The 458698-nt window shown below is 64.8% G+C and carries 412 protein-coding genes, 3 tRNA genes and 3 pseudogenes (1 of these 418 only partly in view); 194 read left to right on the forward strand and 224 right to left on the reverse strand.

The window, feature by feature from the left end:
* The 7 genes in view from EWM63_RS12025 to EWM63_RS12055 are tightly spaced (at most 23 nt apart) and all read right to left on the reverse strand, a layout consistent with a single transcriptional unit that may run on beyond the window.
* Window positions 1-1088, reverse strand: the 5' portion of a protein-coding gene (locus EWM63_RS12025; protein ID WP_130186731.1) for a carboxylate--amine ligase. Its footprint begins 172 nt before the window's first position; the window shows 1088 of its 1260 coding nt (coding positions 1-1088); its start codon is at window positions 1086-1088; its stop codon lies off the left edge, out of view.
* Window positions 1085-2194 carry an acyltransferase family protein gene (locus EWM63_RS12030; protein ID WP_130186732.1) on the reverse strand — a complete coding sequence of 370 codons (1110 nt, stop codon included), beginning with the start codon at window positions 2192-2194 and terminating at the stop codon, window positions 1085-1087. Before EWM63_RS12030 ends, EWM63_RS12025 begins: the two co-directional genes overlap by 4 nt.
* Window positions 2191-2793: an arsenate reductase/protein-tyrosine-phosphatase family protein gene (locus EWM63_RS12035; protein ID WP_130186733.1), complete on the reverse strand. Its 603-nt coding sequence runs from the start codon at window positions 2791-2793 to the stop codon at window positions 2191-2193. The genes EWM63_RS12030 and EWM63_RS12035 overlap by 4 nt, the downstream gene beginning before the upstream one ends.
* On the reverse strand, window positions 2790-3824 hold the full coding sequence (locus EWM63_RS12040; RefSeq protein ID WP_130186734.1) for a polysaccharide deacetylase family protein: 1035 nt from the start codon (window positions 3822-3824) through the stop codon (window positions 2790-2792). Before EWM63_RS12040 ends, EWM63_RS12035 begins: the two co-directional genes overlap by 4 nt.
* A 1-nt stretch (window position 3825) precedes the next feature.
* Window positions 3826-5655, reverse strand: a complete 1830-nt coding sequence (locus EWM63_RS12045; RefSeq protein WP_130186735.1) for an asparagine synthetase B family protein — start codon at window positions 5653-5655, stop codon at window positions 3826-3828.
* A 23-nt stretch (window positions 5656-5678) separates the two neighbouring features.
* On the reverse strand, window positions 5679-6914 hold the full coding sequence (locus tag EWM63_RS12050) for a pyridoxal-dependent decarboxylase, exosortase A system-associated (RefSeq protein ID WP_130186736.1): 1236 nt from the start codon (window positions 6912-6914) through the stop codon (window positions 5679-5681).
* On the reverse strand, window positions 6911-8503 hold the full coding sequence (locus EWM63_RS12055; RefSeq protein WP_130186737.1) for an acyl-CoA ligase (AMP-forming), exosortase A system-associated: 1593 nt from the start codon (window positions 8501-8503) through the stop codon (window positions 6911-6913). The genes EWM63_RS12050 and EWM63_RS12055 overlap by 4 nt, the downstream gene beginning before the upstream one ends.
* 292 nt (window positions 8504-8795) lie before the next feature.
* Here EWM63_RS12055 and EWM63_RS12060 point away from each other — a divergent pair, with 292 nt between their 5' ends.
* Genes EWM63_RS12060 through EWM63_RS12090 form a run of 7 tightly spaced genes read left to right on the forward strand, consistent with a single transcriptional unit; the run spans window position 8796 to window position 15181 of the window.
* A complete protein-coding gene (locus EWM63_RS12060; RefSeq protein WP_130186738.1) occupies window positions 8796-10013 on the forward strand; it encodes a DegT/DnrJ/EryC1/StrS family aminotransferase in 1218 nt (405 codons plus the stop codon).
* A complete protein-coding gene (locus EWM63_RS12065; protein ID WP_130186739.1) occupies window positions 10010-11110 on the forward strand; it encodes a GNAT family N-acetyltransferase in 1101 nt (366 codons plus the stop codon). The genes EWM63_RS12060 and EWM63_RS12065 overlap by 4 nt, the downstream gene beginning before the upstream one ends.
* Window positions 11111-11112: 2 nt before the next feature.
* The gene (locus EWM63_RS12070) at window positions 11113-11361 is read left to right on the forward strand and encodes an acyl carrier protein (protein ID WP_130186740.1); all 249 of its coding nucleotides are present in this window, start codon (window positions 11113-11115) and stop codon (window positions 11359-11361) included.
* Window positions 11362-11372: 11 nt separating this feature from the next.
* Window positions 11373-12239, forward strand: a complete 867-nt coding sequence (locus EWM63_RS12075; protein WP_130186741.1) for a hydrolase 2, exosortase A system-associated — start codon at window positions 11373-11375, stop codon at window positions 12237-12239.
* Window positions 12229-13191 (forward strand): hydrolase 1, exosortase A system-associated, encoded by a 963-nt coding sequence (locus EWM63_RS12080; RefSeq protein ID WP_130186742.1) that lies wholly within the window; start codon window positions 12229-12231, stop codon window positions 13189-13191. The genes EWM63_RS12075 and EWM63_RS12080 overlap by 11 nt, the downstream gene beginning before the upstream one ends.
* The gene (locus tag EWM63_RS12085; RefSeq protein ID WP_229487864.1) at window positions 13188-14474 is read left to right on the forward strand and encodes a glycosyltransferase; all 1287 of its coding nucleotides are present in this window, start codon (window positions 13188-13190) and stop codon (window positions 14472-14474) included. The genes EWM63_RS12080 and EWM63_RS12085 overlap by 4 nt, the downstream gene beginning before the upstream one ends.
* Window positions 14468-15181, forward strand: coding sequence for a tetratricopeptide repeat protein (locus EWM63_RS12090; RefSeq protein WP_130186743.1), 714 nt, complete (start codon window positions 14468-14470; stop codon window positions 15179-15181). The genes EWM63_RS12085 and EWM63_RS12090 overlap by 7 nt, the downstream gene beginning before the upstream one ends.
* Window positions 15182-15197: 16 nt before the next feature.
* On the opposite strand, the gene EWM63_RS12095 is transcribed toward EWM63_RS12090, so the two are convergent.
* From EWM63_RS12095 to EWM63_RS12165, 15 genes and pseudogenes are all read right to left on the reverse strand, one after another.
* Entirely contained in the window at window positions 15198-16412 is a 1215-nt protein-coding gene (locus EWM63_RS12095) for a VanZ family protein (protein ID WP_130186744.1), read from the reverse strand.
* A gap of 10 nt (window positions 16413-16422) precedes the next feature.
* The gene (gene prsR, locus EWM63_RS12100) at window positions 16423-17793 is read right to left on the reverse strand and encodes a PEP-CTERM-box response regulator transcription factor (protein ID WP_130186745.1); all 1371 of its coding nucleotides are present in this window, start codon (window positions 17791-17793) and stop codon (window positions 16423-16425) included.
* A gap of 66 nt (window positions 17794-17859) precedes the next feature.
* Window positions 17860-19893: an XrtA/PEP-CTERM system histidine kinase PrsK gene (prsK, locus tag EWM63_RS12105; RefSeq protein WP_130186746.1), complete on the reverse strand. Its 2034-nt coding sequence runs from the start codon at window positions 19891-19893 to the stop codon at window positions 17860-17862.
* A 32-nt stretch (window positions 19894-19925) separates the two neighbouring features.
* Entirely contained in the window at window positions 19926-21329 is a 1404-nt protein-coding gene (locus tag EWM63_RS12110) for a TIGR03013 family XrtA/PEP-CTERM system glycosyltransferase (protein ID WP_130186747.1), read from the reverse strand.
* A gap of 68 nt (window positions 21330-21397) precedes the next feature.
* Window positions 21398-22444: an SDR family oxidoreductase gene (locus tag EWM63_RS12115; protein ID WP_130186748.1), complete on the reverse strand. Its 1047-nt coding sequence runs from the start codon at window positions 22442-22444 to the stop codon at window positions 21398-21400.
* A 20-nt stretch (window positions 22445-22464) separates the two neighbouring features.
* Window positions 22465-23754, reverse strand: a complete 1290-nt coding sequence (locus EWM63_RS12120) for a nucleotide sugar dehydrogenase (RefSeq protein ID WP_130186749.1) — start codon at window positions 23752-23754, stop codon at window positions 22465-22467.
* A 681-nt stretch (window positions 23755-24435) separates the two neighbouring features.
* A complete protein-coding gene (locus EWM63_RS12125) occupies window positions 24436-24717 on the reverse strand; it encodes an IS66 family transposase (RefSeq protein ID WP_130186750.1) in 282 nt (93 codons plus the stop codon).
* Window positions 24718-26174: 1457 nt separating this feature from the next.
* Window positions 26175-26465 carry a hypothetical protein gene (locus EWM63_RS12130; RefSeq protein WP_130186751.1) on the reverse strand — a complete coding sequence of 97 codons (291 nt, stop codon included), beginning with the start codon at window positions 26463-26465 and terminating at the stop codon, window positions 26175-26177.
* A gap of 415 nt (window positions 26466-26880) precedes the next feature.
* Window positions 26881-27053 (reverse strand): annotated as a pseudogene (locus EWM63_RS33050) (RHS repeat-associated core domain-containing protein); the annotation flags it as partial.
* A 125-nt stretch (window positions 27054-27178) separates the two neighbouring features.
* A pseudogene (locus EWM63_RS32370) lies at window positions 27179-27580 on the reverse strand (IS66 family transposase).
* 432 nt (window positions 27581-28012) lie between these two features.
* The gene (locus tag EWM63_RS12145; RefSeq protein WP_130186753.1) at window positions 28013-28279 is read right to left on the reverse strand and encodes a hypothetical protein; all 267 of its coding nucleotides are present in this window, start codon (window positions 28277-28279) and stop codon (window positions 28013-28015) included.
* 436 nt (window positions 28280-28715) lie between these two features.
* The gene (locus tag EWM63_RS12150; protein WP_130186754.1) at window positions 28716-29429 is read right to left on the reverse strand and encodes a hypothetical protein; all 714 of its coding nucleotides are present in this window, start codon (window positions 29427-29429) and stop codon (window positions 28716-28718) included.
* A complete protein-coding gene (locus EWM63_RS12155) occupies window positions 29393-30646 on the reverse strand; it encodes a gluzincin family metallopeptidase (protein ID WP_130186755.1) in 1254 nt (417 codons plus the stop codon). Before EWM63_RS12155 ends, EWM63_RS12150 begins: the two co-directional genes overlap by 37 nt.
* A 10-nt stretch (window positions 30647-30656) precedes the next feature.
* Window positions 30657-33560 (reverse strand): caspase family protein, encoded by a 2904-nt coding sequence (locus EWM63_RS12160; protein ID WP_130186756.1) that lies wholly within the window; start codon window positions 33558-33560, stop codon window positions 30657-30659.
* A 480-nt stretch (window positions 33561-34040) separates the two neighbouring features.
* Window positions 34041-34116, reverse strand: a tRNA-Arg gene (locus EWM63_RS12165).
* Window positions 34117-34371: 255 nt separating this feature from the next.
* On the opposite strand from EWM63_RS12165, the gene EWM63_RS12170 reads away from it, so the two are divergent.
* Window positions 34372-34959, forward strand: a complete 588-nt coding sequence (locus EWM63_RS12170; RefSeq protein ID WP_130186757.1) for a c-type cytochrome — start codon at window positions 34372-34374, stop codon at window positions 34957-34959.
* A 152-nt stretch (window positions 34960-35111) separates the two neighbouring features.
* Here the strand turns inward: EWM63_RS12170 and EWM63_RS12175 are convergent, their stop codons facing one another.
* The 3 genes from EWM63_RS12175 to EWM63_RS31795 all read right to left on the reverse strand — a co-directional run bounded on the left by EWM63_RS12175 (window position 35112) and on the right by EWM63_RS31795 (window position 40076).
* Entirely contained in the window at window positions 35112-37154 is a 2043-nt protein-coding gene (locus EWM63_RS12175) for a M13 family metallopeptidase (RefSeq protein WP_130186758.1), read from the reverse strand.
* Between the two features lie 188 nt (window positions 37155-37342).
* Window positions 37343-39394, reverse strand: coding sequence for a M13 family metallopeptidase (locus tag EWM63_RS12180; protein ID WP_371861215.1), 2052 nt, complete (start codon window positions 39392-39394; stop codon window positions 37343-37345).
* Between the two features lie 127 nt (window positions 39395-39521).
* On the reverse strand, window positions 39522-40076 hold the full coding sequence (locus EWM63_RS31795; protein ID WP_165390812.1) for a hypothetical protein: 555 nt from the start codon (window positions 40074-40076) through the stop codon (window positions 39522-39524).
* A 397-nt stretch (window positions 40077-40473) separates the two neighbouring features.
* Here EWM63_RS31795 and EWM63_RS12190 point away from each other — a divergent pair, with 397 nt between their 5' ends.
* The 4 genes from EWM63_RS12190 to EWM63_RS12205 all read left to right on the forward strand — a co-directional run bounded on the left by EWM63_RS12190 (window position 40474) and on the right by EWM63_RS12205 (window position 45911).
* The gene (locus tag EWM63_RS12190; RefSeq protein ID WP_130186760.1) at window positions 40474-41904 is read left to right on the forward strand and encodes a S41 family peptidase; all 1431 of its coding nucleotides are present in this window, start codon (window positions 40474-40476) and stop codon (window positions 41902-41904) included.
* Between the two features lie 134 nt (window positions 41905-42038).
* The gene (locus EWM63_RS12195; protein WP_130186761.1) at window positions 42039-43160 is read left to right on the forward strand and encodes a beta-ketoacyl-ACP synthase III; all 1122 of its coding nucleotides are present in this window, start codon (window positions 42039-42041) and stop codon (window positions 43158-43160) included.
* Window positions 43161-43304: 144 nt separating this feature from the next.
* Window positions 43305-45014, forward strand: a complete 1710-nt coding sequence (locus EWM63_RS12200) for a cation:proton antiporter domain-containing protein (protein WP_130186762.1) — start codon at window positions 43305-43307, stop codon at window positions 45012-45014.
* A gap of 252 nt (window positions 45015-45266) precedes the next feature.
* Window positions 45267-45911, forward strand: coding sequence for an SRPBCC family protein (locus EWM63_RS12205; protein ID WP_130186763.1), 645 nt, complete (start codon window positions 45267-45269; stop codon window positions 45909-45911).
* Window positions 45912-45930: 19 nt separating this feature from the next.
* Here EWM63_RS12205 and EWM63_RS12210 read toward each other — a convergent pair whose 3' ends face one another.
* The 8 genes from EWM63_RS12210 to EWM63_RS12245 all read right to left on the reverse strand — a co-directional run bounded on the left by EWM63_RS12210 (window position 45931) and on the right by EWM63_RS12245 (window position 53086).
* Window positions 45931-46383, reverse strand: a complete 453-nt coding sequence (locus EWM63_RS12210) for a hypothetical protein (RefSeq protein WP_130186764.1) — start codon at window positions 46381-46383, stop codon at window positions 45931-45933.
* A 10-nt stretch (window positions 46384-46393) separates the two neighbouring features.
* Entirely contained in the window at window positions 46394-46864 is a 471-nt protein-coding gene (locus EWM63_RS12215) for a DUF2721 domain-containing protein (protein WP_130186765.1), read from the reverse strand.
* A 139-nt stretch (window positions 46865-47003) separates the two neighbouring features.
* A complete protein-coding gene (gene pip / locus EWM63_RS12220; protein WP_130186766.1) occupies window positions 47004-47957 on the reverse strand; it encodes a prolyl aminopeptidase in 954 nt (317 codons plus the stop codon).
* Between the two features lie 23 nt (window positions 47958-47980).
* A complete protein-coding gene (locus tag EWM63_RS12225; RefSeq protein ID WP_130186767.1) occupies window positions 47981-49297 on the reverse strand; it encodes an amino acid deaminase in 1317 nt (438 codons plus the stop codon).
* A 120-nt stretch (window positions 49298-49417) separates the two neighbouring features.
* The gene (gene phbB / locus EWM63_RS12230) at window positions 49418-50158 is read right to left on the reverse strand and encodes an acetoacetyl-CoA reductase (RefSeq protein ID WP_130186768.1); all 741 of its coding nucleotides are present in this window, start codon (window positions 50156-50158) and stop codon (window positions 49418-49420) included.
* 78 nt (window positions 50159-50236) lie between these two features.
* Entirely contained in the window at window positions 50237-51415 is a 1179-nt protein-coding gene (locus tag EWM63_RS12235) for an acetyl-CoA C-acetyltransferase (protein ID WP_130186769.1), read from the reverse strand.
* A gap of 165 nt (window positions 51416-51580) precedes the next feature.
* The gene (locus EWM63_RS12240; RefSeq protein ID WP_130186770.1) at window positions 51581-51970 is read right to left on the reverse strand and encodes a phasin family protein; all 390 of its coding nucleotides are present in this window, start codon (window positions 51968-51970) and stop codon (window positions 51581-51583) included.
* A gap of 207 nt (window positions 51971-52177) precedes the next feature.
* Window positions 52178-53086 (reverse strand): LysR family transcriptional regulator, encoded by a 909-nt coding sequence (locus EWM63_RS12245; protein ID WP_130186771.1) that lies wholly within the window; start codon window positions 53084-53086, stop codon window positions 52178-52180.
* Window positions 53087-53186: 100 nt separating this feature from the next.
* On the opposite strand from EWM63_RS12245, the gene metE reads away from it, so the two are divergent.
* The 4 genes from metE (at window position 53187) to minE (ending at window position 57554) form a co-directional block, all read left to right on the forward strand.
* Window positions 53187-55550 carry a 5-methyltetrahydropteroyltriglutamate--homocysteine S-methyltransferase gene (gene metE / locus EWM63_RS12250; RefSeq protein WP_130186772.1) on the forward strand — a complete coding sequence of 788 codons (2364 nt, stop codon included), beginning with the start codon at window positions 53187-53189 and terminating at the stop codon, window positions 55548-55550.
* A 105-nt stretch (window positions 55551-55655) separates the two neighbouring features.
* Window positions 55656-56423 carry a septum site-determining protein MinC gene (gene minC, locus EWM63_RS12255; RefSeq protein WP_130186773.1) on the forward strand — a complete coding sequence of 256 codons (768 nt, stop codon included), beginning with the start codon at window positions 55656-55658 and terminating at the stop codon, window positions 56421-56423.
* 63 nt (window positions 56424-56486) lie between these two features.
* Window positions 56487-57302 carry a septum site-determining protein MinD gene (minD, locus tag EWM63_RS12260; protein ID WP_130186774.1) on the forward strand — a complete coding sequence of 272 codons (816 nt, stop codon included), beginning with the start codon at window positions 56487-56489 and terminating at the stop codon, window positions 57300-57302.
* Window positions 57303-57554, forward strand: coding sequence for a cell division topological specificity factor MinE (minE, locus tag EWM63_RS12265; protein ID WP_130186775.1), 252 nt, complete (start codon window positions 57303-57305; stop codon window positions 57552-57554).
* Window positions 57555-57646: 92 nt separating this feature from the next.
* On the opposite strand, the gene EWM63_RS12270 is transcribed toward minE, so the two are convergent.
* The gene (locus EWM63_RS12270; protein ID WP_229487865.1) at window positions 57647-58138 is read right to left on the reverse strand and encodes a hypothetical protein; all 492 of its coding nucleotides are present in this window, start codon (window positions 58136-58138) and stop codon (window positions 57647-57649) included.
* Between the two features lie 198 nt (window positions 58139-58336).
* Between EWM63_RS12270 and EWM63_RS12275 the strand changes: the two genes are divergently transcribed.
* From EWM63_RS12275 to EWM63_RS12315, 9 genes are all read left to right on the forward strand, one after another.
* Window positions 58337-59026: a response regulator transcription factor gene (locus tag EWM63_RS12275; RefSeq protein ID WP_130186776.1), complete on the forward strand. Its 690-nt coding sequence runs from the start codon at window positions 58337-58339 to the stop codon at window positions 59024-59026.
* A gap of 125 nt (window positions 59027-59151) precedes the next feature.
* A complete protein-coding gene (hemA, locus tag EWM63_RS12280; protein WP_130186777.1) occupies window positions 59152-60426 on the forward strand; it encodes a glutamyl-tRNA reductase in 1275 nt (424 codons plus the stop codon).
* Between the two features lie 66 nt (window positions 60427-60492).
* Window positions 60493-61569, forward strand: coding sequence for a peptide chain release factor 1 (gene prfA, locus EWM63_RS12285; RefSeq protein ID WP_130186778.1), 1077 nt, complete (start codon window positions 60493-60495; stop codon window positions 61567-61569).
* 276 nt (window positions 61570-61845) lie between these two features.
* Entirely contained in the window at window positions 61846-62319 is a 474-nt protein-coding gene (locus EWM63_RS12290) for a disulfide bond formation protein B (protein WP_130186779.1), read from the forward strand.
* Window positions 62320-62321: 2 nt separating this feature from the next.
* Window positions 62322-63152 carry a peptide chain release factor N(5)-glutamine methyltransferase gene (prmC, locus tag EWM63_RS12295; RefSeq protein ID WP_130190343.1) on the forward strand — a complete coding sequence of 277 codons (831 nt, stop codon included), beginning with the start codon at window positions 62322-62324 and terminating at the stop codon, window positions 63150-63152.
* A gap of 153 nt (window positions 63153-63305) precedes the next feature.
* Window positions 63306-64901: a glutamate--cysteine ligase gene (gene gshA, locus EWM63_RS12300; protein WP_130186780.1), complete on the forward strand. Its 1596-nt coding sequence runs from the start codon at window positions 63306-63308 to the stop codon at window positions 64899-64901.
* Between the two features lie 27 nt (window positions 64902-64928).
* Window positions 64929-65972 (forward strand): histone deacetylase family protein, encoded by a 1044-nt coding sequence (locus EWM63_RS12305; RefSeq protein WP_130186781.1) that lies wholly within the window; start codon window positions 64929-64931, stop codon window positions 65970-65972.
* 179 nt (window positions 65973-66151) lie between these two features.
* On the forward strand, window positions 66152-66577 hold the full coding sequence (locus EWM63_RS12310) for an organic hydroperoxide resistance protein (protein ID WP_130186782.1): 426 nt from the start codon (window positions 66152-66154) through the stop codon (window positions 66575-66577).
* A 69-nt stretch (window positions 66578-66646) separates the two neighbouring features.
* A complete protein-coding gene (locus EWM63_RS12315; protein WP_130186783.1) occupies window positions 66647-67099 on the forward strand; it encodes a GNAT family N-acetyltransferase in 453 nt (150 codons plus the stop codon).
* Window positions 67100-67242: 143 nt separating this feature from the next.
* On the opposite strand, the gene EWM63_RS12320 is transcribed toward EWM63_RS12315, so the two are convergent.
* Together EWM63_RS12320 and EWM63_RS12325 are read right to left on the reverse strand one after the other, a co-directional pair.
* Window positions 67243-68466, reverse strand: coding sequence for a sensor histidine kinase (locus EWM63_RS12320; RefSeq protein WP_130186784.1), 1224 nt, complete (start codon window positions 68464-68466; stop codon window positions 67243-67245).
* Window positions 68456-69826 (reverse strand): sigma-54-dependent transcriptional regulator, encoded by a 1371-nt coding sequence (locus EWM63_RS12325; protein ID WP_130186785.1) that lies wholly within the window; start codon window positions 69824-69826, stop codon window positions 68456-68458. Before EWM63_RS12325 ends, EWM63_RS12320 begins: the two co-directional genes overlap by 11 nt.
* A gap of 221 nt (window positions 69827-70047) precedes the next feature.
* Here EWM63_RS12325 and EWM63_RS12330 point away from each other — a divergent pair, with 221 nt between their 5' ends.
* From EWM63_RS12330 to EWM63_RS12345, 4 genes are read left to right on the forward strand one after another with little or no spacing between them, the layout of a single operon-like run.
* Entirely contained in the window at window positions 70048-71334 is a 1287-nt protein-coding gene (locus EWM63_RS12330) for an efflux RND transporter periplasmic adaptor subunit (RefSeq protein WP_229487867.1), read from the forward strand.
* Between the two features lie 42 nt (window positions 71335-71376).
* Window positions 71377-72057, forward strand: a complete 681-nt coding sequence (locus EWM63_RS12335) for an ABC transporter ATP-binding protein (protein ID WP_130186786.1) — start codon at window positions 71377-71379, stop codon at window positions 72055-72057.
* Window positions 72054-74468, forward strand: coding sequence for an FtsX-like permease family protein (locus EWM63_RS12340; RefSeq protein WP_130186787.1), 2415 nt, complete (start codon window positions 72054-72056; stop codon window positions 74466-74468). Before EWM63_RS12335 ends, EWM63_RS12340 begins: the two co-directional genes overlap by 4 nt.
* Window positions 74469-74484: 16 nt before the next feature.
* Window positions 74485-76875, forward strand: coding sequence for an ABC transporter permease (locus tag EWM63_RS12345; RefSeq protein ID WP_130186788.1), 2391 nt, complete (start codon window positions 74485-74487; stop codon window positions 76873-76875).
* Window positions 76876-76954: 79 nt separating this feature from the next.
* Here EWM63_RS12345 and EWM63_RS12350 read toward each other — a convergent pair whose 3' ends face one another.
* Together EWM63_RS12350 and EWM63_RS12360 are read right to left on the reverse strand one after the other, a co-directional pair.
* A complete protein-coding gene (locus EWM63_RS12350) occupies window positions 76955-77395 on the reverse strand; it encodes an FKBP-type peptidyl-prolyl cis-trans isomerase (RefSeq protein ID WP_130186789.1) in 441 nt (146 codons plus the stop codon).
* 137 nt (window positions 77396-77532) lie between these two features.
* Window positions 77533-79407 carry a potassium transporter Kup gene (locus EWM63_RS12360; RefSeq protein ID WP_371861242.1) on the reverse strand — a complete coding sequence of 625 codons (1875 nt, stop codon included), beginning with the start codon at window positions 79405-79407 and terminating at the stop codon, window positions 77533-77535.
* 119 nt (window positions 79408-79526) lie between these two features.
* Here EWM63_RS12360 and EWM63_RS12365 point away from each other — a divergent pair, with 119 nt between their 5' ends.
* From EWM63_RS12365 to ettA, 3 genes are all read left to right on the forward strand, one after another.
* Window positions 79527-79991, forward strand: a complete 465-nt coding sequence (locus EWM63_RS12365; RefSeq protein WP_130186791.1) for a GNAT family N-acetyltransferase — start codon at window positions 79527-79529, stop codon at window positions 79989-79991.
* Window positions 79988-80896 carry an EamA family transporter RarD gene (rarD, locus tag EWM63_RS12370; protein ID WP_130186792.1) on the forward strand — a complete coding sequence of 303 codons (909 nt, stop codon included), beginning with the start codon at window positions 79988-79990 and terminating at the stop codon, window positions 80894-80896. Before EWM63_RS12365 ends, rarD begins: the two co-directional genes overlap by 4 nt.
* An 87-nt stretch (window positions 80897-80983) precedes the next feature.
* Window positions 80984-82651, forward strand: a complete 1668-nt coding sequence (ettA, locus tag EWM63_RS12375) for an energy-dependent translational throttle protein EttA (protein WP_130186793.1) — start codon at window positions 80984-80986, stop codon at window positions 82649-82651.
* Window positions 82652-82804: 153 nt separating this feature from the next.
* Here ettA and EWM63_RS12380 read toward each other — a convergent pair whose 3' ends face one another.
* Together EWM63_RS12380 and EWM63_RS12385 are read right to left on the reverse strand one after the other, a co-directional pair.
* Complete coding sequence (locus tag EWM63_RS12380) at window positions 82805-83389, reverse strand: outer membrane beta-barrel protein (RefSeq protein WP_130186794.1); 585 nt, start codon at window positions 83387-83389, stop codon at window positions 82805-82807.
* 226 nt (window positions 83390-83615) lie between these two features.
* Window positions 83616-84212: an alpha-ketoglutarate-dependent dioxygenase AlkB family protein gene (locus EWM63_RS12385; RefSeq protein WP_130186795.1), complete on the reverse strand. Its 597-nt coding sequence runs from the start codon at window positions 84210-84212 to the stop codon at window positions 83616-83618.
* Between the two features lie 175 nt (window positions 84213-84387).
* Between EWM63_RS12385 and EWM63_RS12390 the strand changes: the two genes are divergently transcribed.
* Window positions 84388-84960, forward strand: a complete 573-nt coding sequence (locus EWM63_RS12390) for a putative pterin-binding protein (protein ID WP_130186796.1) — start codon at window positions 84388-84390, stop codon at window positions 84958-84960.
* A 70-nt stretch (window positions 84961-85030) separates the two neighbouring features.
* Here EWM63_RS12390 and EWM63_RS12395 read toward each other — a convergent pair whose 3' ends face one another.
* The 8 genes from EWM63_RS12395 to EWM63_RS12430 form a co-directional block, all read right to left on the reverse strand.
* Window positions 85031-85393, reverse strand: a complete 363-nt coding sequence (locus EWM63_RS12395) for a hypothetical protein (RefSeq protein ID WP_130186797.1) — start codon at window positions 85391-85393, stop codon at window positions 85031-85033.
* A 159-nt stretch (window positions 85394-85552) separates the two neighbouring features.
* Window positions 85553-86389 (reverse strand): Rossmann-like and DUF2520 domain-containing protein, encoded by an 837-nt coding sequence (locus EWM63_RS12400; protein ID WP_130186798.1) that lies wholly within the window; start codon window positions 86387-86389, stop codon window positions 85553-85555.
* Window positions 86389-86973 carry a DUF924 family protein gene (locus EWM63_RS12405; RefSeq protein WP_130186799.1) on the reverse strand — a complete coding sequence of 195 codons (585 nt, stop codon included), beginning with the start codon at window positions 86971-86973 and terminating at the stop codon, window positions 86389-86391. The genes EWM63_RS12400 and EWM63_RS12405 overlap by 1 nt, the downstream gene beginning before the upstream one ends.
* 144 nt (window positions 86974-87117) lie before the next feature.
* Window positions 87118-87858 (reverse strand): MgtC/SapB family protein, encoded by a 741-nt coding sequence (locus tag EWM63_RS12410; RefSeq protein ID WP_130186800.1) that lies wholly within the window; start codon window positions 87856-87858, stop codon window positions 87118-87120.
* A 1-nt stretch (window position 87859) separates the two neighbouring features.
* Entirely contained in the window at window positions 87860-88120 is a 261-nt protein-coding gene (locus tag EWM63_RS12415; RefSeq protein WP_165390813.1) for a hypothetical protein, read from the reverse strand.
* Window positions 88117-89919, reverse strand: a complete 1803-nt coding sequence (locus EWM63_RS12420; protein ID WP_207221274.1) for an aminopeptidase P family protein — start codon at window positions 89917-89919, stop codon at window positions 88117-88119. The genes EWM63_RS12415 and EWM63_RS12420 overlap by 4 nt, the downstream gene beginning before the upstream one ends.
* A gap of 199 nt (window positions 89920-90118) precedes the next feature.
* Window positions 90119-91135 carry an alpha/beta fold hydrolase gene (locus EWM63_RS12425; protein ID WP_130186802.1) on the reverse strand — a complete coding sequence of 339 codons (1017 nt, stop codon included), beginning with the start codon at window positions 91133-91135 and terminating at the stop codon, window positions 90119-90121.
* A 122-nt stretch (window positions 91136-91257) separates the two neighbouring features.
* A complete protein-coding gene (locus EWM63_RS12430) occupies window positions 91258-91962 on the reverse strand; it encodes a Crp/Fnr family transcriptional regulator (protein ID WP_130186803.1) in 705 nt (234 codons plus the stop codon).
* Between the two features lie 117 nt (window positions 91963-92079).
* Here EWM63_RS12430 and EWM63_RS12435 point away from each other — a divergent pair, with 117 nt between their 5' ends.
* From EWM63_RS12435 to EWM63_RS12475, 9 genes are all read left to right on the forward strand, one after another.
* Window positions 92080-94026, forward strand: a complete 1947-nt coding sequence (locus EWM63_RS12435; protein WP_130186804.1) for an AMP-binding protein — start codon at window positions 92080-92082, stop codon at window positions 94024-94026.
* Complete coding sequence (locus EWM63_RS12440; RefSeq protein ID WP_207221275.1) at window positions 94023-94862, forward strand: ABC transporter ATP-binding protein; 840 nt, start codon at window positions 94023-94025, stop codon at window positions 94860-94862. Before EWM63_RS12435 ends, EWM63_RS12440 begins: the two co-directional genes overlap by 4 nt.
* A complete protein-coding gene (locus tag EWM63_RS12445) occupies window positions 94858-95754 on the forward strand; it encodes a branched-chain amino acid ABC transporter permease (protein WP_207221328.1) in 897 nt (298 codons plus the stop codon). The genes EWM63_RS12440 and EWM63_RS12445 overlap by 5 nt, the downstream gene beginning before the upstream one ends.
* Window position 95755: 1 nt before the next feature.
* Window positions 95756-96814, forward strand: a complete 1059-nt coding sequence (locus EWM63_RS12450) for a branched-chain amino acid ABC transporter permease (RefSeq protein ID WP_130186806.1) — start codon at window positions 95756-95758, stop codon at window positions 96812-96814.
* A 23-nt stretch (window positions 96815-96837) separates the two neighbouring features.
* On the forward strand, window positions 96838-98133 hold the full coding sequence (locus tag EWM63_RS12455; protein WP_130186807.1) for an ABC transporter substrate-binding protein: 1296 nt from the start codon (window positions 96838-96840) through the stop codon (window positions 98131-98133).
* A complete protein-coding gene (locus tag EWM63_RS12460; RefSeq protein ID WP_130186808.1) occupies window positions 98130-98930 on the forward strand; it encodes an ABC transporter ATP-binding protein in 801 nt (266 codons plus the stop codon). Before EWM63_RS12455 ends, EWM63_RS12460 begins: the two co-directional genes overlap by 4 nt.
* Window positions 98927-99286, forward strand: a complete 360-nt coding sequence (locus EWM63_RS12465; protein WP_130186809.1) for an MmcQ/YjbR family DNA-binding protein — start codon at window positions 98927-98929, stop codon at window positions 99284-99286. The genes EWM63_RS12460 and EWM63_RS12465 overlap by 4 nt, the downstream gene beginning before the upstream one ends.
* Complete coding sequence (locus tag EWM63_RS12470) at window positions 99283-100560, forward strand: phenylacetate--CoA ligase family protein (RefSeq protein WP_130186810.1); 1278 nt, start codon at window positions 99283-99285, stop codon at window positions 100558-100560. Before EWM63_RS12465 ends, EWM63_RS12470 begins: the two co-directional genes overlap by 4 nt.
* A 123-nt stretch (window positions 100561-100683) precedes the next feature.
* Window positions 100684-101256 carry a hypoxanthine-guanine phosphoribosyltransferase gene (locus EWM63_RS12475; RefSeq protein WP_130186811.1) on the forward strand — a complete coding sequence of 191 codons (573 nt, stop codon included), beginning with the start codon at window positions 100684-100686 and terminating at the stop codon, window positions 101254-101256.
* Here EWM63_RS12475 and clpP read toward each other — a convergent pair.
* The gene (gene clpP / locus EWM63_RS12480) at window positions 101248-101850 is read right to left on the reverse strand and encodes an ATP-dependent Clp endopeptidase proteolytic subunit ClpP (protein WP_130186812.1); all 603 of its coding nucleotides are present in this window, start codon (window positions 101848-101850) and stop codon (window positions 101248-101250) included. The genes EWM63_RS12475 and clpP overlap by 9 nt on opposite strands.
* Window positions 101851-101988: 138 nt before the next feature.
* Between clpP and EWM63_RS12485 the strand changes: the two genes are divergently transcribed.
* Together EWM63_RS12485 and EWM63_RS12490 are read left to right on the forward strand one after the other, a co-directional pair.
* Window positions 101989-102807 carry a sigma-70 family RNA polymerase sigma factor gene (locus EWM63_RS12485; RefSeq protein ID WP_130186813.1) on the forward strand — a complete coding sequence of 273 codons (819 nt, stop codon included), beginning with the start codon at window positions 101989-101991 and terminating at the stop codon, window positions 102805-102807.
* Window positions 102808-102875: 68 nt separating this feature from the next.
* The gene (locus EWM63_RS12490; protein ID WP_130186814.1) at window positions 102876-103562 is read left to right on the forward strand and encodes a hydrolase; all 687 of its coding nucleotides are present in this window, start codon (window positions 102876-102878) and stop codon (window positions 103560-103562) included.
* A gap of 110 nt (window positions 103563-103672) precedes the next feature.
* On the opposite strand, the gene EWM63_RS12495 is transcribed toward EWM63_RS12490, so the two are convergent.
* The 3 genes from EWM63_RS12495 to EWM63_RS12505 all read right to left on the reverse strand — a co-directional run bounded on the left by EWM63_RS12495 (window position 103673) and on the right by EWM63_RS12505 (window position 105870).
* On the reverse strand, window positions 103673-104626 hold the full coding sequence (locus tag EWM63_RS12495; RefSeq protein ID WP_130186815.1) for an NAD(P)H-dependent flavin oxidoreductase: 954 nt from the start codon (window positions 104624-104626) through the stop codon (window positions 103673-103675).
* Window positions 104627-104733: 107 nt separating this feature from the next.
* On the reverse strand, window positions 104734-105642 hold the full coding sequence (locus tag EWM63_RS12500; protein WP_130186816.1) for an MBL fold metallo-hydrolase: 909 nt from the start codon (window positions 105640-105642) through the stop codon (window positions 104734-104736).
* A gap of 24 nt (window positions 105643-105666) precedes the next feature.
* Window positions 105667-105870 carry a DUF1289 domain-containing protein gene (locus EWM63_RS12505; protein WP_130186817.1) on the reverse strand — a complete coding sequence of 68 codons (204 nt, stop codon included), beginning with the start codon at window positions 105868-105870 and terminating at the stop codon, window positions 105667-105669.
* A 452-nt stretch (window positions 105871-106322) separates the two neighbouring features.
* On the opposite strand from EWM63_RS12505, the gene EWM63_RS12510 reads away from it, so the two are divergent.
* A complete protein-coding gene (locus EWM63_RS12510; protein ID WP_307720855.1) occupies window positions 106323-107216 on the forward strand; it encodes an extracellular catalytic domain type 1 short-chain-length polyhydroxyalkanoate depolymerase in 894 nt (297 codons plus the stop codon).
* A gap of 13 nt (window positions 107217-107229) precedes the next feature.
* Here the strand turns inward: EWM63_RS12510 and EWM63_RS12515 are convergent, their stop codons facing one another.
* On the reverse strand, window positions 107230-107496 hold the full coding sequence (locus tag EWM63_RS12515) for a cysteine-rich CWC family protein (RefSeq protein ID WP_130186819.1): 267 nt from the start codon (window positions 107494-107496) through the stop codon (window positions 107230-107232).
* Between the two features lie 165 nt (window positions 107497-107661).
* Here EWM63_RS12515 and argB point away from each other — a divergent pair, with 165 nt between their 5' ends.
* Both argB and EWM63_RS12525 read left to right on the forward strand, forming a co-directional pair.
* Window positions 107662-108588 carry an acetylglutamate kinase gene (gene argB, locus EWM63_RS12520; RefSeq protein WP_130186820.1) on the forward strand — a complete coding sequence of 309 codons (927 nt, stop codon included), beginning with the start codon at window positions 107662-107664 and terminating at the stop codon, window positions 108586-108588.
* Between the two features lie 50 nt (window positions 108589-108638).
* A tRNA-Thr gene (locus EWM63_RS12525) sits at window positions 108639-108713 on the forward strand.
* A 28-nt stretch (window positions 108714-108741) separates the two neighbouring features.
* On the opposite strand, the gene EWM63_RS12530 is transcribed toward EWM63_RS12525, so the two are convergent.
* A complete protein-coding gene (locus EWM63_RS12530; protein WP_229487869.1) occupies window positions 108742-109668 on the reverse strand; it encodes a TraB/GumN family protein in 927 nt (308 codons plus the stop codon).
* Between the two features lie 31 nt (window positions 109669-109699).
* Here EWM63_RS12530 and EWM63_RS12535 point away from each other — a divergent pair, with 31 nt between their 5' ends.
* Genes EWM63_RS12535 through pabB form a run of 3 tightly spaced genes read left to right on the forward strand, consistent with a single transcriptional unit; the run spans window position 109700 to window position 112885 of the window.
* Window positions 109700-110437 (forward strand): pyrimidine 5'-nucleotidase, encoded by a 738-nt coding sequence (locus EWM63_RS12535; RefSeq protein WP_371861243.1) that lies wholly within the window; start codon window positions 109700-109702, stop codon window positions 110435-110437.
* On the forward strand, window positions 110437-111018 hold the full coding sequence (gene slmA / locus EWM63_RS12540; RefSeq protein ID WP_130186822.1) for a nucleoid occlusion factor SlmA: 582 nt from the start codon (window positions 110437-110439) through the stop codon (window positions 111016-111018). The genes EWM63_RS12535 and slmA overlap by 1 nt, the downstream gene beginning before the upstream one ends.
* A 16-nt stretch (window positions 111019-111034) precedes the next feature.
* Window positions 111035-112885 carry an aminodeoxychorismate synthase component I gene (gene pabB / locus EWM63_RS12545; protein WP_130186823.1) on the forward strand — a complete coding sequence of 617 codons (1851 nt, stop codon included), beginning with the start codon at window positions 111035-111037 and terminating at the stop codon, window positions 112883-112885.
* A gap of 14 nt (window positions 112886-112899) precedes the next feature.
* Here the strand turns inward: pabB and EWM63_RS12550 are convergent, their stop codons facing one another.
* Together EWM63_RS12550 and ftrA are read right to left on the reverse strand one after the other, a co-directional pair.
* Window positions 112900-113259, reverse strand: coding sequence for a DUF1428 domain-containing protein (locus EWM63_RS12550; protein ID WP_130186824.1), 360 nt, complete (start codon window positions 113257-113259; stop codon window positions 112900-112902).
* A gap of 59 nt (window positions 113260-113318) precedes the next feature.
* The gene (ftrA, locus tag EWM63_RS12555; protein ID WP_130186825.1) at window positions 113319-114302 is read right to left on the reverse strand and encodes a transcriptional regulator FtrA; all 984 of its coding nucleotides are present in this window, start codon (window positions 114300-114302) and stop codon (window positions 113319-113321) included.
* Window positions 114303-114398: 96 nt separating this feature from the next.
* On the opposite strand from ftrA, the gene EWM63_RS12560 reads away from it, so the two are divergent.
* Entirely contained in the window at window positions 114399-114791 is a 393-nt protein-coding gene (locus EWM63_RS12560) for a rhodanese-like domain-containing protein (RefSeq protein ID WP_130190348.1), read from the forward strand.
* Window positions 114792-114802: 11 nt separating this feature from the next.
* On the opposite strand, the gene EWM63_RS12565 is transcribed toward EWM63_RS12560, so the two are convergent.
* A complete protein-coding gene (locus EWM63_RS12565; RefSeq protein WP_130186826.1) occupies window positions 114803-115417 on the reverse strand; it encodes a glutathione peroxidase in 615 nt (204 codons plus the stop codon).
* A 105-nt stretch (window positions 115418-115522) separates the two neighbouring features.
* Between EWM63_RS12565 and EWM63_RS12570 the strand changes: the two genes are divergently transcribed.
* The 3 genes from EWM63_RS12570 to EWM63_RS12580 all read left to right on the forward strand — a co-directional run bounded on the left by EWM63_RS12570 (window position 115523) and on the right by EWM63_RS12580 (window position 117678).
* Window positions 115523-116599: an extracellular catalytic domain type 2 short-chain-length polyhydroxyalkanoate depolymerase gene (locus EWM63_RS12570; RefSeq protein ID WP_229487871.1), complete on the forward strand. Its 1077-nt coding sequence runs from the start codon at window positions 115523-115525 to the stop codon at window positions 116597-116599.
* Window positions 116600-116870: 271 nt separating this feature from the next.
* Entirely contained in the window at window positions 116871-117239 is a 369-nt protein-coding gene (locus tag EWM63_RS12575) for a DUF4148 domain-containing protein (RefSeq protein ID WP_130186827.1), read from the forward strand.
* 70 nt (window positions 117240-117309) lie between these two features.
* On the forward strand, window positions 117310-117678 hold the full coding sequence (locus EWM63_RS12580; protein WP_130186828.1) for a DUF4148 domain-containing protein: 369 nt from the start codon (window positions 117310-117312) through the stop codon (window positions 117676-117678).
* A gap of 32 nt (window positions 117679-117710) precedes the next feature.
* Here the strand turns inward: EWM63_RS12580 and EWM63_RS12585 are convergent, their stop codons facing one another.
* Window positions 117711-118142: a cupin domain-containing protein gene (locus tag EWM63_RS12585; RefSeq protein WP_207221276.1), complete on the reverse strand. Its 432-nt coding sequence runs from the start codon at window positions 118140-118142 to the stop codon at window positions 117711-117713.
* Between the two features lie 121 nt (window positions 118143-118263).
* On the opposite strand from EWM63_RS12585, the gene EWM63_RS12590 reads away from it, so the two are divergent.
* Complete coding sequence (locus EWM63_RS12590) at window positions 118264-118908, forward strand: response regulator transcription factor (protein WP_229487872.1); 645 nt, start codon at window positions 118264-118266, stop codon at window positions 118906-118908.
* A gap of 61 nt (window positions 118909-118969) precedes the next feature.
* Here the strand turns inward: EWM63_RS12590 and EWM63_RS12595 are convergent, their stop codons facing one another.
* From EWM63_RS12595 to dgoD, 11 genes are all read right to left on the reverse strand, one after another.
* Window positions 118970-119935, reverse strand: a complete 966-nt coding sequence (locus EWM63_RS12595; protein WP_130186830.1) for an alpha/beta fold hydrolase — start codon at window positions 119933-119935, stop codon at window positions 118970-118972.
* A gap of 122 nt (window positions 119936-120057) precedes the next feature.
* Window positions 120058-123066, reverse strand: coding sequence for a sensor histidine kinase (locus tag EWM63_RS12600; RefSeq protein WP_130186831.1), 3009 nt, complete (start codon window positions 123064-123066; stop codon window positions 120058-120060).
* A 132-nt stretch (window positions 123067-123198) separates the two neighbouring features.
* The gene (locus EWM63_RS12605) at window positions 123199-124005 is read right to left on the reverse strand and encodes a PPK2 family polyphosphate kinase (RefSeq protein ID WP_130186832.1); all 807 of its coding nucleotides are present in this window, start codon (window positions 124003-124005) and stop codon (window positions 123199-123201) included.
* Window positions 123992-124963, reverse strand: a complete 972-nt coding sequence (locus EWM63_RS12610; protein ID WP_130186833.1) for a LysR substrate-binding domain-containing protein — start codon at window positions 124961-124963, stop codon at window positions 123992-123994. The genes EWM63_RS12605 and EWM63_RS12610 overlap by 14 nt, the downstream gene beginning before the upstream one ends.
* A gap of 101 nt (window positions 124964-125064) precedes the next feature.
* A complete protein-coding gene (locus tag EWM63_RS12615; RefSeq protein ID WP_130186834.1) occupies window positions 125065-126270 on the reverse strand; it encodes a glycoside hydrolase family 53 protein in 1206 nt (401 codons plus the stop codon).
* Between the two features lie 28 nt (window positions 126271-126298).
* The gene (locus tag EWM63_RS12620) at window positions 126299-127174 is read right to left on the reverse strand and encodes an SMP-30/gluconolactonase/LRE family protein (RefSeq protein WP_130186835.1); all 876 of its coding nucleotides are present in this window, start codon (window positions 127172-127174) and stop codon (window positions 126299-126301) included.
* Window positions 127174-129825: a TonB-dependent receptor gene (locus EWM63_RS12625; RefSeq protein WP_130186836.1), complete on the reverse strand. Its 2652-nt coding sequence runs from the start codon at window positions 129823-129825 to the stop codon at window positions 127174-127176. The genes EWM63_RS12620 and EWM63_RS12625 overlap by 1 nt, the downstream gene beginning before the upstream one ends.
* A 25-nt stretch (window positions 129826-129850) precedes the next feature.
* Window positions 129851-132313 carry a beta-galactosidase gene (locus tag EWM63_RS12630; RefSeq protein ID WP_229487873.1) on the reverse strand — a complete coding sequence of 821 codons (2463 nt, stop codon included), beginning with the start codon at window positions 132311-132313 and terminating at the stop codon, window positions 129851-129853.
* A gap of 86 nt (window positions 132314-132399) precedes the next feature.
* On the reverse strand, window positions 132400-133017 hold the full coding sequence (locus EWM63_RS12635; protein WP_130186837.1) for a 2-dehydro-3-deoxy-6-phosphogalactonate aldolase: 618 nt from the start codon (window positions 133015-133017) through the stop codon (window positions 132400-132402).
* Window positions 133014-133970 (reverse strand): 2-dehydro-3-deoxygalactonokinase, encoded by a 957-nt coding sequence (locus EWM63_RS12640; RefSeq protein WP_207221277.1) that lies wholly within the window; start codon window positions 133968-133970, stop codon window positions 133014-133016. The genes EWM63_RS12635 and EWM63_RS12640 overlap by 4 nt, the downstream gene beginning before the upstream one ends.
* 5 nt (window positions 133971-133975) lie before the next feature.
* Window positions 133976-135124: a galactonate dehydratase gene (gene dgoD, locus EWM63_RS12645; protein WP_130186839.1), complete on the reverse strand. Its 1149-nt coding sequence runs from the start codon at window positions 135122-135124 to the stop codon at window positions 133976-133978.
* A 394-nt stretch (window positions 135125-135518) separates the two neighbouring features.
* On the opposite strand from dgoD, the gene EWM63_RS12650 reads away from it, so the two are divergent.
* The 3 genes from EWM63_RS12650 to EWM63_RS12660 all read left to right on the forward strand — a co-directional run bounded on the left by EWM63_RS12650 (window position 135519) and on the right by EWM63_RS12660 (window position 138028).
* Complete coding sequence (locus EWM63_RS12650) at window positions 135519-136205, forward strand: alpha/beta fold hydrolase (protein ID WP_503826253.1); 687 nt, start codon at window positions 135519-135521, stop codon at window positions 136203-136205.
* 52 nt (window positions 136206-136257) lie between these two features.
* Entirely contained in the window at window positions 136258-137283 is a 1026-nt protein-coding gene (locus EWM63_RS12655; protein ID WP_130186841.1) for an alpha/beta hydrolase, read from the forward strand.
* Between the two features lie 202 nt (window positions 137284-137485).
* A complete protein-coding gene (locus EWM63_RS12660) occupies window positions 137486-138028 on the forward strand; it encodes an acyl-CoA thioesterase (RefSeq protein WP_130186842.1) in 543 nt (180 codons plus the stop codon).
* A gap of 29 nt (window positions 138029-138057) precedes the next feature.
* On the opposite strand, the gene EWM63_RS12665 is transcribed toward EWM63_RS12660, so the two are convergent.
* The 3 genes from EWM63_RS12665 to EWM63_RS12675 are packed head-to-tail and all read right to left on the reverse strand — an operon-like array spanning window position 138058 to window position 141755.
* Window positions 138058-138573 carry a GNAT family N-acetyltransferase gene (locus EWM63_RS12665; RefSeq protein ID WP_207221278.1) on the reverse strand — a complete coding sequence of 172 codons (516 nt, stop codon included), beginning with the start codon at window positions 138571-138573 and terminating at the stop codon, window positions 138058-138060.
* Window positions 138574-138583: 10 nt separating this feature from the next.
* Entirely contained in the window at window positions 138584-140203 is a 1620-nt protein-coding gene (locus EWM63_RS12670) for an FAD-dependent oxidoreductase (protein WP_130186844.1), read from the reverse strand.
* Between the two features lie 40 nt (window positions 140204-140243).
* On the reverse strand, window positions 140244-141755 hold the full coding sequence (locus tag EWM63_RS12675; protein WP_130186845.1) for a polyamine aminopropyltransferase: 1512 nt from the start codon (window positions 141753-141755) through the stop codon (window positions 140244-140246).
* 55 nt (window positions 141756-141810) lie between these two features.
* On the opposite strand from EWM63_RS12675, the gene EWM63_RS12680 reads away from it, so the two are divergent.
* The 6 genes from EWM63_RS12680 to rsgA all read left to right on the forward strand — a co-directional run bounded on the left by EWM63_RS12680 (window position 141811) and on the right by rsgA (window position 146584).
* Window positions 141811-142197: a DUF350 domain-containing protein gene (locus tag EWM63_RS12680; RefSeq protein WP_130186846.1), complete on the forward strand. Its 387-nt coding sequence runs from the start codon at window positions 141811-141813 to the stop codon at window positions 142195-142197.
* Window positions 142198-142207: 10 nt separating this feature from the next.
* On the forward strand, window positions 142208-143269 hold the full coding sequence (locus EWM63_RS12685; RefSeq protein ID WP_130190352.1) for an SPFH domain-containing protein: 1062 nt from the start codon (window positions 142208-142210) through the stop codon (window positions 143267-143269).
* A gap of 3 nt (window positions 143270-143272) precedes the next feature.
* On the forward strand, window positions 143273-144739 hold the full coding sequence (locus EWM63_RS12690) for a DUF4178 domain-containing protein (protein ID WP_130186847.1): 1467 nt from the start codon (window positions 143273-143275) through the stop codon (window positions 144737-144739).
* Entirely contained in the window at window positions 144736-144906 is a 171-nt protein-coding gene (locus EWM63_RS31800) for a hypothetical protein (protein WP_165390814.1), read from the forward strand. The genes EWM63_RS12690 and EWM63_RS31800 overlap by 4 nt, the downstream gene beginning before the upstream one ends.
* Window positions 144903-145289 carry an adenosylmethionine decarboxylase gene (gene speD / locus EWM63_RS12695; protein ID WP_229487875.1) on the forward strand — a complete coding sequence of 129 codons (387 nt, stop codon included), beginning with the start codon at window positions 144903-144905 and terminating at the stop codon, window positions 145287-145289. The genes EWM63_RS31800 and speD overlap by 4 nt, the downstream gene beginning before the upstream one ends.
* Window positions 145290-145510: 221 nt before the next feature.
* The gene (rsgA, locus tag EWM63_RS12700; RefSeq protein WP_130186849.1) at window positions 145511-146584 is read left to right on the forward strand and encodes a ribosome small subunit-dependent GTPase A; all 1074 of its coding nucleotides are present in this window, start codon (window positions 145511-145513) and stop codon (window positions 146582-146584) included.
* Window positions 146585-146678: 94 nt separating this feature from the next.
* Here rsgA and EWM63_RS12705 read toward each other — a convergent pair whose 3' ends face one another.
* The 3 genes from EWM63_RS12705 to EWM63_RS12715 form a co-directional block, all read right to left on the reverse strand.
* Entirely contained in the window at window positions 146679-147068 is a 390-nt protein-coding gene (locus EWM63_RS12705; protein ID WP_130186850.1) for a VOC family protein, read from the reverse strand.
* Between the two features lie 87 nt (window positions 147069-147155).
* Window positions 147156-147812: an outer membrane protein gene (locus EWM63_RS12710; protein ID WP_165390815.1), complete on the reverse strand. Its 657-nt coding sequence runs from the start codon at window positions 147810-147812 to the stop codon at window positions 147156-147158.
* Window positions 147813-147843: 31 nt separating this feature from the next.
* Window positions 147844-152979: a beta strand repeat-containing protein gene (locus EWM63_RS12715; protein WP_130186852.1), complete on the reverse strand. Its 5136-nt coding sequence runs from the start codon at window positions 152977-152979 to the stop codon at window positions 147844-147846.
* Window positions 152980-153248: 269 nt separating this feature from the next.
* Here EWM63_RS12715 and EWM63_RS12720 point away from each other — a divergent pair, with 269 nt between their 5' ends.
* Window positions 153249-153806 (forward strand): hypothetical protein, encoded by a 558-nt coding sequence (locus EWM63_RS12720; protein WP_130186853.1) that lies wholly within the window; start codon window positions 153249-153251, stop codon window positions 153804-153806.
* 125 nt (window positions 153807-153931) lie between these two features.
* Here EWM63_RS12720 and EWM63_RS12725 read toward each other — a convergent pair whose 3' ends face one another.
* The 14 genes from EWM63_RS12725 to EWM63_RS12790 form a co-directional block, all read right to left on the reverse strand.
* The gene (locus tag EWM63_RS12725) at window positions 153932-154360 is read right to left on the reverse strand and encodes a F0F1 ATP synthase subunit epsilon (protein ID WP_130186854.1); all 429 of its coding nucleotides are present in this window, start codon (window positions 154358-154360) and stop codon (window positions 153932-153934) included.
* Between the two features lie 59 nt (window positions 154361-154419).
* Complete coding sequence (gene atpD / locus EWM63_RS12730; RefSeq protein WP_130186855.1) at window positions 154420-155820, reverse strand: F0F1 ATP synthase subunit beta; 1401 nt, start codon at window positions 155818-155820, stop codon at window positions 154420-154422.
* Window positions 155821-155852: 32 nt separating this feature from the next.
* Window positions 155853-156728, reverse strand: coding sequence for a F0F1 ATP synthase subunit gamma (gene atpG, locus EWM63_RS12735; RefSeq protein ID WP_130186856.1), 876 nt, complete (start codon window positions 156726-156728; stop codon window positions 155853-155855).
* A gap of 55 nt (window positions 156729-156783) precedes the next feature.
* A complete protein-coding gene (gene atpA / locus EWM63_RS12740) occupies window positions 156784-158325 on the reverse strand; it encodes a F0F1 ATP synthase subunit alpha (protein WP_130186857.1) in 1542 nt (513 codons plus the stop codon).
* Window positions 158326-158401: 76 nt separating this feature from the next.
* The gene (locus EWM63_RS12745; protein WP_130186858.1) at window positions 158402-158935 is read right to left on the reverse strand and encodes a F0F1 ATP synthase subunit delta; all 534 of its coding nucleotides are present in this window, start codon (window positions 158933-158935) and stop codon (window positions 158402-158404) included.
* A gap of 2 nt (window positions 158936-158937) precedes the next feature.
* A complete protein-coding gene (locus EWM63_RS12750; RefSeq protein WP_130186859.1) occupies window positions 158938-159408 on the reverse strand; it encodes a F0F1 ATP synthase subunit B in 471 nt (156 codons plus the stop codon).
* Window positions 159409-159448: 40 nt separating this feature from the next.
* On the reverse strand, window positions 159449-159733 hold the full coding sequence (gene atpE / locus EWM63_RS12755) for a F0F1 ATP synthase subunit C (RefSeq protein WP_130186860.1): 285 nt from the start codon (window positions 159731-159733) through the stop codon (window positions 159449-159451).
* Between the two features lie 114 nt (window positions 159734-159847).
* Window positions 159848-160597, reverse strand: coding sequence for a F0F1 ATP synthase subunit A (gene atpB, locus EWM63_RS12760; RefSeq protein WP_130186861.1), 750 nt, complete (start codon window positions 160595-160597; stop codon window positions 159848-159850).
* A 122-nt stretch (window positions 160598-160719) separates the two neighbouring features.
* Complete coding sequence (locus EWM63_RS12765; protein WP_130186862.1) at window positions 160720-161088, reverse strand: ATP synthase subunit I; 369 nt, start codon at window positions 161086-161088, stop codon at window positions 160720-160722.
* A 588-nt stretch (window positions 161089-161676) separates the two neighbouring features.
* The gene (locus EWM63_RS12770; protein WP_130186863.1) at window positions 161677-162600 is read right to left on the reverse strand and encodes a ParB/RepB/Spo0J family partition protein; all 924 of its coding nucleotides are present in this window, start codon (window positions 162598-162600) and stop codon (window positions 161677-161679) included.
* Window positions 162601-162705: 105 nt separating this feature from the next.
* Window positions 162706-163476 (reverse strand): ParA family protein, encoded by a 771-nt coding sequence (locus EWM63_RS12775; RefSeq protein ID WP_130186864.1) that lies wholly within the window; start codon window positions 163474-163476, stop codon window positions 162706-162708.
* Between the two features lie 130 nt (window positions 163477-163606).
* Complete coding sequence (gene rsmG / locus EWM63_RS12780; RefSeq protein ID WP_130186865.1) at window positions 163607-164260, reverse strand: 16S rRNA (guanine(527)-N(7))-methyltransferase RsmG; 654 nt, start codon at window positions 164258-164260, stop codon at window positions 163607-163609.
* Window positions 164260-166188 carry a tRNA uridine-5-carboxymethylaminomethyl(34) synthesis enzyme MnmG gene (gene mnmG, locus EWM63_RS12785; protein WP_130186866.1) on the reverse strand — a complete coding sequence of 643 codons (1929 nt, stop codon included), beginning with the start codon at window positions 166186-166188 and terminating at the stop codon, window positions 164260-164262. Before mnmG ends, rsmG begins: the two co-directional genes overlap by 1 nt.
* A 231-nt stretch (window positions 166189-166419) precedes the next feature.
* The gene (locus EWM63_RS12790; protein ID WP_130186867.1) at window positions 166420-167184 is read right to left on the reverse strand and encodes a sulfite exporter TauE/SafE family protein; all 765 of its coding nucleotides are present in this window, start codon (window positions 167182-167184) and stop codon (window positions 166420-166422) included.
* Window positions 167185-167298: 114 nt separating this feature from the next.
* On the opposite strand from EWM63_RS12790, the gene EWM63_RS12795 reads away from it, so the two are divergent.
* Entirely contained in the window at window positions 167299-168468 is a 1170-nt protein-coding gene (locus tag EWM63_RS12795; RefSeq protein WP_130186868.1) for an iron-containing alcohol dehydrogenase, read from the forward strand.
* 123 nt (window positions 168469-168591) lie between these two features.
* Here the strand turns inward: EWM63_RS12795 and EWM63_RS12800 are convergent, their stop codons facing one another.
* The 7 genes from EWM63_RS12800 to EWM63_RS12830 all read right to left on the reverse strand — a co-directional run bounded on the left by EWM63_RS12800 (window position 168592) and on the right by EWM63_RS12830 (window position 177158).
* Window positions 168592-170655, reverse strand: coding sequence for a 3-hydroxybutyrate oligomer hydrolase family protein (locus tag EWM63_RS12800; RefSeq protein ID WP_371861219.1), 2064 nt, complete (start codon window positions 170653-170655; stop codon window positions 168592-168594).
* A gap of 147 nt (window positions 170656-170802) precedes the next feature.
* Entirely contained in the window at window positions 170803-171777 is a 975-nt protein-coding gene (locus EWM63_RS12805; RefSeq protein ID WP_130186870.1) for a branched-chain amino acid ABC transporter permease, read from the reverse strand.
* 13 nt (window positions 171778-171790) lie between these two features.
* Window positions 171791-172675, reverse strand: coding sequence for a branched-chain amino acid ABC transporter permease (locus EWM63_RS12810; protein ID WP_130186871.1), 885 nt, complete (start codon window positions 172673-172675; stop codon window positions 171791-171793).
* A 349-nt stretch (window positions 172676-173024) separates the two neighbouring features.
* Window positions 173025-174233, reverse strand: coding sequence for an ABC transporter substrate-binding protein (locus EWM63_RS12815; RefSeq protein WP_130186872.1), 1209 nt, complete (start codon window positions 174231-174233; stop codon window positions 173025-173027).
* A 76-nt stretch (window positions 174234-174309) separates the two neighbouring features.
* Window positions 174310-175065, reverse strand: coding sequence for an ABC transporter ATP-binding protein (locus EWM63_RS12820; RefSeq protein ID WP_229487877.1), 756 nt, complete (start codon window positions 175063-175065; stop codon window positions 174310-174312).
* Entirely contained in the window at window positions 175065-175835 is a 771-nt protein-coding gene (locus EWM63_RS12825) for an ABC transporter ATP-binding protein (RefSeq protein WP_130186873.1), read from the reverse strand. The genes EWM63_RS12820 and EWM63_RS12825 overlap by 1 nt, the downstream gene beginning before the upstream one ends.
* Window positions 175836-176120: 285 nt before the next feature.
* On the reverse strand, window positions 176121-177158 hold the full coding sequence (locus EWM63_RS12830; RefSeq protein ID WP_130186874.1) for an NAD(P)H-dependent flavin oxidoreductase: 1038 nt from the start codon (window positions 177156-177158) through the stop codon (window positions 176121-176123).
* 755 nt (window positions 177159-177913) lie between these two features.
* On the opposite strand from EWM63_RS12830, the gene EWM63_RS12835 reads away from it, so the two are divergent.
* Complete coding sequence (locus EWM63_RS12835; protein WP_130186875.1) at window positions 177914-178639, forward strand: 5'-methylthioadenosine/adenosylhomocysteine nucleosidase; 726 nt, start codon at window positions 177914-177916, stop codon at window positions 178637-178639.
* A 235-nt stretch (window positions 178640-178874) separates the two neighbouring features.
* On the opposite strand, the gene putA is transcribed toward EWM63_RS12835, so the two are convergent.
* Complete coding sequence (gene putA, locus EWM63_RS12840; protein WP_130186876.1) at window positions 178875-182510, reverse strand: trifunctional transcriptional regulator/proline dehydrogenase/L-glutamate gamma-semialdehyde dehydrogenase; 3636 nt, start codon at window positions 182508-182510, stop codon at window positions 178875-178877.
* Between the two features lie 231 nt (window positions 182511-182741).
* Between putA and EWM63_RS12845 the strand changes: the two genes are divergently transcribed.
* Complete coding sequence (locus tag EWM63_RS12845) at window positions 182742-183197, forward strand: Lrp/AsnC ligand binding domain-containing protein (protein WP_130186877.1); 456 nt, start codon at window positions 182742-182744, stop codon at window positions 183195-183197.
* Window positions 183198-183236: 39 nt separating this feature from the next.
* The gene (locus EWM63_RS12850; protein ID WP_130186878.1) at window positions 183237-184778 is read left to right on the forward strand and encodes a methyl-accepting chemotaxis protein; all 1542 of its coding nucleotides are present in this window, start codon (window positions 183237-183239) and stop codon (window positions 184776-184778) included.
* A gap of 61 nt (window positions 184779-184839) precedes the next feature.
* On the opposite strand, the gene EWM63_RS12855 is transcribed toward EWM63_RS12850, so the two are convergent.
* Window positions 184840-185808 (reverse strand): LysR family transcriptional regulator, encoded by a 969-nt coding sequence (locus EWM63_RS12855; RefSeq protein WP_130186879.1) that lies wholly within the window; start codon window positions 185806-185808, stop codon window positions 184840-184842.
* A 108-nt stretch (window positions 185809-185916) separates the two neighbouring features.
* On the opposite strand from EWM63_RS12855, the gene EWM63_RS12860 reads away from it, so the two are divergent.
* Window positions 185917-186204: a hypothetical protein gene (locus EWM63_RS12860; RefSeq protein ID WP_130186880.1), complete on the forward strand. Its 288-nt coding sequence runs from the start codon at window positions 185917-185919 to the stop codon at window positions 186202-186204.
* Between the two features lie 135 nt (window positions 186205-186339).
* Here the strand turns inward: EWM63_RS12860 and EWM63_RS12865 are convergent, their stop codons facing one another.
* From EWM63_RS12865 to EWM63_RS12890, 6 genes are all read right to left on the reverse strand, one after another.
* On the reverse strand, window positions 186340-186933 hold the full coding sequence (locus tag EWM63_RS12865; protein WP_130186881.1) for a chalcone isomerase family protein: 594 nt from the start codon (window positions 186931-186933) through the stop codon (window positions 186340-186342).
* Window positions 186934-187040: 107 nt separating this feature from the next.
* A complete protein-coding gene (locus EWM63_RS12870; protein WP_130186882.1) occupies window positions 187041-187298 on the reverse strand; it encodes a YfhL family 4Fe-4S dicluster ferredoxin in 258 nt (85 codons plus the stop codon).
* Window positions 187299-187308: 10 nt separating this feature from the next.
* On the reverse strand, window positions 187309-187800 hold the full coding sequence (coaD, locus tag EWM63_RS12875) for a pantetheine-phosphate adenylyltransferase (protein WP_130186883.1): 492 nt from the start codon (window positions 187798-187800) through the stop codon (window positions 187309-187311).
* A gap of 92 nt (window positions 187801-187892) precedes the next feature.
* A complete protein-coding gene (rsmD, locus tag EWM63_RS12880; protein ID WP_130186884.1) occupies window positions 187893-188525 on the reverse strand; it encodes a 16S rRNA (guanine(966)-N(2))-methyltransferase RsmD in 633 nt (210 codons plus the stop codon).
* Between the two features lie 307 nt (window positions 188526-188832).
* Complete coding sequence (locus EWM63_RS12885) at window positions 188833-189525, reverse strand: NUDIX hydrolase (RefSeq protein ID WP_207221279.1); 693 nt, start codon at window positions 189523-189525, stop codon at window positions 188833-188835.
* A gap of 113 nt (window positions 189526-189638) precedes the next feature.
* The gene (locus EWM63_RS12890) at window positions 189639-190511 is read right to left on the reverse strand and encodes a DUF6279 family lipoprotein (protein ID WP_130186885.1); all 873 of its coding nucleotides are present in this window, start codon (window positions 190509-190511) and stop codon (window positions 189639-189641) included.
* A 40-nt stretch (window positions 190512-190551) separates the two neighbouring features.
* On the opposite strand from EWM63_RS12890, the gene glmU reads away from it, so the two are divergent.
* Window positions 190552-191928 carry a bifunctional UDP-N-acetylglucosamine diphosphorylase/glucosamine-1-phosphate N-acetyltransferase GlmU gene (gene glmU / locus EWM63_RS12895; protein ID WP_130186886.1) on the forward strand — a complete coding sequence of 459 codons (1377 nt, stop codon included), beginning with the start codon at window positions 190552-190554 and terminating at the stop codon, window positions 191926-191928.
* Here glmU and EWM63_RS12900 read toward each other — a convergent pair.
* Window positions 191912-192514 (reverse strand): acyl carrier protein phosphodiesterase, encoded by a 603-nt coding sequence (locus EWM63_RS12900; RefSeq protein WP_130186887.1) that lies wholly within the window; start codon window positions 192512-192514, stop codon window positions 191912-191914. The two genes, glmU and EWM63_RS12900, sit on opposite strands and share 17 nt — an antisense overlap.
* Window positions 192515-193197: 683 nt before the next feature.
* Complete coding sequence (locus EWM63_RS12905; protein ID WP_130186888.1) at window positions 193198-193662, reverse strand: Lrp/AsnC family transcriptional regulator; 465 nt, start codon at window positions 193660-193662, stop codon at window positions 193198-193200.
* 225 nt (window positions 193663-193887) lie between these two features.
* Here EWM63_RS12905 and glmS point away from each other — a divergent pair, with 225 nt between their 5' ends.
* Window positions 193888-195717 (forward strand): glutamine--fructose-6-phosphate transaminase (isomerizing), encoded by a 1830-nt coding sequence (gene glmS / locus EWM63_RS12910; protein WP_130186889.1) that lies wholly within the window; start codon window positions 193888-193890, stop codon window positions 195715-195717.
* A gap of 237 nt (window positions 195718-195954) precedes the next feature.
* On the opposite strand, the gene EWM63_RS12915 is transcribed toward glmS, so the two are convergent.
* From EWM63_RS12915 to EWM63_RS12930, 4 genes are all read right to left on the reverse strand, one after another.
* Window positions 195955-196413, reverse strand: coding sequence for a hypothetical protein (locus tag EWM63_RS12915; protein WP_130186890.1), 459 nt, complete (start codon window positions 196411-196413; stop codon window positions 195955-195957).
* A 39-nt stretch (window positions 196414-196452) separates the two neighbouring features.
* A complete protein-coding gene (locus EWM63_RS12920) occupies window positions 196453-197004 on the reverse strand; it encodes a hypothetical protein (protein ID WP_130186891.1) in 552 nt (183 codons plus the stop codon).
* An 11-nt stretch (window positions 197005-197015) separates the two neighbouring features.
* Window positions 197016-197387, reverse strand: coding sequence for a VOC family protein (locus EWM63_RS12925; protein WP_130186892.1), 372 nt, complete (start codon window positions 197385-197387; stop codon window positions 197016-197018).
* Between the two features lie 180 nt (window positions 197388-197567).
* Window positions 197568-197843, reverse strand: coding sequence for a hypothetical protein (locus EWM63_RS12930; RefSeq protein WP_130186893.1), 276 nt, complete (start codon window positions 197841-197843; stop codon window positions 197568-197570).
* Window positions 197844-198278: 435 nt separating this feature from the next.
* Here EWM63_RS12930 and EWM63_RS12935 point away from each other — a divergent pair, with 435 nt between their 5' ends.
* Complete coding sequence (locus EWM63_RS12935) at window positions 198279-199655, forward strand: S41 family peptidase (RefSeq protein ID WP_130186894.1); 1377 nt, start codon at window positions 198279-198281, stop codon at window positions 199653-199655.
* 116 nt (window positions 199656-199771) lie between these two features.
* On the opposite strand, the gene EWM63_RS12940 is transcribed toward EWM63_RS12935, so the two are convergent.
* On the reverse strand, window positions 199772-202027 hold the full coding sequence (locus EWM63_RS12940) for a PhoX family protein (protein ID WP_130186895.1): 2256 nt from the start codon (window positions 202025-202027) through the stop codon (window positions 199772-199774).
* Between the two features lie 432 nt (window positions 202028-202459).
* On the opposite strand from EWM63_RS12940, the gene EWM63_RS12945 reads away from it, so the two are divergent.
* The 4 genes from EWM63_RS12945 to arsH are packed head-to-tail and all read left to right on the forward strand — an operon-like array spanning window position 202460 to window position 205206.
* Window positions 202460-202774: an ArsR/SmtB family transcription factor gene (locus EWM63_RS12945; RefSeq protein WP_130186896.1), complete on the forward strand. Its 315-nt coding sequence runs from the start codon at window positions 202460-202462 to the stop codon at window positions 202772-202774.
* Entirely contained in the window at window positions 202768-204048 is a 1281-nt protein-coding gene (locus EWM63_RS12950) for an arsenic transporter (protein WP_130186897.1), read from the forward strand. Before EWM63_RS12945 ends, EWM63_RS12950 begins: the two co-directional genes overlap by 7 nt.
* 20 nt (window positions 204049-204068) lie before the next feature.
* A complete protein-coding gene (gene arsC, locus EWM63_RS12955; protein ID WP_130186898.1) occupies window positions 204069-204497 on the forward strand; it encodes an arsenate reductase (glutaredoxin) in 429 nt (142 codons plus the stop codon).
* Complete coding sequence (arsH, locus tag EWM63_RS12960) at window positions 204490-205206, forward strand: arsenical resistance protein ArsH (RefSeq protein WP_130186899.1); 717 nt, start codon at window positions 204490-204492, stop codon at window positions 205204-205206. Before arsC ends, arsH begins: the two co-directional genes overlap by 8 nt.
* Before the next feature lie 24 nt (window positions 205207-205230).
* Here arsH and EWM63_RS12965 read toward each other — a convergent pair whose 3' ends face one another.
* Together EWM63_RS12965 and EWM63_RS12970 are read right to left on the reverse strand one after the other, a co-directional pair.
* On the reverse strand, window positions 205231-208539 hold the full coding sequence (locus tag EWM63_RS12965) for a DEAD/DEAH box helicase (protein ID WP_130186900.1): 3309 nt from the start codon (window positions 208537-208539) through the stop codon (window positions 205231-205233).
* A 108-nt stretch (window positions 208540-208647) separates the two neighbouring features.
* Window positions 208648-210231, reverse strand: coding sequence for a carboxylesterase/lipase family protein (locus tag EWM63_RS12970; protein ID WP_130186901.1), 1584 nt, complete (start codon window positions 210229-210231; stop codon window positions 208648-208650).
* A 710-nt stretch (window positions 210232-210941) separates the two neighbouring features.
* Between EWM63_RS12970 and EWM63_RS12975 the strand changes: the two genes are divergently transcribed.
* The 19 genes from EWM63_RS12975 (at window position 210942) to EWM63_RS13065 (ending at window position 234631) form a co-directional block, all read left to right on the forward strand.
* On the forward strand, window positions 210942-211157 hold the full coding sequence (locus tag EWM63_RS12975; RefSeq protein WP_130186902.1) for a TOBE domain-containing protein: 216 nt from the start codon (window positions 210942-210944) through the stop codon (window positions 211155-211157).
* A 59-nt stretch (window positions 211158-211216) separates the two neighbouring features.
* Window positions 211217-212371, forward strand: coding sequence for a sigma-54 interaction domain-containing protein (locus EWM63_RS12980; RefSeq protein ID WP_229487878.1), 1155 nt, complete (start codon window positions 211217-211219; stop codon window positions 212369-212371).
* Between the two features lie 226 nt (window positions 212372-212597).
* Window positions 212598-214121 carry an amidohydrolase family protein gene (locus EWM63_RS12985; protein ID WP_130186903.1) on the forward strand — a complete coding sequence of 508 codons (1524 nt, stop codon included), beginning with the start codon at window positions 212598-212600 and terminating at the stop codon, window positions 214119-214121.
* A gap of 134 nt (window positions 214122-214255) precedes the next feature.
* Window positions 214256-215611, forward strand: a complete 1356-nt coding sequence (locus EWM63_RS12990) for an LLM class flavin-dependent oxidoreductase (protein WP_130186904.1) — start codon at window positions 214256-214258, stop codon at window positions 215609-215611.
* Between the two features lie 244 nt (window positions 215612-215855).
* Window positions 215856-217400, forward strand: a complete 1545-nt coding sequence (locus EWM63_RS12995; RefSeq protein ID WP_130186905.1) for a putative porin — start codon at window positions 215856-215858, stop codon at window positions 217398-217400.
* A gap of 18 nt (window positions 217401-217418) precedes the next feature.
* Window positions 217419-218513 (forward strand): ABC transporter substrate-binding protein, encoded by a 1095-nt coding sequence (locus tag EWM63_RS13000; RefSeq protein ID WP_130186906.1) that lies wholly within the window; start codon window positions 217419-217421, stop codon window positions 218511-218513.
* 122 nt (window positions 218514-218635) lie between these two features.
* The gene (locus EWM63_RS13005; RefSeq protein WP_207221280.1) at window positions 218636-219457 is read left to right on the forward strand and encodes an ABC transporter permease; all 822 of its coding nucleotides are present in this window, start codon (window positions 218636-218638) and stop codon (window positions 219455-219457) included.
* Window positions 219458-219466: 9 nt separating this feature from the next.
* Window positions 219467-220237, forward strand: coding sequence for an ABC transporter permease (locus tag EWM63_RS13010; protein ID WP_130186908.1), 771 nt, complete (start codon window positions 219467-219469; stop codon window positions 220235-220237).
* A gap of 18 nt (window positions 220238-220255) precedes the next feature.
* Complete coding sequence (locus EWM63_RS13015) at window positions 220256-221083, forward strand: ABC transporter permease (RefSeq protein WP_130186909.1); 828 nt, start codon at window positions 220256-220258, stop codon at window positions 221081-221083.
* A gap of 22 nt (window positions 221084-221105) precedes the next feature.
* Entirely contained in the window at window positions 221106-221897 is a 792-nt protein-coding gene (locus EWM63_RS13020; RefSeq protein WP_130190356.1) for an ABC transporter permease, read from the forward strand.
* A gap of 34 nt (window positions 221898-221931) precedes the next feature.
* Window positions 221932-222750, forward strand: coding sequence for an ABC transporter ATP-binding protein (locus tag EWM63_RS13025; protein ID WP_130186910.1), 819 nt, complete (start codon window positions 221932-221934; stop codon window positions 222748-222750).
* Window positions 222751-222771: 21 nt separating this feature from the next.
* Window positions 222772-223599, forward strand: a complete 828-nt coding sequence (locus tag EWM63_RS13030; RefSeq protein ID WP_130186911.1) for an NADPH-dependent oxidoreductase — start codon at window positions 222772-222774, stop codon at window positions 223597-223599.
* A 63-nt stretch (window positions 223600-223662) separates the two neighbouring features.
* The gene (locus EWM63_RS13035; protein WP_207221281.1) at window positions 223663-224871 is read left to right on the forward strand and encodes an MFS transporter; all 1209 of its coding nucleotides are present in this window, start codon (window positions 223663-223665) and stop codon (window positions 224869-224871) included.
* Between the two features lie 151 nt (window positions 224872-225022).
* Window positions 225023-226156: an ABC transporter substrate-binding protein gene (locus EWM63_RS13040; protein WP_130186913.1), complete on the forward strand. Its 1134-nt coding sequence runs from the start codon at window positions 225023-225025 to the stop codon at window positions 226154-226156.
* Between the two features lie 186 nt (window positions 226157-226342).
* Window positions 226343-227557, forward strand: a complete 1215-nt coding sequence (locus EWM63_RS13045) for a ScyD/ScyE family protein (protein ID WP_165390817.1) — start codon at window positions 226343-226345, stop codon at window positions 227555-227557.
* A 139-nt stretch (window positions 227558-227696) separates the two neighbouring features.
* Complete coding sequence (locus EWM63_RS13050) at window positions 227697-228893, forward strand: pyridoxal-phosphate-dependent aminotransferase family protein (protein WP_130186915.1); 1197 nt, start codon at window positions 227697-227699, stop codon at window positions 228891-228893.
* 256 nt (window positions 228894-229149) lie between these two features.
* Entirely contained in the window at window positions 229150-231312 is a 2163-nt protein-coding gene (locus EWM63_RS13055; RefSeq protein WP_229487879.1) for a protein-disulfide reductase DsbD family protein, read from the forward strand.
* A gap of 22 nt (window positions 231313-231334) precedes the next feature.
* Window positions 231335-231943 (forward strand): redoxin domain-containing protein, encoded by a 609-nt coding sequence (locus EWM63_RS13060; protein ID WP_130186916.1) that lies wholly within the window; start codon window positions 231335-231337, stop codon window positions 231941-231943.
* Between the two features lie 453 nt (window positions 231944-232396).
* Entirely contained in the window at window positions 232397-234631 is a 2235-nt protein-coding gene (locus EWM63_RS13065; RefSeq protein ID WP_130186917.1) for an NADP-dependent isocitrate dehydrogenase, read from the forward strand.
* A gap of 65 nt (window positions 234632-234696) precedes the next feature.
* Here EWM63_RS13065 and EWM63_RS13070 read toward each other — a convergent pair whose 3' ends face one another.
* Window positions 234697-235332 carry a PEP-CTERM sorting domain-containing protein gene (locus tag EWM63_RS13070; protein ID WP_130186918.1) on the reverse strand — a complete coding sequence of 212 codons (636 nt, stop codon included), beginning with the start codon at window positions 235330-235332 and terminating at the stop codon, window positions 234697-234699.
* Window positions 235333-235350: 18 nt separating this feature from the next.
* On the reverse strand, window positions 235351-236766 hold the full coding sequence (locus tag EWM63_RS13075; RefSeq protein ID WP_130186919.1) for a family 43 glycosylhydrolase: 1416 nt from the start codon (window positions 236764-236766) through the stop codon (window positions 235351-235353).
* 801 nt (window positions 236767-237567) lie between these two features.
* Between EWM63_RS13075 and EWM63_RS13080 the strand changes: the two genes are divergently transcribed.
* Window positions 237568-237924 (forward strand): DUF485 domain-containing protein, encoded by a 357-nt coding sequence (locus tag EWM63_RS13080; protein ID WP_130186920.1) that lies wholly within the window; start codon window positions 237568-237570, stop codon window positions 237922-237924.
* On the forward strand, window positions 237921-239600 hold the full coding sequence (locus tag EWM63_RS13085; protein WP_130186921.1) for a cation acetate symporter: 1680 nt from the start codon (window positions 237921-237923) through the stop codon (window positions 239598-239600). Before EWM63_RS13080 ends, EWM63_RS13085 begins: the two co-directional genes overlap by 4 nt.
* A 62-nt stretch (window positions 239601-239662) precedes the next feature.
* Here the strand turns inward: EWM63_RS13085 and EWM63_RS13090 are convergent, their stop codons facing one another.
* From EWM63_RS13090 to EWM63_RS13105, 4 genes are all read right to left on the reverse strand, one after another.
* The gene (locus EWM63_RS13090; protein ID WP_130186922.1) at window positions 239663-242827 is read right to left on the reverse strand and encodes an efflux RND transporter permease subunit; all 3165 of its coding nucleotides are present in this window, start codon (window positions 242825-242827) and stop codon (window positions 239663-239665) included.
* A 9-nt stretch (window positions 242828-242836) separates the two neighbouring features.
* Complete coding sequence (locus EWM63_RS13095; RefSeq protein ID WP_165390818.1) at window positions 242837-244105, reverse strand: efflux RND transporter periplasmic adaptor subunit; 1269 nt, start codon at window positions 244103-244105, stop codon at window positions 242837-242839.
* Between the two features lie 16 nt (window positions 244106-244121).
* Complete coding sequence (locus EWM63_RS13100) at window positions 244122-245369, reverse strand: TolC family protein (protein WP_130186924.1); 1248 nt, start codon at window positions 245367-245369, stop codon at window positions 244122-244124.
* A gap of 70 nt (window positions 245370-245439) precedes the next feature.
* The gene (locus EWM63_RS13105) at window positions 245440-245796 is read right to left on the reverse strand and encodes a hypothetical protein (protein ID WP_130186925.1); all 357 of its coding nucleotides are present in this window, start codon (window positions 245794-245796) and stop codon (window positions 245440-245442) included.
* Between the two features lie 80 nt (window positions 245797-245876).
* Here EWM63_RS13105 and EWM63_RS13110 point away from each other — a divergent pair, with 80 nt between their 5' ends.
* Window positions 245877-246377, forward strand: coding sequence for a DUF1993 family protein (locus EWM63_RS13110; protein ID WP_130186926.1), 501 nt, complete (start codon window positions 245877-245879; stop codon window positions 246375-246377).
* A 6-nt stretch (window positions 246378-246383) separates the two neighbouring features.
* On the opposite strand, the gene EWM63_RS13115 is transcribed toward EWM63_RS13110, so the two are convergent.
* A complete protein-coding gene (locus EWM63_RS13115; protein ID WP_130186927.1) occupies window positions 246384-246749 on the reverse strand; it encodes a hypothetical protein in 366 nt (121 codons plus the stop codon).
* A 192-nt stretch (window positions 246750-246941) separates the two neighbouring features.
* Window positions 246942-247829, reverse strand: coding sequence for an AraC family transcriptional regulator (locus EWM63_RS13120; RefSeq protein ID WP_130186928.1), 888 nt, complete (start codon window positions 247827-247829; stop codon window positions 246942-246944).
* Between the two features lie 141 nt (window positions 247830-247970).
* Here EWM63_RS13120 and EWM63_RS13125 point away from each other — a divergent pair, with 141 nt between their 5' ends.
* A complete protein-coding gene (locus tag EWM63_RS13125) occupies window positions 247971-248726 on the forward strand; it encodes an SDR family NAD(P)-dependent oxidoreductase (RefSeq protein ID WP_130186929.1) in 756 nt (251 codons plus the stop codon).
* A 265-nt stretch (window positions 248727-248991) separates the two neighbouring features.
* Window positions 248992-249975 carry an alpha/beta fold hydrolase gene (locus EWM63_RS13130; RefSeq protein WP_130186930.1) on the forward strand — a complete coding sequence of 328 codons (984 nt, stop codon included), beginning with the start codon at window positions 248992-248994 and terminating at the stop codon, window positions 249973-249975.
* 60 nt (window positions 249976-250035) lie between these two features.
* On the opposite strand, the gene EWM63_RS13135 is transcribed toward EWM63_RS13130, so the two are convergent.
* Window positions 250036-252282: a TonB-dependent siderophore receptor gene (locus tag EWM63_RS13135; protein ID WP_130186931.1), complete on the reverse strand. Its 2247-nt coding sequence runs from the start codon at window positions 252280-252282 to the stop codon at window positions 250036-250038.
* Between the two features lie 262 nt (window positions 252283-252544).
* On the opposite strand from EWM63_RS13135, the gene EWM63_RS13140 reads away from it, so the two are divergent.
* Both EWM63_RS13140 and EWM63_RS13145 read left to right on the forward strand, forming a co-directional pair.
* Window positions 252545-253507 carry an SDR family oxidoreductase gene (locus EWM63_RS13140; RefSeq protein WP_130186932.1) on the forward strand — a complete coding sequence of 321 codons (963 nt, stop codon included), beginning with the start codon at window positions 252545-252547 and terminating at the stop codon, window positions 253505-253507.
* Between the two features lie 17 nt (window positions 253508-253524).
* The gene (locus tag EWM63_RS13145) at window positions 253525-253917 is read left to right on the forward strand and encodes a GFA family protein (protein ID WP_130186933.1); all 393 of its coding nucleotides are present in this window, start codon (window positions 253525-253527) and stop codon (window positions 253915-253917) included.
* Between the two features lie 32 nt (window positions 253918-253949).
* On the opposite strand, the gene EWM63_RS13150 is transcribed toward EWM63_RS13145, so the two are convergent.
* Together EWM63_RS13150 and EWM63_RS13155 are read right to left on the reverse strand one after the other, a co-directional pair.
* The gene (locus tag EWM63_RS13150) at window positions 253950-254564 is read right to left on the reverse strand and encodes an outer membrane beta-barrel protein (RefSeq protein ID WP_165390819.1); all 615 of its coding nucleotides are present in this window, start codon (window positions 254562-254564) and stop codon (window positions 253950-253952) included.
* 227 nt (window positions 254565-254791) lie between these two features.
* A complete protein-coding gene (locus EWM63_RS13155; RefSeq protein ID WP_130186935.1) occupies window positions 254792-255088 on the reverse strand; it encodes a hypothetical protein in 297 nt (98 codons plus the stop codon).
* Window positions 255089-255146: 58 nt separating this feature from the next.
* Here EWM63_RS13155 and EWM63_RS13160 point away from each other — a divergent pair, with 58 nt between their 5' ends.
* Entirely contained in the window at window positions 255147-255728 is a 582-nt protein-coding gene (locus EWM63_RS13160; RefSeq protein WP_130186936.1) for a helix-turn-helix domain-containing protein, read from the forward strand.
* Here the strand turns inward: EWM63_RS13160 and EWM63_RS13165 are convergent.
* Window positions 255725-256900, reverse strand: a complete 1176-nt coding sequence (locus EWM63_RS13165; RefSeq protein WP_130186937.1) for an aminotransferase class V-fold PLP-dependent enzyme — start codon at window positions 256898-256900, stop codon at window positions 255725-255727. The two genes, EWM63_RS13160 and EWM63_RS13165, sit on opposite strands and share 4 nt — an antisense overlap.
* A gap of 125 nt (window positions 256901-257025) precedes the next feature.
* On the opposite strand from EWM63_RS13165, the gene EWM63_RS13170 reads away from it, so the two are divergent.
* Window positions 257026-257217 (forward strand): hypothetical protein, encoded by a 192-nt coding sequence (locus tag EWM63_RS13170; RefSeq protein WP_130186938.1) that lies wholly within the window; start codon window positions 257026-257028, stop codon window positions 257215-257217.
* Window positions 257218-257241: 24 nt separating this feature from the next.
* Here the strand turns inward: EWM63_RS13170 and EWM63_RS13175 are convergent, their stop codons facing one another.
* From EWM63_RS13175 to EWM63_RS13195, 5 genes are all read right to left on the reverse strand, one after another.
* A complete protein-coding gene (locus EWM63_RS13175; protein ID WP_130186939.1) occupies window positions 257242-258822 on the reverse strand; it encodes a hybrid sensor histidine kinase/response regulator in 1581 nt (526 codons plus the stop codon).
* Window positions 258823-258855: 33 nt separating this feature from the next.
* A complete protein-coding gene (locus EWM63_RS13180; RefSeq protein WP_165390820.1) occupies window positions 258856-259671 on the reverse strand; it encodes an alpha/beta fold hydrolase in 816 nt (271 codons plus the stop codon).
* 61 nt (window positions 259672-259732) lie between these two features.
* On the reverse strand, window positions 259733-260815 hold the full coding sequence (locus tag EWM63_RS13185; RefSeq protein WP_130186940.1) for an MBL fold metallo-hydrolase: 1083 nt from the start codon (window positions 260813-260815) through the stop codon (window positions 259733-259735).
* Window positions 260816-260876: 61 nt separating this feature from the next.
* Window positions 260877-261887 (reverse strand): LacI family DNA-binding transcriptional regulator, encoded by a 1011-nt coding sequence (locus tag EWM63_RS13190; protein WP_130186941.1) that lies wholly within the window; start codon window positions 261885-261887, stop codon window positions 260877-260879.
* Between the two features lie 77 nt (window positions 261888-261964).
* Window positions 261965-262756, reverse strand: coding sequence for a polysaccharide deacetylase family protein (locus EWM63_RS13195; RefSeq protein WP_207221282.1), 792 nt, complete (start codon window positions 262754-262756; stop codon window positions 261965-261967).
* 142 nt (window positions 262757-262898) lie between these two features.
* Here EWM63_RS13195 and EWM63_RS13200 point away from each other — a divergent pair, with 142 nt between their 5' ends.
* From EWM63_RS13200 to EWM63_RS13235, 8 genes are all read left to right on the forward strand, one after another.
* Entirely contained in the window at window positions 262899-263741 is an 843-nt protein-coding gene (locus tag EWM63_RS13200) for a glycoside hydrolase family 16 protein (protein ID WP_130186942.1), read from the forward strand.
* 192 nt (window positions 263742-263933) lie between these two features.
* The gene (locus EWM63_RS13205) at window positions 263934-266909 is read left to right on the forward strand and encodes a TonB-dependent receptor (protein WP_130186943.1); all 2976 of its coding nucleotides are present in this window, start codon (window positions 263934-263936) and stop codon (window positions 266907-266909) included.
* A gap of 131 nt (window positions 266910-267040) precedes the next feature.
* Window positions 267041-268564, forward strand: a complete 1524-nt coding sequence (locus EWM63_RS13210) for a tryptophan halogenase family protein (RefSeq protein WP_130186944.1) — start codon at window positions 267041-267043, stop codon at window positions 268562-268564.
* Window positions 268565-268580: 16 nt separating this feature from the next.
* Window positions 268581-269300 carry a SapC family protein gene (locus EWM63_RS13215; RefSeq protein ID WP_130186945.1) on the forward strand — a complete coding sequence of 240 codons (720 nt, stop codon included), beginning with the start codon at window positions 268581-268583 and terminating at the stop codon, window positions 269298-269300.
* On the forward strand, window positions 269284-270288 hold the full coding sequence (locus EWM63_RS13220; RefSeq protein ID WP_130186946.1) for a cupin-like domain-containing protein: 1005 nt from the start codon (window positions 269284-269286) through the stop codon (window positions 270286-270288). Before EWM63_RS13215 ends, EWM63_RS13220 begins: the two co-directional genes overlap by 17 nt.
* Before the next feature lie 29 nt (window positions 270289-270317).
* Window positions 270318-271820: a tryptophan halogenase family protein gene (locus EWM63_RS13225; RefSeq protein WP_130186947.1), complete on the forward strand. Its 1503-nt coding sequence runs from the start codon at window positions 270318-270320 to the stop codon at window positions 271818-271820.
* Between the two features lie 163 nt (window positions 271821-271983).
* Complete coding sequence (locus tag EWM63_RS13230; RefSeq protein ID WP_130186948.1) at window positions 271984-272499, forward strand: energy transducer TonB; 516 nt, start codon at window positions 271984-271986, stop codon at window positions 272497-272499.
* 137 nt (window positions 272500-272636) lie between these two features.
* Window positions 272637-273161 (forward strand): SRPBCC family protein, encoded by a 525-nt coding sequence (locus tag EWM63_RS13235; protein WP_130186949.1) that lies wholly within the window; start codon window positions 272637-272639, stop codon window positions 273159-273161.
* Between the two features lie 89 nt (window positions 273162-273250).
* Here the strand turns inward: EWM63_RS13235 and EWM63_RS13240 are convergent, their stop codons facing one another.
* Window positions 273251-273598, reverse strand: a complete 348-nt coding sequence (locus EWM63_RS13240; RefSeq protein ID WP_130186950.1) for an SDR family NAD(P)-dependent oxidoreductase — start codon at window positions 273596-273598, stop codon at window positions 273251-273253.
* Window positions 273599-273677: 79 nt separating this feature from the next.
* Entirely contained in the window at window positions 273678-274577 is a 900-nt protein-coding gene (locus tag EWM63_RS13245) for a DMT family transporter (RefSeq protein WP_130186951.1), read from the reverse strand.
* Window positions 274578-274704: 127 nt separating this feature from the next.
* Here EWM63_RS13245 and EWM63_RS13250 point away from each other — a divergent pair, with 127 nt between their 5' ends.
* Window positions 274705-275592, forward strand: coding sequence for a LysR family transcriptional regulator (locus tag EWM63_RS13250; RefSeq protein WP_130186952.1), 888 nt, complete (start codon window positions 274705-274707; stop codon window positions 275590-275592).
* A 9-nt stretch (window positions 275593-275601) separates the two neighbouring features.
* Here EWM63_RS13250 and EWM63_RS32810 read toward each other — a convergent pair whose 3' ends face one another.
* From EWM63_RS32810 to EWM63_RS13260, 3 genes are all read right to left on the reverse strand, one after another.
* A complete protein-coding gene (locus EWM63_RS32810) occupies window positions 275602-275733 on the reverse strand; it encodes a hypothetical protein (protein WP_259772504.1) in 132 nt (43 codons plus the stop codon).
* Window positions 275733-276947: an MFS transporter gene (locus EWM63_RS13255; protein WP_229487880.1), complete on the reverse strand. Its 1215-nt coding sequence runs from the start codon at window positions 276945-276947 to the stop codon at window positions 275733-275735. The genes EWM63_RS32810 and EWM63_RS13255 overlap by 1 nt, the downstream gene beginning before the upstream one ends.
* A gap of 111 nt (window positions 276948-277058) precedes the next feature.
* Window positions 277059-278009, reverse strand: a complete 951-nt coding sequence (locus EWM63_RS13260; protein WP_130186953.1) for a LysR substrate-binding domain-containing protein — start codon at window positions 278007-278009, stop codon at window positions 277059-277061.
* Between the two features lie 76 nt (window positions 278010-278085).
* Here EWM63_RS13260 and EWM63_RS13265 point away from each other — a divergent pair, with 76 nt between their 5' ends.
* A complete protein-coding gene (locus EWM63_RS13265; RefSeq protein WP_130186954.1) occupies window positions 278086-278550 on the forward strand; it encodes an SRPBCC family protein in 465 nt (154 codons plus the stop codon).
* 51 nt (window positions 278551-278601) lie between these two features.
* Here EWM63_RS13265 and EWM63_RS13270 read toward each other — a convergent pair whose 3' ends face one another.
* The 3 genes from EWM63_RS13270 to EWM63_RS13280 form a co-directional block, all read right to left on the reverse strand.
* Complete coding sequence (locus EWM63_RS13270) at window positions 278602-279255, reverse strand: hydrolase (RefSeq protein ID WP_130186955.1); 654 nt, start codon at window positions 279253-279255, stop codon at window positions 278602-278604.
* Between the two features lie 170 nt (window positions 279256-279425).
* Window positions 279426-279890 (reverse strand): DUF2269 family protein, encoded by a 465-nt coding sequence (locus EWM63_RS13275; protein ID WP_130186956.1) that lies wholly within the window; start codon window positions 279888-279890, stop codon window positions 279426-279428.
* 4 nt (window positions 279891-279894) lie between these two features.
* Window positions 279895-281163: an SDR family oxidoreductase gene (locus EWM63_RS13280; RefSeq protein ID WP_130186957.1), complete on the reverse strand. Its 1269-nt coding sequence runs from the start codon at window positions 281161-281163 to the stop codon at window positions 279895-279897.
* A gap of 63 nt (window positions 281164-281226) precedes the next feature.
* Here EWM63_RS13280 and EWM63_RS13285 point away from each other — a divergent pair, with 63 nt between their 5' ends.
* Window positions 281227-281706 (forward strand): hypothetical protein, encoded by a 480-nt coding sequence (locus EWM63_RS13285; RefSeq protein ID WP_130186958.1) that lies wholly within the window; start codon window positions 281227-281229, stop codon window positions 281704-281706.
* A 16-nt stretch (window positions 281707-281722) separates the two neighbouring features.
* Here EWM63_RS13285 and EWM63_RS13290 read toward each other — a convergent pair whose 3' ends face one another.
* Window positions 281723-284833, reverse strand: coding sequence for a response regulator (locus EWM63_RS13290; RefSeq protein WP_130186959.1), 3111 nt, complete (start codon window positions 284831-284833; stop codon window positions 281723-281725).
* A gap of 150 nt (window positions 284834-284983) precedes the next feature.
* Here EWM63_RS13290 and fnr point away from each other — a divergent pair, with 150 nt between their 5' ends.
* Window positions 284984-285742: a fumarate/nitrate reduction transcriptional regulator Fnr gene (gene fnr / locus EWM63_RS13295; protein WP_130186960.1), complete on the forward strand. Its 759-nt coding sequence runs from the start codon at window positions 284984-284986 to the stop codon at window positions 285740-285742.
* Between the two features lie 95 nt (window positions 285743-285837).
* Here the strand turns inward: fnr and EWM63_RS13300 are convergent, their stop codons facing one another.
* The 12 genes from EWM63_RS13300 to EWM63_RS13355 all read right to left on the reverse strand — a co-directional run bounded on the left by EWM63_RS13300 (window position 285838) and on the right by EWM63_RS13355 (window position 297489).
* A complete protein-coding gene (locus EWM63_RS13300) occupies window positions 285838-286344 on the reverse strand; it encodes a FixH family protein (RefSeq protein WP_130186961.1) in 507 nt (168 codons plus the stop codon).
* Window positions 286345-286355: 11 nt separating this feature from the next.
* Window positions 286356-287729 carry a cytochrome c oxidase accessory protein CcoG gene (gene ccoG / locus EWM63_RS13305; RefSeq protein WP_130186962.1) on the reverse strand — a complete coding sequence of 458 codons (1374 nt, stop codon included), beginning with the start codon at window positions 287727-287729 and terminating at the stop codon, window positions 286356-286358.
* Between the two features lie 3 nt (window positions 287730-287732).
* A complete protein-coding gene (gene ccoP / locus EWM63_RS13310) occupies window positions 287733-288641 on the reverse strand; it encodes a cytochrome-c oxidase, cbb3-type subunit III (protein WP_130186963.1) in 909 nt (302 codons plus the stop codon).
* Window positions 288634-288798 carry a cbb3-type cytochrome oxidase subunit 3 gene (locus EWM63_RS13315; protein ID WP_130186964.1) on the reverse strand — a complete coding sequence of 55 codons (165 nt, stop codon included), beginning with the start codon at window positions 288796-288798 and terminating at the stop codon, window positions 288634-288636. The genes ccoP and EWM63_RS13315 overlap by 8 nt, the downstream gene beginning before the upstream one ends.
* A gap of 3 nt (window positions 288799-288801) precedes the next feature.
* Complete coding sequence (gene ccoO, locus EWM63_RS13320) at window positions 288802-289428, reverse strand: cytochrome-c oxidase, cbb3-type subunit II (protein WP_130186965.1); 627 nt, start codon at window positions 289426-289428, stop codon at window positions 288802-288804.
* 7 nt (window positions 289429-289435) lie between these two features.
* Window positions 289436-290851 (reverse strand): cytochrome-c oxidase, cbb3-type subunit I, encoded by a 1416-nt coding sequence (gene ccoN, locus EWM63_RS13325; RefSeq protein ID WP_130186966.1) that lies wholly within the window; start codon window positions 290849-290851, stop codon window positions 289436-289438.
* A gap of 221 nt (window positions 290852-291072) precedes the next feature.
* A complete protein-coding gene (gene ccoS / locus EWM63_RS13330) occupies window positions 291073-291216 on the reverse strand; it encodes a cbb3-type cytochrome oxidase assembly protein CcoS (protein ID WP_130186967.1) in 144 nt (47 codons plus the stop codon).
* A gap of 12 nt (window positions 291217-291228) precedes the next feature.
* Window positions 291229-293652 (reverse strand): heavy metal translocating P-type ATPase, encoded by a 2424-nt coding sequence (locus EWM63_RS13335; RefSeq protein ID WP_130186968.1) that lies wholly within the window; start codon window positions 293650-293652, stop codon window positions 291229-291231.
* Window positions 293649-294419, reverse strand: coding sequence for a sulfite exporter TauE/SafE family protein (locus EWM63_RS13340; RefSeq protein WP_130186969.1), 771 nt, complete (start codon window positions 294417-294419; stop codon window positions 293649-293651). The genes EWM63_RS13335 and EWM63_RS13340 overlap by 4 nt, the downstream gene beginning before the upstream one ends.
* Before the next feature lie 19 nt (window positions 294420-294438).
* Window positions 294439-295881: an oxygen-independent coproporphyrinogen III oxidase gene (gene hemN / locus EWM63_RS13345; RefSeq protein ID WP_130186970.1), complete on the reverse strand. Its 1443-nt coding sequence runs from the start codon at window positions 295879-295881 to the stop codon at window positions 294439-294441.
* Window positions 295882-296051: 170 nt separating this feature from the next.
* Window positions 296052-296468: an inner membrane protein YiaA gene (gene yiaA / locus EWM63_RS13350; protein ID WP_130186971.1), complete on the reverse strand. Its 417-nt coding sequence runs from the start codon at window positions 296466-296468 to the stop codon at window positions 296052-296054.
* A gap of 88 nt (window positions 296469-296556) precedes the next feature.
* Entirely contained in the window at window positions 296557-297489 is a 933-nt protein-coding gene (locus tag EWM63_RS13355) for a DUF808 domain-containing protein (RefSeq protein ID WP_130186972.1), read from the reverse strand.
* A gap of 109 nt (window positions 297490-297598) precedes the next feature.
* On the opposite strand from EWM63_RS13355, the gene EWM63_RS13360 reads away from it, so the two are divergent.
* The 6 genes from EWM63_RS13360 (at window position 297599) to EWM63_RS13385 (ending at window position 303655) form a co-directional block, all read left to right on the forward strand.
* Window positions 297599-298234, forward strand: a complete 636-nt coding sequence (locus EWM63_RS13360; RefSeq protein WP_130186973.1) for a LysE family transporter — start codon at window positions 297599-297601, stop codon at window positions 298232-298234.
* Between the two features lie 108 nt (window positions 298235-298342).
* Window positions 298343-300397, forward strand: coding sequence for a DUF6600 domain-containing protein (locus EWM63_RS13365; protein ID WP_130186974.1), 2055 nt, complete (start codon window positions 298343-298345; stop codon window positions 300395-300397).
* A 454-nt stretch (window positions 300398-300851) separates the two neighbouring features.
* The gene (locus tag EWM63_RS13370) at window positions 300852-301127 is read left to right on the forward strand and encodes a DUF493 family protein (protein ID WP_130186975.1); all 276 of its coding nucleotides are present in this window, start codon (window positions 300852-300854) and stop codon (window positions 301125-301127) included.
* 76 nt (window positions 301128-301203) lie between these two features.
* Window positions 301204-301941 carry a lipoyl(octanoyl) transferase LipB gene (gene lipB / locus EWM63_RS13375; protein WP_229487881.1) on the forward strand — a complete coding sequence of 246 codons (738 nt, stop codon included), beginning with the start codon at window positions 301204-301206 and terminating at the stop codon, window positions 301939-301941.
* A 21-nt stretch (window positions 301942-301962) separates the two neighbouring features.
* A complete protein-coding gene (lipA, locus tag EWM63_RS13380) occupies window positions 301963-302949 on the forward strand; it encodes a lipoyl synthase (protein WP_130186976.1) in 987 nt (328 codons plus the stop codon).
* A 73-nt stretch (window positions 302950-303022) separates the two neighbouring features.
* Window positions 303023-303655: an HAD family hydrolase gene (locus EWM63_RS13385; RefSeq protein WP_165390821.1), complete on the forward strand. Its 633-nt coding sequence runs from the start codon at window positions 303023-303025 to the stop codon at window positions 303653-303655.
* A gap of 96 nt (window positions 303656-303751) precedes the next feature.
* On the opposite strand, the gene EWM63_RS13390 is transcribed toward EWM63_RS13385, so the two are convergent.
* The 9 genes from EWM63_RS13390 to EWM63_RS13430 all read right to left on the reverse strand — a co-directional run bounded on the left by EWM63_RS13390 (window position 303752) and on the right by EWM63_RS13430 (window position 311825).
* Complete coding sequence (locus tag EWM63_RS13390) at window positions 303752-304210, reverse strand: thiol-disulfide oxidoreductase DCC family protein (protein WP_165390822.1); 459 nt, start codon at window positions 304208-304210, stop codon at window positions 303752-303754.
* On the reverse strand, window positions 304203-304646 hold the full coding sequence (locus EWM63_RS13395; RefSeq protein WP_130186979.1) for a thiol-disulfide oxidoreductase DCC family protein: 444 nt from the start codon (window positions 304644-304646) through the stop codon (window positions 304203-304205). Before EWM63_RS13395 ends, EWM63_RS13390 begins: the two co-directional genes overlap by 8 nt.
* Window positions 304647-304655: 9 nt before the next feature.
* On the reverse strand, window positions 304656-305177 hold the full coding sequence (locus tag EWM63_RS13400) for a GbsR/MarR family transcriptional regulator (RefSeq protein ID WP_130186980.1): 522 nt from the start codon (window positions 305175-305177) through the stop codon (window positions 304656-304658).
* A gap of 201 nt (window positions 305178-305378) precedes the next feature.
* Entirely contained in the window at window positions 305379-306359 is a 981-nt protein-coding gene (locus EWM63_RS13405) for a choice-of-anchor A family protein (protein WP_130186981.1), read from the reverse strand.
* A 265-nt stretch (window positions 306360-306624) separates the two neighbouring features.
* Complete coding sequence (locus EWM63_RS13410) at window positions 306625-307542, reverse strand: SAM hydrolase/SAM-dependent halogenase family protein (protein WP_130186982.1); 918 nt, start codon at window positions 307540-307542, stop codon at window positions 306625-306627.
* 16 nt (window positions 307543-307558) lie between these two features.
* Window positions 307559-310054, reverse strand: a complete 2496-nt coding sequence (locus EWM63_RS13415; RefSeq protein WP_130186983.1) for a TonB-dependent receptor plug domain-containing protein — start codon at window positions 310052-310054, stop codon at window positions 307559-307561.
* Between the two features lie 199 nt (window positions 310055-310253).
* Window positions 310254-310694: a lysozyme inhibitor LprI family protein gene (locus tag EWM63_RS13420; RefSeq protein ID WP_165390823.1), complete on the reverse strand. Its 441-nt coding sequence runs from the start codon at window positions 310692-310694 to the stop codon at window positions 310254-310256.
* The gene (locus EWM63_RS13425) at window positions 310685-311422 is read right to left on the reverse strand and encodes a LysM peptidoglycan-binding domain-containing protein (RefSeq protein WP_130186985.1); all 738 of its coding nucleotides are present in this window, start codon (window positions 311420-311422) and stop codon (window positions 310685-310687) included. The genes EWM63_RS13420 and EWM63_RS13425 overlap by 10 nt, the downstream gene beginning before the upstream one ends.
* A gap of 64 nt (window positions 311423-311486) precedes the next feature.
* Window positions 311487-311825 (reverse strand): hypothetical protein, encoded by a 339-nt coding sequence (locus EWM63_RS13430; RefSeq protein WP_130186986.1) that lies wholly within the window; start codon window positions 311823-311825, stop codon window positions 311487-311489.
* Between EWM63_RS13430 and EWM63_RS13435 the strand changes: the two genes are divergently transcribed.
* The gene (locus EWM63_RS13435; protein WP_130186987.1) at window positions 311812-312474 is read left to right on the forward strand and encodes a uracil-DNA glycosylase; all 663 of its coding nucleotides are present in this window, start codon (window positions 311812-311814) and stop codon (window positions 312472-312474) included. The two genes, EWM63_RS13430 and EWM63_RS13435, sit on opposite strands and share 14 nt — an antisense overlap.
* Before the next feature lie 69 nt (window positions 312475-312543).
* Window positions 312544-313845, forward strand: coding sequence for a tetratricopeptide repeat protein (locus EWM63_RS13440; protein ID WP_165390824.1), 1302 nt, complete (start codon window positions 312544-312546; stop codon window positions 313843-313845).
* A 60-nt stretch (window positions 313846-313905) separates the two neighbouring features.
* On the opposite strand, the gene EWM63_RS13445 is transcribed toward EWM63_RS13440, so the two are convergent.
* Entirely contained in the window at window positions 313906-314769 is an 864-nt protein-coding gene (locus EWM63_RS13445) for an AraC family transcriptional regulator (protein ID WP_130186989.1), read from the reverse strand.
* A 41-nt stretch (window positions 314770-314810) separates the two neighbouring features.
* Here EWM63_RS13445 and EWM63_RS13450 point away from each other — a divergent pair, with 41 nt between their 5' ends.
* Window positions 314811-316310: a cytochrome P450 gene (locus tag EWM63_RS13450; RefSeq protein WP_229487882.1), complete on the forward strand. Its 1500-nt coding sequence runs from the start codon at window positions 314811-314813 to the stop codon at window positions 316308-316310.
* An 83-nt stretch (window positions 316311-316393) separates the two neighbouring features.
* Here EWM63_RS13450 and EWM63_RS13455 read toward each other — a convergent pair whose 3' ends face one another.
* The 4 genes from EWM63_RS13455 to EWM63_RS13470 all read right to left on the reverse strand — a co-directional run bounded on the left by EWM63_RS13455 (window position 316394) and on the right by EWM63_RS13470 (window position 319950).
* A complete protein-coding gene (locus tag EWM63_RS13455) occupies window positions 316394-316879 on the reverse strand; it encodes a nucleoside deaminase (RefSeq protein WP_130186990.1) in 486 nt (161 codons plus the stop codon).
* 79 nt (window positions 316880-316958) lie between these two features.
* Window positions 316959-318044 (reverse strand): BMP family ABC transporter substrate-binding protein, encoded by a 1086-nt coding sequence (locus EWM63_RS13460; RefSeq protein ID WP_130186991.1) that lies wholly within the window; start codon window positions 318042-318044, stop codon window positions 316959-316961.
* A gap of 20 nt (window positions 318045-318064) precedes the next feature.
* The gene (locus tag EWM63_RS13465) at window positions 318065-318913 is read right to left on the reverse strand and encodes an outer envelope protein (RefSeq protein ID WP_130186992.1); all 849 of its coding nucleotides are present in this window, start codon (window positions 318911-318913) and stop codon (window positions 318065-318067) included.
* A gap of 224 nt (window positions 318914-319137) precedes the next feature.
* A complete protein-coding gene (locus EWM63_RS13470; protein WP_229487883.1) occupies window positions 319138-319950 on the reverse strand; it encodes a GntR family transcriptional regulator in 813 nt (270 codons plus the stop codon).
* A gap of 258 nt (window positions 319951-320208) precedes the next feature.
* Between EWM63_RS13470 and EWM63_RS13475 the strand changes: the two genes are divergently transcribed.
* From EWM63_RS13475 to EWM63_RS13500, 6 genes are all read left to right on the forward strand, one after another.
* Entirely contained in the window at window positions 320209-321828 is a 1620-nt protein-coding gene (locus EWM63_RS13475; RefSeq protein WP_130186993.1) for an ABC transporter ATP-binding protein, read from the forward strand.
* Window positions 321815-322906: an ABC transporter permease gene (locus EWM63_RS13480; protein ID WP_130186994.1), complete on the forward strand. Its 1092-nt coding sequence runs from the start codon at window positions 321815-321817 to the stop codon at window positions 322904-322906. Before EWM63_RS13475 ends, EWM63_RS13480 begins: the two co-directional genes overlap by 14 nt.
* Complete coding sequence (locus EWM63_RS13485) at window positions 322903-323826, forward strand: ABC transporter permease (protein ID WP_130186995.1); 924 nt, start codon at window positions 322903-322905, stop codon at window positions 323824-323826. The genes EWM63_RS13480 and EWM63_RS13485 overlap by 4 nt, the downstream gene beginning before the upstream one ends.
* A gap of 54 nt (window positions 323827-323880) precedes the next feature.
* Window positions 323881-324330, forward strand: a complete 450-nt coding sequence (locus EWM63_RS13490) for a PaaI family thioesterase (protein WP_371861220.1) — start codon at window positions 323881-323883, stop codon at window positions 324328-324330.
* 448 nt (window positions 324331-324778) lie between these two features.
* Complete coding sequence (locus tag EWM63_RS13495) at window positions 324779-325996, forward strand: RNA-guided endonuclease InsQ/TnpB family protein (protein ID WP_130186996.1); 1218 nt, start codon at window positions 324779-324781, stop codon at window positions 325994-325996.
* A gap of 43 nt (window positions 325997-326039) precedes the next feature.
* The gene (locus EWM63_RS13500) at window positions 326040-326606 is read left to right on the forward strand and encodes a LysE family translocator (RefSeq protein WP_130186997.1); all 567 of its coding nucleotides are present in this window, start codon (window positions 326040-326042) and stop codon (window positions 326604-326606) included.
* Window positions 326607-326624: 18 nt separating this feature from the next.
* On the opposite strand, the gene EWM63_RS13505 is transcribed toward EWM63_RS13500, so the two are convergent.
* Window positions 326625-327524, reverse strand: a complete 900-nt coding sequence (locus EWM63_RS13505) for a LysR substrate-binding domain-containing protein (RefSeq protein ID WP_130186998.1) — start codon at window positions 327522-327524, stop codon at window positions 326625-326627.
* Between the two features lie 113 nt (window positions 327525-327637).
* On the opposite strand from EWM63_RS13505, the gene EWM63_RS13510 reads away from it, so the two are divergent.
* Window positions 327638-328027, forward strand: coding sequence for a RidA family protein (locus EWM63_RS13510; protein WP_130186999.1), 390 nt, complete (start codon window positions 327638-327640; stop codon window positions 328025-328027).
* A gap of 2 nt (window positions 328028-328029) precedes the next feature.
* On the opposite strand, the gene EWM63_RS13515 is transcribed toward EWM63_RS13510, so the two are convergent.
* Window positions 328030-330108, reverse strand: a complete 2079-nt coding sequence (locus EWM63_RS13515; protein WP_130187000.1) for a TonB-dependent receptor — start codon at window positions 330106-330108, stop codon at window positions 328030-328032.
* 246 nt (window positions 330109-330354) lie between these two features.
* Between EWM63_RS13515 and EWM63_RS13520 the strand changes: the two genes are divergently transcribed.
* Window positions 330355-331017, forward strand: coding sequence for a beta/gamma crystallin-related protein (locus EWM63_RS13520; protein WP_130187001.1), 663 nt, complete (start codon window positions 330355-330357; stop codon window positions 331015-331017).
* Between the two features lie 49 nt (window positions 331018-331066).
* Here the strand turns inward: EWM63_RS13520 and EWM63_RS13525 are convergent, their stop codons facing one another.
* From EWM63_RS13525 to EWM63_RS13555, 7 genes are all read right to left on the reverse strand, one after another.
* Window positions 331067-331579 carry a peroxiredoxin family protein gene (locus tag EWM63_RS13525; protein WP_130187002.1) on the reverse strand — a complete coding sequence of 171 codons (513 nt, stop codon included), beginning with the start codon at window positions 331577-331579 and terminating at the stop codon, window positions 331067-331069.
* Between the two features lie 21 nt (window positions 331580-331600).
* A complete protein-coding gene (locus EWM63_RS13530; RefSeq protein WP_130187003.1) occupies window positions 331601-332257 on the reverse strand; it encodes a BON domain-containing protein in 657 nt (218 codons plus the stop codon).
* Window positions 332244-332840, reverse strand: a complete 597-nt coding sequence (locus tag EWM63_RS13535; RefSeq protein WP_130187004.1) for a phosphoheptose isomerase — start codon at window positions 332838-332840, stop codon at window positions 332244-332246. Before EWM63_RS13535 ends, EWM63_RS13530 begins: the two co-directional genes overlap by 14 nt.
* 118 nt (window positions 332841-332958) lie before the next feature.
* The gene (locus EWM63_RS13540; protein WP_130187005.1) at window positions 332959-335985 is read right to left on the reverse strand and encodes a sensor histidine kinase; all 3027 of its coding nucleotides are present in this window, start codon (window positions 335983-335985) and stop codon (window positions 332959-332961) included.
* 10 nt (window positions 335986-335995) lie between these two features.
* Entirely contained in the window at window positions 335996-337801 is a 1806-nt protein-coding gene (locus EWM63_RS13545; RefSeq protein WP_130187006.1) for a sensor histidine kinase, read from the reverse strand.
* A gap of 114 nt (window positions 337802-337915) precedes the next feature.
* Entirely contained in the window at window positions 337916-338263 is a 348-nt protein-coding gene (locus tag EWM63_RS13550) for a YraN family protein (RefSeq protein ID WP_130187007.1), read from the reverse strand.
* Window positions 338264-338270: 7 nt separating this feature from the next.
* On the reverse strand, window positions 338271-339551 hold the full coding sequence (locus tag EWM63_RS13555; protein WP_130187008.1) for a penicillin-binding protein activator: 1281 nt from the start codon (window positions 339549-339551) through the stop codon (window positions 338271-338273).
* Window positions 339552-339561: 10 nt separating this feature from the next.
* Between EWM63_RS13555 and rsmI the strand changes: the two genes are divergently transcribed.
* Window positions 339562-340470, forward strand: coding sequence for a 16S rRNA (cytidine(1402)-2'-O)-methyltransferase (rsmI, locus tag EWM63_RS13560; protein WP_130187009.1), 909 nt, complete (start codon window positions 339562-339564; stop codon window positions 340468-340470).
* A 99-nt stretch (window positions 340471-340569) separates the two neighbouring features.
* On the opposite strand, the gene EWM63_RS13565 is transcribed toward rsmI, so the two are convergent.
* Both EWM63_RS13565 and EWM63_RS13570 read right to left on the reverse strand, forming a co-directional pair.
* Window positions 340570-341181 (reverse strand): glutathione S-transferase family protein, encoded by a 612-nt coding sequence (locus tag EWM63_RS13565; RefSeq protein WP_130187010.1) that lies wholly within the window; start codon window positions 341179-341181, stop codon window positions 340570-340572.
* A gap of 13 nt (window positions 341182-341194) precedes the next feature.
* Complete coding sequence (locus tag EWM63_RS13570) at window positions 341195-341821, reverse strand: hypothetical protein (protein WP_130187011.1); 627 nt, start codon at window positions 341819-341821, stop codon at window positions 341195-341197.
* Between the two features lie 125 nt (window positions 341822-341946).
* On the opposite strand from EWM63_RS13570, the gene EWM63_RS13575 reads away from it, so the two are divergent.
* Window positions 341947-342023: transfer RNA gene (locus tag EWM63_RS13575), tRNA-Pro, on the forward strand.
* 137 nt (window positions 342024-342160) lie between these two features.
* Here the strand turns inward: EWM63_RS13575 and EWM63_RS13580 are convergent.
* From EWM63_RS13580 to EWM63_RS13635, 12 genes are all read right to left on the reverse strand, one after another.
* Window positions 342161-343069, reverse strand: coding sequence for a hydroxymethylglutaryl-CoA lyase (locus EWM63_RS13580; protein ID WP_130187012.1), 909 nt, complete (start codon window positions 343067-343069; stop codon window positions 342161-342163).
* A gap of 1 nt (window position 343070) precedes the next feature.
* Window positions 343071-344003 carry a 2-hydroxyacid dehydrogenase gene (locus EWM63_RS13585; protein ID WP_130187013.1) on the reverse strand — a complete coding sequence of 311 codons (933 nt, stop codon included), beginning with the start codon at window positions 344001-344003 and terminating at the stop codon, window positions 343071-343073.
* A gap of 10 nt (window positions 344004-344013) precedes the next feature.
* Window positions 344014-346044, reverse strand: coding sequence for an acetyl/propionyl/methylcrotonyl-CoA carboxylase subunit alpha (locus EWM63_RS13590; protein WP_130187014.1), 2031 nt, complete (start codon window positions 346042-346044; stop codon window positions 344014-344016).
* A gap of 194 nt (window positions 346045-346238) precedes the next feature.
* Window positions 346239-347276 (reverse strand): biotin synthase BioB, encoded by a 1038-nt coding sequence (gene bioB, locus EWM63_RS13595; RefSeq protein WP_130187015.1) that lies wholly within the window; start codon window positions 347274-347276, stop codon window positions 346239-346241.
* 20 nt (window positions 347277-347296) lie between these two features.
* Window positions 347297-348118: a dethiobiotin synthase gene (gene bioD, locus EWM63_RS13600; RefSeq protein WP_130187016.1), complete on the reverse strand. Its 822-nt coding sequence runs from the start codon at window positions 348116-348118 to the stop codon at window positions 347297-347299.
* On the reverse strand, window positions 348108-349316 hold the full coding sequence (bioF, locus tag EWM63_RS13605) for an 8-amino-7-oxononanoate synthase (RefSeq protein ID WP_130190365.1): 1209 nt from the start codon (window positions 349314-349316) through the stop codon (window positions 348108-348110). Before bioF ends, bioD begins: the two co-directional genes overlap by 11 nt.
* The gene (locus tag EWM63_RS13610; RefSeq protein ID WP_130187017.1) at window positions 349316-350644 is read right to left on the reverse strand and encodes an adenosylmethionine--8-amino-7-oxononanoate transaminase; all 1329 of its coding nucleotides are present in this window, start codon (window positions 350642-350644) and stop codon (window positions 349316-349318) included. Before EWM63_RS13610 ends, bioF begins: the two co-directional genes overlap by 1 nt.
* A gap of 19 nt (window positions 350645-350663) precedes the next feature.
* Complete coding sequence (locus EWM63_RS13615) at window positions 350664-351449, reverse strand: enoyl-CoA hydratase/isomerase family protein (protein ID WP_130187018.1); 786 nt, start codon at window positions 351447-351449, stop codon at window positions 350664-350666.
* Window positions 351450-351471: 22 nt separating this feature from the next.
* Entirely contained in the window at window positions 351472-353076 is a 1605-nt protein-coding gene (locus tag EWM63_RS13620) for a carboxyl transferase domain-containing protein (protein WP_130187019.1), read from the reverse strand.
* Window positions 353077-353088: 12 nt separating this feature from the next.
* Window positions 353089-353547 (reverse strand): YchJ family protein, encoded by a 459-nt coding sequence (locus EWM63_RS13625; RefSeq protein ID WP_130187020.1) that lies wholly within the window; start codon window positions 353545-353547, stop codon window positions 353089-353091.
* A 202-nt stretch (window positions 353548-353749) separates the two neighbouring features.
* Entirely contained in the window at window positions 353750-355006 is a 1257-nt protein-coding gene (locus EWM63_RS13630; RefSeq protein ID WP_130187021.1) for a D-amino acid dehydrogenase, read from the reverse strand.
* Between the two features lie 115 nt (window positions 355007-355121).
* Window positions 355122-355604, reverse strand: coding sequence for a hypothetical protein (locus EWM63_RS13635; protein ID WP_130187022.1), 483 nt, complete (start codon window positions 355602-355604; stop codon window positions 355122-355124).
* Window positions 355605-355749: 145 nt separating this feature from the next.
* Between EWM63_RS13635 and EWM63_RS13640 the strand changes: the two genes are divergently transcribed.
* The 8 genes from EWM63_RS13640 to EWM63_RS13675 are packed head-to-tail and all read left to right on the forward strand — an operon-like array spanning window position 355750 to window position 363700.
* A complete protein-coding gene (locus EWM63_RS13640) occupies window positions 355750-356430 on the forward strand; it encodes a GntR family transcriptional regulator (protein WP_207221337.1) in 681 nt (226 codons plus the stop codon).
* Between the two features lie 24 nt (window positions 356431-356454).
* Window positions 356455-357360, forward strand: a complete 906-nt coding sequence (locus EWM63_RS13645; protein WP_130187024.1) for an N-acetylmuramic acid 6-phosphate etherase — start codon at window positions 356455-356457, stop codon at window positions 357358-357360.
* A 19-nt stretch (window positions 357361-357379) separates the two neighbouring features.
* Complete coding sequence (locus tag EWM63_RS13650) at window positions 357380-358642, forward strand: MFS transporter (RefSeq protein ID WP_130187025.1); 1263 nt, start codon at window positions 357380-357382, stop codon at window positions 358640-358642.
* Between the two features lie 57 nt (window positions 358643-358699).
* Entirely contained in the window at window positions 358700-360340 is a 1641-nt protein-coding gene (locus EWM63_RS13655; RefSeq protein ID WP_229487884.1) for a glycoside hydrolase family 10-like protein, read from the forward strand.
* Window positions 360341-360349: 9 nt separating this feature from the next.
* Window positions 360350-361267 carry an N-acetylglucosamine kinase gene (locus EWM63_RS13660; RefSeq protein ID WP_130187026.1) on the forward strand — a complete coding sequence of 306 codons (918 nt, stop codon included), beginning with the start codon at window positions 360350-360352 and terminating at the stop codon, window positions 361265-361267.
* Window positions 361268-361271: 4 nt separating this feature from the next.
* A complete protein-coding gene (locus EWM63_RS13665; RefSeq protein WP_130187027.1) occupies window positions 361272-362120 on the forward strand; it encodes an N-acetylmuramoyl-L-alanine amidase in 849 nt (282 codons plus the stop codon).
* A gap of 57 nt (window positions 362121-362177) precedes the next feature.
* Window positions 362178-363071 carry a LysR family transcriptional regulator gene (locus EWM63_RS13670; RefSeq protein WP_130187028.1) on the forward strand — a complete coding sequence of 298 codons (894 nt, stop codon included), beginning with the start codon at window positions 362178-362180 and terminating at the stop codon, window positions 363069-363071.
* Window positions 363072-363079: 8 nt separating this feature from the next.
* Window positions 363080-363700 carry a M15 family metallopeptidase gene (locus EWM63_RS13675; RefSeq protein ID WP_130187029.1) on the forward strand — a complete coding sequence of 207 codons (621 nt, stop codon included), beginning with the start codon at window positions 363080-363082 and terminating at the stop codon, window positions 363698-363700.
* A gap of 240 nt (window positions 363701-363940) precedes the next feature.
* Here the strand turns inward: EWM63_RS13675 and EWM63_RS32815 are convergent, their stop codons facing one another.
* Genes EWM63_RS32815 through EWM63_RS13685 form a run of 3 tightly spaced genes read right to left on the reverse strand, consistent with a single transcriptional unit; the run spans window position 363941 to window position 366820 of the window.
* Window positions 363941-364219 carry a D-alanyl-D-alanine carboxypeptidase gene (locus EWM63_RS32815; RefSeq protein ID WP_259772505.1) on the reverse strand — a complete coding sequence of 93 codons (279 nt, stop codon included), beginning with the start codon at window positions 364217-364219 and terminating at the stop codon, window positions 363941-363943.
* Window positions 364165-365571, reverse strand: a complete 1407-nt coding sequence (gene dacB / locus EWM63_RS13680; protein ID WP_259772506.1) for a D-alanyl-D-alanine carboxypeptidase/D-alanyl-D-alanine endopeptidase — start codon at window positions 365569-365571, stop codon at window positions 364165-364167. The genes EWM63_RS32815 and dacB overlap by 55 nt, the downstream gene beginning before the upstream one ends.
* A 10-nt stretch (window positions 365572-365581) precedes the next feature.
* Window positions 365582-366820 carry a spore maturation protein gene (locus EWM63_RS13685; RefSeq protein WP_130187030.1) on the reverse strand — a complete coding sequence of 413 codons (1239 nt, stop codon included), beginning with the start codon at window positions 366818-366820 and terminating at the stop codon, window positions 365582-365584.
* A gap of 154 nt (window positions 366821-366974) precedes the next feature.
* Between EWM63_RS13685 and EWM63_RS13690 the strand changes: the two genes are divergently transcribed.
* The 3 genes from EWM63_RS13690 (at window position 366975) to EWM63_RS13700 (ending at window position 372722) form a co-directional block, all read left to right on the forward strand.
* Window positions 366975-368735 (forward strand): ABC transporter substrate-binding protein, encoded by a 1761-nt coding sequence (locus EWM63_RS13690; RefSeq protein WP_130187031.1) that lies wholly within the window; start codon window positions 366975-366977, stop codon window positions 368733-368735.
* 161 nt (window positions 368736-368896) lie between these two features.
* Complete coding sequence (locus EWM63_RS13695) at window positions 368897-371653, forward strand: TonB-dependent receptor (RefSeq protein WP_229487885.1); 2757 nt, start codon at window positions 368897-368899, stop codon at window positions 371651-371653.
* 106 nt (window positions 371654-371759) lie between these two features.
* Window positions 371760-372722 carry a S66 peptidase family protein gene (locus EWM63_RS13700; RefSeq protein ID WP_229487886.1) on the forward strand — a complete coding sequence of 321 codons (963 nt, stop codon included), beginning with the start codon at window positions 371760-371762 and terminating at the stop codon, window positions 372720-372722.
* 8 nt (window positions 372723-372730) lie between these two features.
* On the opposite strand, the gene EWM63_RS13705 is transcribed toward EWM63_RS13700, so the two are convergent.
* A complete protein-coding gene (locus tag EWM63_RS13705; RefSeq protein ID WP_130187033.1) occupies window positions 372731-372991 on the reverse strand; it encodes a hypothetical protein in 261 nt (86 codons plus the stop codon).
* A gap of 176 nt (window positions 372992-373167) precedes the next feature.
* Here EWM63_RS13705 and EWM63_RS13710 point away from each other — a divergent pair, with 176 nt between their 5' ends.
* A complete protein-coding gene (locus EWM63_RS13710; protein ID WP_130187034.1) occupies window positions 373168-374082 on the forward strand; it encodes a YihY/virulence factor BrkB family protein in 915 nt (304 codons plus the stop codon).
* 25 nt (window positions 374083-374107) lie between these two features.
* On the opposite strand, the gene EWM63_RS13715 is transcribed toward EWM63_RS13710, so the two are convergent.
* The 3 genes from EWM63_RS13715 to EWM63_RS13725 all read right to left on the reverse strand — a co-directional run bounded on the left by EWM63_RS13715 (window position 374108) and on the right by EWM63_RS13725 (window position 376221).
* Window positions 374108-374431, reverse strand: a complete 324-nt coding sequence (locus tag EWM63_RS13715) for a hypothetical protein (RefSeq protein ID WP_130187035.1) — start codon at window positions 374429-374431, stop codon at window positions 374108-374110.
* 101 nt (window positions 374432-374532) lie between these two features.
* A complete protein-coding gene (locus EWM63_RS13720) occupies window positions 374533-374811 on the reverse strand; it encodes a hypothetical protein (RefSeq protein WP_130187036.1) in 279 nt (92 codons plus the stop codon).
* Between the two features lie 105 nt (window positions 374812-374916).
* On the reverse strand, window positions 374917-376221 hold the full coding sequence (locus EWM63_RS13725) for an ATP-binding protein (protein WP_130187037.1): 1305 nt from the start codon (window positions 376219-376221) through the stop codon (window positions 374917-374919).
* A gap of 132 nt (window positions 376222-376353) precedes the next feature.
* Between EWM63_RS13725 and EWM63_RS13730 the strand changes: the two genes are divergently transcribed.
* The 3 genes from EWM63_RS13730 to EWM63_RS13740 all read left to right on the forward strand — a co-directional run bounded on the left by EWM63_RS13730 (window position 376354) and on the right by EWM63_RS13740 (window position 378653).
* Window positions 376354-376869 (forward strand): hypothetical protein, encoded by a 516-nt coding sequence (locus tag EWM63_RS13730; RefSeq protein ID WP_130187038.1) that lies wholly within the window; start codon window positions 376354-376356, stop codon window positions 376867-376869.
* Between the two features lie 162 nt (window positions 376870-377031).
* The gene (locus EWM63_RS13735; protein WP_165390825.1) at window positions 377032-377913 is read left to right on the forward strand and encodes a MipA/OmpV family protein; all 882 of its coding nucleotides are present in this window, start codon (window positions 377032-377034) and stop codon (window positions 377911-377913) included.
* On the forward strand, window positions 377913-378653 hold the full coding sequence (locus EWM63_RS13740) for a hypothetical protein (protein ID WP_229487887.1): 741 nt from the start codon (window positions 377913-377915) through the stop codon (window positions 378651-378653). The genes EWM63_RS13735 and EWM63_RS13740 overlap by 1 nt, the downstream gene beginning before the upstream one ends.
* A gap of 124 nt (window positions 378654-378777) precedes the next feature.
* On the opposite strand, the gene EWM63_RS13745 is transcribed toward EWM63_RS13740, so the two are convergent.
* Window positions 378778-380556: a methanol/ethanol family PQQ-dependent dehydrogenase gene (locus tag EWM63_RS13745; protein ID WP_207221338.1), complete on the reverse strand. Its 1779-nt coding sequence runs from the start codon at window positions 380554-380556 to the stop codon at window positions 378778-378780.
* Between the two features lie 399 nt (window positions 380557-380955).
* Between EWM63_RS13745 and EWM63_RS13750 the strand changes: the two genes are divergently transcribed.
* Window positions 380956-383007: a sigma-54-dependent Fis family transcriptional regulator gene (locus EWM63_RS13750; RefSeq protein ID WP_130187041.1), complete on the forward strand. Its 2052-nt coding sequence runs from the start codon at window positions 380956-380958 to the stop codon at window positions 383005-383007.
* Window positions 383008-383065: 58 nt separating this feature from the next.
* Entirely contained in the window at window positions 383066-384013 is a 948-nt protein-coding gene (locus tag EWM63_RS13755; RefSeq protein WP_130187042.1) for a beta-propeller fold lactonase family protein, read from the forward strand.
* A 96-nt stretch (window positions 384014-384109) separates the two neighbouring features.
* Here the strand turns inward: EWM63_RS13755 and EWM63_RS13760 are convergent, their stop codons facing one another.
* From EWM63_RS13760 to EWM63_RS13840, 18 genes and pseudogenes are all read right to left on the reverse strand, one after another.
* Window positions 384110-384400 carry a hypothetical protein gene (locus tag EWM63_RS13760; RefSeq protein WP_130187043.1) on the reverse strand — a complete coding sequence of 97 codons (291 nt, stop codon included), beginning with the start codon at window positions 384398-384400 and terminating at the stop codon, window positions 384110-384112.
* Between the two features lie 105 nt (window positions 384401-384505).
* Window positions 384506-384979 (reverse strand): hypothetical protein, encoded by a 474-nt coding sequence (locus tag EWM63_RS13765; RefSeq protein ID WP_130187044.1) that lies wholly within the window; start codon window positions 384977-384979, stop codon window positions 384506-384508.
* A gap of 164 nt (window positions 384980-385143) precedes the next feature.
* Window positions 385144-386241: pseudogene (locus tag EWM63_RS13770) on the reverse strand (reverse transcriptase domain-containing protein); the annotation flags it as partial.
* A 48-nt stretch (window positions 386242-386289) separates the two neighbouring features.
* On the reverse strand, window positions 386290-386637 hold the full coding sequence (locus EWM63_RS32050) for a hypothetical protein (protein ID WP_207221283.1): 348 nt from the start codon (window positions 386635-386637) through the stop codon (window positions 386290-386292).
* A gap of 348 nt (window positions 386638-386985) precedes the next feature.
* Window positions 386986-387960, reverse strand: a complete 975-nt coding sequence (locus tag EWM63_RS13775; RefSeq protein ID WP_165390826.1) for an ATP-grasp domain-containing protein — start codon at window positions 387958-387960, stop codon at window positions 386986-386988.
* Between the two features lie 37 nt (window positions 387961-387997).
* Window positions 387998-388909 (reverse strand): quinoprotein dehydrogenase-associated putative ABC transporter substrate-binding protein, encoded by a 912-nt coding sequence (locus EWM63_RS13780; protein ID WP_130187046.1) that lies wholly within the window; start codon window positions 388907-388909, stop codon window positions 387998-388000.
* A complete protein-coding gene (locus EWM63_RS13785) occupies window positions 388906-389274 on the reverse strand; it encodes a c-type cytochrome (protein WP_130190369.1) in 369 nt (122 codons plus the stop codon). Before EWM63_RS13785 ends, EWM63_RS13780 begins: the two co-directional genes overlap by 4 nt.
* Before the next feature lie 75 nt (window positions 389275-389349).
* The gene (locus EWM63_RS13790) at window positions 389350-389706 is read right to left on the reverse strand and encodes a hypothetical protein (protein WP_130187047.1); all 357 of its coding nucleotides are present in this window, start codon (window positions 389704-389706) and stop codon (window positions 389350-389352) included.
* A 10-nt stretch (window positions 389707-389716) separates the two neighbouring features.
* Complete coding sequence (gene gfa / locus EWM63_RS13795; RefSeq protein WP_130187048.1) at window positions 389717-390295, reverse strand: S-(hydroxymethyl)glutathione synthase; 579 nt, start codon at window positions 390293-390295, stop codon at window positions 389717-389719.
* Window positions 390296-390347: 52 nt separating this feature from the next.
* On the reverse strand, window positions 390348-391454 hold the full coding sequence (locus EWM63_RS13800) for an S-(hydroxymethyl)glutathione dehydrogenase/class III alcohol dehydrogenase (RefSeq protein ID WP_130187049.1): 1107 nt from the start codon (window positions 391452-391454) through the stop codon (window positions 390348-390350).
* Between the two features lie 207 nt (window positions 391455-391661).
* The gene (locus EWM63_RS13805; protein WP_130187050.1) at window positions 391662-393983 is read right to left on the reverse strand and encodes a TonB-dependent receptor; all 2322 of its coding nucleotides are present in this window, start codon (window positions 393981-393983) and stop codon (window positions 391662-391664) included.
* Between the two features lie 357 nt (window positions 393984-394340).
* Window positions 394341-395024, reverse strand: a complete 684-nt coding sequence (locus tag EWM63_RS13810; RefSeq protein ID WP_130187051.1) for a response regulator — start codon at window positions 395022-395024, stop codon at window positions 394341-394343.
* 94 nt (window positions 395025-395118) lie between these two features.
* Window positions 395119-396246 (reverse strand): acyl-CoA dehydrogenase family protein, encoded by a 1128-nt coding sequence (locus EWM63_RS13815; RefSeq protein WP_130187052.1) that lies wholly within the window; start codon window positions 396244-396246, stop codon window positions 395119-395121.
* 32 nt (window positions 396247-396278) lie between these two features.
* A complete protein-coding gene (locus EWM63_RS13820; RefSeq protein WP_130187053.1) occupies window positions 396279-396947 on the reverse strand; it encodes an SDR family oxidoreductase in 669 nt (222 codons plus the stop codon).
* Window positions 396947-398146: an acetyl-CoA C-acetyltransferase gene (locus EWM63_RS13825; RefSeq protein WP_130187054.1), complete on the reverse strand. Its 1200-nt coding sequence runs from the start codon at window positions 398144-398146 to the stop codon at window positions 396947-396949. The genes EWM63_RS13820 and EWM63_RS13825 overlap by 1 nt, the downstream gene beginning before the upstream one ends.
* Entirely contained in the window at window positions 398143-399942 is a 1800-nt protein-coding gene (aceK, locus tag EWM63_RS13830; RefSeq protein WP_130187055.1) for a bifunctional isocitrate dehydrogenase kinase/phosphatase, read from the reverse strand. Before aceK ends, EWM63_RS13825 begins: the two co-directional genes overlap by 4 nt.
* Before the next feature lie 144 nt (window positions 399943-400086).
* The gene (locus tag EWM63_RS13835; protein WP_130187056.1) at window positions 400087-401271 is read right to left on the reverse strand and encodes an isovaleryl-CoA dehydrogenase; all 1185 of its coding nucleotides are present in this window, start codon (window positions 401269-401271) and stop codon (window positions 400087-400089) included.
* A gap of 98 nt (window positions 401272-401369) precedes the next feature.
* A complete protein-coding gene (locus EWM63_RS13840) occupies window positions 401370-401795 on the reverse strand; it encodes a MerR family transcriptional regulator (RefSeq protein WP_130187057.1) in 426 nt (141 codons plus the stop codon).
* A gap of 82 nt (window positions 401796-401877) precedes the next feature.
* On the opposite strand from EWM63_RS13840, the gene EWM63_RS13845 reads away from it, so the two are divergent.
* A complete protein-coding gene (locus tag EWM63_RS13845) occupies window positions 401878-402924 on the forward strand; it encodes an MBL fold metallo-hydrolase (protein WP_130187058.1) in 1047 nt (348 codons plus the stop codon).
* Between the two features lie 318 nt (window positions 402925-403242).
* Window positions 403243-403650, forward strand: coding sequence for a hypothetical protein (locus EWM63_RS13850; RefSeq protein ID WP_130187059.1), 408 nt, complete (start codon window positions 403243-403245; stop codon window positions 403648-403650).
* A gap of 16 nt (window positions 403651-403666) precedes the next feature.
* Here the strand turns inward: EWM63_RS13850 and EWM63_RS13855 are convergent, their stop codons facing one another.
* Together EWM63_RS13855 and grxD are read right to left on the reverse strand one after the other, a co-directional pair.
* Complete coding sequence (locus EWM63_RS13855; protein ID WP_130187060.1) at window positions 403667-404293, reverse strand: UbiX family flavin prenyltransferase; 627 nt, start codon at window positions 404291-404293, stop codon at window positions 403667-403669.
* Window positions 404294-404299: 6 nt separating this feature from the next.
* Window positions 404300-404617 (reverse strand): Grx4 family monothiol glutaredoxin, encoded by a 318-nt coding sequence (gene grxD / locus EWM63_RS13860; RefSeq protein ID WP_130187061.1) that lies wholly within the window; start codon window positions 404615-404617, stop codon window positions 404300-404302.
* Window positions 404618-404835: 218 nt separating this feature from the next.
* Between grxD and EWM63_RS13865 the strand changes: the two genes are divergently transcribed.
* A complete protein-coding gene (locus EWM63_RS13865; protein WP_130187062.1) occupies window positions 404836-405378 on the forward strand; it encodes a DUF2812 domain-containing protein in 543 nt (180 codons plus the stop codon).
* Window positions 405379-405407: 29 nt separating this feature from the next.
* On the opposite strand, the gene EWM63_RS13870 is transcribed toward EWM63_RS13865, so the two are convergent.
* Window positions 405408-407756 carry a Tex family protein gene (locus tag EWM63_RS13870; protein ID WP_130187063.1) on the reverse strand — a complete coding sequence of 783 codons (2349 nt, stop codon included), beginning with the start codon at window positions 407754-407756 and terminating at the stop codon, window positions 405408-405410.
* A gap of 161 nt (window positions 407757-407917) precedes the next feature.
* On the opposite strand from EWM63_RS13870, the gene EWM63_RS13875 reads away from it, so the two are divergent.
* From EWM63_RS13875 to tatC, 31 genes are all read left to right on the forward strand, one after another.
* The gene (locus tag EWM63_RS13875; RefSeq protein WP_130190370.1) at window positions 407918-411049 is read left to right on the forward strand and encodes a DEAD/DEAH box helicase; all 3132 of its coding nucleotides are present in this window, start codon (window positions 407918-407920) and stop codon (window positions 411047-411049) included.
* Window positions 411050-411060: 11 nt separating this feature from the next.
* Window positions 411061-412071, forward strand: coding sequence for a PAS domain-containing sensor histidine kinase (locus EWM63_RS13880; RefSeq protein WP_130187064.1), 1011 nt, complete (start codon window positions 411061-411063; stop codon window positions 412069-412071).
* A 68-nt stretch (window positions 412072-412139) separates the two neighbouring features.
* The gene (locus tag EWM63_RS13885; protein WP_130187065.1) at window positions 412140-412820 is read left to right on the forward strand and encodes a response regulator transcription factor; all 681 of its coding nucleotides are present in this window, start codon (window positions 412140-412142) and stop codon (window positions 412818-412820) included.
* Window positions 412821-412930: 110 nt separating this feature from the next.
* A complete protein-coding gene (locus EWM63_RS13890; RefSeq protein ID WP_130190371.1) occupies window positions 412931-413629 on the forward strand; it encodes a transposase in 699 nt (232 codons plus the stop codon).
* Between the two features lie 348 nt (window positions 413630-413977).
* Window positions 413978-418696, forward strand: a complete 4719-nt coding sequence (locus EWM63_RS13895; RefSeq protein WP_130187066.1) for a glutamate synthase-related protein — start codon at window positions 413978-413980, stop codon at window positions 418694-418696.
* A gap of 21 nt (window positions 418697-418717) precedes the next feature.
* Entirely contained in the window at window positions 418718-420181 is a 1464-nt protein-coding gene (locus EWM63_RS13900) for a glutamate synthase subunit beta (protein WP_130187067.1), read from the forward strand.
* 282 nt (window positions 420182-420463) lie between these two features.
* Window positions 420464-421384 carry a CsgG/HfaB family protein gene (locus EWM63_RS13905; protein WP_130187068.1) on the forward strand — a complete coding sequence of 307 codons (921 nt, stop codon included), beginning with the start codon at window positions 420464-420466 and terminating at the stop codon, window positions 421382-421384.
* A 324-nt stretch (window positions 421385-421708) separates the two neighbouring features.
* Window positions 421709-422512 carry an ABC transporter ATP-binding protein gene (locus EWM63_RS13910; protein ID WP_130187069.1) on the forward strand — a complete coding sequence of 268 codons (804 nt, stop codon included), beginning with the start codon at window positions 421709-421711 and terminating at the stop codon, window positions 422510-422512.
* Window positions 422509-423294: a lipid asymmetry maintenance ABC transporter permease subunit MlaE gene (mlaE, locus tag EWM63_RS13915; protein WP_130187070.1), complete on the forward strand. Its 786-nt coding sequence runs from the start codon at window positions 422509-422511 to the stop codon at window positions 423292-423294. Before EWM63_RS13910 ends, mlaE begins: the two co-directional genes overlap by 4 nt.
* A gap of 108 nt (window positions 423295-423402) precedes the next feature.
* Window positions 423403-423867 (forward strand): outer membrane lipid asymmetry maintenance protein MlaD, encoded by a 465-nt coding sequence (gene mlaD / locus EWM63_RS13920; protein WP_130187071.1) that lies wholly within the window; start codon window positions 423403-423405, stop codon window positions 423865-423867.
* 5 nt (window positions 423868-423872) lie between these two features.
* Window positions 423873-424637, forward strand: a complete 765-nt coding sequence (locus tag EWM63_RS13925; protein ID WP_130187072.1) for an MlaA family lipoprotein — start codon at window positions 423873-423875, stop codon at window positions 424635-424637.
* 157 nt (window positions 424638-424794) lie between these two features.
* A complete protein-coding gene (locus tag EWM63_RS13930; protein WP_130187073.1) occupies window positions 424795-425439 on the forward strand; it encodes an MlaC/ttg2D family ABC transporter substrate-binding protein in 645 nt (214 codons plus the stop codon).
* Between the two features lie 47 nt (window positions 425440-425486).
* Window positions 425487-425795, forward strand: coding sequence for an STAS domain-containing protein (locus tag EWM63_RS13935; RefSeq protein WP_130187074.1), 309 nt, complete (start codon window positions 425487-425489; stop codon window positions 425793-425795).
* 194 nt (window positions 425796-425989) lie between these two features.
* Window positions 425990-426919 (forward strand): ABC transporter ATP-binding protein, encoded by a 930-nt coding sequence (locus tag EWM63_RS13940; protein ID WP_130187075.1) that lies wholly within the window; start codon window positions 425990-425992, stop codon window positions 426917-426919.
* A complete protein-coding gene (locus EWM63_RS13945; protein ID WP_130187076.1) occupies window positions 426916-427677 on the forward strand; it encodes an ABC transporter permease in 762 nt (253 codons plus the stop codon). The genes EWM63_RS13940 and EWM63_RS13945 overlap by 4 nt, the downstream gene beginning before the upstream one ends.
* A 34-nt stretch (window positions 427678-427711) precedes the next feature.
* Window positions 427712-427954, forward strand: a complete 243-nt coding sequence (locus EWM63_RS13950) for a BolA family protein (protein ID WP_130187077.1) — start codon at window positions 427712-427714, stop codon at window positions 427952-427954.
* 28 nt (window positions 427955-427982) lie between these two features.
* On the forward strand, window positions 427983-429233 hold the full coding sequence (gene murA / locus EWM63_RS13955) for a UDP-N-acetylglucosamine 1-carboxyvinyltransferase (RefSeq protein WP_130187078.1): 1251 nt from the start codon (window positions 427983-427985) through the stop codon (window positions 429231-429233).
* Window positions 429234-429236: 3 nt separating this feature from the next.
* Window positions 429237-429917 carry an ATP phosphoribosyltransferase gene (gene hisG, locus EWM63_RS13960; RefSeq protein ID WP_130187079.1) on the forward strand — a complete coding sequence of 227 codons (681 nt, stop codon included), beginning with the start codon at window positions 429237-429239 and terminating at the stop codon, window positions 429915-429917.
* A gap of 34 nt (window positions 429918-429951) precedes the next feature.
* The gene (gene hisD, locus EWM63_RS13965; protein WP_130187080.1) at window positions 429952-431268 is read left to right on the forward strand and encodes a histidinol dehydrogenase; all 1317 of its coding nucleotides are present in this window, start codon (window positions 429952-429954) and stop codon (window positions 431266-431268) included.
* Entirely contained in the window at window positions 431265-432257 is a 993-nt protein-coding gene (locus EWM63_RS13970) for a DNA-methyltransferase (RefSeq protein ID WP_130187081.1), read from the forward strand. The genes hisD and EWM63_RS13970 overlap by 4 nt, the downstream gene beginning before the upstream one ends.
* A 21-nt stretch (window positions 432258-432278) precedes the next feature.
* A complete protein-coding gene (gene hisC / locus EWM63_RS13975) occupies window positions 432279-433376 on the forward strand; it encodes a histidinol-phosphate transaminase (RefSeq protein WP_130187082.1) in 1098 nt (365 codons plus the stop codon).
* A 16-nt stretch (window positions 433377-433392) separates the two neighbouring features.
* Entirely contained in the window at window positions 433393-433995 is a 603-nt protein-coding gene (gene hisB / locus EWM63_RS13980; RefSeq protein WP_130187083.1) for an imidazoleglycerol-phosphate dehydratase HisB, read from the forward strand.
* 21 nt (window positions 433996-434016) lie between these two features.
* Complete coding sequence (gene hisH, locus EWM63_RS13985) at window positions 434017-434655, forward strand: imidazole glycerol phosphate synthase subunit HisH (RefSeq protein ID WP_130187084.1); 639 nt, start codon at window positions 434017-434019, stop codon at window positions 434653-434655.
* A 60-nt stretch (window positions 434656-434715) separates the two neighbouring features.
* Window positions 434716-435537 (forward strand): 1-(5-phosphoribosyl)-5-[(5-phosphoribosylamino)methylideneamino]imidazole-4-carboxamide isomerase, encoded by an 822-nt coding sequence (gene hisA / locus EWM63_RS13990; protein ID WP_130187085.1) that lies wholly within the window; start codon window positions 434716-434718, stop codon window positions 435535-435537.
* Window position 435538: 1 nt separating this feature from the next.
* The gene (hisF, locus tag EWM63_RS13995; RefSeq protein ID WP_130187086.1) at window positions 435539-436300 is read left to right on the forward strand and encodes an imidazole glycerol phosphate synthase subunit HisF; all 762 of its coding nucleotides are present in this window, start codon (window positions 435539-435541) and stop codon (window positions 436298-436300) included.
* Between the two features lie 9 nt (window positions 436301-436309).
* Window positions 436310-436750 (forward strand): phosphoribosyl-AMP cyclohydrolase, encoded by a 441-nt coding sequence (gene hisI / locus EWM63_RS14000; protein ID WP_130187087.1) that lies wholly within the window; start codon window positions 436310-436312, stop codon window positions 436748-436750.
* A complete protein-coding gene (locus tag EWM63_RS14005) occupies window positions 436747-437100 on the forward strand; it encodes a phosphoribosyl-ATP diphosphatase (protein ID WP_130187088.1) in 354 nt (117 codons plus the stop codon). The genes hisI and EWM63_RS14005 overlap by 4 nt, the downstream gene beginning before the upstream one ends.
* A gap of 18 nt (window positions 437101-437118) precedes the next feature.
* Entirely contained in the window at window positions 437119-437490 is a 372-nt protein-coding gene (locus EWM63_RS14010; RefSeq protein WP_130187089.1) for a histidine triad nucleotide-binding protein, read from the forward strand.
* A 144-nt stretch (window positions 437491-437634) separates the two neighbouring features.
* Window positions 437635-437868 carry a Sec-independent protein translocase subunit TatA gene (gene tatA, locus EWM63_RS14015; RefSeq protein ID WP_130187090.1) on the forward strand — a complete coding sequence of 78 codons (234 nt, stop codon included), beginning with the start codon at window positions 437635-437637 and terminating at the stop codon, window positions 437866-437868.
* 27 nt (window positions 437869-437895) lie between these two features.
* Window positions 437896-438408 (forward strand): Sec-independent protein translocase protein TatB, encoded by a 513-nt coding sequence (gene tatB / locus EWM63_RS14020; protein WP_130187091.1) that lies wholly within the window; start codon window positions 437896-437898, stop codon window positions 438406-438408.
* Window positions 438408-439163 carry a twin-arginine translocase subunit TatC gene (tatC, locus tag EWM63_RS14025; RefSeq protein ID WP_130187092.1) on the forward strand — a complete coding sequence of 252 codons (756 nt, stop codon included), beginning with the start codon at window positions 438408-438410 and terminating at the stop codon, window positions 439161-439163. The genes tatB and tatC overlap by 1 nt, the downstream gene beginning before the upstream one ends.
* A 119-nt stretch (window positions 439164-439282) precedes the next feature.
* Here the strand turns inward: tatC and EWM63_RS14030 are convergent, their stop codons facing one another.
* From EWM63_RS14030 to EWM63_RS14050, 5 genes are all read right to left on the reverse strand, one after another.
* On the reverse strand, window positions 439283-441160 hold the full coding sequence (locus EWM63_RS14030; protein WP_130187093.1) for a DUF885 domain-containing protein: 1878 nt from the start codon (window positions 441158-441160) through the stop codon (window positions 439283-439285).
* A gap of 98 nt (window positions 441161-441258) precedes the next feature.
* On the reverse strand, window positions 441259-441747 hold the full coding sequence (locus EWM63_RS14035) for a hypothetical protein (RefSeq protein ID WP_130187094.1): 489 nt from the start codon (window positions 441745-441747) through the stop codon (window positions 441259-441261).
* A 199-nt stretch (window positions 441748-441946) separates the two neighbouring features.
* A complete protein-coding gene (locus tag EWM63_RS14040) occupies window positions 441947-442306 on the reverse strand; it encodes a hypothetical protein (protein WP_130187095.1) in 360 nt (119 codons plus the stop codon).
* Between the two features lie 98 nt (window positions 442307-442404).
* Window positions 442405-446571, reverse strand: coding sequence for a DEAD/DEAH box helicase (locus EWM63_RS14045; protein WP_229487888.1), 4167 nt, complete (start codon window positions 446569-446571; stop codon window positions 442405-442407).
* Complete coding sequence (locus EWM63_RS14050) at window positions 446568-448517, reverse strand: S9 family peptidase (RefSeq protein ID WP_130187096.1); 1950 nt, start codon at window positions 448515-448517, stop codon at window positions 446568-446570. Before EWM63_RS14050 ends, EWM63_RS14045 begins: the two co-directional genes overlap by 4 nt.
* A gap of 70 nt (window positions 448518-448587) precedes the next feature.
* On the opposite strand from EWM63_RS14050, the gene hemE reads away from it, so the two are divergent.
* A complete protein-coding gene (gene hemE / locus EWM63_RS14055; protein WP_130187097.1) occupies window positions 448588-449667 on the forward strand; it encodes a uroporphyrinogen decarboxylase in 1080 nt (359 codons plus the stop codon).
* Window positions 449668-449808: 141 nt separating this feature from the next.
* On the opposite strand, the gene EWM63_RS14060 is transcribed toward hemE, so the two are convergent.
* On the reverse strand, window positions 449809-450351 hold the full coding sequence (locus tag EWM63_RS14060) for a hypothetical protein (RefSeq protein ID WP_130187098.1): 543 nt from the start codon (window positions 450349-450351) through the stop codon (window positions 449809-449811).
* On the opposite strand from EWM63_RS14060, the gene EWM63_RS14065 reads away from it, so the two are divergent.
* The 3 genes from EWM63_RS14065 to EWM63_RS14075 all read left to right on the forward strand — a co-directional run bounded on the left by EWM63_RS14065 (window position 450343) and on the right by EWM63_RS14075 (window position 455138).
* Window positions 450343-452376: a primosomal protein N' gene (locus EWM63_RS14065; protein WP_130187099.1), complete on the forward strand. Its 2034-nt coding sequence runs from the start codon at window positions 450343-450345 to the stop codon at window positions 452374-452376. The two genes, EWM63_RS14060 and EWM63_RS14065, sit on opposite strands and share 9 nt — an antisense overlap.
* Window positions 452377-452434: 58 nt before the next feature.
* A complete protein-coding gene (locus EWM63_RS14070) occupies window positions 452435-453880 on the forward strand; it encodes a dihydrolipoyl dehydrogenase (protein WP_130187100.1) in 1446 nt (481 codons plus the stop codon).
* A gap of 148 nt (window positions 453881-454028) precedes the next feature.
* A complete protein-coding gene (locus tag EWM63_RS14075) occupies window positions 454029-455138 on the forward strand; it encodes an HD-GYP domain-containing protein (RefSeq protein ID WP_130187101.1) in 1110 nt (369 codons plus the stop codon).
* Between the two features lie 12 nt (window positions 455139-455150).
* Here EWM63_RS14075 and EWM63_RS14080 read toward each other — a convergent pair whose 3' ends face one another.
* Entirely contained in the window at window positions 455151-455633 is a 483-nt protein-coding gene (locus tag EWM63_RS14080) for an SRPBCC family protein (RefSeq protein ID WP_130187102.1), read from the reverse strand.
* 136 nt (window positions 455634-455769) lie between these two features.
* Here EWM63_RS14080 and EWM63_RS14085 point away from each other — a divergent pair, with 136 nt between their 5' ends.
* Genes EWM63_RS14085 through EWM63_RS14095 form a run of 3 tightly spaced genes read left to right on the forward strand, consistent with a single transcriptional unit; the run spans window position 455770 to window position 458650 of the window.
* A complete protein-coding gene (locus EWM63_RS14085; protein ID WP_130187103.1) occupies window positions 455770-457842 on the forward strand; it encodes a UvrD-helicase domain-containing protein in 2073 nt (690 codons plus the stop codon).
* Window positions 457839-458051 (forward strand): SlyX family protein, encoded by a 213-nt coding sequence (locus EWM63_RS14090; protein WP_130187104.1) that lies wholly within the window; start codon window positions 457839-457841, stop codon window positions 458049-458051. Before EWM63_RS14085 ends, EWM63_RS14090 begins: the two co-directional genes overlap by 4 nt.
* Window positions 458051-458650, forward strand: coding sequence for a transglutaminase-like domain-containing protein (locus tag EWM63_RS14095; protein ID WP_207221284.1), 600 nt, complete (start codon window positions 458051-458053; stop codon window positions 458648-458650). Before EWM63_RS14090 ends, EWM63_RS14095 begins: the two co-directional genes overlap by 1 nt.
* Window positions 458651-458698 lie beyond the last annotated feature (48 nt).

Here is a 458698-nt window from a genome sequence, read left to right on the forward strand (position 1 = left end):
AACAGGCGCGCAAGGCGCTTTGTTTCCGGAATCATGAAACGGCAGCGCACACCGGCGCGATAGCCAGGCTGCGGCTGGGAAGCGCCAATGCCGAGCAGGCTGTACGCCAGCCACGGAAAATCGGCGCCGGCATGGCAGGCCAGGGGCAGGCTACCCCAGAAGCGGCCGTTGATCTCCATCAGTGCCGCTTCGTCGCGGTCCGGGTCGTAGCGGTATTCGACCATGGCAATGCCTTCCCAGTCGAGTTCTCGCAGCAGGGCCAGTGAACGCTCCCGCAATGCCGCATGCTGTTCGAGCGACACCGACTCGCACAGCGTGGAAACGCCGCCTTCCGGTGGCCATTCGTGCAGCCGGCGATGCTGGAACACGCAATGGACCTGACCTTCATGCATCAGGAAAAATTGCCCCAGTCCATAACCGGCGCAATACTCCTGGATCATCGGATAGCGGCCAACCGGCTCGAACTGCCGCAGGTAATCCAGCAGTTCCTTGCCGTCATGGCAGTAGCGGGTCTTGTCCAGTGCCAGGCCAGCGCGGCGCAGCAGGATGCCCGCCTCGTTCGGCTCAGCCCATTTCAACACCACGGGATACCGCAGCGTCGGCGCCACGGCTTCGGCCTCCGCCAAAGTCACCGGCTGCACCGTGCGTGGCACCGGAACACCTGCCCTGCCAGCGGCAGCGTAAGTCTGTTGCTTGTCCAGCACCGTATCCATCCGGCGCGTATCGGGAAACATCAGCCGGTAGCCGGACAGCCGATCGCGGTGACGGTTCAGCAACGCTATATCGCCTTCGGAAATCGCGAACAGGCATGCCGGGCCAATGCGTGCCGCCAGTTGTTCCAGCTGGTCGAGCGTGCCAGGAGCATCTTCGGCACGCAGCATGCCTTGTCGCAGATAGCGTGACGACAAGCCGGGCGCCGCGGTACTGCGGGCGATACCATAGACGGACACACCGCGCCGCCCCAGGCTGCGCACGATCGACAAGCCGATCGGCGTGTCGATGCCCAGCACCACGGCCGGCAGCAATCGTTGCGCCGGTGCCGCGTCTTCGATGGGCGCCGTCTCCTGGACGCTCAGTGGCGCGTTCATCTCACGCCCTTTGCCGCCAGCCACCGTACTCCTTGCAGCGACTGCAGCCGCGCGAGCAGCCACGCACGCAGCAGGTGCCTGCGCCCTTCCGTGACCGACCCGACCAGCCAGACGGTGACGAGGATGGCACCCAGGACTTCGATGAAATACAGTGGGCCGCGCGGATCGCCATCGATCAACGCGCCGAAGAACAGCAGCAGCGGCTGATGCATCAAATAGAGCGAGAACGTGTAGCCGGCCAGCCAGCGGATCGGCCGCTCCAGTGGCAGCAGCACGCGACCCAGCACGGGCGCGATGGCGCGGGCACCGACGAAATTCGCCGCCACGATCAGGCCCAGCAGGTAATCGGTGAGCGCAAAGCGGGAAAACGTCAACTGGTGATGCAGCGCCTCACCCACCAGGTTGCGCATCCACGCGCTGCCAAGGTCCGTCAGCCGATAATGCTGGAACAGGCCAAAGGCCACGAGCGAGCCGATGAACAGCGCCAGCCCGGTTGCAAAGGACGTGCGCTGCAGCAGCTGCCAGCGGTGCAGCACCACGCCCATTGCCCACACGGGCGCCAGCAGCAGGATCTTCGGGCCAACCACCAGTGCACAGCCGGCCAGCAGCAGGATGCGCGTGCGCCCGGCGGTGAACACGCACACCGCGAACATGATGTAGTACCACATCTCGTAGCACAGCGACCAGTAGGGCGTATTTGAAAACGACATGATGGAGATCGTCCATATCTCGTTCAGCCATGCCAGGCTGGTGGCGATACGCACCGGCGCCAGGCCATGCGTGGTCCAGCCCTCATAAATATCCGGACGGAGCGCCGCGCCAGCGAGATCCAGCAACGGCGTCACCAGCACCACCGGGATCGCCAGCGAATAAAAGCGTGAAAGGCGGCTTGCCCAGTATTCGGCCGGCGTGTTCTCGCGCCGGGCATGGATATACGAGATCACGTAGCCGGACAGCACGAAGAACACCATCACCGCCGCATGCCCGTGGTCGGACAGCGGCAGGATGTCGGTGCTGAGCCAGCGCATGTTCATGTGATAGAACACGACCATCAGCGCGGCCAGGAAACGTACCGCGTCCAGGTAAAGCGAGAATTCGCGGCTCATCGCTGCCCCCTCTTCTGCGCCGGCACGGCGCGCGCGTTTGGAACATCGTCCACCAGCCGCTCGACCGCCTGGCGCACCCGGGTGAAGCACGAGTCAAAATACGCATCGGACAGCGTGAAAGGATCGTGCAGGTGGGGCGTTGGCGGCTTGCACCAGTTGCCGAGCAGCGCGACCTGCACGTCCGTCCGCCCGCCCAGCCGGCGCGTGAGTTCGTGTACCTGCCGCACTTCCATCGCCAGCAGCAGGTCGCCCGGCTGCAATCCGAAATCTTCCCAGTCGCATGCGCGGTGCGCGTCCATCGGCATCTGCTTGCGTACGGCCGCGGCCAGCGCGGGTTCTGGCGAGGCCGCGCCGGTCGTCGTCGACAGGCCAAGCGACGCCGTGTGCAAGCCCGCGGCACGGGCCACCTGTTCGGCATAGGCGCTGCGGCAGATATTGCCCTGGCAAACGAACACCACGCGGCGCACCGCCTGCGGCTCATGCAGCTCGAACCGCCGGAGCCGGCCAGTGGCCCGTTCGGCATGCGCTAGGAGTAGCCGCACCAGGCCACGCCAGGTGCCGAAGCGGGCATTCAGGCGATCACGGGCAAAGGCGATCATGCCGGCGCTCCCTGCCGCGACAGCGCCCAGCTGCCATAGCGGTCATACACGGCCTGTTCGGCGAGGCGGCGGATGCTTTTCCATCCGCTGCCCTGCAGCAGCAGGTTGCGTTCATCCGGCGTGGATTGCAGCGCGCTGCCCGCCTCGCCCATGCCGGTCGGGAGGAAGCGGTCGCGGTTACCATCGAGGTAGCGGCACAGGCGTGCCAGCCGGTCCTGATGCAAGGCGTTGCCACGCGCGGCAAGCATGTGATCGTCGCGCCGCTGCACGTATTCGAACGGGTGGGTCAGCAGGACGACCAGCGGGATCTGTTGCGCATGGGCCCGCTCCAGCAGCAGGCGCGTTTCGTCGAAGCTGGTGCCGGCAATGGTCAGTGTCTTCAGGTGGCGGCGGCCGCCGAGCTGCCAATCCTGGAACGTCAGCACGGGCATTTCCAGCACGCCGTGGCGGTGATGCGCACCGCTGTACAAGCGGTAACGCGGGTCGTTGCTGTCGAAGACCGCCAGGCCCACGCAGGAACTGTACGGAATGCCGCAGCGGGCCAGCGCCGCGAACAGCGTGTCGTCGTGCTGCATGTTCCCGGGCCGGAACACGGTTGGCGCCGGCACACCCCAGTCGGCAAACGTTTGCTGGCCCTGGCGCAGCAGCTGCACGGTGTCTTCCTCGGCGCGGCCGAAGAACTCATCCTGGAGCGGTTCGCGCCGGACCCGCTCGGGCCAGTCCGCGTGCTGGAAGACTGCCCAGCAAGGGTGCGTGTGCAACTGCACTTCATGGCCACCGGCGACGATCCGGCGGGCGATGGCGCCCATCGGATCATGCTCCTGGAAATAGTACCGGTGTGCCGCCTCGACAAAGAACGTGGCGGGAATGCGGTGCCGCTCGAACTGGTCGAGCAGGAAGCCCAGGCCCTGCGAGCGGCCGCCCACCTCGCACCAGACCATCGGTTCGGCCACCGGTTGCCTGCCCGGGTTTGTAAACGCGCCACCGATGGAAAACTCGGTGTCGATCGAGATGCAGACCCGGGTGCGCATGTCAGGCTCCGGTGCGCTGGCGGAACCACTGTTCCAGCATCATCAGCACCCATACCATCGTGCCGTGATAGCCCGCATGTTCGCGCAGGTGCGTGCCGGTGAGCTGGTCGATGAAGTCGCCGCGCACGATACCGCGCTTCTTCAGGTCCGTCAGGCTGTCCGACGCCAGGTCCTGCAGCGCCTTGTGCTCCTGCAGCCACACACCGAATGGCAGGCCGAAGCCGTGCTTTTGCTTGGTGATGATTTCCGGCGGCAGGAAGCCTTTCAGCGCTTCCTTGAAGAACCAGCGCAGTTGCGTGCCATTGAGCTTCTGCTGTGGCGTGAGGCCGGCGGAAAAGGCCACCATCGCGTCGTTCAGGAACGGGAACGCCACCTCCACGCCAGCCAGCTCGCAGGCCTTCATCACCTTCGGCAGGTCGTTGTCGGCCAGCGTGATCTTCAGGTCCAGCGCCAGCATCCGGTTGATCAGGCTTTTCGCCTCGCTGGCGCCGTATGTTTGGGCCAGGCCGGCCAGCGGCTGATTCGTATCGGCACCGGCGAGGAAATCTTCGGTGAATACCTGGCGCGCACCATAACGGCCCAGCAAATTGTAGGTTTCCAGGCGCGCCGGCATCGCCACCGAGGCCTGCTCGATGTAGCTGCGCGCCTTGCGCAGCAGTGTCACGCGGTCGCCGCCGGGGAAGTTGAAGATGGCCGGCTCCAGCAGCGCCTTGCGGAACAGCGACGGTACCTGCTCATAGCGGGCGAACACGTGCTGCTTCGCATAGCGCTCGTTGCCGCCAAAGAGCTCATCGCCGCCATCGCCGCCGAGCATGCGCGTTACCCCATCCTTGCGGGCCATGCGCGCGCAGTAGAACGCCGGCACCGCCGACGCATTGCCGAACGGCTGGTCGCACACGGCGGCCACCTCGGGAATCGCGGCCACCACGTCATCGGGCGTGACGTAGTACTCATGGTGATGGGTGCCGAAATGGCGCGAGGCGATGCGCGCATATTCCATTTCATCGTAGCCTTGCGCGGCAAAGCCGATCGAGTAGGTCTCGGCCGGTGCGCCGCCGACATCGCACAGCATGCCGGCGATCGTCGAACTGTCGGTTCCGCCGGAAAGGAAGGCGCCGACCTTCGCACCGGCCGATGCTTCGCGCACGCCGTTCTTCAACTGGGCAAGGAATTCTTCCTTCAGGTCGTCGAACGAGCGCCTGCCATCTTCCTGGAACGCCATTTGCCAATACGGACGGGTCTCGACACGCCCTTGGCGGTAATGCAGGAAATGGCCTGGCAGCAGCCGCTGCTGGTCCTTGTACACGGTGCCGGGCGCCGGCACCATGTGGAAGTACACGTAGTTGTAGATGCCTTGCGGATCGATGTCGCGGCGCGCCAGCGGATGGCGGATCAGGGCATCGGCCGATGACGCGAACAGCAGCGCCTCGCCGGCCAGTTGCCACGTCAGCGGGTGCACGCCCAGGCGGTCGATCGCGAGGATCGCCTCGCCGGCGCGCTCGTCGAGGATGCACAGCGCAAAGGCGCCACCCAGCAGCCCGCACAGTTTTTCCGCGCCAAGATGGCGTTGCGCGGCCAGCACCGCTGCGGTGCCGCGCGTGCCAGCCTGCTGGGCCAGCGCGGGATCGCGCAGCACCGGATGGCCCCACAGCGCGATCAGCAGGCCGTCCTGGCGGTGCACGTCGCCTGCGCCTGCCACCGCGGCCGCCGAGCGGCTGCCTTCGGCCTGGTGCACGGCACTGTCGTCGAACCGCGCCAGCGGCGCAGCCATCCTGCCGATCAGGTCACGGTCTTGCGCGCCGTGGCCGATCCATCCACAAATACCGCTCATCGTGCACCCCTAATATGTTCAGTTCAGACCAGTATTTCCGGCGCCACCGGATGGCTGAGGAATCCTGCCGGGCTGGCGGACACGCCATAGGCTCCCGACTGCAGCACGGCAACCAGGTCGCCCGGTTCTCCACGCGCCAGGTCCATGCCGTCGGCCAGCACATCCAGCGGCGTGCACAGCGGCCCGACGACGGATGCCTTTTCGCGTTCGCCGCCTTGCACCCGGTTGCCGATGACGACTGGATAGTTCTTGCGGATGACCTGGCCGAAATTGCCGGAGGCGGACAGGTGGTGATGCAGACCGCCATCGGTCACCAGGTACACGCTGCCGCGCGATTCCTTGCGATCGACCACGCGGCAGACATACACACCGGCTTCACCGACCAGGTAGCGGCCCAGTTCGATGACGACCTGTGCGCCCTGCAACTGCGGACGCACGCCTTCCATCACCGCATGCAGGTTGGCGCCCACGGCCGCCAGGTCGAGCCGTTCCTCGCCAGGGAAATACGGTATGCCAAAGCCCCCGCCGATATTCAGGATGCGTGGCGCGCGCGGTGCATCCTCTGCCAGCCGCAGCGCCAGCGCAAATGTCTTCTCGTGCGCTTCGTGCAGCGCTTGCGCCTTCAGGTTCTGCGAGCCCGAAAAGATGTGGAAGCCGTGGAAATCGAGACCCAGTTCGCCAATGCGGCGCAGCAGCGCCGGCACCCGCTCGGCATCGACGCCGAACTGTTTCGGCCCGCCGCCCATCTTCATGCCCGACGATTTCAATTCGAAGTCGGGATTCACGCGCACGTTGACGCGCGGCGTGATGCCCAACGTGTCGCCGATCCGCGCCGCCCGCTCCGTTTCGCCCTCGGATTCCAGGTTAAGAACGATGCCGGATGCGATCGCGCACGACAGGTCCAGGTCGCTCTTGCCCGGACCGGCAAAGCTGATGTGCAGCGGGTTCATCGGCGTGTCGAGCGCCACCCGCAGTTCGCCACCGGAGGCCACGTCGATGCCATCGACCAGCGTGGCCATGTGCTGCACCACCGCCGGCATGGGGTTCGCCTTCATCGCATAGTGCAGGTGTACGTCGGCCGGCAAGTGCCGGCGCAGCTCGGCCACGCGCGCCGTCAGGGCGCCGCGGTCATAGGCATAGAACGGGGTCTGGCCAACCCGCTGCGCCAGCCGGGGCAGTGGCACGCCGCCGACCTGCAGGCAATCGTCGACGACAGGAAATTGCAGCAACGGCGCATGCTGCGGGCGCGGCGCGTTCATTGGTGCGGCTCCCCGAAGACGTTTTCGTACTGCGTGGACAACAGCTTGCGGTCGATCTTGCCGTTCGGGTTGCGCGGTAGCGCGGCATCGGCGATGACGACCTTTTGCGGCAGCATGTAGGCAGGCAGATGCGGCTTGCATGCGGCCAGCAGGTCGCCCGCCGTCAGCGCCGCGCCCTCGCGCGGGAAGGCAACGACGACGATAGCCTGCCCCAGGGCCGGATGCTTGACGCCAAGCGCAGCCGCCTCGGCGACATGCTCGCGCGCATACACCACTTCTTCCACCTCGGTCGGGCTGACGCGGTACCCGGAAGTCTTGATCATCTCGTCGTTGCGGCTGATGAAGTACAGGAAGCCATCCTCGTCGCGCCGCACTGTGTCGCCGGACCATACGGCGAGCTCCGTGAGGGGCAGGCCATAATGCCGCGGTGCCACCGGCTTGAAACGTTCCGCGGTCTTGCTCGGATCATTCCAGTACCCAAGCGATACCAGCGCGCCCCGATGTACCAGTTCGCCCGGCTCGTGCGGTGCGCATTCGGTGCCATCCGGCCGCAGCACCACCACCTCCGCATTCGGGATCGCCTTGCCCATCGAATCGGGGCGGCGGTCCAGTTCTTCCGGCGGCAGGTAAGTGGAGCGGAACGCTTCGGTCAGGCCGTACATGAGGAACGGCCGGGCGTTCGGCAGTGCGCGGCGCAGGGCATCCAGCGTGGGGCGCTGCATCGCGCCGCCGGAGTTGGTCAGGTAGCGCAGCGTGCACTCTGCCGGCCATGGCAGCGGCGCCAGCTGCATCCACAGCGGCGGCACGGCGGCCAGGCCCGTGATGCGTTCGGCGACGACGGCATTGAGCACGTCGCGCGGCAGCAGGTGGTTGATCAGCACGGCCGTGGCGCCCACGTGGAACGCCGTCGTCAGCTGCGACAGGCCGTAGTCGAACGACAGCGGCAGCACGGCGAGGATACGGTCTTGCGCGGTATTTTCCAGGTAGCTGGCCACGCTGTGCGCGCCTGCCACCATGTTCCGGTGCGACAGCACCACGCCCTTCGGCTTGCCGGTACTGCCGGACGTGTACAGGATCGCGGCCATGTCGCCGTCGATCGCGCGGTGCCCCGGCCGGGAGCTGGCCTCACCGCGCGCGATGGCGCCATCCCAGGACAATACTTCGACGTCATGCACCGCAGGCAGTGTGTCGTTACCGCCTACTGCCACCACCAGCCGCAGGTCGCGGCAGGCCGGCAGCACATCCTTCAACAGCTTCAGGCGATCGATGGTGGTGACCAGCACGCGGACGTTGCAATCGGCCAGGATGTAGGCGACCTGCTCCGGCTTGAGAAGCGGATTGACGGGCACGAACACGCCGCCCGCCGCAGCCGCACCGAACATCGCGCCCACATTCTCGACATTCTTTTCCATGTAGACAGCGACGCGCTCGCCGCGTTCAAGGCCCGATGCCAGCAGAGCTGCGGCAGTGCGGCGGATCAGGTCGGCAAGGCCGGCGTAATCGAGGCGGCGGGTACCGTGGACGAGGGCTTCGGCACCGGGTGTCCGGCCGGCCGAGCGGAAGATGAAGTCGTGGATCAAGTCGCTCATATCATGTCCTGCAAAGGGCTGGGCCGAAATGTAACTATTTTGTAACCATACGGAAACCTAGGCGGGAATATTAACATTTTACAATCACTTCCTTCCTGTTTTTTGGCAATATTTGACCGAAATTTTCCTCATGCATTGTTCCGAAAACAACAATTAACATAAATTTTTAGCAATCTTTTGATGTATGATGTGAAACGCCGTTAGTTTTGTTCTGGAAATTGGCTCAACCGAGACGACCATGGGAAAGATCAGCATTTCAGATATGAAGCCAGCGGACATTGAGCAGGCGCCAATGCAGCCTCTTCCGTTATCTCCCGCCGACTTCCCGCGCTCCCGTCTGCCGGTCGCGCCCGCCCTGTCGCTCGCCTCGTTCCTTCGGATGGGTGGCGCGCCAGCACCATCGATCCTCGATGCGGGCCAGGTCCGCTTCGTGACCAGTGGCCGCGTTGCGATCGCGCTGGCGTTGAAACAGATGGGGATCGGGCTTGGCGACACCGTCATGGTGCCGTCTTACCACTGCGCATCGATGATCGAACCGGTCATCTGGGCTGGTGCCACGCCGCTGTTCTACCGCATCCGCCCCGATACCACGGTGGACCTGGACGACATTGCCGCCAAGGCCGCCAGCACCGGTAACATCAAGGCGCTGATGGCAACCAACTATTACGGCTTTCACCAGCCGCTGCCGGCACTGCGCGCCTTTTGCGATGCGCATGGCATGCAGTTGCTGGAAGATTGCGCGCACTCATTCCTTGGCCACCACGCCGGGCGCTCGCTGGGTTCATGGGGCGACTATGCGATCGCCAGCAGCATGAAGTTCTTTCCTGTGTATGAAGGCGGTTGCCTCGTCTCGGCGCGTCATCGGCTCGACGGGGTTGCCCTGCAGTCGGCCGGTGCGGCCTTCGAGGCGAAGGTCTTCCTGAACTCCGTTGAAAACGGCTTTGCCTATGGCCGGCTGCCACTGCTGCGTGCACTGATGGCGCTGCCGATGGCCGCCAAGAACGCCGTGTGGGGGGTGATCAAGGCACGCCGTCATGGCGATGCGCCGGCACTGGCACCTGGGTCGTCCGACGGCGGTTTCGGTTTCGATCCAGCCTGGTTGACCAAGCGCTCGTCGCTATATTCACGATTGATGTTGCGACTGGTATCGCGCCGCCGGATGGGTGAGCTGCGCCGCCGCAATTACCGCCGGCTGTACGACGCGCTGTCCACACTCCCCGGCTGCCGCCCCCTGTTCGCTGCCTTGCCGGACGGCGTCTACCCTTGGGTGTTCCCGCTGTTGTGCGACGACCCCCAGGTGCTTTTCCGCTCGCTGAAAAGCGCCGGGGTCCCGGTGATACGTTTCGGTGAGTACCTGTGGCCCGGCGTCGATGCGACCGTGTGTGAAAACAGCGTGAACCTGTCGCGCCGCGTATTGCAGTTTCCCTGCCACCAGGAGCTGCGCGGCGATGAAATCGAATGGATGATCGGCCAGGTGCGCAGCGCGGTCAACGGAGGAGGACCGCGATGAAATGGCACTTGTACCCGGCAAGCGCGTTTGCCGACCATGCCGAGGCATGGCGCCAGTTGAACGCGGCCACCACCCGCTCGCCCTTGCTGGAGCCCGAGTTCGTGCTGCCCTTGCTTGCCGAGTTTGGCGACCCGCAAGGGCAACTGGCGCTGTGCGAGGCTGGCGGCGACACCATTGCGATGGGCATCCTGGCGCCACGCGGGCGCGGCGTGTGGGAAGCGCTGCAGCCGTCGCAGGCGCCGATCGGCCTGTGGTTGCACCGTCCCGGCATCCCGCTCGACCAGTTATTGCCGCCGCTGACGCGCAAGTTGCCGGGATTTGCGCTGATGGTCGGCTTGAAACAGCGCGATCCGCAACTCGAACCCCGCCCCGCAGACAGTACCGTCACCAGTACGCTCGATTACATCCGTACCGCCCATGTGCCGATCACCGGCAGCTTCGAGGATTACTGGAATGCGCGCGGCAAGAACCTGCGCAGCAACCTGAAAAAACAACGTTCGCGGCTGCAGAAGGATGGCATTGCCACGCGCATGCAGATCGACCGGCTGCCAGGCCAGATGGCAGCCGCCGTGGCGGACTACGGGCGGCTGGAAAGCGCAGGCTGGAAAGCGCAGCTGGGCACGGCCATCCATCCGGACAATGACCAGGGCCGCTTCTACACGGCGATGCTGGAAGGGTTCGCGAACCGCGGCCAGGCCGCGGTGTACCGTTATTACTTCGATGCGCAGCTGGTGGCGATGGACTTGTGCATCGAGGGCGATGGCGCCCTGATCGTACTGAAGACCACCTATGACGAATCGGTACCGGCCAGCCTGTCGCCGACGTTGTTGATGAGAGAGGAATGCTGCCAGCGACTGTTTGATGAAAGACAGTACGCACGGCTGGAGTTCTACGGCAAAGTGATGGAATGGCATACCCGCTGGACCGACGAAATCCGGACCATGTACCATGTCAACCATTACCGCTGGCCGGTACTTCGCCAGCTGCATGCCGCCGCCGGCGAACGTAACGCCATGGTGCAGAGGTTGCGCGGCAAATTCGCCGCCCCGGCCCCTGTGCCGGTCGCCACGCGGCAGCAAACCTCAACCATGGAGTAAACATGTATCTCGACGAAGTAAAGCAGATTGTCATCGACGTCCTCGCACTTGGCCCGGCTGGCCGCTCGCTGGACGAGCATTCCGCCCTGCTGGGCAGCATCCCCGAACTGGACTCGATGGCAGTCGTCCAGCTGATCGGCGCGCTGGAAGAGCAGTTCGGCTTCGCGGTGGATGACGACGAGATCAGCGCCGAAACCTTCGCCACCCTGGGCAGCCTGACCGCTTTCGTCAAGCACAAGCTCACCGCCTGAAACGCCCCGACATGAACACCATCGCCGCCGCGCCGCCCGCGCAGCCGTTCTTCCTGGACAGCGGCGCGGCGGCGCGTTTCTGCCTGTACCACGCGCCTGTCGGCGCATGCCGCGGCGCATGGCTCTACCTGCATCCGTTTGCCGAGGAAATGAACAAGTCGCGCCGGATGGCCGCGCTGCAGGCGCGCGCGCTCGCGCAGCATGGTTACGCGGTATTGCAGCTCGACTTGTACGGCTGCGGCGACAGCGCCGGTGATTTCGGCGACGCGCGCTGGGAAATCTGGCAGGAAGATGCGGCACGCGGCCTGGCCTGGCTCGAACAGCAGAGCGGCTGTGCCGCCGGCCTGTGGGGCTTGCGCCTGGGCGCCCTGCTGGCGCTCGATGTTGCACAGCAAATGGCGCAGGCGCGCCCGTTGCCCGGGCTCCTGCTCTGGCAACCGGTGACGAATGGCAGCCAGTTCCTCACCCAGTTCCTGCGCTTGAAGGTGGCCAGCCAGATGCTGACCGATGGCAGGGATGGCGGCAACAATAGTGGCGGAACGGCCGCGCTCAAGCAGAGCCTTGCAGCCGGTCAAGCGCTGGAAATCGCCGGCTATACGATCGATCCCGCCCTCGCGCTGGCGATCGAGACGCGCTCGGCGGACAAATTCACACCACCGGCCTGCCCGGTGCACTGGTTCGACATCGCGGCGGAGAGCGGCCGCCCACTGTCGCCAGCCGCCGCACGTGCCGTCAGTGCGCTGGGCGCGGCCGGCGCGACTGTGTCGACACACGTCGTCGCGGGCCCGCAATTCTGGGCCACGCAGGAAATCGAGGAGTGCCAAACGCTGCTCGACGCCACCATCGAATCGCTGCCCGAGCCATGCCATGCCGCCTGACGAACAAGCGCTGACGTTCCCCTGTGCCGGCGAGTGGCTGACGGCGATCCTGAGCCCTGCCGCGCAGTGCGCTTCGCCTTTGCAGCGGCGCGGTGTGCTGATCGTCGTCGGCGGCCCGCAGTACCGCGCCGGCAGTCACCGCCAGTTCGCCCTGCTGGCGCGCGCGCTGGCGGCCCAGGGCATTCCGGCCATGCGTTTCGACTACCGCGGCATGGGCGACAGCGGCGGGCCGGCACGCAATTTCGAGGACGTCGACAGCGACCTGCGCGCCGCCATCGACCGTTTCATGGCCGCCGTGCCGGGCATGGAGGAAGTGGTGATCTGGGGCTTGTGCGATGCCGCCAGCGCTGCGCTGTTCTACGCACAGCACGACCGCCGCGTATCCGGCCTCGTGCTCCTCAACCCATGGGCACGCACGCCGGATGGCCACGCGCGCGCCACGTTGAAGCACTATTACGTGGAGCGTCTGTTGCAGCCGGCGCTGTGGAAGAAGGTCGCCAGCGGCCAGTTCGAGTTCGGCAAGGCATTGCGCTCGCTTACCGGCCTGTTGCGGGCATCGCGTGGCGGCGCGACCGAACAGCCAGGAGCGGCCGTTCCTGCTCCATCGGATGCAGCCGCTCCCGCGCCGCGGGCATCCGCATCGGCCATGCCTGCCAGCCCGAACCTGCATGCGCGCATGCAGGCCGGCTGGCAAGGTTTTCCAGGCCCGATTTTATTGATTATCAGTGGCGCCGACCTGACGGCGCAGGAGTTCCTCGACATGGTGAAGGCATCGCGCCAGTGGCGAAAACTGCTGGCCGCGCCGCGCGTGCAGCGTCGCACGCTGCCGGCGGCGGATCATACATTCTCGCGCCGCGAGTGGCGCGACCAGGTCGCTGCCTGGACCGCGGCATGGGTGCATGAAACCGGACAAACCGGGAACCGGGCACACGAGATCGGAGCACGGGCATGAATCGCGTGCTCATGATCGCCTATCACTACCCGCCGATGCGCGGCAGCAGCGGCATCCAGCGCACGCTGAAGTTTTCGCAGTACCTGCCGCAGCATGGCTGGCAGCCGCTGGTGCTGTCCGCCAGCCCGCGCGCCTATGCCAACAGCGGCAACGACCAGTTGGCCGAGATTCCAAAGGAAGCCATCGTGCACCGTGCGTTCGCGCTCGACACGTCGCGCCACCTGTCCGTGCGCGGCCGCTACGTGGGCTGGATGGCACTGCCGGACCGCTGGGTGAGCTGGTGCCTGGGCGCGATTCCCGCCGGGCTGCGGCTGGTCCGCAAATACAAGCCACAGGTAATCTGGTCGACCTACCCGATCGCCAGCGCGAAGCTGATTGGCCTGGCCCTGCACAAGCTCACGGGCCTGCCGTGGATCGCCGACCTGCGCGACCCGATGACGGACGTCGACTACCCCGCCGATCCGGTGACCCGCCGCTTCTATCGGTGGATCGAGGAAAAGACGGTGCGTAACTGCGCGCTGGCCGTGTGCACCACGCCGGGTGCGATCGTTACTTACACGAAGCGCTTCCCCGACATTCCCGCCAGCCGCTTCGCCTTGATCGAGAACGGCTACGACGAGGAAAACTTTGCCAATGCCGCCGCGCTGCAGAAGCCGCCGACACCGGTTGCCGGCCGGCCCTTCACGCTGATCCACAGCGGCATCATCTACCCTTCCGAGCGCGACCCGGTGCCGCTCTTCGAAGCGCTGGCCAGCCTGAAGGAAGGCGGCACCGTGACGGCCGCGCGCCTGCGCATCGTGCTGCGCGCCACCGCGCACGATAGCTACCTGATCCCGCTGATCGAAAAATACGGCATCGGCGATATCGTCAGCCTCGCGCCCCACATCGCCTACCGCGATGCGCTGGCCGAGATGCTCGGCGCCGATGGCCTGCTGGTACTGCAAGCCACCAATTGCAACCACCAGATCCCGGCCAAGCTGTATGAGTACCTGCGGGCACGCAGGCCGGTGCTCGCGTTGACCGATGCAATCGGCGATACCGCGGCCGCGCTGCGCCATGCCGGTATCGACACGATCGGCCCGCTCGATGACAAGGCCGGCATCCAGGAAGCGCTGCTGCGCTTTCTCGAACTGGCGGAGGCGGGCCGCGCGCCGCTCGCATCCGACGAGGCGGTCGCCGCCAATTCCCGGCGCGCGCGCACGGCGGAACTGGCCCGCCTGCTGCAGCAGGTGTCGGTCTCCGTGCCCAGCGCCCAGGTGAAAGGAACGAGCGAAGCATGTTGAATTCAACTTTGAAGCGGCTCCTGCCGACGGCGCTGCTGCTGCTGGCAGCCGCGGCGGCCGGTGCCAAGCCATATTGTGGCGACCTGGCAAATGGCATCGGCCCCTACGACTACCGCGAACCGCCGGCCGATGCCTTGTACCTGGTGGAGATGGCGCACTATACCGAGGAGGTCGCCGCGGGCATCAAGGGCAATACCGGCCCGATCGGCGCCGACCTGGATTACACGCTGCGCGCGTTTCCAAACCATGTGAAGGCGCTGACATCGATGGCAATGGTCGCGGCACGCATGAAGGTCAGCCAGGTGAACGGCGCCAAGTTCGTGGTGGAATGCTATTTCGAACGGGCGGTGCGCTTCAAGCCGGACGATGGCATGGCCTGGGGTGCGTACGGCAAGTACCTTTATGGCGCGGGGCAGGAAGAACGCGCCATGCCACTGCTGAAGAAAGCCTATGACATAGCGCCGGACAACCCTTCCGTCAATTACAACCTCGGCATCGCGTATTTCCGCGCCAAGAAATACGACCTGGCCGTCAAGCACGCGAAAATCGCCTACCAGCACGATTTCCCGTTCGACGGGTTGCGCAACATGCTCGTCGGCGCACGCAAGTGGGATGGCAAAGTGGAGCCGCTGCCGGCCAAGGCTGACGAAGCTGCCAGCAAGAAGGACACGGCCCCGGAGGCCGCGCCGGAAACGGCAGCGCGCTGACCGGTAACGGCAGACCTCAGCCCTGCTCCGCGGCGGCGCGCCGCCCCGGTTTCGCGGACCGCGCGCCATGCGCCGGCACGCACCATGGAATGACCCAGCCCACGCAGGCCAGCACGACCTGCGTGATGTCGCCATACCGGCCCGGCACCGACTGCTGCAGCCACTCCAGCAGGAACACTGCCAGCGCCAGCAACACGGTTCCCACCACGGCGCCGGCGTCCTGCTGGTGATAGGGCAGGACTTGCCGCAACAGGCAAGCCATCGCCATTGGCGGCCACAGGAACTCGAGAATGTTCTCCAGCCCGGAGAGGTCGTTCATCTGCCCTTCGAACGGAATCCAGTTGAAAGCACCGTGGAAGGCCGCAGCGTCGCCCTGCATCCGTTCATAGATCGTGAACCCTGCTGCCAGCAGTGCGACGCCGGTCGCCATCAACATGCGTGGCGGCAACGTGCGTACTACCAGCAAGGCCGGCAATGCCAGCGCCACCGCCGCCACGAGCTCCAGCGACAGCACACGGCCCACCACCAGCATCTTCCAGCCGCAGACCACCATCGTCAGCAGCAGGTAGAGGCGCAACAGCGGCCGCCCCGGGTTCAACAATGTGCACAACAGGATGCCCAGCGCCGTCTGGTAACACCACAGCGTCGCCAGCCGGCCCCAATCAAACCACCAGGGTTCCGTCACCGAGCGATACAGATAGCCGACCTTGCTGCGCAACTGCGCGATGTCGAGCGATGGCACCAGGGGGCTGGTTTGCGACAGTATCCACAGGCCGATGACGATCAAGCCCGTACTGGCCAGCGGCCCCGGGCGGAACCAGGCGTCACGCAGGCGCAGCAACGTCGCTCCGGGCATCGTATGGCGGCTGACCAGCGCCGCCATGAGGCCGCCGATGACACTGCCGCCGAAATTCATGGCCACGTCGACCAGGGACGGCACGCGCGACGGCAAATATTGCTGGGCGGTCTCGATTCCCAGGCTGAGCATGGTGCCGGCCGCGGCAGCCAGCAGCAATGCCACCGCAAATGGCAGGCGCCGTCCGCACCAGGCCACCGCCAGCAAGCCGAACGGCATATATACCAGCACGTTCTGGACGACGTCGCCCTTGTCCAGGTAGGTCGGCAAGGTATGCAGGAACGTCCACGGCGCCACCGGCGGCTCGCCCCAGGCGAATGGATACCAGCTGCCATAGATCAGCAGCACCGCGTACAGCAGCAACAGGAAACCCATCGGCGGTCCGTCAGGCCTGGGCCACCGTGGGCCGGATCGTATGGCGGTCCATCAGGTCGTACAGCGTGGGACGGCTGACGCCAAGCAGTTCGGCGGCCTTGAGGATATTGCCGTCGACCCGCGCCAGCGCCTTGACGATCGCCTTGTATTCGGCCTCGTCGCGCACCTGGCGCAGGTTCAGCGGCTCGTCCTCGACAGGCCCCAGGCCCAGGCCGAGGTCGTCGGCCGTGATCGCCGGGCCATCCGCCATGATGATGGCGCGCTTGATGCAGTTTTCCATCTCGCGCACATTGCCCGGCCAGTCGTGGCGGGCGATCTGCGCCAGCGCATCGGGCGCGAAGTGCAACATGGACCGGCCTTCCTGCGCGCAGAAGCGATTCTTGAAATGCTGGGCCAGCAGTACCGAGTCGCCGTTGCGGTCGCGCAGCGGCGGAATCGTCAGCACGATTTCGGACAGGCGGTAGTAAAGGTCTTCGCGGAACTTGCCGGTGGCGGCCAGCGCTTTCAGGTTCTGGTGCGTGGCGCAGATGATCCGCACGTCGACCGGGATTTCCTCGTGGCCGCCAACGCGTTCGATCACGCGCTCCTGCAGGAAGCGCAGCAGCTTGGCCTGCAGCGGCATCGGCAAGTCGCCCACCTCGTCGAGGAAGAACGTGCCACCGTTCGCCAGTTCCACCTTGCCCTTGGTCTGCTTGACGGCACCGGTAAAGGCGCCCTTCTCGTAGCCGAACAGCTCCGATTCGAGCAGCGTTTCGGGAATGGCCGCGCAATTGATCGCCATGAACCGCTCCTTCGCCCGTGGCGACAGCTGATGCAGCGCGCGGGCCAGCACTTCCTTGCCGGTGCCGCTCTCGCCCAGCACCATTACTGTCGCGGAACTGGGTGCCACCTTTTCGATATTGCGGCAAACCTTCAGCATTCCCGGGTCGCGGCTGATCACGCCGGATAGTGGCGAGTCGGCCTGGCCCTGCTGCAACCGGCGGTGTTCCTGCTGCAGCCCATGCAGCACGAACGCGCGCTGGATCACCAGGTTCAGCAAATCCGGCTCGCATGGTTTCTGGTGGAAATCGTAGGCGCCCATCGCAATCGCCTTCACCGCATGGCTGCGGTCCTGGTTGCCGGTCAGGACAATCACCTTTGTCTCGGGCGCCAGTGCCAGCATCTGCGCCAGCGTGGCCAGGCCTTCGGTGGCGCCATCGGGATCGGGAGGCAGGCCCAGGTCCATCGTCACGACGGCCGGCTCATGGCGGCGCAACTGGGCCAATGCCGCTTCGCGGTCGCTGGCCACCACCACGTCATAGGCATCCAGGCTCCAGCGCAGCTGCTTTTGCAGGCCCGGGTCATCCTCGATGATCAACAGCTTCGGTTTGGTTTGCGTCACAACAGTCCTCGTGCCGGATTCCCGGCTCAGTCTTGGCTCCCAGCTTCGGCTTGCAGCTGGCGCGTTTCAGGCGGCGACCCCGATGGCATCCGCGCGGTACAGCGGCAGGGTCACCGTAAACGTGGTTCCCTGCCCTGGTTCGCTGCGCACATCGAGCTGCCCACCCAGTTCATGTATGTATTCCCGGCTTTCAAAGGCGCCAATGCCCATGCCGGCCGACTTGGTCGAATCGAACGGCTTGAACAGGCGCTCGCGCACGAACGCTTCGTTCATGCCCTGCCCCGTGTCACCGATTTCGATCGTCACCATGTCGGCTGTGCCATCGACACGCACCCACACGCGGCCGTCGCGCGGCGTTGCCTCGATCGCATTCTGGATCAGGTGCCCGAGCACGCGCTCCAGGCGCTCGGCGTCGGCCAGGACCGACAGGCCAGGCGGCCCCAGATGCAGTGCCGGCTTGGGTTCGAACGCTGCCTTCAGTGCCACCGCGCCGGCCAGCACCTGGTCCACGGCCAGTGGTCGGGCATGCGCGGGCGTGGCAGTGCGGCTCAGCTTCTGCAGCATCAGTTTCATCTTTTGCACGGAATAGCTTACCGTATCCTGCATGTCGCGCTGGAATTCAGGATTGTCGCGATGCTTTTCCGCATTGGCGGTCAATAGCGACAGCTGTGCCACCAGGTTCTTCAGGTCGTGCACGACAAAGGTCGACAGCCGGTTGAACGAGTCGAACTGCCGCGCCAGCATCAGTGCGTTGTCGGCCTCCTGCTGCGCCAGATAGCTGGCAGCCTGCGTGCCGGCCACCTTCAACAGGTCCAGTACTTCCCAGTTCAGCGCGACCGGACTGCGCGGCTGCTGCAGCACGATGAAGCCATGCAGGCGGCCATGCAGCATCAACGGCACCACCAGCCATGCCCGCGGAATTGCACGCAGCCATTCGGGCAGCGACGGCTCGCCGGTGTTCCGCTCGCCGAGGTCCACCACCCACTGCTTCTCTTCAATGAAGCGGCAGAAGGGCGAATCGGCCGGCTCGACCACTGCTGCCGGGGCCGTTTGCCAGTGTGCGGCGGGCTCGCAACGCGTATCGCGCCGTATCCACAGCGCACCACCGGGGCTTTCCACGAGCGCCGCCAATGCCTGGATCGTGCGTTCCCCAAGCCCGGGGCCTGGATGCGACAAGGTGCGCGTAAAACTCAGCCATTCATCGCGGTAATCGTAGTTGTAACGGTAAAAGTGCTTGCTGATGAAAACCTTGAGCCAGGCACGGAATCTGCCGGAAAACAGGATCCCCGCCAGCAACATCGAGGCGCCAAACAAGAACACGAGCTGCATCAGCGAGCCCCAGCTGCCGCCGACGAAACGCAGGTAATATGCGGCCGAACTCATCGCCAGCAGGTAAACCGCGGAGCCGATCAGCGCCGCTGAATGGAACAGCATCCTCCGCGATACGGCCAGATGGCCGGCCCAGGACGCACTGCGCAACAGCGACAGCGCCAGGAGTGGTGCGGTCAGGGCATTGACGATGCCGCGCGCGGCCCAGAGGTCACGGTTCAGCTCCCGGAACAGCAGCATGTCGCTGTACATGTAGAAATCATAGGCAAAGATGCCGCCCAGGCCCAGGCAGGCAAATTTGATGGCCCAACGGCTTTGGGTACCGGCATTGCGGTACAGCTGCTCGACCAGCAACATGCCCAGCACCGCGGTGCCGACACGGCCGATCACCGTCACCTGGAACCGCAATCCCGTGGGTAGCACCGGTTCCGCCAGCGTTGCGGCCAGCAGCAGCAGGTACAAGCCGACGGAAAATGTCAGCAAGCTGCTGCGGCGCCGCGCGCCACCGGCCGCACGTAGCTGGCCCAGCATGGCGAACAGCACTGCCGTCCAGGCCCCGGTGCGCAGCAGTTCGGCCAGCTCGGCGGCCACTGCCGGCACCGCGTTGTAAGCCAGGCCAGCCATCGCCGCACACCAGGGCAGCGTTGCGGCGCATGCGACCGCAAACAGGCGTGTATGAGGCCGGCCACGCCAACGGGTCAGCAATGGCAGGCACAAGAGCACAAACGCCAGCGCGGCGCTGGCGTAACTGAAAGAAGCGGTGGTGCCCATGGAATCTCGCTCGGCCGTGCAGCCCAGGCCGCTCAGCGGCCTCCCCGGAACATCACGACCTTGAAGGTGTCGATCAGTACCAGCACGTCGAGCAGCAAACTGTTATTTTTCACGTAGTACAAGTCGTATTGCAATTTTTGCACGGCGTCCTCGACCGAGTCGCCATACCCGTAGCGCACCTGTGCCCAGCCGGTAATGCCTGGTTTGATGCTGTGCCGCACGTTGTAGTACGGTACCCGTTCAGTCAATTGTTCGACAAAGTAAGGCCGCTCCGGGCGGGGGCCGACAAAACTCATCTCGCCCTTCAGGACATTCAGGATCTGCGGCAGCTCGTCGATCCGCAATTTGCGGATGATATTGCCCACGCGGGTGATGCGGGGGTCGTTCTTGGCGGCCCATTGCGGCTTGCCGCCCTGTTCGGCATTGGTGAACATGCTGCGGAACTTCATCACGCGAAACACGTGGCCATCCTTGCCGACGCGCTCCTGGGAGTAAAAGATCGGCGCGCGGTCCTCGATATAGATTGCAAGAGCCGTCACCAACATCACCGGCAGCGATACCACCAGCAGCAGCAGGCTGGCGGCAACGTCGAAGCTGCGCTTCATGAACGTGCGTACCCAGCTCTGGTCGAAGCCGCCGCCGAACACCAGCCAGCTCGGCTGCACGGAATCGACGCGGATCTGGAATGTCTCCCGTTCGAAGAACGTGCTTGAATCGGTAACACTGATCCCATACAGCTTGCAATCGAGCAGCTCCTTGATCGGAAACGTGCCGCCACGCCGGTTCTGCACGGAGACGACGATTTCACTGACCCGGTTCTGCTGCGCCAGCTGTACCAGCGATTTGCCGGACTCCAGCGCCAGAACGCGATCGCGCGGCACGGAAATTTCTTCACCGGGCATGGGCACGTAACCTGCGATGTGATACTTGTGATAGCTACCGCTGCGTGTGGCCAGGTCGCCGCATTCCTTGGCCAGATGGCCGCAGCCGACGAAGATGATGCGCGATTCGAGGATCGACAGTTCTGAACTCTTCAGGAACACCATCCTGGCCAGCACGATGCCGGTGCCGGAAATACAGAACACCAGGATCAGGATGCCGCGGCCGAAATACAGGTCGGGCGCCAGATAGAACACCAGCGTGAGGATGCAAAAGCCCATCGCGAACGAAGGCATGAGCTGCAGGAAGAACGGGTTGCGCAAGCCTTCACTGACCTTGACCTGGTACATGCCCAGCGCGCTCATCGAGAACACGATCGCTGCCGCGAACACGCAGGCGGACATGAAGAAATGATCGAGCTTCGGCAAGACGAATTCGTCGCCATCGAAGATCCGCAATCCCGCGCCCGCATAGAAGGAACCGATGAGTATCAGCACCTCGAGGAACAGCAGGCTGAACACTACCTTGGATATGTAGTGGTTGGAAATTCTTAACATTTTTACCCCCCAGGGCGTACACCTAGTTTTATTCCCGCGCCGTCGACTGCGGCTTGTGGAACCACTTTTCAGCTGGCGATCGCCAGGTGTTGCACGTACCAATCCATTGCTTCCCTGAGCCCGGCGGCAATGTCATGCGTCGGAGCATAGCCCAGTGATTCACGCGCCCGGGTAATATCGGCCTGCGAATGGCGCACGTCGCCGGCCCTGTAGTCCTTGTACTGCGGTTGCGCATCGCGCAGGTGCGGGAACCGTTCCTGCAACAGTTCGCGCATCATGTGATACAGCTGGTTAAGGCTCGTGCGCTCATTCAGCGCCACGTTGTAGACGGTGTTTGCCGCGCCCGGCGTGGTCGCCAGTGCAGCCAGCAGGTTGGCCTGCACCACGTTGTCGATGAAGCAGAAATCGCGGCTGGTTTCACCGTCGCCGTTGATGAACACGGGACGATCACCGATCATCGCCGCTACCCACTGGGGTATCACGGCGGCATACGCACCTTGGGGGTCCTGGCGCGGGCCGAAGACGTTGAAGTAGCGCAGCCCGATCGCCTCGATACCGTAGCAACGGGCAAACACGTCGGCATACAGTTCGTTGACGTACTTGGTCACGGCATACGGCGACAGCGGCTTGCCGATCCGGTCTTCGACCTTCGGCAGGCCGGGATGGTCGCCATAAGTAGAGCTGGAGGCGGCGTACACGAATCGTTTCACCTTCGCGTCGCGCGCCGCAACCAGCATGTTGACGAACCCGGTCACGTTCACGTCGTGCGTGCGCTGCGGATTTTCCAGCGACCGGGTAACGGACCCCAGGGCCGCTTCGTGCAGCACGAAGTCGGCGCCCTCGCAGGCGCGGGCACACGTGTCGGTATCGCGAATGTCGCCTTCGATGAAATGAAAGCCAGCCCAGGCATGCGTGCCGACGGCCTCGCGAACGAGGTCGAGGTTGTGCTGGTGGCCCGTGGAGAAATCGTCCAGCCCCGTCACGCGCTGGCCCAGTTTCAGCAGCGCTTCCACGAGATTGGAACCGATGAAGCCGGCGGCACCCGTCACGAGCCAGCGGTATTGCCGGCCGCCCAGGTGTTCCACTACGTCGTCGAACTTACTCACAGCTGGCATGCCTCCGAATGGTCCAGCGCTTACAGGCGCCAGACGGCGTAACCGGCTTCGCGCAGGCCGGACAAGGGGAACTGTGACTTCACGTCGATGAAGCAACCGCCATCGTTCAGTTTCGATGCCAGGTCGGTCAACGACAGCGCCAGCAATTCCTTGTGCGATACCGCGGCTACGACCGCGTCGGCACGGGGCAGCGACTCCCAGCTTTCCAGCTTGATGCCGTACTCATGCATTGCTTCATCAGCTTCGGCTACCGGGTCGTATACGTGCACGTCCAACCCATAGGACTGCAGTTCGGCGACCACGTCGGCGACTTTCGAATTACGCAGGTCGGGGCAGTTTTCCTTGAACGTCAGGCCCAGCACGTTGACCTTGGCGCCCTTCACGTGGCAGCCTGTGGCGATCATTTCCTTGACCGTTTTCTCGGCCACGAATTTGGCCATGCCGTCGTTGATGCGGCGACCAGCCAGGATTACCTGAGGGTGATAGCCGACCATCTCGGCCTTATGGGTCAGATAATAGGGATCGACGCCGATGCAGTGCCCGCCGACCAGGCCAGGGCGGAACGGCAGGAAGTTCCACTTGGTGCCGGCCGCCTGCAGTACTTCGAGCGTGTCGATGCCGATCTTGTCGAAGATGATCGCCAGCTCGTTCATCAGGGCGATGTTCAGGTCGCGCTGGGTGTTTTCGATGACTTTCGCTGCCTCGGCCACCTTCACGCTCGAGGCACGATAGACGCCGGCGGTGATGATCGATTCATACAGTTTCGCAACTGCTTCCAACGTTGGCGCATCGTCGCCGGAAACCACTTTCAGGATGGTGGTCAGCGTGTGCTGCTTGTCGCCCGGGTTGATGCGCTCCGGCGAAAAGCCGATATGGAAATCCTCTTTCCATTTCAGACCGGACTGCTTTTCCAGGATCGGAATACAGATTTCCTCGGTTGCGCCCGGATAAACGGTGGATTCGTAGACAACGATCGCGCCGCGCTTCAGGTGTTTGCCAACGCTGGTGGAAGCGCCGATGAGGGGCCCGAAGTCAGGATTGTGGGCGATGTCGACAGGGGTCGGCACAGCGACAACGATATAGTCGGCTTGCGCCAGTGCTGCCGGATCGGTAGTGACTGACAGGTGACGTGCTGCCTTCAGGTCGTCCGTCGAGACTTCACCCGTGGGGTCGACGAATCGCCTGTAATTCTCGACCTTTGCTTCCGACAGGTCAAAACCGATTGTCGTTCGCTTCTTGCCGAACTCCACCGCCAAGGGCAGACCTACATAGCCCAGCCCCACAACTGCAACGATTTGATCGTTTTCCATATCGGGTTCCGTTCAAGAATTACGATTTGTCTTTATGCCAACTGTATATCAAAATTTTAATTAGTGCAATATTGATAACAAGAATCTTCTGTTGGCAATCGCGTGGACCCAGCGGTTGGCCATCGAAATGCAGCCGTAATTGTCTACCAGAAATTGCAGAAATGATACGACTAAATTTTACACCGGTAACTCGACCATTTCACAGCGCTAACGCAAGATCCTGCTTCATATCAGCACGGAACGTCACAATGCAGTGCCGCAAAGCATAACCTTATTGACAACTAAGAATGTAGGGAAATTGTCGAACTGACAGGAAAACGGTAAAACCGTTGCGCTGACGCATCGCCTCAGCAAAAAACCGGAAAAGACCTTGAAGGTGCGCAGCGTCAGTGCAGGCGGCTAACTGCCCCGCCTGCCACAGATCTCATTCGCTGTAGAGTCCGCAAATGGCAGCAGCCGGTCGATTCTGCTGTTCGGGCAGGTCGGCAGCGCGTCAAGCGTCCCGATCAGCCAGCATGCGGTGTCGAGGCCGTTGAGCTTGCCGGTGGCGAAGAGCGTCTCGCTCGCGGCAGCACGGCGGCCGGCACGTTCAGCTCCGGCAAACAAGCAGTTCTTCTTGCCGACGGCGATTGGACGGATGGCATTCTCAACTGGTTACTGTCGATTAGCAGATGGCCCGGGTCAGCGTAGCGCTGCAGCGCCGGCCAGCGCTTCAGGCATGCTCGATGGCCTTGGCGTGCCGCTACCGGCGACAGCAATGCGCCGCGTGGCCAGCAGCCAGACGTGCAGGTCAGCCAGTGCCGGCACGGCTTTCTGCTGGCGCAGGGCCAGGCGCTGTGCCGGCGCCAGGTGATGTGCCTGCTGCCCGATGGCGTAGAGCTGCGCGATGCGGTGCAAGGCTTGCTCTGCCACCTGACTGCCACTGGCAGTATGCAGGTCGAAAAATTTGGACGGTGCAGACAGATGCGCTGGCGCAACAGTTCAGCCCGAAAGCCGGCGAATCGAAGCTAGAGCCTGTGGGTTGCGGGATGCATCGCTACGGATACTCGCGACGAACTTATGAAGACATACGGAAAACTTCAATAGAAAGTAGGGTTTGGATGGCAGGACGTCTCCGATCCCAACAAGCAAAAACCTGTCGGGATCGGAGACATCTGCGGGTCCGTCATTGCACTATGACGCACGATTTGCACCATTTAGCGTACCGATGCGGATGAGTACTGACCACCAAACCGTTGAATTCGCGGGGTTAGCTCTGCGTATGAACCGGCCAGCCTTCTTCCCCTCTTCAACTGAACTCTCGGCTGCTCTCATCGTTAGCGTGATAGATGCACCCGCATACTATGGTTGACCGCTCTCTTTGACAGGTAACGCTGCGCCATTCATCGCTCCTTTTAAGCAAGCAAGGCACATAACTGTAATACGTTCTAAAACTTTACTAAGCCGTTTCTCACTCTGAACAAGAAAATCTCCATTTACGCAGATTTCGGGCAATTGCTCTATCTCTTCCTGAAGACCATAAAATGGCCATTCCATATCCTCATGACAAAGGAGAAATCCCTCATTTTCATTGAGATATCATGACCGTTTCTAAATTCTTCATGTAAAATCTTTGAGACTTTTTCGCCGGGTTGCCGCCCGTGTTTTTTGCAGATACATATTGCCATCTTTATGGCCTCCTTAAACCAAGTTGAAAGCCTTGTTTCCTAAAGTATTTTCCTTGCGCCTTTGGTTCTTGAGGTACTGCTACCGCCGGCACGGAGAGCATTTCCAACGTGTGTGAGGCAGCTGTTGGTCTCTTCATCATATATGCCACCAGGTTTTTCTTCTACTGAGCGCTGGTACTTTTGCGCTCCCGCCGCTCTCACCCGAATATCCAGCCAAGCAAAAATAGCGCATCGGGATAACCTTATTCGGCAGCCTTGCGGCGCATCTAAAGGGAGCATTATTTGATAACACATTTTTGAAAAGACATATATTGTGCCCTGAAGAAAACATCAAATCACAAACCTGAAATCAGTACCCGTTGTGTGGACTCCATAAACTCTTGGGATGAATATCCAGATTTTTCCAAAGCGCCCATAAAATTTACTCAAATAGACAGCTTTTGGTAATGACTCAGCCATTGCCACAGATGCTGCAAGCATAACGCTTGCAGTCACAATGAACTTTTTGAACTGAACTATTATCCCCTTAAGACGCCAACAAAAAAGAGCTACGGAAAAATACGGGAGGTGTAGCCCTGGACGTCCTAATAGACTCAGGCCTCGCCCAGCGCATCGCTCACATAGGTTAGCCATATGTTCGGTCCCACTGCAGTCGCAGAATCGAAACTGCCATCTTCCGTCTACTCTCGGATCGCCTTGGTTACTTTGATAAGTGGTTCAGCCAAAATCTGTGTATGCATAGCTTGTTTAGCCTCATTTCAATGCTTGATTAACACATGCTCCGCATCGAGGTACCAGAATACCAAGTATTGCGTCAAGCACTTCTTCGCTATCTACTGAATATGTTTGACCAAGCCATTTAGTCTTCTCAAAAGGAAGCTCCGCTTTAAGGGCATAGAGGAAGAACGGCACCACCTCGTCAAATACGAGCTCCACAAGAACGATAGGTTCCATTTCCTTTTGTTCGTCAAAGGCTTTCGCAGCCGTCGGGGTCATTGAGGCGACCCCACGCCAACCATGCAATTCACAACTAATCATGCCCATATTCAGCCCCTAATCTTTATGCCTTTCCTGGCCATATATTTCAATTAACTGCGCGCCCCAGGCGGAATATCTTCGCCTCCCGCGCGCAAGACATTGGCGACGTGATCCACACAGCTATTTGTCCTTTCATCATACCACCCCAGTGGCTGGCCAATTTGGCTCTTTTGATACTTTTGCGCCGCTTCAGCATCGTTAAGAGGAATGGTCACAGTACTTGCTGGACCTCACCTTCCATAATTTTCGACTGCGCTTCATTCACCACCGTAGTTGAACCATTGCCCCTGATAACTTGATGCGTATGCAAATCTCCGCTTGGTCCATTCACGATTACAGTGTAATGGCCAGCCGGCGCATCTGACTTATAGCGGTTAATCGTTGCAGTTCCGCTTTTCGTAAGACCTAACGGATCAACCTATTCCGTTTGATTTTGCGCATAGATATGAACATTGAAACCACCTGCCAGGCCAATTGGATCTTTTAAAATAAATCGACCGCTGTACGGATCGAATGCCGATAACGGTTGTAATGCAGCCCGGTCTCATCATCAAAATACTGCCTCTGAAACCGTATTGGATTGCGCATCCCGGCTCTGGACGCCGATTCGCTGATTGTCTCCCTGCCACAGATCTCGTTCGCTGTAGAGTCCGCAAATGGCAGCAGCGGTCAATTCTGCTGTTCGGGCAGGTCGGCAGTGCGTCAAGCGTCTCGGCCAGCTACCGTGTGGGGTCGAGGCCGTTGAGTTTTGCGGTAGCGAAGAGCGTCTCGCTCGCGGCAGCACGGCGGCCGGCACGTTCAGATCCGGTAAACAACCAGTTCTTCTTGCCGACGGCGATTGGACGGATGGCATTCTCAACTGGTTACTGTCGATTAACAGATGGCCCGGGTCAGCGTAGCGCTGCAGCGCCGGCCAGCGCTTCAGGCATGCTCGATGGCCTTGGCGTGCCGCTACCGGCGACAGCGATGCGCCGCGTGGCCAGCAGCCAGACGTGCAGGTCAGCCAGTGCCGGCACGGCTTTCTGCTGGCGCAGGGCCAGGCGCTGTGCCGGCGCCAGGTGATGTGCCTGCTGCCCGATGGCGTAGAGCTGCGCGATGCGGTGCAAGGCTTGCTCTGCCACCTGACTGCCCTGGCAGCATGCAGGTCGAAAAATTGCATTGGACGGTGCAGACAGATGCGCTGGCGCAACAGTTCAGCCCGAAAGCGGGCGAATCGAAGGTAGAGCCTGTGGGTTGCGGGATGCGTCGCTACGGATACTCGCAACGAACTTATGAAGACATACGGAAAACTTCAATAGAAAGTAGGGTTTGCATGACAGGACGTCTCCGATCCCGACAAGCAAAAACCTGTCGGGATCGGAGACATCTGCGGGTCCGTCATTGCACTATGACGCACGACTTGCACTATTTAGCGTACCGATGCGGATGAGTACTGACCACCAAACCGTTGAATTCGCGGGGTAAGCTCTGTCGTATGAACCGGCCAGCGGTTCTACCCCTTCAACTGAACTCTCGGCTGCTCTCATCGTTAGCGTGACACATGGACCCGCATGCTATGGTTGTCCGCTTTCTTTGACAGGTAACGCTGCACCATTCATCGCCTCTTTCAGGCACCCAAGGCAAAGTATTGTTATTCGATCTAAAACGTCATTAAGCCGATCCTCACTCTGGACAATAAAATCGCCATTTATGCAGACTTCCGGCAGTTGCTCTATTTCTTCCTGTAGCCCATAAAATGGCCACTCGAGATCCTCAATGACAAAGGAAAATTCACGTATCCTTGTTGATACATCGTGACCATCTTTTATTTCGTTATCCAAATTTTTCGAGATCTTTCCGCACGGCTGGCGCCCGTGTTTCTCACAAAAACAAATTGTCATCGCTTTCCAATCAGCTCGATAGGGTTACAGGCACTTTTCGACCGCGGCGTTTGCACTTGCGATACTTCCAGCGTTGCAGGTCCCGGTGTGATGACCTTTGCCTGTCACTCGTCACCGTGAGGCACGGACACAACGGCGTCGTCGGGGTAGACGTACCAGCTGTCTATTTTTTGCTTTCGTCCAGGAACCGCTCTCACGTTCTCAGCGCGGTCACCGAAATACTAGCGTCCAATTACGCACCGGTGAAGTCACAGGCGCGTATCAGCGATTTTTTTGCGCGCTGTGCCGATTGCCGACATGCGAAATTTGTACACTTGTAGCTCGTCCAACAAGCGAGCACTGCATGGGCCACCGCAGCTCCGCAAGGGCGCTCCCCTCAAGTGTGAGGGCGGGCAGGGGTATCCAGCAGGTCGAAGAATTCCCCCTTCAGGTGGTATTCCCCGTCCTCCACCGTCCAGTAGCGACGGCCTTGGCTGGACGCAAGGAAGTGCTGGCGTCTTTCCACCCTGCCGATGCCCAGCGCCGATTTCGAGATCACGTAGCGGAATGCGCCGTCCGGCCCCAGGATCACGGTACAGCCACCCAGCACTTCGAATACGGGGCTGCCGTCGGCCGGCAAGACCCGGCAGCGCTGCACCACCTCGGCCACCAGGTCGAACACGATCTGGCTGTCCGGACCGACGCGGCGCGCGGTGCGGATCGACATCACACGCGGCGCCCCGATACCACCGGGCGCGAAGCCGGGCGTTCCCGGCGCGACCAGGCCGAACTCCTCGGCCAGCGCCGGCTGCGTCACGTAGCCGCCAAGCACGGTGGCCTGGCGCAGCAATTCCTCGCTGCCCGCCGGACAGCCGGGGTCGCCCTCGAAGCGCAGATCGCGGAAGCTCAGCTTTTCCAGCGGCGGGTGTTTCAGCCGCGGCGTGTTCCACAACAGCGCCGGTTCGGACAGGTTGTACACGCCGCGCGGCAGGATGCGGCGCCGCGAGAAGGCGTCTATCAGCGCGTCGCGGTAGCTCCAGCGATCGTCCCGCACCAGGTCGTGGTCGGCGGTGATCAGGGCGCGCAGGAATTCCCCGAAGCGGATGTCCACGGGGGGCAGTAGTCGATCGCGCGGATGATCAAGCCCTGGAACTGGCTGGCCAGGGCACTGATCTTGTCGGCCAGCAGGTCGACCAGGTCGGCCGGCAGTTCGCCGGGAGGCAGCATGCCGCTACCGCCGGTCGCCAGGCGCAGGTAGCGCGCGGTCTTGCGCCGGTAGACGATCAGGAAGGCGTCGAACACGGCCGCCACCAGCACTGATCCGAGCGTGTGCGGATCAAGGCTCTCGTCGTACTGGCGCGGCGAGGTCTCGTCGATGGCCTCGCGCAGCGCGCCGTTGAAGCCGCTGGCATAGCCGGCCTGGCGCGCCAGCTCGACCAGCTGCCTGGCCTGTTCCGGCAAGCCGCGCGACTTGCGCACCGCCGCGTGCACCAGCTCGCGGTAGCCGAGGCGCTGGAAGATCGCGATCAGGTCGGCGATCGCCTCGTGGAAGGCGGCCACGTCCGGGTTGCTGGGAATGCTGAAACTGCTGCGCAGTCCGTCCAGGACCGCATGGGTCAGCTCGTGCGTGATGATGTCGTGCGACAGGCAGGTGAAGATGTATTCGCCGGGAAGGACCCGGATCGCTCCCTTCAGGTCGGGCGCCTGTTCGTAGCCGAAGCACAGCACACCCTGCTCCTTGTCGTAATGCGCGTTCACGCCGCGGAAGGCATGCGGCCGCAGCCACAGCCGCCCCGCGTCTTCCGTGCGCGCGAAACCCCAGGTGATGTCGCGCCCCAGGGCGACACGGAAGGCGGCGTAGACATTGCAGCAGACCGCATACACCATTTGCTGGTGAAAGCGCACGTCGGACGGCGCTGGATCATACCCCTTGCCGAGCAGCGGATATGGGTCGTCGAGGTTAGCGCGCACGTAGTCCTGGCCGGTGTCGGCGTCATGGTGGTCAACCAGGAACAAGCGGCCCGAGGGACCGGGTTCCAGCTTTTCATAGGGCACGTTGACGGCCGCCACCGCGCCTTCGAGCCCGGAGGCGCTGGGATCGGAGGTAAAGATGCGCAGCGGCCGGTACAAAGGTGATTCGCGCCCGGTGGGGGGCGTGCGCGCGACCGTGCGGGTAACGCCAGGGTCGATCTCGTGGCGCCATTCCGGCCCACCGGCCGGCGCCGGACATGCCGGCGCCGGCGCCGAGGATGCTTCCTCGTCGCGGGATTGGGCCACGGCGGCCACCGGGGCCGCCGTGGACACGCCATGTACGTTGTCGTCGGACATGGCGCCGCCCTCAATGCGCCGGCGTCAGCAGCTCGCGCACCCGTGCCAGCAGGGCCGCCAGCTCCATTTCATGGGCAGAAGGGCCCCCCATGGCATGACCCGCCGAGCGGCCGCGGCCGGGCGCGTGCGGCTGCAGCAAGCCCAGGCCCTGACCAGCCTCGCTGCTGTACAGCTTCGCGTGCTGGCGCGGCGCGTGACCGAAGTTCTGGGTGACGCGCTCGGCGAACTCGGCGTTCGACAGGCCGGCCACATCCTGCGCTAGCACTTGCATGGCGCAGCGCGTGAAATCGCCATGGTCGCCGCTTTCTAGCGCCACTTCGCTGGAAAGACAGGCCGAGAACACGACCTCGCGCATCATGTCGAGACCACCGCCCGCCGCCGCACGGTGGCCGCGCTCCTGGCGCTTGGCCCGGTACAGCTCGCGCAACTGGCGGGTGGCGGGGACGAAACGCGCGCGTTTGCCGGGCTCGGGCTGGGCCTGACGACCACCGACGCCGAAGCGGGTGATGGTGCCCGAATGGCAGCAGTCGAAGAAACAGGTGAGGTTCACGCCGTCCGGCAGGCGCGCGAAGACGGCGCGCATGTCGTCGTCGACCAGCAGCTCGCCCGAGGCGAAGTCATAGGGACACAAGGCTTCGTCCTGGCCCGGTGTATCGCCGCCCTGCTCGTCGCCGTCCAGGTCTGGTACCTGGGTGCCGTGGCCCGCATACTGGAACACGATCACGTCGCCCCGACGGCTGTCCTCGACCAGCTGGGTCAGGTGCTGCAGGATCGCGGCGCGGGTGGCGCGCTGGTCGAGCAGCATGCGCGGCGGCGCGAAGCCGAGCCGCACCAGAATGTCCGACCACGCGCGCGCATCGTTGACGCAGGCGTTCAGAGGCGCGGTCGGATAGGTGTCGATGCCGACGCAGAGTGCGTTGCGGCGACCGCCGTTGGCCTGCCCGTTGGTGCCCGCATGAGCAGGCGCATGCCAGCCCTGGTACGAGGATACGGGCGCGGCCGCCACGTGGACGGGCTGCTGCAGCTGCGATTGCGCCTCTGCCTGTTCGCCGCCCCAGTAGTCGAAGGATGGCTGCCAGAGATCGGCGCCGCGGGTGCCGGCCGGCAGCTCGACGATGCGGTCGGCGTCGGACTTGTCCAGCACGCGCCGCACGATGCTGCCCATGGTGGCCGGATCGTCGTCGAAGCCGCCGTGGGTGCGCGAGCGGCTGGCACTGCGGCCGCGGTCGAGGCGATTGTCGGACCAGACGACGTCGGCGCGCGCCTTGCCGGTACCGAGGATGAACAGCTTCTTCAACTCCTGGTCGGTGCGCACGCACTGCTCCAGGCCCAGGATGGGTGTGTCCTGGTCCGGCTCCAGCCCTTTGTGGATCAGGTAGAGGAGCGACTTGCGGTACACCTTGCCGCAGTCGTCGTCCTTCTCGAAGCTGTCCGCCATCGTGTACATCGTGAGCTGGCCGATACGCTTGTCCTCGACCACGGGCCTGAGCTTCTGGTGGAACAAGTCGACCCGGGAGGCCGGCGCCAGCAGGTGCAGACTGTGGAATTTCGGCACGCCGCGCTCCAGCGCGCAAGGAATGAAATAGGCATGGAAGATCGCGCCGGCGCTGTGGCCGGCGGCATGGACTTCGATGTCCTCATGGTTCTTGCAGAAGGCGGCCAGGCGCTCGGCCACGTAGAAGGCACCCCCTGGTGTCGCGCCTGCCGCGGTCGGCGAAGAGGCCTGCTGGGCACTCCATTTCATGCCGTTCCAGATCTGCACGCCGCCCGCGCGGTGGGCGAAGGCTTCGATCAACGGATCGCTCACATGGTCGGAGAACACGTTGCGCGCGGCGGGAGCGCGGCCCTGCTTCCAGCGCTCCAGCATCTGGCCCAGCACTTCGCCCAGGCCGGTTTCCCAGATGAAGTGGATCGGATAGATGCCGTTGCTCTTCCACCAGCCGATGCGCTCGCGCGCCGCGGCCAGCGCGCTCGTTTCGCTGGTCAAGCCGCCATGGGCGTAGAACATCAGCTTCAGCCGGCGCCCTTCGGCCGCTGCGGCCGTCAACGCGGCAGGCAAATAGGTCTCGAAGATGGCGTCGACGTCGGCCTGGGTCGTGGTCCAATCGCCATTCGAGGAAAACAGCCCCATGCGCAGGTTGACGATGTGCGGCTTCATCTCCTGCAAGTCGGCGGCGTCGAAGCGGATGCCGCGCTCACCCTCGCCACCACGCCCGGCGCCGGATTCGTATTGCTCCTCGTGACGGGCGCAAGGCTCGGCATCGGCCGGCTCGATCGCGCGCCCGGTATCGCGCTGCAAGTCCTCGATCGCCTCGCGCACCACCTGCGCCGAAGCGAGCTGCTCGGGCGAGAACGGTCCTTCGGACGGCGGCACGGCGCGCGTGCTGCTGAACAACTGGAGGTGCAGTTCGCCGACGTCGTGCAGCAGGCGATGGTAGTCGATGCTGGTTCCCGGGCAGCTCTTGGTCGACATCATGTTATGGAACTGCAGGCTGCCCGGCGGCAGCCCGAAGAGGTGCTGGACGCGGGCGATTACCTCGAGCACGGTGTCACGCTGCGGTCCATCGAAAGGATCCTTGCCTTCGTCGAAGTTGCCGATGATCTCGAACATGAAGGGGCCGGCCTGGGCATTGCCGTTGTGGCCGGCCGCGCTGGCCGGCGGGCGGTTCCAGTCGCGCCCCAGCCAGATCGTGCCATCCGGCGCGATCGAGATGTGCTGGGCGATATCGGACCAGCCATTCGTCTGGGTATGGAAGCGCCACATGGCCACGATGGTGTCGTGCTTCCTGTAGGCGGCGCGGTCCGGCTTCCAGGTATGGTGCATATGCACCGCGTTGATCTTGCGTTTGAACGGGAATTTCGACAACAGTTCGGCGAATTGCTCTTTCGTGATTTGCTTGAAAGGCGCAGGCATGGCATCCCCCCCTATAACAAGTGTTTTAGGCTCATCTTGATAATTATCAAGAATTTAAGTCTAGGCCTTTCGGTGTGGCTTGCAAGGTGTGGAACGGAAAAGCAACAGGATCTTTTTTTTGGACGTTGCTGCTTTCTTCCAGTAGAGAAAAGTCTTCTGGGCAAAACCTGATAACTGCGCAGTTTTTTTCAGTACGTTGAGTCTTCTTATGTTTTCTTGACGAAACGTTTTTACAACGTTTTTGACGCCATACTCCTGTACCTGACGCGTGCCAGCGCGGTCGGAAGGATGGACAGCGTGTAGCAACTTCACCGGGAAATGCAAAAAAAATCAGCGACGCATAGTCGTGCCTCGACAACAGTCGAACTCAACAATGGAAAAAATAGGGAGGAATTACAGCAGAGAGGTTACAAGAGGGTTACACGAACAGGAAAACACGCTGATCGAATACCGAAAACCCTCGTAACTCATTGAATTAATTGGTGCGGCTGGCTGGGATCGAACCAGCGACCCTTGGCTTCGGAGGCCAATACTCTATCCACTGAGCTACAGCCGCACGGAGAACCGAAGGATACCGGCTTTCCTGCCGCGCGTCTATCCGAAAACACAAGTATTTTGCTTGCCGGGATGATGGCGCCGGCAGCCGGGCAAGCAACGCGGCGCCGTTTCCCGCACGGCCGAGTTGTTTCCCGCGCCATAATTTTGGGACTATAATCAGCCGGTTTCTCGGCGAGAAGTCTGCCCTACCCAAGTACCCCGATGTTTACAACATTCACGCGCTGGTCGACCAGCCACTTGTACTAAGGAAATCATGAGCGACGCACACCACGAGCACCAATCCGTCATCCGGACTCCCAAGCAACTCGCAGCAGCAGTCATCGCATTCTTTCTCGTCACCATCCTGGGCATCATCCTGCTGGTGCAATTCGTCACCCAGCAAAAACTGACCGGCGCCGGTTCCGACGCCATGTCGCCGGAAGCCGTTGCCGCGCGCCTGAAACCCGTTGCCGACGAAGGCTTCACGTTCAAGGACGCGAACGCGCCCAAGGTGCTGCAGACCGCCGAAGCGGTGTACACCTCCACCTGCCAGGCCTGCCACGGCGCGGGCATTGCGGGCGCACCCAAGACGGGCGACAGTGGCCAATGGGCCGCCCGGCTCGCCCAGGGATACGACACCGTCGTCAAGCACGCGGTCGAAGGCTTGCGCGCCATGCCGGCCAAGGGCGGCAACCCGGAGCTGGACGACGTGGAGGTTGCCCGTGCCGTCGTCTACATGGCAAACCAGTCGGGTGCCAAGTTCAAGGAACCGGAAGTGCCTGCCCCTGCCGCCGCCCCGGCCGCGGCTCCCGCAGCCGGCGCACCAGCCGCTGCCGAAGCCGCGCAGCCGCCGAAAGGCTGACAACATCGGCCAAGCCTGCCGAACCTGCAAAAACCGCCCGCGAGGCGGTTTTTTGTTGCCTGTACAGCGGCGAACGTAGCGGAAAATACGGCGGAAAACGCAGCCCAAAAAAAGCCGCCTCGCGGGCGGCTTTTTCCTGGTTCACGTCACGCTTACCAGATGATCACGCGCTCCTTCGGCGCCAGGAACATCTTGTCGCCGGACTTGACCTTGAAGGCTTCGTAGAAGCCGGGCTGGTTGCGCATCGTGCCGTTGGCACGGAACTGGCCAGGGGCGTGCGGGTCGGTCTTGATCTGCACGATCTGCGCCGGTTCACGCATCTTCATCCGCCATACCTGCGCCCAGCCCATGTAGAAGCGCTGGTCGCCCGTCAGGCCATCGATCACCGGCGCCTTCTTGCCCTTCAGCGACAGCTTGTAGGCCTTGTACGCCACGGCCAGGCCGGAGTTGTCGCCGATATTCTCGCCCAGCGTCAGCTCGCCGTTCACCTGGTAGCCGGGCAGCGGGCTGTAGGCACCGTACTGCGCCACCAGCTGGCTCGTCTTGGCCTTGAAGTTCTTGTGGTCGGCCGGGCTCCACCAGTCGCGCAGGTTACCGTCGCCATCGTACTGGGCGCCCTGGTCGTCGAAGCCGTGGCTGATCTCATGGCCGATCACGCCGCCGATCGCGCCATAGTTCACCGCGTCATCGGCCTTCGGATCGAAGAACGGCGGTTGCAGGATCGAGGCCGGGAACACGATCTCGTTCATTTCCGGGTTGTAGTAGGCGTTCACCGTCTGCGGCGTCATCAGCCACTCGTCGCGGTCGATCGGCTTGCCCAGCTTGTTCAACTCCTTGTTGTAGTTGAACTCGTTCGCACGCTGCACATTGCCCAGCAGGTCGTCACGCTTGACGGTCAGCGCCGAGTAATCGCGCCACTTGTTCGGGTAGCCGATCTTGGTCGTGAACTTGGCCAGTTTCGTTTGCGCTTCCTTCTTCGTGGCCGGCGTCATCCAGTCCAGCGTGTTGATGCTTTGTTTGAACGCCGTCAGCAGGTTTTTCACCAGCACTTCCATGCGTGCCTTGTACTCGGCCGGGAAATGCTGCTGCACGTACACCTTGCCGATCGCCTCGCCCAGCGCCGCTTCCGTGGAGCTGACGGCGCGTTTCCAGCGCGGCCGGTTCTCGGTGGCGCCGGACAGCGTGGTGCCGTAGAACGCAAAGTTCTCGTCGACGAATGCCTTCGACAGGTACGGCGCCGCATCGTGGATCAGCTGCCACTGCGCATACGCCTTCAGCGTTGCCAGCGGCGTGTCGGCCAGCACCTTGTCCAGCGCCTGGAAATAGGTCGGCTGGCTGACGATCACGTAAGTCGCCTTACCCTGCACGCCGGTGGCGGCCAGGTAGGCATTCCAGTCGAAGCCCGGCATCAGCTCGCCCACCTTGGCGGTGTCGTACTTGTTGTACGCCTTGACCGGGTCGCGCAGTTCGACCTTGCTCCACTGGATCTTGGCGATGTCGGTCTCGAACGCCACGATGGCCTTGGCATTGACGGCGGCATTGGCATCGCCGGCCAGCGTCAGCATCTTCGCCACGTGGAGCTCATACTTGGCCAGCGCTTCGGCCAGCTTCGCGTCATCCTTTTTCAGGTAGTAATCGCGGTCGGGCAAGCCCAGGCCATCCTGGAAGAAATCGACCACGTACTTCGTGGAATCCTTGTTGTCCTGGTGGATGGTGAGGTTGAACGGCGCCGTCACGCCATGGCGGTTGAATTCGGCGAACAGTTGCGGCAGCGCTTTCTTGTCGCCGATGGCGGCGATCTTCGCCAGGTTGTCCTTGATCGGCGCAACGCCCAATTGCTCGACGCGCGCTTCATCCATGAAGCTGGCGTAGAAATCGCCGATGCGCTGCTGGTCCGCATCCTTCGCGCTGGCGGCCGCGTCCTCGATGATCTTGCGCAGCTGCGGCTGGGTATCCTCGTGCAGCTTGTGGAAGGCACCCCAGCTCGATTTGTCGGCCGGGATCTCGGTGGTGGCCAGCCATTTGCCATTGGTATGAACGAAGAAATCGTCCTGGGCGCGCACGGATGGGTCGATATATTCGATCGCGATGCCCGATGCCGCCTTGCCGGCGGGGGCCTTGTCGGCCGCGTTTGCGAAGCCGCACACGCCGGCCAGCAGGCCGAGCGTCAATGCACTTAACAGGTGTCGTTTCAAGGTATTTCCCTCTTGTGTAGGACTATGGGTTTACCGGTCGGTTACCGGTCAATCGACAATACCATACCGGCCTGCCATGATGACGAAAAGGCCACGGGCTGTAGCCTTTTTGCCAGCGCAGGTCCGGCCTCCCGACCGGAAGTTCGTCAGCAGATGCGCATTACCAAATGCTCATTACCGGATGCGCATTACCAGATAATCACGCGCTCTTCCGGCTTCAGGTACAGCTTGTCGCCTTCCTTCACGCCGAAGGCTTCATAGAAGCCGGGCTGGTTGACCACGGTGCCGTTGGCGCGGAACCGCCCCGGCGAGTGCGGGTCGGTCTTCACCTGCACGATCTGCTGCGCCTCGCGCATCTTCGCGCGCCATACCTGGCCAAAGCCCATGTAGAAGCGCTGCTCGCCCGTCAGCTTGTCGATCACCGGCGCCGGCTGGCCGTTCAGCGACAGTTTGTAAGCCTTGTACGCAATCGCCAGGCCCGAGTTGTCGGCGATGTTCTCGCCCAGCGTGAGCTTGCCGTTCACGTTGTAGCCGGGCAGCGGGCTGTAGCCGTCGTACTGCGCCACCAGACGGTCGGCCTTGGCCTTGAAGTTGGCGCGGTCCGCATCGGTCCACCAGTTGCGCAGGTTGCCGTCGCCGTCGGACTGGCTGCCCGAATCGTCGAAGCCGTGGCTGATCTCGTGGCCGATCACGGCACCGATCGCGCCATAGTTCACCGCATCGTCCGCCTTCGCATCGAAGAACGGCGGTTGCAGGATCGCGGCCGGGAACACGATCTCGTTGGTGGTCGAGCGGTAGTAGGCGTTCACCGTTTGCGGGGTCATGCCCCATTCGGTGCGGTCGATCGGCTGGCCCAGCTTGGCGATGTTGCGGTCATACTCGAATTCGGCGGCGCGGCGCAGGTTGCCCGCCAGGTCACCCTTCACCGTTTTGAATGCCGAATAATCGCGCCACTTGTCCGGGTAGCCGATCTTCGGCGTGAACTTGGCCAGCTTGGCCTGCGCTTCCTTCTTCGTCGCGGGGCTCATCCAGTCCAGCGTGTCGATGCTCTGCCGGTAGGCCACCAGCAGGTTGTCCACGAGCTTTTCCATCTTGTCCTTGCGCTCCGGCGGGAAGTGCTGGGCAACGTACAGCTTGCCCAGTCCCTCGCCGATCGCGCCTTCCACGACACCCACGCCACGCTTCCAGCGCGGTGGCTGCTCCGTCACGCCCGTCAGCACGGTGCCGTAGAACGCGAAGTGCGCATCGGCGAACGGCTTCGACAGGTAGGGCGATGCATCGCGCAGCAACTGCCACGTGAAATACGCCTTCCACGTGGCCAGGTCGGTGTCGTTCAGCGTCTTCGCGAAGCCCTGCAGGTAAGAGGGCTGCATCACGATGACATAATCGGGAGAATGCGCCGTCTTTCCGGCAATCCCCGCCGCGGCCAGCGTGCCCTGCCAGTCATAGCCCGGCGCCAGCGCCGCCAGTTGATCGATCGCCACCTTGTTGTAGCGCTTCACGGGATCGCGGTTTTCCACCTTGGTCCACTGCGCCTGCGCCAGCGCGGTTTCCAGCGCCACGATGTTCCTTGCCTGTACCGCGGCATCCTTCGCGCCGGCCAGCGTGAGCACTTTCGCGATGTGCAGCTCGTATTTCGCCAGCGCGTCGGCCAGCTTCGCGTCATCCTTCTTCAGGTAATAGTCGCGGTCCGGCAAGCCCAGGCCGCTCTGGGCCACGTAGGCGGCATAGCGCGACGATTCGCGCGCATCCTGCGACACGCGCACCGCATACGGCGTGACCACACCCAGGCGGTTCAGGTGCGCCACCAGCGCGGGGATTTGCGCCTTGTCCTTGATGGCGGCAATGCGCGCCAGCTCTGCCTTCACCGGTTTGATGCCCAGCGCATCGAGCTTCTTTTCATCCATGTAGCTGGCATACAGGTCGGCGATCTTCCGTTCATCGCCCTGCAGCCGCTTCTGCTGCGCCAGGCCCTCGATGATGGCGCGCAGCTGCGGCAGCGTATCGTCGCGCAATTTCATGAACGAGCCCCAGCTGGCCTTGTCGGCCGGGATCTCGGCCGTCTTCAGCCAGCCGCCATTCAAGTGTTCGAAGAAGTCGTCCTGCGGGCGCACGCCGTGGTCGATGTATTGCGTCTCGATGCCCGATGATGGCGCGGCCGTGTCGGCAGCGATGGCGCCAGCGGTGTACATGGAGGAGCACAGGGAGAAAATCAGGGTGGAGAGGAGATGTCGTTTCACGTGACCGCTTTCAGAAAAGGGAGCGGTCCTTCGTGGGGGCCGTCCCGGGATTGACGCTTGGTTGACGGGCGCGCTGGGCGCCCGTCCATTAGCGTACACGAGGATGCGGCCACCCTTCAACCACTGATCAGCGGCCGATGCTGATGCCGCCGCCCATGTTGCCCATGCCGCCCCCGGGGCCGCCGCCCGGGCCGCCCCGATGCCCGCCGCCACCTTCGCCGCGCGGTGCGCCGCCACCACTGCTTGGCCCTTCCGGCTTGCGCTGCAGCTGTTCGACGAGGAACACGGCCACCGCACGGCGCTGTGGTTCATCAAGCGCATCGTTTACCGTCAGCCACCATTCGCGCAGCTGTCTTTCCTCGGCCAGCGCCGTGGCGCTTTCCGCATCGAGCGCCCCCACCAGGTCGCGCAGTTCGATCTCCCGGGCCTGCAAGGCCTCAAGCGACACAGCCTGCATCCGTTCTGCGCGCGACTGGCGCTCGCGCAGCAGCGTGCGCGTCCTGCTTTCGGTCTGCTGCCACAAGGTCTGTTGATTGGCGTTCAGTTTCAGGGAATCCTTCAATGCCGGTGCCATCATCAGCAAGTCCTGCGCCCGCACCTCCATCAACGGTAGTGCGCTTGCCGGGCCGGCCAGCAGCAACGCGGCGGCCAATGCAGCCGCGCCCCTCTTCAATGTGTCCATGAATGCTCCGTGCAAAAAAAAGCCTGCGCCGGGAGCGCAGGCCAAAACCACTTCAGGGTAGAGAGAAATACGGGCCCAGTGTAGGACGCGGCAGCAGGTCAATCCGGCATTCTTACATTTGGTAACGCTCATTAACGCGGTCATACATGTCTTCAAAAAAAGCAATGCTGCCGAACAGATCACGACCACATGTAAATCATGGCAAAGCGTCCGCCGCGCCATGCAACAGCTACTACGTTCGCGGAAAATCGGGTTTATACTGGCCCAACGGCGGTCGAGTGACCGCGGGTTGCTCCTGTATCGGATGAGCAGCGATTCAACATCAATCCGGCACTCATTCAAGTGATCAGTTGGGCAACAAGTTCGGCATGGCATGAGCAACAGCGTGGACAATGACATGGGCAAAAATCTGAAGCGTGCATTCAAGCGCACCGGGCTCGTCGGTATCGGTGTCGTGGCCGGCATTGCCATTTCGCTGCAGTTTTCCGCGATGGCCCAGCGCGCGGAGCCGGCCTTGCCGCTGGAGGAATTGCGCCAGCTGGCCGATGTGTATGGCCTGATCAAATCCGATTACGTCGAGCAGGTCGAGGACAGGAAGCTGCTGACCGAAGCCATCTCCGGCATGGTCGCCTCGCTCGACCCGCATTCGGCCTACCTCGACAAGAAAGCCTATGCCGAACTGCGCGAAGGTTCGCAAGGCCGCTTCGTGGGCCTGGGCATCGAGATTGCCCAGGGCGACGAAGGCTATATCCGCATCGTGGCGCCGATCGAGGATTCGCCGGCCTACCGCGCCGGCATCAAGGCCGGCGACCTGATCACGCGCCTCGACTCCATGCCATTGAAAGGCATGTCGCTCGATGAATCGGTGAAGAAGATGCGCGGCGAGCCGCACAGCAAGGTCACGCTGACGGTGCTGCGCGAGGATGAACCGCAACCGCTCACGTTCAACCTGGTGCGCGAGGAAATCCTGCAGAAGAGCGTCAAGGGCAAGATCATCGAGCCGGGCTATGCGTGGCTGCGCGTGGCGCAGTTCCAGGAACCCACCGTCGATGACCTGGCCGCCAAGATCACCGAACTGTACCGGCAAGATCCGCACCTGAAGGGCATGGTGCTCGACCTGCGCAACGATCCCGGTGGCGTGCTGCAGGGCGCGATCGGCGTGGCCGCGGCCTTCCTGCCAAAAGATACGCCGGTGGTCACGACCAATGGCCAGTTACCCGACTCGAAGCAGATCTTCTATGCGCGCGCCGAGTATTACTCGCTGCGCAGCGACAGCGATCCACTCGCCCGCCTGCCCGAAGCCGTAAAACGCGTACCGCTGGCCGTGCTGGTCAACACCGGTTCCGCATCCGCTTCCGAGATCGTGGCCGGCGCGCTACAGGACTACCAACGCGCCACCATCATCGGCACGCAAACGTTCGGCAAGGGCTCGGTGCAAACAATCCGCCAGTTGACCGCTGACACAGCGCTGAAGCTGACCACGGCGCGCTACTACACGCCGCACGGCCGCGCCATCCAGGCCAAGGGCATTGCGCCCGACCTGCACGTCAACGAATACGCCGATGGCGATGGCCTGAATGCGCTGCGCATGCGCGAAGCCGACCTGTCCCGGCACCTGTCGAACGACCGCGAGGCGGAGGTCTCGAAAGAGCGCCGGGACGAACTCGAAGAGCAGGCGCGCATCCTGGCGCTGGAGAAAAAACGCAAGCCGCTCGAATATGGCTCCGCCGGCGATTTCCAGCTGGCGCAGGCGCTGAACCACCTGAAAGGCTTGCCGGTGCAGACGGCCAGGCCGGGTTCGGCGATCGTGCAAGCCGCCGTGAAGTGATTTTTTCCCTGGTGCGAAGAACGCCACGACGCCTCCGGGCGTCGTTTATTTTGGGCACGTTTTTCGCGCATTTCTTCAGGTAGAATCAGCGCCTCAGCGGCGCTTGCGCCCTTAACGAATTCGAAAGTTTGCATATGAAACAAGCCGTTATCAGCGGTACCGGGCTGTTCACGCCACCGCACACGATCTCGAACGAAGAACTGGTGGAAGCGTTCAACGCCCATGTGGCCCTGTTCAATGCCGAACATGCCGCCGCCATCGAGGCGGGCACGGTCACGGCGCTGGAACCGTCGTCCGCCGGCTTCATCGAAAAGGCATCGGGCATCAAGTCGCGCTATGTGATGGACAAGGCCGGCATCCTCGATCCGGAACGGATGGCGCCGCGTATTCCCGAGCGCGCCAACGAGGAACTGTCGCTGCAGGCGGAAATCTGCGTGGCCGCCGCGAAGGATGCGCTGGCCCGCGCGAACCGCCAGCCGGCCGACATCGACATGGTCATCGTCGCCTGTTCGAACATGCAGCGCGCCTACCCGGCGATGGCCATCGAAGTGCAGCAGGCACTGGGGATCGATGGTTTCGGCTTCGACATGAACGTGGCCTGCTCGTCGGCCACCTTCGGCATCCAGACCGGCGCCACGGCCGTCCAGACGGGCCAGGCCCGCGCGGTACTGGTACTGAACCCGGAAATCACCAGCGGGCACCTGGATTACCGCGACCGCGACAGCCACTTCATCTTCGGTGATGCCTGCACGGCGATCGTGATCGAGGCCCGCGATGCCGCGGTCTCCGAACACCAGTTCGAGATCGTCGACATGAAGCTCAAGACGTCGTTCTCCAACAATATCCGCAACAACTTCGGCTTCATGAACCGCTTCGACGAGGCGGGCGTGGGCCAGCCCGACAAACTGTTCAAGCAGCAGGGCCGCAAGGTATTCAAGGATGTGTGCCCGATGGCCGCCGAGATGATCAAGAACTCGATCGCCAGCGCCGGCCTCGAGGTCGGGCAGATCAGCCGTTACTGGCTGCACCAGGCCAACCTGAACATGAACCAGCTGATTGCCCGCCTGATCCTGGGCCGCGATGCCACGATCGACGAAGCACCGGTCGTGCTGGACACCTATGCCAACACCTCGTCCGCCGGTTCCATCATCGCCTTCCACACGTACCAGGACGATCTGCCGGCTGGCGCCTATGGCGTCATCTGCTCGTTCGGCGCAGGTTACTCGATCGGCAGCGTGGTCGTCCGCAAGGTCTGATGCAGGAAGCGCCGCAGCCGGCGGCGAGATCCAGGCGCCGCTGAAAGCGGCGTAAAAACGGCAGGGCGTGGCGGCGGCTGCGTTTATACTTTCGGCAAGGGCCGGCGTCCGCCGCCCCGCCACATCGAAAGGAACCCTGCCTGCATGCCCCATGACGTTCCCCTGATCACCACCATCGCGGCCGCCCTCGGCTTCGGTCTCGTCCTCGGCTTCATCGCCGCCCGCCTGAAACTCCCCGCCCTGGTCGGCTACCTCGCCGCCGGCATCCTGCTTGGTCCCGCCACACCCGGCTTTGTCGCCGACGCCGCCCTGGCTGGCCAGCTGGCGGAAATCGGCGTCATGCTGATGATGTTCGGCGTGGGCCTGCATTTCTCGCTGGACGACCTGTGGGAGGTGCGCAAGGTGGCCCTGCCCGGTGCCGTGCTGCAGATCGCTGCGGCCACCGCGATGGGCATGGGCCTGGCGCACTGGTGGGGCTGGTCGATCGGCGGCGGGCTGGTGTTCGGGCTGGCGCTGTCCGTCGCCAGTACCGTGGTGCTGCTGCGCGCGCTGGAGGAGCGGGGCATCCTCGATACCTTCAACGGCCGCATTGCCGTCGGCTGGCTCGTCGTCGAGGACCTCGTCACCGTGATCGTGCTGGTGCTGCTGCCGGCGCTGGCGCCCTCGCTGGGCGGCGACACGACGGGAGTCGACCCGAATGCCAGCATCTGGATGACGCTGGCCGTCACGCTGGGCAAGGTTGCCGTCTTCGTCGCCTTCATGCTGGTGGTGGGCCGCAAGCTGTTCCCGTGGATCCTGTGGCAGGTGGCGCGCACCGGGTCGCGCGAACTGTTCACGCTGTGCGTGATCGCGGCGGCCGTCGGCATCGCGTTCGCCGCCACGAAACTGTTCGGCATCTCGTTCGCGCTGGGCGCGTTCTTCGCCGGCATGGTGCTGCGCGAATCGGCACTGGCGCATCGCGCGGCGCAGGAGTCGCTGCCGCTGCGCGATGCGTTCGCGGTGCTGTTCTTTGTTTCGGTCGGCATGCTGTTCGAACCGGCCATCATCGTGGAACAACCGCTGCAACTGCTGGCGGTGGTCGCCATCATCATCTTCGGCAAGTCGCTGGCCGCATTCCTGCTGGTGGTGCTGCTGCGCTATCCGGCCAAGACCGCACTGATGGTCTCGGCCAGCCTGGCTCAGATCGGCGAATTCTCCTTCATCCTCGCCGCGCTGGGCATTTCCCTGAAGCTGATGCCGCACGAAGGTCAGAGCCTGCTGCTGGCCGGCGCAATCATCTCGATCGCCCTGAATCCGCTCGTCTTTGCCGCGACGGGGCCCCTGGAACGCTGGCTCGGCCGCAACAAGCTGCTGGCGGCAAAGTTCGACCGGCCGGCCGATCCGCTCGCCGAGTTGCCGATGACCACGGCGCGCACCAAGCTGTCCGGCCAGGTGGTGCTGGTGGGATACGGCCGCGTGGGCCGCCACATCGCCCGCACGCTCAACGAGCACGGCATCCACTACGTGGTCGCGGAACAGAACCGCGAAGTGGTCGACGAGCTGCGGCGCAACGGCATTCCCGCCGTCGCCGGCAACGCGGGAGAGCCAGCCGTGCTGATCCAGGCCCACATCGCCCACGCCAGGATGCTGGTGATCGCCACGCCCGATACCTTCCACGTGCGCGCCATGATCGAAACGGCGCGCGCGCTGAACCCGGACATCCGCACCGTCGTGCGCACCCACAGCGAAGAGGAAGCGGACCTGCTGCGGCAAGAGCAGGCCGGCAAGATCTTCATCGGCGAACAGGTCCTGGCCGACAACATGAGCCATTTCGTGATCGACACCTTCCGCAAGCCCGCCGCCGCCGCGCACTAACCACGGCCGGGCCCGTGTCCACCATGGGGTCAACCCCGAAATCGGACACGGGCCCGGCATTGACAGCGCTGATCATCTGACCGTGCAGCCCAGCTCGTGTCCGAAACGGGGCCTGGCCCCAGGGTGGACACGAGCTGGGCAGTTAGCGTGGCAGCAGGCCATGCTCCTCGACACGGCAAGCGACTGTGCGCCAGCTAACCGTACGTGCGTGCCGCCCTTGTATTCCTCTGCCCGTTACCGTACGCTGGAACCATGAGGCAACTATTGCTGCTATTGTTGATAGGTTGTGGTGCGCCCACGCTGGTGTTCGCGCAGGGGGCGGGTAGCGACACGCCCAAGCTGCAGGTCACCGTCAAGCGCATCATGCAGGAAGCGCTGCACATGTACGAGATCGATGCCACCGGCACCGTGCAGGCGCCGCTGCCTGTCGTGTGGCGCATCCTGACAGGCTATGACCGGATGGAAGAGTTCGTGCCCGATCTCGTGTCGTGCCGCGTGCTTTCGCGCAATGGCAACGAGGTAATCATCGAGCAGTTCGGCAATGCGCGCTTCCTGTTCATGTCGCGCTCGATCCACCTGATCGTGCGCGCCACCGAGCAGCCCATGTCGTCCATCGACATCGCGCTCATTTCCGGCGACATGAAGCACTATGAATCGCGCTGGGAGCTGGTACCTGTCCCGGAAACGGGCGGCACGAAAGTGCTGTACAAGGGGCGCATGATGCCCAACTTCTACGTGCCGGGCATCCTCGGCACGAACATCATCCGCGGCGATATCGAACGCATGATGGGCGCCGTGCTGGCGCGGCTCGACAAGGGTATCGCACCGCGCGCCCTGCCCTCGGCCGGCACGGACATTGCCCGTACCGGTGCGGCGGCCCTGGCGGCGCCGCGCTGACTGCGCTGAACCTGGCCGTTCAGGCCGGGTACTGGTCGCGCGTGCGCACTTCCGCGAAATTCTCCAGGCTGCCGATCCGGATCACCACCGGGTTCAGGCTGGCTTGTGCATGCATCGGCCGCCAGGCGAATTTCCATTCCTGCTCTGCCGCATCCTGGGCGGCCATCGTGAAGGCCGAGCCCAGCCGGGCGCGGCTGCCATACTCGACAGCGCCGTCGATACCGGCCCAGTTCGGCAGCGTGCGCTGCACGGCACGGTGCACGCGTTCGCCAAATTCCTCGGTGTTATGGATGACGAGGCAGGCATCGGCGCCGAAATGGTCGAACAGGTCGCGGCTCCACGCCTGCGAGAACGACAGCGTGAGGAATCCCGCATCGGGCCGCAGCACGAAATGACCCTGGCTGAGTGCCTGGTCGAGTTCGCTGCGGGGACCATAGCGGTGCAGGGTCGGGGGGCGTTGATAGTCGTGCATGGATTCGTGTCTAGATTTGTTTCGTGACTGGCTCGTTGGTTCTGGGTGCGCGGCGCACGTGGCGCATGGCACGCATGGCGGACGAGGCAATGAAGATCTCGCGCAGCAGCGCGCCAAAGCTGGCGATCAGGCTGCCCACCGCCGCCGCGAACAGGCCGGCAATGTACTTGTCGAGCGTGACGTCGGTGGTATCGCCCACGAACAGCAGGGCGATCACGATGCCGACGAACAGGCCGCACAGCGTGGACAGCGTGATCGCCATGTTGATGTAGTGCGAGCGGCGGTACAGCACGTCCAGCTCGGTGATGTAATGGTCGTTGTAGGCGATGTCGAGGCGATCCTCGAGCACGCGCGAGCGGTCGATGATGCGGGCCAGGCGGTTGATCAGCACCATCAGGGCGGTGCACACGCCGTTCAGCAGGAATACCGGTGCGATCGCCAATTGAATGATGTGGCCGATGTCGCCCAGCTGGATGTTCATTGCCATATTATGTTGTGTACGCTGCGGGACGACGCGCCCGCTCCAGGCGCAAGTGTAGCAGGCCGCCGCATGGCGGCGGTGCCGGCCAACCCGCCACGGCAAAAAAACCCGGGAGCATGCCGGGAAAATGGCCGGCCGCCTAGAACCGTCCGAAGCGGCGGAATGCCTCGGTGGCCGCCACCAGCTCGCGGCTGATGCCCAGCTCCATGGCCCCATGGCCGGCATCCGGCACCATCTTCACCACCGAGCCTGGCCACTGCTTGTGCAGCCGCCAGGCGGTAAACGGCGGGCAGATCACGTCGTAGCGCCCCTGCACGATCACGGCCGGCAGGTGCGCGATGCGCGATACATTCTTCAGCAACTGCTCCTCCTCGAAGAAGCCCAGGTTGGCCATGTAGTGCGCTTCCAGCCGGCCCAGGCCAAGATCCAGCGTGTCGCACGGCGGCTCTTCCGGCTGCGGCATCAGGAACACGCGCCGCCCTTCGAACCGGCTCCACCCCCGCACGGCGGGCCAGTATACGTCCGGGTCCGGGTCCATGATGCGCCGGTAATAGGCCTGCAGCAGGTCGCCCCGCTCCGGCTCCGGAATCGCCGCGGCGAATTCCTCGTGGATCTCCGGGTGGAACCACTGGGCGCCGTCGATGAACCAGTCGATCTCCAGCGTCGTGCACAGGAAGACCCCGCGCAGCACGAAGCCGAGGCAGCGCTCGGGATGGGCTTCGCCATACGCCAGCGCCAGCGTCGAGCCCCACGAGCCGCCAAACACCAGCCACTGGTCGATGCCCATCAGCTGGCGCAGCTGCTCCATGTCCGACACCAGCAGCCCGGTCGTGTTGTCGCGCGTTTCGCCCAGCGGCGTCGACTGGCCGGCACCGCGCTGGTCGAACAGGATCACGCGGTAGTGGCGCGGATCGAAGAAGCGCCGGTGCTGCGGCGACAAGCCGGCTCCCGGCCCGCCATGCAGGAAGATCACGGGAATGCCCTGCGGGTTGCCCACCTCTTCCCAGTAGATCGTGTGCAGCGCGTCGACCTGCAGCATGCCGGTGCGCAGCGGGGTAATGGGCGGAAACAGGTAGGGTGATGGATCGGGCATGTGGCGGACTTTCAGCAAAAGCGTCAGAAGAGCGTGTTGATGGCACGCTGCACATTGTAATCGTCGTCGACGAGCAAGAGCACGGACCACTTGTCGAACGTGGTGCACGGGTGCGAGATGCCGCAGCCGACCAGGTCGCCCACGCGCAGGTCGCCCACGCGCATGTCGCCCTCCTCGGGCAAACGCAGATAGGCATGCTGGTCGTTCATCTTGTCGATGCATGCGCCCGCAGGCAGCGTGACCGGGCCTTCTCCCGGCCGGTGCGCACGCAGCGCCACCGGCAAGCCCAAGTCATGCGACGCGTCGCGCTTGCCCATCGACAGGATCGCCAGGCCCGGCTCCGGCCGCGACAGCACGATGCTCCATACTTCGAGCGCGGGCCGCAAACCTTCGGCGATGTTATCGCGCGCATCCAGTTCGGCGGTCAATTCCAGGTAGTGGCCATGATCGCTGGTCAGGTAGCAGCCGCTGCGCAGCACCGGCAGCACGGGCCGCGACAGGCCATCGACGGCATGGAACGCGCGCGCCACCAGGTCGAAATACGAGGAACCACCAGCCGACAGCAGTATCCGCGGCCCGACGAACAATCCTTCCGCGTCGCACTGCCGCGCCAGGTCCGCCATCCGGACCAGGAAGGCGTCGACCCGTTCGATGTCGGCGCCACGATCATCGCTGACCAGCAAGCCTTCGTAGCCTTCGATGCCGGCCAGTTGCAGGCCGCTCGCCGCGGCGACGATGCGCGCCAGCGCGAGTGCATCTTCCGGTGTGCGGCAACCGGTGCGCTTGCCGGCGATGCCCAGTTCCACCAGGAGCTGCAAGGGCCGCCCGATGCCGGCGGCCACCGCGGCTTCGGACAGGCGCCGTACGCCGTCCGCCGAATCGGCCAGCACGAACAGTTCGAAGCCGGGATCGTCGCGCAACAGCGCCAGCAGCGCGCGAATGTCGGCCGGTGCGACCAGTTCATTGGCGAGCAGCACGCGCCGCACGCCGAAGCGCGCAGCGGCCAGCACTTGCGGCGCCGTTGCCAGCGTCATGCCCCAGGCGCCATTGGCCAGCTGGGCGCCAAACAGTTGCGGACTCATCGTGGTCTTGCCGTGGGGCGCGAGCACCGCATCGTGGCGGGCGCAAAAAGCACGCATCCAGTCGAGGTTGTGCAGCAGGCTGGAAATCTTCAGCACGGCCACGGGAAAGCCGGTATCGGCCGCAAGCACGTTCCAGCGCTGCAAACCAACCATGTGCTGGCGCAGCGGTTGCGTGATCGGCAGGCCCTTGGTACCGGGCTGCAGGGATTGTTCTTCCAGTTCGGCCAGTCGCAGGCCGCCGTCGGGCAGGATGGTCATTCGCGATCCAAAAGAGGCTTGAAAAAAAACAGGGCAGGCACCTGGTGCGGGCTCATCGCCCGGCACCAGGTGCCTGCCCGATCGAGCTACCGGATACCGGCAGCTTGTGGCAGCAATGGCTTACGACATGTGCTGGCCGCCATTGATGGCGATATTGGCGCCCGTGACGAACGCGGCTTCATCCGACGACAGGTAGGCAACGAGGCCCGCCACTTCGTCCGGCTTGCCCAGGCGGCCCATCGGGATCTGCGGCAGGATTTTCGTGTCGAGCACTTCCTGCGGGATTTCGGTGACCATCTTGGTGCCGATGTAGCCCGGCGAGATCGTGTTTACGGTCACGCCCTTGCGCGCCACTTCCAGCGCCAGCGCCTTCGTGAAGCCGTGCACGCCGGCCTTGGCCGCCGAATAGTTGGTCTGGCCGAACGCGCCTTTCTGGCCATTCACGGACGAAATATTGATGATGCGACCCCAGCCGCGCTCGATCATGCCGTCAGTCACCGGTTTCGTCATGTTGAAAACGGAATCGAGGTTGGTGCGCAGCACCGCATCCCAGTTCACCTTGTCCATCTTCTTGAACGTCGTGTCGCGGGTGATGCCCGCGTTATTGACCAGCACGTCGATCGGGCCGATGTCACGGGTGATCGCGGCAACGCATTCCTGGGCCGAGTCGTAGTCGGCCACGTCGGCCGGATAGGCGGAGAAGTTGTAACCCTTTTCCTTCATTTCATCCAGCCAGCCCTGGTACTTCGTGTTGTTCGGGGAATACGTGGTTACCACCTTGTAGCCCAGCGCGACCAGCTTGATGCAGATCGCTTCGCCCAGACCACCCATGCCGCCCGTTACCAATGCAACTCGTGCCATATGTCATCCCCTCTAATTAGCGTGCTCCGCACATAAAAACAAAGGGCCACTGCGTATGTGGCCCCCTCACTACCGTTGTTACTCGCGTTCGACGGCCAGCGCCACGCCCATGCCGCCGCCGATGCACAGCGAGGCCAGGCCTTTCTTCGCATCACGGCGCACCATTTCGTGCAGCAGCGTCACCAGGATACGGGCGCCGGATGCGCCGATCGGGTGGCCGATGGCGATTGCGCCACCGTTTACGTTGATCTTGCTGGTGTCCCAGCCCATTTCCTGGTTCACGGCGCACGCCTGGGCGGCAAAGGCTTCGTTGATTTCCAGCAGGTCCAGGTCTTGCGGCGACCAGCCGGCCTTCTTCAGTGCCAGCTTGCTGGCCGGTACCGGGCCCATGCCCATGTAGGCCGGATCCAGGCCGGACGAGGCATAGGCCTTGACGCGTGCCAGCGGCTTCAGGCCCAGTTCCTTCGCCTTCGAGGCCGACATCATCATCACGGCGGCCGCGCCGTCGTTGATGCCGGAGGCGTTACCGGCGGTAACGCTACCCTCCTTGTTGAAAGCCGGGCGCAAGCCTTGCAGGCCTTCGATGGTGGAACCGGCTTTGACGTATTCGTCGCTGTCGAACACGATCGTGCCCTTCTTCTGCGCGATTTCCAGCGGCAGGATCTCGTCCTTGAACTTGCCTTCCTTCTGTGCCGCTTCGGCCTTCAGCTGCGACTGCAGTGCGAACTCATCCTGCTGGGTGCGCGAGATTTCATATTTCTTCGCCACGTTCTCGGCGGTGATGCCCATGTGGTACTGGTTGTACACGTCCCACAGGCCGTCGACGATCATCGTGTCCGTCATCTTCACGTCGCCCATGCGGAAGCCGTCGCGCGAACCGTTCAGCACGTGCGGCGAGGCGCTCATGTTTTCCTGGCCGCCGGCAATGATGATGTCCGAATCGCCGGCCTTGATGGCTTGCGCCGCCAGGAACGTGGCCTTCAGGCCGCTGCCGCACACCTTGTTGATCGTGTAGCCGGGAATCGCGTTCGGCAAGCCGGACTTGATCACCGCCTGGCGGCCCGGGTTCTGGCCCACGCCGGCCGTCAGCACCTGGCCCAGGATCACTTCGCTGACCAGGTTCGGGTCGATGCCGGTCTGCGCCAGCAAGCCCTTGATCACGTGCGCGCCCAGGTCGGCTGCGGGGATCTTGGCCAGGCTGCCGCCGAATTTGCCGACCGCGGTACGGGCCGCGGCAACGATGACTACATCATCCATTTACTTTCTCCAGTTCACTGACCAGACCGGCCAGCAGGGTTGTCGAAGCGCTACTACTTTTCATTCTATCGGGTTGCGGGGCAAGCTACCAGCGAAGTCGCGGCTGAGCTCGCCTGTGCGGAGTCTCTGCCGAGCCCGCCCATGCGATGCCATTGCTGAGCTTGCCTATGTGAATTCCTTGCCGAGTTCCCCCATCCTGTGCTGGGCCGCGTTGGCCACGCCCGCCACTTGCCGGCCATACCGCTGAGCACGTTCCAATGCCTGCTGGGATTGCGAGGCTGTCAGGCAGACTAGGTCGCGCGGCTCGCGCACGAACAGCAGCCCGTTCGACACGGCATTGGCCGCCGCGATGCTTTCCCGCGTGGCATGCACGTTCAGCTCGACCAGGCTGGCGCCGCTCTCGAAGGCTGCCCGCATCAACGCGTTGCAACCGGCCAGCTGCGATTCGGCGAAGGCGCGGCCAGCATTGACCAGTTCGGCTGGCAGGGCAGCGGGCAGGTCAACTGGCAGCGTGGTGGGCCACTCGCTGAAAAACTTCGTGGGAAGGGTGAACATGGGAGTCCTTTCGGAAAACGGCTAAGCGAACTCAGCTAAGCGAACATGCGGATATGCAACGAACATGCTGAACGACTATGGCTGAACGAATGGCTGAACGAACATGGCTGAACGGACACAGCAGAGCGAAAACAGCTGAGATTCCGCAAAGGCTTTCATGCTAATTGGCAGAGCTGGCCAGTTATTTGATAAATATCAAACTCTGCGTCATGAGAGCAATTTAATTCCATCGAGTGTGGCGGCGCATTGTTCGCGGATTACCTTCACGAAGTCCGCCACGTAGGCTTTTTGCCGCAATGCTTCCGGTACCGACACATACAGGTCACTCCATAGCCCGCCCTCGCCGACCGGCCGCGCGATCACGTAGTCATAGTCGACATAGTTCTTGATCGCCCAGTTCGGCAACGCGGCAATGCCCCGGCGGCTCGCCACCAGTTGCAGGATCGCCACCGTGAGCTCGGCCTGGCGGCGGGTGAACTGCACGCCGGTGGGGCCCAGCACTTCGCGGATCAGGTCGATACGCTCTTCCGGCACCGGATAGGTGATCAGCGTTTCGCCTTCGAAATCGGCGGCCGTCAGGCGGCGCTGGCCGGCCAGCCGGTGCTTTTGCGCCATCACGGTCAGGATTTCAAAGCGGAACAGCGGGAATGTCGCGTACTGCGCGCTGTAGTCGGAACCAATGACGAGGTCGGCATTCCCGGCGCGCAGCAGGTCGACCGGTTCGCTATGGAAGCCCGACACCAGGTCGATTTCCACCTCGGGCCAGCGCTTGCGGAACTCATCCATGACCGGCATCAGCCAGTCGAAACAGGTGTGGCACTCGAGTGCCACGCGCAACTGGCCCTGGTCGCCCTGCATCAGCCGCGTCACGTCGCGCTCGGCCTGTTCGATTTCCGGCAGCAGCATGTCGGCCAGCCGCAGCAGCCGCGCCCCGATGGCGGTAAAGCCGATCGGCACCGACTTGCGTTCGAAGAGCGGGCCGCCGTAGCGGTCTTCCAGCAACTTGATCTGGTGGGACAGCGCCGATTGCGTCAGGTTCAGCAGTTGGGCGGCGCGCACGAGGCTGCCGGCGGAGCGCAGTGCGGCAAGCGTGCGCAGGTGACGGATCTCCAGCATGGTCAATGAATATTTTTCAAGTTAAACCGCAAAAGGTTTCGTTTGGCTTATGAACTTCATTGTCGCACACTCTACTTCACTAATATTTAATTGACATGACATGAAAAACATTTGCACGCACATCCCTGGCTACCCTCGCATCGGGGAGCGCCGTGAACTGAAAACCGCCCTGGAACGCCATTGGCGCGGCGAACTGCCGGTGACCGAACTGGAAGCCACCGGTCGCGCGCTGCGGGCGCGCCATTGGGCACAACAACACGACGCCGGCCTCGATTTCGTGACCGTGGGGGACTTCGCGTTCTATGACCAGGTGGCCAACCACATCCAGCTGTTCGGCTGCGAACCCGAGCGCTTCGGGTTCCAGGACGAATCTGCGCTGGAACGCTACTTCACGCTGGCACGCGGCCGCTCGGGCACGGCGCACTGCGGCTGTGGCCAGGACAGCCACGACAGCCACAGCGGCAGCGCCGCGCTGGCCATGACAAAGTGGTTCGACACCAATTACCACTACCTGGTCCCCGAACTGCACGCCGGCACGCGGTTTGCGCTGTCATCCACCCGGTTGTTCGACGAAGTGGCCGAGGCACAGGCGCTGGGCCACGCCGTGAAGGCCACGCTGATCGGCCCGCTCACCTTCCTGTGGCTGGCCAAATCCACGGATGGCTCCCCGCGGCTCGACCTGCTGGAGCGGCTGTTGCCTGTCTATGGGCAGGTGCTGGCGCGGTTGAAGGAGCAAGGCGTGGCCTGGGTGCAGGTCGAGGAACCGATCCTGGGCCTCGACCTGCCGCAGGCATGGCGCAGTGCGTTCGACACCGCGTACTGGCAGCTGAACCAGGCCGGCGCGCCGCTGCTGCTGGCCACCTGCTTCTCGCCGCTGGAAGAAAACCTGTCGCTGGCTTGCCGCCTGCCCGTTGCCGGCCTGCACGTCGATGGCGTGCGCGCTGCCCACGAACTGGTCAGCGTGGCCGACTGGCTGCCGGTGCACAAGGTGCTGTCGGTCGGCATCGTCGACGGCCGCAATATCTGGCGTACCGACCTCGACGCTGCACTGGCCACGCTGGCGCCCGTGCTGGAAAAACGCAACGGCCAGTTGTGGCTGTCGACGTCGTGCTCGCTGTTGCACGTGCCGTACAGCCTGGCGCTGGAAGTTGGGCCGGAAGTTGGGCCAGAAGTGGGGCTGGACCCGGAAGTCAGATCCTGGCTGACGTTCGCGCATGAAAAGCTCGCTGAACTGGCGGTGCTGAAAGCGGCGATCGAACAACCTGCCGCGGCGGCCGAAGCGCTGGCCACCTCGCGCGCGGCCATCGCGGCGCGGCGCGCCAGCCCGCGGGTGCACGATGCGGCGGTGCGGGCCCGGCTCGCTGCGCTGCCCGCCGGCGCAGCCCGGCGCAAGTCGCCCTTTGCCGAACGTCGCCTGCTGCAAGGGGCCAGGCTGAACCTGCCGCCCTTCCCCACCACCACGATCGGTTCGTTCCCGCAAACGCCGGCCATCCGCGCGGCGCGCGCCGCATTCAAGCGGGGCGAACTGGCGACCGCTTCCTACGAGGCAGCCATGCGCGCCGAGATCGAAGACGCGATCCGCCGCCAGGAAGCGCTGGGGCTGGACGTGCTGGTGCACGGCGAAGCCGAGCGCAACGACATGGTCGAATACTTCGGCGAACATCTTGCCGGCTTCGCGTTCACGCAGAACGGCTGGGTGCAGTCCTATGGCTCGCGCTGCGTGAAACCGCCCATTATCTGGGGCGACGTATCGCGTCCGGCGCCGATCACCGTCGCGTGGGCGCGCCATGCGCAAAGCCTCACGCCGCTGCCGGTGAAAGGCATGCTGACAGGCCCCGTGACGATCCTGCAGTGGTCCTTCGTGCGCGACGACCAGCCGCGCGCCGACACGGCCGACCAGATCGCGCTGGCGATGCGCGACGAGGTGGACGACCTGCAGCAGGCGGGCATCGCCATCGTGCAGATCGACGAACCGGCGCTGCGCGAAGGCCTGCCGCTGCGCCGCGGCCCACGCGCCGGCTACCTGGACCGCGCCGTGCGGGCCTTTCGCCTGACCGCCGCGGTGGCACGCGACGGCACGCAGATCCACACGCATATGTGCTATGCCGAGTTCAACGACATCCTGGCGCAGATCGCCGCGCTCGATGCCGACGTGATCACGATCGAGACGTCCCGTTCGGCGATGGCACTGCTCGATGCCTTCGGCGATTTCCGTTACCCGAACGACATCGGCCCGGGTGTCTACGACATCCACTCGCCGCGCGTGCCGGACCGCGAGGAAATGCTGGCATTGCTGCGCCGTGCCCAAGCGGTCATCCCGGCCGCGCAACTGTGGGTCAACCCGGATTGCGGGCTGAAAACGCGGAGCTGGGAAGAGACGGAAGCGGCGCTGCGCAACATGGTCGACGCGGCGCGGCAAATGCGCGCGGAAGAGGCTGCCGGCAATCGGCGGGAAACCGCATGAATGCAGGCCGGAAGGCTGTTCGCTACATGAAAATGCCTCACCGATAATTGTTTTTTGACAGTAAAATGCTCGGGCCCGGGCCAGCCCGAATTTTTTACTGTCGTCATGTCCAAAAGCCCGTTTCAAAAGCCCATCGAAATCAAGATTTCCACCGTCGTTGCCGTTTCCGCGATCCTGCATACTTCCGACTGCATTGCGCTCGACGCCGCCCTGCGCGGCATGACGGGCGGTGTGCCCGATTTCTTCGAAGGCGACCTGGCCGTCATCGACGTCGGCGACCTGGCGCCGGGCTCGGAACGGATCGACTGGGCCGGCACGATCGCACTGCTGAAGAAATACCGCCTGAACCCGGTAGCGGTGCGCAATGCCCGGCCGGACATGGTGGAAGAAATCCAGGCCCTTGGCCTGTCGATCGATACCGGCCGCAGCGATGATGCTGCTCCTGCTGCTGCTCCTGCTCCTGCTGCTCCTGCCGCGACTGCCGCGCCGGCGCCAGGCCCGGCACCGGCGCTGATACCCGGTGCCGCCGCGCCCGCCAACACGGGCACGCTCATCGTCGATACGCCGGTGCGTGCCGGCCAGCGCATCTATGCGCGCGGCGGCGACCTGATCGTGATGGCCGTCGTCAACAACGGCGCCGAGATCATTGCCGACGGCAGCATCCACGTCTACAACACCCTGAACGGCCGCGCGCTGGCGGGCGCTTCCGGCGATGCGAGCGCGCGGATCTTCGCCTTGTCGATGTCGCCGGAACTGGTATCGATCGCCGGTGTTTATCGCACGTTCGAAGATGGTTTCCCCGCCGAGCAGGCCAAGCAACCGGCACAAATCAGGCTCAGCGGCGATAAACTGGATATACAATCTGTCAATTAAGGCAATTCAACAGGCCGCGCGTACGCGCCCCGCGCCTGAGCTTTCACACTAAAAGGATTATTCGTGGCAAGAATTATTGTTGTAACGTCCGGCAAGGGCGGTGTCGGCAAGACGACTTCCAGCGCCAGCTTTTCCACGGGTCTCGCCATGCGCGGGCACAAGACCGCCGTGATCGACTTCGACGTGGGCCTGCGCAACCTCGACCTGATCATGGGTTGCGAGCGCCGCGTCGTCTATGACCTGATCAATGTGATCAACAAGGAAGCCTCGCTGCCGCAGGCACTGATCAAGGACAAGCACTGCGATAACCTGTTTATCCTGCCGGCTTCGCAAACGCGCGACAAGGATGCGCTGTCCGAAGACGGCGTGGAGCGCGTGCTGGCCGAGATCATCGACATGGGCTTCGAATACATCATCTGCGATTCGCCGGCCGGCATCGAGCACGGCGCGCTGATGGCGCTGACGTTCGCCGACGAGGCGATCGTGGTGACCAATCCGGAAGTGTCGTCGGTGCGCGATTCCGACCGCATCCTGGGCATCCTGCAGGCCAAGTCGCGCCGCGCGCAGTCGGGCGGCGAACCCGTCAAGGAACACCTGCTGATCACACGCTATTCGCCAAAGCGCGTGGAAGCCGGCGAAATGCTGAGCTATACGGACGTGCAGGAAATCCTGCGCATTCCCCTGCTCGGCATCATTCCCGAATCGGAGCAAGTGCTGCATGCCTCGAACCAGGGCAATCCAGCGATCCACTTCAAAGGCACGGACGTGGCGGAAGCCTACGAAGACGTCATCGCCCGCTTCCTCGGCGAAACCCGGCCCCTGCGCTTCACGGATTATGAAAAGCCGGGCCTGTTCAAGCGTATCTTTGGAGGAAAGTAAATGGCACTGCTATCTTTCCTGTTCCCCAGCAAGCCGAAAACGGCCACCGCCGCCAAGGAGCGGCTGCAGATCATCATCGCGCGCGAGCGCAATGGCCGCAGCGGCCCCGACTTCCTGCCGGCGCTGCACAAGGAACTGATCGAAGTGATCTCGAAGTACACGAAAGTGAATGCCGACGACATCAAGATTTCGCTGGACCGCCAGGGCAACTTGGAAGTTCTCGACGTCAACGTCGTGCTGCCGGACGCGTAAAGCACGCCTGATGGACGCGTAATGGACATGTAATCCGCACGCGTCCTCCCGGGTGCGGCCCTGCCGGGCTGCACCTTCCACCTCTGCGGCCGCTATATTTTCTTTGCCGCCAACAGTTCCTCCGCCACCTTCACGCATGCATCCACGTGCAGGTAGCCGATCTGCCGGAACGCGAAAAAACCGATCGCGGCCGACGCCACTTGCCCCGCCAGCGGCACGATCTTCGATGCCTGTTTCGGCACCAGCTTTTTCCCGCTCTTCGCCAGCAGCTTGAACACCAGGTCGCGCGTGATCAATTTGCCCACCAGCATGCCGCCGACACTGACCGACGCCTCGTAAGCGATCATCCGGTACTTCGGCTGCAATTTCTCGACTTGCTCGGCCGTCAGTCCAAATGCGGTATTGACCTCGTCGATCAGCTGCGTGAACAATTTGATGTCCGACACGATGTCGACACCCGGGATGGGCACCGCCGACACGCCAGCCGCCAGCGCGGCACGGCGCCGCACGAGCCGCCGGCAGCGTTCCCTGACCTCGGCGATATCGCTGCTTGAAGAAGGCAACAATTCCCAGCCGCTCTCCACAATGTGTCTCCTAAAAAGTTGCTAAAGATAAAAGTTCATTGAAAATGGCGGTTAACCAGTGTACCGTTTACGAACGTATTAATCGCACAAATAAAATTTACATAGTGCAATATTTGGTCAATTTAGTAACTCTTATAGCGAATCCTGTTATATTCGCAGTGACCAAGCCTTACCGCCGTGCTTTAACCCACAGATAAGATGAGAATCGTAGTCCTCGATAATGACCGAAGCCAGGCCGAGCTGATTTCGCAGGTGCTGACTTCCGCCGGCCATGTTTGCCATGCCTTCCAGACGGGCAAGGAACTGCTTGGCCAGTTGCGCAAGGACAGCTACGACATGCTCATTTTCGACTGGCAGGTAGTGGATATGGGGGGCGCGGAGCTGATGCGCAAGGCGCGCGAGAAACTCAACGACAATGCGCCCGTGATGTTCATGACCACCAGCTCCGGCGAGGATGACATCGTTTCCGGCCTCGATGCGGGCGCCGACGATTACATGATCAAGCCACTGCGCCGCAGCGAAATGGTCGCCCGCGTGCAGGCACTGCTGCGCCGTGCGTTCCCCGCGCAAAACGGTGCCGAGCAACTGACGTTCGGCCAGTATGTTTTTGAAACCCGCCCGGGCCGGCTGTTAATGGATGGCCATGTGCTGGATGTAACGCACAAGGAGTTTTACCTGGCTCTGCTGTTTTTCCGCAACATCGGCCGGCCATTGTCGCGTGCCTATATTCACGAAGCGGTATGGATACGGGAAACCGACGTTCCCTCCCGCACGATGGATACCCATGTGTCGCGTGTACGCAATAAACTCCAGCTGAAACCGGAAAATGGTTTCCGCTTGGTACCAGTCTACAGCTACGGCTATCGTCTTGAAAAACTGGGTAATTGATCAATAGAATCCCGTAACAGATGTCCGCTGGGACGATTTGTCCCATTCTGGCCGCCCGGGCCCGGCGCAGCCGAGTGCCGCACATCAGGCTATAATCAAAGCCTACGTCGTTGATTTTTCTGGAAATGCAACTCCTTGCCGTCGGCCTCAACCACACTACAGCTCCCGTCGCCCTGCGCGAACGGCTGGCGTTCGCGCCTGACCAGCTGGGGTCGGCCGTGCGCGCGGCGCGCAACTGGTTCCAGCGCACGGGCGGCCAGGGCAGTGAAGAGGCAGCCATCCTGTCCACCTGCAACCGCACCGAACTCTATGCTGCGAGCTGCGCCGCCAACCCGCTCGACGCCGGTGCGCATTTCCTCGCCGATTTCCACCAGCTGAACTACGCCGAGCTGCGGCCGCACCTGTACATGCTGCCGCAACATGAAGCGGTGCGCCATACGTTCCGTGTCGCGTCCGGCCTCGATTCGATGGTGCTCGGTGAAACGCAGATCCTCGGCCAGATCAAGGATGCGATCCGCACCGCCGACGAAGCGGGCGGCCTGGGAACGTACCTGCACCAGCTGTTCCAGCGCAGCTTCTCGGTCGCGAAGGAAGTGCGCAGCACCACCGAAATCGGCGCGCACAGCGTGTCGATGGCGGCAGCGTCCGTGCGCCTGTCGCAGCGCATCTTCGACAAGCTATCCGAACAGAACGTGCTGTTCATCGGCGCCGGCGAAATGATCGACCTGTGCGCCACGCACTTCGCGGCGCAGAACCCGAAATCGATCACGGTGGCCAACCGCACGCTCGAGCGTGGCGAACTGCTGGCGCACCGGTTCAACGGCAAGGCGGTCCGGCTGGCCGACCTGCAGACGCAGCTGCACCAGTACGACATCCTCATTTCTTCCACCGCCTCGTCGCTGCCGCTGATCGGCCTCGGCATGGTGGAGCGGGCGATCAAGGCGCGGCGCCACAAGCCGATGTTCATGGTCGACCTGGCCGTGCCGCGCGACATCGAACCGGAAGTGGGCCGGCTGAACGACGTGTTCCTGTACACCGTGGACGACCTGGGCAAGGTCGTGCAGGCCGGTATCGAGAACCGGCAGGCCGCCGTTGCGCAGGCCGAGGCCATCATCGAGACACGCGTGCAATCGTTCATGCACTGGGTCGACGACCGCGCCGTGGTGCCCGTCATCCAGGGCCTGCATGAAAATGGCGAGGCGATCCGCCTGGCCGAGCTCGAACGCGCCCGCAAGCTGCTGGCCAAGGGCGAGGATGTCGAGGCGGTGCTCGAAGCGCTGTCGAAAGGCCTCACGGCCAAGTTCATGCACGGTCCGCAGCAGGCGCTGCACCGTGCCCAGGGCGCCGAGCGCGCCCAGCTGGCCGAGCTGCTCCCCCAGCTGTTCCGCGGCCGCCGTTAGCGGCCCCATCCTGCATTTCCGCCGCACCCTCTCCGGTGCGATGACCACCCATACAAGAACGAGACCATGAAACCATCAATGCTGGCCAAGCTGGACCAACTCGCCAACCGCCTCGTGGAGCTGGACGAACTGCTGATGTCCGAAGGTGCCACGTCCAATATGGACAGCTACCGCAAGATGACCCGCGAGCACGCGGAACTGGGCCCGCTCGTGGCGCTGTACAAGGATTACCTTGGCGTGCAGGGCGACATCGAGGAAGCGCAGCAGATGCTGGGCGATCCGGACATGAAGGAATTTGCCCAGGAAGAAATCGAAGCGGGCAAGGCCCGGCTGGCCGACCTGGAGCTGGACCTGCAAAAGATGCTGCTGCCGAAGGATGCGAACGACGAGCGCAACATCTTCCTGGAAATCCGCGCCGGCACCGGCGGCGACGAATCGGCGCTGTTCGCCGGCGACCTGCTGCGCATGTACACCCGCTTCGCCGAGCGCAGCCGCTGGCAGGTCGAAATCGTGTCCGCGTCGGAAAGCGATCTGGGCGGCTATCGCGAAGTGATCGCCCGCATCGTCGGCAACGGTGCCTATTCCAAGCTCAAGTTCGAATCCGGCGGCCACCGCGTGCAGCGCGTGCCGGCCACCGAAACGCAGGGCCGCATCCACACGTCCGCCTGCACGGTGGCCGTGATGCCGGAAGCGGACGAAGTGGAAGACGTTCACATCAACCCGGCCGACCTGCGCATCGACACGTACCGCGCTTCCGGCGCCGGCGGCCAGCACATCAACAAGACCGATTCGGCCGTGCGCATTACGCACCTGCCGAGCGGCATCGTCGTCGAATGCCAGGACGACCGCTCGCAGCACAAGAACAAGGCTTCGGCGATGAAGGTGCTGGCCGCGCGCATCAAGGACGTGCAGCTGCGCGAACAGCAGTCGAAGGAGGCGGCCACCCGGAAAAGCCTGATCGGCAGCGGCGACCGCAGCGAGCGCATCCGCACCTACAACTTCCCGCAGGGCCGCATGACGGACCACCGCATCAACCTCACGCTGTACAAGCTCGACATGATCATGGATGGCGACCTGACGGAACTGACCACCGCGCTGTCCGCCGAGCACCAGGCCGAGCAGCTGGCCGCCCTCGGCGACTGAGTTCCGCCCTACAGCCCAGCTCGTGTCCACCATGGGGTCAACCCCGAAATCGGACACGAGCTCGACTGTTTAGCCAGCTGAGCCCGTGTCCGAAAATGGGGTTGACCCCAAGGTGGACACGACCTCTGCCATTGCCGCGGTTGCGATCGGCCGGCTTTCCGGTGGACATGGCCTGCATGCCATGTCCGCTACGCAGGCGCGAAGCATGCTTCGCGAAACCCCTTCTCCGCTTTATGCGAGAATTGGCGCCTTCACATTCGAGCAACGTTATCGACAATGAATTCGCCGAAATCACGCACCATCCTCCTGTCCACTGCCGCCGTGTGCCTGTTGCTGGTCGCCGTGGCGCTGTACCTGCAGCACGTGCAGGACATGCTGCCCTGCCCCATGTGCGTGATCCAGCGCTACCTGTTCCTGGCCGTGGCCATCGGCTGCCTGATCGGCGCCTTCGGGCGCAAGCCGAAGATCGGGGCGGCGCTCGGGCTGGCTGCGGCGATCGGCGGGCTGGGTGTCGTCGGCAAGCACCTGTATGTGCTGGCCAACCCCGGCTTTTCGTGCGGCATCGACCCGATGACGACCATGCTCAACAAGATTCCCACCGCCACCTACCTGCCATGGCTGTTCGAGGCGGATGGCCTGTGCACGAAGGCCGAAATGTTCCTCGGCCTGTCGGTGCCGCAGTGGTCCGCCGTCTGGTTTGCGATCCTGACGGCGACGATGATCTGGGTGCTCGTGCGCCGCACGGCATGAGCATGCCCGTCGCCCCCGGCACCACGCTGGCCGCGCTGCAGCGCATGCCGCTGCTCGACCCGGTCGACCAGCGCATCCTCGTGTGCCACGCGCTGGGCATCTCCCGCACGGCACTGATCACGCAGTCCGACCGCGCCCTCACCGAGGACGAAGCGGCCCGCATCTCCGCCCTGCTGCAGCGCCGGCTCGACGGCGAACCGGTCGCCTACCTCGTCGGCAAGCGCGAGTTCTACGGGCTCGACTTCGTGGTGGGCCCCGGTGTGCTGATCCCGCGCCCCGAAACGGAACTGCTGGTGGAACTTGCACTGGAGCGCCTGCCGCCACGTGGCCGCGTGCTGGACATGGGAACCGGCAGCTGCGCGATCGCCGTCGCCATCGCCCATGCGCGGCCCGATGCGCACGTGACGGCGCTCGACGTCAGCCATGATGCGCTCGCCATTGCGCGCCGCAATGCGGAGTTGAACAGCGTCACGGTGCGCTGCCTGCACAGCGACTGGTTTACCGCCATCGCCGGCGAAACGTTTGACCTGATCGTCTCCAATCCCCCCTACATCGCGGCAGGCGACCGCCACTTGTCCGAGGGGGACCTGCGCTTCGAACCCGCCGGCGCCCTGACCGACCATGCCGATGGCTTGTCCGCGTTGCGCGCCATCGTCGCCGGCGCGCCGTCACACCTGGCGCCACAGGGCTGGCTGCTGATGGAGCATGGCTACGACCAGTCCGCCGCCGTGCAAGCCTTGCTGGCCGCCCGAAGTTACACCGCCGTGCAAAGCTGGCACGACCTGGCCGGCATCGCCCGCGTCACGGGCGGCCGCCGCGAGAGTCAAGGTTAGCCAGCGCCCCGAACCGCCCGGATCGCTTTGCTAGAATCCCCGATCAGGCCCGTTCTTCGCCGATCGGGCACTTTCAAGCGCCAGCGTACGCGTTTTTGCAATTTCGGTTACTCTCGCAGCAATTTTGGTCTGATGCACAGAAAGGAAAGCCAATTGTCCAATCTACTGACGCGCCGCCTGGCCCTGCTCGCCGAGGATCGGCACCGCGACGTGCTGCGGGGCGGCTTGCGAGGCATCGAACGGGAAACGCTGCGGGTGCAGCCGGACGGCCACCTGGCGCGCACGCCGCACCCGGCCGGTTGGGGTTCGGCCCTGACGCATCCCGAGATCACCACGGATTACGCGGAAACGCTGGCCGAGTTCATCACGCCGGCCGAAAACGACATCGCCACCACGCTGGAAAAGCTGGACGGCATCCACCGCTTCGCCTACAGCAAGCTTGGCGACGAGTTGCTGTGGAGCGAATCGATGCCCTGCCAGCTGCCGCCCGAACAGGATATCCAGATCGCCTGGTATGGCAAATCGAATCTGGGCATGCTCAAGCACGTGTACCGCCGCGGCCTGGCGCTGCGCTACGGCAAGGCCATGCAATGCATCGCCGGCATCCACTACAACTATTCGCTCGATGAACGCCTGTGGCGGCTCCTCGCGGAGAACGAGCCTGCCGGCAAGCCGCTGACACCGGTGGCCTACCAGTCGGAAGCCTACCTGTCGCTGATCCGCAATTTCCGCCGCAACAGCTGGCTGCTGATGTACCTGTTCGGCACGTCGCCCGCGCTGAACAGCAGCTTCCTGCGCGGCCGTCCGCACAAGCTGGAAACGCTGTCGGCGGACACGCTGTACCTGCCCCACGCCACCAGCCTGCGCATGAGCGACCTGGGCTACCAGAACGATGCGCAATCGGGACTGAGCCCGCACGAAAACAGCCTGGACAGCTACGTGGCCACGCTGACCCGCGCGGTCAACCAGCCCTATGAGCCCTACCAGAAGATCGGCACCCGCGATGCGAACGGCGAGTGGCAGCAACTGTCCACCAACGTCATCCAGATCGAGAACGAGTACTACTCCACGATCCGGCCAAAGCGCGTGATCCGCACCGGCGAGCGGCCGATCCAGGCCCTGTGCAACCGGGGCGTGCAGTACATCGAAGTGCGTTGCCTGGACGTGGATCCATTCGAGCCGGTTGGCGTGAGCCTGACCACCGGCCGCTTCCTCGATGCGTTCCTGCTGTATTGCGCACTCGAGGAAAGCCCGCCGATCTCGGAAGAACAGGGCGATATCCTGGCGCGCAACTTCGCGCGCACGGTGAAGGAAGGCCGCCGCCCGGGACTGACGCTGACGCGCGACGGCCAGGAAATCGCGCTGCGAGCCTGGGGCGAGGACCTGATCGAACGGATTCGTCCCGCGGCCGAACTGCTCGACGCGCTGCGCGGCGATACCCAGCACGTGGATGCGCTGGCGCAGCAGGCCCCCAAGCTGGCCGATCCGGACCGCACGCCATCGGCCGCCGTGCTGCGCGAACTGGCCCGGCACGGCAATTCATTTGCCGCGTTCGGCCTCGCGCAGAGCGAAAAGCACGCAGCCTATTTCCGCGCCCAACCGCCCACGGCGGAGCAGGAAGCGCACTTCAGCGCGCTGGCGCGAACGTCCGTGGCCGAGCAGGCGGAACTGGAGCGCACGCAGACCGGCAGCTTCGACGACTACGTGAAAGCCTACCGCGCCAGCAACCTGTGCCCGAACCACGCATGACGCCGCAGTCCCTCCTCCTTCACTGGCGTGCTGACCTTCTTTAACGAACAGCACGGCCAGTTGCGGCCCCGGCACGAACTCGTGCAGGGGCACCCCATTCCCGGGCGCGATACGCTTGACCGCATCGACGGCATCCTCGCCGAACTGGGAAGACGCGGCCTCGGTCGCATCGTCACCCCGCACGGTGTGCCGCTGATGTCGCTCGAACGCGTGCACACGCCCCGCTACCTGCATTTCCTGCGCACCGCCTGGAGCGAGTGGAGTGCCCAGTCCCCCGCGCATGCCGGCCGGGATGCCTTTGCGTCGCAGTGGCCAGTGCGCACCTTGCGCGCCGACATCGAGCCCGACGATTTCGGCGCCCGCCTCGGCCTGTACTCGATCGATACCACCACGCCGATTACCGCCGGCACGTGGGTGGCCGCGAAGACGGGTGCGGATTGCGCCGTCAACGCGGCCCATGCGCTGCGCGTGGGCGAGCGCGGCAGCTTCGCGCTGACGCGGCCACCCGGCCACCATGCCGGCGCCGATTTCCTGGGCGGTGGCTGCTACCTGAACAATGCCGCACTGGCGGCGCGGCACCTGCTCGACGATGGCATGCAGCGCGTGGCCGTGCTCGATGTCGATTACCACCATGGCAGCGGCACCCAGGGCATCTTCTATGACCGGGCGGACGTGCTATGCCTGTCAATCCATGCCGAGCCGCGCCATGCCTACCCGTTCTACAGCGGGCATGCCGATGAAACGGGCAACGGCCCCGGCCTCGGCTACAACGTCAATCTGCCGCTGCCGGTCGGTACCACGTCGCAGGCGTGGTTTACTGCGCTGGAAACGGCCTGCGTGCGCCTGTCGATGTACCGGCCCGAAGCGCTCGTCATCGCGCTCGGCGGCAATACGTTCGGTGGCGAGCCCCATGGCGGCTTCGGCCTGGTGGGCGGCGACTACCTGCGCCTGGGCGAACGGCTGGCATGGCTGAACCTGCCGACCTGCTTCGTGTTCGAAGGCGGCAGCCCGCTGCGCGAGCTGGGGGTCAATGTCGTCAACGTGCTCGAGGGGTTCGAGACGGCCCTGTGAAGTATCGGCAGTCATGACCGGCATCGTTAAAATATCGCTTGCAATTGAATCGCACGCTATGTATAGTAGGCACATGGATGACGCGAACAGCGTCCCAGGCAGCACCTAAACACTCATGGCGTGCCATAAAAATAGTGCGCTATTGAATCGAAAATTACCCAACTGAAAGGAACTGCATCATGTCGATCGAAAAAGTCCTGTACCGCGCGAATGCCAAATCCACCGGTGGCCGTGAAGGCCGTTCCGTTTCCAGCGATGGCGTGCTGGACGTCAAACTGACCACGCCGAAAGAACTGGGCGGCAATGGCGCGGAAGGCACGAACCCGGAACAGCTGTTCGCTGCCGGCTACTCGGCGTGCTTCCTCGGCGCGATGAAATTCGTTGGCGGCCGCGACAAGATCGCCGTGCCGGCGGACACGTCGATCGACGCCAGCGTCGGCATCGGCCCGATCCCGACCGGCTTCGGCATCGAAGTGGAACTGAAGATCTCGCTGCCAGGCCTGGACCGCGAAACGGCCGACAAACTGGTGCAGGCCGCGCACATCGTCTGCCCGTACTCGAACGCCACCCGCGGCAACATCGACGTCACCCTGACGATCGTCTAAATAGTTGGGCCGCTCCGGCCGCTGTCCTACAATGCCCTCTTTTACGCAACATCAAAGCGGGGCATTGAAATGATTGAATGGCAGTGGCTGGAGTTTGAAAGTATTCCCCGCAGTGACCTGTACGAAGTGCTGCGCCAGCGCCAGGAAGTGTTCGTGCTGGAGCAGACCTGCCTGTATCCCGACCTGGACGGCCACGACGAAGCCGCCCACCACCTGATGGCCTGGCAAACGATCGACGGCACGCGCCGCCTGGTCGCCTACCTGCGCTGCCTCGCCCCCGGCGCCAAGTACACCGAAATGTCCCTGGGCCGCATCCTCACCCCCGCCATCGCTCGCGGCACCGGCATCGGCCGGCAGCTCGTCGCCGAAGGCATCCGCCGCGCCGAACAGCAGCATCCCGGCCACCGCATCCGCATCGGCGCCCAGCAGCGCCTGGAACAGTTCTACCAGGGCTTCGGCTTCACCACCATCAGCGCCCCATACGACGAAGACGGCATCCCGCACATCGACATGCTCCGCTAAAACATTTCCCAAAACCGGGGTCAGACCCCAATTCCAGGAAATATTGCCGAAATTCGGGGTCAGACCCCGGTTTCACGGGCTCACAAAAGGGACAGTCCCTCCGGGCGGGACAGTCCCCAAGTTTTTTACAACACTTTTTGTTGTCAAAAGCTGACGATGAAGCGGGCGCCGCTGCTGACCGAGCGGGCGTAGCGGACGGTGCCGCCGTTGCCGTGCACGAGTTGCCGCACCATCGCGAGGCCGATGCCGCGGCCCTGCTTTTTCGTGGAGAAGAAGGGTGTGAAGATGTGCGGGGCGAGGTCGACGGGCACGCCGGCGCCATTGTCGGCGACTTCAATGCGCAGCCGGCCGCCCCGCCCCAGCCGCGCGGTGATGGCGGCGCGCGGCGAGGCCACCTGCGCCGTCGCCTCGGCGGCATTCTTCAGCAGGTTGATCAGCGCCTGTTCCAGCTGGCCCGGGTCGACCATCACTTCCAGGGAAGCCGGTTCGACGGAGAATTCGGCGCTGCCGCCCCGGGCCTGCCATTGCGGCCCCACGAGCGCCGCCAGCCGCGCGAACAGCCGCCCGAGATGTACCCGTTCGGGCTGCGCCTGCGGCAGCGTGGACAGGCTGCGGTAGCTCGACACGAAGTCGACAAGGCTGGCGGCCCGCCGGGCGATCGCGTCGAGCGCGGTGGACAGGTCTTCGGCGGCATCCGCCGGCATGTCCGCGGACAGCTCGCCCAGCAGGTCGTGCGCGGTGCGCGACAGCGAAGCGACCGGCGTCAGCGAATTCATGATCTCGTGCGTCAGCACGTGCACCAGCTGGCGCCAGGCGTTCAGCGCTTCGGCCTCCAGCTGGCTCTCGACCGGCATCAGCGCCGCCAGCCGGCCCCCTTCTCCCTGCACCGTGAGCGTGGAGACGGCCACCATTGCCCGCTCCAGTCCCCGCTCCGTGTCGAAGCTGACCAGCGTGCGCTCGTCCGCAGGCTGCGCGGCAAGCAGCGCATACAGTGCCGCCGGTTCGCTGGCCCGTCCGGGCGCCACGAGCCGGCGGGCATTGGCGTTGACCGGTGCCACGGCCCCCGGGCCGGACAAGCCGTCGACGCGAAACAGCGCGATCGGCGCATGTTCGAGCCGTGCCTCCAGCGCCAGCACCGATGCCGTTGCCGGCCAGCCGGTCGATGCCACCGGCATTTCAGGCCGCGCCACCGGCAGCCGCAGCTTGCCCAGGCAGCCCCACAGCAGCGCTCCGGCCGCCACGGTGCCCAGCCCGCACACCACCAGCAGGCGCGGCGACTCCGTCACCGACACGGCACAGGCCCCGAGCGCGGCCAGCCCGGCGGCGGCGACGATGACACCTGCCCGCAGGCCCCGCTCAGATGCCATGCTTGTCCAGCTTGCGGTACAGCGCCGCGCGCGACACGCCCAGCATGCGCGCGGCGTGGCTGATATTGCCCTGCGCCTGGGCCAGCGCGGCGGCGATCGCCTCCCGCTCCAGCGACGACAGCGTGGCTTCCTCGCGCAGCGCATGGGCCGCCATGCCGGGCGCCGCCATCGGCGCCAGCGCGGCTACCGCGGCACCCGCAGCCAGGCCGAAATCCTCGAACCGGTAATCGGCATGCGCGCCGAGGATCACAGCCCGTTCGCAGGCATGCCGCAGCGCCCGCACATTGCCCGGCCACGGATGCATGCACAGCGCATCCAGCGCGGCCGGTGCGATGGCGCGCCCCGGCCGGCCGTACTGCGCCTCGTACATGGCGAGGTAATGCCGCGCCAGCTGCGGCACGTCGTCGCGGCGCTCGCGCAGCGGCGGCACGCGCACCACGATCGTGTTCAGGCGGAACAGCAGGTCGGCACGGAACACCGACGGATCGAACAGCCGCGCCTCGTCGAGGTTCGTGGCGCTGACGATGCGCACGTCCACGCTTTCGGGCCGGTCGGCGCCGACCGGCGTCACCTCGCGCCGCTCGAGCACCGTCAACAGCTTGGCCTGCGCGGCCAGTGGCATGTTGCCAACCTCGTCGAGGAACAGCGTGCCGCCGCGCGCCGCCTGGAAGCGCCCCGCGCGGTCGGCCTTCGCATCGGTGAACGACCCCTTGCGATGGCCGAACAATTCACTTTCAAACGTGGATTCAGGCAGCGCGCCCATGTCCACGGAAAGGAAGGTGCCGGCGGCGCGGCGCGACTGCGCGTGCAGGGCCCGCGCCACCAGTTCCTTGCCTACGCCGTTTTCGCCCAGCACCATCACATTGGCCTGTGTCGGCGCCACGCCGGCGATCATCGCGCGCACGGCCTGCATCGGCGCGGAATCGCCCATCAGCGCGGATGCGCCGCGCAGCATCGCCTCGGCCGCCGGCCGGCGCCGCGCCAGCGCGGCATCGACAGCGGAGACGAGCCGCGCGTTGTCCCACGGCTTGGTGATGAAATCGGCCGCGCCGCGCTTCAGTGCCTCCACCGCCAGCGGCACGTCGGCATAGGCGGTAAGCGCGATGATCGCTGGCGGCTGCGGCTGGCGGCGCAGCATGTCCAGCGCCGCCAGGCCTTCGGCGCCATCGGTGCGGCCCGGCGTGAAATTGAAGTCCAGCAGCACGACATCGGGAACACCACGGGCCAGCTCCCCTTCGAGCTGCGCCGGGTCGTGCAGCACCGCCACGTCGCCATGGCGGCGCCGCAGCAGCATGCGCGCCGCATAGGCCACGTCGGCATCGTCGTCGAGGATCAGGATGCGGGCGGTGGTATCTGGCATGGGGGTGGGCACGGGATCGGGTATGGAATCGGGCACTGCGAGAGGACTCGGGCACGGTTGGGATCGGGGCATTCTAGCAGCAGCATTCGCTCCGCGGACAGGGGTTTCGCGACCTGTCCGGAAGCGGACACCCCACCCTGTCCGCTTCCGGCCAGCCCCCCGCGCATCGGGCCGGAACTGCGTTGAAACCGCCCTGGCACATGCCTTGCAGTGGAACGGACATGCCCATCACGAATCTCCCCAACAACAAGCCAGCCAGCGGTGCGGCCATGGACACCATCGTGCCGCGCAGCCGCGGCCGCGCCATCGTGCTGGCCGTGGCCGCCCTGCTGGTGCTGCTGGCCGCCGGTGCCGCAATCTGGCACTGGATGCCGCGCGGCCTGCAGGTGGCGGCCGCCGACCTGCGTATCGCCACCGTCGAACGGGGCATCTTCCGCGACGATATCGCCGTGCGCGCCAATGCCGAACCATTGACGGCCGTGATGCTCGACTCGGTGGAGTCCGGCCGCATCGAGGAAGTGCACGCGCGTGATGGCGACCTGGTCGACAAGGGCCAGCTGCTGTTCCGCATCTCGAACCCGCAGCGCAACCTGGAACTGCTGGCGCGCCAATCCGAATACGCGCAGCAGATCTCGAACATGTCCACCTTGCGGGTGGCCGAGCAGAGCAACCGCACCGAGCGCCAGCGCCGGCTGGACGACCTGTCGTTCGCGCTGGAGCAGGCGCAAAAGGCCTTGACGCGGACGGAGCGGCTGGCCGGCCAGGGGTTTGTCTCGGCCGTGGCGCTCGAGGAAGTACAGGACCGGCGCGACAAGGCGCAGCGCGCGCTGGCGCTGGAACAGGAAAGCAATGCGGCCGAGGACAAGGTGCGCGGCAATGCGCTGGGGCGCCTCGAGGAAACCATCCTGGGCCTGGCCGCCGGCCTGCGCCTCGTCGAGCAGACCGTCGACGCGCTGGCCGTACGCGCCCCCATCGCGGGCCGGCTCACCGACTTCCGGCTGCAGGTGGGCGAATCGATCGTCACCGGCAAGCGCGTGGGCCGCATCGACGATCCGCAGCGCTTCAAGCTCTCCGCGCTGGTCGACGAGTACTACCTGAACCGCGTTTCCGTCGGCCGCCTTGGCGTGGTGACACAGGATGGCCGCCGCTACCCGGTGAAAGTGGGCACCGTCTACCCGCAGATCAAGGAAGGCCGTTTCACCGCCGAGCTGCTGTTCACGCAGGACCAGCCGGTGCTGAGCCCTGGCCAGAGCCTCGATGCGCAGATCACGCTGGGCGAGCCGGCACCGGCGCTGCTGCTGCCAAACGGCGCCTTCGTGGCCGACTCGGGCGCGGCGTGGGTCTATGTGTTCACCGATGCCACCCATGCGCAGCGCCGCGAGATCCGCGCGGGCCGGCGCAACAATGCGCAGATCGAAGTGCTCTCCGGCCTTGCCCCGGGCGAGCGCGTGATCGTCTCCGGTTATGCGGCGTTCGGCAACGCGGTTCGGCTGCAGCTCGACCGGTAATCCATTTGCAGTAATCTTCTCCTACCCAACAAAGGAAATCCCATGCTCAAACTGTCAGGCGTCAGCAAGATCCACGTGGCCGGCGAAGTGCAGACCACCGCCCTCGACCGCATCGACCTCGATATCGACGCCGGCGAATACGTGGCCATCACGGGCCCGTCCGGCTGCGGCAAGTCCACACTGCTGTCGGTCCTGGGCCTGCTCGACGTGCCCACCAGCGGCGACTACTGGTTCGAAGGGCGCAACGTGTCCGGCTGGAGCGAATCGCGGCTGAACGAACTGCGACGTGGCCGCATCGGCTTCATCTTCCAGAGCTTCAACCTGATCGAGGAACTGTCCGTGTTCGAGAACGTGGAACTGGCCCTCGAATACACCGGCATGCCGGCACGCGAACGCAAGGTCAAGGTGGCCGCCATGCTGGACAAGCTGGGCGTGGCCCACCGCGCGAAGCACCGGCCCTCGCAACTGTCCGGCGGCCAGCAGCAGCGCGTGGCGATCGCCCGCGCGCTGGTGGCCGGCCCCGCGATCCTGCTGGCCGACGAACCGACCGGCAATCTGGACACGGCGCATGGCGACGACGTGATGCGCCTGCTTCGCACGATCAACGCCGAAGGCACCACCGTGGTCATGGTCACCCACTCGCCGGCCCACGCCGCGCAGGCATCGCGCACGCTGAACCTGCTCGACGGGCGCATCATCGTCGACGCGCTGCGTGCCGCATGAGGCATCTGCGCCTCGCCTGGCGCCAGCTGGTCACGGAGCCGGGTTATTCCGCCGTCACGATCCTTGGCCTGGCCGCCGGCTTCGCCACCTGCTTCGCGCTGCTGGCCTACGTGACCCTGTCGTTCAGCTACAACCGCCACGTGCCGGCCGCGCACGAAGTGTACGCGGTCAAGCAGCACATGAACCTGACCGGCAAGCCCGGCTGGTTCGAAGTCGTGCCGATGCCGTTGCTGCGCGTGGCCGAGCAAAGCGGCATGACGCAGGCAGCCGTGCTGGCCATACCCGCCAACGCGAGCGTGCGCACACCGTCCGGCGTGCTGCAGGTGAAGATGTTGACGGTATCCCCGGGCTTCCCGCAGGTATTCGGTGTCGCCGCCGCCGAGGGCGACCTGGCACGTGCTCTGGCACGGCCGGATGGCGTTGCGCTGACCTACCGCGCGGCATTGAAGGCGCTGGGTACCCGCGCGGCACTCGGCAAGGTGCTGCACATCGACGGCAAGACCCTGACCGTGATGGCGCTGCTGGCCGATCCACCCGCGGCGTCCGCCTTGCAATATGAGCTCGTCAACAGCCTCGATTCCGTGCTGATGCCACAAGAATACCGCGCGCACATGGAAGACTCCTGGGGCATGATCGCCGGCTACCTGTACGTGCGCCTGGCACCCGGTATTGCGCCGGTGGACTTCACCGCTCACCTGCAGCGCACATTCGACCATTCGCCATTGCGCCAGGAACTGCCGCCCGACCTGGTGCAGAAGCTGGGCTCGCGCAAGATGGCCGACCTGGCACTGACGCCGTTGACCGACCTGTATTTCGACGCCAGCCTGGAAGGCCGCCCCGGCAGCTCGCCGCATGGCGACCGGGCCGTCGTCATCGGTCTGGGTCTGGTCGGCGTGCTCGTGCTGGCACTGGCGGTAGCCAACTACGTGAACCTGGCCGCCGTGCGCACCACCCGCCGGCAGCCGGAAATCGTGCTGCGCAAGGTGCTGGGCGCCAGTGCATTCCGCCTTGCCGGCCAGTTACTGGCCGAGGCGCTGCTGGTTGCCATGGTGGCCACGACACTGGGCCTGCTGCTGGTCTGGCTGATGCTGCCCGCCCTGTCCGGCATGCTGGACCGCCCGCTCGACCAGGCGATGCCGCCTGCCGCGATCCTGGCGGCGCTGGCCGTCGGCATCGTCACGGGCCTGCTGGCCGGGCTGTACCCGCTGTGGATCGCGCTGGACATGCGTCCGGCCACCGTGCTGGCCATGCGCCGCGACCTGGAACCGCGCGGCGGCCTGTGGCTGCGGCGTGCGCTGACCGTGCTGCAGCTGACCGTGGCCATGGGCCTGACGGCCGCCACGCTCGCCATCGCGTGGCAAGCCCGCTTTGCCAGCTCGGCCGATCCGGGCTTCGATGTCGCGCCACTGCTCACGGTCGAACTGCCACGCGAGCTCTGGCTGGGACCGCAGGGCAGGCAGTTCCGCGACGCGCTGCGCCGCCTGCCGCACGTGCGGGGTGTGGCGTTCTGCGAAAATGCCGTCGGCCAGCGGTTCGCCGGCCAGAATGGCCCGATCCGCCGGCTGGGCGGGCCTGAAACCGTGCTGGTGTCGCGCAATGTATCGGCCGATTTCTTCCAGCTGTACGGCGTCGAGGCGCTGGCGGGCCGCACCTTCGATCCAAAAATCGAGCGCGACGACGTGCCGACGACCGTGATGCTGAACCGGGCCGGCGCCCTGGCGCTCGGCTTCCCTTCCGCGCAAGCGGCCGTGGGCGGGCTGGTGTCGTTCGAGCACGGTGGCAAGCAGCTGACGGCACGCGTGATCGGCATCGCGCCCGACCTGCGCCATGAATCGCTGCGCGAAACACCGCAGCCGATGTTCTACCGGAATGCGCTGGGTGCCTCGGTGCTGACGATCCGCACCGATGGCGACATGCGCGAACTGGAACGCCAGGCGGCAGAGCTGTTCGGCAAATTCTTCCCCGACGATGTTCCCCGGATGCGCCCGGCCGCCAGCTACCTGACTGACCACTATGCGCAGGACATGCGGCTGGCTTCCCTGCTGGGTGCCGCCAGCCTGGTCGCCATCCTGCTGTCGGCCTTTGGGATCTACGTGCTGTCGGCCTACAACGTGCAGCGGCGCGCCCGCGAGATCGTGCTGCGCAAGCTGTACGGTGCAGGCCGCGCCGCCATCGCCAGGTTGCTGGGCCGCGAATTCGCCGTGCTGCTGGTATTGGGCGCCGTGATCGGACTGCCACCGGCCGCGCTGGCGATCCGCGCCTATCTGGCCAGCTTCACGGACCACGCACCGGTCGCCGGCTGGACGCTGCTGGGCGCCGCCGCCATCGCCGTGCTGGTGGCACTGGCGGCCACGGCACGCCATACCATCGCCGCGCTGCGCGCCACGCCCGCCGCGGTCCTCAAGACATGAGCACAGGAGGACGACCATGACATTGCGTGACTTCCGTATCGGCTGGCGCCTGTTGCTGCGCGAGCCCGGCTTTTCGCTGGTGACCCTGGTGGGGCTGGCGCTGGCGTTCACCACCTGCTTCCTGCTGCTCGGCTACGTGCGCTACAGCTTCAGCTACGACAGCCATGTGCCCGACGCGGCCCGTGTGCTGCAGATGAAGCAGCGCATCAACTGGTTTCCGCGACCCGACTGGGATGCCCGCTCGATGCTGCCGCTGCGCCAGGTGGCGCAGGACAGCGGCCTGGTGGAGCAGGCCAGCATCGCCGTGCGGCTGCGCGAGCCGCTGCGCGCCGGCGAGCACCTGCACGAGGTGGCATTGCTGGCCGTCGATCCCGCGTTTGGCGGCATCTTCGGCATCGTTCCCCTGGCCGGCGATCTCGGCGCCGCACTGACACGGCCCGATGCCCTGGCCGTGACCCGGGAAACGGCCCGCCGGCTGTTCGGCACGGACACGGGCGTGCTGGACCGTACCGTCCAGGTCAACGGCGAAACGCTGCGCGTGGCGGCCCTGCTGCCCGACCTTCCCGCCAATGCCACGACGCGCTGGGACGCGCTCACCGGGCCGCTGAGCCGGGCGCGCCCGGTGGCGGAACGGACACTGGTCCCGGAATGGACGCGCGGCGGCATCTTCCTGAAATTGAAGGCGACCGCCGATGCCGGCCAGCTCCAGGCCCTGCTGCAGAAAGCCATGGACGCCTCGCCGATGGAACAGCGCATGCGTTCCCGCCCGATCGGTAAGACGATGCAAGGCCCCGGCACGGAAATCCGGCTGGTGGCCCTGCCGGACGCCTATTTCGATCCCGACATGGCCAGCAGCCGCAGCGGCGACAGCTACGGCAAGCGCTCCACGGTGCTGGGGCTGGCCGGTATCGCGTTGCTGGTGCTGCTGCTGGCCTTGACGAACTATGTCAACCTGGCCACCGTGCGTGCACAGCAGCGCCAGCGCGAGTCGGGCCTGCGCAAGCTGCTGGGCGCCAGCGCGCCGCGCATGGCGGCGCAGTTCATCGCCGAATCGGTGCTCGTCGCCATGCTGGCCGCCGTGCTGGGCATGATGCTGGCCTGGCTGCTGCTGCCCACGTTCGCGGGCCTGGTCGACCGCACGCTGGAAGGCTTCTTTGCGCCGGCACGCATCGCACTTGCCCTGCTGGCGGCACTGCTGGCCGGCACCCTCGCAGGAAGCTGGCCGGCCCTGGTGGCGCTGCGCGTGCGGCCGGCAGCGGCCCTCGCGGGGCGCGACAACAGCGAAACGGTGGGCGGATTATGGCTGCGCCGTGCCTTGACGGTGCTGCAGTTCGCCACCGCGATCGCACTCGGCGGCATGGCCATCGCCGTAGCCTGGCAAACCCGGTACGCCAGCCATGCCGATCCCGGCTTCGATCCGGCACACCTGGTGACAGTCGACCTGCCGGAGGGCGCCACGCCGGCACTCGTGCAGGGCTTTGTCGATGCGGTGCGCGGCTTGCCGCAGGCGGACGGCGTGACGCTCTCTTCCGAGGCCATCGGCCGCGACGGGTTCAAGATCGTGCAGGGCTTCCGCACCCGCGATGGTCGCGACCTGCGGCTGGAGGTCAAGCCGGTGTCGCCGGAATTCTTCGAGGTATACGGCATCCGCCCGCAGTTTGGCCGGCTCTATCGCACCGGTACCGACCGGGCGGGCGGCGATGCACTGGTGCTGAATGCGGCCGCCGCCGCCGCGCTGGGCTACGCCACCCCGCAAGCCGCGGTCGGCCAGGTGCCGTTCACGGAAGGTGGCGCGGTGATTGGTATCGCCCCCGGCATCCGCCACAATGACCTGCGCCAGCCAACGGAGCCCATCGTGTACCTGCTGCGCCCCGACTACGGCGTGCTCACCCTGCGCACCACGGCGGGCATGGAGGCAGTGGAACGCGCCCTGGCGCCGCTGTGGCAGCGCTATTTCCCGGACCGGATCATGGTCGTGCAGCCGGCGGCCGGCCTGTTCGCGCAAAGCTACCGCGAAGATGCGCGGCTGGCGAGGATGCTGGGCACTGCCAGCATCCTGGCGGTGTGCCTGGCCGCCTTCGGCATCTATGTGCTGGCAGCCTACAGCGTGCAGCGCAACCGCCGCCAGATCGTGCTGCGCAAGCTGTATGGCGCCGGCAAGGGGGCGATCGCCCGGCTGCTGGCCCGCGAGTTCGCGGTTCTGCTGGCAGCCGGTGCGCTGCTGGGCCTGCCGCTGGCATGGCTGGGAATCGAGCGCTACCTGGCCGGCTTCGTCGAACGCGCGCCACTGGGCCAGTGGCCGCTGGCCGGGGCGACGCTGCTGGCGGGACTGGTGGTGCTGCTGGCGACGGCACGCCACGCGCTGGTTGCACTGCGGCTGCCACCGGCCGCCGCATTGCGCGACTGACCACCGGCGCAACGCCGGCGCAAAAAAAACGGCAGCCCGCAGGCTGCCGTTTTTTTCATCGCGATGTTTATCTGGATGATCAGCGCTTGATGGCCAGCATCTCGACGTCGAACACCAGCGTCGAATTGGCCGGGATCGGGCCATTCGCCACCGCGCCGTAGCCCAGGGCTGGCGGGATCACCAGGCGGCGCTTGCCGCCCACGCGCATGCCCACCACGCCCTGGTCCCAGCCAGGGATCACGGTGCCTTTGCCGAGCTGGAACGTCAACGGGTTCGCCGCGGTGCGCTGGTCGAACTGGGTGCCCTTGTTCTCGGCCTTTGTTTCGTCGTACAGCCAGCCCGTGTAGGCCATGGTGACGGAATCGCCGGCCACGGCTTCGATACCCGTGCCCACCGCCAGGTCGAGCTTGGTCACGGCGCCGGGCGGGGTCACCACCGGCGCATCGTCGTCATTGCCGCCACAGGCAGTCAGGAACAGCGCGCAGGACAGCGTCGCGATAATTTGGAAAATCGATTTCATGTGGTCACTCTTACCTGGATAGGAAAAAACGTTATGGAACGGTTGCTGGGATTGGTGGCGGTTGCCGGTGGAGCGAAAGTTTAACAGACTGCCACTGCCGCTCCTCCACCACAACATTTCTTTACAAAATTTCTTTGCTAGATCTCCACCTGTGTTCCCAGCTCGATCACGCGGTTCGGCGGGATCTGGTAATAGTCGGCCGCCGCCCGGGCATTGCGCGACATGGCCACGAACAGGTGTTCGCGCCACGGCGCCATGCCCTGTTGCGGCGCCGAGATCACGGTCTGGCGGGCGATGAAGAACGACGTTTCCATCATTTCGAACGCGAGGCCGTGTTCGGCGCACCGGTCGAGGATGTCCGGAATGTCCGCCTCGTCCTTGAAGCCGTAGTTCACGTTGACCTGCCAGCACTGATGCCCCAGGTCGGTGATCCGCACCTGGTCTTCCGGCGCCACGTAGGGCTCTTCCAGGATATGCACGGTGAGGAAGACCACGCGCTCGTGCAGCACCTTGTTGTGCGACAGGTTGTGCAGCATGGCGTGCGGCACGCCGTCGCTTTCGCCGCGCAGGAATACGGCGGTGCCGGGCACCCGCACCGGCGGTGCCACGAACAGCGAGTCGAGGAAGGCGTCCAGCGGGATCGCGTGCTTTTCCAGGTTCTTGAACACGAGGTGGCGGCCGGTGCGCCACGTGAGCATGATCGTGAACAGCGCGGTGCCCAGCAGCAGGGGCATCCAGCCGCCGTGGAACAGCTTCAGCGTGCAGGCCGAGAACAGCAGCACGTCGATCACGAGGAAGAAGCCGGTGGCGAGGATGCAGACCGGCAGCGGCAGGTGCCAGCGGTAGCGGATCACGAAGAACGTCAGGATCGTGGTTGCCAGCATGGTGGCCGAGACGGCGATGCCATAGGCGCCGGCCAGGGCATCGGACGAACCGAATCCGATCACGGCGATCAGCACGACGATCAGCTGCAGCCAGTTCACGGCCGGGATGTAGATCTGGCCGATCTGGTGTTCGGACGTGTGCATCACGCGCATCCGCGGCAACAGGCCGAGCGCGATGGCCTGCTTGGTCATCGAGAACGTGCCCGAGATCGTGGCCTGCGATGCGATCACGGTGGCCATCGTGGCCAGCACCACCAGCGGGTAGATGCTCCAGCTGCCCAGCTGCTGGAAGAACGGGTTCGAGATCGCTTCCGGCGCGTGCAGCAGCAGCGCGCCCTGGCCGAAGTAGTTCAGCGCCAGCGCAGGGAATGCCACCGCGAACCAGGCCATGCGGATCGGCTTCTTGCCGAAGTGGCCCATGTCCGCGTACAGCGCCTCGGCACCGGTAAACGCCAGCACCACGGCGCCCAGGCCCACGAATGCCACGAAGCCGTTGTCGATCATGAAGTGCACCGCGTGCAGCGGGTTCAGTGCGCGCAGGATGTCCGGCCGCTCGACGATGTTGACGATGCCCATGATCGCCAGTGCCACGAACCACAGCACCATGATGGGCCCGAAGAAGCGGCCGATGCCGGCCGTGCCGTGGCGCTGCACCGAATACAGCGTGACCAGCACCACGATGGTCAGCGGCACCACATAGTGCGACAGCGCGGGCGTGGCCACCTCGAGGCCCTCCATCGCGCTCAGCACGGAAATCGCCGGCGTCACCACGCTGTCGCCATAGAACATGGTGGCGCCCAGCACGCCCAGCACGAGCAGCGGGAAATGCCAGCCGGAGCGCTTGCTGACGGAATTGAGTGCCAGCGCCATCAGGGCCATGATGCCGCCCTCGCCGCGGTTATCGGCGCGCAGCACCAGCGTCACGTACTTCAACGAGACCACGATCGTCAGCCCCCAGAAGATCAGGGAAACGACGCCCAGCAGGTTGGCTTCGTCGAGCGCCAGGCCGTGGTCGGGGTCGAAGATGGTCTTGAGGGTATAGAGAGGGCTGGTACCGATGTCGCCGTAGACAATGCCCACGGCCGCCAGCGTCAATGTAGCGAGGCTGCTTTTCTTGTCTGTCAAAATTGCACCCGAATTATTTTTTTGCGCACTGCACAATAGGCCAATCGTGCTCTAAAAGCAAGCCGCCGCTGGCGAACGCATGCTGCGCGGTTGTGTTAAGGTCGCGCCCCGAAGGATGACAGATGACCATTGAAAAAACCATCGCGCATACCGCAAACATCGGCCAGGCGACCGGCGCCGATGCGCCCCGCCTGTTCGAGGTATGGGAAGCTTCCGTGCGCGCCACCCATGATTTCCTTGACGAAGAAGCGATCGCCACGCTGGTGCCGCTCGTGCGCGACATGGTTGCCACGTTTGCGCCACTGTACTGCCTGCGCGACAGTTCCGGCGCGCCCTATGCGTTCATGGGCGTGGCCGACGGCAAGATCGAGATGCTGTTCGTGCATCCCGACCACCGTGGCAACGGCGCCGGCCGTGCGTTGACGGCGTTTGCGATCGGCACCCTCGGTGCCCGCAGTGTGGATGTCAACGAGCAGAATGGCCAGGCCGTCGGCTTTTATGCGCGCCTGGGCTTTCGCCAGGCAGGCCGCTCGGAGCACGACCCGTTTGGCCATCCCTATCCGATCCTGCACCTGGAGCTGCCATGAAACAAGAAGGCCACAACGACGAAGGCCATGGCGCGGGTGTGCTGAACGCCACCATGGCGTTCCTGCTGTGGGGCCTGTTCCCGCTGTACTTCCACGCGATCGGCGGGGTGCCGCCAATGGAAATCCTGGCCCACCGCATGGTGTGGTCGCTGCTCTTCCTGTGCATCGTGCTGACGGTGCGGCAGCAGTGGAAATGGCTGCCGGAAGTCTTGAAGCAGCCGAAGATCGTGGGAACGTTCGCGGCCAGCGCGCTGCTGCTGTCGGCCAACTGGTTCATCTATATCTGGGCCGTGAACAACGGTCACGTGATCGATGCCAGCCTCGGTTATTTCATTACGCCGCTGCTCAATGTGCTGCTCGGGCTGTTCGTGCTGAAGGAGCGGCTGCGCCGCGGCCAGTGGCTCGCGATCGGCGTGGCCGCCGCCGGCGTGGCCTGGCTCACGTGGCAGGCCGGCGCGCTGCCGTGGATCGCGCTGGTGCTGGCGGCCACGTTCGGCGCCTACGGCCTGCTGCGCAAGACCGCCGCGCTGGCGGCGCTGGAAGGCCTGTCGTTCGAGACGCTGCTGCTGTTCCCGCTGGCGGGCGGCTACGTGATCTGGCTGACGGTGCACGGCGCCAATACCTTCGTCAACACGCCCAGCGACTGGACACGCGCGCTGCTCGTTGCCGCCGGCCCGATCACCGCGATCCCGCTGCTGCTGTTCGCCGCCGGCGCGCGCAAGATCCCGCTGTCGGTGCTGGGCATGCTGCAATACATCGCGCCGACGATCCAGATGATCCTCGGCCTCATCGTGTTTCACGAAACGTTTACCAGAGCGCGCCTGGCCGGCTTCATCGTGATCTGGAGCGCGCTGGCGCTTTATATGGCGGAAGGGTTCATCGCGTCCCGCCGGACGCCAGCCTGACTGGCGGGTCACTGGCCCTCCCGCACCGTTTGGCGTATCCTTGTTGACCTTCTTTACAGTCACATCACTCAATTCGAGAATTTCTCAATGGCAAATTACGTCTATACCATGAACCGCGTGGGCAAAATCGTCCCGCCCAAGCGCCAGATCCTGAAAGACATTTCGCTCTCGTTCTTCCCGGGCGCGAAGATCGGCGTGCTGGGCCTGAACGGCTCCGGTAAGTCGACCTTGCTGAAGATCATGGCCGGCATCGATACCGACATCCAGGGCGAAGCGCGCCCGATGCCGGGCCTGTCGATCGGCTACCTGCCGCAGGAACCGCAGCTGGACCCGGAAAAAACCGTGCGCCAGGAAGTGGAATCGGGTCTGGGCGAAGCCTTCGAGGCGCAAGCCAAGCTCGACGCCGTGTACGCCGCCTATGCCGAGGAAGACGCCGACTTCGACGCACTGGCCGCCGAGCAGCAGCGCCTGGAATCGATCATTGCCGCCGCCGATGGCGGCAACCTGAACCTGCAACTGGAAATGGCCGCCGACGCGCTGCGCCTGCCGCCGTGGGAGGCGAAGATCGGCGTGCTGTCCGGTGGTGAAAAGCGCCGCGTGGCGCTGTGCAAGCTGCTGCTGTCCAAGCCCGACATGCTGCTGCTCGACGAACCGACCAACCACCTGGATGCCGAATCCGTCGAATGGCTGGAGCAGTTCCTGCTGCGCTTCCCGGGCACCGTGGTGGGCATCACCCACGACCGCTACTTCCTCGACAACGCCGCCGAATGGATCCTGGAACTGGACCGCGGCCACGGCATTCCCTGGAAAGGCAACTACAGCTCCTGGCTGGACCAGAAGGGGGCCCGCCTGCAGCAGGAAGAAGCCACCGAATCGGCACGCCAGAAGGCACTGAAGACGGAACTGGAATGGTCGCGCCAGAACCCGAAGGCGCGCCAGGCCAAGTCGAAGGCCCGCCTGGCCCGTTTCAACGAACTGTCCGAATACGAATACCAGAAGCGCAACGAGACGCAGGAGATCTTCATCCCCGTCGCGGAACGCCTGGGCAACGACGTCATCGAGTTCAAGAACGTCTCCAAAGCATTCGGCGACCGCCTGCTGATCGATAACCTGTCGTTCATCGTGCCGCCGGGTGCGATCGTGGGCATCATCGGCCCGAACGGTGCCGGTAAATCCACGCTGTTCAAGATGATCGCCGGCATCGACACGCCGGACAGCGGTGAAGTCGTCATCGGCAAGACCGCGAAGGTTTCGCTGGTCGACCAGAACCGCGATGAACTGGGCAACAACAAGACCGTGTTCGAGGACGTGTCCGGCGGCGCCGACATGCTCTCCGTGGGCCGCTTCGAGATGCCGTCGCGCGCCTACCTGGGCCGCTTCAACTTCAAGGGTGGCGACCAGCAAAAGCTCGTCGGCAACCTGTCCGGCGGCGAACGCGGCCGCCTGCACCTGGCCAAGACGCTGCTCAAGGGCGGCAACGTGCTGCTGCTGGACGAACCGTCGAACGACCTGGACGTGGAAACGCTGCGCGCGCTGGAAGACGCGCTGCTCGAGTTCGCCGGCTCGGTCATGGTGATCTCCCACGATCGCTGGTTCCTGGACCGCATCGCCACGCACATCCTGGCCTTCGAAGGCAATTCGCAAGTCACGTTCTTCGACGGTAACTACCAGGAATACGAAGCGGACAAGAAGAAGCGCCTGGGCGAGGAAGGTGCCAAGCCGAAGCGCATCCGCTACAAGCCGCTCACGAACTGATCCTCGGAAGCATCAACGAAAACGGACTCCCTCGGGAGTCCGTTTTTTTGCTCTCTTCTCTCACGAAGAAACCTGTTCCGGTGAGGCGGGCACAAGGACATTGGCGGCTCCCTTTCGAACCACCGTTGTCGCGCCCGGCCTCGATCGGTGCGCTTAGAAGCTGTAGCGCGCGTTCAGCGACACGGCGCCCTTGCTGCGGCCCACGTCGATGTCGTTCTTGCCGTAGTGCTCGTATTCCAGCGACAGGGCGACTTTTTCGTTCACGGCGTATTCGGCACCCAGCGACGCGTACACCGAATTACGGCTGCTGTCGCCGTTATAGGCGGCGGCCAGGCCGGTGGCGCTGACTTCATTCTTGTTGTGGGCCACGCCCAGCTTGCCGAACACGTTGACCTTCTCAGCCACCGGGTAGCTGGCCTTGCCCGCCAAATAGTACGACTTCGAATCCGCTTCGGCACGGCCATTGGCGCCGTTGACCGTGTAGGCGTAATCAGACTTGCCGAAGTCGGTGTAACCGGCTTCCACGGCAAACATCGGATTGATCTGATAGCCGGCGAAGAACTTGCCACCGTATTCGTGCTTGGCGTTGTCGACGCCGGACGTGTCGTTGCGCGCCTCATAGCGATGCTCGGAAACGACGCCACCGATACCGACATAAGGCTGGCCTTCCGCGGCATGGGCGGACACTGCACCAAAGGCGGCAGCGGATGCGACAAGGGCAAGAATGGTGTTTTTCATGATTGATCTCTCAGCAAAAATTGGTTGTTGTTCACAGTGCTGCGGGATCGCTGTTCAGCATGTGTGGAACCGCGACGAGACCAAGATAACACCGCATCTCATTTATAAAAGGTCCATTTCCGTAATAATTGTTAGCAGATGTAATGGCTATTGAAAGGGCGAAAACGCGCCCAAACTGGCGGCGTTTCCTTAAGAAACCCTAATAAAGCTTAGTCGCGGAAACGACTTACCGAATCAGCCGGAAGGTGAGGTTGATGCGCATACCGCGCGGCTTTGTTTCCTTGTTGATGCCGTGGCGCCAGTGCCGTTGCAACGTGCCGGCCATCAGCAGCAGGCTGCCGTCCGTCAGGTCGAGTTTCACGGTTTTCGCCAGCTTCCTGTGCTTCAGGATGAAGGTGCGGGTGGCGCCGAACGTCACCGATGCGATGGCGGGTTCGGCGCCCAGTTCCGGTTCGTCGTCGCTGTGGAATCCCATGCTGTCGCGTTCGTTGCGATAGCAGTTCAGCAGCACGCTGTTGTAGCGCTTGCCGGTGGCGTCCTCGACGGCGCGCCGGATCTCCAGCAGCAGTGGCGTGAAGGGCAGCGGGTGGAACGTGCGGCCGGAATACGTGTAGCTGGCCTCGCCGTACCATGCTGACAGCCGTGGCTGCTTCTGCGCCTTGCCGAACAAATAAATGGTTTCTTCGCGCCACGTGATCTCGTCGAGCAGGCGATGCAGCAGCACGTCGTTGGGCTGGGCGAGTGGCAATTGCGACAGGAAGGACAGTTCGCCATCGTCGATGGGGATCGGCTGCAGGGTCGCTTCGGCGGAAAACAGGTCCATCCGGCTATGATAAGGGACGCTTGAACAAGGGGACGCTTGAACAAGTGGACGCTTGAACAGGTGGACGCTTGAACAAGTGGACGCTTGAACAGGTGGACGCTCGAACAAGTGGACGCTCGAACAAGTGGACGCTTGGACATAGCGAACGGCGCAACGATAACAACGAGGAATCCTGATGGAGAAACGCACGTTCCTGGCAGCACTGGCGGCCAGCGGCGCGGCACCAGTACTGGCCGCACCGAAGAATGCGCAACGCGGCCCGACGCTGCTGACGGTCACCGGCGCGATCCCGAAAGCCAACCGCGGCAAGTTCGACCCGGTGGCGGACCAGATGATGTTCAAGCAGAAGCTGTCGTTCGACAAGGCATGGGCGTTCGACTACGCGGCGCTGGCTGCCCTGCCCGCGCTGTCGATCCAACCCACGCTGGAATACGACAGCAAGGTGCATACGCTGTCCGGCCCGCTGCTGACCGATGTACTGAAATCTGCCGGTGTTACCGTCACCGACGGCACCCGCATCACGCTGCGCGCCGTCGATGGCTACGCGGCGGTGGTCACCGGCGCGCAGGCACGCCAGCATCGGTTCATCGTGGCGACACAGCTCGATGGCGCACCGATGGCGCTGGGCGGCCTTGGCCCGCTGTGGGCCGTTTACGATGCGGACCGGGTACCCGACATGGCAAAAAGGCCCGTGGCCGAGCGCTTCGGCTCGTGCCCCTGGGCCCTGTACCACATCGATATTGCCTGACGAACAAACTGGGGACGTACCCTGGTTTTCAGGAAATTTCCTGAAAACCAGGGTACGTCCCCAGTTTTACTTATGCGTAGGCTTCAGCCAGCGACATGACGCGCGGCGTGTAGGTGATGCCCACGTCGCCGAAGATCTTCGTGATCTGTGCCATATTGGTCTCGCACTCTTCCAGCTTCCAGCCCTTGAACAGGTCGGTGCCGTCTTTCTGGAAGTGCAGGTCGAGTACCTTGCCGCGGTCCTTGTGCGTGTAGCCGGAGCTGTGGGTTTGCTGGAAACCGGCGGCGGCCAGCGCTTCGATCACGGCGACGGGCGGATTGTCCGGGTCGGTCGCCAGGTAGACACCATAGGTCTTGCCCGGCGGTTTCGCAGCGATATCGACTTCGTAGATGCCGGGCGCCTTGGTGACGGTCGTGGATTTCAGAAATAACATACAGATCCCCTGTCCGGCGCGGCGCCGGTTGATTGGAAGTAATAAAGAGGACCTAGCTTATTGCTTTCGGAAAATTTTGTCGATCATTGCGACAGAATTTTTTGCTCCCGCGCAACAGTTTGACGACAAGGCGACAAGATTGCAAGCCGCTCAAGGCGCTCACGCCGAGGCGGTTTTTGGCACCTTGCGCGCAGCCAGTGTTGCCGTTGGCGGCACCAGCGCGCCATACAGCGTGCCCGTATCGGCATCCCAGGCTGACACGGCCGCCTGCTGCCGCTGCACGGTCGCGTAATCGCCCCGCGCGACCGGGCCGGACAAGGCTTGCGCCGGCCCCATCCGGAACACGTTCGACAGCGATTCCTGCGCCAGCGGGCGCGCCAGCTCGCGCGCCACGTCTTCGGGAATGCCGGCTGCCTGGTAGGCACGCAACGCGGCATCGAGCACCGTGACGAGGTAGTTGCTCGCAAACACGGCCGCGGCGTGGTACACGGTCTTGGCTGCCGGGTCGATCGCCACAGGCCGGGCGCCAATCGCTTCCAGCGCCGGCACGAGCAGCGCCAGCGCTGCCTCGTCGCCCTCGATGCCGCAAAAGGTGCCGGCAAACGCGGCCACCACGGCTGCCGGGTCGGCGAAGCTGCGGATCGGATGCACGCTGGCGAGCCGTGCCCCGCCCTGCCGCGCCGCCTCCAGCGTGCCGGATGCCAGCGCGCCGCTGCAGTGGAACACAGTGGCGCCCTGCAATGGGCGGCTGGCCGCGAGCGCCGCGCAGGCGGGAACGATCTGGTCGTCCGTCACCGCCAGCAAGTAGACGTCAGCCACCGGCAAGGCGGCGACCTCCGCGGCGGGAAACCCGGCGCCAATGAACGCCACGCCCTCCTGCGCCGAGGCGGCCGACCGGGCCAGCACGCCAACGACGTCGAACGTGCCCGCCGCGTGCCACAGGCGCCCGAAGGTGCGGCCCACGTGACCGGCGCCGATGATGGCCAGCGTCGGCATCAGAACCCGGACCCCGGCGTTTCCAGGAACGCCAGTTCTTCCGGCGTGGACGCGCGGCCCAGGATGGCGTTCCGGTGCGGGAAGCGGCCGAACTTGCGGATCACGTCGCGGTGGCGCTTTGCATAATCAAGCATGCTTTCAAAGCCGGTGGACGAGGCCGCCAGCTTGTCGAACAGGATCACCGAGCGGTCCTGCATCGACAGGTTTTCCGCATGCTCGAACGGCATGTATGAAAACGCCCGCTGTACTGCGGGCAGCGTCTGGTTGGCGCCGGAATTGTCGATTGCCAGCGCCGCTTCGAGCGCCAGCGTATCGCCGGCGAACGCCTTCGGCGTGCCGCGGTAGATGTTGCGCGTAAACTGGTCCAGCACGAGGATGCGCGCCAGCGCGCCCTGCGTGCCTTCGTCGTCCCACTGCCGCAGCCCACCCGCCAGCGCATCCTCGACCGCATCGCCGAACTCTGCGAACACGCGGCGATCGAACGCGTCGTCCTTGCGGAACCATTCCGGCCGCTGCATGTTGTGGCCCTTCACGCCGATCGGCAGGAACCAGAAATCCAGTACGTCTTGCGATGTGACGAGCATGCTTGTCCTCGAGTCAGGGCGCCAGGCGCCGGCCAAACAGAAAGTTTCAGGAAAACCGGTGACAGACACCAGTTTTTTTGCAACATATGTTCCGCAAAAACCGGTGTCTGTCACCGGTTTTTTTCACCGGGTCCAGGCGATGGTTCAGTTGCGGGCGTGGGTGAGCTGGAAGCCGTCCACCCCTTCGTAGTGCGCCATCTCGGCGGCCAGCTTGCCGAGCGGGGCACCGCTGTGCTTGCTGTGGGCCAGCGCGACGAAGCGCCATTCCATGCGGCCGCCTTCGAGCGCGATCATCAGCGAACCGCCGGCGATCTCATAGCCGCGCTCGCTCGCCATCGCGCGCAGCTTGTCTTCCGACGGTTCATAGCCCGGCTTGAAGCGCAGCGTGATGGCGATCGCGTGGCGCGACGGCAGCCAGGCCTCGATGCGCGACAGGTAGATCATCACCACGGCACACATCAAGGCCAGGCCCATCGCCGCGGCATAGAAGCCCACGCCGACGAGGATGCCGATCACGGACGACGCCCAGATCGATGCCGCCGTCGTCAGCCCGCTGATGTTGAAGCCCTCGCGCATGATGACGCCGGCGCCGAGGAAGCCGATGCCGGTGACGATGCCCTGCACGACGCGCGTGGGATCGGTGCCCACCAGCGCCGTCATCTGGCCGCCGAACCAGAATTCCGGGTAGCCGCCGATCACGGTCAGCGCCGCCGATGCCATGCACACGAGGCCATACGTGCGCATGCCGGCGGCGCGGCCGTGGTACGAGCGCTCGTAACCGACCAGCATGCCGAGCAGCAGCGCGCCCAGCAGGTTCAGGAAGATGACGCCATTCGTCACCAGTTCCGCGGACGACCAGTAGGCACCCAGCAGGTCGCGCGTCATGTCAGGCCTTCGGCGGCTTCTTGGTCAACTGCTTCTCGAATTCGATATCGTTCTTGCTGATGCGCTTGGCTATCTGCGGCCCCTGGGCATTGACGAAGGCCACGAATTCGTCGAGCTCCATCGGCGGGCACAGCGGCGGCTTGCCGGGCCCCTCGGTCAGGAAGAAATGGCCGCTGCCGGTGATCGACATCGACCAGCCCGGATTGCCGCTGCGTTGCTTCAGCCGGTCGATCGCGTTCGACGCCCTGGTGGATCGGGTCATAATGGTTGGGTCCTTTCGTTGAGCCACGCCAGCGCGGCGCCGTCCACCCAGGGGGCCAGGCGCTCGCGCACGGTGGCATGGTAATCGTTCAGCCACGCGATCTCGTCATCGCGCAGCAGCGTGCGGTCGATGCAGCGCGTGTCGATCGGGCACAGTGTCAGCGTTTCGAAACGCAGGAACTCGCCGAATTCCGTGGTGCCGTCGGCGCGGTTCATCACGAGGTTCTCGATGCGGATGCCCCACTTGCCGGGCCGGTAGATGCCCGGCTCGATCGACGTGATCATGCCCGGCTCCATCGCCGTGTGCGGCTCCGGCATCATCGATGGCGTGATCGCGTGCGGCCCTTCGTGCACGTTCAGGAAGAAGCCCACGCCATGGCCCGTGCCATGGCCGAAATCGATGCCGGCCGCCCAGATCGGCGCGCGCGCGATCGCATCGAGCAGCGGCGCCTTCGTACCGCGCGGGAAGCGGGTGGCGGACAGTGCCATCATCCCCTTCAGCACGAGCGTGAAGTCGCGCCGGTGCTCGGCCGTGATGGCGCCGACCGGCACCACGCGCGTGATGTCAGTGGTGCCGCCGATGTATTGGCCGCCGGAATCGATCAGCAGCAGGCCATCCCCGTCGATGACGGCACATTGCCCTTCGATGGCGCGGTAATGCATGATCGCGCCGTTCGACTGGAAGCCGGCAATCGTGCCGAAGCTGGGGCTGACGAAGCCCGGCCGGCGCGCCCGGGCGGCCGTGATATGGCGATCGATGTCCACCTCGTCCAGCGGTGCCTCATGGCGGCGCGCCAGCGCGCCTTCCAGCCAGCTGAAGAACTCGCACAGCGCAGCACCATCCTGTTCCATCGTGGCGCGCACGTGGACCGCCTCGGCCTCGCTCTTGCGCGACTTGGCGAACGTGGTGGGATTGATTGCTTCTACCACTTTGACGTGGCCGGGCACGGCCTGCCGCGTGCCATGCGTGATGCGGCGCGGGTCCAGCAGCAGCACCGTGCCGGGCGGCAGCTCGGCCAGCGCGGCGGCGGCGCGCTCATAAGGCGCGACGGTGACGCCGTCCGCGGCCAGCCTGGCAGCCAGTGCCGGCTTCACCTTGCCATCGGCCACGAACAGCGTGGCGTGATCGAGGGCGACCAGCGCATGCGACACAAAGATCGGGTTGAAGCTGACGTCCGACCCGCGCAGGTTGAACAGCCAGGCGATATCGTCCAGCGTGGAGATCACGTGACGGTCGGCGCCCTGCTCGCGCATGGCCGCGTGCAGCGCCGCCAGCTTGTCCGCGCGCGCCATGGTGGCATACGGCGGCATGTGCTCGACGACGGGCTCGGGCGGCAGGCCGGCGCGGCCGCGCCACACGGCGTCGAGCAGGTCGGCATCCGTGCGCAGCACAATTCCCTTTGCATCGAGCGCGCCCTGCAGCAGCCGGGCGATGGCCAGGCCCAGCACGGCGCCATCGACGGCGACCGTCTGTCCCGCCTGCAGCGTGTCGGCCAGCCAGGCCACGTAATCCGTGCTGGCGCCGGACGCGATCTTCATCAGCGCGATGCCGGTGCCGGCCAGTTCGCTTTCGGCCTGCGTCCAGTAGCGCCCGTCGGTCCACACGCCGGCGAAGTCCTGCGTGGCGATGAACGTGCCGACCGAACCGGTGAAGCCGGACAGCCATTCGCGCCCCTTCCAGCGCGGCGGCAGGTACTCGGACAGGTGCGGGTCGGACGATGGCACGATGACGGCGTCGACGCCATGGTGGTGCATGGCCTGGCGCAGGGCGGCCAGGCGATCGGGAATGGTATCGGTCATGGTGGTATCTCTTGCCGCCATCGGCAGCGGCGGTCGCGCAATGATACCGCGATTGCCACTCGTCAGTGCCCACCGTACGATCGTGTCCCCGGCTGGAACCGGGGCACGCCATGCCGCGCCTGGAACAGCTTGGCGTCTCCGCGCGGCAGGGCATGCCGTTCCCTGCCGCGCGGCGCACGGTACCCCATGCCGGAAAGCCTCAATGCAGTACCCGCGGCTGGTCCGTGTCCACCTCGCCCTGGTGCGTGGTGTACTGGAAATCCATCCGTGGCCGGTTGCCGGCGATATCGCACACGGCGCGCACGATCTCATCCTGCGCCACGTAATGCACCATGTGGCCGGCATCCTGCACCGTGTGCAGCTGGCTTTGCAGCAGTTCGCGGTGCAGCCGCTCGGCATTGTCGCCGGGGTCGACGATCTTGTCGCCGGTGCCGGTGAAGATGGTGACCGGCATCGTGATCTCGGCATAACGGTGCCGCAGGTTCGCGGCGGCCGGGATCATCAGCACCGATTCGGCGCTGGAGGCACGCAGTTGCGATGGCCGCAGCGACAGCCACTTGGGCCAGCGCTTGAAACTCTCGGCAACCGGCCGCGGACTGAACACTTTCTTGACCAGGCCCGACCAGAGCAGGCGCGAGACGAGCGGCGAGACGGTAAAACGCATCACGTCGCCCACCACCGGGATCGCGGGGCCGGACATCAGCACCACGTCGGCACGCGGCGTCGGGTAGTAATAGCCGGCCATCAGCACCAGGCCGTTGACGAGACGCGGCTGGTCCATCGCCATCGCCAGTGCCACCAGCGTGCCCCACGAATGGCCCACCACGAGGGCCTGGTCGACATGCAGCGCCGCCAGCGCCTTGCCCAGCAATGCGGCTTGCTCGGGTGGCGTCCATACCGTGCTGCGCGGCCGGTCACTGTAGCCAAAGCCGGGGCGGTCGAAGGCGATCACCGTATGATCGCGCGCCAGCATGTCGACCAGGCCGGACAGTTCAAAATCCAGCGACGTCGCGCCATTGCCGTGCAACAGCACGACGACAGGGCCGGCACCGCGCCGCAGGTAATGCAGCTTGACCCCATCGACGGTCACGAATTCCCCCGCAGGCGGATGCTCCGCCTCGGCCTGCTTGGTCTTGCTGCGCACTACCATGTAGGCGGCGGCCAGCGCACCCGCGGCCGCGGCCCACGCCGTTTGTTTTCTGCTCAGCTGTAACATGAAAAGCTCCTGGTTCACCGTGTCCGAGACAGGCTAATGCAGGAGCCGGATGGCATTTGTTAAGGCACTAACACAGAACGCGAATCGTTTACCACACGACTGGGACAGCCTCGTGACAACGCTCAAACGTGTGCTTCGAACTTGCGCAGCCCGTCGAGGTCGAGGATGCGGATACCACCGTAATCCACACGCAACAGCCCTTCGCGCTCCAGCACCTGCAGCGCCTGGTTGGCACGCTGGCGCGACGCGCCGGACAACAATCCCACCTCTTCCTGCGAGATCTGCACGAGGCGCTCGCTGCCCGGATACAGGTGCGTATTGAACAGCGACGCCAGGCAGCGGGCCACGCGGGTATCGGGATCGAGCAGCCGTTCGTGCTCGACCATGCCGATGAACTGGCCCAGCCGTTCGTTCAGTTGCATCAGCAGGAAGCGGGTGAAGGGCAGGCTGTTTTCCAGCAGCCAGTGGAACGTGGTGGCCGGCATGCGGGCGATGCGGCTGTCGCGCAGCGCCATCGCATCGTATTTGCGGCACTCGTCCTTCAGCAACGAGCCTTCGCCGAACCAGCCGCCGGGCGGCACGCCCGTGAAGGTCACGCTCTTGCCGGACGGCGAGAAGTTGTTCATTTTGACCATGCCGGCAATGATGCCGACCCAGTTGTCGACGATCTCGCCCTTGCGGCACACATAGCCGCCCTTCGGCACGAACACTTCGAACGTGGTCGCCTCCACGCGCGCCATCTGCTCGGCGGTCAATGCCTGGGCCCATAGCGCACCGCGCAATGCTTCTTTCAGGCTGGGAACCTTGTCATTCACGCTGTCGTTCATTTTGCATTGCACCATCGAAAGTGGAGCAATTGTCTTTGAAATGACAACCGCCGGGAAGAAGGGCAGTTAATATCATTGCATAAAAAGTGCGCCTCACCCTATCACCACGGGAGATACATGGACGCAATACCGGAGACATTCCCCCGCCTGCTCCTCGAGCATGGACGGGTCCGGCCGCACAAGTGCGCGTACCGGGAGAAGTACCTGGGCATCTGGCAAGCCTGGACCTGGGCCCAGGTCAACGATGAAGTGCGGGCACTGGCCTGCGGCCTGGCCGCGCTGGGTTTTACACGCGGCATGAACCTGGCCATCATCGGCGACAACCGGCCGCGCCTGTACTGGGCGATGCTGGCCGCGCAGTGCCTGGGCGGCGTGCCCGTGCCGCTGTACCAGGACGCCCCCGCGGCGGACATGGCCTACGTGCTGGAGAACGCCGAGATCCGCTACGCGATCGTCGAAGACCAGGAGCAGGTCGACAAGCTGCTCGAACTGCAGGCGGACTATCCCGGCATCGAACACATCGTCTACGACGACGAGCGCGGCATGCGCCATTACCGCCAGGGCGAACTGGTCTCGTATGCGCGCCTGCAGGAAACGGGTCGTGCCTGGGACCGGGACAACCCCGGTTTCTACGAAGCGGCGCTGGCGGCGGGCGGCGGTGCGGACAACGCGATCATCCTGTACACCTCGGGCACCACCGGCAAGCCGAAAGGCGTGTGCCAGACCCATGCGGCGCTGATCGCGGCCGGCACCGGCGGTACCGGCTTCGAGCATCTGACGGATGTGGAGAACGTGCTGTCCTACCTGCCCATGGCGTGGGTCGGCGACTGCCTGTTCTCGTTTGCCCAGGCACTCGTGGCGGGCTTCACCGTGAATTGCCCGGAATCGGCGGAAACGGTCACGATCGACCTGCGCGAGATCGGTCCGTCGTACTACTTCGCGCCGCCACGCATCTTCGAAGGCATGCTGACCCAGGTGATGATCCGCATGGAGGACGCGGGCGCGATCAAGCGCCGCATGTTCGATCACTTCATGGCGGTGGCGCGCCGCGTGGGTGCCGATATCCTCGACGGCCGCCCGGTGCCGGCCGTGGACCGGCTGCGCTACGCGCTCGGCGACCTGCTCGTGTACGGGCCCCTGAAGAACGTGCTGGGCCTGTCGCGGGTGCGCGTCGCCTACACGGCCGGCGCCGCGATCGGGCCCGACCTGTTCCGCTTCTACCGCTCGATCGGCATCAACCTGAAGCAGTTCTACGGTTCCACCGAAACCTGCGCCTATATCTGCCTGCAGCCGAATGGCCAGATCAAGTTCGACAGCGTCGGCATGGCCGCGCCGGGCGTGGACGTGAAGCTGGCCGAGAACGGCGAAGTGCTGGTCAAGTCGCCCACGCTGATGAGCGGCTACTACAAGCGCCCGGAGGCCACCGTGGAGGCGATCGATCCGCAAGGGTGGTTCCACACGGGCGATGCCGGCATCTTCGATGCCGAAGGCCACCTCAAGATCATCGATCGCGCGGCGGATGTGGGGCGCCTGAACGGCGGCGCGATCTTCGCCCCGAACTACATCGAGAACAAGCTGAAATTCTTCCCCTTCATCAAGGAGGCCGTTGCGTTCGGCAACGGCCACGATACCGTATGCGCCTTCCTGAACATCGACATGGAAGCGGTCGGCAACTGGGCCGAACGGCGCAATATCGCCTATGCCGGCTACACCGACCTGGCCAGCCACCCGGACGTGTATGCGCTGATGGCCGACTGCGTGGAAAAGGTCAACGCCGACCTGGCCGCCGATGCGGCGATGAGCGACACGCAGGTGCACCGCTTCCTCGTGCTGCACAAGGAGCTTGATCCGGACGACGATGAACTGACACGCACGCGCAAGGTGCGCCGCAAGTTCATCGCCGAGAAATACCGCGTGCTGATCGATGCGCTGTATGCGGGCCGCACGTCGCAGTACATCGAAACGCAGGTGAAATTCGAGGATGGCCGCACGGGCATCGTGGCGGCCGACCTGCGCATTGCCGACAGCCACGTCGTGCCACCGCACGTGCGGCGCGCGGCATGATGGGAGAAACCACGATGCTGATGAACGAACCCGATACGCTGTTCCAGGGCCAAAGGAAAACCGGCCCGGTGATCCTCGACCTGCGCAATATCTCGCTGTCGTTCGGCGGCGTAAAAGCACTGACCGACATTTCGTTCGACGTGCGCGAACACGAGATCCGCGCCATCATCGGCCCGAACGGCGCCGGCAAGAGTTCGATGCTGAACGTGATCAATGGTGTCTACCGCCCGCAAGGCGGCGAGATCGTGTTTCGCGGCCAGCACCGGCGCAACATGGATTGCTACGCTGCCGCGAAATCCGGCATCGCCCGCACCTTCCAGAATATCGCGCTGTTCAAGGGCATGACGGTACTCGACAACGTGATGACGGGCCGTAACCTCAAGATGACGTCGAACTTCCTGCTGCAGGCGCTGTATTGGGGCCCGGCGCGGCGCGAGGAAATCGCCCACCGCCGCAAGGCCGAGGAGATCATCGATTTCCTCGAGATCCAGCACATCCGCAAGACGCCCGTGGGCCGCCTGCCCTATGGCCTGCAGAAGCGCGTGGAACTGGCCCGCGCGCTGGCCGCGGAACCGGAAGTCCTGCTGCTCGACGAGCCGATGGCCGGCATGAACGTGGAAGAAAAGCAGGACATGTGCCGCTTCATCCTCGACGTGAACGACGAGTTCGGCACGACGATCGTGCTGATCGAGCACGACATGGGAGTCGTCATGGATATCTCGGACCGGGTCGTGGTGCTCGACTACGGCCGCAAGATCGGCGACGGCACGCCGGAAGAGGTGCGCGCGAACCCGGACGTCATCAAAGCATACCTGGGGACAGCCGATGGACATTAACTTCTTCTTTGAAGTCCTGATCGGCGGGCTGCTGTCGGGCGTGATGTATGCGCTGGTGGCCATCGGTTTCGTGCTGATCTACAAGGCGTCCGGGGTGTTCAACTTTGCCCAGGGCGCGATGGTGTTCTTTGCCGCGCTCACGTGCGTGGGCCTGATGGACAAGTTCGGCATGTCGCTGTGGCTGGCCATTCCCTGCACCATGGTTGCGATGATCGTTCTCGGCTTCGCCATCGAGCGCGTGGTGCTGCGCCCGCTCGTGAACCAGCCGGAGATCACGCTGTTCATGGCCACCATCGGCCTGGCGTTCTTCCTCGAAGGCCTGGCGCAGCTGCTGTGGGGCTCGCAGGTCCACCAGCTGCCGCTGCCGATCGAAGATGTGCCGATGCAGTCGCTGCTCGACCGCTTCAACATCGTCGTGTCGCAGTTCGACGTGATCGCCGCCCTCATCTGCGGCGTACTCGTTGCGGCGCTGGCGCTGCTGTTCGCGAAAACCAAAGTCGGCCGCGCGCTGCGCGCCGTGGCGGACGACCACCAGGCCGCGCTGGCCGTTGGCATTCCGCTGCAGCGCATCTGGGCCATCCTGTGGGCGGTGGCGGGTGTCGTGGCTCTCGTGGCGGGCCTGCTGTGGGGCGCGCGCAATGGCGTGCAGTTCGCCCTCACGTTCATCGCGCTGAAAGCCCTGCCGGTACTGATCCTTGGCGGCTTCACCTCCGTGCCCGGCGCCATCGTGGGCGGCCTGATCATCGGCGCCTCGGAAAAGCTGGCCGAGGTGTACATCGGGCCGCTCGTGGGCGGCGGCATCGAGGGCTGGTTCCCCTACGTGCTGGCGCTGCTGTTCCTGCTGGTGCGGCCGGAAGGGCTGTTCGGCGAAAAGATCATCCGGAGGATCTGACATGTTCTATCGCGAAGCGGGGCAATTCCGCACCACCTACGAGGCCGATGGCCAGATCCTGCCGATCCGGCAAGACCGCATCGTGTTGCTGGCCACGCTGGCCATCGCCGTGGTGGCGGTGCCGTTCATCGCATCGCCCTACCTGCTGTCGGCGATCCTGATCCCGTTCCTGATCTTTTCGCTGGCCGCGCTGGGCTTGAACATCCTCACCGGCTATGCGGGCCAGCTGTCGCTCGGCACGGCCGCGTTCATGGCCGTGGGTGCGTTCGCCTCCTGGAATTTCGTGGCGCGCATTCCCGGCATGCCCATGCTGCTGGCCTTCGTGCTGGGCGGGCTGTGCGCCGCGCTCGTGGGCATCGCGTTCGGCTTGCCATCGCTGCGCATCCGCGGGTTCTATCTCGCCGCGGCCACGCTGGCCACGCAGTTCTTCGTGATCTGGTGCCTGACCAAGATCTCGTGGCTGACGAACTACAGCCCGTCCGGCGTGATCACCGCCCAGCGCATCGAGATCATGGGCTACGCCTTCGATACGCCGCAGCGCAAATATGTCCTCGTGCTGCTCGTGGTGGCGCTGCTGGCGCTGCTGGCGAAGAACCTGGTGCGCTCGAACGTGGGCCGTTCGTGGATGGCGGTGCGCGACATGGACATGGCGGCCGAAGTCATCGGCATCCGCCCGATGCGCACGAAGCTGCTGGCCTTCGCCGTGAGCTCGTTCTACTGCGGCGTGGCCGGCGCGCTGTACGCGTTCGCCTACCTGGGCACGGTGGAACCGGAAGCCTACAGCCTGGACCTGTCGTTCCGCATCCTGTTCATGATCATCATCGGCGGCGTGGGCTCGATCCTCGGGTCCTTCCTCGGCGCCGCGTTCATCGTGCTGCTGCCCGTGTTCCTGAACATCGCCGCGCACGGGCTCGCGCTGCCCACCAGCGTGGCGTCGAACCTGGAACTGATGGTGTTCGGCGCCCTCATCATCTTCTTCCTGATCGTGGAACCGCACGGCCTGGCGCGCCTGTGGCAGATCGGTAAAGAGAAGCTGCGCCTGTGGCCATTCCCTCACTAAAACAAGATCCTAAGGAGACCATCATGAAGCTGTTGCCTTCCATCGTACTCGGCACCCTGCTCGCCGGCGCCATTGCTCCCGCCTTCGCGCAGGAACAGTTCGTTGCCCTGCCCTCGTACCGCGTGGGCCCTTATGCCTCGGGAGGCTCCGGCTTCTATGGCGGCATCATCGACTATTTTGCGCTCGTCAACGCAGCCGGTGGCGTCAACGGCGTGAAGATCGCCTGGCAGGAATGCGAGACGGAATACAACCCGTCGCGCGGCGTGGAATGCTACGAGCGGCTGAAGACCCAGCAGGGCGGCGCCACCCTTGTCGAGCCGCTGTCGACCAGCATCGCCTACGGCATCCTCGACCGCATCCCGCAGGACAAGATCCCGATGACGATGCTGGGCTACGGCCGCTCGGATGCCGCCAACGGCAAGGTGTTCCCCTATGTGTTCCCGCTGATTTCCAGCTACTGGAGCCAGGCCGCAGCCATGGTGAAATACCTGGCCGACAAGAACGGCGGCTCGCTGAAGGGCAAGAAGATCGTGCACCTGTACCACGACTCCGCGTTCGGCAAGGAACCATTGCCCGTGCTGGAAGCGCTGGCGAAGCAGCAGGGTTTTGAACTGGTCAAGGTTCCCGTGGCGCCGCCGGGCAGCGAGCAGCAGGCGCAGTGGCTGCAGATCCGCCAGGCGCGGCCCGATCACGTGATCCTGTGGGGCTGGGGCGTGATGAATTCGGTGGCGATCAAGACGGCGCAGCGCAACGGCTTCCCGCGCGAGAAGATCCTCGGCGTGTGGTGGGCCGGCTCCGAGGAAGACACCGTGCCGTCCGGCGACGCCGCCAAGGGCTATACGGCGATGTCGTTCAACACTCCCGGTAATTACCCGGTGCTCGACGAGATCCGCACGAAGCTGTACAAGACCGGCAAGGGCAACCTGGCCGACCAGGCCCGCATCGGCTCGGTGTACCACATGCGCGGCGTGACGGCCGGCATCCTGTTTGTGGAAGCGATGCGCACCGCGCAGGAAAAATTCGGCAAGGGCAAGCCCGTCACGGGCGAGCAGATGCGCTGGGGCCTGGAACACCTGAATATCGACCTGGCGCGCCAGAAAGCGGTGGGCGCCGCGAACATGTTCCCGACCGTGAAGACGAGCTGCGAAGACCATGAAGGCTCCGGCGCCGTGAAGGTACAGCAGTGGGATGGCAAGAAGTGGGTCGCCATCACGCCGAACTGGATCGTGGGCGACCGCGCGCTGGTGAAAAAACTCATCGACGAATCGTCGAACAAGTACGCGGCCGAGAAAAACATCAAGCCTGCGTGCATGCCATGAGCGCGCTGTCCGTCAACAACATCGAGGTGATCTACGACCACGTGATCCTCGTGCTGAAAGGCGTGTCGCTCGAGGTGCCGCAGGGGTCCATCGTGGCGCTGCTGGGGGCGAACGGTGCCGGCAAGTCCACCACGCTGAAGACGATCTCCACCTTGCTGCGCGGCGAACGGGGCGACGTGACGAAGGGCGAAGTGCGTTTCAACGGCGAGCGGGTCGACCAGCTCACGCCAAACGCGCTCGTGACGCGCGGCCTGGCCCAGGTGATGGAGGGCCGCCACTGCTTCGGCCACCTGACGATCGAGGAAAACCTGCTGACCGGTGCCTACACGCGCAAGCTGTCGCGTGCCGGACTGCGCGAGGAACTGGAGCGTGTCTACCACTATTTTCCCCGCTTGAAGGAGCGGCGTGCCAGCCAGGCCGGCTACACGTCCGGCGGCGAACAGCAGATGTGCGCGATCGGCCGCGCGCTGATGGCCAAGCCGTCGATGATCCTGCTGGACGAACCATCGATGGGCATCGCGCCGCAGATCGTCGAGGAGATCTTCGGTATCGTCAAGGACCTGAACGGCAACGAGGGCGTGTCGTTCCTGCTGGCCGAGCAGAACACGATGGTGGCGCTGCGCTACGCGGACTTCGGCTACATCCTCGAGAACGGCCGCGTGGTGATGGAAGGCGATGCGGCGGAGCTGGCGGCGAACGAGGATGTGAAGGAGTTCTACCTGGGCGTTTCCGGTGCGGGCCGCAAGAACTTCCGCGACCAGAAATTCTACAAGCGGCGCAAACGGTGGCTGTCATGAATATCGACAAGGCAAAGAAACTGTGCGCCGGGCTGCCCGGCGCCACGCAGGACATCAAATGGACATCGTGCCTCGTGTATTCGGTGGGCGGCAAGATGTTCGCCATCACCGACAGCGATCCGAAGGCAAGCCGCTTCAGCATCAAGGTCGATGACGATGCCTTCCTGGGACTCACCGACCGCCCCGGCATCATCCCGGCGCCGTACCTGGCGCGAATGAAATGGGTGCGGATCGACGACCCCAAGGCGGTATCGGACGAGGAAGCGGCCACGCTGCTGAAACGCGCCCATGAAATCATCTTCGGCAAGCTGACGAAGAAGCTGCAGAAGCAAATCGCGGAAGGCGGCGACACATGAACACGCATTTTTCCCAATCGACGCTGGACGATCTCGAAACGCGCGATCCGCATGACCGCGAGCGCGACCTGATGCGGCGCCTGCCGGCGCTGGTGGCGCAGGCGCAGTCGGCGGCTGGATGGGCGCGCATCCTGCATGGGGTGCAAGCATCGGCCATCGATCACCGTGCCGCACTGGCGCAACTGCCCGTCACGCGCAAGTCGCAGCTGAAGGAACTCCAGCAGCAGGATGCGCCATTTGGCGGGCTGACGAGCACCGCGCCCCGCGCGCTGTCGCGCATCTGCATGTCGCCCGGGCCGATCTTCGATCCCGAAGGCCGCTCGAGCGATCCGTGGCGTTTCGCGCGGCCCATGTACGCGGCGGGCGTGCGCGCCGGCGGCCTGCTGCAGAACTGCTTTTCGTATCACTTCACGCCGGCCGCCTTCATGGTCGAAGGCGGCGCCGCGCGCATCGGCTGCACGGTGATCCCGGCCGGCAGCGGCCAGACGGAATTGCAGGTGCAGGCCATGTCCACCTTGCGGCCGGATACCTATGTGGGCACGCCGTCGTTCCTCAAGCTCATCCTGGAAAAAGCCGCGGAAACCGGGGCGGACGTTTCGAGCGTGCGGCATGCGCTGCTGTCGGCCGAGGCGCTGCCCGAATCGCTGCGCGCGTGGTTCATCGAGCGCGGCGTGCCGCACGTGTGCCAGGCGTATGCATCGGCCGATGCCGGCAGCATCGCCTACGAGACGCGCACCGACGGCGTGCTCGATCCCGGCATGGTGCTGGACGAGGAAGTGATCCTCGAGATCGTCAAGCCCGGCACGGGCGAACCGGTCGCGCCGGGTGAAGTGGGCGAAGTGGTGCTCACCGTGTTCCATCCCGACTATCCGCTGATCCGCTTTGCCACCGGCGACCTGTCCGCGCTGCTGGTCGGCGCGACGCCGGCCGCCGGCGCCCACACCAATGCGCGCCTGCGCGGCTGGCTGGGGCGCGCGGACCAGACGACGAAAGTGCGGGCGATGTTCGTGCATCCGTCGCAAGTGCACGAGATCGCGCACCGCCACGGCATCGGCAAGGCGCGGCTCGTGGTGTCCGGCACGATCGCCGATGAAACGATGACGCTGCAGTGCGAGGTGGACGATCCCGCCGCCAGCATCGCGGCCGATAACGGCGCGGCAATCGTGGCCACCTTGCGCAACGTGACGAAGTTGCGCGGCGAAGTGTTTTTTGTACAACGCGGCAGCCTGCCCAACGACGGCAAGGTGATCGACGATCGCCGCCGTTATGACTGAAGGCGCCACCGATACAGAAGAGACACTCAGCCAGTACCGTTGAAACAGGGCCGGACAACCGCATCGTTATCGCGGATAATTGGCGCACTTTTCAACTGTACTTTCCACGTCATTTTTTACCCCATGCAAGAATTTCATCATCAACGGGCCCGTGCGCTGCTGGACAACGCCGAGGAAATCTTTACCGCCCAGCAGGTGTCCGACGCCGTGCGCCAGGTGGCCGGCGAGCTGAACACGCGCTTCAACGCACTCGAGGAATTCCCGCTCGTGCTTGGCGTGATGGGCGGCGCCGTCGTCTTCACCGGCAACCTGCTGCCGCAGCTGACGTTCCCCCTCGAATTCGACTATATCCACGTGAGCCGCTATGGCGACGAAGACCGCGGCGGCGAAGTCGTCTGGAAGGTGGTGCCCCGCTCGAATGTCGAAGGCCGCACCGTGATCGTCGTCGACGACATCCTCGACGAAGGCGAAACGCTGGCCCACGTGAAGCAGCGCCTGCTCGACATGGGCGCCAAGGAAGTTGTCATTGTTGTCTTCGCGGACAAGGCGATCGGCAAGACCAAGCCGGTGAAGCCGGATCTGGTGGGTCTCGTCATTCCGAACCGCTTCGTCGTCGGTTATGGCATGGATGCCTACAATTACTGGCGCAACCTGCCCGGCCTGTGGGCAATCAACAACACCGATCTGTCAAGCTGAGCGGTCCGCATTTCCTCGTTCCCATAGCACCTCGTCCACCAGGCCGTACTCGACGGCCTGCGTGGCGGACATGAAGTTGTCGCGATCCGAATCGCGCGCGACCCGCGCGATATCCTGTCCCGTGCGTTCGGCAAAGATGTGGTTCAGCCGTTCGCGCAGGTGCAGCACCTCCCTTGCCTGAATTTCCACATCCGCCGCCGTGCCCTGCGACCCGCCGCTGGGCTGGTGGATCATGATGCGCGCATTGGGCAGCGCAAAGCGCTTGCCTTTCTCTCCCGCCGCCAGCAGGAACGCGCCCATGCTGGCCGCGAAGCCCGTGCAGATGGTCGCCACCGCCGGCCGGATGAACTGCATCGTGTCGTAAATCGCCAGGCCCGCGTAGACGGACCCGCCGGGCGAGTTGATGTAGAGTGAAATATCCTTGCCCGGGTCTTCCGATTCCAGGAACAGCAATTGCGCGACGACGAGATTGGCCGATTCGTCCGTCACGGGGCCGACGATGAAAACGATGCGTTCACGCAGCAGGCGCGAGTAAATGTCGTAGGCACGCTCGACGCGGCCGGTGTTTTCGATGACGGTGGGGATCATGTGCATGGCGGCTCCTTTGTATGACTGAATTGGCTGTCCGTGCCGGCTTGACGCTGCACGCCCTGGCGGCGTGACGGATTTATTTTTCACCAGGGTTGTCACGTTTCGCCGGGTTCGCGCGTCAACGGCGCAAAGGAGGATGAGATGAACGATTCCATTGCCGTATTCGAGGCGTCGCGCCGGCGCCTGCTGTCGATCGCCTACCGGATGCTGGGCAGCCTGGCCGAGGCGGAGGACGTGGTGCAGGACACGTGGCTGCGCTGGCATGCCGCCGGGGCGGCCGACCTGCAAGCACCGGTCGCCTGGCTGACAACGGTGGCGACGCGGCTGGCGATCGACCGCCTGCGCCGCAGCAAGCGTGAAACGGCATTGCCGGACCCCTGGCTGGAAGAAGGGCTGCCTTCAGCGGCGGACGATGTCGAACGGCTGTGCGACCTGTCGTATGGCGTGTTGCTGATGCTGCAGCGCCTTTCGCCCGACGAGCGCGCCGCGTTGCTGCTCCACGAGGTGTTCGACGTGCCGCATCAGGAAGTCGGCCGCATCCTCGGGCTCAAGACGGAACATTCGCGCCAGCTCGTGCGCCGCGCAAGGGCCCGCGTGCAGGCGGGACCGGTCCGGCGCGGCGCCAGCGCCGACAGCGCCCACCTGGCGCATGCGTTCGTCGATGCGATCCGGCGCCATGACGAAGAGGCGGTGGTGCGGCTGGTGCGCGGCGTGGACATCGTCGGCCTTGCCGATCACGTGGCGCCGCGCGCATTGACGGCCCGCGGCACGACGGCACGGCTGCAATGCGTCAATGGCGGCTGGGGAGTGGCGGTGCTGCGCTACGGGCGCATCGATGTGCTGCTGAGCATCGAGGATGGCGGGAAACTGTATGCGGTGCGGCCGCAGGTGGTGCGGCAATGCGGGCTGGACGTACCGGCAACGACACCCTTGATCGGGGCGGCAATGTCTCCCACCTAAGGCCAATGGGCACCGGGGGTTGTCTGGACTACCATTTTCCGCACAATTAACCCTTCGGAGCGCCTCACATGAGCAACCCAAAACTGGAAGTCCTGACCCCGCAAAACAGCCAGCTGATCTTCATCGACCACCAGCCGCAGATGGCCTTCGGCGTGCAGTCGATCGACCGCCAGGTGCTGAAGAACAACACCGTCGGCCTGGCGAAAGCCGCGAAGGTGTTCAACATCCCGACCACGATCACCACCGTGGAAACGGAGAGCTTCTCGGGCCACACCTACCCGGAACTGCTGGACGTGTTCCCTGGCCAGGACATCCTGGAACGTACTTCGATGAACTCGTGGGACGACCAGAAAGTGCGCGACGCGCTGGCCAAGAACGGCCGCAAGAAAGTGATCGTGGCCGGCCTGTGGACGGAAGTGTGCAACACCACGTTCGCGCTGTGCGCGATGCTGGAAGGCGACTACGAGATCTACATGGTGGCCGATGCTTCGGGTGGCACGTCGAAGGAAGCGCACGACATGGCCATGCTGCGCATGATCCAGGCCGGCGTGGTGCCCGTGACGTGGCAGCAGGTGCTGCTGGAATGGCAGCGCGACTGGGCGCACCGCGATTCGTACGACGCCGTGATGAAGGTCGTCAAGGAACACTCGGGCGCGTACGGCATGGGCGTGGACTACGCCTACACGATGGTGCACAAGGCACCGCAGCGCACCACCTCCCAGCACGAAACGCTGGCGCCGGTGGCGGCGAAGTAACAGCAAAGGGGGCCGCGGCCCCCTTCTTTCATCCTCGTCGGCGCACCGGCAAGGTGCCTCCAACCCGAAGGCAAACACTGGGGTAAGCGGATGTATCAGCTTTCGAGAGATCAAAGCCCTAAACGTTTACGTGCCGCCTCGTACTCCGCCTTCAGCCGCTCGACCATTTCCGCGGTCGTGGGCACGTCGTCCATCAGGCCCACGCCCTGGCCGGCGCCCCAGATGTCGCGCCACGCCTTCGCGCTGCCGGAGCCAAAGCTCATCTTGGTCTTGTCCGATTCCGGCAGTGCCTCCGGATCGAGGCCCGCGGCCACGATCGATTTCTTCAGGTAATTGCCGTGCACGCCCGTGAACAGGTTCGTGTAGATGACGTCGGCTGCCGAAGATTCCACGATCGCGTTGCGGTAATCCTCCGTCACGTTCGATTCCTTCGTGGCCAGCCAGCGCGAGCCGATGTACGCGAAGTCGGCACCCATCGCCTGCGCGGCCAGGATCGCATCGCCCGTGGCGATCGAGCCCGACAAGGCCAGCGGACCATCGAAGAACTTGCGCACTTCGCCGACCAGCGCGAACGGCGACAGCGTGCCCGCATGGCCGCCGGCGCCCGCCGCGACCAGGATCAGGCCATCGACACCCGCTTCCAGCGCCTTTTGCGCGTGGCGGATCGAGACCACGTCGTGCAGCACGATGCCGCCGTAGCTGTGGATCGCGTCGAGCATCTCCTTCGGCGGCGCGCGCAGCGACGAGATGATGATCGGCACTTGGTGTTTCACGCAGACTTCAACGTCGTGCGCGAGGCGGTCGTTCGACTGGTGCACGATCTGGTTGACGGCGATCGGCCCCACTTTTGCGCCCGGGTTGGCCGCCTGAAATTCCGCCAGCTCCTTCTGCAGGTCGGTCAGCCACGTATCGAGCAGCTCGGCCGGGCGCGCATTGAGCGCCGGGAACGAACCGACGATGCCGGCCTTGCACTGCGCCGCCACCAGGGCGGGGCCGCTGGCGATGAACATCGGCGATGCAATCACGGGAAGGGACAGGTTTTGCAGCACGGAAGGCAAGGCCATGGTCGACTCGCTGTTGAAGTGGATGGGTTATTCGGACAAGCGATTATAGACTTATAAAAGTACGATCGTGCGAATTCTAGATGGAACGCTCTACCAATGCTGAGCAGTCAAACGTTCACCAGGTCGTCGCCCTCGACCTTGGCGGCCAGGCCCCGCACGAGCTGCTTGACGGCCCAGGCGGCGAGCTCTTCCTCGGACTTGTGCAGGTGCCGGCGGTTGGTCTCGACGACGAGCGGGATCGACGCCAGCAGCGCCTGCACGCCGGCGACGGGAATGCGCTGGCGCTCCAGCAGCAGGAACTTCAGCAGCACTTTGACCGCGTACTCGGCGTTGTTGGAGGGTTTCGAGGACAGGAAATCGAGCCGCCGGCGCGCCCGCGCCAGCGACGCTTCCACGTCATCGAACATGGCGCCGTGGCCAGGAATCACGAGGCGCACGTCGAGCGAGGCGATCAGGTCCAGCGTGGCGCCCGCTTCGGCGAAGCCTTCCTCGCCTTCCAGTTCCGGAAAGATCACGCCGAAGCCGTTCTGCCACAGCGCATCGGCGGAGACGAGAATCCGGTGCTCGGGGCAATACCAGATCAGTGAGTGCGCATGGTGGCCGGGCGCGCCCAGCACGTGCCACGCGAGGTCGCCCGCCATCACCACGTCGCCCGGCGTGACGACACCGTCGATGGTGAAGCGCGGGCATTGCTGGCCCGTGGCGCGGAACGTCAGCGCATCTTCGTCCCAGTGCCGCACCTTGGTTTCCTCGGCGGCCGGCACGAATGTGTCGCAGCCGAAGTGCGCCTGCAGCAGCGCATTGCCGCCGCAATGGTCGGAATGCAGGTGCGTGGTGAACAGGCGGTCCAGGCGGCGGCCCGGCAGCGCGTGCCGTACCAACTCGAGTGTCTGCGGCGCGTGCGTGACATAGCCGCTGTCGATCAGCGCCGTGTCGTGGCGACCGACCAGCAGCACATTGTTGGCGGAGAGCCAGCCACGTTCGAACACGCGGATGGAGTCGGGTAAGGTCATCATATTTTCAGGGCAGCGGGCGCGGGCTCAATCGAACGCGATCGTCTGCTCGCGCAAACGCAACTGCGCCCACACGGCGCGCTTGTAGTCATCGTCGGCCTTGCCCCACGCGACGATCTCTTCGATCGTACGCAGGCAGCCCTCGCAAAAGCCGGTGTCCCGGTTCATCTTGCACAGGCTGACGCAGGGCGATGGGACGGGCGTGGCATGTTCCGGCAATGCAGTTTTCATGATGCGGTAGCGTTCTGGCGAAGCTGTATTCTAGCCGATACAGTGCGACACCCCCGTTTGGCGAATTTGGCTATACTGGGCCAAAAAAGGCCCGTGGATCGCACGGAGCGCAGAGGAGACGCAGCACGGCACGCTGAACCTGGTTGGTTTTTCCCGCAGTTCTTCAACCGGTTTACAAGTGCTCACTGACCATCCACCAGCCTCCGGGGAACACCATGAATGAAGGTCATCACTGGTTCACGCAAATGCGAAAGACGGTCAAGCTGCTGTTCGGCAGCGACCTGCCCGATCTACCCGAATCAGCGTTCACGCTGCCTCAGTTGCATGGACAGCAAGGCGCACAACAAGGCTCACAACAAAGCGCACAACCAGGTGCGCGTCCTGGCCCGTACCCAGGCGTCCCGTCGAATTCGTCCCCGCACACGCACGCACATTTTGACTTGCCGGCATCCGTGTTCGACACGCCCGCATCGCCTGTCCGGATACCGCCGGGCGCCCATTTCATGAGCGGCGTGTACGCGAACGACGCCGGCAGCCGCTCCTACAAGCTGTACGTTCCCTCCAGCTGGAAAGGCCAGGCGTTGCCGCTCGTGGTGATGCTGCACGGCTGTGCGCAGGATCCCGACGATTTCGCCGCCGGCACGCAAATGAACGCGGTGGCCGAGGAACGGCGCTGCTTTGTCGTGTATCCCGCCCAATCGCCGGATGCGAACAATTCGCGCTGCTGGAACTGGTTCAATGCGCTCGACAACAACCATGGCCAGGGCGAACCCTCGCTCATCGCCGGCATCACGCGCGACATCATGGATACCTACCCGGTCGCCACCGGCCAGGTGTACATCGCCGGCATGTCGGCCGGCGGCGCGATGGCCGTCATCGTCGGCACCTTGTACCCGGAACTGTTTGCCGCCGTGGGCGTGCATTCGGGGTTGCCGTTCGCCGCGGCACGCGACCTGTCGTCGGCCCTGGCGGCCATGAAGCGCGGCGCCGGCAGCGCGCGGACGGTGAAAAGCGCCGGCCTGCCGATCATCGTGTTCCACGGCGACCAGGATACGACCGTCCACCCCGTCAATGGCGAGGAATTGATGGAGCAGGGCTTGCGCAGCCACCCGCTGGGGCCGAAGGCCCTGCCTTCGCGGCTGGCCGGGCGCGTGCCGGACGGCCATGCCTACACCCGCACGAAGCACTGGCTGCACGATGGCTCGCCGCTGGCCGAGCATTGGGTGGTCCACGGCGCCGGCCATGCCTGGTCCGGCGGCAGCCCCGCCGGCAGCTACACGGACGACAAGGGGCCGGACGCGAGCCGTGAAATGATGCGCTTCTTCGCGACGGTGCGCGGCGGTTGAGGGCGTGGCCGCGTTATTGAGGGTGCGGCCGCGCTAGCGCCGCGATATGCGCCTTCAGGCAGTCCGGGCACCAGCAGCCGACGGCTGCCGCCGTGGCCCGACCTTCCGCCGTACCTTCGCCCATGCCGTCGCCCGCCCCTTCCTGCCGGGGTACCGGGACGGCAGGCGGCAGCAACGTGCACCAGCACGGCGGTTCGACGGCATCATTGCCCATGTTGCCGGGCTTCCCGTCGGCCATCGCGCAGTGAAAGGTGGCGCCGCAGCGCTCGCAGGTGCTCATCGTGCCGAGGCTAATCGATCGTTCGTGAAATGACAACTAATTTGCGGCGGATTTGGTTTTATAATGCGCGTCAAAACCACCATTGCCGGCCGTCACTGGCCGGCGGAAGCGGCCTAGCCTGCCGCTTCGCTGTAAAATCGCCCCATACTCTTTACCGGACCCGCCATGAGCCAACTGTCGAATTTGAACCTGGATGTGCCAGCCGATGACCTCGCCGCCGTTTCCCCGGCGATCAAGGCACAGATCCTTGCGGAAGCCCTGCCGTACATCCGCAATTTTCATGGCAAGACCATCGTCATCAAATACGGTGGCAACGCGATGACCGATGAGCGCCTGAAGCACGGCTTCGCGCGCGATGTCATCCTGCTGAAGCTGGTCGGCATGAATCCGGTCGTGGTCCACGGCGGCGGTCCCCAGATCGACAATGCGCTGAAGAAGATCGGCAAGCAGGGCACGTTCGTGCAGGGCATGCGCATCACCGACGAGGAAACCATGGAAGTCGTGGAATGGGTGCTCGGCGGCGAAGTCCAGCAGGACATCGTCATGCTGATCAACCACTACGGCGGCCAGGCCGTGGGCCTGACGGGAAAGGACGGCGGCCTGATCCGCGCGCGCAAGATGGCGATGCCGGACAAGGAAAACCCGGGCCAGTACCTGGACATCGGCTTCGTCGGCGAAATCGATGCGATCAACCCGGCCGTCGTGAAGGCGCTGCAGGACGACGCGTTCATTCCGATCATTTCGCCGATCGGTTTCGGCCAGGATGGCCAGGCCTACAACATCAACGCCGACGTGGTGGCCGGCAAGATCGCCGAGATCCTGAAGGCGGAAAAGCTCATCATGATGACCAATATCGCCGGCGTGCAGGACAAGACCGGCAACCTGGTCACCGACCTTTCCGCCCGTGAAATCGACGAGATGTTTGCCGACGGCACGATCTCCGGCGGCATGCTGCCGAAGATTTCCTCCGCCCTCGACGCGGCCAAGTCCGGCGTCAACACGGTGCACATCATCGACGGCCGCATCGAGCACAGCCTGCTGCTCGAAGTGTTGACCGAACAGGCGTTTGGCACTATGATCCGGTCTCACTGAAAAAACGGGCGGTGCACACCGCCCGTTTTTTCAAAGCGTGCAGCGCAGATGCCCTTTTAGCTCAGTGGTAGAGCACTCCCTTGGTAAGGGAGAGGCCACGTGTTCAATCCACGTAAAGGGCACCACCCTCCCCGCTTTGCCTCCGCCTCATCCTCAGTACACCCGTTCCACCCGCAATCCTTGCCGCCGCAGCAGTTCCGGCACGCTGTCCTTCCCCACCAGGTGCAAGACCCCGATCGCGGCCACGCTCTGCTTTTCGCGCGCCAGCAGTGTCGCGATGCGTTCCGCCAGCAGCGGATTGCGCTCGCCCAGCAGCACACGGCTCACGAACCTTCCCGAAAACGTGTCGTCGGCAGCCGTCTTGTCGGCGATGCGGTCCAGTGCGGCACGGTCGGCCGTGGCCCATGCCGAAGCGATCGCGCGCGCATCGCTGGCCTGTTCGCGGCCATCGATCGCCTCGATCGTCTCCTGCAGGAACAGCGCCTGGTCGGATGTGGCCATGCGCCCGAACAGCGCCATCTGCGCCTGCACGGATTCGAGCTCGACGATCTTCTGCTTGCGCGCCCGCGCCCCCTGCGACAGCCACACCTCCACGGCCAGCGCGGTCTGGTAACCCTGCCGTTCGAATTCGCGCACCGTCAGCAGGCTCGCCAGCATCCAGGGCTTCATCGGCGCCACCGAGGCGGGTGGCACGTCGTACTGGCGCAGCAGCCGCTCGAGGCGCGGCCGGTATGCGGCCGCCAGCTCGGCGGACGCGGGGCCGCGGCCGGCCGGGTACATGCCAAATTCGCGCACGGCGCCGGCAATGTCATCCTGGCTGCCCAGCGGGTCGACTTCCAGCGCCAGCACCGACGCGTTTTCCAGCGCGGCCGTGATCACGGGTTCGAGGGGATAGAAGCTCTTTGCGCCGACGTGGATCGTGCCGAACAGCCATGTCACGTTGCCTGCCTTGCCATCCGCCTGCTCGATGCGGAACAGCGCGCCGCGGTTCGGGATGCCGTCCGCCGCCGTCGCTTGCGGCGCCAGCCCCGCGGTAAACACGAACAGGCAACAAAACATCACTATAATCTGGCGTCGCATGGCTACCTTTGCAGTTCCGAGAGACGTGAATATTAAACCTTTGGCCCCGGTCTGGCTGTTCGACCTCGACAACACGCTGCACAACGCATCGCACGCCATTTTCCCCGCGATCATGGCGAACATGAACACGTACATCGCACGCGTGCTGGGCGATGGCACCACACCGGCCCACATCGACGCGGTGAATGCCGCGCGCACGCTGTACTGGAAGCGCTATGGCGCAACCCTGCTGGGACTGGTGAAGCACCATGGCGTAAAAGCCGACCATTTCCTCGCCGAGACGCATGGCATGGAGGACCTGCTGTCGATGATCCGGCATGAAAAAGGCCTCGGCCAGCTGCTGAAGCGCCTGCCGGGCCGCAAGGTGCTGCTGACGAACGCGCCGCACCGCTATTCGACGATGGTGCTGCGCCACCTCGGCATACAGCGCCACTTCTCGCACCACATCGCCATCGAATCGATGCGCGTGCATGGCCAGCTGCGGCCGAAGCCCTCGAAGCTGTTGCTGCGCAAGGTGATGCGCCGCCAGCAGGTGGCGGCGCGGCGCTGCATCCTTGTCGAGGACACCCTGGCCAACCTGCGCACCGCGCATGCGCTGGGCATGCGCACGGCGTGGGTCACGCAATACCTGAAAGTGGGGGATCCGATCGGCGCGGCGCACCCGCCCAAGCGCCTGGTCCGCCCCGGCTGGGTCGACGTCAAAGTAAAATCCGTCAAACACCTGCCGGCGCGGCTGTCGCACCTGCGCCGCAATACCGTGATCGAATAATGGCAACCCAACCGTCCGGCCAGCGCAAGCTGCAAATCCTCCAGGCCCTGGCCGCGATGCTCGAGCATCCGAAGGGCGAGAAGATCACCACGGCCGCGCTGGCGCGCCGGCTCGACGTCTCCGAGGCGGCGCTGTACCGCCATTTCGCCAGCAAGGCGCAAATGTTCGAGGGCTTGATCGAGTTCATCGAAACCTCGGTCTTCGGCCTGATCAACCAGATCACCGAGCGCCAGCAGGATGGCCTGGCGCAGGCATGCGACATCCTCGCGATGCTGCTGCACTTCGCCACCAACAACCCGGGCATGACGCGCGTGCTGATCGGCGATGCGCTGGTGGGCGAAGACGAGCGGCTGCAGCAGCGCATGAACGGCTTCTACGACCGCGTGGAACTGGCCCTGAAGGGCGCCTTGCGGCAGGCCGTCGCCGACGCGGCGGCGGGCGACCAGGAACGCGACGTGGCGCTGCGCGCCAGCCTGATGGTGGCGTTCGTGGTGGGCCGCTGGCACCGCTATGCAAAGAGCGGCTTCACCCTCTCCCCGGCGCAGGACGCGAACGCGCAGATCGCGCTGCTGCTGCGCTGACCGCGATGAATGCCGAATGAATACCGAATGCTTCGCCCTGCTCGATGATGCCGCCGCCGGTGGCCGATCGCGCCTGCTGACCGGCCACGTGCGCACGCTGCGCTGTACCTCGTTCGATGCCTGGCCGGCCCTGCTGCGGGACATGGACGCGGCGCTGGCGCAGGGGCTGTTTGCCGTCACGCTGTGCAGCTACGAACTGGGCCATCACATCGTGGGCATCGCGCCGCGCGATGCCGGCGTGCCGCTGGCGCAGGTACTGCTGTTCCGGCAGTGCGATCACCTGGACGGCGAAGCGGTGGCACGCTGGCTGCTGGAACGCGAGCGGGAATGTGAGCAAATGCGCGCTGCCGGCGGTACCGGACATGGCGTCGCCGGCGTGGCCGGCATCGCGGCCAGCGTCACCGAAACGCAGTTCACGGCGGCGATCGCGCGCATTCGCGACTACATCGCGGCGGGCGACACCTACCAGGTCAACTACACGTACCGCCTGCGCTTCGATGCCTTCGGCTCGCCGTGCGCGCTGTACCAGCGCTTGCGTGCGCGCCAGCCGGTGCCCTATGGCGCGCTGGTGATGACCGACGACGGCACGGCGGTGCTGTCGCTGTCGCCGGAGCTGTTCGTGCGGCGCACGGGCAACATGCTGACCGCCCAGCCGATGAAAGGCACCGCGCCCGCGGCGCTGCCGGGCGAGGCTGACGATATCGAGGCGGAGAATGCACGTCGCGCCGCCGTGCTGGCGGCCGACCCGAAGAACCGCGCGGAAAACCTGATGATCGTCGACCTGCTGCGCAACGACATCGGCCGCGTGGCCGTGACCGGCTCGGTGCAGGTGCCGGCACTGTTCGACGTGCGGCGCTACAGCGGCGTCCTGCAGATGACTTCCACCGTGCAGGCGCAGGTCCGGCCGGATGCCAGCCTGGCCGACCTGTTCGCCGCGCTGTACCCCTGCGGCTCAATCACCGGTGCGCCGAAACGGCGCACGATGGAAATCATCGCCGAACTGGAAGCGGACCCGCGCGGCCTGTACACGGGCGCGATCGGCTGGTTCGATCCGCCGCGCCCCGGCGCGCCGGGCGATTTTTGCCTGAACGTGCCGATCCGCACCCTGGCCCTGCGGCCGGAAGCCGATGGCGTGCGGCGCGGCGAGATGGGCGTGGGCGCGGGCATCGTGTACGACAGCGTGGCGCAGGACGAATACGCCGAATGCCGGCTGAAGGCGCGGTTCCTGACCGGCCTGTCGAACGATTTCGAACTGTTCGAAACGATGCATGCCACGCGGGAGGGCGGAGCGCGGCACGTGGAACGGCACCTGGCGCGTCTGGCGCGGTCGGCTCGCTACTTCGGCTTCGCCTGGGACGAAGCGGCCGCCAGGGCCTATATCGCCGTTGCCTGCAACGCCCTGCAGGCTGGAGTGGAACACCGGTTGCGCCTCGCAATGAACGGGGCCGGCGGTTTCGCGGTGCAAACCGGCGTGCTGGCGCCGCTGCAGCAGCCGGTGCGCGTGCTGCTGGCGGAATCATCCACCGCGTCGAACGACCTGTTCCTGCGCCACAAGAGCACGCTGCGCGCGGGGTATGACGCGGCCTGGAAGGCGGCCGAAGCGCAGGGCGCGTTCGACCAGCTGCACTTCAATGAACGGGGCGAACTGACCGAGGGCGGCCGCAGCAACGTGTTCGTGCGCATCGACGGCCGCTGGCTCACGCCACCGCTGTCGTGCGGCCTGCTGCCGGGCGTGATGCGCGCCGTGATACTGGAAGCGTGGGGCGCCACGGAAACGCCCATCACGCGCGACATGCTGGCGGGGGCCGAGGAAATCGTCGTCTGCAACGCGCTGCGGGGCGCGCTGCGCGCTGAATTGGTGACCTAGTTGGCACCGGGAGCCTACAGGCTGACGAACGTCCTGAAGCCGCCCCAGAACATGCGCTTGCCGTCGAACGGCATCGATTCCGGCGTCATCGAATCCTTCAGGCGCGGATCGTTCATCACCTTTTCATTGATCACATCGCGTTCCTCGCGCGAGTTGTAGACGATCCAGGAAAAGAACACGGTTTCGTCCTCCTTGAGCTGCACGGCTTGTGGAAAGGACGTGACTTCCCCCGGCTTTATATCGTCCGCGATGCACTCGTGGAATTCCAGTGCGCCGTGTTCGCGCCACACGGCGCCGGCCGTCTCGGCCATCGCGCGATACGCTTCGATCTTGTCTTTCGGGACGGGGACTACGAAACCATCGACATAGGGCATGGTGGACTCCTCCTTGTTTTGAAAGCTCGCGGGCGGCCGGGCGGCCGCGCCCATGCAGCTTAGTCCACGGATGTGCCCGCAACAAGGAATGCTTTCCGGTAAGCGCCCGGTGTCGTGGCGGCCAGCCGCCTGAAGTGATGCCGCAACGATTCCTCCGAGCCGAAGCCGGCCCGTTCCGCCACCTGCGCCAGCGGCAGCGGCGATTCCAGCAGCTCCTTGGCGAATGCAATCCGCTCGCGCGTCAGCCATTCGACCGGTCCCATGCCGGTGGCATCGCGAAATTGCCGTTGCAGCGTGCGCCCACTCATTGCCGCCCGTTCGGCCATCGTGGCCACGGTATGCGCCTGCGCGGGATGCCGCCGCAGCCAGTCCATCAGTTTTGCCAGCCGCCCCGCTTCGTCGGCGGGCATCGGGCGTGGCAGGAACTGGGCCTGCCCGCCCTCGCGGTGCGGCGCCACCACGAGCCGTTGCGCCACCATGTTGCCGACCCGCGCGCCATAGTCGCGGCGCACCAGGTGCAGCAGCATGTCCAGCCCCGCGGCAGAACCGGCCGAGGTGATCACCTGCCCGTTGTCGATGTACAGCGCATCCGGTTCGACGGTGATCGCCGGGTGGCGCTGCGCCAGCCGGCCAGCGTAGCGCCAGTGGGTGGTGGCACGCTGGCCATCGAGCACACCTGCCGCGGCCAGCACGAACACGCCGGAACAGATCGAGCACAGGCGCGTGCCGCGGGCGTGCGCGGCGCGCAGGGCTGCAAGCAGTGCGGGCGGTGGCGGTTCGTCGGCGTCGCGCCAGCCGGGAATGACGATGGTGTCCGCCTTCTTCAGCAAGCCCGGCGCGTAGCGGGCCTGGATCGTGATGCCGCCGGCGGCGCGGATCGGGCCCCGCTCCACGGCGCACACCTGGAAGTCGTACCAGTCCACGCCCAGTTCCGGACGGTCGAGCGCGAACAGCTCGACCGTGCAGCCGAATTCAAAGGTGCACAGGCCGTCGTAGGCGAGAGCGACGACGAGGTGGCGTCGCGGAATGTGAGCAGGGGGCATGGCGCAATCTTAACGCAGGTTGGCATTTGCGCCACTGCCCCGGCATGCCGGGCAGGCCGACAATGAAGCCTCGTTCAACCAATCAAGGAGTCGATGATGTCGATCGTGACCGAAGTTCCCGCCGCCCCCGCCGATGCGGCGCTGGCCCATTTCGAAGATTCACTGCGGTTCGAGACGGATTGCTGGGACGTGCACAGCGTGCTCGGCACGCCGCAGCAGGATTTCGTGCTGCTGGACGTGCGCGGCACGGAAAAGTACGCGCAAGGCCACGTGCCGGGCGCCGTCGACCTGGCGCAGCGCAAGATCATCGGGTCGAAGCTGGCCGAATACCCGGCCGACACGCTGTTCGTGACCTATTGCGCCGGCCCGCACTGCAATGGCGCCGCCCGGGCCGCCATCCGCATTGCCCAGCTGGGGCGGCCCGTGAAGGTCATGCCGGGCGGGATCACCGGATGGCTGGACGAGGGGTTCGAACTCGCCCGCGACTGATCACGACCTGGTCAGGAGGCCAGCGCCTTCTCGATCGCCCCGACCACCGCCTTGTCCTGCGGCGTGACCTTGCTGGGGAAGTTTTCGATGACCTTGCCGTCGCGCCCGATCAGGTACTTGTGGAAGTTCCAGCCGGGCGTCTTGCCGGTGGCCTTGATCAGGTCTGCGTACAGCGGGTTCGCCGCGCTGCCGGACACCACCGTCTTGGCGAACATCGGGAACTTCACGCCGTAGGTGTTGAAGCAGAGATCGGCGATTTCCTTTGCCGTACCCGGTTCCTGCTTGCCGAAGTCGTTCGACGGGAAGCCCAGCACCACCAGGCCCTTGTCGGCGTATTTCGCATGCAGCGCCTCGAGCCCTTCATACTGTTTCGTGTAGCCGCAATAGCTGGCCGTGTTGACGACGAGGACCACCTTGCCGGCATACTGGCACAGGTCTTGCGGAGCTTCGTCCTGCAAGCGCTTGAACGAGCGGTGCAGGATGGCCGGGCAATTGGCCGGGCGCGTTGCCGCTGCTGGAGCGGCCGGCGCGGCGGAGGTGGATACAGCGGGCTGCTGCGCGAAGGCGCTTGCCGCAGCCAGCAGGCCAAATGCGGAGACGGCCGTGAACTTGAACAGGATAGTCATGTCGAAATCGGCAATGTAATGGTAAAAGACCATTGTATGCCGGCCGGACGGCGCTGTCCCGGCTTTGCGCTTGCATCCCGCAACACTACCGGTCTGGAGCAGCCAATGAAGCGTATTTTGTTCTTCCGCCACGCGTGGGCGCTATCCCTGCCAGTCGCAATGCTGCTATCCGTGTCGGCCACGCTGGCGGCGACGCCGGCCGCGCCGCTGCCGGCCATGAAGACCGGCCAGCTGTCGGTCTCCGGCCTGTCCTCCGGCGGCTACATGGCGGTGCAGTTCAGCGTGGCGTATTCGGCCACCGTCACGGGCGCCGGCGTCATCGCCGCGGGCCCTTACTCGTGCTCGCGCGGCAACCTGACCGTGGCGACGACGCTATGCAGCTGCACCAGCGGCCTGCCGTGGTGCGCCGTGTCGCCCGGCGGCACCAACGTGCCCGAACTGGTCCGCATCACCGCCCGGTATGCCGAACGCGGCCGGATCGATCCCACGCGTCACCTGGCCCGGCACCGGGTATGGCTGTTTTCCGGCCTGGCCGACAGCGTGGTGCCGATGGCCGTCATGGACGACCTGCACGCCTACTACGAGCATTACATCCCGCCGGAGAACATCCGCTACCGCAAGGACGTGAAGGCCGAACACGCGATGCCCACGGAAAGCTTCGGCAACCGCTGCGACCAGCTCGGCGCGCCCTACATCAGCGACTGCGATATCGACGGCGCCGGCGAGCTGCTGCAATGGATCTACGGCCCGTTGCACCCGAAATCGAATGGCGCCGCCACCGGCCGCTTCGTGGAATTCAACCAGGCCGAATTCCTGCCCCGCCCGCAAGAACACGGCATGGCGGCCACCGGCTGGCTGTACGTACCGCGCGGCTGCAAACGCGGCGGCGCCGGCTGCAGGCTGCACGTGGCGTTCCACGGCTGCAGGCAGACGTCGACACTCGTGAAGGAAGCCTGGGTCCGGCACGCCGGCTACAACGGCTGGGCCGACGCGAACCGCATCGTGGTGCTGTATCCGCAGGCCGCGCCGCTCCGGTTCAGGAACCCGAATTCGTGCTGGGACTGGTTCAATTACGACGATCCGGATTTCGCGGTGCAGTCCGGGCGGCAGATGCGGGCGGTGAAGCGGATGACCGAGCGGTTGATGGGCGGTGGGCCAGGGCGCAATAACGGCCGTGATTGACGGCGCGTCCGTCACCGGCGGTTTTCGTCGGGTTGCGGCGCCCACGCCATCGAGCGGTCGCTGGCGATCGCATCGACCAGGCGGACGGCATTCGCGCCCACTTTCCTCGACCGCTAACTTTCTTAAAAAATCGCTTGCTATTGCATAGCACACGATTTATTATCACTCCATCGCAACAAAACAACCCGCAACGGAAACCTGGATAAGTAGTACACGATTAAATAGCAACCTATCCAGCTATACGATATTTCACCTGCCAAGGAGCCACAACATGAAAACGATCGCTATCGCCCTCTCCGCCGCCGCCCTGTTCGCTTCGGCCCATGCATCGGCCACGGCCCAGTTGACCCGCGCCCAGGGGGTTGCGGAATACAGCGCTGCTATCGCTTCCGGTCATCACCTGGTCCACGACGGTTCGTATGCCGGCACCTTCGCGGATGGCTTGTCGACCAGGACGCGGGACGAAGTGCGCGCCGAACTGCGCATTGCCCAGCAACGCGGCGAACTGACGGTGGGCGAGCAGTATCCATTCGTTTCATCCGATGTATCCGGCACCGGCAAGACACGCGCCGAAGTCGCGGCAGAGCTGGCTGCCGATCGTCACACGAACCCGGAAATGGCGCTCGAGGGCCGGCTGTAACGTCAGATTGCAGCCAATAAGTAGCACGCTATTTAATCGCTTACAAAATCCTATCTTGAGGAATACCGCCATGAAAACCATTGCCCTCGCACTTGCCACCAGCGCCCTGCTCGCTTCCGCCCATGTATCGGCTCAGCAATCCAGCGACATGCCGCGTATCCAGGTGACCGCGGAACACACCGCGGCCGTCGCCACAGGCAACCTCTTCGCCTCCGGCGAACTGTACTCGGGCACCCACTTCGAGACCGTCTCGACCAGGACACGCGACCAGGTGCGTGCCGAATTGCGGGTTGCCCAGCAGCGTGGCGAGCTGGCCGTTGGCGAGCACTATCCGTTCGTGATGGACGATGCGCCCGGCCAGGGCAAGACCCGCGCCGAAGTGCAGGCCGAGCTGGCCGCCTATCGCCTGGCCAATCCCGATGTCCATTACGAAAACTGAGCAGGAGTCCAGCGATGGCGGCCGGCCCCGCGTCATTTGTCCAGGATGACGATCGGCTTGTTCTTCTCCACCAGGTAGGTGGCCAGTTCCGCCGTGATGTCCGGCCCCACGTTCTTCGCGGAGTGCACGGCGCCGGCCGGAATGTACAGCGACTCTCCGGCCTGCAGCGTGATCGTTTTTCCGTCCAGTTCATACTGGATCGTACCGCTCAGGACATAGGCGATTTCCACGCCCGGGTGGGAATGCTTCGGAAACGATGCGCCCGGGGCAAAGTCGACACGCACCTGTATCGCCTCGCGGTTGCCGTCGAAATCGCGCCGCACCGTCTCGGTCCGGGCGATGCCCTTGGCATCGAACTTCGGCGCAGCGGCTGCCGGTGCCTGTGCAAACGCCGTGGACATCGCCTGCACGGCGAACAGTGCCATCGTCATGGCGGCCTTGGCATGGTTCTTCGAAAATTTCATGGTTGCCTCTTTCTGAGTGGGGGAAGTAAAAACCTGCATGCGGGAATGCGGGCTGGCAGCCCGATGGCCTGGAGCTGTATTACACTGGCGGCCTCCTCGCCCTGCCCATGGAGCATCCGCCTTGCGAACTACCGAACCGTGCCAAGCGGCGCCCATCCGCGTCCTCGTCGTCGACGATCATCCGATCGTCCGCGCCGGGCTGGTCGACACGATTTGCAGCCAGCCGGACCTCACCGTGGTCGGCGAGCTGGAGGATGGCACCCATGTGCTGGCCTCCTACGAGGCCTTGCGGCCGCATGTCACCATCATGGACATCGCAATGCCCGACATGGATGGCATCCAGGCGCTGGAAGCGTTGCGCCGGCAGCATGGCAACGCCCGGGTCCTCATGCTGACGACCCTGGGCGGCGATCACCAGCTGCGTCGCGCAATGGAACTGGGTGCGTGCGGCATCCTGATGAAGAGCAGCGTGCGCCAGGACTTGCTCGCGGCCATACGCGCCGTGCACGCGGGGAATCGCTGGATACCGCCCGACGTGGCCTGCACGCTGGTCGAGCACCTGGGCCAGCCGCACCTGAGCGAGCGTGAAGTGGCGGTGCTGCGCAGCGCCGCGGGCGGCAATGCGAACAAGCAGATCGGCGTGAAACTCGGCATCGCGGAAGATACCGTCAAGACCCATATGCGCACCATCCTGGCGAAACTGGGCGCCAGCGACCGCACCCATGCGGTCGCCATCGCCATCAAGCGCGGCATTCTTTCCCTCTAGCCGCGCATCTGCTTCAACGCCTGCCTCAACTGCTACTTCAACGCCTGCTGCAATTTCCGCTTCAGCCCTTGAGGAAGGCCAGCAGGTCAGTGTTGACCTGGTCCTTGTGGGTGTCCGTCAAGCCATGCGGCGCGCCCGGATAAACCAGCAGCCTGGCGTGCTTGACGATCGCGGCGGCCGCGCGGCCGGAGGAATCGATCGGCACGATCTGGTCATCGTCGCCATGGATGATCAGCGTGGGCTTGTCGAACTTGCGCAGGTCGGCACGGAAATCCGTTTCGGAAAACGCCTTGATCGAGTCATAGGTGTTCTTGTGCCCGGCCATCATGCCCTGCATCCACCAGCTGTCGACCAGGGCCTGCGAGACCTTCGCGCCGGCCCGGTTGAAGCCGAAGAACGGACCGGCGGCGATGTCCTTGTAGAGCTGGGAACGGTTGGCGACCGATCCGGCGCGAATGCCGTCGAAGACTTCGCGCGGCAGGCCGCCCGGGTTGTCGGCGGTTTTCAGCATCAGCGGCGGCACGGCCGATACCAGGACCAGGCCGGCCGTGCGCTTCGTGCCATGGCGGCCGACATACCGCGCCACTTCACCGCCACCCGTGGAAAAGCCCACCAGCACGGCGTTCTTCAGGTCGAGCGTTTCGATCAGGTGGGCCAGGTCGTCGGCGTAGTGGTCCATGTCGTTGCCGTCCCATGGCTGGCTGGAGCGGCCGTGCCCACGACGATCGTGGGCGATGCAGCGGTAGCCGTGGTTCGCCAGGAAGAACATCTGCGATTCCCAGCTGTCCGAGTTCAGTGGCCAGCCATGGGAAAACACGACGGGCTGGCCATTTTTCGGGCCCCAATCCTTGTAGTACAGCGACACCCCATCGCGCGTCGTGAGCTGGCCGCCACCACGGACCGGCGCGGCCGCCGGCGCGGCGGAAGCATTCAGGGCGACACCGGCCGCCGCGGCGCCGGCCGCGGCCGTGGCGGCGCTCATCAGGACGTTGCGGCGCAGCGGGTTCGGGTTGGTATGGTTGGTCATTCGGGTCTCTCGTCGGTTAGTGGCTGACATCGTTTTCATGCCTGCACAGCTTACCGTCGGACTGCACACTTGTATTCGTCATGAAGAGCGCGCCATCACTAGCTCTTTCGAGCGGTCGGTGCCTACGCCACCTGAGCGGGTGTCCGGCTGCGCGGGCGCAGCCGGTTGAACAGGGCTGCGGAACGGCGCCCGGGATATGCCGCTTCGGCCGCGATCTCCAGGTACACGGACGTGCCCTTGCCCGGGGCCGAGTCCAGTCTGCACACGGCACCGATCGCCGCCGCCCGCTCGTGCATGCCGACGATGCCGAAGTGCCGGGGCTGGCCGGCGCCCGCCACCATCGCCGGCGCCATGCCGCAGCCATCGTCGCGCACCAGCACCACCAGCCGGTCCGCACGGTAGTCCATGATGAGTTCCACCAGGTTCGCGCGGGCATGGCGCGAGGCGTTGAACAGGGCTTCGCGGGCGATCGCGTGCACTTCCGCGCGCACTTTCGGGCACACGGTCCGTGGCTTGCCATGGATGCTCGCGGCAAAGCGTTCCTGCAGCAGCACATGGCCGTACTGCGTCAGCGCCTGGCCCAGTTCGGCCGGCTCGCTGGCCGCGCGCAGGTCCGTGATGCAGTCGCGCCCCTCGATCATCAGCGCGTCGGCCAGGTCCAGTGTCTGCTCGAGCTTGTCGCGCTCGGTGGAACCGACGGGCAGCTTGCGTACCTGCTGGTCGAACAGCATGATCAAGCCCTGCACGCTTTGCAGCAAGGTATCGTGCAGGCCCCGGGCGATCCGCTCGCGCTCGGCCAGCCGCTCGTGCATCAGGTCCACCATCCGCACGGTCAGGCGGCGCACACGCAACAGGTATAACCCGCCCAGCAGCGCCACCGCCAGCAGCACCATCAGGACAGCGAACAACGTGGTTTCCACGAAGCGTGGCAGGAAAACCAGGTGCAGCGTGGCGCCGCTCTCGTTCCATACGCCGTCTTCGTTGGCGGCCATGACCCGGAACCGGTAACGGCCGGGACGCAGGTTCGTATAGATCGCTTCCCGGCGCGAACCTGCTTCCTGCCAGCGCTCGTCGACCCCGTCGAGCCGGTAGCGAAAGCGTGCCCGCTCGGGAACGGCCAGGCTGAGCGCCGTGTACCGTATCTGCAGATCCCGGCTGCCCGCCGGCAGGCGCAAGCCATCCCTGGCTGGATACGCGACGTCGCCGGAACGCACCGACAGCAGTTGCACCGGCGGGGCCAGGGCATTGCGTGGAATGCGGGCGGGATCGAGGGTGGCGACTTCGCTGGCGGTGGCGAACCACAGCCGGCCATCGGTACTGCGTGCCATCGATGGCAGCGGGCGCAACTGTTCGGCACTGCCCACCAGGCCGTCGAGCGCGTCGAAACGTTCGTACGGCAACGGCCGCGCCGGCGCACGCCACAAGCGCGCGACATCGGTGGCGGCGATGCGGCTGATCCCGTCGGAACCGTGCAGCCACAGGTCGCCATCGGGCGTGCGGACGAGGCCGGAGATGCCCCGCAACGGCTGCTGCCCGGCCGGGGTGACGCCGTGCCAGCGCTGCCCGTCATACCAGGCCAATCCGTTCTGCCCGCCCGCCCAGATCCGGGTGCCGTCCACCAGCAGCGCCTGCACGTTGCCCAGGTCCAGGCCAGCGGCCCGGTCGAACACCCGTACGCTGTCGCCATCGATCATGGCGATCCTGTTGCGCAGATAGGCCGCCCAGACGCGGCCGGCGCCATCGCATGCCAGTGCCAGCGCCAGCCCATCCGGCAATCCCGGCAGGCCGCCGTTCCTGTGCCACTCGCCATCCCGGATCTGGAACAGCCCCACGCGCGCCATCGACATCCACATCCGCCCCTGCCGATCGGTCACCATGGCCTGGGTGTCGTGACCGGTCACCTGCGCGGGATGCGGCAGCCGTAGCAGCGTACCCGACGCGGTCCGGCGCCACCGTGCCTGGTGATTCGCGAACCACAGCGTGCCGTCGGGCGCGCGGTATGCGGCGCTCAGTTCCATGGGGCCCAGTGTTTCGCCGGCGCCGTCCGCGTCATGGCGGCGCAGCGGCTTGCGGCTGTCGCCGATAATGACACCGCCCCGGTCATCGGCGATCACCCCGGGTCGGTCGAATGCCGTATCGACGGGTACCGTGCGCAGGCGGGTACGCCGCAAGCGGTCCAGGCCAGCCGAGGTCCCCACCCAGATATTGCCTTCGCGGTCTTCGAAGATCGATTGGATCAGCGGGCCGCTCAGGCCATTCGTGCGCGTCAGCTGCTGCGGCCGCGCCGCGGGGCCGACATAGGGCGCCCTGCGGCGCTCCAGAGCATCGACCTTCAGTATCCACATATTGCCATCGCGGTCGAACAGGGCACCGTTGCCACCCAGCTCGGCGCGCGGCGGCGGATTGCCGGGCGGCGGGGCCGTCAGCACGCGATAGTGCTTGTCGATGCCGTCCGATCCCCAGATCGTGCCGTCCGGCGCCTCGGCGATCGCCATCATGTCGAGGTAGGGCCACGCCCGCCGGTAGCGCGCGGCGCCGGGATCCCGGAAGTAGATCCCACCTTCGACAGACACCCACTGGCGGCCATCGCGGCCATACAGCACCTGGCGCGTGCGCGTCACCGGCAGGCCCTCGGCGGTGCCGACACGGCGAAAGCGCGATGCACCCGCCGCCAGGTACCCCAGGCCGGTACTGGTGGCGGCCCATACGCCGCCGTCGGGCGCTTCCGCCATCGTCATCACGGCGCCGGGGGGCAGCCCGTCAGCCTCCCTGAACACGCGCATGCGCCCCGCGGAAAACACGCTGATGCCACCGAAACGGTCACCGACCCATAGCCGGCCGTCGCGCGTGACCAGCAATCCCAGCGTGTTGGTCGAGTGCAGGCGATGGCCCTGCACGCTGTCCATGCGCTCGAAGTCCAGGCCGTCGAAGCGGAACAGGCCATGGGGCGAACTGACCCACAACCAGCCGTCCGGTGTCTGGGCGAACTGCACGACGTCGGCGGGTGCGCCGCGCTGGCCATGCCACGCGGTGTGTGCATACTCGGTCAGAAGGTGCGAGCTGGCCCAGGCCATCAGGGGATGCAGCAGGACGACGAGGAGCAGCCCGAGGCGGGCGTGGGAAGGCGGCATATTCACGATTGCAAGGCGATGCGCCAGTGTAACCTTGTTTGCCTGGCAATATCACATGAACAATCGGCGACCAGCGAATGCCATGCCGGCGGGCCGATATGGCGAGCCGAAAGGCGCGCCGGCAGCCCCCCGCTACTTCACCCGCAGTTTGGCGATCTTGGGATCTCCTGCCGGATACGCGAGGTTCATCGCCCGCATCGTTTCCGCGAGCAGCGCCGCCACGGCGGTATCCCGGTGCGGCTTCGAATCGGCCGGCACGATGTACCAGGGCGCATGGGGCGCATCCGTGCCGGCGATCGCCTTGTCATAGGCCGCGTGGTACTCGGACCATTTCTCGCGGTGCTTCAGGTCTTCCGGATCGAACTTCCAGTGCTTTTCCGGATTGTCGATGCGGTCCTGCAGCCGCCGGCGCTGTTCGTCTTTCGAGATGTGCAGGAACACCTTGACGATCGTGGTGCCGGATTCGGCCAGCATGCGTTCGAATTCCTGGATCTGCGCAAGGCGACGGCCCGCCTCGATGTCGCTGATCTGGCCATACACGACCGGGTGCAGCACGTCTTCGTAATGGCTGCGGTTGAACACGGCGATCTCGCCCTTGCGCGGTACCTGCAGGTGCACGCGCCACAGGAAGTCGCGCGCGGTTTCGGCCGATGTCGGCACGTCGAAACGCACGGGGCGCAGGCCCATCGGATTGATCCGGCCGAACAACTGGTGCACGGTGCCGTCCTTGCCGGCGCAATCGACACCCTGCAGCACCAGCAGCACCTTGCGCTGGCGTTCCGCGTACAGCATTTCCTGCAGCAGCGCGATTTCCTTGTGCAGCCCCTTGACGAAGTTCCGGTCTTCGCGCTCGTCGCCAGTGCACAGCGGCGTTGCCGCCGCATCCTTGTCCGCCAGTACGAGGCGGCCATTCACGCCAAACAGATTACACGCCTTCATCCATGCTCCCGAGCCGAGGGTAGCGCTGCGCGGCCACTTCGCGCAGCGTGGCCAGCATCGCTTCCGCCCCTGGCGACAGCCGATGCTGCTTGCGGGTGACGATACCATACAGGTCCATCGTCAGGCCCAGGTCGTACGGGAGAACGGTGATCAGCCCCATGTCCAGGTAAGGGCGCACCAGTTCGGCCGGCAGCGCGCACACCATGCGGCTGCCCGCCAGCAGGTTGACGATGACGGGCAGCGCCATCGCTTCCACGGTGTCCGATGGCGGCTCCAGGCCGTGCGACAGGAACAGCGCCGTCAGCCGGTCGCGCAGCACCGAGCCGGCCGGCGGCACGATCCAAGGTTCGCAGGCCAGGTCGGCCGGTGTCAGGTCCGTGCGCGATGCCAGCGGGTGGCCAGCGCCGGCGATGAGGCTGTGCGGCTCGTCGGTGATCGGCTCGAAATGCAGTTCGCCGGCGGCGTGCGAATCCTGCACGCGGCCGATGACGATGTCCAGTTCTCCGGCACGCAGTTTATCGGTCAGCAGCTTGCTCGTATCGACGGTGACGGACACGCGCACCCGGGCGTGGCGTGTCTTGAGCAGCTTGATCGCATCGGGCAGCAGGCTGGCCGAAGGCGTCAGTACCGCGCCGACATTGACCTTGCCCGACAGGCCGGCCAGCAGCTCCATCACTTCCTGGTGCGCCGCATCCATCTCGGCCAGCGCGGCACCCGCGCGGCGGATCAGCACTTCGCCATACCAGGTCGGCAGCACGCCGCGCGGCAACCGCTCGAACAGCTGCACGTTCAGCGCGTGTTCCAGTTCGGCCAGCAGCTTCGATGCCGCCGGCTGCGTGAGGTTCGCCGCCTGGGCCGCGTGCAGGATCGAGCCATGGCGGCCAAGTTCCACCAGCAGCACGAGCTGGCGCATCTTCAGGTGGGAGCGGACGAATCGGTCGGAATGGAGGTCGTGCATGCGGGTGACGCGATCGGGGGCAAAACCGGGTGCAAATCCCCGGTGCGTCAGCCATGATAGGCCGCTGCCCTGCCCCCGTCAATCAAAGCGTTCCCCCGTTTTTACTGCTTGCGGACCGCCGGCGTATGCTTGCGCCACGCATCGAGCACCGGCAGCGCGCGGCCCTTGAAGTCGAACAGCGTGGTATTCGACACCACGTTCTCGCCCGGCTTGCCGTCCGCGTCGCGCACCGCCCAGCCGGTACCCGGCACCTGGATCATCACCGGGTCCCAGTACAGCACGCCCAGCACGCGGTCGGTGCGGCGCAGGGCGCCCAGCAACTCGTCGATGAACGCGGCCTGGCCTTCCGGTGAACTCATCGATGCGGGGTATGGGCCGTTGTCCGCGAGCTGGCCGGCGTGGCCGTTCGGCAGTACCGGCGACCAGTTGAAGCCCGTCTCCATCACGAACAGGTCGCGGTCGTAGTGCTTCGTGATCTCCCGCGCAAAGGCGGTGAACTGGGCCACGTTCCGCTTGGTCCAGAACGGATAGTACGATGCGCCGATCACGTCCCACTTCACGCCCAGCTTCTGCAGGTGATCGAAATAGTGGCGGTACTTGGCCACATTGCCGCCGTCGTCCAGGTGGATGATCACCTGGCTGGCGGGCGACACGGCCTTCACGCCGTCATAGCCGGCCTGGAACAGCGCGCCCAGGCGCGGCCAGTTCTCGTCGAGCGTCTTGCCGCCCAGTTTCCCGTACGGGTACAGCATGCCGCCTTCGGTCTCGTTGCCGACCGAGACATACTGCGGCGTGGTGCCCTGCGCCTTCAGCGCGGCCATCACTTCGCGCGTGCGCTCGAACACGAGCTTGCGCAGGCGCTCGAAGCGGGCCTGGTCGTCCGGCAGCTTGTCCAGTTCGGCGCGCCACCGGGCCGGCACGATCTGCGTCTTGCTGTTGGTCCAGAAATCGCTGTAGTGGAACGTCAGCTCGATCTGCATGCCCAGGTCCGCGCTGCGGCGGGCCATCTTCAGCAGGTCCGGCAGGTCCATCGAGCCGGCCGGCCAGTGCCAGCCTTCGTTGCCGGTGCCGGGGCCCGCACCTTCGTACAGGCGCAGGCGGGCGATGTTGTGGCCCGATTCGCGCAGGATCTTCAGCGCGTCGCCGGGCTTGCCCTGGCGGTCGCTGAACACGGCGCCATGCTTTTCCATCAGCGGCAGCACCGAATAGTCGCCGCCGGCCAGCAGCGGTTCGTTGGCCAGCACCGACCATGGCGCGGCGCACAGCAGTGCCGCCAGCATGAACGGGCGGAACAGGGATTTCATCATGGAGAGTCTCCTGGAAGATCGATCGGGATTATCGAATGGATGCGTTGTCGTCGAACGGCGTGTCGGGAATGCCGCGCACACCGGGCGCGGTGATGTGGAACAGCTGGCCACCGGCGCTGGCGACGAGCAGGCGGTCAAGCGCGGCGCCACCGAAGGCGGGCCGGGTCGGGTCGGCGACCGGCAGGCGCCACGTGCCGATCCGTTCACCTTCGGGCGAATAGCGGACCAGCCAGCCGCTGCCGCGCTCGGCGTTCCACACGCACCCTTCGCTGTCCACCACGGCGCCGTGCGGCATGGCATCCGCCAGTTCGGCGAAAGGCCGCACGTTCGCCACCTGCGCGCCATCGGCGTCATAGTCGCAGCACAGGATGCGCCGTTCGCCGGCGTCGCTGAAATACATCGTGGCCCCATCCGGCGAAAAGCAGATGCTGCCGGCGACGGCCGCCGCCGGCAACGCCAGCCGGCGCAGGCCATGGGCCTGGGAATACTGGTAAAAACTGCCGATCGCGCGCGGTTCGCCGGCCTCGATGCGGGTGCCGAACACGAAATGGCCGCGCCGGTCGGTGCGGCCATCGGCCACGCGGGTGCGCGGCTCGGCGGGATCGACGACGACGGCCGGCTGCAAGGCCAGCTGCCGCGCCGCCCTGCCGCCCGGTGCCGGCGGCCCGGCAAAGCACAGCCACTTGGCCAGGCCCACCAGCAGCCGGCCGGAACGGCAAAAGGCAAACGTGCCAGCACGGTCCGGCAAACGGCAGGCGGCCGGCGCGCGCTGGCCATCCTGCCAGGCATACAGCGTGGCGGCCGGCACGTCCGTCCACCACCAGCGGTCGGCGCCGTGTTGCCACAGCAGGCCATCGGCCAGCAGCGCGCGGTGTGCCAGTGCCAGCCGTACGCCGCCCGCCATTACAGGTTGGCTTGCAGGCTGAGGCCGAAGCGGCGGTCGTCCGCGTAGCGGCCGAACTGCGTGCCGGTCACGCCGTAGTAGCTGCTGCGCGACTTGCGGGTCAGGTTGCTGACTTCGAACGCCACCTTCAGGTTCTTCGTCAGCTGGTAGCTCGCGTAGGCGTCGACCAGGCCATAGCCGTTCATGTACGTGGGCGTCTGCGACATCGTGGCGCCGTTGTTCACGTAGTAGTTCTGCGTGCCGGACAGGTACTTGCCGCGGTAGTTGTAGGCCAGGCGGAAGCCGAAGTCGTTCCAGTCATACATGCCGATGATGTTCGCGCTCTGCTTCGACAAGCCTTCCAGCTGGGTTTCCTGGCCTTGCAGCGGGCCCGGTGCCTTGCTGTTCACGTAGGTGAAGTTGGCTTGCAGGCCCAGGCCCTTCCAGTAGCCCGGCAGGTTCGTGAAGAAGCCCTGGTAGCCGATCTCCAGGCCCTTGATCGTGCCATCGTTGCCGTTCGCCGGCGTGCGCACCGAATAGATCGTGGGGCCGTACGTGATGTCGCTCGTCGTGGTCTGGATGAAGCCGTCGACCTTCTTGTAGAACGCGGCGGCGAACACGTAATCGCTCTGGCTCAGGTAGTACTCGAGCGTGGTGTCGAACTGGCGCGCCTTCAGCGGCTGCAGGTCCGGGTTGCCCAGGTAGCCGGTGCGGTCGTTGGCGTTCAGCGACAGGCTCGGGGTCAGCTGGTCGAAGTTCGGGCGCGTCACCACTTTCGAGGCGGCCACGCGGGCGATCAGCTTGTCCGTCAGTTCCAGGCGCGCGTTCACGCTCGGCAGGAAGTCGTCATCCGTGGTGTCGGCCTGGCGCGCCACGTAGCTGCCGTTCTGCGATTCCTGCCAGGTGCGCTCCGTTTTCGTGCGCACGTAGCGCACGCCGAAGTTACCGGTGAGGGTCTTGCCGGCCAGCGTGGACTCGAAGTCGGCCATGCCGTACAGCGCCTGCGTCTTCTCGGCGAAGTCGAAGGTTTGCGCCGCGTCGAAGCCCGGCACTGTCAGGCCCAGCGCGCCGCGCACGGCCTGCGGGTCGCGCAGCCAGTCCAGGTTGGCGATGGACAGCCACTGTTTCGGGAACGTGCCGGCGCCTTCGCGGTGCAGCAGGTCGCTGTAGGGGATGGTGCCGATCTGGCTGGCCAGGCCCGGCAGCGCGCCGCCCACCGGGCCGGTACCGCCGGCGCTCCAGATGTCGTTGATCGTGTTGATCTCGGAACTTTGCGCCTTGCGGTCGGAAATGCGCACGCCGGCCTTGATGCGGGGGATCAGCTCGCTGTCCAGGCTGCGCTCCACGTCGCCGCGCCACACCGTTTCGCGGCCTTCGTTCTTCTGGCGGAAGTACAGCGCCTTGCTGGCCCAGTATTGCGACGGCGTCACCAGGTCGTTCGGGTTCGCCAGTTCCGGGTAGGCCGAAGGAATCGCCGTCGTCAGGTCATACGTGAAGGCCGGGGCGGTGGTGCCCACGCCCAGGCGCACTTCCTGGTACAGGCGGTCGAAATTGCTCTTGGTGTAGCCCAGCTCGGACTTCACGGTCCAGCCGTTGGCGCGCCAGGAACCGCCAATGGCCAGCTGGCGCGTCTTCGTGTCGTTGTCGCCGATATAGCCGGACGTGCTCATGTCCGCGCCATAGAACGTGCCCTTGGTGATATTGCCGTTCTCGCTCTCGACGGTACCGCGCGGCCACATGGCGCCGGCATTGGTGGCGGCCGACCAGTTCGGCCAGTACGGCGAAGCGTAGAAGCCATACGTGTCGGTGGCGGTTTCCAGCTTGGTGTGGTTGGCGTCAAGGTACAGCTCCACACCGCGCACCGGGCGCCATTGCAGCGACGCGTTGATGCCGGTGCGTTCGCGCTCGCCGAACTCGTACGCCTGCCAGGTGCCGATCGGTGCGTAGATGCCTGAACCGTCGGCCAGCTGGGCCGGGGCGCCGATTTCCTGCGTGTCCGAGCGGTAGTTGCGGCGCTGGTGCGCCACCGACAGCAGCGCGCCGAAATCCTGGCCGTTCAGTTTCCAGCGGTTGGAAACGAGGATCGAGCCTTCGCCGTTACGCTTGTCGGCGTAGTCGGCGTCGGTCATCTTGACGGTGCCGGCCACCTTCAGGCCGGCGAAGTCGAACGGCCGGCGCATGCGCAGGTCGATCACGCCGCCGATGCCGCCTTCGACCTGTTCGGCCGTGGGGCTCTTGTAGACGTCGGCGCCGGCCAGTAGTTCGGACGGCACGTCCTGGAACGACAGGCCGCGTTCCTTGCCGGCCGTGAAGATCGAGCGGCCGTTGACCAGCGTCTGGGTCTGCGACAGGCCGCGGATCTGCACCTTGTCGCCTTCGCCGCGGCTGCGCGAGATCTGCACGCCGGTGATGCGCTGCAGCGCTTCGGCCACGTTCGAATCGGGCAGCTTGCCGATATCGTCGGCCACGATCGAGTCGACGACCTGGTCGGCGTTCTTCTTGAGGTCCTGCGCCTTTTGCAGGCTGGCGCGCATGCCGGTCACGACGACCTGCTGCGTTTCAGCCGCGGGTGCGGCAGCGGTGTCGGTGGTCTGGGCCAGCGCCGGCATGGCGCAGAGGGCCGCGGCGATGGCGATCGCGTGGCGGCGACCGGGTTGGTTGTTGAAGTTCATGCTTTCTCCGATGGGGTGTGAATTCTTATGGTGTGATGGTGAGCTTGTAGACGGGGGTCAGGCTCACTTTGTTGACGCGCGCAATCTGCGTTTGCGCGCCGAAATCCGGTCTTGCTTCCTTGGCGATGTACACCGGCGCATCCGCGCGCAGCGGCAGTACCGCCAGCGACAGTTCGTGTTTTAGTGCCAGCGCCTTCAGGCCGGCCTGCCAGCCGTAGCCGCTGTAGTACCAGTCGTCCGCCAGCCGCGTGCCGTCGAACAGCCGGCCGATGTCGCCGGTGAAATCGACCTGCAGCAGCGCATCGTCGACATGTTTCAATGCATCGCGCTGCACGTCGATGCGCCACGTGGCGGCGGTGCGCCATGCTTCCGGGATCGGCTGGATGGCGGCCTTCGCGAGGCCGCCCTTCATCACGGCCGGCGCCGGCCGCGCTTCGCGCAGCGGCGTGGCCGTGGCGGTCAATCGCACCGCGGGCAGCGTGGCTTCGTACGCCTGGAATACGCCGTCAGCGCCTCGGGCCCGCAGCGCATGGTCCGCTTTCGGCGCGCGGCTCAATGCCGGATACACGGCAAAGCGCATCGCGGCATCGCCAACGGAGCGCAGGTGCAGCTTGCCGCCTTCGAACCATGCCTGCTGGCCGCTCAGTACGAGGTAGCGCTGGCCGGCGACCTCGCCGATGACCAGCTGGCGCGCCTGTGCCGCCGGCAGCACCAGCAGGTGCACGGGTGTTGCGCCGGCGCGGCGGATCGTCAGTGCACGCGACGTGCCTGGCGTGACGTCGGCGATGGTGGCGCCGTCCTGCATGGACCGGGGGGCGGGCGTGTCGATCGTAGCGCTATCAGCCTCCAGCGCCAATTCGACCGGAATGCCTTCCGTGGCGGCAAACACGTAGGTGATGCCATCGGTGCCGGCATCGAGGCGCGCCACCGGCTGCGCCGTCGCATGGCGCAGCCGCGTGCCATCGAGGTCGAAGTTCACCGGCCAGATCGCATAGGCGCCGTCCGGCACGTCGACCGCGCGGCGCGGGAAGCGCACCGTGCCGCCCACCAGCTTCACGTCGAACTGCAGCGACTGCGCCGGCATCGGGTACTGGCGCACATGGTTGTTGACGAACACGAAGGCGCTGTCGCCATTGCTGCGCACGGCCACGCGGGGCGTGCGCAGGTCCGCCGGGCCGGACGGTGTCACGTCCGGCTTGCGCACGGTCATCGGTGCCAGGCGGTTGCCGAAGCCGGCGATGAAGTAGTGGAACGGGCGCAGGTAGCCGAGCACGGGGCGCTGCTGGCCGTCCGGGCCCAGCGGGGCCTGGAAGTCGTAGTTGATCGCCGGCGTGTCGTTGTAGCCGCCGCTGATGCTGCTTTCTTCCAGCGTGGTGGCGCCGACCGGATTGCGCCCGCCGTGGAACATGTAGTAGCCCATCAGGTTCACGCCGGACCCCAGCTGCACCGGCAGCATCGATGCGATATCGTCCGGCGACACCACGGGGCGGCGGCGGTACATGAACGGCAGCCCGGCGCCGTACTCGGCGCCCAGGAACGGCGTCTTGTCGATGTCCGACTCGGCGGTGCCCGGGCCGTGCGACTTGGTTTGCGCGCCGAGGTCGCCGGACACGCGGCTGTCGAAGCGGAACGCGTAGGTTTCCTTCGGCGGCAGTTCAGTGGTGGACACGGCCCAGGGCTCGTCGACATAGCCGCCGAACACGGGCGTGACCTGGCCGGACGGATACTGCGCGCCATCCCAGCCGGTGACGGTATAGAACGGCACATCCATCCCCGCCCGCAACGCCAGCTTCTTCAGCGTGGCGATGTGGCCGGCGCCCTCGCCCGGGCCATTCAGGTTGTATTCGTTTTCCAGCTGCAGGCCGATGACGGGGCCGCCATCCTTCCACAGGCTGCCCTTCAGCTGCGCGCCGATCTCCCGGTACAGCCGCGCCACGTGGCGCAGGTATTGCGGATCGTCGCCGCGCGTGCGCATGCCATCGACGACCCAGTCGGGAATGCCGCCATAGCGCACTTCGCCATGCACCCATGGCCCCACGCGCACGATCGCCTTCAGCCCCAGCTTGCCGCACAGTTGCACGAAGCGGCGCAGGTCGCGGTCACCTTGCCAGTCGAACGCGCCATCCTTCGGTTCGTGGTGGTTCCAGATCACGTAGCTGGCGACGACGGTGATGCCGGCCGCCTTCATCTTCGCCAGTTCCGCTTCCCACGTGGCCGCGGGGCTGCGCGAATAATGGAATTCGCCCATCACGGGCATCCACGGCTGGCCGTCGAGCGTGAGATAGCGGTTGTTCGCGCCCAGCACGCTGCCGCGCGGCGTCGTCGCGGCACCCAGTTGCAAGTGGCCGGTAACGGGGTTTGCGGCTGGCGCGGACGCGTCCACGCCGATGACTTGCGCCGCCATGGCCTGCATGGTCATGGCTTGCAATTGCATTATGGCGAATGCTGCCGCCAGCGCCATCGCGGGGCGCTTCGATCCCTTGTTCATTGCGTCTCCAGTGGTTCACTGCGGGCTGTTACCGCCAGCGGGGTGCCGGCGCTTGCTTGCGCTTGCTTGTTCTTGCTTCTTCCTTGTTACTGCCAGGCGTCGACGAAGGCCTTGGCATTGGTGGCAACCGTTGCGGCATCCATGCCGGGCTTGTACAGGGCGGACCCGAGGCCGAAGCCGGCCACGCCGGCGGCGCGGAAGTCTGCCATATTTTCGGGCGTTATACCACCCACGGGCAACATTTTTATATCTTTTGGCAATACCGCGCGCATCGCCCGCACGACGGCCGGCGAGATCAGCTCGGCCGGGAACAGCTTCAGGGCATCGGCCCCCGCCTTCAGCGCCGCAAAGGCTTCGGTGGGTGTGGCCACGCCGGGCACGCACCACATGCCGGCGGCCTTGGCCGCGCGGATCACGTCCACGTCCGCATGGGGCATCACGACGAGCGTGCCGCCTGCATCGCGCACGCGCGCTACCGCTTCGGTATCGAGCACGGTGCCGGCACCCACCACGGCGTCGGCCGGCAGGCTGTGCGCCAGGCGCGCGATCGATGCAAATGGGTCGGGCGAATTGAGGGGCACTTCGATCAGGCGGAAGCCGGCGCCGTACAGCGCGGCGCCAATCGCTTCCGCTTCGGCGGGTTGCAGGCCGCGCAGGATCGCGACGAGCGGCAATCGTTCAAAAGCGGTCGTGAAAATGGTCATTGACTCTCCAGTGGCGCCAGTGGCAAAAGCCCTGCGGCGCGCGCGAGCGCCAGCAGGCCCGCGGGCGCCGTGTTATCGAGAACGAGGTCGGCGGGCCGGTCGAAACGGTGCAGCGCCACCTGGTAGCGTGCGCACAGGTTCGGCGCGCCCACCAGCGCCAGCGGCTGCGGGCCGAGGCCGGCCATCGCGCGCCATTGCAGGCCGGCGCGCAATTCATGGCCGATCAGCAGGCCGGACAGGTAATCGGCCAGCATGTCGTTGGGCAGGCGCCCGGTCACGCCCAGGCTGCGCACGGCGAAGATCTGGTGCGCCAGCCCCAGTTCGCCATGGTCGCGCGCCGCGTCGACGCCCTGCACGAAGGCATCGGGATCGACCGGCGCATCGTCGGGCATCAGCCGGCCCAGCACGGAATGCTGGCGCAGCACCGCGTACAGCTCGCCCGTCATGTGCGTGGCAAAGCGCACGATGCGCTCCGCGCAGATCTGCGTCCATTTCGAATGGGTGCCGGGCAGCACCACGCAGCTCGAGGCGCGCAGCGTGTCGTGCAGGTGCAGCGTGCCGACGACCTGCGTTTCCTCGCCGCGCATCACGTCCGGCGGCAGGCTCGTGTCGTCGAACAGCACGCCGGGAACGATGAAAGGTCCACCATCGGGGCGGCGCAGGCCGGCCGCCAGCACGGCGGCACCGGCAGGGCAGCGCGCATACGGCACGTCCAGCCAGCCGTGTGCACTGCCGACCATGCCACAAGCCAGCACGGGCAGCCCGGGATGCGCGGTGCGCCAGCCGCCGGACACGTCATCGAACGCTTCCACAAAGGCGGCGTGGCCGGACAGCGTGGAAGCGCCCTTGTCGGCCTTGCGTTCCTCGAGCACCGTGCCGTCGGGCCCGACCAGCCAGGCGCGCAGGCTGGTGCTGCCCCAGTCCAGGCCGATCAGGGAAGGCACCGCTGCCACGGCGGTCACCATTCGGCCACGCTGCCGTCCGGGTGGCGCCACACGGGGTTGCGCCAGTCCGGCGGGTTCTGGCTGGCCGCGATGACGCGCTCTTCGTCGACGATCACGCCCAGGCCCGGCTTGGGCAGCGGCGGGAAGTAGCCGTCCTTGATCTGGAAGTCCTCGCGGTTGATCACGTAGTCGAACAGCTCGGCGCCCTTGTTGTAATGGATGCCCATGCTCTGTTCCTGCAGCACGGCGTTGTGCGACACGAAGTCCACCTGCAGGCAGGCGGCCAGCGCCACGGGGCCGAGCGGGCAATGGGGCGCGAACGCCACGTCGTAGGCTTCGGCCATCGCGGCGATCTTCACGCATTCGGTGATACCGCCGGCATGCGAGAGGTCGGGCTGCACGATGGCGATGCCGCCGCGCGCGAACACATGCTTGAACTCGAAGCGCGAATACATGCGCTCCCCTGCCGCCAGCGGGATCGACGTGTGCTCGGCCAGGCGCGGGTAGTATTCGGCCTGCTCGGCCAGCACCGGTTCCTCGACGAACAGCGGGCGGAACGGCTCCAGCTCGCGCAGCAGCACCTTGGCCATCGGCGCGGCCACGCGGCCATGGAAATCGATGCCGAATTCGATGGTGTTGCCGAATGCTTCGCGGATCTGCGCGATGCGCGCGATGGCCGCGTCGACGGCAGTGGCCGTGTCGACGATGCCCAGCTCCTCGGTGCCGTTCAGCTTGAACGTGTGGATGCCGATGTCGCGCAGCGTGAGGATGCCTTCGATGACGTCCGCCGGGCGGTCGCCGCCGACCCAGCTGTACATCTTCATCTTGTCGCGCACGCGGCCCCCCAGCAGCTCGTAGACGGGCACGCCCAGGGCCTTGCCCTTGATGTCCCACAGCGCCTGGTCGATGCCGGCGATGGCGCTCATCAGGATCGCACCGCCCCGGTAGAAGCCGCCGCGGTACATCACCTGCCACAGGTCGTTGATGCGCGTGGGGTCCTGCCCCACCAGGTACTCGGCCAGCTCGTTGACGGCCGCCTCCACGGTGCGCGCGCGGCCCTCGATCACCGGTTCGCCCCAGCCGGTGATGCCTTCATCGGTCTCGATCTTCAGGAACATCCAGCGGGGCGGTACGCGGTACAACGTGAGCTTGGTGATCTTCATGGCGGCCTGCGTGAATGTGGTCAGGCCAGTGTAGCGCGCCCTGTTAGAGATGAAATATTGTTTATTGATCGGAACATATATCAATTTCGCATATCTGCCGTGTACGGCGCCCGGCGCAATGCCGTGAAAAAAAGTAAAAATATCGCTTGCTATTACATAGCGCGCTATCTATACTTCTTTCCATGCACTGAAGACAACGCAACGAAAGCAGCGAACCAAGTACGAAGCTTTCCCGCGATGTCATCGAACTCAATAAGTAGCACACTATTTAAGCGCAAACTATTTAACTGGAGATCACCATGAACGCCATCAAAACCATCGCCCTCGCCCTGTCGATCATCGGTAGCGCATCCGCCATCGCCGCCCGGCCGCGGAACTGAAACCCACCGTCATCCTGGTCCACGGCGCCTTCGCCGATTCGAGCAGCTGGAACGGCGTGGCCGCGAAACTGCGTGCCGATGGCTACACCGTCATCGGCGCGGCCAACCCGCTGCGCAGCGTGAAAGGCGACGCGGCATCGGTGGCCACCGTGGTGAAAAGCGTCAAGGGCCCCGTGGTGCTGGTGGGCCACTCGTATGGCGGTGCCGTGATCTCGGCCGCGGCCTACGGCCAGTCCAATGTGAAGAGCCTGGTGTATGTGGCCGCCTTCGCACCGGAGCAGGGCGAGACGGCGCTCGAACTGTCGGGCCGCTTCCCGGGCGGCACGCTGGGTGGCGCACTGGCCGAACCGGTGGCCCTGCCCGATGGCGGCAAGGATTTCTACATCCAGCAGGACAAGTTCCACCAGCAGTTCGCTGCCGACGTGCCGAAAGCCCAGGCGGCACTGATGGCGGTGACGCAGCGCCCGATCGCCGAAGCGGCATTGACCGAAGCGGCCGGCGTGCCCGCCTGGAAGAACGTGCCTTCGTACTTCGTCTACGGCACCGCCGACAAGAACATCCCGGCCGCGGCGTTGAAATTCATGGCCGACCGTGCGCAATCGCGCCAGACCGTCGCCATCCCCGGCGCCTCGCATGTGGTGATGACGTCGCACCCGGCGGCAGTGGCCAAGCTGATCGAGACCGCCGCCCAAGCCAACTGATTTAAATCGCACACAATAAAATCGCTAACTAAAAGAAACTGAAGGAAACAACATGAACGCCGCCAAATCGCTCCTCGCCACCGCCCTGCTCGCCATCACCGCAGGCACTGCAACCACCGCGGCCACGGCCGCCGCCCTCCCCGGCGTGGAACGCCAGACCGCCGCCTTCCTCCAGGCGATCGAAGGGGGCAAGCCGATCGAGCGGATGACGCCGCAGGAAGCCCGCGCCGTGCTGGTGGGTGCCCAGGCCGGCGCGAAAGTGACACTGCCCGCGGCGGACGTCAGCGAAAAAACCGTGACGCTGGACGGCAAGCCGGTCAAGCTGACGATCGTGCGCCCGGCCGGCGCGAAGGGCACGCTTCCCGCGTTCATGTTCTTCCACGGCGGTGGCTGGGTGCTGGGCGACTACCCGACGCACGAGCGGCTGGTGCGCGACCTGGTGGCGGGTTCCGGAGCGGTAGCGGTGTTCGTCAACTACACGCCCTCGCCGGAAGCCGGCTACGGCGTGGCGGTCAACGAAGCCTATGCGGCAACCCGCTGGGTGGCCGCCCATGGCAGCGAGATCGGCGTGGACGGCAAGCGCCTGGCGGTGGCCGGCAACAGCGTGGGCGGCAACATGGCGGCCGTCGTCAGCCTGATGGTCAGGGACAAGGGCGGCCCCGCGCTGCGCGCCCAGGTGCTGCTGTGGCCCGTGACGGATGCGAACTTCGACACGCCGTCCTACCAGCAGTATGCGGAAGGCCACTTCCTGACGAAAAACATGATGACCTGGTTCTGGGACAACTACACCCGCGATGCGGCGGCCCGCAAGGAAACCTACGCTGCACCGCTGCAGGCCAGCCTCGAGCAGCTGAAAGGCCTGCCGCCCGCGCTGATCCAGACCGCCGAATTCGACGTGCTGCGCGATGAGGGCGAAGCGTATGGCCGCAGGCTCGATGCCGCCGGCGTGACCGTGACCTCGGTGCGCTACAACGGCATGATCCACGACTTCGGCCTGCTCAACGTGCTGGCCGACGTGCCGGCGGTGCGCGATGCGATGGACCAGGCGGCCAATGAGTTGAAGAAGCGGTTGAAGTAACGGGAGCGTTAAAACTCCGCGCCTTGCGGTGCGAAGGCAGCGACGGGCATCTCGATGAGGTGCCCGTCTTTGCATTGATCGGCCAAGAGACTTGGCGCGCGGCCGTCCGATATCGGCTATTCCAGTGATGGCTGGTAGAGGGAACCCTCCTTGCCAAACCACGCCGCATGGGCCAGCATGCCGTTTTTTCACGGAGCTTCCGATGAACCTGTGGTTTCGCCTGCTCTTCCTGCTGATCAGCACCCCCTTCCGCCCCAAGCTGGCCGCGCCGCATGGTGTCTCGCGCCTGGCCTTCCGCGTGTGGTTCAACGACCTGGACACGAACGGCCACGTCAACAACGGCCGCTACTGGACGCTGTTCGACCTGGGCCGCACCGACATCATGCTGCGCATGGGGTTATTGGGCGCCGTGTTGAAGAACAAGTGGACACCGATCGTGGGTGGCGGCGCGATCCGCTTCCGCCGCGAGCTGCGGCTGTTCCAGTCCTTCGTGCTGGAGACGCGGATCGCGGCGTGGACGGAAAACCGCGTCGTGTTCGAACAGCGTATCCTCGCCGACGGCGACGTGGTGGCGACGCGGGCGCTGGTGCTGGCCGGGCTGTACGACCGCAAGGCGCGTGGCTTCGTGCCGGTCGATACGATCTTCCGCAGCGTCGGCGTGACGGGCACGCAATCGCCGCCGATCGATGCCGCCGTGCAGGCGATGCTGGACCTCGATGCGGCGATGAAGCTGAATGCGGATTGAAGCGCCCTGACGGGCCGAATACCCGTTGGCTATGCCAGCGGTGCTGACCGCAGCCCGATCCTCAGCATGCCGCTGCCATCCTCCCGATACCCGAGCCGTTCGAACATCCGCCGCGCCCGCGCATTCTCCGGCGCGACATCGGCCATCAAGCCGTTCAAGTGGAGCACCCCGGCGGCGTAGTCCGCCAGCACGCCGAGCGCTTCCGGCATGAACCCCTGCCCCCATGCTGAACGCCGCAGCAGGCATCCGACCTGCGCGGTGCGGGATGCCGGGTCGAAGCCGTGCAGCCCGCAAGTGCCGATCGGCGCGCCGCCATCGGCCGGCACGACCGCCCATTCCAGCGACTGGCCGGCGGCCAGCAGCCGCCGCACGCTGGCCAGCATCCGCCCCACCGTGGACAGGTCGGGAAAAGGGTCTTCGTCCGTGTAGCGCATGACGAGCGGATCGCCGTAGAGGGCGAACAGTGCCGCCGCATCGTCCTCGCCCATCGGCCGCAATGTCACGCGCCCGCCGTGCAGCACGGGCACTACCGTGGGAAGGGCCAACGCATCCACGTCAGGCCAGCGCTTTCTGCGCCGCCTGCCATCCCCACCACGACGCTTCCTCGAACACGGAAAAACCCGACAGGTCGGCGTGCGCGAACAGCACCGGCCCGGCAGCATCGCGCAGCGCCTGCACGCCGGGATTGGAGAGAAAACCCGGCAGCGGGGCCGCCATCGCATGGGCGCGCAGCGTGATGTCGGCGCGCTGCACGCAGGCATCGAACGCGTTGCCGTAGGCGGCACGCAGGTCGACGGTGGCCAGCGCCAGCAACTCCTCGGGCGACGCGGACTGCATCCACGTGCGCGCCGCCACCGGATCGCGGTCGGACAGCGCCACGTAGCTGGTGAACACGCTTTGCGCCGGCGGCTGCTGGCGGATGTCCTGGTGCGTGGACACCACATAGCCCAGCCCCTGCGTGCCGTGCACCACGTTGTCCCACGACAGCGGCGCCTCGGGCAGCTCTTCCGGAAAGCGGTCCAGCAGGAAATTCGCCACGAGCCACGGCGAATATGCCGGCATGTGCCGCGCCGGATCGAAGCCGTACTGCGCGATGTCCTCGACCACGCGGCTGGTCACGAACAGTGGCATCGCGCAGATCACCTTGCGGGCGCGAACCAGATACGTGCGCGGCTTGCCATTCTCCAGCACGAAACACAGCGCTTCGGCACGCCCGTCGACCTGCTTCACGGTGGCGACCGTGCCGGCCATGCGCCGCGCGCCGGTCCGGGCGGCCAGCTTCTCGGCCAGCGGCTGCAGGCCGCCGGGCCATGTCAGCCACGCGCCCCCTTCCGCATTGGAGGCTTCGCCGCCGCGCGCGCAAAAATAATGCAGGCCGGCCCAGGCGGAAACGCGGTCGATGTCGGTGCCGTAATCGTCGCGGCAGCAGTAGTCGAGGTACCACAGCAAGGTGGGGGCCCGGTAGTTGTTCTGCGCCAGCCAGGTTTTGAAAGTGATCGTGTCGAGCCGCCGCCAGGCCGGGTCGGTGGAGGCCTGCGCGGCCGGCAGCGTGAACACCTTGCGGCGGTCGGCGCCGCGCATCGCATGCAGCTTTTCCATCTCGGCGGAGAAACGCGCATGCTCGGCCAGCTCCGCCGGCGGCACGCCGGCGCGCGGCATGACGCCTTCGTGCCACTTGCCCCCGTACAGCAGCCGTTCGTGGGGTGCGTGCAGGATCAGCTTTTCATCGTAGTACGGCTTGGGGCCGTAGGGATCGCGCGTGATGATGCCCAGGTCGTACAGCAGGTGGCGCACGTGCAGGCATTCCTGCGGCGGGATCGGCAGGTAGTGCGCGCCGGTCGGATACGCCAGCGGGCCATACGCGCCGCCGGCGGCGTTGCCGAACGGTTCGGGGCCGTCGACCATCAGCACGTCCTTGACGCCTTCGCGGTGCAGCTTCCATGCCGCCGTCAGCCCGGCGATGCCGGAACCGAGGATGGCGACGTCGGCTTCGACGATGCTCGAAGGTGGGGGCAAGGCCTGGCGGTCGCGCAAATAATGGCCCTCGGCGCGGCCGGGGTGATGCAACCCGGGCTTGATTTCGTGCCAGCGCGCCCAGGCGGCGATGCCGGCGGCAGCGGCGCCGCCGCCGGCGCCCAGAGCGGCGGTCCAGCGCAGGAATGAGCGGCGTTCCATCGTGTCCTCAGCGTATTCTCGGCATACTCTCAGCGTACCCTCAGCGTATGGTGTTGCGCCAGTCCTGTTCGAACTCGTGCACCAGCGATTGGGTGTTCAGGCGATTCGGCGCCATCTTCAGCGGCTTCATGTCGGGCGGAAAGGCGAACATGGCGGCCGTGGTGGCGCCGTTCAGGAAGCGCATCGGCAGGCGGTAGGCATCGGGCGGCGTGAAGGCGCCCTGTGGCGACGCGAGGATGAAGCCCCACTCGCCGAACGACGGCACGTAGGCGTGGTAAGGATACGTGCGCAGGCCCACTTCGCGCAGTGTCGCATCGATGGTCCAGTAGGCATGCGGCGCGAAGAACGGCGACGTCGATTGCACCACCACCAGGCCATTGGCCGCCAGGTGGTGCTTGAGCATGCTGTAGAACGGCACCGAATACAGCTTGCCCAGTGCGAAGCTGGACGGATCGGGGAAGTCGACGATCACGGCATCGAACATCTCATCGGTACCACGCAGCCACACGGCCGCATCGGCATTGATGACCTTGACGCGCGGGTCCGACAGCGCGCCGTGGTTCAGGGCCGCCAGTTCGGCGCGCGTCTTGAATGCGGCGGTCATGGCCGGATCCAGGTCGACCAGCGTGACGTGCTCGATATGCTTGTAGCGCAGCACCTCGCGCGCCGCCAGGCCATCGCCGCCGCCCAGCACCAGTACCCGTTTTGCCCAGGGCAGCCGTTCCAGCGCGGGGTGCACGAGCGCCTCGTGGTACCGGTATTCGTCGCGCGACGAAAACTGCAGGTTGCCGTTGATGTACAGGCGCGTGTCGTCCTTCCAGCGGGTGATCACGAGCCGCTGGTAGGGCGTGCTCGTGGCATACACGATCTCGTCGCCGAACAGCGCATGCTCGCCGAAGTGGGTAAGCCGGTCGGCGCTGGCAAAGCCGAACGACAGCGCGACCAGCACGGCGCAGGCGCGCAAGGTGCGGCCGGCCAGGTTCGTCAGTTCGGCGCGGAACACGTAGATCGTCCACAGCGCCACGCCGATGTTGAGCATGCCGAACAGGTAGCCGGTACGTACCAGGCCGAGATAGGGCGCCAGCACCAGCGGGAACAGCAGCGACACGGCCAGCGCCCCCAGGTAATCGAACGTGAGCACCCGGCTGACGATATCGGCGAACGCGGTCTCGCGCGCATTGAGCGCGCGCATCACCAGCGGCACTTCCATGCCGACCATCGCGCCGATCATGAATACCAGCACGTAGAGCAGCAGCCGGAATGGTGCGGCCGCCCACGAGAACGTGAGGAACAGCAGGGCGGCGGAGACACCGCCGATCAGGCCGATCGCCAGCTCGATGTCGACGAAGCGCGCCAGCACGTGCTCGTCCTTCACGTATTTCGACAGGTGGGCGCCGACGCCCATGGCGAACAGGTAGCAGCCGATGATGGTGGAAAACTGCATCACCGAATCGCCCAGCAGGTAGCTGGACAGCGCGCCGGCGATCAGTTCATAGGCCAGGCCACACGAGGCAACGACGAACACGGACAGGATCAGAATCTTTTTGGTCATTGGTCCGCGGCTGGATTATCATGTTTCTCTGTCTACAAGTCCGGTACTATAAGCCATGTTCGCAGTTGCCAACTACCTGATCCACCTGTGCATCGCGGCCGCGCTGCTCGCGGTCTTCTTCAAGGCCTATACCTGGATGACGCCTTACGACGAAGTCCACCTGATCCGGGAGGGCAACCACGCGGCGGCATTGTCGCTGGGCGGTGCGCTGCTCGGCTTTTCCCTGACGATCGCCTCGGGCCTGCTGCACACCCGCAATTACGAGGAATTCTTTGCCTGGGCATTCGGTGCAATGATCGTGCAGGCGCTGGCCTATGCGGTGACCACGCGCGCCTTGAAGATGGCCCGGGACCAGATCGAATCCGGCAACAGCGCGTTCGGCGCGCTGCTCGGCACCATTTCCCTTTCCATCGGCGGCATCAATGCCGCCTGCATTTCCTGAAGGAGCCATGATGGGTATCGGCAGCTTTATCAAGAAGCAGTTCATCGACGTCCTGCAGTGGAACGAAGACCAGGAGGGCGTGCTGGCCTGGCGCTACCCGATGCAGGATTTCGAGATCCAGAACGGCGGCGTGCTGGTGGTGCGCGAATCGCAGGTGGCGGTATTCGTCAACGAGGGCCAGATCGCCGACGTGTTCGGCCCCGGCACGCACAAGCTCACCACGCAGACACTGCCCGTGCTCACCAACCTGAAGAACTGGGACAAGCTGTTCGACGCGCCGTTCAAGTCGGACGTGTATTTCTTCAGCACGCGCGTGCAGACGGGCCGCAAATGGGGCACCACGCAGCCGGTGACGATCCGCGACAAGGATTTCGACATGATCCGCGTGCGCGCCTTCGGCATGTATTCGTATCGCGTGACGGATGCCCGCAAGTTCTTCACCGAGATCAGCGGTACCCGCGAAGCGTACACGCGCGACGAAGTGGAAGACCAGTTGCGCGGCATCCTGCTGGCCACCATGGCCAGCTCGATCGGCGGCTCGAACGTGGCCTTCCTCGACATGGCGGCCAACCAGGCGCTGATGGCGCAGGAGATCAAGGGTGACCTTGCCGACGCGTTCGCGCGCTACGGCATCGGCCTCGATGAATTCAATGTCGCTTCCGTGAGCCTGCCCGAGGAATTGCAGAAAGCGCTGGACGACCGTATCTCGGCCGGCATGAAGGGCGGCCTCTCCGCCGACAAGATGGCCGGCTTCACGCGCTACCAGACCGCCACCGCGATCCCGCTGGCGGCACAGAACGAAGGCGGCATCGCCGGCATCGGCGCCGGGCTGGGCGCCGGCGTGACGATCGGCCAGGCCATGGGCCAGGCAGTGGGTGCTTCGCTGGCGCCGGCCTCTCCGCAAGCGGCCGCGACGCCACTGCCGCCCGCAGCGGCCGCACCGGCAGCGCCCGCCGAGGATTCGATCGAGACGCGCCTGCAAAAGCTCAAGGGCTTGCTGGACAAGGGCCTGATTTCCGCCGCCGACTACGACAGCACGAAGGCCGAGCTGCTGAAGAAACTGATCGGCTAAGCGTTGCTGACCCTCTCTTGCCCCAGCTGCGGCGCCGAGGTGCGCTTCCGCTCGCATGCGGCCGTGATGGCCGTGTGCGAGTACTGCCGCACCGGCGTGCTGAAGGACCCCGGCAGCGTGGGCGACCTGGGCAAGATCGCCGAAGTGCTGGAAGACTATTCGCCGATCCAGCTCGGCACGTCCGGCACGTGGTCCAGCCGCCCGTTCACCGTGGTGGGCCGGCTGCAGCTGCGCTATGACGACGGCTTCTGGAACGAGTGGTACCTGCTGTTCGACGATGGCGCGACCGGCTGGCTGGGCGAGGCATCCGGCCAGTTCACGATGACCGCCGCCCGGGAGGCCGGCGGCCCCCTGCCCGCATTCACCGACCTGCGACCGGGCGAGCACGTGACGCTGGCGACCCAGCGCTGGACGGTGGCCGATGTGCGCACGGCCCGCTGCACCGGCGGCCAGGGCGAACTGCCGTTCCGCGTGGGCGAAGGCTGGCAGGCGAAGGTGGCCGACCTGCGCGCCGGCAGCGCCTTCATGACGCTCGACTATTCCGATGGCGAACAGCCGGTGGTCTACGCCGGCGGGGCCGTCAAGCTGGACAACCTGCACCCGCAACTGCTGCGCGACGACATCGACATCCGGCGCACCGCCGGCCGCTTCCGCGGCAAGGTCGCGGCGCTCGATTGCCCGGCGTGCGGCAGCGGCATCCAGTACTTGCCGGGCATGACGGCGAACCTCGTGTGCCCGGCATGCAGCGCGCAGCTCGACGCGGCCAGCCCGAAGGTCGCGGTGCTGCGCGCCGGCGAACGGCTCGATGCCGTGCCCGTCACGCTGCCGCTGGGCACCGAGGGCACGCTGGGCAACCAGAAGCTCACCGTGATCGGCGTGATGCGCCGCGAGGATGACGAAGGCACCGCGTGGACCGAATACCTGCTGTACGGCGGCCGCGCCGGCTTCACGTGGCTGGTGGAGACGGACGAGGGCTGGCAACGCTCGGAAGTGCTCGACAGCTGGCCGGACTGGCGCGACGGCTCGGCCGTGCTGAAGAAGACGACCTACCGGCGGCTGTACCAGTACCCGGCGCGGGTGACGTTCGCCGCCGGCGCCTTCAACTGGCGCGTGGCGGTGGGCGACGTGGCCCAGGTCGAGGAACTGCGCAGCGGACAATCGATGCTGGCGGTCGAACGCACGGAGAACGAGATCACCTGGTCGCGTTCCTCCCCTGTGGCATTCGACCAGTTGCACATGTGGTTCCCCACGGTCTTCAAGGGCAAGCCGAAGCAGCCACTGCGCCCGCCGGGCAAGCTGACGAGCGGCACCCGGTACCGCGACGCGGCCCGCATGCTGATCATCATCACGGGCGTGGTCAACGCGATCCCGCTGATCGCCAATTTCGGCGGCACGTTCGCCTACCCGGTGCTGGGTGCGCTGGCGCTGTACCTGCCGGCCGTTTTCCTCGACGATAACGATAAGGCATGAAAAAGTTCTGGATCTACGGGATCGCGGTGGTTTTCGTTTCGACCGTGCTTAGCTGGAGCAATATGGGCCAGAGCAGCGGCGGCAGCAGTGGCTATCGCAGCGGCGGCTCGTCATGGTCGTCGAGTACGGGCAGCGGCAGCTGGGGTGGTGGCGGAGGCCACAAGTGAGCGCCGGGGCAAGCCACTACAAGGCCGAGGGAACCCATCTGCTGGCGGACTTGTCCGGCGTGGCGCCCGCCCTGCTCACGAGCTGCGCGCGCATCGAGGCATTGCTGCGCGCCGCGGCGGAAGCGGCCGGCGCGCACATCCTGCACAGCCATTTCCACGGCTTCGGGCCCGGCCTCGGCGTGACCGGCGTGGTGCTGCTGGCCGAATCCCATATCTCGATCCACACGTGGCCGGAACAGGCATTCGCGGCCGTCGACATCTTCATGTGCGGCGCCGCCGCGCCGCAGCGCGCACTGGAAGTACTGCGCACCGCGCTGGCCCCGGCGCACTGCCGCGTGCGCACCGCGCAGCGCAGCCCCGTTGACGAAACAGTCAGCGGATGACAAACTTGCTTTCCCACTAACCCTGCCAGGAGACACCCCATGAAAGCCACGGATATTGCCTTCCTGCCGGCCGCCTGACGCCAGGGTTACCTCTTACAAACTCCCGGTGTTCCTCGGCGCCTGACGCGCCGGCCCTCCCGTTTCAACGTTGCCGCCCGAAGTGCTTCGGGCCGGCCTGTGCCCGCGCGCGCCGCGGGCGATGAACCCATGGGAACACCATCATGCTCGATTTCGCATCCGACGCTTTACGCCGCATCGGACTGAACAACCTTAACGCCGCCCGCCTGGCGGTACTGCCTGCCACGGACACGATGCGCCCGATGCGCATCGCCGCCATCCACGGCGAATGGATCACGGTGCACGACGGCGACGCCGGCCACCAGGCCCGCGCCCTGCCCCGCCTGCTGGCCAGCCTGGCCAGTGACCACGACACGCTGGCGGTCGGCGACTGGATCGTCGTCGACGACCTGGCCGGCGAGCACTGGATCGCCGCACGGGCCGAGCCGCTGACGCAGCTTGCCCGCCGCGCCAACGATGGCCGCCGCCAGGTATTGGCCAGCAATATCGATACGGCCCTGCTGGTCATGGGCCTGGACCTCGATTTCAACCTGCGCCGGCTGGAACGGTATATCGCCATCGTGCAAAGCGCCGGTATCGCGCCGGTAATCGTGCTGACCAAGGCGGATCTGGCCGAGGATGCCGGCGAACGGGTCGCCGCCGTGGAGCGCCGGCTCCCGGGCGGCATGCCCGTCATCGCCCTGAATGCCTTGAGCGGCGAAGCCGCCGCGCTGCTGCAACCGTGGCTGGGAACGGGCCAGACGCTCTGCCTGCTGGGTGCTTCGGGCACGGGCAAATCGACGCTGACCAACACGCTGGCCGCCGCCGGCCAGGAATCGGCAGTAAAAACGGGTGGCACGCGCAAGGGTGACGGCCGCGGCATGCACACGACCACGGCGCGCTCCCTGCACCGCTGCGCCAATGGTGCCTGCATCATCGACACGCCGGGATTGCGCACCTGGCGGCCGGACGCGGATGAAACGACGCTGTCGGCCACGTTCGACGATATCGCGGCGCTGGCCCTGCACTGCCAGTTCCGCGATTGCCGCCACGAACTGGAACCGGATTGTGCCGTGCGCGCGGGCACCGATCCGGACCGGCTGGCCAATTACCACAAGCTGTTGCGCGATGCCCGGCGCGGCGAGCAGACACCGCTGGACCGGATCGCCGCGCGCGCGAAATGGAAAGTGATCAGCAAGGCCGCACACCGGCACATGCGGGAGAAAGGCAAGCCGTAAGCCGCACGCAGGCAACGAGAGCAGCAGTAAGCGCAGCAATGAGCGGCAAACAGTGAACGGCAAGCACCAGGCGGCAGAGCCGCGCCTGGTGCTGCTACTTCTCGCGCAGCGTGGCCTCGATGTTGTTGCCGTCGAAGTCGAGGATGTAGGCGCTGTAATAATGCCCCGAGCCGACGCGCAGGCCGGGCGGCCCGTGATCCTCGGCGCCGTGTTCCATCGCCGCGGCGTAGAACTTGTCGACGGCTTCGCGATCGGCTGCGGCAAAGGCAATATGCAGCGGCGCGTTGCCGGCCTGGTGGTCAGCCCGCCAGTAAGTGGGAATTTCGGAGCCCAGCCAGATGAACGGCTGGCCTCCCTCGGCCGCGTAGATGGCCCAATCCATGTCGGTTTCGGTGCGACGGATTCCCAGCGGCGCAAGACAGGCGTCGTAGAGCGCCGCGCTGCGTGTGAAGTCCGTCACGACAATACCGAGATGATGAAACATGCGCTGCTCCTGAAGTCAGAGAGACCAGCCTAACATTGTTGAACGCGCTCTGGCGCGCGCGACCCCCAGGGAGCCGGCAGGAACGGTCTAGAAGCGGCGCGTGTAGGCGAGCGACAGCGCACCGAATCGGCGGCGCTCGTAATCGGCCGCCGCCCCGTCATCGCGCTCGGGCGCGGGCAGCGCCAGCCACGTATATTGCAGCGACACGGCCTGCACGGGCGAAAGCCGGTACTCGAGCCCTGCGCGCAACTGCCATGCGAAGCCACTCTTCGACGCGGGCCCGAAGCACCGGCAATCGGTACTGCCCAGCCGCAGTTCCGGCAACTCGACACGGCCCCAGCCGATACCGCCGCCCACGAAGGTGCCAAGCGATTCCGACAGCCGGTCGGTGCGATAGGCATTGGCGAAGACGGCATCGTAGTGACCGCGGCCGTCGGCCGCCTCGGTCACGGGGCCAAGCGCCAGCCGCTCCACGCGCAGCGCACCCCGCTCGTATTCCAGCTCGTAGCGCGCATGCTCGGTGGCGTGTCCGACCTGGACGCCGCCGTGCAGGCCGCGCTGCAACTCGGCGCGGCCGTCGAACGCGACGCCGGCGCCGAAATCGACACGGGCATCCCAATGGTCGAGCGTATTGGCGCCCAGGTGGGCGCTCCAGTAGCGATACGGTTCGGTGGCCGTGGCGGCGCCCGATGATCCGGCCGCGAACAAGACCGCAAGTACGGCCGCATGCAAGATGTGTTTCATGTGTCTCCCACGTTGATGACTTGGCCGTGCCTCAGTTCGCGAACCCTGTGCCGAATGCCGCATTCAGCTCGGCCGCCGTGGCGGCCGCACCGTGCGCGACACCGACGATCGTGACCTGCGCCAGGTAATTCTGTTCGACGGCATCGACGAAGCCCGCCGCGCTGCTCGACTGGTAGCTTGCCGCCAGTTGCTGCACCAGCGCCTGCACCGACGCGTTATCCTGGTTTGCCACCAGGTACCCTTCCGCGTCGAAATCAAACGCCTTGCTTGTCGTTGCCGAAAACGCCGCGCCGCGGTCGGTATAGCCCTGGGCCGCCAGGCCGAGGCTTGCCGCATCGGCCGCCGTGACCAGCTGCGTGGCGCCGCGTGCATCCTGGAACAGGTGGAAATCCGTTCCCGTGCCGCTTCCCGCTGCCGCCGCCGTGAAGCCGCCGGCGCCGTCCACGGCGCCGTAGCACGCGTAAGGCAAAGCCTGGCCGGCAGCCGCGAACGTCCAGTCCCGTGTAAATGGCTGGTAATACGCCGTCATCTTCTGCCCGCCCGGCTGTGCGTCGAACGCCACGCCTTCGAACGTGTTGCCGGCCACGGCCGCCTGCTGTGCCGCCTCCGCGGCACTGGCCGTGTAATACCGGTCGCCGGTCGCCAGCAGGATGCTGTAGACCTGGTGGTCCGGCGTATCGAATGCCAGCATGCCCGGGTCGACGATCGTGCCATTGACGAGCCCATCTTCGTCGCCCCAGCCACCATCCGTCAAGGTGAGCACGATACGATCGACGCGGCCATCCGCATTCAGGTCGACCAGCGTGGCGCCGTTGTCCATCGTGTCCAGCCGCCCGTCGTCGAGAAAGCTGTAATAGCTTTGCGTGGCGCCGTCGAACTTCAGGAAATCGGTTGCCAGCGAACCGCCGGCCGCCAGGTCGATGACGACCCGCGTCTGCAAGCCGTCGCGGCCGGTATCGAGGTCCGGCAGGCTGGCCACGCCATCTTCCGCCGTGACCGTGAAATTGAACACGGGCGACGTGGCACGGAATTGCTCCGGCAGCGCCGCGGGCAGGTCGGTCAGGCTCAGGTCCTTCAACTGGGCGCCATTGGTCAGCTGCACGGCTTCGCCGGCATTCGTCACCGAACCGGCGAGTACGGCACCGAACGATGCCGCCGAGGCGCTCTTGCCCAGCGCGAAGTCGGCCAGCGAGCGCATCGGCATTTGCGCCACCGCGTGCTGCTGCCAGTCGAGCACGCCATCGTGGTTGAAGTCGCCGCCGTTGGCGGCCAGTTCGATCGATGGCGCCACGCCGTCCACGTCCGTGACGATCGTGACGGCAACGGGGGCCTGCGCCACCACGTTCCCGGCGGCATCGAGGATCTGGGCATTGAACGTGTAGACGCCATCGTCGAGCAAGCCTGCGTTCACATTGACCTTGCCGGCCGCGATATCCTCGGCCGTGATGGCATTGCTGCCCACCACTTCGCCGGCCGCGCTCAGCAGCCGGACGCTGCCACCGGTGGCCAGCAGCGCACCGCCGCTGATCGTGAAGTCGGGCGTGACAACGCTGGTCACCGTATCGCTCTGGCTCGAGCCATCGTCCGATGCCGGGTCGAGGCCGGTCTGGAGGCCGGGCGTCGTCGGCGTTTCGGGTGTCGTTGGCGTTTCGGGTGTCGTTGGCGTCTCGGGCGTCGTCGGCGTCTCGGGCGTCGTCGGCGTTTCGGGCGTCGTCGGTGTCTCAGGGGTCGTCGGCGTCGTCGGCGTCACGGGTGGGGTGACCACGACGTCGTTGTCCACGATGGTGCCGGTGGCGGATACGCCGCCCACCGTCAGCACCGCGCTTTCGGCATTTTCCACCACCGCATCGTCGATCGTCGGCAGCGTGACGGTGAAGGCCGCCACGCCGGCAGGGACGACAACGATGCCGCTTGTTGCGCTGCCATTTTTCCAGGCCACGCCGTCGCTGAACGACAGGGTACCCAGATCTTGCGGAGCGGCCGTGCCGGCCAGGGCCAGGGTGAATTCGACCGGCCCCGCGCCGGCCGTGTTCAGCGCCACCGCGTAGGCCAGTGCCGCCCCTTCCGTGACGTTGGTCGCGCCGCTGGACGGTTGCGCCGCATCGAAGGCGGTTACGGTCGCGATGGCCGGCGCGTCGTTGTCCGTCACGGTGCCGGCAGCCACGATGCCGCCCAGCGTGATCACGACGGTTTCCGCGGATTCGACGAGGGTATCGTCGATCGTCGCGACATCGATCGTGAAGCTGGTGACTGCCGCCGGCACCACGACGATGCCCGTGGCCGGGTCGCCGTTCTTCCACGTGACGCCATCGGAGAACGTGACCGCGCCCCGGTCCGCCGTGGCAGCACTGCCGGTGAACGCGAGGGTGTATTCGCCATCGGTCACGCCGGCCGCGCTGACGGTGGCGGTGTAGCGCAGCGTCTGCCCTTCGACCACGGCGTTGTCGACCGGATTCGCGCCCACGTTCGCGGCATCCTCGGCCACGACGGCCGTGATGCTGCGGCTGTCGTTGTCCACGATGGTGCCGGTGGCGGACACGCCGCCCACCGTCAGCACCGCGCTTTCGGCGTTTTCCACCACCGCATCGTCGATCGTCGGCAGCGTGACCGTGAAGGCCGCCACGCCGGCGGGAACGACGACGATGCCGCTGCCCGCAACGCCGTTCTTCCATGCCACGCCATCGCTGAACGACAGGGTACCCACGTCCTGCGCGGCGGCCGTGCCGGCCAGGGCCAGGGTGAATTCGACCGGCCCCGCGCCGGCCGTGTTCAGCGCCACCGCATACGCCAGCGCCGCCCCTTCGGTGACGCTGGTCGCGCCGCTGGACGGTTGCACCGGATCGACCGCGGTCACGGTCGCAATAGCCGGCGCGTCGTTGTCGGTCACGGTGCCGGCAGCCACGATGCCGCCCAGCGTGATCACGACGGTTTCCGCGGATTCGACGAGGGTATCGTCGATCGTCGCGACATCGATCGTGAAGCTGGTGACGGCCGCCGGCACCACGACGATGCCTGTGGCCGGGTCGCCGTTCTTCCATGTGACGCCATGGGAGAACGTGACCGCGCCCCGGTCCGCCGTGGCGGCGCTGCCGGTGAACGCGAGGGTGTATTCGCCATCGGTCACGCCGGCCGCGCTGACGGTGGCGGTATAGCGCAGCGTATGCCCTTCGACCACGGCGTTGTCGACCGGGTTCGCGCCCACGTTCGCGGCATCCTCGGCCACGACGGCCGTGATGCTGCGGCTGTCGTTGTCGACGATGGTGCCGGTGGCGGACACGCCGCCCACCGTCAACACGGCGCTTTCGGCGTTTTCCACCACCGCATCGTCGACAGTGGGCAGCGTGACCGTGAAGGCCGCCACGCCGGCGGGGACGACGACGATGCCGCTTGCCGCGCTGCCGTTTTTCCACGCCACGCCATCGCTGAACGACAGGGTACCCAGGTCTTGCGGGGCCGCCGTGCCGGCCACGCCGAGCGTGTACTCGACGGCTGACGGGCTGGCGCCGTTCAGCGCCACCGTGTACACCAGCGTGGCACCTTCGGTCACGGCGTTGTCGACCGGGGTGGCGCCCGTATGCGCGGCGTCTTCGGCGATGACACTTGCGACAGCCTGGCTGTCGTTGTCCGTGATCGTGCCGGTGGCGGACACGCTGCCCACCGTCAGCACGGCCGTTTCCGCCGCTTCGATGACGGCGTCGTCGACCGTGGCGACCATCACACCGAACGTCGTGACGCCGGCCGGCACGACGACGATACCGCTGCCGGCATTGCCGTTCTTCCAGGCCACGCCGGCGGTGAACGCCAGGGACGCCACATCACCCGCGCCGGCCGTGCCGGACAGCGCCAATGCGTATTCGGTCGCGACCGGGCTGGCGCCGCTCAGCGTCACCGTGTACAGCAGCGATGCGCCTTCAGCAACGCTATCGTCCACCGGCAACATGCCCGTGTGCGCGGCATCTTCGGCCGTAACGGCCGACACGGCCTGGCTGTCGTTGTCCGTGATCGTGCCGGTGGCAGCCACGCCACCCACCGTCAGCACGGCCGTTTCCGCCGCTTCGATTGCGGTGTCGTCGGTCGTCGGCAGCGTGACCTTGAAGCTGCCCACGCCATTCGGCACGACGACGATGCCCGTCGCCGGGTTGCCGTTCTTCCAGGTCACGCCGTCGCTGAACGACAGTGCGCCCAGGTCGCCCGCCGCAGCGGTGCCGCCGCGGACCAGCGCATGCTCGCCGCCGGTACCGCTGAGGATCACCGTATAGACGAGCGTGCCGCCTTCGCCAACGGTGCTGTCGACAGGCATCGCACCCAGGTGCGCGCCATCTTCGGCCACCACGCTGGCCACCGTGGCAGGGGCAGGCACGTTGGCGTCGTTGTCGGTGATCGTCAGCACGCCCGTGTTGTCCGTGATCGCCGCGAATGAACTGTCGCTGAGCAGGATGGAGACCGTGCGCGCGCCATCGACTGCGGTGGTATTCGTGACCGGTACCGTGACCGTCTTTGTCGTCTGGCCCGGTGCGAAGGTCAGCGTGCCGGTGACCGCCCCATAGTCGGTACCGGCAGTGGCGGTACCATCGACGGACGTGTAGCGCACCGTCACCGTATCGGTGCTTGCACGGCTGAGCGAAACGGTGACGGTGGCCGTGCCGGCCCCCTCATCGACAGTCGTGTCGCCGACGGTCAGCTTGGGCTGGTTTGCCAGGTAGGCGTTCAATGTGCCGAGCAGGCCCTGGGTTGCCGCGTTGCCGCTGACCGAGCCGTTCGGGATCGCCAGTGCCTGGCCATTGAAGGTCAGGCCGATAAAGCTGCGCGGATCGCCATTGGCCTCCGTCCAGGGGTCGATGAAGTACGTGCCGCCGCCAGCCGTGGCCAGCGTGTGGCCGCTGCCCGTGGCATAGAACACCATCGTGCTGACGGTACCGCTGGGCGCGCGCCAGTTGATGACGCCATCGATGCGGTGCTGTACGCCCAGCGCATCCGTGACCAGGATCGTGCCCGTCAGGTCATTGCCCTGGGCGCCGCCGAACTGTCCATTGTCCGTCGCCTGTTCGAATTGCAGCTTCGACCAGCCGAGCGTCGATGCGAGAAAAGCGTTTCCGGCTTCGTTGTTCCGGACGGCGTCGCCGGCGAAACCGTTGGCGAACGAAACGGATACGGTGGTGATGGGCATGGTGTCTTCCTGAAATGGATCGATGGCCGGCCGGATGGACGGTGGATTTCAGGCGGGGACGGGGCACAGATGGATGGGTGCGGCGAGGGCCTGGCCGCGGACTCAAGCATACTAAAAAGCACACCGCGCGGGATATGGACTCGCTCGCAACATGGCAGGAATGTGCCGGATTGTGGTTGCCGTACGACAAATATCGATGCCGTGATGACGTTGTGGCAAGCGACCGCGCTCGGGTACACTGTCGGCTGCTTTCACCATCGAAACCGATCATGCGTCGAGTCGCGCTTCTTGCCTTTCCCCTGCTGCTGGCCGTCACGGGCTGCGGCGACGATTACCAGCCCGAACAGCTCTACCTGGCCACCACTCCCGATTGCCGGGAATGGGTCGACGGGTCCACGTTCAGGCTGCCCGAGGGCGTCAGCGTGTCGGCCACCACCCCCGTCACGGTGAAGGAAGGCAGCGCCGAATTCGGCGTCGTCTACCTGGTGCCGCGCGGCGGCAGGGTGCAGTTCGTCACGCGCGCCTTCAACATCACGCAACCGAAAGGGGCAACGATCGCCAAGGCCAAGGTGCTCAGCTACTACCAGCGCGGCACCAACAACCGCGCGGAAATGGTGGAAGTCATCACGAATATCCCGGCGCTGCTGCTGCCGGTGGCCACGGCGGAGGTCACGCAATGGCGCATCCGGCTGGGCGTCGACCAAAAATTGCCCGCGCGCTTCGACCTCGTGCTTTCTGACGTCATCATCGACGACGAGCGCCATCCCGTGCGCACCTTCACCTATCGCTGGTTCCCGGAACGGAAAGCCTACGGACTGTGCCGCTGAGCCATCGCGGTCGGACAGCACGCACGGTGTTGTAAAAATTCGGGGACTGTCCCCGAATTTTTACAACAGTGCAGGGAAATAAAAAAAGCAGCCCGAAGGCTGCTTTTTCATGGGCGGGGCAAAGCTTATTTGCCGCCGCGCGCGCGCAGTTTTTGCAGGGCTGCCAGCTGGCCGATGGCCGCTGCCAGTTCGGCCTGCGCTTTCGCGTAGTCGATGCCGGTCTTGTTGTTGGCGAGGCTTTCTTCCGCCAGCTTCTTGGCCTCCTGGGCCTTGGCTTCGTCCAGGTCGCCGCCACGGATTGCGGTGTCGGCCAGGACCGTCACGGCGTTCGGCTGCACTTCCAGCAGGCCGCCGGCGACGAAGACGAACTCCTCTTCCGACTTGCCTGCAACCTGGATGCGCACCGCGCCCGGACGGATACGGGTGATCAAAGGCGTGTGCTTCGGGTAGATACCCAGCTCGCCCTGCTCGCCCGGCAACGCGACGAACGTGGCTTCGCCGGAGAAGATCAGCTCTTCCGCGGACACCACATCGACGTGAATTGTGTTTGCCATAATTATCCTATCGGTTTGAACGGCCCCGCCCCCGTTCAGGGGCGGAGCGCCGCATCAAATCAGCCCAGCTTCTTGGCTTTTTCGATGGCTTCTTCGATCGTGCCGACCATGTAGAACGCCTGCTCCGGCAGGTGATCCAGTTCGCCCGAAGCGATCATCTTGAAGCCCTTGATCGTGTCCTTCAGCGAAACGTACTTGCCCGGTGCGCCGGTAAAGACTTCGGCGACGTGGAACGGCTGCGACAGGAAACGCTGCATCTTACGGGCGCGGGCCACCAGCAGCTTGTCTTCCGGTGCCAGTTCGTCCATGCCCAGAATCGCGATGATGTCACGCAGTTCCTTGTAGCGCTGCAGCGTGCCTTGCACGGCGCGGGCCGTGTCGTAGTGGTCCTGGCCGACGACCAGCGGGTCCAGCTGGCGGGAGGTCGAATCCAGCGGGTCCACGGCCGGGTAGATACCCAGCGAGGCGATGTCACGCGACAGAACGACGGTGGAATCCAGGTGACCGAAGGTCGTCGCTGGCGACGGGTCGGTCAAGTCATCCGCAGGAACGTAGACGGCCTGGATCGACGTGATCGAGCCGGTTTTCGTCGACGTGATGCGTTCCTGCAGGCGGCCCATTTCTTCGGCCAGCGTCGGCTGGTAACCCACGGCGGAAGGCATACGGCCCAGCAGTGCGGACACTTCGGTACCGGCCAGCGTGAAGCGGTAGATGTTGTCGACGAAGAACAGCACGTCCTTGCCCTGGTCACGGAACGATTCCGCGATGGTCAGGCCGGTCAGTGCCACGCGCAGGCGGTTGCCCGGCGGTTCGTTCATCTGGCCGTACACCATGGCCACTTTGGAGTTGCCCAGGTTGTCCAGGTCGACGACCTTGGCATCGGCCATTTCGTGGTAGAAGTCGTTACCTTCGCGGGTACGCTCGCCCACGCCGGCAAACACGGACAGACCCGAGTGTGCCTTGGCGATGTTGTTGATCAGTTCCATCATGTTGACGGTCTTGCCCACGCCGGCGCCGCCGAACAGGCCGACTTTACCGCCCTTGGCGAACGGGCACACCAGGTCGATCACCTTGATGCCGGTTTCCAGCAGGTCTTGCGACGGCGACAGCTCGTCGTAGGCCGGCGGGGTGCGGTGGATCGACGCGACCGACTCTTGCGACACAGGGCCGCGTTCATCGATCGGGTTGCCCAGCACGTCCATGATGCGGCCCAGCGTTGCCGGACCGACCGGTACCATGATCGGCTTGCCGGTGTTCTGGATGGTCATGCCGCGACGCAGGCCGTCGGAAGAACCCAGAGCAATGGTACGGACAACGCCGTCACCCAGCTGCTGTTGAACTTCCAGGGTCAGCTCGGAGCCAGCCATTTTCAGCGCGTCAAAAACCTTAGGCATCGCGTTGCGCGGGAACTCCACGTCCACCACGGCGCCGATACACTGAACGATTTTGCCATCAGCCATTTTCGTTCCTTCAAATATAGTTAAATTCGTTTTTAAACCGCTGCCGCACCGGCGACGATTTCAGAGAGTTCTTTGGTAATGGCTGCCTGACGGGTCTTGTTGTACACCAGCTTCAGTTCGCCGATCACACTGCCGGCGTTGTCGCTGGCGGCCTTCATTGCCACCATCCGCGCCGACTGCTCGGACGCGAGGTTTTCCGCCACGGACTGGTACACCAGGGCTTCCACGTAACGTTCCAGCAGTTCGTCGATGACGGTGCCTGCATCCGGTTCGTAGATGTAATCCCAGGTGATGCCACCCTTGTCTGCCGCGCGCTTTTCAGCGGTCAGCGGCAGCAGCTGCTCGACCATCGGTTCCTGCTTCATCGTGTTGATGAACTTGGTGTAGCACAGGTAGACCGCGTCCAGCTTGCCTTCCTGGAACTTCTCCAGCATGACTTTCACGGGGCCGATCAGCTTTTCCAGGTGCGGGGTATCGCCGATCTGCGTCGCCTGCGCCACCACGGGCACGCCGATGCGGTTCAGGAAACCAAGACCTTTGTTGCCGATCGCGACCGCTTCAACTTTATTGCCGGCGGCTTCCAGTTCCTTCGTCTTGTTCGTCACCGCGCGCAGCACGTTGGTGTTCATGCCACCGCACAGACCCTTGTCGGTCGTGATGATGATGAAGCCAACGGCTTTTGCCTGCGTGCCCTGGTCATCTGCCAGGAACGGGTGCGTGTACTCGGGATTGGCGCCAGCCAGGTTCGCGGCGATGTTACGAATCTTGTCCGCGTAGGGACGGGCGGCGCGCATGCGATCCTGCGCCTTGCGCATTTTCGATGCGGCGACCATTTCCATCGCCTTCGTGATCTTCTTCGTATTTTCTACGCTCTTGATCTTGCCACGTATCTCTTTGCCTACTGCCATGAGTCCTTACTCCTTCTGCGCGAATGGCGGTTCACTGGGTGAACCGCCGTGCCGCTTAAAATGCGCCGGATTTCTTGAAATCAGCGATGGCCGCGGACAGCGTTGCTTCGCTATCCTTGTCCAGTTGCTTGCTTTCTTCGATCTTCGACAGCAGGGCAGCTTGCTTCGTCTTCAGGTACGAATGCAGGCCCGCTTCGAACGGCAGCACTTGCTTGACGCTGATATCGTCCAGGAAGCCCTTGTTCACGGCGAACAGCGATGCGGCCATCAACGAGGTCGACAGCGGCGAGTATTGCTGCTGCTTCAGCAGTTCCGTCACGCGGGCACCGCGGTCCAGCTGCTTGCGGGTCGATTCGTCCAGGTCGGAAGCGAACTGCGCGAACGCAGCCAGTTCACGGTACTGCGCCAGGTCGGTACGGATACCGCCGGACAGGCCCTTGATGACTTTCGTCTGCGCTGCACCACCGACGCGGGACACCGAGATACCGGCGTTGATCGCAGGGCGCACGCCGGCGTTGAACAGCGACGTTTCCAGGAAGATCTGGCCGTCGGTGATCGAGATCACGTTGGTCGGCACGAAGGCGGACACGTCGCCAGCTTGCGTTTCAATGATCGGCAGTGCGGTCAGCGAACCGGTCTTGCCGGTCACGGCGCCGTTGGTGAAGGCGGACACGTAGTCGGCGTTCACGCGGGCAGCGCGTTCCAGCAGGCGGCTGTGCAGGTAGAACACGTCGCCTGGATACGCTTCACGGCCCGGCGGACGGCGCAGCAGCAGCGAAATCTGGCGGTACGCAACAGCTTGCTTCGACAGATCGTCATACACGATCAGCGCGTCTTCGCCGCGGTCGCGGAAGTATTCGCCCATCGTGCAGCCGGAGTAGGCCGAGATGTACTGCATGGCGGCCGATTCGGACGCCGTGGCGGCGACAACGATCGTGTATTCCATCGCGCCGTGCTGTTCCAGCGAGCGCACGATGTTCTTGATCGTCGAAGCCTTCTGGCCGATGGCGACGTAGATACACGTCATGCCCTGGCCCTTCTGGTTGATGATCGCGTCGACTGCGACAGCCGATTTACCGGTCTGGCGGTCGCCGATGATCAGCTCGCGCTGGCCACGGCCGATCGGCACCATCGCGTCGATCGACTTCAGGCCGGTCTGCATTGGCTGCGACACGGACTCACGGGCGATCACGCCCGGTGCGATCTTTTCGATCGGCGAGGTCAGCTTGGCATCGACCGGACCTTTGCCGTCGATCGGCTGGCCCAGCGCGTTGACCACGCGGCCGCGCAGTTCCGGACCGACCGGCACTTCCAGGATGCGGCCGGTGGTTTTCACCGTGTCGCCTTCGGAGATGTGCTCGTAGGCACCCAGGATCACGGCGCCGACGGAGTCGCGTTCCAGGTTCATGGCCAGGCCAAAGGTATTGCCCGGGAATTCGAGCATCTCGCCTTGCATCACTTCGGACAGACCGTGGATGCGGCAGATACCGTCGGCAACCGAGATGACGGTGCCTTGATTGCGCACTTCAGCGCCACTGTCAATGCCTTGGATCCGGCTCTTGATCAGCTCGCTGATTTCAGATGGGTTGAGTTGCATGGTAACTCCTAATTGTGTTCTCTCAGCTTGCGCGAGGGTATAAGGGTCTGCCGCAGGTGCACGCAGTACTGCCGGCTTACGACGTCAGCGCGACGCGCATCTGTTCCAGCCGGGCGCGTACCGAAGTGTCCAGCACTTCGTCACCGACCACCACGCGCACGCCGCCGATCAGCGATGGATCGACCGTGACTTGCGGGTTCAGCTTGCGGCCGAATTTCTTTTCCAGCGTGGCGACCAGGGCGGCGGTTTGCGCGCCATCGAGATCGAATGCGCTCGTGATTTCGGCATCCGCCGCACCTTCCGTGCCATTTTTCAGGTCATGGAATTGGGCACCGATTTCCGGCAGCAATGCGATGCGGCCGTTTTCGATCAGCGTCGAGAGAAAATTGTTCGCTTCCGCGGTCAGCGGCGACTTCAGCAGGGAAGTGACGGTGGCGAGCACATCGCTGTCCGTCACTTTCGGGTTGCGGGCATATGCCAGCACCTCTTCGTGCGAACCGATCTGGGCCAGTTCGGACACCAGATCGGACCACTGCGCGAGGTTGCCAGCCTGGGCTACGCGGAAGAGGGCTTCCGCGTAAGGACGAGCGACGGTTGCGAGTTCAGCCATGATTACAGCTCGGTCGCAAGGCGATTCAGCAGGTCGGCGTGGGCCGACGCGTTGACTTCGCGCTTCAGGATTTGCTCGGCGCCCTTGACTGCCAGGTCGGCGACCTGGGCACGCAGTTGCTCGCGTGCCTGGGTCACTTGCTGGTCGGCTTCGGCACGGGCTTGCGCAATGATGCGGTCCGCCTCGGCTTTGGCATTGGCCTTGATTTCTTCAGCGATCAGCTGAGCGCGCTTTTCAGCGTCCGCGACGCGCGACGCAGCTTCGTCGCGCGCGGAGGTCAGGGCTTCCGTGGCGCGCTTTTCAGCTGCCGCCATCGAAGCCTGGCCCTGCTCTGCAGCAGCCAGACCGTCCGCGATACGCTTGGCACGCTCATCCAGCGCAGCATTCAGCGCCGGGAATACGAATTTCATCGAGAACCAGACGAGCACCGCGAAGGTGATCATCTGACCGATGAGAGACATATTGATGTTCATACCTTGCTCCTAAAAAGTTTCCCCTGGTTGGAGCGGTAAATTACTGGCCTGCGATAGCGGCGGTCAGCGGGGTCAGGAACGGGTTAGCGAACGTGAACAGCAGAGCAACACCAACGCCGATCATCGAGATCGCGTCCAGCAGACCAGCGATAACGAACAGCTTGGTTTGCAGTTGCGGCATCAGTTCAGGCTGACGTGCCGAAGCTTCCAGGAACTTGCCACCCAGAATAGCGAAGCCCAGAGCGGTACCGATTGCGGCCAGGCCGATGATGATAGCCACGGACAGAACGGTCATGCTTTGTACTTGTGCGATCAGAGCTTGCATTTAGATTTCTCCTAAGATTTAAAAAAAACGACGATACAGATTTAAAAAACTCTTTTTTACAACGAACCGCTTGGCGTCCCGCCGGAACCGTGTCCGGACCGGCGAGGTGCCTTATTAGTGTTTCTCGACCGCGAGGCTGAGGTACACAACTGTCAGGGCCATGAAGACGAAGGCCTGCAGCGTCACAATCAGGATGTGGAAGATTGCCCATGGACCACCCAGTGCCCACTGTGCCCACCATGGCAGCAGCGCGATCAGGATGAAAATCAGTTCGCCGGCATACATGTTGCCGAACAGTCGCAGCGACAGCGAGATCGGCTTGGCCAGCAATTCGACCATCTGCAGCAGGAAATTCGCGGGAGCCAGCAGGATCATGCCGACCGGGCCGCTCGCATGGAACGGGGCCGTGAACAGTTCCTTGACCCAGCCGCCGGCGCCCTTGGCCTTGATCGAGAAGCCGATGATGCAGATCAGCACGCCGATCGACATGCCCAGCGTGTGGTTCACGTCGGCGGTCGGCACGACGCGCAGGTAATTGATGCCGACCAGCGACAGCAGTTGTGGCAGCAGGTCCACCGGCAGGAAGTCCATCGCGTTCAGCAGCCAGACCCAGACGAAGATCGTGATCGCCAGCGGGGCGATGACCTTGCTCTTGGCATGGAAGGCGCCGTTGACGGTGTCGTTGACGATTTCCATCACGAATTCAACGAAATTCTGCAGCTTGCCCGGCACGCCGGCCGTGGCGCGCTTGGACGCCAGCCAGAAGACGAACAGGAACAGGGCGCCCAGGATCGCGGAGATCCAGAACGTGTCCAGGTTGTACGTGCCGTCGGTGTTCTGAAGGTGAGTCAGGTGGTGCTGGATGTACTCGGTGGCGTTTGCCGGGCCTGCGTGGCCCCCGCGTGTTCAGTCGTCATAGTAAAGTTGGTATTGAATTTAGAAACTTTGTCCGCATCCTTCGATTCTCGAAGGGCATCAAACGGCATTTAAACTGCGAGCAATGAGAACCAGTAAGCCAAGGTCGTCACCGCGAAACCCAAGATCAGCCAAACCGACGCGGCCGATGGAAACAGCACCAGTACTGCGATGAACAGCACTGCTGTAATGAATAATTTCACCATCTCGGCGCGGAAATGCCGCCGGAAGATTGCTTTCGGGTCGCCGTTGGCCCGCGTGACGATCAACGCGTAGGCCAGGCTGCCCAGCACCGCGATCGCGCCGCCCATGGCGGCAGGCCAGCCTTTTCCCACCCCGGCGAAGAGCGCAACGAGGGCTGAAAAGAGGACGGCGATGGTTAATTGCAGGGCGACGATTCGATAGACCGGCCGGGCGATGCTTGCAGCAGAATCACTCACTTGCCAACCTTCTAAACGTAGCTTTAAGACCCAAAGACACGGGATTATAGGACTGTTACGTGAGCGGCGTCAAACAAGTTGCACCTCTCGAGAGCAAATGAAGCAACATTGTGACGAATATGTCAGTCCTGTGCACCGTCCTGGTGCGGCTCGACAGTGCATGGCCGGCTTAACCGGGCCTTAAGCACCTTTTCGCACCGAAACCGTATCTTTAACGCAACATCCATGCCCTTCCAACAAGCGGCATTCACCTTCGTTGCCTCATATCGGGACGGCGAGAAGGCACACAATATCAATACGTTACGGTCAAACGAAGATTTTTAGAGGATCTCTTCAGCGGCGATTGGCTGGTCGCCGCCGGCGGCGGCCCGAGCGGCGCGCATTTTGCCGCACGGGTTATCACAGATTAGGTTTCTAATTGAACAATCTGAATATCGATTGTGAATAACTCGGCTTTATCGCAATCGCCATTCAAATTCGGTGAATATATCCGCGCCGCTGAATTAATCCGTGGCCGGTAATGCGCCACGCTTGCCATTTCCCGTGGCGGCCCCGCGCGGCTGTATGCCGGCAGGGCCAAGGAACTGCTTACTCGCTCGCCGATTCACGCAACCGGGTGAGCACGCCTTCCAGGATGTCCAGGTCGGCGAAGTCGATGATCATCTGGCCCTTGCCTTTCGCGCCGATGCGGAACGTGACCGGTGTGGCCAGCCGGTCGGACAGTTCTTCTTCCAGGCGCTTGATGTCGCCGGACTTCTCCCGCACCCGGGCTTCCGGTGGTGCATCCTGCTCTTCCTGCGTGCGGGTGACGAGTTTTTCCGTTTCCCGCACCGACAGGCGCTTGGCCACGACCACATTGGCCAGCGTGATCTGCGTGGCCGCGTCGACGGCCAGCAGCGCGCGGGCATGGCCCATGTCGATATCGCCCGCCATCAGCATCGTCTGCACGGGTGCGGCGAGGTTCAGCAGCCGGAGCAGGTTCGACACGGCGGAACGCGAGCGCCCCACGGCCGTGGCCGCCTGTTCATGCGTAAACGCGAAGTCCGTGATCAGCCGGTGGATACCCTGCGCCTCCTCGAGCGGATTCAGGTCTTCGCGCTGGATGTTCTCGATCAGCGCCATCGCCGCGGCGGAGGTGTCGTCCACCTCGCGCACCAGCACGGGAACGGTGTCGAGGCCGGCGATCTGTGCGGCGCGGAAGCGTCGTTCGCCGGCGATGATTTCGTACCGGGGCTTGCCCCCGTCATTGTTGCCTGCCTCGTTGCCGCCCGGTTCGGTGCCGAGCGGGCGCACGAGGATCGGCTGCATGATGCCCTGGGCCCTGATCGACGCGGCCAGCTCGTTCAGGCTGCCCTCGTCCATCCGCGTGCGGGGCTGGTACTTGCCCGGCTGCAGTTGCGCGAGCGGCAGTTCGGACGGATTGCCCTGCTCCGCCGCGGCAGGTTGATCGCTGTCGCCGCCCAGCAGCGCGTCGAGGCCGCGACCGAGGCCCTTGAGTTTTTTGGTTGCCATAGTCTAGTTCGGGTGCGGACACCCTGTTCGTGTGCCGTGTGCGTGGTGACAGGCACCATCCTGCGAAAGATGGTGCCTGTCACCGTTTTTTGTGCGAATCGGAAGTTACATTGTCTTGATGCGCTCGACCATCTCCGCGCCAAAGGCGATATAAGCCTGCGCGCCCTTCGACGACGGGTCGAACGATACCCCGGGCATGCCATACGACGGCGCTTCGGCCAGCCGCACGTTGCGGGGAATGATCGTCTTGAACACCTTGTCGCCGAAGTGCTGCTCGAGCTGGGCCGATACCTGCTGCGACAGTGTCATGCGCGGGTCGAACATCACGCGCAACAGGCCGATGATCTTCAGGTCCTGGTTCAGGTTGGCATGCACCTTCTTGATCGTGTTGACCAGGTCGGACAGCCCTTCGAGCGCGTAATACTCGCACTGCATGGGAATGATCACGCCGTGCGCGGCGCACAGGCCGTTCAGCGTGAGCATCGACAACGCCGGCGGGCAATCGATCAGGATGAAGTCGTAATCCTTGTCGACCAGGGCCAGGGCATTCTTCAGGCGTTTTTCCCGCTGCGCCAGTTCCACCATCTCTACTTCCGCACCGGCCAGCTCGCGGTTGGCGGGCAGCACGTCGAAGCGGCCGGATTCCGAGCGCTGGCGCGCGGTCGCGACGTCGGCACTGCCCAGCATGACTTCATAGGTGGAAGCGGGCAACCCGGCCTTGTTGATGCCGGCGCCCATCGTTGCATTGCCTTGCGGGTCCAGGTCGACCAGCAATACGCGCTGGTTCAGTTTGGCAAGGCCGGCGGAGAGGTTGACCGTGGTGGTGGTCTTGCCCACCCCGCCCTTCTGGTTCGCTACGCAGAATATCTTTGCCATTGGTTTTTGTTGTTCTTTCCAGTTCTGGTTCTTTAACGGTATAAACTATTTATTCAATTTATACCGTTTATATTATTTATACAGTTTATATGATATAAACTGTATAAACGATTTATACAGTTTATTCTATTTATACCGTTTCGCCGCGTTCGACGAAGACCAGGTGCCGTTCCGCGTCCAGCCCCGGCACCCGGAGCGGCTGTAAATCGCGCACTTTCCAGTCGCCCGGCAGCCGCTCGCGTTCATCCTGCGGCGCCGTGCCCTTCAGGGCGATAAAGCGGCCGTTATCGGCCAGCAGGTGATGCGACCACTCGACAAAGTCGGACAGGTCGGCAAACGCGCGCGACGTGATGACATCGAACGGTTCCTTCACGGCCAGCTCCTGCACCTTTTTCGTGTACACGGTCACGTTGGCCAGGCCCAGTTCGGCCTTCACCTGCGTGAGGAAGGCGGTTTTCTTGTGCACCGTGTCGATCATCGACACCTTCATGTCCGGCCGGGCAATCGCCAGCACGATGCCCGGCAACCCGCCCCCTGCCCCCACGTCGAGCACATTGCGCGCGCCGGCAAACGCCGGCACCGCGGCCAGCGAATCAAGCAGGTGCAGCGTCATCATCTGCATCGGGTCCCGCACCGACGTGAGGTTGTACACATGGTTCCATTTGTTCAGCAGCGCCAGGTAGTCGAGCAATTGCTCCTGTTGCGCACCCGATACGTCCAGGTCCAGTTCGGCAACGCCGCGCGACAGTACCTGGGCCAGCGCGGCACGATCGACGCCGGCCATCAGGCAGCCTCGTCTTTCAGGGTCACGAACCCGCCAAAGCCGGCCTTTTTGAGGTGGACCAGCAGCAGCGAGATCGCGGCCGGCGTCACGCCGGAAATGCGCGACGCCTGGCCCAGCGTTTCCGGGCGGTGCTTGTTCAGCTTTTGCCGCACCTCGACCGACAGCGCGGCAATGTCCAGGTAATTGAACCCTTCCGGCAGCTTCAGGTTTTCGTAATGCTCATGCCGCTCCACTTCCTTCAACTGGCGATCGATATAGCCGGAATACTTCAGCTGGATCTCCACCTGTTCCTGGACGGCCGCGTCCGCCACGCCCGGACCGCCGAGATTACGGCCGTCCTCGCCTGTCAGCGTCACCAATGTGTCGTAATTGACGTTCGGGCGGCGCAGCAAATCCGCCAGCGAATATTCGCGTTCGATGGCTTGGCCGATCACCCGTTCGGACTCCGCAGCCGCCAGAATGCGCGGATTCACCCACGTCGATTTCAAACGTTCCAGCTCGACGGCGACGGCATCGCGCTTGCGTTCAAACGCTTCCCATTGGGCATCGCCGACGATGCCCAGCTTGCGGCCAATTTCGGTCAGGCGCATGTCCGCGTTATCTTCACGCAGCGACAGGCGATATTCGGCACGGCTGGTAAACATGCGATACGGTTCCTGCACGCCTTGCGTGACCAGGTCATCCACCAGCACGCCCAGGTACGCTTCCGAGCGCGCCGGCGTCCAGGCTTCCTTGCCCTGGGTTTGCAGCGCGGCGTTCAAGCCAGCCAGCAGACCTTGCGCAGCGGCTTCTTCATAGCCGGTGGTGCCATTGATCTGGCCGGCGAAATACAGGCCGGAAATCAACTTGGTTTCCAGCGATGCCTTCAGGCCGCGCGGATCAAAGTAGTCATATTCGATCGCATAGCCCGGGCGCAGGATGTGCGCGTTTTCGAGGCCCTTCATCGATCTCACCAGGTCGATCTGCACGTCGAACGGCAAGCTCGTGGAAATGCCGTTCGGGTAAAACTCGTGCGTCGTCAGGCCTTCGGGCTCCAGGAAAATCTGGTGCGATTCCTTGGACGAGAAGCGGTGGATCTTGTCTTCGATCGACGGGCAGTAGCGTGGGCCGACACCTTCGATGACGCCGGTATACATCGGGCTGCGGTCCAGCCCGCCGCGGATGATGTCGTGCGTTTGCTGGTTCGTGTGCGTCACCCAGCATGGCAACTGCTTCGGATGCATGGCCGTGTTGCCCATGAACGAAAACACCGGCACCGGATCGAGGTCGCCCGGCTGTTCCGTCATCTGCGAAAAATCAATGCTGCGGCCATCGATGCGCGGTGGCGTGCCCGTTTTCAGGCGCCCTTGCGGCAGCTTCAATTCCTTCAGCCGTGCCGACAGCGACAAGGCCGGCGGATCGCCAGCACGGCCTGCCGAATAACTTTGCAGGCCAACGTGGATCTTACCGTCGAGGAAAGTGCCGGCCGTGAGCACCACGGCCCGGGCACGGAACTGCAAGCCGATCTGGGTGACGGCACCCACGACACGGTCGCCCTCCACCATCAGGTCATCGACGGCCTGCTGGAACAGCCACAGGTTCGGCTGGTTTTCCAGGCGCGAACGAATGGCGGCCTTGTACAGGATACGGTCCGCCTGCGCGCGCGTCGCCCTAACGGCCGGGCCCTTTGACGAATTCAGGATGCGGAACTGGATGCCGGCTTCGTCGGTGGCGATCGCCATGGCACCGCCCAGCGCATCGACTTCCTTGACGAGGTGGCCTTTGCCGATACCGCCAATCGACGGATTGCAGGACATCTGGCCGAGGGTTTCGATGTTATGGGTCAGCAACAAGGTCTTCTGACCCATGCGGGCCGACGCCAGTGCAGCTTCGGTACCGGCATGGCCGCCGCCGACGACGATGACGTCGAATTCAGTAGGAAATAGCATGGTGGAAAAGAAAAGCAGAGGGGATGAAGAGAGATTATAGAGTTTTTTGGCGGCTGCGACTTTTTTAGGCAGAAATATTCCAGCGATGTTTCACGTGGAACAGTGCACAGCGAAGGGTTTCCTGGGCATAGTCAAAGCAGTTACACGGTCGAGCGCATGTTTCACGTGGAACAAAAAACCCGGCATCGCCGGGTTTTACGAACGACCGTTACGCTGTTTCACGTGAAACAATCACCAACGCTGCCAGGCATCCCACGACGTCTTGACGATCAGGATGGTCACCACGACCAGGAACACGCGCCGGACAAAACCACTGCCGTGGCGCATCGCTAGCTTCGTGCCGATCAGCGATCCAGCCACCTGGCAGACCGCCATCATCAAACCGAGCTGCCAGAGCAAATGGCCGCTGTAGCCAAACCACAGCAAGGCCGACAGATTGCAGGCGACATTGACGACCTTGGCCACGGCGGACGCGCCAAGAAAATCAAAGCCAAAAAGGCGGACAAACAGGAACACGAGGAAGCTGCCCGTGCCCGGGCCAAAGAAGCCATCGTAGAATCCGATGCACGCCCCAATGCCGACCGCCAGGAGCCGCTCGCGCAGACCGCTGTGCAGCGGCGCATGGATACTGCCCAGGTCCTTGCGGCGAAAGGTGTAGATCGCCACGGCAATCAGTACGAAGGGCAGCAAGGTGCGCATGAAATCGGCGGGGATCTTCGTGACCGTGTAGGCGCCAACGAACGCAAACAGGAAAGCGGCAAATGCTGCTGGTGCCGCGGTGGTCCATGCGATCGACACGCGGCGCGCATAATTAACGGCCGCGGCAGCCGTGCCGAAAATCCCGGCCAGCTTGCTGGTGCCCAGCAAGGTGGCGGGCGCCGTGTTTCCGAACGTCGAAAACAGCACAGGAATCTGGATCAACCCGCCCCCACCCACGACGGCATCGACCAACCCGGCTGAAAACGCCGCCACTGCCAAAATCGTCAGATCCACCACCCTGCCCCCGCCTGTTCATGGTTATCGAACCCGACATTGTACGGGCGATATTTGCATCCGGCTGCGGCAGGCAATGCGCTATGCTGGAGCAACACCGACACCCACGGAGATCGCATGAACGATTTTTCCTTCAGCACCGTGCCCCACATCGTGTCCGCCGCCGGCGCTGCTGGCTACCTCGGCGAACATAGCCGCGAACGCTTCCCTGACGCACACCGTGCCCTGCTCGTGACCGACGCCGGATTTCTTGCCACGGGCCTGGCCGGTGCGCCGATCGCCAACCTCGAAGCGTGCGGTTTTCACGTGAAAACGTACAGCGACGTCATCGCGGACCCGCCGGAACACATCGTTCTCAACGCCGTCCAGATCGCTCGCGACCACGGTACCGATCTCGTCATCGGATTGGGCGGCGGCAGTTCGATGGATGTGGCCAAGCTGATCGCCGTCCTGGCCGGCAGCGACCAGCCGCTGGCCGAGGCCTATGGCATCGGCAATGTTCGGGGCCGGCGCCTGCCGCTCGTGCAGGTGCCGACGACGGCCGGCACCGGTTCCGAAGTCACCAACATTGCCATCGTGACGACGGGCGCCACCACGAAAACGGGCGTCGTGGCGCCACAACTGTATGCGGACGTCGCCATCCTCGATGCGGCATTGACCCTGGGATTGCCGCCGCATGTCACGGCGGCGACCGGGATCGACGCGATGGTGCATGCGATCGAGGCCTACACGAGCCGGCAAAAGAAGAACCCTCTGTCCGACATGCTGGCACGCGAGGCACTGCGGCTGCTGTCGGCCAACCTGCTGCCCGCCTGCGAGGGCGGTGCCGACCGGGCTGCGAATCTCACTGCGCGACAAGCCATGCTGCTGGGTGCGCTGCTGGCGGGCCAGGCATTCGCCAACGCGCCCGTCGCCGCCGTGCATGCGCTGGCGTACCCGATCGGCGGCATTTTCCACGTGCCGCATGGCCTGTCCAATGCGCTCGTCCTGCCGCATGTGCTGCGCTTCAATATGCCGGCAGCCGCCGCGCACTATGCGGAACTGGCGGCCATCGTGGCCCCGCATGCGCAGGGCACCGTCGAAGCGCGGGCGGAAGCGTTCGTACGGGCGATGGAACAGTTGGCAGGCAGCACAAAAATCGACAGCAGGTTGTGCGACGTGGGCATTGTCGAAACCGACCTGGACCGCCTGGCCGATGCCGCCATGTTGCAGACCCGGCTGCTGGGGAATAATCCCCGGGAAATCACGCGCACTGACGCGCGTGCCATCTATGCTGCGGCATTGTAACGATCCGGCGCAGGCGTAAAAAGGCAGGCCATCGTACTTCGTCATGAAAAAACCCCAAAAGTTGGTGTCCAACTTTTGGGGTTCGGTTCACACGCGGGCCCGCCTTTTTTGAATCAGCCGAAATCAGTCCGGCACGTTCACCGTGGTACCGCTGACGGTGATCGCGTTGTTGCCCGGCGCTGCCGCGATCAACGGCACATTGGCCACGGTGATCGGTACCGCATTGCTGGCCCGTGTCACCGTGTGCACCACCTGCGACGGTGGCAGCGGCGTCGCGCTGTTCTTCAGGTTGGCATACACCGCGTCGAGCGCGCGGAACAGGTAGACGTGCAGCGGCACGACCACGTTCGGCAAGGCATTCGAGAAGCTGTCGAAGTGGTTGGCATTGGTCACCTCGATGTAGCGCAGCTTGCTGCTGCTGCCTTCCACCGCGGCGTTCAAGCCGACATAGGCGCGCGAGGCATGGTTGACCGGGATCAGCGCATCGGCCCGACCGGAGACGATCAGCGCCGGCTTGCCGCGCAGGTTGCCCGTGGCCTGCACCTCGGCCATGCCGGCACGCACGCGAGCACTTTGCGCCGCCAGGTCGCCCGTCAGGGCAGCACCCGTGACTGCATCGACGCCGGTGGCGAGCGAGCGCAGGCACAGGAAACCGTCCAGCGCCTGGTCTTCGATGCCGGTCGACTTCGACACGCCCAGGTTGTACAGCTTGGCGCCCCCTACGGAATCCTCGTAGATCGGCGTGCCGATGATGCCGTTCATCGTGGCAAAGCTGGCGGCGCGGGCGGCGCCCGTGAAAGGCACTGGCGAGCCGGTGGCGTCGGCCGCGCCCCAGCTGAAGCCGCAGACATTGTCGGTTACGGAAAACTTGCCGTAGGCGTTCACATACGTGACAGCGACGAGGACGTTCGTCAACGCATGCGCGGCCTGCAGCGGTTCCGCGTCCGCCGTCCAGCCGTACGCCTTCATCCTGGCCCGCGCATCCGCCTGGCGCGATGCCAGGTCGTTCCCGACCAGCAGCCCCTTCTGCACCAGCGAAGCGCAGCGCCCTGCCCCGCCGGCGATGCATGGCTGGTACAGCGCGGCGTAGCTCGCATAATCGAGCAGCGGCTTGCCCTGCGCCGTAACGTTCGCGCCGGCTTGCCGCACCGTGTACCCGGACGTGCGGTTCGGCTGGATCTGCGGCTCGGTGGCCGCCACCGCATCGATCAGCCCGGCCGTGTCCTGCTCGGCAGCCAGCAATGCCGAACCGGCCCCATTGGAAATCGACGACGCGATCGTCAGCGTGTTCGCCGGCGTGAAGCGGACGATGTGGCTGGTATTGTCGCGGGCGACGACCCCGTACTTTTCGTTGAGCACGTAGAGCGCGAATTCAACGGCCTGCAGCGTGACCTTGCCCCAGTCCTTTTCCGGATTCAGCTGCGAGTGCGCATGCTTGAACGCGACGCGTCCGGGGAATTGCTGGGCAAACGCGGTGCGCTGCGCATCGCTGAGTTCGGGGGCGAACAAGGCATTCTTGGCGGCCGCCGTACGCGTCGCCCGCACGCCATTCTGGCCGTTCACGGTGTCGTCCTCGAACGCGTACAGGCCGGTGCCACTGCCCTTGTCCGCGTACGCCACCGCGCAGTTGTTCTTCAGGCCCCACTCCCCCGCACTGCCGATCGCGCCATAGATGCCGCGCGAACCGCTCGAGGTGCCGGTCACGATGCATGGATTGACGGGGTCGAACCCGTTCGGTACCTGCACCATCAAGGTCACGTTTTGCCGGCCCGTACCGTCGTCCGTGTACGCCAGGTATTCCGTGCCGGCCACCATGCCATTGCCGTTCGTCGCCACGCCGGCCGCGTTGACGTTGGGGCCGTACATCGTGCCATAGCCGCTGTTGGTAGCGATGTCGAGCACGGCGCGGTAATTGGCGAAGATGGCGTTGCGGCGCAATTCCCGCGCCGAGGGATTGGCCGGATCGTTGTAGGCCGGTGCGGCGGCGGCTGCCAGGCCGGTCGCGCCCAGGCCCGCCGTCAGCAGGTCGTCGCTCGTGCCATCGTAGCTGGCGGTCGAGACCGTGCCGAGCCAGGCCGGTTTCTGGTTCAGTACTTCCGGTTCGTCGTCGTCGTCATCGCTGCCACAAGCGCCGAGCGACAGTGCCACGGCCAGGGCAATCGCGGTTTTCGAAGTCGTCATCTGCATGGTGTCCTCTTTCTGGAATCGGTCTGGAATCAGTGAACTCTTGCTGCGGAACGCTTGCTGCAAAACGCTTGCTGCGGAGCTGCTTGCTGCGTAAAACCTGCTGCGGAAACAACAACGCCGGATCACTCCGGCGTCGTCATGGGTGCATCACGCTGGTGTTCGTCGGCCCAGCGCCGCCACGATTTCGCCGATGATGCCGCGACGGAACAGCAACACGCAGGCAACAAAGATCAGGCCGGTCACCAGGCTGACGGCTTCGCCCAGCGTGTTGAACCACTCGATGCCGGTGGCGCTGGCCACCGTCGTCCCAAAATCGCCCAGCTTGTTTTCCAGCGCGATGATGATGACGGCGCCCAGCAGCGGCCCGGCCAGCGTGCCCATGCCGCCGACCAGTGTCATCAGGATGACGAGGCCGGACATGGTCCAGTGCACATCCGTCAGCGTCTCGAACCCGAGCACCACGGTTTTCAGCGCCCCGGCCAGGCCGGCCAGCGCGGCGGACAACACGAACGCCATCAGCTTGTACTTGTCCACGTCGTAACCGAGCGAGATCGCGCGTGGTTCGTTCTCCTTGATCGCCTTCAGCACCTGGCCGAACGGCGAGTGCACGGTGCGCACGATCAGGGCGAACGCCAGCACGCAGAATGCCAGCACCACGAAGTACAGTGTCGTGTCGTTCGACAGGTCGATCATGCCCAGCAGCCGGCCGCGCGGCACGCCCTGCAACCCGTCCTCGCCCCCGGTGAAGCCGGTGTAGCGCAAGGCAAAGAAGTACACCATCTGTGCCAGCGCCAGCGTGATCATCGAGAAATAGATCCCGGCGCGGCGGATCGCCAGCCCGCCGATGACGAAGCCCACCAGCGCCGCGGCCACCACGCCGGCCAGGATGCCCAGCTCGACCGGCATGCCCCAGTTCTTCAGCGCGTTGCCGGCCACATAGCCGGCCGTGCCGAAGAAGGCCGCATGGCCGAACGACAGCAAGCCGGTATAGCCGATCAGCAGGTTGAAGGCGCTGGCGAACAGCGCAAAGCACAGCAACTTCATCAGGAACACCGGGTAGCCGATGAAGGGTGCCGCCAGCGCCGCCAGCAGCAGGAGTCCATAGCCGATTTGCTTGTTCATGGGTGGTGTCCTTTCACTTTTCTTTGCCGAACAGGCCGGCGGGGCGCAACAGCAACACGATGACCATCACGAGGAACACGACCGTCGACGAGAATTCCGGATAGAACACCCGCGTCAATCCTTCGATGACGCCCAGGCCCAGCCCGGTGACGATCGAGCCCAGGATCGAGCCCATGCCGCCGATCACGACCACGGCAAACACGACGATGATCAGGTTCGAACCCATCAGCGGAGACACCTGGATGATCGGTGCCGCCAGCACGCCGGCGAAGCCGGCCAGCGCGACGCCGAAGCCATAGGTCAGCGTGACCATCAGCGGCACGTTGATGCCGAAGGCTTCCACCAGCTTCGGGTTTTCCGTGCCGGCGCGCAGGTAGGCGCCGAGCCGGGTTTTCTCGATGACGAACCAGGTGGCGAAGCAGACGACCAGCGAGGCCACCACGACCCAGGCGCGATAGTTCGGCAGGATCATGAACCCCAGGTCGGTCGCGCCCTGCAGCTGTTCGGGCGTGTCGAACGGCTGGCCGGACACGCCATAGAACGAGCGGAAGATCCCTTCCACCACCAGCGTGATCCCGAATGTGAGCAGCAGCCCGTACAGGTGGTCCAGCTTGTACAACCAGCGCAGCATCGTTTTTTCGATGACGACGCCGAGGATGCCGACCACGACCGGTGCGGCGATCAGCATCATCCAGTAACTCATGCCCAGGTACGACATGCCCATCCAGGCCAGGAACGCGCCCATCATGTACATCGCACCGTGCGAGAAATTAATGACGTTCAAAAGGCCGAAGATGATGGCCAGGCCGAGCGACAGCATCGCGTAGAACGAACCGTTGACGAGTCCCAGCAGCAGCTGGCTCATCATGGCTGGCAGGGGAACGCCGAAAATTTCCATGGCCTTCTTCTCCTCGAAGAGTTGTGACAGGTAAGTAAATCGTGCAGACGGCAGCAGGGTGGCAACAGCGGGTGACAACCGCGGACGGCAGCAACGGGTGACCGCAACGAGCAACAGTAATGCGCGGCGGCGGCGAGGCGCATGGCGAACGTGTACCGTACGCCGCGCGCACGAACGCTCGTGCCGGCATCGGCCGGCCGTGGCGAACGCGGGACGGCGAACGCGGCGTCCACGGCCACGCCCTCTTCCACCGGCCGCGGCGAACGGATCACGTCGCGGATGACGCCAGTGACCCGGTGGCCGGCGAAGCAAGCCGCCAGCCACGCCCGACAACGGGTCTACCGCCGGCTTATTTCCACAGCGAGCACTTGGTTTCAGCCTTCTTCATGTAGGCCTGCTCGCCCGGAATCGTGGCCACGACCTTGTAGTAATCCCAGGGGTATTTCGACTCGGCCGGCTTCTTCACTTCCATCAGGTACATGTCGTGCACCATGCGGCCGTCCGGACGGATCACGCCATTCTTCGTAAACATGTCGTTGATCGGGGTTTTCTTCAGGTGGGCCATGACCTTGTCCGAATCGTCGGTACCGAGCGCTTTCACCGCCTTCAGGTAGTTCGACGCGGCGGAGTAATCGGCTGCCTGCAGCATCGACGGTTCCTTCTTCATCTTGGCAAAGTAGCGCTTCGACCATGCGCGCGTATCGGCGTTCAGGTCCCAGTACCAGCCATCCGTCAGGTACATGCCCTGCGTGGTGTTCAGGCCCAGCGAGTGGATGTCGTTGATGAAGATTAAGAGGCCGGCCAGTTTCATTTTCTTCGAGATGCCGAACTCGTTGGCGGCCTTGATCGAGTTGATCGCGTCGCCGCCGGCATTCGCCAGCCCCAGGATCTGGGCCTTCGACGCTTGTGCCTGCAACAGGAAGGACGAGAAGTCCGATGCCGACAGCGGATGCTTCACAGAACCCAGCACGCGCCCGCCGCCCGTCTTGACGACGGCGGCCGTGTCCGCTTCAAGCGACTGGCCGAACGCATAATCCGCCGTCATGAAATACCAGTCCTTGCCGCCCTGCTTGACGATCGCGCCGCCGGTACCGCGCGCCAGCGCGACGGTGTCGTAGGCGTAATGCACGGTGTACGGCGTGCACTCCTCGTTCGTCAGGCGCGACGAACCGGCGCCGATCGAGATGAAGATCTTTTTCTTCTCGGCCGCCACTTTCGCCATTGCCAGGTTGGCGCCGGAATTGGTGCCGCCGATCAGCATGTCCACGCCTTGCTGGTCGAACCATTCGCGCGCTTTCGAGGCGGCGATGTCAGCCTTGTTCTGGTGGTCGGCCGAAATGAATTCGACTTTCTTGCCCGCGAGGACGGTGCCGGCATCGGCGATCGCCATCTTGATGGCCTCGGCGCCGCCGGCGCCGTCGATGTCGGTGTACAGGCCGGACATGTCGGTGATGAAACCGATCTTGATCGTCTCGCCCGACACCTGGGCGAATGCGGCGCCGGACAGGCCGATGGCGCAGATTGCGGTGGCGGCCATGGCAATAGCTTTACGTTTCATTTGTCGTCTCCATTCAGTGGGTGTTATGAAGCCGCCGCGAGCGCGGCGGCGGTCTTCCCTGCCTGCTTTGCTATTGCTACACGCCGAGGAGCTCGGTCAGCACCGGCATCTTGGCGTTCAATTCGGTTGCAGCGAAGGTTTCAACGATCTGGCCGTGTTCCATCACGTAGAAGCGGTCGGCCAGCGGTGCCGCGAAGCGGAAATTCTGCTCCACCATGACGATCGTGTAGCCCTTGGCTTTCAGCATGCGGATCATGCGCGCCAGGCCCTGGACGATGACGGGCGCCAGCCCTTCGGAAATTTCATCGAGCAGCAGCAGGCGCGCGCCGGTGCGCAGGATGCGGGCCACGGCCAGCATCTGCTGCTCGCCACCGGAAAGCCGCGTGCCCTGGCTGTTGCGGCGCTCCTTCAGGTTCGGGAACATGTCGTAGATTTCCTCGATCGACATGCCCTTTTCTTCGGTCTTGAGCGCCGGCGGCAGCAACAGGTTTTCCTCGGTCGACAGCGACGCGAAAATGCCCCGCTCTTCCGGGCAATACCCCACGCCAAGGTGGGCGATCCGGTGCGTCGGCAGCGTGATCGCTTCCTTGCCATTGATGCGGATCGAGCCCTTGCGGGTACCCGTCAGGCCCATGATCGCGCGCAGCGTTGTCGTGCGCCCGGCGCCGTTGCGGCCCAGCAGCGTGACGACTTCGCCCTGCTGCACGGTGATGTTCACGTTGTGCAGGATGTGCGATTCGCCATACCAGGCTTGCAGGTCGGCGATTTCCAGCGCCGTGCGCGCCGGCTGGCTGGCCGGCATGTGGACATTCGAGGTGGCCGGGGCGTTCATCAGTGCGCTCCCACCAGTTCGGTTGCTTCGGTGCCCATGTACGCCTCCATCACCTGGGGATCCTTCGAGACTTCGGCATAACTGCCTTCGGCCAGCATCGCGCCACGCTGCAGCACGGAGATACGGTCGCAGATGCCGGACACCACGCTCATATTGTGTTCCACCATGAGGATCGTGCGACCGCTGGACACTTTCTTGATCAGCTCGGTAACACGGTGGACGTCTTCATGCCCCATGCCCTGCGTGGGTTCGTCGAGCAGCATCAATTCCGGTTCCATCGCCAGTGTGGTGGCGATCTCCAGCGCGCGCTTGCGGCCATAGGGCATGTCCGCCGTGATCGTGTCCGCGAACTGCACGAGATCGACCTCGGCGAGCAGGTCCATTGCGCGGGCATTCAGCTGGTCGAGCGAACGTTCGCTGCGCCAGAAGTGGAATGTGGTGCCCAACTGGCGCTGCAAGCCGATGCGCACGTTCTGCAGCACCGTCAGGTGGGGAAACACGGCGGAAATCTGGAAAGAGCGAATGACGCCCATCCGGGCGATACCGGCCGGCTTGGCCGCGGTGATGTCCTTGCCGTTGAAGAAGATCTGACCGGACGTCGGCACCAGGAACTTCGTCAGCAAATTGAAGCAGGTCGTCTTGCCGGCACCGTTCGGGCCGATCAATGCGTGAATATGGCCGCGCTGGACGCGCAGATTCACGTCGTTGACAGCAGTAAAACCCTTGAATTCCTTGGTCAAATTCCTTGTTTCCAAGATGAAGTTTGACATCGCGTCTCCCTGAGGATTCTTTACAGACTGCTAAAATTTTCGTCGATCATACCCAGAACAAATTTGCCAAACAATACCGTATAACTACCATAAACTTTTGTTGAATTGCTACTGGACCGAAGTAGATTTGTGCTTTGCGCAACAATACTAAATTCGGTCAATTGCATGTTGCATGCCTCATCAATACTGCTACGTCAGCTATTTATCAGATATTCATCACGCTGAACAGCACAATATGGTGCACTGCACCAGTCTTTCTCCGGACGATGGGAAATTGTAAAAAAATTATTTTTCGCCCATTTCCGTTACCAGGGTTTCCACCAGCTTCGCTGCACCCATCCGGCGTATCCGCCTGACCCCGGTGCCGCACCACAGCGACATCAATTCGGTATCGCCCCGCTTGCCCGCTTCGAACCGGATCGGCCCGGTCAATGCATTCTGGATCGGGTAAGGCGGCACCTGATCCTCGACCGTGGCCATCTGCTCCATGAAGCGGTTGACGAGGCCGCGCGCATAGCGGCCGGAAAACGCGCGGGTCAGCCGGGTCGGCGACGAGCCGGCGATTTGCAAGCGGTGTTTGTAGGCCGGATGAATGCCTGATTCGTCCGTCACGAGGAACGCCGTTCCCATCTGGACGGCGGCTGCGCCCAGGGCCAGGCGTTCGCGCACGTCCGCCCCCGTCATGATATTGCCGGCCGAGATCACGGGAATCGTTACCTCGGCAACCGTGGCCTGCAACAAGGCGATGGCGTCGAGCGTGGCGTCGCGCTGGTCGCCGATGAAGGTGCCGCGATGTCCGCCCGCCTCGGTGCCGGAGGCAATGACCGCGTCCGCGCCTGCCTCTTGCCAGGCGATGGCTTCATCGACCCGCGTGGCGGTGCCGATCACGACGATGCCCGCATCGTGCAACTGGCGCACTTGCTGCGCAGACAGGATGTCGAACGTAAAACTGGCCACGGCGGGTTTCAGTTCCAGCAGCACTGCGAACTGGGCGGAAAAGTCTTCGCACCATTTGAAAGGCAGGGCCAGCTCGGACCAGCCCAGCGATGACCAGACCGGTTTCAGCAGCTCGACGGCCCGCGCTACTTCTTCCCCGCTCGGCTTTGGCTGGTCCTGCACAAAGAAATTGAGCATGAAAGGCCGCGCCGTCAGCTGGCGGATCTCGGCCACCTGGCGGCGGATGGCATCTGGGGATAACAGCGAACAAGCCAGCGAACCCAGTGCGCCGGCATTCGATACGGCGGCCACGAGCGCCGGCGTCGTGCAACCGCCGGCCATCGGGCCCTGGATGATGGGATGGGGGAACAGCGACTGCAGCGCCATGATGTCTCCTCAATCACCTGTGGATAAGCATTGGGATATCCACAGGTATCGTTTGTGCGTAAACCGCGTTGGTGTGTGGTCTCCCATTTTTGTCCAAAAATCGTTCCTCGGCCATACAAGGTTTACGCGTGTGGTTGTGCAGCCCGTAAACCGTTGATTGTGTTGATAACACTTTACTTATCCACAGAAAGCCTGATCTGTTAACAACCATTACTAGCTTGTATACAGACTTATTGTTGTAAACCTGACGACCGCTTCGCGAATCTGGCCCGGCTTTAAAAAAACCGTCAGCAAAAAAAAACGACAACGCGGCCAGGCAAGAGAACGGTGAACTGGCTGACCTGAGCGCGATTTGTATTTGTGCTTGCCATGCAGCGTTCGATCGTCGACCTGGCCAGACGGTCTGGCAGTCGTCGATGACCCCAAAGCTGCTTCACTGAAGACGCTTTTTCTGGCGAAAAGGGAATTTTTTGATGATTCTGTGGATAAGGTGCTGCATATCCACAGGATCCGATGTGCGTAAACTAGGAAAGGTCACGTGAGGGGAATTTTTGTTCAGAACTCGTGCGGCTCGGATACAATCCTTGTTCCACTGGTTTGGGATGGCGTAAACCGCTGATTTTGTGGATGTTAACAGCTTTATCCACAGCCGCTTCCCGGTTTACTATCTACTACCAGCTTTATATTTATTTTTATTCTTGTAAACCAACGGCAAAAAGCAGCGGCAAATCCGCTGTCCAGTATCCTGGAAATACATGCTGACAGAGAAAAAAACACGCCTTGGCATCATTTCCGCCCTGGCGGAAGAGCAGGAAGGCTTGATCCACGCCATGACCGATGCCGTACGGCACACCCATGGCATGCGCGACTACACAGCGGGAAAGCTGTGGAACATGGACACCGTGGCCGTGCTGTCGCGGATCGGCAAAGTGGCTGCTGCCATGACTGCGGTAACGCTTGTGGAAAAGTTCGGAGTTACCCACATCGTTTTTACTGGTGTTGCCGGCAGTGCCGACCGCGCTGTGCAAGTGGGCGACGTGGTCATCGCCGAATCGCTGGTTCAGCACGACATGGATGCCTCGCCGCTGTTCCCCCGTTTCGAAGTGCCACTGACGGGCCTGTCGCATCTGCCCAGCGACCTGGAACTCGGTTCCCGGCTCGCCCACGCCGCCACCACCTTCCTGGAAGGCGAGAACGGTGCCACGCTGCATCGCGGGCTCATCGGTAGTGGGGATCAGTTCATCCACGACGGCGTGCGCCTGGCGGCCCTGAAAAGCGCCTTGCCGGGCTTGCTGGCTGTGGAGATGGAAGGGGCTGCGGTGGCGCAGGTGTGTTTCGAGCTGGGCATTCCCTTCGCGGTGATCCGGACGATCTCGGACAATGCCAACGAAAGTGCCGCCACGGATTTCATGCATTTCGTGAAAACCGTGGCCTCGCGTTACGCATTCGGCATCATCGAGCGGTTTTGCCGGCAAGCGTGACAGGCTTCCAGGCGCCCCTGGTGGCGTTTCTGCCTGCTGCACCGTGCCCGGCGAGAGCTGGGCCTTGAAAGTCCCGCCAAGGGCCCTTAAAACGCTTCCTGGAGCTATTCCGGGGTCGCAATGAACGTGCAGGACAAAAAAATGGCGCCAAAAGCGCCATTTTTATTGCGTGTACGACCGACCTGCAAGCCGGACCTGCCACGGGCCGGCATCATCGGTTAGCCCGGGAGCCGATCTATGCCCCCAGCGTCATCAGGCTGGCGTTGCCACCGGCGGCCGTCGTGTTGACGCACAGGGCTCGCTCGGCAATCAGCCGCCACAATGGGATCGGCGCTTCCGCCGTGGTGTCGATGACGCTGACCAGCGCGCCATCGCGTTCGGCCAGTGGCACCCGCACCTGGGACGTCAGCATGGACTCCACCAGCGCGATCTGGAAGCCTTCCTTCAGGGCGGCCATGTCGCCCACGACTTCCAGCCGGTCTTGCACGGCGGCCGGCAAGTCGGTGGGCACCAGCGACGTGGCATGGGCCACGATCGCGGCGCGGTTGCCCGTTGCCAGCACCGCGGCCAGCTGGTTCAGCAGTGCATCCTGCGTTTCGGCAAAGCAGGCCACCGTTCCCCGCGCTACATAGCGCAGCGTGTTGCGTTCGCCGGTCGGACCCGGCAATACGAGTTCCGTGCCCAATGGTGTCGATCGCACATATTGTTCCACCAGGGCCGCCAGCTTGTCCTTGCCCTTGCCTTTCGCCCAGACTACGAGGGCATCCACGCCGGGCGTTGATTGCCGCGCATGGGTCTCGACCGGTGCCGCGGCCCGCTGCAGCCGCTTCAGGTAAAGCGGCCCGCCGGCCTTCGGCCCCGTGCCCGATTTCCCTTCGCCGCCGAACGGTTGCACGCCGACGACGGCGCCGACGATGTTGCGGTTCACATACATGTTGCCGACGTGGGCACGCGACGTGATGTAATCCACCGTTTCATCGATCCGCGAATGCACGCCCAGCGTCAGGCCGAAACCGCTGGCGTTGATCTGGTCCACCACCTTCGGCAGGTCGGCACGGGCATAGCGGATCACGTGCATGACCGGGCCGAACACTTCCCTGGTCAGTTCAGCGAGGGAACGGATTTCCAGCACCGTCGGTGGCACGAACGTGCCGGCCGCGTCGCCCGGCAGGCCGAGCGAGAAATGCGCAACGCACGTGCGCTTCGTGCGCTCGATGTGCGCCATCAGGTTCTGCTGGGCCTCGGCATCGATGACGGGGCCGATATCGGTCACCAGCCGGTCCGGGCTGCCGATGTTGAGCTCGCCCATCGCACCCTTCAGCATCGCGATCGTCCTGTCGGCGATATCGTCCTGCAGGAACAGCACGCGCAGTGCTGAACAGCGCTGGCCGGCACTGTCGAAAGCGGACGAGATCGCGTCCTGCACCACCTGTTCCGGCAGCGACGACGAATCGACGATCATCGCATTCTGCCCACCGGTTTCGGCAATCAATGGGATGTCGCAGCGTTCCGCCGCGGCACGCTTGGCCAGCACGCGGTTGATCAGCTGCGCCACTTCGGTCGACCCGGTAAAAATCACGCCCTTGACGCGCGGATCGTTGCACAGGCCGGCGCCAACGACGTCGCCGCGGCCCGGCAGGAATTGCAATGCCGCTCGGGGAATCCCACCCTCGTGCAGCAGCTCGACGGCACGCTGGGCGATCAACGGCGTCTGCTCGGCCGGCTTGGCCAGCACCACGTTGCCCGCCGCCAGTGCCGCGGCCACCTGCCCCGTGAAGATGGCCAATGGAAAATTCCACGGGCTGATGCACGTGACCGGCCCCAGCGCCAGCGCATTGGGGGCCTGGCGCACCTGCTGGGCGTAATAGCGCAGGAAATCGACGGCCTCGCGCACTTCGGCAATGGCATTGGGCAGCGACTTGCCCGCCTCGCGGATCGCCAGCGCCATCAGTTCGAGCTGGTGGGCTTCGTACAGGTCGGCCGCGCGCATCAGCGCGTCAGCACGCACCGAGGGTTCCACTGTCTGCCAGTCCATCGCCGCGCTGCTGGCGCTGGCCAGCGCCCGCTCCACGTCGCTGGCGGTGGCTTCCGTGACGTGGCCGACCACGTCGTGCCGCAGCGCCGGATTGATCAGCGGCTGGGCGGGCTGTTCGGCTGCCGCGGGCACGGCCAGCAAGGGGGCCGCCGTCCACGTGCGCGGCTGCACCAGCGCATGCGCCACGTCGCGCAGCACGTCCTCGTTCGACAGGTCGATCCCCGCCGAGTTCCTGCGCTCGCCGCCGAACAGGTCTTGCGGCAGCGGAATGGCAGGATGCGGCGCCCCGCCCTGCTGGCGCGCGATGTCGAGTGGATCCTGGATCAGCGCATCGACGGGAATGCTTTCATCGACGATCTGGCTGACGAACGACGAGTTGGCGCCGTTTTCCAGCAGCCGGCGCACCAGGTAGGCCAGCAGGGTTTCATGCGTACCCACGGGCGCATAGATGCGGCAGGCCTTGTCCAGCTTGTCCTTGCCCACCACCTGGTCGTACAGCGTTTCGCCCATGCCATGCAGGCACTGGAATTCGTAGTTTTCGATGCCGTCCCGCTTCGCCCACGTGTAGATCGTCGACAGCGTTTGCGCATTGTGCGTGGCGAACTGCGGATAGAGCACGTCGCTGGCGACGAGCAGCCGCTGCGCGCAGGCCAGGTAGGACACGTCGGTGTACACCTTGCGCGTATAGACCGGATAACCCGGCATGCCGTCCACCTGGGCGCGCTTGACTTCGGCATCCCAGTAGGCGCCTTTCACGAGCCGCACCATGAACTGGCGGCCGCTGCGGCGCGCCAGGTCGGCCAGGTAGTCGATGACGAACGGGCAGCGCTTCTGGTACGCCTGCACGACGAAGCCGATGCCGGCAAAGCCGGTCAGTGCCGGATCGTGCGCCAGTGCTTCCATCAGGTCCAGGGACAGCTCCAGCCGGTCGGCTTCTTCCGCATCGATGTTCAGGCCGATGTCATAGCCCTTGGCGAGGAGCACCAGGGCGCGCAGGCGCGGCAGCAGTTCCGCCATCACGCGGTCGCGCTGCGCGCGGCTGTAGCGTGGATGCAGCGCCGACAGCTTGACGGAAATGCCCGGGCCGTTGCGGATGCCGCGGCCGGCCGACGCGCGGCCGATCGCATGGATCGCCGTTTCATAGCTGGCGTAGTATTTCGCGGCGTCCTCTTCCGTCAATGCCGCTTCGCCCAGCATGTCGTAGGAGTAGCGGTAGCCGCGCGCTTCGTTGTCGCGGCCATTGCGGATCGCCTCGTCGATCGTCTGGCCCGTCACGAACTGGTTGCCCAGCATGCGCATCGCCAGGTCCACGCCCTTGCGGATCAGCGGTTCGCCGCCCTTGGCGATCAGCTTGGTGATCGCCGAGCCCAGCTTTTCCTCGCTGGAAGAACTGACCAGCTTGCCCGTGACCAGCAAGCCCCACGTGGCCGCGTTGACGAACAGCGACGGCGATTCGCCCAGGTGGCGCCGCCAGTCGCCCTTGCTGATCTTGTCGGCGATCAGGCGGTCGGCCGTGGCCTGGTCGGGAATGCGCAGTAGCGCTTCGGCCAGGCACATCAGCGCCACGCCCTCGTCGGACGACAGCGAGAACTGGTGCATCAGCGCATCCACGCCCGAGGCACGGGTGCGTTTTTCGCGCACCGCCGTCACCAGGCGGCGTGCCAGTGCCTGCGCCTCCCGGGTCACGTCGGCGCCGCGGTCGCGGATGTGCGCCAGCAGCCAGTGCACGGCAGTGCGTTCGTCGCGCCGGTACGCGGCGGTGATCGCCGCCCGTAACGGAGATGGATCGCGCAGGATTTCCGCCTGCAGGGCGCTGAAAGGAACTGGGGCATTCATGGAAGCATCTCTATCGAAAATTGTTAAGCGGCCGACCTAGCAAAACACGCCCGGCAAACGAGGTCTGCGGAGCGTGTTCGGGCGGCGCTGGGGCCGGGCTGGGTGGCTGTTGCCAATGATTCGATTGTATGCGGGATTCTTCTGGATTAATTCTGGTAATGCTGGGGGCTAGCCATACAACATTTTTGGTGAGAGAATTTAACCAAATAAAATTTAAGGTGGAGATGCCCGATGCTGGACAAGATCAGTAAAAAAATCCTGATGGAGCTGCAAAGCGATGGCCGCATCAGCAACGTGGAGCTGGCGGCACGGGTCAACCTGTCGCCCGCGGCATGCCTGGAGCGGGTGCGCAAGCTGCACGATTCAGGCTATATCCTGGGCTACACCGCCCAGCTGAATCCGCAATTGCTGGACGTTTCCCTGCTGGTCTTCATCGAAGTGGTGCTGGACCGCACGACCCCGGAAGTCTTCGATGCGTTCAAGCATAGTGTACAACTGATTCCCGAGGTGCTCGAGTGCCATATGGTGGCCGGCGGCTTCGATTACCTGGTGAAGGCGCGCGTGAAGGACATGGCAGCCTATCGGGAATTCCTTGGGAAAACATTGTTGCAAAAAGGTGTGCGTGAAACCCATACTTATGCGGTAATGGAAGAAGTCAAGAACACCAGCAAGTTGCCCATCAAATGAGCACGGTCCGTCTTCCGGCACTGTGCCGGAGGAGACGGAATGCAGCGTACAGCACTACGACAGGCGGCATGGACGGCGGGCGCCGTGGCGGCGGGAACGCTGCCGGCATGGCTCGCATTCGGTAACGCGGCCCTGTGGCCCGCCCTGCTGGCTTCGCTGATCGCCGCCCTCGTTCCCTTGCTGGCACGCTTCACCGGGCGAAGCGGCGATGACGGTCCGCGCCGCTTCGCCGCCACGGTCGGCAACGAGATCGACGCCATCATGATCGGCGCTGCCGAAACGTCGTATTTCGTCGATTCCATCAAGAAGAAAATCGGCGACGACGTGGAAACGTCCGGCAGCATCGCCACCGCCACCCAGCAGAACACCACGACCACCGGGCAGATCGCCGCCAACGCGGAACGGGCCGCCCTGGTGGCGCACCGCGTGCGCGAAGAAACACAGGCCGGCCGCGCGGAGGCGGACGACGGCCTGTCGCGCATTGCCGGCGCCAGCACGGCGGCGCGGACAGCGGCGGATACGATGGTCGCGCTGCGCGGCAAGGCCAGCCGCATTGCCGGATTCACGGACGCGATTTCCGAAATCTCGTCGCGCACGAACCTGCTGGCGCTGAACGCCGCGATCGAAGCGGCGCGTGCCGGCGAACAGGGCCGCGGCTTTGCCGTCGTGGCCGGCGAGGTGCGCCAGCTGGCCCAGCGCACGAAAAGCGCCACCGACGAGATCAGCCAGATGGTCCGCGAAATCAACGACGAGGCGGAAAAAGCCAGCAGCGGCATGACATCGCTGGCCGATGCCGTCACCCGTGCCGCCAGCAATGTGCGCACCGTGCACGGCCTGCTGGCCAATATCGAGCAATCGTCCGGTACCGCGGAACAGGAAATCGATGCAATCGCCCGCGCCTCGCGCGAACAGGTGGCCACGGCGCAAGTGATCGCCGATGCGATCGCGCGGATCCGCGACAGCATGCTGTCCACCGATCGCGACCTGCCGCGGGTGGCCGCGTCCGCGCTGGCGCTGGCAGACCGCGCCGAAATCATCGCCGGCGCACTGGCGGACGCGGACGTCCCCACGTCGCACGACGCCGTGCGCGCCGCCGCCCAGCATGCCGCCAGCGAAGTGGGCCGCCTGTTCGAGGCGGCGATCGCCGGTGGCCAGATCACGCGCGAAGCCCTGTTCGACCGCCGCTACCAGCCGATCCCCGGCACCAACCCACCCAAGTACACCACGCGTTTTGATGCCTTCACGGACCGCGTGCTGCCACCGCTGCAGGAAGGCCTGCTGGCGGCCATGCCGCAGCTGGCATATGCCGGCGCCGTCGACGATGGCGGCTATTTCCCGACACACAACAAGAAATATTCGCAGCCGCTGACGGGCGATTACGATGTCGACATCGTCAACAACCGGACCAAACGGATTTTCACGGACCGCACCGGCAAGCGCTGCGGCAGCAATACGCGGCCGTTCCTGCTGCAGACGTACAAGCGTGACACGGGAGAAGTGATGCATGACCTGTCCGCCCCGATCTATGTGCATGGCAAGCACTGGGGCGGGTTCCGGATCGGCTACAAATCGGCAGGGTGATCGGCGGCGGGGCACCGACGTTGCCTGGAAACAGGGGACGTACCCCTGTTTTGAGGAAAGATCAGTGCGTATCGGCTTTGGGCAGCGTGCCCGGCGCAAGGCGCTGTGCCACCTGCTGCATGCTTTCCAGTTGCGCGCGCAGCCATTTGTGGGCGGGGCTGCGGGCATCGCGTTCGTGCCACAGCATGTCCAGGTGGACGGCGGGCAAGGTAAACGGCAATTCCTTGTACACCAGCGCGTCGGTCATGCCGGTCGAGGCGATCAGGTGCTTCGGCAGCACGGTGATCAGGTCCGAGTTCGCCACCACGCGACCCGCCGTGAAGAACTGGTTCACCGTCAGCAGGATGCGGCGCTCGCGCTGCAGCTGGGCCAGCGCTTCGTCGACCAGGCCATGCGCCCGGCCGGAGAAACTCACCAGCAAGTGGTTCGCCTCGCAATAGTTGTCCAGCGTCAGCTCTTCTTTCGCCAGCGGGTGGTTACGCCGCATTACGCACACATAGATGCCCGAATACAGCCGCTCGTGGCGGATCGGCGATGCCGTTTCATAGGACAGCTGCGCCGCCACGCCCGGGAAGAAACCGACCGCCAGGTCGATGTCGCCACGCAGCAGCATCGGCCGTGGTTCGCGGGTCGTCAGCGGCACCATGCGCACGTTGATGCCGGGTGCCTCCGCCTCGATCGAGCGCATCAGCGAAGGCAGGAAGAAGGCGGCGGTCGCATCGGCCATCGCCAGGCGGAACGTCGCATGGGCTTTCGACACGTCGAACGAGCCCGGCGCCACCGCCGCTTCCAGCGAGGCGAGCGCACTGCGCACCGATGGCCACAGCGCCTCCGCACGGGGTGTCGGCTTCACGCCATAGGCCGTGCGGATCAGCAGTTCGTCTCCCAGGCTTTCGCGCAGGCGCTTGATGGCGTTCGAAACGGCCGGTTGCGTCATCGCCAGGTGGCCGGCGGCGCGGGTAAGGTTTTGCTCCGTCATCACGGCATCGAAAACACGCAGCAGGTTCAAATCGAGTGTCAGGAAGCTCATGATTCAGTCATTCAGAAGAGTGATGATTTATATTGGGAAACGAAATTGGAATGATATGTTGCGCTGCACTATAGTTACGGTAGATTCTATACGTAAACCGAGAAAAATATGTTCAATTTCGTTTCCGCAACCCAATTCTTGCCGCTGAGTGTAAGTGACGCGCTGCAAGTGCTGCTGGCCTGCGCGCTGGTCGTGGGGTTCCTGGTGCTGTTCAAGCCGATGCTGCGCGGCCTGGCGCTGGCTGCCGTGCTGGTGGTGAAACCGAAACTGACGAAGGAACAACGCCTGCAACGCCGCCAGATGCGCGATACCGCCATGCTCAAGCGCATGATGAACTCGGGGAAAGCGTCGCCCAGCGAGGCGGCGGAATTGCAGGCGCTGGCATCGCGAGCATAATGTTGCCGGAAAAATGGGGACGTACCCCATTTTTCGGGAAATGTTGTCGTCGAAACAGGGCAAACCCTATTTCAAGAATATTGCTGAAAACCCGGGACAGTCCCGGGTTTTTGTTTTACAGCACCCGTTCAAGCCTCATCCACCCAGCAGTTTCGTTTTCAGATCCTTGTCGGCAGGATCGTTACCGATCCAGATGCGAAGGATCGCGTTGTAGAACGCCAGGTCCGGCACTGTTTCGCCGATCTTCCTGCCATTGAGCGTGCACACGGTGCCGGTGCCGGGAACCCAGTCCACCAGCAATACGTCGCCCTTCTTCAGGCCGGGGATGGCAGCGAACATTTCACCGAACGTCTTGGTCTGCGACAGCAGGCGCGCGCGTTCGGCGGCGTCTGTGTTCGCGTTCAGGCCCTTCATGAAGGCATCGCCGAAGTCTTGCGACGTCAGGTCGCGCAGGCTGACGATCTGGATGCGGCGCGCACCCTGCGCGGCCAGGATGTCGGGCACCGACGTTTTCTTTTCCGGCAGGTACAGGCCCAGCGCATACACCTTGAAGATGACCTTCGTGCGCAGGCCGGCGCCATTGAGCTTCAATGCCTGGCCCTGGACGGTGGCCGTATCGTCGAACTTCACGCCGGCCACTTCGGTGGCGGCGAACGACAGCGCGGGCAATGCGGCGGCAAGCAGCAGCGCGCAGGTGCCGTGGATGACTAATCTGCGGGAACGATTCATGGTGTCTCCGAATGGGTATGGGGAAGTGCCGAAGCACTATACCACCGCCCCGCCCGGCTCACGCACGATCATGCTTTTTTGTTACAGGTGACGTGAACCCCGGCCGTTCAGGCGGCCTTGGCCGCTTCCAGGCGCTCGTATTTCGCGCGCAGCTGGTCTTCCGACTCGCGCCATTCCGGGTTGAAGGGAATGCACGCCACCGGGCACACCTGCTGGCACTGCGGTTCCGAAAAGTGGCCCACGCATTCGGTGCACTTGTCGGGATCGATTTCGTAAATTTCCGGACCCATGTAGATCGCTTCGTTCGGGCACTCGGGCTCGCAAACGTCGCAATTGATGCAGTCGTCAGTGATCATCAAAGCCATGATAAAACCTCTATGCGGCCTCGTTCGCCGCGATTTTCTTGCGCAGCCAGCGGTCGACGGACGGGAACACGAACTTCGACACGTCGCCGCCCAGCTGGGCAATCTCGCGCACGATGGTGCCCGAGATGAATTGATACTGGTCCGATGGCGTGAGGAACAGCGTCTCGACATCGGGCAGCAGGTAGCGGTTCATGCCCGCCATCTGGAATTCGTATTCGAAGTCGGACACCGCGCGCAGGCCGCGCACGATCACGCGGGCATCGTGCTGGCGCACGAAATCCTTCAGCAGGCCGGAAAAGCTCTCGACCTTCACATTCGGGTAATGGCCCAGCACTTCGTTGGCGATTTCCAGGCGCTCTTCGACGGTAAAGAACGGGTGCTTGTTCTTGCTGTCGGCCACGCCGACCACGAGCGTGTCGAACAGGCCCGATGCACGGCGCACCAGGTCTTCGTGACCACGGGTCAGCGGATCGAACGTCCCGGGATAAACGGCTACAACCATTGCGTTCCTCGTTTTTTGCACGAATCAGACGCGCATTATGCCTGAAACGCGGGCGGCCTTCACCGCCGGGGGCCGCCGCGGCCGCCGTGGACTTACCCGGCCCGGCGCTGCAACAGGTGGAAGTGGACCATGCCGGCCTTGTCCTGGCGCACCACTTCCCAGTGTTCCAGCCAATCCGGAGCATCGCCGTCCTCGGACACCAGGGGCAAGCCGGATTCGGCATAGACCAGCCCGCCATCGGCCACGAGCTTGTCGCACAGCGGCAACGCGCGGGACAGGAAATCCTCCTGGTACGGCGGGTCGAGGAAGATCACGTCGAAGCGCTGCCCCCGCTGCGCCAGCGATTGCGCCAGCGCCAGCGCATCGGCACGCTGCACGACGACATTGGTGGCGTTCAGCTTTTCCTGGATCGCCTGCAACTGGCGCACGATGGCCGCGTTCGCGTCCACCATCGTCACCTGCTGTGCCCCGCGGCTGGCCGCCTCGAAGCCCAGCGCCCCGCTGCCGGCGAACAGGTCCAACACACGCACGTTGCCCCAGTCGCCCTTCAGGTGGTTGAGCCAGTTGAACACCGTCTCGCGCACCCGGTCCGGCGTGGGCCGCAACCCCAGCGCCTCGAGTACCGGCAACGGCGTGCGCTTCCAGTCCCCGCCAATGATGCGCACCTGCTTGGCGTGCTGCGGACCGTGAACGGGAACTTTGGCGGCGGGCTTTTTCTTTTGCATGGCGATGTGGCGCGGAAATGAGGCGGGCACTATATCACGCCGCCAAAACCCGGGACGGACCCCTGTTTCCAGGAAATGTTGCTCAAATTCGGGGACAGTCCCCAAATTTAAGCAACAGTTTGTGTTCCGTTTACCCAACGTTTAATAAGTGGCAGTGTTGTAATACAACGGATTGTTAACCAATCACCTGTCTCTCAAGCGATCTAAGAATACGTGGCTACTCTCACAGTAGGCTAAGTGTTAAATGTTGCCAAAAAACGGGGACTGTCCCCGAATTTTGGTAACAGTTGACATCTCGATTGCGTCTTTAATCGCACAGTGTGGGGAGATCGGGGTTGTCCGCGAAGCCGAACAAGGTTTCCAGCTGCGACAGCGTGACGCGGTCGGTGGAGAGATCCAGCGTGGCTAGCTCGTGGCGCGACACCCATCGCACTTCGGACGTCTCGGCCGTGTCCGCCAGCAGCGCGCCGCCGGTCGGGCGGCACAGCACGAATGCCTTGTACACGTACCATGCTTGCGGTGGATGCGGGTGGACGCGCTTGTCCCACAGCGCCAGCAGCCGCACCGCTTCGGTGTCCAGCCCCGTTTCCTCGCGCACTTCCTTCACCGCCACTTCAAACGGCGTGCAGCCGACGTCCGCCCAGCCGCCCGGCAGCGACCAGCGCCCGCCATCGTGCTTTTCACGCGCCATCAGCACCTTGTCGGTGCCGTCGAACAGCACGGCGCGGATGTCGACCTTCGGCGTTGGGTAGCCACGCTCGAGCGCGACCGCATCCTGCAACTGCGGCACCGGCTGGCCGGTCAGGTGGCTCAGCATCTGCTGGCTCAGCGCCAGCACTTCCTGATAGCGCTCGGCGTCGAACACGTGCGGGTCGTAGGCAAGGCCGGCTTGCGCCAACGCCTGCAGGCGCTGCGCGATCCCCATCCACATGCGGCCAGCATCGGTCGACGGGTGATCGGGGGCGCCGGCAATGGCAGGTGACAAGGCGTTGGCGTTCATGGCGGGTCCGATAAGATGAAAAGGCAAGCCTACCATCTCCGATGCCAACGCTTGCGGCAAGGTGCGATGGCCAAGCGGGCCATCGAGTAAGTCGCCGGGATGGACAGGACGGCTTATTTCGTTTCCGCCGCCAGCGTATTGAAGTCGTTGATCCAGCCCTGCATGCGCTTGTGCGCGTGGGCCTTCTGTTCCGGCGTGGCGATGCCGATCACGGTGTGCACCAGGCCGATCGAGGCATTGGTGTTCGCTTCGTAGAATGCCTTGCGCTCGGAATTATCGAGACGGGCAAAGCTTTCCCGGATCAGGGCCTGGATCTGCGCCGTGGCCTGCTCGCGGCTTGGCTTTTCCTGCATGATCCGCCGCGCCAATGCCAGTACGTTGCGCTGGCGGCGCATCCGTTCATCGAGCCAGATCGCGTTATCGAGTGGCCGCGCATCCGATGCCTTGCGGATGATCTCTTTCTGTTCGCGCGAAAAACCGCCGAACCACAGGTCGAACTGCTCCATCGATTTCTTGTAGCGGAATTCGTTCTGGTCCTCGCGGTCGCCCTTCATGTTCTCGCGGCGGAACTTGTCGTTATTCTTGGCGAACTTCTTTTCCATCTGCGTGAGCTGCTCGGGCTTCAGCGACAGCGCGATATCGGCGATGTCCGGTGCCGCTTTCAGCAGCAGCGCCTGGGTGCGGGCACGGATATCGTCGTAATCGGCGCGCAGGTCGGCCGGCGTGGGATTGCCGCGCAGCTGCTGCTGCGCGCGCTGCAGCACGTGGACGTAATCCTGCAACTGGGTCTTGCGGTGCCAGCGGAACAGCTTGTCGATATCCTTCTTGACCTCGCCGCTCTGTTCGTCGTCGAAGTCGACATAGTTGTCCAGCCACCAGTACAGCAGCGTGTCGCCATTGTTATAGGCCAGCTTCAATGAGCTGCATGCCGTGACCAGCGCCAGCAAGGCAACCAGGAACCAGGTACGGAAAGATGATGTCTGCATGTTAAACTTTTGCATATTATTAACTAGACGAATTCGCCTTATGAACGTTGTCATCCTCGCTGCCGGCATGGGCAAACGCATGCAATCCGTCTTGCCCAAAGTGCTGCATCCGCTGGCAGGCAAGGCATTGTTGTCGCACGTGATCGATACGGCGCGCACCCTTGCTCCGGCCAAATTATGTGTGATTTACGGGCATGGAGGCGCCACGGTGCTGTCCGCTCTCGAAGCGCAGAAGGCGCGCGGCGGCGTGGAAATCTCCGCGGCGCTGCAGGAACCGCAACTGGGCACCGGCCACGCCGTGATGCAGGCGCTGCCCGTGCTGGACGAATCGGCACCCACGCTGGTGCTGTATGGCGACGTGCCACTGACCAGTGCCGCCTCGCTGCAGCGCCTCGTCGACGCGGCGGGCCAGGACAAGCTGGGCATCCTCACCGTGGTGCAGGACGATCCGTTCGGCCTGGGCCGCATCGTTCGCGAGAACGACCGCATCGTGCGCATCGTCGAAGAAAAGGATGCAACGGCGGAAGAACGCGCGATCAAGGAAATCAACTCCGGCATCATGTGCATCCCCACCGGCCACCTGAAGAAATGGCTCGCGTCGCTGGAAAACAAGAACGCGCAAGGCGAGTACTACCTGACGGACATCGTGGCCCGCGCCGTGGCCGACGGCGTGGATGTGGTGTCCGCGCACCCCGCGGCCGAATGGGAAGTGCTGGGCGTGAACAGCAAGGTGCAACTGGCGCAGCTCGAACGCATCCACCAGAACAACCTGGCCCAGGCGCTGCTGGAACGGGGCGTGACGGTGATGGACCCGGCCCGCATCGACATCCGCGGTGAACTGGTGTGCGGCCGCGACGTGACGATCGACGTCGGTTGCGTCTTCGAAGGCAAGGTCACGCTGGCCGATGGCGTGACGGTCGGCGCCCACAGCGTGATCGTCAACGCGGCGATCGAAGCGGGCGCGCAGATCAAGCCGTTCTGCCACATCGAGGAAGCCACCGTCGGCCCGAAATCGGTCATCGGCCCTTATGCGCGGCTGCGCCCGGGCACCACGCTGGGCGAGGATGTCCACGTGGGCAACTTCGTCGAGATCAAGAACAGCCAGGTGGCCGCGCACAGCAAGGCCAACCACCTGGCCTACGTGGGCGATACGGACGTGGGCTCGCGCGTGAACATCGGCGCCGGTGTCATCACCTGCAACTACGATGGCGCCAACAAGTTCCGCACCACGATCGAGGATGACGCGTTCATCGGCAGCGACAGCCAGCTGGTGGCACCGGTGACGGTGGGCGCGGGCGCCACGATCGGCGCCGGCACCACGCTGACGAAAAACGCACCGGCCGGCAAGCTGACGATTTCGCGTCCGAAGCAGCTGACGATCGACGGCTGGCAGCGCCCCGTCAAGACGAAGAAGTAAGCAGCTGCGCCCTGCGCTCTTCCGCGAACCGCACCAGGTCGGGGAAGAAGCGCTCGAACCCTTCGGCGATGGCGTCGCGGTGCCGCACCAGGTCCTGCACGCCATCGCGCAGCAACTCCCCGTTGCGGCTCAGGCGGCGCGATACCCGCGCGATCGTCTCTTCCACCCCCTCGAACGTCGCATAGCCCCCCAGCCAGTCCTGGCGTACCAGGTAGGGCAGCATCTCGCGCAGCCGCGGCGGCAGCATCGGCTCGTGCGCCGCCAGCGCGCGGTAGAAGCGGGCAATCAGGGCTTCGCGCGGCTCGTCGCACCAGCGCTGCCAGTGGCGGCTCAATTCGTGGTCGTAGAACACATCCAGCACGATGCCGGCGTAACGGCGCCGCCCTTCGCCAAACAATTCCTTCGATGCCAGCACGGCCGGATGGCTGTCCGTATAGCTGTCGACATGGCGGTGAAGCAGGATGTCGCGCGCGATAACGGCCGGATAGCCGGCGATATCGTTCGCCTTGACGAAGTCGCCCAGCATCGCGCCGACCATCGCCGCGTCGTCGTGCCGGGCCAGGTACACGTGGGCCAGGTAATTCATGCGCCATTCTACCCAGCGTCCGAAAGGCCTGCTGTGGACAAGCGTGTGCACAAGCCCCGGCATAACCGGTGGGCAGCCGGTGCGTAATGCCAGGCATGGGCTGGAATCGTCCTGCAATGCAGTACCGATGGCCGATTGGGGATAACGTTGTGGGAAAGCGCGTGCAGAACGCCGGGATAAGCCGTGCATAGCCCTGTATGGCGTAAAAATGCCACTTTTCGGCGGCGATATTGCGTTGGATAACTTTGTGGAAAAGCGGCGGTACAACATGTTGATAGTCAGTGCCGCGGCATGTTTCGTTCCCGCTTCGCCTGCCTTTTCGGCAGTGTGGCGGTTTGCTTCCCGTTTGCCGTGCTATTCACCTGCGGCGGGGTGTGCGGCTGCCTGCGGCAACCGACGAAGCGCCAGTGAATAACTACCCCATTTACACACAGGGCGAATTGGCGCATGGCCAAATGCTCATCCGCCGTGCGCGGTATACAGGCATCTTCTTGCGCTGCGGCTGGCCGCTGTCCTTCACCATCGTGCTGCTGTGGGCAACTTTGTGGAAAAGCATGTGGCCAATCCGGTATAAGGCACGGATAAGCTGGAGATAAGCCGGCTTTTGTCGGTGGAAAACTGTTGGGATAACTACACGTAAAGCCAGTGCATAGCCTGTGGATTGGTGTGGATAACCCGACAATTCAGACGGCGATGCGCGTCTCGAACTTGCTGCGGAACGTGGAGAAATACGCCTTCACGTTGCGCACATTCGCATGGCTCGTGAACAGGCGGTGCGCCAGTGCGTGGTAAGCCGGCATGTCCTCGACCAGCACCACCAGCACGAAGTCCGGCCCCGGCGAAACGCGGTAGCACTGCAATACGGTACCTTCCTGGGCCACCAGCGATTCGAATTGCGCCATCCTGTCCGCCGCCTGCACGTCGAGGGTGATCTCGACGATGGCGGTAAGCCGTGCTCCTACCTTGTCCGGCGCCACGATCGCCACCTGCCGCTCGATAACGCCGGCATCACGCAAGGCCTTGACGCGCCGCAGGCACGTGGGGGCGGACACATGCACCTGCTGCGCCAGTTCGGCATTGGTGATGGCCGCGTCTTCCTGCAGCACGGTGAGAATCCGGCGGTCCAGCTCGTCCAGTGCGATGTCCATGTTGTGTTCCTTATTTATTACCTTGAGCGTCCCGGATGATCTGATCAACTTGATATCACGCAAGAGTGGATGAAATTTTATAAGAAATACGCAAGATATTCGTTATAAAATTTCTTAACGATGAATCCATGAAATATTGTTTCACATTCAGTGTAATTAAGTAAGCATATTTCCATAGCTCTGATCTACGATGTCCGTCTATTAACACTAACTGTAGAGGTCACCATGTGCGGCATCGTCGGCGCGGTAGCGCAACGTAACATCACCCCGATCCTGATCGAAGGCCTGAAGCGCCTGGAATACCGCGGTTACGATTCGTGCGGCGTGGCACTGCACACGAATGGCAGCCTGCAGCGTTCGCGCAGCACGTCGCGCGTAGCGGAACTGGAAAAGCAGATGCAGGAAGTGGGTCTGCAAGGCTTCACCGGCATTGCCCACACCCGCTGGGCCACGCACGGCGCGCCGGCTTCGCACAATGCGCACCCGCACTTCTCGCCCAATTCCGACAATGCCCGCATCGCCCTGGTCCACAACGGCATCATCGAAAACCACGACGAGCTGCGCGATGAACTGACCAAGCTGGGCTACGTGTTCCAGAGCCAGACCGATACCGAAGTGATCGCCCACCTGGTCGACCACCTGTACACGGGCGACCTGTTCGAGACCGTCCAGCAAGCCGTCAAGCGCCTGCATGGCGCCTACGCGATCGCCGTGTTCTCCCGTGAAGAACCGCACCGCGTGGTGGCCGCACGCCAGGGCTCGCCGCTGATCGTCGGCCTGGGCAATGGTGAAAACTTTGTTGCGTCCGATGCGATGGCACTGGCCGGCACGACCGACCAGATCATCTACCTGGAAGAAGGCGACGTGGTCGACCTGCAACTGGGCCGCGCCTGGATCGTCGACGTCGACGGCAAGCAGGTCGAGCGCGAAGTGAAAACCGTGCACGCGCACACCGGTGCCGCCGAGCTGGGCCCATACCGCCACTACATGCAGAAGGAAATCTTCGAGCAGCCGCGCGTCGTTGGCGACACGCTGGAAGGCGTGATCGGCATCACGCCCGAGCTGTTCGGCGATGAAGCCTTCAAGGTGTTCAAGGAAATCGACCGCGTGCTGATCCTGGCCTGCGGCACCAGCTACTACTCGGGCATGACCGCCAAGTACTGGATCGAATCCATCGCCAAGGTGCCGGTCAGCGTGGAAATCGCCAGCGAATACCGCTACCGCGACAGCGTGCCGAACCCGTCCACGCTGGTGGTGACGATCTCCCAGTCCGGCGAAACGGCCGACACGATCGCGGCGCTGAAGCACGCCCGCTCGCTGGGCATGGAAAACACGCTGACGATCTGCAACGTGGCCACCAGCGCCATGGTCCGCGAATGCAAGCTGGCCTACATCACCCGCGCCGGCGTGGAAGTGGGCGTCGCATCGACGAAAGCCTTCACCACGCAGCTGTCCGCCCTGTTCCTGCTGACGCTGGCGCTGGCCCAGGTCAACGGCCGCCTGACGGACGAAGAAGAAGCGCAGCACCTGAAGGACATGCGCCACCTGCCATCGGCCATCTCCGCCGTGCTGGCACTGGAGCCGCAGATCATCGCCTGGGCCGAAGACTTCGCCCGCAAGGAAAACGCGCTGTTCCTGGGCCGCGGCATGCACTACCCGATCGCCCTGGAAGGCGCGCTGAAGCTAAAGGAAATCTCGTACATCCACGCCGAAGCCTACCCGGCCGGTGAACTGAAGCACGGCCCGCTGGCGCTGGTGACGGAAGAAATGCCGGTCGTCACGATCGCCCCGAACGATGCGCTGATCGAAAAGCTGAAATCGAACATGCAGGAAGTGCGCGCCCGCGGCGGCCAGCTGTACGTGTTTGCCGACGTCGACTCGCGCATCACCTCCGGCGAAGGCGTGCACGTGATCCGCATGCCGGAACACTATGGCTGCCTGTCGCCGATCCTGCACGTGGTGTCGCTGCAGCTGCTGGCGTATCACACGGCGCTGGCACGCGGTACGGACGTGGACAAGCCGCGAAATCTGGCGAAGTCGGTGACGGTGGAGTAAGTGGTCGGCCGTATTCGTGCGGCCAGCCAGAGAGATCGTAGCAAGGTCGAAAACTGGCAACAAACAAAGGGCGGCTCAGGCCGCCCTTTGTTTTTCAACTGATGCAAATCAGCTCAGGCAGCAAGTCAGACAATGAAATTCTGGCTGTCTTTGCCTGTCCCGCCGTGCGAGGTGGCGTCGCCGAGGCGGATTAGAGGCCTGTCCATTATCGGTATCCTTTCGCGAGCTTCGCACAGCTCATTTCGCTGCGACCAACTTCATGCACGACAGCGCCGCGGCCTTCTTTTTCCCATCCGGCAGCGCTTTCAGAGCGTCATCGAACTGCCGTCGCAGCGGCGCCTTCTTCGGTAAGGAAGTGAAGACACCCAGTGTCGTGCTGAATTCCGGATCGAAGTACATCGAACAGGACGACTCAACGTCCACCACCGCGGCGCAACTTGCAATCTCGGCAAGGTTGGCCATGGCTTTCGGTTCCACTGTTATCTTGCCGGAACGGGTGTCGACATCGATCCATTTCGGTCCCAATGCAGCCGCCAGACGGTTTTCCAACGCGCGGTCGATTGCCTTCGCATTGGCGTTGGATAGCCCTGCTGGAGTAGCGTCGCAAGTGAGGACGGTTGCCTCGCCGGTATGCGCTTGCGAGAGGCTCGCGCTCGTGAACATCAGGGTAAACAAGGCGATTGGCAATGTGTTCATTGATTACTCTTAAATCAGATTCCAGTGAGTTCGAAGCCATCACGGTTTCGCACTCCTGAAGTAGAAGCCTTCCAGAGTCTGTTCGCCAACCACGCGTTCGACCTTGTCATCAAGCGTCGCATCGACCGCGGACTGCACGGTTTTACTGACGTTCTTGCGATTGCGGTTCGAGCCGACCAGTGCGCCATCCGGGGTGTAAACATCGAACCACTCACAGCTCGGGCAATTACCACCGTTGACCATGCGCGCCACTACGAACTGCTGCTTCGCTGCCGTGTCCACGCACATCAGATTGCCAAATTTTTCTTCGACTGCCGGATAGTCGAATGCCGGGTTGGCAGTATTTGGCGTAAAGACCCGGGCATTGAGCTTCTTGCCGTCGCTCTTGCTGAAAAAACTCAGGCTTTGGGCGCTGCAGGCAAGCATGCGGCCCATAGCCGGGAAGCAATCGGCTTCCAGCACCACCGTGCGGTCGTGGCAAACCAGTCGTGCTGACTTGTGCTGCAAGGGTGCGGCAGCGCCAGCTTGGCCTGCGAACATCACCGCGGACAAGGTGGCGAACAGGATCTTGATAGTGTGCATGATGGTCATGTCGCGCGCGCTCAGCCGCGCGCTGCCTCGATCAATTCAACGCGGTTGCCAAACGGGTCTTCGATGCCCGCGCGGCGCCGGCCATAGGCGCCTTCTTCCGGCCGCACGTCCACGCCGCGTTCGCGCAGCAGCGCGCAATAGGCTTCGAAGTCCTCGACGATGAAGGCCGGATGCGCCTTCTTCGCTGCCACGAAATCCACCTGCGACCCGATGTGCAACTGGCCGGCGCCAGTCACGAACCACATGCCGCCGGAGGCGTTGAGCGGTGCCGGTTTGGGCGTCTCCACCAAGCCCAGCACGCCGCCATAGAAGGCGCGCGCCGTGTCGTCCGCACCGGGCGGGATGGCGACCTGGACATGGTCGATACCGGAGATATGGGGCATGGCGATCCTTTGCGTTCTCGAAACAAGACACGCCATTATCGCCTGTCACGGCACGCGCCGTTCCCGTCCGAGTGAACAGTCATGGCCGGCGCTCTCCTCTCGCGACCTGTAACCCTCACCGCCCATCCGGCCCCAGCTTTGCCACCAGCAGTACAAGCACTACTGCCGTGGCGCCTCGTGTTAGCGATCCTTATCCAGACCTGTCTCAGTAACCGTTTCGAATACGTCCCGCACGGCGGCCACCACGGCTTCGGCCAATGTGCCATCCGCCAAGGGAGGGTACGCCTTCACGAGCTTGTTGGACACCTTCCAGCCGTTCTCGCGGATTGACCGTATGATTTGGTCGATGTCGGCATTGGGGCCTTCCAGGCTGTTCTTGACGCCTTCCCTGGCCCGCTCCATGTCGCGCAGATAGCCCGCCTCTTTGCTCATCTCCACTTCGATGGTGAGTCGCACGACATCGCCAATGTATTCGGTCTGGTTTGTCAGGTCGGGGTAGCGCCAGCTTCAGGCCTCGCAGAGGCACTGTAAGTCTCCTCCCGAGTCGGTTTGATCACCGTTCGGCGCGATGTGCCGACTTTGCTTTCGACAGCAAACGGCTGCACGGGCTTTATGCCAAGGTGTTCGGCTACCCACTTAAAACCGATGTAATCCGTCATTTTTTGAATAAACTGCCGATTTTTTAGATAAAAAAGAGTGTCTCACAAAAAAAACAGATAAAAAATTGCCTGATTGTATTTAGTCTGGTCATGGCTCCCTCTCACAAATCGAGCATCTCCAAACCTGCTCATGCCGTAACACCCCGTACCACTCCTTTACGCCAACTTACCTCCCTTGACGGCACTTGCCACGCCCCCGCCGCAGAATCGGTGCATCAAGAAGGAGCAAACCATGAAGCGCTGGATATCGAGTGCAGTACTGAGCGCGTGCGCGGCAACCCTGCCCTGCCACGCCGACGAATCGCTGACACTGCCCAAGGAAGAATTCGAGCAGATGCTGGGCAGCTACCAGCTCGTGTTGAAGGATTACGTCGGCACGGCCGACAGCAAGAAACTGCTGACCGAGGCGATTCGCGGCATGCTGTCGTCGCTGGATCCGCATTCGCGCTACCTCGACAAGGATGACCTGGAAGACCTGGAGCGTATCCATTCGGGCGCGTATGTCGGCATCGGCGTTGGCGTGGAAATGCTCAATGGCCAGGTGCTGGTCCGTGACGTCGCTGAAAACGGCCCGGCGGACAAGGCGGGCATCCGGGCCGGCGACTCGATCGTGGCGATCGATGGCGCGCCGCTGTTCGGGCTGCGCGACAACCAGATCGCCCGCCGCATGCATGGCGAGCCGGGAACGAGCGTGGAGGTCACGCTGGCCAAGCGTGGCAACACGCCGCTCAGGACCCTCAGCATCCCTCGCATCACGATGCATGAAAACACCGTCACCGTGCAGCGCCTGGAAGGCAATATCGCGCGCATCCGCATCACCGAGTTCGGTGGCGGCACGGCGGCCGAACTGGTGGCGGCACTGCGTCAGCTGGACGGGCCGCGTCGCGTGGAAGGCATCGTGCTGGACCTGCGCAATAACCCGGGTGGGCTGCTGCCAGCGGCCGTCGCGGTAGCCGGTGCTTTCCTGCCGCAAGGTGCCGTCGTGTTTTCATCGACGGGCCGTCTGCCGGAGAGCAACAGCAAGGTTACCGTGTCGCCCAGGTTCTTCGGCACCCCGGATACCAAGGTGGCGTATGACCAGTTGCCGGCGTTTGCCCAGACGGTCCCGCTGGCCGTGCTGGTCAACGGCTCGTCGGCATCGGCGGCGGAATTGCTGGCCGGGGCCATCCAGGATCATGGTCGCGGCAAGATCGTTGGCGCGCGTACCTATGGCAAGGGCTCCATCCAGGCGGTGTTCCCCCTGTCCGACGAATCGGCCATCAAGCTGACCATCGCGCGCTACTTCACGCCGAACGGGCGCGAGGTGCAGGCGCAAGGCATCGAGCCGGACGTGGAAGTCGCCCAGGCAGAGCACAAGGACGGCGACGACAACCTGCTGTTCCGCGAAGCTGACATGGCGAACCACCTGCCCGCCAGCTCGGTCTCAGCGGACGCGGAGACCAGGGCATCGGAGCGCCCCGTCGCCGAAGACAGCAAGGTATTCGGCTCGGCCAGCGACCGCGCACTGCAGGCGGCGCTGGCGCAGCTGCATCCGGCCGCGCCGAGTGGCCAGGCACTGGGTTCGGTCTGGCGCGGCATCTCCGCCCTCTTCCGTACCAACGACAGTTGAGCGTAAGAGGCCGGGACCGCGTCGTCCCGGCCCACCGCCGTTTTCGCCGCGGTTAACGAAGCTCCATGAAAAAAGCCGGCATGCGCCGGCTTTCAACGAACTACGCCCGAAGGCGATCAGGTACCGATCCGCCCGCCGTCGTTCTTCGTGATGACGATGGTCGCCGAACGCGGGCGCTTGCCCGGGCCGTAGCCGGCGTTGCTCGGCCATTGGCTCGTGTACTTCGTCGGGTCGGCGATATTGGCCAGCGACGTGCTTTCGCCCGGGTGCTGGATGTTGACGAACAGCGCCTTGCCGTCCGGCGTTTCCGTGATGCCCGTGATTTCCGAGCCCACGGGGCCGACGAGGAAGCGCTTCAGCGTGTCGGCGCTGGCCTTCTTGCCCACGAAGGTGTCCACGGCCAGCTTGCTGCCGTCGGCCTTGTCGTACGTGAGCGTGGTCTTGGCACCGTCGCCCACCTGGCCCGGCAGGGCGGCCAGCATCATGCAGTTCGTCACGTCGGTGTACGCGCCATCGTCCGTCTGGATCCAGCAGATGCCGGTGCTTTTCAGGAAGGCCAGACCGTCGGGGCTGGAGAAGTCCTGGTCGGCGGTCAGCGCGGACAGGTTGATCTTCGTGGCATCCGCGCCGCTCTCGGCGCCGAACAGGTACACGTCCCACGTGAAGCTCGTTGCCGCGCCCGCGCCCGAACCTTCCTTGAAGCGGATGATGTGGCCGTTCGGGTTGCCGTTCTGCGCGCTCGTGCCCTTCATGTCGGTGTAGGCGCGCGGGTTGGCCGCATCCGGCGCCAGCTGCGACGAGCTGCTCGGGTTGACGGTGCGGTTCGAATTGTTCGTCAGCGTGTAGTAGATCTCGCCGTTGGCCGGGTTCACCGAGCACCATTCCGGGCGGTCCATCTTCGTCGCGCCCACGGCATCGGCGGCCAGGCGCGCGTTGACCACCACGTCCGCCAGGTCGGCGAACTTGTAGGCAGCATAGGCGGCGATCTGCGGATTGTTCATCGACAGTTCGATCCACTGGCCGGTGCCGTCCGAAGCCAGCTTGGCGACATACAGCTTGCCCGAATCGAGGTACTTGTCGCCAATGGCCATGCGGTCGGCCGGGGTGGCGTCGGCGGCATTCCAGGCAGCGGCGGACACGAACTTGTAGATGTATTCGTTGCGCGAATCGTCGCCCATGTACACGGCCAGCGGCTGGCCCGCGGTGGCGATCCCGAAGGCGGCGCTCTCATGGGCGAAGCGGCCCAGGGCGCTGCGCTTCTTGGCCAGCTTCGTCTTGTCGTAGGCGTCCACTTCGATGATGTAGCCCTGGCCATTCATCTCGTTGCGATAGTCGTCGGTGCCGTCCGCCGACGCGCCCTTCTTGCTGATGTCCCAGCGCACGTACTTGTCGTCCTTGCCACCCGTTTCCCAGCCGTGGCGCGACGTGGCGCCCTGGTTGCGGCCATAGCGGCGCAGCGACGTCACGCTCTTGTCGTTGCCGCGTGCGGCATCGTCGGTGGCCGAGCGCGCGAAGTAGCCGGACCAGTTTTCTTCGCCCGACAGGTAGGTGCCCCACGGCGTGCGGCCATTGCCGCAGTTGTTCAGGGTGCCGCGCGTGCGGGTGCCGTTCGGCGAATGCTTGGTGAACAGCAGCGAGTTGCCGCGTGCCGGGCCGCCGATTTCCACATCGGTCAGCGGCGTGATGCGGTAGTTGAACGTGGAATCGTTGACCGAGGCCCACGTGGTGCCGGTCTTCTTCACTTCGACCACGCTGATGCCGTGGACGGCGACTTCCTTGTCCACTTCGGCGGCCGGGCGCGGCAGGCTGGTGGTGCCGCCGTTGGCGTGCAGGAAGTGCGACGACAGCTTTTCATCGGTGGTCGCTTCGTGGTTCATGGCGAGCAGGCCGCGGTCCGACGCGGTGGTCGATGGCGTGCCGGTGGCTGACAGCGCGAAGAACTCCATGCCGTCGTGGTGGTCGCCGGCGCGGTTCTCGAAATCGGTGTCGGTGCCGTCGTTCTTGTAGGCAGGCGTACCCGCGCGCAGCGGATCGCCCAGCGCATACAGCACGGTCGCGGTGTAACCGGCCGGCACGAGCACGGAGTCCGCCAGGCTCTTCGGCACGGCCGTGAAGGCCAGCAGTTTTTCCGCCGACGCGGGTGGCGTGGTGGTGCCAGGTGGCACGGTCGTGACGGGATCGTCGTCCGAACCACCGCAACCGGCCAGGCCCAGGCCGCCCAGCACCGCGGTCGCCGCCGTGGCAAACCCGCCGCGCAGCATGTTGCGGCGGCTCAGGCGTGCGGAAAGCACGGCATTGAAATGATTCGAATCGCTGGTGTCGATGGCGTCCGCCTCGGTGGGCATCAGCTTCAAGTCGTTCGGCTTGTTCATTGTTGGGTCCTATGCCTGGTGGGTTGCAAAACGACAAGATCTTAGTTGCGTTAAATGACATGTTGATGACGTAACGCTGCCTTTGTTACTTTTCGATAGTCACCACCGCTCCGGCCTGTACCGAGAAAATGCGATTCCCGTTGCCATGCCGCAAAACTGGGGACGGACCCCTGTTTCTAGGAAATATTGCTGGAGTATTCAATGCGTAACGGCCTAGCAAACGTAATCGGCTGTGAAACTTTCCTCTAAGCAGGGCGATCCGGTGATCTAGTACATCTCCAGTTATGTTGAGAAAACTTTCCTCGAAACAGGGGTACGTCCCTAGTTTTGCCAGCGAGGAACGCGTGAGACAGTGGTGCTGTTCCTGTTGCCATGAACGTCCATATTCCGTAATATATTTCGATAATCGTTGAAGTATCGAAATGAATAATTATGCAAACCAGTGATGTACTGGCGGCCCTGGCCGCCCTCGCCCAGGAAAGCCGCCTGGCCATCTTCCGGCTCCTGGTGCAGGCGGGTCCGGATGGCCTGGCGGCCAGCAGGATCGCCGAAGCGCTCGGCATCGCCCCCTCCTCGCTGTCGTTCCACCTGAAGGAACTCACGCATGCCAAATTGCTGGTATCGCGGCAGGAAGGCCGCTTCGTCATCTATGCGGCCGATATCGGCGCCATGAATGCCCTCATCGGTTTCCTTACCGAGAACTGCTGCGGCGGCGTGCCGTGCGGCGTGGGCGGGAAAACGTGCTGACGGCGTTCCTCATCTTCGTTGCCACGCTGGTCCTGGTCATCTGGCAACCGCGCGGCCTGGGCATCGGCTGGAGCGCCGCGATCGGCGCGCTGGTGGCGCTGCTGGCCGGCGTGATCCACGTGGGCGACATCCCCGTCGTCTGGCACATCGTGTGGAACGCCACCGGTGCCTTCGTTGCGGTCATCATCATCAGCCTGCTGCTGGACAAGGCCGGCTTCTTCGAATGGGCGGCGCTGCACGTGGCGCGCTGGGGCAAAGGGAACGGCAGGCGCCTGTTCGCACTGCTCGTGCTGCTCGGTGCAGCCGTGGCCGCCGTATTCGCCAACGATGGCGCGGCCCTGATCCTCACGCCGATCGTCATCGCCATGCTGCGCGCACTGCGCTTCAATGCCCGCGCCACGCTGGCGTTCGTGATGGCGGCCGGCTTCATTGCCGATACGGCCAGCCTGCCGCTGGTCGTGTCGAACCTGGTGAACATCGTGTCGGCCGATTACTTCGATATCGGCTTCGCGCGCTACGCTGCCGTCATGGTGCCCGTGAATGCCGTGTCGGTCGCCGCCACGCTGGGCGGCCTGCTGCTGTTCTTCCGCAAGGACATTCCGGCCAGCTACGACATGGCGCAGTTGAAGCGGCCGGAAGACGCCATCCACGACCGGGCCACGTTCGTCACCGGCTGGTGGGTGCTCGCGCTGCTGCTGGTCGGCTTCTTCTGGCTCGAGTCGCTGGGCGTGCCGATCAGCGCCGTCGCGGCGGCGGGCGCCGTGCTGCTGCTGGCCGTGGCGGCGCGCGGGCACCGCATTGCCACGCGCGAGGTCCTGCGCGGCGCGCCGTGGCAGGTCGTCATTTTCTCGCTCGGCATGTACCTCGTCGTGTATGGCCTGCGCAATGCCGGCCTCACCGATTACCTGACGGCCTTGCTGGAGCGCTGCGCTACATATGGCGTGTGGGGCGCTGCCCTCGGCACGGGGGTCATCACCGCCCTCCTGTCGTCGATCATGAACAATATGCCCACCGTGCTGATTGGCGCGCTGTCGATCGACGCCACGAGCACGCAGGGCGTCGTGCGCGAAGCGATGATCTACGCGAACGTGATCGGCAGCGACCTGGGGCCGAAGATCACGCCGATCGGCAGCCTCGCCACCCTGTTGTGGTTGCACGTGCTGGACAGCAAAGGCATCCACATCTCGTGGCGTTATTACTTCCGCACCGGCATCGTGCTCACCTTGCCCGTGCTGCTGCTGACCCTGGCCGCACTGGCCATCCGTTTGACCTGAAGATTCGCTGAGGAGACATCATGAGCGTCACCATCTACCACAACCCCGCCTGCGGCACGTCGCGCAACACGCTGGGCCTGATCCGCAACGCCGGCATCGAGCCGGTCGTCATCGACTATCTCTCCAATCCACCGGACCGCGCCACGCTGGCCGCCCTGGTTGCCAGCGCCGGGCTCACCGTGCGCGAGGCGATGCGCCAGAAAGGCACGCCCTATGTGGAACTCGGCCTGGACGACCCGGCCGTGACGGACGACCAGTTGCTCGATGCCATGCTGGCCCATCCGATCCTGATCAACCGGCCGTTCGTCGTCACGCCGGTTGGCGTGCGGCTGTGCCGCCCATCGGAACTGGTGCTCGACATTCTCGCCGAACCGCAACGGGGCGCGTTCACGAAGGAAGACGGCGAACCCGTCATCGACGAACAGGGGCAGCGCGTCGACCATGGATAAGATCGCGAACCTGCCCAATATCCAGCCCGGCCAGCTGGACATGCCGACCCTGCAAAAACTCGCGCCGGTTGGCGCCCTGGACCACCCGCCGCGCTTCCTGCTGCTGTATGGCTCGCTGCGCGAGCGCTCGTTCAGCCGCTTGCTCATCGAAGAGGCGGCGCGCATCCAGGAGCACTTCGGCGGTGAAGTGAAAATCTTCGACCCGGCCGAACTGCCGATGGTGGGCAGCGTGCCGGAAGACCACCCGAAAGTGGTGGAGCTGCGCGAGCTGTGCCTGTGGTCCGAAGGGCATGTGTGGTGCAGCCCGGAGCGGCACGGCGCCATCACGGCCGTGATGAAGAACCAGATCGACTGGATTCCGCTGGAACAGGGCGCACTGCGGCCGAGCCAGGGCCGCACGCTCGCGGTCATGCAGGTGTGCGGCGGCTCGCAATCGTTCAACGTCGTCAACACGCTGCGTCTGCTGGGCCGCTGGATGCGCATGTTCACGATCCCGAACCAGTCGTCGGTGCCGATGGCATACAAGGAATTCGACGACGCGGGCCGCATGCGCCCTTCCGCGTATTACGACCGCGTCGTCGACGTGATGGAAGAACTGTATAAAATCACGCTGCTGATGCGCGGCCGTACCGATTACCTGACGGACCGGTACAGCGAGCGCAGCGAACGGGCGCTGAAGGCGATCGACCGGCAGATTGCACGGCTTTGATCCGGCGCCACGACAGCCCGGCGCTCATCCAAGAATCGCCTGCAGCTCCTCTGCCCCGAACCCCGGCCCCAGGCCGCCCTCGGCATCGACCACGGCATGCGCCAGTTCGCCCTTGCGGCGCTGCATCTCCTGGATCTTTTCTTCCAGCGTGCCGCGCGCGATGAGCTTGTAGACGAATACCGGCTGTTCCTGGCCGATGCGCCAGGCGCGGTCGGTGGCCTGGTTTTCGCTGGCGGGGTTCCACCACGGATCGTAGTGGATGACCGTGTCGGCTGCGGTCAGGTTCAGCCCAACGCCGCCCGCCTTCAGGCTGATCAGGAATACCCCGGCCGTGCCCTGCTGGAAGGCGGCAATCGGCGCGGCGCGGTCGACGGTATCGCCCGTCAGCAGCGCGAATTCCACCGCACGGGCCTGCAGGACTTCCGCGATCAGCGCCAGCATGCTGGTGAACTGCGAGAACACGAGTACCTTGCGGCCTTCGCTCAACAGCGTATCCAGCAGTTCCATCAGCGTGTCGAGCTTGGCCGAACCGCTGGCGGCGGCAGCGGCTTCATGATTCTTGAGCAGGCGCGGATCGCAGCACACCTGGCGCAGCTTGAGCAGCGCATCGAGAATCACGATCTGGCTGCGCGCCAGGCCCTTGCGGTCGATCTCGTCGCGCACCTTGCGGTCCATGGCCACGCGCACCGTTTCATACAGGTCGCGCTGGGCGCCGCCCAGGTCGACGGGCAGCACGATTTCCGTCTTGGGCGGCAGTTCGGTCGCCACCTTGTCCTTCGTGCGGCGCAGCATGAACGGCTTGATGCGGCGCGCCAGCAGGTCCTTGCGCAAGGTGTCCCCGCCGTGCTCGATCGGCTTGCGGAACACGGCATTGAAGCCTCGTTCATCGCCCAGCAACCCCGGCATCAGGAAATGGAATTGCGACCACAGCTCACCCAGGTGGTTCTGCACCGGCGTGCCGGTCAGGCACAGGCGGTGCCGCGCGTCGAGCAGGCGGGCCGTCTGGGCGGCGCGGGAACGGCTGTTCTTGATGTATTGCGCTTCGTCCAGGATCAGCAGGTGGTAGCGCTGCTGGCGCAACGCGGCTTCGTCGCGGGACAACAGCGGATACGTTGTCAGCACCAGGTCGGCCTGGCCGATGGCGTCGAACAGCGCCGCCCGGTCCTTGCCATGCAGGAGCAGCACGCGTAGCCCTGGTGCGAAGCGCGCGGCCTCGGCCTGCCAGTTGCCCATCAGGCTCGTCGGCGCCACCACCAGCGCCGGCGCATCGAGCCGGCCCGCTTCCTTTTCGGCCAGGATGTGGGCCAGCGCCTGGATCGTCTTGCCGAGCCCCATGTCGTCGGCCAGGATGCCGGCGAAGTCATGCTCGCGCAGGAACTGCATCCAGGCCAGGCCCTCCTGCTGGTAGGTGCGCAGCGTGGCCCGCAGGCCGGCCGGCGCGGCGGCCGGGACGATGCCGGCAAAGCCGTCGAGCTTCCTGGCCAGTTCGCGCAGGCGTTCGCCGCCGACCCAGCGCAGCTGCGCGGCCCTTTCCAGTTCGGCCAGCCGGGCCGCATCCATCACGGGCAGGCGCAGCTTGCTGCCCAGCCGCTCGGTGAAATACAGCTCACCCAGCGTGGCCAGGATCGGCTTGATGCGACTCCACGGCAGGGCGACGCGCCCGCCCCCGGGCAGGTCGACGAGGATCTCGCTGTCGTCCGTCCGCGCGGCCAGCGCCGCTGCGTCAAAATCGTAGGGTGCCGCGCGGATCAGTTGCAGCAGCAGCGGCAGCAACGCGTGGCGCTTGCCGTCGATGAAGAACCCGAGTTCGAGGGCGAACCAGGCGTTGAATCCTTCGCCTTCCTCGTCCAGTTCGGCATACCACTCCTGCGGCTCATGGAAGTCATAGCGGAAATCGCTTTCCATCTCGACCTGCCAGCCGGCGGCGCGCAGGCGCGGCACGCCATGGCGCACGAAGTCGAACCAGTTGGCCGGATCGGGCAGGCGCCAGGCGCCAAGCCAACTGTGCGATGGCGATTCGTCCGCTTCGCCGAGGAATCCAAGACTGGCGAGCATGGCGCATGCCGAACGTTCGGCATCCGCGTCGCGTTCGACCAGTTCGACCGCATCGCCCGTCATCCGGCGCAAGACCGCGGGGGCCGCGCCGGTGACCGGCATGCCGTCGTAATCGAAGGACAGCACTGCATGATCGTCCCACCATGTCTCGCCACGAAAGTCGGCAGGCAGGCTGTCGAGCACCAGGCGCGGTACCGGCACGATATCGCGGCGCTGGCGGCTTTCCAGTTCCACCGGCGAAGGCAGCAGCCGGTCCAGGCCTTGTCCGGCCAGGCGTGCCGCCATGCCGGCACGCTGCTGCGGCGCCAATGGCGGGGCAGCAGCGACCAGGCCCAGCAACGCGTCGAGCGGCACCGCGGCCAGTTCCTGCGGCAGTGCCAGTTCGCCCAGCATGTCGCCATCCAGGTAGTGCGCAGGCTCGGTGGCCAGGACATGGCCGGCCGGCATGCCGTCGTCGAAGTGCCAGCCCAGCCGCACCTGTTCGCTGCCCGTTCCGTCGCCATGCCAGCCGAGCGCGGCGCGCCTTGGCGGCCCCAGGCGAACGGGCACCACGTTACCGTTCTTCAGTTCGGCAGCCGAGCGGGCGAACAGCAGGCGGTTCTCCGCGCACAGCTGGGCCAGCAGGCGGGCGCCGATCGTGCCGGCGGGCCGGATATCGCCGGCATACATGCTGCCGGTGCGCAGCGCGGACAGCAGGCGCACCGGCTCTTCGTCCTCCCGCCGCAGGTAGTTCGGCCGCATGGAAAGCAGGCTGTACAAATCATTGTGCAGGGTGGCGGCGACGATGCTACCGTTCTTGCGCAGGCGTGCCTTGCACAGGTTCAGGCGCAGCAGGCCATCATCGCCATCCGGCATCAGCACGTAGACCAGCCGGTACTCCGGGCCGCGCGCCGGTGCGGGAGCAGGCTGCGCAAGGGTTTGCGCAAAGGTTTGTGCAACCCTGCCCAGCCACAACTCGGCCTTGGGCGGCAGGGCCGATGGCGCTACGTCAGGAATTTCCTTGCTGTCTTTCATGCTGGCCAGCAGCACCGCCACCACGTGCTTGCAGTTGTGGTCCATGGGGCATGTGCAGTCGCCGTCCACGAGTACGCCACGCCGGCCTGGCTTCAGGTAGATGGTTTGCTCATAGACCTGGCGCCCGCTACCTTCGACTTCGCCAAGGAGAACATCGTCGTCCCACAGCACGCTGGCGACCTTGCTCCGGCGCGCGTAATCCTCGCCGCGTGCAAAGGTGCCGGAATCGAACTGGTGCCGAATGTCGTCGATGGAAAAATGCATGGGAGATGTCATTGCAATGAGTGCGGCATTATCCCCGATCGGTGGCGAGTCCCGGCCGCCACTTCAGCTAAGTACCGCCGCTCAGTACCGCCCCTCAGTAATCTCGTTTCACGTACCCGGCTGCACGTAAGGCACCTTGGCAAAGAGTCGCCGCTCGGCGCCACGCGGATCGTCCTCCAATCGTGGCGGCACGTCGAAGATCATGGTCTGACGGCGTGCCATGCCATAAGGTTCCCAGCGCGGCATGAGCGGATGATTTGGATCACCGCTGCGCGCGAACGCAATGAACGCCTCGCTCATCATGTCCGCCATTGCCTGCGCCTGCGGGCCGATCGCCGTGGCGCCCGGCTTGGCGATGTTGTCGAACACGAGCTGGATGTCGGCAGCGTGCGGCGCGCCGAACTTGCCGCCATGCTTCGGCGTCGCCCAATCGAGCTGGTAGACAAAGGCCGGGCTGCCGGATTTCGCGCGTTCTTCCGCTTCGATGATCGCGCCGCGCCAGGAACGCGAGGCGGTGGTGATCTTGAACAGCAGGTCGCTGGCGGACAGCTTCGGGTACAGCTGGCGATACGCGGCGATCACCGCTTCCGGCTGGATATCGACACGCATGTTCGGCACCAGCTTCGCGGGCAGCTGGTCCCACGCCAGGTTGAAATTGGCCGGATCGCCGCCCAGGAAGGCGCGCGTTTCATCGTGCGTATTCCCGATCATCATCGGGATACGGGCCGATTGCGCCGGCGCGTCCGGATAGAACGGGTGGCGCAGCAGGTTGCGTTCGTCCAGCACCGGCGCGAACGATACACCGCCGTAAGGCAGTACCGGATCGCGCGTGCCCAGCACATCGACGATACGTTGATACGGTATCGTGCGGATGGCGTCGATCCGGTCCGCCGGCAATTTCAACGCGTCGAGCACTGCCTGCGCGCGCAGCGTGGCATTGAGCGGGCCGCTAGCCGTCACCTGCTGGCCGCTCATCGTGGCCGCCCGGTGGAACAGGCCGGCCGCTGCGGGCATCGCCATCAGCGTGGCGATCTTGGCGCCCCCGCCGGACTGGCCGAATACGGTAACGTTGCCCGGATCGCCGCCGAATTCACGGATATTGTCGCGCACCCATTGCAGCGCCAGGATCAGGTCGAGCTGGCCGGCATTGCCGGAATCGGCGAAGTGCGTGTCACCGTGACGCGCCAGGTACAGGTAGCCGAACGCGTTGAGGCGATGGTTGACGGTCACCACCACCACGTCGCCGCGGCGGCACAGGCGCACGCCGTCGTACAGCGGGCTTGAACCGGAACCGTTGTTGTACGCGCCGCCGTGGATGTAGAACATCACCGGGCGCTTTACCCCGTCGCGCAGGCCCGGGGTGTACACGTTGAGGAACAGGCAGTCCTCGCTCGTCGCGTCTTCCTTGCTGGACTGGGGCGACGCGGCCCCATGTTCGAGCGCATCGCGCACGCCGCTCCAGCGCTCCGGCGGCAGCGGCGCCATGAACCGCCGCGGCGCCGTATCCGCGCCATACCGGATGCCCTTGAACACGTTCACGCCGTTGTCGCGGTAGCCACGCACCTGGCCGTGGCCAGTGGTGGCGACGGGCGATTCGCTGGCGGCGGCACGGGCAGGGGTTTCAAGGCCCAGCGCGCCGGTAGCGGCCAGTAGTGAATGTTGCAGAAAGGTGCGGCGCTTCAGTTCGGGCATGGCGGGCGGTCAATGAAGTTGGTCCAGCCACCAGCTTAGCCGAACACCATGTGGCCTGACCACATTGTGCCGACCATTGCGCGTTAAAAATGGCCCTGGAAACAAAAAACGCCACGGCAGGTGGCGTTTTTCATGAAGGGCACAGGCGCCGCATCAGAAGATCAGATAGATCAGGACCAGGACAACGGCCGGAACACCCAGCAGCCAGGCGAGCAGATATTTACCCATGATGATTTCCTTTCAGATGAGGTATCGATATGGCTTCATCATGCCGTGCCGACGCCACGCCGTCCGTACGCTACTGCACCGTGCGCCAGCAATTCGCCACGTGCCGCTCGTTATTCGTTCCGCGTATAAACATCGGCAAAACGATTAGTTCTTATTTTTCAGGCATTTCTTTAACCTGAGGCTCTACTGAAATCGTCAGGGGCCAGGACCCATGCAAACGACAGCCGTCCATTCCATGCCAAAACCGGGCCACCGGGCGATTCGCGCGTGCAGGATGCGGGCGTGCTGTAGCGCCCGGGCCTGACGCCTTTCTTTCACCGTTACCGTGCCTCGCCACCGAAGTCGTGGCGAAAGAACGCCATCCACCCGATGGCCGGACGGCTCTTGCCCGCACCAGGGCACCGGGCTGCCAGGCACGCCCCGCCGGTACCTGCCAGGCATCCCTGTCCACATTTTTTTTCAGCTCACCACAAGGAGAATCCATGAGCATCAAGGCCATCAACGTCCGCAACCAGTTCCGCGGCAAAGTAAAGGAAATCATCGATGGCCCGGTCGTTTCGGAAGTCGACATCGAAACGCCGGCCGGCATCGTCACGTCGGTCATCACCACCCGTTCCGTGCGCGATCTCGGCCTGGCACCCGGCGTGGAGGTGGTGGCGCTGGTCAAGGCCACCGAGGTGTCGATCGCCAAGCTGTAACTACCGGTGCCGCGCCGCGGCACCCGCATCCGCACCTTCAATACCATTTGCGAGGCACTGTGAACAAGGTACTGACTTTTCCCGATTCGTTCGGGATGGCGCTGTCGATCCGCGCCAAGGCACTGTTATTCCACGATCCCCGTTCCCTTGCATTGCTCGAGCAGGTCGAACGGGTGGCGCGCAGCGATGCCACCGTGCTCGTCATCGGCGAGACCGGCACCGGCAAGGAACTCGTCGCCCGCCACATCCATGCGCAGAGCGAACGGACCGGCCCCTTCATCGCCGTCAATTGCGGCGCCTTCAGCGAATCGCTGATCGATGCGGAATTGTTCGGGCATGAAACGGGTGCCTTCACCGGCGCCACGCAGGCCCGCGCCGGCTGGTTCGAGGCGGCCAACGGCGGCACGCTGTTCCTCGACGAGATCGGCGACCTGTCGATGGCGCTGCAGGTCAAGCTGCTGCGTGTGCTGCAGGAGCGGCAAGTGGTGCGCCTCGGCTCGCGCCGGCCGATTCCGCTAGACGTGCGCCTCGTCGCCGCCACCAACGTCGACCTGCACAAGGCGATCGCCGCCGAGCGCTTCCGCTCCGACCTGTATTACCGGCTCAGCGTCGCCACGGTGAACCTGCCGCCCCTGTACGAGCGGCCCGGCGACATCCTGCCGCTGGCGCGTCACTTCATCGGCCTGTATGGCGCGAAGATGAAGCTGGACGATGTCGAACTGGGCGACGACGCGGCGAGCGCCTTGCTGGCCTACGACTGGCCCGGCAATATCCGCGAACTGGAAAACGTCGTCCATTACGCGCTGATCGTGTGCCGCCAGGGGCGTATCAGTGCGGAGGATCTGCGCATCGGCGGGCGCGTGCCCGGCAGCCGCGGCGCTGGCCCCATCGCGCCCACCGCGTCCATCTCCCAGCCCGCGGCGGTAAATCACGCCGTCACGCCCGCAGCGGGCTCGGGCCTCGACCGGCTCGACGCGCTGCTGAACGACCTGGTCGAAGCAGGCGAGCCGGCGCTATTCGATACCGTCGAAGAACGCCTGATCCGCACTGCGTTTTCCGCCTGCGAGCAGAACCAGGTGCAGACGGCGAAGGCGCTGGGCATCAGCCGCAATGTGCTGCGCACACACCTGAAGCGCTTTGGCCTGATCGGCAGCGAGCCCGCCGGTGGGCTGCACGATACCCGGCCTTTCCACCGCCTGTCCGCCACGCTGTAGTGTTCCGGCGCAGCCGCGCCGGAAACTTTTCTTCCCCGCCGTTTCTCCTTCGTTTCTCCTGCCTTCCTCCCGCTGTTGCGCCACTGTGCGCCAGCCAGCACGCCCTGCGCAGCAAGCAGCAGCCTGGCCGCGCCACAGGCCGTTTTACCCCCGTTTTTGCATGGCACGAATGCTGCAATGGACATGGTAGCTCCGCCCCGACCTCAACATCCATTGGAGAACCACCGTGAACGACCGCCTCGACCGCCTCAGCGCTTCCCCTTCCGTCGCCGTCAAGCAGAAGCTCGACTTTCCCGTCATCGATACCGATGTCCATACCAACGACTACACGCCCGACCTCGAGGACTACGTGGCCAATTACGGCGGCGTGAAGCTGGTCGACGCATTGCGCAACGCATCGGCTTCGCGCATCGGCCGTGGCTTCATCGGCAACGGCAAGAACTGGTACGAGCAGACGCCGGAAGAGCGCCAGTACTACCGCACCATCCGCGCGCCATGGTGGGCGCGCGTCACGAAGAACACGCTGGACGTGGCCACCTACCACCTGCCCGAACTGCTGTACGAGCGCCAGGAAGAGCAAGGCTCCGATTATTCGATCCTGTTCCCGAACAACGTGCTGGCACCGCTGGGCGTGCGCGACAAGGATGACCGCACGGCGCTGCAGCGTGCCGTCAACCACTACCACGCCGACCTGTACCGCAAGTACAGCGACCGCCTCACGCCGGTCGCCGGGATCGGCCTGCACACGCCGGAAGAAGGCATCGCCGAGCTGGAGTTCGCGATCAAGACACTGGGCCTGAAGGCCGTCAACATCGCCGGCAGCGTGCGCCGTCCGATCCGCGCACTGGCCGACAAGTACCCGGCCGCCGACCATCCGGAACTGCAGAAGTACATCTCGTACCAGGACTTCTACGGCATCGACAGCGAATACGACTACGACCCGTTCTGGGCCAAGGCCATCGAGCTGGGCGTGCCGATCCTCACGCACTACGGCAGCCAGGGCTGGACGGGCCGCAGCTCGATCAGCAACTACATGAACAACCACATCGGCCACTTCGCCGACGGCTCCGAAGCGTTCGCCAAGGCGCTGTTCTTCGGCGGCGTCACGAAACGCTTCCCGCAACTGCGCGTGGGCCTGCTCGAAGGCGGCGCGGACTGGGGCGCGCGCGTGTTCACGCACCTCGTCGACCGCTGGGAAAAGCGCAGCCTCGAAGGCCTCAAGAACTACGACCCGGCCGCCACCGACCGTGCGCTGCTGACCGACCTGTTCGCCCGCTATGGCGCCGACCTGACGAAAGGCCGCTCGATCGAAGGCGAAGACCTGATCCGCGACACGCTCGGCGCCCACTACACGCACGGCTCGCGCCAGCCGCAGGGCCTGGAGCTGGAGGACTTCGCCAAGGCCGGCATCGAGAAGGTGGAAGACATCAAGGCACAGTGGGTCGACAACTTCTTCTTCGGCTCCGAATCCGACGACCGCACGATCGCCACCGCGTTCAACGACAAGTCCAACCCGCTCGGAACGAAGATCAACGCGATCTACTCGTCCGACGTAGGCCACTGGGACGTGCCCGACCTCACCGACGCGCTGGCCGAAGCCTATGGCCTCGTCGAGCAGGGTGTCATCAGCGAAGCGGACTTCAAGGCCTACGTGTTCACGAACCCGTACAAGCTGTACACCGAAGCCAACCCCGACTTCTTCAAGGGCACCGCGGTGGAAGCCAAGCTGAAAGCCAACAGCCCCCGCTGACAACAGCTGTTCGAACCCCAGTGCAAATGCCGGGGTCAGACCCGGCGGGTCTGACCCCAGCCCTTGCCGCTGGGTTCAATGCCTGCTGTACCGGCCCGCTTGCAGTACCTATCACCTCATTACGGAGAAAATTCATGTCTCAGCGCAAGATGCGTCTCGGCGCCTTCATCATGGCCACCGGCCACCACATCGCCGCCTGGCGTCATCCCGGTTCGCAACCGGATTCGGGCGTCAATATCGACCATTACATCAAGGTCGCGCAGACCGCCGAGCGCGGCAAGTTCGACCAGGTGTTCGTGGCGGACAGCCCCGGCGTGGCGTACCGCGGCCAGGATAACGAGGCGTTCAGCCGCCAGGGCCGCGTGTCGTACTTCGAGCCGGTCACGCTGTGGTCGGCGCTGTCGGTGGTCACGAAGCACATTGGCTTCGTCGCCACGGCATCGACCACGTATGAAGACCCGTTCCTGCTGGCCCGCAAGTTCGCCTCGCTCGATCACATCAGCAAGGGCCGCGCGGCATGGAATGTCGTCACCACCGGGGCCGATTCCGTGTACGGCAATTTCGGCCTGGAGGCGCACCCGGACCCGGAAGTGCGCTACGAGAAAGCCCACGAATTCCTCGACGTCGTGAAAGGCCTGTGGGACAGCTACGAGGACGACGCGTTCTCGCGCGACCCGGAAAGCGGCGTGTACTTCGACCCGGACAAGCTGCATGCGCTGAACCACCACGGCAAGTACCTGAAGGTGGCCGGGCCGCTGAACCTGGAGCGCTCGCCGCAGGGACAGCCGGTGATCGTGCAGGCCGGGTCGTCGGAACCGGGCCGCGAGCTGGCCGCGGCCACGGCCGAAGCGATCTTCACGGCGTGGACCAGCCTCGAAGAGGCGCAGGCGTTCTACAGCGACGTGAAGGGCCGCCTGGCGAAGTATGGCCGCCGCCCGGACCAGCTGCTGATCCTGCCCGGCATTTCGCCCGTCATCGGCCGCACGCAGGAAGAAGCGGAGGCGAAATGGGCCGAGCTGCAAAAGCTCATCCACCCTTCCGTGGGCCTCGACACGATCGCGCGCTTCTGGCCGGGCGAGGATTTGACGAAGTGGGATCTCGATGCGCCGCCGCCCTACTACCCCACGCCGCCGGCCGGCAAGAACAGCCGCCACCACGTGGTGATCGAGCTGGCGCGCCGCGAACAGTTCACCGTGCGCCAGCTGTACGAATACCTGGCCGGCGCACGCGGCCACTGGGTCGTGGTGGGCACGCCGCAGAAGATCGCGGACGAGATGCAGAAGTGGTTCGAGAACGGCGCGGCCGACGGCTTCAACGTGATGCCGCCGGTGCTGCCGCAATCGCTGGAGGAATTCGTCGACCTGGTGATTCCCGAGCTGCAGCAGCGCGGCCTGTTCCGCACCGAATACGAAGGCACCACGCTGCGTGAAAACCTGGGGCTGGACAAGCCGCAGAACCGCTTCGCCATCAAGGCCGCGAAAGCCGCCTGACCCTTGCCCCCGTTGCGAAGCCAGGCTCGGTGCCAACGAGCTGTTGGCTTCGCAGCAGCGGCGCCGCCGGTTGCTGGCAATGTGCTGGCGAATCGACAGAAAACCCCGTGAAACACCCCGAAAATGCCCTGAAACAGATGGCACGGAACCTGCGTAGTAAAGGAAAACAGCAGGTGAACCGTCAACCCATCAGGAGCATTGTTTGAAGTACCTACATCGAAGACTATGCAGTGTCGCCGGCTTCTTGACGATCGCCGGCGCGGCCCAGGCGGCAGGGCAAAGCAACGAGGATCTGCAGCGCCAGATCGAAGAACTGAAGGCCGTCGTCAAGAGCCTGCAGCAGCAGGTCCAGGCCCAGTCGGCACCGGTCGCGCGAACCTCGTTGGCCACCGCGTCGGTGACCTCGTCGGCAACCTCCGAAACGGCAGCTAAGGCTGGCGCCACGGCCGAGAAAACCACCATCGGCCCGGCGGCGGCCGACAAGGCCGACCCTGGCGCGCCAGGTGTCGACATCGCCGCCAACGTCGACGCCAATCCCGGCACGGACACGCAGGGTGCGGACGCCCCGCAGGTCGCCACCAAGGCCGACATCGACGGCCTGCGCACCGACCTGGAAAACTACAAGTACGAGCAGAAACGCAACCGCGAAACCAAGACAGCGCTCACCACGCGCGGCACCACGATCGGCGGCAGCGTGCAGGCGCGCTACACGTCGCAGGACCCGGCCGTGCGCACCGGCAGCACGGCCTCGGCGGCGGACCGTTCGTCGAGCTTCGACATCCCGCAGGCCACGCTGAACTTCGCGGGCAGCCTGTACCGCGACTACTCGGAAGGGCGCAACCTCGACTATCGCCTGGCGTTCGCGTACGCAAAGAACAGCCCGGGCACCGACGGCAGCCAGCTCAATGCCACCGACGCCTACATCCGCTACAGCCCCTTACCCACGCTGACCGGCCTGGAAGACCCGCGGCTGACCATCACGCTGGGCCAGCAGCAGATCCCGTTCGGCCTGGAAGCGCAGATCGGCGAGGAGCTGCGCCCCGTGATCAACAACGCGCAATTCCTCGGCGGCCTCGGTGTGGGCACGCGCCAGATCGGCCTGATCGTGCGCGGCGACTACGACCCGTATGTCGACTATGGCTTCAACTACCGCGCACCGTTGCTCGAGTATGCGTTCGGCGTCGTCAACGGCAGCGGCCCGAACAAGTCGGACGACAACAACCACAAGGACTACATCGCCCGTGTCGCGTTCACGCTGCCGGTCGATTACTACAGCGTGTTCCGCGAGCTGAAGTTCGGTGCCTCGGCCTACAAGGGCAAGCGGAACCTGACCGCCGGCACAGGGACAGGGACAGGCGCCACCGTCGTCGGCCAGGGCAAGCGCGACCGCTACGGCTTCGACATCTACTACAACCACGCACCGTTCGGCGTCACCTACGAATACGTGGAAGGCCGCGACGCCACCGCCAGCAACGGCCCGGTCACCAAATCGCGCGGCCAGTACCTGACCGCCTTCTACACGTGGGGCGAGCAGTGGATTGCCAGCTCGCGCGCCCAGGCCAAGTATGACGACTTCTGGCCGAAGTCCTACCAGCTGTTCGCGCGCTACGACGCGTTCGATCCGAACACGGCGCTCGTCAACGACAAGACCAAGGCCGCCATCCTCGGCTTCAACCTGTTCTTCGCCGAGACCACCAAGTTCCAGCTCAACCTGAACCACTACGACTACCAGAACCCGGCGCAACGCAGCTCGAACGAGTTGCTGGCCCAGTTCCAGTTCGGCTTCTGACCATCACAGGATATCGCCATGAAATCGTTACGCCGCCACACCATCACCGCCCTGCTGGCCGCCATCGCCGCCAGCACGCTCTCCCTCGCCGCGCCGGTCGCCTTCGCGCAGGACAAGCCAAAGGTCATCCGCATCTCGTATTCGAGTTCCGGCACCGGCGGCCGCCCGCTCACCGGCGGCACGTCGATCGCCACCGCGCACCAGCAGGGTGTGCTGGAAAAGGAATTCGCCAAGGATGGCATCAAGATCCAGTGGACCTTCAACCCCGGTGCCGGCCCGGCCACCAACGAACAGCTGGCCAACGGCCTGGCCGACTTTGCCCACCATGGCGACCTGCCGATCATCATCGGCCGCTCCACGGGCCTGAAGACGAAGATCCTGCTGTCGTACACGCGCTTCGGCCCGGCCTACATCACGGGTCCGATCGACTCGCCGGCGAAATCGCTGGAAGATCTGAAGGGCAAGCGCCTCGCCGTGTTCAAGGGCACGGCCAGCCAGCTGGCGCTGGGCCGCATCCTGAAAAAGCACGGCCTGACCGAGCGTGACTTCAAGACGGTCAGCATGGATGGCGACACGCTGCGCGCGGCGATCGCCACCAAGGATGTCGATGGCGGCTTCATCGCCCCGTTCGACCTGGAGGCGCGCGGCGTCGGCAAGGTGATCTATTCGACGGGCCCCGATCCGGAACTGACGTCGCAGGGCGTGTTCTGGGTCTCCGAGGACTTCGAGAAGAAGTACCCGGACATCGTGCAGCGCGTGGTGACGGCGCTCGTCAAGGTCACGGCCTGGAGTTCGGAAGAGAAAAACCGCGAAGCGCAGTACAAGCTGTGGTCGAACTCCGGCACCAGCTACTACGAATACCAGAAGACGTTCGCCGACGTGCCGCTGAAATGGCGCCTGTCGCCGCTGCTGGACGAATATTTCGTGGAGAACCTGAAAAAGTCCGTCGTGCAGGCCAAGGAGTTCCGGCTGATCCGCCGCGACGTGAGCCTGGAGGGCTGGCTGGCGCCGAAGTACCTGAACACGGCGTTGAAGGAGCTGAAGCTGGAAGGTTACTGGCCGGAATTCAACGCCGCCGGCAAGCCGAAGACCACGCAGGTGGCGCAGAACTGACCTCGCCCTTCACCGCCTGATCGATCAAAACCACGATAAAAACCGCGATGAACACCGTTTCCTCTACTGCTGCGCCCTTGCCGCACGCAGCGCCCCGCAACGCGGCAAGCACGGCATCACACGTGGCATCCAGCGCTGCGCCAAACGCCCCCCGGCGCTGGCAGGGGCTGGCCACGCAACTCGGCACGCGTGCCGTCAATATCGCCGCGGGGCTGATCCTGCCGCTGCTGCTGCTCGGCCTGTGGCAATACGCCGTGGACCAGCACTGGCTGGCCGAACAGATCCTGCCGGCACCCGCGCTGGTCTGGCAGTCGCTGGTCGAACTGTGGGACAACGGCGACCTCACGGCCAACCTCGCCATCAGCCTGTCGCGGCTGGGCTGGAGCCTCGCCATCGGCGGCGGCGCCGGCTTCCTGCTCGGCATCGCGATGGGCATCTCGCCCACGATAAAAGCCTATGTGTATCCGGGCTTCCAGCTCGTGTCGCAATTCCCCGTGATTGGCTGGGTGCCGCTGCTGATCATCTTCGCCGGCATCGGCGAGGCGCTGAAGATCGCCGCGATCTCGATCGCCGTCGTGGTGCCGGTGGCCGTCAACACGTTCAAGGGCATCCGCAACATCCCGCGTGCCTTGCTGGAAGTGGCGGCCGTCTACCGCTTCACGTTCTGGCAGAAGGTGCGGCGCCTGGTGCTGCCGGCGGCGGCCGGCGGCATCTTCAACGGCCTGCGCCAGGGCGTCATGCAGGCGTGGCTGTCGCTCGTGTTCGTGGAGCTGCTGGCGTCGAGCGAAGGCATCGGCTACCTGATGGTGTGGGGCCGACAGCTGCTGCAGCTCGATATCGTGGTGGTGGGCATGATCGTCATCGGCGCCGTGGGCATCGTGCTCGATCGCCTGCTGGCCTGGGGCGAGGCGCGGCTGCAAGGCTGGCAACGCCGCGCTTACTGAGGAACCCTGATGAAAACGTTACGTGAAACGGATTTGCGCGGCGTCATGCTGCCGCTGGCCTTCCTGCTGCTGTGGTACGTGGTCACGGCCATGCAGCTGGTGAATACAAAACTGATCGTGCCACCCGGCGCCGTCGTCGACAGCGCGTGGCAGGTGATCACCAGCGGGCAGCTGCTGACCGGACTGCGCGCGAGCCTCACGCGCGATATCGCCGGCTTCGCTGCCGGCAGCACGGCCGGCATCCTGTTCGGCCTCGTGCTGGGCGTGTCGCGCTGGGCGGAGCGCCTCGTCGGCCCCACCTTCCACACGCTGAAGCAGATCTCGCTGTTCGCGTGGCTGCCGCTGCTGTCCACGTGGCTGGGTACCGGCGAGGCGGCGAAGATCCTGTTCATCGCGCTGTCCGCCTTCTATCCGGTGGCGCTGAACACGTTCGAGGGCGTGCGCAGCGTGACACGGGCGCAGGTCGAAGTGGCGCGTGTGCTGGGCTTCGATCGCTGGCAGCTGGCGTGGCGCCTGATCCTGCCGGCCGCCGCGCCGCAGATCGCCACCGGCCTGCACCTGGCGCTGCTGTACGCATGGCTGGCCACGATCGGTGCCGAATACCTTCTGGGTTCTTCCGCGCAGGGCATCGGCAGCGTGGTCATCCGCGGCAAGGCCACGTTCCACGTCGAGCTGATCATCGTCGGCATGCTGCTGATCGGCCTGGTCGGCATGGTGCTGAACCGCCTGGCCACGCTGGTCGAATCGCGCGTGCTGCACTGGCGCGGCCCGGTCCACTAATTCATTCGCGGAACCTTCATGTCGACACTCACGATTGCCCTGCCTTCCGCAGCGCCGCAGCAGCCCGGCCGGCTGCTGCGCTGGAACGACAGCCTGACGCGCTTCGCATTGTCCTGGCCTTTCCCTCTTGCCGTGCTGCTGCTGTGGTACCTGGCCGCCGAATTCGAATGGCTGCCCCCGCAGATCCTGCCGCCGCCCGGCATGGTAGCCGCCACCTTCGTCGACCTGGTGCGCTCCGGCGAGCTGCCGGACAACCTGTGGATCAGCCTGTGGCGCGTGCTGGGCGGCTTCCTGGCCGGCGGCCTGGCCGGGATCGCGCTCGGCGTCGCCATGGGCCTGTCGCCCACGGCACGCGACTACCTGTACCCCACGTTCCGCCTGGTCGCGCAGGTGCCGTCGCTCGGCTGGCTGCCGCTGCTGATGATGCTGGTGGGGATCGGCGAAGCATTGAAGATCATCCTGATCTCGAAGGCCGCCTTCGTGCCCATTGCGCTCAATACCTGCAAGGGCCTGCAAGGGGTATCGAACCGCTTCATCGAAGTGGCCCGCGTGTACCGCTTCACGCGCTGGCAGCTGCTCACCAAGGTGGTGTTCCCGGCGGCGCTGCCGCAGATATGGAACGGCATCCGCTACGGCCTCACGCATGCGTGGCTGGCGCTGGTGGCCGTGGAGCTGCTGGCATCGTCCGAGGGGCTGGGTTTCATGATCGTGTATGGCCGCCAGCTGTACCAGCTCGACGTGGTGCTGGCCGCCGTGGTCGTGGTGGGTGCGATCGGTTTCGCGCTCGACAAGATCCTGGCATTGATCGAACAACGCCTGCTGCGCTGGCGGCGCGACGGCTTCTGAACGGGAAAACGCCATGACGACCTTGACCACTAACGCCGACCTGCGCCGCGTGCGCCAATTGTTGCGCGGCGCCGCCCTGCCGGCCCTGCTGTTCGCGATCTGGTGGGCCGTGTTCCGCTTCGGCTGGACCGACACCGTGATGTTCGTGCCCATCGAAAAAGTGTGGGAGACGGCCGTGCGGCTGTCCGGCAACGGCTACCTCTGGACTTCGCTGGGGGCCTCGCTGGCGCGCGACCTGGCCGGCTTCACGCTGGGTAGCACGGTCGGCTTCGCCGTCGGCATCGCGCTGGGCTTGTCCCGGCTGCTGGAAAACCTGGTCGGCCCCACGCTGCACACGATCAAGCAGATCTCGCTGTTCGCGTGGATCCCGCTGATCTCCGTGTGGTTCGGCCTGGGCGACACGGCCAAGGTGGTGTTCCTGTCGCTGGCCGCCTTTTTTCCCGTGGTGCTGAACACGTTCGAAGGCATCCGCAGTGTGCCGCGCGAGCTGATCGAGGTGGGCCGCGTGTTCGCGCTGTCGCCCGTGCAGATGCTGCGCCGCGTGGTATTGCCAGCCGCCCTGCCGTCGATTTTCAATGGCGTGCACCTGGCGCTGATCTACGCGTGGCTGGCCACGCTGGGCGCCGAATACCTGCTCACGTCGGGCATCGGCATCGGCAACCTGCTCACCGATGGCCGCGAGCACCTGTGGATGGACCAGGTGCTGCTCGGCATCGTCATCGTCGGCGCCGTCGGCTTCGTACTCAATTTCATTGCCAATCATATCGAAGGGCGGCTGCTGCGGTGGCGCGGCACGTCGACCGGACAGTACTGACCCATCAGCAGAAACAGGAACAACAGGAGAATCCATGGCACACGCAGGCACGCTGGAAATCAGCAATCTGAGCAAGCAATACCAGGTCAAGGGGCAAAGCCTCCCGGTCCTCGACAATATCTCGCTGTCGATCCGCCCCGGGGAATTCATCAGCATCGTCGGCTCCAGCGGCTGCGGCAAGTCCACGCTGCTGCGGCTCGTGATCGGCCTGGAGAACGATTACCAGGGCGAGATCGTCCTGGACGGCAAGCGCGTCGTCGGCACCAGCCTGGAACGGGGCATCGTGTTCCAGGAACACCGGCTGTTCCCGTGGCTGACGGTGGAACAGAACGTGGCCCTGGGCCTGCTGAACGCCGACCTGCCCGAGGCGGAAAAACGCCGCTCGGTACAGGAGCACATTGAGCTCGTGGGCCTGAAAGGCTTCGAGACGGCGCACCCGTACCAGCTTTCCGGCGGCATGTCGCAGCGGGTGGCGATCGCCCGGGCACTCGTCAACCGCCCCGAGGTACTGCTGCTCGACGAACCGTTTGGCGCCCTCGATGCGCTCACGCGTGCCCACCTGCAGCAGGAACTGCAGCGCATCTGGGAAGCGGAAGGCATCACCGCCATCCTCGTCACGCACGATGTCGATGAAGCCGTGTACCTGGGCGACCGCATCGTGGTGATGGAACCGCGGCCCGGCCGCATCAAGCGCATCGTCGACGTGCCGCTGCCCCGTCCGCGCGACCGCGGCAGCTATGCGTTCGCCGCCATCAAGGATGACGTGCTGGCCGAGTTCTCCGACAAGCCGCGGCCCGAGCTGCTGGCGGTGCCCGAGCGCAGTTCCGTCGCCGAATGGCAGTTCTCCTGGTAACCCGCACAAGAAAGACAACCCATGTCCGATCCGTTTGAATTGTTGAAAGCCCGTTATGGCAACGGCCAGCAGGCGCCCGCCGTCGACACCCTGAACCCCGTGCTGGAAACGCTGTTCTCGCACCGCTCGGTGCGCGCGTTCCGGCCCGATCCGCTGCCCGCCGGCACGCTCGACGTGCTGGTGGCGGCCGCGCAATCGGCACCCAGCTCGTCGAACCTGCAGGTGTGGAGCGCCATCGCCGTGGAAGATGCGGCGCGCCGCGACCGCGTGGCCCGCCTGGTCGGCAACCAGCAGCACGTGCGTGACGCGCCGCTGTTCCTGGCCTGGCTGGTCGACCTGTCGCGCTTGCAGCGATTGGCGCAGGAACGCGGTCGCCAGCTCGATGGCGCCGAGTACCTGGACACGTTCCTGATGGGCGTGATCGATGCGGCACTGGCCGCGCAGAACGCCGTCACCGCGGCCGAATCGCTGGGCCTGGGCACCGTCTACATCGGCGCGCTGCGCAACCAGCCGGAAGCCGTGGCGGCCGAACTGGGCATCGAGGCAGGCGACGGTGTCTATCCCGTATTCGGCCTCGTCATCGGCCACCCGGACCCGGATCGCCCGGCGGCCGTGAAACCGCGCCTGCCCCAATCGTCGGTGCTGTACCGCGAGCGCTACACACCGAAACCCGTGGAGCAGGAAGTGGGCGGCTACGACGAGGCCATGCGCGCGTTCTACGCTTCCCAGGGCTTGCCCGTCACCACGTGGAGCGAGCATTCGCTGGCGCGCCTGAAAAGCGCGGAGGAACTGAAAGGGCGGCACCGGCTGAAGGAAGCCCTGGCGGGCCTGGGCTTCCCGCTGCGCTAGGCCGTGATGACATCGTCCACACTGACCGGAGACGCTCCCCCACGCCACTTTCTCACCGGGTTCATGCTGCTGGGTATCCTGGCCGGCACGTCGAACGGCGTGGCCAAGGTGGTCTTTCCGCTGTATGCGGCCGCCATGCATGCCGCACCCTGGCAGATCGGGCTGGTCGGCGGCCTGCAGTTCGCCGGCATGCTGCTGCTGTCGCTGCCGCTCGGTGCCCTGATCGACCGGCATGGCAGCCGGCCGCTGTTCCGCTTCGGCTGCCTCGGCGGCATCGCACTGTTCCTCGTCGGCTTCAGTTTCGCCACCACGCCATGGCAGCTGATCGCCTGCGTGGTGTTGTTCGGCTTCGTCAACCCGTTCCGCATGGTGACCACGCAAACGGAATTCCTGCACCTGCTGCCGCGCATCGGCGCGGCCAGGGCGGGCTGGCAGCGCGCGGCGCACAGCGCCGGCATGTTTTTCCTCGGGCCGCTGCTTGGAGCGTGGCTGGTGGGCCTGGTCGGCTACCCGGAAACGTTCCGCGTGGTGGCGGCGGGCCTGTTCGTCACGCTGCTGATCGGCGAACGCGTGCTGTCGTCGGCACCGGCGGGCCAGGGCGCCGACGCCACGCCGCTGGTGGGCCGCGTACTCGACCAGTTCCGCCTCATCGGCAGCCGCGTCGACCTGCGGCGCACGATGCTCGTCGAATTCGTCGGGCAGGTGGCCATGTCGTACTTCACCGTGTTCGTCATCCTGGTGGCGATACGCCGCTTCGGCATGCCCACCCAGCAGGCCGCCGGCCTGGTGACGCTGCAGGGCGCAGCCTTCGTGCTGACGTTGCTGGCGGCCGGCGCCGTCGTGATGGCCTGGCGCGAGCGCACGCGCTACCGCACCGCCTTCGCCATCCTGCTGTGCGCCGAACTGCTGCTGGCCAATCCGCTGCACCAGGGCGCGCTGTGGGCCGGCGCCCTGCTGCTGGGCCTGGGCCTGGGCATCCAGCAATTGACGTGCGTGGCGCAATTCGCCCGGCTCGCGCAGGAACTGGGGCGCGGGCGCACGGGCGGCATGTTTTCGCTGGCCGGACCCAGCGGCGCGCTGGTGGGCGCCGTGCTGGGCGGTATACTCAACCAGTACTTCGGCATGCTGGCGGGCTTCCATGTGCTGGCGCTGCTGTTCTTCGTGCAGCTGGCGCGCACGTGGCTGCCGGTGCGGCGCGCGCCCGAGGCCGGTGCCGGTGCCGGTGCCAGCGCCGACCAGAACGTCGAAAAAAAGGTGGCAACCGGCCCCTGACTGTCTGATTGCCATCACCCCGCCAACAGCGCGCGTGGTGATGGCTGTTGCGCGCGCAGCAGCACCGGGCCTGGTACCACGCAAAAGCACCGTAATCGCGATGGCATGGAACATGCAACGAAGGGATGACCAACACCAGCGAGGGCATCCAATGAAACAGGCAAGGCGCAGTTTTTTCGCAAGTACGTTGCAGTTCGCCGCGGGCATCGCGCTGGCCGTGACCGCGGCCCACGCGGTCGCCGCCGCACCGGCCGTGATCCGCGTGGGCGTCGCATCGCCGGCGCATGGCAGCCCGCCAGGCATCTCGGGCTCGTCGATCGCCGTCGCCCATGCCACCGGCGCGATCGAGCAGGAATTCAAGCCGGACAACGTCAAGATCGAATGGTATTTCTTCAAGGGCGCCGGGCCGGCCGTCAATGAGGCGCTCAGCAACCGCCAGCTCGATTTCGCCTTCCAGGGCGACCTGCCGTCGATCATCGGCAAGGCGGCCGGCCTGAAGACCCGGCTGATCCTCGCCACCGGCATCCGCGCCCACATCTACCTGGCGGTGCCGCCCGAATCGACGATCCGCTCCGTGAAGGACCTGAAGGGCAAGCGGGTGGCCTTCTTCAAGGGCACGAACGGGCAGTTGCCGATCGACCGGTTGCTGGCCGCGCACGGCCTGACGGAAAAGGACCTGCGTGTGGTGAACCTGGACACGGCCACGTCGCAGGCCGCGCTGACCACGAAGGATATCGATGCCGTGTTCGGCGGTTACGACCTGATCAAGCTGCGCGACAAGGGCGTGGCCCGCATCGTCTACACCAGCAAGGGCGATTCACCCGTGTTCACGCGGCAGAGCCACATGCTGGTGACCGACGAGTTCGCGCAAAAATACCCGGAGCAGACGCGGCGCTTCGTGAAGGCCGTGGTGAAGGCGGCGCGCTGGAGTTCCGATGACGCGAACCGCGAAGAAGTGTTCCGCATGTGGGCCCGCACCGGTACGGCCAAGCTCGAACACTGGAAGGAAGACTACGAAGGCCAGCCGCTGCGCACCCGGCTCAGCCCCCTTTTCGATCCCTTCCTGACCGAGCGCTACAAGGATGCGGTCGAGCATGCCTACGAGTTCCGGCTGATCCGCAGGAAATTCCCCGTCGATACGTGGATCGACCGCAGCTTCCTGGATGCGGCATTGAAGGAGCTGAAACTGGAAAATTATTGGGCGGCCAACCCGGCGGGCAAGCTGCCGACGACAAGCAGTTACGTCCCGGCAAAACCGGTGCCGGGCGGCCCGCGGCAATTGTAGTTAACAACATTCAATGCGGGATATCCATACATATTTCTTTCTAAATGTGTCAATCCAGCCACTAACTTCTGGTTATAAAAGATTATTTTTTTACACGCCTTGCAATCGAATACCGTCGTGCTAACGTGAGATGAATGTGCGTCCGCCGCCATGTTCATCCCCCGTGTCGTCCTCAAGGAGCTCACCATGAATGGTTTGCGTTGCCTGCCTGGATTTGCATTGCTGGTATCGATGGCCGCGACCGCGGCCCCGCAAGTGGACGTGATCGCCAACGGGCTGAGCAATCCGCGCGGCCTCGCGTTCGCGGCCGACGGCGCGCTGTATGTGGCGGAAGCGGGCAAGGGCGGCAACGGTGCCTGCGCGGTGCTGGGCGACGGGCAAACGGCGTGCTATGGCGAAACGGGTGCCGTGCTGCGCATCGACCTCTCGGGCAGGAAGGAGCCGGCACACGTGCTGGCCCGGCTGCCGTCGCTGGCGCCGGAAGGGGGATTCGGCGCGACCGGACCGCAAGCCGTGGCGTTCAATGCTGCGGGCAAGGGCGTGGTGGCGATGGGGCTGGGCTCCCGCCCGGAAACCCGCGAAGGCTTGGGCCGCTATGCTTACCTGTTCGCGCGGGTGCTTGCCGTGCCGGCACGGCGCGGCATGGCGGTGCCCGTCAGCCGGGACAAGACGGTGGCGGCTGCCGGCGCGGCGGCCGCATCGAGCGAGGATGGCAAGGCAAGCGAGAAGGCGCTGTTCGACCTGGCCGCCTATGACGCCGCCAACGATCCGGCCGGCGACGGTGTCGACAGCAATCCCGTCGGCCTGCTGGGACAGGGCGAGGATTTCCTGGCCGTGGACGCCGGCGGCAATTCCCTGCTGCGCCTCGGCCGCGACCTGCAGATTTCCACCCTCGCCACGTTCGGCTCGCGCGACGTGCCGGCGCCGCCGTTCCTCGGCTTGCCACCCGGGGCCACGATGCCCATGCAGGCCGTGCCGACCTCGGTGGCCGCCGGGCCGGATGGCGCGCTGTACGTGGGCCAGCTGACCGGCTTCCCGTTCCCGGCCGGTGCCGCCAACATTTACCGCGTGCCGGCCGAAGGCGGCGAGCCGGTAGTCTTTGCCAGCGGCTTCACCAACGTCATAGGCGTGGCGTTCGATGCGACAGGTCGCCTGCTCGTGCTCCAGATCGGCAATGGCTTTGCCGGCCCCGGCGGGCCGCCGCTGCTGGCGCCGGGCCGGCTGATCCGCGTGGAGGCGGACGGCAGCCGCACCATCGTCTACGAAAACCTGTATTACCCGGGCGGCCTGGCGATCGGGCCGGATGGCGCGGCATATGTGACGAACAACAGCATCGTGCCGGGGCCGATCCCGGGGGCGTTTCCCGATGGCGGGCAGGTGCTGCGCATTTCGCTTGATTGATGGTGGCATTGCCGGCTTGTACGCCGGCAATGCGGGCAACGAGCCGGTGCCGGGTGTTCTGGTGTAAATACCAATACAGCGTTGATGGGCAGGCAAGCGGCTGATATGCTGAAAGACCCCCCATTGCCCGGAGCCCGCCATGACCAGCGCCATTAGCGTTCCCCATATCGTTCCCCTGAGCGACATCCTTCCCGACGAACCCCTGCTGATGATGGGCGCCGGCCCCGTGCCGATCCCGCAAAGCGTGGCAATGGCGAATTCGATCGTCATCAACCACCTCGGTGAAACGATGAACCGCGTCATTGCCCAGGTCAAGGACATGGGCCGCTATGTGTTCCAGACCAACTCGCGCTATGTGCTTGGCGTGGGTGGCCCGGGCTCCGCCGCGATGGAAATGGCGATCGCCAACCTGGTGCACCCCGGCGACAAGGTGCTGTGCATCTGCAATGGCTACTTCAGCCGCCGCATGGCCGAGATGGTCAACCGCGTGCGCGGCGAAGCCACCATCCTGGAAGCGGGCGTCAACCAAGGCGCCAGCCTCGAAGCCGTGGAACAGGCATTGCGCAGCAAGCGCTATGACGCCGTCACGCTGGTGCAGGGCGAAACGTCGAACACGGTCTGCAACGGCAACCTGGCCGGCATCGCGCAACTGGCGCGCGAACATGGCGCGCTGGTCATCGTCGACGCGGTCTGCACGCTCAGCACGATGCCGCTGGAGATGGACAACTGGCAGATCGACGCGGTGATCACCGGCGGGCAGAAAGGCCTGTCGTCGATCCCGGGCGTGTCGCTGCTGGCGTTTTCCGAACGGGCCTGGGCGAAGAAGATCGCCACGCGCAGCGACCTGCCGTTCCACTGGGTGCTCGATGCGAACCTGGCAGACAAATTCTGGAACCAGAAGTCCTACCATTACACCGCCCCGGTATCCGGCATCCTGGCGCTGCACGAGGCGCTGCGGCTGGTGTGCGGCGAAACGCTGCCGAAGCGTTTCGAGCGTCACCTGAACTGTTCCGAGGCACTGCAGGCCGGCATCGAAGGTATGGGGTTGCAACTGCTCGTGGCGAAGGAGCACCGGCTCAATTCGGTGGTGGGCATCGTGGTGCCGGATGGCGTGGTGGCTGCCGACGTGCTGGCGGACCTGTCGCGCGTGCACCGCGTGGAGATTTCCGGCGCGTTCGGCCTGAATATCGTGCGCATCGGCCAGATGGGCGAGCAAAGCCGTGCGCACAACCTGTTCCGCACGCTGCATGCGCTGGGATCGAGCATGCAGGCCTCCGGAGCAAAACTCGACCTGCCGGCCGGCATGGCCGAGCTGGAGCGCTCGCTGTCGCACTGACCGCACCGGCAGCATCGATTGCGGCCCAGTCCGTGTCCACCTTGGGGTCAACCCCGTTTTCGGACACGGGCTCAACCTTGAAATGGATAAACAGCTGGGCTCGTGTCCACCATGGGGTCAGGCCCATTTTCGGACACGGGCTCATCGATAACGGGTTCGGTCGACCTGGGCAGCGGCTTCCTTAAGTTTGCCGACACAATCCACGCCCTGTTAAGCCTTATCATTGCTGTATCGATATCAGCAAGGATGATGGGACGTGACGTCACTGTACAAATTCGCGGCGGCCAGCCTGCTGTTTTCCCTGCAGTTCGCCGGCCTGCCGCAGGCGCACGCCGCGGGGCCCGTCGTGGTCACCGATCACGTGCGCGCCGAAGTGCTGGCGCATGCGCCCGATGGCATCCGGCCCGGCAAGACGCTATGGCTGGGCCTGGCGATCGAGCACCAGCCGCACTGGCACACGTACTGGAAGAATCCCGGCGATTCCGGGCTGGCCACCACGCTGGCCTGGAAGCTGCCGGCCGGTTTCACCCCCGGCGAGATCGCCTGGCCCACGCCGAAGAAACTGCCGCTCGGCCCGCTGACCAACTACGGTTATGAAAACAAGGTGCTGCTGCCGGTACCGGTGCAGGTGCCGGCCGGTTTCAGTGGCACCGAGCTGAAGGTCGCCCTGCATGCCGAATGGCTGGTCTGCAAGGAGATCTGCTTGCCCGAATCGGGCGATTTCGACGTCACCATTCCCGCCAACGCCGCCATCGCCGCCCATGGCCCGCTGTTCGACGCCACCCGGGCCGCCACGCCAGTGGCGCTGGAAGGCGCCAGCGCCACGGCGAAGGTGGAAGGCAATGCGCTGGCCATCGACGTGCACGGCTTGCCCGCGCCACCGCAGGGCGACGTGCAGTTCTTTGCCGCCGACATTGGCGTCATCGATTACGCCGCGAAGACCGGCCAGCAATGGCGGGACGGCACGCTGCGCCTGCGCGTGCCGCTGTCGCCGCAGCGCAGCGAAAGCCCGGCGGTGCTCAATGCCGTGCTGGTGGCACCGGGCCAGCCGGCCGGGTGGACGCTGTCGATCCCGGTCGAAGGCGCCTGGCCCGCCCTCGGTGGCGCCAGCCCGGCACCAGCCGCGGCGCCCGCACCTGCTTCGCTGCCGGCGGCGCCAGCCACCGCGCCGGCGGCCGATACCTCCTTCCTGCTGTCCCTGCTGTTCGCCTTTCTCGGCGGCGCGCTGCTGAACCTGATGCCGTGCGTGTTCCCCGTGCTGTCGCTGAAAGTCTTCAGCCTCGTGCAGCACCGCGAAGAGCGCCGCAAGGCGGTGGCCGGCGGCGTGGCCTACACGACCGGCGTGGTGCTGTCGTTCGTGGCGCTGGCCGGCCTGCTGCTGGCATTGCGCGCCGGCGGGGCCGGGCTCGGTTGGGGATTCCAGCTGCAGTCGCCGCTGTTCGTCACCGGCCTGGCCGCCCTGTTCACCCTGATCGGCCTGAACCTGGCCGGCGTGTTCGAATTCGGCGGCGTGCTGCCCGGCGCGGTGGGCGGCTACCGTGCGAAACATCCCGTGGTCGACGATGCCCTCAGCGGCGTGCTGGCCGTGGCCGTCGCCTCGCCCTGCACCGCGCCCTTCATGGGCGCCGCGCTGGGCGTGGCGCTCACGGAGCCGGCGCCGCGGGCACTGGCCATCTTCGCCGTGCTGGGCCTCGGCATGGCCGCGCCATATCTGGCGGTGGCCCTCGTGCCCGCGCTGGGCCGGCTGCTGCCCCGCCCCGGCGCATGGATGGTGCGCTTCAAGGTGCTGATGGCCTTCCCCATGTTCGCCACCGTCGTGTGGCTGCTGTGGGTGCTGGGCCAGCAGACCAGCATCGACGCCATGGCCGGTGTGGCCGGGGTGCTCGTCGCGCTGGCGTTCGCGTGCTGGACGATCGGCACGCCGGTGAAGTCGCGCCGCACGCGCGCCGCGTTCGCGGCGGCTGGGCTGGCGGTGCTGGCTGTCTCGGTGAATCTCGTGTGGCCGCTGCTGAACGCCGTGCCGGCCCAGGCATCGGCAGCGTCGTCGGCACAGTCGGCCGGTCACTGGGCACCGTGGTCGACCGAGGCGGTCAGCCAGGCCCGTGCCGCCGGCAAGCCCGTGTTCATCGATTTCACGGCCGCCTGGTGCATCACGTGCCAGTTCAACAAGCGCACGGTGCTGAGCGATGCGCAGTTGCTGAAGGACTTTGGCGCGAAGGACGTCGTGCTGCTGCGTGCCGACTGGACGCGCCGCGATCCGGCCATCACCGAGCAGCTGGCGCAGCTGGGCCGCAGCGGCGTGCCCGTGTATGTGTTGTTTGGACCAACCGACAGCCAGCCGCCGCAAGTGCTGTCCGAAGTGCTGACCGTGGAGCAGGTGCGGACGGCACTGGGCAAGATCCGACCTGCATCGATGTAGTCAACCTGAAGAGGATATTCCGATGAAGAAGATGACGACAGCAGCAATCCTGGCGGCCGGGCTCCTGACGGCCGGCTTCGCCGCGGCACAGGCCACCGTGGGCCAGCCGGCACCCGCCTTCACCGCCGTGGACACGGCCGGCAAGCAGGTTTCGCTCGACAGCTACAAGGGCAAGTACGTGGTGCTGGAATGGGTGAATCCCGATTGCCCATTCGTGAAAAAACACTATGACAGCGGCAACATGCCGGCCACGCAAAAGCACGCGGCCGCGAAGGACGTGGTGTGGCTGTCCGTGAGCACGAGCGGTGACGCCACGAAAAATCCAAAAGTGGCCACCTCGCTGAACAGCTGGACAAAGGAAAAGAGCGCCACCCCGACCGCGCTCGTGCTCGACGACGGCAAGATCGGCCGCGCCTATGGTGCCAAGACCACGCCGCACATGTACCTGATCGACCCGGCCGGCAAGATCGTCTACGCCGGGGCGATCGACAGCAAGCCCAGCTCGAACGCCAGCGACATCGCCAGCTCCACCAACTACGTGATCCAGGCGATCGACGAGGCCAAGGCTGGCAAGGCCGTCAGCAAGCCCGTCACGCAGCCTTACGGCTGCTCCGTCAAGTACGCCAGCTGAGCTGCCGCTGAGTCTGTGTCCCCGTGCCCGGCAGCCGGATTATGGTCCGGCAACACGGGCTCAGCCATCGCGCGGCATGTCCCCGTGCCTGGCACCGGGACACGGATCAGGCATTGCCGCAGCGCCAAAAACTGGCATCCCACCCCAAGCTCGTGCATAATATCGCCCGTGTCCTATATCTTATATAAGACTTGATCGGCAAGGCAGGCCTGCCCGGCTACCGCACCCCGACCTCTGGCATAGCGAAACAGCATCATTCCGAACCCCTGCCCCTGGGCGAGTGGGTTATGATTTGACGCTGTCCCTGGGAGCCTGCGCGGCAGAAAGAAGTTCTACCGCGCAGGCTCCTGGCGCCGCCGGAGCGTCTCGGTGATGAAGGATATTGCGTTGACGCGCGACCAGGCAGGCGATTTTTCAGTATCAGGAACCCCACGAATTCCGAGGAACGAGCGCATGAGCAATGATCCGACCATTATCTACACGTTGACCGACGAGGCGCCGCTGCTGGCGACGCACGCATTCCTGCCGGTCGTCAGGACTTTCACCAAGCCCGCAGGCATCCGCGTCGACGAGGCCGATATTTCGGTCGCCGCGCGTATCCTCGCGAACTTCCCGGAAAACCTGACGCCGGAGCAGCGCGTGCCCGACGTGCTGTCCGAGCTGGGCAAGAAAACGCTGGAGCCGGACGCGAACATCATCAAGCTGCCGAACATCAGCGCCTCCGTGGCGCAGCTGCAGTCCGCGATCAAGGAACTGCAGGGCAAGGGCTACAACATCCCCGACTACCCGTCCGATCCGAAGACCGACGAGGAAAAATCCATCAAGGCCCGCTACGGCAAGTGCATCGGCTCCGCCGTGAACCCGGTGCTGCGCGAAGGTAACTCCGACCGCCGCGCACCGCGCGCCGTGAAGGAATACGCACGCAAGAATCCGCACTCGATGGCCGAGTGGTCGCAGGCATCGCGCACCCACGTGTCGCACATGACGCACGGCGACTTCTACCACGGCGAAAAGTCGATGACGCTGGACCGCGCCCGCGAAGTCAAGATGGAACTGATCACGAAGTCCGGCCAGACCATCGTGCTGAAGCCGAAGGTCGCGCTGCAGGAAGGCGAGATCATCGACTCCATGTTCATGAGCCGCAAGGCCCTCCTGGACTTCTACGCGGCGCAGATCGAAGACGCGAAGAACACGGGCGTGATGTTCTCGCTGCACGTGAAGGCCACGATGATGAAGGTGTCGCACCCGATCGTGTTCGGCCACTGCGTGCGCATGTTCTACAAGGAAGCGTTCGAGAAGCACGGCGCGCTGTTCGACAGCCTGGGCATCAACGTCAACAACGGCATGGCCGACCTGTACAACAAGATCGCCACGCTGCCGGCCTCGCAGCGCGAAGAAGTCGAGCGCGACCTGCACGCCTGCCAGGAAAACCGTCCGCCGCTGGCGATGGTCGACTCGGCCAAGGGCATCACCAACTTCCATTCGCCGAACGACGTGATCGTCGATGCGTCGATGCCGGCAATGATCCGCGCCGGCGGCAAGATGTATGGCGCCGATGGCCGCCTGAAGGAAGTGAAGGCCGTGATCCCGGAATCGACCTTCGCCCGCATCTACCAGGAGATCATCAACTTCTGCAAATGGCACGGCGCCTTCGATCCGCGCACGATGGGCACGGTGCCCAACGTCGGCCTGATGGCACAGCAGGCCGAGGAATACGGTTCGCACGACAAGACGTTCGAAGTGCCGGAAGACGGCGTGGCGAACATTACCGACCTGGCCACCGGCGAAGTGCTGCTGTCGCAGAACGTCGAGCAGGGCGACATCTGGCGCATGTGCCAGGTGAAGGATGCGCCGATCCGCGACTGGGTCAAGCTGGCCGTCACCCGCGCGCGCAACTCCGGCATGCCTGCCGTGTTCTGGCTGGACCCGTACCGTCCGCATGAAAATGAACTGATCAAGAAGGTCAACACGTACCTGAAGGATCACGACACCACCGGCCTGCACATCGAGATCATGTCGCAGGTACGTGCGATGCGCTACACGCTGGAACGCGTGATCCGCGGCCTGGATACGATCTCCGTCACCGGCAACATTCTGCGCGACTACCTGACCGACCTGTTCCCGATCATGGAACTGGGCACGTCGGCGAAGATGCTCTCGATCGTCCCGCTGATGGCCGGCGGCGGCATGTACGAAACGGGCGCCGGCGGTTCGGCACCGAAGCACGTGCAGCAGCTGACCGAGGAAAACCACCTGCGCTGGGATTCGCTGGGCGAGTTCCTGGCCCTGGCCGTGAGCCTGGAAGACCTGGGCATCAAGACCGGCAGCGCCAAGGCGAAACTGCTGGCCAAGACGCTGGACGCGGCCACCGGCAAGCTGCTGGACAACCGCAAGTCGCCGTCGCCGAAGACCGGTGAGCTGGACAACCGCGGCTCGCAGTTCTACCTGTCCCTGTACTGGGCCCAGGAACTGGCTGCGCAAACGGAAGACGCCGAACTGGCCGCCAAGTTCGCACCACTGGCCAAGTCGCTGGCCGAGAACGAGCAGAAGATCGTCGCCGAACTGCTGGAAGTGCAGGGCAAGCCGGCCGATATCGGCGGCTACTACCAGCCGGACAGCGCGAAGGTGAAAGCCGTGATGCGCCCGAGCGCCACGTTCAACCAGGCGCTGGAAGCACTGAACGCCTGATAGCACGTCGCTTCAAAGAAAAAGGCCGGTTGCGCAAGCAACCGGCCTTTTTTTGCATTCCGCGCTCAGCTCAGCGCCTTGCGCCACCGCGCCAGGCCCAGCACGCCCAGGCCGCCCAGCAGCAGCATGCCCGTCGCCGGCTCGGGTACTGGCGACACGCCGACGGCGACATCGGTCATGCCCGGCAGGAAACCGTCGCCCTGCGTATCGATGCGGAACCCCGTGAAGTATTCGCCGGCACCGGTCGACTGGAAGCCCTGGAACGTCAGGCCGGTCACGCCGTCCGCCAGCGCCACGCCGTTGAACGTGTACGTGGCCTGGTTCGTGATGATCGTGATGTCGACCGGCCCCTCGTTCACCGCCGCGTCGAAACCGAACAGGCTGTAGCCGGCCGCGATCGTGCCCGCCAGGCCCGTGAAGTAATTGTTCGAGATCAGCGTGCGCAAGGAGCCGATGCCGAATTCGGTCCCCGCGCCCACGGTGATGTTCATGTCGGACGCATAGGTGACGTCGCCGCGCGTGAACGGGTCGCCCGGCACGTTGAAGCCGGCGCCGAAATCGTCGAAGTTGCTGTTGTGGGCGATCGTGCCGAGCGCATTGAGCGCGGCCCGGTCGGTGACGAGGACGACATCGGCGGATGCCGCCGTGGCGGTCGCGGCCAGCACCATGGCCGCGGCAAGTTGAACGAGTCTGGTTTTCATGGAGTGGAGTCTTTGTGGTTATTTGCGGACCAGCGACCATTGCTGGCTGGCGCCGCCGTGCTGCGGATACTGGAGGACCGGTGCGTTGTTCGCGGTGCTGCCGCCGCTCACCTCGGCGAACAGGCCATTGATCTTGTTCCTGATCGCGACAGGGCCGGCGTCCGAACCCTGGAGCTGCCATTTCTGGCCATCGCCGCCCCAGTACGACCACTGGGCCACCTTCGCGCCCGGCGACATCGACACTTCCCAGTCGTCCATGGCCAGCAGGCTGTTTTCGTTGATCATGCTGTAGTCGCCGTTGCCGTGGCCGACCACGTACCAGAACTGGTTCTTCAGGTTGCCGAACGTTTTCTGCTGCACCATCGCGCCCGGCTGGGTGGCGCGCAGCATGGCCGTGTCGGCCACCGTCAGCGCCTTGCCGCTCGCACCGTTCATGATCGCGTAGCGGCCATCGCTGACGCCGTTGCAGTCGTCCGTGAAGCTGTCGAAATCGCGCGTCAGCACGGGCCAGTCGATGTCGGTGCCGCGCGTGGCGTACTCCATCTTCATGATCTGCAGCTTGGCAAAGCCGTTGTCGGCCGTGTCGTAGTAATGCGTGGAGACGAAGTTGCAGCCACCCTGCTTCAGCACGCCCACGTGGCCCGGGCCCTTGTGGCGGCCGTCGATGTTCTGCAGGATGGTGCGCGGCTCGGAGTAAGGGCCGTCGACGCTGGTGGCGCGCTGCACTTCCACGTAGTAGGTGCTGTCGCTGCCCTTGCAGCAGGCGCCGCGGTTCGTGAACAGGTAGTAGTAATCCCCGTTGCGGGTGATGTACGGCGCTTCGATGTCGCGGCGCGCATTCGTGCCGCCGGCGATCTTCGTCACGTAGTTGGCCAGCTTGCCCGTGGCCTGGTTGATCTCGGCCACGCCGATGCCGCCGAAGAAGGAGCCAAAGCTCATGAAGACGCGGCCGTCATGGTCGCGGAACAGGGCCGGATCGATCGCGTTGATTTCGGCGTTGCCCTTGTTGAACGACTGCACCACGATGCCCAGGTCCGTCCACACGGGATTCTTCAGCGACGGGCTGCGTGCCACGCCGATGGCCGAATTCGTGGTGCCCCACTGCGACACCGAATAATAGATGTAGTACGCGCCGTTCATCTGGATCACGTCCGGTGCCCAGTACGACGAACCAGTGGCCTTGAAGTTCGGGATCTTCTGCTCGACCCATGCCGGGTTCGTGGCGAACACGGGGGCCGGGCCGCCCTGCCAGGTCTTCAGGTCGGTCGACGTGGAGTACCAGATGCCGGTGCCGGTCGTGAAGTTGAAGTACGTGTCGCCATCCTTGGTGATCGTGCCCGGATCGTGCGCATTCTGCAGCCCGGCCAGGTCGATCGCGCCGCTCGACGCGGCACCGCATGCCAGCATTACACCCGCCACCAGTTTTTTCAGCATTGTCATCTCCGTGTTGTTATTGCAGTCATTGTTCATGTGAATCAGATCGGGTCCGGCGGCACGGCAGCCTCCTTGGCCGTATGGCGGACATGCGACGGACGTGCGAACGCAGTCGGCGCCGCTGACGGCAGCGGCCGGCGATGCGTGTGCGAATCCGTGCCCGGGATGGGGCAGCGGTATTCAATCAATGCAGTTGGAAAACTAGGGCGACGAGACGAAGCGCGGCGGCGCGCAAGCTAGGATGCGGTGCATGGAGGTCTCCGGTGTTTTATTGTGTTGGCTGCCGCTGCTGCGGCGCCTGTTGAAAACATCGTACCCAGATCGTTATAAGCATACCAATGATTATTTTCTAGGCGCCGATATCCATTTGGGTATCGCGTGGCAATGCAGGCCACGGTGGATGCGGTAACGGTGTAACCCTCTGGCGCCGGCAGCACGAATGGATGCAGTCGCATCCTGATGAGCACACCAGACCTCATGAAAGAAATATCCGGATTTTCCGCACGATGCCTTTATAAGGCGCATAGTGTTTGTGTTCGAGCGATGACGCGACATCACATTTTGCCGCATCCCAACGCTGTGCCCCGTCCCCCGCCCATCGATCCCGGCACCCCATTTCCATCAACCCGGGCCGGCATTCGACGAGGGCTCCCCACCATCCTACGGGATGCGGCTCGGCCCGATTTTTGCAGTCAGGACGGCGGCCGGCAGTAACGTTCGCAGCCGGCAGGGCCTGCCGAGCCCGGGCCACCGGGTCCGCCGGTTCCTGAATTCTGCACGGTAAACCCTATGGAGACAGACATGGAACCATCCGTCGTTCAACAGGTCAAGAATGATCCCAATTACCGCAAGCTGGTCAAGACACGCTCCCGTTACGGCTGGATGCTGACCTGGGCCGTGATGATCATGTATTACGGCTTTACCGCCCTGAACGCGTTCGACAAGGAATTCATGGCGGCAAAGATCGGTGACGGCGTCATGTCACGGGGCGTGCCACTTGGCTTGTTCGTGATCTTGTTTACCGTCGCGGTGACGGCCATCTACGTGCGCCGCGCCAACCGCGAATTCGACATGCTGACCGATGCCATCCACAGGAGTGTCGGCCAGCATACCGGGACCGGCGCCAAAGCGGGCCATGCCGCGGAGGTAGGTCAATGAGCGCCCGCCAGTGTTCCAGTTTCGTTTCCCATGCTGCCGCCGGGCTGGTATTGCTTGCCGTGGCCGGCATCGCGCTGGCTGCGCCAGACCTGGGCCAGGCGACCAGGCAACCCACCAACTGGACAGCGATCAGCATGTTCGCAGGATTCGTGCTGTCGACGCTGTTCATCACCAAGTGGGCCGCCAAGCGCACCCGCTCGGCATCGGACTTCTACACGGCCGGTGGCGGCATCACCGGCTTCCAGAACGGCCTGGCGATCGCTGGCGACTTCATGTCGGCAGCCTCCTTCCTCGGCATTTCCGCCGCGGTGTTCGCCAGCGGCTTCGATGGCCTGATCTATGCGATCGGCTTCCTCGTCGGCTGGCCGGTGCTCACCTTCCTGATGGCCGAGCGCCTGCGCAACCTGGGCCGCTTCACGTTCGCCGACGTGGCCGCCTACCGCTTCGCCCAGACACCGGTGCGCCTGTTCGCGGCATCCGGCACGCTGGTCGTGGTGCTGTTCTACCTGATCGCCCAGATGGTCGGTGCCGGCCAGCTGATCAAGCTGCTGTTCGGCCTGGATTACTGGATCGCCGTGGTCCTGGTCGGCGTGCTGATGATGGTGTATGTGCTGTTCGGCGGCATGACCGCCACGACGTGGGTGCAGATCATCAAGGCCGTGCTGCTGCTGGCCGCTACCAGCTACATGGCGTTCGCCGTGCTGGCCCTGTATGACTTCAGCCCGTCGGCGCTGTTCGGCAAGGCCGTGGAAGTGCATGCCAAGGGCGATGCGATCATGGGCCCTGGCGGCTTCATCAAGGATCCGATTTCCGGCATCTCGTTCGGCATGGCGCTGATGTTCGGCACGGCCGGCCTGCCGCACATCCTGATGCGCTTCTTCACGGTACCGAGCGCCAAGGAAGCGCGCAAGTCGGTGCTGTGGGCCACCACCTGGATCGGCTACTTCTATGTGCTGGTGTTCATCATCGGCTTCGGTGCGATCGTGCTGGTCGGCACCAACCCTGCCTTCAAGGATGCCACCGGCGCGCTGCTGGGCGGTAACAACATGGCCGCCGTGCACCTGTCAAAAGCCGTCGGTGGCGACCTCTTCCTCGGCTTCATCTCGGCCGTGGCCTTCGCCACCATCCTGGCCGTGGTGGCCGGCCTGACCTTGTCCGGTGCTTCGGCCGTCTCGCATGACCTGTACGCCACGGTGATCAAGAAGGGCAAGCCGGCACCGGGCAGCGAACTGCGCGTGTCGAAATTCACTACGGTTGTGCTCGGCGTTATCGCCGTGCTGCTGGGGATCGTGTTCGAGAAGCAGAACGTGGCCTTCATGGTCTCGCTGGCCTTCGCCATTGCCGCGTCGGCCAACTTCCCGGTACTGTTCATGTCGGTCCTGTGGAGCAAGTGCACCACCCGCGGCGCCACCGTCGGCGGCTTCCTCGGTCTGTTCACCGCCGTCGCCCTGACCGTACTGTCGAAATCGGTGTGGGTCGACGTCTTCCACAACGCCGAGGCGATCTTCCCGTACACCTCGCCGGCCCTGTTCTCGATGACCGCCGGCTTCGTGGGCATCTGGCTGTTCTCGATCACCGATTCGAGCAAGCGTGCCGCCATCGACAAGGCCGGCTTCGAAGCGCAGGAAGTGCGTTCGGAAACCGGTATCGGCGCAGAAGGAGCCAGCGCGCACTGACACCTGCACGGCATCCGGCCTGGCCAGTGCAAGGCACGGCGCAAGTACCTGCGCTGGCTGGATCAGCGGGACGCGGGTTCCTCCTTTCGGCGCCACGTAATTCGCCACCGAATTCGCCACGTATACAGCGCCGGCAGGATCAGCAAGGTCAGCGCCGTGGATGACAGGATGCCGCCGATCACCACCGTGGCCAGCGGCCGCTGCACCTCGGCCCCCGTGCTCGTGGCCAGCGCCATCGGCAGGAAGCCCAGCGACGCCACCAGGGCCGTCATCAGCACCGCCCGCAGCCGCCCCTGCGCGCCCTCGCGCATCGCCTCTTCCCGGGAAAGCCCGCCTTCACGCAGCGTGCGCACGAACGACAGCATCACGAGCCCGTTCAGCACCGCCACGCCCGACAGCGCGATGAAGCCGATCGCCGCCGAGATCGACAGCGGCATGCCGCGCAGCCACAGCGCCAGCACGCCGCCCGTCATCGCGAACGGGATGCCGGTAAAGACGAGCAGGCCGTCGCGCAGGCTGTTGAACATCAGGTAGAGCAACGTGAACACGATGGCCAGCGCCAGCGGCACCACGATGGCCAGCCGCTGCGCCGCCTTTTCCAGGTTCTCGAATTGCCCGCCCAAGGTCAGCCAGGTGCCGGCCGGCAGTTTCACGCTCTTCAGTTCACCCTTCAGGTCGGCGACGAAGGAGCCGAGGTCGCGCCCGCGCACGTTGGCCGTGACGACCACGCGGCGCTTGCCGTTCTCGCGGCTGACCTGGTTCGCCTCGGGCACGAACGCCAGCGTGGCGATCTCCGACAGCGGGATGCTGGCCGAGCGGCCATTGTTCGTGGAAGAAGCGCCCGGCAGCGCGATCGGCAACTGGCGCAGCGTGTCCACGTCGTTGCGCAGGCCTTCCGGCAGGCGCACCGTGATGGCGAAGCGCCGGTCGCCTTCGAACACGAGGCCCACGTCGCGCCCGCCCACCAGCGTGCCGAACGCTTCCTGCACGTCCGCCACGTTCAGGCCATAGCGCGCCGCCTTGATGCGGTCGACCTGCAAGGTCAGCGCCGGCAAGCCTTCGGTCTGCTCCACCCTCACCTCGGCCGCGCCCGGCAGTTTTTGCAGGCGCTGGGCCACCTGCCGGGCCGCGGCCTGCATCGCCTCGGGATCGTCGCCGAACACCTTCACGGCCACGTCGCTGCGCACGCCGGAAATGAGTTCGTTGAAGCGCAGCTGAATCGGCTGCGAGAATTCATAGTTGTTGCCGGGGATGCAGTTGGCCGCTGCCGTGATGGCGGCCACCAGTTCCGCGTGCGACTTGCGGGGCTTCGGCCATTCCTTCTCGGGGCGCAGCATGATGTAGCTGTCGGCCGCATTGGGCGGCATCGGGTCGGTGGCCACTTCCGACGTGCCGATGCGGGCGAACATGCGTTCGATCTCGGGAAACTGCTGCAACAGCGCCTTTTCCAGCCGCTGCTGCATCAGCACCGACTGCTGCAGGCTGGTGCCGGGAATGCGCATCGTCAGCACGGCGAGGTCGCCCTCGTCCAGGTTCGGCGCGAATTCCGTGCCGAGGCGCGTGGCCAGCAAGCCCGACAGCAGCACGGCCAGCACGGCGAACGTCAATGCCACCGGGCGGTTGCGCAGCACCCAGTCGAGCACCGGCGCATACCAGTCGCGCGCCTTGACCATGACGCGGCTGTCGCGCTCCGCCACGGGTTTGGTCACGAACAGTGCCACGGCGGCCGGCACGAACGTGACCGACAGCACCATCGCCGCCACCAGCGCCATCACCACCGTTACCGCCATCGGATGGAACATGCGCCCCTCAATGCCGGACAGCGCGAAGATCGGCAGGTACACCGTCATGATGATCAGCTGGCCGAACAGCAGCGGGCGGCGCGCCTCGGTGGCGGCGGCCGCCACTTCGGCGAAGCGTTCGTCGCGCGTGAGCGCCCTGCCCGCCGCGGCCTGCGCATGGGCGAGCCGCCGGATGCAGTTCTCCACGATCACCACCGCGCCATCGATGATGATGCCGAAGTCGAGGGCGCCAAGGCTCATCAGGTTGGCGCTGACGCCCGCCTGCACCATGCCCGTGAAGACCATCAGCATCGTCAACGGGATCACCATGGCCGTGATCAGCGCCGCGCGCAGGTTGCCGAGGAAGACGAACAGGATCGCGATCACCAGCAGCGCGCCTTCGGCCAGGTTGTTGCGCACTGTGCCGATGGCCTTGTTGACGAGTACCGAGCGGTCGTACACGGGCAGCGCCTGCACGCCCGCCGGCAGCGAGCGGTTGATGTCTTCCAGCCGGTGGCGCGCCGCATCGGCCACGCTGCGGCTGTTCTCGCCGATCAGCATGAACACGGCGCCCAGCACCACTTCGCGGCCATTTTCCGTGGCAGCTCCCGTGCGCAGTTCGCGGCCCAGTTCCACGTCGGCCACGTCGCGCACGCGGATCGGCGCGCCCTGCACCACGTCGAGCACGATGTTGCGGATTTCTTCCAGCGTGCGCAGCTGGCCCGGCGTGCGCACCACGAACTGTTCGCCGCCCCGCTCGATGTAGCCGGCGCCCGCATTACCGTTGTTGCGGTCGAGCGCCGTCACCAGTTGCGTCAGGCTCAGGCCATGCGCGGCCAGGCGGTCCATGTCGGGCGCCACCTGGAATTCCTTCTCGTAGCCGCCGATCGTGTTGACTTCCGTAACGCCGGGCACGCCGCGCAATTGCGGCGCCACCACCCAGTCCTGGATTTCGCGCAGGTCGGTCGGCGTGTACGGCGTGCCGTCCGGCTTGCGGGCGCCCTCCTTCGCCTCCACGGTCCAGTAGAAAATTTCGCCGAGCCCCGTGGCGATCGGCCCCAGCGACGGTTCGACACCGGGCGGCAATTGGGAACGGGCCTGCTGCAGGCGTTCGTTCACGAGCTGGCGCGCGAAATAGATGTCGGTACCGTCGCGGAACACCACCGTCACCTGCGACAGGCCGTATTTCGACAGCGACCGTGTCTGCTCCAGTCCCGGCAGGCCGTTCATCACGGTCTCGATCGGGAACGTGATGCGCTGCTCGACCTCGAGCGGCGAATAGCCATGCGCCGGCGCGTTGATCTGCACCTGCACATTGGTGATGTCGGGTACCGCGTCGATCGGCAGCTTCTGGTAGCTGTACAGGCCCAGCGCGGCCAGGCCCAGCACGGCGAACACGACGAGCCAGCGCCGTGCGATGACGGCGGCAATCAGTTGTTGGTACATGGCGGCCCCTTAGTGATCGTGCTCGGCTTCGGCCTTGCCGAGATCGGCCTTCAGCAGGTAGCTGCCGGCTCCCGCATGACGCGTGCCCGCGGCGAGTCCCTTGACGATTTCCGTGCGGCGGCCATCCGAGCGGCCGAGGGTCACGGTGCGCGCCTCGAAGCCGCCCGGCGTGCGCACGAAGATCACGCTGCGTTCGTGGATCGTCTGCACTGCGTCGGCAGTTACGGTCACCGCGGCATCGCCCTTCGGTCCGAGCAGGTCGACGGTGGCCAGCATGCCGGGACGCAGCCGCAGGTTGGGATTCGGCAGCGTGATGCGGGCGGTCGCCATGCGCGTGGTTTCGCCCAGCACGGGGCCGACGAAGGACACGGTGCCCTGCACGGGGTCGGCCAGCGTGCTCGACGTCACGGTGGCCGGCATGCCCGGTTCCACCTGCGCCAGGCTGCCCGATGGCACGGCCGCTTCGATCCATACCCGGCCCAGGTCGGCGATGGTCAGCAGCGGCTGCGTCACGTCGGCGGCCATGCCGGCCACCGCGGGCCGGTCGGTGACCACGCCGGCCAGCGGCGCGTGGAGGGTGACGGTGGCACCGCCCGACGCGGCAATGCCGAGGGCGGACAGGCGCTGGCGCGCCGCATCGGCCTGCACCTGCGCTTCATTGAACGCGGCCTGCGCGATGTCGAGATCCTGCCGCGCCGAGATGCGCTCGTCCCACAGTTTGCGCTCGCGCTCGACAACGGTGCGGGCCAGTTGCAGCCGCTGCGCCGCGGCGGCGGCATCGGCGCGCCACTGCGCCACTTCCGGGCTTTGCAGCGTTACCAGCCCTTGCCCCTTGCGCACGGCGCCGCCGGGCGACACGAGCACCGACTGCACCATGCCGCGCGCCGGTGCCGCGATGGCGACGGTGCGTTCCGCGTCGGCCCGTACCTGCGCCGGCAAGTGCAGCGTTTCGCGCAGGGCCGCCGGCTGCGCGGTATCGATGGCGATGCCGTTGGCCTTGATCTGTGCATCGGTCATCGCGATCGCATCGGAGGCGGCAGCGGCAGGAGCGTCTTCCGCATGGCGGTCGTCGTGGCCGTGCGAATCCTCGTGGTCTGCATGGTCCGCGCTTGCGCCGTGTTGTTCATCTTTTTCGTGCTTGCCGTCTTTCGCGTGTTCCTCGTGGCCACCGTGATCGTCGTGGGCGTCCTTGGCCGGTTGGCGCCACAGCATCAGCGCGGCCAGCACGGCGGCGACCACGCACATCAGTGCAATCGCCAGTTTCTGTTTTCTCGTCATGTCAGTCTCTTGCTTGTCAGTGTGTGTCGGTGTGTGCGGCACCGGCCAGGCGTTCGATCTCGGCATGGGCACGCCACGCATCGAGCATGGCCTGCCATTGGCGGGCGCGGGCCTGGAACCATGTGCGCTGCGCGTCGAGCACGTCGAGGAAGGTGAATTTCCCGTACTCGAAACCTTTCAGTGTCAGTTCGTGCACGGAACGGGCTTCCGGTACCACGTCGTGCTCCAGCAGCAGGGCTTCGCCGCGCGCCTGGCCATAGCGCAGGTGGGCGGTCGTCAGGTCGGCATGGGCCGCGCGCTCGGCGGCTTGCAGCTCGGCCCGTGCGCCCTCGGCGCGGGCCGTGGCCGCGGCCAGGTTGCCGGCATTGCGGTCGAACAGCGGCAACGGGATCGCCACGCCGACCACGGCCTGGCGGTGCGCCAGCTGGTCGTCGCGCTGGCTGCCGATGGTCAGTGTCACGTCCGGCACCCGGGCGGCGCGCTCGGCATCGGCCTGCGCAGTCCGGTAGGCCAACTGCTGCCGCGCCCGGCGTACCGACAGTGCGCCGGCCGACCGCTGCAGCAGCGCCGGCAGCGGTTCGACGGGCGGCAGCATGTCGACGGCGCCACCGGCCAGCGGGCGCGCATCGAGCGGTTCGCCGACCAGCGCGGCAAGCGCATTGCGGGCGATTGCCAGCTCCGCCGTGGCGCGTTCGTGTTCGACGCGGGCGTCGGCCTGCGCCACCCTCGCCTTGCTTGCTTCCACGGGTGACACCTTGCCGGCGGCGACCCGGCCGTCGACAGCGGCCAGGCTCTTGCCAGCCACGTCCAGCATGGCCTGCGCGAGCTGCAGGCGCTCCTGCGCAACGAGGGCCGTGTAGAACGCGGCGATGACGTCGGCCCGCAAGGCCTGCCGCCGCAGCGCAAGGTCACTGCCGGCGAGGTCGAACGCGCCCTGCGCGACGGCGATGCGGGCCTTTCTCTTGCCGCCCAGTTCGAGCGGCTGGTTGACCTGCACGGTCGTGGTGCGGCTGCCGGCGCGATGGCCTTCGCGCAGGTACGCCAGTTCGGGGTTCGGCAGGCGGCCGGCCTGCTCGACGGCCGCCGCACTGGCCTGTTCCTCGTACGCGGCGGCCTGCAGGGTGGGATGGCGCTCGGCGGCCAGCGCGATGGCGGCCGGCAAGTCGAGCGGAATGGTCGTGGCCGGCTCCATCGCCGCGGCAATGCCGCAGGCGAAGGCCAGCACCACGGCCGGGACGAATCGTCGTCCGGGCTGGATGAACATGGATGCTCCTGATAATGGATCGAAAGGATCGGGATCGAAAGGATCGGATCAGGCGCAGGAAGCCTGCGCGCTATGCCTGGGCGGCGGCGGGCGGCCACTGCGGCCGTTCGGGACGGCCGGGGCTATGCGAAGGCAACGCGGAAACCAGAACGGCGAACGCGGCCGCGGTGTCGTGCAGGGCCGGGATCGCGGCGATGGCGGGTGGAAAACTGATCGTGTGGACAAACACGCAGGCGGCGCAATGCGGGTCGCTGGCGCCGCCGTGGTCGTCACCACTGTCGGCCACGAGTTGCGCCGCCACGGGCTGTGCCGCCTGCGCGTGGTGGGTCACGCCCTGCGGCGTCGTCAGGCAGCAGCGGTCCGCCATCGCCAGGGCGACCTGGAACGGGTAGATCAGCAGCAGCATGATGAGGATCCAGCGGCGCATGGCGGCTCGGCAACGAAGGCCTGGTGAAAAGTATCCTCTATGATACCCGTCATCATCCCGCCAGCAAACAGGAGCCGCCCATGATTGCACCACCACGTGTTTTCCTGCATTACCTCGATCGCCTCGATTGCCTGCTGCAACGCGTGGCCGACACCGACCCGGCCGTGGCCAACGGGCGCCTGCATCCCGGCATGGCGCCGCTGCTGCAGCAGGCACGCACCGCCATTGGCTTTACCTTGCGGGTCAGCTGCCCGCTCGCGGGCCGCGCGATCGTGTCGTTCGAAGGGGAGGATTTCACGTTGGCGGGCGTGCGGCGCGAGCTGGCGCAGGCGGCCGCCTACCTGGCCGCCCTGCCCGCCGAGGCATTCGACGATCTCGCCGCGCGGCAGGTGGACACGGTGGCCGGTTTCGCCGACCTGCATTTCGCCGGGCCGGATTACTTCATGCTGTATGGCTTGCCCAACTTCTTTTTCCACTACAGCATGGTGTACGCCATTGCGCGGCAGGCCGGCGTGCCCGTGGGAAAAGCCGATTTCGACGGTTTCCACGCCTATCCGCCAGGGTTCTCGTTCCCGGCGTAAGCCCTGTCAAGGCATGCGGGCAAAGGCCAGGAACAGCCAGGCCACGGTGATGACGACCATGCCCGTCACGGTCACGCAGGACCACGTGAAGAACCATGCCGACAGCAAGGTGGCCTGCACCACTTTCTCGAATAGCATGCCCAGGCAGAAATCGAACGCGGCGAGCACGGACCAGCGGCGCAGGTAGACAGGCAGATAACGGCTCATGCGCTGGTTGTGCTGGCGCGCGGCATGGCGTTCGTACAGGTCGCGCGCCGCGTTTACGTCGCGAAACAGCCAGTCGAAGAACAGGAAGCGGTAAAGGAGCTGGCCGAACGAGAGCTCCGGCTTGCCCGGCTCGGCGGCTGGCGGTGGCTGGTGTTCGCTCGTCATGATCGGCGGCCCGGGAATGGTGGATGAATACGGTAGATGAATACGGTGGATGAAGAGGGTGGATGAAGATGGTGGATGACTACGGTGAATGGGCACCGTGAGTGTGGACACGGCAGTAACCATACTATGTCGAATCCGGCTGCAATACCAATTGCCGCGCCAATCGTGCTCCCGGCGCACGACTGCGGCCGTTTACGCCGGTGCCAGGCGCTCGCGGGCGTTTTTCACGTCGCGCACAGGGGGAATGCCGAAGAGTCGGCCATATTCGCGCGTAAACTGGGGCACGCTTTCATAGCCGACGGCAAAGGCGGCGCTGCTGGCGGAAGCGCCTTCGGCCACCATCAGCCGGCGCGCCTCGATCAGCCGCAATCCCTTCTGGAATTGCAGCGGCGACAGCGATGTCACGGCGCGGAAGTGCTGGTGGAACGACGACAGGCTCATGCCCGCCACCTCCGCCAGGCGCTCGACCGGCAGCGTGCGGGCGAAATCCGTGCGCAGCAAGGCCACCGCGCGCGCCACGCGCTGCGCCGGGCCGTTCGGCCACCCGAGGCGGCGCAGCGCGGGGCCATGGCGGCCGGCCAGCAGCCAGTAATGCAGTTCACGCACCAGCTGGGCATGGAGCACGGGCACGGCGGCGGGACGGTCGAGCAGGCGCAGCAGCCGCAGCGCCACGTCGGCCACCTCGGCATCGGTGGTGTCGACGCGCACCGGCACGTGCTCGCCTTCCGGCGCCTGTCCCATCTGCACGGCCAGTTCGGCAATCACGGCCTGGTCCAGTTCCATCACGAGCGACAGGTAAGGCGCGGCCAGGCTGGCGCCCGTGATCTGGCTGGCGATCGGCACGTCCGCCGTGATCAGCAAGGATTCACCGGCACGGAAGTCCACCGACGTCGCGCCCATCGTCACGTTCTTGCTGCCCTGGACCACGAGGCAGACGATCGGTTTGGCGATCGCGTGCTGCAGGCCGCTGGGCGCGAACGCGCGCACGGACAACAGGCCGGGGATGGCGCAGGTGCCGAAACCATCGGCATTGGTGTGGTGGTCCGCGTAACGGCGAACGGCGTCGAGCAGGGGTGTCATTGTGCGAATGTAACTGAAAATCGCACATGATCCGGCCATTTGGAGAATCAGGCAAGAACGCCGGGCATTCGGGAAATTCCGGCCGGGGGCGCGCCCGCATCATGACGGCTCCCCACCACGCTTTTATGCAAGGAGCCCAGCATGACCACGATTTCCCTCGTTACCGGCGCCAGCCGCGGCCTCGGCCGCAACACCGCCCTCAGCATCGCCCGCCGTGGCGGCGATGTCATCCTCACTTACCAGCGCCGCGCCGAGGAGGCGCAGGCTGTCGTGGCCGAGATCGAGTCACTGGGCCGCAAGGCGGTGGCGTTCCAGCTCGACAGCGGCGACATCGCATCGTTCCCCGCTTTCACGGAAACACTGCGCGACGCGCTGCGCACGCGCTGGGAACGCACCACGTTCGACCACCTCGTCAACAATGCCGGGCACGGTGAACACGCGGCGCTGGGCGAGACCACCGCGGCGCAGTTCGACCGCCTGGTCAACGTGCATTTCAAGGGTGTGTTCTTCCTGACGGCGGCACTGGAGCCGCTGCTGGCCGATGGCGGCCGGATCGTCAACCTGTCGTCCGGGCTGACGCGCACCACCATCCCCGGCTATGCCGCCTATGCGGCGATGAAGGGGGCGGTGGAAGTGATGACGCGCTACATGGCGAAGGAATTCGGCAGCCGCAACATCGCCGTCAACACGGTGGCGCCGGGCGCGATCGAGACGGATTTCGGTGGCGGCGCGGTGCGCGACAACCCCGACCTGAACCACATGCTGGCGCAGATGACGGCACTGGGCCGGGTGGGCGTGGCCGACGACATCGGACCGATGATCGCCAGCTTGCTGTCCGCCGACAACCGCTGGGTGACGGGCCAGCGGATCGAGGTGTCGGGCGGTCAGGCGTTGTAAAAACAGGCCTGCGGCGCCGTGCCCGGGGTTTTGCTTACCCCCCTGCCCGCAAATAAATGCATGCCTGGCCGCACGGCAGTACCCGTGCCGTGGGAAGATCGCTGTAGCACGACGGTATCGTAAGGCGGCTGGCTGCTGGCACAAGCCGATCGTCCATCCGTCGTGCAGGGGTACCGGATTTGCGATAGCGCTCCGCGACGCTGGCGCTGGCGCATTCCGGCGCCGTCCCATGCAACGCGGCATCGACCGCTCTCCGACCGGAACCATGATAAAACCAGCCCTGCCCGCCTTGTTGTTCGCACTCGCGCTTGCGGCACCCGCATGCCGGAGCGCGGAACCCGCCGATGCGACAGCTCATGCCGCGGTGCGCATCGACGCCCTGTTCACGCCGGACATCGGTGGCATCCGGCAGGCCATCGAGATCAAGACCGACGATGCAGGCAAGCCTGTGCTGCTGTTCCTGTCCGGCGGACCGGGAAGCTCGATGATGAATGGTTCGGATGCCTTCTCGACCGTGCTGAAGAAGAAATTCACGATCGTTCACTGGGACCAGCGGGGCGCGGGCAGGACACTGAAACTGAATGCTTCGCCCGGCCAGCCCACGGTGGGGCAAATGGGCAGCGATACACGGCAGGTCATCGACTTCCTGCGGGAAAAGCTGAAGAAGGAAAAGATCTACCTGCTGGGCAGTTCGTGGGGGAACGTGCTGGGCTTTCACATCGTCCGGCATCATCCTGAACTGCTCCACGCCTATTTCGCCGTGAATCCGGTCGTCAGCCAGCTGGCGAGCGAGAAGGAACTGCTGGCGGCGCTGAAACATCACTTCAAGGACGATCCCGTGGCGACCAGCGAGCTGGCTGGCGTGAAGCTTCCCCTTGAGAACGACAGCGATCTGTTCTTCCTGAGGAAATGGCTGTTCTACAAGGACGGCATGCGTGCCGCGACCACGGAGCCGTTCAAGACCGGCTTTCTCCAGTGGTCGAAGGCCTGGTCGCCCGTGTGGCGGGAGGTGATGCAAATCGATTTGCCGGGGGAGTTGCCGAAGGCCGATTGCCCGGTGTATTTCTTCGTCGGTAAAAACGATATCCAGACATCCGCGGGCATCGCCACGCAATACTTCCAGCAACTGGAGGCGCCGAAGAAGGCACTGGTCCTGTTCGATCATTCGGGTCACCAGATACACAAGGACGAGCCGGAAAAATTCCAGGACGCGATCCTTGCGATCGTCGATGCGGAACCAGTGCGTTGAGCCCCTGCCGCCGCGCCGTCAACCAGCCGGGCGGGATGACGGCGCGTCGGATACCTGTGCTTACAGGCTGGCGCGCAGCGACAGCGAGACGTAGCGTGGATCGCCGTAGTAGTAGCTGATGCCGGTGGGCGCGAACTTCTTGTAGTACGTCTTGTCGAACAGGTTGTCCACGTTCAGCTGCACCGAGTACCGCTCATTGAACTTGTAGCCCGCCATCGCATTGAAGATCGAGTAGCCGCCCTGGCGCGTCGTCAGGCCGCCGGCGGTCACGTAGGAACCGTCCTGCGTGCGCACGCCGCCGCCCACCGTCAGGCCGGCCAGCGCGCCACCAAAGCGGTAGTTCGTGAACAGGTTCAGCTTGTGGCGCGGGTCGATGCTGCGCAGCGGCAGGCCGGTGTTGGCGCTGCTGGTGTCGGTGATGTACTTGGTGCGGGTGTTCGTGTAGCCCGCCTGCACCTGCCAGCCCGGCAGGATTTCGCCGGCCACTTCCAGTTCCCAGCCCTTGCTTTGCGTCTTGCCGCCAGCCACGCGGCAGAAGCCGGTGATGTAGTACGGCGTGCAGGGGTTGATCGACGTGGGATCCTCGACCGCCTTGCCTTCGTTGGTGATGTGGAAGATGCCGGCCGATGCCGTCAGCTTGCCGCCGAAGAAATCGCCCTTCACGCCCGCTTCGTAATCCTCACCGCGCACCGGCTGCAGGATATTGCCGTTGACATCCTTGACGTTCTGCGGCGTGAAGATTTCCGTATAGCTCAGGTAGGCGTTGACATTCTTGTTGAAGTCGTACACCAGGCCGGCGAACGGCGTGGCTTCGCGGTCGATCTTGTAGTTGCTTGCCGGGGTGCGCGGCACCGCGTATTCCCACCACGACAGGCGGCCGCCGACGAGCAGCGTCAGCGGATCGGTGACGGACAGCCGGGCCGTGCCGAACACGCCCTTCTGGCGCGTGAAGTTCGGGTTGCCGCCGCCGGGCGTGGCCACGTCGCGCTCGGCATACGTGGTGTACGGGTCGAAGGTGCGGATATCCACGACCTGCGGGTACAGGTTGCCCTGGCCCCAGCTGTCGACCGCCTCGGTGCGCAGCGCTTCGCCGCCGACGATCAGCTCATGCTTGCGGCCGAACAGCGTGAACGGCCCGTTGGCCACCAGGTTCAATACCTTCTGCGTGCTTTCGGCACCCGTGTACTGCGCCGAGGCCACGCTGAACAGGTAAGGGTTCGTGCCGGGAACGCGCGTGAAATACGACTGCTTGAAGCCGGCGTCCTTCAGCGCCAGGTGCACCCAGGCCACGCTGGCTTTCGCGGTCCAGCCATTGGCGAAGCGGTGCTCGATCTCGGCCTGGGCGATGTCGTTGTAGCGGTTCCAGCGGTTCCAGTCCACGCCCAGGTAGGTATCGCGCGGCAGGTACAGCGGCGAACCGTCGAGGTTGCCCGGCATGCCGCCCCAGGCGCCGGTAGCGTCCAGGTCCGTGTGCTGCAGGCTGGCGGTGACCGTGGTGGTCGGCGCCAGGTCGTATTCGACCACGCCGTACAGCACTTCGCGTTTTTCCTGCTTGGCTTTCTGGAAGAACTCCTTCTCGTCCGCCACCACCACCGCGCGGGCGCGCAGGGTGCCGGAGGCGTTCAACGCACCGGAAATGTCGCCTTCCACGCGATGGCGATCCCAGCGGCCGATGGTGGCCGCGCCGGACAGCTGGAACTCCCGTGTCGGGCGCTTGCGCACCATGTTCACGGTGGCCGACGGGTTGCCCGAGCCCCGCAGCATGCCCGACGCGCCGCGCAGCACTTCCACGCGGTCCAGCACGGCCGTATCCGGTTGCACGAAGTGGGAGCCGCTCTGGTTGATGGTGATGCCATCGACCTGCAGCGCATCGATCTGGTAGCCGCGCGAGTGGTACGACACGCGCTCGCTGTCGGTGTAGTCGACCGACACGCCCGGCGTGTTCTGCAGCACCTCGTGCAGGTCGAGGAAGTTGCGGTCGTCCAGCAGCTGGCGCGTGATCACGGTGACCGGCTGCGGAATGTCGCGAACGTCTTCGAAGCCCTTCATCACGCTGGCCTTGCGCGTGGCCAGCGAGCCGGTGTTTTCCGTGTTGTTGTCGGTAGTGCCGGTGACGGTCACCGTCTGCATCGTGGTGGCCGCATCCACCGCATCCGCCGCGTTTGCCGCCACGTCTTCGGCCGCGTGCAGGGCCAGCGGATAAGCCAGCGACAGGCTCGCGCACAGCATGGTCAGCCGGGTGCCGCGCCTCCCGGACTGCTGGGAGATATGGTGCGGGGCGGGACTGGCTGCGCGATCGGAAAACATGGACTACTCCTGGCTGATAAAAGAGAATGAGAATCTAAATGAGAATCACTCTCAATAATAGCTTACAATTTGCCAGTTTGTCGATGGCCCTTTCCGGGGATTGCGTTGCGGCTAGCCATCACGAACGTGTGCGGTGTTGCAGGTTGACTCCTGCATGGCCGTTGGACTGATGCCGGGCGAACACGGATTCAACCGCTGCGCCACGCCGAATGCGTATCGGGTAACTTGCACGACTCCCGCAATCGTTGAAAGGTGGTCAAGCATGAAGCAGGGCACTTTACGCGTCGTCATCACGGGCGCATCGAGCGGCATCGGTGCCGCGACGGCAGTCGCTTTCGCCAGGCAGGGCGCGCACCTGGTACTGGGTGCGCGCGGCAGGGAGGGGCTGGAGGATATCGCCAGCCGGTGCCACGAGGCGGGCGGGCAGGCAACAGTGCAGGTCGTCGACGTGACCGATACGGCCGCGGTGACGGCCTTCGCGGCCGATGCGCGGGCCGCGCTGGGCGGCATCGATCTGTGGTTCAGCGATGTCGGCATCGGCGTGGTCGGCAAGTATCTTGATGTGCCGATGGCCGATCACCGGCAGGTGGTCGACACGAACCTCGTCAGCCACATGAACGAGGCGCACGCCGTGCTGCCGGTATTCGTGGCGCAGGGCCACGGCATCTGGGTCAACATGATCTCGCTGGGCGGCTATATCACGTCGCCCTATGCGGCAGCCTATTCCGCCAGCAAGTTCGGGCTGCGCGGCTTCAGCGCGGCACTGCGCGGCGAGATGCACGACCATCCACAGATCCACATCTGCGACGTCTATCCCACCTTTGTCGATACCCCGGCGGTCTACCATGCCGGGAATTACACGGGAGCGAAGCTGACGTATCCACCCGGTGCGCTGGCACCCGAGAAGGTGGCGGACGCCGTGGTGAAACTGGCACGCCACCCACGCCCCAGCACGGTGATCGGCATGCCCGGACCCCTGCTGAAGCTCGGCGAGTTCGCCAATCCGCTCGCCGCGATGCTGATGAACCGCTTCATGGACAAGTGGTCGAAACGCGCGGAACCGGTGCGCGACACCACCGGCACGATGTACGCGCCGCCGGCCGGCGCCAGCGGCATCGATGGCGGCCAGCGCCGGCCCGACGGGCAGCGCAATACGGCACTGGTGGTGGGCGCCGCGGTGGTCGGCCTGGCGATCGGCGCGCGGCTGGTGAGCCGCCGCTCCTGAGCCCGGAATCGCGCGACATGGATCAGGTCACCGGTGGCTGCCTGTGCGGCAATGTGCGCATCGTGGCGGCAGGCGCGCCCCGTCGCGTGGGCGTCTGCCACTGCCTCGACTGCCGCAAGCACCATGGCGCGCTGTTCCATGCCTCGGCGATCTTTTCCGAGGCGGCGGTGACGATCGAGGGCGAGACCGGGGACTACGCGGGCAGGTTCTTCTGCCCGCGTTGCGGGTCATCCGTCTTTTCGCGCAGTGCCGATGAAATCGAAGTGCACCTCGGCGCGCTGGATGCGCCCGGCCAGTTCGAGCCGACCTACGAACTGTGGACGATCCGCCGCGAGCCCTGGCTGCCGCCGTTTCGTATGGCGCGGCACTACGTTCGCGACCGCGATGACAGCGGCCGCTCGGAAGACTGACTTGCCCGTGCTGCGAGGACCATCGCTGGCGCTCAAAAACCCATCTTGAGGTTGGCGCGCACGCCGGTGGAGTTGCTGTCCTTGCCCCATTTTTTCGCCGAGTCGCCATGGCGGCCGTACTGCGCGTCGATCGTCGTTTTTTCGTCGAGCTGGTATTGCGCGCCCGCGCCGACGTAGAGACCCGTATCCATTTCCTTTTCGCGAACCGGCTTGCCCGTTTCGCGCGCGATGCGCCGCGCCACGCTTGTCGGTACCGTCATCACGCTGTGGGCCTTGCCCACCTTGCCGAAGGCAACCAGCTTGTCGGTCAGCGGCAGCGAGTATTTCGCGGCCAGGTGGCTGCTGAAGTTGTTGATGTTCAGGCTGCCCAGCGGATTTTCCGGCTCCCACGGATCGATGCGGCGAAAGCCGCGGTCCATCAGGTAGACGTAACCCGCCTCGATGGCGAAGTTCGGCGTCAGCTGGTAGCCGCCAACGAGCCTCGGATTGCGCTTGAATAGCCCCTTGAACGCCTTGTCGTTGGACATGGCCCCTTCGTCCCGCCCGTAGGCGCGGGGGTAGGGCTGGTAAGCCTTGTCGAACGATTCCTGCATGGCCGATCGCTGCGTGGCATACAGGTTCGCCTGTTCCGGCGAAAGCGGCTCCATGAGCTGGGCGTGCGCGGAACCCGCGAAGAGGATTGCTGCTGCATGAACCAGCCAATGCGATTTCATCGTGCCTCCGTGTCGTGGTGATCGTCAGGCGGCAATGCTGGCACGGACTTGTTTTAAATACAAGGCCTGTGACAAGTCGTCACACACGCCATGCCGGGCGTGAAAGGTGTTCAGCGAAAAGGAACTGGCAGCCGGCCGACGTAGCACAGGGCCTGCGCCCGTCACGACGCCGCCCTCAGCCAGTCCCGCCCCTTTTCGTCCAGCGCCGCATCGATGACCTCGGGCGGCAGGCTGTACACGGTGGCCCAGGTGGCGCGGCCATCGGCGGCGTTGGACGGGAAACTCGTCGTTTCGATCGGCCAGTGGTACTTGCGTTTCAGCGCGCGGACGATGGCGGCAAGCGTGACGCGGCCGCGCAGCGGCTCGGCGCCCGCCTGGTCGGTGTTCGACAGCAGCACGGCAAGGACGGCGCCACGGGCAGTGCGCGGGCCGGGGAAGATCGGGGTTTTGCGGGGCATGGCCCCATTTTAGCGGCAGGAACGGCAAGGCGGCGGCACGGCTGTATACTCGCGCCCCATGGACATCAATCAAATCATCGCCCATCGCCTGCGCGAACTGCGTAACGCCCGCGGCATGACCCTCGCGGTGCTGGCCGAACACAGCGGCGTGAGCAAGTCGAACATCTCGCTGATCGAGCGCGGTGAAAGCAGTGCCACCGCGACGGTGCTCGACAAGCTGGCCGCGGCGCTCGGCGTGCCGGTGGCGTCGCTGTTCGAAAAGCCCGTCGACGCCACGTCACCGATCGCGCGCGCCGGCGAGCAACCCGTGTGGACCGATCCTGGTTCGGGCTATGTGCGCCGCACGCTGTCGCCCACGGTGCCTTCGCTGATGCAGCTGGTCGAGATCACGTTCCCGGCGGGTGCCCGCGTGGCCTATGAAACCTCGTCGCAGGACATCGACCGCCAGCTGTGGATGATCGAAGGGCAGATGGAGATCACTGTCGGCGACAGCCGCTGGGAACTGGTCGCGGGCGACTGCCTCGTCATGCGCCTCGACGAGCCGAGCACCTACCACAACCCCGGCACGGTTCCCGCGCGCTACCTGATCGCCCAGGTCATGCAGGCGCCCATCGTGCCCCGGACCGTCGTCGAGCGTTAACCTGCCAGTGCGCGGATCGCCGCCACCAGCGCATCGAGATCCGCGAGCGACGTGTAGAGGTGCGGCGTGACCCGCACGCATTCCTCGTCACCAATGCCGCGCACCACGGTGAAGATGCGGTGTTCTTCCATCAGCCGTTCTGCCACGGTGCGCGCGGCCATGCCGCCGATGCCGAATGACGCCAGCGCGCCGTGGCGGCGCGGGTCGGTCGGCGTGAACAGCCGCACGCCGAGCACGCCGCGCACCCGCGCCATCCAGTAGCCGGCGAGGTAACGCAGCCGCGCTTCCTTGTTGCGCGTGCCGATCGATGCGTGGAAATGTAACGCGTCCTCGATTGCCAGGATCGGCGCGGGCGGTACCGCGCTGAAGTGTCCAAGTTTCACGATGTCGCCGGGCGCATGCCCCACGTCGCCGAACAGCGGCGCGATATCGGCAATGCGCTCCCGGGCGATGTACAGCAGGCCCGTGCCGAGTGGCGCACCCACCCATTTGTGCAGGTTGAACGCGGCAAACTGCGCACCCAGCGCGGGCACCATGTAGTCGATATGGGCCAGCGAATGCGCCCCGTCGACGATGACGTCGATGCCGCGCCGGCGTGCCATCGCCGCGATCTTCGCCACCGGCATGACCTGCCCGGTGCGGTGCACGACATGCGTGACGTGCAGGAGCCGCGTGCGCGCCGTGATCGCGGCCTCGTACAGCGCCACGATTTCCTCGTCGCTGCCCGGATCGAGCGGCACGTCCACCGTTACCAGCGCCAGTGCCTCGCGCGCGGCCACCATGCCGAAGGTATCGATGGCGCTGTCGTAATCGTGCCGCGCCAGCAGCACCCCGTCACCCGCGACGAACGGGTAGCCCTGGATCAGGATGTTCAGCGATTCCATCGCATTGCGGGTGAGGAGCAGTTCGTCGCGGCCGGCACCCGTAAAAGCGGCCAGCGCCGCCATCACCCGTTCCAGCCGCTCGGGAAATCGCACGCGAAGGAAGTACGAATTTTCCCGGTCCACCTGTTCCTGGTGGCGGCGCAGCGCCTCCCGCACGGGAATGGCCGGCATGCCGAAATAGCCGTTCTCCAGATTGATGAAATCGGGCGACGGTGCGTACTGGTGCCGGACGGTGTCCCAGTAGTGTTCGTCATCCGGCGCGACCGGCAGTGGGCTTGGGTAGGGCAAGACAGGCTCCTTGGGTAGGAATACAACAGCGCGCGAAAATCCAGTATACAAGATTATCTCGTCCGGTATACTGGATTAGACAGTTAGCGAACAGTCAAGTTCGCGAACATCACAGGGAGGACAAGATGAAGAATAACGCCCTTACGCAGCAGGAAAGTGCTGAGGAAGCCGTTGCACCGACGTGGGAAGCAAGCAGCACCGCCCTGCGCGACAAGCCTTTGGCAGACGTTCCGGAACCTGATTCGCCGGCCGCCGAACCGAAGCGCACCGTGGTGCGCGAGCTGCACAGGATGTTCGCGCTGATCGCCATCCGCTGAGCCGGCGCGGCCCTGGCCTGCCGCTCAGCGGTCCGCCGCGGTTCCGGGCAGGATGTCGCGCAGGATGGCCAGCTCGACGGGCTTGGTCATGTGGTGGTCGAAGCCCGCTTCCAGCGCCCGCTCGCGGTCTTTCTGCTGGCCCCAGCCGGTGGTGGCGACCAGCTTCATCGCGGTGCCGCCGGGCAGCTGGCGCAGCAGGCGTGCCAGTTCGTAGCCGTTCATGTCGGGCAGGCCGATGTCGAGCAGCGCCGCCTCGGGCCGGAATGCGGCAGCGATCTCGAGGGCCGCGCCGGCCGTGTGCACGGTGCGCGTTTCATAGCCCGATACCTGCAGTGCCATCGCCAGCGTTTCCGCCGCATCGCGGTTGTCGTCCACGATCAGCACGCGCACCGCGTCCGTTGCCGCAGAGCGAGCCTGGCGGGTGGCCGGTTCGGCCGCGGGACAGGCCGCGCCGGCGGCCAGCGGCAGGCGCACCGTGAATTCGCTGCCCTGGCTGGCCCCGGCGCTGGCCGCGTCCACCGTGCCGCCGTGCAGCGCGACGATGCCGCGCACCAGCGCGAGGCCGATGCCGAGGCCACCTTTCGACCGTTCCAGCGCCGGTTCGAGCTGCGAGAACATGTCGAACACCGTGGGCAGCGCGGCGGCGGGAATGCCGATACCGTTGTCGCGCACGCGGATCTCGGCGATGCCGGGCAGGCAGGCGAGGTGCAGTTCGATGGCGCCGCCGTCGGGCGTGTATTTGGCCGCGTTGGTGAGCAGGTTGATGACCACCTGGGCCAGGCGCGTCGCGTCACCGTTCACCAGCACCGGCGGCTCGGCGGCAAAGACTTGCAGCGTGTGCCGCGCCGCCGTCATCAGCGGGACCAGGTCCTGCGCGGCGCCACGCACCAGCGCGGCCAGTTCGACCGGTGCGCGGCTCAACTGCATGCGGCCCTGCGTGATGCGCGACACTTCCATCAGGTCGTCGACCAGCCGGGTGAGGTGGCGCAGCTGCCGGTCGAATGCCCCCAGTAGGCGCGGGTCGGCATCGGCGCCCAGCTTGAACTTCAGCACGTCCAGCGCGCTGCGCATCGGTGCCAGCGGATTGCGCAGCTCGTGCGACAGCGTGGCCAGGAATTCATCCTTGCGCCGGTCGGCCGCCGACAGTTGTTCGTTGGCCGCCTGCAGCCGGGCTTCGGCCTCGCGGCGTGCTTCCAGCGCCGCCTCGGCCGCCTTTCGGGCAGCCAGCAATTCGCGCTCGTAGGCATGGCGGTCGGCAACCTTGAACAGGGCCCAGTGATCGAAGACGCCATCGCCATCGCTGCGGCGCGCGATGTTGATCAGCACGGGCAAGCGCTCCTTGCGGCGGTTGACCAGCGCGACCTGGATTTCCGCCACCGATCCCTGTGCTTCGAGGATCGGCTGGCAATGCGTGTGGTAGAACAGGCGGGCGCCCACCGGCAGCAGGTCGCGCATGCGCCGCTGGCCGACCAGTTCTTCCTCCGCATAGCCCAGCCACGCGCAGGCGGTGGCATTTACCTTCGCGATCAGGCCGTCCGTGCCGGTGACCACCAGCGCGCAGGCGGCGTGGTCGAACAGGGTATCGCCTGGCGGAACGTGGGCCACGTGGGAAGGGTTACGCAGTAAGGGTTACGCGAATCAGCGCAGGGTCTGCGCAAGAAACCCCTCGATGACGCGCGAGCTTTCCGTCGGCGCGCTCATGTGCGGGCAGTGGCCAACGTTGTCGATCACGTGCAGGGTGCTCCTGGGCAGGTGGCGGTGCAGGTAGTTGCCCACTTCCAGCGGTGCCACCAGGTCGTCGCTGCATTGCAGGATCAGTGCCGGCACGGTGGAACGGGGCACGTCGGCCCGGTGGTCGGAGAGGAACGTCACGCGGGCAAAATGCCGGGCGATCTCGGGATCGTTGCGGCAGAAGCTGTCGGTGAGTTCGGCGCGCAGCTCCGGGCGCCCCGGTGCGCCCATGATGGCCGGCGCCAGGCTGCTCGACCAGCCCAGGTAGTTGGCATCCATCGTTTCCAGCAGCTCGTCGATGTCTTCCCGGCTGAAACCGCCGACATAGTCGCCATCGTCGCGATCGTCATTGATATAGCAGGGCGACGGTCCGACCATGACCTGGGCCACGAACCGTTCCGGTGCCTTGATCGTGGCGAGCAGGCCGATCATCGTGCTGACCGAATGGCCCACGAACACCACCGGCCCGGTGGCGAATTCGTCGAGGATTTCCACCAGGTCGTCCGCATAGCCGTGCAGCGTGCCGTATTTGTCGCGATCGTAGGCCGACAGGTCGGAGCGGCCGCTGCCGACGAGATCGAACGAAATGGTGCGGAAGCGTTCGGCAAAAGCGGGCGCGAGGAAACGCCACATGGTCTGGTCGCAGCCGAAGCCGTGCGCGAACACCATGGTGGCCGACCCGTTACCCGCGACATGGACATTGTTTCGGGACTTTACGGACATGATGGACTTTATTGTTGGTATGGCAACGTTCGATTATACCTGAGCCGTCCGGCAGGGTGTTTCACGATTGGCGCGGCGCGCCATTCGCCTCCGCCGCCACCGGCATGCCCTCGATCTTCCACCGCAGCATGCCGCCCGCCAGGTTGGCTACTTGCCCGAAGCCCGCCTTGGCCAGCAGCACGCAGGCCTGGGCCGAGCGCACGCCGGAGCGGCAGACGGCCACCACGGGCCGCGCCTTGTCCAGCGTATCGAGGTGTTCGGTCAATTGCGACAGCGGTACCAGCCGCGCGCCCGGCAGGTGGCCCAGCTTGTCGATGAATTCCGTTTCCTCGCGCACGTCCAGGATCTGCGTCTTGTGCCCGTGTTCGAGCAATGCCATCGGCTCGATTTCCCACACGCCGGAAAAGCGCAGCGTCAGCGGCGCCCAGTCCGGCGCTTCGGCGGGCAGCGCGCCGCCTTCGGGCTGGCCGCAGCGCAGGTTGGCAGGAACGGCGACCGCGATCATCTTCGGGTGCGGCAGGTTCAGGTTGTTCATGTGGCCCGTGAAATCGCCCACGTCCACTTCGCCGCCCAGCCGCGGATTGAAGCGGCGCTCCTCGGCCACGCTGGTCACCGTGATGCCGCGGTAGTCGTGCGCCGGGTACAGCAGGCAATCGTCGGGCAGCGACAGGATCTGCCCGCGCACGGACGCGAACAGCGCCTGCGGGCTGCCGCCCTGGAAGTCGGTACGGCCGCAACCGCGGATCAGCAGGCTGTCGCCCGTGAAGGCCATGCTCGCGTCATCGAGCACATAGGTGAGGCAGCCGCTCGTGTGGCCCGGCGTGGCCCGCACGTCCAGGTGGCGCGCGCCGAATGCGATGCGGTCGCCGTGCCGCAGCGGGCGGTCCACCAGTTCCGCGCCTGCCGCCTGCGCCAGTGCGATACGGCTGCCGCAGCGCTGGCGCAGGCGCCATGCGCCGGTCACGTGGTCGGCATGTACGTGCGTGTCGAGTGTGGCCAGCAGTTCCAGGCCGAGTTCCTGCAGCAGCGCCAGGTCGCGCGGCACCTGCTCGTAGACGGGGTCGATCAGCAGCGCCTCGCCGCCATCGGCAAGCAGGTAGGTATAGGTCGAGGAAGTGGGGTCGAACAGCTGGCGGAAGATCATGGGGGCTCCGGTCTGGCCAGCCTCGTGAGCCGGCCGTGCGTGATGGGCTTGGAACCCCATTTTAGCTCCGCAAGTTCGCCACCGAAGCCCGCATCGTCACCGTCACGGGAAAATCGCGCTCGACCGGGCGTTCCAGGCCATAGCACAGCTTGAGCAGGGCATTGATGCCGTTCAGCGTCATCTGCCGCCACGGCATGCGCACCGACGTCAGGCGCGGCGCCGCATACTCGGCGCTCGGCGTGTCGTCATAGGCCAGCACGGACAGGTCCTGCGGCACGCGGATGCCCGCTTCCTGGAAGTGCGACAGCGCGCCCACGGCCATTTCATCGTTGGCGCAGAACAGCGCGGTGGGCTTGCGGCCGGAGGCCACCAGCGCCTGCGCCGCGGCCCAGCCGCTGGCCGGCGAGAAGTCGCCTTCGCGGCGCCACATCGCGGCGGTGTCGATGCTTGCGGCGGCCAGCTCCGCGAGGAAGCCGTCGATGCGGGCAACGCTGTCCTCGAGCTGCATCGGGCCGGTCAGCAGGGCGATGTCGCGGTGCCCGTTGTCCAGCAGCGTGCGCGCGGCCAGGCGGCCACCCAGCACGTGGTCGACGGTGAAGCACTGGTCCGGGATCGTGGCGAAGTTATGGTTCAGCGCCACCAGGCGCGACAGCCGGCTGCCGGCCACGGCGAGATCGTCTTCATCCAGCGCGCTGGTCATCACGACCAGGCCATCGCAACCGCGTTCGATGAGGAACTCGATGCCTTCGATCGCCTGGCGCCGCGCGTCGCCCAGGCCCACGCCGAACGCCACGACCATGTGCAGGCCGGCGGCGCGCAATTCGGTGTCGATGATCTGCAGGATCGGGGTAAAGAACGTGCCGGACAGGGCAGGGATGTACACGCCGATCATTTTCGACGAACCGGACAGCAGTGCCCGTGCCGCATGCGATGGCCGGAAGCCCAGCTCTTCGATCGCTTTCTGCACGCGTTCCAGCGTGGCCGGCGATACCGGTCCGCTGCCATTGATCGCGCGCGACGCCGTACCGAGGCCCACGCCCGCCAGGCGGGCGACGTCTTTGATGGTTGCCACTGGAATTCCTATTTTCGGCTGACAGAACGCCCACGAGCATACTGGAAGTCACCCCGTGCGCCAACCGCCAGGGCTTCCTAACGGCTCTTTGCATACTTCATGATGTTCAGGAACGTATCGGTCCAGTACACCTTGCGGTTCTCGGCCAGGTACTTCACCAGCTCTTCGTGCGCGGCGCTCGAGTTGGCGAGATGGTCGCCGCCGATGCCATGGAACGTGAACGAGATCATCGTGCCCTTGTCGGCCGCCTCCTTGACCATCGCGATCAGCTGCTGCCCGGTGAGCCCCACGGGAATCACGACCGGCACGAGGTAAGGGTCGAGTGCCGCCATCGATGGCACCGCGCCCCGGCCGATGCTGGCCTTGATCGCGACGAATTCGTTCTGGACGGCCGGCAGGTAATTCTGCCCGCTCGCCAGCAGGTCGCCGCACGGCGCGGTGAACGTGCGCTCGCGCCGCCCGTCGATCGCATGCAGCATCGTGTTGGCGAGGGTGACCTGGTCCTTCAATTGCGCCACGCTCGTCGTGTCCAGGTCGCGGTGCGGTTCCACCCAGCTGCGCTCCGGCTGCGAACGGCGGCACTGGTGGAACAGCGTGTGGTTGGCCAGCTCGTGGCCCGCCTGCGCGGCGGCGCGCCATTCGGGCAGGCGCTTGTCGATGGTGGGACTGGAGAGCGTCAGGTAGAACGTGCCCTTCACACCGTATTTGTTCAACGTGGGGATCGCATGATCGAGCTGCGAATCGGCGGCATCGTCATAGGCCAGGCTGACGGCGGCCTTGGCGCCGTTCGGCCAGTGGAACGTTTCGGCGGCGGCGGCGCCGGTCGATACGGCGGCGAGGGCCAGCAGGGTCCAGCAGGTTTTCATCATTTCGTACCCGGTTATGTGACAGGAACGCAACGCATGCTGCGATAGGGATCGTGGCGCGCGTTGCAGGAAAGGAGTGGAAACGTTACCATACAACGACATTCATCTTTGCATGCGCCCGTCGCGCCGTCAATCCGGGGACCCCATGGCTGCTCTGCACCGCTGCTCCACCATTGTCGCCTCCCTTGCTTCCTTTGCATTGCTGGCCGCCGCCGGCATTGCCCAGGCCGCGGAAACGACGGGCGGCAAGCCCGCCGGCTGGCGGCTCGCGTGGGCCGATGAATTCGACGTGGACGGCTTGCCCGATCCGGCGAAGTGGGCCTACGACACCAAGGCCAACCGCACCGGCTGGTACAACAAGGAACTGCAGTACTACGCCAGCGCGCGGCGCGAGAATGCCGAAGTGAAGAACGGCCGCCTGGTGATCACCGCCCGCAAGGAAGCGCTGGCGTCGATGCCCGATTACGGTGGCCAGGCCTACACGTCGGCACGGCTGGTCACGCGCGGCAAGGCCAGCTGGACGCAGGGCTTCATCGAAGTGCGTGCCAGGCTGCCGTGCGCGCCGGGCAGCTGGCCGGCGATCTGGATGCTGGGCACCGGCGGCAAATGGCCGGCCGATGGCGAGATCGACATCATGGAGCACGTGGGCCACAAGCCCGGCGAAATCCTCGGCAGCATCTACACGAACGCGCAGAACTGGCCGCGTGGCACGGGCAAGACCAGCAGGACGATGGTGCCCGATGCCTGCGAGGCGTTCCACGACTACCAGCTCACGTGGACGAAAGACCGGATCCTCGTGGGGGTGGATGGCCGCAACTACGCCGAACTCGTCAACCCCGGCGATGGCGACTACGACAAGTGGCCATTCGACCGGCCGCAGTACCTGCTGCTGAACCTTGCGGTGGGCGGCGACCTGGGCGGTGCCGTGCGCGATGACAGCCTGCCGTGGCGCATGGAAGTGGAGTACGTGCGGGTGTTCCAGCCGTGAGCATCAAGCGTCATGCGTGTCCGTGCTGCGCGCGGTTGCCGTATGAGTTTTTACAACAGTAGCGGCCAATAACAAATCTGTTCCGATTGACAATGCAGAGTTGCGAACCTACCATTGAGCGATCAAATATGGAAACGTTTCCATAATCGTCGCGGCAGCTGGGTAGAAAACCATAAGAACACAGGAGACCACATGCAATATCCGAAAACAAAGCAGAAACTGATCGCCCTGGCCGTGTCCAGCGCCTGCGCCGCCACCGCGCTGCCGGCGTGGGCGCAGGACGTGGCACAGGCACAGGGCGCCGACCTGTCGTCGTCGCAGCCGGTGCAGTCGGTGGTGGTGACCGGCATCCGCGCGTCGATGCAGTCGTCGCTGAACCTGAAGCGCAATTCCGACGGCATCGTCGACGGCATCGTGGCCGAGGACATCGGCAAGTTCCCGGACACGAACCTGGCCGAATCGCTGCAGCGCATCTCCGGCGTGTCGATCGACCGCTCGATCGGCGAAGGTTCGAAGGTCACCGTGCGCGGCGTGGGGCCCGACTTCAACATGGTGCTGCTGAACGGCCGCCAGATGCCCACGTCGAACCTGGGCGACCTGAATGGCCGCGCGTTCGACTTCGCCAACCTCGCCTCGGAAGCGGTGTCGCAGATCCAGGTGTACAAAACGAGCCGTGCCGAAACCCCCGCCGGCGGCATCGGCGCCACGCTGAACGTGATGACGGCGCGCCCGCTGGACCGCCCCGGCATGCTGGCCTCCGTTGGCGTAAAAGGCGTCTACGACAAGTCGGCATCGAACCTGCCGGGCGACGTCAAGGATGGCAAGCGGGTGACGCCGGAGATCTCGGGCATCTACAGCAATACCTGGAACGACAACATGTTCGGCGTGTCCGTCAGCGCCAGCTACCAGGAACGCAACCTGGGCTACAGCACGGCATCCGTGGGCAATGGCTGGAAGGGGCCGTACCTGGGCAGCGCCACCGGCGGCGGCACGATTCCCCAGCCCGGCGCGCCCGGCTCGGAAAACATCACCAACCGGCCCGGCGCCACCGATGTGTATTCGCTGCCGCAAAACCTGAACTATGCCTTCAACGGCGTGCAGCGCGAGCGCACCAATGGCCAGCTGACGTTCCAGTTCGCGCCGCGCAAGGACCTGACCACCACGCTCGACTACACCTATTCGCAAAACAAGATCCACACGCGCCGCCAGGACCTGTCGGCATGGTTCAACTTCGGCCCTTCCGCCTCCAGCTGGACCGATGGCCCGGCCGCCGGCCCGCTGGTGTACACCGAGTTCCTTCCTGCCGGGAGCAGCGATATCGCCATGGGCGGTGCGGACTTTGCCACCGTCAGCGAAAATAAGTCGGTCGGCTTCAATACGCTGTGGAAGGTCAACTCCGCGCTGCGCCTTGAACTGGACGTGCACCGCTCCACCGCCGAATCGCAGGCCGACAGCCCGTTCGGTTCGGACAACGTGATCGGCACCGCCTCGTTCAGCCGCGGCGACACCACGGCCGACTTCAGCCAGGACTTCCCCGTGCTGTCGATCGCCGGCGCCGATTTTGCGCGCGCGCCGCAGCAGGTCACCGGTTCGGCGTTCCGCAACGGCTACATGAAAGGCGAAATCAGCCAGGCCCAGTTCAAGGGCCGCCTGAAGGTGATGGAATCGTCGCAGCTGAACTTCGGCCTGTCCGCCACCAAGGTCGATAACCGCTCCGCATTCTCGACGATGCAGCGCGACACGTGGGGCGGCGCCAGCAGCCCGGCCGACTATCCGAGCAGCGTGTGGCACCCGGCGACCGTGCGCGGCTACTTCGACAAGATCGACGGCTCCGGCAATCCGGCCCTGTTCAACAACTTCTACACGTTCGATTTCGGCCAGGTGCGCGACCTGGCGATCAAGGCGTCCGGCCGGCCAGACCTGTATTCGATCAAGGACCGCTGGGATACCGACCAGCGGACCGAGGAAAAGTCCAAGGCGCTGTACCTCCAGTTCAATACCGACTGGGATACGGCACTGCCGATCCACACGGCCATCGGCCTGCGCTACGAGAAGACGGACGTGGTGTCTTCCGCGCTGGTGCAGACCGCGACCGGCATTTCCTGGGTATCGCAGAACGAATTCCCGGTGCAGTTCGGCGCCCCGGACTTCACGACGCTGACCGGCAAGTACAACAACCTGCTGCCCAGCATCGATACCGATATCGAACTGCGCCAGGACATGAAGCTGCGCCTGTCGTATGGCGAAACCATCGGTCGGCCCCGCTATGACCAGATCCAGGGCGGCACGGTGCTGACCGCGCTGGCGCGCGTGGATGGCGGCACCGGCACATCGGGCAACCCGGGCCTGAAGCCGGTCGAATCGAAGAACCTGGACCTGTCGTACGAATGGTATTACGGCAAGCAGAACTTCTTCGCGCTCGGCTTCTTCAAAAAGAACCTCGATAACTACGCCGGCGTGTCGCAGGTGAATGCCACGCCGTTCAACCTGCACACCCCGGTGGGCGGGGCATTGTGGAACCTGGCGCTGACCAATGGCTGCGCCACCGCCGACACCACGTGCATCCGCAACTACATCTTCCGCAACCATCCGACGGCAGCGGGTGTCACGCGCGGCAATGACGATGCCTCCGGCAACGCCACCGGCACCATCGTCGGCCAGCCGGGCGATCCGGTCGCGAACTTCCGCATCACGTCGTTCTCGAACCAGAAGAAGGCTAGCCTGAAAGGCTTCGAGGTGAACGTGCAGCACATGTTCGGCGACAGCGGCTTCGGGGTATCGGCCAACTACACATATGTCGATTCCGGCCTGGGCTTCAACAACGCCAGCGCCGGCGAACAGTTCGCGCTGGTCGGCCTGTCCGATTCGGCCAACCTGGTCGGCATCTACGAGAACGACAAGTGGAATGTGCGCGCCGCCTACAACTGGCGCGACAAGTTCCTGGCGTCGACGTTCGATGGCGCGGGCCCGAACCCGGTCTACACGGAAGCCTATGGCCAGTTCGACCTGTCGGTGGGCTTTGCGATCACGCCGCAGCTGTCGATGCAGTTCGAGGGCATCAACCTGACGAATGAAACGACGCGCCAGCACGGCCGTAACGAGCGGATGCTGGTCAATGCCACGCAGGCCGGCGCGCGCTATATGTTGGGTCTGCGCTACAAGTTCTGACGATCGTTTTCATACTATGAGAGGGGAGGGGCTCCGTGGGCGGCGGAGCACCTCCGATTTTTGTTTTCACGGTTAGTTTTTCGGTTAGACTAATTGCCACTCTCGTTGTTTGACTTGTATCCGGGTTCCTCATGTCCAGCCTGATCAATCACGTGGTCGTCGTCGGCGGCGGTTCCGCCGGCTGGCTGACCGCCGGCGTCCTCGCGGCCGACCATCCTGCATTGCGCGTGACGCTGGTCGAGTCGCCCGACGTGGCGCCGATCGGGGTAGGCGAGGGCACGTGGCCGTCGATGCGCGACACGCTGCACCGCATCGGCGTTTCCGAATCGGCGTTCTTCCGCGAATGCGATGCCGCGTTCAAGCAGGGCTCCCGCTTCAACGGCTGGCGCCATGGCGGCGGCGCCGACGATTATTATTTCCACCCGTTCGTGCTGCCGCAGGGCTTCGGCGAGGCCGACCTGGTGGCAAGCTGGCAGCGCGATTTTCCGGATGTACCCTTTGCCGACCTGGCGAGCTTCCAGCCGCACCTGTGCACGAACGGCCGGGCGCCGAAGCAGCCGGCCACGCCGGAATTCGCCGCCGTGGCCAATTATGGCTACCACCTCGATGCCGGCAAGTTCGGCGTCTTCCTGCGCAAGCACTGCCTGGAAAAGCTGGGCGTGCGCTACGTGCCCGACCATGTCATGGCCATCAACAGCCATGGGAACGGCGACATCGCCTCGCTGCAAACAAAGGAACACGGTGCCCTCGACGGCGACCTGTTCATCGATTGCACCGGCATGCAGTCGCTGCTGCTGGGCCGCCATTACGGCGTGCCGCTGCTGCACCGCAAGGACGTGCTGTTCAACGACTGTGCGCTGGCCGTGCAGGTGCCGTACGAGCGCGAGGACAGCCCGATCGCCTCGCAAACGACATCCACCGCGCAGCGCGCCGGGTGGATCTGGGATATCGGCCTGCCCACGCGGCGCGGCATCGGCCACGTGTATTCAAGTGCGCACACGAGCGACGAGCAGGCGGAAGCGGACTTGCGTGCCTATGTGGGCACGGACATGCCCGCGCCCCGCAAGCTCACGTTCCAGCCCGGCTACCGCGAGCAGTTCTGGCACCGCAACGTGGTCGCCATCGGCCTGTCCGCCGGCTTCATCGAACCGCTGGAAGCTTCCGCGCTGGCACTCGTCGAGATGTCTGCGGCAATGGTCAGCGACGACCTGCCGGCCACGCGCGACGCGATGGACATCGTGGCGCGCCGCTTCAACGATGCGTTCACGTATCGCTGGGAGCGCGTCATCGAATTCCTGAAGCTGCACTATGTGCTGAGCGGGCGTAACGACTCCAGCTACTGGCACGACAACCGCCGCGCCGAGACCATCCCAGCGCGATTGCAGGAACTGCTGGTGCTGTGGCGCCACCGGCCGCCGTCGCGCCTGGACTTCAACCGCATCGAGGAAGTCTTTCCATCGGCCAGCTGGCAGTACGTGCTGTACGGGATGGGCTTCCGGCCGGACCGCGAACGCATCACGCGGCGCGGCTCGACGGGCAATGCCGACGGCTACTTCCGCGAAGCCGCCGAGCTCACGCGCAAGATGCTGCGCGCGCTGCCGTCGAACCGCGAATTGATCGACCACATCCGCCTTCACGGGCTGCAGAAAATCTAGAACAGACGAGACACGCATGACGAACCACGTTTTACTGAACAACGTCCAGCACAAGGACCTGAAGGTCATCACCCGCCACGGCCCCGGCCTGGGCGACGAGCAGATGTACGCCGCCACCTTCCCCGCCGAATTCCGCACGCTGCAGGCGCACTACCCGATCGTGTTCCGCAAGGCCGAAGACGGCCGCACGTTCGAGCCGATCGCGCTGTTCGGTTTCCAGGCCGGCGAAAACCTGTTCCTGAAGGCCGATGGCTGGGACGCGCCGGAAATCCCGCTGATGATCGAGCGCCAGCCGTTCCTGATCGGCCGCAACGGCGACGAAATGCTGGTGCACGTGGACCTGGACAGCCCGCGTGTCTCCCGTACCGAAGGCGAGCCGGCCTTCCTGCCGCACGGCGGCATCACCGAATACCTCGAACGCGTCAACTCGATGCTGTTCACGATCCACGAAGGCTTGCAAAGCAACGTGGGCTTCGTCGAGGCGCTGCTGAAGCACGAGCTGCTCGAATCGTTCGTGTTCGACATCGAACTCGATGACGGTTCGCAGAACCGCCTCGCCGGCTTCTACACGATCCACGAAGAGCGCCTGCATGCCCTGGATACCGAAGCGATCGGTGCCCTGCACCGGGCCGGCTACCTGCAGCCGATCCACATGGTGCTGGCTTCGCTGTCGCAATTCCGTGCGCTGATCGATCGCAAGAACCGGGAGAACCGGCAGCATGCTGCCGGTCGCTGAACTGCGCGGCCTCACGCCGCGCGACCTGAACGACCGCATCCTGACGTCGACGCAGCCGCTGCTGCTGCGCGGCCTCGTGGCGCAGTGGCCGATGGTGCGCGCGGCGCTGGAATCGCAGGAAGCGGCCTCCGCGTACCTGAAGCGCTTCTATGCCGGCGGTCCCGTCGTGGCCATGCTCGGCCTGCCCGATATCGGCGGACGGTTTTTCTACAACGACGACATTTCCGGCTTCAACTTTCGCCCCGTGCACGCGCCCCTGAATGGCGTGCTGGACGAACTGGAAGCGCACCGCAACGACGAGCAGCCGCCGGCGATCTATGTGGGCTCCACCACGATCGATGCGTGCCTGCCGGGTTTCCGCAGCGAGAACGACGTCGACCTGGGGAAGGACCGCGATCCGCTGGCATCGATCTGGATCGGCAACCGCACGCGCATCGCTGCGCACTACGACGCGCCGGACAACCTGGCCTGCGTGACGGCGGGCCGGCGCCGCTTTACGCTGTTCCCGCCCGACCAGCTGCCGAACCTGTACGTGGGGCCGCTGGACTTCACCCCGGCCGGCCAGGCGATCAGCCTCGTCGACCTGCATGCGCCGGACTTCGAGCGCTTCCCGCGCTTTGCCGAGGCGCTCGAGCATGCACAGGTGGCGGAGATGGAGCCGGGCGATGCGCTGTTCATTCCCAGCATGTGGTGGCACCACGTCGAGGCACTGGAAGCCTTCAACGTGCTGGTGAACTACTGGTGGCGCCAGTCGCCCCACTACATGGACACGCCGACCAATGCCCTGATGTACGCGATCATGACGATCCGCGACCTGCCACCCGAGCAGCGCAAGGCGTGGGAAGGCCTGTTCCGCCACTACGTGTTCGAACAGGATGACGACACCGCCGCCCACATCCCGCCGGCCGCGCAGCGCATGCTGGCGCCGATGACCGAGGACATGGCGCGCGCGCTGCGCGCCCAGCTGCTGAAGCGCATGAACCGCTGAGCGCATTACAAGACAAGAAGGAGACGGACATGGAACAACAACGCTTGACGAAGCCGGTGCGCCGCGTGGTGATCGCCGGCGGCGGCACGGCCGGGTGGATGGTGGCCGCGGGGCTGTCGAAATCGCTGGGCCGGCTGCTCGACATCAAGCTGATCGAGTCCGACGAGATCGGCACGGTCGGCGTTGGCGAAGCCACGATCCCCACGCTGATGAATTTCCACCACCTGCTGGAAATCAACGAGCAGGAATTCATGGCCGAGACGATGGCCACGTTCAAGCTGGGCATCAGCTTCGAGAACTGGCGCGACGTGAACGAGGATTACATCCACTCGTTCGGCACCACCGGTACGGACCACTGGACGGCCGGCTTCCAGCACTTCTGGCACAAGGGCCGCGAGCGCGGCATCGCCGGCGACTATGGCGACTACTGCCTGGAGCTGAAGGCGGGGCTGCAGAACCGTTTCGCGCACCTGCCGAACAACGGCATGAACTACGCTTACCACATGGATGCGGGCCGCTATGCGAAATTCCTGCGCCGGTTTTCCGAGCGCTTCGGCGTGCAGCGCGTGGAAGGCAAGATCGCCGAGGTGCGCAAGAACCTGGTCAGCGGCGACATCATCGCCCTGCGCCTCGACTCGGGCGCGGAGCTGGAAGGTGACCTGTTCATCGACTGCACGGGCTTCCGCGCGCTACTGATCGGGCAGACGATGGGCGTGGACTACGACGACTGGTCGCACTGGCTGTTCAACGACAGCGCGGTGGCGCTGCAGACGAAATCCGTGCGCGACGCCGTGCCGTACACGCGCTCGATCGCGCGCGACGCCGGCTGGCAGTGGCAGATCCCGCTGCAGCACCGCGTGGGCAATGGCATGGTGTACTCGAGCCGCTACACGGACGACGAATCGGCGCTGCGCACGCTGCAGGCGGCCGTCGACGGCGAAGCCTTGACCACGCCGCGCGTGATCCGCTTCACGCCGGGCCAGCGCAAGCAGACGTGGAAGGGCAACTGCGTGGCCATCGGCCTGGCCAGCGGCTTCCTGGAACCGATCGAATCGACCAGCATCCACCTGATCCAGCGCGGCATCATCCGGCTGATGCAGATGTTCCCGCAGGATGGCATCAGCCAGGCCGACATCGACGAATACAACCAGCAGGCCGACTACGAGATCAAGCACATCCGCGATTTCATCATCCTGCACTACACGGTGACGAACCGCCGCGACACCCCGTACTGGCGCGACGCCGCCACGATGAAGCTGCCGCCATCGCTGCAGCACCGCATCGACCTGTTCCGCGATACGGGCCGCGTGTTCCGCGTGCCGAACGAGCTGTTCGCCGAAAACTCGTGGATCCAGGTGATGCTGGGCCAGGGCATCCTGCCCGCCTCGCACCACCAGACGGCCGACCTGATGGGCGACAAGGAACTGGCCCACTTCCTCGGCAACATCAGCGGCACCATCGACCGCACCGTCGCCCAACTGCCCTCGCACCAGAAATACGTCGAGCAATACTGTTCCGGCACAGGGTGGTAAAACAACAACAGGGACAGTCCCTCCAAAGGGGACTGTCCCCGGTGTTGTTTTGTAACCAGCTCGACAATAGTAATTCCGAATATTCATTGCTTCGTGACAAAGTGTGAGTTTTCGGTCAGCGGCGATGCGTTATAAACACGGCATTGTCATTCTGGAGTTCATCTTGCGAATCACCCTTGTACTTGGCGCCTTGCTGGCGCTGTCGACCGGCCTTGCCCATGGGCAGGAATACACCATGAAAGCGGAGGAGGCGCAGACTGGCTCGCACTTGAAGCGCAATACGACGCGCCTGCATTTCCCGCCGGACAAGACCTATGCGGAGTTGCCGGAAGCGGACAAGGCCCGGATGCGCGCCATGTACGAGGCGATGGGCCCGAACGACGAACCGCCCTATCCATTGCGCGGCTATGGCAAGCTGCTGCGCTCGATCTCCACTGCCGGCGGCGCGCTGCAGGTCGAGGGCGTGATCGAGATGGGCGTCATCGTGGGCACGGACGGCCGCGCCAACGAAGTGAAGGTGTACCGCTCGCCCGATGCGAGGACCACCACGGCCATGGCCAGTGTGCTGATGCTGGAAAAATACAAGCCGGCCGTGTGCGACGGCAAGCCCTGCGTTCAGGAATTCCCGTTTGCCATGGAATTCAACCTGGAAAATCAACAGCTGAAAACTTACCGGTGATCTGCTACATTGTCAAAAAGCCAATGAGCAATTGATTTTCAGGGATGCACGGACCGCCCGGTATCGTCGTCCGCAGCGAAAGCGCCCTGGCCGCCAGGGCAACCACCTCACTGGGCTGCAAACCAAGGAGAACGAGCATGGCAAACGCCGAGCAAGTCGCACTGACCATCCGCCGCGCATTCGACGCGCCGCGCGAGCTGGTGTTCACCACGATGACGGACCCGGAACACCTGCGGCACTGGTGGGGTCCGAAGGAATGCACGATCACGGTGGAGCGCGCCGACGTGCGCCCCGGCGGCGTCTTCCACTACTGCATGCACCCGCGCGATGGGATGGCCGGCATGGACGTGTGGGGCCGTTTCGATTTCCATGAAATCGAGCAGCCGCACCGCTTTGTGTTCGTCAACGGCTTTGCCGACGAAGCCGGCAACCGCATCCGCTACCCGCTGCTGCCCATGTGGCCGCTGGAAGTGCGCAATACCGCCACGCTCGAAGAAGACAACGGCAAGACGACCCTCACGCTGCATTCGGCGCCGGCGAACGCCAGCGACGCCGAATGCGCCACCTTCTTTGCCGCGCATGCCTCGATGCAGCAGGGCTTCGGCGGCATGTACGACGTCTACGAGCAGTACCTCAAGACGGTACAGGCCAGCGCGGAATAACCCAGTCGCCGCCCCCGTGGCGGCGTCCCGCGCGCTTATTGCTCATCCTTCTGCACGTCCTTCCGCGCGTTTTCTCTTGCATTTTCCGTTCAATGCGCGCGCGATGACCGCCCTCCACGCCAGTGGAGCCCGGCATCGGCTGGTGCACGGCGTTGCACGTCTTCCTGGCGGCTGACGTCCGTCGTCACCACCAGCGGCGTGCCGCCGCGCGCGGAAGCTTCGGCCGCCACGGCCTGCAAGGCCTCGGTGCGGCGCGCGGCCAGCACCACGTTGGCCCGCATGGCGGCCAGCTCCAGCGCGACGCCCTTGCCGAAACCGCTGGAGGCGCCGGTGATCACATAGGTCTTGCCCGCCACCGAATCCCGTTCATCGGCGGATAGCACGGTGCCGCAGCCGGCCAGCTGAATGGCAAACATCAACAGCATCAGGTAGCGCATGGTCCTTCCTCCTGGAAGGCGCCATGATAGGAAGATCGGAGGCCATGCCGACGCACGATACCAACCGGAACAATCCGGCTCAGCGGTTCGTCAGCGTCACCCCTGCCGCCACCAGCACGCCACCGGCCACCATCGAGGCCAGCACCTGCTCGCCCAGCAGCAGCGCCGCCAGGCCGATGCCGAACACGGGCACGAGGTTGTTGAACACGGCGGTGCGCGAAGCACCGATCGCCTTCACGCCTTCGTAGTACCAGACAAAGCCCAGCACCGTGCCGAACGCGCCCAGGTAGCCGAGGCTGGCCCACACCTGCCAGCCGATGCCGCTCCACTGCAGCGCCACCAGGTCGCGCCCCGCGCCCACCAGCAGGAACAGCAGGCCCCACAGCGCCGCATACGTGGTGGCGGCCACCGGCGTCAATCCCTTCAGCGCGGCGCGGCCCACCAGCGTGTAGGCGGCCCAGCTGCTGATCGCGCATAGCATCAGCAGCTCGCCCTTGCCCAGCGACTGGCCGATGTCGTGCAGCGCCGCCACGGGATCGCCGCGCGTGATGACGATGGCCGCGCCCGCGAACGCCAGTGCGATGCCGGCCCACTTCACGGCATGCAGGCGTTCGCGCAGCAGCACGGCCGCGGCCAGCGCGGTCACGATCGGGTTCAGCGCGATGAACAGCGCCGCGCGCCCGGCCGGCATGGTGCCCAGTGCGCCGAAGAAGCACAGGTTGTACAGGAAGATGCCGGTCAGGCCCAGCGCCGCCGTGGCCGCCACCTGCTTGCCGGTCAGGCGTGGCAGGCCGCCTTCCTTCTTCCAGGCGACGAGCAGCAGCAGTACCACCGCCACGGCAAAGCGCAGCGCGGCGGCCGTCATCGCCGGCAGCGCATGCGCGACGATGCGCCCGGCGATGAACGTGCCGCCCCAGAACAGGGTGACGAGTACGAGCTTGCCGTACACGAGGTTGTTTTTTACGAGGGAGTCGGTCATGTTGTGCTTGCATCGGAGGTTCGGGAAGCCATACAGTATTACTTATCCAAACTCATAGGCAAATGAGCAAAAGCTCATGGGCAGTGTTGATTCTCCAGGTATTTTCCATGACTCTTCCAGGGCAACCATGACATTCACCCAGCTGGAAATCTTCGTGATGGTGGCCGAGATGCGCGGCTTCACTGCGGCCGCGCTGCGCCTCGGCATCAGCCAGTCGGCCGTATCGCATGCGATCCGTGTCCTCGAACAGGAGCTGGACGTGCAACTGGTCGAGCGCCAGCAGGCCGCCGTCGAGGTGACGGAGCTGGGTGGGCGCCTGCTGCTGCGTGCCCGCGAAATCCTCGGGTTGCAGGAAGCGATGCGCCAGGATGCGGCCGTGGCGCGCGGACTGAACCAGGGGTTGATCCGCATCGGCTCGTTCGGCCCCACGTCGTCGCTGAAACTGCTGCCGGCGATCCTGAAGGCGTTCCGTGCCCGCTATCCCGGCATCGAGGTGCAGATCGACGAGGGGCCGGATGCGGCCGTCATCGGCTGGGTGGCGGACCGCCGCGTCGACGTGGGCTTTGCCGTGCTGCCGGACGACCGTTTCGACACCGTGCCGCTGGTCGAAGACCAGCTGGTGGCGCTGGTGCAGCGCGACCATCCACTGGCGGCGAAGCGCGCCATCACGCTGGAGGAGCTGGTGGGACTGCCGTTCATCATGCCCGAGCAGGGGTGCTCGGCACTGGTCGAGCCGCTGTTCGCTAACGCCGGCCTGGCACCGCACGTGCGCTACCGGATGTCGCAGATGGTCACGGTACTGGGCCTGGTCGACAATTGCGATGGCGTGACCGTGATGCCCGAGCTGGCGCTGCCGCACGCGATGGCCGAAACGCACCCGCGTGTCGTTGCCCGGCCGCTGCGGCCGATGGTGCGGCGGCGCGTGGGCCTGATCCTGCGCAACCTGTCGCGCGCCGCGCCGGCGGTGCAGGCATTTGCCGAGATCGCGCGCACGGCCGCGAAAGCGGTCCGCTGAAAATTCCTGTCAGCACAAGGTGAAGAGCGCCCCGATGGCGAGCACGCTGGCAGGTGCCAGCAGGGCATGGGTGGCCCACGCGCAGACAGCACACAGCACGATTACGGCTGCGGCAAAGGCCAGGGGTTCGCGCCGTTTCATCAGGCCATCCGCAATCGCGCCACGGCGCGGTCGTCGATCGGCCAGTGCAGGGCGGCCGCGGCCAGCCCGACCAGGGCCGACAGCAGCCACATGGCGTCGTACGAGCCGGTGGCATCGAACACGGCGCCGCCCAGCCACATGCCGAGGAAGCCGCCCAGCTGATGGCCGACGAACACGAAGCCGAACAGCGTGGCGAGGTACTGCACGCCGAACACCTGCGACACGAGGCCATTCGTCAGGGGCACCGTGCCGAGCCACGTCAAGCCCATCACGAACGCGAATACGTAGACACTGGCCGTGCTGGCGGGCAGCAGCGCGAACGCGAGCAGCGCGCCGGAGCGCACGAGGTACAGCCCGGCCAGCACGTACTTGCGCCGGTACAGGCCGCCGAGCTGGCCGCACAGGTAGGTACCCGCCACGTTGGCCAGCGCAATGATCGCCAGTGCCGCCACGCCCGTGTGCGGGCCGAAGCCCTGGTCCACCAGGAAGGCGGGAAAGTGGCCGGCGATGAATGCCAGCTGGAAGCCGCAGGCGAGAAAGCCCGCGTTCAGCAGCCAGAACCCCTTGTGCGACAAGGCTTCGCGGATCGCGCCGGTCATCGACTGCGGCTGCCGTTCCGGCACCCGGTCCTGCCGGTCGTCCAGTGGCCATGCGAGCGGTAGGGCGAATGCCAGCACCAGGGCAAAGACCGACAGTGCGGCGATCCAGCCCAGGCCGCCGATCAGCTGCTGCGTGGCGGGCACCATCGCGAACTGCCCCACGCCACCGACGGCGCCGGCCATGCCCAGCGCCCAGCCGCGCCGCTGCGGCGGCACGATGCGGCTGATGGCGCCGTACACGACGCTGAACGTGGTGCCGGACAGTGCCACGCCGACCAGCAGCCCGGCCGACAGCGCGAGCTGCACGCCGGTGGCGGCATGCGCCATCAGGTACAGGCCGAGCGCATACAGCAGGCAGCCGCCGGCCAGTACCCGGCGCGCGCCCCAGCGGTCGGCGATCATGCCGGTGAACGGCTGCGCCAGGCCCCACACCAGGTTTTGCAGCGCGATCGCCAGCGCGAACGCTTCGCGGCCCCAGCCGCGCGTGCCGGTCATCGGCAGCATGAACAGGCCCTGCACGTGGCGCACGCCCAGCGCCAGGCCGACGATGACGCCACCACACAGCACGGCGGCCAGCGGGGAGCGCAGCGCCTTCATGGTCGTCCGGATATCCATGCTTCCTCCTTTGGAATCCCCAGCATAGCGTCGCGCCTGCCCATGGCACCAGTGACAAATGGACATGCGATCCATGCGTCGGGCGCATGCGGCCGATGGGAACCGGTGCCGTCAGGCCGGTTGCGCCGTGCCGTTGCCGCCCGCCTCGGCCAGCTGCGCCAGTTCGCGTGACGTGAGCGCCACCTGCCCACGCAGCCAGTCGTGCACGAGCGCGACTTCGCGCCGCGGTTGCTGCGTGGCCTGCAGCAGCCAGTAGGCATGCCCGGTGCGCATGCGCCGGCCCATCTGCGCCACCAGCCGCCCATCCTTCAGCATCGGCAGCACGAGGGCCAGCCGGCCCAGGGCCACGCCATTGCCTTCGACTGCTGCCGCGATCACCTGGTCGTAATGGTTGAAGTGCAGCGTGGCCCGGGGCCGGTGCGGCAGGCCGTGACGTTGCAGCCACGGCGTCCAGTGCAGGAAGGGGCGGCCGGCATCGTCCAGGTCCAGCAGTACCTCCCGCGCGAGCGCTTCCGGGGCGGCAAAGGCGGTGGCGGCGATCGTCGGGCTGGCCACGGGCGCCACGTCCTCGTCGAACAACCGTAGCGCATCGGCTGGCACGGCGTCAGGCGGCGCATAGCGGATCGCCAGGTCGACGCCTTCGCGGCGCAGGTCCATCAGGCGGTTGCTGGTGGCCATGCGAATGTCCACGTCCGCATGCGCCGCCTGGAATACGCCCAGGCGCGGCAGGATCCACAGGGCAGCCACGCCAATGCTGGCCGAGATCGTGACCGGCTGGGGGAGTTCCCGTTTCAGCGTATCGGCCAGGCCGGACAGCTGGTCGAGCCACGGCGAAGCGAGATCGAACAACTGCTGGCCGGCCGGTGTCAGCGCGATCGTGCGGTTGCCGCGCACGAAGAGCGGCGTGCCGAGGCGCTCCTCCAGCGCCTGGATCTGGCGGCTGACGGCCGATTGCGTCAGGCACAGGTCATGCGACGCGGCGGTGATGGAAAGGCGGCGCGCGGCGGCCACGAAACCGCGCAGCGCATCCAGTGGCGGCAGGTTCAGCAGCGGATGAGGCATGGGTCCTCCCGGAATCGAACGCCGATCATATCGCATTAAAATAACCGACCGATTGGCCCGACTGATGGAGAAAGACATGCAAGACCGCAGCCTGGAACAACGCAGCCTGGACGATTGCAACATCGTGAGTACCCGTGTGCTGGACGCGCCGCGCGAACGGGTATTCGCCGCCTTCAGCGACCCGGAACAGCTGGCGCAATGGTGGGGCCCGGAAGGCTTCTCGAGCACCTTCCAGGGATTCGACTTCACACCCGGTGGCGCGTGGACATTCGTGATGCACGGGCCGGACGGCACGACCTACCCGAACGAATCGCACTTCGTGGAGATCGTGCCGCAGGAGCGGATCGTGTTCGACCATGTTTCCGGCCACACCTTCCGTGCCACGTTCGAGTTCGCGGACGAAGGCAAGGGAACGCGACTGCGCTGGACGATGCACTTCGGCGATCCGGCCGAGTGCGCGAAGGTGGCGCGCTTCGTTGCCGGTGCCAACGAGCAGAACCTGGATCGCCTGGCCGCGCTGCTGCACCACCAGGCGGTGTGATCGCAGCAAAAGCGGCGCCTGGAGGCCCTCACGCTCCGGGCGCGCCCGCCATCAATGCCCTTCCGAGGCGTTGAACATCGACTTCGCATAAACCAGGCCCAGGCCATAGGCGCCGCCATTGGCCACCGCGGTCTTGACGGTCTGGTCGTACGTCTCGCCGCGGGCCCAGTCGCGCTGCAGTTCGAGCAGGTATTGCAGCGACGTGATCGGGCGGGCGCCGGCCTGCACCATGCGCTGCACGGCCATGTCGTGCGCTTCGGCGGTGATGTCGCCGGAAGCATCGGTGATCACGTACACCTCGAAGCCCTGGTCCAGCGCGGACAGCGCAGGCCCGACGATGCACACGGACGTCCACAGCCCGGCCATCACGATGCGGCCCTTGCCGATGGCATTCACGCGGTCGGCGATGCGCTGGTCTTCCCACGTGTTCATCGTGGTGCGGTCGATCGGCTTCTGGTCCGGGAACACGGACTGGATCTCGTCGTAGATCGGGCCGGAGAACGACTCGGCCGCCACCGTGGTCAGGATGGTCGGCACCTTGAATTCGGCGGCCGCCTTCGACACCAGCGCGGTGTTATTGCGCAGCACGGTGGCGTCGATCGATTTCGTGGCAAACGACATCTGCGACTGGTGATCGATCAGGATCAGCGTGTGGTCGGCACCGTTCAGCAGGGTTTTACCGGGTTGGGCTTTGGCGATCGGCATGATGTTTTCTCCTGGAGTTTTGATTAAATTGTCGATATCTTCGAAAGTCTGGCGCCGCGTTGTTGTGTGTGCGCTGCGTCGATGGAATGAAGTATGAACAACCCTGGAAGAAAACAAAAACGGAAAGATTACCTTTCTATGATCGAAAAAATCGAACGCCCTGAAACGGGCTATATCGGCTTGGCCACCATCAGCCAGAACACGGCGAGGAAGGCGAAAAACGCGGGAATGCCCAGCGCCACCCAGATCCGGAAATAGCGCCAGAACCGTGGCGGCAGCGGCGTGTTCGCCGCCACGGCCGCGGCGGACAAATCGCGCAGCCGCATCTGCAGCCACACGACCGGCAGCCAGCACAGTCCGGCGATGGCGAACAGCGCCACCGACCACACGATCCACCTGGCATGCAGCGGATAACCGGCGATGTGGACGAGATAAAAGCCGGTCAGGGGCTGGACGACCATCGTCGTGGCCGTGAAGAGCCAGTCGGCCATGACGACGATGCGCGACACCACGGCGATGGCGGCCACATTGCGGCTGATGACGGTGAACAGCAGGTACCAGGCCGACCCGATGCCGGTCCCGAACAGGAACGTGGCACTGAGGATGTGCAGCCACTTCACGACGAGGTATTCCATTGCGCTAATCCTTTTTTTCCAGCTCGTACAGCAGCCAGATCGCGGCCAGCATCGGCAGGTTCTTGCTGAGCGGGCCGTAAGGGTGCCAGACGAATTCCGGCAGGCGCAGCGCGATCACCACGGTATAGAAGCCGATCAGGCCCAGCTGCGCCAGCCACAGCGGGCGGCGCCAGCGCCGTGGCAGGGCCAGCGTGCCGATGCCGAATGCGAGATCGAGGGCGCTGGCGCCATACAGCATCAGCGGCGTCAGCAGGGCAGGGATGCCGGTGCGCTCGAGCAGCCGGTAGCTGTCGTCCACGGGCCAGGCGAATGCGGACACATAGGCGGTCCAGATCCACACGGCCGCCAGGCTGGTGCGCAGCATGGGCAGCAGCCAGTCCAGCTGCGCTTCGCGGCGTTCCGCCTGTGGATGAGTGATGAACTTGTCCACAGGGCGCGGCGGGCGGCCCAGCAGCCGCGTCGTCGCCGCGGGATCGGCGGTGTTGCCGCGGGCGAGCATGCTCAGCGTGTCCGGTGTCAGCGGACTGCCCGGCACGAAGCCGCCCAGCCACGCCATGCCCCGGGCAAGCGTGTACGGCAGGCGCAGCACGCGCAGGCGGCCCAGGCCGAGGGAGCGCCGCAGCGCGCCCAGGTAGCCGATGAACGGCAGGGGCGCGGGCCCCACGAGGGGCACCCGGGCGCTGCGCGGCCCGCCGGTTTCGTCCAATAGCGCGAGGATCGCCTGGCACACTTCGTCCACGTGCACCGGCTGCACCGGCTGCGGCGCCGTGCCGAAGCGCACCGCGAACGGCATCGTGGCCAGCATGCGGAACAGGCGCGAACTGGCGCCCTCGGGGCCATACACCAGCGACGGTTGCACGATGCGGGAACGCACGGGCAGCGCGGCCAGGAAATCGTCGGCGGCCTTCTTGCTCAGGTGATAGGGCGTGGTGGCTTCTTCGTCGGCACCCAGCGCGGAGACCTGGATCACGAGCCGCACGCGCGCGTCCACGCAGGCGGCGAACAGCGCACGCGGCGTTTCGGCATGCAGTCGCGTGAACGTCTGCCCCGGCGTCTCCTGGATGATGCCGACGCAGTTGATCACGGCGTCCACGCCGGACAGGCGCGCCACCCAGGCCGATTTTTCGCTATCGTGGGCGAAATCGGCCTCGATGAAGTCGCATCCCGGCTGCCGGCGGCGCCCCGCGCACAGCACGCGGTGGCCTCTTGCGCGCAGCAACGGCAACAAGCGGGAACCGAGAAAGCCGGTTGAACCGGTCAGCAGAATCACCATCGCAAGCCCTCTTCGTTACGGAGGGTCAAGTATAGGAAGAAACAAGAACATTCGGAGAACGGTATGGATAACTGGAAGCAGGTCATTATCAAGGGCATGATGCCGGGCGCGCTGGCGAGCCTGGCATCGACAGGTGCGCTGGCACTGCGCTCGAAGCAGGAAACGGGCAGCCCCTATGCGGGCGCGAACGCCATCAGCCACGTGGTATGGGGCGACAGAGCATTCGTGAACGACGAACCCACCTGGAAGTACACATTGACGGGCTATGCGATCCACCACGCCAGCTCGCATTTCTGGGCCAGCATCTTCGAGCAGGCCGCGGGCAAGGTGTTCGACAAGCCGGGCGTGGCTTCCAAGCTGGCATCGGCGGCCGCGGCATCGGCCGTGGCCTGCTTCGTCGACTACAAGCTGACGCCGGAGCGCCTGCAGCCGGGCTTCGACGTGCGCCTGTCGAAACGTTCGCTGGCGCTCGTGTATGGCGCCTTTGCCATCGGGCTGGCGGCGGGCGCCTTGTTCAACCACCGCCAGGGCAAGTCTTCCTGAGCGGCAGGGGGCGGCCTCACGGTTCGCCGCCCGCCTGCACAAGCCAGGCGCGGCCCGCCTCCAGCACCAGCGCCAGTTCGTGGCGCACCGCGGCGAAGGAGGGCGCCAGCTCGTTGGCGGGCAGTTCCGCGATCGCCATCTCGGCATCCATCGTGGCCTTGATCAGCCGTTTCGCGCCGAGCACGCCGATGGCGCCGCGCAGCGTGTGGAAAGTGCGCGCGGCGGCTTGCACATCGCCGGCTGCCAGCGCCTGGTCCGCTTCATCGGCCGGGGCCATGCCGCCTTCGAGGGCACTTTCCACCATCTTGCGCATCAACGCCCGGCCTTTCGGATCGCGGCCCATCACGCGCGCCAGGCTGTCCATGCTGAACACGGGTTCATCGCCCTGCGCCGCAGGCAGTACCTGCCCGGACGCATCCGTCGACCTGCGCCGCGCCGGCACGTAGCGCTCGATCACCGTCATCATCTCTTCGACAACGACCGGCTTGGCGATGAAGTCGGTGATGCCGGCCGCCATGCAGCGGTCCCGCTCGGAGGACAGCACGCCGGCCGTCATCGCGATGACGGGCAATGTCAGTTGCAGCTCGGTGCGAATGGCCGCGGTCGCCGAGAAGCCGTCCAGCACGGGCATCTGCATGTCCATCAGCACGATGTCGTAGCGCTGCGCATCGACCCGCAGCACGTCGAGCGCCTGCTGGCCGTCGCCCGCCACGTCGAGCGTGGCACCGGCATGCTCGAGGATGCCGCGCGCCACCGCCTGGTTCAGCGGATTGTCCTCGACCAGCAGGAAATGCACGCCTTGCAGTCGGCCCGTATGGCTGCCGGTGGCGGGCACCAGTTCGCTGCCGCCGACCTTCACCACCAGTGCCTGGTGCAGCGCGTCGAACAGCGTGGAACTGGTGATCGGCTTGACCAGCACGGCATCGGCTTCGGCGCTTCGGGAGATTTCCTCGAGCCGCTCGCGCGCGAACGCATTGAGCATCACCACGATCGGTTGCCGCTGGCCGACCGCCTCGCGGCGGATCGCCGCGGCCGGCGCGTGGCCGTCCGGGCCAGCCATGTGCCAGTCGGCCAGCACCACGTCGTACGGCCGGCCGCTGCGGAGGCGGAACGAGAACATCGCCAGCGCGGCGCTGCCGGAATCGACGAGCTCCGCTTCCCAGCCCCAGGCGCGGATCAGCCGGCCGATCAGGTCGCGGCTGGTGGCATTGTCGTCCGCCACCAGCACGGCCAGGTGGCCGGCCGCGGGCTTGCGTGGCGCTTCCAGCCGGGGCAGCACGCCGAACGGCAGCGTGAACCAGAAGCGGCTGCCCTTGCCCGGTTCGCTTTCGACCTGGATCTCGCCACCCATCAGTTCGATCAGCCGGCGCGTGATCGCCAGCCCCAGGCCGGTGCCGCCGAAGCGGCGCGTGATGCTTTCATCGGCCTGCGTGAAGGCCTGGAACAGGTGCGACAGCTGTTCCGGGTTCATGCCCATGCCGGTATCGCGTACCTCGAAACGCAGCCGCGCGGTGGCGGCGTCCTGCTCTTCGACCTTGACCTCGACCACGACCTCGCCCTGGGCGGTGAACTTGATCGCGTTGCCGGCCAGGTTCACCAGCACCTGCTGCAACCGCAGCGCGTCGCCATGCAGCAGCCGGGGTACCTCGGCATCGACGACGATGGCCAGTTCCAGTTCCTTGTCGCCCGCATTCATCGTCATGGTCGTGGCCAGGGTGCTCATCGATTCGTCCAGGTCGAACTCGACGGGCGACAGTTCCATGCGCTGCGCCTCGATCTTGGAGAAATCCAGCACGTCGTTCAGGATGCCCAGCAGCGAATCGCCGGCGGTGCGGATCATGTGCAGGTACTTGCGCTGCTGCGGCGCGAGGTCGGTGTTCTGCAGCAGTTGCGCCATGCCCAGCACGGCATTCATCGGCGTGCGGATTTCATGGCTCATGTTGGCCACGAAGTCGCTCTTGGCGCGGTTCGCCGCCTCGGCCCGGTCGCGCGCCCGTTCCAGCTCGGCGGCGCGCATTTCCAGCTCCTCCATCAGCTCGCGCGCATGGTCGTCGGCCGCCTCGCGCTCGCGCATCAGGGCGTTGAATGCACCGGTCAGCTCGCCGACCTCGTCGCGCGACGTGACCGGCAGCGGCGTGAAGTGCCGCGGGTCGCCCCGCAGGGCGCCGATCGCGTCACGCAGGCGCATCAGCGGCGACATCAGCCGCAACATGACCCAGGTGATGACGGCGGCGGTGACGAGCGAGGCCAGCGAGCCCCATAACGCCAGCCGTGTCAGCAAGTCTTTGAACGGTTCGAAGGCTTCCTCGGCGGGCAGGTTGGCGACCAGGATCCACGGCACCGTCTTCAGCCGCTTGTAGCTGAGCAGCGAGCGCACGCCGCTGCCGTCGGCACTGACCGTGGTGCCCTCGAAGCCTTCGCGCAGGGCCAGCAGGGTGGCGGAAAAACCGCCCGGATCGCGTGGCTGCAGCAGGCGGGCCGGATCGGGGTGCACCACGTAGACCGACGGTTCGTAGCCGGTGACGATGTAGTAATAGCCGGTGCGGCCCACCTTGGCCGTGCGCAGGTGGCCCAGCAGGTTGTCCTTGTACAGCCGCAGCACGCCGATCAGCACGCAGGCCACGTCGCCTTCCTCGCTGAGCACGGGCGCGACGATCTGCACGACGGGCTGCCTGTTCGCCTTGCCGATCACCGGTTCGGCAATCAGCGGCGCCTTTTCCCGCATCACGCGCTGGAAGTAGGCGCGCTCCACCACGCTGACGCCGGGGCGGCCCGGCAGCGCCGGCACGTCCGCCACGATGGTGCCGGCGGGACTGACGACGAGGATGTCGTCGAACAGGCGAAGCACGGCGCGGTAGTCGTAGTGGGCGCGCAGGGCCGGCGGGTCATTGCAGATCTCGCGCGGCTGCCAGCGGGCCGATTCGGCAACGATGTCGCGCAGCAGCGCCATGCGTTCATCGAGTTCCAGTGCGGTACGGGCGATCAGCGCGTCCTGCTGGGCAAACAGCACGCGCGAGAAATCCTTCTGCATGCGCTGGGCCTGCAGCACGGTGACCAGCGCGATCATCACGATCGACGTGATGGTCGTCGCCAGCGCGACTTTCGCCTTGATACCAAGCGGTCGCATGTCTCCTCCCGCCACGATGTTGTCGGGCCACTATGCGCCGCCGGGTCACTTGCACACTGTGCGGAAGGGCACGCTGCAGGCAAGTTTCCCGGCGTCGTGTTGGCAAGTGCTATCAAGTACACTGTGAGGCACCGTAACCGGACCATGACCATGATGCACGAGCTTCCCTCCCTGACCCTGCCCGGCGCAACGATCGACATCCTGAAGGCGCGCTGCGCCACCTGCAGCATGCACCAGCTATGCCTGCCGATGGGGCTGGAAGTGGGTGACATGGACAAGCTCGACGAGATCATCGGCCGGCGTCGCAGGCTGCAGAAGGGCGAGAACCTGTTCCGCATCGGCGACCCGTTTACGCGCCTGTACGCGATCCGGCTCGGCCATTTCAAGACCTACCAGATCAATGCCCATGGCGAGGAACAGGTGACGGGTTTCCAGATGGGCGGTGAACTGCTGGGCATGGACGCGATCAGTACCGACCGCCACTACTGCAGCGCGCAGGCGCTGGAAGACAGCGAAGTGTGCGAAATCCCGTTCGCCAGCCTGGAACAGCTGCTGGTCGACATGCCGACCCTGCTGCGCCACTTCCATCGCATGATGAGCCAGGAAATCACGCGCGAGCAAAGCGTGATGCTATTGCTGGGCAATATGCAGGCCACGCAGCGCTTTGCCGCCTTCCTCGTCAACCTGGCTTCGCGTTACGAAGCGCGCGGGTACTCGGGCACCGCGTTCCACCTGCGCATGTCGCGCGAGGATATCGGCAACTACCTGGGCCTCACGATCGAGAGCATCAGCCGCCTGCTGAACAAGTTCAAGAAGCAGGGCTTGCTGAAGGTGGCGAACCGCGAGATCGAGGTGCTCGACCTGCCGCGGCTGAAAGCCATCACGGCGGGCACCGAAACCTGCGCCTGACTGCCAGCGGCCTGCCAGCGCTTCCAGGAAATGTTCCAGAAAAACCGGTGACAGACACCGGTTTTCAGGAAATATTTCAAAAATACCGGTGTCTGTCACCGGTTTTGCCCTGACGCCAGCGAGGCTGTCCGCTGCGCTGGCCATAGCCATTGGCCCTCCAGGCGCCACGTCCGCTTGTCATCTTCCACCAGCACGGTCCAGCGGCTGCGCTCGAGCAGCGGCAGGGACACGGCGAAGTCGCCCTTGTCGTCGGGGCGCACCAGCAGCCGCAAGTCCTTTTCCGGCTGCGTGGCGTGGGCCAGGTGCACCTGCAGAGCACCGTGCAAGGGCACGGCGGCCGACAGTCGGCCCTGCAGCACGCCGTGCGCGGCATCGTAGCGCAGCGTGACGGCGGCACCCAGCGTGGCGGCGGCGCGGTCGCGCCGCAAGTCCTGGTTGATCGCCTTGCCGCGCTTGTAGTAGTCGCCGACCACCAGCGCATCCGGCTGCGCGAAGGCCAGCCAGGCCGTGCCGAAGCCGGCGACCAGCACGATGGCCGGGCCGGCCATCAGCAGCCAGGGCCACCGTTCGCGGTACCACGGCGTGGCGGAAATCGTCTGCATGCCTGTCTCCTTCAGCGCGGCACGATGAACACCGCGCGCTCTGTCACGGCGAGGTGCGCGTCGCCCAGCGCCGTCACCGTGAATGCGATGTCGTTGGAACCGGCATGGCCCGCGCCATGGGGTGCCTGCACCCGCACCGGAATGGCACGTGTTTCGGTGGCAGCCAGCGCGACGACGCCGCCGCTGGCCAGCGCCAGGCCGGGCAGGCCGGCGACCGCGATACGGTAGCGGCGCGGCTGTTCGGCCGTGTTCATCACCTGCAGCCGGTACACGTTCTCGATCGCGCCGCCGTCGACTTCGCGGCCCATCGAGCCACGGTCGCGGATCACGTCCACCTTGAGGGGGATGCGCGTGGACAGTGCGAAGCCGGTGGCGAAGCACGCCACCAGCAGCGCGGCGCAATAGACCAGCACGCGCGGGCGCAATGCGCGTTGCCGCAGCTGCGCCGCCGGCAGGTTCGACGCCATGGCGCGGTCCGTGCTGTAGCGAATCAGGCCGCGCGGCTGGCCCGTCCTGTCCATCACGCCGTCGCAGGCATCCACACAGGCTGCGCAGCCGATGCATTCGTATTGCAGCCCGTCGCGGATGTCGATGCCGGTCGGGCACACCTGCACGCACATCGTGCAGTCGATGCAGGCCCCGTTCGTGGATTTTTTTCCACGCGGTTCGCCGCGCCGCATGTCATAGGTGATGATCAAGGTATCGCGATCGAACATCGCGCTCTGGAAACGGGCGTAGGGGCACATGTACTTGCACACCTGTTCGCGCAGCCAGCCGGCGTTGCCGTATGTGGCGAAGCCGTAGAACAGCACCCAGAACCATTCCCACGGCCCCAGCGACAGCGTGGCCACGCCGGTACCCAGTTCGCGCACCGGCGTGAAGTAGCCGACAAAGGTGAAACCCGTCCACAGCGCCACGGCACCCCAGGCGAGATGCTTGGCGGTGCGCTTGCCGGACTTGCGCAGCGACGGGCCTTGCCGGTCCAGCGCGATGCGCGCCGCGCGCGATCCCTCGATCCTGCGCTCGATCCACAGGAAGATCGACGTGTACACCGTTTGCGGGCAGGCGAAGCCGCACCACACGCGGCCCGCCACGGCCGTCACGAGGAACAGCCCCCATGCGCAGATGACCAGCAGCGCCGCCAGGTAGATGAAATCCTGCGGCCACAGCACCAGGCCGAACAGGTAGAACTTGCGTGTACCCAGGTCGAACAGCACGGCCTGGCGGCCGTTCCACGTGAGCCATGGCGTGGCGTAGTAGGCCAGCTGCGTGAGCCACAGGCACAGCCAGCGCAGGCGCGCGAAGCGGCCATCCGTTTCGCGCGGATGGATCGGCTGGCGCTTCTCGTACATGCGGATGACCTGTTCGGGGGCCGGAGCATTCATGGCTTACTCCGTCGGGTTGGACAGGCCCCACACGTAGGCGGCCAGCACGTGCGCCTTGCCTTCGCCGAGGAAGTCGCCGAAGGCCGGCATCGTGTTGTCGCGGCCCTTGCGGATGGTGTCCATGATCGTCTCGGCGCTGCCGCCGTACAGCCAGGTCTTGTCCGCCAGGTTCGGCGCGCCGAGCGCGGGGTTGCCGGTGCCGCCGGCGCCATGGCAGGCCATGCAGGCGGCGAACTTGCCCTTGCCGAACACGCTCTTGATCGGATCGGCCGCGCGGCTGCCGGAAAGGCTCAGTACATAGTGGGCCACGTTCTCGATGTCCTTGTCCGATCCCAGCGCCGCGCCCATCGGGGGCATCACGCCGTGGCGGCCGTTCATGATTGTCTGCCTGATCGCCTCCGGCGTGCCGCCGTGCAGCCAGTCCCTGTCCGTCAGGTTCGGATAGCCCTTGTTGCCGCGCGCATCCGAGCCGTGGCACTGGGCGCAATAGGTGAGGAACAGCCGCTCGCCCATCGCGCGCGCCTGCGGATCGGCAGCCACCGCCTTCACGTCCTGCCGGCGGTATTTGTCGAACAGCGGGCCGTAGGCATCCTTCGCCTTTGCCAGCTCGGCCTTGTACTGGCCGGACGATTGCCATCCCAGCTTGCCGGCATAGGTGCCCAGGCCCGGGTACAGGAACAGGTAGGCGGCGGCGAACACGATCGTGATGTAGAACAGCCACATCCACCAGCGGGGCATCGGCGTGTTCAGCTCCGTCAGGTCGTCGTCCCACACGTGACCGGTGGTTTCCACTTTGCCGGCGGGTGCCTTGAACGTGGATTGGGTGTACAGCAGCACGCCGCAGCCCAGGATGCCCAGCACCGTCAGCACGACGATGTACAGGTCCCAGAAATCGCTGGTGAAATCAGCCATCGTGCTTCTCCTCGTCCGCAAAGGGTAGTTGCGCCGCCTGCGCGAAGTCGCGCTGCTTGCGCGCGGACCAGGCCCACGTGCAGATGCCGGCGAAGGTGACGAACGAGACCACCGTCATCACGCTGCTCGCCCCGTCGAAAATGTGTTCGATGTTCATGGTTCAGTTCCTCGACTTGATGAGGGTCCCAAGCCCCTGCAGGTAGGCGACCAGTGCGTCTTCTTCCGTCTTTTCCGCCAGCGCGGCCGGGGCGGCGGCGATCTCGGCGTCGGTATAGCCGTCGCCGAGGCGCTGCAATGCGCGCAGCCGTGGCACGATGTCCTGCGGCGCCAGCTTCGTCTGCGCCAGCCACGGATAGCCGGGCATGTTCGATTCGGGCACCATGTCGCGCGGGTTGCGCAGGTGCGTGCGGTGCCATTCGTCGCTGTAGCGGGCGCCAACGCGCGCCAGGTCCGGGCCGGTGCGCTTCGAGCCCCACTGGAAGGGGCGGTCGAACACGAACTCGCCGGCTACCGAGTAGTGGCCATAGCGCTCGGTCTCGGCCCGGAAGGGGCGCACCATCTGCGAATGGCAGGCGTAGCAGCCTTCGCGCACGTAGATGTCGCGGCCCGCCAGGCGCAGTGGCGAGTAGCGTTCCAGGCCGGCCACCGGTTCCGTCGTCGAGCGCTGGAAGAACAGCGGCACGATCTCCACGGCGCCGCCCACGGATACCACCAGCGTGACCAGCGCGATCAGCAGCCAGGGGTTCTTCTCGATCCATTCGTGCGAAAAATTGCGGAACAGTTTCATGGTGTCCTCACGCGGCTTTCAGTTGCGGGATGGTGGCCGCCGGCACGTCGCGGCCGCGCAGGGTCATCCAGGTGTTGTAGGCCATGATCGCCATGCCGGCCAGGTACAGCGTGCCGCCGGCGAAGCGCACCACGTAATACGGGTAGGTGGCCTTCACGCTCTCGACGAAGGTGTAGGTGAGCGTGCCGTCGGGGTTTACGGCGCGCCACATCAGGCCCTGCATCACGCCGGCGATCCACATCGCGGCGATGTACAGCACGACGCCGATGGTGGCGACCCAGAAGTGCAGGTCCACCAGCTGCGTGCTGTACATGTTCGTGCGGCCGGCAAGGCGCGGCAGCAGGTAGTAGATGGACCCCATCGTGATGAAGCCCACCCAGCCGAGCGCACCGCCGTGCACGTGGGCGATGCCCCAGTCGGTGTAGTGGGACAGCGCGTTGATGGCCTTGATGGACATCATCGGGCCTTCGAACGTGGCCATGCCATAGAACGACAGCGACACGATCATGAACTTCAGGATCGGGTCCGTGCGCAGCTTGTGCCATGCGCCGGACAGCGTCATGATCCCGTTGATCATGCCGCCCCACGATGGCGCCAGCAGGATCAGCGAGAACACCATGCCGAGCGACTGCGTCCAGTCGGGCAGGGCGGTGTAGTGCAGGTGGTGCGGGCCGGCCCACATGTAGGTGAAGATCAGCGCCCAGAAGTGCACGATCGACAGGCGGTACGAGTACACGGGGCGCCCGGCCTGTTTCGGGATGAAGTAGTACACCATGCCCAGGTAGCCGGCCGTGAGGATGAAGCCCACGGCGTTGTGGCCATACCACCACTGGATCATCGCGTCCTGCACGCCCGAGTACATCGAATACGATTTCGTCAGCGTGGCGGGCATCACCATGCCGTTCACGACGTGCAGCAGCGTGACGGCGAGGATGTAGCCGCCGAAGAACCAGTTGGCCACGTAGATGTGCTGCACCTTGCGCCTGACGATGGTGCCGAAGAACACCACGGCATAGGCGATCCACACCACGGCGATCAGGATCGCGATCGGCCATTCCAGCTCGGCGTATTCCTTGCCGCGCGTGAGGCCCATCGGCAGCGTGACCACGGCCGACACGATCACCGCCTGCCAGCCCCAGAACGTGAAGGCGGCCAGGCGGTCCGAGAACAACCGCACCTGGCACGTGCGCTGCACCACGTAGTACGACGTGGCGAACAGGCCGGAGATGCCGAAGGCGAAGATGACGCCGTTCGTGTGCAGCGGGCGCAGACGGCCGTAGCTGAGCCACGGCACGTCGAAATTGAGCGCGGGCCAGGCCAGCTGTGCGGCGATGACCACGCCGACCAGCATGCCGACGACGCCCCACAGCACCGTCGCGATCGCGAACTGCTTCACGACCTTGTAGTTGTAGTTCTGTTCCAATTGAACACCCCCGGGTTATCTGTCTTGATATGCCTCGGAGGTTACGCAGTGGGGTACCTAAAAACTTTGACCTAAGTCAAAATTGACCAAGTGCATCACCAGTGTTGTAAAAATCTTGGGGACTGTCCCTCCCACGGGGACTGCCCCTCCAGAGGGGACTGTCCCGGAGGTAGGGACTGTCCCTGCTGTTGTTTTGTGACCAGCTCGGCCGTTGTGGATGATCAGTGGTCGTCGTCTTGCAGGATGCGCAGGGCGGGGCCTTCGAGGTCGTCGAACTGGCCGGCGTCGGAAGCCTTGAAGAAGAGCCACAGGGCGCCGAAGACGAGCGCGATGGACAGGGGGACGAGCAGATACAGCGATTCCATCGAGGCCTTTCGTTACCGGTAGCGCAGCCGCAGCGCGTTGAGGATCACCAGCGCGGAGCTGGCGGCCATGCCGACGCCGGACAGCCACGGCCCGAGCAGCCCGATCGCGGCGGCGGGGATGGCGACGGCGTTGTACACGCAGGCCCAGGCAAGGTTCTGGCGGATCACGCGCATCGCCGCACCGGCGGTGGCCGCAGCATCGGCGACGAGGCCGAGCCGGCCGTGCAGCAGCACGGCGTCGGCATGCACCTGCGCCAGCTCGGCGCCGCCGCCCATCGCGAACGACACGTCGGCGGCGGAAAGCACGGCGGCATCGTTGATGCCATCGCCCACCATGGCGACGATGGCGCCCTCGCGCTGCAACCGCTGCACGTAATCGAGCTTGCGCGCGGGCAGGCAGTCGCCGATTGCCGTGCCGATCCCCAGCCGTGCCGCCACCGCATCGGCCACCACCTGCCGGTCGCCGGACAGCAGGATCACCTGCTTGCCCTGCGCGCGGAAGTGCGCAATGGTGGCTTGTGCATCCGGCCGCAAGGGATCGGTGATCGCGAAGCAGGCCAGCCACTGGCCGTCGGTGCCGAGATAGACAGCCGTGGTGTCGGGCTCCGCCGGTGGTGGCGTGCCGCCGGCCATGGCGGCGACGAAGTTGCCATTGCCGAGCCGGTAGCGCCGGCCCCGCACCGTGCCTTCCATGCCCATGCCGGGCGTTTCCGACAACCCGGTGGCGGGCCAGCCATGCCAGGCAAGTTTTTCGCCCAGCGCCACGATGGCCCGCCCCACCGGATGCAGGCTGGCTTTTTCCAATGCGGTGGCGATGGCGATGCAGGCATCGCGGTCGATATCGCCATGTGCCTGTACCGACTGCACCGCTGGGCAGCCGGCGGTCAGCGTGCCCGTCTTGTCGAACACGACATGCGTGGCACGGTGCAGCGTTTCCAGCACGTGCGGCTGCATCACCAGCACGCCCTTGCCCAGCAAGGCGTCGGTGGCGGCGGCCAGCGCGGAAGGCGTGGCCAGCGACAGCGCGCACGGGCACGACACGACCAGCACGGCGATCGCCACCGGCCATGCGCGCGCCGGGTCGACGAAGTGCCACGCCACGCCTGCCAGCAACGCCAGCAGCAGCAGGGCCGCAGTGAAGCGCGACGCAACCTGGTCGGCCCATTGCGCAATGCGCGGCTTGGCGCCGCCGGCCCGTTCGACCAGGTTCAGCAGCCCGGACAGCGTGCTCTCCGCCACCGGCTTCGTCACGCGCAGCACCACTGCGCCACTGGCGTTGATGGCGCCTCCGGGCACGTGCTCGCCCGGGGCCCGCGGCTGCGGTGCCGATTCGCCGGTGAGCAGCGCCAGGTCGACGCACGTGCGGCCTTCGGCGATGATGCCGTCCGCCGCGAACGCCTCGCCGGTGCGCACGAACACATGGTCGCCCGCCACCAGCGTGGCCGCGGCGACGACGCTGGTCTTGCCCGATCCCGGCCAGCTGGCAAAGCGCGTGGCCGCGGCGGGCAGGCCATGGCGCATGCGCTCGAGGGTTCCCGCCGCCTTGCGCCGCGCATGCAGTTCCAGCCAGCGGCTGGCCAGCAGCAGGAACACGAACATGGTGACGGAATCGAAATACGTGTCGCCCGTACCCCGCACGGTGGCCGCCACGCTGCCGCCGAATGCCGCGGCGATGCCCAGCGCCACCGGCACATCCATCCCCACTGCGCGGGCACGCAGGCTGGCCAAAGCACCCAGGAAGAAAGGCTGCGCCGAATAGACGACGGCGGGGATCGTCAGCAGCAGGCTGGCCCAGCGCATCAGGGCGGCCATGTCAGCATCGAGCATGCCATCGCCGGCAAGGTAGGCGGGCGCCACATACATCATCACCTGCATCATGGACAGGCCGGCCACGAACAACTGCCGGCCCAGCGTGCGTGCCGCCTTGCGCAGCTGTTCTTCATGGCGCGCGGTATCGTACGGCCACGCGGCATAGCCGATCGTGCGCAGCGCATGCAGGAGGGCGGAAAGTTCCACCCGGCCGGGATGCCAGCGCACGGTCAGCCGTTCGGTTGCCACGTTCAGGCTGGCCAGCGTCACGCCGGGCAGCGCCAGCAGCCGTCCTTCGACGAGCCACACGCAGGCCGCGCAGCGGATGCCTTCGACCAGCAGCACGGCTTCCATGCCGCCGTCTTCCGCGACGAAACGGCTGTCGCCGTCATACAGGCGCAGCTCGGGGGGGACACAAACGGCATCGGCGCCATCGGCCGTGGCGGCAAAGCCCGTGCGGTCGCTGTAGTAGCCTGCCTGGCCGATGTCGACAATCGTTTGAGCGACCGCCGCGCAGCCGGGGCAGCACATGTCGCGCGGCGCGCCATCGATCTGCACGTGCCAGTCCGAACCCGCAGGTACCGGCAAGCCGCAGTGGAAGCATTGCGGTTTCGGCACGGCGTTCATGCCGGCGCCACCAGGCACAAGGCATCGAGCCAGCCGTGCGGCAGCCCCGCGGCATGGCGCACCAGGCCCAGCACGCCGAAGCCCAGCACCAGCACGCCGCAGGCGGCACGCACGGCGGGCCGCTGCATCGCCTGGCGCAGCCATGCGCCGGCCAGGCCGAGTGCCAGCAGCATCGGCACCGTGCCCAGGCCGAACGCCAGCATCACGGTGGCGCCGCCCGTGGCGGAACCGGCCAGTAGCGCCGTCAGCAGCACGCTGTACACCATGCCGCACGGTACCCAGCCCCACAGCGCGCCCAGCGCAAATGCCTTCGGCAGCGTATCGGCCGGCAGCAGGTAGCGCATCGCCGGCAGCAGCCGGCGCCACAGCACGTTGCCGGCCGCTTCCACACGCGCCAGTCCGTGCCAGGCATTCATCAGGTAAAGCCCGAGCGCCATGAGCATGGCATTGGCCAGCAGGTAGGCGATTGCCTGCCAGCGCGCCGCAAAGGCCAGTGTGCCCGCGCCGTTCACCAGCGCGCCGGCCAGGGCGCCGGCCAGCATGTAGCTGGCGATGCGCCCCGCGTTATAGGTCAGCACGCGCGCGGCGCCGTCGAGATCGATCGCCGGAAAGGTGGAGGTGTCCGGTACGATCCGGATCGTGCGCCGCGGTACGGATGGTTTTAATGCCCCGCTCAGCGCGCCCACGATGCCGCCGCACATGCCGACGCAGTGCACGCTGCCGGCCAGGCCGACGGCGAACACGGGGAGCAGATTCAGCGCGCTCATGCCTGCCTCTCGCCGCCGGTCAGATGGTGCGCGAGTAGCGCAGCGGCTGCGGGGCGGCCGGTGCTGCGGCCGCGAACAGGCGTGCCTGGCGCAGGTGCCGGTCGAACACCATGCAGATGTTCCGGATCAGCAGCCGGCCTTTCGGCGTGACGGAGATCCAGTCATCCTCGAACGTCACCAGCCCGTCCGCCACGAACGCCTGCAGTTCCCGCAGCTCAGGGGCGAAGTACTCGCGGAACGGCTCGACCATGCCCTGTGCGATGGATGCCACCGACAGCTCGAAATTGCACATCAGCCGCTGGATCACCAGGCGGCGCAGCAGGTCGTCGGCATCGAGCCGGTGGCCGCGCGCGATGGGCAGCCTGCCGGCATCGAGCCCGGCATAGTAGGCGTCCAGTGTTTTCTCGTTCTGGCTGTAGGTGCCGTTGACGGCGCTGATGGCGGACACGCCGCAGGCCACCAGGTCCATCTCGGCATGCGTGGAGTAACCCTGGAAGTTGCGGTGCAGCCGGCCCTGGCGCTGCGCCACCGCCAGGTCGTCCTGCGGCTTGGCGAAATGGTCCATGCCGATGTAGACGTAGCCGGCCGCGCCGAGGCGGCTGATGCACAGCGCGAGCATGTCGAGCTTGTCGGCGGGCGAGGGCAGGTCGGCGTCGCTGATGCGCCGCTGCGGCTTGAACAGGTGCGGCATGTGCGCGTAGTTGTACAGCGCGATGCGATCCGGATTCGCCACGATGATCTTCGACAGGGTGGCTTCCATCGTGGCCGTCGTCTGCAGCGGCAAGCCGTAGATCAGGTCCACGCTGACCGAGCGGAATCCGGCGTCGCGCGCGGCATGCATGATCGCCATCGTTTCCGCGTAGGGCTGGATGCGGTTGACGGCCTTCTGCACGACCGGGTCGAAGTCCTGCACGCCCAGGCTGACGCGATTGAAGCCCTGCGTGCGCAGCGAGTGGATACGCCGCGGGTCGACGGTGCGCGGGTCGATCTCGATCGAGTATTCGCCTTCCTGGTCGGGCGCGAAGTCGAAGTGGCGACGCAGGTGCGCCATCAGTTCCGCCATCTGCCGGTCGGAGAAATAGGTGGGCGTGCCGCCGCCGAAGTGCAGCTGTTCCACGCGGTTCATGCCGGCGAACAGCTTGCCCTGCATGGCCGTTTCCTGCTTCAGGTAGCCCAGGTAGGTGGCCGCCTTCGAGCGGTCCTTCGTTACGATCTTGTTGCAGGCGCAGTACCAGCACAGCCGGTCGCAGAACGGCACGTGCAGGTACAGCGACAGCGGTCGCCGCCCGCCGCGGTACGTGAGCCCGGCCAGTGCTTCGAGGTAGTGGCCGTAGCCGAACTCCGGCGTGAAGCGGTCGGCGGTCGGGTACGACGTGTAGCGCGGACCGGACATCGACAGCTTGCCGACGATGTCGGCATCGAACTCGATGGCCGGCACGGCGGCGGGAAACGTGTGGGACATGGTTGCTCCTGGGGTATTTCTTTATGGCAAGGCGCCACGGGTCCCAGTTTAGTTAGAGCAACACTTCAAAACTTTGATATAGGTCAAAAATAGAACAGCCACGCAAAATAAAACAGCCACCCCTTGCCAAGCAACAGATGGCTGTTCCAGGAAGCGTGATCAAGCAGTCGTCAGGTTTTTTCCTGCACGGGCTCCACCGGATCGGCGCTGTCGCGCACGTTCTTCTGCACGGCCACGGCGGCGAACAGGCTCAGCGCGAACGACATCGCATAAAACCCTTTTTCGCTCGGCGCCAGCGTGGCGTTCCACAAGCCCACGCCCAGCAGTGCCAGCGCGGCCAGCAGGGAGATCCAGCACAGGCCGAAATACAGCGCCGTGACGCGGATGCCTTCCAGCCGGTCGCGCACGGATTTTTGCAGCGAGACGGCAGCGAACAGGCCATACAGCAGCAGCGTCAGGTAATAGCCCTTTTCGTTCAGCTGCATCGTGGCGTTCCACAGGCCCATGAGGTAAGTGATGACGCCGACCAGCAGCGCGAGCCAGGAAGCGCCGATGAAGGCGCTGGTGGGACGTTGAGTGATTGCCATGAATACTCCTCTGTGAATGATGTCGATGTGGGCAGCGGGGGCGCGTGACGGTGATTGCCCCGCGCGCCCACGGATCAGACCAGAACGGTCAGGCCTTGCGTTTGATGCCGCGCAGCATCTTGGCGACGACGGTCACGACCGCCAGCACGATGGCGCCGGTGATCACGCCCACAACGATGTCCGCTACGTGCGGCGTAATCGCGGCCACCACCGGGCCAGCCGATGCTGCGGCGTTTTCCACCGCATGATGCAGGAACGGTGCGCCGTGGACGATGATGCTGCCGCCGACCATGAACATGGCCACGGTGCCGAGCACCGACAGCAGCTTCATCAAACGCGGCGCGGTGGCCAGCAGGCCACGGCCGACCAGGCGCGGCACGGCCATGCTGGCGCCGGTGCGCTGGGTGAGGTACAGGCCCGCATCGTCCATCTTGACGATCGCGGCCACCAGGCCATAGACACCGACCGTCATGGCCAGCGCAATGGCGACCAGCACCGCCACCTGCTGGCTGAACGGCACGCCGGCCACGGTGCCCAGCGCGATCACGATGATCTCGGCGGACAGGATGAAGTCCGTGCGCACGGCGCCCTTGATCTTTTCCTTTTCCAGCGCGACCAGGTCGATTTGCGGGTTGGCGACGGCGGCCGCCAGTTCGGCGCGATGCGCCTCGTCATCCTCTTTGCTGTGCAGGAACTTGTGGGCCAGTTTCTCGAAGCCCTCGAAGCACAGGTAGGCGCCGCCGATCATCAGCAGCGGGGTGACGGCCCAGGGTGCGAACGCGCTGATCGCCAGCGCGGCGGGCACCAGGATCGCCTTGTTCTTCATGGAGCCCACGGCCACCGCCCAAACTACGGGCAATTCACGGTCCGCTTTCACGCCGGACACCTGCTGGGCGTTCAGCGCCAGGTCGTCGCCCAGCACGCCGGCCGTTTTCTTGGCGGCGACCTTGCTCATGGCGGCAACGTCGTCAAGGATGGTGGCAATATCGTCGATCAGGGCAAGCAGGCTGGTTCCGGCCATCGGTAAATCTCTCAATAGTAATAAATATGGCAATCTTACCTTACTCGCCTGATGGGACCGCCGCGCTACAATCGCCCTCTTTATGGGTCTTTGAAGCAGGACTGTCCTTATGAGCTTTGCAACCTGGCTGGGTTTCGCCATTTCCGCCATCATCATCGCACTGTCGCCCGGCTCGGGCGCCGTGCTGTCGATGTCCCACGGCCTGTCGTATGGCGTGAAGAAAGCCAGCGTCACGGTGATGGGGCTGCAGCTGGGCCTGCTGCTGGTGCTGTTCATTGCCGGCGCCGGCGTGGGTTCGCTGCTGCTGGCTTCCGAAGTGGCATTCAATATCGTCAAGACGGTGGGGGCGCTGTACCTGATCTACCTGGGCCTGGCGCAATGGCGCGCGAAGGTAAAGGAGGGCACGGAAGTCGAAGTTGCCGCCCGCGCGGTGGCGCCTTCGGTGAAGCGCCGCCTGCTGACGGGCTTCCTGACCAATGCCACGAACCCGAAAGGCATCATTTTCATGGTGGCGGTGCTGCCGCAGTTCATCACGCAGGGCCAACCGGTGCTGCCCCAGCTGCTGATCCTGGCCGCCACGATGGTGGCGATCGACATGACCGTCATGCACGGTTATGCCTATCTTGCTTCCACCATGCAAGGCTATTTCCGCGATGCGCGGGCCATGCGGTGGCAAAACCGCGTGTTCGGGGGCTTGTTGATGGCGGTGGGCACGGCGCTGTTCTTCGTCAAACGTAACGCCTGATCCCCGATTCGAAATTATTTGTAACGGACGTCTTCCCGGAACTTATTCTGGCGTTATATGAAGTAGTTGAGCGAGTAAGCTGAACCACATAACGATCCGGAGAACGAGATGTCCCGCAAATTCCTGCATTTTGTATTGCTGGCCGCCCTAGTGGCGGCCTCTTCATTGGCGTTGGCTGCCGAGCCGCCGACGCTGGTGGGCCGCATCTCCGCCGCCGAGGGCCAGGTCACGGTGCGCACCGATGACGGCGATGAAACCGGTTCGCTGCTGAACTGGCCCGTCAAGGGTGGCGACCGCATCGCCACCGCCCGGGGTGCGCGCACCGAGTTTCGTGTCGGCCCGGTGGCCGTTCGCCTGGACGGCGACAGCGCGCTCGACGTCGAGGAACTGGATGAAGACGTGATGCGCCTGCGCCTGAACTACGGCTCGGCCAGCGTGCGGGTGCGCGATCCGCAGGCACTGTCCGGCTTCGAGCTGGCCACGCCGCATGGGCGCGTGCTGCTGACGGAACCGGGCACCGTGCGCGTCGATACCGACCGCGAGCCCGATACCACGACGGTTTCCGTGCTGATGGGCATCGCCCGGCTGGAAGCGGCCGGCACCGCGCTGACGCTGCGCACCGGCAAGCGCGCCGAGATCCGTGGCGACGATGTCCGCACCGGCCAGGCATTGCAGGACGCGTTCGACGCTTGGGCCTTTGCGCGCGACCGCCGCGACGAGGCCGCGATCGCCTCCCGCTACATCCCGAATTACGTGACCGGCTACGAAGAGCTGGACCATTACGGCAGCTGGACGGTCAACGACGACTACGGCCCGCTGTGGACGCCCCGCACCATCGCCAGCGGCTGGTCGCCCTATAGCGATGGCCGCTGGGCCTGGGTGGCACCCTGGGGCTGGACATGGGTCGACAACGCCCCATGGGGCTACGCGCCCTTCCACTATGGCCGCTGGGTCACCGTGCGCAACCGCTGGTACTGGGCGCCCGGCCGCATCGTCGGCCGCCCCGTGTGGGCGCCGGCGCTGGTGGGCTGGGTGGGTGGCGACGGCTGGTCGGTGGCGTTCAACGACCGCCGCAACCGCCCCGGGCTGGGCTGGTATCCACTGACGCCGCGCGACCGCTACGTGCCCCATTACCGTGTGACGCCGGACCATGAGCGGCGCCTCGGCTGGCAATACCGCGGCAATAACGAACGGTGGAAAGAGACGCCGACCCGCCGCGAGGGCGTGACGATCGTGCCGCGCGAAGGCTTCGAGGGGCGCCGCAGCGTGCAGGTGAACACCCTGCCGCGTGCCAGCGCGGGATTGAACCCGGCAAGGCTCCCGGTGGCTTCCGCCCCCGTGGTGGTGCCGGGCTTTGCCCGCGCACCGGACCGTAACCGCGACGGTATCGCCGACCGGTCGCAAGGCAGTGGATCGCAGGTCGGCCGTCCGCAGATCGACCGGCCGCAGATCGACCGGCCGCAGATCAACCGCTTGCAGACGGACCGCGATAACGATGGCATGCCGGACCGCGGGCAAGTAGGCCGCGAGCGTGAAAGCATCGCCGAGCGCGTGCAGGCCGACCGCAACCGCGACGGTACGCCGGACCGGCTGCAGGGCGATCGTGGGCGCGAAGTCATCACGACGAATCGCATCCAGGCCGACCGCTTCCAGGGAGACCGCAATGTCGACAGCGTGGCGGAGCGGATGCAACGGGAGCGCAACGAAGCGCCGTTCCGGGGGAATAATGCGATCGTGACCGAACGGCCGCGCGTGGAACGGCCGCAGGTGGAACGCCCGCAGGTGGAACGCCCCATCGCCCAGCCGGCGTTCAGCGCGCCCGCCCCGGTGGCGGCGCCCCCGGTGCCGCGGCCACAGGCGGAGCCGGCGCCATCCCGGTCGTTCATCGCCAACGAGCGGCTGGAACAGCGCCGGGAAATGATGGAAGCGCGCCGCGAGATGGACAACCGCCGCCAAGCCGAGGCTGTCCAGCGCATGTCGATCCAGCAACAGGCACCGGCGCCTCAGCCGCGGCCGGCACCGGCACCGATGCCGGCTCCCGCCCCGGTCATGCAGCCCCGCCCGGCGCCCGTGGCGCAGCCGGCACCCGCACCGGCGCCTGCACCCAGCGTGCAACCGCGCGGTAACCGCTCCGACCGTGGGGATGGCGTGCGCGAGCGCTGACCGTGGCATACCCCACAGCAAAACTGGGGACGTACCGGTGCGCCGGACCGCCCTGTTTCCAGGCAATCTTTCCTGGAAACAGGGGTCTGTCCCCGGTTTTTGTTTTGCGGCCCAGCCGGGGATTTTGTTCATTCATGCGCGGTTTCGCGCAGCCTGTCACAAAGTCGTAGCGGGCCGTTTGTACACTGGCTACAGTTCTCATGCCGGGAAAGCACGCACGACAGGCTGACAGTTTCCAAGCAGCCGCAGCAAGCCGATTCCCGTAACTGTTCCAGTGTCCCAACTATTCCGTGCGTGGTATTTCCTCACCCAGAATAGTTTTCGGCCAGCCTTCAGGGCTGGCCTTTTTTTGTACCGCCCCGTGGCCCCGGTCCTTTCGCTAAAATAGCGGATTGGCGCGCGGTATTGTCCACGCCGGCGCCGTTCACTCATCCGTTTATCGATTGGAACAGACATGGCTGCGATCCCTCCGACAGAGTCCCTCATTGAATACCCGAGCGACTTCCCGATCAAGGTGATGGGCCCCACGCACGATGCCTTCACCGTGACCGTCATCGAAGTCGTCATGAAGCACGATCCGACTTTCCATGAAGGAAAACTCGAAATCCGTCCGTCATCCGGCGGCAAGTACACGGGCCTGACCGTGACCGTGCGCGCCACCAGCCGCGAACAGCTCGATGCACTGTATGCCGAGCTGTCCGGCCACCCGATGGTCAAAGTTGTTCTGTAAGCAACTGCCCGGTCTTTGAGCAAGAGCAAGGTACCAGGCGTATAATGGCCGGGCTTTGATCAATGCAAGCCCAGCCATGTCCATGACATCCACGTCCACGACGCGAGCCGAATCGGCGGTGATCCGCCACCTCGGCCAAGCCGATTACGAACCCACGTTCGCCGCGATGCGCGCGTTCACGGACGCGCGCACCCCGGATACGCCCGACGAGCTGTGGATCGTCGAGCACCCGGCCGTCTACACGCTGGGCCTCGGCGCGGACCGCGGCCACCTGCTGGGCGGCGCCGCGCACATCCCGGTGGTGCAGACGGACCGCGGCGGCGAAGTGACGTTCCACGGCCCTGGCCAGGTCGTCATCTACCTGCTGATGGACCTGCGCCGCAACAAACCGGGCGGCAAGCTGTATGCCCGCCAGTTCGTGCACAAGATCGAACAGGCGATCATCGACGTGCTGGCCACGTATCGCCTGGCGGGCGAGCGCATCGAAGGCGCGCCCGGCATCTATATCGCCGAAGGCCCGAAGCGGGGGGCGAAAATCGCCGCGCTCGGATTGAAAGTGCGTGGTAACGGCTGCACCTATCACGGCGTGTCGCTGAACGTGGCGATGGACCTGGCGCCGTTTACCTGGATTAACCCCTGTGGCTATGCCGGCCTGGAAACCATCGACATGCGGTCGATGGGCGTCGACGTGCCGCTGGCCGACGTGCAGCTGGCGCTGGCCAACGAGCTGGTGCGCCAGCTCGACGTTGCCGGATCCACTGCCCAATCCATTGCCCAAGCCGCCGCACCGACCGATCTCTCCGCCGCCGCCTGAACGAATCAACCAGAGAACCCTATGACCACCGACACCACGACCGCCGCCCCCGCTTACAACCCGAGCGAAAAGCAGAAAGGCGCCAGCAAGACTTCGCGCATCCCGATCAAGATCGTGCCGATCGAGCAGGTCGAGCGCCTGAAGAAGCCGGAGTGGATCCGCGTGAAGGCGGCATCGGCGTCCAGCCGTTTCTACGAGATCAAGGACATCCTGCGCGAGAACAAGCTCGTCACGGTGTGCGAGGAAGCGTCCTGCCCGAACATCGGCGAATGCTTCGGCAAGGGCACGGCCACGTTCATGATCATGGGCGACAAGTGCACGCGCCGCTGCCCGTTCTGCGACGTGGGCCACGGCCGCCCCGACCCGCTGGACGTGGACGAGCCGGGCAATCTGGCCAATACGATCGCCAAGCTGCGCCTGTCCTACGTGGTGATCACGTCGGTGGACCGCGACGACCTGCGCGACGGCGGTGCCGGCCACTTCGTCGAGTGCATCACCAAGACCAAGGCGCTGTCGCCGAAGACCCAGATCGAAGTGCTGGTGCCGGACTTCCGCGGCCGCCTGGACAAGGCGCTGAACATCTTCGCCGACGGCCTGCCGGACGTGATGAACCACAACCTGGAAACGGTGCCGCGCCTGTACAAGGAAGCCCGCCCGGGCGCCGACTACCTGCACTCGCTGAAGCTGTTGAAGGACTTCAAGGCCATGTACCCGAACGTGAAGACCAAGTCGGGCCTGATGGTCGGCCTGGGCGAAACGGACGAGGAAATCCTGCAGGTGATGCGCGACATGCGCGAGCACGACATCGACATGCTGACGATCGGCCAGTACCTGGCCCCGTCGAACAGCCACCTGCCGGTGCGCCGCTACGTGCACCCGGACGTGTTCAAAATGTTCGAGGAAGAGGCGTACAAGATGGGCTTCGGCCACGCCGCTGTGGGCGCGATGGTGCGCAGCTCGTATCACGCGGATGTGCAGGCGCATAACCTGTTGGAAGCTGCGGGCTGATCTCGCGCGTTTGCCTTTTCTGACGGCGGCCTGTTGGCCGCCGTTTTCACATCCGCTCGTCACCAGCACAACCATGCGTAAACCAATGTCCTTTCCCTCAGTCGTCCTGCTCGATGCGATGGGCGTGCTTTACGAGAGCGCCGACGACGTCGCGGAACTGCTTGTACCGTTTGTCATGGCCCGGTCACCCGCCACGTCGGTTGGTGCCATTCAAGACGCCTACCGCCGCGCCAGCATTGGCGAATACGACGCGGCCGGATTCTGGGCGCAGGTCGGCTTGCCGGAATCGATGGAAGACGAATATCTGGAAGGCCACAAGCTGCAGGCGGGCTTGCCGGCGTTCCTGGACTACCTGGAAGCGCAGCAGGTCCGCGTTGCATGCTTGTCGAACGACGTTGCGCGTTGGTCCGTCAAATTGCGCCGGAAATTCGGCATCGAGGATCGTTTCGAGCGCTGGTTCATCAGTGGCGAGCTCGGATGGCGCAAGCCGGACAGCAGGATCTATGCGGCCGCCATCAATGCGCTGGGTATCGACGCCGCGCATATCCTCTTCGTCGATGACCGCCAGGCCAATGTCGACGCTGCCGAAGGAGCAGGCCTGCAAGCCCTGCGATTCGGTAGTGGACAGACTGCCGGCCAGGCCGTGGGCGGCTTCCACGACCTGACGCGATGGCTACGGGGGGAGGGAGACGGCCCGTTGCTGTGAATCGTGGAAGAAAATGACACAGTCCAGCGGTTTATACGGCAAATCCGGCAGCTGCAAACAATGCTCGATTGCACGACCCGGCCCTTCCAGGCGGGATCAATCGCGTTCGTTGCGCAGGCCTTTCGTGAACGGACTGCCGCGGTAGCACACATCGCCGTCGCAATGCGGGGCCGGCAGGCGCATGCCGAGCAGTCGCGAAACCCGGTAGCGGTTGCGCGCGAAATGGTCATAGGCCCAGGCCAGTGCGGGGCGCAGGAGGCGGATACGCAGCGGCAGCACGGCCCAGCCCATGCCCACCAGCGAATACGCGGCCTGCATGCTGTCCAGGCCGGACAGCACGCGGCCGTCGGCCGTGACGACATGCAGCCGGGCGTTCAGCGCCGCCATGTCCGTCCCCGGGGGGAAATCGGCAAAGCCGGGCGCGGCGATATCGACGAAGGCCAGCACGCCGCGCCGGTCGTGGCGGCGCAGGGTCAGCATGGCATCGGTGCAGAAGGCGCAGGCGCCGTCGTAGTACAGGGTCAGAGCCGGCGTGCCCTTGGTGTGCTCAGTCATCGCGCAGGCCTTTCGTGAACGGGCTGCCGGGGTGGCAGACATTGCCGTCGCAATGCGGCGCGGTCGATGTGATCCGCATGCCGAAGAAGCTCGAGACGCGATAGCGGTGGCGCGCGAACTGCTCGTAGCACCAGGCCATCAGCGGGCGCAGGGGGCGGATGCGCAGCGGCCAGACCACCCAGCCCAGGCCTACCAGGCGATAGATGGCCTGCATGCTGTCCAGGCCAGTGAGCACGCGCCCATCGGCCGTCACCGAATGCAGCCTGGCGTTCAGGGTCGCCAGGTCCGTGCCCGGCGGGAAGTCGGCGAAGCCCGGTGTCGCCAGGTCGACGAAGGCGAGGGCGCCGTGGCGGTCGTGGCGTTTCAGCATATTGACCTCGGCCACGCAAAAACCGCAGGTGCCGTCGACGTAGATGGTCAGTTCGGGTGTGCGCATGATGCCTCCTCAGCCCAGCAGCTTGGCGACCTTGCCGCCCATGTTGATGAAACGCTTCAGCGTGGCCGGCTCCAGGTGCTTGTAGTCGTCGTAGCTGTCGGTCAGCATTTCCAGGAATTCCAGCACCTGCGCCATCCGCGCACGGGTCGCGTCTTCCATCGCCCTGTCGTCTTCGGCTTCGATGGCGCACTGGCGCAGCACGGTGAGCGTTGGATCGATTTCGCGGCGCTTGCGCTCCTCGACGATGGTGCGGAAGATTTCCCACACATCCTGCAGCGCAACGAAATGGTCGCGCCGGTCGCCCAGCACATGCGTGACCTTGACCAGGCCCCAGCTTTGCAGCTCTTTCAGGCTGTTGCTGACATTCGAACGGGCCACGCCCAGGCGCTCGACGATCTGCTCGGCGTTGAGGGGCGCATTGGCCAGGAACAGCAGCGCGTGGATCTGCGCCACGGTGCGGTTGACGCCCCAGCGGGTACCCATCTCGCCCCAGTGCAGGATGTATTTCTGTTCGGTCGGACTCAGGCTCATGATTTTCTCTAATTTCTGTCGTTACAGAAATTTAAGACCAAACGAGCCGGATGTCAACCTTGGTGTATGTGTGGTGCCGGCAATGCGGCTTGGGATGGGGGTTCCGTCGCGCGGCCATGCGTGGTCGCGCGACGCTTTGTTTCGCTGCCTTGTTTCGCTACTGTGTTTTGCTACCGTGTTTGCTACCGTGTTTGCTACCTATTACGCCGCGCTGGCTGCCTTGCGGCGGCGGGCCAGCATGCCAATCAATCCCAGGCCGCCCAGCAGCATGCCATAGGTTGCCGGCTCGGGCACCGGCGAGGGACCGAAGGGCTGGAATGGCTCGTAGCCGATTTCCACGCGCGCATCCATGGCGTTGGCGATGATATTGCCTTCCAGGTGGCCGGTGCCGACCAGCGTGGCCTTGTTCGCCAGCACCGTGCCGTAGGCGAACGTCGCCATATTGACGGTCGTCGCATCGATCAGGTTCCACAGCACGCGGTCGCGCAGGGCTTGCAGTTGACCATCCTGGCCACCGCTGAAGGTGACCGTGCCGCCGCCCGTCACGTTGATGACGACGTTCGCGCCAGCCTTGATGTCTTGCAGGAACAAATTGTTCAGCTCGCTGGAATGGATGTTGAAAATTTGCAGATCCGAGCTGTTATCGCCCGTCAGGTACAGGCCACCCCACTTGGCTTCCACGGTACCGTTGCCTGCTTCCTGGCTCAGGTCGCTCGACAGCTTGCTCAACTGGGTCTTGGCCGCGCCAAAGTCGATGACATTGGCTTGCTTGTTGAGCACGTGATAGGCAGACGAGCTATTGTTGCCGCCGTAGACGCCATAGCCGGTCTGTTTGGTGTATTCGGTGATCGGGCCGGTCGTCGCGTTCGTATCGACATTGGTCTTCGGGCCGGTGAAGATATCGCCGTTGATCAGTTTCACATCGTTGGCCACGACCAGGCTCGGGCCCGTGACGCCATAGGCGCTGCGATAGCCGACGGAGAGACCACTGGTATCGAGCGAGCCGCCGACCGCCAGGCGGCCTTCCACGTCCACCACCTGGCTGACGTTGCCATAGAAGAAGGCGCTGTAGCCAGCGGCCGCGCCCAGATCGATGGTGGTGATGGCGGCTTGTGCCGAACAGGTAAGGGCGGTGGCCATCAGTGCTGGCAACAGCCGCTTGGCGAACGTGGAAATCATCATGGGATTGGCTTGTACTACTCTTGAGTTGATCGGGCCGGCAGCATTGGCGAGATTTCCGCAATGGCTGGGAGCATATATCTGGAATACAACAGGTGTTTATTATAAACAACTTAACACCCTGGATATAGTACTGCTTCCATATCGTGTATATCGGGCCCGATATTGTGGTCTGGATGCCACGCAGACAACGCGGCATCAGCGAGACCAGACCACGCAACCTTTCACGCCTTGCTTCCCTGACTTTGCTTACTCGCCTTGTTTTACCTTACTTCGTCGCAGCCTTTTTGATCTCCACTTCCCAGTCCACGCCCGATTCGATCTTGTGCTTCTGCGCGAAGTTCCCCCAGCTGGTCGCCACGGCCACGTCCAGCAGGCTGTTCAGGTAGACCAGCGGCTTGCCCTTGGCCACGCCGCCGAAGGTATGCTGGAACGGTGCCACCACCCTGGCAACCTGCTTGCCCTTGTGCAGGAAGCGCACCTGCACAGGGTCGCCCACACCGATCTTCAGTTCCTCGAAGAGCGCCTTGGGAATATTCGTCCACACATTGCCGTACTTGATGTCCAGCACGGGAACGATGCCGCGGATGGTCTCGCCATTGCGCACGGCCTTCTGGTAAGCGATCTTCACCACCGATTCGCTCGGCAGTACCGGCCCCACCTGCTCGAAGGTGATCGCGCCGGACGCCAGCCGCGCGCCGACGTAGGCATACACGTCGCGGCCATGGAAGGTATAGGACTCGGCGGAGCCGGCCAGGCGGTTGACCTTTTCGTCGATCTCGCGCAGTTCCGCCACGCCGTCGCGCTCGGCGATCAGCGTGAACAGGCCATTGTCCGGGCCCACGAAGTAGCGGCCTTCGCGGGTCTTCAGCACCACCGATTTGCGCTCCGTGCCCACGCCCAGATCGACCACGTTGACGAACACGCTGCCCTTGGGCCAGTAGTTCGCTGTCTGGTACAGGCGATAGGCGCCCAGCCAGATGTCGTAGTCGGGAATGTTGTGCGTCAGGTCCGACACCTGCAGCGCCGGGTCGACGCCGAACGCCACGCCGCGCATCGCGGAGACGGCGCCGTCCGACGTGCCGAAGTCGGTCATCAGCACCAGGGCATTCCTGTCGAAGGCCTGCGCCTGGGCGGCCATCAGCACGGAAAAGCCGATAGCGGAAAACAGTTTAGTGATTTTCATGTTGGTTCAGGATGGATTAAAAGGTGTAGCGCAGGCGGCCGTAGAAATACGCGCCGTTCAAGCCGATCGGGTTGATGAAGTTGTACGGGAGTGCGCCGCCATAGGTCGCGTTGTTCGTCTCGCGCACGCGCTGTGGATAGCGGTCGAAGACATTGTCGGCGCCAACGAACAGCGTCAGTTGCTTCGTCAGTTTGTACTGCGCTTCAACGTCCAGCGTCCACACGGCGCCGAAGCGCTGGGCATGCACGCCGTCGATCACTCCCGCTTCGTCGTCGTACGAGAAATCCTCCAGCGAACCAAAGCGCGTGGCGCGGGCCTGCACGCCCCAGCGCGCGCCTTGCCAGTCCGCGCCCAGCACCAGCTTGGATTCGGGCGATGCGTTTCGGATGCGGAACAGGCTGTTTTCCGTCAGCAGCGTCAGGTCGGGATCGATGCGCGCCAGCGCGGCCGGGCTCTGGTGTACGTTGTCGATGCGTGTCCTGTTCAGGTTCAGCGCGGCGTTCAGGTCCAGCTTGCCGCCGGCGAACGGCAGGTCGTGGTTGACCACCACATCGAGGCCCGTCGTGGTGGTGTCGAGCAGGTTGGCGAGATAGGCCACCGACTGGATGTCGGTGCGGCCGATCGCGGCGAGATACGCGGTGGCGGCATCGCTCTGCAGGTCGCTGGTGCGGGTGATGCGGTCACGCAGCCTGATGCGGTACGCGTCCACCGTCACGCTGGTGTTGCGCTGCGGGCGCCACGCGGCGCCCAGCGACAGGTTCGTCGACTTTTCCGGCGTCAGGTTTTCGGCGCCGAACGCACGCGCCAGCGCATCGCTGGCCGGCAGCAGCGAGGCGGTCTGCAGGGCGGTACCGTCGCTGTTGAAATTGAGCGTGGAGAAGCGGAAGCCCGTCTGCACCAGTGCCGGCGCGCGGAAGCTGTTCGACAGCGAGCCGCGCAGCAGGAACGTGTCGCTCACCTTGTAGCGTGCCGACAGCTTGCCGGTGCGCGCGTTGCCGAAGTCGCTGTAGTCGGAATAGCGGGCCGCGGCGCCCACCAGCAGGCGCGGGGTAATGTCGCTCTCGATGTCGGCATAGATCGAGCGCACCGAGCGGCTGCCGTCGAAGGCGTCCTGCGGGCGCAGGCCCGGCCCGGCCTGCGCGCCTGGGGGCGCACCGGCCACGGTGCCCGCGGCATAGGAGGCGGCATCGCCCGGTGTACTCGTATAGGTCTCGTGCATGTACTCGGCGCCGATGGCCAGGTTGACCGGCGCGCCGATGCCCAGGTCCAGCTCGCGCGTGAGATCGGCGTTGACGGCATCCTGGTCGAAGTCGAACGTGGCCAGGTGGAAGCGGGTGGGGCTCGCCGTGCCCAGCGAAGCGTTGACAGAGTTGGCGAGGTCGTACTCGAACTTGTTGCCACCGTGCCGCGCGCTCAGGTCCCAGTTCCAGCCGCCGCGTGCGAGGCGCAGGCCGGCCACGACGCTCACGTCCGTCATGTCACCCTTCGTGCTCGGGCGGTAGCCGTTGGGGTAGATCTCCGGCACGTTCGAAGGATCGCCGGGGTAGCGGAAGTAGGCGCTGCCGTCGGACTTGCGCTTGTTGACGGTGGCGAAGGAGTAGGCGTCCACGCCTTCCGACACCGGTACCAGCGCGTTGTAGAAAGCGTAGGTGTTGCGCTGCTCCGAGTCGCCCGACTTGAAGACCACCTGACCGTCGAGCGCCATGTCGGCTGGCGTGGCATTCCACGACGTCCAGCCGGCATCGCTGGCGCCGGCGCGGTTGGTGGGATTGCGCAGGCGGTTTTCCAGGCCGAAGCGGAAGTAGCCGGCGTCGCCCACCGGCAGGCCATAGTCGGCGCTCACGATGGTGGTCTGGCCGTCGGTCTTCGTGTCGTTCGTGGGTTCGAAGTCGGTATGGTTGGCGCCGAAGCTGACCGAGGCCGAGCCGCCCGTGCGCGCCTTCTTCAGCACGATGTTGATCACGCCGGCCACGGCATCGCTGCCGTACTGGGCGCCGGCACCGTCGCGCAGGATCTCGATATGGTCGATGGCGCCCGGCGGAATGGCGTTGACGTCCACCGGCACGATGCCGGCAAAACTGCTTTCGGTATCGAGCACCGCGCTGGCATGCCGGCGCTTGCCGTTCACCAGCACGAGCACCTGGTCGGGCGCGAGGCCGCGCAACTGGATGCCGCGCACGGAGTCGGCGGCGCCGCTCGATTCGATGCGCGGGAAATTGATCGACGGCGACAGCTCCTGCAAGGCCGCGCCGAGGTCGCCGCTGGCCAGTGCGTTGTCCACTTCGCGTGCGCCGAAGCGGTCGATTGGCACGGCGCTGTCGAACACGGTGCGGTTGCGCGCCCGCGAGCCGACGATGGTGACCTGGTCGATGGCGGCCGTGCTGGCTGCCGGATCGTCGGCAACCGCCGGGTTCTGGGTTTGCGCCTGGGCTGCAGGCAGCGCCGCCAGCAGCACGGCGCAGGCGATGGCACTGCGGCGCAGCGGCGGGATTGAAAGGGTAGTGCGCGGCATTGCGGATTCCTTGCGTAAGCTTGACCGGATGTCAATCTTACGGGTCGAAGGACAGCGCGGGCAAATACCGACTGTGAATATGCTTATTTGAGGGGAGGTGTCGGCTGTGTACTGTTGCAGGCCGCGACGTAAATATCAAGAGCGCGTTGATCAAGGGCACGTGAGCTGGCGCCTCCTGAAGCTGGAGGCGCTGTCCAACTTATTTACGAGACAGCGAGGAAGCAAGGCGCGTCAAGTGCGCTGCTCGTTCCATGTTCAACCCGAAGATACAGGCCAGACGCCGCAGCTCCAATGCATTTCCTATTGCACCGCCACCAAGTGCCGAGGCAAACGCGCACTGAGCATCGCGGTACTTCAGATAAGCGTCATCGGATCTTATGAGCTGATCTCTGGCTTTTGAAACGAACTTTGGCTGCTCATCCCATTGCTTGAGTGCCGAGACCAATTTTTTTTCGGCCGAGATAAGGACTTTTGAGCTTTCGCTGACGCTCCTGGAAAGGCAATCACGCATTCCAGCTTGAGATTCATATGCGCATTTTTCCAGTACATCCTCGACCGGATCAGGATGATTCTGATTCGCCCCGTATGCATTCGAGAGAATGACTGCAGTTGCGGCTATAAAAAAATGTTTCAATCGCATGTTGCCTCCACACCACATTTGATCAGTTCAAGAGCGAAGCTGAGCTTCTGTGCATATCTTGCGTCGCCGCCGCCATTGTAGAGTTTGGCAACTTCAGGAACGGTGATGGTGTGCCATCCAACTATGACCCGTTTTACTGTCCCTTTCCGATAAAGCAATACTTGTCCCGGCCTTAAGATTGCAGCCTGAGGATTCAACTTGCGAAGGATTTCGGTAGTCGTTCCGTAAGTTACAGCGATTCTCGTCATATTATCACCACGATTTATGGGAGCTTCATACGTTTTTAGATCGGATGTCATGACACTTTGATGCTTGAACTTAGCCATTCGCATCAGCAAGTATGCGATCCCTGCCCTTATGTTGTAAGCAGGTATTGCTCTTGCGTTATTGAAATTCAGGTTTTCTTTAAGATCTGGAGGCATTATTATATCGCCGCCTTCGTTACCTGATAACAAAGCAGATAAACCTGGATCTCCCACCACACCAATCTGCATTGGCTTTATTCTCCATTCCGCATTACCTGCGCCTGTCTCTACCCATAACATTGCTTTGACAAGCCGCCAGTCCAGTTTTGTATATCCTGCCGTGCCTGTTAAATGACGGTCGAACTCGTTGATTGCAGATTTAATTTCACAGTCATATGAATGCCACTTGGCCTGGCGGGATCCTTTGTTCAGGCCATCCTTCCACATTTCGAAACGTCCCTTCTCTTTTACTTGAGTTGCCATTTTGAGCTCCTCTATAGTTTGTCTAGCTCGATATATGGTAAAGAGACTTCGGTATAGTGTTTTGCTATGGAGCAATGTTGATGGTTTGAAGTCGAAAAAAATTGATTTCGGAAAGACATGCATGATCGATATCGGCACGGACGTCTTTTCTACTAACTACTGTCAGATCCAGTGCGGGCAACGCTCTTGCACTAGTATGGAAGCGCACGGCGCACAGGTCATCAAACCGCACGCCATATAATGTAACTGTGATGTATATTTGACATGGATCGCCATGATATTCGTTACCGTCGCCGATCGTGCACAAAATGCGGCTGGCTGACGCGTGGCGCAAGACCATTACCCGACCGGCGGCTCGTAAGCCGCCGTTTTCATATCCAAAAACGCCCATGACCGTACGCATCGAACCCTCCTGGAAGCAGCACCTGCAAGCCGAGTTCGACAAGCCCTACTGGACCGAGCTCACCGAGTTCGTCCGCACCGAATACCAGACGACCCAATGCTGCCCGCCGGCCAGGGACATTTTCCGCGCCTTCGACCTCACGCCATTCGACAACGTAAAAGTGGTGATCCTCGGCCAGGACCCGTACCACACGCCGGGCGCCGCGATGGGTTTCTGCTTTTCCGTCCCCGACGGCAACCGGCCGCAACCGAGCCTGCAAAACATCTTCAAGGAACTGGAAAGCGACCTCGGTGTGCAGCGCACGCGCACCGACCTGTCCGACTGGGCGGAGCAGGGCGTGTTCCTGCTGAATGCCGTGCTGACCGTGCGCGCCCGCGTCGCCGGTTCGCATGCGGGCAAGGGCTGGGAGACGTTTACGGATACCGCGATCCGCACGCTGTCGCAGGAGCGCGAGCACATCGTGTTCATCCTGTGGGGCAGCTATGCGATCGCCAAGAAGGCGCTGATCGATACGACGAAGCACCTCGTCATCACCTCGCCGCACCCCTCGCCGTTCGCGGCCCACAAGGGGTTTTTCGGCAGCAGGCCGTTTTCAAGGGCAAACGACTACCTGCGCGATAGCGGGAAAGAGCCGATCGCCTGGGCATGAGATGCGCTCGATACCAGCGCTCAGGCAAGAATCGGATACGAAAACAGACAACTCCAGAACAGGATGAACATGAACCTCGATCTGCCAGGACTTGCAGAGATTACCTATGAAGAACTTGCCGAAAAACTGGACCTCAGCGAATACTTCACTGTGAATCCTGACCATGACGAAGAGGAAGACGAGTACTTCGGCCGCCATCAGCTCCTTTTTCATGACGGCGACCTGCTCATTTCGAAAAACATCGATATAGATCATTACGACAGGAACTTCATATTGATCGTCAAGGGCGACCTCGAAGTCCAGGGGGGTATCGAAGGATCGTTCATCGTGACCGGCAATCTCGTCGCCGAATCAAGGGAGTTTGAACCTGACGATCTGCAATATGTCGGCGGCGAGTCCCGGATCAGATATCTCGAAGTACTGCGGCACCCGGACGATGAAGCACTCTTTGAACTGCCGCCCAATTACAGGTCATCGGCCCCCTTCCTGTTCTGCTATTTCGTGGATTTGAAGACACTCAGGTCGGACAACGTCCCTGTCGTCTGGGACGTAAAAAGCGCGCACGATTACGACGGCAATGAAACCAGCCGGACGGATATCCTGTGGATGCGAGGATCGTGGGGGCCGTTCATCCTTGCCGAGCAAGTCGGCTACAGTCACGTATCCTGGCTTTCCGACGATGCTTACGGGATCGATGAGGAAGCAACGTTGAAAATCTTGAAGGCTGGGCAACCCCCCTTCGCTTTCCAGGATGCCAAGGTTATGCTCGCGGCCTATGGTCAAGCCTATAAAGCTCATCTTGCCTCGGGCTTCGATGCGGCTTATCCGTTACTGAAGAACCTGTGCGAAACCTATCCCAGGTTCTATCTGCCTTCGTACCATCTGGGCACGAACCTGGCCGGAAGTGGCGATTACCAGGGCGCCATGCCATACCTCGAAATCGCCGACGCGGCATCGGCTTCGGGGTGGCACTCGACTTTCAATGACGCGAAAGCCTACCTTGGCCACTGCCTGCTGCGACTGGGCAGGATCGGCGAGGCGGAAGCACAAGTGGACGCAGTTTCGGAAGAGAGCAAGTCTCTGGTTGCGCATCGAACCAGGGCCGAAATCCATTTCATCAAGGGCGAGAACGAGCAGGCGCTTGCGGAGGCCGAGAAGGCGCGTAGTCTCGATTGGCGATCGATTGCCTCGAACCTGCTCCTGGCAGCGATTCATTACCGCCTTGGAAACGAAAAATCCATCAAGGACTTTCTCGGCATGGTCGAACGCCTGAGGCCGGAACTGAAGGTCGATCCGGCTGACATCAGGAACCTGGATTTCCTGTTCGGGCCGCAGAAAACCTATGTGCCGCGCGAGGAAATGGCGACATAGCAAAAGGCCGGTTGCAGCGAATGGCGCCGCGGGCATGACTGGTCGCGCCGGAATCCGCTCCTACCACCAGATCCGGTACGGCCAGTAACTCTCATCCGTCTGCGCCAGCCGGATGATCTCCCGCGGGCTGCTGCCGACAAGTTCGCGCGCCTCGCGCGACAGGTGCGCCTGGTCCGAATACCCCGAGCGCAGCGCCACGTCGGACAGCGACACGTGCCCGGCCTGGTGCTCGTCGCGCGCGGCGAGCAGCGATTCCTCCACGCGCGCCAGGCGGCGCAAGGTGCGCAGCGGATGGCCGGCCCACGCCCGCACGCGGCGCTCGGCCATGCGGGCGCTGCGCCCGGCGCCGGAAAGGGCCGCGCGCATGGCCAGCGACTGCACCCAGTCCTGCGCCTGCGACCAGGAGCCCGTGCCCACGGCATCGCCACGCACGGCGTGCCAGCGCGGTTCCAGCCAGTCTTCGAAGATGCGGATCCGCGCGTCGTCATCGGGCGCGGCCAGCACGGCGGCACAGACCTCCCGCCATGCTTCGCCAAGCACATCGTCCGCCAGTGTCATGGCGTCGAGCTGCACCGCCATGTCGAGGCCCGTCAGCGCGTGCAGCGCATCGGCGAAGAACAGCGCCGTCAATGTGTGGACCGGGCCGGGATTCGCGGTCGCGAAAGGTTGCGTGCGTGGGCCCGAGAAGATCACGGAGCCCGGCAATGCCACCGCGCCCGGCGTGGCGGGTTCGACGAGCTCACCGCTGCCCGCGATCATCCACGTGATCGAGCAGAACGGCGTGGCGGGGAAGCGGTTGACACGCTGCGCCGGCGCCAGTGGCACACCGAGCGTGCTGCGCACCATGTAGCCCCGGATGCACGAGGCAAGCGGCACGCGGGGCGCGGCCAGGCGGGCAATGGTGGGGGGCAGGGTGGCCGTCATGGCACGATGGTATCCCACTGTGCCGCATGCCCGGCATTCCCATGTCGCAAACGTTCAAGACGGCCGGCGCGGCGCCAGGCACACTGGGCACCATTGACCTGCAAGGAGAGCGCATGAGTACCACGGCCGCCGAGATGCCCGACCCGACCCGCCCGCAAGCGATTGCCGACCTGCCCGCGCCGCGCGGCCTGCCATTGCTGGGCAATGCGCTGCAACTGCAACCGGCGACGATCCACCTGGCGATGGAACGGTGGAGCCGCGAATATGGCCCGATGTTCCGCGCGCGGATCGGGCCGCGCGAAGTGGTCGTGCTGTCCGACAGCGCCGCCATCACGGCCGTGCTGCGCGACCGGCCCGATGGCTTCCGGCGCCCGTCCATCACGGCCGAGGTGTCGGCGGAACTGGGCGGCAATGTCGGCCTGTTCCTGGCCGAAGGCGACGTGTGGCGCAACCAGCGCCGCATGGTGATGCATGCCTTTTCGCCCACGGCGATCAGGGCCTATTTCGACCGCATGGTGCAGGTGGCGCAGCGGCTGGAAGCGCGCTGGCATGCGGCCGGGGAACACGAGATCGACCTGAACGCCGACCTGAAGCGCTATGCGGTGGATGTGATCGCCGGTCTTGCGTTCGGCGCGGACGTCAACACGATCGAGAGCGGCGGCAACGCGATCCAGGAACACGTGGAAACCGTGCTGGCCGGTGTGGCGCGCCGCTCGCTGCTGCCATTCCGCTACTGGCGCTGGTTCAGGCTGCCGGCGGACCGCCGGCTGGAGCGCAGCGTGCGCGCCGTGCGCGAAGCCACGGATGGCTTCATCGCCGATGCACGGGCCGCGATGGCCGCCGATCCAGCGCTGCGCGAGCAGCCGGCGAATATGCTGCAGGCGATGCTGGCCGCGGCCGACCAGCCGGATAGCGGCGTGGATGACTGCGGCGTGGCCGGCAACGTCACGACGATGCTGCTGGCGGGCGAGGATACGACGTCCAGCGCGCTGGCATGGCTGATCTGGCTGTTGTGGCAGAACCCGGCAGTTCTGGCACGCGTGCAGGATGAAGTACGCCGGAACGTTTCGTCACTGACGCCGGAAAGCATCGGCACGCTCGACTACCTCGATGCCTGCGCGCTCGAGGCGATGCGCCTGAAACCGCCCGCGCCGTTCCTGCCGTTGCAGGCGTTGCGCGACACCACGGTGATGGGCGTTGCGCTGCCGAAGGATACGCTGCTGTGGTGCGTGCTGCGCCACGACAGCGTGGACGACAAGGCATTCCCGGATGCGCAACGCTTCGATCCGGAGCGCTGGCTGGCCGGCAAGGCGGACAAGGGCGTGGCGCTGCCGTTCGGCGCCGGGCCGCGCATGTGCCCGGGGCGCTACCTGTCGCTGATGGAAATGAAGGTGGCGATGGCCGTGCTGCTGGGGCGCTTCGACATCGTCGGCGTGCGGGCGGGGGATCGCACGGAGCCGGCGGAAGTGCAGGGGTTCGTGATGGGGCCGACGGCGTTGCGGATGCGGCTGCGGCCTGCGCAGGCAGGGGCCGGCGCCTGATACTGCATGCGAAAACCGGTGTCTGACACTATTTCCTGGATAAGGCACCCAGGAAATAGTGTCAGACACCTGGCCCCTTGGCTTTACTGATCCTTGTGCCAGAAGCCCGCGTGCGCGACTTTCGCTTCGTCCTCGCGCCATGGCCCGATCACCTCGGTCGGCCGCTGCCCGGCGGCGAACACTTGCCGGCACGGCAGCGACAGCGTGGGGTTTTCCGGATCGCTGCCGGTCAGCGACAGCAGCGTCGCTTCGGACATCGCATACACCACTCTTCCCACGCCGCTCCAGTAGGTGCCGCCTGCGCACATGGCGCAGGGTTCGGCGTTCGTGTACATCGTGGCGCCCGCAAGCCGGTCGGGCGAATACTGCGACGAGGCGATGCGCAGCGCATTCATTTCCGCATGCGCGGTGCGGTCGCTGCTCGATGCGTTCATCGCCTGCGCGATCACGTTGCCTTCGGCATCGGCGATGATGGCGGCGAACGGGTGGTGGCCCTCGTCGCGCGAGCGCTGGGCCAGCGCGAGCACGTCCGTCAGGAACTGGTGGTCGCGCGCTGTCGGTTCGGTCATATGGTCTTTCAGATAAAAAAACGGGACGGGTGGGGGCCCGTCCCGCAACTCGGGTCAATCGGTTTTTCGATAGGCGTGATTACTTCGGAATCGTGCCTTCCACGCCCTGCACGTAGAAGTTCATCGACATCAGTTCCTTCATCGGCATCTGCACGCCGGCGGCCACCTTGACGGCGCCCGACTGGTCCTTGATCGGCCCGGTGAACGGTACCGCGGTGCCGGCCGCGAAAGCAGCCTTCTTCGCTTCGAAGAGCTTGGCCGCGTCGGCAGGCACCGCCGGGTTCAGCGGCGACATCTTGACCATGCCTTCCTTCAGGCCGCCGTGCACGTGCCCTGTCTTCCAGGTGCCCGCCAGCACGGCCTTGGCCACTTCGGTGTAGTAGCCACCCCACTGGTTGGTGCTCGCGGTGAGGTGGGCCTTCGGTGCAAAGCGCTGCATGTCGGAATCCCAGCCGAATGCATACTTGCCCTTTTCCTGGGCCGCCTGCAGCGTGGCCGGGGAGTCCGTGTTCTGCGTCAGCACGTCCGCGCCCTGGGCGATCAGCGTTTCCGCCGCCTGGCGCTCCTTGGCCGGGTCGTACCAGCTGTTCACCCAGATGATCTTCGTCTTGATCTTCGGGTTCACGCTCTGTGCGCCCAGCGTGAAGGCGTTGATGTTGCGGATCACTTCCGGCACGGGGAACGAGCCCACGAAGCCGAGGGTATTCGTCTTCGTCATCTTGCCGGCGATAATGCCCTGCAGGTAGGAGCCTTCGAACAAGCGTGCCTCATAGGCGCCCATGTTCTTGTTGGTCTTGAATCCGGTGGCGTGCTGGAACACCACGTTCGGGAATCCCCTTGCCACTTTCTCCGTCGCGTTCATGTAGCCGAACGAGGTGGTGAAAATGAGCTTGTTGCCATCCGCCGCAAGCTTGCGGATCACGCGTTCGGAGTCCGCGCCTTCCGGCACGTTCTCGACATAGGTGGACTTCACCTTGCCGCCCAGTGCCTTCTCCATCTCGAGACGGCCCTGTTCGTGGGCGTAAGTCCAGCCTGCGTCGCCGACCGGGCCGATATAGACGAAACCCACCTTCAAGGGCTCCTGTGCCAGCGCCGGAGCGGCGGTGGCGGCCGCGCCCAGCGCGGCGGACAGGGTGGCCAAGGCGAGCAGCTTGCGACGATTCATGATGTTCCTCTACAGGTTGGTCAGAAATGGTATTCGGCACGCACCATCGGGGTTCGTGCGGTGGCGCCTGGAACGGTCTTCGACGGGTTGCCGAACTTGTTCTTCCAGTACTGGTAGCCCACGCCGAGCTTGAAGGTGTTCTTGTTCGCGCCGAGCAGCGAGCTCACGTCGTACATCAGCTTCATGTCGACGTTGATTTCCACGGCCGTCGGAGCGCCGTATTCGTTCAGGCCCTTGGTACCGATGTAGTTCGCATAGCCTTCGAATTCCAGCGGCACGTTCGGGATTGGAATGCTCCAGGAACTGAACAGCGCGGCGTGCGTGTCGTAGCGGTAGCGGTCGGTCGCTTTTTGCGTGAAGCCGTTGTAGGGAGCGTTGGATTCATGCAACGCCACCAGGCTCACGTTCAGGAAACCGGGCACGTCGAACATGATCGTGGGGCCGAGGACCAGCATGCGCTTCTTCGAGTTGTAGCCGGCATCGGTCTTGCTGTTGATGTCGAAACCACCCGTGATGCCGAACCCGCGGATCACACCGTAAGAGAGGTTCTTGCCGGTGACCTTGCCCAGGTCGAGGGTATGGCGGTACAGCGCATAGGCTTCGTGCGCACCCGAGCGGGAGCCCACGGCGGACGGATCGTTCTCGTCCGACAGCAGGTAATCGACACTGAAGAAATTGCTGCCGTACTTGTAGCCGCTGGCGTGGCTGAAGTTCACCACGTGCTTGGTGATGTCGGCGCCGTTGTACGGCTCCGAGAATTTCGTACCGTAGCGGTAGCTCAGCGAAGTATCGCTCCAGTCGGCCGCGTGGGCGGCGCTGGCGAAGGTGGCGGCGAGAGCGAATGAAGCAGCAAGACGAATGGTGTTCATGCGAAGTCCTTGTAAGTGTTGTGTAACGGATTGCATCCAATGTGCCGAAAGATTGCATGCAACGTCGACAGTACCCTTAGCAAGTACCGGGCCACCCCGCTGTCTCCTATGACGGCGTGCCCTCCGCTTTGAAACTCCGCACCAGGACGGAACGTCCCAACGGTGCCGATGTGCATTGCCGGTGCATTATGCACACAACTTTGGGGCGTTTTGTATACAATTTTCTAGCGACCGAATAGTGCTTCGGCGAGACTCAATTTGCGTTCCGGCGTGTCCAAATGCAGCCGTGCCTCGATTTCTTCGAGGTGATGTTCGATCAGCGCGGTGGCGCCCGCCACATCGCCTTTCTGGATCAGGGCCATCAGGTCGTGGTGCTCGTGGTTGCCGCACATCGGTGCGCCCGGGTTTTCATAGACGGCGATGATCAGCGACGAGCGCGATACCAGTTCCACCATGAAGCGCTGCAGCACGGCGTTGTTGGCCAGTTCCGCCAGCAGAAGGTGGAATTCGCCGCCCAGGCGGATCCAGGCCGCGCGGTCGCCACTGCGGCGCGCCTGTTCTTCCGCATCCAGCGCGGCGCGGATGCGGGCAATCGAGGCGGGCGTGATGTGCCGGATCACGAGGGGCACGATCTCGCGCTCCAGCGCGCGGCGCACGGCGAAAACGTCGCGTGCTTCCTGCGGCGATGGCGATGCCACCACGGCACCACGGTTCGGCCGCAGGTCCACAATGTGGTCGTGCGCCAGCCGCTGCAACGCCTTGCGCACCGTGGTGCGGCTGACGCCATACAGCTCGCAGAATTCCGCTTCGCCCAGCCGTGTACCGGGTGGCAGCTTGTGGCTCATCACGGCGTTCACGACGGCGTTATAAATTCGCACATCGATGGCGGCCTCGCCGTGCTTCGTGCTGACGGGCTTGTTTGCCGGCTTACTCTTTGTCTTGCCTGCTGCTTTGTTTACGCGCTTGCTTGCCGCCGCCGGTTCGGCCGCGGGCATGCGGCGGCCTGGTGGGCCCTCCGCCTGGGTGTGCTTCGTCATCGACAGTCTCCGCTTCTGGCTGGATTCGGGCGGAATCTCTCCGCGCACGATCGTGGTGGGAAAGCAGGAATCGTGCTCGGCAGTGAATGGGGAAACGTCATGCCGGATGCACTTCAATGGGGAGATAGTGCACATATTGTGGTGCGTTTTGTATACAAAATGGCGCATACATTGTTGTGTCAGCCCGACAGGTGAAGACATGCAGTGGTGGCATGGGACTTGCAGAAGCTTTCCCGTTACCCCACGATGGAGCCGCAGATGACCACACCCTTCGAACCGCCTCCCGGGCGGCCTGGCATCGAACAGCGCGAAGAGCCGCGCGTCGAGCCGAGGCTGCGGCTTCTCGGCATCTCGAAGATCTACCCGTCCGTCGTTGCCAACGATCGTGTCGACCTGGTCGTCATGCCCGGCGAGATCCACGCCGTGCTGGGCGAGAATGGCGCGGGCAAGAGCACGCTGATGAAGATGATCTACGGCGTGACGCGGCCCGATGCCGGCGAGATCCTGTGGGAGGGCAGGCAGGTGACGATCCCTTCGCCGGCCGCCGCGCGCCGCCTTGGCGTGGGCATGGTGTTCCAGCATTTCGCGCTGTTCGAGACGCTGACCGTGGCCGAGAACATCGCGTTGGCGCTGGACGAGAAGATCACGCCGGCAAAGCTGGCGCCGCGCATCCGCCAGGTCTCCGCACGCTATGGCCTGCCGCTCGATCCGGAGCGCCGCGTGCACAGCATGTCCGTCGGCGAGCGCCAGCGCGTGGAGATCGTGCGCTGCCTGCTGCAGTCGCCGCGCCTGCTGATCATGGATGAACCCACGTCGGTGCTCACGCCGGACGCGGTGCAGAAGCTGTTCATCTCGCTGCGCCAGCTGGCGGCCGAAGGCGTCAGCATCCTCTACATCAGCCACAAGCTCGACGAGATCCAGGCGTTGTGCGACAAGGCCACCGTGCTGCGTGCCGGGCGCGTGTCCGGCACGGCCACGCCGCGCACGCAGACGGCGCACGAACTGGCCGAAATGATGATCGGCGGCGACCTGCCGACATGCACGCTGGCACCCCGCGATCCGGGCGAAGTGCGGCTGGCGCTGGACAGGCTGTCGCTGCCCAGTCCCGATCCGTTCGGCACCGACCTGCATGACATCACGCTGGACCTCCATGCCGGCGAGATCGTCGGGCTGGCCGGCGTGTCCGGCAACGGCCAGCAGGAATTGATGAAGGCGATTTCCGGCGAAGTGCCGCTGCGCCATCCGCAAGGCATCCGCCTGCTCGGCATCGATGCCGGCCGCATGAACGCAGCCGCGCGGCGCCGGCTGGGCCTCGGCTTCGTGCCGGAAGAACGGCTGGGGCGCGGCGCCGTGCCGGCCATGTCGCTGGCCGACAACGCGCTGCTGACGGGTTACCTTGCCGACGGTGCGGGCATGCTGCGCCATGGCCTGATACGCCGTGGCGCGATCGCCGCCTTTGCCGGGCGCGTGATCGAGCGCTTCAAGGTGAAGTGCGGCGGCGCCGGGGCTGCCGCGTCCAGCCTTTCCGGCGGCAACCTGCAAAAATTCATCGTCGGGCGCGAGATCGCGCTGGCGCCGAAGGTGATGGTGCTGGCACAGCCCACGTGGGGCGTCGACATCGGCGCGGCGATGCTGATCCGGCAGGCGATCATCGACTTGCGCGACCAGGGCGTGGCGGTGCTCGTCATCTCCGAGGAACTCGACGAGCTGTTCATGATGTGCGATCGCATTGCCGTGCTGGCCAAGGGCCGGCTGTCGCCGGCGGTGCCCGCCGCCCAGGCCACCGTCAACCAGGTCGGGGTGTGGATGAGCGGTGACTTTTCCACAGCCCCCACCGTCAATGCAAAACAGGAAGGACGCCGCCATGTCCCGGCTTGAAGCCCGCCCCGCCCCCTCGCGCGCGATGATGCTCGCGTCGCCGCTGATCGCCGCCCTGGCGATGCTCGTCAGCGGTTCGATCCTGTTCATGGCCATGGGCCAGGAACCGCTGCACGCGTTCTACGTGTACTTCATCAAGCCCGCCACCACGCTGTATGGCGTGGGTGAACTGCTGCTGAAGGCCACGCCGCTGATCCTGTGCGGCGTGGGCCTGGCCATCGGCTTCCGCGCGGACGTGCACAACATCGGCGCCGATGGCCAGCTCACGGTGGGCGCGATCGCCGCCGGCTGCGTGGCCTTGTATTTCGACGGCGTGGAAGCGCCGTGGGTGTTGCCGCTGATGCTCGTTGCCGGCGCGCTCGGTGGCATGGCGTGGGCGGCGATTCCCGCGCTGCTGCGCACGCGCTTCAACACCAGCGAGATCCTCGTCAGCCTCATGCTCGTGTACGTGGCCTACCTTCTGCTGAGCTACCTGGTGCACGGCCCGCTGCGCGATCCGGACGGGTTCAATTTCCCGCAGTCGAAGATGTTCGGCGATGCGGCCACGCTGCCGCTGCTCGTCGAAGGCTTGCGCGTCAACGGTGCGTTCGTCCTGTCGCTGGTGAGCGTGGCCGGCGCGTGGTTCTTCTGCCGCCACACCTTCGCCGGCTACCGCATGCAGGTCAGCGGCATGTCGCCGGCCGCCGCGCTGTATGCGGGCTTTTCGGCACCGCGCAACGTGTGGCTGGCATTCCTCGTCAGTGGCGCGATGGCGGGCCTGGCGGGCGTGGGCGAAGTGGCCGGCCCGATCGGCCAGCTGCAGCCGTCCGTCTCGCCCGGCTATGGCTTCGCGGCGATCATCGTCGCCTACGTCGGCCGGCTGCATCCGGTGGGCGTGCTGCTGGCCGCGCTGCTGATGTCGCTGCTGTACATCGGCGGCGAGGCCGCGCAGATCGAGCTGCAACTGCCATCGGCCATCACCGGCCTGTTCCAGGGCCTGCTGCTGTTCTACCTGCTGGCGGCCGACCTGTTCATCCATTACCGCTTCAAGCCGCGCACCCGCGTGGCGCCTGTCGCAACGCCGGAGATCGCCGCATGAATACCGAATACGTGATCGCATTCCTGGCCAGCACCGCCGGTGCCGCCACGCCCCTCGTGCTGGCATCGTCCGGCGAGCTGGTGGCCGAACGCTCCGGCGTGCTGAACCTGGGGCTCGAAGGCATCATGCTCGTCGGCGCCGTGACGGGCTTCATGACCACGGTGAGCACCGGTTCGCTGACCCTGGGCCTGCTGGCCGCGCTGCTGGCGGGCATGGCGATGTCCCTGCTGTTCGGCTTCCTCGTCCTGACGCTGCAGACGAACCAGGTGGCGACCGGCCTGGCGCTGACGCTGTTCGGCATCGGCCTTTCCGCCTTCCTCGGCCGCGACCTGGTGGGCCAGACGGTGGCACCGATCGCGCCGCTGTCGTTCCCCGTGCTGTCGGACATACCGTTCATCGGGCCGCTGCTGTTCCGCTTCGATCCCGTCGTCTACCTGTCGCTGCTGCTCGTCGTGGCGGTGGGCTGGATGCTGGCGCACACGCGCACCGGCCTGCAGATCCGGGCCGTGGGCGAGGCGCCGCACAGCGCCCACGCGATCGGCATGCCGGTCATCGGCCTGCGTTATGCGGCCGTGTTGTTCGGCGGCGCGATGGCGGGCGTGGGCGGCGCGTACATGTCGCTCGCGCTCACGCCGATGTGGGTGGAAGGCATGGTGGCGGGCCGGGGCTGGATCGCGCTGGCGCAGGTGGTGTTCGCCACGTGGAAGCCGCGCAACGTGGTGCTCGGCGCCTACCTGTTCGGCGGCGTGACCGTGCTGCAGTTCCACGGCCAGGGCCTGGGAATCGCAGTGCCCTCGCAGTTCCTGTCGATGCTGCCGTATCTGGCCACGATCGTGATCCTGGTGATCATCTGCCGCGACCCGAAGACGATCCTGCTGAACAAGCCGATGTCGCTGGGCCAGAACTTCAAGGCCGATTGAGGACTGTGGTTTAGAAGACTTGTTCGTCCCGCATGGTGTGTGCCAGGGTTTATCATGCAAGATTCAACCCGGGGACACGCCATGGACGATATCCAGCAAAAACTCGAACGCTTCAACAGCCGCGCCAACGGCACGCTGCCGGACCACATGAACATCCGCTTCACGGCGGCGTCGCACGGCGAACTCTCGGCCGAGATCGAGATCCAGAAGCACCACCTGGCGCCGAACGGTTTCCTGCACGCGGGCACCGTCGTCACGCTGGCCGACACCGCCTGCGGCTACGGCTGCTTCGTGAGCCTGCCCGAAGGCGCCGAGAATTTCACCACCATCGAGCTGAAGTCGAACCATCTCGGCACGGTGCGCGAAGGCACGATCGCCGTCACGGCGAAGGCCGCCCATATGGGCAAGACCACGCAGGTGTGGGACGCCACCGTGACCAACAAGGCGAACGGCAAGACGATCGCGCTGTTCCGCTGCACGCAGATGGTGCTGTACCCGAAATGACATGCTGTACGCGGGGATAGCGATCATCTGCGCGGGCATCGTGGCGGCGATCTCGCCGATCCTGCGCGAGTGGGCCAGGCACAGGAACAGGAAAGAGCGGGAACGCCAAGGCGACCACGGCGACAGGCATTAGAGCTGACCTGCAAAGCGTACTGGTACAAATACCGCCACTACGGATAGCGCTCTCCGGAAAGTGTACCGTACTGTACCTGCCACTTCGATTAGCATGGAATCTCACCGCGAAGAGCCCATGCACTACCTGATCTCCTACCTTCCATTGATCAGTTGCGCGGCAAACCTCGTCCTTCAGGGCAAGGTCAAGAGCGTGGACGGCACAGCCGGCCTTAGCTAATCCGGAGTCGCCTGTTGTTCGATGCACTGGCCAGTAACGTCAATAGGCGCGTGTCGAATATGGTTGTCTTTGCTCATGCACGACCTATCATGAAGCATGCAACGTCTACAAGCCTTCAAGTTCGAGCTGATGCCTAACGGCGCGCAAGTGCGCGATATGCGCAGCTTCGGCGGAGCATGCCGGTTCGTCTACAACAAGGCATTAGCTTTACAAAAAGAGAACCACGACGCAGGTCACAGATTCATCGGTTATGTGGCCATGGCCAGACGTCTGACAGACTGGCGCAATGGCCCGGAAACGCCATGGCTGAAGGAGGCGCCCTGTCATCCATTGCAGCATGCCTTGAAAGACCTGGACAGAGCGTACAAGAACTTTTTCGCCAAGCGGGCCGGATTTCCTCGTTTCAAACGGAAAGGAAACGGCGACAGCTTCCACTATCCCGACACGAAACAGATCAAGCTCGATGAGGCCAATCTGCGCATTTTCCTGCCGAAACTCGGCTGGCTGCGTTACCGTAAAAGCCGTGATGTGCTGGGCGACGTGCGCAATGTCACCGTAAGCTGGTCAGGCGGCAAATGGTTCGTGTCGATTCAAACACAACGCGAGCTTGAGCAGCCACTACGCACGGCGACAACAGCCATCGGCATTGATGTCGGCATCGCGCGCTTCGCTACGATGAGTGATGAGACGTGCATCGAGCCGTTGAACAGTTTCACGAAGCATCAACAGCGGCTTGCGCGCTACCAGCGTCGCATGAGCCGCAAGGTCAAGTTCAGCAACAACTGGAAGAAGGCGAAAGCCCGTGTCCAGAAGATTCACGCCAGCATTGCGAATGCCCGGAAAGACTTCCTGCACAAAGCCACGACAACGATCAGCAAAAACCACGCGCTCGTCTGCATCGAGGATTTGCAGGTACGGAATATGTCCAGCTCGGCCAGGGGCACCAACAAACAGCCAGGCAAGAGGGTGAGGCAGAAGTGCGGACTGAACCGCGGCATCCTGGACCAAGGCTGGGGCGAATTCAGGCGGCAACTGCAATACAAGATGGCGTGGAGCGGCGGCATGCTGGTCGCGGTACTCCCGCACCACACCAGCCAGAGGTGCCCGACCTGTGGGCATGTTTCGAAAGAGAATCGGCAGACTCAGGCGGTATTTCGGTGTGTCGAATGTGGCTATGAAAATCATGCCGATGCGGTCGGCGCGATCAATATTTTAGAGCGGGGATGCCGCTTGTTAGCCTGTGGAGAGTGGGCGCAGTCAGGCCTCTCCGTGAAGCAGGAACCCGCCGAAGCGACTGCGCAATTTTCCGCGTAGCACCGTAGGAATCTCTTTCCTCCAGGAAGGAGAGGACGTCAAGATGTTCGCCTTCGTGTCCTCGATCACGCCCGGACCGAACAACATCATGCTGACCTCGTCGGGCATCTGGTTCGGCTTTCGCCGCTCGATCCCGCACATGCTCGGCATTACGATCGGCTTCGGCGTGCTGCTGGCCATCTGCGCGGCCGGTATCGGCGCGCTCGTCATGGCGGTGCCGGCGGCACAGTTCGCGCTCAGGGTCGCGGGTTCCGGCTACCTGCTGTATCTCGCCTGGCAACTGCGCGACATGACGTTCGACGGCCAGGCCGAAGAAGCGCGCCAGCCCATGGGTTTCATGGCGGCGGCCGCGTTCCAGTTCTGCAATCCCAAGGCCTGGGTCATGGCGATCACGGGCAGCTCGGCATTCCTGCCGCAGGGCATGCCGGTGCCGCTCGCGATCACGCTGTACTGCCTGATCTTCTGCGCCGTCAACCTGCCCTGCATCTCCGTGTGGACCGGGGCCGGGGCGCTGCTGCGGCGTTACCTGTCGCAGCCGTTGTGGCGCAAGGTGTTCTGCGCCGTGATGGTGGCGTTGACGGTGTACTCGGCACTGGCGATGTGGTGGTAGGAAAGCGGTCAATGCCGCTCAGCTGGTTGTCTTCACGAGTGTTCCAGCCTGTTCCCTGAGCCAATCGAGCGCCGCCATCACGGGCGCTGCGGGAAGGTGCCCGGCGCTCCATACGAGGTGATAGGTATGGCCGGGAATCGCCGGCGTGAACGGCTGGACCAGCCGGCCATTGGCGAGTTCCGCCGCGACCAGTTCAAGGCTCAGCAGGGCGATGCCCTGGCCGGCCAGCACCGCGCCGATCGCATGTGCCTCGTCCGAAAAGCACAACTGGGCGCGCTGCCCATCCGGTGCCAGCTCTGCTGCCGCGAACCAGCGCTCCCACGTGGGATTGCGTGGATGCTGGCGTCGCCATTGGAAATCGATCAGCGGCAGGTGGCCCAGGTCATCGACCGAAGCCCCGGCGAAATCAGGGCTGGCCACCGGCGCGAACCGGTCGGCGAACAGCGGTTCGGCCACCATCCCGGGATATGGCCCCTGCCCATAACGGATCGCCAGGTCGGCGCCATCGCCACCCAGGGAGACGGCGCGGTCGGATGCGTGAAGTTCCAGGTCGATCTTCGGATGCAGCGCGCGAAAGGCGGCAACCCGCGGAGCCAGCCAGTAAGCCATGAAAGCGCTCGTGGTCGATATCGTGACACGCTCCCGCGCCTGTGGCTTCGACAGGCGCTGCAGTGCCATCTCGAAGCTGTTGAAGCCATCGCGCAGCACGGGATACAGCGCCTTGCCGGCGTCGGTCAGCACCACCCTGCGCACCTGGCGATCGAACAGTGCCATCCCGCTGTACTCCTCGAGGGCACGAACCTGGTGACTGACCGCGGTGGGCGTGACGGCCAGTTCGCTGGCGGCTTCCTTGAAGCTGCCATGCCGTGCCGCCGCTTCGAAGGCGCGCAGTGCCGAAAGGGGAGGGAGTCTTCGCATGCGCTATGGATGAAACCAGGTCACCTGATGGCTGAGGATTTCGAGTTTGTCACGGAGGCCGGACGCGCCTATCTTCCCGGTACGCCATCCATCCACATCGAAAGGACTTTACCATGCTCGAACGTGTCATCACCCAACCGGACAACTACGAGCCGTTCCTGCTTTCGCAGGGGATCCGGTTCGGCAACCTGCTCTTTGTTTCGGGCCAGGCCGGTGCCGTCGACGACGGCAGGATCGTCGAGGGCGGTTTCCGCGCCCAGGGCGAGCAGGCGTTCGCCAACCTGCGGCGCGTGCTGGAAGCAGGGGGCTCCAGCCTGGGCGACGTCGTCAAGGTCACTATCTTCGTGACCGACATGGGCCACTTCCAGGACGTGGTGGAACTGCGCCGCAAGTTCTTCAGCGCGCCGTATCCGGCCGATACGATTGCCGAAATCAAGGCGCTCTACGATCCGGCGGCGATGATCGAGATCGAGGCCATCGCGGCTGTCCGGGCGGCGAGCTGACTTCACTCTATTTTCCTGACGAATCCCACGTAGACCCGCCGCGCGACGAAATGGTCGAAACCGGCCTGGCGGAACGTGCTCGCATCGGTCCGGTACGTGCGCCTGCTGCCGTCGAACACATCGTTTGCATTGACCGTCAGGCTCCATGTGCCGGTGAGGGCGCGCTTCCAGGTCGCATTGACGCTGCTGGTCGAGCCTTGGCGGCCGAGGGGCGTGATGCTGGACGACTGGATGTGCGCATCGAGCGACAGGTCGTCCTGTCCGGTGCTGTAGCCCATCTTTAAATTCACGTAGCCCGCGATGCCGTGCTGGCGCACGAGGCCAGGGAGGTCGGGCGTCCGGAGCGCGACGCGCCAGGCACCGCCGTCCATGCCCAGGCGCAGCGTCGCATCGGGCGTCCAGTCCAGCAAACCGGTCATGCCGGCCGAGCGGGCGATCCCGCCGTTCTGCTTCGACGTGACGAGCACGTTGCCGGCGACACTGCGCGCCTCCACCACCGTATCGCGGCTGGTGCGATGAAAGGCACCGAGGCTGCCGCTGAAATGCTTGCCCGCCGCGTTGGCGCCGATTTCCCATGAGGCCAGGCGCTGCGGCCCGAGGCCGGGATTGCCGCGGTTCAGGTTTTGCGCGTCGACATAGGTGGTGAAGGGATTGAGGTCACGGGGATCGGGCCGCTGGAGCCCGCGGCGATAGGCCAGCGTCAGCTCCGCCTTGTCGGTGGCGGCATATCGCACATGAAGGCTGGGGTTCATGGCGTGCCAGTGCCTCGCCTGCACAGTGCCCTGGGCCGGCGTGATCCGCAGCGCCGTGCGCTCGAAGCGTCCGCCCAGCAGCACTTCCCATTTGCCGTGCCGGATCCTGTCGGTCACGTAGGCGGCGCTCACCGTGGTTTGCACGGCGTAGCCATTGGTCGTGCCGGGGTCGGGCGTCTCCCCGCCCGTCGCAGGGTCGACGGCGGCCTGGTAGTTGGCGAGATCGTCCATGTCGTCCCGAAAATCCGTGCCCATGCTCCACTGGCCGTGCCGCGATGCCTGGCTCCAGTCGAATGTGGCCTGGTCGAGGCGGCGTGCCGACCGGGTGGCGCCGCGGCTGTAGCGGGTGGCCTGCACGGGTTCGACGAACACGTCCCGGTAGGATTTGTCGACCAGGGCGACGGTCCTGCTGCGCTGGACCATCGCCTTGAGCGCCTGGCCCGGTCCCTGGTGGCTCCAGGCCAGGCTCGCGCTGTCGTCGGACTGCTCGTTGGGGCCGTACGAAATACGGTGGAAGAGGGACTCACCAGCGTCGGTGCGGGTCGTGTTGAGCGTGTCGAGCAAGGGGCGCGAACGGCGCCCGTTATGCCGCGCCGACAGGCTGACGCTATCGGTGGCGCTCAAGGTGTAATCGATGCCCAGTGCCGCGCTGTGGACGATGCGCCGCACGAACACGCTCGATGCCTGCGCCGTTTGCCCGGCCTGGCCAGTGAGCGGATCGTGCCAGCCGACCGCCGACGACCGCAATTTCCGCGTGCCGTCGTGGCGATAGGCCACGTTGCCATGCACGCTGACATCCTTCCCTGTCGCGTCGCCCGACATGCCCAGGTTCCACAAGCCCTGGTCCGCGGCGCTGCCGCGAACCTGCGCATGGGTGCCGGGCTTGCGGTTGCGCTTCAACACGATGTTGACGACCGCGCCCCCGCTGGCGCCGGTGGCGGCCGACGGATTGGTGATGACCTCGACGCTGGCAATGTCGGCCCCGGCCATGGTCTGCAGCGCCACCGCCCGCTCGTCGCCCGACAGCATCGCCGTCGGCTTGCCGTCGACCAGCACCGTGACCTGGGAATTACCCTTGACCGCGAGCTGCCCGTCGGCCGTGACGGAGAGCTCGGGTATCGACTGCAGCACGTCCTGGGCGGTGCCGTTTGCCGCCTTGGCCGAGCTGGAAACGTCATGGACTGTCCTGTCGAGCTTTCTGGTGACGGGCGCTTTTTTCGCCGTGACGGTCACGGTCGCGATGGCCGGTTCTTGGGCATGCGTGGCGTTTGACAACGCGGCCAGCGCGGCCAGCATTGCGGCAAGTGTCGTTCCTGGTCTGATGGGCACGGTATCGGTGCGGCGGGGCGCCGCGTGTCACTGGAGGCTCGAGTATCGAACGCGCCGCGGCCGGCACACTGGCTTCTGTGACAAAGCCCGGCGGGCATGGGGCGAGCCGAGGGGCGGAAGAAGTGCAGGCCGGCCGTAGGAATTTGTTACAGCTGTCGCGTGCACCGTCCGCACCGCCGCCGCGTTATGCCTTTACGAGCCGCGCGCGCGTCGCGCCCGGTCAACGCATCGAGATGGAGAAAAAACATGAAACGCCTGTTCGCCACCGTAGCCCTGCTGGCAACCCTGATCCCCATCGGCCACGCTGCCGCCGGCGAGATCGCGCTGTACACCCACGCCGAGTTCCGCGGGCCCCAGGTGACCGTGCGCGGCACCACCACCAATTTCGAGCACATGGCTTTCAACGATCGCGTGTCTTCGGTCGTCGTGCGGTCGGGTACCTGGGAACTGTGCGAGCACAAGGATTTCGGTGGCCGCTGCATCGTGCTGGAGCGGGGCGAGTACCCGATGCTGAACGGCTTCAACGACGTGGCCTCGTCGGCGCGCGAGGTGGACCGCCGGCGCGACCGCGATGGCTACCGGGGCGATGGCCGCAATGAGCATGGCGACCGCAACGACCGCCGGGATGACTGGCGCGACCGCCGGGGCGATGACCGCCGCGGCCCGCCGGTCGAGCTGTATGGCGCCCGCAATTTCAGCGGCGACCGCGTCGCGCTCGGGGGCGACCTGCATTCGCTGCGCTCGAAGGATTTCAACGACCGCGCGGGCTCGTTGATCGTGCGCGAAGGCGAGTGGGAAGTCTGCGAGCACGACGACTACCGCGGTCGTTGCAGGGTCTTCGGGCCGGGCCGCTATCCGGCCATGGAAGGCTTGAACAACCAGGCCTCGTCCGTGCGCCGGGTGCGCTGAGCCAGGACGGCAAGGCCGAAAAAAAAGACGCCGCGGCGTCTTTTTTTGCTTATCCCTTCAGCGCCTTTTCCAGCAACTGGTGCAGCGCCGCGAATTCCGGCTTGCCCACGTAGCGCTTGACGATCTTGCCATTCTTGTCGATGACGAAGGTGGTCGGCGTCATCGTCACGTCGCCGTACGCCTTCGCGGCTTCGCCGGTGATGTCGAGCGCCACCTTGAACGGCAGCTGCCGTGTTTCGGTGAAGTTCACCACGTAGTTGGGCGGGTCGTATTTCATGGCCACGGCGATGAGTTCCAGGCCCCGGCCCTTGAACCGGTTGTACGTGTCGGCCATTTCCGGCATCTCGGCCACGCAGGTGGCGCACGACGTGGCCCAGAAGTTCACGATCACCACCTTGCCCTGCAAGTCGGTCGGGGTGATGCGTTCGCCCTTGATGCCGGTGAACGTGACCTGCGGCGCGGCGGGCGCGCTGTTCAGCGACATCCACGCGGCGAAGCCCGCGCCCGCGATCACGGCGGCCGCGAGCGCCGGCTTGATCCATGCTTTCGAGGAGGTGCTCATGATCGGCCGTCAGTCGCGCAGTCAGTTCGACGCTTGCGCCGGGGCCGGTGTGTTCTGGTACTGCTTGTACTCCTCTTCCGAGATGTACTCGAACACGCGCACCACCTTCGTCACACCGCTCACGCCGCGCGCGATCTCGGTCGCGCGGTTGGCTTCGAACTGCGTCACGCGGCCCATCAGGTAGACTTCGCCGCGCTCGGTCACCACCTTGAACGAATTGGCGGAAATATCCTTTGCGTCGACCAGGCTGGCTTTCACTTTCGTGGTCAGCAGCGTGTCGTTCGAGCGTGACGTGTAGCTGGCCGGGCCGGCGATCGCCAGCTCGTTGGTCACCGATTGCACGCCTTCGATCGCCTTCACTTCGCGCTCGACGGCTTCCTTCTTGGCCTGGTTCGGCACTTCGCCGGTGATCAGGACCTTGCGGTTGAACGCATTCACGTTCACGTGGCCGGTATCGTCGAGCACGTTACGCAGGCGCACATCCGCCTTGACGGCGATCGTCTTGTCCTCGGTCTGCGCGCCGAACGTGCGGCGGTCCGATGCCGCCATGGTGCCGGCGACGGCGCCGCCGACCACGAGGCCGACGCAGCCCGACAGGCTGCTCATCAACGCGCCACCCAGCAGGGCGATCGCGACGGGGCGCTGCCAGCGGGCCATCAGGGATTTACTCATGCACATCTCCTCCAAACAGGGCGACGTCGATGCCATCGCAAATGCAATGGATACACGTCAGGTGGACTTCCTGGATACGCGCCGTGCGCTCGGCCGGCACGCAGATATGCACGTCGGCGTCGGTCAGCATCTTGCCGATGGCGCCGCCGCCCTTGCCGGTCAGTGCCACCACGCGCATTTCGCGCTCCAGCGCCGCTTCGATCGCAGCCATCACGTTGGCCGAATTGCCGGACGTGGAAATGGCCAGCAGGATGTCGCCGGCCTGGCCGAACGCCTGGACCTGCTTGCTGAAGATTTCGCGGTAGCTGTAATCGTTCGCCACCGCCGTCAGCAGCGACGTGTCGGTGGTCAGTGCCAGCGCGGGCAGCGGGAAGCGCTCGCGCTCGAAGCGGCCGACGAGTTCCGCAGCGAAATGCTGGGAGTCGGCTGCCGAGCCGCCATTGCCGCAGGCGAGAATCTTGTTGCCGTTGGAAAGGGCTGAGAACATCAGTTCGATAGCCTGCGCGATGGGTTGCGCGAGCACGGTGGCGGACTGGATCTTGGTTTCGGCACTTTCGTGGAAGTGCGAGAGGATGCGTTGGTTCGTCATAGTCTTGAAATTATATAGTGCTGCGGTCCTTCACGGCCGGCAATGCCTGTTAATAATGCTTACAAAAGAGGCTTATGAAAAGGTTAAAGGTGGCGTTCAGGCATGTTGCCACAGCCTTTCAATACGCTTTCCTGGCGGGCACCGATACCGTGATTGCCGTTCCCGCACCGGGCTTGCTGTCGATCTCCAGCGTGGCACCGATGACGCCGGCGCGCTCGCGCATGCCCACCAGCCCCCAGTGGCCGGGGCGGTGCCCGGCCATGGCGACGGGTTCCTCCAGGCCCTGGCCATTGTCGCGGATGCGCATGACGAACGCCGTGGCGCCATATCCCAGGTCCAGTTCGATCCGGGTGGCGTGCGCATAGCGCGAGGCATTGAACAGCGCCTCACGCGCGATGGCATAGAGCTCTTCATGCACGTCGGGGCGCAATGGCCGCGGCGTGCCGGTCACCTTCATGTCGAACGCGTGCGGAGCGTGGCTGGCGAGGCCCTTGCCATACTGCCCGAGCGTCAGCTCCAGTATTTCCGGCGCGGCCGACTCGCGCAGCACCATGATCTGGTCCCTGCCTTCCATGAGCAGGCGTTCGGCCAGATCGAGCGTCTGGTCCAGGCGCGTGCGTTCCACTGTGCCTTCCGGCAGGTAGCGGCTGTGCGCGTCGAACGAGAGCAGCAGCGACTGCATGCTTTGCAGCAGGGTGTCGTGCAGCGTGCGCGCGATGCGCGTGCGTTCGGTCAGGCGTTCGTGCAGGCGCTCCTGCATGAGCCGCGTGAGGTAGCGGATCCGCACCGCATAAGCCACATACAGCAATAGCAAGGTGGCGGCCACCAGCAGCAACTTGAACCAGATGCTTTGCACGAACGTGGGCGGAATGCCGATCTCCAGCGCGGCGCCTTCCATGTTCCAGAGATTGTCCTCGTTCGACGCGATGACCTCGAAGCGGTAGCTGCCCGGCGCCAGGTTGGTGTAATTGGCCTGCCTGCGCCCGGCGGCATCCTGCCAGCCGCGATCCAGGCCGACCAGCCGGTAGCGCAGGCGCACCCGTTCGGGGATCGACAGGGAAAGGGCGGTGAAGTCGACCTGCAGGTTGCGCGTTCCCCGCGGCAGGTCGAGCGCCCGCGTGGCGATGGCATGGCCGGCGATGGCGTGACTGGCAATGGCATGAGGCTGGCCGTCGGCGACGATGCCGGTGATGTCGACCGGCGGCGCCAATGGATTGCGCGGGATGGCGGCCGGATCGATGGTACCGACCGAGCCTGTTGTTGCATACCACAGCAGGCCGTCGCGCGAGCGCCGCAGCGAGGGCACCGGCCGCAACTGCGTCGCGTGGCCCTGCATGCCGTCCCGCGCATCGAAACGCTCGAAGTCCACGGCCGCGCCGTTGTTGAGCCATCCATCCAGCCTGGCGGCGGGCACGCGATACAGGCCGTCGGCACCGTGCAGCCACAGGTCGCCATCGGGCATGCGGACGATGCCCGACACGCCGCGGAACCGTTCCTGGCGTTCGCCGTGCAGGGCCGTGAAGCGGCCGTTGCGATACAACGCCACGCCGTTTTCCCCGCCGGCCCACATCGCGCCGGAACCGGCCTTGCTGTCGAAGTGCAGGGTCAGCACCGTCCCCAGGTCCAGGCCCTGGGCTGGGCCGAGCCTGCGCACATTGGCGCCGTCGACGACGGTGACCTGGCTGCGCACATGCGCCATCCACAGCGCGCCTGCGCCATCGCGGGCCATGGCGGTGGTGAGCAGCTCGGGAATGTCGCGCAGGCCGCCCGACTTGACCCATTGGCCGCCGACGAGCTTGTGCACGCCGGTACCGAGATTGAAGGAGGCCCACAGCGCGCCCTCGCGATCCTGCTGCATGGCATGGACGCGGTAGGTCTTGACGCCGCCCGGAAACGGGATCGCTGCCAGCGTGCCGTCCGGATCGCGCCGCAGCACGCCTTCCATCCCGCCCAGCCACAGCGTGCCGTCCGGTGCCGTGTAGCTGGCCGTGATGGCGCCCGGCACTTCCCGGGCGATGCGTCCGTCGGGACCGTAGCGCCACAGGTCGCGGGCATAATCGCCCACCCACATGTCGCCGGCGGGCCCGGCCACCAGCACCGGATATTCCAGCGGCGTGGCGACGGGCACCGTATGCAGCCGGTTCGGCCGCAGCCGGTCGATCCCGCCCGACGTGCCGATCCACAGGTTGCCTTCGCGGTCCTGGAAGATCGCGCCCAGGATGGGGCCGGTGATGCCGTTCAGCGGCGACAGGAACTGGTCGGGCCGGCCGGCGGCATTCGGAGACACCTTGCGTTCCAGGCTGTCGGCATGGGTGACCCACATCGTTCCCCGCCGGTCGAAAAGCATGCCGATACCGGCGAATGCCGGCGCGGCCGGCTGGCCGGCGGGCGGCGGCGCGGTGCGCACGCGGTGATAGCCGCGTTCGAAATCGTTGCCCCAGATCGTGCCGTCCGGCCCTTCGCATAGCCACACCAGCGCCTTGCGCGGCCATGCGTGCGTAAACCGGGTTTCGCCCGGGCGACGGAAATAGGCGCCCGAGTTGGTGCCGACCCAGGTGGTGCCGTCGCGCGCGAACAGTACCTGGAACACGCCACGGGTCGGCAATCCCGCCTCTTCCCGCAGGTAAGCGAAGCGCCTGGCGCCGGGGGCGAGCACCGCCACGCCATCGCGCATCGCCGCCCAGATCGCGCCATCCGGCGCGGCTTCCAGGTGCATCACGCCGACCGGCTGCACGCCGTCGCCTTCCATGTACGTGCGCGAGCCATCCTTCCTGAACACGGCAATGCCGCCGACGCGGTAGCCGACCCACATGGCGCCGTCCGGCGTGGTCGTCAGCGCCATGATGTTGCTGGATTGGAGCGGGTGGCCATGGACCTTGTCGGTGCGGTCGAAGCGCACGCCGTCGTAGCGGTACAGGCCCGTCGGCGTGGCGATCCACAGCCAGCCGTCCGGCCCCTGTGCGAATTTCGTGACGCCCACCGGCGCGCCATCGAGCGCCGTCCAGGCGGTATGGGTGAAGTCGGCCAGCAATGGGCGCGATATCGGCGGTGATGCCGGCGGTGATGCCGGCGGCTCGGCGCCGGCAAGGGCATGCGCCGCCACCACCAGCAGGAACAGCAAGGCCTTGAGTGCGCGGACGATCATCGGTCGAACATCATGCGGGCGGAGCGTCTCCCGCAGCCTGCGGCAGGCGGACGGTGAACCTGCTGCCTTCACCGGGGCCATCGCTGTCGGCCGTGATCGATCCGCCATGCATGTGCACGAGGCCGCGGGCGATGGACAGGCCGAGCCCGAGGCCGCCCTGCGAGCGGTCGATGGTCGTCGGGCCCTGCACGAGCGAATCGAAGATGGTCGGCAGCACGTCGGGCGCGATCCCGACCCCGGTGTCGCTGACATCGATGACGACCATGCCATCGGTGCAGCTCGTGCGCACCGAGATGCTCCCGCCTGCCGGCGTGTACTTGATGGCGTTGGCCAGGAGATTGTCGACGACCTGCGTGAGCCGGTTCGTATCGCCGGTCGCGTAGGCATCCTCCACCCAGACCATCCATTCATGGTCCTTGGTATTGGCGACCATCTTCGCATCGCAGCAGAATTTCACGAGTTCGCCCACGTTGACGCGGGCGGTCCGCAACGTCACCTTGCCGGACAAAACCCTTCGCACGTCGAGCAGGTCGCCCACCATGTGGGTGAGGTGCGCGAGCTGGCGGTTGACGATATCCCACGCGCGGTCCCGGTTCGGCGCGGGCATCCCGGGCATGCGGACGGCGGCGACGGCATTGGTGAGGGCGGCCAGCGGGTTGCGCAGCTCGTGGCTCAGCATCGAAATGAAGTTGTCCTTTGCTTCGTCCTGGGCTTCGGCGCGCAGCCGCGCCGACCGTTCCATCGCCAGGAGCCGTTCGCGCTCGTCTTCCAGCGCGGCGCGCGCGGCGCTTTCATGCGCCAGGGCCAGGCCGGTGCGGTGCAGCACGTGCGACAGTCCGTCCGCCTCCTGCAGGCCGGAAGGCGCCACGCTGACCACCGTTCCCTCGGCCAGCGCCTGCGCGGCCGACGTCGCCCCCTTGAGCGCCCGGTCGATGCGGCGTGCGAAAAAGACGGCGATGCTGACTGCGACACCCAGGATCGCCAGCAAGGCCGCGGCTGCATACCAGGTGGTCAAGCGGGCGGCCGATTCGATTTCATCGACGGGAACACCGATGGCCACGGTCCAGTTGGTGAGGCTGGAGCGGACGAAGACGGTGTACACCCGCACACCTTCGCGCGTGACGTTGTCGACCATGCCGTTGGCTTGCCGGCGCGAGGCTTCGTACAGGGCCGGGCGCACGGGCTTGCCGACGAATTGCGCGGCGGCCCTGTTGCGTGCGATCGAGATGCCGTTGGCATCGAACACACCGATGATCCAGCCGGGGCCCAGCGTATGGCGCTGGAAGACCTTGTTGAAGTAATTCGGATCGAAGATCTGCACGACGACATACTGCCTGCCGACCGCCTTGGGAACCGGCACGTTCACGGACACCACGCCGCGCTTCGACTTGGCGCCGATGAAGTAGCCGCCGACCCGGGTGCGTTGCGCGTCGTAGATGTCGGCAGCCCATTTTCCGGTGTTTTTCGCCAGCGGTGTGCCATAGGGCACCAGGGTGTTGATCACGCCGCTGCCCGAATAATCCGCGATCATCGTCCAGCTCAGGGGCGAGGTGCGCGTTGCCGACAGCAGCTGGTACAGGCCTTCGATGTCATCGGTCCTGATTTCGCGGGAATTGGCCACGATGCGGTTCGCCGCTTCGGCCCTGGCGATTTCGCTGTCGATTTGCAGCGACGTGGAATTGGCCATTTCCTCGATGCCGCGGATGCGCGACTCACGTTCGGACTGCAACAGCATCGCCAGCCCGAACGTCGCCAGGCATGCCACCGGCACGATGATTGCCACCAGCATCAGCAGTAGGTAGGTGCGTGTCTTCATCGATGGGGCGACGGGGCAGCGTCGCGCGGGACTCGCGGGTGATTGCTCAGCCGATCATGTTATCACTTCGGTTATCACTTCGGTACGGGCTTGCGGGCCGGCCGGGGCAGGCGCTCAGTCCAGCACGTTCTTCAGCCAGCCGATGGCATCGCCGTCGATCGCCACCACGTCGAACCGGCACGGCGGCAATTTCGGGTAGCGCAGCAGGAATACTTGCGCGGCGATCTTCATGCGCCGCTGCTTGGCGGGCGTGATGCTGGCGGCGGCACCGCCGAAGGCGCGGCTGCGGCGCCGGCGCACCTCGACGAAGACGAGGTGCGTGCCGTCGCGCATGATCAGGTCGAGCTCACCGCCCTTGCAGCGGAAGTTGCGTTCGACGAGCGCCAGGCCATGCAGCCGCAGGTGATCGAGGGCGGCATCCTCGCCCAGCTGGCCCTTGCGCTGCAGGTCGGTCTGGGCCATGGCGCCATCATGGCGTGGTGACGGGCACCGGCACGCCGTTGCGGTAGATGGCGGCTGGCTCCACGCGCTTCACGCGCGCCGGGCCGTTGCCGAAGTCGATCGACAGCTGGCCCGTCACGCCATCGAGCGAGATCGGCTGGCCGGGGCGCAGCGCGATCTCGCGCGCCACGCGGAAGGCATCGATGCCCAGTGCGTAAAGACGTTCCATGTCGGCGGTGAGGCGCTCGTCGTCGCGCGGGACCGGCTGCGGGTAACTTGCCACCGTGGGGTTGTCGCGCTGGATCTGCCATGGCAGGTCCAGCAGCTTCACGCCATCGAGCTCGGCCCCCTGGTACAGCGACACGCGGCCCGGATTCAGCGACGACGTGCCAAACAGCGGAATCTCGCTCAGCGGCGGCGCGGACAGCGCCACGCGCAGCTGGCGCGCCTGGTCGGCATCGAGCGCGGCGAACAGCAGGTCCACCGGCTGCTCGACGAGGCGGGCACGCAGTGCCACCATTTCGCCGTCGCTCAGGTAACCGTTCAGCGCCGTCAGCTCCAGCGTCTTCGTGGCCATGCCCACTTGCGGCGCGTGCCCGGCGAACGCGCTGGCGATGCGGCGCTGCCAGGCGGTGCTGCCGGACAGGATCATCACGTTCGCGCCCGGGTACTCGCGCGCGGCCCATTCGGCCACCTGGCGCGCCTCTTCCTCGATCGACAGGCCGATCGACAGCATCTTGGGCGGCAGCGTGGTGCCTTCGCGGTCTTCCGGATGGTTCAGCGCGATGGTGGGCTTCGTCACCAGCGGGCTGGCGGCGACGGCCGTGACGGCGGAGCGGGCCAGCGGGCCCACGATGATGTCCTGCTGCGCCAGCGCGGCCTCGTAGGTGGAGAGGATGTCGTCCGCGGCATCGCCCGTTTCGATGATGGTGACCTCGAAGCCGGCGCGCTCGCGTTCCCAGGCTGCCATGAAACCGGCGCGCACGGCATCGGCGGCGCGGCCCAGCGTTTCGGAACGCAGCGGCAGCACGACGCCGATGCGCACCGCCTGGCCCGGCACCGTGGCGGCGGCCTGGCCTTCGGCCGGCGTGCCGGGCATGGCCACGGCGAACGTCTGCACCTGGGCTTCTTCCTCGGGTGTGGGCGCGGGAGGGCGCTCGGGCGGCGCGGTCACGCGCGGCGCCGGGCTTGTCACGGTCTCGATTGGCGCGCACAATGCCCCCGGGCTGCCGCAAGGCGTGCTGCACGCCGATACCGACAGCGCGGCCGCCACGCACAACAGCAGTGTTTTGATTTTATTCGCCAGCATCCTACCCCCAATGACAGTTCACGAATCCAGCCCGATCGCCGCCCTGCCGGTGCTCGGCGAGACCGCGCTTCAAACGTACCCTACGGCAACATTGTACGTAGTGGCCACTCCTATCGGCAATGTAACCGACATTGGCCTGCGGGCGCTGCACGTTCTCGGGCTGGTCGACGCGGTCGCTTGCGAAGATACCCGCAATACCTCGCACCTGATGCAGCGCTTCGGCATCAGCAAGCCTTTGCTGGCCGCGCACATGCACAACGAAAGGGAGGCGGGCGAGACGATCGTGCGGCGGCTGCAGGCGGGCGAGCGCATCGCGCTGGTGTCCGATGCGGGCACGCCCGCCGTCTCCGACCCGGGCGCGAAGATCGTCGACGCGGTCCGTGCCGCCGGCTTGCGCGTGGTGCCGCTGCCCGGCGCGTCGGCCGCCGTCACGGCCCTGTCGGCCAGTGGCCTGATCAACGACCAGTTTCATTTCGTCGGCTTCCTGCCCGCCAAGGCAAAGCAGCGCGAGACGGCGCTGGCCGCCTTGCGCAACGTGACCGCCACGATGGTGTTCTACGAGGCGCCGCACCGCATCGCCGAATTCACGCAAGCGCTGGTGGCCGTGTTCGAGCCCACGCGGCAAGTCGTGTTCGCGCGCGAACTGACCAAGTTGTTCGAGGAAATCCACCGCTGCCCGCTGTCCGATGCCATGGCCTGGCTGGCCGGCGATGCGCACCGGGAAAAGGGCGAGTTCGTCGTGCTGCTGGAAGGCGCCGCCGCGCAATCCGATGCGCAGGACGCCGAAGCCGAACGGGTGCTGAAGATCCTGCTGGCCGAACTGCCGCTCAAGCAGGCCGCCAGCCTCGCCGCGCAGATCACGGGCGCCAAGAAGAATGCGCTCTACGACCGGGCGCTGGCGCTGAAGGAAAATACGTAACGGCAAAACTGGGGCGATACGGCGACCCGGCGTAAAACTGGGGACGTACCCCTGTTTCGAGGAAAGAATTGCCTCTAAACAGGGGTCTGTCCCTGGTTTTTAAGGGGTGCCGGGACCGCAGTTTTCGGCGAAGCCGGGCACGTGCGACAGGCGTTCCATGTAGGCGGCCACGGCTGGCAGCTCGATGCGGTCGATCGGTGTCGCACGCCAGCGGTGGGTGGAAACGCCGATGACCACGTCGGCCAGCGAGACGGTGTCGCCGGCCACGAAGGCGCCGGTCCGGGCCAGGTGGCGGTCCAGCAGCGCCATTTTTGTATTCCAGTCGCGCACGCCGGCGGCCACCGCTTCGGGGCTGAATTGCGTGCTGCCACGCAGCAGGGTCATGAAGGGCGCCCGCCACGATGCATTCAGCTCCGTGGCCTGCCAGTCCATCCACTGCTCGATGCGGGCGCGCTGCAGGCGGTCGGCCGGCAGCAGGAAGCTGTCGTGCGCGAGGTAGCGGCAGATCGTGTTCGATTCCCACAGCACCGTGTGGCCATCGCGCAGCACCGGCACCTGGGCGTTCGGGTTCAAGGCGAGGAATTCGGGCACGTTCGGGTCGCGCTCGCCCTTGCCCCACGGCTCGAGTTCATATGGCAATTCGAGCAGGCGGCAAGTCCACAGCACCTTGCGCACATTGATCGACGGTAATTTCCCCAATATTGTCAGCATCGATAACCTTTCGTCAGAATTTGCAGCCGCTGTCCTTCTTGTCCATCAACATGATGAGTGGTGCCAGCAAGCCGGCCCCGGAATAGGCCGTCTTGCAATCCGGGCGGGCCGAGTTCTCGATATGCCGGCCCAGCCGTTGTTCCTTGGTTTCCTGCCATTCCTTGCCCCGGTTGAGCTTTTCCGCTGCCCAGTTCGTCGCTGGTGGGTTCAGGTCGTTCGCCATTGCCCGGGCGGCGCTGCGTGCCGCGTCCGGGTCGAAGCGGGGGGCATTGTCCGCCGGTGCGGCTTCGGTGGGCTCGGCTGGCACGACCGTCATCACTGGCGGCGCTTCGGTGTCGGGTGCGCCGCGCTCCGGCGTGGCGCGGATCGGCGCTGGACGGGAAGCGGGCTCTTTCGCTCTTGCCTGCCTTGCCGGCGGTTCCGCCCGGCGGACGGGTTCAGGCGGCGGTGGCGGCCGTGTCGGCGGCACGAGGCGGATCGTCAGCGGCTGGGCCCAGCGGCGTTCGTCCGGCTGGGCGGGTGGCGCCGATGGCGCGCGCAGCATCGACAGCAGCAGCGCGTGCAGCAGGATCGAAACGGCAATACCGGCCACCAGCCCGCCGCGGCGCGGCCGGTCGGGATAAGTCAGGGTCTGTTGCATGGCTCCAAGTCCTGGAACAGGGATGCTTATATTCGCATATTGTTTATTTGCTATGTGGACATCGAAACGAATTTTTTAAGAGGGCCTTGACGCGATCGGTTTCGAGCGGTATTATCTTGCTTCTTCGGAGTGTAGCGCAGCCCGGTAGCGCATCTGGTTTGGGACCAGAGGGTCCAAGGTTCGAATCCTTGTACTCCGACCAAGATTCATCAGAAACCCCCGCAAGCTCAGGCTTGTGGGGGTTTTTGTTTGTGCCGGCGGTTTGTCATGACCCAAGGCTGGGCCCGCATTGCCGGGCCCGGCAACACGGGCCCGACGATACTTCAGTCGCTCAATACTTCAGCCGTTGCGCTTGGCCAGCAGGGCATTCCCGGCGCGGCTGGAACTCTTGCGGCCGAGGAATTGCGAGATGTAGTGGCCAGCCTCGGCCACGGCGTCCAGGTCCACCCCGGTTTCGATGCCCAGTCCGTTCATCATGTACAGCACGTCTTCGGTGGCGATGTTTCCGGTGGCGCCTTTCGCATACGGGCAGCCGCCCAGACCCGCCACGGACGAGTGGAAGATCGAGATGCCCAGTTCCAGCGAAGCATAGATGTTCGCCAGCGCCTGGCCGTAGGTATCGTGGAAGTGGCCGGACAGCGCATCGATGCGGAAGGCGCGGATCGCCGTTTCCATCACCGCCTGCGTGTGGCGCGGCGTGGCCACGCCGATCGTGTCGGCGATGTCGATTTCATCGCAACCCAGGTCGCGCATCCGGGCCACCACGTCGGCCACGGCATCGAGGGGCACATCGCCCTGGTAGGGGCAGCCGAACGCGGTGCTGATGCTGCCGCGCAGCCGCACGCCGTTATCCTTCGCGGCCTTCGCCACCGGCTCGAAGCGGGCGATGGATTCGGCGATCGAGCAGTTGATGTTGCGCTGCGAAAAGGCTTCCGACGCCGAGCCGAAGATCACCACTTCATCCGCCTTCGCCGCCAGCGCGGCTTCGAAGCCCTGCATGTTCGGTGTCAGCGCGGAATAGATCACGCCCGGCTTGCGCGCGATGCCGTCCATGACTTCGCGGCTGGTGGCCATCTGCGGCACCCATTTCGGCGACACGAACGCCGCCGCTTCCACGTTGACGAAGCCCGCGGCGGACAGGCGATTCACCAGCTCGATCTTCACCTCGGCCGGCACGTTTTCCTTTTCGTTCTGCAGCCCGTCGCGCGGGCCCACTTCCACGATCTTTACTTTTTTCGGCAGGTCCATGTCAGTACCCCAGTTCTCTGTTGATGACGTCGGCAACGGGCTCACCCCGTGCCAGCTGGCCGATCTTGCCGGCGATCTGCCGCACGCTCTCGTCGCGCAGGGTGAGCGCGGAAATGTGCGGCGTGATCGTGATGCGCGGCTCGTCCCAGAACGGATGCTGCCGCGGCAGCGGTTCGTTGCGGAACACGTCGAGCGTGGCGCCGGCGATGTGGCCGGATTGTATGTAAGCCAGCAGGTCCGGCTCCGACAGGTGCGCGCCCCGCGCCACGTTGATCACGTAGGCGCCTTTCGGCAGCTTGCCCAGGTTGGCGCGGTCCAGGATATTCGCCGTGGCATCCGTCAGGGGCAGCATGCAGACCAGCACGCGCGTGCCGCGCAGGAAGGCATCGAGCCCGTCGTCGCCGGCGAAACTGCGCACCCCGTCGATCGCCTTCGGGCTGCGCGACCATGTTTGCAATGGAAACCCGAACGGGCGCAGGCAATCGAGCACGCGCCGGCCCAGCGCGCCGGCACCCATTACACCTACCGTAAACGATGCGCGCTCGTGCGTGGGCAGCGGCCGCCACTCGCCCACCGCGGCCTGGTCTTCATAGCGGTCGAAGCGGCGGAAGTAGCGCAGCACGGCGTGCGTCACATAGTCGCCCATCTGCACGCCCATGCCCGCGTCGCCCAGGCGCACGATCGGCACGTGGGCGGGCAGGGCGCTGGCATGCTTCAGGATCGCATCGGCGCCGGCGCCCATCAGGAAGACGGCTTTCACTTCGGCCAGCTCGCGCAGCATCGCTTCCGGCGGTGCCCAGATGACGGCGTAATCGCAGGGCGCAAGCTTGTCGCCTTCGCGCCACGTCACGCACTGGGCCTGTGGCAGGTGGCGTGCGAATTCGTCCGCCCAGGGGCCGGTATCGCCATCCGGGCGGTACAGCAGGATACGCAATGTTTTCTCCTCAAGCCACGGCGCGGAAGGCCAGCAGCGGCGCGCCGTCCGCAACCTGGTCGCCCACGGCATACAAAATGTCATCCACCGTGCCGTCGTGCGGCGCGGCGATCGTGTGTTCCATCTTCATCGCTTCCATGATGACGAGCGGCTCGCCCTTCCTGACTGCCTGCCCCTGCGTGGCCAGCACGGCGACGACCTTGCCCGGCATCGGCGCCGTCAGGCGGCCACCTTCCGCTTCGGTCTCGCCGGCATGGGCCAGCGGGTCCTGGTAGTGCAGCACGTGGTGGCCGCCGCTGGTGAAGACGTGGAACGTGTCGCCATCGCGGCGCACGGTGCCGTGCACCGACGCATCGCCCAGCCGCACCGACAGGTCGACGCCATCGCGTGCCAGCAGCGCCACGTCGACCGACAGGCCCTTGATCGACAATTCCCAGCCATGCGGCAGGTACGTGAACACCGGATCGTAATCCTTGCCGTTCTCGTCGCGGAACGCCAGCGTGCGGGCCAGGCGGGAATTGAGGCGCCAGCCCAGTGCCTGGCTCCACGGGTCGCCGGCACCGGTGCCGCACGCCCGGGTTTTCTCATGCTCGATCAGCGCCACGGCGGCCAGGGCTAGCGCGGCCACCGGCAGCGAACGCGCCGGGGGGAACAACGTTTCGGCGTTGCGTTCGATGAGGCCCGTATCGAGGTCCGCATTGGCAAATGCTTCGCTTTCGACCAGCCGCTTGAGGAAGGCCACGTTGCCCGTCAGTCCCACGATCTGGTACTGCGACAGCGCCTGCGCCATGCGCGCCAGGGCCTGCTTGCGGTCGGCGCCCCAGACGATCAGCTTGGCGATCATCGGGTCGTAGAACGGCGAGATCGCATCGCCTTCGCGCACGCCGGAATCGACGCGCACGGCGGCCGGCTGGCCGCCGCTACCACCCGTGCCGCCCACTTCGAACTGCACCGCCTCAGGCGTGTCCAGGTGGCGCAGCGTGCCGATCGACGGCAGGAAGCCCTTGTCGGGATTCTCGGCGTAGATCCGCGCTTCCAGCGCGTGGCCGCGGATCCTCAGCTCGTCCTGCGTTTTCGGCAGCGGTTCGCCGGCCGCCACGCGCAACTGCCATTCCACGAGGTCCGTGCCGGTGATCATCTCCGTTACCGGATGCTCGACCTGCAGCCGCGTGTTCATTTCCATGAAGTAGAAACTGCCATCCTGGTTTGCGATGAATTCCACGGTGCCGGCGCCCACATAGCCCACGGCTTTCGCCGCCGCCAAGGCCGCGTCGCCCATCGCGGCGCGGCGTTCATCGGTCATGCCGGGTGCGGGGGCTTCTTCCAGCACCTTCTGGTGGCGGCGCTGTACCGAGCAATCCCGTTCGAACAAATAGATGCAGTTGCCCTGCGTGTCGGCGAATACCTGGATCTCGATGTGGCGCGGGCGCTGCAGGTATTTCTCGGCCAGCACCTTGTCGTCGCCGAAGGAGCTGATCGCCTCGCGCTTGCAGGAGGCCAGCGCTTCCCGGAAGGCTTCGGCGTTGTCGACCACGCGCATGCCCTTGCCGCCGCCGCCGGCGGAAGCCTTCAGCAGCACCGGGTAGCCGATGCGGTCCGCCTCGCGCTGCAGGAACGCGGCATCCTGTTCATCGCCGTGGTAACCCGGCACCAGCGGCACGCCGGCCTTTTCCATCAGCGATTTCGCCGCCGACTTCGAGCCCATCGCGCGCATTGCCGCCGCGGGCGGGCCGATGAAGACAAGGCCCGCTTCGGCGCAGGCTTCCGCGAATTCGGCGTTCTCGGACAGGAAGCCGTAGCCGGGGTGGATCGCCTGCGCGCCGGTGGCCAGCGCGATGGCGATGATCTTGTCGCCGCACAGGTAGCTTTCCTTGGCCGGGGCGGGGCCCAGCAGCACGGCCTCGTCGCAGACGGCCACGTGCTTTGCGTTGGCATCGGCTTCCGAATACACAGCCACGGTGCGGATACCCATCTTGCGGGCCGTGGCGGCCACGCGGCAGGCGATCTCACCACGGTTGGCGATCAGGATTTTCTTGAACATGGGTGTCTCCGTTATTTGAGAGTCAAACCCCACGGCAAACCCTGGGGTCAGACCGCCGGGTCTGACCCCGGCTTTTGCATTTGGGTGCTGCATGCTCTTGTGGTGCAGGTAGCAATTGGCAAAGGGCTTGTGGCCCGTACCGGTTGATTGCAATGCAGGTGCCGCGCCCTCTGCCGGGGCGCTGGCGTTTTACTTCAGCAGCCGCAGGCTTCCTTCTGTACCGATTCCAGCATGGCGGCACGCGTCGACAGGCCCAGCTTGGCCAGCAGCGCCCGGTCGTCGTTCGCTTCCGGGTTGTCGGTGGTGAGCAGCTTGTCGCCGTAGAAGATCGAGTTGGCGCCGGCCATGAAGCACATGGCCTGCACGGCTTCGCCCAGTTCGCGGCGGCCGGCGGACAGGCGCACGCGCGCCTTGGGCATCGTGATGCGCGCCACGGCGATCGTGCGCACGAATTCCAGCGGGTCGAGGCGGTCGACGCCATGCAGCGGCGTGCCTTCCACCTGCACGAGGTGGTTGATCGGCACCGATTCCGGATACGGGTTCAGGTTCGCCAGCTGTGCGATCAGGCCTGCGCGCTGGTCGCGCGTCTCGCCCATGCCCACGATGCCGCCGCAGCATACTTTCAGGCCGGCGTTGCGCACGTGGCCCAGCGTGTCCAAACGGTCCTGGTACTGGCGGGTGGAAATCACGTTGTCGTAGAACTCGGGCGCCGTGTCCAGGTTGTGGTTGTAGTAATCGAGGCCGGCGGCCTTCAGGCGCTCGGCCTGGTCCGCTTCCAGCATGCCCAGCGTGGCGCAGGTTTCCAGGCCCAGCGCCTTCACTTCGCGCACCATGGTCTCGACCTTTTCCATGTCGCGGTCCTTCGGGCTACGCCAGGCGGCGCCCATGCAGAAACGCGTGGCGCCGTTTTCCTTGGCCTGCTTCGCCGCTTCCAGCACCGTTTCGGTATCGAGGATCTTCTTTGCTTCCACGCCGGTGTCGTAGCGCGCGGCCTGCGGGCAGTAGCCGCAATCTTCTTCGCAGCCGCCCGTCTTGATCGACAGCAGCGTGGCCAGTTCCACGTCGCCATCCGGGAAATTGGCGCGGTGCGCCTGCTGCGCACGGAACATCAGGTCGTTGAACGGCAGTTCGAACAGGGCCAGCACCTCTTCGCGCGGCCACGGGCCCTCGGGCAGCTTGATGGCCGCGGTCGGGCGGTGCAGGGCGACGGTTTTCGGTTCATGCAGGGACATCTGGTTCTTCCTTTAACGTTTTACTTTGTATTGCGGCGAGCCGGCCAGTTCGGCAGGCCCGTGAAATCCAGGTACTCGGCCGCGGCGGCGGCGCTGGCGTCCGCCAGGCGCGGCACGCGGCCCAGCAGCGGCGCCGGAATGCGGTCGGCCAGCGCCTCGATGTTCTCGTCGGCGAACGCCATTTCCGGTTCCAGCGCATTGGCTACCCAGCCGACCAGCTTCAGGCCGCGCGCGGCGATCGCTTCCACGGTCAACAGCGCGTGGTTGATGCAGCCCAGCCGCATGCCCACGACGAGCACCACGGGCAAGCCGAGCTGCTGCGCCAGGTCGGCGGTATCGTAGGTATCGGTCAGCGGCACGCGGAAGCCGCCGACACCTTCGACGACGCTCGCATCGCTGGCGGCGGCGATTTCCACGTAGGCGGCCAGGATCGGCACCGGGTCGATGACGATGCCTTCCAGCGCGGCCGCGATGTGCGGGGCCGCCGGCTCCTTCAGCAGGAACGGCGTGGTGATCGACTGCAGCAGGTGCACGTTGCCCGCGGCCTCGAGCTGGTCGCAGTCGTCGTTGTGCAGCGTGCCGTCGCGCAGCACGGCGCCGGCGGCCACCGGCTTCATGCCGCAGGCCTTCACGCCCTGGCACACCAGCGCATGCAGCATGGCCGAGGAGATCAGCGTCTTGCCGATTTCCGTGTCCGTGCCGGTGACAAAGCAGGAGAAGCGGGGCCGCATGCCGCCCGGGACGGGTGCCGCCGTGGGCGCCGGTTCCAGGTCTTCCGGCTCTTCCGTGATTGCCGCGGGTGCTTCCACTACAGGAACGATCACCGGGTCTTCAAGTGCCATCTCGGCTCCTTTCCATGTGGGCATTGACTTCATTGATGCTGTCGACCAGCCGGGCCACTTCGGCCGCGGTGTGGCCGGCGGACAGGGTAACGCGCAGCCGTGCCGAATCGGCCGGCACGGTGGGCGGGCGGATACCGCCGACCCAGATACCACGTTCGTACAGGGCCGCGGCGGCGTCCATCGTCGCTTCGTTGGCGCCGATGACGACCGGCTGGATCGCGGTTTGCGAAGGCAGTGCCGTCCAGCCCTGCAGTCGCAGGCCATCGTGCCATTGTGCCACCAAACCGGCCAGGTGCGTCCGGCGCTCGCGCCCCTCGCCGCCGCCGATGATGTCCAGGCTCGTCAGCAGCGCATGCGCCAGCGCAGGCGGCGCCGCCGTCGTGAAGATGTAGGGGCGGGCGCGCTGGACCAGCGTTTCGATCACGGTGGCATGGGCGGCCACGAATGCCCCGCCGACACCGGCGGCCTTGCCCAACGTGCCCATATAGACGAGGTAGGGCGAGTGCAGGTCGAAATGTTCGAGGGCGCCGCGGCCGTTCTCGCCCAGCGTGCCGAAGCCGTGCGCATCGTCGACCACGAGCCAGGCGCCATGCTTTTCGCACAGTGCCAGCAGCTCGGGGAGCGGGGCCAGGTTGCCATCCATCGAAAACACGGAGTCGGTGACGACGATCTTGTTGCTCGCATGGCTCGTGCCCAGCAGTTCGTCGAGCGCTTCCACGCCCGCATGCGGGTACACCTTGACGGGCGTGCGGGCCAGGCGGGCACCGTCGATCAGCGAGGCATGGTTCAACGCCTCGCTGAAAATTTCGGTGTTCCTGTCGCCGGCGGCCAGCGCCGTCAGCACGGCCAGGTTGGCCATGTAGCCGGTGCAGAAGTACAGCGCGCGGGCATCGACGAGGTGCGGCCCGACGAAATCGGCCAGCCTTTCCTCCAGCGCCGCATGGGCGCGGCTGTGGCCACTGATCAGGTGCGATGCGCCGCTGCCGGCGCCATACAGTTCGGTACCCTCGCGCAGGGCGGCCGTGATGGCGGGATGCGCGGCCAGGCCCAGGTAATCGTTGCTGCAGAAGGCCAGCAGCTCGCGGCCATCGACAGTCACGCGTGGGCCGCAGGGTGTCTCGACGGTGCGGCGCGTGCGGATCAGGCTTTGCTCTCGCAACCCCTCCAGGTTCGATGCCAATCGGTCCAGCAATTCCATCATGCCTCCGCCAGCGTCTGTTCGAACACGGCCTGCGTGCGCGCCGCAAGGCCGGCGATTTCCTCGTCGTCCAGGATATACGGCGGCATCAGGTACACGGTCGCGCCGATGGGGCGCAGCAGCAGCTCGTTGCGCGTGGCGTTGGCAAAGAAGCGGCGCGAGAAAGCCTTGTCCACGCCAACGGCATCGAAGGCCAGGATCATGCCGCGCTGGCGCATATTGCTTGCACGTGGATGATCGGCCAGCGGCGCCATCGCGGCGGCCAGCTTGCCGGCCCGACCGCGGTTCGCTTCCAGCACGCCGTCTTCCTCGAAAATATCGAGCGTGGCGAGTGCGGCGCGGCAGGCGAGCGGGTTGCCGGTGTAGGAGTGCGAATGCAGGAAGCCGCGCGTGATATCGGCGCTGTAGAACGCCTGGTAGATCTCGTCCCGTGTCAGCACCAGCGACAGCGGCAGGTAACCGCCGCTGATGCCCTTCGACAGCGTGACGAAGTCCGGCCAGATGCCGGCCTGTTCGCAGGCGAAGAACGTGCCGGTGCGGCCGCAGCCGACGGCGATCTCGTCGAAAATCAGGTGCACCGCGTGCTTGTCGCACAGCTCGCGCACCAGTTGCAGGTACAGCGGATCGTGCATCGCCATGCCGGCGGCGCATTGGACCAGGGGCTCGATGATGATGGCGGCGATCTTGTCCGCCTTCGCCTCGAACAGCCGCTGCACATCGGCCGCGGCGCGGCGTGCCACGTCCTGCGCCGTTTCGCCATCGCGGGCCTGGCGCGCGTCGGGCGACATCACCGTTTGCGTCGCGCGCAGCAGCGGGCCGTAGGCGTCCTTGAACAGCGCCACGTCGGTAACGGCCAGCGCGCCGATCGTTTCGCCGTGGTAGCTGCCCTGCAGGCAGACGAATTCCTGCTTTTCGCCGCGGCCCGCGTTGCGCCAGGCGTGGAAACTCATCTTCAGCGCGATCTCGACCGCCGAGGCGCCGTCCGACGCGTAGAACGCGTGGCCGAGCACACCGCCCGTCAGCGCCGACAGCCGCTCGGACAGGCGGATCACCGGCTCGTGCGTGAAGCCGGCCAGCATCGCATGCTCCAGCATGTCCAGCTGGTCGCGCAATGCCGCGTTGATGCGCGGGTTCGCGTGGCCGAACAGGTTGACCCACCATGAGCTGATCGCGTCGAGGTAACGCCGGCCGTCATGGTCGTACAGCCACGCGCCGCGGCCGTGGCTGACGGGGATCAGCGGAACAGTCTCATGGTGCTGCATCTGGGTGCAGGGGTGCCACACGCTCTTCAGGCTGCGGGCCACCCAATCGCTGGTGTTGTTCGTCAAAACTCGTTACTCCATATTTTTAACCGAGCCAGGAAGGCTTGCGCTTCTCGAGGAACGCGGCCACGCCCTCGCGCCCTTCGGCCGACGCGCGGATGTTGGCGATGCGGTGGGCGGTATCGGCCACCAGCACATCCGTGACGGGCTGGCTGGCGATCTCGCGCACCAGCGCTTTCGCTTCCCGTACCGCATTCGGGCTGTTGGACGCCAGCGCGTTGGCGATGGCGGTCACCTGGCCGTCGAGCGACGATGCGGTGACCACTTCGTGCACGAAGCCGATGCGCAGCGCTTCCCTGGCATTGAAACGTTCGGCGGTGAGGAAGTAGCGCCGTGCGGCGTTTTCCCCCATCGCCTTGATGACATACGGCGAGATGGTGGCCGGAAGCAGGCCCAGCTTCACCTCGCTGAGGCAGAAATGCACATCCTCGGCGGTGACCGCGATATCGCAGGCGGCCACCAGGCCCACGCCGCCGCCGTAGCAGTCGCCGTGCACCTTTGCCACCACCGGCTTCGGGCATGCGTAGATGGTACGCAGCATGTTCGCCAGCCCCATCGCGTCGGCGCGGTTCTCGTCTTCCGAGTAGCCGGCCATTTTCTTCATCCAGTTCAGGTCGGCGCCGGCGCAATAGGCCGAGCCGTTCGCGGCCAGCACGATGGCGCGGATGCCGTCGACCTGGCCCAGCGCCGTGAAGGCGGCCGTCAGCTCGGCGATCGACTGTTCGTTGAACGCGTTGCGCACGTCCGGGCGGTTCAGGGTGACCGTGGCGATCGCGCCGGCCGTGTCAAGGGTGAGGGTGTCGTAGTTCATGTGCTTTTCCTGGGTTGCGCGGTTACATGCGGAAGACGCCGAATTTCGTGTCCGGGATCGGCGCATTCAATGCCGCCGACAGGCCCAGGCCCAGCACCATGCGCGTGTCGGCCGGGTCGATGATGCCATCGTCCCACAACCGCGCGCTGGCATAGTAGGGGTGGCCCTGGTGTTCGTACTGTTCCTTGATCGGCTGCTTGAACGCGGCTTCCTCGTCCTGCGACCACGTGCCGCCCTTTGCTTCGATGCCGTCGCGTTTTACGGTGGCCAGCACGGAGGCGGCCTGTTCGCCGCCCATCACCGAGATGCGCGCATTGGGCCACATCCACAGGAAACGCGGCGAGTAGGCGCGGCCGCACATGCCGTAGTTGCCGGCGCCGAAGCTGCCGCCGATGATGACGGTGAATTTCGGCACCGCGGCGGTGGCCACGGCCGTCACCATCTTGGCGCCGTTGCGGGCGATGCCTTCGTTCTCGTACTTGCGGCCCACCATGAAGCCGGTGATGTTCTGCAGGAAGACCAGCGGGATCTTCCTCTGGCAGCACAGTTCGATGAAGTGCGTGCCCTTCAGCGCCGATTCGGAGAACAGGATGCCGTTGTTGGCGATGATCCCCACCTGCATGCCGTGGATGTGGGCGAAGCCGCATACCAGCGTGGTGCCATAGCGGGCCTTGAACTCGTCGAATTCGCTGCCGTCCACGATCCGTGCGATGACTTCACGGATGTCGAACGGCTTGCGCGTGTCGACGGGGATCACGCCATACAGTTCCTCGGGCGCGTACTTTGGTTCCACGACTTCACGAACGGCGAAAGCGGGCTTTTGCCGGTTCAGGTGCGAGACGATGTTCCGTGCCAGTGCCAGCGCGTGGGTATCGTTCTGCGCCAGGTGGTCGGCCACGCCGGAAAGGCGGGTGTGCACGTCGCCGCCGCCCAGGTCTTCGGCCGTCACGACTTCACCGGTGGCCGCTTTGACCAGCGGCGGGCCGCCCAGGAAGATCGTGCCCTGTTCCTTGACGATGATCGATTCGTCGCTCATCGCCGGCACGTAGGCGCCGCCCGCCGTGCACGAACCCATGACGACGGCGATCTGCGGAATGCCCTGGGCGGACAGGTTGGCCTGGTTGTAGAAGATGCGGCCGAAGTGGTCGCGGTCGGGGAAGACTTCATCCTGGTTCGGCAGGTTGGCGCCGCCGGAGTCCACCAGGTAGATGCAGGGCAGCCTGTTCTGCTCGGCGATTTCCTGTGCGCGCAGGTGCTTTTTCACCGTCACCGGGTAGTACGTGCCGCCCTTGACGGTGGCGTCGTTGCAGACGATGACGCATTCCTGGCCCGACACCCGGCCGATGCCGGTGATGATGCCGGCCGATGGCGCCGCGTCGTCATACATGTCGAAGGCGGCCAGTTGCGAGAATTCGAGGAACGGCGTGCCGGGATCGAGCAGCATGCGCACGCGCTCGCGGGGCAGCAGCTTGCCGCGCCCCGTGTGCTTCGCGCTGGCCGCCGCGCCGCCGCCTTCGGCCACCTTGGCAACGCGGGCGCGCAGGTCATCCACCAGCGCCCCCATGGCGGCGGCGTTGGCGCGGAAGTCTTCGCTGCGCGGATTGAGTTTGCTGTCGATGTGCGGCATGCGGTGTCCCCTTTATTCTTTGGTCGGAAAATCTCCGTCGACGTAGAACCAGCGCGGCGTGCCGCCAAGGGCCGGGTCGGGCTCGCGCAGGAAGCGGCTGATCTCGTGCAGCCGCTGGCCCTTGCCGTGCTGGCGGAAGCGGGCCACGAATTCCACGTAGTCCTGGTCCGGATGGCCCTGGCCGCCGAAATCTGCTTTACGTTGACGTAAACGTAAAGTCGATTTTACCTCAAGTCCCAGCCATTGCAACGGCTCATCCGGATCGATGATCCGCTCGGTCGGGCGGGTGCTGGCATGCCAGGTGGCCAGCAGGTAGGGCTCGTTCTTCAGCGTGTAGGCCGTGTAGCGGGACCGCATCAGCAGCTCGGCCGTGGCCGGCAACAGCGTACCGTCAATGTACGGCCCGCAGCAGGCCGCCAGCGACGGTCCACCGCCGCAAGGGCACCCGGCCGGGGTCTTCGTCTTGGACATGGCAAGTCGGACAATGAAAAGGCGACATTATCCGCCATATCGCGCCGCGGCCGCTCGCCCCACGAAAAGTTGCCATAAGGTGCCGCCAGGAAAAACTGGGGACGTACCCCTGTTTTGAGGAAATTCTTACGTTGCCCACTGCCGGCCTGGCGGTTTATTGCCTGGAAACAGGGGTACGTCCCTAGTTTTTCGCCCCTAGTTTTTACGGGCGCCAGGCCAGAAAGCCGAGGGCGAACGGGGTGGGGCGGCCGGTCATGAGGTCGGCGAGGAGGGCGGCGGTGCCGCAGGCGAAGGTGAAGCCGAGCGGGCCGTGGCCCACGTTCAGCCACAGGTTGCCGTGCCGCGTGGGGCCGAGGAGCGGCGCGCTGTTCGGGGTGGCGGGGCGCAGGCCGGCCCAGGGTTCGATGCGCGAATAGTCGGCGGCCGTGGGCATCGTGTCGCGTGCCAGTCGCGCGAGGCCGGCCATGCGGCGCGGGTCCAGCGACGTGTCTTCGCCCACCATGTCCACCATCGCCGCCACGCGCAACTGGTCGCCGATGCGGGCGTAGAGTGTCTTGCGTTCGAAGTCGGTCACGCTGATGGCGGGCGCCGCGTGTTGCGGGCCGATCGGCGCGGTCAGGCTGTAGCCTTTCAGCGGATACAGCGGCAGCCGGACGCCGGCCGTGGCGGCAAGGTTGCGGCTCGCGATGCCGGCGGCCAGCACGAAGTGCTCGCCCGTCACCCACCCGCGATCCGTTTCCACGGCGGAGATCCTGCCGTTTTCCGCGAACAGGCAGGTGGCGGTGGCATGGAGGATGCCGTCAAAGCGCGGATGCGCTTGCAGCCGCCGTTCCAGCGCCATGCAGAAGGCGTGGCAGTCGGCCACCGCCTCGCCGCTGTTGAAGATGCCGCCGGCCAGCCGTGGGGCCAGGGATGCCAGCGCGGGCTCCAGCGAGGCCGCTTCGGCGCCGGTCAGCACGCGCCGGCTGTTGTCCGGATCGGGCCTGGCGATGGCGGCATCGAACAGGGCCCGGCTCCGGTAGACGACCAGCTTTCCCGCATCGCGCCAGCCGAATTCGGCCAGCGGCACCGTGGAGGCCAGTTGCGCCATCATCCCGCGGCTGTGCTCGCCGAGTTCCAGCAGCTTGACGGTGGTGCGCCGGTTGCTCGCCGTGTTGCAGTTGGCGAGGAACTGCGCGAGCCAGCGCCACTGGCGCACGTCGGCCTCCGGCCTGAAACGCAGCGGGCCCGCCTCCTGGAACATCCACCGCAGCGCCTTCCACGGCACGCCGGCATCGGCCAGTGGCGCCACGTAGCGGTAGCTCAGCTGGCCGCCATTGCGGTAGCTGGCGCCGTTGCCCACATCGGGTGCCCGCTCGAGCAGCACGACGCGAAAGCCGGCTTCGAGCAGCCACCAGGCCGACGTGAGGCCGACGACGCCGCCGCCGATGACGACCACCTGGTGTTCCTTGTGCTGCATGCCGCCCTTGCCCCCGATCCGATATGTGGAAGGAGCTTACGCGCGGGCCCGGCCGCCCGGCCAATGAAAGCTGATGCGCGGGCCATAACCGCGGGTGATGCCCCTCCAGTACCGATTATTTGGTCTTTTGCAGGTTCATCGCCCGCACAAAGGCGATGTTGGCGCGCTGTTCCTTCGTATACGTGGCCATCAGCTCGCCCGCCTTTTTCTTGTCCATCGCGCTCTCCATCATCACGAAGAAGCCCGCGTGCAGCAGGGCGAACGACGTCAGGGCGAAATCCCTGCTGCTCAGGCCCTGTTTCGCCAGCGCGGCCTTGATGGTCCTGTCGGCATCGATCTGGCGCATCAGGTCTTCCACGGTGGGGTTGTCCTTGCCGCCATCGTCCTTCGCGTCGTAACCGGATTTTTCCAGGTCGGCCTCGGCGGCCTTCATTTTCGCCAGCACGCCCTGCGTCAACAGGTAGTGGTCGGGACTGGCCGCGGCAAAGGCGGGCGTGGCGCAGCAAAGGGCGGAGGCCATCAGCATGGCGGCAAGGGTATGGATCGGTTTCATCGTGCTCCCGGTGGTCCGGTACGTGGCGGTGATATGGGCGGCCATTGTCCATCGCCGTTACACTACGAGGTATAGGAGAATTGTCATGATTTTGCAGCAAGCCAAGGAAGCCGCCGCCCAGCCACGCGATGGTTCCAAGCCGGAAGGTTCGAAACTGGACGGGTCGAAGTTGGACACATCACCGCTGTACATGCAGATCGCGCGCAAGCTGACGGACGACGTGCGCGCGGGCCGCTACCAGGTGGACCAGGCGCTGCCCTCCGAGCGCACGCTGTCCGAGCAGCTGAACGTGTCGCGCGTCACGGCCCGCAAGGCCATCGACCAGCTGGTGGAGCAGGGGCTCGTCGTGCGCAAGCGCGGTTCCGGCAACTACATCGCGCCGCGCATCGAGCAGCCGCTGTCGAACCTGTCGAGCTTTTCCGAGCAGCTGCAGCAGCGCGGCTACAAGCCGGCCTCGCGCTGGCTGCGGCGCGAGATCGTCATCGCCGGCGCGGACGAACAGATGAGCCTTGCCCTGTCGCCGAACACCAGGGTCGCCCGGCTGGAACGGCTGCGCTTTGCCGACGACGTGGCGATGGCCTATGAAGTAAGCGTGCTGCCGGCCACCGTGGTGCCCGATCCGCTGGCGATCGGCGATTCCCTGTACCAATACCTTGAACGGATCGGCAAGCCGCCGGTGCGCGCGCTGCAGCACATCCGCGCAATGAACGCTCCGGCCGAGCTGGCGCGCCAGCTGGACGTGCCCGAAGGCCAGGCCGTGCTGTTCATCACCCGCATCGCCTACCTCGAGAACGGCGAGGCGGTGGAGCTGACCCATTCCTACTGCCGCAGCGACCACTACGACTTCGTGGCCGAGATGCGACGCGGTTGAGGGCTTTGGCATTACACTGGTGCCATGCTGAAAACCGAAACCCCGAGCAGCGAGCACGCGCAGCTGGACCAGTATCCGGTTCCCGATCTGGTGGCGGCGTTCGTCGACGACCAGTTCAACGCGGTGCAGGCGGTGCGCGCGGCGGCACCACGGATTGCCGAGGCAATCGAAGCGGCGGTGCCCCGCATCGAGGCCGGCGGGCGGCTGGTCTACGTGGGCGCCGGCACGTCCGGCCGCCTCGGGGTGCTCGACAGCGTGGAGCTGTACCCCACGTTCTCCTGGCCGCCCGAGCGCGCGGTGGCGCTGCTGGCCGGCGGCGAGGGCGCGATGTTCAAGGCCGTCGAGGGGGCGGAAGATGACCGCGAGCAGGGCGCGCGCGACCTGCGCTCGATCGGCCCCGGCGCCAGCGACGTGGTGCTGCTGCTGGCCGCGTCCGGCGCCACGCCGTATGTGCTGGGCGCGCTGCACGCCGCGCGCGAAGCCGGTGCGCTGACGATCGGCATCGCCAACAATGCCGGCGCGCCGGTCGTCACCGGGGCGCACGTGGGCATCACGCTCGATACCGGTACCGAAGTCATCTCGGGCAGCACGCGGCTGAAGGCCGGCACGTCGCAGAAGATCGTGCTGAACACGATCTCCAGCGCCATCATGGTGCGGCTGCACAAGGTGTACCGGAACTTGATGGTAGACTTGAAACCCACCAACGCCAAGCTGTTCGCGCGCACGGTGCGCCTGACGGTGCATGCCACCGGGGCCGACGAAGCCGCCGCGCGGGCCGCGCTGGAGGCATGCGGCTTCCACGTCAAGGTGGCCATCGTCGCACTGCTGAAGAAGGTGCCGGTGCCGCAGGCCGAGAGCCTGCTGGCACGAGCCGGAGGCAGCGTGCGCGGGGCCCTGAATGCCGAAGCGCCGCCTGCATCCTTGTCCTAGTCGTCGATCAAAGGTTGTAATGAAAGCAGCGCAGCGCAGTCCCTGGTGGTGGGTGCCCACCCTCTACTTCGGCCAGGGCATTCCCTATTTCGCCGTCATGTCCCTTTCGCTGGTGATGTACAAGAACACCGGCTTCTCCAACACGGAAATCGCCCTCTACACGTCGTGGCTGTACCTGCCGTGGGTGATCAAGCCGCTGTGGGCGCCGGTCGTGGAAATGTTCGGCACCAAGCGCCAGTGGACCGTGGCGCTGCAGGGGCTGACCGGCGTGGCGCTGGCGCTGGTGGCCTTCACCACGCACCTCCCGACCTTCTTCCAGGCGAGCCTTGCCGTGCTGTGGCTGATGGCCTTCTCGTCCGCCACGCACGATATCGCGGCCGATGGCTACTACATGCTGGCCCTGCCGCAAAAGGAGCAGGCGGCCTACGTGGGCGTGCGCAGCACCTTCTACCGGCTGGCCAATATCACGGGCCAGGGCGCGCTGGTGGCGCTGGCCGGCATCCTGATCACCCGCACGGGCGATCCCCGCACCGCGTGGTCCATCGTGTTCGGCTTGCTGGGCGTGGTGTTCGCAGTGCTGTGCGCCTGGCACTTCTTCATGCTGCCGCGCCCCGCCGCGGACATGCCGGCGCGTGTAAAAGGCAACCCGTTCGCCGAATTCTTCCTCACGTTCGCCGCGTTCTTCCAGAAGAAGGGCATCCTCGTGATCCTCGGCTTCCTGCTGCTGTTCCGCCTTGGCGAATCGCAGCTGCTGAAAATGGCCGTGCCGTTCCTGCTCGACCCGGTCGCCGAGGGCGGGCTGGGGCTGGACAACACGCAGGTGGGCTTCGTCTACGGCACCGTCGGCATCATCGCGCTGACGGTCGGCGGCCTGCTGGGCGGCGTGGCCATCGCCCGCTTCGGCCTGAAGCGCTGCCTGTGGCCGATGGCGTTCATCCTGCACCTGCCGGGCCTCGTGTTCATCTACCTGTCGCAGACGCAGCCCGACAGTATCGGCCTGATCACGGTGGCGATGGCGGTCGAGCAGTTCGGCTACGGCTTCGGCTTTGCCTCCTACCTGATGTACATGATCATGGTGTGCGAGGGTGAGCACAAGACGGCGCATTACGCGATCTGCACGGGCTTCATGGCGCTGGGCATGATGGTGCCGCAGATGGCCAGCGGCTACCTGCAGGAGCTCATGGGCTACCGCAATTTCTTCATCTGGGCATGCCTGGCCACGATTCCCGCGTTCGCGATGACGGCACTGGTGAAGATCGACCCCGGGTTTGGCCGAAACTGACCAGGACGGGGACCGGCGGGCGGCTGGGATTACAATATTGCCGCTTATTTCACAGGAGTGGTCTTGGCTTTCGATCGTAACAAGCGGCTTTTGCTGTCCGCAGGCAGCGCCGGCGTCCTGGCGGCGCTGATGAGCGCATGCTCGACATCCCCGAAACGTCCCGAGGTGCCTGTCGCCGGCGCCGGCGCGACCGTCCCCGTCCCGCATCCCGAGCCGCCGCGCTATACGGGCAACGAGCCGCCCGCGGCGCCGCGCGAATTTCGCGCCGCCTGGGTATCCACCGTCGCCAACATCGACTGGCCCAGCCGCAGCAACGCGCCGCCCGCCAAACAGCAATCCGAGGCGGTCGCGATCCTGGACCGGGCCAAGGCGCTGAACCTGAATGCGATCGTGCTGCAGGTGCGCCCCAGCGCCGATGCGATCTATCCCTCGAAACTGGAACCGTGGTCGGAGTTCATGACCGGCCGCTCCGGCAAGGAGCCGTCGCCGATGTGGGACCCGCTGCAGTTCTGGGTGGACCAGGCGCATGCGCGCGGCCTCGAGCTGCATGCGTGGTTCAATCCCTACCGCGCGCGCCATGCCGCGGCCCGCACGCCGCTGGCGAAAGAGCATTTCGCGAACACCAACCCGCAGGCCGTGAAGACCTACGGCAAGCTGCTGTGGATGGACCCGGGCGAGGAAGCCGCATCGCAGCGGACCCTGGACGTGATCCTCGACGTGGTGCGCCGCTACGACATCGACGGCGTGCACATCGACGATTATTTCTATCCCTACCCGATCGAGGCACCCGCTTCGGCCGGTGGCGAAGCGGTGGCGCTGGACGCGCCTTCGTGGCAAAAGCCGGAACTGCCATTTCCGGACGAGCCATCGTGGCAGCGCTACGTGCGCGGCGGCGGCACGCTCGACCGCGCCGGCTGGCGGCGCCAGAACGTGGACAAGCTGATCGAGCGGATCTACCTGGGCATCCGCCGCGAAAAGGCGTGGGTGAAGTTCGGCATCAGCCCGTTCGGCATCGGCCGCCCGGACCGCCGCCCGCGCGGCATTGCCGGTTTCTCGCAATACGACAAGCTGTACGCCGATGCCGAGCTGTGGCTGCAGAAGGGCTGGCTCGATTACCTGGCGCCGCAACTGTACTGGCCCATCGCCCAGGCGCCGCAGGCCTACCCGGTGCTGCTCGACTACTGGCTGGCGCAGAACACGCGCGGCCGCCACGTGTGGCCTGGCCTGTTCACCAGCCGCACGGCCGACGGTTCCGCGAAGCCGTTCGGTCCGGACGAGATCGTGCAGCAGATCGACGTCACGCGCAGCCGCCCGGCCGCGCGGGGCCACGTGCATTTCTCGATCGCGCCGCTGATGCAGAACCGCGGCGGCCTGTACGACCGGCTGAAGACCCAGAGCTACCAGAGCGCGGCGCTGGTGCCGGCCTCGCCATGGCTGGGCGACCGGGCGCCCGAGGCGCCTACCGTGGCGGTGAAGCGGGGCGATGGCGGCCTGGCGGTGGCGATCGGTACGGCGAAGAACGCCGTGACCTACGCGATCTGGGCGCGCTATGGCGACGAGTGGCGCTTCACGACGGCGCCGGCCGGCAAGAACGAGGTCGTGCTGCGCGACCTGGCCGGCGTGCCGGCGCGCGCCGTGGTCGTCACGGCGGTCGACCGTGTCGGCAACGAGAGCGCGCGCGCCAGCGCAAAAGTGTGATGAAGGCGCATGATGGAAGCGCATGACGTTGGCCTGGGCATCGATGCCGGGGGCACGCAGACCCGCTGGGCCCTTGCCGATGCCTTCGGCACCATCGTGGCCGAGGGCCACGTGGCCGGTTCGTCGGCGTTGCAGATGGCCAGCCCGGAAGGGCGGGCGCGCCTGCGCGCCACGTTCGAAGCGCTGGCCCGCGACGTGCTGGCGCATGGCCGGCCATGCCGCGTCAGCGCCGGCCTGACGGGTTTTGGCGGCGATTTCCGGCTGCTCACGGACTGGCTGGCCGAACTGCTCGGCGTGGCGCCGCAGGACATCAACCTGTGCAACGATATCGAAATCGCCTATCTCGACGCGTTCGCACCCGGAAACGGCTATCTAGTCTATGCCGGTACCGGTTCCATCGCGGCGTTCATCGATGCGGACGGCACGGTCCACCGCGCCGGCGGCCGCGGCGTGGTGCTGGACGATGGCGGTGGTGGTTTCTGGATCGCCCGCGAGGCGATGCGCCGCATCTGGCGCCGCGAAGACGAGCAGCCGGGCGCATGGCAGGCATCGCCGCTGGCCCGCGCGGTGTTCGATGACGTGGGCGGCAGCGACTGGGCGTTCTCGCGGCAGTTCATCTACACCCGCCAGCGGGGCGAGATCGGTCAGCTGGCGCTGGCCGTGGCGCGCAGCGCGGCGGATGATCCGGAAGCGCGCGAGATCCTGCGCCAGGCCGGTGCAGAACTGGCCCGCCTGGCGCAGGCACTGGTGGCACGCTTCGGCCCGCGGCCGATCGTGTTGTCGGGCCGGGCGGCCGAGCTGCATCCGCTGATCGCGCGGGCGATGCGGGAGGCGCTGCCGCCCGACCTGGACCTCGAACAAAGAACAGCGCGGCCGCACGCGGCAGCCGCGCGCCTGGCCATCCGGCCCGACCCAACGAAGACCTGACACGATGAAAAAGATCCTGCTTGCCACCCTGTTCGCCGCCGCGCTGGCCGGCTGCGCCACCACGCCGCCGGCGCCGCCGTACCAGCTCGATCATTCGCTGACAGCGAAGGGGCAGAGCAGCCGCGTGCGTTTCATCGTGCTGCACTACACGGTCTCCGACCTGCAGCGCTCAATCATGCTGCTGACGGAAAAGGAAGTCAGCGCCCACTACCTGCTGACCGACACGCCGCAGCCGAAGTTCTACGCGCTGGTGGACGAAAAGAACGCGGCCTGGCATGCCGGCACGTCGAGCTGGAAGACCTTCACGAACCTGAACAACAGCTCGATCGGCATCGAGATCGTCAATCCCGGCTTCACGCTCACGCCCGATGGCCGCCGCCAGTACTATCCGTTCCCCCAGGCGCAGATCGACCAGCTGATCCCGCTGCTGAAGGACCTGGTCAAGCGCCATGGCGTGGCGCCGGAAAATATCCTGGCCCACTCCGACATCGCACCGCAGCGCAAGCAGGACCCGGGCCCGCTGTTCCCGTGGAAGCAGCTGGCGGACGCCGGCCTGATCCTGTGGCCGGACGCGAACGCGGTGGCGCAGAACAAGGCGCGCTTCGAAGCGGCGATGCCGGATATCGCCTGGTTCCAGCAAAAGCTGGCGCAGCATGGCTACACGGTGCCGAATACGGGTGTGCTGGACGAAGCCACGCACAACGTGCTGGTGGCGTTCCAGACCAAGTACCGGCAGGCCAACTGGGATGGCTGGCCCGATGCGGAAAGCGCGGCGATCCTGGAAGTGCTGACGGCACCGAAACCGCCGGCCCCGCCCGCCCAGCAGCCGGCGCCGGTCACGGCCAAGCCCTGAAGCGTTGCGCCGTGGTGGCGTTTCTCCCATCCTGAGCACTCGACAGAAGGAAGCCCCATGCGCCTGCGCCACATCGAAGTCTTCCACGCGATCATGCAGGTCGGCACGATCAGCGGCGCCGCCCAGGTGCTGCACATCTCCCAGCCGGCCGTCACGAAGGTGCTGCAGCATTGCGAGCTGCAGCTCGGCATGCCGCTGTTCGAGCGGGTGCGCGGCAAGCTGTATCCAAAGCCGGAGGCGCACCGGCTATTCGCCGAAACGGAAAAGCTGCACCGCGACCTGCAGGGCATCCGCCGTCTGGCGGCCAGCCTGAAGGGGCAAGCGGTGGAAACGATCCGGCTGGTGTCGACGCCGACGCTGGCCGTTTCCGTGCTGCCCGATGCGATGAGCCAATGGCGGCGCGACTTTCCCACCACGCGCTGCGAGCTGGCCACTCACCACACGAGCGAGATCGTCAACATGCTGCGCCTCGGCGAGGCCGATTTCGGCCTGTCGCTGCAGGACCCGCGCCACCCTGGCATCATTGCCGAACCGATCGCGCATGGCGTGATGACGGCGATCGCGCCGCCCGGCACGTGGCGCGAGGATGAGCTGGCGCAGCCACTGTCGCCGTGTCGCCTGCAGGAGGAGCTGATCGGCTATGCCGACGACGATCCGCTCGGCGAACTGGTGATGGCCGCATGCGAAGCGCAGGGGTTCCACCCCACCTTCCGCACCGTCGTGCAGACGTACCAGATCGCCCGCTCGCTGGTCGAGGCGGGCGGCGGCATGGCGGTCGTCGATCCGTTCACTGCGGCGCCGTCCACGCGCATCCAGCGCCGGCCGCTGGAGCCTTCGATCGGCATCGCCCTCTACCTGCTGACGGCGGGCCACGCACCGCTGTCGCATGGCGCGCGTCAGCTCGCCGATTGCATCGCGCAGGCGGCCCGCGCCTGCCTCGGCAAGCCATGAAGCCCGGCATGAAGCCCACCATCACCAGCGAGCAGCTGACTGGCGACCCCGGCCATCCGGACTACCGCCACCTGTCATCGATCCCCGGTATCCGCGTCGACCTGCGTTACGCCACGCGCGACAACTTCGTGGGCTGCGACCTGTACTCGCCCCTCGATTGCGCGTGGCTGCACCGCGAAGCGGCCGAAGCGATCGAACGCGCCGCGGCGTGGCTGGCGGCCCGCCGGCCCGGCTGCACGCTGCTGGTCCTCGACGCGCTGCGGCCGCACCGCGTGCAGGAACAGCTATGGGAAGCACTGGCCGGCACCGACCTGCGCATGTACCTGGCCGACCCGGCGCGCGGCTCGATCCATTCGTTCGGCATGGCGGTGGACGTGACGATCGTCGACGAGCAGGGCCGGGAACTCGACATGGGTACCGGTTTCGACGACATGACGGCGCTGTCGCATCCCGCGCTGGAACCCGAGATGCTGGCCACGGGCCGGCTCACCGCGCAGCAGGCCGCCAACCGGCAACTGCTGCGCGAAGCCATGTTCGGCGCGGGATTCGTCGGCATCAACACCGAGTGGTGGCATTTCGACTGCGGCGACCGCGACGCCGTGCGCGCCACCTATACCCGCGTCTTGTAAAAAGCCAAAACTGGGGACGTACCCTGGTTTTGAGGAAATTTTCCTGCACGAGGGCTGCCCGGCGCCTTGGGCATTCCGATACTCTTGCCTGAAAACAGGGATACGTCCCCAGTTTTTCCAGGCGACAAAACTGGGGACGTACCCTGGTTTTGAGGAAATTAAAACTTGGTACGTGTGAGACCGCGCACCTGTTCCAATAAAATTGCCTGGAAACAGGGGTACGTCCCCAGTTTTTCCAGGCTACATCGGTGAGGCGGCGCTGCTGTTGGCGGTCCAGTCGATGAGCGCGTCGACGATGCCCCGCCCGGCGGCATGGTCCACGTTGTCGTGGTTGATGATGGCGACGACGATGCATTGCTCGCCGTTCGCATCCGGCACGTAGCCGGCGACGGCCACGCCGTGGTTCAGGGTGCCGGTCTTGATGCGGGCGCGCGAGGCGGCGGGGCTGGTTTTCAGCCGCCGCTTCATCGTGCCGTCCACGGCCACGATCGGCAGGCTGGCCTGGAATTCGGGGCCCACGGCGACTCCGCGGCGGCGGCCAGCACGGCGGCCAGCTGCACGGGCCGCAGGCGCTCGATGCGCGACAGGCCCGAGCCATTTTCCACCACCATGCCGCCGTCGTCGATGTTGTGGCGCTTGAACCAGCCGCGGACCACCGCCTCGGCACGGGCCTGCGTGGTGGCCGGCATCGACGTGTCGCCGGTGTTCGCCGCCATCAGCATCGCCAGGCGCTGGCCAGCGGGCAGCGGGCGGCTGCCCAGCGTTTCATCGCCTTGCAGGCTGCCCAGCGACAAGAACAGCGTGCGGGCCCACGCGTTGTCCGACACCTTCATCATGTCGCGCACCAGTTCCGGCAGCGCGCGGGAGACGTGCGACGCGAGCAGGCGCGTGCCATCCACGTCCACGCCATGCTCCACGGTAGCCGCGGCCGGGGCACCGGTGTCGTCCGCATTGCCGATCGCGCCCTGCGCCGCGGCGGTGGCAGCCAGCGTCGACGTGTGCGCCGCCAGGTCCACCGTGCGTGTCTTGCCGGAGATGGTGCCGCCCAGCCGCTTCCACGTGGCGCGCACCAGGCGGTCAGCGTAGTCGTCGCGATCGAGCACGTTGATGCGGTAGGACTGCCGGCAATTGCGCGGGAACGTGCCATGCAGGACGACGGCCAGCCGCTCGCCCTCCCTGGCGACCGTCGGCGGCTTCCAGCCGTCTTCCCATTTCGCGCAGTCGCCGTCGACCAGTGCCTGCTCGGAACGCACCGTCACGCGGTCCAGCTCCGGCAGCGCCGCCGCCTTCACGCGGGCGGTCTTGCCGGTGGAATCCATGTCCACGTGCAGCAGGTTCATGTTGATCAGCAGCGCATCGGGGACCACGTTGTAATACGCTTCCGGCGCTTCGTCGAAGCGCGGCTTGCCCACGTCCGCGCGGGGCGGCTGGAACAGCTGGCGGTCCAGCACCAGGTCGCCGGCGATCCTGCGCACGCCCTGGGCCCGCAGGCGTTCCAGCAAATACCGCAGCGCGTCCCCGTCCAGGTCGAGATCGGCGCCGCCGCGCACGAGCAGGTCGCCTTTCAGCACGCCGTCCACGATGTCGCCCTTGCTGCGCAACTCGGTGCGGCCACGGAAGGCCGGCCCCAGTTCTTCCAGCGCGACGACCGACGTGATCACCTTCATCGTCGACGCGGGCAGCATCGGCTTGTCGGCTTCGTGCGAAACGAGGATCGTGTCGCCGCGCAGCACGATCGCGCCGATCGATGCCTCGGGAATACCGGCCGCGTGGGCCAGCCGGGCCACGGGTTCCGGCAGTTCCGCGCGCGCGGCGCCGAATACGAACAGGCCAAGCAGGGCAAGGTGGCGCAGCCGCATCGTCACTCGCATTGTCTACCCCTTAACCAAAGAACACATAGGCGACGCAGATCGCCGTGATCACGCCGGCCAGGTCGGCGATCAGGCCGCACGAAATCGCGTAGCGCGTCTTGCGGATGCCCACCGAGCCGAAATACAGCGCCACGATGTAGAACGTGGTATCGGCCGAGCCCTGGAAGATGCACGCCAGGCGGCCGACGAAGGAATCGGGGCCGTAGGTCTGCATCGCGTCGATCATCATCGCTTTCGAGCCGCTGCCCGACAGGGGCTTCATCAGCGCGGTCGGCAGCGCCGGCACGAAGTCGGTATTCATGCCCAGGCCGGAGAACAGCCATTCGAAGCCGGCGACGATGAAGCCGAACACGCCCGCGTTGCGGAACACGCCGATCGCCACCAGCATGCCCACCAGGTAGGGAATCACGGTGATCGACGTCTGGATGCCGCCCTTCGCGCCTTCGATGAACGCCTCGTAGACGTTGACCTTCTTGCGCATGGCGCCGACGAGGAACACGGTGATCACGCCCATCAGGATCAGGTTGCTGACCACCTTCGACACCACCTCGATTTCCGTCTTGGTGAGGAAATTCGTGAAGTACCAGATCATCGCCAGGATCGCCACCGTGATGCCGCCCATCCACGACAGCAGCACGGAATCGAACAGGTTGATCTTCTGGCGGATCGACACGGCGATGATGCCGGCCACGGTGGCCACGTAGGTGGCGATCATGCAGGGGATGAAGATGTCCGACGGGTCAGCCGCGCCGAGGATCGCGCGCTGCGCCATGATCGCCAGCGGGATCAGCGTGAGGCCGGACGTGTGCAGCACCAGGAACATGATCTGGGCGTTGCTGGCCGTATCCTTGTCCGGATTCAGCGATTGCAGGCTTTCCATCGCCTTCAGGCCGAACGGCGTGGCCGCATTGTCCAGGCCCAGCAGGTTGGCCGAGAAGTTCATCACCATGTGGCCGGTGGCCGGGTGGTCCTTCGGCACTTCGGGGAAGATGCGCGAGAAGAACGGCGAGATCACTTTCGCGAACCAGGCGATGGCGCCGGCCTTTTCGCCGATGTTCATGATGCCGAGCCACAGCGTCATCACGCCGGCCAGCGGCAGCGCGATGTCCATCACGGCGCTGCGCGCGGAGTCGAACGTGCCGTCGATGATTTTCTTGAAGATCTCCGTGTCGCCGAGGAAGATCCACTGGGCCAGCGCGGCCGCGAAGCCGACGAGGAAGAAACCGGCCCAGATATAGTTGAGAGTCATAGGCAATGAAAATGGTTGAAACGCGATTCTGCAGGCAAAGTATAGAGTGCGCGATGAAAGAATGCCGGTCGGGCATGCGAAAAAGTTATAAGGAGCACTGTTGGCGTGATGGGTTGGGCTGGTGCGTGCGGAGCCGCTGTTCTATGCTGCGACCATGATCCGCTTCCGACAACTCGCCGCCATCGTCCTGCTGGCGGCCGCCTCCACGGCGATCGCCACTGCCGCCAGCCCGGAACCGAAAGTGCTGCGCACGCTGCTGTCCACCGGCGAGACGGGGCTCGATCCGGCCGTCGCGTCGGACCTGGCCAGCCTGTCGCTGCTGGAAAACCTGTTCGACCCGATGTTGCGCTACGACTACCTGGCGCGCCCCGTGAAGCTGGTGCCCAATACGCTGGTGGCGATGCCGTCGGTCGATGCGGCCGGCACCACCTGGACCCTGAAGCTCAAGCCGGGCATGTATTTCACGCCCGATCCCGCGTTCAACGGCACGCCCCGCGAGGTGACAGCCGCCGACTACGTGTACGCGATCGAGCGCCTGTACGACCCGGCGGTCAAATCGCCCTGGCTGTTCCTGTTCGAAGGCAAGCTGCTGGGCGACGAAGCGTTGAAGACGAATTTCAACCATGTCACCGGGATTCCCGGCCTGAAGGCCCTCGACCGCTACACCCTGCAGCTGCGCCTGCGCGCGCCCGACCCGGGGCTGCCGTTCTATCTCGCGCTGCCGGCCACCGGCGCCGTGGCACGCGAAGTGGCGGAAAAATACGGCAGCCAGCTGGGCAACCATCCGGTCGGCAGCGGGCCGTTCCGCATCGGTACGTGGAAGCGCAGCGACCGGATCACGCTGCTGGCCAATCCCGCCTACCACGGGCGCTGGCAGGGCAAAAAGCTGCCGCTGGTGGACCGCGTGGACGTGAAGATCATGGAAGAATACCAGTCGCGCGTGCTCGGCTACCTGAACGGCGAATTCGACTATATCGAGCAGGTCCCCGAATCGATGCGCGACCTGGTGCTCGACCCGGCTTCGCAATCGCCGGTGCTGAAACCGGAACTGGCACGCCGCGGCATGGTGCTCGAACCCTTTCCCGTGCTGCAGACGTATTACCTGTGGATGAACATGGCGCACCCGGTCATCGGCGGCTATACGGCGGACAAGGTGGCGCTGCGCCGCGCGATCGCGCTGGCCTACGACGGCGCGCAGGATGTAGCGCTGCTGAAGAAGGGCCTGGCGATCCCGGCGCAGTCGCCGCTGCCGCCAAACGTGCTCGGCTACGGCCCGGCCTATCGCAGCCCCGTCGTGCACAATCTGCCGCTGGCGCGGGCGCTGCTGGACCGCCACGGCTACCGTCGCGGCGGCGATGGCTACCGCACGCTGCCCGATGGGCGGCCGCTGCTGCTGTCGATGCACAGCGAACCGACGATGGTCGGCCGCCTGCGCGACGAGTTGTGGCGCAAGACGTTCGAATCGCTCCAGCTGCGCGTGGCGTTCGTGACGGACAAGAAAACGGAGATCATCAAGGCATCGCGGCTGGGCAAGGTGATGATGTTCGAAACAAACTGGGTGGCCGATTTCCCCGATGGCGACAATTTCTGGCAGCTGCTGTACGGCGGCAACGTGGGCCGCGCCAACTATGCCCGCTTCGACCTGCCGGCCTACAACGTGCGCTACGAGCAGGCGCAGCGCATGGCCGACAGCCCGGCGCGCACGAAGCTGTACAACGAGATGGCCGACCTGCTGCACGCGTATAACCCGTGGGTGCTGTTGACGCACCCGATCTCGGCCGACATCCGGCAACCGTGGTTAAAAAACTACAAGCGTCACCCGGTGGAATTCACGAACTGGCGATATCTGGACCTGGAGCCACGGCAGCGTTCGTCCCGCACGGACGGCACCGCTAGAATGTCCTCGAAGGAATAGCTTTTCATCATGCATTCCAAAAAGTTATGGCCGGGTCAGCAATATTCATTGGCTGGCGCGTTTTTCAACGCGCTAACCTCGACCCGCGGGACAGGACGTTGCCACGACAACGCCGCCCGCCAGGCCAGCCGGCGAACACCATTGCACATCGGGAGAAGGTCGTGAAGGTTAAAAAACTGGCGCACATGATTGCGCTGATGGGTGTCGTGGGTCCGGCCATCGCGCAGCAGGCGGCGCAGCCGATGCAGCGCGTGGAAATCACTGGTTCGAGCATCAAGCGCGTGGCGAAGGAAGGCGCGCTGCCAGTGCAGACGATCACGCTGGACACGATCCAGAAGGCCGGCGTGACGAACGCCGAACAATTGATGCGGCTCGTGTCGGCGAACGGCACGGGTGCCGACAACATGACATCGGGGAACAACGTGTTCGGCGCGGATGCCGACCGCACGTCCGGCGGCGCCTCGTTCGCCTCGCTGCGCGGCCTGGGCCCGAACGCCACGCTGGTGCTGCTCAATGGCCGCCGCATGGGCAACAACGGCGGCAGCGGCAAGGCCGTCGACCTGAACTCGATTCCGCTGGCGGCGATCGCGCGTGTGGAAATCCTCAAGGACGGCGCCTCGGCGATCTACGGTACCGATGCGATCGGCGGCGTGGTCAACTTCATCCTGAAGACGGATTACCGGGGCCTGGAAGCCTCCACCACATTGAACGGCACCGAGGCCGGCGGCGGCATGGAACGCCGCTACTCGCTGCTGGGCGGCGTGGGCGACCTGGAATCGGATGGCTGGAACGTGATGGCCAGCGTGACGCGCGACGTAAACGACCAGCTGTCGTCAAACCAGCGCGATTTCGCCAACGGCTACCAGCCCTGGCGCGGCCTGTCGCCGGACACCACCGGCACGCCGTACGCCAACCTGCTGACCGGTGCCGGCAGCGCGCTGGGTACCGGCTTCCGCATGCCGGGCGACGCCACCACCTACCTGCAGGCCAACCTGCTGAGCCTTCAAGGCAATTGCGACTCCGTGCCCGGCATGTCGCAATACGCGAGCGAGCTGTGGACCAATGTCACACCCATCACGCGCACGAAGTTCTCGTGCGCGTATGACTACGGCGGCGACTACGTGATGACCTTCCCGGTCGAGCGCACCACCGGCGTGTCGCGCGGTACCTTCAAGCTCAACGCGGATCACCGCGTGTTCGTGGAGCTGCTCGGCTCGCGCACGGAAACCACGGCGCAACTGACGCCGCTGCAGATCTCCACCACGCTGGCCGCCGGCAATGCCTACCCCGTGGGCGGCCCGCATTACCAGAACCTGTCATCGTATATTCCAAGCTTCGATGCGACGAAACCGATTCTCTACAAGTGGCGCGCCACGCCCATCGGCAACCGCACGCAGGATGTGACGCTGGATAACTACCGTGCGCTGGTGGCGCTGGAAGGCACGCTGGGCGGCAAGTACGACTACAAGCTTGGCCTGTCGAAGTCCGGCAGCAAGGCGCAGGTCGATCTCGTCGACGGCTATGCGTGGACGGACAAGCTGTATGCCGCGCTGGGCACCGGCATCATCAACCCGTGGGTGGGTGCCGGCCAGTCGCAGACGCAGCAGGCCATGGACCTGATCGAGTCGACCAAGTTCCGCGGCCGCCTGCAGCATGGCCGCACCACGATGACGCAGCTCGATGGCGCCATTTCCGGCGAAGTTTTCGACCTGCCGGCCGGCGCCGTGTCGATGGCGGCCGGCTTCGACCTGCGCAAGGAAACCTATTCGTTTGCCCAGGTCGTGGATGCCACGAAGATCCTGCTGGCGCCGGGCAATGCGAACCTGGACCAGGCCACGCGCTACATCCGCGCCGTGTATGCCGAGGCGCTCGTGCCCGTGATAAAAGACCTGGAAGTGCAGCTGGCGATCCGCAAGGACAACTACAGCCTGATCGGCGCCACCACGAACCCGAAAGTGGCCTTCCGCTACCAGCCCACCGAGCGGCTGCTGTTCCGCGGTTCGGCCAGCAAGGGCTTCCTGGCGCCCAGCTTCACGCAGCTGTACGCGGGCCGGCTGTCGCAGGAATTGCCGAACGGCGTGATCGACCAGGAAGGCTGCGCGCGCAATCCGGGCAACCCGGACTTCTGCGCCATTCCCCGCCTCGATTACAACACGGGCGGCAATCCGGGCCTGCGGCCGGAAACGTCCAAGCAGGGCACGCTGGGCATCGTGGCGGAGCCGTTCCGGAATTTCTCGATGTCGCTGGACTGGTGGGCGATCAACATCAGGGACCGCATCCTGAACCGCACGCCGCAAGTCGTGCTGCAGAACTGGCAGTACCTGCAGCAGTACATCGTGCGCGACCAGGCTACCGGTGTGATCGACCACGTGGAGGCGGGCTGGATCAACGCCGCCGGCCTGAAGACGCGCGGCGTGGACGTGGGCCTGCGCTACGATGGGACCTATAGCGGCTACAAGTATGCGGCGGTGCTGGACGGTACCTACATGGACAGCTTCAAGTTCGCTGAATTCGAAGGCCAGGACTACAAGGAGCAGGTCAGCCAGTTCAACACGCGCGACGTGTACCTGCGCTGGAAGCACAGCGCCAGCGTGACGGTCTCGAAAGGCAACTGGAGCGCGCTGCTGCTGCAGCGCTATGCATCGGGCTACAACGACCAGGTGCCGAACGGCGGCAAGAGCGGCTTCCCGGCCGGCTTCGATCCGCGCGTGCACCACTACACGAAATACGATGTGTCGGCGACGTACACCGGGTTCAAGAACACGACGCTCACGGTGGGTATCCAGAACCTGTTCGACGAAGAGCCGCCCTTCACCGCGCACAACGTGGACGAAGTGGTGGGTGCCGGCTGGGATCCGCGCGTGGCCGATCCGCGTGGCCGCGCGCTGTCGTTCAACCTGAAGTACAAGTTCTTCTGAGCGGGTGGTCGACCGGCGCGGCTTCGGCCGCATGATGCTGGCGACTTCGGTGGCCGCTGCTTTCCCGGTAGCGGCGGCCACCCGCTCGTCTTCGCCAAAGAGAACCATGCAACTCATCAAGCCGCCGCGGCTGCTGCCCGGCGATACTATCGGCCTGGTCACGCCCGCCGGGCAAGTGTCGCGCGCGGCGATCGACAAGGCCATCGCCAACACCGAAGCGCTTGGCTTCACGGTGAAGCTGGGCCGCTACCTGGACGAAGTGAACGGCAACTATGCCGGCCCCTGGCAGCACCGGGTGGACGACTTGCACGCCATGTTCGGCGATCCGGACGTGAAGGCGATCTGGGCGATCCGCGGCGGCTCGGGCGCCATGCAACTGCTTCCCCACCTCGATTACGGGCTGATGCGGCGGCACCCGAAAATCTTCGTCGGCTATTCCGACATCACGGCACTGCACCTGGCCATCCACCGTCATGCGGGGCTGGTCACGTTCCATGGCCCCGTGGGCATGTCCACGCTGTCCGCCTACTCGACCGAGCACCTGCTGAACGTGCTGATGCGGCCGGAAGAGGAGTACGTGATCCCGATGGCGCTGCAGAACAGCCGCAAGGCCTACGAGGAGCCGGACAATGCGCATTACGCGCTGCGCACCGTTGTTCCCGGCGCCGGCACGGGGCGGCTGATGGGTGGCAACCTGGCACTGGTCAGCGCGCTGGCCGGCACGCCGTACGCGGCCGATATCCGCGATGCGCTGCTGTTCCTCGAGGAAGTCAACGAAGAACCATACCGCGTGGACCGCATGATGATGCAGCTGAACCTGAACCAGCCGTTGCGCACCGCCGCCGGCATCATGCTGGGCATCTTCGAGGGTTGCGGCCCGGCCGACGACGGCCCGTCGCTGACGCTGGACGAAACCACCGACCAGCACCTGCGGCCATTGGCGATTCCCGCCGTGACAGGATGGTCGTTCGGGCACATCCGCCACCAGTTCACGTTGCCGATGGGGATTCGGGCGCGGCTCGATACGCAGCGGCAGACGCTGACGTTGCTGGAGCCGGCGGTGCGGTAAGCCAGTAACTAGACCATCGCAGGCGCGGCTTCGAAAGCGGCCACGTTGACGGGCGAGCGCCATCTGCGCTGCCCTTCCCGCGTCAGCACGCGCACCGCGATGTCGACCGATATGCTTTTCTCGTGGAGGTAGTGCGCGGCAGCGGCCGTTCCCAGCATTTCCTGCATGACCAGCGCAACCTCCACCTGCTCGGCGCAAAGACGGTTGGCCCTTGACTGCTCGGTATCGTCACCGATCGTATCGATGGCTCTTCGGGTAGGAATATTCATGGTAGTGGCGCGAACCGCGCACAGGTATCTGACACGATACTAACGTCTCGCTGTCTGCCTGGATGCCGGCATGCAAGCCGCCTGCTCGTGGGAATTGGCGTACACGCTGTTAGGTAACTGGCATGGAGCACTCAGCGGGGCGGCGTATCGGCAACAGCCTCGATAGAATCGGCATCATGCCTATCCTCAACCGCCAGGCCGTCGCCATCGTGCTCGGCCATCCGCTGCGATTTACAGTGCGCTGCCTGAAGGGTTTCCGCGCCAACCAGGGCCTGCTGCTTGCCGGCGCGGTGGCCTATTACTCGCTGCTGTCGATCGTGCCGCTGCTGATGCTGGTGGTGGTGGCGCTGTCGCACGTGATCGACCCGGCCGACCTGCTGGAGACGATCGGGCACTACCTGGAATGGCTCGTGCCGGGCCAGTCCGGCGCGATCGTGGCCGAAGTGGCGCATTTCCTCGAACATCGCGACCTGGTCGGCTGGCTTCTCGTGCTGACGATGCTCTTCTTCAGCTCGCTGGCATTCACGGTGCTGGAAAACGCCATGAAGGTGATTTTCATCCACCGCGTGGCATCGCGGCGACGGCATTACCTCACCTCCGCCATCCTGCCGTATTGCTACATCCTGTGCCTGGGTGTCGGTGCGCTGATCGTCACGCTGGTGGCGGGCAGCCTGCAGGTGATCGGCGCCGAGAGCGTGCGGCTGTTCGGTGTCGAATGGTCGCTGGAAGGCTTGTCCGGCGCGCTGCTGTACCTGCTGGGGCTGGGCGGCGAAGTGCTGCTGCTGTCGTCGATCTACATGGTGATGCCGGTGGGCCGGCTGAGCTGGCAGCATGCGCTGATCGGCGGCGTCACGGCTACCGTGCTGTGGGAAATCGCGCGGCACGTGCTGGTGTGGTATTTCTCCACGCTGTCGCAGGTGAACGTTGTGTACGGGTCGATGACGACGGCGATCGTGGTGATGTTCAGCCTGGAAATCGGCGCCACCTTGCTGCTGTTCGGTGCGCAGGTGATCGCCGAATACGAGAAGGTGATAAGTGGTGCGCCGGATGTGGTGACGCCGCTGACGGCGCCCACGCATGAGGCAGGCTGATGGTGGCGGGGTCTTGGTCGAAAAACTATTGAGAAATGAAATAGAAAACCGGGCTAATCGCCAAGGCAATTGAATAGGCAATGATCAGCCGGTGCGAAGTTCTTGGAAAGACCTTGTGCCTGACTGCGGCGTAAGCCACGTAGATGAGCCCCGTGACACAACTGAGCAGTGCTATGCCATATGTGCACAGGAAAATTACCATCACTCCACCGAGCGCGCTACCAACTGCAGGCGTTCCTGGTTTATATGAGGCTATGATCTGGCCGAACGTCGCAATAAAGACTACGTACGGCGCACCGGCGATCAGCATCCAAATCGCGAAACCGCTTGCTAATTGGTTGATTTTCATTTGGCAATCCTCGCTAAACGTCTCAGTTGCAGATATTACTGCTCTGTCGAACCGGGACGGTTGTGCTGATTGCCTTCGTCTGCTGTGACCATTGCGCACGCTCAAACTTCAGCGTCGTAGACCTCTCTCCCAAGTGCTTCCGTGAGCTTGGCACACAGTTTAGTCACCCATCCCCTGAAAAACAGAGGATCGATATTTCCTTCGACCAGTAAGCCGCTTGGCTCGACGGAAGCCGAGATGAAACGCTCGCTGTCCCATGGGCCGAACCAAGATGAATGCTCTTCTAGCCACCCATCCATCGATCCATAGACGGCGGTGACCTTGTCCCACTCGGCTTTAGAGAGGTCACAAGGTAAATTCAACGTGATTGACTGGATCATAGGGTGGTCTGATGTGTGCTAGGTCCGCGCTTGGGATACAAACGGTCGAAATGGACCTTATATTTGTACTGCTACTCCCGGGCATACAAGACTCAATTACCCTGCCTAAGCCGGCGGCAAATTGATCGTGAACCGCGCCCCACCCAGCGGCGACGTCTCGATCTTCAGCGAACCGCCATGCAGCGAAACAGCCTTGCCCGCAATGGAAAGGCCCAGGCCGAACCCGCCCGTGTTGCGGTCGCGCGAACGGTCGAGCCGGTAGAACGGTTCGAACACTTTGTCCCGTTCCTCTTCCGGAATGCCGGGACCGTCGTCGTCGACGGTGATCGTCACGCCGCCCAGCTTGCGCAGCGCGGAGAGGGCGACCTTGCCGTTCGCGTATTTCTGCGCATTGCGCAGCAGGTTGCCGGTGGCGCGCATCAGCAGGCGGCAGTCGCCGTAGTAGGTGCCCATGCCATCCGGTACGGACACATCGAGCGAGACCGTGGCGGGCGGCAGCGAGTTCGCGCAACTGCGCAGCGCCTCGGTCAGGTCGAAGGTTTCATAGCGCAGCGGCTGGTCGCTGTCGAGCCGGGCCATGCCCAGCAGTTCGTTGACGAGCGATTTCAGTTCCGTCAGGTCGCCCTGCATGCTGCCGATGCGCTTTTGCAGCAGCACGTCGTCGGCCGTGTCGTGCAGCAGCTCGAACGCGAATTCCAGCCGGGCGATCGGCGTGCGGATTTCGTGCGATACCGAATGCAGCAGGCCGCGTTGCGAATCGAGCAGCGTTTCGATGCGGCCCGCCATGTGGTTGATCCGTTCGGCCAGCGGATAGATGCTGTCGCCCGGTTTCATTTCCGCGCGGGCCTTCAGGTGGCCGGCGCCGAACTCGTCCGCCACGTGCATCAGCTGCAGCAGGCCGCGCCAGTGCGAATGCGACCAGAAGCCGATCGGCACCAGCAGCGCGAGTGCCACGATCAGGTAGCGCACCGCTTCCATCTGCAAGGCCACCTTGATGTCGATCGGCAGGTTTTGCGCGTGGATCGCTTCCTCGTCGCTGCCGATGTAGCGGTCGCCCGCGAGGTCGACACGGCGGTACAGCGACCGGTCGGCCAGGTCAATCACCACTTCGCCGCGGTCGAACGCCACGCGATCGGCGGTGGAGAGGTGCTCGCGCACGGCGGCGAGCGGCACCAGGTCGAAGCGCACTTCGGACACTTCGCGCACCTTGTTCAGGCGGTCGAGCCAGCCATCTGCCGGCGCCTGGTCCACGTATTGCTCGAGGAGGAAAATCTGCGCCGCCGCCTGGTTGCGGGCGATGTTTTCCAGCGGATCGCCGAACAGCCGGTCGATGGTGAAATACACGATGAAGGCCGCTACGCTGATCGACAGCATCACGAGGATGAAGAAGCGTAAGAACAGGCGGTTCATGTTGCAATTGTATAAGAATCAATGCAATGAAAACCCCGGCCGACAAATTTATGACAAAAAGCCGACATGTGCGTGCGGACACCGTGCGCTGCGCTGGATAGGATGACAAGACTTGTTTTCCAGGAGCTAGCGATGCGCCCATACCCGACCGCCATCCAGGTCACCGCGTTACTGCTGACCGCATGCGCGCTCGCCGCCTGCGGTGGCGGTTCCTCATCTTCCACGTCACCCACGCCGTCGCCGGCATCCGGCGGCCAGGGCATTGCCGTGGGCGAACCGGCCCCCGGCGCGCCGGCGCTCGATCTCTTCATTGCCCAGGCACGGGGGGCCGATTGCGCGGAAAACCGCAACCGGCTGTTTGTCATCGACAAGGACCTGGTGCTGTGGGACCGCGCCGGCAACTGCCCGGACATGTCATGGAACGTGACCCTGTATCGCACCACGCCGGGAACCATGCTGTGCACGGCTGGCGACACGATCGCCGGGCCCCGCACCACGTGCACGGACGAGCGCTACCGCGCCTTGGTCGAGACCGTCGTCGCCAACCTGGCGAAGCCCGACCTCGGGCTGGGCGGCGCGTACAAGATCGAGCCGGTGCCGTTCGACAAGGACGGCAAGCTGCCATCCTCGGCGGCCGGGCAGCCGTAGTGTCGTCACACACTTTTACTTGACGGTGTTCAACGTTGCACCGCAAGGCATATAAAATGGGAGGCATTGCTCTTTCAGAATGCACACATGGTCAAGCTTTTCGCACTTGCCTTGGTAGGTGCGTGCGGCGTCGCGCACGCACAAACCCCTGCCATCAATCCCATGCCCGACGGTAGCCGCGATATGTATGTGGGCCTCGGCGCCCACTACGCCCCACGCTACGAGGGGGCGAAAGACCGCCGTACGACCGCGCTGCCGATGCTGCAGGTGCAGTGGAGCAACGGGGTGTTCCTGTCGGGGATGAGCATGGGCATGCACCTGTCAAATTCTCCTGCCGTCGAGTACGGCCCACTGGCGGCGCTGGCGCCGGGGCGCGATGCGTCCGGCACGAAGATGTTCCGGCTGGGCACCGTCGGCGACAATGCCGGCAATCCGGGCGGCCCGTCCACGTGGCTGCCGCCGCCGATCGACGATGGCTTGCCGCCACCGTCCGGGACGGAGGAAGGCGTGAAGGAAGACATGATGGTGGCGGAAGAGGGCGGTGACGGCATCACGGCCGACAACACCGTCAACCTGCTGGACGGCGTGCATGCCTTGAAACGCCGCGTGCTGTATGGCGGCTTTGCCAATTTCTACCTGACGCGGCAATTGCGGCTGACCGCCAATGCGCTGTACGGCGCCGGCAACGACCGCAACGGCTTGCGCATGCACGTGGCGTTGCAGCACCTGCAGCAGGAACTGGCCCCGCACCACACGCTGGCGCTGTCGGCCGGCATCACGCTCGTCAACCGTGCCTACAACATGGCGTATTTCGGCGTCACCACCGAAGAAGCCGATCATTACGGGATCAACCCCGAATATCATCCTGATGGCGGCATCGAGGATGTGCGGGTGGGGGCGCGCTGGAACTGGGCGGTGTCGCCGGCCTGGATGGTAACGACGGGCCTGCAGGCCAGCCGCCTGGTGGGCGACGCCAGGAAGAGCCCGCTCGTCGAGCGGCCGACCAATGTTTCGGTATCGACGGCGCTGGTCTACCGGTTCTGATGATGACCCTGACCCGATTCCTTGCCCTGCGTGTTCCGTTGCTGGTCCTGCTCTGCCTCGGTGCGGGCGGCGGCGCGGCGCAGGCACAGGAGCGGATACAGGAGCAGGCACAGGAAAAAGAAGCGGGCTGGGTCAGCTACCGGGATGCCTACCGGGCGATGGTGACATTCGCCAAATATGGCAAGGCCAAGAATTTCCTGCAGAACCATTACCAGGTGGCGCCCAAGGATGGCAGCCAGCCCGTCGACGGCTTGCGCCTGACGCTGTCCGGCCGCACCACGCAGCTGAACCTGCCCCTGGATGCCACCGGCCGCACCACGTTCCCGCTGCTGAAGGCGGCCTACGACGAAAATGCGATGCTGGTACTGAACCGCACAATCAGCCAGTACACGTTCGGGCCGCGCATCTCGATCGTTGCGCGGGTGGACGGCGTCTATGAAAGCGCCGACCTGCGCGCCGCCTGCGACCAGGCGCTGCAATACATGCGCCACACGGACGCCAGCTACGCCAACCGCCACTGCGCCGGCGTGCGCTTTGCGTTCCTGCCGAAGAGCGATGCGGCGGTGCGGGTGCGCGATCCGCTGCGCGAATCGACGCTGCCGGCCGGGCAGGGGGCCGCGTTCGATGGCGATGCGAACACGAACTTCCGGGTGATGGTGTACCGGTTTGCCGAGTGGCCGGAAAAGGTGCAGGTGATCAGCCAGAATGCACCGGTGGCGATTGCACCGGTGATCGAGTAAGGCGGGCAGGGCGCCCTTGAAAGCTTTGGCGTCCTTGCGGCGCCTGGCGATGCCGGAGCACCACCAGGCGCCGCGCCTGGCGCACCCGTGACGGGAAGTGTGGCGTTGACCAGTTCTGTGTCGCTTACCGGTCCTGCGCCGCCGTCCTTTCGCCGGCGGGCACCACGGCGTCCGGCAGCGCGAACACGGTCAGCACGCCACCGAGCTCGGTGTATTTCGCCAGGTCCTTATAGCCGCCGGCCGCGCCTAGTCCATCCGTGCTCTTCGTCAGGCCGGCCGCGAGCCCGATGCCGGCCCAGCCGCCAATGCCGGACAACACGCCCACGTACTGCTTGCCCTTGTATTCCCACGTGTTGATGTTGCCGATGATGCCGGATGGCGTCTTGAATTTCCAGAGTTCCTTGCCGTTGTGGTCGACGGCTTTCAGGTAGCCTTCCAAGGTGCCGTAGAACACCACGTCGCCGGCGGTGGACAGCGCGCCGCTCCACACGGAGAATTTCTCCGGCTTCGACCAGACGATCTTGCCGGTACCGGCATCCCAGGCGATGAAATTGCCCAGGCCGCCGTGGCTGTTCGGTGCCGGGTACATTTCCAGCGTCGCGCCCACGTACGGTTGACCTGCCACGTACTCCACCTTGAACGGCTCGTAATCCATGCACACGTGGTTGGTGGGCACATAGAACAGCCCGGTCTTGCGCGAATAAGTGGCCGGCTGCTGGTCCTTCGAGCCCAGCGCCGCGGGGCACACGCCCTTCGAATTGACTTCCTCGCCATTCTGGTCGGTGCTGTACTTGGCCACCACCTGCGGCCGGCCCGTCTTCATGTCGATGTGGGTGGCCCAGTTGACGGTCGGGTCGAATTTCTCGGCAATCAGCAGCTCGCCGCTGACGCGGTCCATCGTGTAGCCGAAGCCATTGCGATCCAGGTGCACGAGCGCCTTGCGCATCTTGCCCTTCACCTTCAGGTCGGCCAGGATCATTTCATTGACGCCGTCGTAATCCCATTCGTCGTGCGGCGTCATCTGGAATGCCCATTTCGCCATGCCCGTGTCGAGGTCGCGCGCGAAGATCGTCATCGACCATTTGTTGTCGCCCGGGCGCTGGCGCGGATTCCACGTGCTGGGGTTGCCCGTGCCGTAGTACACCGTGTTCAGTTCCGGATCGTAGCTGTACCAGCCCCACGTGGTGCCGCCGCCCAGCTTCCACTGGTCGCCCTTCCAGCTCTTCAACGACGAATCCTTGCCGACGGGCGCCATCTTGCCGTTGGTCCAGGTCATCGTCTTCGCCGGGTCGATCAGCATGTCCTTGTCCGGCCCGGTGCTGTGGGCCTGCCACACCAGCTTGCCCGTATTCATGTCGTAGGCCGTGAGGCGGCCGCGCACGCCGAATTCGCCGCCGCTCACGCCGGTCAGCACCTTGTCCTTGAAGATGTGCGGCGTGTTGGTCGTCGTTTCGCCCTTCTTCGGGTCGCCCGTCTTGACCTTCCAGATTTCCTGGCCCGTCTTCGCATCGAGCGCCACGAGGGTCGTGTCGGCCTGCTGCAGGAAGATCTTGCCGTTCGCATAGGCGACACCGCGGTTGACGACGTCGCAGCACATCACGGGAATCACGGCCGGGTCCTGCTTCGGCTCATATTTCCACTTGATGCTCTGGTCTTCCAGCGCGATCGCGAAGACCTTGTTCGGGAACGGGCTGTGCACGTACATCATGTCGCCGATGACCAGCGGGCCACCCTCGTGCCCGCGCAGCACGCCGGTGGAAAACGTCCATGCCACGGTCAACTGGCCGGCATTGCCGGCGTTGATCTGTTTCAGCTCGCTGTAGCGCTGGTTGGCCATGTCGCCGGCCTGCATCGCCCAGTTCTTCGGGTCCTTCGTCAGTTTCTCGACATCCGACTCGGCCATCGCGAATGCGGGCAGGATGGCCAGCGCGAGGCATGGCCACCAGCGGCCGGGCCGCGTGGCACGGGTGACACGGTTCAGCAGGAACATGGGAGTCTCCTTGGTTTTGTGGCCCGGCACGGTGGTGGACGAGCACTGTCCCAGGAATACGCGCATGGAACGTGCCAGCGGCATGCAGGGCATGCGCCGCGCAAAATGTTCAAAATCAGACCAGCCAAGGTGCTTCACTGTGCCGCATCCGTGGCAACGGTGCCGTGCAGGTGTCGCACGGCTGTCCGCTTTTTTGTAATTTCTTTATTTATTCTGGTACGGCAGCGTACTATCCTGAACAACACGTGCAATGCACGACAACAGCCGCGGCAGGATGCCGATGCCGGCACCGCCAGCGGTGAAGGAGACAGCATGTCCGATGGTGCCCTGGCCCATGTCCGGCGGGTGCGTTCGATCGTCCAGGGCCGCGACGGCTCGGATTCGACCGGCCCGTGCAATGCCATTACGCGTTCGTGGATCCGTTGCCTGCACGATTACCAGCTCGACCCCGGCCGGCGCGAAGAGCCGGACGTGGTGGACGCGGCCGAACTGGCCGAGCGGCGCGAGCGGCTGGCGGGCGTGCAGGCCGTCGCCAAGGTCGAGATGGCCAACCTGTACCAGCAGCTGGCCGGCTCGGGTTACGCGATCGTGCTGACCGATGCCGCCGGGGTGCTGCTCAATTACTTCGGCGACCCTGGCTTTACCCACGCGGCATCCCGGTCGGGCCTGATGCCCGGCGCGGTGTGGAGCGAACGGGCGCAGGGCACCAACGGCATGGGCACCTGCCTGGTCGAGCGCCGCCCCGTCACCGTGCACCAGGACGAACATTACCTGGTCCGCCACATTGGCCTCAGCTGTGCCGGCGCCCCGATCTTCGACCATGAAGGCGAAATCGTCGCGGCGCTCGATGCATCCGGCGAATCGCGGCTGGCGCAGCAGCACACGCTGGCGCTCGTCACGATGTCCGTGCAGATGATCGAGAACCGCGTCTTCCTCGACCGCTTCCGGCATGACTACATCCTGCGCTTCCATAACCGGCCCGAATTCATCGGCACGCTGAGCGAAGGAGCGATCGCGCTGGACCCCGCCGGCAAGGTGCTGGCCGCCACCCGCTGCGCGCTGTTCCAGCTGGGCTTTACGGCGCCGGTGGACATCGTCGGCCGCGACATCACGGAACTGTTCAACAGCTCCTTCCCCGGCCTGGTCGACAGTACGGTGCGCAAGGCGTTCCACGCGGTGCCGATCTTCGGCCTGCGCAATGGCGCCCGTTTCTACAGCGTGATGCTGCCGCCGGTGCGCGTGACGTCGTCCGCCGGGCGGCAAGCGGCTGTGCCGGCAACGCAAGTGCCTTCACCGCTGGAGGGCGTGCATTTCGGCGACGCGGCCATGGCCGCCAACGTGCGCATCGCCACCCGCGTGTGCGAGCGCAACGTGGCGATCATGGTGGTCGGGGAAACCGGCACGGGCAAGGAAGTCTTTGCCCAGGCGCTGCACCGGTCCGGCCCGCGCGCCGGCAAGCCGTTCGTGGCGATCAATTGCGCAGCCATTCCGGAAACGCTGATCGAGAGCGAACTGTTCGGATACCGGGCCGGCGCTTTTACGGGCGCCAGCAAGGAAGGCCAGCACGGCAAGCTGTACCAGGCCAATGGCGGCACGCTGTTCCTCGACGAAATCGGCGACATGCCCTATCCCTTGCAGGCCCGGCTGCTGCGGGTGCTCGAAGAGCGCACCATCGTGCCGCTCGGCGGCGGTGCGCCCTTGCCACTGGATATCCAGGTGACCAGCGCCACGCACTGCGACCTGCAGCAGATGATCGCCGACGGCACGTTCCGCGAAGACCTGTTCTACCGCCTGCAGGGGATCACGCTGCGGCTGCCACCGCTGCGCGAACGCACCGACATACGCGCCCTCGTCAGCCTGATCGTCAGCGAGGAAAGCGATGACGGCGCGCCGCTGTCGCTCGACGAAACGCTGCTGGCCGCACTGGAGCGGCAGCGCTGGCCGGGCAACCTGCGCCAGTTGCGGCACCTGCTGCGCGCGATGATCGCGCTGCGCGAATCGGATCACCTGACGGTGCACGACCTGCCGCCGGAGTACCGCACTGGCATCGTGGCGCCGGACATGCCCATGCGGGACAGTGAGGAGGCCGCGCCGTACACGTCCGATACCGGCGTGTACGGCGCCGGCGAGCCTGCGGGCGATTCGCTTGTCCCCGATCCGCTTGCCACCGACCCCCATGACGACAATCCGCATGCCTTGAATCCGCTGGAGCACGCCGAACGCGATGCCTTGCTGCGCGAGTTGCAGCGGCACGGCTGGAACATTTCCACGGTGGCGCGGCAGCTCCATATCAGCCGCAACACGCTGTATCGCAAGGTGCAGCGGCTGCATATCCGTCATCCCGGCAAGGCCGTGCTGACCTGACGATCACGGTGGTGGGAGCGCTATCGGCACCGCCACATTTGCCCTGAAAGGAACGCCCATGCCGCCGCTTCGCCGCCTCCTGCTTCCTGCCGCCCTGCTGGCCTGTGTCCCCGCCCTGTTCGCCGCGCCGTTCGCCTATGTGCCGAATGAAGGTTCCGGCACGATCTCCGTGATCGATACGGCCACCGACGAGGTCGTGGCGGAAATACCCGGCGGCAGCAAGCCGCGGGGTCTCGCGGTGAGCCGCGATGCCCGCTGGCTCTACGTCAGCGACCAGCCGAAAAACCGGCTGCAGATCGTCAGCCTGGAGCGTCGCGCGCCGGAAGGCACCGTGGACCTGGGCGAGTCGCCCGAGGGCGTGGCGCTGTCGCCGGATGGCCGCTGGGTCGTGGCCGCCGTCGAGGAAAAGCACGAGATCGTCGTCACCGACACCCGTACGAACACACGCGCGTTCGCCATTCCCGTGAAGGGCCGCAATCCCGAACACGCCGTGTTCAGCCCGGACGGCAAACAGCTGTTCGTCAGCGCCGAGAACGGCGATGCCGTCGACATCATCGACATGGCGGCGCGCAAGCAGGTGGCCCAGGTCGCCGTGGGCGCACGGCCGCGCGGCATCGGCTTCCTGCCAGACGGCAGCCGCGCCTACGTGGCGGCCGAGAACGCCAACGAGGTGTACGTGATCGACGCCGCTACCCACGCCGTCGTCGCCCGCATCCCGGCGGGCCTGCGCGCCAATGGCGTGGCCGTGCACCCGGACGGCAGCCGGGTCTACGTGTCCAACGGCGGTGCCGCCAGCGTGTCCGTCATCGACACGAAGACCAACCTGGTGGTGGCCACCGTCGGCGTCGGCCAACGGCCATGGAACATGGCGCTGACACCCGATGGTGCCAAGCTGTACGTGGCGAATGGGCGCTCGGGGAGCGTGTCGGTGATCGATACGGCGCGCAATGAGAAGCTGCGTGATATTGCGGTGGGCAAGCTGCCGTGGGGTGTAGTGGTGCGGTGAAGGCGATGCGGCCCGGCTTGGGGCACATTGGCGGAATCTGTCCGCCAGGTGCAGACCGTTGCGTTCGGCTGCTTTCTTCCATAGGCGATCGCTCAGTTACCCGTGATTCGACTGAGTAAGGACGACATTCGCGGCCTCGATCTCGATGAGATCGCCGGACTGCATCCAGATTTCGTACCGCCCGCTGCCGACCCGGGAGAACGAATTGATCGACACTGAAGGCCCGCAAGCCTGTTTGCGTGGCAGAGCCAGGTACGAAACCGCTGAGAACGTCAACACGCAGTGCCCCAAGGTGCCATGTCGTAACTCAACCGTGCATGTTCCGTTTTCCCAGCTAATGTGGACGGCGAGCAGGGTCGCGTCATGTAAATCAATATCGATGGTCATTAGTCCTGGACGATTTGGCAGGCTCTCGTAGCTGTTCGGCTAGGAGCGGGATGTCACAACCGGTAGATTTGCCCCAAAGCGGAAATATAGACTTATGAGTTAACCTCATGGGCCGCAGTCTTTGACATACTTTTTTAACTCTTTTACTTGATCAGACATCCTTACAGCTAGTGCTGCTATCCCAGCAGAACGTATCGCACCTATGGAAGTGTTAAGCGTACTCAATGAATCATCTACTTCAATTTTAAGGTTGCCTACATGATAAATGAAAGATTCTCTCAGCAAGTCGCGATCTGTCGGATGCACCATGCGCTGATGCAGACGCCAAGCATGTTGAGAAGCAGAAATCTCACGGCGTAACATCCTTGAAATTCTTCCTAATTCGGAAACTGTATCAACGTCTGCTGGGCTAGACAGTGAGGCCTGAATTATTGCTGTAGCTGAACTAGATAAGTCCCTTGAAAATTGGAACAGACGCGAATCTGTTATGCTTTCTGGGTCGCATTTCGCTTTTGCATTTACCGATAAAATGCTGAGAAATACTGCTATGGTGCATACTTTATATTTGGAATGGATCATTTTATGTCACGTCGAAGTGTCGAATTTTTTGCAAGTTTTTGAAGTGGTGTATGCCAACTCTTGCTTGCTTCTGCAAAAACTTCCTACTGTGCGGAACTGCTCTAAACCTATGCAATAGACTCCAATCCAATATAAGGTCTTAAATAGATAATGCCTATTATTTTTCAGTAATCGTAGTACAAAGATTTCGGATTCATTACGCGTTCAATGCCATACTCGTTTAGTCCTTTTTTCAATGCCTTGAAAATAAGTGTAAAGCTCGGTATTTCCATAAGCGGTTTTCCATCTACCAGCTTTCTTCGACAGGCCACTACAAGTCTTTCGCGCGGAACGGAGAATGGGAAGTTTTCGCGCACATCAAATTTGTGGGATAAGAGTAACTCACTCCGCTTTCTGAGTGCTCTATGAACGACGGAAAGCAACCAACCGTCTAGTTCTCGTAATTGCTTCTCATCGTTTAATAATGGATAAAAGCTCATTGCTCCTTTAAATAATATTACCTGTCTTCGGCCTTGAAGATATTCGACAATTTCCTTATGGAGCAATCCTCCGTAAAGATATCGTCTTATCTGTAACATTGCGCTCAACAATGCAGGATCACGGTTATTGCTTGGAATAATCAAAGCTTTTAATGGCGATAACTCTAAAGGCTTAATTAAGTTTTTGTATAGTAAATACGAAATCTGCTTCTTTATACGTTGGATCGACTTCTTTTTTATAGAAACCTTGTCTGGACTAATCGCGTAGCCAAGGAAATTAAAATTTGACTTAGATGCCATTTCCGCGCGATTCCCGTCTTTCGCTAAGAGACTAATGCCATCAGACTTTCTGGAATTTATTTCAACACCAGCTTGCACAGAAAATGAGTTTATTATCTCTAGGGCTTGGCAAATCGATGCATAATCCGGGCTCCAAATCACCGTATCATCGGCATAGCGCGCGAACTTTAACCCGGCTTTCTCAAGCCTATTATCTAAACTCCAGCACACCAAGTTCGCTAGAAATAGTGAAATCGAAGTGCCTTGCGGAATTCCGCGAGGCCGCTTTGATAGAAAAGCTTTAATTACCGAAATTTCCTCTTCACTTATAAAAAAACCATTTCTTGAGAATTGTTCAAAAAGCGATTCATGCTCTATTGATCCAAAAAAGTCAGTGAAATCGAACTCTGCTATAAAGGTACGAGCATCTTGCGCTATATCAACTGATATGTCTTGTATGGCGAAGTGGACGTTTCGATCGTTTCGATAAGCATACGAAAACGAGCTAAAGCGATGTTTATTCTTTGCTAATAGTCGTGTGTAGAAAAGCTGCTATACTGCCGCATCAGGTATTTGATAGATCGTTAAACTGCGTTTCCCGCCGCCAGCCTTATCGATCTCTTTTAAATGAGGATCATTCGGGACATATGACCCATCTTTTATTCTTTTACTTATAGATCTAGCAATGCTTTTTGCTTTTCGGCGGACGTAAAATGGATTGAATTTCGGGTCCAGATTCCAATACTCTGGGACCATAATCATTTTTTTGGGAGGATTTACCAGCCTCTTTTGCAAACGGTCATGTTCACGGTGAAGGCTATTGTGGTAAGTGTGGTGTCGCTCGATTAACTTCTCCGCTTCTTCACGAATATATTTCTCGACCTGTTTTTCTAAATTCATTAAGGCTCCAAAATGACAAAAAGCCCAAGGCTGGGCCTTGGGCTTTCCACGGAATCAACCTAGTAAAAGTAAGTTTTCAGGTTGACGCAGAGTTGACTCTGCATCCCCAATGCCACGGCACGTAACCGTGTATGAGAGTGACTCCGTTCCTCCCCTAGGGATGGTCATTGCATAATGATGTATAAAAGACTGTAGGTCAACTTGTAAAACATAATTTTTGTCGCGCTTTCTCTTCGGTTCAAATGTCCACTTCCGGCCGTATTGCAGACCTCCGAGAAGCCAAGTCTATGATCCATGTAGCGACACCGGCAAGTACTTACCTAAGAAGAGCACCTACAATGGCTGCACCTAACCCGGCGCAAACGCCGGTACGTCCACGATGCAGGCCGGCATGCGGCCGGGCAGCGCCAAAGGCATTCCCGGCTGCAGCAGCGCCAGCACCGCCCCGGCCGGGTTGATGCCGGTCGAGGCGTGCAGGCCGGCATAGGAAATCGTCAGCCGCGGATTCACGTCCAGCACCAGCGGCCCGCTATCGGCCAGGATGAAATCGACACCCGCGTAGCCCCACAGGCCCGGCAGCGCGGCGGCGACGGCCATTCCCAGCGCCTCGAGCTGGGGCGCCATGCTGGCCAGGCCGTTGACCGTGACGCCGAGGAAGCGGAAATGGTTGTCATGCACGGCCATGCGTTGCTCGTTGCAGCCCAATACGCTGGCCATTCCGTCACGGCACAGCAGCGACAGGCTGCCCACGCGGCCGGCGACGAAGGGCTGCAGCACGAGTTCCCGCCCGACATGTGCGGCCGCCGCCAGTTGCGCCGCGCTGCGGTCGTGGAACAGCCGGGTATCGATGCAGCCGGCGCCGTCGTCCGGCTTCACGACCCAGGCGCCGGGCGCCGCCGGCAGCGTGTCGCCGGGGCCGAACGTGGCCACGGTGGGAATCCCCGCGCCCAGCAACGCCTGGCAGGCTGCCCGCTTGCTGCCGGCGAGCCGCACCGCGGCCGGCGTGCTGCCGAGCAGGATCCGCCCGTGTTGCAGCACGTCCCGCGATAACCGTTCCAGCACGCCGCTGCTCACGGACGCCAGCGGCCACACGGCATCGGCCGCCAGCACGCAGTCGGTGAAGACTCGGTCGAAGGCGCCGCCAGCAGGGCGCGTGGCCGCGGCGTCGAGCGTCACCAGTTCGACACCGGGCAAACGCCGCAAGTCGGCGCACAGCGCGCGCAGCATCAGCTCGCCGTCGAAGCGTTGCGCCGCCGACGGCCGCGTCGCGCCCGCCGCGCCGGCGCAGGCATGATCGAATGCGAAGACTTTCAAGGTTGCCACCTGCGGCCTCCGCCATGGCATGTGCCGGCCCTATGGGTCAGCGCGCCAGGTCCGTTTCGATCAGTCGCCCCTGTTCATCCAGCAGCGGCACCCCGTATTCGGCCAGGATGGCGCCGATGCGTTCCCGGTTACGGTCGATCAGGCCGTCGATGCGCTGTTGCAGTTCCTTGTCGGCGAAGCGCACCGCCATGGCGATCTCGAAGTCGAAGCGGCTGCCCGGTGGCGATGCAAGCGGCACGGCCACGATGCGGTGCTGCGGCGACCGTCCCGCGAAATAGCCGGCGATCGGCCCCCACACGAAGGCGATATCGACCTTGCCCTCGGCCAGGTCGTGTTCGACGATCTGGCCGGGATATTGCTCGGCATCGCCGGATTGCGGCTGGTACGACACGACTTGCCCCATCATGCCGTGCGCCAGCAGCCAGTCCGCCACCGGCGAGCCGCCGAAGACGCCCAGCTTGAGCCGCGCGCGCCGTTCCGGCGGCAGCGCGAGCAGGTCGTCCAGCGTGCGCACGCCATCGAGCCCGTTGCCGCCCACATAGGCCATTGCATAAGTGGAGCGGTAATAAGGCCGCGTCACGGCGCCCAGGTCGAACCCGGTCGCCACGCCGGTGACCAGGTCGCACTTGAAGCGGTCCGTGCCCGGCTCCTTCGCGCGCAGCGTGTTACGGATGAAGCCCATGCGTTGCGGGAACCAGGTGTAGGCAATGTCCCAGCCCAGCTCCTGCGCGAACAGCGCGGCGATGCGATTCTCGAAGCCGGCCAGGTCGCGGCGCGAGAACGGCAGATTGTTCGGGTCCTGGCAGACCCGTAGCACGGGGCGCTTATCAGCCTCCACCTTGGCCTCCACCTTGGGCACGGCCTGCCCGGCAGGCTGCGATGCCGCCGGCACAGGCATCGCCAGGTACAGCACGGCAGCCCCGAGCAGCGCCGCGATCCGGGGCGTCATTTGCCGGCCTCCTGCAGCTTGCCGGGTGCGATGGCGCCATCCGAGCGGCCCTTCAGGTAGGCGTACAGGTTGTCGATATTGTCGACCACCTGCTGGCTGCCGTCGAAGTTGGGCATGCCCTTGTCGATCCGGCCTTGCAGCACCGTCTTCTTGAAGTCTTCCTTTGACAGCCCCTTCATGCTTGCGGTCAGCGCGGGGCCGACGGCGCCTTCCTGCTGCGCGCCGTGGCACCGCTCGCACGCCAGCGCGCGCCAGGTGCGCCAGCCGCTCATCGTCCGTGCATCGACCTTGTTGCCGTCCACGACCTGGTAGGGCGTGGCGTCGGCCAGCGCCGCCGGCGCGGCCACGCACATGGCCAGCGCCATGCCATGCACCGCGCAACGGACCCAACGTACGTGATGGTGAAATGATAGTTTGCTCACATCGGCTTCCTGTCAAAATTAACCGCGCTGGCGCAGCATGCAGGCCTTGGCCGCATCGGCCTGGATCGTCTTGTACTTCGCGGCCATGGCCTTGACGCCTGGCGGGTCGCGGAACTCGGCGCCGCGCGGCCCTTCCAGCGTCTGGTAGCGCAGCGCGGCGGACATCGTCACATAGTCGTCGTACGCCAGTTGCGCGCCGACCCGGTCGATCACGCAGGCGCACTGGTACAGGGTTTCCTGCTTGCCGCCATGGTTGTTCATGCACTCGAGCACGTACTCGACCCGTGCCACGGTGGGGAAATCGTTCGCGGGCGCGGCAGGTGTTGCTCCGGCAAGCGAGGGGAGCAGCAGCGCCGCGGCAAGGATCGGCCTCATGCGCGCCTCCTCAGCCGGCCTGGTGCAGCGTGCCCGCCCGTTTCGCGGCATTGGTGGCCAGCGCATCCATCAGCGGCGGCGACAGGCAATCGTAGTAGGGCAGCCCGAGCTCACCCAGGCGTGCGCGGATCGCCCCCATCTGTTCCGGATCGGCACCCGACTCGATGACGGACGAGACGAACGCGGCGAACGTGGGCGGCGCCCAGCCCGCTTCGCGCGACAGTTCCGTGTGCACGAAGTCCAGGCCGTAGAACGCGTGCTGGTCGTTGTCGATGCGCCCATACAGGTGCACGCCGCAGCCGGTGCAGGCATGGCGGCGGATCGTGGCGGCCGGGTCCACCACCTGCAGCTTGTGGCCGTTGGCGGTGACTTCGACCTTGTCGCGGCCGACCACGGCGACTTGCGAAAACAGCGCGCCGTCAGGCTTCCAGCATTTGGTGCAGCCGCAGGCGTGGTTGTGCGCCACCTGGCTGCCGATGCGCACGGTGACGGGATCGGTGGCGCAGCGGCACGTCAGCGTGCCGCCCTGGAAGCCCGGCGTTTCCGGGGCGATGCCCGCATCGATGGCGGGATGGATATGGATGGCCATGCTGTGTCTCCTCGTTGTGATTCGTGATTCGTTACGCCTGATGCGGGACGGGTCAGTACAGGACAACGGAACGGATCGATTCGCCCCGCTTCATCAGGTCGAAGCCTTCGTTGATGCGCTCGAGTGGCAGGGTGTGGGTGATCAGGTCGTCGATGTTGAGCTTGCCGTCCATGTACCAGTCGACGATCTTCGGCACGTCGGTGCGGCCGCGCGCGCCGCCGAAGGCGGAACCTTTCCATTGGCGGCCCGTGACGAGCTGGAATGGCCGCGTGGCGATTTCCTCGCCGGCGGCCGCCACGCCGATGATGAACGACTGGCCCCAGCCCTTGTGCGTGCACTCGAGCGCCTGGCGCATCAGCGCCGTATTGCCGACGCACTCGAACGAGTAATCGGCGCCGCCCCCCGTCAACTGCACGATGTGGTCGACGACGTTTTCCACGTCGCGCGGATTGACGAAGTCCGTCATGCCGAAGCGGCGCGCGATGTCGACCCGGCCCGGATTGATGTCGATGCCGATGATGCGGTCCGCGCCGACCATCTTGGCGCCCTGGATGACGTTCAGCCCGATCCCGCCCAGCCCGAACACGGCCACGTTGGCGCCTGCTTCCACCTTCGCCGAGAACACGACGGCGCCGACGCCCGTGGTCACGCCGCAGCCGATGTAGCACGCCTTGTCGAACGGCGCATCCGGGCGGATCTTCGCCAGCGCGATCTCGGGCACCACGATGTAGTTCGAGAAGGTCGACGTGCCCATGTAGTGCAGGATGGGCTTGCCGTCGAGGGTGAAGCGGCTGGTACCGTCCGGCATCAGGCCGCGCCCCTGCGTCGCCCGGATCGACTGGCACAGGTTGGTCTTGCGGGACAGGCAGAACTTGCACTGCCGGCACTCCGGCGTATACAGCGGGATCACATGGTCGCCGGCCCGCACCGACGTCACGCCCGCCCCCGTTTCTAGCACGACGCCGGCGCCTTCATGGCCCAGGATCGCCGGGAACAGGCCTTCGGGATCGGCGCCCGACAAGGTGTAGTAGTCGGTATGGCAGATGCCGGTGGCCTTGATTTCCACCAGTACCTCGCCGGCCTGCGGCGGTGCAAGGTCCACGGTCTCGATCGTCAGCGGGGCGCCCGCCTGCCAGGCAATGGCAGCTTTTGTCTTCATCGTCTCTCCTGGGGCGCCGGACCGTTCCGGTGCCATGGCGCGGCGCACGGCGGCCGCAAGAAGGTAATGGCAAATTGCGTGCCAATGATCCTGGCAGGACAAATACGGGGGATCGTGCAGGGAGCGTGCCTTGAACGCGGTATCGCGCGGGACGGTTGTGCAGGATCGGATCACCTGGCGGCGCGGCTGTTCCGTTTCCGGGTCGTGTCAGAAACGGTAGCGCAGGCCGGCCAGCACCGTGCGCGGCGCACCGGGCGCGACAAAGCGTGCCGGTGCCGCATCGGCGCCGGGCGCCAACGGCCGGCCACCGGGGAAGACATCGTCCGCCACGGTGCCGTAGGTTTCAAAGCGCCGGTCGAACACATTGTTGACACGCACAAACACTTCCCAGCCGGGTGCCGGCTGCCAGCCGGCGCGCAGGTGCAGCAGGGCATGGCCGCGGATGCGCCAGTCGGCCCGCTGCGGCGGCTCGCCGTCCTCGGCATCCTCCGTCAGGCCGTCCTCGTTGCCCTGCGTGAGCAGGTTCGAGACCGCCAGCACGTCCACGCCCACGGTCCAGCCGGGCGCGGGGGCCCAGTCGGCGCCCAGCTTCAGCGTGTGCCGCGGCAGGCCCGCCAGCCGCGTTCCCGAAGTTGCGCGCACATTGCGGGCGCCTGTGAACAGCACGCCATCGGCGGCATACACGGCGGCCAGGTAACTGTAGCTGGCCCGCAGCGTGACGTCGCCCAGCCGCGCCGTGCCGCTGGCATCGACGCCCGCGTGGCGCGTGCGTGGGAAATTGGCGAAGTAGCCCTGCTGGCTGGTGCCGGCACTATGGAACAGGATGTCGTCGCGGTTCACGGTGCGGTACAGCGACAGTGCCGCGTCAACGTTGGCCGTGCGCCAGCGCGCGCCCATTTCAACGGTGCGCGACACCACCTGGCTCAGGTAGGGGTCCGCCTGCAGACCCACCGGCAGGCGGCAAGGCTGTTCCGGATCGGCACACCCCAGCTCGATCACGGTGGGCACGCGGTTGCTTTGCGCCACGTTGGCAAACAGCGTCAGCGCGGCATCGACCTGCCGGGCAATGCCGAGCGACGGGTTGAGCTTGCGGTAGGTGAAGGCCTCGCGCGGCTGCACGCCATCGTCGTTCGTCAGCGTATTCGCCACCCGGGCATGGTTGAACCGCGCCGACAGCGTGGCATAGGAGCCGGGCGCCAGCCGCCACGTGTCGCTCGCGTAGAGGCCCGCCATGCGGGCACGGCCGGTGACTGACGAGGACGGTTCACGTTCCTCCTCCGGATCGGCCAGCACTTCGCGCGAGGCGCTGAAGAAGCCTTCCTGCTCGAACTGGGCAAAGCGGACGCGGTTGCGGTCGAACGACAGGCCCGCGCTCAGCTGGTGATCGCCGCGCGTGACGGCCAGCTGGACGCTGGCGCCTTCGCCGCGCTGTCGCGAAGCCGTGGTGTTCAGTACCGCCGGATGGGCTGGTGGATGGGCGCCCGCGTCGCAGTCCGCATCGTCCGGCTCTTCGGCGCAGGCGTCCTCGCCGGCGTCGTCGTTCACATCGCCATTGACGGTGTCGCGCCGGCTGTGGCGCACATAGGCGGACGCCGTCAGCGCGGCGCCGCTGTCCAGCTGCTGCTCCAGGTTGACGGCCAGCTGGCCGAGCCGGTTACGCGTGCGGTCGGGGTGGGTATAGACGGCGCGACGGTCCAGGTCGTACAGGCCGGGCGCGTCCGCCGTGCCCGCCGGTAGCAGCCCGTTGCCGAGCAGCCTGCTGCGCCCGCCCAGCAGCGACACGCTCCAGTCGGATGCACCCGCGGTACGGCCCACTTTGAGGAACACGTTGCCGAGCCGGCCCGCCGAGTGGTCGCGCCAGCCGTCCTCGTCGAAGGACGTTGCCGCCAGCAGCGTATGCCATCCAGCCGCCTCGGCGCCGTAGGACAGGTCAAGCCGGCGGCGCGCACCGCTGCCCAGCGTGGCTTCCACCATCAGGCCGGGATGGCTGCGGCCCGACTTGGTCGTCAGCGCCAGCGCGCCACCCAGCGTATTCAGGCCATACAGCGGGTTCGAGCCGGGCACCAGCAGGATCGCGCCCAGCGCCGCTTCCGGCACCATGTCCCAGTTGACCACGTCGCCGAACGGCTCGTTGACGCGCACGCCGTCGAGGTACACGGACAGGCCCTGGCCCGAGCCCAGCACGGGCGACGCCCGGTAGCCGCGGAACGTGACGTCGGTCTGGAACGGGCTGCCGGAAATGTCGTTGACGTGGATGCCGGCCGCATGGCGCGACAGGTAGTCGGCCAGGGTATCGGCGCGTGCCTGCGAAACGTCCCAGTCGGTGGCGCGCTGCACCGCATAGGGCAGGCGGTCGCGCTCGATGGCGGCGGCCGATTGCGGTGCGATGCCGACGATTTCCACGATCGGCAGCGGACCCAGGGGGAAGTCCGGCGTGCCGGACATCGCGGCGGGAGCAAGCAGCACGGCGCCGACGGCAAGTAAACAGGCAGTGTGCCGGGCTGGCCGGCCGGCTTTCGAACGTTTCAAGATAGGACTCGCGGGTGGCAATATCGCTGAGTCTTATCCTGAAGCTAATTGCATGCCATGCATGGCTGGAGGGGGACTGTACCTGATCCGGTACAGTTGCGCCGAAGACGGTTCAATCGCCAGCCTGGGCACGGCAGGCGCCCAATCAGCCCGGCCGGTTTCAGTCCGCGTCGGGCGGTAATGCCGTTCAGATAAGCCAACCCCAACGGCAGATGCCGGGGTCAGACCCCGCGGGTCTGACCCCAGACCTTCGCTTTTGGGGTGTATGCATGCGGATTCGACATGGCCCGAACGCTAACTGAACGGCATTAGCCCCAGGCAGAGCTTTTTCCGCTGAAACTAAAGTTCCGTGGAGGCTTACTGCGACCACGCGGAAGGGGAGAACAAGTAGCCTTCGCCCCACACGGTCTTGATCTTTTCCGAATCCGTATCGTCGAACTTGCGGCGCAGTTTCGAGATGCTGTTGTCGATGCTGCGGTCGAGGCCGTCGAACTCGATGCCGCGCATTTTCTTCAGCAAGGCATCGCGCGACAGCACGGTGCCGGCCGATTCGGCCAGCACGAGCAGCAGCTTGTATTCGGTATTGCTCAGCACGCAGGGTTCGCCGCGCCAGGTGACCGTGCGGTCGCTGGTGGCGATCGACAGCGCGCCGAACGTGAGCGCATCGCCGGCGCTCTTGCCCTGGGCGCGGCGCAGCAGCGCACGCAGGCGGGCCAGCAGCACGCGCGGCTGCACGGGCTTGTTGATGAAGTCGTCCGCGCCCTGTTCGAGCAGCGATACCTCGTCGTACGAATCCTCGCGCGCCGTCATGATCAGGATCGGCACCTTCGTGATGTCGCGCAACTGGCGGCACACGAGCATGCCGTCCAGGCCGGGCAGCATCAGGTCCAGCACCACGATGTCGGGCGGGCTGGCCTTGAAGCGTGCCAACGCTTCGTCGCCGCGGCTCACCACGTCCACCTTGAATTCATAGCCCGCAAGATATTCCGTGACCAGGTCGGCCAGGCGGGCATCGTCTTCCACCAGCATCACTCGATACATAGCAAATCTCCTATTTGTCTATTGTATAAGAGCAATGGCAAAAAAAGATCATCTGGCACGCCGGGAGTACAAAACCATACAGTTTCGCGACAACTCACAGCGCCCGGGCGATCAGCAGTTTCTGGATGTCGGACGTGCCCTCGTAGATCTGGCAGACGCGCACGTCGCGGTAGATCCGTTCCACAGGGAAGTCGGACACGTAACCATAACCGCCATGCACCTGGATCGCATCCGAGCACACCCGTTCCGCCATTTCGGACGCGAACAGCTTGGCCATCGCCGCTTCCTTGAGGCAGGGCAGTCCGGCATCCTTCATCGACGCCGCATGCAGGATCAACTGGCGCGCGGCCTCGATCTGCGTTGCCATCTCGGAGAGTTTGAATTGTACCGACTGGTGCTGGAAGATTGGTTGCCCAAATGTCTCACGTTCCTTCGCATAGGCAAGCGCGGCTTCGAAGGCTGCGCGGGCCATGCCCACCGCCTGCGACGCAATGCCGATGCGGCCGCCTTCCAGGCCGGACAGGGCGATCTTGTAGCCCATGCCTTCCTCGCCGATCAGGTTGGCTGCGGGAATGCGGCAATTGTCGAACACGATCTGCGCCGTGTCAGACGAATGCTGGCCCATCTTCTGCTCGAGGCCGGCAACGATGTAGCCCGGGGCCGAGGTCGGCACCCAGAAGGCGCTGATGCCTTTCTTGCCGGCCGCCTTGTCGGTCACCGCCAGCACGATGGCCACGTCCGCGTATTTGCCGGACGTGATGAATTGCTTGGTGCCGTTGATGACGTAATCGTTGCCGTCGCGCGTGGCCGTGGTGCGCAGGGCGGCCGCGTCGCTGCCGGTATGCGGCTCGGTCAGGCAAAACGCGCCCAGCATCGCGCCGGCTGCAAGCGGGCGCAGCCATTGCTCTTTCTGCGCCGCGTTCGCATACATCATCGCAATGCTGCACACGGGGCAATTGTTGACGGAAATGATCGTCGACGTGCCGCCATCGCCGGCCGCGATTTCTTCCAGCACCAGCGCCAGCGACACGTAGTCGAGGCCGGCGCCGCCGAGTTCCTCCGGCACCGCCACGCCGAACGCACCCAGCGCCGCCAGTTCCTTCAGTTCCGCCTGCGGAAAGTGGTGTTCCTTGTCCCAGCGTGCCGCCTGCGGCGCCAGGCGCTCGCGCGCATAGTCGCGCAGCGCGTCGCGGATCATTTGGTGTTCTTCGCTCAGTACCATGTCTCGTCCATTCTCTTTATTGTCTTGTTCGATCACCAGCCGATCGGTTGCCCGTCGTAGGTGACGAACACCGGTCTTGCCGAAGCGGCCAGGGCGGCCAGGGTGGCGCGGATGCCGCTGGCGCTGTCCGCCGGGTCGAGGTCGGCTTCGGCCCCGCCCATGTCGGTGCGCACCCAGCCGGGGTGCAGGGCCACGCAGGTGGCGCCCTGTTCGCCGAATGTCAGCGCGGTGTCGACGAGCACCGAGTTCAGCGCCGCCTTGCTAGCGCGGTACAGCGAGCCATTTGCACTGTGCCGCTCGCTGATCGAGCCCATTCGCGACGACATGACAGCCAGCTTGCCGCCCGCCGCGGCCACCATCGGCGCAACGATCGGCAACAGACGCATCGCGGCCAGCACGTTGGTGTGCATCACGTTGTCGAAGTCGGCCTGGACGGGGAAGCCATCGTGCCGCGGGCCGTACACGCCGGCGTTGAGGATCGCCACGTCGACGTGCTCGCCATCGAGCTTCCAGCCCAGGCCCGCCACCGCTTCGACGTTGTTGACGTCCAGCACGTGCGTTTCCGCGCCCAGCGCGGCCAGCGCCGCGCAGTCGTCCGCCTTACGGGCCGTGGCGATCACGCGCCAGCCGGCTGCCACGTACTGGCGTGCCAGTTCAAGGCCGATGCCGCGCGAAGCACCGATGATCAATGCCACCGCCATCAGACAAGCTCCACGCCGACCGCCGTGGCTTCGCCGCCGCCGATGCACAGCGATGCCACGCCGCGCTTGCCGCCGCGGTCTTTCAATGCCCCCAGCAGCGTGACGATGATGCGGGCGCCGGAAGCGCCGATCGGGTGGCCCAGCGCGCAGGCGCCGCCATGCACGTTGACCTTTGCATGTGGGATGTCGAGCTCGTGCATGGCCGCCATCGGCACCGCCGCGAACGCCTCGTTGATCTCGAACAGGTCCACGTCCGACACCTTCCAGCCGTTCTTGTCCAGCAGCTTCCTGATCGCGCCCACGGGGGCCGTGGTGAATTCGTTCGGCGCCAGCGCATTCGTTGCATGGCCGACCAGTTTGGCTATGACGTTCGCACCGAGCTTCTTCGCGGTGGATTCGCGCATCAGCACCAGCGCGGCGGCGCCGTCGTTGATCGACGACGAGGACGCGGCCGTGATCGTGCCATCCTTCTTGAATGCCGGTTTCAACGTGGGGATCTTTTCCAGCTTGGCCTTGGCCGGGCCTTCATCCTTGTCGATCACGGTGTCGCCGCCGCGGCCGGAGACGGTCACCGGTGCGATTTCCCACGCGAACTTGCCGCCGGCCGACGCCGCCTGCGCGCGCTTCACGGATTCGATCGCAAACGCGTCCTGCTGCTCGCGCGTAAAGCTGAACTTCGTCGCGCATTCCTCGGCAAACGTGCCCATCGAGCGGCCGCCGCCGGTTTTTTCATCCTTGCTGTACGCGTCTTCCAGGCCGTCGAGCATCATGTGGTCGAACAGCATGCCGTGGCCGATGCGGTAGCCGCCGCGGCCTTTCGGCACCAGGTAGGGTGCATTGGTCATCGATTCCATGCCGCCGGCGATGACGACGTCCGCGCTGCCGGCCACCAGCTGGTCGTGCGCGAAGATCGCGGCCTGCATGGCCGAGCCGCACATTTTCGACAGCGTGACGGCACCGGTGGACGTGGGCAGGCCCGCCTTCAGCAGCGCCTGACGCGCCGGCGCCTGGCCCTGGCCCGCCATCAGGCAATTGCCGAAATACACGTGCTCGACGAGTTCGGGCGCGATGCCGGCCCGTTCGACGGCAGCCTGGATCGCAACGGCGCCGAGGTCATTTGCGGACAGGCTGGAAAAATCGCCCTGGAAGGCGCCCATCGGGGTGCGGGCAGCGCCGACGATAACGACAGGATCATTCATTTCATGGTCTCCGGTGAAGGCATCGTTGTCGATGCCGGGATATTGCAAAATCGGATGGCTTGCGGGTAGGGGAACACGTCCTCGACGATGCCATCGAGGATGCGCTCCTTGCGGGCTTGCCACCATTGGGGTGTCAGCAGTTCGGCATGGTGCCGCAGGAAGCTGCGGCGGATGTTCGGGTTACCCAGCAGGAACTGGCCGAACTGTTCGGGGAACACGTCGTGCTTCGCGACCGGGTACCACGGTTCGGAGGCCATTTCCTCTTCCTCGTTGCGCGCGGCCGGGATCGCGCGGAAATTGCAGTCGGTGATGTACTCGATCTCGTCATAGTCGTAGAACACCACGCGGCGGTGGCGGGTCACGCCGAAGTTCTTGTACAGCATGTCGCCGGGGAAGATGTTGGCCGCCACCAGGTCGCGGATCGCGTTGCCGTATTCCACGACGCCATGCTCCAGCGCGGCCGCGTTGCCGGCTTGCTCGGCCTGCGTGAGCCAGATGTTCAGCGGCGTCATCCGGCGCTCGATGTACAGGTGCCGGATCACCAGCTGGTCGCCTTCTTCCTCGACCAGCGATGGCGCGTGGTGTTTCAGTTCGGCCAGCAGCGCTTCGGCGAAGCGGGCGCGGGGAAAGGCCACATTCGAATACTCCAGCGTGTCCGCCATGCGGCCAACCCGGTCGTGGTTCTTCACGAGCAGGTATTTTTCCTTGACCTGGGCACGGGTGGTGTCCTTCGGTGGTGGATAGAAATCCTTGATCACCTTGAAGACATAAGGGAACGATGGCAGCGTGAACACCAGCATCACGAGGCCGCGGATGCCGGGCGCGGTCTCGAACAGGTCCGACGAATGCTTCAGGTGCTGCAGGAAGTCGCGGTAGAACGCCGTCTTGCCCTGCTTTTGCAGCCCCAGCACGGTATAGAGTTCGCTGCGCGGCTTGCGCGGCAGCAGGGTGCGCAGGAATTGCACGCAGGCGGACGGCACTTCCATGTCCACCATGAAGTAGGCGCGCGTAAACGAAAACAGGGTCTCGATCTGTTCCTGCTCCATCAGCACCGTGTCGATCAGCAGCTGACCGGCATGGTCGTGCAGGATCGGCATGGCGAAGGGCAGCTCGCGGTCACCGTTGATGGCCTTGCCGACGAGATAGGCGGCCTTGTTGCGGAAGAATGGGCTGGACAGTACCTGGCATTGCGCATTCGGTGCCATCTCGGCAAAGAACGGGGCGAGCCGTTCCTCGACCCGGGCGATGTCGCGCGGCAGGTCGGCGAACGCGGTGGCGAACTGGAAATCGGTGACGATACGGCTCAGCGTGAAGCGCATGCCTTCCGCGCCCGGGTAATACACGCGGTAGGTCGGCGCCGGTTCCTCCGCATCGATGTACTCGGTGGAGACGACCGGGCGCACGAAGATGAACTCGTTGTTGAAGTAGCGGCGGTGCAGGATATTGCAGCACACGGAATTGAAGAACGTTTCCGCCAGTTCGGGGCGCTTGTGGCGCGTCAGCAAGCCAATGTAATGCAGCTTCAGCTCGCGCCACACGTCGTCGGTCAGGTCTTCCGGTGCGTAGTCGTCTTCCAGCAAGTGCACGCACTCCTGCACGCGGCGGTCGTAGTACCCGATCCGCTCGCGGGCCGCTTCCTGCGCCACCGCCCATTCCCCCCGCTCGAAATGGCCACGCGCCTCCCGGCTGGCCTGGCGGAACAGGCGATAGTGCTTGTCGAAACCATCGAGGATCGCGCGGGCGATATCGAACGCGATCTGCGAAGACAGCAGTTTGGGAAAGGCGGGCTGGGTCATCGTCGTCGTCAACGGCTCGGTTCGTGTCCACCTTAGAGTCAGGCTCGAAAGTGGACACGGGCTCTACTGTGGCATTGCCAAGCTCGTGTCCGATTTCAGGCCTGGCTCCAAGGTGGACACGGGCTCGGCTGTTGGTGCTTGCGATTACATGGTTTCCGCGAACAGTTCGCGGCCGATCAGCATGCGGCGGATTTCGCTGGTGCCCGCGCCGATTTCGTAGAGCTTCGCGTCGCGCCACAACCGTCCCACGGGATACTCGTTGATGTAGCCGTTGCCGCCCAGCGCCTGGATCGCCTCGCCGGCCATCCACGTGGCCTTTTCGGCGCTGTAGAGGATCGCGCCGGCGGCGTCCTTGCGCAGCGCGCGCACCTGCTCGGGCGACGTGGCGCGGTCGCAGGCCTGGCCGACGGCATACACATAGGCCTTGCATGCCATCATGGTGGAATACATGTCCGCCAGTTTCCCCTGCATCAGCTGGAATTCGCCGATCGCCTGGCCGAACTGCTTGCGGTCGTGCACGTAGGGGACGACGACATCCATGCACGCCTGCATGATGCCCAGCGGCCCGCCGGACAGCACGGTGCGCTCGAAGTCGAGGCCGGACATCAGCACGTTCACGCCCTTGCCTTCGCCGCCGAGCACGTTCTCGACGGGCACCTCGCAATCCTCGAACACCAGTTCGCCCGTGTGCGAGCCGCGCATGCCCAGCTTGTCGAGCTTTTGCGCGATCGAAAAGCCCTTGAATCCCTTTTCGATCAGGAAGGCGGTCATGCCGCGCGGGCCGGCCGCCAGGTCGGTTTTCGCATAGACGACGAGCGTGTCCGCATCCGGCCCGTTGGTGATCCACATCTTGGTGCCGTTCAGCACGTAATGGTCGCCTTTGCGGTCGGCACGCAGCTTCATGCTGACGACGTCGGACCCCGCATTCGGCTCGGACATCGCCAGCGCGCCGATGTGTTCGCCAGAAATCAGCTTGGGCAGGTACTTGCGCTTTTGTTCTTCGTTGCCGTTGCGCTTGATCTGGTTGACGCACAGGTTCGAGTGGGCGCCATACGACAGCCCCACCGAGGCCGACGCGCGCGAAATCTCTTCCATCGCCACGATGTGGGCCAGGTAACCCATGCCCGAGCCGCCGTATTCCTCGCCCACGGTAATGCCGAGCAGGCCCAGTTCGCCCAGCTTGCGCCACAGGTCCATCGGGAACTGGTCGGTGCGGTCGATGTCCGCCGCGCGGGGGGCGATTTCCGCTGCGGCGAACTGCTGCACGGCTTCGCGCAGCGCGGCGATGTCTTCGCCATGGTCAAAGGTCAGGCCTGGGAGATGCAGCATGTCGTCCTCGTCTCTAATTGGAATTAACGAATTATTCGCTATTACGTTAACGTAAACGTAAAGCGCTGCGCAGGCAAGGGCCTTGTGGGCCCATGAGCTCAGCCGTTGGTCCCCAGCCGTTCGCCACCCAGCTGTTCGCCATTTTCCTGGGCGGCGAGCAAGCGCCGGCACTCGTCCTCGTGCGCGGCGATCTCGGCCAGCGACATTTCGATATCCTCGCGCTGCTGTTCCAGCGTTTCGCGGTGTTGCGCCAGCACGTTGAGGAAGCGGTGCATCTGCGCCGCCGTATCCTTCGGCGATTCATACATGTCGACCAGGCTCTTGATCTCGGAGAGCGACAAGCCGAGGCGCTTGCCGCGCAGCGTGAGTTTCAGGCGGGTGCGGTCGCGCGGCGTGTATACGCGGTTGCGGCCGCCGGCACCTTCGCGCGATGGCGACAGGATGCCCTGGTCTTCATAGAAGCGGATGGCACGGGGCGTGATGTCGAACTCGCGGGCCAGCTCGGTAATGGTGTAGGTGGACATGGCTTACAATAAGTGTTTCCGTTTACGTTACGTCAATGCGTAACGTCCAAGCATTGTAGCGCACCGCCATCCAGGAGAATCGATGAACCCGCTCGAAGCCCAGCTTCATTATCCATTCGGCGACATCGTGCCCGCGCCCGGCGACGCCATCGATATCGGGCCCGGCATCCGCTGGCTGCGCCTGCCGCTGCCGTTCGCGCTGGACCACATCAACCTGTGGCTGCTCGACGATGCGGAAGGCACGCTCACCGTCATCGACTGCGGCGCCGCGACTGAGGACAGCCGCACCGGCTGGGAACAGGTGATGGCTGGCCATTTCGGCGGCAAGCCGCTGGGCCGCGTGCTTGTCACGCATTGCCACCCCGACCACGTGGGGCTGGCGGACTGGCTGTGCACCCGCTGGGATGCACCGTTGGCGATGACGGCCGGCGAATACGGTTTTGCGCGCATGATGGCGGCGGCGCTGCCCGGCGTCGATGGCACGGGCGCCGTCGAGCATTTCCGGCGGCATGGGCTGGTCGACGCGGACATGCTGGAAAAAATGCAGAGCCGGAAAAATTACTATCCGTCGCTCGTGCCGTCCGTGCCGACGTCCTATTTCCGCCTGGAGCATGGCCAGCAGGTCGACATCGGCGGCCATGCCTGGCGCGTGATCACGGGCTTTGGCCACTCGCCCGAGCATGCTTCGCTGTATTGCGAGGCGCTGAACGTGCTGGTCTCCGGCGACATGGTGCTGCCGCGCATTTCCACCAATGTGTCCGTGTTTGCGATCGAGCCGGAAGGCAATCCGCTGCAACAATACCTGGATTCGCTGGAACGCTTTGCCGCCCTGCCGGACGATGTGCTGGTGCTCCCCGCGCACGGCAAACCGTTCCGCGGCCTGCATACGCGCATCGCCCAGCTGCGCGACCACCATGCCGCCCGGCTGGAAGAAGTGGTCGCGGCCTGCGCGGAGCCGCGTTCGGCCGCCGAAATCGTCCCACTGATGTTCCGCCGTCCATTGGACGCCCATATGCTCAGCTTTGCACTCGGCGAAGCGCTCGCCCACCTTCACAAATTGTGGCGAGACGGTATCGTGCGCCGTGAAACGGATAGTGGCGGCATCATACGATTTCGTACCAACTACTAATAAAGTAGCCATACGTGTAAATCCTTTACGCAGGGGTGCATGACACAAGCAGATCAATAGGGAGTGAGCCTAGCCACTCCTCCGGTTCATGGCATCCACATAGTTGCATAAATTCAAATTTTGTGTCTAGAAAGACAGACAAGGGCGCCAGCAAATTGCATGCATCACGCAACAGGTTGCGCGAAAAAGTTGCTTTAGGGCTGGAATAGGTGATTGATTGGAGGTTACAATGTTAATTGTATCCACCCCGATTTTGTCACAATTGGTCTGAGCACGCTTGAGACTGACATTCAGGTCGTGACATGAAATAGTGCAACTATGAATTCTTCGAATGAACGCGAAAGCTTTAGCCAGCGACTCCAGCAGGCTCTGAAAAATGCTCACTATTCCCCTGACAGTCCCACGCGGCTGGCACGGGAATTCAACATCCGGTTCGAAGGGCGGCCGATCACTGTGCACGCGGCACGCAAGTGGCTCGTTGGCGAGGCGATTCCCACCCAGGAAAAATTGCGGATGATTGCGCAGTGGCTGGGCGTGCCGGCGGAGTGGTTGCGGTTTGGTGGGCCGGAAACGGCGGCGCCGGCCAGCGAGGGCGCGAATGGCCTGTCGCGGTTTGAATCGGCCGATGTGAAGCTGATCGCGGACTTGCAGCGGCTCGATGAGCATCACCGGCAGATTGCACGCGAATTCATCCGCATGCTGGTGCGGGTCAACTACCAGAAATAATGGCGCACGCCGGGATTTACCCGGCCAGGCCGTTCCAGCGTGGCGTTGCACCGGCAGCCACTTCCAGGCCAACCAGGTCGAGTACCCTGGCCACCGTGTGATCCACGATGTCGTCGATCGTTTGCGGCCGGTGATAAAACGCCGGCAGCGGCGGGAAGACGATTCCCCCCATTTCCGTGACAGCCGTCATATTGCGCAGGTGCGCCAGGTTGAACGGCGTTTCGCGCACCATCAGCACCAGCCGGCGGCGCTCCTTGAGCATCACGTCGGCAGCACGTGCGACCAGGTTGTCGGCCAGGCCGTGGGCCACGGCGGCCAGCGTTTTCATCGAGCAGGGCGCGATCACCATCGCATCGGTCAGGAATGACCCGCTGGCGATCGATGCGCCCACGTTATGCGCCTTGTGCACGACGTGCGCGAGTGCTTCCACTTCGCGCCGGGCCAGGCCCGTTTCCTCGTGCAAAGTAAGCACCGCGGCGTCGGAAATCACCAGGTGCGTCTCGACCTGGAGAGGCGCAACGCCGGGCACCGAAGGCGTGACGGGCGCATTGAGCGCCCGCAGCGTTTGCAGCAGCCGCACGCCATACACGGCGCCGGTGGCGCCCGTGATGGCGACGACGATGCGCCGCGGGCGCTGGGCCATGCCTGCTTAGCCCTGGTTGTCCAGCAGGGACTTCAGCTCGCCCGACTCGTACATCTCGTTCATGATGTCCGAACCGCCGATGAATTCGCCGCGCACGTACAGCTGCGGGATCGTCGGCCAGTTCGAATATTCCTTGATGCCCTGGCGCACTTCAGGGTCTTCCAGCACGTTGACGGTGGCGATGTTCTCGACGCCGCAAGCCTTCAGGATCTGGATCGCGCGGCCGGAAAAACCGCACTGCGGGAATTGCGCCGTGCCTTTCATGAACAGCACCACCGGGGTGCCCGTCACGGTTTCCTTGATCCACTGTTGTACGTCGCTCATAGCTGCCTCAATAAGAAAAATATCGAAAATATCGGAACACCGGCATTTTACAGGGATTCCCGGCCCCGCTGCAGAAGCGGCCGCGTCGCGGGCACGCGCTACCCCGCCCCGCGGGCAATGCCATCGCACGGTAGCAGTCGTCCTGCGGCACACAGTTGCCTCCGTGCTACCATAATCCCTTGGTAGCGCTCTCTGAAACTGGACTGGAGGATCGCGGGATGGATGGAGACCGGGGCAACAGGCGGATCAGGAAGATCAAGCTGGGAGCCGCCTGGCATCCCGAGCGCATCGAACGCTGGCTGGAAAGCCAGTCGGCCCAGGGCCTGCACCTGGAATCGGTGGCACCCTTCGGCATCTACACCTTCCTGGCCGACCTGCCCGAGCCCCACGACTACCGGATCGACTTTGCATCCACGAGGGAAATCGAAGACCCGCACTATGCCGAGGCGCCCACCGCCGCCGGCTGGAAGCTGGCCGGCCACTCGATGAGCTGGATGCTGTGGCGGGCGCCGAAAGGGGAAGCACGCGACATCTTTACCCATGCGCCGGCCCGCGTGTCCACTTACCGGCGCCAGGCCGTGGCGATGCTGATCATTGCCGGCATCCAGGTGCCACCATTGATCAGCGGCACGATGGCGCTGCGCCGGCACGACGAACTGGCCTGGGCCAGTGTGCTGATCCTGTCTTCGGCCGTGATGTCGCTGGCATTGTATGCGCTGGCCCGCGTGACGGGCCGGCTGCTCAGCGTCAAGGACTCCTGAGCGCCGGCGGTTTTTCGCGCCGGGTTCCGTCAGCCGCGCAGCTTGGCGAACGCGGCCGCCATCGACCCGCCCATCGCCGGCTCGCGCGCCGTGTTCTTCTGCTGCTGGCCCATGGCGCGGCGGTCGTTGCGGTCGCCCTTTTGTTCCGGCCGCGCGCCTGCCACCGGTGCGCTGTCCGACAGGCGCATCGTGAGGGCGATGCGCTTGCGCTTCACGTCCACTTCCAGCACCTTCACCTTGACCACCTGGCCGGCTTTCACCACCGTATGGGGATCCTTCACGAAGGTATTCGACAGCGCCGAGATATGGACCAGGCCATCCTGGTGCACGCCGATGTCGACGAAGGCGCCAAAGGCCGCCACGTTGGTGACCACGCCTTCCAGGATCATGTCCGGCCGCAGGTCGGCGATCTCTTCCACGCCGTCCTTGAAGGTGGCCGTGGTGAATTCGGGGCGCGGGTCGCGGCCCGGCTTTTCCAGCTCCTTCAGGATATCGGTCACCGTGGGCACGCCGAACTTGTCATCGGCATACTTTGCCGGCGACAGCGTCTTCAGCACGGCAGCCGCGCCGATCACCGACTTGATGTCCTTTTTAATATCGGCCAGGATCTTTTCGACGACCGGATACGATTCCGGGTGCACCGCCGAGGCATCGAGCGGATTGTCGCCGTTCATCACGCGCAGGAAGCCGGCGGCCTGTTCGAACGTCTTGTCGCCCAGCCGCGGCACTTTCTTCAGCGCCGCGCGCGATGTGAACGCGCCTTTCTGGTCGCGGTAGCTGACGATGCTCTGCGCCACGCTGGCGGACAGGCCCGACACCCGCGCCAGCAGCGGCGCCGACGCGGTATTCACATCCACGCCCACGGCGTTCACGCAATCCTCGACCACGGCGTCGAGCGTGCGCGCCAGCTGGGTCTGGCTTACGTCGTGCTGGTACTGGCCCACGCCGATCGACTTGGGATCGATCTTGACCAGTTCGGCCAGCGGATCCTGCAGCCGGCGCGCGATCGAGACGGCGCCGCGCAGCGACACATCCATGTCCGGCAATTCACGCGAGGCGAATTCGGAGGCCGAATACACCGATGCGCCCGCTTCGGAGACGACGATCTTCTGGAGCTTGAGCTCTTGATGACGTTTGATGAGGTCTTGCGCCAGCTTGTCCGTTTCCCGCGATGCGGTGCCGTTGCCGATCGAGATCAGCGATACATCGTGTTTCGCGGCCAGCTGGCCCAGCACGTGCAGTGTGCCTTCCCAGTCATTGCGCGGCTGGTGCGGATACACGGTGGCGGTATCCACGACCTTGCCGGTGGCATCGACAACGGCCACTTTCACGCCGGTGCGCAGCCCCGGGTCCAGGCCCATCGTCGCGCGCGGGCCCGCGGGTGCCGCCAGCAGCAGCGCCTTCAAATTGGTGGCGAACACGCCGATGGCATCGAGCTCGGCCTTCTCGCGCAACGCGCCCATCAGTTCGGTTTCCAGGTACATGAAGCTTTTCACGCGCCAGGTCCAGCGCACCGTGTCGGCCAGCCACTTGTCGGCCGGGCGGCCGGCGCTGCGGATGCCGAAACGGGCGGCGATGCGGCTTTCGCAGGGATTATGGGGCGCATCCCATTTCGGTTTTTCCGCTTCGGTGTCGAGGCGCAGCGTCACGTCCAGCACGCCTTCACGGCGGCCGCGCATCAGTGCCAGGGCACGGTGCGACGGCACGGTGGACAGCGGCTCCGCATAATCGAAGTAATCGGCGAATTTTTCGCCTGCTTCCTGTTTGCCTTCGATAACTTTCGATTCCACTACGCCATGGTCTTGCACGTATTCGCGCAGGGACTGGACCAGGTTGGCATCTTCGGCAAAGCGCTCCATGAGGATCTGGCGGGCGCCGTCCAGCGCCGCCTTCGTGTCGGCCACGCCGGCGTTGTTGCCGTCGGTCGTCGTAAAGGCTTCGCGCAGGAACTTCGTGGCTTCCGCTTCCGGGGTCAGCGCGGGATCGGCCAGCAGGCTGTCCGCCAAGGGCGCCAGCCCGGCTTCGATGGCGATCTGCGCCTTCGTGCGGCGCTTTTGCTTGTAGGGCAGGTACAGGTCTTCCAGCCGGGTCTTGTCTTCGGCGTGCAGGACGGCGTCCAGCAGCTCCGGCGTCATCTTGTTCTGTTCGGTGATCGACGCCACGATGCTGGCGCGGCGGTCTTCCAGCTCGCGCAGGTAGCGCAGGCGCTCTTCAAGCAGGCGCAGCTGGATATCGTCGAGGCCGCCGGTGGCTTCCTTGCGGTAGCGGGCGATGAAGGGGACGGTGGCACCCTCGTCCAGCAGGGCGATCGCGGCGGCCACCTGGGCCGGCTTGGCGGCCAGCTCGACGGCCAGGCGTTGTTCGATGGAAGGCAGCATGTGTTTCTATTCTGAACAGACAAGCTTTTAATAATACATGACGGCACCGCGCCAGTGGGGAAGCCCGATAAGTTAGAACATATACGAACACAGGAAGGCTGTTGGCGGATAATATTGCATGTTGCTGTTTTTGAACCGTCTTGAATACACCGATGCGACCAATGGATTTGACCCGCGACGAAGCCCCTGCAACTCCCGCTGCACCCGCCCCCGCTCCCGCCAGTCCGCCGGCAACCCAGTTGCCCTATGCGGTCGCCATCTGGCTGCAGCGGGTAGATGCCGCTGCGCACCCGAAGGCGAAACTGACCCCGGTCGATCCCGATCCGAAGCAAACCAGCTACAAGCTGATCTACGTGCTGGCGCCCACGTCCGGTGGCCGGCACGTGGCGCTGGCACTGTACAAGGCGCGGCTGCGCCCGAATGGCGACGTGGCCGCCGCCAGCCCCGTCAACGAAGTGTTTTCGCTGCTGTCGGCCCCGCCACCCTTCCTGGAGCCGGGCGACGAAGACCTGGTGCGTTTCTTCGTGGCAATGCGCACCGGGCCGAATTCGCCGACCGGCAGCGCGACCGAACCGCGCGGCAAGATCGGCGCGGCACTGCTGCAAATGCTGTCCGAACAGGAAAAGCTGCTGTGGGCAAATTCGTGGGCGGACGTCGGTAACGGCCTCGTCTATCCGATGAAGGCCGGCCAGGGGCGCACCGCCAACCTGGCCTGGCGTGAAGAAGGCAAGGGTTTGCGGCTGGGCTGGAAAGTGGAAGAACCGGCCAACGTGCCGGCCAACGCCCGCCATGCCGGTGCCGACCAGATCGACTACATGCTGCCGACGGAACCACCGTGGTATATCGACAACCTGTCGTGCGGCGTGCTGCACCTGAACCAGGGCGGCGCCGACATTCCGCTGGCCGAGTTGCAGGCATTGGTTGCCCAGGCGCCATTATTGATGCCGAACGATAAGATGCGCGTGTCGCAGCTGCTGCTGGCGCACGGCTTGCAGCAATTGATGCCGCTGCCGCAGCCATTGCCGCAGCGCCTGCGCGAAGACGTCAAGCCGCGCCCGATCCTCGTGCTCGATGCGGCCCAGCTGTCCGATGGTTCGGTGCAGAAGTGGCACGACTATGCGGTGCTGTCGTACGACTACGATGGCGAGCGCGTGTCGTTCGACCCGTCGCAGCGCGTGGTGCGCCAGCGCGGCGAGGTCACCGAGATCATCGTGCGCAACGAGGGGCTGGAAACGGCGGCGCTGGAGACGCTGACGCACCTGGGCTTCCGCAAGCCGACGGCGCTGCCGCTGTCGTCCGTGCGCGGCGGCCTGCTGCTGGCTGGCCAGGCTGACTGGATTCGTTTTGCCGAGTTCGGCATCGAAGCGTTGCAGGCCGACGGCTGGCAAGTGGAAAAGACGTCGAAATACCGCTACGACGTGGCGCCGGTCGAAGAGTGGTATGCCGAGATCGAGGAAGAGGGCGCGGAAACGGGCAACGCCTGGTTCGAGCTGGAGCTGGGTATCACGGTGGGCGAAGAGCGCGTGCCGCTGTTGCCGGTGCTGGTGCAGATGATCCGCAACATGCCCAATGATTTCAGTACCAAGGCATTGTCGGCGCATGGCGAAACGGACCAGATGCTGGCCACGCTGCCCGGCGGAACCCGCGTGGCGCTGCCCTGGGCACGCCTCAAGCCGATCCTCGGCACGCTGGGCGAGCTGTACTTCAATGACAAGATCCGCCACGCCGTGCGCATGAGCACGCTGGATGCGGCGCGGCTGGACGAACTGGCCCGCACGGGCGATTTCCACTGGACGGGCGGCGAGGAATTGCGCGACATGGGCCGCCGGCTGAACCAGTTCTCGGCCGTGAAGCGCGTGGCCACGCCGGCCAGTTTGCAGGCCACGCTGCGTGATTACCAGAGCGAAGGTCTGGCATGGATGCAATTCCTGCGCGAATACGGCCTGGCCGGCATCCTGGCCGACGATATGGGCCTGGGCAAGACGGTGCAGACGCTGGCGCATATCCTCGTTGAAAAGGAATCGGGCCGGATGACGCATCCAACGCTTGTCATCGCGCCGACTTCGCTGATGGGCAACTGGCAGGATGAAGCCGCCCGCTTTGCCCCCAGCCTGAAAACCCTGCTGCTGCAAGGCAAGGACCGCGCCGAGCTGTTCGACAAGGTTCCAGAAGCCGACCTGGTGCTGACCACCTATGCATTGTTGCCGCGCGACGAGGAAAAGCTGCGCGAGCACGACTTCCACATGGTGATCCTGGACGAATCGCATTACATCAAGAACACCCGGTCGAAGGCGGCGCAGAGCGCGGGCCTGCTGCGTACGAAACACCGGCTGTGCCTGTCCGGCACGCCGCTGGAAAACCACCTGGGTGAACTGTGGTCGCAATTCCACTTCCTGCTGCCGGGCCTGCTGGGCGATGAAAAATCGTTCAACTCGCAATTCCGCCACCCGATCGAGCGGCAGGACGATCCGCAGCGCAGGATGTTGCTCAATCGCCGGATCAAGCCGTTCCTGCTGCGCCGCACGAAGGACAGCGTGGCCAAGGAATTGCCACCGAAGACGGAAATGGTGCGCAAGGTCGAGCTCACGGGCGCGCAGCGGGATCTGTATGAAACCGTGCGCCTGGCGATGGACCAGAAGGTGCGGGAGGAAATCGACCGCAAGGGCGTGGCGCGCAGCCAGATCGTGATCCTGGAGGCGTTGCTCAAGCTGCGGCAGGTCTGCTGCGATCCACGGCTGGTGAAATCGCTGTCCACCCGCAAGCAGCAGGCGGCCGGATCGGCCAAGCTGGCCGACCTGATGCAGATGCTGGAAGACTTGCTGGAGGAGAAGCGCAAGATCCTCGTGTTCTCGCAATTCACGTCGATGCTGGAACTGATCCAGGAAGAGCTCGACTCGCGCGACATTCCGTATGCGCTGCTGACCGGCGAAACCCGCGACCGCGGCGCCCAGGTGGCGGCGTTCCAGCAGGGCGCCGTGCCGATCTTCCTGATCAGCCTGAAAGCGGGGGGCGTGGGCCTGAACCTGACCGCGGCCGATACCGTCATCCACTACGATCCATGGTGGAACCCGGCCGCCGAGCAGCAAGCCACCGACCGCGCGTGGCGCATCGGGCAGGACAAGCCGGTGTTTGTCTATAAACTGATCGCCAAGGGCACGCTGGAAGAAAAAATCCAGGTATTGCAGCAGAAGAAGGCCGACCTGGCGCAATCCGTGCTGGCCGAGGGTGAATCGCAGAAAATGGCACTGACGCAGGAAGACCTGCAGCAGATCTTTGCACCGCTGATCGACTGAGGACGCGACTCATGGACGAAGCTGGCTACCGCATGATGCTCGAGCACGGCACCGACGTCCACTGGATGCTCGACTGTGCCACGGGGCAACTGCTGTATGTCAGCCCGGTCGCCGAACGGCGCTTCGACTGGCCGCCGGAAGAAGTCCTGGAGCGTGCCCAGGCCCTGGCCGGACCATTGTTGCAGGAGCTGCCGGAACGGCTGGAGCGTTTCCGGCAAGGTGACAACAGCCGCCGCACGCTGGTGCGCGAGGCGGAACTGGAAGGTGTTGCCGTCGAGATCGAATCCACGCTCGTCGACGCCACGCGGCTGGTTGGCGTGGTGCGCGACATTACAACGCGCCGCGAGTTCGAGCGCCAGCAGAAAAAATTCGCTTCCATGCTGTCGCATGAATTCCGTTCGCCGCTGGCCACGATCGATGGTGCCATCCAGCGCCTCGTCATGACGGACAAGGCGGCCGACGAGGGCACCACGAAGCGCTATCACAAGATCCAGGGCGCGGTGGACCGCTTGCTGGCCATGGTCGAGGAATACCTGTCGCCGGACCGGCTGGCATCGATCGGGCGGCGTCAGCGCGAGAATGGCATCGCACCAGCCGCGCTGATGGAAGCGGCCGCGGCACAGGCGCGGGCACGTCGTTCCGCGATCGTCGTGGAGGCCGGCGATGCGCCCGCCTGGGTGCGCGCCGACCCGGAAGGCATGCGGATGTGCCTCGATGTACTGCTCGACAATGCGGTCAAGTACACGCCGGCCGGTTCGCCGATCGTGCTATGGGCGGGCAAGGCCGCCGAAGGTGGCGTGGAATTCACGGTCGCCGACAGCGGCCCGGCGATCCCGGAAAACGAAACCGGCCGCCTGTTCGACAAGGGTTTCCGTGGCAGCGCCGCCGCCGGGATCGCGGGCTCGGGAATCGGACTGTACATGGCGAAAGCAGTGATTGAGGTGCACGGCGGCACTCTCAGCGTGCAAAACTTGCCTGAAAGCGGCAAGAAGTTCCGGATTTGGCTTCCAGTCGCCGTATAAACCTTGCGCCTTACCCGTTACTCCCGTGATAATTCTTTGAGTAACGAAACAACATAAAATGGCCATCGATGACGCAGATATTGATCGTGGAAGACAACCTGGAGTACGCCGAAGAAATGGCGGACTATCTGGGGGAATTGGGACACGGTGTCAGCATTACCAGCAACGCGGGCGAAATGTGGTCCGCGTTGAGCCAGGGTAATGTCGGCGTTGTCGTGCTGGACCTTGGTCTCCCCGACGAGGACGGTATCAATGTGATACCGAGGATGCGCCAATTGTACCCGCAGATCGGCTTGCTCGTGCTGACGGGGCGCGTGAATTTCGATAGCCGCATTCTCGGCCTGCGCCTGGGCGCCGACCACTACCTGACGAAGCCCATCAAGTTCCCCGAACTGGCTGCCCACATCGAGGCGCTGGACCGCCGCGTCGGCCCGCAGGAGGCCGCGCCGGCACCCAGCAAGTGGACATTGCGGCTGGCGGCACGCCAGCTCGAACTGCAGGGCCAGGCAATCACACTGACGGAAAAGGAATGCAATTTCCTGCATCTGCTGACGATCAACACGCGGCCCGTGCCGCGGCAGGTAATCGTGGCCGGCATCGGCGGCGACGATCCCGATGCCGGGCGCCGGGTCGACATGCTGGTCTATCGGCTGCGCAAGAAGGCGCGCTCCGGACTGGGCCAGGATTTGCCGCTGCGCAGCGCCTATGGCGAAGGGTACAGCCTGTCCACCAGCTTCAATCTGTCATAGCGGCACATTAATCAGGGACAAGGTCAGCGGGAAATTTCAATTTTCCGAAACAAATAGGGACAGGGTGGGAAAGCGGCGGTATCATGGCTGTTTCAACCGATCCCTGTTCCATGGCCCGCCTGCCCCGCCTCATCGTTCCTTCCCAGCCCCATTATGTGATCCAGCGTGGCCTGAACGGTCAACCTGTCTTTCAGGACACGGATGACTACACAGCTTTCCTTGCCTGGCTGCGCACGGCGGCCCGCACCTACAAGGTGGCGATCCACGCCTACGCGCTGCTGCCGGACCAGCTGCACTTGTTGGTGACACCGTCGGACGAAGACGGGCTTGGCCAGATGATGCAATGGCTGGGGCGCTGCTATGTGCCGTACTACAACCAGAAATACGGCCGCGCCGGCACGTTGTGGCACGGACGCTACAAGACTTCGGTCGTCGACGGCGAAAACTTCCTGCTCGCCTGCTGTCGCTACATGGAGGCCGCACCGGTGCGGGCCGGCCTGGTGCCGGCGGCCGAAGAATATCCGTGGTCCAGCTACTCACACCATGCCGGCATCCGCCCGGACGGCCTCGTCACCGACCATCCGGCTTACTGGTCGCTCGGCAATACGCCATTTCAGCGCGAAGCGGCCTACATTGAGCTGACCGGCCAAGGCTTGACGGCTTCGCTCACCGCCACGGTAGAGGCTTCCGTATTGAAAGGGTGGCCGCTGGGAACCGAAAAATACAAGAAGGACCTCGAGCAGAAGGCCAAGCGCCAAGTCCTTCCGGCCAAGCGCGGCCGCCCCTTCAAGCAGACGAAACTGACCTAAGCCCATCAATACTGTCGTTAAACAACCAGCTCGACAGCAGGGCGCTCCATCTAAATATTTGATTCCATTAATGTTGCCAAAATTCGGGGACAGTCCCCAATTTTTAGCAACTTTTGCTATTAGGACAGCGAAATTTCCGTATGTGAGCAATCTTTGTTCATGTCTTCGGCTCTGTCCCTATTTAAAATTTTGCGCAAAAATGGTGCAATTAATTTGACTCCGACCCTAATTAATTAAGTTGAGTTTACTTGTTCGATGCACTATTCTCAGTTTTCAATTTGCAAAACCGGAGCCATGCGTACCCGCCACGGTAGGTGTTCAGGGCTCTTTGCTTCGGAGAAAGTGCCCATGAACGCGCAAGGTTTGTACGACCCAGCCAACGAACACGATGCCTGCGGTGTCGGCTTCGTGGCCCATATCAAAGGCCAGAAAAGCCATTCCATCATCGAACAGGGTCTGCAGATCCTGAAGAACATCGACCATCGCGGCGCCGTGGGTGCCGACAAGCTGATGGGTGACGGTGCCGGCATCCTGATCCAGGTTCCGGACCAGTTCTACCGCGACGAGATGGGCAAGCAGGGTGTGGAGCTGCCGCCGCCGGGTGAATACGGCGTGGGCATGGTGTTCCTGCCGAAGGAAAGCGCATCGCGCATCGCCTGCGAACAGGAAATCGAGCGCGCCGTGCGCATCGAAGGCCAGGTCGTGCTGGGCTGGCGCAATGTGCCGGTCGATACGGAAATGCCGATGTCGCCGCTGGTGCGCGCGAAAGAGCCGGTAATCCGCCAGATCTTCATCGGCCGCGGCGCCGACATCATGGTCACCGACGCACTCGAGCGCAAACTCTATGTGATCCGCAAGTCGTCCGGCCACGCGATCCAGGCACTGAAGCTGCAACACGGTAACGAATTCTTCGTGCCGTCGATGTCGGCCCGTACCGTTGTCTACAAGGGCCTGCTGCTGGCCGACCAGGTGGGCGTGTACTACCGCGACCTGCAGGATCCGCGCTGCATTTCCGCACTGGCACTGGTGCACCAGCGCTTCTCCACGAACACCTTCCCGGAATGGCCGCTGGCCCACCCGTACCGCCTGATCGCCCACAACGGCGAAATCAACACGGTCAAGGGCAACTTCAACTGGATGCGCGCCCGCGAAGGCGTGATGAAGTCCGCCGTGCTGGGCGACGACCTGCAGAAGCTGTTCCCGCTGATCTATGAAGGCCAGTCGGACACCGCCTGCTTCGACAACGCGCTGGAACTGCTGCTGATGGCGGGCTACCCGCTGGCGCAGGCCATGATGATGATGATCCCGGAAGCGTGGGAAAACCACACGCTGATGGACGACAACCGCAAGGCCTTCTACGAATACCACGCCGCGATGATGGAACCATGGGACGGCCCCGCCGCCATGGCGTTCACCGATGGCCGCTACATCGGCGGTACGCTGGATCGCAATGGCCTGCGTCCTGCCCGCTACATCGTCACGGACGACGACCTGGTCGTGATGGCATCGGAATCCGGCGTGCTGCCGATTCCGGAATCGAAGATCATCCAGAAATGGCGCCTGCAGCCGGGCAAGATGTTCCTGATCGACCTGGAAGCGGGCCGCATCATCGATGACAAGGAACTGAAGGATACGTACGCCAACGCCAAGCCGTACAAGGCGTGGATCAACGCTGTCCGCATCAAGCTGAACAGCCTGAAACTGGCGGAAAGCCAGCTGCACCAGAACGCCGGCAAGTACGCGGCACAGGGTGAAAAGCTGCCGGCATCGCTGCTGGACCGCCAGCAGGCCTTCGGCTACACCCAGGAAGACCTGCGCTTCCTGCTGGCACCGATGGCGGTCGCCGGCGAGGAAGCCACCGGCTCGATGGGCAACGACTCGCCGCTGGCCGTCATGTCCAACAAGCTCAAGCCGCTCTATAACTACTTCAAGCAGCTGTTCGCCCAGGTGACGAACCCGCCGATCGACCCGATCCGCGAAGCGATGGTGATGTCGCTGGTGTCGTTCATCGGCCCGAAGCCGAACCTGCTGGACACGAACAACGTCAACCCGCCGATGCGCCTCGAAGTGTCGCAGCCGGTGCTGTCGTTCGACGACATGGCCCGCCTGCGCCACATCAGCGCCCATACCGGCGGCAAGTTCAAGTCGTATGAGCTGTCGATCTGCTACCCGCTGGCATGGGGCAAGGAAGGCGTGGAAGCGTCGCTGGCCTCGCTGTGCGCGGAAGCCGTCGATGCGATCAAGTCGGGCCACAATATCCTGATCGTCTCGGACCGCGCCGTGTGCGCCGACCGCGTGGCGATCCCGGCACTGCTGGCAACGTCCGCGATCCACCAGCACCTGGTGAGCAAGGGCCTGCGCGCCTCGACCGGCCTCGTCGTCGAGACGGGTTCGGCACGCGAAACGCACCACTTCGCCCTGCTGGCGGGCTATGGCGCCGAAGCCGTGCACCCGTACCTGGCCATGGAAACGCTGGCCGAGCACGCGCACGCGATGCCGGGCGACCTGACGCCGGAGCAGGCGCTGTACAACTACACGAAGGCCGTCGGCAAGGGCCTGATGAAGGTGATGTCCAAGATGGGCATCTCCACCTACATGTCCTACTGCGGCGCGCAGATCTTCGAAGCGGTGGGCCTGAACAAGGCGGTGGTGAACAAGTACTTCAAGGGCACCGCGTCGAACGTCGAAGGTATCGGCCTGTTCGAGATCGCCGACGAAGCGCTGCGCCTGCATAACCTGGCCTTCGGCAACGACCCGGTGCTGGCCGAGCAGCTCGACGCGGGCGGCGAATACGCCTACCGCGTGCGCGGCGAAGACCACCTGTGGACGCCGGATGCGATCGCCAAGCTGCAGCACTCGACCCGCGCGAACAACTTCAACACGTATAAAGAGTACGCGCAGATCATCAACGACCAGAGCCGCCGTCACCTGACGCTGCGTGGCCTGTTCGAATTCAAGATCGATCCGTCGAAAGCAATCCCGCTGGAAGAAGTGGAACCCGCAAAAGAAATCGTCAAGCGTTTCGCCACCGGCGCCATGTCGATGGGCTCGATCTCCACCGAGGCGCACGCCACGCTGGCGATCGCGATGAACCGCATCGGCGGCAAGTCGAACACCGGCGAAGGCGGCGAGGATCCGGCGCGCTTCAACATGGAACTGAAGGGCATTCCGATCAAGTCCGGCTCGACGATGGCGGACATCATCGGCAAGGACCAGGTCGTCGTCGACATCCCGCTGCAGGATGGCGACTCGCTGCGTTCGCGCATCAAGCAGGTCGCATCCGGCCGCTTCGGCGTGACGGCGGAATACCTGAACTCCGCGGACCAGATCCAGATCAAGATGGCGCAGGGCGCCAAGCCGGGCGAAGGCGGCCAGCTGCCGGGCCACAAGGTCTCCGGCTACATCGCCACGCTGCGTTTCGCTGTGCCGGGCGTGGGCCTGATCTCGCCGCCGCCGCACCACGACATCTACTCGATCGAAGATCTGGCACAGCTGATCCACGACCTGAAGAACGTCAACCCGCGCGCATCGATCTCGGTGAAGCTGGTGTCGGAAGTGGGTATCGGCACCGTGGCCGCCGGCGTCTCGAAAGCCAAGGCCGACCACGTGGTGGTGGCCGGCCATGACGGCGGTACCGGTGCCTCCCCGCTGTCGTCGGTGAAGCACGCCGGCACGCCGTGGGAGCTGGGCCTGGCCGAAACGCAGCAGACGCTGGTGCTGAACGGCCTGCGTAACCGGATCCGCGTGCAGGCCGACGGCCAGATGCGCACCGGCCGCGACGTGGTCATCGCCGCGCTGCTGGGCGCCGACGAAATCGGCTTCGCCACGGCACCGCTGGTGGTGGAAGGCTGCATCATGATGCGCAAGTGCCACCTGAACACGTGCCCGGTGGGCGTTGCCACCCAGGACCCGGTGCTGCGCGCCAAGTTCCAGGGCAAGCCGGAACACGTGGTGAACTACTTCTTCTTCGTGGCCGAAGAAGCGCGTCAACTGATGGCGCAGCTGGGTATTCGTACTTATGACGAACTGATCGGCCGTGCCGACCTGCTCGACAAGTCGAAGGCGATCACGCACTGGAAGGCGCAGGGCCTGGACTTCTCGGCCATCTTCTACCAGCCGCGCGTCAACGAAGGCCTGTGCATGTACCACAACGAGGAGCAGGAACACGGCCTCGAGAACGCGCTCGATCACAAGCTGATCGCGCAAGCCAAGGCCGCGCTGGAGAAGGGCGAGCGCGTCTCGTTCATCTCGCCGGTGAAGAACCGCAACCGTACCGTGGGCACGATGCTGTCGGGCGAAGTGGCGGCGCGCTACGGTCACGCCGGCCTGCCGGACGACACGATCCACATCCAGCTGCAAGGTACCGCCGGCCAGTCCGCCTGCGCGTTCCTGGCACACGGCATCACGATCGACCTGGTGGGCGAGGGCAACGACTACGTGGGCAAGGGCTTGTCGGGCGGCCGCATCATCGTGCGTCCGAACACCGAGTTCCGCGGCTGGGCCGTCAACAACATCATCATCGGCAACACGGTGCTGTATGGCGCGATTGCCGGCGAAGCGTTCTTCAACGGTGTCGCAGGCGAGCGTTTCGCGGTGCGTAACTCCGGTGCCACGGCAGTGGTCGAAGGCACCGGCGACCACGGTTGCGAATACATGACCGGCGGCACGGTGGTCGTGCTGGGCAACACCGGCCGCAACTTCGCGGCGGGCATGTCGGGCGGTATCGCCTACGTGTACGACCCGGACGGCGACTTCGAAAAGCGCTGCAACCTGTCGATGGTCAGCCTGGAAACGGTGCTGCCGGCATCGGAACAGCACGTCGACAAGTCCACGTGGCACGCACAGCACCGCAACGGCACGCCGGAAGCGGACGAAACGATCCTGAAGCGCCTGATCGAACGTCACTTCAAGCACACGGGCAGCACCCGCGCCCGCCTGTTGCTGGACAACTGGGCGGAAAGCCGCGGCAAGTTCGTGAAGGTGTTCCCGAACGAATACAAGCGCGCTCTGATCGAGCTGGCCGATAACGCCGCGATCGAAGCTGAAACCCAGGCCATCGCCGCTTAAGTCAGGTAAGGAATTAATAAAATGGGAAAAATCACCGGTTTCATGGAATTCCAGCGCCAGGACGAAAGCTACCTGGCCCCGGAATCGCGCCTGAAAAACTACAAAGAGTTCGTGCTGAAGCTCACGGACGAGCAGGCCAAGGTGCAGGGCGCACGCTGCATGGATTGCGGCATTCCGTTCTGTAACACGGGCTGCCCGGTCAACAACATCATCCCGGACTGGAACGACCTGGTGTACCGCCACCACTACCGCCAGGCGCTGGACGTGCTGCACTCGACGAACAACTTCCCCGAGTTCACCGGCCGCATCTGCCCGGCACCGTGCGAAAGCGCCTGCACGCTGGGCATCAACAACGACCCGGTGGGCATCAAGTCGATCGAGCACAAGATCATCGACGAAGGCTGGGAAAACGGCTGGGTCAAGCCGCAGCCGGCCGACCACAAGACGGGCAAGAAAGTGGCCATCATCGGTTCCGGTCCCGCCGGCCTGGCGGCCGCCCAGCAGCTGGCCCGCGCCGGCCACGACGTGACCGTGTTCGAGAAATCGGACCGTGCCGGCGGCCTGCTGCGCTACGGTATCCCCGACTTCAAGCTGGAAAAGTTCCACATCGACCGCCGCGTCGAACAGATGGAAGCGGAAGGCGTGAAGTTCCGCATGAACACGCTGGTGGGCAAGGATTTCCCGGCCAACGTGAACAACTGGGCCAAGGAAACCATCTTCCCCGAAGACCTGGAAAAGGAATTCGATGCCGTCGTCATCGCCGGTGGCGCGGAACAGCCGCGCGACCTGCCGGTGCCGGGCCGTGAGCTGAAGGGCGTTCACTTCGCGATGGACTTCCTGCCGCAGCAGAACAAGATCAATGCCGGCGACAAGGTCAAGGACCAGATCAAGGCCACGGGCAAGCACGTGGTCGTGATCGGCGGCGGCGACACGGGTTCCGACTGCGTGGGCACGTCGAACCGCCACGGCGCCACGGCCATCACGCAGTTCGAACTGATGCCGATGCCGCCGGAGCAGGAAAACAAGCCGCTGGTGTGGCCGTACTGGCCGACGAAGCTGCGCACGTCCTCGTCGCACGAGGAAGGCTGCGAGCGCGACTGGGCGGTGGCCACCAAGCGCCTGGAAGGCAAGAACGGCAAGGTCGAGAAGCTGATCGCCTGCCGCGTCGAGTGGAAGGACGGCAAGATGGTCGAAGTGCCTGATTCGGAATTTGAAATGAAAGCCGACCTGGTATTGCTGGCGATGGGCTTCGTCTCGCCGGTGCAACAGGTGCTGGAAGCCTTCGGCATCGATAAAGACGGCCGCGGCAATGCCCGCGCCGCCACCGAAGGCAGCAATGCCTACGTCACCAGCAAGCCCGGCATCTTCGCCGCCGGCGACATCCGCCGCGGCCAGTCGCTGGTCGTGTGGGCCATCCGCGAAGGCCGCCAGTGCGCCCGCGCGGTGGACGAGTACCTGATGGGCCACTCCGTCCTGCCACGCTGATCCACCTTGCTCCACGAAAGCCCGCCCGGTTCCGCCGCGGCGGGCTTTTTGTTGTAAAAAATTCGGGGACTGTCCCTCCGGGAGGGACAGTCCCCGAATAATTTTGTTGTAAATCCACATCGGGGACAGTCCCCGATTTTCTACAACACGTCTTGGTGGCGCATTTTTTTGTCGGAGAATTTGTGGGAAATTGTAATTGCGACAATTCGTGAGAATTCAGGCGTTGTCTCCGTATTAAGATAGTTGCTTCGTCTTGACAAGCCAGCGCCGGCATCCAAATCCATGAAAACCCCATTCTCCTTCCCGAACACGTCGAAGATCGCCGGCCAAGTGCTGGCACTTGGTGCACTGCTCACCCTGGCCGGCTGCGCCGGCACGGCTCCCCAGCTGGGCGGCGCGCCCACCGTGGCCACCGGTTCGGCTGGCGGTGCCACCGCGAACAACGCCAACACGGCGCTGGAAAAATGCGACCGTTCGCTGGGCACCTTGAGCGTCGTCGAAGATCAGGCTTCGTCGTGGTACATGCAGCTGTCGCAATACAAGCTGGGTTCGACCGTGCCGGTACTGCGCAAGCTGATCCAGCAGTCGAACTGCTTCGTCGTTGTCGAGCGGGGCGCCGCGATGAACAATGTGATGGCCGAGCGCGACCTGGCCGCCTCCGGCGAAATGCGCGCCGGCAGTAATTTCGGCAAGGGCCAGATGGTGGCGGCGGACTACACGATGAGCCCGACCATCAACTTCAGCCAGAAGGGCACCCAGGGCATCGGCGGCGCGCTGGGCGGCTTCGGCCTGATCGGCAGCGTTGCCGGCATGGTGGCCGGCGGCATCAAGGCCAATGAAGCATCGACCACGCTGCTGATGGTGGACAACCGCTCCGGCGTGCAGCTGGCGGCCGCCGAGGGCAGCGCCAAGAACTTCGACTTCAATATGTTCGGCGGCATGTTCGGCGGCGGCGCCTTCGGTACCGGCGGCGCCTATTCGAATACGCCTGAAGGCAAGATCCTGATCGCCGCCTTCATGGATTCGTACAACCAGCTGGTGCAGGCAGTGCGCAACTACAAGGCGCAGGAAGTGGCGGGCGGCCTGGGTACCGGCGGCGCGCTGGGCGTCCAGGGCGGCATCACCCCACCGGCCGCGCCGGCATTGGCGACGGCGCCGGCCCCGGCACCTGCCCAGGCGAAGAAATCCACGAAGAAGAAATAATCACGCCAGCCGTACCGGGAAACGCCAGCAAGATGCTGGCGTTTGTCATGCGTCCTGCATGGGACATTTCTGCGAATAAAAGTTGCTGCGAGCTGAGCACAGCTGCGACAAGCAACCTATCGCGCGTTATCACATGCGAAGAAGCATCAATGCTGCTTTGCACAAATTAACACCATTTGCCAAGTGTAAATTACTAACCCGGCGGTCAGTGGTGTTGTATTATTCATCACTTATCCTTGTCATATAAGCCATTCACAAGCCCTCCGCAGCAGAGAATGGGCTTTCTGCACTACAATATGGCATTAAAAATAAAGACCCTCCGCCGTGGCAAACCTTGTTGAAATCCGTGACTTGCACTTCTCGTATGGGAAGCGCCCCATCCTGGCCGGGCTCAACATGGACTTCCCAAAAGGGAAGGTGATTGCGGTCATGGGAGGCTCGGGCAGCGGCAAGACAACGGTGCTGCGCCTGATCGGCGGCCAGATCCGGCCCAGCAAGGGCCAGGTCAGCGTGGATGGCCAGGTCGTCCACAAGCTGAAGACGAAAGAGCTGTATTTGTTGCGCCGCAAGATGGGCATGTTGTTCCAGCATGGCGCGCTGTTTACCGACCTCACCGTGTTTGAAAACGTGGCGTTTCCGCTGCGCGAGCATACCGACCTGCCGGAAGAACTGATCCGCGACCTGGTGCTGATGAAGCTCAATGCGGTCGGCCTGCGCAACGCGGCGCCATTGAAACCGGGCGAGATTTCCGGCGGCATGGCGCGCCGGGTGGCGCTGGCCCGTTCGATCGCCCTCGACCCGCAACTGATCATGTATGACGAACCGTTCGCCGGCCTCGACCCGATTTCAATGGGCGTCACCGCGAACCTGGTCCGCAACCTGAACGATGCGTTGGGTTCGACCACCATCCTCGTGTCGCACGACGTGAAGGAATCGTTCACGATCGCGGACTATGTCTATTTTCTGTCGCAGGGCAAGATCGTTGCCCACGGCACGCCTGCTGAAATGATGGTATCGACCGACCCGTACGTCAAACAATTCGTCCATGCGGAAGCGGATGGTCCGGTGCCGTTCCACTACCCCGGCAAGTCGCTGGCCGAGGATCTGGGCCTGGGAGCGCGCAAATGATCGGCCGCCGCGTCCTTGCCGGTGTCGGCAACACCGTTCGCGATTACGTGGAAAGCGTCGGCTATGCCACGCGCACGTTCTTCACGATGCTGGGCCTGTCGCCGGGCATGATGCGCCGGCCCCACCTCGTCATCGAGCAGTTGCACTTCATCGGCAATTATTCGCTGCTGATCATCACGCTGTCCGGCCTGTTCGTCGGCATGGTGCTTGGCCTGCAGGGGTATTACACGCTGAACAAGTACGGCGCTTCCGAGTCGCTGGGCCTGCTCGTGGCGCTGGGCTTGACGCGCGAACTGGGGCCCGTCATCACCGGCTTGCTGTTCGCGGGCCGCGCCGGCACGTCGCTGACGGCTGAAATCGGCCTGATGAAGGCGGGAGAACAACTGTCCGCCATGGAAATGATGGCCGTGAACCCGATCCAGCGCGTGCTGGCACCGCGGTTCTGGGCCGGCGTCATTGCCGTGCCGCTGCTGGCGTCGATCTTTTCCGCCGTCGGCATCCTGGGGGGCTACCTGGTCGGCGTGGGCCTGATCGGCGTCGATGCCGGTGCCTTCTGGTCGCAGATGCAGGGCGGCATCGACCTGTGGAAGGACGTGGGCAACGGCTTCGTCAAGAGCGTGGTGTTCGGCATTGCCATCACCTTCATCGCCCTGTATCAGGGTTACGAGACGCGCCCCACGCCGGAAGACGTCGCCGGCGCCACCACCCGTACCGTGGTCGTGTCGTCGCTGATGATCTGGTGGCTCGACTTCATGCTGACAGCGCTGATGTTCAGCAAGTAATAGTCACCAAGTAATAGTCAGCAAGTAATGTTCAGCAAATAATGCGTAAATAATTGCATCGTGGAAATGCCCGGCGCGGTTACAGAAAAACAGATAGGATAAGTAAAAATGCAACGCAAATCTCTGGATGTGTGGGTCGGCCTGTTCGTCGTGATCGGCGTGGCCGCGCTGATGTTCCTGGCCCTGAAGGCCGGCAACAACAGCACGTTCTCGCTCGCGAACACCTACGAAATCACCGCCAAGTTCGACAATATCGGCAGCCTGCGCCCACAGGCGGCCGTGAAGGCCTCGGGCGTGGTGGTGGGGCGCGTGGCGCGCATCGCGTTCGACGACAAGTCGTACAAGGCAGCCGTCACATTGGAGATGGATTCGACGTACAAGTTCCCGAAAGACAGCTCGGCCAAGATCCTGACAGCCGGGCTGTTGGGCGAGCAGTATGTGGGGATCGAGGCCGGTGGCGATGAAAACAACCTGGCCGAAGGCGACAAGATCGCCCGTACGCAGTCCGCCGCGGTGCTGGAAGACCTGATCAACCAATTCATCTACAGCAAAGCCGCTGAAGGAAAGGACTGAAACTGATGCGCCGCACTACGACCCCTGTTCTACTGGCACTGGCCGCCGCGGCAACCCTGTCGGGCTGCGCCGTTGGGCCCGACAAGCGCGATCCGATGGAAAACTGGAACCGCGCGGTTTTCAATTTCAACGACAAGGTCGATACCTATGCGCTGAAGCCGGTCGCTACCGGCTACAAGAACGTCACGCCGACGTTCGTGCAGACCGGCGTCAACAACTTCTTCGGCAACCTGCAGGATCTGTGGACCGGCGGTAATAATCTGCTGCAAGGCAAGGGCGGTGACGCCGTGTCCGACTTCGGCCGCTTCGCGCTCAATTCCACGTTCGGCGTGCTGGGTCTGTTCGACATCGCTTCCGAAGCCGGCCTGCGCAAGCACAAGGAAGATTTCGGCCAGACACTGGGCCGCTGGGGCGTGCAATCCGGCCCCTACGTGATGCTGCCGCTGCTGGGCCCATCGACCTTGCGCGATACCGTCGGCCTGCCGCTGGACTTCGTGGCCGATCCCTGGTCGTACAAGGATCCCACGAATGTGCGCACCATCGGTGGCGTGATCCGCGTTGTCGACCAGCGCGCGTCGCTGCTCGATGCATCGAGCCTGCTCGAAGATGCCGCGCTGGACCGCTACGAGTTCGTCCGCGACGGTTTCCTGCAGCGTCGCCAGAGCCAGGTGTACGACGGCGACGTGCCGGAAACCAAGGCGGAAGAAAACGTGCCGGAACAGCCTTCGGTGAATCCGACGGGCGAAGGCACGGCGCAGCCGGCCACGTAACGGATCGTAAGAGACAGTAAGCGGCGGTAACGGCCGGCATTGGCCCGGCCACCGGCCGCTATAATGGCGCACCGGCCGGACAGTGAACCGGCCTGTTACCGCCGTACAACCACCGTGGGTACAAGCAACCCGGTACAACCAATATAGGTAAAACCACATGAAACTGATCAAGCAACTGCTCGCCGTCGCCACGATCGCGTTCGCCACCACCGGCTTCGCCGCGGCCCAGAGCGCGAACGAGGCACCCGACCAGCTGGTCAAGCGCATCAGCTCCGAGGTGCTGAACACCGCCAAGGCCGACAAGGAAATCCAGGCCGGCAACACCCGCAAGGTGATCGACCTGGTGGAAACCAAGATCCTGCCCTACGTGGATTTCGAGCGCATGACCGCGCTGGCCGCCGGCCGCTACTGGCGCGAAGCCACGCCGGAACAGAAGCGGGCCCTGTCCACCGAGTTCCGCACCCTGCTGATCTACACGTACTCCGGCGCCCTGTCGCAGGTGCGTAACGAAACGGTTGAATTCAAGCCGCTGCGCGCTGACGCCACCGACACCGAAGTGGAAGTGCGTTCCCAGGTCAACATGACCCGCGGCGAACCGGTGCTGCTGAACTACCGCGTGGCCAAGACCCCGGCTGGCTGGAAGATCTACGACATCAACGTGCTGGGCGCCTGGCTGGTGGAAACCTACAAGGGCACCTTCAACAGCGAGATCAGCAAGGGTGGCATCGATGGCCTGATCAAGACGCTGGCCGCGAAGAACAAGCAGCTGGCAAACAAGCCGCTGGCAACCGCCAAGAAGTAATACCTCTCGGGCCGGCGGCAACGCCGGCCCTTCACTATTTGAAAATCATGCCGGATTCTTCCAACAACATGCTGTCCCTGACCGCGCTGACCGTCGATAACGCCACGGCGGCGCTGGAACACGGCCTCGCGGCACTGCAGGCCGGCCAGGGCGAATTCGATATGCGCAACGTGGTGGCCGTCGATTCGGCCGCCGTTTCCGTGATGCTGGCGTGGCAGCGCGCCGCGCACGCGGCCGGCGTCACGCTGCGCCTCGTGAACCTGCCGCCGATGCTGCAAAGCCTGACCAAGCTGTATGGTGTCTGTTCCCTGGTATCGCCGGAGGCCTGCACGGCTGCCGAACTGCATCACCATTGACCCTGCCTTCCCCCCTCTCCGCTGTATTTCCGCCGGCCCGGGCGTGATCGGGTCGAAATTCCAATATAATTGACCGTTGCTCTTGCCAGAATGGCGCGAGCGCCCCCGTCCAAGGGGTTTCACGCGGTCCGCACGTCCGGCATGGCGCGGGCTGCCAGCGCAACGGTCGACGTTGCACAGAATACAAACAAGGCATGACAGCAATCCACATCAGCAATGTCCAGAAGCGCTACCAATCGCTGCAGGCGCTGGGCGGCGTGTCGCTCTCGATCGAGGAAGGCGAATTTTTCGGGCTGCTCGGGCCGAACGGCGCCGGCAAGACCACGCTGATCTCGATCATCGCGGGCCTGATCCGCGCCGACGCCGGCAGCGTTTCCATCCACGGCCATGACGTGGTGACCGATTTCCGCGCAGCCCGCAGGAAGCTTGGCGTGGTGCCGCAGGAGCTGGTGTTCGACCCGTTCTTCACGGTGCGCGAAACGCTGCGGCTGCAGTCCGGCTATTTCGGCCTGCCGAACAACGACAAGTGGATCGACGAGGTGATGGAAAACCTCGACCTGACCAACAAGGCCGATACCAATATGCGCGCGCTGTCCGGCGGCATGAAGCGCCGCGTGCTGGTGGCGCAGGCGCTGGTGCACAAGCCGCCCGTGATCGTGCTCGATGAGCCCACGGCCGGTGTCGACGTCGAACTGCGCCAGACGCTGTGGAAGTTCATCTCGCGCCTGAACCGCGAGGGCCACACCATCGTGCTGACGACCCACTACCTGGAAGAAGCGCAGGCGATGTGCAAGCGCGTGGCCATGATGAAGCTGGGCAAGGTGGTGGCGCTCGATACGATGTCGTCGCTGATCCGCCGCATCTCCGGCTCGCAGCTGATCGTGCACCTGAAGGCGGGCGACCTGCCGCCGGACCTGCAGCATCTGGTACTGCACGCCGAAACCGGCTCGCAGTTGTCCACCCTTGGCCGCAAGTACAGCCTGAAGGTCAACGAATACATGGAAGTGGAAACCATCCTGGCGCGGCTGCGCGAGAGCGGCGCCGTCATCGACGAGATGCAGCTGCAGCAGGCCGACCTCGAGGATATCTTCCTGGAGATCACCGGCACAGGAGCCCCGCAATGATGTCGACGGGCTTCCGCACCCTGGTGTACAAGGAAACGCTGCGTTTCTACAAGGTGGCCACGCAGACGATCGCCGCGCCGATCCTCACCGCCATGCTGTACCTGCTGATCTTCGGCCACGTGCTCGAAGGCCGCGTGCAGGTCTATGAAGGCGTGTCGTACACGTCGTTCCTGGTTCCCGGCCTGGTGATGATGAGCGTGCTGCAGAACTCGTTCGCCAATTCCTCGTCGTCGCTGATCCAGTCGAAGATCACCGGCAACCTGGTGTTCGTGCTGCTCACGCCCTTGTCGCACTGGGAAATCTTCTCGGCCTACACGATCGCCGCGATGGTGCGCGGCCTCGTCGTCGGCCTGGGCGTGTTCATCGCCACCGCCTGGTTCGCGCACATGTCGTTTGCCTGGCCGCTGTGGATCGTCGTGTTCGCGCTGCTGGGCGCCGCGATCCTCGGCACGATGGGCCTGATCGCCGGCGTCTGGGCCGAGAAATTCGACCAGCTGGCCGCGTTCCAGAACTTCCTGATCATGCCGCTCACTTTCCTGTCCGGCGTGTTCTACTCGATCCACTCGCTGCCGCCGTTCTGGCTGACCGTATCGCACCTGAACCCGTTCTTCTACATGATCGACGGCTTCCGCTACGGCTTCTTCGGCCAGTCCGACATCAATCCCTGGACCAGCCTGGCCATCGTGTCCGCCTTCCTGGTGGTGCTTGCGCTGCTGGCCATCCGCCTGCTCAAGAGCGGCTACAGGCTCAGACACTGAGCAGACATTCAAAGACATTGAAGAGGTACCCATCATGACCACGACTCCCGAAGCAATCCACGGCTACATTGCCGCCGGCCTCGACTGCACCCACCTCGAAGTGGAGGGCGACGGCCAGCACTTCACGGCCATCATCGTTTCGCCGGCATTCGCCGGCAAGCGCCCGATCCAGCGCCACCAGATCGTGTACGCGGCGCTGGGCGACCGCATGCGCGAGGAAATCCATGCGCTGTCGATGAAGACGCTGACCCCCGAAGAATTCGCGGCCAAGGCATAACAGGAAATTCAGGATAACAAGGAAAAGCATGGACAAACTGCTCATCACCGGCGGCAAGCGCCTGGTCGGCGACATCCAGATCTCCGGCGCCAAGAACGCGGCCCTGCCGATCCTGTGCGCGGGCCTGCTGACGGCAGGCGACCTGCAACTGGCGAACGTGCCGAACCTGCACGATGTGTCGACCATGCTCAAGCTGCTGCGCCAGACCGGCCTGACGGTGGCGCAGGACGGCGACAAGGTCACGCTGAACGGCGCGGGCATCAACAAGCTGGAAGCGCCGTATGAGCTGGTGAAGACGATGCGCGCGTCGATCCTCGTGCTCGGCCCGCTGCTGGCGCGCTTCGGCGAAGCCAAGGTATCGCTGCCGGGCGGTTGCGCGATCGGTTCGCGCCCCGTGGACCAGCACATCAAGGGCCTGCAGGCACTGGGCGCGGACATCTCGATCGATGCCGGCTACATCTATGCCAAGGCGAAAAAACTGAAAGGCACCCGCGTCGTCACCGACATGATCACGGTGACCGGCACGGAGAACCTCCTGATGGCGGCCACGCTGGCCGAAGGCGAAACGGTGCTGGACAACGCCGCCTGCGAGCCGGAAGTGACGGATCTCGCCAACCTGCTGGTGGCCATGGGCGCGAAGATCGACGGCATCGGCACCAGCCGCCTGGTGATCCAGGGCGTGCCTGCGCTGCACGGCGCATCGCACGCGGTGATCTCGGACCGCATCGAAGCGGCCACGTTCCTGTGCGCCGTGGCAGCCGCCGGCGGCGACATCACGATCCGCAACACGCGCACCGATATCCTCGATGCCGCGCTGGAAAAGCTGCGCGAGATGGGCGTGCGCCTGACCGTGGGCGATACGTGGATCCGCGCCCAGATGGATGCGCGGCCCACGCCGGTATCGTTCCGCACGACCGAATACCCGGGCTTCCCGACCGACATGCAGGCCCAGTTCATGGCCGTCAACACGATCGCCGACGGCCAGAGCACCGTCACCGAAACGATCTTTGAAAACCGCTTCATGCACGTGCAGGAAATGAACCGCCTGGGCGCGCGTATCCGGATCGACGGCAACACCTCCTTCATCGACGGCAGGCAGCAACTCATCGGCGCCCCGGTGATGGCCACCGACCTGCGCGCTTCGGCGTCGCTCGTCATCGCCGGCCTGGCCGCGAAGGGCGAAACGCTGGTCGACCGGATCTATCACCTGGACCGTGGCTACGACCGCATGGAAGTGAAGCTTTCCGCCGTCGGCGCCAACATCACCCGTATCAAATAAACCATGAGCACACTTCCTGCCCAGGCGACCGACCGCTCGCAACTGATCCTTGCCCTGTCGAAGGGCCGCATCTTCGAGGACACGCTGCCGTTGCTGGCCGCCGCCGGCATCACCGTCACGGAAAACCCGGAAACCTCGCGCAAGCTGATCCTGCCGACCAACGACCCGAACGTGCGCGTGCTGATCGTGCGCGCAACCGACGTGCCCACGTACGTGCAGCATGGCGCCGCCGACTTCGGCGTGGCCGGCAAGGACGTGCTGTTCGAGCATGGCGGCGAAGGCCTGTACCAGCCGATCGACCTGAACATCGCGCGTTGCCGCATGTCCGTCGCCGTGAAGGCCGGCTTCGACTACGAGACCGCGGTGCGCCAGGGCGCGCGCCTGCGGGTGGCGACGAAATTCACGGAAATGGCGCGCCAGCACTTCGCCAAGAAGGGCGTGCACGTCGACCTGATCAAGCTGTACGGCTCGATGGAGCTGGCGCCGCTGGTGGGCCTGTCCGATGCCATCGTCGACCTGGTCAGCACCGGCAGCACGCTGCGCGCCAACAACCTGGTGGAAGTGGAAGAGATCTGCGACATCTCGTCCCGCCTGGTCGTCAACCAGGCCGCGCTGAAACTGAAGCGCGCCCGCCTGCAGCCGATTCTCGAAGCGTTCGAGAAAGCCTCGCAAGAAAACCAGTAACACTGTAAAACCGTAGAACAGCAAAGCCGCCACCATGATCCAGATCCGCAAGCTCGACTCCACCGCCATCGACTTCCAGGAAACGCTCGACGCGCTGCTCGCGTTCGAAGCGGAAACCGATTTCGCCATCGAACAGGCCGTTACCGGGATCATCGCGCAGGTGCGCGCGCGCGGCGACGAAGCCGTGGTCGAGTACACGAACAAGTTCGACCGCATCCCGAACGGTGGCGCCGCCGACCTGCAGGCTTTCGAGATCGGCCAGGCCGAACTGGATGCCGCGCTGGCGGCGCTGCCGGACACGCAGCGCGCCGCGTTGCAGACGGCCGCCGAACGCATCCGTGTGTTCCACGAGCGCCAGAAGCAGGAGCTGCAGGGTTTCACCTATACCGAAGCGGATGGCACGATCCTCGGCCAGCGCATCACGCCGCTGGACCGCGTGGGCATCTACGTGCCGGGCGGGAAAGCCGCCTACCCGTCGTCCGTGCTGATGAACGCGATTCCCGCCAAGGTGGCCGGCGTCGGCGAGATCGTGATGGTCGTGCCGACACCGGATGGCATCAAGAACCAGATGGTGCTGGCCGCCGCCGCGATCGCCGGCGTCGACCGCGTGATCGGCATCGGCGGTGCGCAGGCCGTGGCCGCACTGGCCTATGGCACCGAGTCGATCAAGCCGGTCGACAAGATCGTCGGCCCCGGCAACGCCTACGTGGCGGCGGCCAAGCGCCGCGTGTTCGGCGCCGTGGGCATCGACATGATCGCCGGCCCGTCGGAAATCCTGGTAGTCTGCGACGGCACCACGGACCCTGACTGGGTGGCGATGGACCTGTTCTCGCAGGCCGAGCACGACGAGCTCGCGCAGGCGATCCTGCTGTGCCCGGACGCGGACTACATCGCGCAGGTCGAGGCGTCCATTCAAAAACTGCTGCCGACGATGCCGCGCCAGGAAACGATCCGCACCTCGCTGACCGACCGCGGCGCGCTGGTCAAGGTGCGCAGCATGGAAGAGGCATGCGAGATCGCCAACGCCATCGCCGCCGAGCACCTGGAAATTTCCGCCGAGGAGCCGCAGCAGTGGGCCGACAGGATCCGCCACGCGGGCGCCATGTTCCTGGGCCGCTTCTCGTCCGAATCGCTGGGCGACTATTGCTGCGGCCCGAACCACGTGCTGCCCACGTCGCGCACGGCGCGCTTCTCGTCGCCGCTGGGCGTGTACGATTTCCAGAAGCGCTCGTCGGTGATCCAGGTCAGCGAAGCCGGTGCCCAGACATTGGGTAAAATCGCCGCCGAGCTGGCATACGGCGAGGGCTTGCAGGCGCACGCGCGCAGCGCGGAGCTGCGGTTGAAACCATGAGTACCTGGCTCGATCAGGTGTTCTGCGAGGATGCGCTGGCAGGTTTGCATCGCATCCCGGATGGCTCGATCGACCTGATCCTCACAGACCCGCCGTACAACCTGGGCAAGGATTACGGCAATGCCTCCGACCAGCAGCCGGTGGACGATTTCCTGGCCTGGACCGAGCAATGGGTCGATGCCGCGCTGCCGAAGCTGAAGGAAAACGGCAGCCTGTATGTGTTCACGACGTGGCGCTCGGCGCCGGAAATCTTCGTGATGCTGAAACGGCGGATGACGATGATCAACGAGATCATCTGGGACCGCCGGGTGCCGTCGATGGGCGGCACCGTGCGCAGTTTTACGTCGGTGCACGACACGATCGGCTTTTTCGTGCGCCGCAAGGATTATTATTTCAACCTCGACGCCGTGCGCATCCCGTACGACGCCGAAACCAAGAAGGCCAGGTCGCGCTCGATCTTCGTGGGCGCGAAATGGCTGGAACAGGGCTACAACCCGAAAGACCTGTGGAGCGTATCGCGCTTGCACAGGCAACATGCGGAGCGGGTCGATCACCCCACGCAAAAGCCGCTCGAGATCATCGAACGGATGGTGAAGGCATCGTGCCCCCCGGGCGGCGTGGTGCTCGACCTGTTCATGGGCAGCGGCACCACGGCCGTCGCGGCGCGCAACACGGGCCGCCACTTCACCGGCTTTGAACTCAATCCCGACTATTGCAGGATCCTCGCCGAACGCCTGGATCAACTGGCCGTCGAGCCACAGGAGCCTGACCCCAAGGTCCGTCCGAAACGCCCGGCATCACCACCGGCCGCCGGGCAGCAGGGGTCTGACCCCAAGGCCCGCGCCAAAGGCCGGGTCCGCGCCGCCGATCCGGGGTCCGACCCCGGTTTTCTGGTGACGCCGCCTGCGGCCCCGGCCAGGAAGCGGGCAACGAGGAAACCGAAGTCCAAGGTTGTCGCCGCGCCAACAAGCGTCGACAGCCCCGAATAACGAATTGGAGTATTGAATAGCATGTCCCTCGACAGCCTGATCGCCAACACCATTCGCCCCGACGTGCGCAGCGACAAGAGCTACCACGTGCCGGATGCCAGCGGCTTCGTGAAGTTGGACGCGATGGAAAACCCGTACCAGTTGCCGGAAGACCTGCGGCGCGAGCTGGGCAACCGGCTGGCCGAGGTGGCGCTGAACCGCTACCCGGCGGCCGCCTACGGCCCGCTGAAGGAACGCATCCGCGCGAAGCTCGGCATCCCGGCCGGCTACGACGTACTGCTGGGCAATGGCTCCGATGAGCTGATCGCCATCATGGCCGCCACCTGCGCGTGGCAGGACCGCCGTGCCGTGATGCTGGCGCCGGTGCCCGCGTTCGTGATGTTCCAGCGCTCGGCCCAGGTGGCCGGCATGGATTTCGTCGGTGTGCCGCTGAAGGCGGACCTGACGCTCGACCTGCCGGCCATGCTGGCGGCGATCGAGCAGCACCGGCCCGCGCTGATCTTCCTGGCGTACCCGAACAATCCGACCGGCAACCTGTTCGACACGGCCGACATCGAAGCCATCCTGCGCGCGCAGGGCGACCGGGGCCTGGTCGTGGTCGACGAAGCCTACGAGCCGTTCGCACAGCAGAGCTTCATGCCGCGCCTGCCGGAATTCGGCAACCTGATCGTGATGCGCACGCTGTCCAAGCTGGGCCTGGCCGGCATCCGCCTCGGCTACATGTCGGCGGCGCCCTCGCTGCTCGAGCAGTTCGAGAAAGTGCGGCCGCCCTACAACATCAACGTGATGACGCAGGCGGCGGCCGAATTCGCGCTCGACCATGTCGACGTGCTCAACGAGCAGGCCCGGCTGCTGCGGGAGCAGCGCACCGCGCTGGCTGCCGCGCTGGCCGGCGTGCCGGGCGTGCAGGTGTTCCCGTCGGCGGCCAATTTCATCACGATCCGTGTGCCGGATGCCGACAGCGTCCATGCCAAACTGGTAAGTCGTAAAATCCTGATTAAAAATTTGAGTAAAATGCACAGTGTGCTGACGAACTGCCTGCGTGTGACCGTCAGCACGCCGGACGAGAACGCCGCTTTCCTCGATGCGCTGCGCGCCTCGTTGGCGGACCGATCCTAATACCCCAGAGCTTCCCATGAATTCACCAGCCCCGCGCATTGCAGAAGTCATCCGCAACACCAACGAGACGCAGATCCGCGTCGCCCTGAACCTGGACGGCACCGGCGTGCAAAAGCTCGATACCGGCGTGCCCTTCCTGGACCACATGCTGGACCAGATCGCGCGTCACGGCCTGATCGACCTGGACATCAAGGCCACCGGCGACACGCACATCGACAACCACCACACCGTCGAGGACGTGGGCATCACGCTGGGCATGGCGGTGGCCAAGGCCATCGGCGACCGCAAGGGCATCCGCCGCTATGGCCACGCCTATGTGCCGCTGGACGAGGCGCTGTCGCGCGTCGTCATCGATTTCTCGGGCCGCCCGGGCATCGAATACCACATCCCGTTTACCCGCGCGATGATCGGCACGTTCGACGTCGACCTGACGCTGGAATTCTTCCGCGGCTTCGTCAACCACGCCGGCATCTCGCTGCACATCGACAACCTGCGCGGCACCAACGCCCACCACCAGTGCGAGACGGTGTTCAAGGCGTTCGGCCGTGCGCTGCGCATGGCCGCCGAGTTCGACGAGCGCGCCGCCGGCACGATTCCCTCCACCAAAGGAAGCCTGTAAACAAAGGCCGGCTTTCACATCATGAAAAAAATTGTAGTAGTTGACTACGGCATGGGTAACGTGCGCTCCGTTGCGCAGGCCCTGCGTGCCGTCGCGCCGGAAGCCGACGTGTCCATTTCCGGCATTCCCGCCGAGATCGACGCGGCCGACCGCATCGTCCTACCCGGCCAGGGCTCCATGCTCGACTGCATGACGCACCTGCGCGAGTCGGGCGTGCACGATGCGCTGATGCGCGCCGCCGCAACGAAGCCGCTGATGGGCGTTTGCGTCGGCGAACAGATGCTGCTCGAGCGCAGCGAGGAACGCGATGCCCAAGGCCTGGGTCTGTTCCCGGGCTCGGTGGTGCGCTTCCAGCTCGACGGGCAATTGCAGGAAGACGGTTCCCGCTTCAAGGTGCCGCAGATCGGCTGGAACAAGGTGAAGCAGACCGCGCCGCATGCGATGTGGGAAGGCATTCCCGACGATGCGTATTTCTATTTCGTGCACAGCTATTACGCGCGGCCGGAAAACCCGGCGCACAGCGTGGGCGAAACCGTGTATGGCGCACCGTTCTGCTGCGTGATCGCGCGCGACAACATTTTCGCCACCCAGTTCCACCCGGAGAAAAGCGCGGCCACGGGCCTGCAGCTGTACAAGAATTTCGTCCACTGGAATCCCTGAGCTCCGCCGCGTCCCACTGACAGCGTCCACCCACCCACTTACTCGAACCCTTATCACACCATGCTGCTCATTCCCGCCATCGACCTCAAAGACGGTCACTGCGTTCGCCTGAAACAAGGCGACATGGAACAGTCCACCGTGTTTTCCGACGACCCTGGTGCCATGGCGCGCCACTGGCTGGAGCAGGGCGCGCGCCGCCTGCACCTGGTGGACCTGAATGGTGCCTTCGCCGGCAAGCCGAAGAACGAAGGCGCCGTGAAGGCGATCCTGAAAACGGTGCAGGAGTTCGCCCTGGAACACGATATCGACGAGATCCCCGTGCAACTGGGCGGCGGCATCCGCGACCTGGACACGATCGAACGCTACCTCGACGACGGTATCAGCTACATCATCATCGGCACCGCCGCGGTGAAGAGCCCCGGCTTCCTGCACGATGCGTGCGGCGCTTTCCCCGGCCACATCATCGTGGGCCTGGACGCCAAGGACGGCAAGGTGGCCACCGATGGCTGGAGCAAGATGTCCGGCCACGAAGTGATCGACCTGGCGCAGAAGTTCGAGCAGTACGGCGTGGAATCGATCGTCTACACCGACATCGGCCGCGACGGCATGATGGGCGGCGTGAACATCGAAGCCACGGTGCGCCTGGCGCAGGCCGTGCGCATTCCGATCATCGCCTCGGGCGGCCTGCACAACCTGGCCGACGTGGAAGCGCTGTGCGCGGTGCAGGATGAAGGCATCGAAGGCGTGATCTGCGGCCGTTCGATCTACGAAGGCACGATCAACCTGAACGAGGCGCAACTGCGCGCCGATGAACTCAGTGGCGACCTCCCCGGCGAATTCGCCGGCGAAGCCACGGACGAACCGTCCACCACGGAAAAATAATATGCTGGCCAAACGCATCATCCCTTGCCTGGACGTGACCGACGGCCGCGTCGTCAAGGGCGTCAATTTCACCGAACTGCGCGATGCCGGCGATCCGGTCGAGATCGCCCGCCGCTACGACGAGCAGGGCGCCGACGAGCTGACGTTCCTCGACATCACCGCCTCGTCCGACAATCGCGGCCTGATCCTGGACATCATCGAACGGGTCGCCGCGCAGGTCTTCATTCCGCTGACGGTCGGCGGCGGCGTGCGCAAGGTGGAAGACGTGCAGCGCCTGCTGAATGCGGGCGCGGACAAGATCAGCCTGAATACCTCGGCCGTCAGCAACCCGCAGCTGGTCTTCGACGCCTCGCAGAAGCACGGTTCCCAATGCATCGTGGTGGCCATCGACGCCAAGCAGGTCTCCCCAGGCAAGTGGCAGGTATTCACGCATGGCGGCCGCAACGCCACCGGGCTCGATGCCGTCGAATGGGCGCAGAAAATGGCCTCGCTGGGCGCCGGCGAACTGCTGCTGACCAGCATGGACCGCGACGGTACCAAGAGCGGCTTCGACCTGGCGCTGACGCGCGCCGTGTCCGATGCCGTGGGCATTCCGGTGATCGCCTCGGGCGGCGTGGGCGGCTTGCAGGACCTGGCCGATGGCGTGACGAAAGGCCACGCCGACGCCGTTCTGGCCGCCAGTATCTTCCACTATGGGCAGCACACGGTGCAGGAAGCCAAGCGCTTCATGGCGCAGCAGGGCATTCCGGTGCGCGAGGCCTGAGAGAACAGCATGAGTATTCCAACGACAACGCCTAGCGTAGCCAAGGCAAAATGGCTGAACCGCGTGCACTGGGACGAACACGGCCTGGTGCCCGTGATCGTGCAGGAAAGCGGCAGCAACGACGTACTGATGTTCGCCTGGATGAACCGCGATGCACTGTTCAAGACGGTGGAACTGCGCGAAGCCGTGTACTGGAGCCGTTCGCGCAAGAAGCTGTGGCACAAGGGCGAGGAATCCGGGCATGTGCAGAAGGTGCTCGACATCCGTCTCGACTGCGACGAGGATGTGGTGCTGCTGAAGGTGGAGCAGGCCGGCGGCATCGCCTGCCACACGGGGCGCCATTCCTGCTTCTTCCAGCAGTTCGACGGCGACCCGAAGGATGGCGACTGGCGGGACGTGGAACCGGTGCTGAAGGATCCGGAAACCATTTATACGGACAAGAAGAAATGAGCATCGAAGCAAACGAGGCCGCCGGCACGATCCTGGACCGCGTGGCCGCCACGATCGAGTCGCGCAAGGGCGCCGATCCCGCCACGTCGTACGTGGCCAAGCTGTTCTCGAAAGGCGATGACGCGATCCTGAAAAAGATCGGCGAGGAAGCCACCGAGACCGTGATGGCCGCCAAGGATGCCCGCGTGACGGGCGATGGCGCGAAGGTGCTGTACGAAGTGGCCGATCTGTGGTTCCATTCGCTCGTGTTGCTGGCCCAGTTCGACCTGTCGCCACAGCAGGTGCTCGACGAGCTGGCGCGCCGCGAAGGCATGTCCGGCATTGCCGAAAAAGCCGCGCGCCCGGAATAACTGAAAAAGGACTGACCCGTGGATAACTGCCTGTTCTGCAAGATCGCCGCCAAACAAGTGCCTGCAAGCGTCGTCTACGAAGACGACGAGCTGCTGGCATTCAAGGACATCAACCCGGCCGCGCCGGTGCACCTGCTGGTGATCCCGAAAAAGCATATTTCCACGCTGACCGAAGCGCAGCCGGAAGACACACTCTTGCTGGGCAAGATACTGGCCCTGGCACCGAAGCTGGCCGAGGAACATGGCGTGTCGGTGGTTTACGGCGAGGATGGCAGCCCCACGCGTGGCTACAAGACGCTGATCAACAGCGGCCCGGACGGCGGGCAGGTGATTTATCACCTGCACATGCACCTGTACGGCGGCCCGCGGCCGTGGCGCGGCATGCACTGATCCGGGCGGCACCGGATACCCCGATTAAGCAGGCGGAAGAGTTATTTCCGGCCGTTACTGTGACAGGCACATGACATCACAAGAGTCGTGTAAACTGTTTGTTCTTACCGAATTCGGGCATTACCGCCCTGCAAGGAGAATAGTATGGGTTCCATGAGCATCTGGCATTGGGTGATCGTCCTGGTCGTCGTCATGCTGGTTTTCGGCACCAAGAAGCTGGGCAATATCGGCTCCGACCTGGGCAAGGCCGTCAAGGGTTTCAAGGATGGCGTGAAGACCGACGAGAAAGATGCGGCCGAACAGCCTGCGCCGCCGCCCGCGCACGTGACCGACAAGGGCACGATCGAGGTCGACGCCAAGGAAAAGACCAAGCATTGAGCGCATGCTGATACCGCAAGCTGATACATGATCGATCTCGGTCTTTCCAAACTGGCCATCATCGGCGTCGTTGCGCTGATCGTCATCGGTCCCGAAAAACTGCCGAAGGTGGCGCGCATGGCCGGCACGCTGTATGGCCGCGCCCAGCGCTACCTGCACGACGTGAAGAGCGAAGTCAGTCGCGAAATCGAGCTGGAAGAACTGCGCAACCTGCAAAAGAACGTGCAGGAACAGGCGCAGAACATCAAGGCCGATGTCGAGAATTCGATCCAGAAGAACATGGCCGAGGTGGAGGATGTCTTCAAGATAGAAGACACCGCCGACACCTATGCCAGCCCCGCGCCCGACTTCCATTCGGCCACGCTGGAAGACCAGTCGCGCAAGGCCAAGGAATTCCGCCGCAAGCGCCTCGTGCGCACCTCCGCCGTGCCGCAGTGGTACAAGCAGCGCACCGGCGGCCGCATGCACGTGGTGTCCGGCGCGGCGCGCGTGGCGCGCTTCCGTCCGCGCAACGGTCAACCTCCCGCCTCCTTTTATTGATGAGCACTGAACAACCGGCCGAAGAAACCTTCATCAGCCATCTCGTAGAACTGCGTGACCGGCTGCTGAAAGCTTCCATCGGCGTCCTGATCGTCACGGCCCTGCTGATGGCGTGGCCAGGGCCCACCATGCTGTACGACTTCCTGGCCCAGCCGATGATCGATGCGCTGCCTGTCGGCGCGAAGATCATCGCCACCGGCGTGACCGCGCCGTTTCTCGTGCCGATGAAGGTCACGCTGATGCTGGGCATCATCCTGGCGTTGCCGTGGGTGCTGTACCAGGCGTGGGCGTTCGTCGCACCGGGCCTGTACACGCACGAAAAGCGCCTGGTGGCGCCGCTGGTGATTTCCTCCTCGCTGCTGTTCGTGGCCGGGGTGGCGTTCTGCTACTTCTTCGTGTTCGGGCGGGTCTTCCACTTCATCGCCACGTTCGCGCCATCGTCGATCGCCGTCACCCCCGACATCGAGAATTACCTCGATTTCGTGATGTCGATGTGCCTGGCATTCGGCGCCGCGTTCGAAGTGCCGATCGTGGTGGTGATCCTGGTGCGGATGAACCTCGTCACGCTGGCCAAGCTGCGGGAGTGGCGGCCCTATGTGATCGTGGGCGCCTTCGTCATCGCCGCCATCGTCACGCCGCCGGACGTGGTCAGCCAGTTCGCCCTGGCCATCCCGATGTGGATGCTGTTCGAGCTGGGGCTGCTGGTCTCGCCGATGTTCGTCAAGATGACGCAGGCGCCGGAGAATCAGACTTAAGCGCCAGACGTAAATACAGTCAGCAAAAAAAAGGAGCCTCGGCTCCTTTTTTATTCGTTTGGGCTGCGCAATGTTGCCAGAAAAATGGGGACGTACCCCATTTTTCGGGAAATCTTTGTTTACTGCATCAGTTCGCGGATCACCTTCACCGGCGCGCTGCCGTAGCCGAGGAACTCCTCGTTGAACGCCTTTTGCGTGAACTTGCTGCCCAGCGCAGTGCGGCGCTGTTCGCGCAATTCCATGATTTCGCTGTAGCCGCTGAAGTAGGATGTCAGCTGCACGGAGGTGAGCGTGACGCGGCGCCATTTCTCGGCCGCTTCCTGCTGCGTCTGGAACGCCTGCCGGGTCAGCAGGTCGAGCGCCTGCTCCTGCTTCATGTCGAGCACGTGCACGCTGTAGTCGAGGATCGTGTTCGTCACGCTGCGCAGGTTCCACTTCGAATACATCAGCCACATTTCGGGCGAGTTGTCATAGCCCGATTCGAGCATCATGCGCTCGCTGAACACGGCCCAGCCTTCGACCATGGCGCCATTGCCGAAGATCGACTTCACCAGGGAAGGCGACTTGTTCGCATAGACCAGCTGCGCATAGTGGCCGGGGATGGCCTCGTGCATGTTCAGGATCTGCAGGATCCAGTGGTTGTATTCGCGCAGGCTGCTTTCTGCCTGTTCCGGGGTGGCGCCGGTCAGCGGTGTCACGTTGTAGTAGGTACGGTCCTGCGGGCGGTAGGGGCCGGGCGCCTCGATGCTGGCGCCGGCCACGCCGCGCTGGTAGGCCGGGGTTTCACGCACGACCAGGGGCTTGTCCGCGTCGAGCGTGAGCAGGTCGTTCTTCGTCACCCACTCCTGCAGCTTCGGGATCTGCGCCTTGATCTCGTCGACGAAGCGCTCGGGCGCCACGTGGTTGGCCGAGAGCTTGTCGATCATCATGCCGATCTTGGCATAGCGGTCGGCCGGTTTGCGCACGTCGGCCAGGTACTTCGGCCACAGTTCGTCGCTGATGCGGTCCATGTTCGCCAGCAGCTCGTCGCGCGCCGTCAGCGCCTTCTGGTAAGTCTGCTCGCCCGTGCTGGCGGACTGGATGTCGAACGCGAACTTCTGTTCGTACAGCTCGCGGCCGATGCGGAACGAGCGCGCACCCTGCACGGCCAGCATCTTGTCCGTCTCGCCAAGCCAGGCCGCATAGGCCTGCACGGCCGTTTTCGCGGCGGCGATGCGCTGCCCGAACAGGCCCTTCTCGTTGGCGGCCAGCGACGACGCCTGCGCTTCCTTGTCCAGCTCGTCCAGCAGCGCGATCACGCCGGGCGCCTGCGCGATCGCGAGCTGCGTGTGTTCGCGCGTGGGCGTCGTGATGTTGTTGCGCGCCGCTTCATAGTAGGCCGGCACGTTGGCGATGCGCCGCAGCAGCGTGCGCAGCCGCTGCGACTTGGCCGCGTACTCGGTGTGCAGGATGTAGTCGATCGGGCCGGCGATGTTGTACAGCGCCGGGTTCCATTCGAATTCACGGAATGTCGTCAGGTACCAGCGATCCGACTTGAGCTTGTTGACGAGCAGCGCCATATCGGTACGCTGGCGTGCCGACAGCTGGCGCGCGTCGATCTTGCCGAAGCGGGCCAGCCAGCTGTCGATGAAGGCGATCTGCAGCTGGCGCGTGGCCAGGTCGGGCACCGTGAGCGTGGCGGCCGTATCGTACTTGCCAACCGTGATCGCGGTTTCCGGATCCATGCGCCACAGCGCATTGAGGAACTGGTTCGATTGCGAATTGAACGTGCGGTCGGCGCGGCTTTCGGACGATGCCGAAGCGGCTGAAGCTGCGGCCGCACCGGTGGCGACGGCGGCTGCTGCGCCGGCCTTCTTGGCAGTGGACTTCGATTTGGAGGATTTCTTGGCGGGGACGGTCTTGCTGGATTTTGCCTTCGACGGCTTTCTTGCCGCCTCGGCAGGCGTAAAGGCCAGCGCCAGCATCATGGCGGCCAGCGCGAGTTTTGTCTTGATCATCGTGTAACTTTCTCTTACCGGGGTCGAACAGGGGCGAGATTATCATTAATCAACTCGCCGGAACCCGGCATGTTACACGACGCTACAAAGCCGCCTCCTCAAGCCAGCCGGTCGTCCCGCAATGCCTGCTGGTGACGTTCGTTGATGAGCGCCACCGCTTCGCGCCCGCGCGCCATGTGGGTCAGCCTGATCTCGCTGGCCGGCGTGAACCGGTGCGCCACGCGGATCGACCACGACCGCAGCAGCCAGCTGCCGAACGACTGCGCGTAGGACGCCTGGTCGAGATCGCGCCACTTGATGCCGCGGATGCCGCGTTGCCAGGGCAGCACGCCCGAATACAGCCAGACGCCGGCATCGTCGTAATACAGTTGCACGCTGCGGATCAGCAGCACGCGGTAGCCGATCAGCAGCGTGGAGGCGGCCAGCACGCCGGCGGCGGCCAGTTGCGAGTGGTTGAAGGCAAGCCGCAGCACGAATGTCATCACCACGGCCACCAGCAGGCAGCCGATATAGGCGGTCCAGGCCTTGCGGCACAGGGGGATGCCGTGCGTGGCGGCGGTGAGGTCACTTTCCTTGAGTCGTTCCATGCCCGGATGATTGCATGGAATGGCCGTTCCGGGAAAGGGGAGCGGCCCGGGTTGGGCCCAAACCTGATGTCGTCAAGTCAGCGCTTGGCCGGCAAGTGAAATCGCATCCATAACCAAAAAGCGAACGTCTGGGGTCAGACCCGCCGGGTCTGACCCCGGCTTTTGCCTTTGGGGTGGGCTTATCTGAATGGCATCAGGCTTAGACCGGCCCCTGGCGGCTGTCCATCCGCTCGGCATGGTCGCGGCCCGCGAAACGGTCGAGGATGCCGGCGGCGCGCGTGCCGTCGCGATCGTTGTCCACTTCGACCTGCAGCAGGCAATTGCTGCGCTGGACCGGGGTGCGCACTTCGCCGTTGGCGGACTGGCGGTTCGGGTTGTCGAACGATGGGGTGGGTTTCTCGGTCAGGTCGACCACGAAGTTGCCCTCGACGGGGCCTGCTTCATCTTCGTGGACGTTCATGGAAATGGCGGATGCGGCGATGCCGGACGCGATCAGCGCCTCGCGCGCCTGCTGCGCCACTTCCACGCTGTCGAATACGCGGAGGAGGGTGTCGGCCATGATGTACTCCTGATGGGTATGGATGAATGCAACCATCATAGCGAAGGCGTGCCGGCGGCAGCGTCCCGTTAGCCTCAGGAAAAATCCTGCCGGGGCTTTCAGCGCCTGAGGCCTTCCTCCAGCATGGCCAGCATGTCCGCGGCATTCATCCGCGCCGCCATCTCGCTGCCGTCGAGCAGGCTATCGGCCAGTTCGCGCTTGTGCCCGTGCAGCTCGACGATGCCTTCCTCGATCGTGTGGCGCGCCACGAGGCGGTAGATCGTCACGGGGCGCTGCTGGCCCATCCGGTGCGCACGGTCCGATGCCTGGTCTTCCACGGCCGGGTTCCACCACGGGTCCATGTGGATCACGTAGTCGGCGGCCGTCAGGTTGATGCCCACGCCACCGGCCTTCAGGCTGATCAGGAACACGTCGCCCTCGCCGGCCTGGAAGGCATCGACCCGTGCCTTGCGGGCAGCCGGTGGCGTGGCCCCATCCAGGTACTGGTAGGCAATGCCTTGGCGGTCGAGGTGTTTGCGGATCAGGCCCAGGTGGTCGACGAACTGGCTGAACACCAGCACCTTGTGCCGGTTTTCCAGCAGGCTCGCCAGCAGATCGGCGAAGGCGGCAAGCTTGCTGCTGTCGAGTTTCAGTTCCGGTGCCACCAGGTTCGGGTTGCAGCAGGCGCGCCGCAGCTTCATGATCTCGGCCAGGATCTGGATCGACTTCTTGTCGGCCGGCGCATCGATGGATGCCAGCTTGTCCAGCGCTTCCCGGCGCAGCGATTCGTACAGCGCCGTCTCTTCCTTCGACAGGTCCACCTCCAGCACGATTTCCGTGCGCGCCGGCAGCTCGGCCAGCACCTGTGCCTTCGTGCGGCGCAGGATGAAGGGCCCGATCAGGCGGCGCAGCCGGTTGCGCGCACCCACTTCGGCCTTGCGGTCCTGCTGGCGCTCGATCGGGCCGGCAAAGCGCAGGTTGAACTGGTCGAGCGATCCGAGCAGGCCCGGATTGATGAAGCGGAACAGGTTCCACAATTCGCCCAAGTGGTTTTCCAATGGCGTGCCCGTGCACGCCATGCGGAAGTCGCCCGACAGCGCCATCACGGCCTGCGAGCGTTTGGTGGCCGCGTTCTTGATGGCCTGCGCCTCGTCGAGCACGATGGTATGCCAGCGCTGTTTGGTAAAACGTTCCGATTCCAGCTGCAGCAGCCCATAGCTGGCGATGACCAGGTCGAACGGCCCGGCGCTGTCGATCATTTCGGCGCGATCGCCGGCGCCGAACAGCTTCACGTTCAGCGTGGGCGCGAAACGGGCCGCTTCGCTGGCCCAGTTCAGGCACACGGAAGTGGGCGCAACGACGAGCGCCGGGCCTTGCGGGGCGCGCAGCAGCAGCAGGGCCAGCGCCTGCACGGTCTTGCCCAGGCCCATGTCGTCCGCCAGGCAGGCGCCCACGCCCCAGTGCGCGAGCCGCGCCAGCCATTCAAAGCCTTCGCGCTGGTAGTCGCGCAGCTCGGCCTGCAGGGTGGAGGGAAGCTGCGGCTGGTACTCGGCCTGCGCGGCGATGCGGGCGATATGCTCGCGCCACAGCCGGTCCGCTTCGAGGCCGCCCACTTCGCCGGCCAGCTCCTCCAGCACGAAGGCCGCCAGCTGGTGGACCCTTGCGCCGGCATCGTCATCCTCGCCATAGGCATCGAGTTCCGACAGGCGCCGGTACAGTTCTTCGGACAGCGCCAGGAACTGCTTGTCCTTCAATTCGATGAAGCGGCTCTTGCCGGCGCGGATCAGGTCGAGCAGCGAGCGCAGGTCCATCACGCGGTCCTCGTCCACCTGCAACTGGCCGCTGACGGCGAACCAGTCCTTCTTGCTCTTGATCGACAGTTTCAGCTGCTTCGTGTGGATGGGCGGCGTGATCCGGAACTTTTCGCCGTCCGGCCAGCCGACCACCACGCGTTCCGGTCCCAGCTCCTGCAATTCGGCCAGCAGCTGCAGGCACAGCGCGGGCTGGCCGAGCAGCCATTCGCCATGTTCCTGCTCGGCTCCTTCGAGCGCCGTGCATTTCAATACCAGCTGGCGCTCCGCGTCACGCTCGCCGGCCAGGTTGCGGCGCACCTGCACCGGCTTGCCGCCGACATCCGTGATGACGGTTTCGGCCCCCGCGCCGGGCGCATAGTAGGGGCCCGCGTCGGGCAAGGGGCGCACCTGCACTTGCATCCGCAAGCCTTGCTGGTAGGGCAGCAGGTGCACGTGCAGGCGGATATCGGGATCGACGGCGCCGGCGGCGGCCGTACCGCCGCCGATGTCCGACTGCACGGTGACGCTGGTGGCCACCGTGCCGATCGCTTTCAGTACCTGTTCCTTCGCATGCAGCGGCACCGTGAGGCCATCGCCGACGATGGCGGCGATGCGCCGGTGCTCGTCGTTGACGGCCACCACGCGGATGCGGTTCGGCGCCTCGCGCAGCGCGACCGTCCGGTCGGCGGTCGAAAGATTCGGGTGCAGCGACAGGTGCAGCTTGCCCTTGCGTTCCTGTACCAGCAGTTCGGGCTCGCCGCCCGTGATTTCCACGCGCGTGTCCGGCGCATCCATCCAGAACACCAGCGGGTGGCCGACGAGCGCCGGCAGGGCGTCGGTCGGATCGATGTCGTAGCGCAGGCCGGACGAATAAGCCTGCCGCGACGGCGCGATGTGCGTGCTCAGGCGAATATCCTGCGGCGTCAGGAAATCCAGTTCCGCCGCATCCTCGGAGAGCCGCTTCAATGCGATGGGGCGGCCATTGCTCCACTGGCCCTTGGCGCTGCGCTTCTGTTCGCGCGGTTCGAGTTCGTTGATGCCCGACCGGTCGCTCCAGGTGATCATCCACACCAGGCGCGTCTCGCCCGCCGCGGCCGGTGCCTGCTGGTGCAGGTTGATCAGCGCATCGAGCTGGCGCTGCCAGCCTTCCTGCCGTTCGAACCACGTTGCCATGTCCGGCAGGCCGAGCGTTCCCAGCATGTCGTTGGCGCGCGCTTCGGCCCTTTCGTCGCCAAGGTGCCCGAGCAGGCTTTCCGCCTGCGCGGCGAGCAGGATGTAGCCGGCGGCACCGGCGTCCTGCGCCAGGTCCTGCAACTCGGCGCGGCGCTGTTCCAGCTGCGGCAGGCCGAGCCACCAGTACACGAGTGCCTGGAACAGCTGCGCCTGCAACGGCGTATCCCAGGCACGGGCTGCCACCACTTCCGCCTGCAGGGTGCCGGCGCGCACCTGGCGCAGCATCGACAGCATGGTGTAGGTGCCGCTGTCCGGGTTCTGCTGCGCATGCACGGCGACATCGAGATAGCTCTCGGCCGTCTTCAGTGCTTTCGCATCGCCGGCGCGCAACAGCGCCAGCACGTACAGGTAGCCGCCGAAACCGGCGAATACCTGCTTGCGCTTGCCGGTCTCGCGGCGGATCGATTTCAATGCCCCTTCGAAGCCGGATACCGCATCGGTGACATGGCCGCGCAGCAGCATCAGCGTGCTGGCGTAGAACAGCGCCCACGGGCTCTTTACCACTTCCAGGTAGGCGACGGCCTGGAGCAGGTTGCCGCACAGGATCGCATCCTCGCCCATCACCAGCCGTAATCCGTCCGATACGTCCTGCCGGCGCCGTTCGAAGTGCCGCTCCGCGGCGCCGCGCACGTGCGGTGCCAGCGCCGGTTCGCGCTGCGCATGCTGGAGCAGCATCATCAGGATGTCGTCCTGCATCGACGGGTGCACGAGCAGCAGCATGCCGGCCTCGAACGGCCGCGCGAAGATGTCGACGATCGGGTGCAGTTGCGCCGCTTCATACGAGCGCAGGCAGGCGGCCAGCAGCGGCGCCACGTCCTGCGGCGGCTGGCCGCGCAGCAGTGCCATGCGCAACCGCGCCACGCCGTGCCGGTAGCTGCGCGGTTCCGGCGTGCCATCCCAGCTGCGGCGCATTGGCGTGAGCGTGTCGTAAGCCGTGTAGATATCGTCCAGCATGTGCGCGCCGATCGCGGCGCGGATCGCCGGCCAGCGCAGTTTCGCATTGCAGACGAACCCGCGGCCAACGACAAGGCTCGTGAATGCCAGGCGCTCCAGGCGGGCCAGCAGCTCGTTGCTGCGCACGCTGTCGTAGGCGCGGCCCTCGTCGTCGCGCAGCCCGAGATTGACCACGTGGTCGTGCACCGCCGACTTGCCCATCGGCTCGCCCACCAGGGCGAGGAGCGCCAGCACGGTCTTTTCGTTCGGATGCAGCGCGTCGAACTGATCCTGCAATGACTGGTCCTGCAATGCCCGGTCGTTCACGCGGCGTCGTCCAGATTATGGATGGCTACCGGTGCGGGAGCGGCAGCATCGTGCAGGCCGAACATGCGCTGGTAGAAATACAGCTCCGCTTCCAGCGTGCGCACGATCGATTCGCCCTTCCTGAAGCCATGGCCTTCACCTTCGAGTTCCACGTAGGCGACCGGCACGCCACGCTGGCGCAGTGCCGTCACCATCGTTTCCGACTGCTGCGGCGGCACCACCTTGTCGTCCAGGCCCTGGAAGAAGATCATCGGGCAGGCCAGCTTGTCCACGTGGTGGCTGGGCGAGCGTTCCAGGTACACCTGTCGCGCCTGCGGCTGCGGCGCGATCAGGTATTCGTTGTAGTGCGATTCGAACTTGTGCGAATCGTCGTCCAGGCCCTGCAGGTCGGACACGCCGTAGTAGCTGGCGCCCAGCTTGAACACGTCATGGAACGCCAGCGCGCACAGCGTGGTGTAACCGCCGGCGCTGCTGCCGCGGATGATCAGGCGCTCGCCGTCGGCACGGCCCTGCTCGACGAGCCAGCGCGCGCCGGCCACGCAATCCTCCACGTCGACCACGCCCCATTGCCCTTTCAGCGCGTCGCGGTAGGCGCGGCCGAAGCCGGTGCTGCCGCCGTAGTTCACGTCCAGCACGCCGAAACCGCGGCTGGTCCAGAACTGCGTGGCCAGCTTCAGCGTGCTGGCGGCCATGCCGGTCGGGCCGCCATGGCCGATCACGATCACCGGCGGCTTTTCATCGGCCGGCGCGGTCACGTCACGGTTGCACGGCGGGTAGAAGAACGCATGCGCGGTGCGGCCGTTGGCACTGGGGTAGCTGATGCTTTCGGGGGTGGACAGATAGCCATCGTCCGGCAGTGTCGTGATCGAGCGGACCAGTACCTGCAGTTCGCCGTTGGCCAGGTCGATGCGGGCGATTTCCGCCGGGATCGTGGGGCTGCCGCCCAGCAGCGCAATGAAGCCGTCGCCCGTGCGCAGCTCGCGGATCTCGTCATAGGGATTCGGGATCGCCTCGAGCCTGGCGCTGCCGATCACCAGCCGGGCCAGCTTGCTGACGCCCTTGTCGATATACGTGCAGGCGATTTCGTTGGCGGACAGGAAGCCGTACATCGAATTGCCGAAGGTCCAGTGGGGGCCGGCGAATTCCGCTTCCAGCGGGCAGATCGCCTGGCTCACGTCGCCGTGGCGGTACAGGTTCCACCAGCCGCTGCGGTCGGAAACGAAATACAGCCGGCCGTCCGGCGACCATTCGGGCTGGCAGATCGATTCTTCCGGCCCGCCCGCCACCAGGGCGGGCGCGGCGAGGCTGCCGTCGTCGCCGATGGCGGCCAGCCACAGTTCGGTGCCCTGCCATGGCATGCGCGGGTGGTCCCACGTCAGCCAGGCCAGTTGCCGGCCATCCGGCGACAGCCGTGGCGACGAGTAAAAGTCGTGGCCCTGCGCGAGCACGGTTTCGCTGCCATCGAAGCCGATCGCGCACAGGGTGTTTTCCGGCTGGGCGTGGGAGGCGGGATCGTCCGGATGCCGCTCGCGCACGGCGACCAGCCGGTTGCGGGCGCGGTCGACGATGAAATCGGCAAAACGCTGCCTGCCCTCGGCCGTGAACGCCACGGGCGGCGCGTCGCCATCCTTCCGGTACAGCCGGTTGTCGCCCGCATGGGAAAAGAACACCGTATCGCCCTCCACGGCGTAGGCGCCACCACCGTATTCATGCACGCGCGTGCGCACGTTCAGCGGCAGGGGCGTCAGTTCGTCCACCCGTTCGGTTCGCAGCCGCTGCAAGGTGGTGCGGCCTGCTTCGCTGGCCCGGCCGGCCAGCCACAGGATATCCGTGCCGGCGATCGCCAGCGATGAAAGCGGGGTGGCGCCGGCGGCCACCATCGAGGCGCTGACCGGCGAAGGCCAGGTACCGTGGGAAGCGGTTTGCAAGGAGGTTTGAGCGGTCATTTCGGGGGCGAGTGAAAAGAACGGGGGGATGCGATAATACCCGCTTTCGTCCCGCATTTCATTGCCAGCCATGCCACAATTCGCCCCGCTCCAGAACGACACCTTCCTGCGTGCGCTCCTGCGCCAGCCGACCGATTACACCCCCGTGTGGCTGATGCGCCAGGCGGGCCGTTACTTGCCGGAATACAAGGCCACGCGGGCAAAAGCCGGCTCGTTCATGGGCCTTGCCACGAATCCCGATCTCGCCACGGAAGTCACGCTGCAGCCGATCGACCGCTACCCGCTGGATGCGGCAATCCTGTTTTCCGACATCCTGACGGTGCCCGACGCCATGGGCCTGGGCCTGTATTTCGTCGAGGGCGAAGGACCGAAATTCGAACGCCCCTTGCGCACCGAAGCCGACGTGCAGGCATTGCGCCTGCCCGAGCCCGGCTCGCTCGACTACGTCTTCAAGGCCGTGACACAGATCCGCACCACGCTGAACGGCCGCGTGCCGCTGATCGGCTTTTCCGGCAGTCCCTGGACGCTGGCGTGCTACATGGTGGAAGGGCAGGGCTCGCGCGAGTTCCACACGATCAAGAAAATGCTCTACAGCCGGCCAGACCTGATGCACCACATCCTCGATGTGAACGCGCGCGCGGTGGCCGAATACCTGAATGCGCAGATCGACGCCGGCGCCCAGGCGGTGATGATCTTCGATTCGTGGGGCGGCGCGCTGGCCGACGGGGCCTATCAACAGTTTTCGCTGCACTACATGCAGCGGGTGGTCGCGCAGCTCAAGCGCGAGCATGACGGCGCGCGGATCCCGGCGATCGTCTTCACGAAAGGCGGCGCGCACTGGGCGGAAGAAATCGCCGCCATCGGTGCCGATGCGATCGGGCTGGACTGGACGGCCGATATCGGCAAGGTACGTGCCGCGGTGGGCGACAAGGTCGCGCTGCAAGGCAATCTCGACCCGGCCATCCTGTTTGCCGGCGCCGAGCAGATCCAGGCCGAAGTGCGCCGCGTGCTCGATGCCTATGGCCCCCATACGACCGGCCATGTCTTCAACCTGGGCCACGGAATTTCCCAGTTCACGCCGCCCGAATCGGTGGCCGTGATGGTCGATACGGTGCATTCGCACAGCCGCAAGCTGCGTATCGGCGGCTGACGCCCGCAAATCCTGCGGCCATGGTGTGGAAACGGTTCACTTCCGCCGCGGCAAAGGGCTATCAGGCGCCTGACCCGCCATGGCCTGCACAGGCAAACCCGACTTATGCACAATTTTTCTGATTGCCAAAGCAAAAGGCAATCAGGAAAGCGTGGTAGTGGAAAAAAATCCAAGTGCTTGATTTGATTGGGTAAAATCCATCCTGAAAGTTAGGATGCTTTGCGATAAGTAAACCTTATCCCCCGCTCTGGCCGAGGTTGCGACATCATTCTCCACAAAGTTATCCACAAAAACTGTGGAAAAAAGGCAAAAGCGCTTAGTAAACCGCGACTTACCTTTTGTTCTGCTGCATTGCACGAATTTTAGGCAGGCAATAAGTTTTACTACAGCCGAGTCTGCTTGGTAAAATAACCGGTTCCGCGTGCCCCGGCGATCCCTTTCTGGGCCGATCAGGCAGATGAGCGAAGGCGACTTATGCACAGCAAGATTCCAAACTCGCGCGATTTCGCCGCTCTCGGAAGCTATTTTCAAGTCATTGATTTTAAAAAGAAAAAATTGTGAAATTTGGCGTTTCCATGCCTCATTATTGGGTTCGGAATGCGAGTTTCCGGCAATTACGGGTCCAATGTCCACAAAGTTATCCCCAGAATTTGTGGATAGTTCGCGGGTAATTTGATGCCTCATTGCATACTTCGTATCGCCCTCGACACGCCACTGCATGCCGTGTTCGATTACCGCTGGTCTGGCGCGGAAGCGGAACGGCCGCAGGTGGGTCACCTGGCCCTGGTGCCGTTCGGCACGCGCGAAGTGGTGGGCATCATCGTGGCCATCAGCGAAGCGTCCGAAGTCGCCGAGGAAAAACTCAAGGATGCGCTGGCGGTGCGCACGCAACTGGCACCGCTGCCGGCGCAATGGCTGGCACTGGCCGGCTTTGCGGCCGAGTATTACCAGCGCCCGCTGGGCGAAGTGGCGCTGCCGGGCGTCCCCAAGAATCTGCGGCTGTCCACCACCGTGGCGCTGGACCGGGCGATCAAGAAGCTGGCAAAGACAACCATCGGGCATGACCCGGTACCCGTCGGCATGCCGGTCCTGAATGCTGAACAGCAACAGGCGGCCGATGCGATCGGCGGCGCCGAAGGGTTCGCGCCGATGCTGCTGTATGGCGTGACGGGCAGCGGCAAGACGGAGGTCTACCTGCAAGCGTGCGCCCAGGTACTGGCGCGCGAGCCGGACGGTCAGATCCTCGTGCTCGTGCCTGAAATTAACCTGACGCCTCAGCTGGAAGGAAACATTCGTGCCCGTTTCCCCGGCGTCATGCTGGCCACCCTGCACAGCAGCCTTGCCGAAGGCGAGCGCATGCTGCACTGGCTGGCCGCCCACCAGGGCCAGGCCCGCATCGTGCTCGGCACGCGGCTGGCGATCCTCGCCTCGCTGCCGCAATTGAAGCTGATCGTCATCGACGAGGAGCACGACCCATCGTACAAGCAGCAGGAAGGCCTGCGCTATTCGGCGCGCGACCTGGCTGTGTGGCGTGCCTGGCAATTGAAGATTCCTGTCGTGCTGGGCTCGGCCACGCCATCGCTGGAAAGCTGGCACCACGCGCAATCGGGCCGCTACCGCAAGCTGGAACTGCGGGAACGGGCCGTGAAGCAGGCCGTGCTGCCGGCCGTCAAGCTCGTCAACATGGAACATGACAAGCCCGATGGCGGCGTGACGATGCAGTTGAAGGCCGCACTGCGCCAGCGGCTCGAACGGGGCGAGCAATCGCTGCTGTTCCTGAACCGGCGCGGCTATGCCCCGGTGATCTGCTGCGAGGCCTGCGGCTGGGTCAGCGATTGCCAGCGCTGCACGGCATTCATGGTGCTGCACAAGGGCGAGTTCAAGCTGCGTTGCCACCATTGCAGCCTGGAGATGCGCATCCCGCGCCATTGCCCCACGTGCGGCAACGTCGACCTGCAACCGCTGGGCCGCGGCACCCAGCGCATCGAGGAAAACCTGCGCGAGTGGTTCCCCGCGGCGCGCATCCTGCGCATCGATGCCGACTCCACCCGCCGCAAGGGCAGTGCCCAGGAAGCATTCGACACCGTGCACCGCGGCGACGTCGACATCCTGATCGGCACGCAAATGGTCGCCAAGGGGCATGACTTCAAGAAGCTCACCCTGGTCGGCATCCTGAACCCGGATACGGCGTTGTTCTCGCAGGATTACCGCGCCAGCGAGCGGCTGTTCGCGCAACTGATGCAGGTGGCGGGCCGTGCCGGCCGCACCGCGCAGGCCGAAGGCGGCAGCGCCAGCGAGGTGCTGGTGCAAACGCGTTATCCGGAGCACCCGCTGTACGGCGCGCTGGTCAGGCACGATTACGACCGCTTCGCCGGCGCATTGCTGGCCGAGCGCGGGCAGGCCGGCCTGCCGCCTTACCTGTACCAGGCGATGCTGCGCGCCGAGGCACCGGAACTGGCGAAGGCGATCGGCTTCCTGCAGGCGGCGCGCGACTGCATGCAGGCGGACACCATTGCGGAAGGCATCACGATCAATGAACCGATCCCGATGAGCATGACACGGGTCTACAACGTGGACCGCGCGCAATTGCTGGTGGAATCGCCCTCGCGGCCTGCCTTGCAGGCGTTCCTGAAGGAGTGGATGGCCCGGTTGCGCGACATGAAGTCGCGTGTCAAATGGTCGCTGGAAGTGGATCCGGTCGATATCTGACCTTCTTCACCGGGGCGGCTTGTGGTGTACGATGCCGTCAGATTTCCTGGAGAACATCATGAACACGATTCGTTGCGACGTGGCCGTCATCGGCGCGGGCACGGCCGGCCTGTCCGCCTACCGCGCCGCCCGCGCGGCCGGCAAGCACGCGGTGCTGATCGAAGGCGGGCCGTATGGCACCACCTGTGCAAGGGTGGGCTGCATGCCCAGCAAGCTGCTGATCTCCGCGGCCGAGGCCGCGCACGCGCTGCATGCGGCGCCAGGTTTTGGCGTGCATCCCGGCGCTGTGCGCATCGACGGCCCGGCCGTGATGGACCGCGTGCGCCGCGAGCGCGACCGCTTCGCCGGTTTCGTCGTCGAGAATGTCGAAGGCTTGCCGGCGGCGGACAAGATCCGCGGCTACGCGCGCTTCGCCGCGCCGGACCGCCTGCTGGTGGACGACCATACCGAGGTGCATGCCGAACGCATCGTCATCGCCACCGGGTCGACGCCGATCGTGCCCGAGGAATGGGCGCTGGCCGGGCCGCGCGTGATCCACAGCGATGCCGTGTTCGAATGGACCGACCTGCCGGCATCGGTGGCCGTCATCGGTACCGGCGTGATTGGCCTGGAACTGGGCCAGGCGCTGCACCGGCTCGGCGTGCGCGTGGCGTTGTACGCGCGCGGCAACAGCGTGGCGCAACTGAGCGACCCGGCCGTGCTGGCCGAGGCAAGCAGTGTGCTGAAGCGGGAGCTCGACATCCGCTTCCAGTCGCAGGTCGTGTCGGTGCGGCCGGATGGCGAGCAACTGGCGCTGACCACCCGCGATGGCGCCGGGAACGAGCAGCAGGAGCACTACGATTACGTGCTGGTGGCGATCGGCCGCGTGCCGAACGTGCAGGCGTTGAAGCTGGACCTGGCCGGCATCGAGCGCGACCGCCGCGGCGTGCCGCTGTACGACCGCACCACGATGCAGTGCGGCACCAGCCCGATCTTCATCGCCGGCGATGCCAACGATGAACTGCCGCTGCTGCCGGAAGCGGCCGACCAGGGCAAGATCGCCGGTCACAATGCCGCGCTGTACCCCGACGTGCAGCCCGGCCTGCGTCGCACCCCGCTGGCGATCGCGTTCACCGAACCGCAGATCGCCACGCCGGGGGCCGGCTGGCGCGCATTGGCCCACAGCCACGAAGGCCGCTTCGCGGTCGGCGAGGTATCGTTCGGTAACCAGGGCCGCAGCCGGGTCATGTTGCAGAACCAGGGCATGCTGCGCGTGTACGGCGAATACGGCAGTGGCCGCTTCCTGGGTGCCGAGATGATCGGCCCACGTGCCGAGCACATCGGCCACCTGCTGGCGTGGGCCGTGCAGGCCGGGCTGACGGTGTCCGCCATGCTCGACATGCCGTTCTACCACCCGGTGGTCGAAGAAGGCGTGCGCACCGCGCTGCGCGATCTGGCCGAGGCATTGAAACACCCGCCGCCCGAGCCGGCACAGCCATGCCCCGACTGCACGCCGGGCACCTGATGGACTGGATTTAAAAACAACATGGTTTGATTTTCCCCAAAAGCAATTGCCGTTGCCTTGCCGTCTTGCTATAAACTATTGATATAAAGCAAAAGCAGACGGGCGTATGGCGTCTAAATTCATACGCGCAGGCAATATTGGGGGACATATGACGATTCGGCGACTGACCAGGAGCGATCTCCACGCTGGCGAAGCGCTCGCCTGGGATGTGTTCGGCGAAAATGGCGCGCTGCTGGTGCGCAAGGGTTACGTGCCCGTGTCGCAAACACAGGTGGACAGCCTCGCCGAGCGCGGCTTCGTCGACGGCGCGGCGCTGCACGGCACGGATGCGGCCGCCCCGCCGCCGTCGGTGCTGCGCCTGCTCAATCACGCGGTCGCCGAACTGGAACCGCTGCTGCACCGGATCGCCGCCGGCGGGGGCGGCGTGCAGGCCGAGCTGGAACAGGTTGCGCTGCTCGTCGCGCAAGCCGTGGAACTCAGTCCCGAAGTGGCTGCCGCCTGCATCCTGCATAACCAGCGCGCAGCGTCGTATGCGGTGCGGCATTGCATCGACACGGCCGTGGTGGCGCAGATCCTGGCCCGTGCGGTCAAGCGGCCGGCCGCCGAAATGCTGTCGATGACGCTGGCCGCGCTGACGATGAACGTGGCGCTGCTGCGCCTGCAGGACGAGCGCGGCACTCTCTCCGACGAGGAAAAGGCGCTCGTGCGCAGTCACCCGGAACGGGGCGTGGCGCTGCTGCGCCAGGCCGGCATCGGTGATCCTTTATGGCTCGATTGCGTGCTGTCGCACCATGAAAACGAGAATGGCAGCGGTTATCCGTGCGCGCTGGTGGGCGATGCGATCGCGGTGCCCGCCAAGCTGCTCGCGCTGGCCGACCGGTTCTGCGCCCGCGTGTCGGACCGGCCATTCCGCAAGCCGATGCTGCCGAACGCGGCGCTGCGCGACATCCTGCTCGATGCCCGGCATGCGCTCGATGCCCAGCTGGGCGCCGTGCTGATCCGCGAACTGGGCATTTATCCTGTCGGCACCTTCGTGCGCTTGCTGAACGGCGAAGTCGGCGTGGTCTCGCGCCGTGGCCTGAATTCGACCACGCCCTATGTGCAGACCTTCATCGGCCCGCGCGGCGCTCCGCTCGACGTGTTCCTGCAGCGTGACACGCGCGCCGACCTGTCCGCCATCCGCGACGTGCTCAGCGCCGACCAGGTCGATACCACGATCCGCATGGACCAGGTATGGGGCAGGGCGGCGCTGCCGTAGACTCCTGATGCGTCAGTTCAACGTGGCATCGAGCCGGCCTTCCTCGGCCAGCTCGCGCAGCACGCGGATCGTGTCGATATCCGATTCCTGGTAGGCGGAGCGGCGGAACTCGTCGAACATGGCGTTTTCCTCGTCTTCGCGCGCATTGTGCGCATCCTCGTATTCGAAGCGCACGAACAGGTGGTCCTGCCCATGCGATTCGATCGTCATCGTCAGGCTCGACTTGCTGATTTCGCCCTGCGCGGCCACTTCGTAGCGGATGCGGTTCGGGTATTCCAGCACCACGGTATCCTCGATCACCAGGTCCCCATAGCGCTGGGTACGCTTGAAGCCCTTGTCGCTGCGTTCACCGATGCGCACTTCGTCGAGATGCGGCACGAACAGCTTCGGCGACTCGGCGCGCAGCACCAGGCCACGCCAGAGCTGCTCGTGGGTGAGGGAGTCGATCAGCGGGTTCAGCGGATCGTTGATTTCTATCAGATGTTCGAATTTCATAGGTGCGCAAAAATGTCGTGAGCCGGATGCCACTATATTCCTCCAAAGCGGGAAATATCAATGCCGAGGCGGTACAATGGTCGGCTGTGCCTGCCCCATCCGCACTTTCACACCTGCTTTCAATCCTCTCTTCACCATGTCCAATGCACCCAGATTCGGCCTGAACGGGCCGCAAAGCGAAGCCGTGCTGTATCTCGACGGTCCTGCCCTCGTGCTGGCCGGCGCCGGTTCGGGCAAGACACGCGTGATCACGCAAAAGATCACGTACATGATCGAGGAACGGGGCTACGATCCCCGCACCATCGCCGCCCTCACGTTCACCAACAAGGCCGCGCTCGAGATGCAGGAGCGCGTTGCCAAGCTGCTCAAGCAGCCCAAGCAGGCCAAGCAGCTCACCGTGTCCACCTTCCACTCGCTGGGCGTGAAGATCCTGCGCCAGGAAGCGAACCACCTGGGCCTGAAGGACCGCTTTTCCATCATGGACAGCGACGATTGCTATTCGCTGGTGCAGGACATGGCGCTTACCACCGACAAGGGATTGATCCGCCGCATCCAGAACGACATCTCGCTGTGGAAGAACGGCCTGGTGACGCCGGAACTGGCGATCCGCAACGCCAAGGATGAAGACGAGGCGCAGTCGGCGCGCATCTACGCCAGCTATGTGAGCACGCTGTCGGCCTACCAGGCGGTCGATTTCGACGACCTGATCCGACTGCCGGTGGAACTGTTCCGCGACAATGACCAGGTGCGCGACAAGTGGCAGCGCCGGCTGCGCTACCTGCTGGTCGACGAATACCAGGACACCAACACCTGCCAGTACGAGCTGCTGAAACTGATGGTCACCGGGATCGGCAAGAAACCCATGTTTACCGCGGTGGGCGACGATGACCAGGCGATCTACGCGTGGCGCGGCGCCTCGGTGGAAAACCTCGCCAACCTGCAGGTCGATTTCCCCGATCTCCGCCTGATCAAGCTGGAGCAGAATTACCGCTCCACCACGCGCATCCTGCAGGCGGCCAATGCCGTCATCGCGAACAACCCGAAGCTGTTTGAAAAGGCGCTGTGGTCCGAGCACGGCCTGGGCGAGCCGATCAAGGTGCACGCGATGGCCAACGACGAGCAGGAAGCCGACCAGGTGGCGATCATGATCTCGGCCGACCATTTCGAGCGCCGCAACAAGTGGTCCGATTACGCGATCCTGTACCGCGGCAACCACCAGGCCCGCATCATCGAGCAGGCGCTGCGCAACCAGCGCATTCCGTACACGATCTCGGGAGGCCAGAGCTTCTTCGACAAGGCCGAGATCAAGGACATCATCGCCTACCTGCGCCTGCTGGCGAACCAGGATGACGACCCCGCCTTCATCCGCGCCGTGACCACGCCGCGCCGCGGCATCGGCCAGTCCACGCTGGAAGTGCTGGGCGCGTTCTCCGGCCAGTGGCAATGCTCGCTGTTCGAAGCCGTGTTCAAGGGCGGTATCGAGGCAAAGCTGACGGACCGCCAGTTGCAGCCGCTGCGCGACTTCTGCAACTTCATCAACGACCTGGAATCGCGCGCAAGCCGCCCGGGCCAGGCCGGTAGCGGCGACAATGCCGCCCAGGTGCTGGACGACATGATGGAGGCGATCCACTACGAGCACTACCTGTACGACACGCTCGAGGAACGGGCAGCGCAGAGCCGGTGGCAGAACGTGCTCGATTTCATGGGTTGGCTGAAGGACCGTGGCCGCGGCGGCAAGGACCGCGATGGCGAGGAAAAGAACGTGCTCGAGCTGACGCAGATGGTGGCGCTGATGTCGATGCTGGAGGGGAAGGACGAAGACCTGGATTCGATCCGCATGTCCACGCTGCACGCGTCGAAAGGCCTGGAGTATCCGCACGTGTTCCTGGTCGGGGTGGAAGAAGGCATCCTGCCGCACAAGGGCGACCCGGACGCGCCCGTGGAAACCCTGGCCCAGCGCATCGAGGAAGAACGGCGGTTGATGTATGTGGGCATCACGCGGGCGCAGCGCACGCTGCAGCTCACATGGTGCAAGAAAAGAAAGCGCGCCGGCGAGCAGGTGCATTGCGACGTTTCCCGCTTCATCGCCGAGATGCAGCTCGACGTGGGCGATGCGCCACCAAAGGAAAGCGAAGTGATCTCGCCGCGCGAACGCCTGGCCCGCATGAAGGAATTGCTGGCCACCCCGAAAACAAAGGAAATCACGTGAACACCGAAGAACAGATCGACGCGCGTTTCGTCGACATCGAAATCAAGCTGGCCCACCAGGAAGACCTCGTCGAATCGCTGAACGCGCGCATCTACGAGCAGCAAAAGCAGATCGACCAGCTCGAGGCGATGGTTGCCCGGCTGATCGAACACATGCGCACGCGCGATACGACGCAGGCTCCGGTCAACGAACGGCCACCGCATTACTGATGGAGTCCGTCTCGATGGAGCGCTATCTCGCTTCCTCGGCGTGGATCGATGTCGACCACCCGCTGGTCAAGGCCCGGGCCGACGCGCTGGCGCACGGGAGTACCGGCATCGAAGACACGGTGCGCCGCTGCTTCGAGTTCGTGCGCGACGAGATCCGCCACAGCTGGGACTACAAACAAAACCCGGTTACCTGCCGCGCCTCGGACGTGCTGGCGCACGGCACCGGCTACTGCTACGCCAAGAGCCACCTGCTGGCCGCGCTGCTGCGCGCGAACGGCATCCCGGCGGGGCTGTGCTACCAGCGCCTCGCGGTCGGCACCGAAGGGCCGCCATTCTGCCTGCATGGCCTGAATGCGGTCTGGCTGCCCGAGCATGGGTGGTACCGCATCGATGCGCGCGGCAACAAGCAAGGCGTCGATGCCCGCTTCTCCCCGCCGGTCGAGCGGCTGGCGTTTCCCATCCTGGCGCGCGAGGAGCGCGACCTGCCCGAGATCTGGGCCGAACCGCTCGATGTGATCGTGGCTGCGCTGACCGGCCATGCCACCGTGGCGGACGTGGCGGCCAACCTGCCCGACATCGAACTGCTGCCGTCGCGGTAACGCTTCGAAACCCGGCGCCAGTGCCATTTCCTACACTTGCGCAGCGAT

Origin of the sequence: Pseudoduganella lutea, from assembly GCF_004209755.1 — a bacterium.
Taxonomy (GTDB): Bacteria; Pseudomonadota; Gammaproteobacteria; order Burkholderiales; family Burkholderiaceae_D; genus Rugamonas; species Rugamonas lutea.

Excerpts from the sequence above, each read along its gene's own strand:
- EWM63_RS12795 (WP_130186868.1), top strand. The coding sequence starts at position 167,299 with ATGAACGATTTTTCCTTCAGCACCGTGCCCCACATCGTGTCCGCCGCC.
- prfA (WP_130186778.1), top strand. The coding sequence starts at position 60,493 with ATGAAACCATCAATGCTGGCCAAGCTGGACCAACTCGCCAACCGCCTC.
- EWM63_RS13545 (WP_130187006.1), bottom strand. The coding sequence starts at position 337,801 with ATGAAGACACGCACCTACCTACTGCTGATGCTGGTGGCAATCATCGTG.
- EWM63_RS12345 (WP_130186788.1), top strand. The coding sequence starts at position 74,485 with ATGACATTGCGTGACTTCCGTATCGGCTGGCGCCTGTTGCTGCGCGAG.
- ccoP (WP_130186963.1), bottom strand. The coding sequence starts at position 288,641 with ATGGCTGATTTCACCAGCGATTTCTGGGACCTGTACATCGTCGTGCTG.
- EWM63_RS12440 (WP_207221275.1), top strand. The coding sequence starts at position 94,023 with ATGATGGGAGAAACCACGATGCTGATGAACGAACCCGATACGCTGTTC.
- EWM63_RS13660 (WP_130187026.1), top strand. The coding sequence starts at position 360,350 with ATGATGGAAGCGCATGACGTTGGCCTGGGCATCGATGCCGGGGGCACG.
- EWM63_RS13835 (WP_130187056.1), bottom strand. The coding sequence starts at position 401,271 with ATGCTGCATCTCCCAGGCCTGACCTTTGACCATGGCGAAGACATCGCC.
- EWM63_RS12400 (WP_130186798.1), bottom strand. The coding sequence starts at position 86,389 with ATGCCGACGCTGGCCATCATCGGCGCCGGTCACGTGGGCCGCACCTTC.
- EWM63_RS12050 (WP_130186736.1), bottom strand. The coding sequence starts at position 6,914 with ATGAACGCGCCGCGCCCGCAGCATGCGCCGTTGCTGCAATTTCCTGTC.
- EWM63_RS13390 (WP_165390822.1), bottom strand. The coding sequence starts at position 304,210 with ATGACTGAGCACACCAAGGGCACGCCGGCTCTGACCCTGTACTACGAC.
- EWM63_RS13495 (WP_130186996.1), top strand. The coding sequence starts at position 324,779 with ATGCAACGTCTACAAGCCTTCAAGTTCGAGCTGATGCCTAACGGCGCG.
- EWM63_RS13855 (WP_130187060.1), bottom strand. The coding sequence starts at position 404,293 with ATGGCCCAGCGCCCGCGGCGCATCGTCGTCGCCATCACGGGCGCCACC.
- atpA (WP_130186857.1), bottom strand. The coding sequence starts at position 158,325 with ATGCAACTCAACCCATCTGAAATCAGCGAGCTGATCAAGAGCCGGATC.
- rarD (WP_130186792.1), top strand. The coding sequence starts at position 79,988 with ATGAAACAAGAAGGCCACAACGACGAAGGCCATGGCGCGGGTGTGCTG.
- EWM63_RS13135 (WP_130186931.1), bottom strand. The coding sequence starts at position 252,282 with ATGTTTTCCGATCGCGCAGCCAGTCCCGCCCCGCACCATATCTCCCAG.
- EWM63_RS12365 (WP_130186791.1), top strand. The coding sequence starts at position 79,527 with ATGACCATTGAAAAAACCATCGCGCATACCGCAAACATCGGCCAGGCG.
- EWM63_RS12210 (WP_130186764.1), bottom strand. The coding sequence starts at position 46,383 with ATGCACGACTATCAACGCCCCCCGACCCTGCACCGCTATGGTCCCCGC.
- EWM63_RS12435 (WP_130186804.1), top strand. The coding sequence starts at position 92,080 with ATGGACGCAATACCGGAGACATTCCCCCGCCTGCTCCTCGAGCATGGA.
- EWM63_RS12635 (WP_130186837.1), bottom strand. The coding sequence starts at position 133,017 with ATGACCATTTTCACGACCGCTTTTGAACGATTGCCGCTCGTCGCGATC.
- EWM63_RS12310 (WP_130186782.1), top strand. The coding sequence starts at position 66,152 with ATGTCGATCGAAAAAGTCCTGTACCGCGCGAATGCCAAATCCACCGGT.
- EWM63_RS12925 (WP_130186892.1), bottom strand. The coding sequence starts at position 197,387 with ATGCCCCATATCTCCGGTATCGACCATGTCCAGGTCGCCATCCCGCCC.
- EWM63_RS13040 (WP_130186913.1), top strand. The coding sequence starts at position 225,023 with ATGAAACAGGCAAGGCGCAGTTTTTTCGCAAGTACGTTGCAGTTCGCC.
- EWM63_RS13240 (WP_130186950.1), bottom strand. The coding sequence starts at position 273,598 with ATGCGCTACCTGATGCTGTTGATGTTTGCCATTCAGCTGGCCGGCTGC.
- EWM63_RS13410 (WP_130186982.1), bottom strand. The coding sequence starts at position 307,542 with ATGAAAATCACTAAACTGTTTTCCGCTATCGGCTTTTCCGTGCTGATG.
- EWM63_RS12195 (WP_130186761.1), top strand. The coding sequence starts at position 42,039 with ATGAAACAAGCCGTTATCAGCGGTACCGGGCTGTTCACGCCACCGCAC.
- EWM63_RS13840 (WP_130187057.1), bottom strand. The coding sequence starts at position 401,795 with ATGTCCACCTACACCATTACCGAGCTGGCCCGCGAGTTCGACATCACG.
- EWM63_RS14060 (WP_130187098.1), bottom strand. The coding sequence starts at position 450,351 with ATGAGGCATCAAATTACCCGCGAACTATCCACAAATTCTGGGGATAAC.
- EWM63_RS12660 (WP_130186842.1), top strand. The coding sequence starts at position 137,486 with ATGAACCTGTGGTTTCGCCTGCTCTTCCTGCTGATCAGCACCCCCTTC.
- EWM63_RS12330 (WP_229487867.1), top strand. The coding sequence starts at position 70,048 with ATGCCCATCACGAATCTCCCCAACAACAAGCCAGCCAGCGGTGCGGCC.
- EWM63_RS13845 (WP_130187058.1), top strand. The coding sequence starts at position 401,878 with ATGAACCCGCTCGAAGCCCAGCTTCATTATCCATTCGGCGACATCGTG.
- EWM63_RS31795 (WP_165390812.1), bottom strand. The coding sequence starts at position 40,076 with ATGGACACATTGAAGAGGGGCGCGGCTGCATTGGCCGCCGCGTTGCTG.
- hemE (WP_130187097.1), top strand. The coding sequence starts at position 448,588 with ATGCCACAATTCGCCCCGCTCCAGAACGACACCTTCCTGCGTGCGCTC.
- clpP (WP_130186812.1), bottom strand. The coding sequence starts at position 101,850 with ATGCACATGATCCCCACCGTCATCGAAAACACCGGCCGCGTCGAGCGT.
- EWM63_RS13145 (WP_130186933.1), top strand. The coding sequence starts at position 253,525 with ATGGATCAGGTCACCGGTGGCTGCCTGTGCGGCAATGTGCGCATCGTG.
- EWM63_RS12860 (WP_130186880.1), top strand. The coding sequence starts at position 185,917 with ATGTTCAATTTCGTTTCCGCAACCCAATTCTTGCCGCTGAGTGTAAGT.
- EWM63_RS13570 (WP_130187011.1), bottom strand. The coding sequence starts at position 341,821 with ATGCAACAGACCCTGACTTATCCCGACCGGCCGCGCCGCGGCGGGCTG.
- EWM63_RS12090 (WP_130186743.1), top strand. The coding sequence starts at position 14,468 with ATGTTGAATTCAACTTTGAAGCGGCTCCTGCCGACGGCGCTGCTGCTG.
- tatB (WP_130187091.1), top strand. The coding sequence starts at position 437,896 with ATGATCGATCTCGGTCTTTCCAAACTGGCCATCATCGGCGTCGTTGCG.
- EWM63_RS12830 (WP_130186874.1), bottom strand. The coding sequence starts at position 177,158 with ATGGCGCTGCAGTCGCTGTTCCCCCATCCCATCATCCAGGGCCCGATG.
- coaD (WP_130186883.1), bottom strand. The coding sequence starts at position 187,800 with ATGGTTGTAGCCGTTTATCCCGGGACGTTCGATCCGCTGACCCGTGGT.
- EWM63_RS12325 (WP_130186785.1), bottom strand. The coding sequence starts at position 69,826 with ATGCCAGATACCACCGCCCGCATCCTGATCCTCGACGACGATGCCGAC.
- EWM63_RS13480 (WP_130186994.1), top strand. The coding sequence starts at position 321,815 with ATGTCCCGGCTTGAAGCCCGCCCCGCCCCCTCGCGCGCGATGATGCTC.
- EWM63_RS13150 (WP_165390819.1), bottom strand. The coding sequence starts at position 254,564 with ATGGAGCCGCTTTCGCCGGAACAGGCGAACCTGTATGCCACGCAGCGA.
- EWM63_RS13715 (WP_130187035.1), bottom strand. The coding sequence starts at position 374,431 with ATGAAAATCAACCAATTAGCAAGCGGTTTCGCGATTTGGATGCTGATC.
- EWM63_RS12560 (WP_130190348.1), top strand. The coding sequence starts at position 114,399 with ATGTCGATCGTGACCGAAGTTCCCGCCGCCCCCGCCGATGCGGCGCTG.
- EWM63_RS12965 (WP_130186900.1), bottom strand. The coding sequence starts at position 208,539 with ATGCATTTTTCCATCGACGACATTCGGCACCAGTTCGATTCCGGCACC.
- EWM63_RS12395 (WP_130186797.1), bottom strand. The coding sequence starts at position 85,393 with ATGTTATTTCTGAAATCCACGACCGTCACCAAGGCGCCCGGCATCTAC.
- EWM63_RS13140 (WP_130186932.1), top strand. The coding sequence starts at position 252,545 with ATGAAGCAGGGCACTTTACGCGTCGTCATCACGGGCGCATCGAGCGGC.
- EWM63_RS12745 (WP_130186858.1), bottom strand. The coding sequence starts at position 158,935 with ATGGCTGAACTCGCAACCGTCGCTCGTCCTTACGCGGAAGCCCTCTTC.
- EWM63_RS12465 (WP_130186809.1), top strand. The coding sequence starts at position 98,927 with ATGAATATCGACAAGGCAAAGAAACTGTGCGCCGGGCTGCCCGGCGCC.
- EWM63_RS12245 (WP_130186771.1), bottom strand. The coding sequence starts at position 53,086 with ATGCTGGAGATCCGTCACCTGCGCACGCTTGCCGCACTGCGCTCCGCC.
- EWM63_RS13705 (WP_130187033.1), bottom strand. The coding sequence starts at position 372,991 with ATGAATATTCCTACCCGAAGAGCCATCGATACGATCGGTGACGATACC.
- EWM63_RS13615 (WP_130187018.1), bottom strand. The coding sequence starts at position 351,449 with ATGAACTACGACACCCTCACCCTTGACACGGCCGGCGCGATCGCCACG.
- EWM63_RS12725 (WP_130186854.1), bottom strand. The coding sequence starts at position 154,360 with ATGGCAAACACAATTCACGTCGATGTGGTGTCCGCGGAAGAGCTGATC.
- rsgA (WP_130186849.1), top strand. The coding sequence starts at position 145,511 with ATGCTCGATTTCGCATCCGACGCTTTACGCCGCATCGGACTGAACAAC.
- EWM63_RS12870 (WP_130186882.1), bottom strand. The coding sequence starts at position 187,298 with ATGGCTTTGATGATCACTGACGACTGCATCAATTGCGACGTTTGCGAG.
- EWM63_RS14005 (WP_130187088.1), top strand. The coding sequence starts at position 436,747 with ATGAGCATCGAAGCAAACGAGGCCGCCGGCACGATCCTGGACCGCGTG.
- EWM63_RS13870 (WP_130187063.1), bottom strand. The coding sequence starts at position 407,756 with ATGCTGCCTTCCATCGAACAACGCCTGGCCGTCGAGCTGGCCGCCAAG.
- EWM63_RS12770 (WP_130186863.1), bottom strand. The coding sequence starts at position 162,600 with ATGGCAACCAAAAAACTCAAGGGCCTCGGTCGCGGCCTCGACGCGCTG.
- EWM63_RS13075 (WP_130186919.1), bottom strand. The coding sequence starts at position 236,766 with ATGCTGAAAAAACTGGTGGCGGGTGTAATGCTGGCATGCGGTGCCGCG.
- EWM63_RS13045 (WP_165390817.1), top strand. The coding sequence starts at position 226,343 with ATGAATGGTTTGCGTTGCCTGCCTGGATTTGCATTGCTGGTATCGATG.
- EWM63_RS13420 (WP_165390823.1), bottom strand. The coding sequence starts at position 310,694 with ATGCGATTGAAACATTTTTTTATAGCCGCAACTGCAGTCATTCTCTCG.
- slmA (WP_130186822.1), top strand. The coding sequence starts at position 110,437 with ATGGCAACCCAACCGTCCGGCCAGCGCAAGCTGCAAATCCTCCAGGCC.
- EWM63_RS13755 (WP_130187042.1), top strand. The coding sequence starts at position 383,066 with ATGCCGCCGCTTCGCCGCCTCCTGCTTCCTGCCGCCCTGCTGGCCTGT.
- EWM63_RS12920 (WP_130186891.1), bottom strand. The coding sequence starts at position 197,004 with ATGACCATCATGCACACTATCAAGATCCTGTTCGCCACCTTGTCCGCG.
- EWM63_RS13725 (WP_130187037.1), bottom strand. The coding sequence starts at position 376,221 with ATGAACCGCCTGTTCTTACGCTTCTTCATCCTCGTGATGCTGTCGATC.
- EWM63_RS13780 (WP_130187046.1), bottom strand. The coding sequence starts at position 388,909 with ATGACGCCCCGGATCGCGGCGCTGCTCGGGGCTGCCGTGCTGTACCTG.
- EWM63_RS13825 (WP_130187054.1), bottom strand. The coding sequence starts at position 398,146 with ATGAATGATCCTGTCGTTATCGTCGGCGCTGCCCGCACCCCGATGGGC.
- EWM63_RS12530 (WP_229487869.1), bottom strand. The coding sequence starts at position 109,668 with ATGCGACGCCAGATTATAGTGATGTTTTGTTGCCTGTTCGTGTTTACC.
- EWM63_RS12455 (WP_130186807.1), top strand. The coding sequence starts at position 96,838 with ATGAAGCTGTTGCCTTCCATCGTACTCGGCACCCTGCTCGCCGGCGCC.
- EWM63_RS12575 (WP_130186827.1), top strand. The coding sequence starts at position 116,871 with ATGAAAACGATCGCTATCGCCCTCTCCGCCGCCGCCCTGTTCGCTTCG.
- EWM63_RS12815 (WP_130186872.1), bottom strand. The coding sequence starts at position 174,233 with ATGAAACGTAAAGCTATTGCCATGGCCGCCACCGCAATCTGCGCCATC.
- EWM63_RS12945 (WP_130186896.1), top strand. The coding sequence starts at position 202,460 with ATGCAAACCAGTGATGTACTGGCGGCCCTGGCCGCCCTCGCCCAGGAA.
- EWM63_RS12335 (WP_130186786.1), top strand. The coding sequence starts at position 71,377 with ATGCTCAAACTGTCAGGCGTCAGCAAGATCCACGTGGCCGGCGAAGTG.
- grxD (WP_130187061.1), bottom strand. The coding sequence starts at position 404,617 with ATGAGCGACGTACAACAGTGGATCAAGGAAACCGTGACGGGCACCCCG.
- EWM63_RS13510 (WP_130186999.1), top strand. The coding sequence starts at position 327,638 with ATGCTCGAACGTGTCATCACCCAACCGGACAACTACGAGCCGTTCCTG.
- EWM63_RS12240 (WP_130186770.1), bottom strand. The coding sequence starts at position 51,970 with ATGTTCACCCTTCCCACGAAGTTTTTCAGCGAGTGGCCCACCACGCTG.
- EWM63_RS13400 (WP_130186980.1), bottom strand. The coding sequence starts at position 305,177 with ATGAGCCTGAGTCCGACCGAACAGAAATACATCCTGCACTGGGGCGAG.
- EWM63_RS12130 (WP_130186751.1), bottom strand. The coding sequence starts at position 26,465 with ATGGGCATGATTAGTTGTGAATTGCATGGTTGGCGTGGGGTCGCCTCA.
- dgoD (WP_130186839.1), bottom strand. The coding sequence starts at position 135,124 with ATGAAGATCACCAAGCTCACGTTGTACCGCGTACCGCCCCGCTGGATG.
- EWM63_RS13025 (WP_130186910.1), top strand. The coding sequence starts at position 221,932 with ATGGCACACGCAGGCACGCTGGAAATCAGCAATCTGAGCAAGCAATAC.
- EWM63_RS12675 (WP_130186845.1), bottom strand. The coding sequence starts at position 141,755 with ATGACCAAAAAGATTCTGATCCTGTCCGTGTTCGTCGTTGCCTCGTGT.
- EWM63_RS12855 (WP_130186879.1), bottom strand. The coding sequence starts at position 185,808 with ATGAGCTTCCTGACACTCGATTTGAACCTGCTGCGTGTTTTCGATGCC.
- EWM63_RS13315 (WP_130186964.1), bottom strand. The coding sequence starts at position 288,798 with ATGAACATCGAACACATTTTCGACGGGGCGAGCAGCGTGATGACGGTG.
- EWM63_RS13445 (WP_130186989.1), bottom strand. The coding sequence starts at position 314,769 with ATGACGGCCACCCTGCCCCCCACCATTGCCCGCCTGGCCGCGCCCCGC.
- EWM63_RS13300 (WP_130186961.1), bottom strand. The coding sequence starts at position 286,344 with ATGCAGACGATTTCCGCCACGCCGTGGTACCGCGAACGGTGGCCCTGG.
- EWM63_RS13015 (WP_130186909.1), top strand. The coding sequence starts at position 220,256 with ATGTCGACACTCACGATTGCCCTGCCTTCCGCAGCGCCGCAGCAGCCC.
- EWM63_RS13115 (WP_130186927.1), bottom strand. The coding sequence starts at position 246,749 with ATGACGAGCGAACACCAGCCACCGCCAGCCGCCGAGCCGGGCAAGCCG.
- EWM63_RS14070 (WP_130187100.1), top strand. The coding sequence starts at position 452,435 with ATGAACACGATTCGTTGCGACGTGGCCGTCATCGGCGCGGGCACGGCC.
- EWM63_RS12190 (WP_130186760.1), top strand. The coding sequence starts at position 40,474 with ATGGGCAAAAATCTGAAGCGTGCATTCAAGCGCACCGGGCTCGTCGGT.
- EWM63_RS12430 (WP_130186803.1), bottom strand. The coding sequence starts at position 91,962 with ATGAACGACAGCGTGAATGACAAGGTTCCCAGCCTGAAAGAAGCATTG.
- EWM63_RS32810 (WP_259772504.1), bottom strand. The coding sequence starts at position 275,733 with ATGAAACGGCGCGAACCCCTGGCCTTTGCCGCAGCCGTAATCGTGCTG.
- EWM63_RS12655 (WP_130186841.1), top strand. The coding sequence starts at position 136,258 with ATGAACGCCGCCAAATCGCTCCTCGCCACCGCCCTGCTCGCCATCACC.
- glmS (WP_130186889.1), top strand. The coding sequence starts at position 193,888 with ATGTGCGGCATCGTCGGCGCGGTAGCGCAACGTAACATCACCCCGATC.
- EWM63_RS12885 (WP_207221279.1), bottom strand. The coding sequence starts at position 189,525 with ATGAACGCCAACGCCTTGTCACCTGCCATTGCCGGCGCCCCCGATCAC.
- rsmD (WP_130186884.1), bottom strand. The coding sequence starts at position 188,525 with ATGCAAAAGAAAAAGCCCGCCGCCAAAGTTCCCGTTCACGGTCCGCAG.
- EWM63_RS13425 (WP_130186985.1), bottom strand. The coding sequence starts at position 311,422 with ATGGCAACTCAAGTAAAAGAGAAGGGACGTTTCGAAATGTGGAAGGAT.
- EWM63_RS31800 (WP_165390814.1), top strand. The coding sequence starts at position 144,736 with ATGAAAAAGTTCTGGATCTACGGGATCGCGGTGGTTTTCGTTTCGACC.
- EWM63_RS12975 (WP_130186902.1), top strand. The coding sequence starts at position 210,942 with ATGAGCATCAAGGCCATCAACGTCCGCAACCAGTTCCGCGGCAAAGTA.
- EWM63_RS12595 (WP_130186830.1), bottom strand. The coding sequence starts at position 119,935 with ATGACCAACCATACCAACCCGAACCCGCTGCGCCGCAACGTCCTGATG.
- EWM63_RS13900 (WP_130187067.1), top strand. The coding sequence starts at position 418,718 with ATGGGAAAAATCACCGGTTTCATGGAATTCCAGCGCCAGGACGAAAGC.
- EWM63_RS12585 (WP_207221276.1), bottom strand. The coding sequence starts at position 118,142 with ATGAAATTTTCGAAGAACCATGCCAAGGCCGCCATGACGATGGCACTG.
- hisB (WP_130187083.1), top strand. The coding sequence starts at position 433,393 with ATGAATTCACCAGCCCCGCGCATTGCAGAAGTCATCCGCAACACCAAC.
- EWM63_RS13215 (WP_130186945.1), top strand. The coding sequence starts at position 268,581 with ATGACGAACCACGTTTTACTGAACAACGTCCAGCACAAGGACCTGAAG.
- EWM63_RS13820 (WP_130187053.1), bottom strand. The coding sequence starts at position 396,947 with ATGGCGGTGGCATTGATCATCGGTGCTTCGCGCGGCATCGGCCTTGAA.
- mlaD (WP_130187071.1), top strand. The coding sequence starts at position 423,403 with ATGCAACGCAAATCTCTGGATGTGTGGGTCGGCCTGTTCGTCGTGATC.
- EWM63_RS13930 (WP_130187073.1), top strand. The coding sequence starts at position 424,795 with ATGAAACTGATCAAGCAACTGCTCGCCGTCGCCACGATCGCGTTCGCC.
- EWM63_RS12390 (WP_130186796.1), top strand. The coding sequence starts at position 84,388 with ATGGAGAAACGCACGTTCCTGGCAGCACTGGCGGCCAGCGGCGCGGCA.
- EWM63_RS12940 (WP_130186895.1), bottom strand. The coding sequence starts at position 202,027 with ATGAACAAGCCGAACGACTTGAAGCTGATGCCCACCGAGGCGGACGCC.
- EWM63_RS14075 (WP_130187101.1), top strand. The coding sequence starts at position 454,029 with ATGACGATTCGGCGACTGACCAGGAGCGATCTCCACGCTGGCGAAGCG.
- fnr (WP_130186960.1), top strand. The coding sequence starts at position 284,984 with ATGATGCACGAGCTTCCCTCCCTGACCCTGCCCGGCGCAACGATCGAC.
- EWM63_RS13455 (WP_130186990.1), bottom strand. The coding sequence starts at position 316,879 with ATGACCGAACCGACAGCGCGCGACCACCAGTTCCTGACGGACGTGCTC.
- EWM63_RS12055 (WP_130186737.1), bottom strand. The coding sequence starts at position 8,503 with ATGAGCGACTTGATCCACGACTTCATCTTCCGCTCGGCCGGCCGGACA.
- EWM63_RS13970 (WP_130187081.1), top strand. The coding sequence starts at position 431,265 with ATGAGTACCTGGCTCGATCAGGTGTTCTGCGAGGATGCGCTGGCAGGT.
- EWM63_RS13785 (WP_130190369.1), bottom strand. The coding sequence starts at position 389,274 with ATGGCGCTGGCCATGTGCGTGGCCGCGCCGGCGGCGCTGGCCGACGCC.
- EWM63_RS13110 (WP_130186926.1), top strand. The coding sequence starts at position 245,877 with ATGATTGCACCACCACGTGTTTTCCTGCATTACCTCGATCGCCTCGAT.
- EWM63_RS12505 (WP_130186817.1), bottom strand. The coding sequence starts at position 105,870 with ATGAAAACTGCATTGCCGGAACATGCCACGCCCGTCCCATCGCCCTGC.
- EWM63_RS13220 (WP_130186946.1), top strand. The coding sequence starts at position 269,284 with ATGCTGCCGGTCGCTGAACTGCGCGGCCTCACGCCGCGCGACCTGAAC.
- EWM63_RS13465 (WP_130186992.1), bottom strand. The coding sequence starts at position 318,913 with ATGAACACCATTCGTCTTGCTGCTTCATTCGCTCTCGCCGCCACCTTC.
- pip (WP_130186766.1), bottom strand. The coding sequence starts at position 47,957 with ATGCCCGATCCATCACCCTACCTGTTTCCGCCCATTACCCCGCTGCGC.
- argB (WP_130186820.1), top strand. The coding sequence starts at position 107,662 with ATGAGCCAACTGTCGAATTTGAACCTGGATGTGCCAGCCGATGACCTC.
- EWM63_RS13895 (WP_130187066.1), top strand. The coding sequence starts at position 413,978 with ATGAACGCGCAAGGTTTGTACGACCCAGCCAACGAACACGATGCCTGC.
- arsH (WP_130186899.1), top strand. The coding sequence starts at position 204,490 with ATGGATAAGATCGCGAACCTGCCCAATATCCAGCCCGGCCAGCTGGAC.
- EWM63_RS12500 (WP_130186816.1), bottom strand. The coding sequence starts at position 105,642 with ATGATGACCTTACCCGACTCCATCCGCGTGTTCGAACGTGGCTGGCTC.
- EWM63_RS13035 (WP_207221281.1), top strand. The coding sequence starts at position 223,663 with ATGCTGCTGGGTATCCTGGCCGGCACGTCGAACGGCGTGGCCAAGGTG.
- EWM63_RS13170 (WP_130186938.1), top strand. The coding sequence starts at position 257,026 with ATGAAGAATAACGCCCTTACGCAGCAGGAAAGTGCTGAGGAAGCCGTT.
- ftrA (WP_130186825.1), bottom strand. The coding sequence starts at position 114,302 with ATGCCCCCTGCTCACATTCCGCGACGCCACCTCGTCGTCGCTCTCGCC.
- EWM63_RS13650 (WP_130187025.1), top strand. The coding sequence starts at position 357,380 with ATGAAAGCAGCGCAGCGCAGTCCCTGGTGGTGGGTGCCCACCCTCTAC.
- EWM63_RS13625 (WP_130187020.1), bottom strand. The coding sequence starts at position 353,547 with ATGTCCAAGACGAAGACCCCGGCCGGGTGCCCTTGCGGCGGTGGACCG.
- EWM63_RS13070 (WP_130186918.1), bottom strand. The coding sequence starts at position 235,332 with ATGAAAACCAGACTCGTTCAACTTGCCGCGGCCATGGTGCTGGCCGCG.
- EWM63_RS13810 (WP_130187051.1), bottom strand. The coding sequence starts at position 395,024 with ATGTATCGAGTGATGCTGGTGGAAGACGATGCCCGCCTGGCCGACCTG.
- EWM63_RS13000 (WP_130186906.1), top strand. The coding sequence starts at position 217,419 with ATGAAATCGTTACGCCGCCACACCATCACCGCCCTGCTGGCCGCCATC.
- EWM63_RS13950 (WP_130187077.1), top strand. The coding sequence starts at position 427,712 with ATGACCACGACTCCCGAAGCAATCCACGGCTACATTGCCGCCGGCCTC.
- minC (WP_130186773.1), top strand. The coding sequence starts at position 55,656 with ATGTCCAAAAGCCCGTTTCAAAAGCCCATCGAAATCAAGATTTCCACC.
- EWM63_RS13790 (WP_130187047.1), bottom strand. The coding sequence starts at position 389,706 with ATGAGGCCGATCCTTGCCGCGGCGCTGCTGCTCCCCTCGCTTGCCGGA.
- EWM63_RS13210 (WP_130186944.1), top strand. The coding sequence starts at position 267,041 with ATGTCCAGCCTGATCAATCACGTGGTCGTCGTCGGCGGCGGTTCCGCC.
- ccoG (WP_130186962.1), bottom strand. The coding sequence starts at position 287,729 with ATGAATGCTCCGGCCCCCGAACAGGTCATCCGCATGTACGAGAAGCGC.
- EWM63_RS12810 (WP_130186871.1), bottom strand. The coding sequence starts at position 172,675 with ATGGAAATTTTCGGCGTTCCCCTGCCAGCCATGATGAGCCAGCTGCTG.
- EWM63_RS13080 (WP_130186920.1), top strand. The coding sequence starts at position 237,568 with ATGGAACCATCCGTCGTTCAACAGGTCAAGAATGATCCCAATTACCGC.
- EWM63_RS13290 (WP_130186959.1), bottom strand. The coding sequence starts at position 284,833 with ATGCGACCGCTTGGTATCAAGGCGAAAGTCGCGCTGGCGACGACCATC.
- EWM63_RS12215 (WP_130186765.1), bottom strand. The coding sequence starts at position 46,864 with ATGAACATCCAGCTGGGCGACATCGGCCACATCATTCAATTGGCGATC.
- atpG (WP_130186856.1), bottom strand. The coding sequence starts at position 156,728 with ATGGCAGTAGGCAAAGAGATACGTGGCAAGATCAAGAGCGTAGAAAAT.
- EWM63_RS13365 (WP_130186974.1), top strand. The coding sequence starts at position 298,343 with ATGTCCCGCAAATTCCTGCATTTTGTATTGCTGGCCGCCCTAGTGGCG.
- EWM63_RS13485 (WP_130186995.1), top strand. The coding sequence starts at position 322,903 with ATGAATACCGAATACGTGATCGCATTCCTGGCCAGCACCGCCGGTGCC.
- EWM63_RS12865 (WP_130186881.1), bottom strand. The coding sequence starts at position 186,933 with ATGAATCGTTCCCGCAGATTAGTCATCCACGGCACCTGCGCGCTGCTG.
- putA (WP_130186876.1), bottom strand. The coding sequence starts at position 182,510 with ATGAATGCCCCAGTTCCTTTCAGCGCCCTGCAGGCGGAAATCCTGCGC.
- EWM63_RS12990 (WP_130186904.1), top strand. The coding sequence starts at position 214,256 with ATGTCTCAGCGCAAGATGCGTCTCGGCGCCTTCATCATGGCCACCGGC.
- EWM63_RS13060 (WP_130186916.1), top strand. The coding sequence starts at position 231,335 with ATGAAGAAGATGACGACAGCAGCAATCCTGGCGGCCGGGCTCCTGACG.
- hemA (WP_130186777.1), top strand. The coding sequence starts at position 59,152 with ATGCAACTCCTTGCCGTCGGCCTCAACCACACTACAGCTCCCGTCGCC.
- EWM63_RS13565 (WP_130187010.1), bottom strand. The coding sequence starts at position 341,181 with ATGCTGACAATATTGGGGAAATTACCGTCGATCAATGTGCGCAAGGTG.
- EWM63_RS13670 (WP_130187028.1), top strand. The coding sequence starts at position 362,178 with ATGCGCCTGCGCCACATCGAAGTCTTCCACGCGATCATGCAGGTCGGC.
- EWM63_RS13540 (WP_130187005.1), bottom strand. The coding sequence starts at position 335,985 with ATGATCGTCCGCGCACTCAAGGCCTTGCTGTTCCTGCTGGTGGTGGCG.
- EWM63_RS14085 (WP_130187103.1), top strand. The coding sequence starts at position 455,770 with ATGTCCAATGCACCCAGATTCGGCCTGAACGGGCCGCAAAGCGAAGCC.
- bioD (WP_130187016.1), bottom strand. The coding sequence starts at position 348,118 with ATGGCACTTGAAGACCCGGTGATCGTTCCTGTAGTGGAAGCACCCGCG.
- EWM63_RS12900 (WP_130186887.1), bottom strand. The coding sequence starts at position 192,514 with ATGAATTACCTGGCCCACGTGTACCTGGCCCGGCACGACGACGCGGCG.
- EWM63_RS13155 (WP_130186935.1), bottom strand. The coding sequence starts at position 255,088 with ATGCCCCGCAAAACCCCGATCTTCCCCGGCCCGCGCACTGCCCGTGGC.
- EWM63_RS13890 (WP_130190371.1), top strand. The coding sequence starts at position 412,931 with ATGGCCCGCCTGCCCCGCCTCATCGTTCCTTCCCAGCCCCATTATGTG.
- EWM63_RS12750 (WP_130186859.1), bottom strand. The coding sequence starts at position 159,408 with ATGAACATCAATATGTCTCTCATCGGTCAGATGATCACCTTCGCGGTG.
- EWM63_RS13385 (WP_165390821.1), top strand. The coding sequence starts at position 303,023 with ATGCGTAAACCAATGTCCTTTCCCTCAGTCGTCCTGCTCGATGCGATG.
- EWM63_RS13095 (WP_165390818.1), bottom strand. The coding sequence starts at position 244,105 with ATGACGAGAAAACAGAAACTGGCGATTGCACTGATGTGCGTGGTCGCC.
- glmU (WP_130186886.1), top strand. The coding sequence starts at position 190,552 with ATGAACGTTGTCATCCTCGCTGCCGGCATGGGCAAACGCATGCAATCC.
- EWM63_RS13255 (WP_229487880.1), bottom strand. The coding sequence starts at position 276,947 with ATGGATATCCGGACGACCATGAAGGCGCTGCGCTCCCCGCTGGCCGCC.
- EWM63_RS13090 (WP_130186922.1), bottom strand. The coding sequence starts at position 242,827 with ATGTACCAACAACTGATTGCCGCCGTCATCGCACGGCGCTGGCTCGTC.
- EWM63_RS12425 (WP_130186802.1), bottom strand. The coding sequence starts at position 91,135 with ATGTTACAGCTGAGCAGAAAACAAACGGCGTGGGCCGCGGCCGCGGGT.
- EWM63_RS12115 (WP_130186748.1), bottom strand. The coding sequence starts at position 22,444 with ATGCCAGCTGTGAGTAAGTTCGACGACGTAGTGGAACACCTGGGCGGC.
- EWM63_RS12970 (WP_130186901.1), bottom strand. The coding sequence starts at position 210,231 with ATGCCCGAACTGAAGCGCCGCACCTTTCTGCAACATTCACTACTGGCC.
- EWM63_RS13490 (WP_371861220.1), top strand. The coding sequence starts at position 323,881 with ATGCAAGATTCAACCCGGGGACACGCCATGGACGATATCCAGCAAAAA.
- dacB (WP_259772506.1), bottom strand. The coding sequence starts at position 365,571 with ATGCGAGTGACGATGCGGCTGCGCCACCTTGCCCTGCTTGGCCTGTTC.
- pabB (WP_130186823.1), top strand. The coding sequence starts at position 111,035 with ATGAATACCGAATGCTTCGCCCTGCTCGATGATGCCGCCGCCGGTGGC.
- EWM63_RS14050 (WP_130187096.1), bottom strand. The coding sequence starts at position 448,517 with ATGACCGCTCAAACCTCCTTGCAAACCGCTTCCCACGGTACCTGGCCT.
- EWM63_RS13690 (WP_130187031.1), top strand. The coding sequence starts at position 366,975 with ATGATCCGCTTCCGACAACTCGCCGCCATCGTCCTGCTGGCGGCCGCC.
- EWM63_RS14095 (WP_207221284.1), top strand. The coding sequence starts at position 458,051 with ATGGAGTCCGTCTCGATGGAGCGCTATCTCGCTTCCTCGGCGTGGATC.
- EWM63_RS13535 (WP_130187004.1), bottom strand. The coding sequence starts at position 332,840 with ATGACGAACCAACGCATCCTCTCGCACTTCCACGAAAGTGCCGAAACC.
- EWM63_RS12620 (WP_130186835.1), bottom strand. The coding sequence starts at position 127,174 with ATGGCGGGCGGCGTACGGCTGGCACTGGCACACCGCGCGCTGCTGGCC.
- EWM63_RS13735 (WP_165390825.1), top strand. The coding sequence starts at position 377,032 with ATGCCCGACGGTAGCCGCGATATGTATGTGGGCCTCGGCGCCCACTAC.
- EWM63_RS13550 (WP_130187007.1), bottom strand. The coding sequence starts at position 338,263 with ATGGCCCAGACCGACCTGCAGCGCAAGGGCCAGCTGGGCGAGGATGCC.
- EWM63_RS12845 (WP_130186877.1), top strand. The coding sequence starts at position 182,742 with ATGCTGGACAAGATCAGTAAAAAAATCCTGATGGAGCTGCAAAGCGAT.
- EWM63_RS12065 (WP_130186739.1), top strand. The coding sequence starts at position 10,010 with ATGAAATGGCACTTGTACCCGGCAAGCGCGTTTGCCGACCATGCCGAG.
- EWM63_RS12935 (WP_130186894.1), top strand. The coding sequence starts at position 198,279 with ATGAAGCGCTGGATATCGAGTGCAGTACTGAGCGCGTGCGCGGCAACC.
- EWM63_RS32050 (WP_207221283.1), bottom strand. The coding sequence starts at position 386,637 with ATGAATTTAGAAAAACAGGTCGAGAAATATATTCGTGAAGAAGCGGAG.
- hisI (WP_130187087.1), top strand. The coding sequence starts at position 436,310 with ATGAGTATTCCAACGACAACGCCTAGCGTAGCCAAGGCAAAATGGCTG.
- EWM63_RS13500 (WP_130186997.1), top strand. The coding sequence starts at position 326,040 with ATGTTCGCCTTCGTGTCCTCGATCACGCCCGGACCGAACAACATCATG.
- EWM63_RS12450 (WP_130186806.1), top strand. The coding sequence starts at position 95,756 with ATGTTCTATCGCGAAGCGGGGCAATTCCGCACCACCTACGAGGCCGAT.
- EWM63_RS12805 (WP_130186870.1), bottom strand. The coding sequence starts at position 171,777 with ATGAACAAGCAAATCGGCTATGGACTCCTGCTGCTGGCGGCGCTGGCG.
- yiaA (WP_130186971.1), bottom strand. The coding sequence starts at position 296,468 with ATGGCAATCACTCAACGTCCCACCAGCGCCTTCATCGGCGCTTCCTGG.
- EWM63_RS13225 (WP_130186947.1), top strand. The coding sequence starts at position 270,318 with ATGGAACAACAACGCTTGACGAAGCCGGTGCGCCGCGTGGTGATCGCC.
- EWM63_RS13360 (WP_130186973.1), top strand. The coding sequence starts at position 297,599 with ATGAGCTTTGCAACCTGGCTGGGTTTCGCCATTTCCGCCATCATCATC.
- EWM63_RS13335 (WP_130186968.1), bottom strand. The coding sequence starts at position 293,652 with ATGAACGCCGTGCCGAAACCGCAATGCTTCCACTGCGGCTTGCCGGTA.
- EWM63_RS12835 (WP_130186875.1), top strand. The coding sequence starts at position 177,914 with ATGCTGACAGAGAAAAAAACACGCCTTGGCATCATTTCCGCCCTGGCG.
- EWM63_RS12580 (WP_130186828.1), top strand. The coding sequence starts at position 117,310 with ATGAAAACCATTGCCCTCGCACTTGCCACCAGCGCCCTGCTCGCTTCC.
- EWM63_RS12385 (WP_130186795.1), bottom strand. The coding sequence starts at position 84,212 with ATGGACCTGTTTTCCGCCGAAGCGACCCTGCAGCCGATCCCCATCGAC.
- EWM63_RS12170 (WP_130186757.1), top strand. The coding sequence starts at position 34,372 with ATGAGCGACGCACACCACGAGCACCAATCCGTCATCCGGACTCCCAAG.
- EWM63_RS13450 (WP_229487882.1), top strand. The coding sequence starts at position 314,811 with ATGTCGCAAACGTTCAAGACGGCCGGCGCGGCGCCAGGCACACTGGGC.
- murA (WP_130187078.1), top strand. The coding sequence starts at position 427,983 with ATGGACAAACTGCTCATCACCGGCGGCAAGCGCCTGGTCGGCGACATC.
- EWM63_RS13275 (WP_130186956.1), bottom strand. The coding sequence starts at position 279,890 with ATGGAATACCTCGTCGTGAAGTGGCTGCACATCCTCAGTGCCACGTTC.
- EWM63_RS13195 (WP_207221282.1), bottom strand. The coding sequence starts at position 262,756 with ATGATGAAAACCTGCTGGACCCTGCTGGCCCTCGCCGCCGTATCGACC.
- EWM63_RS13470 (WP_229487883.1), bottom strand. The coding sequence starts at position 319,950 with ATGACGAAGCACACCCAGGCGGAGGGCCCACCAGGCCGCCGCATGCCC.
- EWM63_RS13620 (WP_130187019.1), bottom strand. The coding sequence starts at position 353,076 with ATGCCGCACATCGACAGCAAACTCAATCCGCGCAGCGAAGACTTCCGC.
- EWM63_RS12080 (WP_130186742.1), top strand. The coding sequence starts at position 12,229 with ATGCCGCCTGACGAACAAGCGCTGACGTTCCCCTGTGCCGGCGAGTGG.
- EWM63_RS12070 (WP_130186740.1), top strand. The coding sequence starts at position 11,113 with ATGTATCTCGACGAAGTAAAGCAGATTGTCATCGACGTCCTCGCACTT.
- EWM63_RS12570 (WP_229487871.1), top strand. The coding sequence starts at position 115,523 with ATGAAGCGTATTTTGTTCTTCCGCCACGCGTGGGCGCTATCCCTGCCA.
- EWM63_RS13675 (WP_130187029.1), top strand. The coding sequence starts at position 363,080 with ATGAAGCCCACCATCACCAGCGAGCAGCTGACTGGCGACCCCGGCCAT.
- EWM63_RS13185 (WP_130186940.1), bottom strand. The coding sequence starts at position 260,815 with ATGATCTTCCGCCAGCTGTTCGACCCCACTTCCTCGACCTATACCTAC.
- EWM63_RS13260 (WP_130186953.1), bottom strand. The coding sequence starts at position 278,009 with ATGCCTCATCCGCTGCTGAACCTGCCGCCACTGGATGCGCTGCGCGGT.
- EWM63_RS12200 (WP_130186762.1), top strand. The coding sequence starts at position 43,305 with ATGCCCCATGACGTTCCCCTGATCACCACCATCGCGGCCGCCCTCGGC.
- EWM63_RS13270 (WP_130186955.1), bottom strand. The coding sequence starts at position 279,255 with ATGCCGATCGCCAAAGCCCAACCCGGTAAAACCCTGCTGAACGGTGCC.
- EWM63_RS12275 (WP_130186776.1), top strand. The coding sequence starts at position 58,337 with ATGAGAATCGTAGTCCTCGATAATGACCGAAGCCAGGCCGAGCTGATT.
- EWM63_RS12460 (WP_130186808.1), top strand. The coding sequence starts at position 98,130 with ATGAGCGCGCTGTCCGTCAACAACATCGAGGTGATCTACGACCACGTG.
- hisC (WP_130187082.1), top strand. The coding sequence starts at position 432,279 with ATGTCCCTCGACAGCCTGATCGCCAACACCATTCGCCCCGACGTGCGC.
- hisG (WP_130187079.1), top strand. The coding sequence starts at position 429,237 with ATGAGCACACTTCCTGCCCAGGCGACCGACCGCTCGCAACTGATCCTT.
- EWM63_RS12705 (WP_130186850.1), bottom strand. The coding sequence starts at position 147,068 with ATGTTTCATCATCTCGGTATTGTCGTGACGGACTTCACACGCAGCGCG.
- EWM63_RS13120 (WP_130186928.1), bottom strand. The coding sequence starts at position 247,829 with ATGACACCCCTGCTCGACGCCGTTCGCCGTTACGCGGACCACCACACC.
- EWM63_RS13580 (WP_130187012.1), bottom strand. The coding sequence starts at position 343,069 with ATGGACCTGCCGAAAAAAGTAAAGATCGTGGAAGTGGGCCCGCGCGAC.
- EWM63_RS12380 (WP_130186794.1), bottom strand. The coding sequence starts at position 83,389 with ATGAAAAACACCATTCTTGCCCTTGTCGCATCCGCTGCCGCCTTTGGT.
- EWM63_RS12045 (WP_130186735.1), bottom strand. The coding sequence starts at position 5,655 with ATGAGCGGTATTTGTGGATGGATCGGCCACGGCGCGCAAGACCGTGAC.
- EWM63_RS13720 (WP_130187036.1), bottom strand. The coding sequence starts at position 374,811 with ATGATCCAGTCAATCACGTTGAATTTACCTTGTGACCTCTCTAAAGCC.
- EWM63_RS13435 (WP_130186987.1), top strand. The coding sequence starts at position 311,812 with ATGACCGTACGCATCGAACCCTCCTGGAAGCAGCACCTGCAAGCCGAG.
- EWM63_RS13880 (WP_130187064.1), top strand. The coding sequence starts at position 411,061 with ATGGACGAAGCTGGCTACCGCATGATGCTCGAGCACGGCACCGACGTC.
- lipB (WP_229487881.1), top strand. The coding sequence starts at position 301,204 with ATGTCCATGACATCCACGTCCACGACGCGAGCCGAATCGGCGGTGATC.
- EWM63_RS13935 (WP_130187074.1), top strand. The coding sequence starts at position 425,487 with ATGCCGGATTCTTCCAACAACATGCTGTCCCTGACCGCGCTGACCGTC.
- hemN (WP_130186970.1), bottom strand. The coding sequence starts at position 295,881 with ATGTCCCACACGTTTCCCGCCGCCGTGCCGGCCATCGAGTTCGATGCC.
- EWM63_RS13530 (WP_130187003.1), bottom strand. The coding sequence starts at position 332,257 with ATGTGCATGAGTAAATCCCTGATGGCCCGCTGGCAGCGCCCCGTCGCG.
- EWM63_RS13065 (WP_130186917.1), top strand. The coding sequence starts at position 232,397 with ATGAGCAATGATCCGACCATTATCTACACGTTGACCGACGAGGCGCCG.
- EWM63_RS12060 (WP_130186738.1), top strand. The coding sequence starts at position 8,796 with ATGCAGCCTCTTCCGTTATCTCCCGCCGACTTCCCGCGCTCCCGTCTG.
- EWM63_RS12410 (WP_130186800.1), bottom strand. The coding sequence starts at position 87,858 with ATGACGCGCGACCTGCTGGGTGCCTACTGGTCGTCCGCGGAACTGGTG.
- EWM63_RS13520 (WP_130187001.1), top strand. The coding sequence starts at position 330,355 with ATGAAACGCCTGTTCGCCACCGTAGCCCTGCTGGCAACCCTGATCCCC.
- EWM63_RS12475 (WP_130186811.1), top strand. The coding sequence starts at position 100,684 with ATGCAAGAATTTCATCATCAACGGGCCCGTGCGCTGCTGGACAACGCC.
- EWM63_RS12565 (WP_130186826.1), bottom strand. The coding sequence starts at position 115,417 with ATGACTATCCTGTTCAAGTTCACGGCCGTCTCCGCATTTGGCCTGCTG.
- EWM63_RS13710 (WP_130187034.1), top strand. The coding sequence starts at position 373,168 with ATGCCTATCCTCAACCGCCAGGCCGTCGCCATCGTGCTCGGCCATCCG.
- EWM63_RS12890 (WP_130186885.1), bottom strand. The coding sequence starts at position 190,511 with ATGCAGACATCATCTTTCCGTACCTGGTTCCTGGTTGCCTTGCTGGCG.
- hisH (WP_130187084.1), top strand. The coding sequence starts at position 434,017 with ATGAAAAAAATTGTAGTAGTTGACTACGGCATGGGTAACGTGCGCTCC.
- EWM63_RS13505 (WP_130186998.1), bottom strand. The coding sequence starts at position 327,524 with ATGCGAAGACTCCCTCCCCTTTCGGCACTGCGCGCCTTCGAAGCGGCG.
- EWM63_RS13740 (WP_229487887.1), top strand. The coding sequence starts at position 377,913 with ATGATGACCCTGACCCGATTCCTTGCCCTGCGTGTTCCGTTGCTGGTC.
- EWM63_RS12035 (WP_130186733.1), bottom strand. The coding sequence starts at position 2,793 with ATGATCGCCTTTGCCCGTGATCGCCTGAATGCCCGCTTCGGCACCTGG.
- EWM63_RS12685 (WP_130190352.1), top strand. The coding sequence starts at position 142,208 with ATGGGTATCGGCAGCTTTATCAAGAAGCAGTTCATCGACGTCCTGCAG.
- EWM63_RS13105 (WP_130186925.1), bottom strand. The coding sequence starts at position 245,796 with ATGCGCCGCTGGATCCTCATCATGCTGCTGCTGATCTACCCGTTCCAG.
- EWM63_RS13665 (WP_130187027.1), top strand. The coding sequence starts at position 361,272 with ATGAAAAAGATCCTGCTTGCCACCCTGTTCGCCGCCGCGCTGGCCGGC.
- EWM63_RS13925 (WP_130187072.1), top strand. The coding sequence starts at position 423,873 with ATGCGCCGCACTACGACCCCTGTTCTACTGGCACTGGCCGCCGCGGCA.
- EWM63_RS12715 (WP_130186852.1), bottom strand. The coding sequence starts at position 152,979 with ATGCCCATCACCACCGTATCCGTTTCGTTCGCCAACGGTTTCGCCGGC.
- EWM63_RS13815 (WP_130187052.1), bottom strand. The coding sequence starts at position 396,246 with ATGGTACTGAGCGAAGAACACCAAATGATCCGCGACGCGCTGCGCGAC.
- EWM63_RS12235 (WP_130186769.1), bottom strand. The coding sequence starts at position 51,415 with ATGGATGATGTAGTCATCGTTGCCGCGGCCCGTACCGCGGTCGGCAAA.
- metE (WP_130186772.1), top strand. The coding sequence starts at position 53,187 with ATGAAAAACATTTGCACGCACATCCCTGGCTACCCTCGCATCGGGGAG.
- hisA (WP_130187085.1), top strand. The coding sequence starts at position 434,716 with ATGCTGCTCATTCCCGCCATCGACCTCAAAGACGGTCACTGCGTTCGC.
- aceK (WP_130187055.1), bottom strand. The coding sequence starts at position 399,942 with ATGACCCAGCCCGCCTTTCCCAAACTGCTGTCTTCGCAGATCGCGTTC.
- EWM63_RS13250 (WP_130186952.1), top strand. The coding sequence starts at position 274,705 with ATGACATTCACCCAGCTGGAAATCTTCGTGATGGTGGCCGAGATGCGC.
- EWM63_RS12205 (WP_130186763.1), top strand. The coding sequence starts at position 45,267 with ATGAGGCAACTATTGCTGCTATTGTTGATAGGTTGTGGTGCGCCCACG.
- hisD (WP_130187080.1), top strand. The coding sequence starts at position 429,952 with ATGATCCAGATCCGCAAGCTCGACTCCACCGCCATCGACTTCCAGGAA.
- EWM63_RS12850 (WP_130186878.1), top strand. The coding sequence starts at position 183,237 with ATGCAGCGTACAGCACTACGACAGGCGGCATGGACGGCGGGCGCCGTG.
- atpD (WP_130186855.1), bottom strand. The coding sequence starts at position 155,820 with ATGGCTGATGGCAAAATCGTTCAGTGTATCGGCGCCGTGGTGGACGTG.
- EWM63_RS12720 (WP_130186853.1), top strand. The coding sequence starts at position 153,249 with ATGCGTCGAGTCGCGCTTCTTGCCTTTCCCCTGCTGCTGGCCGTCACG.
- atpE (WP_130186860.1), bottom strand. The coding sequence starts at position 159,733 with ATGCAAGCTCTGATCGCACAAGTACAAAGCATGACCGTTCTGTCCGTG.
- prmC (WP_130190343.1), top strand. The coding sequence starts at position 62,322 with ATGCCCGTCGCCCCCGGCACCACGCTGGCCGCGCTGCAGCGCATGCCG.
- hisF (WP_130187086.1), top strand. The coding sequence starts at position 435,539 with ATGCTGGCCAAACGCATCATCCCTTGCCTGGACGTGACCGACGGCCGC.
- tatA (WP_130187090.1), top strand. The coding sequence starts at position 437,635 with ATGGGTTCCATGAGCATCTGGCATTGGGTGATCGTCCTGGTCGTCGTC.
- EWM63_RS13945 (WP_130187076.1), top strand. The coding sequence starts at position 426,916 with ATGATGTCGACGGGCTTCCGCACCCTGGTGTACAAGGAAACGCTGCGT.
- EWM63_RS13940 (WP_130187075.1), top strand. The coding sequence starts at position 425,990 with ATGACAGCAATCCACATCAGCAATGTCCAGAAGCGCTACCAATCGCTG.
- EWM63_RS13645 (WP_130187024.1), top strand. The coding sequence starts at position 356,455 with ATGCTGAAAACCGAAACCCCGAGCAGCGAGCACGCGCAGCTGGACCAG.
- rsmG (WP_130186865.1), bottom strand. The coding sequence starts at position 164,260 with ATGGCCGGCGTCGATCGTGCCGCGCTGGCCCAGGTACTGTCGCGCGGC.
- EWM63_RS12630 (WP_229487873.1), bottom strand. The coding sequence starts at position 132,313 with ATGAACAAGGGATCGAAGCGCCCCGCGATGGCGCTGGCGGCAGCATTC.
- EWM63_RS13205 (WP_130186943.1), top strand. The coding sequence starts at position 263,934 with ATGCAATATCCGAAAACAAAGCAGAAACTGATCGCCCTGGCCGTGTCC.
- EWM63_RS12625 (WP_130186836.1), bottom strand. The coding sequence starts at position 129,825 with ATGAACTTCAACAACCAACCCGGTCGCCGCCACGCGATCGCCATCGCC.
- EWM63_RS12095 (WP_130186744.1), bottom strand. The coding sequence starts at position 16,412 with ATGGGTTTCCTGTTGCTGCTGTACGCGGTGCTGCTGATCTATGGCAGC.
- EWM63_RS12915 (WP_130186890.1), bottom strand. The coding sequence starts at position 196,413 with ATGAACACATTGCCAATCGCCTTGTTTACCCTGATGTTCACGAGCGCG.
- EWM63_RS12340 (WP_130186787.1), top strand. The coding sequence starts at position 72,054 with ATGAGGCATCTGCGCCTCGCCTGGCGCCAGCTGGTCACGGAGCCGGGT.
- EWM63_RS14065 (WP_130187099.1), top strand. The coding sequence starts at position 450,343 with ATGCCTCATTGCATACTTCGTATCGCCCTCGACACGCCACTGCATGCC.
- EWM63_RS13800 (WP_130187049.1), bottom strand. The coding sequence starts at position 391,454 with ATGAAGACAAAAGCTGCCATTGCCTGGCAGGCGGGCGCCCCGCTGACG.
- arsC (WP_130186898.1), top strand. The coding sequence starts at position 204,069 with ATGAGCGTCACCATCTACCACAACCCCGCCTGCGGCACGTCGCGCAAC.
- EWM63_RS12905 (WP_130186888.1), bottom strand. The coding sequence starts at position 193,662 with ATGGACATCGCACTGGACGAGCTGGACCGCCGGATTCTCACCGTGCTG.
- EWM63_RS12320 (WP_130186784.1), bottom strand. The coding sequence starts at position 68,466 with ATGGCATCTGAGCGGGGCCTGCGGGCAGGTGTCATCGTCGCCGCCGCC.
- EWM63_RS14030 (WP_130187093.1), bottom strand. The coding sequence starts at position 441,160 with ATGATCAAGACAAAACTCGCGCTGGCCGCCATGATGCTGGCGCTGGCC.
- EWM63_RS13405 (WP_130186981.1), bottom strand. The coding sequence starts at position 306,359 with ATGATGATTTCCACGTTCGCCAAGCGGCTGTTGCCAGCACTGATGGCC.
- EWM63_RS13460 (WP_130186991.1), bottom strand. The coding sequence starts at position 318,044 with ATGAATCGTCGCAAGCTGCTCGCCTTGGCCACCCTGTCCGCCGCGCTG.
- mnmG (WP_130186866.1), bottom strand. The coding sequence starts at position 166,188 with ATGCTATTTCCTACTGAATTCGACGTCATCGTCGTCGGCGGCGGCCAT.
- EWM63_RS12405 (WP_130186799.1), bottom strand. The coding sequence starts at position 86,973 with ATGCTCGTCACATCGCAAGACGTACTGGATTTCTGGTTCCTGCCGATC.
- EWM63_RS13370 (WP_130186975.1), top strand. The coding sequence starts at position 300,852 with ATGGCTGCGATCCCTCCGACAGAGTCCCTCATTGAATACCCGAGCGAC.
- EWM63_RS12820 (WP_229487877.1), bottom strand. The coding sequence starts at position 175,065 with ATGAACGCCCCGGCCACCTCGAATGTCCACATGCCGGCCAGCCAGCCG.
- EWM63_RS13525 (WP_130187002.1), bottom strand. The coding sequence starts at position 331,579 with ATGAGCACCTCCTCGAAAGCATGGATCAAGCCGGCGCTCGCGGCCGCC.
- EWM63_RS13765 (WP_130187044.1), bottom strand. The coding sequence starts at position 384,979 with ATGATCCATTCCAAATATAAAGTATGCACCATAGCAGTATTTCTCAGC.
- EWM63_RS12160 (WP_130186756.1), bottom strand. The coding sequence starts at position 33,560 with ATGCCTGCGCCTTTCAAGCAAATCACGAAAGAGCAATTCGCCGAACTG.
- EWM63_RS13355 (WP_130186972.1), bottom strand. The coding sequence starts at position 297,489 with ATGGCCGGAACCAGCCTGCTTGCCCTGATCGACGATATTGCCACCATC.
- EWM63_RS12315 (WP_130186783.1), top strand. The coding sequence starts at position 66,647 with ATGATTGAATGGCAGTGGCTGGAGTTTGAAAGTATTCCCCGCAGTGAC.
- EWM63_RS12470 (WP_130186810.1), top strand. The coding sequence starts at position 99,283 with ATGAACACGCATTTTTCCCAATCGACGCTGGACGATCTCGAAACGCGC.
- ccoO (WP_130186965.1), bottom strand. The coding sequence starts at position 289,428 with ATGAAACTGTTCCGCAATTTTTCGCACGAATGGATCGAGAAGAACCCC.
- EWM63_RS13180 (WP_165390820.1), bottom strand. The coding sequence starts at position 259,671 with ATGTCCGTAAAGTCCCGAAACAATGTCCATGTCGCGGGTAACGGGTCG.
- EWM63_RS13630 (WP_130187021.1), bottom strand. The coding sequence starts at position 355,006 with ATGCAGCACAAGGAACACCAGGTGGTCGTCATCGGCGGCGGCGTCGTC.
- EWM63_RS12495 (WP_130186815.1), bottom strand. The coding sequence starts at position 104,626 with ATGGCCTTGCCTTCCGTGCTGCAAAACCTGTCCCTTCCCGTGATTGCA.
- EWM63_RS13905 (WP_130187068.1), top strand. The coding sequence starts at position 420,464 with ATGAAAACCCCATTCTCCTTCCCGAACACGTCGAAGATCGCCGGCCAA.
- EWM63_RS13100 (WP_130186924.1), bottom strand. The coding sequence starts at position 245,369 with ATGTTCATCCAGCCCGGACGACGATTCGTCCCGGCCGTGGTGCTGGCC.
- EWM63_RS12800 (WP_371861219.1), bottom strand. The coding sequence starts at position 170,655 with ATGCAGATGACGACTTCGAAAACCGCGATTGCCCTGGCCGTGGCACTG.
- EWM63_RS12030 (WP_130186732.1), bottom strand. The coding sequence starts at position 2,194 with ATGAGCCGCGAATTCTCGCTTTACCTGGACGCGGTACGTTTCCTGGCC.
- EWM63_RS13885 (WP_130187065.1), top strand. The coding sequence starts at position 412,140 with ATGACGCAGATATTGATCGTGGAAGACAACCTGGAGTACGCCGAAGAA.
- EWM63_RS12110 (WP_130186747.1), bottom strand. The coding sequence starts at position 21,329 with ATGTTAAGAATTTCCAACCACTACATATCCAAGGTAGTGTTCAGCCTG.
- EWM63_RS13865 (WP_130187062.1), top strand. The coding sequence starts at position 404,836 with ATGGATGGAGACCGGGGCAACAGGCGGATCAGGAAGATCAAGCTGGGA.
- EWM63_RS12550 (WP_130186824.1), bottom strand. The coding sequence starts at position 113,259 with ATGCCCTATGTCGATGGTTTCGTAGTCCCCGTCCCGAAAGACAAGATC.
- EWM63_RS13590 (WP_130187014.1), bottom strand. The coding sequence starts at position 346,044 with ATGTTCAAGAAAATCCTGATCGCCAACCGTGGTGAGATCGCCTGCCGC.
- EWM63_RS13050 (WP_130186915.1), top strand. The coding sequence starts at position 227,697 with ATGACCAGCGCCATTAGCGTTCCCCATATCGTTCCCCTGAGCGACATC.
- EWM63_RS14080 (WP_130187102.1), bottom strand. The coding sequence starts at position 455,633 with ATGAAATTCGAACATCTGATAGAAATCAACGATCCGCTGAACCCGCTG.
- EWM63_RS12085 (WP_229487864.1), top strand. The coding sequence starts at position 13,188 with ATGAATCGCGTGCTCATGATCGCCTATCACTACCCGCCGATGCGCGGC.
- EWM63_RS13850 (WP_130187059.1), top strand. The coding sequence starts at position 403,243 with ATGAATTCTTCGAATGAACGCGAAAGCTTTAGCCAGCGACTCCAGCAG.
- EWM63_RS13125 (WP_130186929.1), top strand. The coding sequence starts at position 247,971 with ATGACCACGATTTCCCTCGTTACCGGCGCCAGCCGCGGCCTCGGCCGC.
- EWM63_RS13415 (WP_130186983.1), bottom strand. The coding sequence starts at position 310,054 with ATGCCGCGCACTACCCTTTCAATCCCGCCGCTGCGCCGCAGTGCCATC.
- EWM63_RS12225 (WP_130186767.1), bottom strand. The coding sequence starts at position 49,297 with ATGACCATCCTGCCCGACGGCGGCCTGCGACTGGCCGAACTGGAAGAA.
- EWM63_RS12605 (WP_130186832.1), bottom strand. The coding sequence starts at position 124,005 with ATGAAGGCGTGTAATCTGTTTGGCGTGAATGGCCGCCTCGTACTGGCG.
- EWM63_RS12415 (WP_165390813.1), bottom strand. The coding sequence starts at position 88,120 with ATGACCCGATCCACCAGGGCGTCGAACGCGATCGACCGGCTGAAGCAA.
- EWM63_RS13200 (WP_130186942.1), top strand. The coding sequence starts at position 262,899 with ATGGCTGCTCTGCACCGCTGCTCCACCATTGTCGCCTCCCTTGCTTCC.
- EWM63_RS13475 (WP_130186993.1), top strand. The coding sequence starts at position 320,209 with ATGACCACACCCTTCGAACCGCCTCCCGGGCGGCCTGGCATCGAACAG.
- EWM63_RS13280 (WP_130186957.1), bottom strand. The coding sequence starts at position 281,163 with ATGGTGATTCTGCTGACCGGTTCAACCGGCTTTCTCGGTTCCCGCTTG.
- EWM63_RS12290 (WP_130186779.1), top strand. The coding sequence starts at position 61,846 with ATGAATTCGCCGAAATCACGCACCATCCTCCTGTCCACTGCCGCCGTG.
- EWM63_RS13265 (WP_130186954.1), top strand. The coding sequence starts at position 278,086 with ATGCAAGACCGCAGCCTGGAACAACGCAGCCTGGACGATTGCAACATC.
- EWM63_RS13010 (WP_130186908.1), top strand. The coding sequence starts at position 219,467 with ATGAAAACGTTACGTGAAACGGATTTGCGCGGCGTCATGCTGCCGCTG.
- EWM63_RS13395 (WP_130186979.1), bottom strand. The coding sequence starts at position 304,646 with ATGCGCACACCCGAACTGACCATCTACGTCGACGGCACCTGCGGTTTT.
- EWM63_RS13130 (WP_130186930.1), top strand. The coding sequence starts at position 248,992 with ATGATAAAACCAGCCCTGCCCGCCTTGTTGTTCGCACTCGCGCTTGCG.
- EWM63_RS12350 (WP_130186789.1), bottom strand. The coding sequence starts at position 77,395 with ATGAAATCGATTTTCCAAATTATCGCGACGCTGTCCTGCGCGCTGTTC.
- ettA (WP_130186793.1), top strand. The coding sequence starts at position 80,984 with ATGGCAAATTACGTCTATACCATGAACCGCGTGGGCAAAATCGTCCCG.
- EWM63_RS13030 (WP_130186911.1), top strand. The coding sequence starts at position 222,772 with ATGTCCGATCCGTTTGAATTGTTGAAAGCCCGTTATGGCAACGGCCAG.
- EWM63_RS12040 (WP_130186734.1), bottom strand. The coding sequence starts at position 3,824 with ATGCGCACCCGGGTCTGCATCTCGATCGACACCGAGTTTTCCATCGGT.
- EWM63_RS13245 (WP_130186951.1), bottom strand. The coding sequence starts at position 274,577 with ATGACCGACTCCCTCGTAAAAAACAACCTCGTGTACGGCAAGCTCGTA.
- EWM63_RS13235 (WP_130186949.1), top strand. The coding sequence starts at position 272,637 with ATGGCAAACGCCGAGCAAGTCGCACTGACCATCCGCCGCGCATTCGAC.
- EWM63_RS14035 (WP_130187094.1), bottom strand. The coding sequence starts at position 441,747 with ATGGAACGACTCAAGGAAAGTGACCTCACCGCCGCCACGCACGGCATC.
- EWM63_RS13685 (WP_130187030.1), bottom strand. The coding sequence starts at position 366,820 with ATGACTCTCAACTATATCTGGGCCGGTTTCTTCCTCGTCGGCTTCGCG.
- EWM63_RS13875 (WP_130190370.1), top strand. The coding sequence starts at position 407,918 with ATGGATTTGACCCGCGACGAAGCCCCTGCAACTCCCGCTGCACCCGCC.
- bioF (WP_130190365.1), bottom strand. The coding sequence starts at position 349,316 with ATGGAATTGCTGGACCGATTGGCATCGAACCTGGAGGGGTTGCGAGAG.
- EWM63_RS13440 (WP_165390824.1), top strand. The coding sequence starts at position 312,544 with ATGAACCTCGATCTGCCAGGACTTGCAGAGATTACCTATGAAGAACTT.
- mlaE (WP_130187070.1), top strand. The coding sequence starts at position 422,509 with ATGATCGGCCGCCGCGTCCTTGCCGGTGTCGGCAACACCGTTCGCGAT.
- EWM63_RS13760 (WP_130187043.1), bottom strand. The coding sequence starts at position 384,400 with ATGACCATCGATATTGATTTACATGACGCGACCCTGCTCGCCGTCCAC.
- EWM63_RS13700 (WP_229487886.1), top strand. The coding sequence starts at position 371,760 with ATGCAACTCATCAAGCCGCCGCGGCTGCTGCCCGGCGATACTATCGGC.
- tatC (WP_130187092.1), top strand. The coding sequence starts at position 438,408 with ATGAGCACTGAACAACCGGCCGAAGAAACCTTCATCAGCCATCTCGTA.
- EWM63_RS12490 (WP_130186814.1), top strand. The coding sequence starts at position 102,876 with ATGAGCAACCCAAAACTGGAAGTCCTGACCCCGCAAAACAGCCAGCTG.
- EWM63_RS12515 (WP_130186819.1), bottom strand. The coding sequence starts at position 107,496 with ATGAGCACCTGCGAGCGCTGCGGCGCCACCTTTCACTGCGCGATGGCC.
- EWM63_RS12825 (WP_130186873.1), bottom strand. The coding sequence starts at position 175,835 with ATGTCAAACTTCATCTTGGAAACAAGGAATTTGACCAAGGAATTCAAG.
- EWM63_RS13750 (WP_130187041.1), top strand. The coding sequence starts at position 380,956 with ATGTCCGATGGTGCCCTGGCCCATGTCCGGCGGGTGCGTTCGATCGTC.
- EWM63_RS14040 (WP_130187095.1), bottom strand. The coding sequence starts at position 442,306 with ATGGCCGACACCCTCCTCCGCGTATTCGACAGCGTGGAAGTGGCGCAG.
- EWM63_RS13635 (WP_130187022.1), bottom strand. The coding sequence starts at position 355,604 with ATGGCCGCCCATATCACCGCCACGTACCGGACCACCGGGAGCACGATG.
- EWM63_RS12420 (WP_207221274.1), bottom strand. The coding sequence starts at position 89,919 with ATGACCGATACCATTCCCGATCGCCTGGCCGCCCTGCGCCAGGCCATG.
- EWM63_RS12075 (WP_130186741.1), top strand. The coding sequence starts at position 11,373 with ATGAACACCATCGCCGCCGCGCCGCCCGCGCAGCCGTTCTTCCTGGAC.
- rsmI (WP_130187009.1), top strand. The coding sequence starts at position 339,562 with ATGACAGTTCACGAATCCAGCCCGATCGCCGCCCTGCCGGTGCTCGGC.
- minE (WP_130186775.1), top strand. The coding sequence starts at position 57,303 with ATGGCACTGCTATCTTTCCTGTTCCCCAGCAAGCCGAAAACGGCCACC.
- EWM63_RS13555 (WP_130187008.1), bottom strand. The coding sequence starts at position 339,551 with ATGCTGGCGAATAAAATCAAAACACTGCTGTTGTGCGTGGCGGCCGCG.
- EWM63_RS13340 (WP_130186969.1), bottom strand. The coding sequence starts at position 294,419 with ATGAGCGCGCTGAATCTGCTCCCCGTGTTCGCCGTCGGCCTGGCCGGC.
- ccoS (WP_130186967.1), bottom strand. The coding sequence starts at position 291,216 with ATGGAATCGCTGTATCTGCTCGTCCCCCTGTCCATCGCGCTCGTCTTC.
- EWM63_RS13160 (WP_130186936.1), top strand. The coding sequence starts at position 255,147 with ATGGACATCAATCAAATCATCGCCCATCGCCTGCGCGAACTGCGTAAC.
- bioB (WP_130187015.1), bottom strand. The coding sequence starts at position 347,276 with ATGTCCCTGCATGAACCGAAAACCGTCGCCCTGCACCGCCCGACCGCG.
- EWM63_RS12680 (WP_130186846.1), top strand. The coding sequence starts at position 141,811 with ATGTTCGCAGTTGCCAACTACCTGATCCACCTGTGCATCGCGGCCGCG.
- gfa (WP_130187048.1), bottom strand. The coding sequence starts at position 390,295 with ATGGCCATCCATATCCATCCCGCCATCGATGCGGGCATCGCCCCGGAA.
- prsK (WP_130186746.1), bottom strand. The coding sequence starts at position 19,893 with ATGGGCACCACCGCTTCTTTCAGTTACGCCAGCGCCGCGCTGGCGTTT.
- EWM63_RS13730 (WP_130187038.1), top strand. The coding sequence starts at position 376,354 with ATGCGCCCATACCCGACCGCCATCCAGGTCACCGCGTTACTGCTGACC.
- EWM63_RS13285 (WP_130186958.1), top strand. The coding sequence starts at position 281,227 with ATGGATAACTGGAAGCAGGTCATTATCAAGGGCATGATGCCGGGCGCG.
- EWM63_RS12485 (WP_130186813.1), top strand. The coding sequence starts at position 101,989 with ATGAACGATTCCATTGCCGTATTCGAGGCGTCGCGCCGGCGCCTGCTG.
- EWM63_RS12615 (WP_130186834.1), bottom strand. The coding sequence starts at position 126,270 with ATGATGAAATCCCTGTTCCGCCCGTTCATGCTGGCGGCACTGCTGTGC.
- EWM63_RS13430 (WP_130186986.1), bottom strand. The coding sequence starts at position 311,825 with ATGCGTACGGTCATGGGCGTTTTTGGATATGAAAACGGCGGCTTACGA.
- EWM63_RS12120 (WP_130186749.1), bottom strand. The coding sequence starts at position 23,754 with ATGGAAAACGATCAAATCGTTGCAGTTGTGGGGCTGGGCTATGTAGGT.
- EWM63_RS12155 (WP_130186755.1), bottom strand. The coding sequence starts at position 30,646 with ATGTCCGACGACAACGTACATGGCGTGTCCACGGCGGCCCCGGTGGCC.
- EWM63_RS13640 (WP_207221337.1), top strand. The coding sequence starts at position 355,750 with ATGCAGATCGCGCGCAAGCTGACGGACGACGTGCGCGCGGGCCGCTAC.
- EWM63_RS12710 (WP_165390815.1), bottom strand. The coding sequence starts at position 147,812 with ATGAAACACATCTTGCATGCGGCCGTACTTGCGGTCTTGTTCGCGGCC.
- EWM63_RS12670 (WP_130186844.1), bottom strand. The coding sequence starts at position 140,203 with ATGGAACGCCGCTCATTCCTGCGCTGGACCGCCGCTCTGGGCGCCGGC.
- EWM63_RS12775 (WP_130186864.1), bottom strand. The coding sequence starts at position 163,476 with ATGGCAAAGATATTCTGCGTAGCGAACCAGAAGGGCGGGGTGGGCAAG.
- EWM63_RS12610 (WP_130186833.1), bottom strand. The coding sequence starts at position 124,963 with ATGCACGACCTCCATTCCGACCGATTCGTCCGCTCCCACCTGAAGATG.
- EWM63_RS13745 (WP_207221338.1), bottom strand. The coding sequence starts at position 380,556 with ATGGCCGAGTCGGATGTCGAGAAACTGACGAAGGACCCGAAGAACTGG.
- phbB (WP_130186768.1), bottom strand. The coding sequence starts at position 50,158 with ATGGCACGAGTTGCATTGGTAACGGGCGGCATGGGTGGTCTGGGCGAA.
- EWM63_RS13085 (WP_130186921.1), top strand. The coding sequence starts at position 237,921 with ATGAGCGCCCGCCAGTGTTCCAGTTTCGTTTCCCATGCTGCCGCCGGG.
- lipA (WP_130186976.1), top strand. The coding sequence starts at position 301,963 with ATGACCACCGACACCACGACCGCCGCCCCCGCTTACAACCCGAGCGAA.
- EWM63_RS12600 (WP_130186831.1), bottom strand. The coding sequence starts at position 123,066 with ATGCCGCCTTCCCACGCCCGCCTCGGGCTGCTCCTCGTCGTCCTGCTG.